The organism is Streptomyces sp. R44 (genome assembly GCF_041053105.1).
Lineage (GTDB): Bacteria > Actinomycetota > Actinomycetes > Streptomycetales > Streptomycetaceae > Streptomyces.
Map to the genome: position 1 here is coordinate 5,511,106 of NZ_CP163444.1, position 454,582 is coordinate 5,965,687.

Here is a 454,582-nt window from a genome sequence, read left to right on the forward strand (position 1 = left end):
CGCCCTGCGCCTCGATCTGCTCGCGGCGCCGCCGGAGCGGATCGCCCGGCTCCTCGCCTCGACCGGCGCCGACGTGGTCGTCAACGCGGCCGGCCGGGCCTGGCGGGCCGACGAGCGGCAGATGGCCGAGGGCAACGCCGAACTGGTCGAGCGGCTCGTCACGGCGCTCGCCGCGCACCCGGGCCCGCCGGTCCGGCTCGTCCAGCTCGGCAGCGTCCACGAGTACGGGGCCGGTGCGGCGGGCGCCGCGACCGCCGAGGACCACGAGCCGGCCCCGGTCACCCCGTACGGACGCACCAAGCTCCAGGGCACCCTGGCCGTGCAGCGCGCCGCGTCCGGGCGCGGTGTCGACGGCGTGGTGCTCCGGCTCGCGAACGTGCTCGGCGCCGGAGTGCCGGAGGGCAGCCTCTTCGGCCGGGTCGCGGCCGAGCTCGGCGAGGCGGCGCACGCCGTCGCACGCGGCGACGAGCCCGCCGAGCTGCGCCTCCCGCCGCTGCGCGCGGCCCGCGACCTGGTGGACGCCGGCGACACGGTCGCCGCGGTCCTCGCCGCGGCCACGGCACCGGCCGCCGCGGTCTCCGGACGCGTCATCAACATCGGCCGCGGCGAGGCGGTCCCGATGCGGGATCTGATCCACCGCATGGTGGCGCTCAGCGGGGTCGACGTGCCGGTCGTGGAGGACGCCGAAGGGCCGGCCTCGCGCACCGACGTCGCCTCGCAGTGCCTGGACATCGGCCGCGCGGAGCGGCTCCTCGGCTGGCGGCCGCGCCGGCCTCTCGACGACTCACTGCGCGATCTCCTCGCGCCCGTACTTCAGCAGGGACGTCCGCCGCTCGGCGTCACTCCCCACGCATCCGACATGGAAGAGGAATCACCGTGAGCGACCGCAAGGAACTCGTGCTGGAAGAGGTCCGCAAGTACCACCACGAGGCGTCCCCCGTAAGGGAGTTCGTCCCGGGTACGACGGAGATCTGGCCGTCCGGCGCGGTGCTGGACGAGACGGACCGGGCGGCCCTGGTGGAGGCCGCGCTGGAGATGCGCATCGCGGCCGGGCGGAGCTCCCGCAAGTTCGAGTCGGCCTTCGCCCGGCGCCTGAAGCGCCGCAAGGCCCATCTGACGAACTCCGGCTCGTCGGCGAACCTGCTGGCCGTGTCGGCGCTCACCTCCCACGTCCTGGAGGACCGGCGGCTGAAGCCGGGCGACGAGGTGATCACCGTCGCGGCGGGCTTCCCGACCACGGTCAACCCGATCCTGCAGAACGGCCTCGTCCCCGTCTTCGTGGACGTCGACCTCACCACCTGCAACGCGACGGCCGACCGGGTGGCGGCCGCGATCGGCCCGAAGACCCGGGCGATCATCATCGCGCACGCCCTCGGCAACCCGTTCCCCGTCACCGAGATCGCCCAGCTCGCCGAGGAGCACGACCTGTTCCTCATCGAGGACAACTGCGACGCGGTCGGCTCGCTCTACGACGGGAAGCTCACCGGCACCTTCGGCGACATGACCACCGTCAGCTTCTATCCGGCGCACCACCTCACCATGGGCGAGGGCGGCTGCGTCCTGACCTCGAACCTGGGCCTGGCCCGGATCGTGGAGTCGCTGCGGGACTGGGGCCGGGACTGCTGGTGCGAGCCCGGCGAGAACGACAAGTGCCTGAAGCGCTTCCAGTACCAGATGGGCACCCTGCCCGCCGGGTACGACCACAAGTACATCTTCTCGCACGTCGGTTACAACCTGAAGGCGACCGACATCCAGGCGGCCCTGGGACTGACCCAGCTGGCCAAGCTGGACGACTTCATCGACGCGCGGAAGCGGAACTGGCGCCGGCTGCGGGACGGCCTGGACGGCGTGCCGGGGCTGCTGCTTCCGGAGGCGACGCCCCGCTCCGACCCGAGCTGGTTCGGCTTCGTGCTCACGGTGGACCCGGAGGCGGCGTACAGCAGGGCCGAGCTCGTGGCCTTCCTGGAGGACCGGAAGATCGGCACGCGCCGGCTGTTCGCGGGCAATCTGACCCGCCACCCGGCCTACATCGACCAGCCGCACCGGATCGTGGGCGAGCTCACGAACAGCGACATCATCACCGAGCACACCTTCTGGATCGGGGTGTACCCGGGGCTGACCGACGAGATGCTGGACTACGTCATCGCCTCGATCAAGGAGTTCGTGGCCGCGCGCGGCCGGTGACGCGTTCCCGGGGGCGCCGGCTGGGCGGCGCCCCGACGGGAATCAGGAGCTTCCGAAACGGAAACCGACACCGCGTACGGTGGTGATCCACCGGCTGGAGCCGAGTTTGCCGCGCAGACTGCTCACATGCGTGTCTATGGTCCGGCCGGGTTTCGCCCGGGGATCGCTCCACACCTGGGCCATGATCTGCCGCCGGGAGAAAACACTGCCCGGCCGCGAGGCGAGCAGGTAGAGGAGATCGAATTCCTTCCGGGTCACCTCTATGTACCGTCCGTCGAGACGGACTTCCCGGGAGCGGTGGTCGATGTGCAGCGAGCCGACCGCGATGACGTCGTCCGGGGTGGAGGACTGGAGCCGCACCCGGCGCAGCACGGCCTCCATTCGGGCCGTCAATTCGGTCAGGCTGCACGGTTTCACGATGAAATCGTCCGCTCCGGCGCGCAGGCTGAGGACCCGGTCGAGTTCCGTGTCGCGCGAGGTGACGACGACCAGGGCGACGTCGCAGAGGGCCCGGATGCTCCGGCAGAGCTCCATGCCGTCCAGGTCCGGAAGGTCCAGGTCGACGAGGAGCACGTCCGCCCGGCGGTACGCCTGGAGCGCCTCGGCGCCGGTCCGGGCGTGCTCGGCCTCGTACCCGTGCCGGCGCAGTCCCTGGATGAGTAGATCGGCGTCGTGGGACGCGCTCTCCACGGAGAGCACGCGGGTGGCTTTGTGCTCCGCCTGTCCCTGCGGTCGAATGGGCTCGGTATTGACGGATAATTGATACGGAATGCGTGCCGTGACCGTTCCTTCACTCACGCAAACAGTCTACACAGGTGAGTTGTGTTGTACACGGGGTTCTGCTCCGTCATTCGGTAAAAGCGAAGGGCGGGTTGCGGTGACGCAAGGATTACGCGGCTATTTCGTGGCGGCCGATCCTTTCTGGACAACTTTCTGGTCGACCTGGTGTGACCGCGGTCTCCCCGAGGGTGCCGTGGCCGGTCGTCGCCCCGTCTCGGCGCGGGCCGCCCCCTCGCCCACGTATCCTCGACTCCTCGGGAAATGGGGGAGAGGGATCGCGGAGGTATACAGGTGGAGTTCCGGCTGCTCGGCTCCGTCGCGCTGGTGACGGAGGACGGCGACGTAGCCTTGGGGCCCGCCAAGCGGTCCAGTCTGCTCGCCATGCTCCTGCTGCGGCCCAACAGTGCCGTGAACGTCGGCCAGTTGATCGACGCCCTGTGGGAGGAGGAGCCGCCCACCCACGCCAAGACCGTCCTCCAGGGCCATGTCTCGCGGCTGCGCGCCCTGCTCGCCGAGCACGGCGCCGAGGCGTACGGGGTCGAACTCGCCACCCAGGGCACGGCGTACGCCCTGCGGATGCCGGAGTCGCTCGTGGACGCCCACCGCTTCGAGGAGCTCGTCGGGCTCGCCGGGGTGCAGCGCCGGCCCGCCGACGCCGTACGGATGCTGCGCGAGGCGCTGTCGTACTGGCAGGGGCCCGCGCTCACCGGAACCGTGCACAGCAGGCCCCTCGAAGCCGCCGCCGGAGGCCTGGAGGAGCTGCGGCTCGCGTCGGTGGAGGCCCTCGCGGAGGCGTACGGGCAGCTCGGCGAGCACGGCAGGGCCGCCGCCGTCCTCCGTACCGAGGCCGTCGCCCACCCGCTGCGCGAGTCCCTCGCCGCCGCGCTGATGCTCGCGCTCGCCCGCTCCGGCCGCCAGTCGGACGCCATCGACTGGTACCACCGGACCCGGCGGCTGCTCGCCGAGGAACTGGGCGTCGACCCCGGCGAGACCCTCAGCGAGGCCTACGCGACGCTGCTCCGCTCCGCCGAGCCCGTCTCCGTGCCCCGCCCCGCCCCCGAGGTCAGGGCCCCCGCGCCCGAAGGCCTGCCCCGGGCCCCGCGCGGCTTCACCGGGCGCGGCGCCGAACTCGCCGCCCTCGACGCCGCCGTCCGCGCCGGGGACGGCCCGGTCTGCCTGGTCACCGGGCCCGCCGGCGTGGGCAAGACCGCCTTCGCCGTCCACTGGGCCTACGAGCGGCGCGCCGACTTCCCCGACGGACGGCTCTTCGCCGACCTGCGCGGCTTCAGCGACACCCAGGAGCCCGAGACCGCCGCCGTCCTGCGGGAGTTCCTGCTCGCCCTCGGCGTCCCGCCGCAGCGGATCCCGGAGACCGTCGACGCGCGCGGTGCCCTGTTCCGCTCGCTCACCAGCGGGCGTCGGCTGCTCGTCGTCCTCGACAACGCCCGCTCCTCCGAGCAGGTCCGGCCGCTGCTGCCCGGCGGCGCCCCGTGCACGACGCTCGTCACCAGCCGCGACCGGCTCGGCGGCCTCATCGCCTCCGACGCCGCCCGCCCCGTACCGCTCGGACACCTTCAGCCCGCCGCCTCGGCGGCCCTGCTCACCAGCGTGCTCGGCGCGGACCGGGTCGCCGCCGAACCGGCCGCCGCCACCCGGCTCGCCCGGCTCTGCGACGGCCTGCCGCTCGCCCTCCGGGTGACCGCCGCACGCCTGGCCGAGCGGCCGCACTGGACGCTCGACGCGATGGTCGGCGAACTCGCCGACGAACAGAGCCGGCTCGCGCTGCTCGACGTGGAGGACCGGGGCGTCTCCGCCGCACTCCGCCTCACCGTGCAGCAGCTGCCGGAGTCCGCCGCCCGGATGTTCCGCGCGCTCGGCCTGCACACCGGCTCCGACCTCGACCGGTTCGCGGCGGCCGCGCTCGCCGGGACGACGCCCGGGCAGGCCTCCGCCGACCTGGACCGGCTCGCCGCCGCCCACCTGCTCACCGAGGCCGTCCCCGGCCGCTGGACGCCGCACGACCTGGTGCGCCTCTACGCCCGCCATCTCGCCCCGCAGGCCGACCCCGAGGGCCTGCCCCGGCTGCTCGACCTCTACCTCTACACGGGCCTCGCGGCCGACGCCGCCGCGGAGCCCGGCTCACAGCCCTGCTACGGGCTGCCCGCCGACGCCCGGCGGCCCGCCGCCACCAGGGAGTTCGAGGACCGTACGGCGGCGCTCGACTGGTACGCGGCCGAGCGCCCCGCCCTGGAGGGGGCCGTCGCCGCCGCGGCCGCCCTCGGGATGCACGACCGGGCCTGGCGCCTCGCGCTCGTGCAGTGGCCGCTGATGCTCATGCGGATCGGGGACGGCTGGACCCCGCTCCTGGAGGCCGGGCTCGCCTCGGCCGAGGCGATCGGCGACCTCGACGCGCAGTCGCGCACCTGTGCCCTGCTCGGCTGGATCCTGCACGAGGAGGGCCGCGACGCCGAGGCGCTGGTCCATCTGGAGAGGGCGCCCGGCCTGGCCGCCCGGGCCGGCGACCCGATCAGCGAGGCGATCGCGTACATCAACCACGCCGCCGTCCTCGACGCGACCGGGGAGCACGAGCGGGCCGGGCTGCTGATGCTGCACGCCGTCGACCTCGCCGACCGCACCGGCCACCCCTCCACCCAGGTGCTGACCCTCCAGCACCTGGCGGGCCACTGCCTGAAGGCGGAGGACTACGAGGCGGCGCTCGCGCACACCCTTCGCGCCGGGGAACTGGTCGCGCCCGACGCGGTCGTCATCCGGGCCTCGCTGCAGATCACCCGGGGCGAGGCGCTGGCCGGTATCGGCCGACTCGACGAGGCCGCCGACCAGCTGGAACGCGCGATCGTCGCGGCCGACGCGGCCGGTTTCACCGAAGGTTCGGCGCGGGCCGCGGCGCACCTCTCGCGCCTGTCAGCGGATCGTTAGCGGTACGCAAGCGGGACGGCAGCGCGGGCCGGGAAGCTGGATACAGCACCGAGCGAGGTGCACCGGCGCGCGTGGACCGCATGCGCCGGCCGAACGCGTCAACGGGGGAGTACCACCATGCGCAACCACCGCAAGAACACCGTCCTGGCCGCCGCCGCCATCGCCGCCCTCTCGCTGGGCCTCACCGCCTGCGGCGGCGGGGACGGCGCCACGGGCGCCAAGGACGCGGGCAGCGCCGGCTCCGCCCAGGTCACCGTCGGTACGGGTGACAGCGCCACGGCCACCGCCGCCGGCGGCACGGCGGACCAGACCGCGACGAAGAACGGCTCGGGCTCCACGGACGGCTCGACCTCCGGCGGCTCCACGGCGGGCGGCTCCACCGGCGGCTCCACCGGCGGCTCCAAGGCCGGCTCCACCTCCGGCTCCACGAGCGGCGGCAAGAGCTCCGCCGAGGCCCCCGCCTGTGCCTACGGCGACATCAAGGTCACGGCGGCGAAGGCGGACGAGGTCCCGACCGAGCACATCGTCCTCACCGCCACCAACACCTCCGGCCGCTCGTGCACCCTGCTCCAGTACCCGCTCATCGCCTTCGGCCCGATCCAGACCGCCAAGGACGTCCCGGCCGTGGCGAAGAGCAAGCCGGCCGCGCCGATCGTCCTGAAGGCCGGCGAGCCCGCCTACGCGAACGTGCGGATCGCGCTCGGCGGCGTCCACGAGGACAACAAGGTCGTGAACGAGTTCAACGTGAACCTCTTCGCCGCCGAGGGCCCGGCCGAGGGCAGCATCGTCGTCAAGGCCCCGGCCGGCGGCATCGCGGTCGACGAGGCCGCCGCGAAGACGGGCTACTGGACGTACGAGCTCCGCAACGGCGCCGACGAGTTCTGATCCGTACGGGAGCGTGCGCGCCCCCGGTGCGGCTTCAGGGACGGGTCCAGCCGTCCGCGAAGTCGCACCGGAGGTCGGTCCGCCGCCGTACCGCCTCCGGGGTGAAACCGGGGTCGTCGCGCAGCGAGGGCAGAGCGCCGACCCAGGTGTCCCAGAGCCCGCCCGGTGGGACGAAGCGCCCGGCGTACGAGGTGCCGAGCCCGGCGTCGAGCCGCAGCAGGGCGCCGAGGGCCTCGGGCTGGTCGTACCGCAGGTCCGTACGGGGCAGGTAGCGGTCCAGGTAGGCGACGAGGACCTCCGCGTCCGCGCGGGTGCCGAACCGGGCGAGGGCGAAGCAGTAGGCCGCGCCGGCGAAGCAGACCTCGCTGGCGAGGAGCAGTTCGCCGAGCCGCGCGCGGAACCGGGCCCGCCGGTCCACGCCGATCAGCCAGGCCGCCGTGAACCGCGACCGCCACTCGTAGGCGAGCAGGGCGTCCAGCTCCTCGTCCGTGACGGCCGCCGCGTCCTCGATGATCCGTCGGGTGAAGCCGGGCGGCGCCGGCCGGCCGGGGGCCAGGTACCGGCCGCCGCGCAGATCCATGTAACGCGGCCGGCCCTGGTCCTTCGCGATCACGTACCGCTCCACGACCTGGCCGTGCCCGCTGTCCCGGGGGTCTCGTAGGACGACCCGCCCGGTGGCGCCCGCCACATGGGCCTCGATCCCGGTCACCTCTCGGCTGCTGCTCATGTGGGCAGTCTGCCGGGGAACAGCGGTGCGCGGCCACGCGTTTCCCTGTCACCTGATCGCCCGTCAGGACCACCGGACGATCTCGGAGACCTTCTTCGTGCTCGACGGGACCGTCCGGCTGTACGACGGGGACCGCTGGGTGGACGCGGTCAAGGGCGACTGCCTGTACGTCCCGACGGGCGGGCTGCACGCCTTCCGCAACGACTCCGACGAGGACGCCTCGATGCTCATGCTCTTCGCCCCGGGGGCGCCCCGCGAGGAGTACTTCGAGAAGATGACGGAGTTCGCGTCCATGACGGACGAGGAGCGGGCCGAGTTCTTCCTGAGGCACGACACGTTCTGGACGGACTGAGGCGCGCGGTTCACGGCACCAGGCCCGTCTTCGCGCCCGCCCCGCACAGCGGCACCACCGTGAGCCCGGAGCGGGGCGGGGTCGCGCTCACCGCCGCCCAGCAGGCCACGCCGGTCGCCTCCACGAAGAGGCCCCGGCCGGCCAGGTCCCGCTGTGCGGCACGGATCTGTTCCTCCGTCACCGTCAGGAACGTGCCGCCCGTCGCGCGCACCGCCCGCAGGATCTGCCGGGCGCGGGGCGGGGCCGGGATCGCGATGCCCTCGGCGAGGGTGGGGCGCGCCGCGGCCGGCCCGGTGAGGTCCTCCGCGCCCGCGTGGAAGGCGGCGGCCAGCGGGGAGACGGCCTCCGCCTGGACGGCGACGAGCGCGGGCCGGCGCTCGACGAGCCCGTGGCCGTACAGCTCCTCGACGGCGAGCGCGGCACCGAGGAGCAGGGTGCCGTTGCCGACGGGGACGACGATCGTGTCCGGGAGGCGTCCGCCGAGCTCCTCCCACAGCTCGTAGACGTAGGTCTTGGTGCCGTGCAGGAAGTACGGGTTGTAGACGTGCGAGGCGTAGAAGACGCCCGGCTCGTCCGCCGCCTCGCGCGCCGCCCGGGCCGTCGCCTCGCGGTCGCCGGGCACCTCGACGACCCGCGCCCCGTGCGCCCGGATCTGCTCCAGCTTCTTCGGGGACGTGCCCCCGGGGACGTACACGACGCAGTCGAGCCCGGCCCGCGCGCTGTACGCGGCGATCGCCGTGCCCGCGTTGCCGCTGCTGTCGGCGAGGACCGTGCGGGGCTGCAGGCGGCGGGCGTGCGCGACGAGCAGCGCGGCGCCGCGGTCCTTGAAGGACAGGGTCGGCATGAGGAAGTCGAGTTTGGCCGAAACCGCGCCGGTGGCCGCGCCGGCGGCCGAGCCGATGGCCGAGCCCATGGCCGAGTCGGTGGCGGCGCCGGTGAGGCGGACGAGCGGTGTGCGGCCCTCGCCGAGACTCACCTCGGGCCCGTACGGGAGCGGAGGCAGCGCCTCCTCGTAACGCCACAATGAATTCACACGTGACGCGAGTGACGGGAGGGAGACCGGCCCACTCGTGAACGCGAGGTCCCAGGGGCCGCGGCACTTCGGACAACACCAGGTGAGGGCGGAGACGGGGGACTGGATCCGGCAGCGGGGGCACTCGTAGGCGGTCATGAGGGCCAGCATGTCAGCGGTGTGGCACGGGTGTTGCGGAGTTGTGCGGGCCCTTGTGCGATTCCTATGGATCAGTCAATCTTTCGCTCGGCAGCCGGACGTTCGAGACGGCGCGGGCCTCCCGTGTCGTATTGACATGTCCATGTCGTAGATCAGGTCACAGCCCTGTCGTGCTCCTGCCTTACCCCCACGAGGAGGACCCCCCACATGTCAGTGATGCGCGCACCGCGCCGCCGGACGGCCACCGCCGCGGCCATCGCCGTCGCCGCCCTCGCCCTCGGCTCCCTCACCGCCCTCCCGGCGGCCGCCGCACCGACCGCCTCCGAGGGCGTCATCGAGAACGCCGGCGCGGAGGGCACCGTCCCCGGCAGTTACATCGTCACCCTCGACGAGTCCGCGCAGGCGGAGACCGCCAAGGGCCGGGCCGTCGCCGCCAAGTTCGGCGCGAAGATCAAGCGGACGTACACCTCGGCGATCAACGGCTACTCCGTCGAGCTCTCCGAGGCCCAGGCGAAGAAGCTCGCGGCCGACCCGGCCGTGAAGTCCGTCGTCCAGAACCGCGTCTTCCACATCGACGGCACCCAGCCCTCCCCGCCCTCCTGGGGCCTGGACCGGATCGACCAGAAGGCCCTTCCGCTGAACCAGAGCTACACCTACCCGGACTCCGCGGGCCAGGGCGTCACCGCGTACATCATCGACACCGGCGTCCGCATCACCCACACCGACTTCGGCGGCCGCGCCTCCTACGGCTACGACGCCATCGACAACGACAACACCGCCCAGGACGGCCACGGCCACGGCACCCACGTCGCCGGCACCGTCGCGGGCACGTCGTACGGCGTCGCCAAGAAGGCGAAGATCGTCGGCGTCCGCGTGCTCGACAACTCCGGCTCCGGCACCACCGAGCAGGTCGTCGCGGGCATCGACTGGGTGACGCGGAACGCCGTCAAGCCGGCCGTCGCCAACATGAGCCTCGGCGGCGGCGTCGACTCCGTCCTCGACGACGCCGTCCGCAACTCGATCGCCTCCGGCGTCACCTACGCGGTCGCCGCCGGCAACGAGACCGACAACGCCGCCAACCACTCACCCGCGCGCGTGGCCGAGGCCATCACCGTCGGCGCCACCACCTCCAGCGACGCCAAGGCGAGCTACTCCAACTACGGCAGCGGCCTCGACCTCTTCGCCCCCGGCTCCTCCATCACCTCGTCCTGGGGCACCGGCGACACCGCCACCAACACCATCTCCGGTACGTCGATGGCGACCCCGCACGTGGCCGGCGCCGCCGCCCTCTACCTGGCGGACAACCCGACGGCGACCCCGGCGCAGGTCTCCACGGCCCTCGTGAACGCCGCCACCCCGAACGTCGTCACCAGCCCCGGCAGCGGGTCCCCGAACCGGCTGCTGTACGTCGGCGGCGGCACCACCACGCCGCCCGGCCCGAAGTTCGAGAACACCGCGGACTACGCGATCAACGACAACGCGACCGTCGAGTCGCCGGTCACCGTCAGCGGCGTCTCGGGCAACGCCCCCTCGGCCCTCCAGGTGCCCGTGAACATCGTCCACACCTACATCGGTGACCTCCAGGTCCAGCTGATCGCCCCCGACGGCTCGGCGTACACGCTGAAGGCCTTCGGCACCGGCGGCAGCGCGGACAACATCAACACCACGTACACCGTGAACGCCTCCTCGGAGGTCGCCAACGGCACGTGGAAGCTGCGGGTCACGGACAACGCGAACCTCGACACCGGGAAGATCGACTCCTGGGCGCTGCAGTTCTGATCCACTCTGATCCACGCCTGACGTCTCCACGCCTGACCTAAAGGGGGGGCGGTCGCCTGCGGGCGGCCGCCCCTTCCGTACGATGCGCGACCGAGCGTTTGTTCGCATCGCCCGCCGCAACAGGAGCACGCACCCGTGGAGCCGAGCCAGCCGAGCCAGCCGACCCCGCCGCCCGCAGGAGGCCCTCAGCCCGGGGGCGGCCCCCAGCCCGGAGGATGGCCCGCCCCGGGCCCGTACACCTCCCCGGGGATGCCCTACACCCCGTACGGGCAGCCCGGCATGCCCGGCGCCGGCCCCTACGGGCAGCCGCCGCGCCGCTCCACCAACGGCCTGGCCGTCGGCTCCCTCGTCTCCGGCATCGTGTGCTGCCTGCCGCCCCTCGGTCTGATCCTCGGCCTCTTCGCCCTGCCGCAGATCAAGAAGAAGGACCAGACGGGCAAGGGGCTCGCGATCGCCGGCATGGTGCTCTCCGCCCTCAGCTCCCTGCTGCTCGTCGTCGGCCTCGTGACCGGCGGCATCGGTTCGGCCTGGACCGACTTCAAGAAGGGCATGGACGAGGCCGCCAGTGCCCGGTCGACGTTCGCGCTGCGGACCGGGCAGTGCTTCAACGGCGACGGCAAGCTGGAGGCCGACACGACGGACGTCACCGTCGTCGACTGCGCCCGTCCGCACGACGGCGAGGTCACCGGCGACTTCAAGGTGACCGGCTTCGACAAGTGGCCCGGCGACGACGCGCTCGACGACCTCGCGGGGGCGCGCTGCGAGACGGTCAACGCGGGGTACGCGATGGACACCTGGGCGGTCCCGGACGGCGTCTGGGTCTACTACTACCTGCCGAGCAGGGAGAGCTGGCGGGGCGGCGACCGGATGGTGACCTGCGTGTACGCCCATGAGAAGCAGAAGAAGTTCTCGGGCTCGATGCGCTCCGACAGGACCACCCTGACCGTCGACCAGGCCTTCTTCCTGACGACCGTGAACCCGATCGAGAAGGCCGTCTACGAGGAGCCGGAAGCCGACCCGGACGAGGACTTCGCGTCGAACAAGGAATGGGCCGGGGAGCTCCTGGTGGCGATCGACGCGGCCCGTTCGGGCCTGGGTCAGCGCACCTGGCCGGGTGACTCCGCCGCCCCGGTCGCGGCGCTCCGCAAGGAGCTCGACACGGCCTCGAAGCGCTGGAACAAGCTGGCCGGCGCCCCTGACGCGGACGCCTACTGGGACGCGTACGACGCCGCCTGGGACGCCCTTCCCGAGAACCTCGGCGCGGGGGCGCGCACCGCGCTCGGCCTGACGGGCACGCCCCCGGCGCACGAGGGCACCCAGGCCTGAACCGGTCGCCGGGTGTGCGAACGGGGCCGGGTCTCCCTCCGGGGGAGGCCCGGCCCCGTCGTGTGCGGACCGGGGACGGCGGACCGGGGACGGCGGCCCGTGACCGACCGCCGTTCCGGAACACCGTGAGCGGCGGGGCACCGGTCCGCGGCTCAGGGGGGGGCGAGGGGCGTCAGCGCCGGGTCAGGCCCCGGTCGACGGCGGTGATCAGCTCGCCGTCCGCGGTGTCCCCGTCGAGGGACCAGACCATCGCGCCGCCGAGCCCGCGCTGCCGGACGTAGGACGCCTTGGTGCGCAGGACGGTCGGGTCGTCGTACGTCCACAGGGTGGTGCCGTCGAAGAGCCAGGCGTGGCCGTTCCCCGGTCCGCGGTACAGCGTGTACGTCCCCGAATCGGCCAGCCTCTTCAGGTGCTTGTAGTCCTCGGAGCCCGCCGTCCAGGTCGCCGGGGCGGGGCCCGCCGCCGGCTGCCCGAGGCCGTCGCCGCCGCCGGTCACACCGGTCCAGCCCTGGCCGTAGAAGGGCATGCCCACCACGAGCTTGTGGGCGGGGGCGCCGCGCCGCAGCCAGGCCCGGACGGTCTGGTCGACGCTGAAGTCGTCCTTCGCGAAGAGCGCGGACTGCTGGGCGGTGGTCCGCTCGCCGGAGACGTGGAAGTCGTAGCCCTGGAGGTTCACGAAGTCGAAGTCCCGCATGATCGCGGGGACTTCGAAGCCCGCGTCGATCTTGGCGGGGGCGGTGGGCACGTACGCGCTGAGGTCGTAGTGCCTGCGCTGCGGAAGCGAGCGCCCGTAGGCGTCGAGCTGCGTGCGGAACTCCCGTACGAGCTTGGTGAGGTTGGGCTTGTCCTCGGGGCGGATCACGTTGCCGGGGGCGCCGTCCGAGCCGGGCCACTCCCAGTCCAGGTCGACGCCGTCGAAGAGTCCGGCGGCGGCCCCGGCGCCGCCGCGGGCGCCGTCGACGGGGAGGTCGCCCTTGATGTACGTGTCGATGCAGGAGGCGACGAGGGCCTTGCGTCCGGCGTCGGTGCGGACCGCGTCGGAGAAGTGTGCGGAGCCGCTCCAGCCGCCCAGCGAGATCATGACCTTGAGGCCGGGGTTCCGCGCCTTGAGTTCGCGCAGTTCGTTGAAGTTCCCGGCGAGGCGCTGGTCGGCGGTGTCGCCGGTGCCGTCCACGGAGTTCGCGGCGTCGACGGGGCGGACGTAGTCGGCCCAGGGGTCCGAGCCGGGGGCGTTGCCCATGAGGCACCTGCCGTCCGGACCGACCACGCCGAAGGCGTAGTTGATGTGGCTGAGCTTGGCGGCGGTGCCGCTCGTCTGCAGATCCTTGACCTGGAAGTTCCGGCCGTAGATGCCCCATTGGGTGAAGTAGCCGATCCGCTTGAGCGCGGGCGCGTGCGCAGGCGCGTGCGGGGGCTGCGGGTGGGCGTCGGCGGCGGGGGCCAGGGTGGCGAGGAGGCCGAGGGCGGCCGCGGCGGCGGTGCCGAGGGTCAGCTTGGTCAGGGCTCTGGGGCGCATGGGCTCGTTCCTGTGCGGGGCGGGAGGGAGCGTGCGGGCAGGAACTTATTGGTCTGGACCAATAGAGCGCAAGAGGTGTGCGGGAAGCGTCTCGGGGTGACCGCGGGTAGCCGAGATCGTCATCACTTCGAGTGAAACTCTGGCCCATGCTTGCGGATCGCGACCGACGGTTGCCAGGCTGTAGCTGTCAGTCAACCTGAGGGGAGTGTCCAGTGACGTTCGGTGAGCAGCCCGCCTATCTGCGCGTGGCGAGCGATCTGCGGGAGAAGATCGCCAATGGCTCGCTTCCGCCGCATACCCGCCTCCCCTCGCAGGCACGCATCCGCGAGGAGTACGGGGTGTCGGACACCGTCGCGCTGGAGGCCCGCAAGGTGCTCATGGCCGAGGGGCTCGTGGAGGGGCGCTCGGGCTCCGGGACCTATGTGCGCGAGCGTCCCGTCCCGCGGCGGATCGCCCGCTCCGGCTACCGTCCGGCGTCCGGCGCCAGCCCCTTCCGGCAGGAGCAGGCCGCCGAAGGGGCCCGCGGCACCTGGGAGTCGCGCAGCGAGCAGGAGCCGGCGAGCGTCGAGGTGGCCGAGCGGCTCGGCATCGAGCCGGGGGAGCGGGTGATGCGCACGCGGTACGTGTACCGGGACGGCGGCGAGCCCATGATGGTCTCCACCTCCTGGGAGCCGCTCGCCGTCACCGGCCGGACGCCGGTCATGCTGCCCGAGGAGGGCCCGCTGGGCGGCTGCGGCGTCGTCGAGCGCATGGCGGCCATCGACGTGGTCGTGGACAACGTGGTGGAGGAGGTCGGGGCCAGGCCCGGCCTCGCCGAGGAACTCCTGACCCTCGGCGGGGTGCCGGGACACGTGGTCATGGTCGTGGAGCGCACGTACTACGCCTCGGGCCGCGCCGTGGAGACGGCCGACGTCGTCGTCCCGGCCGACCGCTACCGCATCGCCTACCACCTGCCGGTGAGGTGACGCGGGGTCGGTGACCGTTCAGCGGGGCCGCGTGTCCGGGGGGCGTGATCCGGAGTTAACGGGGCGTCAGTTCGCGTAACGGCCCGGCAATCGCGTGCCGTCGGCCCTCGTCACGCGCGGCTCCTACCTTCCTCGTCCGTACCCGCGACCCGGTCGGACGACAGGAACCCTCATGACGGACACGCTCACCCCACCCACCCCGGAGCCGGGTGGGGACACCTCCCCGGCCGTTCAGGCGCGGGCGGAGGCCGCACCGCCGCCCGCCGGCCCCCGCCGCAACTACGCCAGGCTGGCCGCGGACGAGAGCCGCGAGGACTACTCCCTGCGGTACGCCCCGCACTCCTTCCGGCGCTGGTCGCCCGGGACCGTCGCCGGCACCGCGCTCGGCGGCATCGCCTACCTCGCCGACTTCGCGATCGGCGCCTCGATCGTCTTCACCTACGGCTTCGGCAGCGGACTCGCCTCGATCCTCACCGCCGCCGCGCTCATCTTCCTCACCGGCATCCCCATCGCCCGGGCGTGCGCGAAGTACGGCCTGGACATGGACCTCATCACCCGCGGCGCGGGCTTCGGCTACTTCGGCTCCACGCTCACCTCGCTCATCTACGCCTCCTTCACCTTCATCTTCTTCGCCCTCGAAGGCTCGATCATGGCCCAGGCCATGCACCAGGCCGTGGGTCTGCCGGTGGAGGTCGGCTACCTCGTCACGACCCTGATCGTCATCCCGATCGTCTTCCGCGGCATGGGCGCCCTCGCCAAGGTGCAGGCCTGGACCCAGCCGATCTGGCTCGTCGGCCTGGTGCTTCCCTTCGCCGTGCTGGCCTTCGAGGCGCCCGACGCCTGGGGCGCCTTCACCTCCTTCGGCGGTACGGAGGGCGCCGGCGCGGGCTTCTCGTGGATCGGCTTCGGCCTCGGCACCGGCGTCGCGCTCTCCCTGATCGCCCAGATCGGCGAACAGGCCGACTATCTGCGCTTCATGCCCGCGAAGACCGAGGCGAACAAGCGCCGGTGGAACCTCGCCGTGCTCGCCGCGGGCCCCGGCTGGGTCGTCATCGGCGCGGCCAAGCAGCTCGGCGGCGCGTTCCTCGCCTTCGTCGCCCTGGAGGCCGTCGGCAAGACCCACGCCCTGGAGCCGATCGCCCCTCAGATCGAGGCGCTCAAGCCCTGGCTCGGCTCGTTCGCGCTGCCCGCCGCCGCGCTCTTCGTGATCGTCTCCCAGATCAAGATCAACGTCACCAACGCCTACAGCGGCTCGCTGTCCTGGTCGAACTTCTTCTCCCGCGTCACCCACCGGCACCCCGGGCGCGTCTGGTACATCTTCCTCAACCTCGCCATCGCGCTGACGCTGATGGAGATGAACATGTTCGCCGCCCTGAACAAGCTGCTCGGGTTCTACTCCAACGTCGGCATCGCCTGGATCGCCGCCGTCGCCGCCGACCTCGTCATCAACAAGCGGGCCGGCTGGAGCCCCCCGTACATCGAGTTCAAGCGCGCCTACCTGTACGCCGTGAACCCGGCCGGCTTCGGTGCCATGGTCATCGCCTCCGTCGTCTCGATCCTCGCCTTCTTCGGTCTCTTCGGCACCTATGCCGAGGCGTTCTCCACCTTCATCGCCGCCGGCCTCGCCGTCCTCCTCTGCCCCCTCATCGCCTGGGCCACCAAGGGCCGCTACTACCTGGCCCGCCCCAACACCGTGAACGGGCCCGGCGCCGAGGTCGCCGACGAGCGCGCGACCCACGTCTGCGCCGAGTGCGAGACGGCCTACGAACTGCCGGACATCGCCGACTGCCCGGTGCGCTCCGGCCCCGTCTGCTCCCTCTGCTGCTCCCTCGACGCCACGTGCGGGGACGTCTGCCGCAAGGATCCCGAGGCCGCGGGCGGCCCCGTCCTCCTGCCGCTGCCCACCGTCCCCGCGGCGGCGCCCGGGGTGTGACCTTCGGCCTCCCTCCGTCGGTTCCCGGCCGATCCGTGCCTCTTTGTGAAAACCCGTATCCGCTGTGTGAAGGTCAGGCGTAAGCTCCGGCATATGCGGATTGCGGTTTCCCGGAGATCCTTAGCGACGCCCGGACCGGCGGAGGGAGAAGCCTGATGACCGACAGCGGCCCCGTCCTTCCCTGGCTCGTCATACGGCAGGACGACAACGGCAACCGCTACCGGGTGGGGCGGTACGCGACCAAGGACGAAGCCCAGAAGATCGCCGACAGTCTCGACGACCGCGGCCACAAGCAGCTCTACTGGGTCGAGCGCATCGGCAGCCCCGCCCTCTGACCCCGGCGGGCACCGGCCGGGCCGGGCTACGCTCGCGCCCATGACGGAACGCACCACCGACCCCGCCGCGCCCCACGAGCCCCACCGCGACGCCGGCCCCGGCCAGGGAGCCGGCGTCGTGGTCGTCGTCGCGGGCGCCCTGTACGACCGGGGACGGCTGCTCGCCGCGCGCCGCAGCGCCCCCGTCGAGCTCGCCGGCCGCTGGGAGCTGCCCGGCGGCAAACTCGAACCGGGCGAGAGCCCGGAGGAGGCCCTGGTCCGCGAGCTCCGGGAGGAGCTCGGCGTGGAGGTCGAGCCGGGTGAGCGCCTCCCCGGCGAGTGGCCGCTGAAGCCCGGATACGTCCTGCGGGTGTGGACCGCCCGGTTGCTCTCCGGAGAACCGCGCCCCCTGGAGGACCACGACGAGCTCCGCTGGCTGTCCCGGGGCGAGCTGGACTCGGTCGACTGGCTCGACCAGGACCGCCCCGCCGTCGCCGAGGCCGCGCTGAGACTGCCGGCCGCGCCCGCCGACGGAGCGCGCGGCTGAGCCCCTACGCCGTTCGTGCCACCGTGCGCCCGCTGACGCGCCCGGCGGGATATCCCGTCCTAAATAGCGGGTATGTCCAGAATGACCCCTTGGGAGGGGGCATGGACCTTCCTGCTGACGCACGGCTGGGGAAGTGATCGGGTGTGATCGACACCGACGGCGACCGCGCGGAGTGGAACTTCCCGGCGGAAGCGAACGCCGTCCGCACGGCTCGCCACGCGGTGCGCGAGACCCTGCGCGCCTGGGAGCTCGACAAGGCCCTCGGTGATGTGACCGTCCTGCTGGTCAGCGAGCTGGTGACCAACTCCCTGCGGTACGCCTCCGGCCCCATCGGAGTCCGGCTCGTCCGTCCCCGCTCCGACGCCGCCGATCCGGCGCACCCGCCCGCGCTCCTGGTGGAAGTTTCCGATCCGCTTCCGGATCCCCCCACCGAGCGGGCCCCGGGACCCGAGGACGAGGGGGGACGCGGCCTCGGTCTCGTGGCCTGTTCCGCACGCCGCTGGGGAACCCGTAGAGGAAGGACCGGCAAAACCGTATGGTTCGAGCTGGCTCTCCCTGGTGAGTAAACAGGGTGGGACAACGATCACCGGTACTCGGCGAGGGACGAACGAGACCACCCTGTGATCGGGAACGTCGTGCCGTCGGGGCCTGCCGTATTGAATACTGCGGGCATGGCCGGTCCGGTGCGGTGAGCTGGAGGGGACGGTCGCGTGAGCGAGATACCTGAGACGGCGAGCGGCGGCGTCGTGTGGCAGAGCAGCCCGCCCGGCTCGATCTATGACTACATCCGGGTGGCGTCCTTCTCGATCGGGCCCGACGGCCTCGTCGAGCAGTGGAGCCGCAGGGCCGTGGACCTCTTCGGGGTGACCGCGGAGGAGGCCAGGGGCAAGGACCCCGTCGAGGCCTTCATGCCCGCCGACCTGCGCGAGCGCGGCCACCGGAGGGTCAAGGAGATCCTCGACGGCAAGGAGTGGACGGGCCTCGTCCCGTTCCGCATGCCCGGCGAGGACCGGCCCCGGGGCATCGCCGAGATGTACGTCATGCCGAGCGAGACCGAGGCCGGGGAACGGGCCGCGCTGTGCATCGTCGTCGATGTGCGGGCCCTCCGCCGCATCGAGACCGACCTCGCCGCTTCCCAGGCGATATTCGGCCAATCCCCCTTCGGTTTCCTCCTCTTCGGCACCGACCTCACCGTGAAGCGGGCCAACCGGCGCTTCGCCACCGTCTTCGGCGGCGAGGCCGACGACCACCGGGGCCGGACCGTCCACGACTACCTCAACCCCGCCGAGGCCGACCGGATGACCACCGCCCTCCGGCGGGTCCTGGAGACCGGCGAGTCCGTCACCGACTTCCAGATCGTCGGCGCCGCCCCCGGCGCCCGTGACCGCCGCCACTGGTCCATCAACCTCTACCGCGTCCACAGCGGTTCCGGCCGGCCGATCGGCGTCGCCGGGCTCGGCATCGACGTCACCCGCCGCCACAACGCCGCCAGGGAAGCCGCCAGCGCCCGCCGCAACCTCGCCCTCCTCAACGAGGCGGGCGCCCGCATCGGCAACTCCCTCGACCTGGAGGCCACCGCGCGCGAGCTCCTCGACGTCGCCGTCCCCGGCTTCTGCGACCTCGCCTCCGTCGACCTCTACCAGGGCCTGCTCACCGGCGACGAGGCACCGCCCGGCCGCTGGGGGAACTCCCACGACGTCGGCTACGGAGCGGGCAGCGCCGAACTCCGCAGGGTCGCCTTCGCCAGCGCCGTCTCCGACACCCCCCTCAGAACCGACGAGGGCCACGGCCCGGGCAGCGGCTGTTGCGGACCCGTCCCCATCGAGGTCGGCGCCGTCCACCGCTACCCCTTCAACTCGCCCTGCGCCGGAGCCCTGCGCACCGGACGCGTCCGCACGGTCGCCGGATCCGACGGAGACCTCGTCCAGTCCACCCTGGTCGTCCCGATGACCGCCCACGACACCGTCGTCGGCCTCGTCCAGTTCTCCCGCACCAAGGGCAGCGAACCCTTCGGGGAGCGCGACCGGGCCCTCGCCGTCGAACTCGCCGCCCGCGCCGCCGTCTGCATCGACAACGCGCGCCTCTACCGCCGCGAGCACGAGCGGGCCCTGATCCTCCAGCGCAGCCTGCTCCCGCCCGGCGACCCCGAGGCCGCCGGACTCGACATCGCCTGCCGCTACCTCCCCGGCACCGCGGCCACCGAGGTCGGCGGCGACTGGTTCGACGTCATCGAACTCCCCGGCCACCGCACCGCCCTCGTCATCGGCGACGTCATGGGCCGCGGCCTGCGCGCCGCCGTCGCCATGGGCGAACTCCGCACCGCCGTCCGCACCCTCGCCCAGCTCGACCTGGAGCCGGCCGAGGTCCTCTCCCATCTCGACGAGATCGCCCGCGGCCTGGGCGCCCCCATCGGCGCCCAGCAGTCCCGCGCCCACAAGAACCGGGGACCGGAACTCTCCGAGGTCTACCTCGCCACCTGCGTCTACGCCGTCTACGACCCGGTCACCCGCCGCTGCACCTTCGCCAACGCCGGGCACCTCCCGCCCGTGCTCGTCGAGCCGGGCGAGGAGGCCCTGCTCCTCGACGTACCCCCGGGGATGCCGCTCGGCGTCGGCGGGGAACCCTTCGAGGAGGTCGAGGTCGAACTGCCCGAGGGCGCCCTCCTCGCCCTCTACACCGACGGGCTCGTCGAATCCCGCGACCACCCGCTCGACGAGGGCCTCCAGGCCTTCCGACGCGCCCTCACCGACCCGGCCCGCCCCCTGGAGGACGTCTGCGACCGGGTCCTCACCAGCCTGAACACCGGCCACGGGGAGGACGACATCGCCCTCCTCATGGCCAGGATCCAGGGCCTGCCCAGCGAGGCCGTCGGCGACTGGCGGCTCCCCAGGGAACCCCGCTCGGTCGGCCGGGCCCGCGAACTCGCCCGCGCCCAGCTCGCGGCCTGGGACCTCGAACCGCTCGTCGACACCGTCGAACTCCTCGTCAGCGAACTCGTCACCAACGCCCTGCGCTACGGCGAGGGGGAGATCCGGCTCCGCCTGCTCCGCGACCGCACCCTCGTCTGCGAGGTCTGGGACGCCGGCCTGGTCCAGCCGCGCCGCCGCAGGGCCCGGGACACCGACGAGGGCGGCCGCGGCCTCCAGCTCGTCGGACTGCTCTCCTCCTCCTGGGGCTCCCGCCGCACCCCGCGCGGCAAGACGGTCTGGTTCGAACTGGCCCTGCCGGACGGCGAGGGGGCGGCGGAGCCCACGGTGGAGCAACTCCTGAGCATGTTCTGAGGCCCATCCCCGTACGAGTGCGGGATCAGCCCTTGAGCGCGGCCAGCCGGGCCTCGATCTCGGCGCTGTCGCCGAGCGCGTCCAGCTGCTCGAACTGGGCGTCCAGCGAGGAGGCGGCGAGCTCCTGCCTGCCCAGGGCCTTCGCCTCCTCGCGGCGCACCTTGTCCTCGAAGCGGCTCAGCTCGCTCGTCGGATCGAGCACGTCGACGCTCTGCACGGCGTCCGTCATCCGGTTCTGCGCCTGGGCCGACTTCGCGCGGGCCACCAGCTCGTCCCGCTTGGCCTTCAGCTCGCCGAGCTTGGCCTTCATCCGGTCGAGGCCGGTCCTGAGCTTCTCCACGACCTCGGTCTGGGCGGCGATCGTCGGCTCGGCGCCCTTCGCCTCCTTCTCCGACTGCAGCTGGCGGCCCAGCGCCACCTTCGCCAGGTCGTCGAAGCGGTCGGCCTCCGCCGTCTGCCCGCCGGCCCGCAGCTCGTCCGCCTTCCGGCTCGCGGCGAGCGCCTTGCCGCCCCACTCCTTCGCCGCGTCCACGTCCTCCTGATGGTCCTGCTCCATCAGCCGGAGGTTCCCGATGGTCGCGGCCACCGCCTCCTCCGCCTCCGCGATGTTGTCCGCGTAGTCGCGGATCAGCTGGTCCAGCATCTTCTGCGGATCCTCGGCCTGGTCGAGGAGGGCGTGGATGTTCGCCTTCGCCAGCTGGGTGACCCGGCCGAGAATGGTCTGCTTGCTGCTCATGCTCGTTCTCCTTGCGTACGAGGGGTCAGGGCGACCGTCCTCAGAAGCGGCCTCCGCCGCCCAGCCGGCCGCGTGTGCCGCTGCCGCCGAAGCTGCCGGGCCCGCCGCCGAAACCTCCGCCCCCGAAGCCGCCCCCGCCCCCTCTGCCGGAACTCCCGCCGGACCCGCCGCCGAACAGCCCGCCGAGGATGATGCCGCCGAGCACCGCGCCGCCGAGCCCGCCGCCACCGCTTCCTCCCACCCCTGTCGCACCGCCCAGGCCGTTCGGGTTCCCGTACGTGCGGACGTCCTGCTCGGCGAGGTCCTGGGCGCGCCGCGCCAGCTGGTCCGCCTGCTGCGCCTCCACCAGGGCCGTCTGCGGATCGTCCGCCGCCGCGAGCGTCCGCGCCTTCTCCCAGCGGCGCTGGGCCTCGGCAAGGCGCGTACGCGCCTCGCTGCCCACCGCGCCCCGGTGCGTGGTGATGTAGTCGGAAGCCGCCCCGATCGTCGAACGGGCCGTCAGCATCACCTGATCGAGGAGCGCCTGGGCGCGTCGCGCACCCGACTCGCGCTCCCGCGCGCCCTCCAGCGTCTCGTCGAGCGCCGCGTCGGCCTCCTCGACCCGGCGCAGGGCGTCGATCGGGTCGTACCGGCCGGTGTCCAGGCGCCGCCGCACCTCGGCGGTCACCGACTCGGCGCGGGCGATCCGCCCCTGGAGGTCGGCCGTCGACACTCCCTCGGAGGTCCCCTTCAACAGCCCGCGGGCCTCCGCCAGGTCTGCGTCCGTCTCCGCGAGCGCGCCCGTCAGCTTCTCCTCGGCCTCGGCCAGCTCCCGCGCCCGCCGGTCCACCGCCTCGGCCAGCCGCGCCGCCTGGACGACCGCGCCCTCGGCGGCCCGGATGTGCACGGCGGCCCCGCCGTTGTCACCGGCGTCGATCTGCTGCCGGGCCTGGTTGACGTGGGTCGTCGCGAAGAGGAGGCGGTCCTTCGCCTGCTCGACGTCGCCGGCGACCGGCGCCGCCGCCGACTCGGCGTACCGCTCGCGCATCGCGGTCAGCGCCGCCTCGGCCGTCCCGATCCGCCCGGTCTGCTCCCGGAAGGCCGCCTCCACCCCGGCCAGCGCCTCCGGGGCCGTGCGCTCCAGGGCCCGGAGCCGGTCGAAGTCCTCCGTCTCGGCGTCGAGACGCGCGTTCGCCTCGGCGCAGCGGCGGAGGATCTCGTCCAGCATGCTCCGGCGGGTCGAGTTGTCCTCGGGGAAGGAGTCGTCGAGCTTCTGCCGCAGCCGGAACGAGGCCGTCAGCTGCTCCTGGGCGAAGTCGACGGCCTCGGTGAAGGGGCGCGCCGCCTCCTCGCCGAACTGGGCGGACGCGAAGCCGAGCTCCTCCTGGCTGGTGCGGACGGCGTCGTCGGTGGCGACCAGCGTCCGGCGGGCCTCCCGGTCGAGCTCGGCCAGGGTCGGCGGCGCGGTCTCCTTCGGCGGGCCCCAGCCCTGCCCGCCCCGCGGCGTGGTGCGGGTCTCGGCGCGGCGCCGCCGTGTGGTGTACGCGTAGGCCGCGACGGCCGCCGCGCCGCCGACGAGCACCAGGGGCAGGACGAGGTCGGTCGCGGAGGTGCCGTCCTCGGCCGGGGCGCCGGGGTCGGCGGGGCCGGGGGTGATCGTCGGAGCGGGGACGGGCTGCCCGGCGAGGACGGCGTCGTAGCCGTTCGCGGCGCCGACGGCGGCGCCGGCCCAGTCGTTCTGCCGGAGGGCGGGTTCGATCGCGGTCCGGGCGACGTCGTCGAGCTGGGTCTGCGTGAAGCGTGAGCCGGGGTCGGCCGAGTAGCCGTACTGCCGGTCGTGGGTGGCGACGGCGAGCAGGACGTCGTCGACGCCGAGGTGGTTGCGTTCCGCGGTGGCGTCGGCCCAGTCCTGGCCCGGGCGCCCGGAGAAGTCCCGTACGTAGACGACGAAGAGCTGGACGCGCCGGTCGTCGTAGAGCCGGTCGAGGGCCTGGACCACGGTGGCGCGGCGGTCGCCGAGGGCGCCCACCCGGTCGGTGATCTGCCCCTCCCGGGACAGGGCGACGGGGTCGTCGGCGTGGGCACCGTGTACGGCGGGCACGAGGAGCCACCACGCCGCCACCAGCACCGCGAGAAGGGCTCGGGTGGCTATTCGCGTCACAAAGGGGAGGCTATGTCCAGGTATGAGCACTCGCGACCGGGCCGTGGCCGCCTGAAACCGTTCCCCTCGCCCGAGCGTCACTGTCAGTAGCCGCCGCTACGGTGGTTCCAGTGACGCGACGGCTCTTGGGGGCTCGGGTGGACGGACGGCTGAGGCGTGTGTGGCGGCGGGGGCGCTGGTGGATCCTCGGCCTCGTCCTGCTGCTCGTGGTGCCCCCGCTCTTCGGAGCCCTCGCCCTGCGCGTCAGCTACATGGGCGACCTCAGGGACGATGCGCGGACCCGCGGCAAGGACGCCTTCTGGATCGGGCACGCCTGGGTCGACGGACGGAAGAAGGACGCCGACCTCGCGGCCCTCGCCGCACGCCTGAAGGGCAGCGGGATACGCGACCTGTACGTGCACGCCGGGCCCCTGGAGCACGACGGCACCCTGCCGGCCGCCGCGTACCCGCGTGCCAAGTGGCTGATCGACGGGGTGCACCGCACGATGCCCGGGATACGGGTCCAGGCCTGGCTCGGGGACGTCCTGGCCACCGAGGGGCCCGTGGGACTGCGCCTGGAGGACGCCGGGTCACGCCGGGCCGTGGTCGGCTCCGCCCGGCAGATCCTCGACGCCGGCTTCGACGGCGTCCACTTCGACCTGGAGCCGCTGCACTCCGACGACCGGGACTACCTCTCCCTCCTCGACGGCCTCGGCGAGCTGACCCGGGCCCGCAAGGTCCCGCTCTCGGTCGCCGCCCACCAGATCGACCCCCTGCCCGGCGCCCACTCGGTCCTGGGCGCGGTCAGCTCCAACGGCAGCGAGAAGTGGTGGTCGCAGGAGTTCTTCGGCGAGGTCGCCCGGCGCGTCGACCAGATAGCCGTCATGTCGTACGACACCTGGATGCCGCTGGAGAGCCTCTACGGCGGGTACGTCGCCCAGCAGACGGCCCTCGCCCTCGAAGTGACGCCCGAGACCACGGACCTGCTGATGGGACTCCCGTTCTTCCACGAGGACGACCTCGGCCACCACGAGGACGCGGAGACGGTCGCCGCCGCCGTCAAGGGCGCGCGCCTCGGCCTCGGCCGCACGGACCCCGGCCGCGAGCGGTTCGGCCTCGCGCTGTACGTCGACTTCGCGGCCGAGGAGGCGGACTGGGCGGCCTACCGCGCGGGCTGGCTCTGACGTCGTGCAGGATGGGCTCGCGCGGCCCGGCCAGGGCCGTCACCGAGGGGGAGTACGACATGACCAGCCGTCTGCTGATGCCCGTCCGCACGCGTGACCTCGAAGCGCCCGCGCGGCAGGTCCCCGGGTCCACCCGGGCCACCGCGATCCTGGACCTGGAGCACCCGCTCGTGACCGCGCTCACGGCCCGGGTGCGGCGCGAGGCCCGGGCGCGGGGAGCGGTCACCGACCGCGCCCGGCTCCAGGCGGCGCACGGCATCCTCGTCACCGCCGTGCGGCCCGTGTACTCCGTGGAGGACCGGCGCCGGGTGTCGCGCACGCTGCGGCTCGGCCGCGGCTCGTGCAGCCAGCGCATGGCGGTCCTGGAGGCGGTGGCCCGGTCCCTCGGCGTGCCGACCCGGGTGCGCGGCCTGCTCGTCGACGGCACCTTCTGGTACCCGAGGTTCCCGAAGCTCCGCGCGTTCGTCCCGGAGGAGGTCCTGCTGGCCTGGCCGGAGTTCCTCCTCGACGACGTCTGGGTCCCGATCGCCGAGCTGTTCACCGGACTCGCGCCGGCCGACCCCGCCGGTCACGGCGGCGGGTTCTCCAACTCCGGTGCGGAGACCCTCTTCGAGGCCGTCGCCCGGACCACCGTCGACTGGGACGCGCCCGCCGCGTGCGCCGGCTCGGCCCCCTGCGACCTGTCCGCCCACCTCCGGACGGACCTCGGCCGCTTCTCCTCGCGCGACGCGCTGTTCGACCTCCACGGGCAGACCCTGTGCCGCACCGCCCGCACCCTGGCCGAGCCGGTCCTCGGCCGCTGGAGCGCGGGCGCCGCGGCCTGAGGTCAGGTCTTCCGCCGCCTGATCGTCTTCCCGAGCCAGACCAGCGGGTCGTACTTCCGGTCCACGACCCGCTCCTTCAGCGGGATCAGGGCGTTGTCGGTGATCCGGATGGACTCCGGGCAGACCTCCGTGCAGCACTTCGTGATGTTGCAGTAGCCGAGGCCGTGCTCCTCCTGCGCGGTCCGCCGCCGGTCCAGCCCGGCCTCCTCGGCCGCGTCCAGGGGGTGCATGTCGAGCTCCGCGACCCGCATGAGGAAGCGGGGCCCGGCGAAGACCTCCTTGTTCTCCTCGTGGTCGCGCACCACATGGCAGGTGTCCTGGCACAGGAAGCACTCGATGCACTTCCTGAACTCCTGCGAGCGGTCCACGTCCTCCTGCTTCATCCGGTACTCGCCGGGGGCGAGCCCGGCGGGCGGGACGAACGCCGGGATCTCCCGGGCCTTCGTGTAGTTGAAGGAGACGTCCGTGACCAGGTCGCGGACGACGGGGAAGGCCCGCATGGGCGTCACCGTGACGACCTCCTCCCGCGCGAAGACCGACATCCGGGTCATGCACATCAGCCGGGGCCGGCCGTTGATCTCGGCCGAGCACGACCCGCACTTGCCGGCCTTGCAGTTCCACCGCACGGCCAGGTCGGGGGCCTGGGTGGCCTGGAGCCGGTGGACGATGTCGAGGACCACCTCGCCGTCGTGCACCTCGACGGTGTAGTCGGTCAGCTCCCCGCCGCCGGCGTCGCCCCGCCAGATCCGGAAGTGGGCCTGATACGTGCTCATGCGTCCAGCTCCTCCTCCGCCAGGTACTTCGCCAGCTCCTCCTTCTCGAAGAGCGCCAGCAGATCCGGCCTGATGGGCTCGGTCCGCACCCGTTCCAACTCGATCCCGCCCGCTCCGGAAGCCCGGCACAGCAGGTTCACCGGGCGCCACGACCGCTCCATCGCCGGCCGGTCCTCGCGGGTGTGCCCGCCCCGGGACTCGGTGCGCTCCAGGGCGGCCCGGGCCACGCACTCGCTGACCAGGAGCATGTTCCGCAGGTCGAGCGCGAGGTGCCAGCCGGGGTTGAACTGCCGGTGCCCCTCCACCGAGATCCGCCCGGCCCGCTCCCGCAGCGCGGCGATCCGCTCCAGGGCCTCGGCCATCTCGCCCTCCCGCCGGATGATCCCGACGAGATCGTTCATCGTCTGCTGGAGTTCCTGGTGGAGGGTGTACGGGTTCTCCGCGGGACCGTCCCGGAACGGGGCCAGCGCCTCCGTCCTGGCCGCCGCCACCGTCTCCTCGCCGACCTCGGAGGGCGCGGCCCCCGCCGCGTACTCCGCCGCGTGCAGCCCGGCCCGCCGCCCGAAGACCAGCAGGTCGGAGAGGGAGTTCCCGCCCAGCCGGTTGGAGCCGTGCATGCCGCCCGCGACCTCGCCGGCCGCGAAGAGACCCGGCACCCCGACCGTGGCGGCCGTCTCCGAGTCGACGGCGACACCGCCCATCACGTAGTGGCAGGTCGGCCCGACCTCCATGGCCTCGGCCGTGATGTCGACGTCCGCCAGCTCCTTGAACTGGTGGTACATCGAGGGCAGCCGGCGCCGGATCGTCTCCGCCGGCATCCGGGTCGACACATCGAGGAACACCCCTCCGTGCGGGGAGCCGCGGCCCGCCTTCACCTCCGCGTTGATGGCCCGCGCCACCTCGTCGCGCGGCAGCAGTTCGGGCGGGCGCCGGTTGTGCTCGGGGTCCTCGTACCAGCGGTCGCCCTCCTCCTCCGACTCGGCGTACTTCTCCTTGAAGACGTCGGGGACGTAGTCGAACATGAAGCGCCGGCCCTCGGAGTTCCGCAGCACCCCGCCGTCGCCGCGTACCGACTCGGTGACGAGGATCCCCTTCACCGACGGCGGCCAGACCATGCCGGTCGGGTGGAACTGCACGAACTCCATGTTCACCAGCGGCGCCCCGGCCAGCAGGGCGAGCGCGTGGCCGTCGCCCGTGTACTCCCAGGAGTTCGAGGTCACCTTGAACGACTTGCCGATGCCGCCGGTGGCCAGGACGACCGCGGGCGCCTCCAGGACGAGGAAGCGCCCGCTCTCCCGCTCGTAACAGAAGACACCGGCGACCCGCCCCTCACCGTCCTTGAGGATCCGGGTGACGGTGAACTCCTGGAAGACCTTCAGACGCCCCTCGTGGTCGCCGGTCTCCCGGTGATCCTCCTGCTGGAGCCCGACCACCTTCTGCTGGAGGGTCCGCAGGAGTTCGAGACCGGTGCGGTCGCCGACGTGCGCGAGCCGCGGGTACTCGTGGCCGCCGAAGTTCCGCTGCGAGATCCGGCCGTCCGCCGTCCGGTCGAAGAGCGCGCCCCACGTCTCCAGCTCCCAGACCCGCTCGGGCGCCTCCTGGGCGTGCAGCTCGGCCATCCGCCACTGGTTGAGGAACTTCCCGCCGCGCATGGTGTCCCGGAAGTGCGTCTTCCAGTCGTCGTGCTCGTTGGCGTTGGCCATGGAGGCGGCGATGCCGCCCTCGGCCATCACCGTGTGCGCCTTGCCGAAGAGGGACTTGCAGATGACGGCGGTGCGCGCGCCGGCCCGGCGCGCCTCGATCGCGGCCCGCAGCCCGGCGCCGCCCGCGCCGACCACGACCACGTCCCACCGCTGCCGTTCCACGGAGCTCACAGGACTCATGTCAGAAGAACCTCGGGTCGTCGAAGGCGCCGGTGGCGAGCAGATACACGTACAGGTCGCAGACGGCGACGCTGATCAGCGACGCCCAGGCGAGTTGCATGTGACGCCCGTTCAGGCGCCCCACCCAGGTCCACAGCCGGTAGCGGACGGGATGCTTCGAGAAGTGCCGCAGGCGGCCGCCGACGATGTGCCGGCAGGAGTGGCAGGAGAGGGTGTACGCCCAGATGAGGACGATGTTGACGAGGAAGATCAGCGTCCCGAGCCCGGCGTGGCCCCAGGCGTAGTCGGCGTCCCGGAAGGTCAGCGCGGTGTCGTACGTGAGGATCCCGGCGACCGGCACCGCCGCGTAGAAGAAGTACCGGTGGAGGTTCTGCAGCAGCAGCGGGAAGCGGGTCTCGCCGGTGTACGTGCGATGGGGTTCGGCCACCGCACAGGCCGGGGGAGCCGCCCAGAACCCCCGGTAGTACGCCTTGCGGTAGTAGTAGCAGGTCAGCCGGAAGCCCAGCGGGAAGACCAGGATCAGCAGGGCGGGGGAGAGCCCCCACCAGCTGCCGAAGAGCGCCCAGTTCGGCCCGCCGCGCATGGGGACGCAGTTCTCCGCGAGGCAGGGCGAGTAGAAGGGGGAGACGTAGGGGGCGGCGTAGTAGTCGGCGTTCGCGAAGGCCCGCCACGTCGAGTACGCGACGAAGGCGAGCAGTCCGGCCGCGGTGGCGGCGGGGGAGAGCCACCAGCGGTCGGTCCGCAGATGGCGGGCGGCGATGGAGGCGCGCCCCGGGGAGCGCACCCCCGTCGCCTCTCGGTGGCTCGTCGGGGGTTGCGTACCTGTGGCCAACAGGGCCTCCTCGGCTCTACGGCTCTCCTACGGCGCGTGGCGGTCGCGTGCTCCCAGGCCCTCGTCGTCGACGTCGGTCCACTTCCCGGCGTCGTACGGCGCGTCGGGGATGGTCACCATGCTGTCCGCACGGCCGGGGGGCGGTGGGGGAGGCGCGCCCTGCTCCGCCCCGACGCGGCGTTCCAGCTCGTCGACCGTGTGTTCCAGGTCCTGCAGGCGGCGCTTGACGGCCGCCAGATCGTCCTGAACGGACATGGTTGCCCTCACCTTCGTGAGTGTCGCGCGTCACATCCCGCTTGGGAAGTCGTGTGCACGAGCGGTTGGGCCGCACGAGTGGGGTTTGCCGGTCGCGCCGCCGTGTCGCCGTGGCCGCATCCGGTCCGTGCTTTTCAGTGTATGAGCAATAGGTCTGATCATCTCCAAATGGCATAAATCTGGACGAAGGGGTACAAGTCATGTCCCAGATCGGCGCCCCTCGCGGGAGGACATGCTCCAGGAGCCCCCGCTCCCGCACGCTCCGCTCCGTCGCCACCCTCACCAGCGCGGTCCTCGCCGTCACCGTCCTCGCGGGCTGCAGCTCCGGCGACGAGGCCGACGAGACCCCGGCGGCGGCCCAGGACAACGCGCCCGCGCCCCGCGACCGGGTCGCCGACGGGGGCACCCTCCGCTGGGCCGTCGACGCGCTGCCCACCACGCTCAACGCCTTCCAGGCCGACGCCGACGGCACCACCTCGCGCATCGCCGGAGCCGTGCTCCCCTCCCTCTACACGCTCGACGAGCGGGGCCGGCCCCAGCTGAACCCCGACTACCTGGAGTCCGCGCAGGTCGTCGAGACCGAGCCCAAGCAGGTCGTCCTCTACAAGCTCAACCAGCAGGCGGTCTGGAGCGACGGGCGCGAGATCGGGGCCGCCGACTTCGTGGCCCAGTGGCGCGCGCTGAGCGGCCGCGACACCGCGTACTGGACCGCCCGCAACTCCGGCTACGAGCGGATCGAGAAGATCGAGCGGGGCAAGAACGACCTGGAGGTCCGGGTCACCTTCGCCAAGCCCTACGCCGACTGGCAGTCCCTCTTCACGCCCCTCTACCCCAAGCAGGTGATGGGCTCCCCGAACTCCTTCAACGACGGGGCGCGCACCACCCTCAAGGCCACCGCAGGACCGTTCCTGCTCAAGGCGGTCGACCGGAAGGGCGGCGACGTCACCCTCGCCCGCAACCCCCGCTGGTGGGGCCGGCAGGCCAAGCTCGACAGCATCGTCCTCAAGGCCGTCCCCCGGGCCGACCGGGCCGAGGCCCTCGCCGCCGGCGACCTCGACCTGGCCGAGATCGACCGGTCCGTCGCCGACCGGATCTCCCTCGCCCTCCGCGACGCCCGCGCCGGCCGGAACGGCGCCCAGGCCGCCCTCGCCCACGGCCCCGGCTCCGCGGTCACCCCCTCCAAGGCCCTGAAGTCCTGGGCCCTCGCCCATGGCTCCGACGACGAGAAGGCGGCCGAGGTCCAGGCCGCCCGCAAGGAGAACCAGGAGGCGATCGCCCGGTACGCGAAGGCCCAGGACGCCCTCGCGAAGTACGTGGTCCGCAAGTCCCTGGAGCCCGCCTACACCCAGCTCTCGCTGAACGGCGAGTCCGGCCCGCTGGCCGACGAGCGGGTACGGCGCGCGGTGGCCCGCGCCATCGACCGCCAGGAGCTCGCCGAATCCGTCCTCAAGCCGCTCGGCCTCCCCGCGAAGCCCCCCGGCAGCCACCTCGCCCTCGCCGGCCAGGCGGCGTACGCGGACAGCAGCGACGCGCTCGGCGGCCAGGACACCAAGGAGGCGCAGGCGCTCCTCGCCGACGCGGGCTGGGTCCCCGGCGGCGCGCTCCACAAGCCCGCGGGCACCAAGGCGGGCAGCGAGGCGGAGAAGAAAGAGGCCGAGAAGAAGGAGGCCGAGAAGAAGGAGGCGGAGAAGAAGGCCGCCGAGAAGGCCAAGAAGGGCGAGGGCTCCACCGACGCCAAGAAGCAGGCGAGCGACACCGCCTCCGACGAGGGCCTCTACATCGTCGGCGACGACAAGCCGGGCGCCCGCCGCGCCGCCCCCGCCCCGGTCATCGGCGCGAACGGCCCCGAGGGCGGCACCGAGGTCCTCGCCCCGGGCTCCGCCGCCGCCCGCCAGAGCGCCGCGCTCCTCGCCCGCGCCGAGGCCCTCGACACCGGCTCCGGCGCCGCCCGCGCCGCCCACTCCGCCCCCAAGCCGGACCAGGGCGTCGCCGGGGCCTACGCCCCGCGCGGCACCGCGGCCCCCGTGACGGCCCCCGAGGCCGCCAAAACCCTCGGCAAGGACGGCAAGGCGCTCAGCCTCCGCTTCGTCCTGCCGTCCGGGCCGGGCTCCGAGTCGCTGCGGGCGGTCGGGGACCGGATCGTCCGGATGCTCGACGCGGTCGGGATCCGCACCGAGGTCACCAAGGTCTCCGACGACAGCTTCTTCAAGGACCACGTGGCCTCGGGCGACTACGACCTGGCCCTCTACTCCTGGCCGGCCTCCGCCTTCCCGGCGACCGACGCCCGGCCGATCTTCGCCAAGCCCGAGCCCGCCTCGGACGGCTCGCTCCTGGTCGAGCAGAACTACTCCCGGGTCGGCACCGACCGCATCGACCAGCTCTTCGACCAGGCGGCGGGGACGCTCGACGAGGAGGAGGCCCGCGAGCTGGTGCGCCAGGCCGACGCCCGGATCTGGGCCGCCGCCGGCTCCATCCCCCTCTACCAGCGCCCGCAGCTCGTCGCCGCCCGGGCCGATCTTCTGAACGCCGGAGCCTGGGGCCTCGCCGCTCCCCGCTACCAGGACATCGGGTTCAAGAAGCCCGAAACGACCAAGGGTACCCAGCCGAACCACTGAAAGTGCAGGTCACAACCTCAGAAGCAGCTCAAGTTCCTTGCCCGCCGGAGACCCCGGCGGGCAGGATCGCGTCGGCCCCTTGACCCGGCCCGCATGACGTTCCCCACACCCTGAAACCTCCCAGTAGACCCTCTCGGATCAAGCCGGGGAAGCCCCTTGCACGGCAGCCCCGTACCATAGGACATAGCCGTGGCGCGTCCGCCCGGCGGGCGTACGAGGAACTGACGCCGCATCCCACGATCCGAGAGAAGCGCAAGCACCCATGCCCACGCGCCACGACATCCGTAACGTCGCCATCGTCGCCCACGTCGACCATGGCAAGACGACCATCGTCGACGCCATGCTCAAGCAGGCCGGTGCCTTCGCCGCCCACCAGCAGCTCGACGACCGCATGATGGACTCGAACGACCTGGAGCGTGAGAAGGGCATCACGATCCTCGCCAAGAACACGGCGGTGAAGTATCACCCCAAGGACGGCGGGGCCCCGATCACGATCAACATCATCGACACCCCCGGCCACGCCGACTTCGGTGGCGAGGTCGAGCGCGGTCTGTCGATGGTCGACGCCGTCGTCCTCCTGGTGGACGCCTCCGAGGGTCCGCTCCCGCAGACCCGTTTCGTGCTGCGCAAGGCGCTCCAGCAGCGCAAGCCCGTCATCCTCTGCATCAACAAGACGGACCGCCCGGACTCCCGGATCGACGAGGTCGTCAACGAGACCTACGACCTCTTCCTCGACCTGGACGCGGACGAGGACCAGATCGAGTTCCCGATCGTCTACGCCTGCGGCCGTGACGGCATCGCCTCGCTGACCAAGCCGGAGAACGGCACCGTTCCCGCGGACAGCGACAACCTGGAGCCGTTCTTCTCGGCCATCCTGGAGCACGTCCCCGCCCCGGTGTACGACGAGGAGGCCCCGCTCCAGGCCCACGTCACCAACCTGGACGCCGACAACTTCCTCGGCCGCATCGCGCTGCTCCGCGTCGAGCAGGGCGAGCTCCGCAAGGGCCAGACGGTCGCGTGGATCAAGCGGGACGGCACGATCTCCAACGTCCGCATCACCGAGCTGATGATGACCGAGGCGCTCACCCGCAAGCCCGCCGAGGTCGCCGGCCCCGGTGACATCTGCGCCGTCGCCGGTATCCCCGACATCATGATCGGCGAGACCCTGGCCGACCCGGAGAACCCGATCGCGCTGCCGCTGATCACGGTCGACCAGCCGGCCATCTCCATGACCATCGGCACCAACACCTCGCCGCTCGTCGGCCGCGGTGGCACGGGCAAGGGCGCGGACGCCAAGGCCGCGGTCAAGAACCGCAAGGTCACCGCCCGCCAGGTCAAGGACCGACTGGACCGCGAGCTGATCGGTAACGTCTCGCTCCGCGTCCTCGACACCGAGCGCCCCGACGCCTGGGAGGTCCAGGGCCGCGGTGAGCTCGCGCTCGCCATCCTGGTCGAGCAGATGCGCCGCGAGGGCTTCGAGCTCACCATCGGCAAGCCGCAGGTCGTCACCAAGGAGGTCGACGGCAAGGTCCACGAGCCCGTCGAGCGCCTCACGGTCGACGTCCCCGAGGAGCACATGGGCGCCGTCACGCAGCTCATGGGCGTCCGCAAGGGCCGCATGGACAACATGTCGAACCACGGCTCCGGCTGGGTCCGCATGGAGTTCGTCGTTCCGTCCCGTGGCCTCATCGGCTTCCGTACGGAGTTCCTGACCAACACCCGCGGTACGGGCATCGCGCACTCCATCCACGAGGGCCACGAGCCGTGGTTCGGCACCCTGACGACCCGTAACAACGGTTCGCTGGTCGCCGACCGCGCCGGTGCGGTCACCGCCTTCGCGATGACCAACCTCCAGGAGCGCGGCGTCCTGTTCACCGACCCCGGCACCGAGGTGTACGAGGGCATGATCGTCGGCGAGAACTCCCGCTCCGACGACATGGACGTGAACATCACCAAGGAGAAGAAGCTCACCAACATGCGCTCCTCCTCCGCCGACTCCTTCGAGGCGATCGTCCCGCCGCGCAAGCTCTCCCTGGAGCAGTCCCTGGAGTTCTGCCGCGACGACGAGTGCGTCGAGGTGACCCCGGAGGCCGTGCGCATCCGCAAGGTCATCCTCGACCAGAACGCGCGTGGCCGTGCGTCTTCCCGCGCCAAGAACGGCTGAGTAAGGTCGCATACGGCCGAGCACGGCGGGGTAGATCATGGTCCTGTGATCTTCGCCGCTCTCGGCTGACATGACGTCAGCACCGGAGCCCGGGCCCCCACAGAAGCTGTGGGGGCCCGGGCTTTTCGTCAAGTCCCGTCAACTCCATTTCGGGGCCGAGGTGTCCGCATATCGGCGATCGCTCTCCGGTACGTGTGTTAACAGTCCGTTTCGGGCGTGTCTGTCTGTGCTCAGTTTGTCCGGATTTCGGTCTTCCCGGCCCTGGTGATGTTGCCAAAACGAGACCGCTTAAGTGTGGTTTACAGCCCGGACGTACTTAATAGTTGGCTCCATTGAGCTCGGGTCAATGGGTCACGCACTGTGGGGAGTGCCGACTCACGAGCACACTCGGGGCACTTGAGTCCAAAGCCGTCAGGGGTGTCGGCGAAACTCGGAGTGCCTCTCTTGTAGTGACAAAGTGGACTCATGAGGAGGAACCCATGCGCGGTGCCAAGAGCGCCAAGTGGGTAACGGGCGCGATCATCGTCGCCCTTGCTGCGACCGCCTGTGGCGGGGGTAAGAGCGGCGACAGCGGCAGCGACGCCAAGGCTGTTGACCCGAACGGAATCTTCTCCATCGAGCTGGGCGAGCCTGAGAAGCCCCTGCTCACCGGTGACACGATGGAGTCCAACGGCTCCGCCGTCATGGCCGGCCTGTTCTCGACCCTGGTCGACTACAAGGCCGACGGTTCCCTGGAGATGATCAACGCCGAGTCGGTCACCACGACGGACTCGAAGACCTGGACCGTCAAGCTCAAGCCGGGCTGGACCTTCCACGACGGCACCCCGGTCACCTCCAAGTCCTACGTGGACGCGTGGAACTGGAACGCCAGCCTGAAGAACGCCCAGGGCCTCGCGTCCTGGTTCGCGGACATCAAGGGCTACGACAAGGTCCACCCGGACGCCGAGGGTGCGAAGCAGACCGCCGACAAGCTGGACGGTCTGACCGTCGTCGACGAGAACACCTTCAAGATCGAGCTCACCAAGGCCGTCCCGTACTTCGGCCACAAGCTCGCGTACATCGTCTTCGCGCCGCTGCCGGACTCCTTCTACAAGCTGGGCGAGAAGCAGCGCGGCGCGGCTCCGGTCGGCAACGGTCCCTACAAGTTCAAGTCCTGGGACCACAAGAAGAAGATCGAGATCACCCGCTTCGACGGCTACAAGGGCCCGAACAAGGCGAAGAACGGCGGTGTGGTCTTCAAGAACTACACCACCCTCGAGGCCGCGTACGAGGACCTGAAGTCCGGCAACGTCGACGTCCTGCGTCAGATCGCGCCGAAGGACCTCCCGGTCTACCGCCAGGACCTCGGCGAGCGCGCCGTGGACCAGCCGTACTCCGCGATCCAGACCATCGCCGTCGCCTTCTACTCCGACCAGTGGAAGAAGCCGAAGCTGGTCGACCCGCGCGTCGTCCAGGGTCTGTCCATGGCGATCGACCGCGCCACCATCACCAAGACGGTGCTGAACGGCACGCGTGAGCCCGCGACCGGCTGGGTCGCCAAGGGTGTCCTCGGCTTCCAGGCCGACGGCGGCGCCGGCGTCACCACGTACGACCCGGCCAAGGCCAAGGAGCTCATCAAGGCCGGCGGCGGTGTCCCCGGCGGCAAGATCTCCATCCAGTACAACGCCGACGGTGGCCACAAGGAGTGGGTGGACGCTGTCTGCAACTCCATCCAGCAGGCCACCGACGTCCAGTGCGTCGGCGACGGCAAGCCGGACTTCCAGGCCGACCTGACCGCTCGTAAGACCAAGCAGGTCAAGTCGCTCTACCGTTCCGGCTGGGTGCTCGACTACCCGGTGAACGCCAACTTCATCTCGGACCTGTTCCGTACGGGTGCGGGCGGCAACCAGGGCGACTTCTCCAACAAGGAGCTGGACGCCAAGATCGCGAAGGCCGACTCGGCCGCCACCCTTGACGAGTCCGTCAAGGCCTACCAGGCGATCGAGAAGGACCTCAAGAACTACATGCCGTCCATCCCGCTCTGGTACTACAAGGTCAACGCGGGCTTCTCCGAGAAGGTCTCGGGTGTCGCCTACGGTCAGGACGGCGACCCGATCCTGACCGGCGTCGAGGTCAAGAAGTAATCACCCGAGCGTAGTCCGCACACCGTCACGGGACTGACGGAACGTCAGTCCCGTCTCGGTGCCTTACGCAGCGGCTGGGGGGCCCTTCCACGACATAGGTATGCCCGGATCCGGGCATGCCGTCGGGGGAGGGCCCGTCGGTTGCGCTGACACATCTCAACGGAGGCATGATGGGGCGTTATGTCGCACGACGACTGCTCCAGATGATCCCGGTTTTCCTCGGGACAACCCTGCTGATCTTCCTCATGGTGCACAGCCTGCCCGGCGATCCCGTGCTTGCCATGTTCGGCGACAAGGGCGCCGACCCGGCGACGCTCGCCGCGAAGCGCCATGAGCTGGGTCTCGACAGGTCCTTGCCGGTGCAGTACTTCACGTACATGCGGGACATGGTCCTGCACCTGGACTTCGGCACCCAGATCCGTAACGGACTGCCGGTCACCGAAGTGCTGGGTGACGCGTTCCCCATCACTCTCCAGCTGGCCGCCCTCGCGTTCGCCATCGAGCTGGTCTTCGGCATCGGCCTGGGCATCATCGGTGGTCTGCGCGCCGGCCGCCTGGCCGACAACCTGATCCTGATCTTCACCCTGCTGATCATCTCGATCCCGGTCTTCGTCCTCGGCTACATCATCAAGATGGTGTTCGCCTTCAACCTGGAGTGGATCGCGCCGAACGTCAGCACCGAGCCGGTGCTGAGCGAGATGATCGCCCCGGCCATCGTGCTCGGCGGTCTCTCCCTCGCGTACGTGGCCCGACTGACCCGTACCTCCATGGCGGAGAACCTGCGCGCCGACTACATGCGCACGGCCGTCGCCAAGGGCCTGCCGCGGCGCCGCGTCATCGGCGTCCACCTGATGCGCAACTCGATGATCCCCGTGGTCACCTTCCTCGGCACCGACATCGGCGCCCTCATGGGCGGCGCGGTCGTCACCGAGGCGATCTTCAACATCCACGGAATCGGCGGCGTCATCGCCGAGTCGATCTCCCGGCGCGAAGGTTCGACCCTGGTGGGCCTCGTCACCATCCTGGTGATCGTCTACCTCGTCACCAGCCTGCTCATCGACCTGCTGTACGCGGTCCTGGACCCGAGGATCCGGTATGCCTGACGTGACCAAGACCGCAGCCGCCGTCGAGGATGCCGTCGCGCCCCCCTCCGTGGACGCGTCCGCACCGGTGGCCAAGGCCGAGAAGGCCCGCAGCCTCTGGGGCGACGCCTGGGCCGACCTGCGCCGCAACCCGTACTTCATCATCTCGTCGGTCCTGATTGCGCTGCTGCTGCTGATCTCGGCGTGGCCGACCCTCTTCACCAACGCGTCCCCGACCGCCGGTGACCTGGTCCACCACTTCCTCAGCAAGCCCGAGCTCGGCAAGGTCGGCTCGCCCGAGTGGCTGGGCTACGACCAGCAGGGCCGCTCCGTGTACGCCCGCCTGATCCACGGCACCCGCGCCTCGATCATCGTCGGCGTCGCCGTCACCGCGATCGTCACGATCGTCGGCGGCATCATGGGCATGATCTCCGGCTACTTCGGCGGCTGGATCGACGCGCTGCTCTCCCGGCTCACCGACGTGTTCTTCGGCATCCCCTTCCTGCTCGGCGCCATGGTCGTCCTGCAGGCGTTCGTCGAGCGGACCGTCTGGGTCGTCGTCTTCGCCCTCGCGTTCCTCGGCTGGACCCAGATCACCCGCGTCATGCGCGGTGCCGTGATCACGGTCAAGCAGGCCGACTACGTCCACGCGGCGAAGGCCCTCGGCGCCGGCACCACCAGGATCCTGTTCAAGCACATCCTGCCGAACGCCATGGCCCCCGTGATCGTCGTCGCGACCATCGCGCTCGGCGGTTACATCTCGGCCGAGGCCACCCTGTCCTTCCTCGGACTCGGCCTCGCCGCCCCGACCGTCTCCTGGGGTGTCGACATCTCCGCAGGCGTCGCTCAGATCCGCGTCGCTCCGCACGTGCTGCTGTGGCCCTCGATCATGCTGAGCCTCACCGTCCTGGCGTTCATCATGCTCGGCGAAGCCGTCCGCAACGCCCTCGACCCCAAGCTGCGCTGAGGAGGGCGTAACAGATGAGCATCATCGACAAGACCGCGGCCGTCCCCGCGCCGCGCGGTGGCGACCACACCGGTCCGCTGCTCGAAGTCAAGGACCTGCACGTCGAGTTCCACACCCGTGACGGTGTGGCCAAGGCGGTCAACGGCGTCAACTACTCGGTGAACGCCGGCGAGACCCTCGCCGTCCTCGGCGAGTCCGGCTCCGGCAAGTCCGTCACCGCCCAGGCCATCATGGGCATCCTCGACATGCCGCCCGGCAAGATCCCGCAGGGCGAGATCCTGTTCCGCGGCGAGGACATGCTGAAGATGTCCGAGGAGGACCGCCGGAAGATCCGCGGCCGGAAGATCGCCATGATCTTCCAGGACGCGCTGTCCTCCCTCAACCCGGTCCTCACCGTCGGCTACCAGCTCGGCGAGATGTTCCGGGTGCACCACGGCATGTCCAAGAAGGACGCCACGGTCAAGGCCGTCGAGCTGATGGACAAGGTCAAGATCCCCGCCGCCAAGGCGCGGGTCACCGACTACCCCCACCAGTTCTCCGGCGGTATGCGCCAGCGCATCATGATCGCCATGGCGCTCGCCCTGGAGCCGGACCTGATCATCGCCGACGAGCCCACCACGGCTCTCGACGTGACCGTCCAGGCCCAGGTCATGGACCTCCTCGCGGAGCTCCAGCAGGAATACAACATGGGCCTGATCCTGATCACCCACGACCTCGGCGTCGTCGCCGACGTCGCGGACAAGATCGCCGTGATGTACGCCGGACGGATCGTCGAGCAGGCGCCGGTGCACGAGCTGTACAAGCGCCCGGCCCACCCGTACACCCGGGGCCTCCTCGACTCGATCCCGCGCCTGGACCAGAAGGGCCAGGAGCTCTACGCGATCAAGGGCCTGCCGCCCAACCTGCTCAAGGTGCCCTCCGGCTGCGCCTTCAACCCGCGCTGCCCCAAGGCCGACGACCTCTGCCGTACGGAGATCCCGGCCCTGGTGCCGGTCACCGAGCAGGACGGCGCGGATCTCCCGGGCCGTAAGAGCGCCTGCCACTTCTGGAAGGAGACGATCCATGGCTGACCTCAGCAAGAACGACGAGGCCGTGGCCGCCGTCGAGGCCCCCGCGGGCCGCGGCGAGCCGATCCTCCAGGTGCGCAACCTGAAGAAGCACTTCCCGCTGACGCAGGGCATCCTCTTCAAGAAGCAGGTCGGCGCGGTCAAGGCCGTGGACGGGGTCTCCTTCGACCTCTACCAGGGCGAGACCCTCGGCATCGTGGGCGAGTCCGGCTGTGGCAAGTCCACGGTCGCCAAGCTCCTGATGAACCTGGAGCGGGCCACCGCCGGCGAGGTCTTCTACAAGGGCCAGGACATCACCAAGCTGTCCGGGCGCGCGCTGAAGGCCGTCCGCCGCAACATCCAGATGGTGTTCCAGGACCCGTACACCTCGCTGAACCCGCGCATGACGGTCGGCGACATCATCGGCGAGACCTTCGACATCCACCCCGAGGTGGCCCCGAAGGGCGACCGGCGCCGCAAGGTGCAGGACCTCCTCGACGTCGTCGGTCTGAACCCGGAGTACATCAACCGGTACCCGCACCAGTTCTCCGGCGGTCAGCGCCAGCGCATCGGCATCGCCCGCGGCCTCGCGCTCAACCCGGAGATCATCATCTGCGACGAGCCGGTCTCGGCCCTGGACGTCTCCGTCCAGGCGCAGGTCATCAACCTGATGGAGAAGCTCCAGGACGAGTTCAACCTCTCCTACATCTTCATCGCGCACGACCTGTCGATCGTCCGGCACATCTCGGACCGCGTCGGCGTCATGTACCTCGGCAAGATGGCCGAGATCGGTACGGACGAGCAGATCTACGAGCACCCGACGCACCCGTACACCCAGGCGCTGCTCTCCGCGGTGCCGGTGCCGGACCCGGAGGCCCGCGCGCACCGCGAGCGGATCATCCTCACCGGTGACGTCCCCTCGCCGGCCAACCCGCCGTCGGGCTGCAGCTTCCGCACCCGCTGCTGGAAGGCGCAGGAGAAGTGCTCCCAGGAGGTGCCGGTCCTCGCGATCCCGCAGCGCTTCCAGGGCGCGGACACCCCGGCCGCCCACTTCTCGGCGTGCCACTTCGCCGAGGAGAAGCAGGTCCTTTCCGTCTGATCCGATCTGTCTGATCCGATCCGTCTGATCCGACCGGAGCCCCGAGAGGCCCCCGGACACCCGCAAGGGTGCCGGGGGCCTCTCGCATGCCCGCGGGACGTCCCATGGGACGGGTGTACGGGTGTCCCGTTCCCGTCCGGCGTCCCACGGGACCGTCCCGGTCCGCAGGGACGGCCGGGACGGCGGGCGGGAGTGGCAGCGTGTGTCGCGGCGCAGCCCAACTGCTGTGCACCGCCTACCACTTCAGGATCAGGGGACACGCCGTGAACGCCCTCACCCGCAGACTCGCCACCGTCGGTTCGGCCCTCGCGATGGCCGGGTCGAGCCTCCTGCTCGCCTCCTCGCCGGCGTCGGCAGCGACGTCCTGTTACGCGGCCGGCTGCACCGGCCTCGACCCCTCGACGACGATCTGCCAGAACGACGCCAGGACCGTGTCCGTGTCGGACCGGTTCGGCGTCGAGCTGCGCTACAGCCCCACCTGCCGGGCCGCCTGGGCCCGTGCGACGCCCGGTTCGGACGCGCCGATGCTCGTCGGCGTCCAGAACACCAGGGGAGACGCCTACACCACCTACACGACCGGCGCCGCCTACAGGTGGACGCAGATGGTGAACGACAAGGACATCGAGGCCCGCGGCTACGGCTTCAAGGAAGTCGGCGCGCAGTACGGCTTCACCGCCTGGTACTAGGAAGCAGGTGGACGCCTCGTGAACACCCTCACCCGCAAGCTCGCCACCGCCGGCTCGACCCTCGCGCTCGCCGCGTCCGGCCTGCTCCTCGCCTCCTCGCCCGCGTCCGCCGCGACCTCCTGCTACGGGCCCTCCTGCACCGGCCTCGACCCGGCCACCTCCATCTGCCAGAACGACGCCCGCACGGTCGCGACGAACAGCATCGGCACCGAGCTCCGCTACAGCCCCACCTGCCGGTCCGCCTGGGCACGGCAGAGCAGCAACTCCCCGATGATCATCTGGGTGGAGAGCAACACCGGCCTGTACAAGGAAGCCCGCTACACCGGCAGCGGCACCGTGTGGACCCCGATGATCGACGACAAGGGCATCATCGGCCGCGCCTGCGGCTACATCACGGGGTTCGAGTGGAACTGCACGTCGTGGTACTAGACCCGCAGAAGGAGATTCTTCGGTGAACGCCCTCACCCGCAAGCTCGCGACCGCCGGTTCGGCTTTCGCGCTCGCCACGTCCAGCCTGCTGCTGGCTTCCTCCCCGGCCTCGGCCGCCACGTCCTGCTACGGGTCCTCCTGCACGGGGCTCGACCCGGCCACCACGATCTGCCAGAACGATGCCAGGACCGTCTCCTGGTCCGACCGGTGGGGCGTCGAGCTCCGCTACAGCCCGACCTGCCGGGCCGCCTGGGCGCGCGCGACCTCCTCCTCCGACGCGCCGATGGAGGTCCACGTCTACAACACGGTGGGCGACAACTACGGCACCTACACGACCGGGCAGACGGTCTGGACGCGGATGGTGAACGACAAGGACATCCAGGCCCAGGCCTATGGCTACAAGCAGGAGACCGGAGGGTGGTGTCAGACCGGCTGGTACTAGCCCATGGCGACCCGCATGACGGCGGTTACGGCAACGACCGGTACCAGACCACCGAAGGAGCTCCACACCCATGAGACAGCTCACCCGCAAGCTCGCGACGGTCGGTTCGGCCCTCGCGTTCGCCGCGAGCAGCCTGCTGCTGGCTTCCTCCCCGGCCTCGGCCGCCACGTCCTGCTACGGGTCCTCCTGCAACGGCCTCGACCCGGCCACCACCATCTGCCAGAACGACGCCCAGACGGTGATGTGGGGGGAGTACGTCGGTCTCGAACTCCGCTACAGCCCGACCTGTCGCGCGGCCTGGGCTCGGTTCAAGTACGGCGACGAGGGCGAGATCTGGGTTCAGAACTCGCTGGGCAACAAGTACGCGGTGCACTATCCGGGTTCGGGGACCGTGTGGACCCGGATGGTCAACGACAAGGACGTCCTCGCCAGAGCCTGCGGCACCTTCGCCAAGGGCACCGCCTGCACCCCCGAGTACTGAGCGAGGCGTCCTTCGACACCGTCACGGTCTCCGACACCCGGCGTGACTCCCGGAGCGTCTGCCACGGCGGCTACGGAACCGTCTGGACCGCCATGGTGAAACGACAAGGACGTCTACGCCCGGACGTGCGGGACGCGCGCCCACGCGACCTTCGAGACCCGTGCACCGCCTTGTACTGACCCACCGAGTTATCCAGTTGAGGAACTCCCATCATGACCTCGGCCAACGAATCGACTCCCAGCCGCCGTTCCCTGCTCACCGGCGGCCTCGCGCTCGGCGCCGCGACGGCGCTGCCCCTGTGGGCGACCGGTCAGGCGCAGGCCGCGACCTCGCTCACCATCGCGGACACCACCGCGTGGGGCGCCCGCCCGGCGAGCAGCCCCGTGCGGGTGCTGTCGACCCCGCCGCAGAAGATCATCGTTCACCACACCGATACCCCCAACACGACCGACTACTCGCAGGCCCAGGCCTTCCAGCTCGCCCGCTCCATGCAGAACTGGGCGATGGACGAACGTCATTGGATCGACACGGGCCAGCACTTCACCGTCTCGCGCGGCGCGTACGTCCTGGAGGGCCGGCACAGCAGCCTGACCGCGCTCCAGGGCGGCACCCAGACCGTGGAGTCGGCGCACTGCACCGGGCAGAACACCGTCGCCATCGGCATCGAGAACGAGGGCACCTACATCACGGTCGACCCGCGCAGCGAGCAGTACGCGAAGCTGGTCGAGCTGTGCGCGTACATCTGCCGCCAGTACGGGCTGCGCGCCTACCAGATCTACGGGCACCGGGACTTCAACGCCACCGAGTGCCCCGGCGACCGCCTGTACGCGATGCTCCCGCAGCTGCGGCGGGACGTCGCCGGCCGCATCGGCGGGGACCCGACGGCCCCTGTGTGGCCGCTGCTGCACAACGGCGACACCGGCGACCGGGTCCGCGCGCTCCAGCACCTGCTCGTCCGGCGCGGCGCCACGATCACCGTGGACGGAAGCTTCGGCCCGGCCACCGAGCAGGCCGTACGGAACTTCCAGTCGCTCGTGACCGCCACGTCCGACGGCTGGGCCGGCAACCAGACCTGGCACCAGCTCGTCGTCCCCGTACGGCAGGGCGACACCGGCGAAGCCGTCAAGGCCGTCCAGCTCCTGCTCACCGCCAAGGGTGTCCCGACGGACGTCGACGGCGTCTTCGGCCCCGGCACCCTGGCCTCGGTCGCCACCTTCCAGAACACGGCCGGGCTGCCCGGCGACGGCCTGGCCGACGCCCGCACCTTCAGCCGTCTCCTCGCCTGAGGTCCTGAGGTCCTGAAGCCCCCACCGACAAAGGAGAAGCCACCGTCATGTCGTCGACCATCCGGTCGTTCCGCCCCCTGCGCGAGGCGGTCCCGCTCGCGGCGCTCGCCGCCCTCGCCGCGCTGCTCGTGCTCATCGGTCTGGGCGCGCCCGCGCACGCCTTCTCCGGCGCGTTCGTCCCCAGTCAGAGCAAGGGCAACCGGGGCTCGGACGTCACCGCCCTCCAGTACCTGCTCAACGGGCAGGGCGCGCAGCTCACCGCCGACGGCGTCTTCGGCTCCGGCACCGACACCGCCGTCCGCTCCTTCCAGTCCTCCCACGGCCTCGGCGCCGACGGGATCGTCGGCCCCAACACCTGGCGGGCGCTGACCCCGACCGTCCGGGAGGGCAGCCAGGGCGAGGCCGTGAAGGCCGTCCAGTACCTGCTCAACGCCAAGCGCGGCGCGGGCCTCTCGGTCGACGGCGCCTTCGGCCCCGGCACCGCCTCGGCCGTCCGCACCTTCCAGAGCCACGCCGGCCTCGGCGCCGACGGCATCGTCGGCCCGGACACCTGGACCAACCTGCTCTGGCACTACGAGTACGCCGACTACAACGCCGGCACCCTGTGCAACCAGAACCCCGACGGCAACAGCTCCGCCGACTGGGGCACCGCCGCCGCCATCGGCCAGCTGGAGGCCGGCGCCCGCACCTTCGCCGCCCTCGGCCGCGGCAAGGTCCCGGTCGGCGACATCGCCTTCGAGCACGGCGGCTCCATCCCCGGCCACGCCAGCCACCAGGTCGGCCTGGACGTCGACTTCTGGCCCGTGCGCACCGACTCGGCGCAGTGCGGCGGCTCCCGCATCACCTGGGAGTCGGGCAGCTACGACCGTGCCGCCACCCGCGAGCTGGTCAAGGCCATGCGCGCCGCCGCCCCGGGACACGTCAAGTTCATCTACTTCAACGACCCGCAGCTGATCGCGGAGGGGCTGACCGTCCAGTACCCCAACCACGACAACCACCTGCACATCCGCTACTGCGAGCCGGTCCACCCGGACGGCAACTACCAGTGCTGACCCGAGAGTTCGAGGAACCCGCCATGACACTCGCGAGAAGACTGCCCGGCCTCGCGGCCGCGCTGCTCGCCGCAGTGGTCACCGCCCTGCTGGCCGGCGTGCTCCAGGCCGCCCCCGCCCTCGCCGCCGACTGGCCGCTGGTCAAGAACGGCAGCAGCGGCGTCCAGGTGACCACCGTCCAGCACCTGCTGACCGCCCGCGGCTACGCCACCTCCGCCGACGGCGTCTTCGGCTCCGGCACCGAGTCCAAGGTCCGCAGCTTCCAGAGCGCGAGCAGCCTCTCCGTGGACGGCGTCGTCGGTGCCGACACCTGGTCCCGGCTGATCGTCACCGTCCGCAAGGGCGACAACGGCTCCGCGGTGAAGGCCGCCCAGGCGCAGCTCAACCGGTACGGGGCGGGGCTCGCCGTCGACGGCGCCTTCGGCGACGGCACCGACGGCAAGGTCCGCTCCTTCCAGTCCTCCCACGGCCTCGACGCGGACGGCATCGTCGGTCCGGACACCTGGCGCGCCCTGGTCACCGGCTCCTCCGGCGGCAGCGGCGGCGGCAGCGGCCTGCTGACCCACGCCCAGGCCGCCGCCCTCTTCACCGCGGCCGGCATCACCTGGAGCTCCTCGGGCAACTGCTCCGACCGCAACAGCAGCAGCTGCACCTCCTTCGACGGCCTGCGTCAGGCCTCCGCCGACGGCGCGGTCGCGCTGCGCCGGGCGAGTGGCTGCGCCATGAACATCACCGGCGGCACGGAGACGGGCCACGCGAGCGGCACGTACAGCCACTGGAACGGCTACAAGCTGGACTTCGCCATGTCGAGCTGCCTGACCGGCTACGTCACCGGGACCTTCCCCTACTCCGGCCAGCGGGGTGACGGCGCCGCCCTCTACACCGCTCACTCGGGCAACATCTACGCCAACGAGGGCAACCACTGGGACGTGACCTTCCTGAACTGACCCGAACCCGATCCGGCGCAACGCAACCCGGACAGCGGTCGCCGAGATGCGACCCTGTCCGGGTTGCGGTGATATGGGGGCCTAAGTCTCGGCAAGACCATCGGGAGGCACTCCATGCGCGGAGCCACACACGCCAAGTGGGCCGCACTGGCCACCGCCGTCGCCCTCGCGGCGACGGCCTGTGGCGGCGGCGACAGCGGCGGTGGCGGGGGAGGGGCCGACGGCATCGTGAGTTCCTCGTGGGGCGACCCGCAGAACCCGCTGGAGCCCGCCAACACCAACGAGGTCCAGGGCGGCAAGGTCCTGTCCATGATCTTCCGAGGGCTCAAGCAGTACGACCCGAAGACCGGCGAGGCCAAGAACATGCTCGCCGAGAAGATCGACACCACGGACTCGCAGAACTTCACCATCACGGTCAAGGACGGCTGGACCTTCTCCAACGGCGAGAAGGTCACCGCGAAGTCCTTCGTCGACGCCTGGAACTACGGCGCCAGCCTGAAGAACAACCAGAAGAACGCGTACTTCTTCGGCCAGATCGAGGGCTACGACAAGGTCCACCCCGACAAGGGCGAGCCCACCGCCGAGACCATGTCCGGCCTCAAGGTCACCGGCCCCCAGACCTTCACCGTCAAGCTCACGCAGAAGTTCTCCACCTGGCCCATCACCCTCGGCTACGCGGCCTTCTCCCCGCTGCCCCAGGCCTTCTACAGCGACCACGCCGGCTGGCTCTCGAAGCCCATCGGCAACGGCCCGTACACGGTCGACTCGTACTCCAAGGGCTCCCAGATGTCCCTGAAGAAGTGGGACGCCTACCCCGGCCCGGACAAGGCCCAGAACGGCGGCATCACCCTCAAGGTCTACACCGACAACAACACCGCCTACACGGACCTGACGGCCGGCAACCTCGACCTCGTCGACGACGTTCCCGCCTCCCAGCTCAAGAACGTCCAGGCCGACCTCGGCGACCGGTACATCAACGTCCCCGCCGGCATCATCCAGACCCTCTCCTTCCCGTTCTACGACCCCGCGTGGAACAAGCCGGGCCAGGAGAAGCTCCGGCAGGGCCTCTCCATGGCGATCAACCGCCAGCAGATCACCGAGACGATCTTCCAAAAGACCCGCACCCCCGCCGTCGACTGGACCTCCCCGGTGCTCGGCGAGGAGGGCGGCTTCAAGGACGTCTGCGGCGACTTCTGCAAGTACAACGCCGAAGAGGCGAAGAAGCTGGTCGCCGAGGGCGGCGGCATTCCCGGCGGCACGATGAAGATCTCGTACAACGCCGACACCGGCTCCCACAAGGAGTGGGTGGACGCCGTCTGCAACTCCATCAACAACGCCCTCGGCAACAACAAGGCCTGCGTCGGCAACCCGATCGGCACCTTCGCCGACTTCCGCAGCCAGGCCAGCACCCAGAAGCTGCCGGGCCCCTTCCGCGCCGGCTGGCAGATGGACTACCCGCTCATCCAGAACTTCCTCCAGCCGCTGTACTACACCAACGCCTCCTCCAACGACGGCAAGTACTCCGACCCGGAATTCGACAAGCTGGTCAACGAGGCCAACGCCGAGGCCGACACCGCGAAGGCCGTCGGACTCTTCCAGCAGGCCGAGGGCGTCCTCCGCGACGACATGGGGGCCATCCCGCTCTGGTACCAGAACGGCAGCGCCGGCTACTCGGACAGGGTCGAGAACGTGACCCTGAACCCCTTCAGCGTCCCGGTCTACGACCAGATCAAGGTCAAGTGACGACGTAGCAGTACGGCGGCGTACGGCCCGGGCCGCGGATCCCCGCGCCGGGCCGTACGCCGTCCCGCAACCCACCCTTCCTGGAGGCCTCCGTGGGTCGATACGTGATCCGGCGGCTGCTGCAGATGATCCCGGTCTTCTTCGGCGCCACGCTGTTGATCTTCCTGATGGTGAACGTGATGGGCGACCCCATCGCCGGCCTCTGCGGCGACCGCGCCTGCGACCCGGCGACGACCGCCCAGCTGGAGAAGGAGTACGGCCTCGACAAGCCGGTCTGGCAGCAATACCTGACCTACATGGGCAACGTCTTCACCGGGGACTTCGGCACCGCCTTCAACGGCCAGCCCGTCACCGAGCTGATGGCCAGCGCCTTCCCGGTCACCATCCGGCTCACCATCGTCGCGATCCTCTTCGAGATCATCATCGGCATCACCCTCGGCGTCGTCACCGGCCTCAAGCGCGGCCACCCCGTCGACACCGGCGTCCTGCTGCTGACCCTGGTCGTCCTCTCCATCCCCACCTTCGTCACCGGTCTGCTGCTCCAGCTGCTCCTGGGTGTCGAATGGGGCTGGATCAAGCCGGCCGTCTCGCCCGAGGCGCCCTTCAACGAACTGATCGTCCCCGGCCTCGTCCTCGCGTCCGTCTCGCTCGCGTACGTCACCCGGCTCACCCGGACCTCCATCGCCGAGAACAAGCGTGCCGACTACGTCCGCACCGCCGTCGCCAAGGGCCTGCCCCGCCGCCGGGTCGTCACCCGGCACCTGCTGCGCAACAGCCTCATCCCCGTGGTGACCTTCATCGGCGCCGACATCGGCGCCCTCATGGGCGGCGCCATCGTGACCGAACGGATCTTCAACATCCACGGCGTCGGCTACCAGCTCTACCAGGGCATCGTCCGCCAGAACACCCAGACCGTCGTCGGCTTCGTGACGATCCTCGTCCTGGTGTTCCTGCTGGCCAACCTGCTGGTCGACCTCCTGTACGCCGTCCTTGACCCGAGGATTCGCTATGCCTGAGCCCTTTGAGCCCCTTGAGTCGTACGGAGAAGAAGGGCGCGCCATCGCATCGACCGGCGCCGGCGGCGCATCCGACCTCGGCACCCAGGAGGCCGAGACCCTCGAGAAGACACCGGGCGGCCCGGAAGGAACCGGCGCCGACAAGAAGCCCCGCTCCCTCTGGTCCGACGCCTGGCACGACCTGCGCCGCAACCCGATCTTCATCATCTCCGCGCTCGTCATCACCTTCCTGGTGATCATCTCCATCTGGCCCCAGCTGATCGCCTCCGGAGACCCGCTCGACTGCGACCTGTCCAAGGCGCAGGAGGGCTCCCAGCCCGGCCACCCCTTCGGCTTCAACGGCCAGGGCTGCGACGTCTACACCCGCACCGTCTACGGCGCCCGGACATCCGTGACCGTCGGCGTCCTCGCCACCCTCGGCGTCGCGGTCCTCGGCAGCATCCTCGGCGGCCTCGCCGGCTTCTTCGGCGGCACCTGGGACGGCATCCTCTCCCGGGTCACCGACGTCTTCTTCGCCATCCCCGTCGTCCTCGGCGGCCTCGTGCTCCTCTCCGTGGTGACCAGCTCCACCGTCTGGCCCGTCATCGGCTTCATGGTGCTCCTCGGCTGGCCGCAGATCTCCCGCATCGCCCGCGGCTCCGTCATCACCGCCAAACAGAACGACTACGTCCAGGCCGCCCGCGCGCTCGGCGCATCCAACTCCCGGATGCTGCTCCGGCACATCACGCCGAACGCCGTCGCCCCGGTCATCGTCGTCGCCACCATCGCCCTCGGCACGTACATCGCCCTCGAAGCGACCCTGTCGTACCTCGGCGTCGGCCTGAAGCCCCCCACCGTCTCCTGGGGCATCGACATCTCCTCGGCGTCGCAGTACATCCGCAACGCGCCCCACATGCTGCTCTGGCCGGCCGGCGCGCTCGCCATCACCGTGCTCGCGTTCATCATGCTCGGCGACGCGGTGCGCGACGCCCTCGACCCCAAGCTGAGGTAGGGACCCATGCTGCTCGAAGTGCGCGACCTGCACGTGGAGTTCCACACCCGGGACGGGGTGGCCAAGGCGGTCAACGGCGTCAACTACTCCGTCGACGCGGGGGAGACCCTCGCGGTCCTCGGCGAGTCCGGCTCCGGCAAGTCCGTCACCGCCCAGGCCGTCATGGGCATCCTCGACATCCCGCCGGGGAAGATCAGCGGCGGCGAGATCCTCTTCCAGGGCCAGGACCTGCTCAAGCTGAAGGAGGAGGAACGGCGCAGGATCCGCGGCGCCAAGATGGCGATGATCTTCCAGGACGCGCTGTCCTCCCTCAACCCCGTCATCAGCGTCGGCGACCAGCTCGGCGAGATGTTCCAGGTCCACCGGGGAATGTCGCGCAAGGACGCCAAGGCCAAGGCCGTCGAGCTGATGGACCGGGTCCGCATCCCCGCCGCCAAGGAACGCGTCGGCCAGTACCCGCACCAGTTCTCCGGCGGCATGCGCCAGCGCATCATGATCGCGATGGCGCTCGCCCTCGAACCCGAACTGATCATCGCCGACGAGCCCACCACCGCCCTCGACGTCACCGTCCAGGCCCAGGTCATGGACCTCCTCGCCGAGCTCCAGCGCGAGCTCAACATGGGCCTCATCCTCATCACGCACGACCTCGGCGTCGTCGCCGACGTCGCGGACAAGATCGCCGTCATGTACGCGGGGAAGATCGTCGAACAGGCGCCCGTGCACGAGATCTACAAGGCCCCCGCCCACCCCTACACCCGGGGCCTGCTCGACTCGATCCCGCGCCTCGACCAGAAGGGCCAGGAGCTCTACGCGATCAAGGGCCTGCCGCCCAACCTCCTCGCCATCCCCCCCGGCTGCTCCTTCAACCCGCGCTGCCCGCTCGCCCGGGACCGCTGCCGCACCGAGGTGCCGCCGCTGTACGACGTGACCGAGTCCCCGGTGCCGCGCGCCAGCGCCTGCCACTTCTGGAAGGAGTGCCTCCATGGCTGAGGCGATTCTCGAAGTCCGGGACCTCCACAAGCACTACCCGCTGACCCGGGGCATCCTCTTCAAGAAGCAGGTCGGCGCGGTCAGGGCCGTCGACGGGGTCGACTTCGACCTCGCCGCCGGCGAGACCCTCGGCATCGTCGGCGAGTCCGGCTGCGGCAAGTCGACCGTCGCGAAGATGCTGGTCAATCTGGAGCGGCCGACCTCCGGCACCATCCGCTACAAGGGCGAGGACCTCACCAAGATGTCCCCGCGCGCCCTCAAGGCCGTCCGCCGCAACATCCAGATGGTCTTCCAGGACCCGTACACCTCGCTCAACCCGCGCATGACCGTCGGCGACATCATCGGCGAGCCGTACGAGATCCACCCCGAGGTCGCGCCCAAGGGCGACCGGCGCCGCAAGGTCCAGGACCTCCTGGACGTCGTCGGCCTCAACCCCGAGTACATCAACCGCTATCCGCACCAGTTCTCCGGCGGCCAGCGCCAGCGCATCGGCATCGCCCGCGGTCTGGCCCTCCAGCCCGAGGTCATCGTCGCGGACGAACCGGTCTCCGCGCTCGACGTCTCCGTCCAGGCGCAGGTCGTCAACCTCCTCGACCGCCTCCAGGCCGAGTTCTCCCTGTCGTACGTCTTCATCGCCCACGACCTCTCGATCGTCCGGCACATCTCCGACCGCGTCGGCGTCATGTACCTCGGCCGGATCGTCGAGATCGGCACCGACGCCCAGATCTACGACCACCCCACCCATCCCTACACCCAGGCGCTGCTCTCCGCCGTGCCCGTGCCCGACCCCGAGGCGCGCGCCCACCGCGAGCGCATCCTCCTCTCCGGCGACGTGCCGTCCCCGGCCAACATCCCCTCCGGCTGCCGCTTCCGTACCCGCTGCTGGAAGGCCCAGGAGCGCTGCACCCTCGAAGTCCCGCTCCTCGCCGTCCCGGCCGTCTTCCGCCTCACGGACAGCCCGGCGAAGCACGACTCGGCCTGCCACTTCGCGGAGGAGAAGCAGGTGGTGCCCCCGGAGGAGCCCCAGGAGGAGCCCCCGACGCCGTAACGCGCGGGCAACCGGACGGAATCGGATCCGATATACGGACATTGGACAGTGGATCCTGTACGGCCGTGCGGGTGCCGTGAGCCGGCCGGGGCGCGCCATGTCGCCCCGGCCGGCTGCCATGTTCCGTTCATGCGGAACCGCTTGTTTCGGTCGGTCGCGACCGTGAGTATCGGGGCCGTGACTGTGACACGACCGGCACGTCTCACCGGCGCCGCGCTCTGCGCCGCGCTCGCCCTCATCGCCGCCGTGTGGATCCTCAAGGACCTCGCCGCGCTCGGGTCGCCCGCCGACCTCGCCTGGTACTGGGCCGGGGACCACCACTTCCTGATCCGGGGGCGGTCCACCACCTCCCTGATCGACCCCGTCCTCCTCGCCGCCTACGCCGCCTGCGCCGTCGCCGCGCTCCGCTCACGGCACGCGGCCTCCGCCCTCGCCGCCGCCGGCGCGGTCACCCTCGCCCTGCGCCTCCCCGGGCTCTGGGCGGCCGGGAGCGGCGTCCTCGTCACCTCCCTCCTCGAACTGGCCCTGGGCACCGGACTCGTCCTCGCCGCCGCCCTCGGCCGCCGCCCGGCGGACGCCCCCTACGAGCAGGAGCCCACTCGCCCCCGTACCGGCCCCGCCGTCGCCGCCGGGATCCTCCTCGCGGTCGCCGCCCTCCTCACCACCCTGTGGGAGCTGTACTGGGCCGGCGAACTGCCCCTGGAGATCACCGTCGACCGGTTCACCGGCGGCCGCTCCGTCGTGAAACCCGCCCTCGCGCCCCCGCCCGGCTGGCTGTCGGCGATCGCCCTCGGCCTGTACGGCACGGCCGCCGTCTCCTGCCTCGCACGGGCCCGCCACAGCCGGGCCTTCGGGCTCCTCGCCGCCTGGCTCCTGACCGCCGGCGGCCTCGGCGGGGTGGCCCGCGCCGTCCGGTACGAGACCCTCACCCGCCTCGCCGACCTCACCACCCCCGACGCGGCGGACGTCCTCACCTCCGTCTTCGAGCTGCTCGCCGGCCTCGCGGTCCTCGCGCTCCTGGCCGGGCGCGGCGCCCCCGCCGCCGCCCCCGGCCCGTACCCGGCGGCCGGGGCACGCCCCCCGGCCCCGCCCTACCCGACACCCCCCGGCTGGTGACTCAGCGGCTGAGGCCGAGCGACCGCTTCAGGAAGTCCACCTGGAGCAGCAGCAGGTTCTCCGCGACCTGTTCCTGCGGCGTCATGTGCGTCACCCCGGAAAGCGGCAGCACCTCGTGCGGCCGGCCCGCCGCGAGCAGCGCCGACGAGAGCCGCAGCGCGTGCCCCACCACCACGTTGTCGTCCGCGAGGCCGTGCACCACCATCATCGGCCGGGCCGGCTCCTCCGGCGCGGACAGGCCGTCGTCGGTCAGCAGCGACTGGGCCGCGTACACCTCGGGGTCGTCCTGCGGGGTGCCGAGGTACCGCTCCGTGTAGTGCGTGTCGTACAGCCGCCAGTCCGTCACCGGCGCCCCGACCACCGCCGCGTGGAAGACGTCGGGCCGCTGGAGCACCGCACGCGCCGCCAGATAGCCGCCGTACGACCAGCCGCGGATCGCCACCCGGTCCAGATCGAGCGGGAAGCTCCCGGCCAGCGCCCGCAGCGCCTCCACCTGGTCGTCCAGGGTCGGCGAGAGGTCCCGCAGGATCGACTTCTCCCAGGCGGGGGAGCGGCCCGGCATGCCCCGCCCGTCCGCCACGACCACCGCGAAGCCCTGGTCCGCGAACCACTGCGAGGTCAGGTACGGATGGTGCGCGGCGAGCACCCGCTGCCCGTGCGGACCGCCGTACGGATCCATCAGGACCGGCAGCGGCCCGTCCCCCTCCTCGTACCCCGAGGGCAGCAGCACCGCGCACGGGATCCGCCGCGCCCCCGCCTCCGTGAGCCGCACGCGCGCGGAGATCACCGGCCGCTGGGCATACGAGGCGACCACCGCTGCCCGCTCGCCGTCCCGCAGCACCCGCGCCACGCTCCCCGGCTCCTCCGGCCGCGCCGACACCAGGACCGTCACCGCGCCGGAGCGCACCGCGCCGTGCACGCCGGTGCCCTCGGACAGCCGCGTCAGCCGCTCCGCGCCCCGCCCGGTCACCCGGTACACATGGATCTCGCCGGTCTCCGGCTCCGCCGCCGCCTCACCCGCCGAGGCCGACACCAGGACGTCGTCCGCCCCGACGTCGAGCACCGCCCGGACGTGCAGCTCCGGACCCGTCCACGTCTCCTCCCCGACGGCGAGGACCCGCGCCCCGCCCTCGTCCGTGACCCGGACCAGCCCGCCGCCGGGCCCCCACGCCGGCACCCCGCGGTGCAGCTCCAGCCACGCCGGGTCCGTCTCCGCCCGCACGGTCGCGGTCTTCCCCGACTCCGGGTCCACCGACAGGAACAGCTGCTCCCGCTGGTCCCGCGTCTGCACGAGCAGCAGCGGCGCCCCGGCCGCCGACCAGTGCACCCGCGCCAGATACGGATACCGCTCCCGGTCCCACACCACCTCCGTACGGGACCCGTCGAGGCCCAGCACGAACAGCCGCACCTCCGCGTTGGCCGTCCCCGCCGCCGGGTACCCCACCCGCTGCGGCTCCCGCTCCGGGTGCGCCGGGTCCGCGATCCACCAGCGCCGCACCGCCCGGTCGTCCGCGCGCGCCACGAGCAGCCGGTCCGAGTCGGGCGACCACCAGGAGCCGCGGTCCCGGCCCATCTCCTCGGAGGCGATGAATTCGGCCAATCCGTAGGAGACGTGCTCGTCCTCCGGAACGGCCAGCGCACGGTCGTCCGAACCGTCCGCGCCGACCACCCGCAGGGCGCCCTCCGTCACGTACGCCACGAACCGCCCGTCCGGCGAGGGACGGGGGTCGATCACCGGCCCCGGCACCGGAAGCTCCCGCGCCGTGCCCGCCCGCAGCTCCGCCGTGAACAGCCGCCCCGACAGCGCGAACGCCGCCAACTCCACGGCCCCGTCCACCGCGTACGCCACGATCCCCGCCGAGCCCTCCCGGCTCCGCTCCCGGCGCGCCCGCTCCTGCGGCGACAACTCCTCCTCCGCGCCCGCGAGCAGCGCCGCCGGGTCCGCGGCCACCCGCTCCCCGGGCTCGCCGTCCCGGGGCAGGTCGAGCACCCAGAGCCGGTGCGAACGGTCCGTCCCGGAACCGGATCTGACGAACACCACGCGCTCCCCGTCCGGGGAGACCGAGAAACCACGCGGGACCCCCAGGGTGAACCGCTGGGTCCGGGCGTGCTGGCGGGGGAAGGAGAGCCCGGCCGAGGGTGTGGCGGGCTGCTGCGAAGACAAGGTCATGCGGCTGAAACTAGCGCTGTGCGCCCCCCTCGTGCCTCCGTCCGCCGATCGATGCGGCCGCACGGATAGTTATGATCCGTAGCGCTAGGTGGGTATGCATCGGACTGGCATGCCCTCTGGCACATGCTGATCGACCGAACCGCTCGAATATCCGACCGAAGGTGGAGGTGAACCGCCGTGGCACTCTCGATCTCCGTGGTGGTGCTGCTGGCGATCGTCGTCTTCCTGCTGATCCGGAAATCCGGGCTGAAGGCTGGACATGCGGCGGTCTGCGCGCTCCTGGGCTTCTACCTGGCGAGCTCCTCCATCGCCCCGTCCATCAGCACCCTCACCACGAACGTGGCGGGCATGATCGGCGGCCTCAAGTTCTGACCGGCCCGACCTCGTAGGGTGGGGGCATGTCCGATCTCCCCGCCCGCCGTCTGCTGCTCGTGCACGCGCACCCGGACGACGAGTCGATCAACAACGGCGCCACCATGGCCAGGTACGCGGCCGAGGGTGCCCTCGTCACCCTGGTCACCTGCACGCTGGGCGAGGAGGGCGAGGTCATCCCGCCCGACCTCGCCCACCTGGCCCCCGACCGGGAGGACCGGCTCGGCCCGCACCGCGTCGGCGAACTCGCCGCCGCGATGACCGAGCTGGGCGTCACCGACCACCGCTTCCTCGGCGGCCCCGGGCGCTTCCGCGACTCCGGAATGATGGGCGCCGAGCAGAACAAGCGGGCCAACGCCTTCTGGAACACCGACGTCGACACCGCCGCGCCGCACCTCGTCGAGGTGATCCGCGAGACCCGCCCGCAGGTCCTGATCACCTATGACCCCGACGGCGGCTACGGCCACCCCGACCACATCCAGGCCCACCGGGTCGCCACCCGCGCCGCCGAACTCGCGGCGGACGCCTCGTACCGCCCCGACCTCGGCCCGGCCCACACGATCGCCAAGATCTACTGGAACCGCGTCCCGCGCCCCGTCGCCGAGGCCGGCTTCGCCCGGCTCCGCGCCGAGGGCTCCGCCTTCCCCGCCGTCGCCGAGATCGACGACGTGCCCGGCGTCGTCGACGAGGACCGGATCACCGCCGAGATCGCCGCCGACCCCGCGTACACGGCCCGCAAGAGCGCCGCGATGGCCGCCCACGCCACCCAAGTCGCCGTCGACGGTCCCTTCTTCGCCCTCTCCAACGACCTCGGCCAGCCGATCTTCACCACCGAGTACTACGAACTCGTCCAGGGCACCTCGGGCGCCCCTGCGGGCGAGCGCGAGACGGACCTCTTCGCGGGAGTGACGGCATGAGCGACGCCGCCGTCTCCCCGGGCGTCCGGTACGTCTCGTACGCCGTCCTGCTCGTCCTCGGCGCCCTCGTCGGCATCGCCGGGTCCCTCGTCCAAGCCGCCTGGTTCCCCGGCGGCTTGCTCCTCGCGCTCCTGGCCACCGCCGCCCTCTTCTACGGAGGGCTCCGCGCCACCGGCACCCAGGTCGGCGTCGCCTCGGCCGCCGGCGGCTGGCTCGTCGCCGTCATCCTGCTCAGCCTCGGACGCCCGGAGGGCGACGGGGTGTTCGGCGGGGGCGGGGGCGAGCTGCTCTTCCTCTTCGGAGGCATGGCACTCGCTGTGATGTGCGCCACTCTGCCCCGGCTGTCCCGACCGACCCCGTGAACAGCACGACTTGAGACCGGGGACGCCCTGACTTCGGCCGGATTGCCCGTCGTCCGTCACCCAGGGGTCGGGTATGAGTCGGCGGCGTTCAGTATGGTGGTGCGCGCCGCCGAACCGCCCGGGTCAACACGAGCATCAGCAAGAGCGGGCGGTGGAGCCAACCGGGAGATCCTGCTTTGAGTCGTGAAACTGGTCGAGAGACTGACAGTTCGTCCTCCGGCGCCCAGGGGCGCGGTGGAGCCGCCTACCCCTCGGGTACCCCGCCGTACGGATCCCGCCAGTATCCGTCGCTCCACCCCACGCAGGACGCGCCGGAGGAGACCCCCGCCGCGTCCGCGCCGCCGGAGGAGCCCAAGACCGAGACGACGCTGACGACCCGGATCCGGATCAACATCCCGGGTTCGCGTCCGATTCCGCCGGTCGTGGTCCGCAAGACGGTCAACGAGACGTCCGCCCCGGTCCCCGAGCCGGAGCCCGCTCCCACCGTGGAGCCGGAGCCCGAGCCGGTGGCCGTGGCCGCGCCGGAGCCGCCGCAGGCGGCCGAGGAGGCCCCCCAGGCGCCGCAGGCTCCGAAGGCGAAGGAGACGAGCGACTGGTTCGCCCCGCGCAAGGCGGCGGCCCCGGCGCCCGCCCCTGCCCCCGCTCCGGCATCGGCACCCGCCGCCAAGCCGGCCCCGGCGCCCACCGGACCGGACGCCCAGGGCACGGGCTTCGCGGGCTCGGCGACCTCGGGAGTCCCGACGGTCGGCACCACCCCGTCGAGCCGCCCGGTCACCGCGACCCCGCAGACCCCGCCGGGCAACCCGCTGTACGAGAGCGGGACGCCGGCGGGCGGTACGCCGATGTACGACGGCACGCCCGCGGGCGGTACGCCGATGTACGACGGGACCCCGGCGGGCGGCACCCCCCTGTACGACGGCACCCCGGCGGCCGGCACGCCCGCGTACCGCGGTCCGGGCGGACCGGGTGCCCAGGGCGCCCCGGGCGGCCCGGCGGCGCCCACCGGCCCCACCACGGGCCCGGTCACCGGCACGGCCACCTTCGGCGGCGCCAGGACCGCCCCCCGGCCGCCCTTCGGCGGCGGCCAGGGCGCGGCGGGCTCCCCGTTCGCAGTTCCCGACGTCGCGCCCCGCATGTCCGACGACACGGCGGTCCTGACGCCGCAGCAGCCGGCCCCGGCGCCGACGTCCGGCCCGGGCGCGGCGGCGGCCGACCACGGCACGCACATCTCCGGGGACACGCTGACCAGCGGCATCCCCGTGGTCCCGCCGGCGGCGGCCCGCCCGGACCTGACCCCGCGGATCGAGGACCACGCGACCCCGGCGCCGCGCCCGGCTCCGGCGGCGAACCGGGCCCCGGCGGCGAACCGGGCCCCGGCGAAGAAGGGCCGCTCCAAGCTGGTCCTCGTCGCGGCCGGAGTCGTCGGCCTCGCGGGCGTCGCGTACGGCGCCGGACTGCTCCTCAACCACTCCGACGTCCCGAAGGGCACCACGGTGCTGGGCGTGGACATCGGCGGCGGTACCAAGGAGGAGGCCGTGAACAAGCTGGACGCGGCGCTCGGCAAGCGGGCCACCGCCCCGCTCCAGCTCGGCGTCGGCGGCAAGAAGGTCCAGCTGGCCCCGGACAAGGCCGGCCTGGCGCTCGACAGCCAGGAGACGGTCCGCGCGGCGGCGGGCAGCGACTACAACCCGGTCTCGGTGATCGGCTCCCTCTTCGGCGGCGAGCGGGTCGCCAAGCCGGTCTTCCCGGTCGACGAGGAGAAGCTCGCGGTCGCGCTGACCGACCTGGCGGGCACGTCCGCGTCGGCGACGGAGGGCACGATCGTCTTCGCCCCGAACAAGGTCACCCCGGTCGAGGGCAAGCCCGGCCAGGGCCTGGACGTCCAGCGCTCGATGATCTCGGTGCGGGACGCCTTCCGGGCCCAGGTCGAGACCGGCCAGAACAAGCTGGTCGAGCTGCCGGTCACCACCCGCAGGCCGACGATCACGAAGGCCGAGCTGGACCGGGCGATGAAGGAGTTCGCGACGCCCGCGATGTCCGGCCTGATCAGGATCCAGGCGGGCGGCAAGCACATCGACTTCGGCCCGGCGCGGTCGCTGCCGCAGATCCTGTCGATGAAGGCGGTCGACGGCCGGCTGATCGAGGTCTACGACAAGAAGGCGATCGAGCGGCTCCTCGACGGTGCCTTCGACGGCGTCATGATCACCAAGGGCGACGGCACCAAGCACCAGGTGTCCGCCGACGACGTGGCCTTCGTGATGCGCGACGCGCTGAAGGGCAAGACCCTCGCGGAACGCACGAAGACGATCGACCTGAGCGGCGAGGGCTGAGAAGCCCCGCCCGGCGCGCGCGAGCCCCCGTCCCCCTTCCGGGACGGGGGCTCGCGCGCGCCTGCGGGTCAGTGGGCCACGAGAACGGCGGATAGGGCGAGCGCGCCCGGCAGGGCCTGGGCGAAGAGGATGCGGCGGTTGGCGGTGGCGGCGCCGTAGATCCCGGCGACGACGACACAGGACAGGAAGAAGACCTTGGCGCTGAAGCCGGTCGGGTCGTCGGCGACGAGACCCCAGACGAGACCGGCGGCGATGAATCCGTTGTAGAGCCCCTGGTTGGCGGCCATGGGGGCGGTGGCGCGGGCCATCTCGGCGTCGAAGCCGGAGAAGCGCCGGCCGGTCGCCTTCTCCCACAGGAACATCTCCATCACCAGGATGTAGGCGTGCAGGAGGGCGATGAGGGCGACGAGGATGTCGGCGGTGAGCGGCATGGGGTGCATTCTGCCTCCGCGCGTGCCGCCGAGCGCACCGGACTCCACGCGGACCCGCCCGGGCACCCGCCGGACACGTCCACCCGGCGTTCCGCTTGGATCGGGCCCATGACTCATCTGCTCGGTTCCGTCACCGTGCCCTCCGGCGTGCTGGTCCTCGCGACGGCCGGGGCCGTCGACTCCTGGGCCGGCACCGACCGCCCGCTCTCCGAGCGGGGCCTCGCCGCCGCCCGGGCCGGCGGCGGGCACCTGCACCTTCCCGAGGACGGGGAGCCCGAGGACTGGTTCTGCGAGGCGGTCGTCGTCCCCGCCGCGAGCGACCGGCCCCTTCCCGTACGCGCCGAGGCGGCACCCTCTCCGTTCGACGGCGAGCCGACGGTCTCCGTCCTGGAGATCGACCTGGGGCTCCCGTGGCCCGAGGAGCGCGGCACCGGCCCCGTACACCTCGGCGATCTGCCCGTGGACCGGTGCGGGACGGTCCTGGGTGACGCGCGGGCCCTGGACGGGTTCGTCGGCCTGGAGGGGGACTCCGTGGACGGGCTCGCGGACGTCACGTACTGGGGCCGCCATCAGGACGAGGCCCACGCCGAGTTCGGCGGCGAGCCCACCCCGTACGGCGGCCCGTACGCGCATCTCGACCTCGCCGTCGCCGACGCCGAGGAGCTCGGCGAGCGGATCACCGCCTGGGTGGAACGAGGACCCGGCAAGGGGCTGATGGTCGCCGTCGAGGAGCACTCCCACCACCACCTGCTCCAGCGCGCGGCCCGGAACCGCCCCCTCCTCGCCGGGGTCCTCGACATCGCCGGCTGCCGGGTCCTCGGCCTCGACGCGGACCCGGGCGACCATTCCGTCCGCCACCACGGCGAACGCTCCTGGAACAGGGTCTACCCGGTCACCCTCGCGCCCCACGAGGGCACCACGGTCCTGCGCTGGACCATCCCGCCGCACGCGGAGGAAAAGGGGTCGTCGTGCTGAACCGGCTCGCGTAGAGTCCCGCGCAAGGGCGGGGTCGTAGCACAGAGGTAGTGCGCCGCGACAGCATCTCGGAGGACGCCGGTTCAAATCCGGCCGCCCCGCCCCCTTTCTCCCTTCCGGCCCGCGCGGCCGGCTCCCTAGTTGAGCAGCGCCCGCGCCGCCTGGGCCCGGCGGCGGATCGTCGTCGCCGACTCCGGGTCCACCGCGTCCATGACCTGCGCGTACGCCTCCATCTCCACCGCGCCCGTGAGGAACTCACCGCGCTGGACCAGCAGCTCGGCGCGCTCGTAGCGGAGTCTCGCCGGGTGCGAGGGGAGCAGCAGGGCCAGCTCCACCGCCCACAGGGCCACGTCGGAGCGTTCGGGGCGGGGGGCCGCCCAGGCGCGGATGTTGTTCAGGATCCGCAGGACGATCGCGCCCGGCTCGGCGGGCCGGAGCATCGAGCGGTCGAGCGCCTCGCCCGTCGCGCTCGCCACCAGGAGCTCGGCGTCCGTGCCCGTCATGGCCCGGCCGCCCGCGAACGGGTCGGCGAGGTTCAGGTCGGCGGGGTCGCCGAAGCCGACGACGAAGTGACCGGGCAGCCCGAGCCCGTACACCGGCGCGCCGGCCCGGCGGGCGACCTCCATCCAGACCACGGAGAGCAGGATCGGCAGGCCACGGCGGCGCCGCAGCACCTCGTGCAGGAGCGAGGACTCCAGGCGCTGGTAGTCGGCGGGCACGCCCTCGAAGCCCTCGTGGCGGCCGAGGAGCGCGGCGAGCTCCGCCGCCCAGTCGCCGGTGATCCGGGTCGCGTACGGGACGAGCCCGGCGAGCCGGTCGAGCTCGATCTCGGCCTCGTCGATCTCGCGCGGGGTGACGGCGGGGTCGGCCACGGCCCCGATGAGCAGGCAGAGCCGGGCGAGGTCGGGCCGCTCGGCCCGGGCCTCCTCGGCGAACTCCCGCCGCCAGTCGGACGCGTCGACCGGTGGTTCGTCCTCGCTCACGCCTCCGCCCATCGGTAGTGGTGGTAGTGGTGGTGGGGCGCGAAGCCCATGCCGTCGTACAGCGCCCGCGCGCCGTCGTTGTCCGCCTCCACCTGGAGCCAGGCCGCCGACGCGCCCTCGTCGAGCGCCTGCCGGGCGAGCGCCGTCATGACGGACGTCGCCAGGCCCCGGCGCCGCTGTCCGGGGTCGACCTCGACCGCCATGAAGCCGGCCCAGCGGCCGTCGACCACACAGCGTCCGATCGCCGCCGGTACCTCCCCCGTGCCCGCGACGGACGCGAACCACACACTCGGACCGGACGCGAGGACGGACCGCACGGCCGGGCTCGCCTCCTCGTCGCCGGAGAAGCGCTGGTAGCGGCGCAGCCACGGCTCGTCGACCGTCCGGGAGAGGCGTACGGCGGAGACGTCGGCGTCCAGGTCGCCGATCGGGGCGAGCGCCGCGATCCGCACCTCGGCGGAGACCTCGCGCCGCCAGCCGTGCCGGTCGAGGGCCGCGCACAGCAGTTCCTGGGTGCCCTCGGCGCCGGTGGCGGTCTGGACGTACGCCGGGAGCTTCCGGGCCGCGTACCACGCGCGCGCGTGCGTCAGGGCCTCGGCGACCGGCAGTCCGGGATCGCCGAGCGGCAGGACGGAGTTGGCCCGCCGGGTGAATCCGTCGGCGGCCCGCAGTGTCCACTCGCCGAGGGCCTCGCTCTCGACCGGCTGCCACGCGCGCGCGGTGGCCCTGGCGAGCTCGGGGAAGGTGGCCGAGGGGCCCCGCCGGCGGGCCGGGGCGGCCGGCACGACCTTCCCCGCGACCAGCGCGGATTCCGCGATCCGGACGCTCTCGCCGCTCTTTCGTGTGATCAGCAGCACACCGGCGTCCCATGATGTGAGAACCCCGACCGCGTCGGTGAACTTCTCACCCGGTTCCGCAGAGTCCGTCACATACCGAACGGAGACACGTTTTCCCACGTCAGCGCTGGTAATTCGCACTTCAAGGCGCCCTCCGCCGGTGATTTCCACAGCTTCTCCGCCCCTCCTGTTCGGATCGCCCCCAAGAACGGAGATACTAGGTGCGGGCATCGACGACGCCGCGCTCCCGCGCAGACCAGCCCTATCGAGGAGGAACGACAGCGTGACCTACGTCATCGCGCAGCCTTGTGTCGACGTCAAGGACAAGGCGTGCATCGAGGAGTGCCCCGTCGACTGCATCTACGAGGGCAAGCGGTCCTTGTACATCCACCCGGACGAATGCGTCGACTGCGGGGCCTGTGAGCCGGTCTGCCCGGTCGAGGCGATCTTCTACGAGGACGACACCCCGGAGGAGTGGAAGGACTACTACAAGGCGAACGTCGAGTTCTTCGACGAGCTCGGTTCGCCCGGTGGTGCCTCCAAGCTCGGCGAGATCGAGCGCGACCACCCCTTCATCGCCGCCCTGCCGCCGCAGAACGGCTGATTCATTCGCCCTCGGTCCCGTACGGCCTCGCCGCTGTACGGGGCCGAAGCGTTTTCCGTACGCACGAGGAAGTGAGCCAACCCGTGAGCGCAGTCTCTTCGCGCCTTCCCGTCTTCCCCTGGGACAAGCTGGAGCCGTACAAGAAGACGGCCGTGGCGCACCCGGACGGAATCGTGGACCTGTCCGTCGGCACGCCCGTGGACCCGGTCCCCGCGCTGATCCAGGAGGCCCTGGTCGCGGCCGCGGACTCGCCGGGCTATCCCACGGTGTGGGGGACGACGGAGCTGCGGGACGCGCTCACCGGCTGGTGCGAGCGGCGGCTGGGCGCGGTGGACTTCGCCCACGGGAACGTGCTGCCGGTGGTCGGCTCCAAGGAGCTGGTGGCCTGGCTGCCGACGCAGCTGGGGCTCGGCGCCGGTGACGCGGTGGCCTACCCGCGGCTGGCGTACCCGACGTACGAGGTGGGGGCGCGGCTCTGCGGTGCGACGCCCGTCGTCTACGACGACCCGGTCGCCGACCTCGACCCGGCCGCGGTGAAGCTGCTGTGGCTCAACTCCCCGTCCAACCCGACCGGCAAGGTCCTCGCGAAGGACGAGCTGACCCGGATCGTGGCCTGGGCGCGCGAGCACGGCATCCTCGTCTTCTCCGACGAGTGCTACCTGGAGCTGGGCTGGGAGGCCGACCCGGTCTCGGTCCTGCACCCGGACGTCTGCGGCGGCTCGTACGAGGGGATCGTCGCGGTCCACTCGCTGTCCAAGCGCTCCAACCTGGCCGGCTACCGGGCGGCGTTCATCGCGGGCGACGCGGCCGTCCTGGGCGAGCTGCTCCAGATCCGCAAGCACGGCGGCATGATGACGGCGGCGCCGGTGCAGGCGGCGACGGTCGCGGCGCTCGGCGACGACGCGCACGTGGCCGAGCAGCGGGAGCGGTACGCGGCCCGCCGGGCGGCGCTGCGGGCGGCCCTGGAGGCGCACGGCTTCCGGATCGAGCACAGCGAGGCCAGCCTGTACCTGTGGGCGACCCGGGACGAGCCGTGCTGGGAGACGGTGGCGTACCTGGCGGAGAAGGGCATCCTGGTGGCCCCCGGCGACTTCTACGGCGAGGCCGGGGAGCGGTTCGTGCGGGTGGCGTTCACGGCGACGGACGAACGGGTCGAGGCCGCGGTCAAGCGCCTGGGCTGAGCCCGTGGGACGCCGGAGGGCCCGGGGAGCGTGTGCTCCCCGGGCCCTCCGTGCGTCGTGGTGCGGGTCAGCCGCCGAGGGGCAGGCCGCCCAGGGTCTGGCCGGTCGGCAGGCCGCCCAGGCCGCCGCCCAGGGCGCCGCCGGTGGGGCCCTCGGCGCTCTCGGCGGCGGCGCCGGCGGTCTGGCCGACGACCTCGCCCGTGCTGCCGGCCGTCTTGCCGACGACCTCCTGCGCGGCGGGGGTGGCGGTCTTGCCGGCCGTGCCGACGGTCTTGCCGGCGGCCGGGACGGCCGTGCCGACGGCCTTGCCGCCGGTCTCGCCGACCACGCCGGTGGCGGTCTGCGAGGCGCTGTCGAGGGCGCTGCCCGCGCCGGCGGCGTCCAGGGCGGTCACGCCGTTGAGGGCCCCGGTCGGCGCGAGGCCCTGGTCCAGGGCGCTCGCGGAGCCGGCCGCACCGACCACGGGGGCTGCTCCGGCCGCGACGATGAGGGCGGCACGGGCGATCCGGCGGGTCAGGGAGAGGGACATGGTGCTCCTTCGGCGAAGAGGACGATTACGGGGTGACAACCGGCCCTGGGGCGGGGGAGGTTGCGGCGGCCGAAGGTAAAGAGTTGGTAATGCGTCGTATTGTCGGGTGGGGAGGAAAACGGACGAACGCGTCATTGCGAGAAGCCCTGCGGAACCGTCACTTCCCTTGTGCCGCAAGGGATGCGAGGGGGAGGGGTGACGCCTGGGAAAAGCGACGCGAGGCCCGCGCGAATTTCCTCCACGACGAACCCGCCGCGTGCCACGACCGAGTGAACCCCCGCACGACTGCACGACCGCACGACCGCACGACCGCGGGGCGAGCCGTACGTGGACGGCTTCCGCGGGCCCGGTCACGGGGTGAGCCGTACGTGGACGGCTTCCGCGGGCCCGGTCACGGGGTGAGCCGTACGTGGACGCCTTCCGCGGCCCCGGCTACTGGGCCAGCCGTACCCGGACCGACGCGCCGCCGACGGCCCCCGCGCCCGACGACTTCGACCAGCCGCCGTCCGCCTCGCCCGCGCGCCAGACCCGGTCGCCGAACGACACCTCCGTGATCCGCAGCTCGTCCGCCCGCGCCACCGACCACTGCGCCAGCTCCCAGCCGCGCCGCTCGTCCGAACCGGCCCCCGGCGCGCTCCCCGCGCCCGTCGCCGTCCGGACCGGCACCACGAGCACCGGCGGCTCCGAAGCCGAACGGCCCGCGCTCGGACCGCCCGTCACCGCCTCGGGCGCCGCCTTCTCGCCGAAGGCCCGCACCAGCTCCCGGCGCAGCTGCTCCGGGTCGCCCGGCCGGCCCTTCACCTCGCTCGTCGTACAGGTCAGCGCCGCCGGCGACCGGCCCGTCAGCGCCGCCGACAGCAGCGCCGCGTCCGGCTCGTGCTTCGCGTACGCCTGCGGGAAACCGCTCCGCTGCACCTTCTGCGCCGCCACCGTCAGCGGCAGCCGCGAGTACCCCGGGACCTTCTCCAGGCCCTCGTAGAACTTCCCCGACGAGTACACCGGGTCCATGATCTGCGCCGCCGTCCCCCAGCCCTGCGAGGGCCGCTGCTGGAAGAGGCCCAGCGAGTCCCGGTCGCCGTGCTCGATGTTCCGCAGCGCCGACTCCTGCAGCGCGGTCGCGAGCGCGATCGTCACCGCCCGCTCCGGCAGCCCCCGCGTGGTGCCCACCGCCGAGATCGTCGCCGCGTTGGACGCCTGCTCCGGAGTGAACTCGTAGCGGTTGTCCCCGCTGCCCACACTGCACCGGGGCGCACCCGTGCTCCCCGTCAGCTGGTGGACGGCCACGTACGAGGCGAGGCCGAGGAGCACGGCGAACGCGGCCGCGGAACGGGCGAGGCGGCCCCGACGGCGGGGGCGGGTGGGCTCGGACACGGGGCCCACCGTACTGGAGGCCGCGTTAGGGTCGGCACATGGCAGACATCACCCCGCTCGACGGCCCCCTCGACCTCTCCCTGGACGGGGCCGCGCTCACCGCGGCCCTCGTCGACTTCCCGTCCGTCAGCGGGACCGAGCGGCCGCTCGCCGACGCGATCGAGGCGGCCCTGCGCGCCCTGCCGCACCTCACCGTCGACCGCTTCGGCAACAACGTCGTCGCCCGCACGGATCTCGGCCGCGGCGAGCGGATCGTCCTCGCCGGCCACATCGACACCGTGCCGATCGCCGACAACGTGCCCTCGCGCCTCGACGAGGACGGCATCCTCTGGGGCTGCGGCACCTCGGACATGAAGTCCGGGGTCGCCGTCCAGCTGCGGATCGCCGCCACCGTCCCCGAGCCCAACCGCGACCTCACCTTCGTCTTCTACGACAACGAGGAGGTCGCGGCCCACCTCAACGGCCTCGGCAAGATCGCCGACGCCCACCCGGAGTGGCTCGTGGGCGACTTCGCCGTCCTCCTGGAGCCCTCCGACGGCCAGGTCGAGGGCGGCTGCCAGGGCACCCTGCGCGTCATCCTGCACACCGCCGGCGAGCGCGCCCACTCCGCGCGCGCGTGGATGGGCTCCAACGCCATCCACACCGCCGCCCCGATCCTCGACCGCCTCGCCGCCTACGAGCCGCGCAAGCCGGTCATCGACGGACTCCAGTACCACGAGGGCCTCAACGCCGTGAAGATCGAGGGCGGCGTCGCCACCAACGTCATCCCCGACGCCTGCGCCGTCACCGTCAACTACCGCTACGCCCCCGACCGCTCCCCGGCCGAGGCGCTGGCGTACGTCCGCGAGTTCTTCGAGGGCATCGACATCGCCGAGTTCGTCGTCGACGACGAGAGCCCCGGCGCCCTGCCCGGCCTCTCCCACCCCGCGGCCGAGGCCTTCATGAAGGCCGTCGGCGGCAGCGCCCAGCCCAAGTTCGGCTGGACCGACGTCGCCCGCTTCAGCGCCCTCGGCGTGCCCGCGGTGAACTACGGCCCCGGCGACCCCCTGTACGCGCACAAGCGCGACGAGCACGTCCACGTCGACCGCATCCACCACTGCGAGGCGCGGCTCCGCGACTGGCTGACCGCCCGTCTCCCGTAATTTCGGATTTCGTCACCTCTGTGGACCTACCCTGACCCCACCAGAAGATCGTCGGTTCGACGGAGGGAGCAGGCCATGGGTATCCCCGAAGGGGAGACGAAGCCGGAGGAGCAGCGGCTGGGACCGGTGCTCAGGCGCAGGGACCAGGTCCAGCCGGGCACCACGGACCAGAGGCTGCTCGACACCGAGGGCGACTCGGAGTGGGTGCACACCGACCCCTGGCGGGTCATGCGCATCCAGTCCGAGTTCGTCGAGGGCTTCGGCGCACTCGCGGAACTGCCGAGCGCGATCAGCGTCTTCGGCTCGGCCCGCACCAAGTCGGACTCGCCGGAGTACGAGGCGGGCGTACGGATCGGCCGGGCGCTCGTCGAGGCCGGATTCGCGGTCATCACGGGCGGCGGCCCGGGCGCCATGGAGGCGGCCAACAAGGGGGCCAGGGAGGCCAAGGGCGTCTCGGTGGGCCTCGGCATCGAGCTCCCCTTCGAGCAGGGGCTCAACCCGCACGTCGACATCGGCGTGAACTTCCGCTACTTCTTCGTCCGCAAGACGATGTTCGTGAAGTACGCGCAGGGCTTCGTCGTCCTGCCCGGCGGCCTCGGCACCCTCGACGAGCTCTTCGAGGCGCTGACCCTGGTCCAGACCCGCAAGGTCACCCGCTTCCCGATCGTCCTCTTCGGCACCGAGTACTGGAAGGGCCTGGTCGACTGGCTCCGCGACTCGGTCGTCGCGGGCGGCAAGGCGAGCGAACGCGACCTGCTCCTCTTCCACGTCACGGACGACGTGGAAGAGGCGGTCGCGCTCGTCACCAAGGAGGTCGGCCGCTAGACGCTCCGGTCGGTTGTGGGCAGGCGTTCCGTAGGGGCGGAACGCGTGGGCACAACCGACCACCGGCCCGCGGCGGCCTGTCTACGCCAATCCCCGCCGGGCGACCGCCGGAGGACGGTGCCCGGCGATGGACGCCACCATGTCGAGCACCTGACGGGTCTCGGCGACCTCGTGCACCCGGTACACCTGCGCGCCCAACCACGCGGAAACGGCCGTCGTCGCCAACGTACCGAGCACCCGCTCCTTGACCGGCCGGTCGAGCGTCTCGCCCACGAAGTCCTTGTTGGACAGGGACACCAGCACCGGCCAGCCCGTGGACGCCATCTCCCCGAGCCGCCGCGTCGCCTCCAGGCTGTGCCGCGTGTTCTTCCCGAAGTCGTGGCCGGGATCGATCATGATCCCGTCCCGCCGCACCCCGAGCGAGACCGCCCGCTCCGCGAGCCCCACCGTGACCCGCAGGATGTCGGCCATCACGTCCTCGTACTCCACCCGGTGCGGCCGCGTCCGCGGCTCCGCGCCGCCCGCGTGGGTGCAGACCAGCCCCGCGCCGTACTTCGCGGCGACCTCCGCGAGCCGCGGGTCGACCCCGCCCCACGCGTCGTTCAGCACGTCCGCACCGGCCTCGCAGACCGCCTCGCCGACGTCCGCACGCCAGGTGTCGACGCTGATCACCACGTCGGGATGGCGCCTGCGGACCTCGGCGACGAATCCGACCGTGCGCCGCGCCTCCTCCTCGGCCGTCACCTCCTCGCCGGGGCCCGCCTTCACCCCGCCGATGTCGATGATCGCCGCCCCCTCCGCCACGGCCTGCTCCACCCGGGCGAGCGCGGGCTCGTCCCGGAACGTCGCGCCCTGGTCGTAGAAGGAGTCCGGGGTCCGGTTCACGATCGCCATGATCACCGGCTCGTTCGGCCCGAATTCACGCCGTCCCAAGCGCAGCATCCCTTTTGTCCTCCCTCGCGTCCGTTCGCCTGCGACCCTAACCGTCGGTGGCGCATGGCACGATCGGCACGGGACGTTTTCCACTCCGGGGAGAGGCGCGCAGTGTTCTGGTTTCTGCTCATCACGATGGTCGTGGTCGTGGCCGCGGTGACCCTCGCCGTGGTCGGCGGCGGCGACAGCGAGGTGCTGCCCGAGGTGGCGCCCGAGCAGCTCGTCGACCCGCTTCCGGCCGCGCGTCCGGTGGACCGCGCCGACGTCGAGGCGCTCCGCCTCCCCGTCGCCGCCCGCGGCTACCGCATGGCCGACGTGGACGACGTCCTCGTCCGCCTGGGCGCCGAGCTCGCGGAGCGCGACGCGCGGATCGCCGAGCTGCAGGCGGCGCTCGCGGGCGCCGGCCGCGCCGGTGACGCCGGCACGGAAGGCGGCGAGAAGTGACGGGCGAGGCGATCCCCGGGCCCGACGGGCGGCTGCGCTGCCCCTGGGGCCTGTCGACCGAGGACTACGTCACGTACCACGACGAGGAGTGGGGCCGCCCGGTCCACGGCGACGACGCGCTGTTCGAGCGGCTCTGCCTGGAGGCCTTCCAGTCGGGCCTGTCGTGGATCACGATCCTGCGCCGCCGGGAGGGCTTCCGGAAGGCGTTCTCCGGCTTCCGGATCGCCGACGTGGCCCGCTTCACCGACGCCGACCGCGAGCGGCTCCTCGCCGACGAAGGCATCATCCGCAACCGCGCCAAGGTCGACGCGACCCTGGCGAACGCGAAGCTGCTCGCCGACTGGTCCCCGGGCGAGCTCGACGCGCTGATCTGGTCCCACGCCCCCGACCCGGCGACCCGCCCGACCCCGCGCACGCTCGCCGAGGTCCCGGCGGTCACCGACGAGTCGACGGCGCTCTCCAAGGCGCTCAAGAAGCGCGGGCTCCGCTTCATCGGCCCCACCACGGCCTACGCCCTGATGCAGGCCTGCGGCCTCGTCGACGACCATCTGGCGGGGTGCGTGGCCCGGGGCGACCGCTAGGACCGCCCCGGGTGCGCGTCCGTCAGAAGACGCGGACCCGCTCCGCGTGGTCCCAGCCCATGTCGGCCTGCGGGGCGCCGATGCCGCCGCGGCCGTTGCCGGGGTAGACGAACACCTGCAGGTCGATCGGCCGCATCAGGTCCGGCCTGCCGTCGCCCGTCACGTCACCGACGGAGAACACGGGCGCGTCCGAGGGCCAGGCGTACGCCAGCCTGACGCGGGCGCCGAACGAGCCCCGGCCGTTGCCCGGGTAGAGCCAGAGTCCACGTGAGCCGTCCCGCGCGACCAGGTCGGACCTGCCGTCGCCGGACAGGTCCCCGGGCGCGGTGAGGCTGTTCATCACGTTCCAGCCGGCGCCGGCCTTCTTGCGGGCGCCGAACCAGCCGTGGCCGTTGCCCGGGTACGTCCACAGGACACCGGCGGTGTCCCGGGCGACCAGGTCGCGGCGGCCGTCACCGGTGAGGTCACCGACCGCCTCGATCTCCTTCATGGTGTTCCAGCCCGAGCCGACCTTGAGGCGGGGCTTGAACCAGCCGCGCCCGTTGCCCGGGTAGAACCACAGGACCCCTGCCTTGTCGCGGGCGTAGACGTCCTCGTTGCGGTCGCCGTCGTAGTCGCCGTGGCGGACGATCTGGGTCATGTCGTTCCAGCCGCCGCCGATCAGCGTGCCCTTGGTCTTCCCGCCGGCGTCCCGTACGCCGTCGAGGAACCACAGGCGGCCGTCGTCGGCCCGCTCCACGACGTCCGGGACGGCGTCGTGGTTGAGGTCGCCGAACTGCGCGGCGGTCGGCAGCCCGCTCGGACGCTTCGCCATCGGCGACCAGTCCATCCACGCGACGCCCAGGATCCCCTCCCAGGAGGTGGTGGCCAGGCGGATGGAGCTGAACTTGTTGTCGAGCTCGCCCAGGATGGCGTCGTTGAAGCTGATCGCGCCGTCGTGGGGGACCGACTGCAGGGTGTCGCCGCCGGTGTATCCGGGCTCGCCCCAGAACAGGGCGTACAGGCCGGAATTGTTGACCACCGAAGAGATCCTGTTGTCCCAGGTCCCCAGGGTGGCCTGGCTGGACGTGATGATCTTCATCTCGCCCTGGTAGTCGCGGTACTGGAAGACGCACAGCCGGCCCGAGGGGCAGCGTTCGGAGCCCGCCGCGGCGGGCGGGGCGGCGGTCATCAGCGTCGCCAGGGAGGCCGCCGTGGTCACGGCGGCGGCCAGGGCGCGGCGGCCCCGGTTTCTGCGGATCATGGATCGAAATCCGTTCACGAAGTGGGGAAGGGTCAGAAGACGAAGCCGGTGGACCGGACATCGCCGAGGTCCCGGGGCGCGCCGAGGCGCCCGTCGGCGGTGCCGGGGTAGACGCGGAGCGGGAGCCGGCCCTCGTAGGACTTCCGGCCGGGGATGTGCGCCACCAGGTCGGGCCGGCCGTCGCCGGTGACGTCGCCGAGGCCGGCCAGCTCGGACGCGCCGTTCCATCCGCCGGTGCCGATGAGCTTGCGCGGGGAGAACCAGCCGCGGCCGTTGCCCGGGTAGAGCCAGAGCCTGCCCGCCGTGTCGCGGGCGACCAGGTCGGCCTTCTTGTCGGAGTTCATGTCGCCGGCCCCGACGAGCTCGTTCATCGCCTTCCAGCCGACGCCGGCCTTCTGGCGGGCGCCGAACCGGCCCTTGCCGTCTCCCGGGTACGTCCACAGGACTCCGGTGCTGTCGGCGGCGAGCAGGTCGCCCTTGCCGTCCCCGGTCAGGTCCCCGGCCGCCGCCAGGTCGCGCATGGTGTTCCAGCCGCTGCCGACCTTCAGGCGGGGCTTGAACCAGCCGTGGCCGTTGCCGGGATAGAACCAGAGCACGCCGGCCCTGTCGCGGGCGTAGACGTCCTCGTTGCCGTCGCCGTCCTGGTCCCCGTGTCGGGTCGGCGCGGTCATGCCGTCCCAGCCGCTGCCGACGAGGAGTGTCCTGCCGGCGCTGTCGTAGGAGTGGGACGTCCACAGCTGACCGACCATGTTGCGGCCGAGGACGTCGGCGTACCCGTCCCGGTCGATGTCGCCGAAGGCCCCGGTCGCGGGCGGCGTCGACGGCCGGTGCTTCACGTTGTCGTACAGGACCGGATAGCGGCCCTCGGTGCCGCAGAAGTCGTCCGCCTCGGGGCCGACGTCCACGGAACTGACCGTCGCGTCGAGACCGGGATAGGCGCTCTCGTCGAAGGAGTCCGAGGTGTAGAAGTGCACGGCCCCCTCGGGGTCGAGCCCCGGCCGCGGGTAGAAGCAGACCGCGTCGGCGTAGCCGGGGAGCTTCACCACGAAGGACCGGATGCGGTTGTCCCAGGCGCCGAGGGACGCCATCGGCTCCCGGATCACGATCATGTCGCCCTGGTACAGCGGCCTGCTGAAGCCGCACACGGCGTTGTCGGGACACCGGGTCCAGCCGTCGGCCGCGCGCGCCGGCGAGGACAGCACGGTGGCGGACAGGCCCAGGGCCACACCCGCCGTGAGCGCGCCGCGAAGAAGGCGCGCGGAAGGAGAAGGACGCACGGAACCCCCCAGTCATGTGCGTACGAATGGTGAGCGGATCCTATAGACCCGCCCACCCCCCGTACGAACGGGTTCCGCCCGAGGTCAGCGGCCCAGGTACGCCGGCTTCTCCTTGGCGATGAACGCGCGGACCGCGATCGTGTGGTCCTCCGAGGCGCCCGCCAGCGTCTGGAGCTCCTCCTCCTTGCCGAGGGCCTCGGTGAGGGAGTGGTCGGCGCCGTAGGCGAGGGACTCCTTCAGGGCCGCGTACGCCACCGTCGGGCCCGCCGCGAGGGTGCGGGCCACCTTCTCCGCCTCGGCGGCCAGGTCCGCGGCCGGGACCAGCCGGTTCACGATGCCGAGCTCGTACGCCTCCTGGGCGCCGATCGAGCGCGGGAAGAGCAGCAGGTCGGAGGCCCGGCTCGCGCCGATCAGCCGGGGCAGCGTCCATGACACGCCCGAGTCGGCGGTGAGCGCGACCCCCGCGAAGGAGGTGTTGAAGGACGCGGTGTCCGCCACCACCCGGTAGTCCGCGGCGAGCGCGAAGCCGAAGCCGGCCCCGGCGGCGACGCCGTTCACGCCCGCGACGACCGGCTTGCGCATGCCGGTGAGCGCGCGCACGATCGGGTTGTAGTGGTCACGGACCGTGTTCATCGTCTCGCTCGTGCCGGACTCCCGGTCCGACATGAGCAGCCCGACGTGCTCCTTCAGGTCCTGGCCCACGCAGAACGCCCGGTCGCCGGCCGCCGTGAGCAGCACCGCCCGTACGGCGGGGTCGGCCGCGGCGGTCTCCGCGGCGTCCCGGAGGGCGACTTTCGCCGCCACGTTCATCGCGTTCATGGCCTCGGGCCGGTTGAGCGTGATGGTGGCGAGCCCGTCGCTCACCTCGTACAGCACCGTGTCGGCCATCGGGTTCCCTTCGCCTCATTGCGTGGTTGACCAGCCCAGCATGGCGGAGATCACCCGCGCCGCCCATGTGAGCTGCGTCAAAGATTCGGAGGCGGTCCGTCCGACGTCGAGCGGCGAAGTATCGCAGGCCGATCGCCGAAATGTGGGGTTTTGCGGGAGCGCGTTGCGCAAGCGATGCCGATCGATGTTGGTCATCGGGTCCTGCCATGCGGGATAATGACCTGGAAGCAATGTGTTCGAAGCCGGTGACGCGTGCTCCACATCAAGGAGCTGCCCGGCTGATGATGAGCTGGTTTCAGGAAGGGGAACAAGCATGGCGGCCATGAAGCCGCGGACGGGTGACGGCCCGCTCGAGGTGACCAAGGAGGGGCGGGGCATCGTCATGCGCGTTCCGCTCGAAGGCGGCGGTCGGCTTGTCGTCGAGCTGACCCCGGACGAGGCCGAGGCGCTGGGCGACGCCCTCAAGAAGGTCGTCGGCTGACCCTCTTCTCCACGATTTCCCCCGCTGCCCCGGTACGGTCCGCCGTCCCGGGGCAGCGGTGTCTCCGGGCCGGCGCACCCCGGGCGGGCGGTGTGTCCGGGGTCGGCGCACCCCGGACAGGCGGTGTCTCCGGGCCGGCGTACCCCGGTCGGGCGAGCGGTCAGCCCCGTCGTACGGCGCAGAGCAGGCCGTCGCCCACCGGCAGCAGCGAGGGGACGAGCTCCTGGCTCTCCCGCACCGCGCGCAGCAGCTCCCTGAGCCGCTGGACCTCCGCCGGCTGCGCCCCCGAATCGACCGTGCGGCCCTCCGCGAAGACGCCCTCGAAGCAGACGAGACCCCCCGGTCGCAGCAGGCGCAACGATTCAGCGAGGTAGTCCAGGTACTCGAGCCGGTCGCCGTCGCAGAACACGAGGTCGTACCCGCCGTCCGCGAGCCGGGGCAGCACGTCCAGGGCGCGGCCGGGGATGAACCGCGCCCGGTTGCCCGCGAAGCCCGCCGCCCGGAACGCCGTCTTGGCGAGCTGCTGCCGCTCCGGCTGGAGGTCCACCGTCGTGAGGACGCCGTCCGGTCGCATCCCGAGCAGCAGATAGATGCCCGACACGCCCGTGCCGGTGCCGATCTCCGCCACCGCCTTGGCGTCCGCCGTCGCGGCGAGCAGGCGCAGCGCCCCACCGGTGCCCGGCGACACCGAGGGCAGCCCTGCCTCCCGGGCCCGCTCACGGGCCCAGCGCAGAGCTTCGTCCTCGGCGACGAAGGCGTCGGCGAACGACCAGCTCGTCTGCCGGTTGGCGGTAATGGCCCTCTCCTGTCCCCGTAGTTGACGCAACGGTGACTGTATCCGCTGTCCGTGGGAACCCGCAGATGGGACCGGGCGTTCACCAGGGGAAGGACGCGACGGAGGCAGCCGGGCGAGCCGGCCCCAAATTCGCGTAAAGATTCTTATCCGGAGCTAACGGGCGAGGTGGCTATGGTAGGGGCTCCACTGGACACCACCAGAGCCGACAGGGGAGGTGCGGCTGCGCCTGTGGATCGGGGAGGAGTGCTTCGGCGTCTTCTCAGGTCGGCGGGTGAGCCGAAATCCGTGACCGACACCGCTGACCGTTTCCGCACCACCGACTCCGCTCCCACCACCGCGACCTTCGCATCGGATGCGGAATCGCAGGCGTGGACCCCTCCCACCTGGGAGGAGATCGTCAGCACGCACAGTGGCCGGGTCTACCGCCTCGCCTACCGCCTGACGGGCAACCAGCACGACGCCGAGGACCTCACCCAGGAGGTCTTCGTCCGCGTCTTCCGCTCGCTGTCGACGTACACCCCGGGCACCTTCGAGGGCTGGCTGCACCGCATCACCACCAACCTCTTCCTCGACATGGTCCGCCGCAAGCAGCGCATCCGTTTCGACGCGCTCGCCGACGACGCGGCCGAGCGGCTCCCCAGCCGCGAGCCCTCGCCGCAGCAGGCGTTCAACGACACGCACTTCGACGCCGACGTGCAGCAGGCCCTCGACACCCTCGCGCCCGAGTTCCGCGCGGCCGTCGTCCTCTGCGACATCGAAGGCCTCTCGTACGAGGAGATCGCCGCGACCCTCGGCGTGAAGCTCGGCACCGTCCGCAGCCGCATCCACCGCGGCCGCTCCCACCTGCGCAAGGCGCTCAAGCACCGCTCGCCCGAGGCCCGGGCGGAGCGTGCCCTCGCCTCCGTCGGATGGGAGGCAGGGACAGCGTGAGCGGCACACGTCCCCCGTCACCGACCCCCGCGGAGCACCACCTCGGGGACCGGCTGGCCGCGCTCGTCGACGGCGAACTCGGCCACGACGCCCGCGAGCGGGTCCTCGCCCACCTCGCGACCTGCGCCCGCTGCAAGGCCGAGGCCGATGCCCAGCGCACGCTGAAGAGCGTCTTCGCCTCGGCGGCTCCGCCACCGCCCTCCGCGGGCCTCCTCGCGCGGCTCCAGGGCCTCCCCGGGGGCCCCGGCGAGCCGGGAGGACCCGGCGGACCGCGCGGGCCCCTCGAAGAGCTCCTCGGCGCGGGCGGCGTGAAGTCCGACGGCTTCGCCACCGCCGCCGTCGTCACCCCGCACCCCGGTACCCCCGGGGCCGGTTTCCGCATCCACGAGGTCGGCCCACGCCGCTCCGGGACGTCCGGGCGGGGCCGGCGCTTCGCCTTCGCGGCGGCCGGCGCCGTCTCGTTCGCGGCGATCGCCCTCGGCGGCACCCTGCCCCTCGAAGCCTCGGTGAGCGCGAGCGCGCGCGGCCCCCAGGGCAGCGGCACCGCCGTCACCCCGCTGCGGGCCACCGCGACCGGCGGCGGCACGGGCACGGCGATCGGCCGGGGCACCCGCTCCGGCGAGCGTCCGGGCGCCCAGTCCGTCGACGGTGCCGAGCCGCTCGCCGGGGTCACCCCGGCCGCGGTCCCGCAGGGGCCGGTCGTGGCCGCCGCACAGGGCACGGTTCCCTCGGGCGCGGTCCCGCCGGACGCGGTGCGCTCGGCCGCCGCGCCGCTGGTGGCCGTACGGCTCCGGAACCCGGCCCCGCAGTCGCTGCTCGCCCTCTCGCCGTTCATACGACCGACGGCTCCGGCCCTCCAGCTGGCCTTCGCCCCCGGGCCCAGCCCGATGGCCAGCCCGACGACCGGGCCGCTCGGCTCCCACCGCTGACCCGCGACCTGGTTGAATCCAGGGGGCAGGGCGCCCGACCCAGGGGCGCGGACGGGTCAGCGGTTGCGGGGAGAACATGAACAACGGGAAGCCGAACTGGTGGAGCCGGCCTTCGACCACACCGGAGGCGGCGCGGATACCCACGCCGCCGCCGGCGGACGAAGCCGACGGCGACTTCCCCCTGCCCGCACCCCAGCCGAGCCCGGGCCAGGAGCCCGCCACGCAGGCGGCACCGACGGCCGAGCCCGCGCCAGTGGCGGCGCCCGCGCCCGCCGGAGGTCCCGAGCCGGCGGCCGGCGCACCCGTGGGACGGCCCGCTGCGGCGGCCGAGTCCCCGGCGCCGGTGCCCGCCCCGACCGCCACGCCCTCGGCGGACGCCGCGTCCCAGGCCCACGAGTCCGTGCCCGGGCCGGCCGTCGAGCTGACGAAGTCGGCGCCCGCGCCGGAGGCCGTCGACGAGCCCGTACCCCCGGCGGAGCCGGCCCCCGCCCCCGTACCCCCGGCGGAGCCCGCTCGGCAGCCCCTCCACGTGCCCGACGAGTACCGGACGCCGCCCTACGGTGAGCCCGGGCCGTGGGCGCCCGCGCCGCCCGTGCAGCGGCCGCCCGCCGCCGTACCGCCGCAGGTGCACCACCAGGCCCCGCCGCAGCCCCAGCCCCAGCCCCAGGCGACGCCGTGGGTGCAGTACGACCCCTGGGCGGCCGCCGGGGCCGGCGTCCCGCCGCAGCCCGCGAAGAAGTCCCGCAAGGGCCTCGCGGTGGCGGGTGCGCTCGTCTTCGCCCTCATCACCGGCGGCATCGGCGGCGGCATCGGCGCGTACGTCGAGCGGAACGGCGGGCTCACCACCGTCGAGCTCCCGCAGGCCGACGCCGGCGACACCGGCCGTGCACCCGACAGCGTCGCCGGGATCGCCGCCAGCGCCCTGCCCGGCGTCGTCACCCTGCACGTCAAGGGCAACGGATCCTCCGGCACCGGCACCGGGTTCGTCCTCGACACCAAGGGCCACATCCTCACCAACAACCACGTCGTCGACGGCGCCGCGTCCTCCGGGGACATCTCGGTGACCTTCTCCAGCGGCGAGACGGCCCGCGCCAAGCTCATCGGCAAGGACACCGGTTACGACCTGGCAGTCGTCCAGGTCACCGGCGTCTCCGGCCTCAGGGCGCTGCCGCTCGGCAACTCCGACGACGTCCGCGTCGGCGACCCCGTCGTCGCCATCGGCGCCCCCTTCGACCTCTCCAACACCGTCACCTCCGGCATCATCAGCGCCAAGGAGCGCCCGATCACCGCCGGCGGCGAGAAGGGCGACGGCAGCGACATCAGCTACGTCGACGCGCTCCAGACCGACGCCCCCATCAACCCCGGCAACTCCGGCGGCCCGCTGCTCGACTCCAAGGCCCGGGTCGTCGGCATCAACAGCGCCATCCGCGCCGCCGGCGACGGCGAGAGCGGCGGCGGCCAGGCCGGCTCCATCGGCCTCGGCTTCGCCATACCGATCAACCAGGGCAAGCGCGTCGCCGAGGAGCTCATCAACACCGGCAAGGCCACCCACCCCGTCATCGGTGTGAGCCTCGACATGCAGTTCCAGGGCGACGGCGCCCGCGTCGGCGAGAAGGGCAAGGACGGCTCCGCGTCCGTCACCGCGGGCGGCCCGGCCGCCAAGGCGGGACTCCGGCCCGGGGACGTCATCACCAAGGTCGACGGCCAGCGCGTGCACAGCGGCGAGGAGCTCATCGTGAAGATCCGCGCCCATCGTCCCGGCGACAAGCTGGAGCTCACCCTGACCCGGAACGGCAAAGAGCTGACAAAGACGTTGACGCTCGGGTCCTCGCAGGGCACCTGAGCGCCATGTGGCGGACGCCGCGAGGTACCCGTCGGACAGTTTCGGCGGGTACCGTGGACCGGGCCCTGGACCGGCGTGAAGGAGCTACTAGGTGTTCAGCGACATAGGCGCACTCGAGCTGGTGACGCTCGTGGTCCTCGCCGTGCTCGTCTTCGGGCCGGACAAGCTCCCGAAGGTGATCCAGGACGTCTCGCGCTTCATCCGGAAGGTCCGCGAGTTCTCCGACAGCGCGAAGCAGGACATCCGCAGCGAGCTGGGCCCGGAGTTCAAGGACTTCGAGTTCGAGGACCTCAACCCCAAGACGTTCCTCCGCAAGCAGCTGGAGACGAACGAGGACCTCAAGGAGCTCAAGGAGCTGCGCGGCACGTTCGACCTCAAGAAGGAGATGAACGAGGTCGCCGACGCCGTCCACGGCCGGGAGACCACGCCCGCGGCGCCCGCCCCGGCGGCGGTCAACGGCTCCCCGGACCTGCTGAAGAAGCAGGACAAGCCGGACACTCCTGAGCGTCCTCCGTACGACTCCGACGCCACCTGACGACGGCCTGTCACCGACTCGCTCCTCAGCGGTGGCTATCCTCCCTCTGTTGACGCAACGAGGAGGCGGCCGGAATGAAGACGACGAGTCGGGTGGAAGCCGATGGCTTTCTGCGCGCACCCTTCGCCTGGTACGGGCTCGACGAGGCGTTCACCGGCCCGCGCCGGCTGATGCAGATCGGTACGGCCGCGGACGGTACCGTCCAGCACGGCTCGATGGGGCACGGTGACGAGCCGTCGATAAAGTCCGAGGCCGGCGGCGCGGAGAAGGAGCGCTTCGCCGTCGTCGTGACGGTCGCGGCGAACCCCGTGCGCCGCACCGGGGACGGCACCGGCGTCCTCGACGCCACCACGGTCTCCTCGGCCGCCTGGCTGGCCGGCTCCGGGCTCCTGGCCCACACCTGGCCCGCCTCGCTCGACCACGCGCTGCGGGACCACTGGCTGGACCAGCAGACGGAGACCGCCTTCGAGCTCGCCGACGACCTGGACGGGCCGGCGTGGTCGCCGCTGTCGCTGCCCGTGGACGGGGTGCCGGTGCCGTTCCACTACCGGGAGTCCGAGTTCGGCTGGGTGCTGGCCGGCTCCGCGGGGGACGTGCACATCGGGGCGTACGGGCGGGGGATGAGCGCGTACGGGCTCGGGTTCTCGCGGGTGAAGGACCTCGGCGCGTACGGCGGCTAGAAACGCCTGGAAACGCATAGAACGCCTGGAGACGGCGAAGGGCGCCCCCACCGGGGGCGCCCTTCGGTCATGTCTCAGAACTTGTTGCGCGGCGTGATGCCCAGGCTCATGCCCGAGAGGCCCCGCTGGCGGCCGCCGAGCTTGCCGGCGATGGCGCGCAGGGCCGCGCCCGCCGGGGAGTCGGGGTCGGACAGGACGACCGGCTTGCCGTCGTCGCCGCCCTCGCGCAGGCGCACGTCGATCGGGATCGAGCCGAGGACCGGGACCGTCGCGCCCGTGGTCTGCGTCAGGCCGTCCGCGACCTTCTGGCCGCCGCCCGTGCCGAACACGTCGACCATCTCGTCGCAGTGCGGACACGGCAGGCCCGCCATGTTCTCGACGACGCCGACGATCTTCTGGTGGGTCTGGACGGCGATCGAGCCGGCCCGCTCGGCGACCTCGGCCGCCGCCTGCTGCGGGGTGGTGACGACCAGGATCTCCGCGTTCGGCACGAGCTGCGCGACCGAGATCGCGATGTCGCCGGTGCCCGGGGGCAGGTCGAGCAGGAGGACGTCCAGGTCACCCCAGTACACGTCCGCCAGGAACTGCTGGAGCGCGCGGTGCAGCATCGGTCCGCGCCACACCACCGGGGCGTTGCCCGGGGTGAACATGCCGATGGAGATGACCTTCACGCCGTTCGCGGACGGCGGCATGATCATGTTCTCGACCTGGGTCGGACGGCCGTCCGCGCCCAGCATCCGCGGCACGCTGTGGCCGTAGATGTCCGCGTCGACGACACCGACCTTCAGCCCGTCGGCGGCCATCGCCGCGGCCAGGTTCACGGTCACGGAGGACTTGCCGACGCCGCCCTTGCCGGACGCCACCGCGTACACCCGGGTCAGCGAGCCCGGCTTCGCGAAGGGCACCTCGCGCTCGGCGCTCGTGCCGCGCAGCGCCGCCGCCAGCTCCTTGCGCTGCTCGTCGCTCATCACGTCCAGCGAGACGTCGACGGAGGTGACGCCCTCGACCCGGGAGACGGCCTCGGTCACGCGCTGCGTGATGGTGTCGCGCATCGGGCAGCCGGAGACCGTCAGGTAGACCGTGACGGCGACCTTCCCGTCCGGTTCGATCTCCACCGACTTGACCATGCCGAGCTCAGTGATCGGCTTGTTGATCTCAGGGTCGTTCACCGTCGCCAGTGCTTCGAGCACCGCGTCTTCCGTAGCCATACCGACGATGGTACGGCGCCGACCACGGGCGGATGAAAGGGCTGTCAACGGTCGGGTACGTCACTTCCCCGGTCCTCGCCGGACGGGAATAGATCCCGGCGCTCCTCCAGCTCCTTGATCAGGTCCTGGAGCTCCGAGCGGATCCAGTCGCGGGTGGCGACCTCGCCGAGGCCCATCCGCAGCGCCGCGATCTCCCGGGTCAGGTACTCGGTGTCCGCGATCGACCGCTCGTTCTGCTTCCGGTCCTGTTCGAGGTTGACCCGGTCCCGGTCGTCCTGCCGGTTCTGCGCGAGCAGGATCAGCGGCGCCGCGTACGAGGCCTGCAGGGACAGCGCGAGCGTCAGGAAGATGAAGGGGTACTCGTCGAACCGCAGCGACACCGGCGCGAAGATGTTCCACCCGATCCAGACGACGACGGTCAGTGTCATCCAGACCAGGAAGCGGCCCGTCCCCAGGAAGCGGGCGATCCGCTCCGAGAGCCGCCCGAAGGCCTCGGGGTCGTACTGCGGAAGCAGCCGGGACCGCCGCTCGCGCGGCAGGTCCAGCCGGATGCGGGGCACGGACCGCTCCCGTTCGCGCTCCCGGTCCTGCGTGCGCTCAGCGGCCATGCCCGGCCCCCTCCTCGTGGAACTCGGTCTCCCGCCAGTCGTCCGGCAGCAGGTGGTCGAGCACGTCGTCGACGGTGACCGCGCCGAGCAGCGAGCCGCTCTCGTCGACCACGGGCGCGGCGACCATGTTGTACGCGGCGAGATAGCTGGTCACGGCCGGCAGCGGGGTGTCCGGCCCGAGCGGCGGCAGGTCGCTGTCCACGAGCGAGCTGACCAGCGTGAACGGCGGGTCGCGAAGCAGCCGCTGGAAGTGCACCGTGCCCAGGTACTTCCCGGTCGGCGTCTCGTCCGGCGGCCGGCACACGTACACCTGCGCGGCCAGGGCCGGCGACAGGTCCTGCTGGCGGACCCGGGCCAGGGCGTCCGCGACGGTGGCGTCGGGGCGCAGCACGATCGGCTCGGTCGTCATCAGACCGCCCGCCGTGCGCTCCTCGTACGCCAGGAGCCGGCGCACATCGGCCGCGTCGTCCGGCTGCATCAGGGTGAGCAGCCGCTCCTGGTCCTCCTCGGGCAGCTCGGACAGCAGGTCGGCCGCGTCGTCCGGGTCCATCGCCTCCAGGACGTCGGCGGCCCGCTCCTCCTTCAGCTTGCCGATGATCTCGATCTGGTCGTCCTCCGGCAGCTCCTCGAGGACGTCGGCGAGCCGGTCGTCGTCGAGGGCGGCGGCGACCTCGACGCGCCGTTTGGGGGAGAGGTGGTGGAGGGCGTTGGCGAGGTCGGCGGGGCGCAGCTTCTCGAAGGTGGCGAGCAGGTTCTCGGCGCCCTGGCCGTGCTCCTCCAGGGAGAAGCCGGTGACGGCCGACCACTCGACGGTCAGCGTCTCGCCCTTGCGGCTCAGGACCCCGCCCTTGCCCTTGCGGACGAAGACCCTGTCGATCTCCCAGTCGCGGCGGGCGGGCAGCTGCTGGATGGAGACGTCGAGGACGGTGACCTCCTCGCCCGACTCCACGAGCGTGACGCGCCGGTCGAGGAGCTCGCCGAGGACGAGCCGCTCGGTGGGGCGCCGCTCGAAGCGCCGCATGTTGACGACGCCGGTGGTGATGACCTGGCCGGAGGCGAGGCCGGTGATCCGGGTCATCGGGACGAAGACCCGGCGGCGGCTGAGCACCTCCACGACCATGCCGAGCAGCCGGGGCGGCCGGCGGCCGACGCGGAGCATGGCGACGAGGTCGCTGACGCGGCCGACCTGGTCGCCGACGGGGTCGAAGACGGGGACTCCGGCGAGATGGGAGACGAAGATCCGGGGGGCGCCTGCCGCCATGCCACGCGCCTCCTCGGTGCCGCACGATGCGGGTCGTCGATCCGCACCGTCGTGAGCTTTGCCGGTGATTGCAGAGCTTTGCCGGGTTCAGGCTAGCCCGTGCCGTTCCGCCCCGCCCCGGCAGAGACTCCGTACGGCTGCCTGCGGGGCCCGCCACCTGTCCCGGGTACGCTGCGGTCTGCCGTTCCCCCCATCGGCCCCGGCACCGGACCCGGCTCTTCCGCCCGGCCGGAACGCGGCCGTCCCCCGGCATCCCGTACGGGCCGTGCCCGTCGCCCCCCCACGACAACGAGAGGCAGCGCAGATGACCGTTCGTACCCCGTCATCGCGTATCCGCAGGGCCGTCACGCCCCTGGCGCTCTGCGCCGGACTGACGGTGGGGCTCACGGCCTGCGCCGCCGATCCTGACGAGGGGACGAACGGGGTGGGGAGACTCTCCGCGCCCGAGATCGAGCAGAAGGCGCAGGCGGCGGCGGACTCGGCGAAGGCCGTACGGCTCTCCGGCACCCTGGTCAGCAAGGGCGGCACCTTCAAGCTGGACATGCGCCTGAGGCAGAACGGCGCGACCGGCTCGGTGACGACGAAGAACAGCACCTTCGAGCTGCTGCGGGTCGGCGACGCGCTCTATCTGAAGGCCGACGCGGGATTCTGGGCCCACGACGAGAAAGAGGGCGACACGCCGTCCGAGGCGGACTCCGAGGCCGCCGACACGCTCGACGACAAGTACGTGAAGGTCCCGCAGGGCGACCCCTCGTACAAGCAGCTGCGCGGCTTCACCGACATGGGCCCGCTCCTCGACGGTCTCATCGGCCTGCACGGCGAGGTCGTCAAGGGCGACCGGGACCAGATCGGCGGGGTCCGCACGGTCAAGGTCAAGGGCGGCGGCGACGGCGAGGGCGGCACGCTGGACGTCTCCCTGGACGGCCTGCCGTACCCCGTGCAGTTCGCGCGCGGCGGGGGGGCGGGGGTCGTGGTGCTCTCCGAGTGGAACAAGGACTTCCCGCTCGCGGAGCCGTCGAAGGACGAGACCCTCGACTACGGCGGGCAGCTGCCGCGGACCTAGGGGGCGTCCACGGCGGGCAGCTGCCGCGGACCTAGCGCTTCTTCTTGCGGAAGAGGAGCTTCGGAAGGCCCGCCGGGATCGGGCGGCGGGTGTTCGCCGACGTCGGCAGCGGTACGGCGGCCAGGGAGCCGTCCGGGAGGTCCGTGGTCGAGGAGCGGGGGTCGAGCCGGACGACCCGGCACTCGCGCGCCCAGCGCCCCGGCATGGCCTCGCCGTCGGGGGCGTTGAGCCGCTTGCCCTTCAGCTCGGCGACCGCCGCCTCCCACTCCTCCGTACCCGGGGAGAGCTCGCGGACGGCGGCGGTCCAGGCGACGAGCCGGCCGCCCTTGTCCTTGCTGCGGACGGTCACCTCGGCCGTACCGCCGTCGACCAGGCCCGGCAGCGGCTGCTCGCCGGGGCCGTCGCCGACGACGTGCGCGGCGCCGTCGTGCCAGACGTGCCAGAGCGCGCGGGCGGGGCCGGTGCCGCGCACCCACACGAGGCCGGACTTCTTGGTGGCCTCCTCGACGAGGGCGGGCCCGAGCGACTGATCGGTCATGGCCGAAGCCTATCTAGAGCCAGCCGTTGCGCTTGAGGGTGCGGTGGATGGTGAAGCAGACCGCGATGATGCCGGTGAGCACCATCGGGTAGCCGTACTTCCAGTGCAGCTCCGGCATGTGGTCGAAGTTCATGCCGTACACGCCGCAGACCGCCGTCGGGACGGCGACGATCGCCGCCCACGAGGTGATCTTGCGCATGTCCTCGTTCTGCGCGACGGTCGCCTGCGCCAGGTTGGCCTGGAGGATCGAGTTGAGGAGCTCGTCGAAGCCGACGACCTGCTCCTGGACGCGGGCGAGGTGGTCGGCGACGTCCCGGAAGTACTTCTGGATGTCGGGGTCGACGAGCCGCATCGGCCGCTCGGAGAGCAGCTGCATCGGGCGGAGCAGCGGCGTGACGGCCCGCTTGAACTCCAGCACCTCGCGCTTGAGCTGGTAGATCCGGCCGGTGTCCGTGCCGCGCGTGGAGCCCTTCGCGGCCGGCGAGAAGACGTCGATCTCCAGCTGGTCGATGTCCAGCTCGACGGCGTCGGCGACCGCGATGTAGCCGTCGACGACGTGGTCGGCGATGGCGTGCAGGACGGCCGAGGGGCCCTTGGCGAGGAGCTCAGGCTCGCCCTGGAGGCGGTGGCGGAGGTTGCGCAGGGAGCCCTGGCCGCCGTGCCGGACGGTGATGACGAAGTCGGGGCCGGTGAAGACCATGACCTCGCCGGTCTCGACGACCTCGCTGGTGGCGGTGAGTTCGGCGTGCTCGACGTAGTGGATGGTCTTGAAGACGGTGAAGAGGGTGTCGTCGTACCGCTCCAGCTTGGGCCGCTGGTGGGCGTGGACGGCGTCCTCGACGGCGAGCGGGTGCAGCCCGAACTCGGCGGCGATACCGGCGAATTCGGCCTCGGTCGGCTCGTGGAGCCCGATCCAGGCGAAGCCGCCGCTCTCCCGTACCTGGCGCATCGCGCCGCGCGGGGTGAGGCAGGCGCGGTCGTCGATCCGGCGCCCGTCGCGGTAGACGGCGCAGTCGACCACGGCGCTGGAGGCCGAGTGGTCGCGGGTGGGGTCGTACGAGGTGTACGTGGTGGGGGTCTTGCGCAGGGTCTGCCGGAAGCTCGGGCGGACGGCGGCGGTGAGGTCACGGATCATCGACATGGGCGTGCTCCTTCACGGATCGGCCGTCGGCGCGGAGCGTGGCACAGCCCGGAATGAGGACGGAGAGGTACGTCGTCCACAAAGCGGGCGGCACCGAAGGGGCGCGGAGACGGCGGTCGCTACAGACAGGGAAAGGCGAAAATTGCTCTTCCGTCGTGCGAGATGCCGGAGGGGCGGGTCCGTGCCGGACCCGGACGTCACCGGAAGGAGAGCACCGGGCTGGGGTGCGGAGCGGCGGAAGAGCGGCTGGTACTGCCCGATCGACTTCGGTCCATCGCAGTCCCACCTCCTCCGGCCGGTCCCCTGTCGGGGATGACGTGTGACGAGCAGTCGGGAATCCCGACCAGTGGCCAACACTATCAGCCGACAGAGGGTCAATCCCTTACTTTGCCCGTTCCATACGCGATCTATGCTCCCCACATGGGAGAAGTTCTTGCACTCGTCGAGGCCCGGCTGCGGACGGCACTCGGCGAACCGGACGCGCGGGCCGCGGTGACCTTCCTCGGCACGGACCGGATCGAGGTGCTCCGCTTCGTCGACGGCGACCTCGTGCGGTACGCGACCCTCGGGATGTCCGCGCAGCCGATGGCCGATCCGACCTCCGCGCTCGCCGACCCGGTGAAGGGCCCGCGCGCGGAGCTCGTCCTGACGGTACGGGGCGGGCTCGCCGACACCGACAAGGTGCTGCGCCCGCTGGCGGTCCTCGCGGCCACCCCGCAGGTCGAGGGCGTGGTCGTGGCCCCGGGCGCCTCGCTCGACGTCGGCGACCCGCTCTGGCCCGGCGCCCCCTTCGGCTCGGTGCTCGTCGCCGAGTCGGGCGGCCTGGTGGAGGACCTGGAGCTGGACGAGCCGATGGACCCGGTCCGCTTCCTGCCCCTCCTCCCGATGACCTCGAACGAGGCCGCGTGGAAGCGGGTGCACGGGGCGCAGGCCCTGGAGGAACGCTGGCTGGCCCAGGGGACGGACCTGCGCGATCCGCTGCGCAGGTCCGTGAACCTGGACTGAGGGACTGCTCCATGGCCCACGCCCGGGCGCCGATCGCCGAGCACCGATGCTCGAATCTGTCCGCAAAATGACCTATGTCCACCGAGGGTGAACGGCTCCGGCCGGACGGGTGATCGTCTGCGGTCGTCCTTGACGCGGGGCGGAAGAGCTAGGACCGTTGAGCCCTATGAGGGGCGAACCCAGTTGTCCGAAGTGCGGTGGCCGGGTCAGGGCGCCCGGTCTCTTCGCCGACTCCTGGCAGTGCGATGTGCACGGCTCGGTGCACCCGCTCCAGCCCGTGATCCCACCCAGCGTCGAGGGTCTCGGGGTGGTGGTGCACCGGTCCCACGTCCCGGTGTGGATGCCGTGGCCCCTGCCCGTCGGCTGGCTCTTCACCGGAGTCGCGTACGCGGGGGACGACCGCAGCGGCGGACGCGCCACGGCCGTCGCCTGTTCCGGCCCCGGCCCGCTCGGCGGGATCGGCGAGCTGCTCCTGATCGCCGAGGAGCTCGGCGTCGGACTCGGCGCGCGGTACGCCGGCATCGACGGCCTCGACCCCGGCTCCGGCATGGCCATCGACAAACCGCCCCAGGCGAAGGTGCTCGCCGCCGGCCGGCCCACCCCGCTCTGGCACGTCACCGGCGCCCCGCAGGACCGCGCGGTCTTCGCGGGCGAGGCGCGCGGACTGTGGCTGTGGGCGATCGTCTGGCCCGAGCAGTCCGGCCTCCTCATGTACGACGAGCTGGTCCTGACGGACCTGCGCGACGCGGGCGCCGAGGTCGACCTGCTGCCCTGCGGCGCGCTCACCCCGAGGCTGCTGGGCTAGGCCGTCTCTTCCGGATCGGGCCGGTGACGTTCCGTACGGACGTGTTCGATTCGCCCGTTATGCTGGAGCGTCCCTCCGTCCGTGCCGAGCCCTGGAGTACCGCGTCGTGCGCATCGATCTGCACACCCACTCCACGGCCTCCGACGGTACGGACTCCCCGGCCGAGCTCGTCAGGAACGCGGCCGCGGCAGGGCTCGACGTCGTCGCGCTCACGGACCACGACACCACCCGCGGCCACGCCGAGGCGCTCGCCGCGCTGCCCGAGGGGCTGACCCTCGTCACCGGGGCCGAGCTCTCCTGCCGGATGGACGGCATCGGGCTCCACATGCTCGCGTACCTCTTCGACCCCGAGGAGACGGCGCTCCTCGCCGAGCGCGAACTCGTCCGCGACGACCGGGTGCCGCGCGCCCGCGGCATGGTCGGCAAGCTCCAGGAACTCGGCGTCCCGGTCACCTGGGAGCAGGTCGCCCGGATCGCCGGCGACGGCTCCGTCGGCCGCCCGCACGTCGCCGAGGCGCTCGTCGAGCTCGGAGTCGTACCGGACGTGTCCGGGGCGTTCACGCCCGAGTGGCTCGCCGACGGCGGCCGGGCGTACGTCGAGAAGCACGAGCTGGACCCGATCGACGCGATCCGTCTCGTCAAGGCGGCCGGCGGCGTCACCGTCTTCGCGCACCCGCTCGCCGTCAAGCGCGGCCAGGTGCTGCCGGAGGCCTCGATAGCCCGGCTCGCCGAGGCCGGACTCGACGGCATCGAGGTCGACCACATGGACCACGACGAGGCGACCCGCGCCCGGCTGCGCGGACTCGCGAAGGAGCTCGGTCTGCTGACCACGGGCTCCAGCGACTACCACGGCAGCCGCAAGACCTGCCGCCTCGGCGAGTACACCACCGACCCCGAGATCTACGGCGAGATCACCCGCCGCGCGTCGGGCGCCTTCCCGGTGCCGGGCGCCGGCGGAGCGCGCTAGGCCGTCTCTTTCGGATCTTGCCGGTTGAGCCCGTCACGGGTCAGGCAAGATCCGGAAGAGACGGCCTAGGGTCTGTCCGGCGGCGTCCGGGCCCCCCTTCTCTGCCGCTCCTGTGACGTCGGCCGGTCGTCGTGCCCACCGCCTCCCAGGTCCTCACTCTTCCCGGTCCGCCCCCGTACGGCTCCGTGCCGTGCCCGGGTGGCGGCTCCTCCCGCCCTGTCGCCGGAATCCCGTATTCCGCCCCGTAGGGGTACACCCCACCGTTCCACCACTCCCGCAAGGCACCCCACCGTGTTCGACGTCGCCGTCTTCGGCTCGCTGTTCCTCACCCTCTTCGTGATCATGGATCCCCCCGGGATCACCCCGATCTTCCTCGCCCTCACCTCCGGCCGTCCCGCCAAGGTGCAGCGCCGGATGGCCTGGCAGGCCGTCGCCGTCGCCTTCGGCGTCATCACCGTCTTCGGCCTGCTCGGCCAGCAGATCCTGGACTACCTGCACGTCTCCGTCCCCGCGCTGATGATCGCGGGCGGTCTCCTGCTGCTGCTCATCGCGCTCGACCTGCTCACCGGCAAGACCGACGAGCCCAAGCAGACCAAGGACGTCAACGTCGCCCTCGTACCGCTCGGCATGCCATTGCTCGCCGGCCCCGGCGCGATCGTCTCCGTCATCCTCGCCGTGCAGAACGCCGACAGCGTGGCCTCGCAGGTCTCCGTCTGGACCGCCATCGCCGCCATGCACGTCGTGCTCTGGCTGACCATGCGGTACTCGCTGCTGATCATCCGTGTCATCAAGGACGGCGGCGTCGTCCTGGTGACCCGGCTCGCCGGCATGATGCTCTCCGCCATCGCCGTGCAGCAGATCATCAACGGCATCACCCAGGTGATCCAGAACGCCTGAGGCCCTCCCGGACACCACTGCGCCCCCGTACGGATTCCGCTCTTGCGAAGTCCGTGCGGGGGCGCGGTGCGTGGTGTGGACCTGGCCTGTTACGAGGCCGAGGTCTCGGCGGGGCGGATCCAGATGCGCTGGCCGATCGCGGCGGCCTGCTGCACGATCCGATTGACGGAGGCGGCGTCCACGACGGTCGAGTCGACAGGCGTGCCGTCGATGTCGTCGAGTCGCAGGATTTCGAAGCGCATGGGCTTCTCCCTTCGTCTGAGTTGATCCTCCTGGGCGGAGAACTGCGTTACACAGGGGTCCAACGCGATGCATCCTGCAAACATTCCCTACGCTAAGGAAAATTTTCGGATGGCTAACGACCTGCGGTGATAGGGGTGTGGCGGCACCGCCCCGAGCAGCGGACAATGAGCCCCGTATGAACGACGCAGAGACCACCGCCCAGGTGACCGAGACCACGACCGAAGCCCGCCTGGATGCCTTGGACGCCCGCCTGGAGCGCACCAATGAGCTCCTGCGGCGGATGCTGGCCGAGGTCGCCAAGACCCCTTCCACCCACGCCATCTTCGTCGACGCAGGTTACGTCCATGCTGCGGCCGGGTTGCTGGTGGCGGGCACCGAGGACCGGCGCTCCTTCGACCTCGACGCCGAGGGCCTGATCGAGGCCTTCATCGACACGGCCCGCACGATCTTCGCGGACAGCCGGCTCCTCCGCGTCTACTGGTACGACGGGGCCCGCCGCCGGATCCACACCCCCGAGCAGCAGGCCATCGCCGAGCTCCCCGACGTCAAGGTCCGCCTCGGCAACCTCAACGCCAACAACCAGCAGAAGGGCGTCGACTCCCTCATCCGCAGCGACCTGGAGTCCCTCGCCCGCCATCGCGCCATCAGCGACGCCGCGCTCGTCGGCGGCGACGAGGACCTCGTCTCGGCCGTCGAGGCCGCCCAGGGCTACGGGGCCCGCGTCCACCTCTGGGGCATCGAGGCCGCCGAGGGACGCAACCAGGCCGAGGCGCTGCTCTGGGAGGTCGACAGCCAGCGCACCTTCGAGCTCGACTTCTGCCGGCCGTACGTCACGCGCCGCCCCGTCACCACGTACGAGAACGAGGGCGAGCCGCCGCCCTCCCGCGAGGAGGTGCGCTTCGTCGGCGCCCAGATCGCCGCGACCTGGCTCGCCGGGCAGGGCCGCGACCGGCTCGCCGAGCTCCTGCCGGGCGCGCCCTATCTGCCGGGGCCGGTCGACCAGGACCTGCTCGTCGAGGCGGAGCGCCTGCTCAGCCGCTCACTGCGCGGCCACGCCGCACTGCGGAGGGCGCTGCGCGACGGCTTCTGGCAGCACCTCAAGGCGCAGTACTGACCTTCGCGTTCGCCCGCTCCCAGAAGCCCGTGAGGCCGTCCGTCAGCTCCCGGGGGTGCGAGACGTTGGGGGAGTGGCCGGCGCCCGCCACGACCGTGCGGTGCGCGCCGGTGCGGGCCGCGGCCGCCGCGAGGTCCGTCGGCGACCAGACCATCTCGTCCGTCCCGTACGCGAAGTGCAGCGGCATGGACAGGGCGGCCAGCCCCTCCGTACCGTCCTGACGGTCCAGCAGGAGCCGCCCGGCGCCCGCGAGTTGGGCGATCCGGGTACGCATCCAGCGGCGCCGCAGGAAGCCCGAGAGCTCCGGCGTGTCGCCCGTCGCCGGCTCCTCGCCGCGGCTGTCCAGCCAGCACATGGCCTGCCACACCCGCTCCTTCGGCAGCACCGCGAGCGAGGCGCGCAGCACCCGCACCCGGATCCGCTGCGGCCGGGCGACGCGGCCGGGGCCCGAGGAGAGCAGGGTGAGCGAGCGGAAGGCGCCCGGCGCGAGGGCGGCCGCCGCGCGGGCCACCAGCCCCCCGAAGGAGTGGCCGACGAGGTGCACGGGGCCGTCGCCGAGGGCCGCCGCCTGCGCCACCGCGTCGAGCGCGAGCGCCTTGCGACGGTAGGCGGCCCGGCCGCGGGGCCCCGGCGTGTCGTTCTGCCCGCGCCCGTCCACCGCCACGGCCCGGTATCCGGCCTCGCTCAGCGGCCCGAGCAGCTCGATGAAGTCCTCCTTGCTGCCGGTGTACCCCGGCAGCAGCAGGACCGTGCCCCGCCGCACACCCACGGCCTCGGCGTCGAGCACGGCGAACGGGCCCCGCACGGTGTCGAGCCGACGGGCACGGGCGCGGGGCGGCAGGACGAGGGAACGGGGCTTGCTCATATGTGGACTGTAACGGCGCGGGTGGGGCCTCGCGCACCGGGCCGTGGGCCTGCGCGGGCGGGTGCACGGCCGAGCGGCCGGTCCCTGGGAGGGACCGCCCGCTCGGGTGGTGCGGGGCGGGTCAGCCTTCCGGCTGGGCCGCCGCCTTCTTCGTGGTGCGGCGCCGCGGCGCGGCCTTCTTCGGGGCCTCCTCCGCCGGCGCCTCGACCTCGGCGGCCGCGGCCTTCTTGGTCGTACGGCGGCGGGCCGGAGCCTTCGGCTCGGTCTTCGGCGCGGAGGCCTCGGGAGCCTCGGCCGCGACCGCCTTCTTCGTCGTGCGGCGACGGGGAGCCTTGGGGGCCTCCTCGACCGTCTCGGCGACCGGCTCGGCCACGGCCTTCTTCGTCGTCCGGCGGCGCGGGGCGGCCTTCTTCGGGGCCTCCTCCACGACCGGCTCCACGACCGGCTCGGCGACCGGAGCGGCGACCGGCTCGGCGACCGGGGCGGCCACGATGATGACCTCGCCGGCGGACTCCGCGGCCACCGGCGAACCGGCGGGCCGGCGGGCCGCACGGCGACGGCGCGGCGCGGGCTCCTCCGCGACCGGCTCGGCGACCGGCTCGACGACCGGGGCCTCGGCCACCGGAGCCTCGGCGGTCACCGGCGAACCGGCGGGCCGGCGAGCGGTGCGGCGACGGCGCGGCGCGGGAACCTCGGCGACGACCGGAGCGGCCTCGACGACCGGAGCGGCCTCGACGACCGGCGCCTCGGCGACGACCGGCTCGGCCACCGGGGCGGCGACGGGCTCGACGACGACGGGCTCGACGACGGCCGGCTCGGCCACCGGCTCCGCCACGGCCTTCTTCGCCGCCCGGCGGCGCGGGGCCTTCTTCGGCTCCTCGGCCACGACCGGAGCGGCCTCGACGACCGGCTCCTCGACGGTCCGCTTCGCCATCAGGGCGACCGCGGCGCTCTCGGGCGTCTGGAACGTCACGGTCTCCTCGACCGGACGCGCCACCCGGGGACGGCGGCGGCGCTGGGCCGGAGCCGGCTCCGGGGCAGCGGCGGCGGCCACGGGCTCCGGACGGGCGGCGGCACGGGTACGGCGACGGGGAGCCTTCGGCTCCTCGACGGCGACCGGGGCCGGGGTCACCGGCGCCGGGGCGACCGGCGCCTCGACGACGGGTGCCTCGACGACCGGGGCCTCGAAGACGGGCGCCTTGACGGCGACCGGGGCCACGACGGCGGCCGGAGCCGTCGCGGGGGCCTGGGGCGCCACCGGTGCGGAGCCCGGCGCGCCGACGCGGGTGCGGCGGCGACGGCGCGGGGTGCGCACGGCGGGCTCGTCCGCCGGGGCCTCGGCGACCGCGGCCTCGGCGACAGCGGCCGGGGCCGTCGTCTCCGGGGCGTCGTCGAGCTCGCTGCCGCCGCGGGTGCGGCGACGCTGGCGCGGGGGCCGCGTGCGGGCCGGGCGCTCCTCGGTCTTCTCCGCGGCCTTCGGGCCACGGCCACGGCGGCCGCCGGGCTCGCCCAGGTCCTCCAGCTCCTCCGCGCCCAGACCCGCGCGGGTCCGCTCGGAGCGGGGCAGGATGCCCTTGGTGCCCGCCGGGATGTCCAGCTCCTCGTAGAGGTGCGGGGACGAGGAGTACGTCTCGACCGGCTCGTGGAAGTCGAGGCCGAGCGCCTTGTTGATGAGCTGCCAGCGCGGGATGTCGTCCCAGTCGACCAGCGTCACCGCCGTACCCTTCGCGCCCGCGCGGCCGGTGCGGCCGACGCGGTGGAGGAAGGTCTTCTCGTCCTCCGGCGACTGGTAGTTGATGACGTGGGTGACGCCCTCGACGTCGATGCCGCGCGCGGCGACGTCGGTGCAGACGAGCACGTCGACCTTGCCGTTGCGGAAGGCGCGCAGCGCCTGCTCGCGGGCGCCCTGGCCGAGGTCGCCGTGGACCGCGCCGGAGGCGAAGCCGCGGCGCTCCAGCTGCTCGGCGATGTCGGCCGCCGTGCGCTTGGTGCGGCAGAAGATCATCGCGAGCCCGCGGCCGTTGGCCTGCAGGATGCGGGAGACCATCTCCGGCTTGTCCATGTTGTGCGCGCGGTAGACGTGCTGCTTGATGTTGGCGACGGTCGCGCCCTCACCGTCGGGCGAGGTGGCCCGGATGTGGGTGGGCTGCGACATGTAGCGGCGGGCGAGGCCGATGACCGCGCCCGGCATGGTGGCCGAGAACAGCATGGTCTGGCGCTTCGCCGGAAGCATGTTCATGATCTTCTCGACGTCGGGCAGGAAGCCCAGGTCGAGCATCTCGTCGGCCTCGTCGAGGACGAGGACCTTCACCTTCGAGAGGTCGAGCTTGCGCTGGCCGGCCAGGTCGAGCAGACGGCCGGGGGTGCCGACGACGACGTCGACGCCCTTCTGGAGCGCCTCGACCTGCGGCTCGTACGCCCGGCCGCCGTAGATGGCGAGCACGCGGACGTTGCGCACCTTGCCGGCGGTCAGCAGGTCGTTGGTGACCTGCTGGCACAGCTCGCGGGTGGGGACGACGACGAGCGCCTGCGGGGCGTCGGTCAGCTGCTCGGGCTTGGCCCGGCCGGCCTCGACGTCCGTCGGGACGGTGACGCGCTCCAGGATGGGGAGGCCGAAACCGAGGGTCTTGCCCGTGCCGGTCTTGGCCTGGCCGATGACGTCGGTGCCGGAGAGGGCGACCGGAAGGGTCATCTCCTGGATGGGGAAGGGGGTGACGATGCCGACGGCCTCCAGGGCCTCGGCCGTCTCGGGGAGGATTCCGAGTTCTCGGAAAGTCGTAGTCAGGGTGCTGCCTCTTCTGTGAGACGCGGTGCGAGGCGAACGAAGGGGGTCGTACCGTGCCGGGATCTTCCGGGGGGATCAGGGGAGATCACCGCCGGGTGGCACGGGACCACTGCCGTCGCTCGAGCGTCGTACCGCTGAGGGTGACCCTTCCGCGGGTCCGCCGGAAGGGCTGTCGGGCCGGAGCCGATCGGGCCACCGACCGGGCATCCTCATTCATGAGTCGGCCCACCGAATACGTCCGAACGTGCGAAAGCATGTCCGCATACTCAGCAGGCGCCTTATCACTGTACCCCGGATTCGCGCATGTGTGTTGGGAGAAATCGTGATGAGGGCACGGTCACACTGACTGACCAGGGCCTTCCCGGGTCGCGCGAGCGGGCTATTGTGCGCTCCATGGAGACGCCTGACAACGCCACACCCACCGGGATCGCCGCCAAGGACTGGGCGGAGGCTTCCGCGGAGCCGCAGTACCGCGCCGCCGTGATCGACCTCCTCGGCGCCCTCGCCTACGGAGAGCTCGCGGCCTTCGAGCGGCTCGCCGAGGACGCCAAGCTGGCGCCGAGCCTCGCGGACAAGGCGGAGCTGGCGAAGATGGCCTCGGCCGAGTTCCACCACTTCGAGCGGCTGCGGGACCGCCTCGCGGCCGTCGACGCCGAGCCGACCTCGGCCATGGAGCCCTTCGCGAAGGCACTCGACGACTTCCACCGCCTGACCGCGCCCTCGGACTGGCTGGAGGGCCTGGTCAAGGCGTACGTGGGCGACTCGATCGCCAGTGACTTCTACCGGGAGGTCGCGGCCCGGCTCGACTCCGACACGCGCGGGCTCGTCCTCGCGGTCCTCGACGACACCGGCCACGGCAACTTCGCGGTGGAGAAGGTCCGCGCGGCGATCGAGGCCGACCCGCGGGTCGGCGGCCGCCTCGCGCTCTGGGCGCGCCGCCTGATGGGCGAGGCGCTCTCCCAGGCCCAGCGCGTGGTCGCCGAGCGCGACGCGCTCTCGACGATGCTGGTCGGCGGCGTGGCGGACGGCTTCGACCTCGCGGAGGTCGGCAGGATGTTCTCCCGGATCACCGAGGCGCACACCAAGCGGATGGCCGCGCTGGGCCTCGCCGCCTGAGACGCCTCAGGCGGCTGCGCCGGTCAGACAGCCGCTGATCGGCGCAGCCGGCGCGCGGCCGGGCGGATCAGCAGCGAGAGCAGCACCGCCGCCACCGCCACCGCGCCGGTCAGGGTGGCGAGGAAATGGCCGGGGCCGAGCGCCCCATGGGTCACCAGCGCACCGAAGACGCCGCCCAGCGCGCCGGTGGCGAGGACTCTTCCCCGGACGGGGAGGCGGTCGGCCAGCCACTGGACGGCGGCCCAGGCCAGGGCGAAACCGAGGAGCGCGGAGCCGAGGGCTTCCAGGAACACGGCGGATCACCTCGCGAGGGGTGCGGGGCGGGTGGTGCGGTCAGAGGCGTCCTACCCCCGGCGTCCGGAACGCAATCCTCCCGTACCCCCTGACGTGGCCGAACGGGCAGACGAAAGGCCCGGTGGACCGAAGCGGTCCACCGGGCCTTTCCCGTCCGATCCCGGGCTCAGAGCGCGCCGAAACCCACGCGGCGCACGGCGGGCTCGCCGAGCTCCACGTACGCGATCTTCTCGGCCGGAACGAGGACCTTGCGGCCCTTCTCGTCAGAGAGGCTGAGCAGCTGCGCCTTGCCGGCCAGCGCGTCGGCCACCGCGCGCTCGACCTCCTCGGCGGACTGCCCGCTCTCCAGAACGATCTCCCGGGGTGCGTGCTGCACGCCGATCTTGACCTCCACGGCTATGTCCCTCCGAACGGTCGCCTTCGCGCGGACACCCGCGCCGTACGCTGCACACATTAGCCCGGTGAGGGGACCCGCACGGGTCAGCCGCCGCACGCCAGGAGCGAACAGCCTCCGGGAATGTTCAGTGCCCCTCGGCGCTGAGCTGGCCGTCGACCGGGTGCAGCGGGAAGCCCGCGATGCCACGCCAGGCGAGGGAGGTCAGCAGTCCGACCGCCTTGTCGCGCGGGATCCCGGAGCCGCTCGACAGCCAGTAGCGGGCGACGACCTGGGAGACACCGCCGAGACCGACGGCGAGCAGCATCGACTCGTCCTTCGACAGGCCGGTGTCCTCGGCGATCACATCGGAGATGGCCTCGGCGCACTGCAGGCTGACCCGGTCCACGCGCTCGCGTACGGCGGGCTCGTTCGTCAGATCGGACTCGAAGACGAGACGGAACGCGCCGCCCTCGTCCTCGACGTACGCGAAGTACGCGTCCATCGTCGCCGCGACCCGGAGCTTGTTGTCCGTCGTCGAGGCGAGCGCCGTGCGCACCGCGAGCAGGAGGGACTCGCAGTGCTGGTCGAGCAGGGCGAGGTAAAGCTCCAGCTTCCCGGGGAAGTGCTGGTACAGCACCGGCTTGCTGACACCGGCCCGTTCGGCGATGTCGTCCATGGCTGCGGAGTGGTACCCCTGGGCGACGAAGACCTCCTGGGCCGCGCCGAGCAGCTGGTTCCGTCGGGCACGTCGCGGCAGGCGCGTGCCCCGAGGGCGTGCTGCCTCTGTCTGCTCGATGGCGCTCACGCGGCCTCCCAAAAATCGATCCATGCGCGCTGTCGCGCCGCGCCGCCATCGTACTTTTGGGTAACCCGGCTGTGCGCGGTGCGAACGCAGAATTTCACGGACCGGACGCCCGGGTCGACAGCCGATTCAAGATTAAACCGAACAAATCAGCGGGGAGTCGTCCGCTCAGCGGTAGTCGTCCTCGTCCAGGGCGACGACGCGCGCCTGTTCGGACGCGTCGGCCTCGTTCGCCGAGTCGCGCTCGAGATGGGTGGGCTGCTCGTCCTCGCGCTGCTGGAGTTCGGTGTGCTGCTCGGCAGCGTCGGCCTCCGGGATTTCCTGGTCCAGCACGTCGACCTCTTCCTCGGTGAATGTGTCCGGCTCGCTCGGATCGGCAGTCATGCGGTTCCTTCCGGGGGTGCGGGTCGCGGTGCTCCCGATGGCCCTCTCTTCGAGCCTAGGAGCGAACGCGCCCCGCCGCACACGCACCTGTGACCCCACCCACACACGTCGGCGCGTGATCGTCTCGTAATATTGCGGCCATGTCCTCGACCGAGCTGCCGGAAACCCGGACCGCCGCCGCACCGACCGCGTCGCGGACCCGCGCCGTACGGATCGCCGACGGCGAGGAGCTCCGCTCCGTCGCGCTGCCCGGACTCACCCTCACCGTGCGCGCCCGGCCGGGGAACCGGACCGGACTGCCGCCCGCGCTGTACGTCCACGGCCTCGGCGGCTCCTCGCAGAACTGGTCCGCCCTGATGCCGCTGCTCGCGGACCACGTCGACGGCGAGGCGGTCGACCTGCCCGGCTTCGGCGACTCCCCGCCGCCCGACGACGGCAACTACTCGGTCACCGGGCACGCCCGCGCCGTCATCCGGCTCCTCGACGCCGGCGCACGCGGACCGGTGCACCTGATCGGCAACTCGATGGGCGGCGCGGTCGCCACCCGGATCGCCGCCGTCCGCCCCGACCTCGTCCGCACCCTCACGCTGGTCTCGCCGGCCCTGCCCGAGCTGCGCGTCCAGCGCAGCGCCTGGCCGACCGCGCTGATCGCGGCGCCCGGCATCGCGGCGCTGTTCGCGAAGCTGACGAAGGACTGGTCGGCCGAGCAGCGCGTCAAGGGCGTCCTCTCCCTCTGTTACGGAGACCCCGGCCAGGTCACCGAGGAGGGCCTCCGGCACGCCGTCGAGGAGATGGAGCGGCGCCTTGAGCTCCCGTACTTCTGGGACGCCATGGCCCGCTCCTCGCGCGGCATCGTCGACGCGTACACCCTCGGCGGGCAGCACGGACTGTGGCGGCAGGCCGAGCGGGTCCTCGCCCCGACGCTGCTCGTCTACGGCGGGCGCGACCGGCTCGTCTCGTACCGGATGGCCCGGAAGGCGGCCGCCGCCTTCCGCGGCTCGCGCCTGCTGACCCTTCCCGAGGCGGGGCACGTGGCGATGATGGAGTACCCGGAGACGGTCGCCCAGGCCGTCCGGGAACTGATCGCCGATGACGGCGGGAGCTGATCCGGGGCGTGGGACGACATAGCCGCAAGGGCTCCGCACCGTCGGTGCCCGAGACCGGCCGACAGCCGGCAGCCGAACCGGCCCCCTCGGGCCCGCCCGCCGGCACGGGCCGCCGCCGCAGGCCCTCGTCCGGCCCCGACCAGGGCGGACCGGGCCCCCAGGGGTACGGGACCCCGGCCCACGGCACTCCGATGTACGGGACGCCGCAGTACGGCGGCGGGCCTGCCCAGGGCACCCCCGCGCACGGCACTCCGCAGTACGGAACCCCCGGCCGAGGAACCCCGCAGTACCGGACCCCCGCGCCCGGCACCCCGGCCCAGGGCACTCCGCAGTACCGGACCCCCGCGCCCGGCACCCCGGCCCACGGCACTCCGCAATACAGGACGCCTGCTCCCGGCACCCCCGCCCACGGCATTCCGCAGTACCGGACCCCAGCCCCCGGTACCCCGCAGTACCGCACCCCCGCCCCCGCCGACGGCAGCCTCACGCATGCCACCCCCGGGACCCCCGCGCACGGCGTCCCCGTTCTCGGGGGTGCCGTGCGGGGTGGGCATCCGCAGCACGACGAGGGGGGCGGGCCGCGGCCCGTTCCGGTCGGGCCCCGGCACGGGGCGCCTCGGACCGTCGCGCCCGAACAGGGGGATGCCCAGGCGCCGTTCATCCCCGGCCCCCGTCGTGAGGGCGAGGGCGTCGAGCCCGAGGCCGCCCCCGGGCGGAGCGGGATCGGGCGTACCCTCACCGGCGTCGCGGCCGCCGCCGTCGCCACGGTGCTCGCCGTCGTCGTCGCCGGGCAGGTCGCCGACCGGGACGAGGCCCCGCCCGTCACCCGCGCCGCCGAGCCGACCGAGCGGCCCACGGACGACTCCGCGTCCCGCTCCGACGACCGGGCCGTCCCGGCGAAGCCGGCCCCCGCCGTCACCCCGCCGACGTACGAGCAGCTGATGACCCGCCAGTTCCCGATCGACCCGAAGCTGAAGGGCTCCGGGGAGTTCGAGGCCGTGCCGGGCTTCGCGAAGGCGCCCGGCAAGGGACGGCTGATCCGCTACCGGGTCGACGTCGAGAAGGGGATCGGTCTGGATCCGAAGCTGTTCGCCGACGCCGTGCAGCAGACCCTCAACGACAGGCGCAGCTGGGCCGGTCAGGGCGAGATGACCTTCGAGCGCATTTCCAGCGGCGAGCCGGAGTTCGTGATCACCCTCGCCAGTCCGGGCACCACCGGCGAGTGGTGCAAGAAGTCCGGGCTCGACACCACCGTCGACAACGTCTCCTGCGACTCGGCGTCCACCCAGCGCGTGATGATCAACGCGTTCCGCTGGGCGCAGGGCTCGGTGACCTTCGGTCCGAAGGCGATGCACGCCTATCGCCAGATGCTCATCAATCACGAGGTCGGGCACCGGCTCGGGCACGGTCACGTGAGCTGCCGTACGCCGGGCGCGCTCGCCCCCGTGATGCAGCAGCAGACGAAGTCCCTGGACATCGACGGGATCAAGTGCCGTCCCAACCCGTGGGTGTACCCGACGAGTTGACATCCCGCCCGGGGAGCGGCTGTCCGCATTCCGAGACAGCCGTCTCGGGATCGAGCGGATGCGCGTTGACATCGCTCACGCGTTCGTCCATATTTCTCGGCATGTCGCACCGTCACGCCGTTTCCGATAGCGCCGCCCTTGAGCTGGCGCTCTTCGGCGTGACCGGACACACGGTCGCCGACATTCTCTGTAGCTGACGCAGCCCGAGCGCTCGTCGGCTTTCTGTTTTCTCGCCGCGCCCGGGTTCTTCATTCCCGCAGGCGCCGTGACTCCCTTTCGGGCTGATTCCCCGTGCCTGCGGAATTCTCCTCCCCTTTCCCGCAGTTCTCGCCGTTCACCCCGAGAGGTCTCTTTCCGATGCGTCATTCGTCCGTCATCTCCCGCCGCGTGGCAGCGGCCGCCGTCAGTGTCGTCCTGGCCTCGGGCGCCGCCGCCTGCGGTCCCGAGGACGCCGGCGCCAAGGGCGGAGCCTCCGGGAAGGCCGGCGGCGCCCCGCAGAAGGGCGGCACGCTGACCGTCCTCAACAACGAGGCCCAGAGCGACTTCGACCCGGCCCGCCTCTACACCTCCGGCGGCGGCAACGTCCCCTCGCTCGTCTTCCGTACGCTCACCACCCGCAACCGCGAGGCGGGTGCCGCCGGCGCCCAGGTCGTCCCCGACCTCGCCACCGACATCGGCCGCCCCAACAAGGACGCCACCGAGTGGACGTACACGCTGAAGGAGGGCCTGAAGTTCGAGGACGGGACGGCCATCACCAGCGCCGACATCAAGTACGGCATCGAGCGCTCCTTCGCGGCCGAGCTCTCCGGCGGCGCCCCCTACCTGCGTGACTGGCTCGTCGGCGGCGACACGTACCAGGGCCCGTACAAGGACAAGAAGGGTCTGGCGTCCATCGTCACCCCCGACGCGCGGACCATCGTCTTCAAGCTGAAGAAGCCCGAGGGCGAGTTCCCCTTCGTCGCCACCCAGACCCAGTTCGCCCCCGTCCCGAAGGCCAAGGACGCCGGCGCCAAGTACGAGGAGCACCCGGTCTCCTCCGGCCCGTACAAGGTCGTCAAGAACGAGAACGACGGCGAGCACCTCGTCCTGGAGCGCAACGAGCACTGGGACCCCAAGACCGACGAGGAGCGCAAGGCCTACCCCGACCGCATCGACGTCAAGTCCGGACTCGACGAGGCCGTCATCAACCAGCGCCTCGCCACCTCCTCCGGCGCCGACACCGCCGCCGTCACCACCGACACCAACCTCGGCCCCGCCGAGCTCGCCCAGATCGGCTCCGACAAGGCGCTCGCCGCCCGCGTCGGCACCGGCCACTTCGGCTTCACCAACTACATCGCCTTCAACCCGAAGATCAAGCCCTTCGACAACCCGAAGGTCCGCCAGGCGATCTCGTACGCCGTCAACCGCACCAGCGTCGTCAACGCCGCCGGCGGCTCCGCGCTCGCCGAGCCCGCCACCACCTTCCTGCCCGAGCAGAAGGCCTTCGGCTTCACGCCGTACGACCACTTCCCGGCCGGGAAGACGGGCGACCCGGCGAAGGCCAAGGAGCTGCTGAAGGAGGCCGGTTACCCGAACGGGCTGACCGTCACCCTGCTGCACTCCACCGCCCAGAACCGCACCACCAGCCCCGAGATCGCCACCGCCGTCCAGGAGGCGCTCGGCAAGGCCGGCATCACCGTCAAGCTCGACGGACAGGAGCCCAACTCCTTCAACGAGAAGCGCTGGAGCGTCAAGGACGCCCCCGGCTTCTTCCTCTCCCGCTGGGGCGCCGACTGGCCGGCCGGCGGCCCGTTCCTCGCGCCGATCTTCGACGGACGCCAGATCGTCACCAACGGCTCCAACTACAACCACGCGCAGCTGAACGACCCGGCGGTCAACAAGGAGATCGACGAGATCAACAAGCTGACCGACCTCAAGGCCGCCGCCGCACGCTGGGGCGCCCTCGACAAGAAGATCGGCGAGCAGGCCCTGGACGTGCCGCTCTTCCACCCGGTCTACAAGCGGCTCGTCGGCAAGGACATCAAGAACGTCGTCATCAGCGACTGGACCGGCGTCCTCGACATCTCGCTGGTCGCGGTCAAGTGACCTCGCTGACCGACGCACCGGCGCCCGTGGCGGGTCTTCCCGCCACGGGCGCCGCCCGGCAGGTGTGGCGGAGGCTCCGCACCCGCCCCGCCGCCCTCGCCGCCGCCTCCGTCCTCGCCCTGCTCGTCCTGCTCGCCGTCGCCGCGCCGCTGTTCGCGGCCCTCACCGGCCAGGACCCGCACACGTTCCACGACGAGCTCGTGGACTCCGCCCGCGGCGGCGTCCCGTACGGCTCCTTCGGCGGGATCAGCGCCGACCACTGGCTCGGCGTCGAACCCGGCACCGGCCGCGACCTGTTCGTCCGGCTCCTGTACGGCGCGCGCATCTCGCTGCTCGTCGCCGTCGGCGCCACCGTCGTCCAGGTCCTCATCGGACTGCTAGTCGGCCTCGCCGCCGGACTCGGCAACCGCTGGGTCGACGGGGCCCTCGGCCGGATCACCGACGTCTTCCTCGCGCTGCCGTTCCTCGTGTTCGCCATCGCGCTCACCGCCGTCGTCCCCCGCGACTTCCCGCGCCCCCTGCTGCTGATCCTGGTCATCGGACTGCTCGGCTGGGCCGGCACCTCCCGGATCGTGCGCGCCCAGACCCTCACCCTCAAGGGTCTCGACTTCGTCGCCGCCTCCCGGCTCGCCGGCTCGGGACGGTGGCGGACCGCCCGGCGCGAACTGCTGCCCTCGCTCGCCGCGCCCGTCATCACGTACGCGGCGATCCTCGTCCCCACCAACATCGTGTTCGAGGCCTCGCTCTCCTTCCTCGGCGTGGGCGTCACCCCGCCCACCCCCTCCTGGGGGCAGATGCTGTCCACCGCGCAGACCTGGTTCCGGGCCGACCCGGCGTACGTGCTGCTCCCCGCGGGACTGCTCTTCACGACCGTGCTCGCCTTCACCGTCCTCGGCGACGCCGTCCGCACCGCCCTCGACCCGCGCGAGGCCGGCCGGCTCGGCGTGGGCACGCGAAAGGAGACCTCCCGATGACCCGCTACGTCCTGAAGCGGCTCGCGGGCGCCGTGCTCGTCCTCCTCGCGCTCTCCGTCCTCGTCTACGCGCTGTTCTACGTCGCGCCGGGCGACCCCGCCCGGCTCGCCTGCGGCGAACGCTGCAACCCGCAGCAGATCGCCCAGGTGCGCGAGCAACTCGGCCTGAAACAGAGCGTGTTCGCCCAGTACCTGCACTTCCTCCAGGGCGTCCTCGCCGGCCGCGAGTACTCCACCGGCACCGGAGTGCTGCACTGCGACGCGCCCTGCCTCGGCCTGTCGTACCAGACCGACCAGCAGGTCACCGAGCTCATCCTGGACCGGCTGCCCGCCACCGCCTCGCTCGCCCTCGGCGCCATGGTGATCTGGCTCGTCGTCGGCATCGGCACCGGGCTGCTCTCCGCGCTCCGGCGCGGCGGACTCACCGAGCGGACCCTCACCGTCCTCACCCTCGCGGGCACCGGCACGCCCGTCTTCATCCTGGGCCTGCTGCTGCTCATGGCCGTCTGCGCCTACCTCCAGTGGCTGCCCTTCCCGACGTACGTGCCGCTCGGCGAGGACCCCGAGCAGTGGGCCTGGAACATGCTGCTGCCCTGGCTCACCCTCGGCTTCTTCGAATCGGCCAAGTATGCGCGGCTCACCCGGAGTTCCACCCTGGAGACGCTCGCCGAGGACCACATCCGCACCTTCCGCGCCTACGGGGTGGGGGAGCGGTCCGTCGTCGCCCGCCACGCGCTGCGCGGCGCCGTGCCGCCGGTCATCGCGCTCAGCGCCATCGACCTCGGCACCATGTTCGGCGGCGCCGTGCTCACCGAGTCGCTCTTCGGCATCCCCGGGCTCGGCAAGACCCTCATCGACGGCGTCCGCACCATCGACCTGCCGATCGTCGTCGGGATCGTGCTCCTCACCGGGGTCGCCGTGGTCCTCGCGAACGTCGTCGCCGACCTCCTCTACGCCCTCGCCGACCGAAGGGTCGCCCTGACATGACGCTCCGCACCACCACTCCGCTCGTGGAGGTCGACGGCCTCACCGTCGAGTTCGACGGGGCCGTACGGGCCGTCGACGGGCTCTCCTTCACCCTCGGCGAGGGCCGCGCGCTCGCCCTCGTCGGCGAGTCCGGCAGCGGCAAGTCCACCGTCGCCGGGGCCCTCCTCGGCCTCCACCGGGGGACCGGCGCGCGGGTCGGCGGCACCGTGCGGGTCGACGGCATCGACGTCGGCGCCGCCACCCCCGCCGAGCTGCGGCGACTGCGCGGCGGGGTCGCCGCCATGGTCTTCCAGGACCCGCTGTCCGCCCTCGACCCCTACTACGCCGTCGGCGACCAGATCGCCGAGGTCCACCGGATCCACCATCCGGTCTCCCGGAAGGCCGCCCGGGCCCGCGCCGTCGAGGTCCTCGACCGGGTCGGCATCCCCGACGCGGCCCGCCGCTCCCGCTCCCGCCCGCACGAGTTCAGCGGCGGCATGCGGCAGCGCGCCCTCCTCGCCATGGCCCTCGCCTGCGAGCCGAGACTCCTCGTCGCCGACGAACCCACCACCGCCCTCGACGTCACCGTCCAGGCCCAGATCCTCGACCTGCTCCACGAGCTGCGGCGCGAGACCGGCACCGCGCTGCTCCTCGTCACCCACGACGTCGGCGTCGCCGCCGAGAGCGTCGACGAGGTGCTCGTCATGCGCGGCGGACGCGAGGTCGAGCGCGGCCCCGTCACCGAGGTGCTCGGCGCGCCCTCGGAGCCGTACACCCGCGCCCTGCTCTCCGCCGTGCCCCGGCTCGACGGGCCGGAGAGGACCCCCGCCGAGAAGGGCGAGGTCCTGCTCGAAGCGGTCGGACTGCGCCGGGAGTTCGGACGGCGCGGGGCCGCCGTGACCGCCGTCGACGGGGTCTCCCTCACCGTCCGCGCCGGCGAGACCCTCGGCGTGGTCGGGGAGTCCGGCAGCGGCAAGACCACCCTCGGCCGGATGCTCGTGAGGCTCCTCGACCCGAGCGGCGGCGAACTCCGTTACCGGGGCACGGAGATCGGCGCCCTGCCGGAGCGGGAGCTGCGCCCGTACCGGCGCGAGCTCCAGATGGTCTTCCAGGACCCGGTCGCCTCCCTCAACCCGCGCCGCTCCGTCGGCGAGTCGATCGCCGACCCGCTGCGCGTGGCGGGGGAGCGGGACGAGACCCGGATCCGGGGCCGGGTGCGCGAACTGCTCGACCGGGTGGGGCTCGACCCCGACCGGTACGAGGCCTATCCGCACGAGTTCAGCGGCGGCCAGCGCCAGCGCGTCGGCATCGCCCGCGCGCTCGCCGCCGAACCCCGGATCGTCGTCTGCGACGAACCCGTCTCCGCGCTCGACGTCACCACCCAGGCCCAGGTGACCGCGCTGCTCGCCGAGCTCCAGGCCGAACTCGGCCTCGGGCTCGTCTTCATCGCCCACGACCTCGCGGTCGTCCGGCAGGTCAGCGACCGGGTCGCCGTCATGCGCGGGGGCCGGATCGTCGAACAGGGCACCGTCGCCGAGGTGTACGGCGCGCCCCAGGATCCGTACACCCGGCAGCTGCTCGCCGCCGTCCCCTCGCTCGATCCGGTGCTCGCGGCGGAGCGCCGGGAACGCCGCCAGGAGCTGGCCGCCGCCTGACGCTCCGTGATGGATCCGCCGCGTAGCGCGACAGAACGCGACCGGGGTGGGAAAGTTACGTGCATTCACCCCTTCCGGTGGTGCGACGGACAACCGTCCGTCGCACCACCGCTGTCTCCGCTTACGTTCTTCCCGCTGCGAGTCACCGGACCGAAGGTGACCGCCGTCAAGGGAGATCGGGGGTGCACGCGTGCGGATCGGACTGCTCACGGAGGGTGGCTACCCGTACGCCACCGGTGAGTCCGGACGGTGGTGCGAACGGCTCGTCCACGGGCTCGGACAGCACCGCTTCGACCTCTACGCCCTCGGCCGGACCGGCACCCCGCCGCCCCTGCCGCAGAACGCCCCGGGGCGAACCGGCACCCCGGCGCCCCTCCCGCCGAACGCCCGCGTCGTCCGCACCGGCGACCCAGGCGGCCCCGACACCGCCCCGCCGGCCGGCGGCCCCTGCGGGCACCGCGCCTCCCGCCGGGCCTACGGGCGCCACGAGCGGCGCCGCTTCACCGAGGCCTACCACCGGCTCGCCACCGGACTCTGCGCCGAGGACGACCCGACCTCCTTCGCCGAGGGGCTCTACGCCCTCGCCGAACTCGCCCGCGAGCGCGGCGGACTGCCCGGGGCGCTGCGCTCCGACGACGCCGTCCGCGCCCTGGAGGCCGCCTGCCGCGCGCCCGGCGCACGCCGGGGTGCGGCCGCCGCCGGACTCCGCGACCACCTCGCCTTCGCCGAACACCTGGAGCGGGCCCTGCGCCCCCTCTCCCTCGACTGGTACGGGGACGACGCGCTCGGCGCGGCCGACCTCTGCCACGCCGCCGGCGGAGGCACCACGGCACTCCCCGGGCTGCTGGCCAAACGCTTCTTCGGCACCCCGCTGCTCGTCACCGAGTACGGCGTCCCGCTCCGCGCCCACTACCTCTCGGCGGCCGGCGCCGACCGCTCCGCCCCCCTCCGCGCCCTGCTCGCCGCCCTCCACGGCCGGCTAGCCGGCGAGATCTACCGGCAGGCCGCCCTCCTCACCCCCGGCAACGCCCACGCCCGCCGCTGGCAGGAGAAGTGCGGCGCAGACCGGGCCCGCATCCGCACCGTCCACCCCGGCATGGCCGCCGAACGCTTCGCCGAGGTCGGCGAGGACGAGGAGAGCGGCGACCCCGCCACCCTCGTCTGGGTCGGCCGCGTCGAACCCGCCAAGGACCTCATCGGCCTCCTCCACGCCTTCGCCGAGATCCGCGCCCGCCAGCCCGACGCCCGCCTCCGGATCGTCGCCGTGCCCGACCGCGAACCCGGCGCCCGCTCCTACCTCACGTACTGCAAGGGGCTCGCGGCCCAGCTCTTCCCCGACGAGGCCGCCGGCGCACACGCCGTCGGCGAGAACCCCGTCACCTTCGAGGAGCTCGGCGGCCCGGAGGCGCCCACCCTGGAGGACACGTACGCCTCGGGCGCGCTCGTCGTCATGTCCAGCCTCGTCGAGGGCTTCCCAGCGAGCCTCGTCGAGGCGATGTTCTGCGCGCGGGCCACCGTCTCCACCGACGTCGGCGCCGTCGTCGAGATCATCGGCGGCACCGGCCTCGTCGTCCCCCCGCGCAACCCCCGGGCGCTCGCCGACGCGTGCCTCGCGCTGCTCCGCGACCCCGAGCGCCGCTTCCGGCTCGGCGCCGCGGCCCGCGCCCGCGCGCTCGAACTCTTCACGGTGGAACAGAACCTCGCCGCGTTCCGCGGCATCTACCTCGAACTCCTCTCCCACGCGCCGGTGCGCCGCCGCCCCGGGGACGGCGTTCCCTTCGCCCACCCGGCCGAGGCCCATGTGCCGGGCAGCTGGGCGCACAAGACCGTGACCGCGGGGACAGGAGCCCCCGATGCCTGAAGGAGGCACCCCCATGCGCGGCTCCGCCGCCCCGACGAGCCCCGGAGCCTGGGACGCCCGCTCCGAAGCCCTCCTCGGCACCCCCGCCCTCACGGCCGCCGCCGGCCTCGACCTGCGCGCGCCCGTCGCCGAGGACGAGGCCGCACCCTCCGGGATAGCCCCGGCCCCGGGGGCGGGCGCGGCATGGGAACCGAGTCCGGCGCCGGACGCCCCGGTCCCGAGACCGGATGCCACGGACACGAGACCGGATGCCACGGACCCGGGACCGGATGCCCCGGAACCGGACCTGGACCCGGACCCGTCGGGCCCGCACCCGGCATCGGACCCGCACCCGGCATCGGACCCGGCCGACCCCTCGGCGGCCGAGGCCCGCACCCGTTCGGGCGCGGACGGCGCCCCCGCGCGCCCCCGCCCCCGGCGCGGGAACGCCGACCCCGTGAAAGTGCTCATGCACCGGCACCGGGAGCTCTGCGAGCGGGCCGTCGACCCCCTGGAGATCGCCGCCGGCCTCGAAGCGCAGGGCTTCACCGACCGGACCGCCGCGCGCTTCCGGCACCGGGACGTCTTCTCGCTCGCCGAAGAGCTGTACGTGCGCGTGCCGCGCGGACAGGAGAAGCCCGCGCCCCCCGCGGAGCCGGCGCCGGCCCGGGCGCCCTGGGCGCTCGCCGTCCTCGCCCCCGGCGGGGCCGCCGCGCTCACCGGACTCGGCCTCGCCCTCACCTACGGGCCCGTACGGCTCGCCGTCGGGGCCGCCGGGGCACTCGCCCTCGTCGCGGCCCTGCTCCTCGCCGTCCGCCGAGGTCCCTTCCGCGCCCCCGACGGAGGGCGCGTCCCCACCGCCGGGCTCTGGACCCTCTGGCTGCTTGCGTACGCGGCCGGGGGCGACGGACTCCTGGAGGAGGTCCTCAGCGGCGGCCCCGACGGGCCCTGGGCACTCACCCCCGCGCCGCTCCTGGGCCTCGCCCTCGCCGTCGCCCCCGCCGCCTGGGGCGCCCACCTCTTCGCCCGCCGCGCCCGCCGCCGCCTCGCCGACAGCCGCGGCCTCGCCGACTTCGCCGCCGCCACCCGGCCGCTGCTCCTCGGCACCGTGACCCTCCAACTCCTCGCCCTCGCCGCCCTGCTCGCCCTCACCGGGTTCAGCCCGGGAGCCCTCGCGCTCGGGGCGCTCCTGCTCCTCGCCCGGCTCCTCACCGTCCATGGCTTCCCCGAGACGGCCGCCGCCGCCCTCGCCGCCACCTGCGCCGCCGAGGCCCTCGCCCTCGCGAGCGTCCTCGCCGCCCGCGTCCCCCTCCCCGGCTTCGACGCGCTCGCCGCCCCGGTGCGCGCCCTCGTCGAGACCTGGGGCCCCGGGGCCGTACCCACCCTCGTCTGCGGCGGCGCCGCCCTCGGCCTGCTGGCCCACGCGACCACTGCCCTGGCCCGGGCCTCCGCCCACGCCACCCCGTGAACCCCCGTGCACCCGCGGAGCCGACGCCGCGGGCGCGCCCCGTCACCTCTCTCATCACCCCGCAAGGAGAACGAAGACCATGACCCCTCAACCCCAAGCACCGGCCGGTCGGCACGAAGGGGCCGCACGATGAGGGTGCTACTGCTCGGAGCCAACGGCTTCATCGGCCGTTTCGTCGCCGACCGGCTGCTCGCCGACCCGGCCGTCCACCTCACCGCGCTCGGCCGGGGCGACGACGCCGACGTGCGCTTCGACCTCGCCTCCGGCAGCCCCGGCGCGCTCACCCGCTTCCTGGACGCCGTCCACCCCGGGGTCGTCGTCAACTGCGCCGGAGCCACCCGCGGCGGCGCCCGCGAGCTGACCCGGCACAACACCGTCGCCGTCGCCACCGTCTGCGAGGCCCTGCGCCGCAGCGGCTGCGGCGCCCGGCTCGTCCAGGTCGGCTGCGCCTCGGAGTACGGGCCCAGCCAGCCCGGCTCCTCCACCGCCGAGGACGCGATCCCGCGCCCCGGCGGCCCGTACGGCGTGTCCAAGCTCGCCGCGACCGAACTCGTCCTCGGCTCCGGGCTCGACGCCGTCGTCCTGCGGGTCTTCTCCCCGGTCGGCCCCGGCACGCCCGCCGGCTCCCCGCTCGGCCGCCTCGCCGAGGCGATGCGCCGCGCGATGCAGGCCGGGGACGGCGAGCTGAAGCTCAGCGGCCTCGGCGTGCAGCGGGACTTCGTCGACGTACGGGACGTGGCGCGGGCCGTCCACGCCGCCTCCCTCTCCGCCGCCCAGGGCGTCGTCAACATCGGCACCGGGCGCGCCGTCCGGCTCCGGGACGCCGCCGCCGTCCTCGCCCGGGTCGCGGGCTACGCCGGCAACCTGCACGAGCTCGACGGACCGCACGGCATCCCGCAGCGCCCGATGATCGGCGCCCCCCGCACCGAGGGGACCATCGCCGACCAGCTGGGCTCCGCCCCGTACCCGTACCCCGACGGCTGCGGCCCCTGGCAGCAGGCCGACGTCCGCACCGCCCGCGACCGGCTCGGCTGGCGGCCCCGGATCAACCTGGAGGAGTCCCTCGCCGACATCTGGATGGAGGCGGCGTGTCGCATCTGACGACGACCACGGCCACCGGGGCCGTCCAGGCGCTCGGCTTCGGCGTCCCCGGCTACGCCCATCCGCTGCTCGCGCCCGTCGAGTGGGCCGAGCTGACCCGCCCCGGGACCCCGCTGCACTGGGCGGTGCTCAATGTGGCGGAGGGCCCCGGGAGCCGCCCCGACCCGCACTGCCTGGAGGCGGCCGGGAAGCTGCGGAACGCCGGGGTGAAGGTCCTCGGACACCTGGACCTGGCGTACGGCTCCCGGCCCTTCGGGGAGCTCGTCTCGGACGCCCACCGCTTCCTCGACTGGTACAAGGTCGGCGGCTTCTACCTGGACCGCGCCCCCTCCGACCGGGCCGACCTGGCCGGGTCGCGGCGGCTCACCGCGACCCTGGAGGCCGTGCTCGGCGGCGAGGCCCACCTCGTCCTCGCCCACGGCACCCACCCCCATCCGGGGTACGCGGAGGCCGCGGACCAGCTGGTGACCTTCGCCGGCTCCTGGGTGGACTACCGCTGGTCGCAGGTGGCCGAGTGGACCGCCGAGTACACGGAGGCGAAGTTCGTCCACCTCGTCCACGGCGTCCCGCGCACCCACCTCGACGAGGCCCTGCGGATCGCGCGCTGGCAGGGGGCGGGGACGATCTTCTTCACCGACCGCGCCGGCCGTCCGGGACAAAGCGACCAATTCCACACGCTGCCCGGCTACTGGGACGAAATCGTCTCGCGGATCGGACTGGGTGTCTCGGAATGAGAAGGGGCGTGGCAGTGTTACGGGGAGAACAACCGTACTGACATCCCGACCACCGGAGTCCCCGTGTCGCTGCCACCCCTGGTCGAGCCGGCTGCCGAGCTCACCGTAGACGAGGTCCGCAGGTACTCCCGCCACCTGATCATCCCGGACGTCGGGATGGACGGGCAGAAGCGGCTGAAGAACGCCAAGGTGCTGTGTGTCGGCGCCGGCGGCCTCGGCTCCCCGGCGCTGATGTACCTGGCCGCCGCCGGCGTGGGCACGCTCGGCATCGTGGAGTTCGACGAGGTCGACGAGTCGAACCTCCAGCGCCAGATCATCCACAGCCAGGCCGACATCGGCCGCTCCAAGGCGGAGTCCGCGAAGGACTCGGTCCTCGGCATCAACCCGTACGTGAACGTGATCCTTCACGAGGAGCGGCTCGAGGCCGACAACGTGATGGAGATCTTCGGCCAGTACGACCTGATCGTCGACGGCACGGACAACTTCGCCACCCGCTACCTGGTGAACGACGCCTGCGTGCTGCTCAACAAGCCGTACGTGTGGGGCTCGATCTACCGCTTCGACGGCCAGGCCTCGGTGTTCTGGTCCGAGTACGGCCCCTGCTACCGCTGCCTCTACCCGGAGCCCCCGCCGCCGGGCATGGTCCCGTCCTGCGCCGAGGGCGGCGTCCTGGGTGTGCTCTGCGCGTCCATCGGCTCCATCCAGGTCACCGAGGCCATCAAGGTCCTGGCCGGCGTGGGCGACCCGCTGGTCGGCCGCCTGATGATCTACGACGCCCTGGAGATGCAGTACCGCCAGGTCAAGGTCCGCAAGGACCCCAACTGCGCGGTCTGCGGCGAGAACCCGACCGTCACCGAGCTCATCGACTACGAGGCCTTCTGCGGCGTCGTGTCCGAGGAGGCCCAGGAGGCGGCGCTCGGCTCGACGATCACTCCGAAGCAGCTCAAGGAGTGGATCGACACCGACGAGAAGATCGACATCATCGACGTCCGCGAGCCGAACGAGTACGAGATCGTCTCGATCCCGGGCGCGCGTCTGATCCCGAAGAACGAGTTCCTCATGGGCAACGCCCTCCAGGACCTCCCGCAGGACAAGCGGATCGTCCTGCACTGCAAGACGGGTGTCCGCAGTGCGGAAGTCCTCGCGGTGCTCAAGTCCGCGGGCTTCGCGGACGCGGTCCACGTCGGCGGCGGCGTGATCGGCTGGGTCCACCAGATCGAGCCCGAGAAGCCGGTCTACTAGGACGGCTCGTGCGCAAGGCCCCGGACGTCACGTCCGGGGCCTTCCGCATGCGTACGGCCGGCTACTTGCAGACCGTGCCCGAGGCGGGCACCTTGCCGTCGAGCAGGTACGCGTCCACCGTCTTCTTCACGCACTTGTCACCGCTGTTGTAGGCGCCGTGGCCCTCTCCCTCGTACGTCACCTCCACGCCGACGCCCGCGCCGAGCGCCTTCACCATCGACCGCGCGCCCTCGTACGGAGTGGCCGGGTCGCCGGTGTTCCCGACGACGAGGATCGGCGCCGAGCCGGGCGCCGAGACGTCCGGGTGCTCCCAGACCCCGGGCACCGGCCACTGCGAGCAGCTCGCCAGCGCCCAGCCCATGAAGTCGCCGAAGACGGGGGAGGCCTCGCGGAACTGCGGCAGCCGCTCCTTCGCCTGCCCGAGGGTGTAGCGCTCCTTGAAGTCCACGCAGTTGATGGCGGCGTTCGCGGCCTGGATGTTGCTGTACGAGCCGTTCTCGCCGCGCCCGTTCATCGAGTCGGACAGGGAGAGGAGCAGCGCCCCGTCGCCGCCGTCGGCCGCGTCGAGCCCCTGCTCCAGATACGGCCAGAACTCCTTCGAGTACAGGGCCTGCGCGATGCCGTTGGTGGCCTGCGTCTGGGTCAGCTTGCGGGAGCCGATGCCGGGGATCGGCTCCTTGTCGAGGGCCGTGAGCAGGTTGATGATCCCCGCCTCGATCTCGGTGACGCTGCTGCCGGGCAGGGCGCACTCGTCGCCGCGGTCCACACAGTCCTGGGCGAAGTTGTCCAGCGCGAGCTGGAAGCCCTTCGCCTGGCCGAGGGCGCCGTCCTCGACGCCCGCGTCCGGGTCGACGACCGCGTCGAACACGGCCCGGCCGACGTTCCCGGGGAACATGTGGGCGTAGACGCCGCCGAGTTCGGTGCCGTACGAGATGCCGAAGTAGTGCAGCTTCTCGTCGCCGAGGACCTGGCGCATCAGGTCCATGTCCCGGGCGGCGTTCTCGGTACCGACGTGCGGCAGGGCCGGTCCCGCGTCCCGTTCGCAGCCCTTGGCGTACCGCTTCTGCGCGTCGGACAGCGTCCGCTCCTCCGCGGGGTCGTCGGGCGTGAAGTCCAGGGCGTAGTAGGCGTCGAGCTCCTTGTCGGTGGCGCACTCGACCGGGTCGCTGCGGCCGACGCCGCGCGGATCGAAGGAGACCAGGTCGTAGCGGCCGCGCAGGGTCTCGTAGTCGGCGGCGAAACCGGGCAGGGCGGTGACGCCGGAGCCGCCGGGCCCGCCGAAGTTGAAGACGAGCGAACCGATCCGCTTCGCGCTGTCACGGGCCTTGGCGCGGATGAGGGCCAGCTCGATGGTCTCGCCCTCCGGCTTCGACCAGTCGAGCGGGGCCTGGAGGAAGGAGCACTCCCAGATCGCGCCTCCGGGCAGCGGCGAGGGCGGGGCACCGCCGCCCTCGGCGGCGGACGGTGCCGGGCACGGCGCCCAGGACAGCTTCTGCGCGGTCAGCGCCGACAGCCCGGACGTGCCGGTCGGCTTCACCGGGTCCGCCCCCTGGGCTCCCCCGTCCGAGCAGCCGGCGGCGAGCAGCACGGTGGTGGCGGTCAGCAGAGCGGCGCGCTGGGCGGCGGAGATGGGCATAGGCCCATCGTGGTCCGCCGCCCGGGCCCCCGCGCGGGACGGGGGGCCAAGCGGGTGGCTCCTAGAGGGCTTCCCGTTTGGTCAGCCAGTTGAAGCAGATCCACCCCGGCAGCACCGGGATCCACAGCGTGAGCAGGCGGTACAGGAGCACCGCCGGGGTCGCGACCTCGATGGGCAGGCCGCCGACGGTGACCAGGCCGACGGTGAGCGCGCCCTCGACCGCGCCGACACCGCCCGGGGTGGGGGCCGCCGAACCGAGCGCGTTGCCCGCGAGGAAGACGACGGCCACGGTCGCGTAGCTGATCGTCTGGTTCCCGTGGCTGAACGCCCGGATCGAGGCGTCCAGACAGAGGACGAACACGATGGTCAGGAGCAGCATCCCGCTGATGCCCGTCGCCAGCTTCATGGGCCGCTGGAGCACGTCCAGCATGCGCGGCACGACTCCGGCGAAGAGCGAGCGCAGCCGCGTCGACACGAACTTGCGCATGAACGGGATCGCCGTCACCACGAGGACGAGCACCGCGACCGTCAGGAGCCCGGCGATGACCGTCCTCGACGGGGTGAAGGACTGCGACTTCTCCGTGCCCGTCAGATAGCCGAAGGAGAGCAGGAGCAGGATGTGCGCCCCGAGCCCGAAGAGCTGCGAGGCGCCGACGCTCGCGACCGCGAGCCCCGGGCGTACGCCCGCGCGCTGGAGGAAGCGGGTGTTCAGGGCGACGCCGCCGACCGCCGCCGGAGCGACGATCTTCACGAACGAGCCGGCGACCTGCGCCACCACCGTCCGCCAGAACCCGACCCGCTCGGGCACGAAGCCCAGCAGGCTCATCGCCGCCGCCACGTAGCTGATCGCCGAGAACAGCACCGCGGCCGCAACCCAGCGCCAGTCCGCCTCGCTGACCGTCGACAGCGGCGTACGGGCGATCTGCGACAGCAGGAAGTACGCGGCGACCGCGCCCGCGATCATGCTGACCAGGGTCCGCGGCTTGATCCGCTCCAGGCGGACCGGCTCCACTGGGGCCTGCGGGCGGATCAGCAGCACCTGCTGCCGGATCTGCGCGAGCAGGTCCTCCTCGCGCGCCTCGTCGAGGGCGGTGTCGAGGGCCCGCTTCTCGGCCTTCTTGTCCGCCTTCTTCTCGGCCTTCGTCTCCGCCCGTACGGCGGTCCTGTCCGCCGCGGCCTCGGCCTTGGCGAGCTCCCGCTCGTGCTTGGCCGCCTCCGAGGCCGCGAGCACGGCCTCCCGCTCCCGCGCCGACCGCTCCCGGGCCAGCTTCCGCAGCGTCGCGCGCGTGGAGCGGCTCAGCGCGATCGGCTGGAGCAGCGGCAGACAGTCGGCGACGGTGTCCGGGCCGAGCACCTCGACGGCCGCGGCGACCGCCCGCTCCGCCCCGACCCGCAGGCCGAGGGTGGTGAGCAGCTGGGCGATGTCCATCCGCAGGATCAGGTCGCCGGCCGCGATCTCGCCGCCGCGCAGATCGGTGAGGATCACTCTGCCGGAACGATCCACCAGGATCGCGTCCCCCGTGAGCCGGCGGTGCGCGATCCGGCGCGACTGCAGCGCCCGGACCTGCCGCCAGGCGCTGTGCACCAGCTCGTCGGTGATCTCGGCGTCGTCGAGGGAGTCCAGGCTCCGGCCGCCGATGTGCTCGTACACGAGCATCACGGCGTCCGGGCCGAGCTCCGAGGTGGCGATCAGCTTCGGCGCGTTCGCCCCGGCGGCGATCGCCGCGTACGCGAGGAGGGCCTCCTGCTCCAGGGCCTGGCGCAGCGAGACGATCGAGCGGCGGGTGGTGATCGCCCGCAGGGTGATCCGCCGCCAGGCGCGGTAGAAGAAGCCGTGCGCCTGCTGCTCGCGGTCGACGACGGTGACGTCGAGCGGCGGCCCGTCCTCCAGGGTCACGATGTACCGGCGGCCCCGGTCCCCGCTGTCCGCGGCGTCGGGCACGCCCTCGGCGCGCAGCGCGGTCACCGGCCGGAAGCCGACCCGGCGCAGTCCGGCGAGGAGGGTCTGCCCGGTGGGCCGGACGTTCGGCGAGCCGACCGCGTAGAGCGTTCCGTACGCGACGGTCCAGCCGATCAGTACGGTGAGGATGATCGAGAGGGCGGTCGTGTAGCCGGCCACCAGCATCGTGAACGCGTCGAGGAGCAGCACCACCCAGAGCGACACCCGCCAGCGGGGCCTGCGGGCCATGCCGACGGCCGTCATGTACGCGATGACCGGGGCCAGGTAGTTGTGCACCGGGTCCGTGAGCCCGCCGCCGGACTGCGGCTGGGTCAGCGCGTCCTGGATCGTGCCGGGCGCGGCCTGGGCGACCCAGAGGTCGGTGGCGAGGGTGACGCCGTGCGCCAGGACGGCGGCGAGGACGCCGTCCGCGATGCGCAGACCGTCGCGTTTGATCAGCCGCTCGATGGCGAAGGCGACGGGCACGAGCAGGACGGCGATGGACGAGACGAGACCGGCGATCTTGACGAAGACGTCGGGGGCGCCGACCGCCCCCTTGTTGATGTCCTGCTCGAGGCCCGAGGTGGTGCCGTGGGCGAACGCGGCGACGGCGATGACGAGGCCGATGGCGAGCAGGCCGACGAGCAGCCGCATCAGGTCGGAGGGCCGGTGGACGCGGGCGGCGAGCAGCGGCTCGTCGCCGGAGACCTTCTCGGGCACGTCGGGCTGAGCCCCCTCAGGAGGCTTCGTGTCCATCACCATGTCCGTCTCTGCATGCGCGTCTTGTCGATCTTGTCCGTGTCCGTGTTCGTGTTCTTGTACTTGTCGCTCTTGATCTCGTATCACCAGTCACCGCCCGCACGATGGTGGCACGAAGAGCGGCCGTGCGGAGGCATCAGGGCCATGTCGGTGCGGTGAGGCAGGATGGGGCGGATGAGCATGGAGGAGCCTGTGGGGGAGACCGCCGGGAAGCCCGTCGGGGAGACCGGAGAGCTGCCCGAGTACGCGGAGCGGGTGCTCGACGTGGCCGACGCGATCCCTCCCGGCCGCGTCATGACCTACGGCGACGTGGCCGAATGGCTGGGCGAGGGCGGACCCCGCCAGGTCGGCCGTGTGATGGCACTGTACGGCGGGACCGCCCCCTGGTGGCGAGTGGTCCGCGCCGACGGCACGCTGCTCCCGGGCCACGAGCTGCGGGCCCTCGGCCACTACCGCGAGGAGGGCACCCCGCTGCGCACGGCGGGCCCGGCGGCCGAGGGACACGTACCGAAGATCGACATGCGCAGGGCGCGCTGGGACGGCGGTACGGGCGAGGGCCCGGGGACCGGCGGGGACGCCGGGGGCGCCGGCCGGGCCGCCGATCGAGGTGCCGGAACTCACACCTGAGGGAGGCGCCCCGGTCATCCCGGCCGGGGCCCCGGCCGGGACGGGTCCGCGGGGGTGGACGCGGTACGGAGTACGGCTCGTCGGCGCCCCGCTTCGCGTAACGTCGACGTTCGCGTCTTCCGAGGCGGGGGCCACGGCACACGGCCGCCTCACCCGCACCACCACACCCACCAGGACCGGCGAACCACGTGAGCTCCTCCTCCACCACCCGGCGTACGCCGCCGCACCAGGGACAGCCGTACCCGGGTCAGGGACGGCAGCGGACCCCGGGCGCGTACCGACTGGTGCGCACCACGCCGGCCCCGCTGGATCCCCCTCAGCTGGACGCAGTCCAGCGGGAAGTGGTTGACCACACCGGCGGACCTCTCCTCGTCCTCGCCGGACCCGGCACCGGCAAGACGACCACCCTGGTCGAGGCCGTCGCCGCCCGCATGGAGAAGGGCGCCGACCCCGAGCGCCTCCTCGTCCTCACCTTCAGTCGCAAGGCCGCCGTCGAACTCCGCGACCGCATGGCCGGCCGGCTCGGCGGCCGCCGCCCGCCGCAGGCCACCACCTTCCACTCGTACTGCTACGCCCTGATCCGCGCCCACCAGGACGCCGAGCTCTTCGCCGAACCGCTCCGGCTGCTCTCCGGACCCGAGCAGGACCTCGCCGTCCGCGAACTGCTCGCCGGCCAGATCGACCTGGAGAAGACGGGCCTCGGAAGCGTCCGCTGGCCCGACGAACTCCGCGCCTGCCTCACCACCCGGGGCTTCGCCGACGAGGTACGGGCCGTCCTCGCGCGCTCCCGCGAGCTGGGCCTCGGACCGGACGCCCTGGGCCGCTTCGCCGACCGGGTCGGCCGCCCGGACTGGAAGGCGGCGGCCGGCTTCCTCGCCGAGTACCTCGACGTCCTCGACCTCCAGGGCGTCCTCGACTACGCGGAGCTCGTCCACCGGGCCGTACCCCTCGCCCGGGACGCCCGCATGCCCGCGTACGACGCCATCTACGTCGACGAGTACCAGGACACGGACCCGGCCCAGGTCCGGCTCCTGCACGCGCTCGCGGGCGGCGGCCGCAGCACGGTCGTCGCCTTCGGCGACCCGGACCAGTCCATCTACGCCTTCCGCGGCGCCGACGTGAACGGCATCCTCGACTTCCCGTCCGCCTTCGGCGGCGCGGCCGTCAAGGTCCTGCGCACCTCCCGCCGCTCCGGCGCGGAGCTCCTCGGGGCGACCCGGCTGCTCGCCCAGCGGATGCCGATGCCCCGGCTCCCCGCCGACAAGGTCCGCGCCCACCGCGAGCTCGCCCCGACACGGGGCGGCGGCCGGGCGGAGGCGTACACGTACCCCACGGCCTCGGCGGAGGCCGAGAACATCGCCGACCTGCTGCGGCGCGCGCACCTGGAGGACGGCGTGCCCTGGCAGGACATGGCCGTCCTCACCCGCGCCGCCGCCTCCCTCCCGTCCCTCCGCCGTGCCCTCACCTCGGCGGGGGTCCCGGTGGAAACGGACAGCGCGGACACGCCCCTGCGCCACGAACCGGCGGTGACACCCCTGCTGCTGGCGCTGAGGGCGGTGGCCCAGGTCGTGGGCACGGGCTCCGCCGGGGCGGAACGGGTGGGCACCACCCACGACGGCGCCGCACCCGACCCGCACGCCGAGCCCGCACCAGAGGCGGACGACACCCCCGACTGGCTCCCGGTGGACACCGCGCTGGAACTGCTCGCCTCACCCCTCGCAGGGGTGGACCCCGCCGACCTCCGCCGCCTCGGCCGCGCCCTGCGGGACGAGGAGCGCGCCGCGGGCAACAAGGTCCCGCCCCCCTCCGACGTCCTCCTCGCAAGGGCCCTCGCCGAGCCGGAGCGGCTGGTGGCGCACGACCCGGCCTACGCGCGCGGCGCCCAGCGTCTCGGCCGGCTGCTGAAGGAGACCCGCACCCTCCTGAAGGACGGCGGCACCGCCGAAGAGGCCCTCTGGGTGCTCTGGAACGGCACCCCCTGGCCCGGCCGCCTGGAGCGCGCCGCCCTCCGCGGCGGCCCCGCCGGGCGCAATGCCGACCGCGACCTCGACGCCGTCTGCGCGCTCTTCGAGACCGCGGCCCGCGCCGAGGAGCGCGTCGGCGGCCGAGGCGTCCTCAACTTCCTCGAAGAGCTCGACGCCCAGGACATCGCCGCCGACACCCTCACCCGCCGGCACACCCGCCCGGACGCCGTCCGCCTGATGACCGCCCACCGCTCCAAGGGCCTGGAGTGGAGCTTCGTCGTCGTCGCCGGCATGCAGGAGGGCCTCTGGCCGGACCTCCGCCGCCGCGGCTCGCTCCTCGAAGCCGACCGCATCGGACGCGACGGCCTCGCCGAACCCCTCACCCCCGGCGCCCTCCTCGCCGAGGAACGCCGGCTGTTCTACGTCGCCGCCACCCGCGCCCGCGACCGGCTCGTCGTCACCGCCGTGAAGGCCGCCGCCGAGGACGGGGACCAGCCGTCCCGGTTCCTCACCGAGCTCGGCGCCGAGCCGAAGGACGTCCCCGGCCGCCCCCGCCGCCCGCTCGCCGTCTCCGCGCTCGTCGCCGAGCTGCGCGCCACCACCGTCGACCCGGAGGCCTCGCCGGAGCTCCGGGAGGCCGCCGCCGACCGGCTCGCCCGGCTGGCCGCGCTCACCGACGAGGACGGCCAGCCGCTGGTCCCGGCCGCGCACCCGGACCGGTGGTGGGGACTGTTCGAGCCGACCCACAGCGCGGCGCCGCTCCGTGAGCGCGACCGGCCGGTGGCGCTGTCGCCGAGCTCCCTGGAGAACCTCGTCGGCACCTGCTCCCTCCAGTGGTTCCTGGGCCGCGAGGTCAAGGCGGCGGCCCCCGCCACCGCCGCCCAGGGCTTCGGGAACGTCGTCCACGTCCTCGCCGACGAGGTCGCCTCCGGCCGCACCCCGGCCGACCTGGACGTCCTCATGGCCCGGCTCGACTCCGTCTGGGACGCCCTCGCCTTCGACGCCCCCTGGAAGTCGGCACAGGAGAAGCAGCACGCGCGCCTGGCCCTCGAACGCTTCCTGAGCTGGCACGTCATGGACCGCGGCGGCCGTACGCCCGCCGCCTCCGAGCACGGCTTCGACGTGACCCTGGAGGCGGGGGAGTACGAGGTCCGCATCCGGGGCTCCATGGACCGCGTCGAGACCGACGAGCACGGGCGCGCGTACGTCGTCGACTTCAAGACCGGCAAGTCCGCCCCCACCAAGGACGAGGTCGCCCACCACCCGCAGCTCGCCGTCTACCAGCTCGCCGTGCGCGAGGGCGCCCTCGACGAGGTCTTCGGCGGCGACCGCCCGGAGCCGGGCGGCGCCGAGCTCGTACAGCTGCGGCAGGCCGCTCCGAAGAAGGAGGGCGGCGACGCCCTGCCCAAGGTCCAGGCGCAGGAGCCGCTGACCGGGGAGTGGGTCGGCGAGCTGCTCGCCGACGCGGCGGGCCGGGTCCTCGACGAGCGGTTCACCCCGAGCACCGGCCAGCACTGCACGACCTGCGCCTTCCGGGCCTCGTGCAGCGCCCAGCCGGAGGGCCGCCAGGTCGTCGACTGACCCGGGGGCGTGTGCGGAGCGTCACGTTCCCCCCGTACATCCTTCGACCGGTCTCACGGGTCACTCTTTGCGCGCCCACCTGAAGGCGTGGTGAAGAGAAGCTGTGAAAGACGCTGTGAGGAGTACGCGCATGAGGGCCAACCGGAAGCTCTGGGCTGCGGCGACGGTCTGTGTGGCCGTGATCGCGGGTGCCACGGGCTGTTCCAAGGGCGACGACAAGGCCGCCGACCCCTTCGCGGGACTCACGGCCGACGCCATCGCCGACAAGGGCGTCGAGACGACGAAGGCCGCCACCGCCTTCCACATGAACGGCACCGGCAAGACCGACGGCGAGGAGATGACCATCGACTTCGCCGTCGACGACAAGGGCAACTGCAAGGGCTCGATGAAGGCCCCCTCGGGCGGCACCGCCGAGATCATCGGCACCGGCGGCACCAGCTACATGAAGGGCGACGACGCCTTCTGGAAGTCCACCGGCGGCGAGGAGGGCGCCTCCTCGGAGGAGTCCGACTCCATGTCGGCGCTGCTCAAGGGCCGCTGGATGAAGATGCCGAAGGAGAGCGGTGCGGGCGAGGGCGGCCCCGGCGCGTTCTGCGACCTGAAGCAGATCGTCAAGGGCATGGACGAGGACACGCCGCGCAAGGGCCTGACCCGCGAGGCCGACGCCGACGTCGACGGCAAGCCCGCCGCGGTCCTCACCAAGAAGGACAAGGACGAGACCACGACCTTCTACGTGGCCAAGGACTCCGAGAAGCCGTACATCCTCCGCGTCGTGACGACCGGCGGCGACGAGCCGGGCACGGTCACCCTGAGCGACTTCGGCCGGCCGGTCAGCGTCACCGCCCCGCCGAAGGGCGAGGTCGTCGACATGGAAGAGCTGATGAAGGGCGCTTCCTGACGCACCCCGGGCCGTGAGGCCCAGAAGTCGCGGCCACGCGCGCGCGGGGCGACCCTGGTGGGAGCCTCGGGGACACCGCGAGGAGGTACGCATGGCGTCCCACTCCCACCGAAAGCTCCGCGCCGCGGCCGTCGTCTGCGCCACCGTCGTCGTCGCGGGACCCGTGACGGCGACCGTGGCCGCGGCGGCCCCCGCGGCCACGGCGGGCCCCGGGGTGTCCGTCGCCCCCTCCCCGGATCCGTTCGCGGGCCTCACCGCCGACCAGATCGGCGAGCGGGCGGTGACCGCCACCCAGTCCGCGACGTCCCTGCGCATGACCGGCAAGCTCGTCAGCGAAGGACAGCCGATCGGCATCGACTTCGCCGTCGACGACAAGGACGAGTGCACCGGCCTCATCAAGATCAAGAACGGCACCGCCGAACTGCGCCGGCTCGACAAGGTCACCTACATGAAGGGCGACGAGGCGTTCTGGCGGGCCTCCATGGCCTCCCAGGGCATGCCGGAGCCGGCGATCAGCGCGACCCTCGAACTGATCAAGGGCCGCTGGCTCAAGATCTCCCCCGGACAGGCGGGCAGCCAGGACCTCGGCGGCGTCTGCGACCTGAAGTCGCTCCTCGCCGACGTGGGCAAGGACAAGGAACAGCGCAGCGGACTGACCCGCGGACCGGACGGCAAGGTCGACGGGAAGCCCGTCGCGACCCTGGTGAAGAAGAAGACGGGCGGCGAGACCACCACGGCCTCCGTCTCCCTGACGGGCAAGCCGTACATCCTGAAGATGGTCAAGACGGGCGGCGACGAGCCCGGCGCGATCGTGTTCTCCGACTACGACAAGCCGGTCGTGGTGAAGGCCCCGCCGGCCGACGAGACCGTCGACCTCTCCAAGCTGGACGGCGGCGCGCCCGCGTAGCACCCGTACCCTCCCGCGTGACGTCCCAGGTCAGAGGCGTACGGGGCCGGAATGTCAGTCGGCCCCGTTAGCCTCTTTGAGGTGACCGCACACCTCACCGACCCCGAGCAGCTCAAGGAGCTCCTCGGCATCCCGTTCACCCCGGAGCAGACGGCCTGCATCACCGCGCCGCTCGCCCCGCAGGTCGTCGTGGCCGGCGCCGGCTCCGGCAAGACGACGGTGATGGCCGCCCGCGTGGTCTGGCTGGTCGGCACGGGCCAGGTCGCCCCCGAGCAGGTCCTCGGTCTCACCTTCACCAACAAGGCGGCCGGCGAGCTCGCCGAGCGCGTCCGCACCGCCCTCGTCCGCGCCGGCGTCACCGACCCCGACGTCATCGACCCCGACAACCCCCCCGGCGAGCCCCGTATCTCCACGTACCACGCCTTCGCCGGGCAGCTCCTCACCGACCACGGCCTCCGCATCGGCCTGGAGCCCACCTCCCGGCTCCTCGCCGACGCCACCCGCTACCAGCTCGCCGCGCGCGTGCTGCGCGAGGCCCCCGGCCCCTACCCGGCGCTCACCCGGTCCTTCCCCACCCTCATCACCGACCTGCTCGCCCTCGACGCCGAGCTCGCCGAGCACCTCGTCCCGCCCGAGCGGCTCCTCGCGTACGACTCCGAGCTCCTCGACACCCTCGCCGACGCCCGGCTCAGCAACGCCGAACTGCGCAAGATCCCCGAGGCCTCCGCCGCCCGCCGCGAGCTCCTCGACCTCGTCGTCCGCTACCGAGCCGCCAAGCGCTCCCGCGACCTGCTCGACTTCGGCGACCAGATCGCCCGCTCCGCCGAGCTCGCCACCACCCGGCCCGAGGTCGGCGCGATCCTCCGCGAGGAGTTCAGGGTCGTCCTGCTCGACGAGTACCAGGACACCTCCGTCGCCCAGCGGCTGCTGCTCTCCGGACTCTTCGGCCAGGGCCCGGCCGGCCGCGGCACCGGACACGCCGTGACCGCCGTCGGCGACCCCTGCCAGGCCATCTACGGCTGGCGCGGCGCCTCCGTCGCCAACCTCGACGACTTCCCCGAGCACTTCCCGCACGCCGACGGCAGCCCCGCGAGCCGCTACTCCCTCTCCGAGAACCGGCGCAGCGGCGGCCGTCTCCTGGACCTCGCCAACGGCCTCGCCGCCCCCCTGCGCGCCATGCACGCGGGCGTGGAGGCGCTGCGCCCCGCCCCCGGCGCCGAGAACGACGGCACGGTCCGCATCGCCCTCCTCCCCACCCACGCCGAGGAGATCGACTGGCTCGCCGACTCCCTCGCCCACCTCGTGCGGACCGGCCGCGAGCCCGGCGAGATCGCCGTCCTGTGCCGCACCGCCACCGACTTCCCCGCCATCCACGCGGCCCTCGTCGCCCGTGACGTGCCCGTCGAGGTCGTCGGCCTCTCCGGCCTCCTCCACCTGCCCGAGATCGCCGACCTCGTCGCCGTCTGCGAGGTCCTCCAGGACCCGGGGGCCAACGCCGCCCTGGTCCGCCTCCTCACCGGCCCCCGCTGGCGCATCGGCGCCCGCGACCTCGCCCTCCTCGGCCGGCGCGCCCGCCTCCTGGTCCACCGGGGCGGCGAGGAGGCCGACCCCGAGCAGCGGCTCGCCGCCGCCGTCGAGGGCGTCGACCCGGCCGAGGTCGTCTCCCTCGCCGACGCGCTCGACACCTTCCTCGACTCCGGCGCCGCCGCCGACGACGGCCTCGCCTTCTCCGCCGAGGCCCGGGTCCGCTTCGCGCGCCTCGCCGCCGAACTGCGCGCCCTGCGCACCTCGCTCGCCGACCCCCTCATGGACGTGCTCCACCGGGTCCTCGCCGCGACCGGCCTGGAGGTCGAGCTCTCCGCCTCCCCGCACGCGCTCGCGGCCCGCCGCCGCGAGACCCTCGGCCACTTCCTCGACATCGCCGCCGGCTTCGCCTCCCTCGACGGCGAGGCCAGCCTCCTCGCCTTCCTCGGCTTCCTGCGCACCGCCGTCCAGTTCGAGAAGGGCCTCGACAACGCGCTGCCGGGCGGCGAGAACACGGTGAAGGTCCTCACCGCCCACAAGTCCAAGGGCCTCGAATGGGACGTGGTCGCCGTGCCCGGCCTGGTCACCGGCCAGTTCCCGAGCGCCCGCGCCCGCGAGTCGTGGACCTCGCAGCCCCAGGTGCTCCCGCACGCCCTGCGCGGCGACGCGGCCACCCTGCCGGGCATCGACACCTGGGACGCCAAGTCCCTCACGTCCTTCAAGAACGCGATGCGGGACCACCAGCACACCGAGGAGCTCCGCCTCGGCTACGTCACCTTCACCCGCCCCCGCTCCCTCCTCCTCGGCTCCGCCCACTGGTGGGGCCCGGCCCAGAAGAAGCCCCGCGGCCCCTCGGACTTCCTCCAGGCGCTGTACGACCACTGCGAGGCGGGCCACGGCGAGATCGAGAACTGGGCGGAAGAACCGGAGAAGGACGCGGAGAACCCCTCCCTGACGGAAGAGGGCAGGGACCAGGCCTGGCCACTGCCGCTGGACGAGGAGTCGTTCAAGCGTCGTAGGGAGGCGGCGGAGGCCGTCGGCCGCCGGTTGTGGGCATACGTTCCGCAGGGCGACGGGGGTCCCCCCTGCTCCAGCGAAGCCGAGAGCTCGGGGGAGGGTGGGCACAACCCCCCGAGCACGGCGCCCGACCTCCCGGGCCCCGGCCCCGAGGACCTCTGGCCCGACGAGGACGAACCCGTCTGGGACGAGGAGACCCTCCCGGAGGACCTCCACAAGGACGCGGTCCCGGCCCCCCGGGAAGAGCCCCAGCCCTCGGAGCCGTACAAGGAACTCACCCCCGAGGACACCAGAACCATCGCGTCCTGGGACCGAGACCTCACCGCCCTCACCACCGAGCTCCGCCGCGCCCGCGCGACCACCCGTGACGTCCTCCTCCCCGCGTACCTCTCCGCCTCCCAGGTGCTGCGCCTCGCCGCCGACCCCGACGGCTTCGCCCAGGAGCTGGCCCGGCCCATGCCCAAGCCGCCGCAGCCCGCGGCCCGCCGGGGCACCCGCTTCCACGCGTGGGTGGAGTCCCGGTTCGAGGAGCTCCCGCTGCCGTTCCTCGGCCCGGAGGAGCTGCCCGGCGGCGAGGACTTCGCGGGCGAGCCGGAGATCCTCGACGAGCGGGACCTCGACGAGCTCAAGGAGGCCTTCGCCCGCACCCCGTACGCCCACCGCACCCCGTACCGCGTCGAGGTCCCCGTGCACCTCTCCCTCGCGGGCCGGGTCGTCCGGGGCAGGATCGACGCCGTCTACCGGGACCCGGACTCCGGCGCGTACGAGATCGTCGACTGGAAGACCAGCCGGGACCGCTCGGCGGACCCGCTCCAGCTCGCGATCTACCGGCTCGCCTGGGCCGAGCAGCACGGCCTCGCGCCCGAGGACGTGGCCGCCGCGTTCGTGTACGTCCGAACGGGTGAGGTGGCGCGTCCCACCCGCCTGCCCGGCCGGGCGGAGCTGGAGGCCATCCTGCTGGGAGGGGCACCCCCGGACGCCGGATAGGCTCGGAGCCATGAGCGAGACCCCGGACAACGCCGTCCACGCCGTACGCACGTACATCGAGCAGCACCGCGACGCCTTCCTCGGCGACCTCGCGGACTGGCTGCGCATCCCCTCCGTGTCGGCCCAGCCGGACCGGGCCGGGGACGTACGGCGCAGCGCCGAGTGGCTCGCCGCCAAGCTGACGGAGACCGGCTTCACCACGGTCGAGGTGTGGGAGACGGACGGTGCTCCCGCCGTCTTCGCCGAGTGGCCCTCCGGGGACCCGGACGCCCCGACCGTCCTCGTCTACGGCCACCACGACGTACAGCCCGCGGCCCGTGAGGACGGCTGGCACACGGACCCGTTCGAGCCGACGGTCGTCGACGGCCGGATGTACGCGCGCGGGGCGGCCGACGACAAGGGGCAGGTGTTCTTCCACACCCTCGGCGTCCGCGCGCACCTGGCCGCCACCGGTCGTACCGCGCCCGCCGTCAACCTCAAGCTGATCGTCGAGGGCGAGGAGGAGTCCGGCTCCCCGCACTTCCGCGCGCTGGTCGAGGCGCACGGGGACCGGCTCGCCGCCGACGCCGTGATCGTCTCCGACACCGGCATGTGGTCCGAGACGACCCCGACCGTCTGCACCGGCATGCGCGGGGTCGCGGACTGCGAGATCGAGCTGTACGGCCCCGACCAGGACATCCACTCGGGCTCCTTCGGCGGCGCCGTGCCGAACCCGGCGACCGTCGCGGGCCGGATCGTCGCCGCCCTGCACGACGAGCACGAGCACGTGGCGATCCCCGGGTTCTACGACGGGGTGACGGAACTCACGGACGCCGAGCGGGCCCTCGTCGCCGAGCTGCCCTTCGACGAGGAGGCCTGGCTGCGGACGGCCAAGTCGCACGGCACCCTCGGCGAGGCCGGCTTCTCGACCCTGGAGCGGGTGTGGGCCCGGCCCACCGCCGAGGTCAACGGCATCGGCGGCGGCTACCAGGGCCCCGGCGGCAAGACGATCGTCCCCGCCTCCGCCCAGCTGAAGCTGTCGTTCCGTCTGGTCGCGGGCCAGGACCCGGCCAAGATCGAGCTCGCGGTACGGGACTGGCTGGCCGGGCTCGTCCCCGCCGGCGTCCGGTACGAGATCGTCTTCGGCGCCCCGACCCGCCCCTGCCTCACCCCGCTCGACCACCCCGCCCTCAAGGCGGTGGCCGGTGCCATGAGCAGGGCCTTCGACGGCGCCAAGGTCCGCTACACCCGCGAGGGCGGCTCGGGACCGGCCGCCGACCTCCAGGACGTCCTGGGCGCGCCCGTCCTGTTCCTCGGCATCTCCGTCCCGTCCGACGGCTGGCACGCCCCCAACGAGAAGATCGAGCTCGATCTCCTCATGAAGGGCGTCGAGACGACCGCGCACCTGTGGAGCGACCTGCCCACCGCGCTCCACCACGCCGCGCGCTGAACCCACACACCGATCCGGGGGAGTTGGAAGCACCTGTGAGCACCCTGAAGAACGCGTCGAGCAGCCCGAGGCACGCGGCGGCGGACCGCCCGATCTCGCTCACCGCCCCGAGCGGCATCGACCGCGCCGCCCACCACCGCCTCGACGAGGCGTGGCTGGCGGCGGCCTGGAGCCACCCCACGACCCGGGTCTTCGTGGTCTCCGGGGGCCAGGTGCTGATCGACGACGGCCCCGACGGCACCACCGAGCTCGTGATGACCCCGGCCTTCGAGGCCCCGGTCACCGAGACCCACCGCTACTTCCTGGGCACGGACGCCGACGGCGTCTCGTACTTCGCGCTCCAGAAGGACTCCCTGCCCGGCCGCATGGACCAGTCGGCCCGCCCGGCCGGGCTGCGCGAGGCCGGTCTGCTGCTCTCCGACCGCGACGCGGGCCTGATGGTGCACGCGGTGGCCCTGGAGAACTGGCAGCGCCTCCACCGCTTCTGCTCGCGCTGCGGCGAGCGGACGGTCGTCGCGGCCGCCGGTCACGTCCGCCGCTGCCAGGCCTGCGGCGCCGAGCACTACCCCCGTACGGACCCGGCGGTGATCATGCTGGTCACGGACGAGCAGGACCGGGCGCTGCTCGGCCGCCAGGTGCACTGGCCGGAGGGCCGCTTCTCCACCCTGGCCGGTTTCGTGGAGCCGGGCGAGTCCATCGAGGCGTCGGTGGCCCGTGAGGTCTTCGAGGAGGCCGGGGTGACGGTCGGCGAGGTCGAGTACATCGCCAGCCAGCCGTGGCCGTTCCCGTCCAGCCTGATGCTGGGCTTCTTCGCCAAGGCGACCTCCTCGGAGATCAACGTGGACGGCGAGGAGATCCACGAGGCCCGCTGGTTCTCCCGCGAGGACCTGGCCGCCGCCTTCGAGTCCGGCGAGGTCCTGCCCCCGTACGGCATCTCGATCGCCTCCCGCCTGATCGAGCGCTGGTACGGCAAGCCCCTCCCCAAGCCGGGCGACGTGATCTGAGGCACGGAAAACCCCCGGCCGTCGGGCCGGGGGCCGTGTCAGACCTGCCTGCGACACTGCGCGGCATGTCTCTCGCTGATCTCACCCTCGACCAGTGGCGGTCCTTCGACCTGCCCGCCGCACGCCGCTTCGCCGAGGAGGCCGCGGGCCGGGTCGGCGGCCGGGTGACCCTCGTCGACACCACCGAGCACCTCGGTGCCCCGCTGCACCGCGTCCGGATCGAGCGCGAGGGGCAGGAGTTCGCCCTGATACCCGGCGGGCCGGTGACCCTCGGCTTCGACCCGGAGGGCTGGCGGCCGACCCCCTGGCAGACCGCCGACTACGCCGAGAGCCTGGCCCAGGGCTTCGCCGACGCACCCGACCTGCGGGCCCATCTCGCCCAGGTGCTCAGCCCCCGCCGGAGCGTCGTCCTCGCCACCGTGCTCATGGCCGTGGAGGACGAGGACCTGACCGAGGAGCCCGCCGACATGCCGGCCGTGCTCGCGGCGCGCGGCCTGCGGATGCCGAGCTCCGACGAATGGGAGCACGCGTGCGGGGCCGGGGCGGAGACCCTGTTCCGCTGGGGGAACGACTGCCCCCTCGACGGCCTCCCGTACGGGGACGGCCCGGGCCCGCGGAACGAGCCGAACGCCTTCGGCCTGCGCATCGCCCACGACACCTACCGTTCGGAGCTGACGAGCGACACCACCGCGGTCCACGGCGGGGACGGCGGCGAGTCGGTGTGCGGCGGCTACGGCCACCTGCTGGCCTGGCTGCCCCTGGCCACCGCCCACCGCAACCCGACCATGGCCGAATTCGTCCACGGCCCGGACGGACTCCACGAGGACTGCTCCACCCGGCCCGTGCTCCCTCTCTGAACCCACGGCTCCGCTGCCGTCACACGGAAAACCCCCGACCGGCACCGGGCCGATCGGGGGTCACGCCGTGCGGACGTCAGACGCCGATCTTCTGCTTGACCTGCGCGAGGCTCGGGTTCGTCAGGGTCGAACCGTCCGGGAAGAGAACGGTCGGAACCGTCTGGTTGCCGCCGTTGGCCTTCTCGACGAACGCGGCCGAATCAGGGTCCAGCTCGATGTTGACCTCGGTGTACGCGATGCCCTCGCGGTCCATCTGGCTCTTCAGCCGACGGCAGTAGCCGCACCACGTGGTGCTGTACATCGTCACAGTGCCCTGCATGGCCAGGCGCTCCTCTTGTTCGCGGACGGGTGCCAGAGGAAGAACGTACGCCCCGGCCGGGCCATTCCCGGAATTCGTATGACCGGCGGCGCGTGCCTGTGGATCCCGCCTGTGGATGAGCCGCCGCACGACCTTTCCCGACCTGGCAGCATGGCGGGGTGACAGCAGCAACGCACTCCACTCTCTTCCCGCAGGTCCCGGAGACGGCCGACGCGGTGCTCGACGGGCTCGACCCCGAGCAGCGCGAGGTCGCCCTTGCCCTGAACGGGCCGGTGTGCGTGCTCGCGGGAGCCGGTACGGGCAAGACGCGGGCCATCACCCACCGCATCGCGTACGGGGTGCGCGCGGGCATCCTGCAGCCCGCCAGTGTGCTGGCCGTCACCTTCACCAACCGGGCCGCCGGAGAGATGCGCGGTCGGCTCCGCCAGCTCGGCGCGGGCGGCGTCCAGGCCCGTACGTTCCACTCCGCGGCCCTCCGCCAGCTCCAGTTCTTCTGGCCGAAAGCAGTCGGTGGCGAGCTGCCCCGGCTCCTGGAGCGGAAGATCCAGCTGGTCGCCGACGCCGCCGCCCGCTGCCGGATCCGGCTCGACCGGAACGAGCTCAGGGACGTGACCGGCGAGATCGAGTGGGCCAAGGTCACCCAGACCGTCCCCGCCGACTACCCGGCCGCCGTCGCCAAGTCCGTCAGGGACGCCCCGCGCGACCCGGCCGAGATCGGCCAGATCTATGCCATGTACGAGCAGCTGAAGCGCGACCGGTCGGTGATCGACTTCGAGGACGTGCTGCTGCTCACCGTCGGCATCCTCCAGGACCGGCACGACATCGCCGACCAGATCCGCCGCCAGTACCAGCACTTCGTCGTGGACGAGTACCAGGACGTCTCGCCGCTCCAGCAGCGGCTGCTCGACCTGTGGCTCGGCGACCGCGACAACCTCTGCGTGGTCGGCGACGCCAGCCAGACGATCTACTCCTTCACCGGCGCCACCCCCGACCACCTGCTGAACTTCCGCACCCGGCACCCGGGCGCCACGGTCGTCAAGCTGGTCCGCGACTACCGCTCCACCCCGCAGGTCGTCCATCTGGCGAACGGGCTGCTCAGCCAGGCCCGCGGCCGGGCCGCCGAGCACCGCCTCGAGCTGATCTCCCAGCGCGACCCGGGCCCCGAGCCGGTCTACACGGAGTACGCCGACGAGCCCGCGGAGGCCGAGGGCACCGCCCGCCGGATCCGCGACCTCATCGCCGCCGGCGTACCGGCCGGCGAGATCGCCGTCCTCTACCGGATCAACGCCCAGTCCGAGGTGTACGAGCAGGCCCTCGCCGACGTCGGAGTGCCCTACCAGCTCCGCGGCGCCGAGCGCTTCTTCGAGCGCCAGGAGGTACGGGAGGCGGGCATCGCCCTGCGCGGCGCCGCCCGCGCCGGGGGCAACGACTCGCTCCTCGACGACGCCGAGGGCCTCCCCGCACAGGTCAGGGCCGTTCTCTCCACCAAGGGCTGGACCAGCACGCCGCCCGCCGGTTCCGGCGCCGTCCGCGACCGCTGGGAGTCCCTCGCCGCGCTCGTCCGGCTCGCCGAGGACTTCGCCCGCGCCAAGCCCGGAGCGACCCTCTCCGACCTGGTCGCCGAGCTCGACGAGCGGGCCGCCGCCCAGCACGCCCCGACCGTGCAGGGCGTCACCCTCGCCTCGCTGCACGCGGCCAAGGGCCTCGAATGGGACGCCGTCTTCCTGGTCGGCCTCACCGAGGGCATGATGCCCATCACGTACGCCAAGACCGACGAGCAGGTCGAGGAGGAGCGCCGCCTGCTGTACGTGGGCGTCACCCGGGCCCGGGTCCACCTCACGCTCTCCTGGGCGCTCTCCCGCTCCCCGGGCGGCCGCGCCAACCGGCGCCCCAGCCGCTTCCTCAAGGGGCTGCGGCCCGGCTCCGGCTCCCTCGGGACCCTCGGCTCCGGCGGCGGCGCCGGCTCCGTCGAGCGGGGGAGCGGCCCCGTCCGGCGCAAGGCGCGCGGCCCCGTTCTGTGCCGGGTCTGTGGTGCCACGCTCACCGAGGCGGGCGCGATGAAGCTGATGCGCTGCGAGGACTGCCCCTCCGACATGGACGAGGCGCTGTACGAGCGGCTGCGGGACTGGCGATCGGAACAGGCCAGGGAGCTCGGCCAGCCGGCGTATTGCGTGTTCACCGACAAGACGCTCATGGCGATCGCCGAGCGTGTCCCCGCCACCGACGGAGAGCTCTCCTCGATCGCCGGCGTCGGCGTCCGCAAGCTCAACCGCTTCGGAGCCGAGGTCCTGGCCATCTGCGCAGGTGAGGACGGTGGGACGGGCGAGGACGAGGTCTGAGGAAAACTCGTCGGAAAAATAGTTTGCGCCCGCCCCGTCAAGCCCCATAGGTTCTTAACCACGGAAACAGTGCTTCTTCGAAGCCCTGTCTTCGTGCTGTACTTGTCCAAATAAACATGAGGGTCCGGCTCGCACCCGAGCCCTCCGAGACGCCGAGAGGAGGCGATTCCAGTGATCAGCACCACCATTCAGACCCGCACCGCCAGCTCCATCAGCACCGTCAGCATCGTCGGCACGGCCAAAATGACCGATCGCTCGGTCGTCTCCGCCTGCTCGCTCGGCCTCTCCGCCTCGGCGCTCATTGGCACCGGTCTGCCCGTCGCCGGCCTGCCCGTCACCGGTCTTTCCGGTCTCGGTGCGGCCGCCGTGGCTCCGCGCAATGAGCGACCGACCAAGGCACTGGAAGCAGGAGTAGCAGGCAAGGCCACGGCCTATGGCTTTGCGGCGACCGGTGCCGGAACCCAGCAGCAGACGACGACGCACCACCACATGATGTGGGCCTTCCGTGGGCTCGAACCCTGGAGTGATCCAGTCTGATCCATGATCAGACCGGCGCCTTCAGGGCCGCGGAACCCCACCCGGGATCCGCGGCCCTTCTGTTTGTCCCCGAACGGGGACGACGGCACGAAGGGGCCTCGGGAAAGACACCGCCCGGTACCAGCCGAAACCCCGGCCAACAGGCCGGAACGACCAGACGAGGAAAGACCACCGTGCAACTCGAAGCGCACGCCCCGTCCGTACCGCATTCCGAATCGATCCCCCAGTCCGGCCTCACGAAGGACCCCGCTTTGACCCCCCTCACCGCGCTCACCGCGCTCGACGACGCCATCGAGAACCTCGGCGTCCCCGTACCCTGTCGCGCCTACGACCCCGAGGTCTTCTTCGCGGAGTCCCCGGCCGACGTCGAGTACGCGAAGTCCCTCTGCCAGACCTGCCCGCTCGTCGCGGCCTGCCTGGCCGGCGCCAAGGAGCGCCGCGAGCCCTGGGGCGTCTGGGGCGGCGAGCTCTTCGTCCAGGGCGTGGTCGTCGCCCGCAAGCGGCCCCGTGGCCGTCCGCGCAAGAACCCGGTCGCGGCATGAGCGCCACCGGAACCATCGACCGCCCCCTCACGCACGATCCCCAGAAGCAGGCCCCGATGACCTCTTCCACCAGCGAGCCCGCCGGCTCCGCGACCCCAGTCTTCTCCCCCGCCGCCGCGCACACCGCGCGACAGAACAGGACCCGTGAAATGCAACTCGCCCCAGAAGCCCTGGCCCGTGCTCATATGCACGAGCGACAGCGTGAGGCCGACGCGGAACGCCAGGCCGTGCGCCTGGTCGCCGCCCGGCGCATGCAGCGCCGTGCCGAGCGCGTCTCGCTGCGCGCCCGCCGCGCGCTCGCCATGGCCGTCATGCACTGAGCATCGCCGTGATGCCTCCGCGGGGGCCGGTCCGAACGGACCGGCCCCCGCGGTGCGTTGTCCGGTCCGCGGCGTGCCCGCCGGGCTATCGTCACGAGGGTGAACGACGCCCGTACCCCCGAGGCACCCTTCGTCTGCGCGCGCTGCGGCAAGACCACCGAGACCCTGCCGCTGACCTGGACCTGCTCGGTGGAGAACGGCCGGCGGCAGTACTTCTGCGAGGACTGCGCCCGCGCCAACATCCGCGCGATCGAAGGCCGCCTGGACTCGTCCTGGTGGTAACGCCGCCCCCCGTTGTGGGCAGGCGTTCCGCAAGGGGCGGAACGGGTGGGCACAACGGACGGCGCCCTTGCCGACGCCAGAGGCTTACGCGCCCCGACCCGCACCACGCGTGCGCCGCGCATCCGGGTGCGGGTCCAGGCCCGGACCGCGGAGGCGCCGCGAGAGGGCGCCGTCCCGTGTGCCCACCCGTCCCGCCCTGCGGGACGATTGCCCACACGGCGGCGAGGTACCGCCCAGCCGGGCGAGGGCCCACACGGCCGCGGGGCGGGGCTACGCCTCGAAGCCCGGCAGCCACTCCGTGAGCTCGTCACGGAGCCGTACCGTCGCGTTCAGCTGGCACAGCACCCCGATCGTGCTCAACGTCACACGGTGTATCAGCAGATACGCCGGAGGCAGGTTCAGCCGCTTGCCCAACTGGTGCGCAGGAGAGCGCGGGTCCGCGATCCGCGCCGCCTGCGTCCGCATCCAGCCGCGGGTGAAGACGAACGCCTCCACCTCGGCCGGCTCGATGATCGGCAGCAGGTACTCCAGGACCGCCTCCGGGTCCAGCGCGACGGACTCCTTCACGAAGCCCTCCCCGCACAGCAGCTCGTAGACCGTCTCGGCCTCCCCGGTGACCGCCATCCGCAGACAGGTCCCGATCGTCTCCGGCAGCCCGCCCGGCAGCCGGTCCACCGTGCCGAAGTCCAGGACGCCGAGCCGCCAGCCCTCGGGACCGTCGTCCTCCCCGGCACCCGGCAGCAGCCGGAAGTTCCCCGGGTGCGGATCGGCGTGCAGCAGCCCCGTGCGCGCCGGGCCCGAGAAGAGGAAGCGGGCCAGGAGCTGCCCCGCCCGGTCCCGCTGCTCCTCCGTGCCGTCCGCGATCACCTCGGCGAGCGGCACCCCGTCCATCCACTCGGTCACGAGGATCTGCTCCGACTGGTGCACCACCGCCGGCACCACCACGTCCGGATCGTCGGCGAACTCCTCCGCGTGGATCCGCTGGGCCTCGGCCTCCAGGCCGTAGTCCAGCTCCTCGGAGACCCGGTCCCGCATCTCGGCGATCAGCGGCTTGATGTCCATGCCCGGGACGAGCGGGCCGAGCAGCCGGGCGAAGCGGCTCAACTGCGTCAGGTCCGAGAGCAGCGCCTCCCCGGCTCCGGGGTACTGCACCTTCACCGCGACCTCGCGCCCGTCGTGCCACACGGCCCGGTGCACCTGCCCGATCGAGGCCGCCGCCGCCGGCTTGTCCTCGAACTCCAGGAACAGCTCCCGCCATCCGGCGCCGAGACGCTCCTCCAGGACCGCGTGCACCGTACGCGTCGGCATCGGCGGGGCCGCGTCCTGAAGCTTCGTCAGCGCCGCCCGGTACGGTCCGGCGACCTCCTCCGGCAGGGCCGACTCGAAGACGGACATCGCCTGTCCGAACTTCATCGCCCCGCCCTTGAGCTCGCCGAGGACCTTGAACAGCTGCTCGGCCGTGCGCTGCTGGAGCTCGCGGGCGACGAGCTCCGCCGATCTGCCGCCGATCCGCTTGCCCAGACCCCAGGTGGCCCGGCCCGCGAAGCCCAGTGGCAACGCGGCCAACTTGGCGGTCCGGGTGACCGCCTTCCGGGGAAGATCAGACATACGCCCCTCCAAAACCCAGACTGCCGTGCCGCGCAGGGCCGTTACCCCGCCATTGTGTCGTGCGCGTCCCCGGCCGCCGAGGCGCGCTCCCCTTCTCGTCCGCGCGCCGCCCCGCACGGGCAGGCCGGGTGCGGTCTCAGCCGCTCCGCCCGCCACTCCAGGAGCGGCAGTGACACCTCCCAGCGGGTGCCCGTGCTCGCCGGGAGGTCCCCGTCCAGAAACGCCAGCGCGTGCGCGGCGGCCAGACCCGCCACCGCCGTGGCGAGGCCGAGGTCGCAGGCGGGCAGCGGGTGCGGGGCGCCCGAGCGCCACTGGGCGAGCAGCCGGGGCGTCACCGGGTCCCGGTCCGTCCGCTCCTCCTGGAGGCATCGCGCGCAGGCCGTGCCGCCGGGCAGCACGAGCGGCCCGACGACCCCCGTCGCCTCCAGGACGCCCGCGTAGAGATGAGGGGTGCCGGTGGAGATCCACGGCTCGGCGGGGAGCGGATCGGGGACGTACGCGCCGAGACCGTCCCGGGGCGTCACCACGACGAGTGACAGGCCGGGCGCACCCGCAGCTTGACCCGGGCCGCCCCGACCGCGCGGGCGTCGCGACCCGCCGGGCCCGCCCGGTCCGCCCGGCCCGGCTCCGCCCGCCGGTCCCCCGCGCCCCGGCTCCCGTGCCCAGCGGCCCACCCAGCGCCGCGCCGCCGTCGCCCGCCGTTCGCCGACCGCCTCGGCCGGGAGGCCGCCCGGGGCCGTCTCCCAGGGTTCGACCCGGCCCGAGTCGAGGACCTCGACCGTGCCCACTCCCGCCGCGGCGAGCAGCGCCGCCACCGTCGCCCCGACCCGCCCCGCGCCCCGGACCTGGACGCGCAGGGCCCGCCGGGCCGTCAGGGTCCGCGCCGCCCGCTCCGGTTCGGGGTGGACCACGGAGAGGGAGGCCAGGTCCGCGCGGAGCGGGTCGAGGGCGACGTCCACCGCGCCGGCCGCCGGCCCCGCCTTCCCGGGCCGCCCGGTCGAGGCGTCCGTGAGGAGCCCGGCGGACTCCAGACGGCCCAGGAGCGCCTCCAGACGTCCGTCCGGGAGGCCGAGCGCCCGCGCCTCGGCCCGCAGCAGCGCGGTCCCCCGGGTGCCGTCGAGCAGCCCGAGCACCGCCCCCGTCTCCTGGTCGACCGGGCCGAGCACCACCGCGTGCGCGGGGGCGACGCCGAACTGGACGCACCGCAGACTCCGCCATGCCCGCCGCAGCGCCGGTTTCACCATCGGATGCATTTCCCCGCCCCCGTCCTTCCCCATGTCCGTCCCCGCCTCCGACCGCATTTCATGATCGACAACGGCTTTTCGTGCCGTCCAGGTGAGAATGGACCGCCGTCGCGACGGCCGCCGAAAGTTGTCCACAGGCCGGGGGATTAGTCATTCAAATGGTGCGCGGTCGGGTCGGATCGTTCCCGAAACCACTCCCGAGGCGGGACTTCCCCCGCCGGCAGCGGGTAACGTCGGGGCCGTGCCCGCCGACCCACAGCGCAGCGTGACCAGCGAACCGCCCCGCGGGGCGGGGACGAGTGCGGTAGAGGTCCGCAGAAGCCCACGCCGGAGGAAATCCGTCTCGGCCTACCGCGAGGGCGACCGGACCATCGTGCTCATCCCGGCCCGCATGTCGGAGGCGGAGGAGCGCCGCTGGGTGGGCGTCATGCTCGACAAGCTCGCCGCCCAGGAGAGCCGGAAGGTCCTCGGCGACAGTGAGCTCACCGAGCGGGCGCTGCGCCTCTCGGAGCAGTACTTCGGCGGCCGGGCCCGCCCCGGCTCGGTCCGCTGGGTGACCAACCAGAACACCCGCTGGGGCTCCTGCACCCCCTCCGAGGGCAGCATCCGCCTCTCCCACCGGCTCCAGGGCATGCCCGAGTACGTCGTCGACTACGTCCTCCTGCACGAGCTGGCCCATCTGCTCGTCCCCGGGCACGGGCCACGGTTCTGGCGGCTCCTGGAGGCGTACCCCCGCACCGAGCGGGCCCGCGGCTATCTGGAGGGCGTGGTCGCCGCCGAACGCCTGCCGCACCTTCCGGCGGCCCGCGAGGAGTGACCGCGCCGCCACGCGGGTGCGTGCGGGTTTCCCGATTCCGTACCGAAAACGACCTGGCCTGTCTCAATGTCGTGCGCAGCGGTTAGCCTGGCGCGAGCATTCGCCATTCGGGATGGGGGACGGTCGTTACGCATGGCCAGGGAATTCCAACGCGGCCACAAGGCCAAGATCAGTGATCTGACCGCGGGGACCGATCTGTACGTGGGTGTGCAGATCGCGGCGCCCGGACTGACTTTCGACATCAGCTGCTTCGGACTCGACGCGGACGAGCGGCTCTCCGACGACCGCTACTTCGTCTTCTTCAACCAGCCGAAGTCGCCCGAGGAGTCCATCCAGCTGCTCGGAGCGCAGTCCGGTGACACCGAGTCGTTCCGCATCACCCTCGACCGCATCCCCGCGAACATCCACAAGCTGTCGTTCACCGCGACGATCGACGGCGCCGGCCAGATGTCCCAGGTCGGCCCCGGTCACCTGCGGATCGTGGCGGGCGGCGAGGAGGTCGCGCGCTACGCGTTCACGGGCGCGGAGTTCACCACCGAACGCGCGGTGATGCTGGGCGACTTCTACCTCAAGGACGTGTGGCGGTTCGCCGCCGTCGGCCAGGGCTTCGACGGAGGCCTGGAGGCGCTCCTGCGGAACTTTGGCGGCGAGGTCGCCGAGGACGAGCCCGCGGCCCCGCAGCAGCAGGCTCCGGCCCCCGGCTTCGCCCCGCCGTCGCAGGCGGCGGCGGCCCCGGCGTTCGGCGCGCCCGCCGCGCCCGCCCCGGCCCCCGCGTTCGGCGCCCCGCAGGCGCCGGTCCCGCCCGCGCCGCCGGTCCACACGGCGCCCACGATGGTCGCGCCCCTGGCCCCGACGGCCCCCGTGCCGCCGCCGGCCCCGGCCCCTGCCCCCTACGGGCAGCCGCCGCAGCAGCCCCAGTACGGCCAGGTTCCGGGACAGCCGCCCGGCCAGTACCCCGGGCAGATCCCGGGCCAGGCACCCGGCCAGTACCCGGGGCAGTACCCCGGCCAGGGCCAGCCGCCGCAGGCCCCCTATGGCCAGCCCGCCCCCGCCCCGTACGGGCAGCAGCCGCCGGTGTACGGGCAGCAGCCCGGCGTCCCGCAGGGCGCCCCGGCGACCGGCGCGGGGCTCGCCGCCGCGCTCGCGCCGTACAAGGAGACCGCCACCGGCGCCCGTTGGACCCCGCAGAACCAGCAGCTCATGCGGGTCGACCTCGCCATGGGCGGCGTTCCCGTGCTGGCCCGGCAGGGCTCCATGGTCATGTACCAGGGCAAGGTCGACTTCGGCTACAAGGGCGCGGGCTTCGCCGGCCGGATCGTCGGCAACGCCACCGGCCAGGAGATGCAGCTGATGCGCTGCACCGGCCGCGGCCAGGTCTTCCTCGCCGAGAACGGCGCCCATCTGCACCCGATCGAGCTCCAGGGCGACGGCATCTGCGTCTCCGCCGAGAACGTCCTCGCGTTCGACGAGTCCCTGCAGTACGAGGTCCGCCGCATCGAGGGCCACGGCATCCCCGGCGGCGCCCTGTTCACCATGCAGTTCCAGGGCACCGGCACCGTCGTCGTGAAGACCCACGGCGTCCCCGTCGTCCTGCCCGTCACGCCGACGACCTTCGCCGACTGCAACGCCGTCGTCGCCTGGTCGTCCGCGTCCCAGGTCATCCTCTCCAGCCAGGTCAGGCTGCGCCGCAACGCCTACCCGGGCCACAGCGGGGAGACCGTGAACCTCCAGTTCCGGGGAGCCCCCGGCAACTTCATCGTCGTCCAGCCCTACGAGGTCTGAGGGAGCCCGTCATGAACCAGCAACTCGCGGGCTACGCCCCGACCCCCGTCGCGGCCCGCATGGAGAACCACGGCCGCACCATGCTCAAGGTCGCCATGGCCTCCGGCCAGGACCTGTACGCCCGGACCGGCTCGATGGTCGCCTACGAGGGCTTCATCAGCTACGAGCCCAACCCGCCGGCCGTCCGCCAGGTCGCCCAGCAGTGGGCCACCGGCGAGGGCGCGCCCATCATGAAGTGCACCGGCGACGGGCTGCTCTACCTCGCCGACTACGGCGCCGACGTCGTCGTCATCAACCTCCAGAACGACTCGATCTCGGTCAACGGCACCAACGTGCTCGCCTTCGACGCCCACCTCCAGTGGGGCGTCGAGCGGGTCAAGGGACTCGCCAAGTTCGCCGGCCAGGGCCTGTTCAACGTGGAGATCGCCGGCACCGGCTGGGTCGCGCTGACCTCGCGCGGCACGCCGATCGTCGTCGACTGCGGCCGCGGCGAGGACGAGACGTACGTCGACCCCGACGCGCTCGTCGCCTGGTCGCCCGCGCTCAAGGTCAAGGGCAAGCGCAGCTTCAAGGCGTCCTCCCTCATCGGGCGGGGCAGCGGCGAGGCATACCAGATGGCCTTCTCGGGCCAGGGCATCGTCGTCGTACAGCCGAGCGAGGACAGCACCGACCGCCTGCGGGTCCGGGGCTGAGGGGGAGCGAGAACACACCATGCAGAGCCCGCTTTTCAACCACGCCGAACAGCAGAGCCAGGAGCGGTACGTCATCCAGAACCCGCAGCTCCTGCGGGTCAGCCTCACCGGGCAGGACGACGTCCTCGCCCGCAAGGGCGCCATGGTCGCGTACCAGGGACTCGTCGACTTCGACGGCGAGTACCAGACCCCGAACCAGCGCCGGGCCCGCGCCCGCACCGGTGAGGGCCTGGACCTGATGCGCTGCTCCGGCCAGGGCACGGTCTACTTCGCCAACCTCGCCCAGCACGTCCACGTCGTGGAGGTCGAGCAGGAGGGCCTGACCGTCGACAGCGCCTACGTCCTGGCGCTCGACTCGACCCTCCACACCGAGGTCATCGCCGTCGACAGCCAGTACGGGGTCTCCGGCACAGGCAAGTACCAGCTCAACATCTCCGGCCGCGGCAAGGTCGCCCTGATGACCTCCGGGCAGCCGTTGATGATGCAGGTCACGCCCGAGAAGTACGTGAGCGTCGACGCCGACGCGATCGTCGCCTGGTCCACCGGGCTGCGCGTCCAGATGCAGGCGCAGACGACCAACTCCAGCGTCCGCCACCGCCGTGGCAACACGGGCGAGGGCTGGGAGCTCAGCTTCCTCGGCCAGGGCTTCGCGCTCGTCCAGCCGAGCGAGGTCATGCCCCCGCAGAACGCCGCCATCGGACAGGGCATCGCCGCCCAGTTCGGCGCCGGCCAGCACGGCTCCCACGCCCAGAACCAGAACAACGCCTGGAACTGAGCACGGGTGAGGGCCGGTCGCCCGGCGACCGGCCCTCACCGCTGTCCTCACGCCAGCCGCGCCAGCGTGCCCTTCAGGAGTTCCACCACCGACGTGTCGGCGACACCCGCCACGTCCTCGTACGCGAACCAGCGCAGGTCCAGCGACTCCTCGCTGATCTCCGCCACCGCGTCCGCCGGGGCGACCGCCGCGTACTGCACGTCCAGATGCCAGTGGCACGGCGCCGGGATCGGATGCCGGTCGAGCCGCACCGGACCGCCCGGCAGCAGGCTCAGACCCGCGATGCCGGACTCCTCGGTCGCCTCGCGCAGCGCCGCCGCCTCCACCGTCGCGTCACCCTGCTCGCAGTGACCGCCCATCTGCAGCCACATGCCCAGCTTCTTGTGCAGGGTCAGCAGCACACGCCCGCGTGACGGGTCGATCACCAGCGCGCTGGAGGTCAGATGCCCGGCCTCGCAGGGCTTGTACATGCCGTCGGGATGCTCCGCGAGATGGTCCAGATAGACATCGCGCAGCTCCGGCTGGTCCCCGTACCCCTTCAGGACGAGGACCGCGTCGTCGTACAGGCTCACTTCTCGCCGTCCCCGTCCTCGGGGTTCTCGCCCTTGGCCGCCTCGCCGAGCATCTTGTCCAGTTCGGAGAAGTCCAGGTGCTCGCGGTGCACGAAGCCGTCGGGGTCGTCCAGATCGGTCGCCGTCGGCAGCATGTCCGGGTGCTCCCACAGACCGTCCCGGCCGTCGACCCCGCGCGCGTCGGTGAGCGAGGCCCACAGGCGCGCCGCGTCCCGCAGCCGCCGCGGACGCAGCTCCAGACCGATCAGCGTCGCGAAGGTCTGCTCGGCGGGACCACCCGAGGCCCGGCGCCGGCGCAGCGTCTCGCGCAGCGCGTCCGCCGAGGTCAGCCGCGACTTCGCGGCCTCGTGGACCACCGCGTCCACCCAGCCCTCGACCAGCGCGAGCGCCGTCTCCAGACGGGCCAGGGCCGCCTTCTGCTCCGGGGTGTCCTGCGGCTGGAACATGCCCTGCTGGAGCGCCTCCTGCAGCTGCTCCGGATGCGTCGGGTCGAGCTGACCCACCGCCTCCTCCAGCTTCGAGGTGTCGACCTTGATCCCGCGCGCGTACCCCTCGACCGCGCCGAAGAGGTGCGCCCGCAGCCACGGCACGTGCGCGAAGAGACGCTGGTGGGCGGCCTCGCGCAGGGCCAGGTAGAGCCGCACCTCGTCCGAGGGCACGCCCAGGTCCTTGCCGAAGGCCTCGATGTTCAGCGGCAGCAGCGCGGCACGCCCGGCCGGGCCCAGCGGCAGACCGACGTCCGTCGAGCCGACGACCTCACCGGCGAGGGCGCCCACGGCCTGCCCGATCTGCTGGCCGAACATGGCGCCGCCCATGGAGCGCATCATGCCGATCAGCGGGCCGGCCATGGCCTGCATCTCCTCCGGCAGGACGTCGCCCATCGCCGAGCCGACCCGCTCGGCGACCGGGTCCACGAGCTGCTGCCACGCCGGCAGCGTCGCCTCGACCCACTCCGCGCGGCTCCACGCCACGGCGGTGTTCGCGCCCGAGGGCAGCGAGGTGACCTCGTCCAGCCACAGGTCGGCCAGACGCACGGCCTCCTCGACCGCGGACTTCTCGGCCGGGCCCACGCTGGCGTCCTTGACGCCGTCGGCGGTGCCCTGGGCCACCACCTGGCGGGCGATCTGCTTGGCCATGTCCCAGTTCACGGGACCGCCCTCGTAGCTCAGCATCTGCCCGAGCTGCTGGAAGGCCGCGCCCAGATCGCCGGGGTTCAGGGAGCCGAACATCGCGGCGAACGGATTGTCCGCGCCACCGGGACCGCCCATGCCGGGCAGCCCGCCGAAGCCGAACGGGTTCGCACCGAACGGGTTGCCGCCGGACCCCTGGCCACCTCCGGCGGGGTCCTTCTTCTTGCCCTCGTCGCCGTTCTCCGGCTCCTCCGGCGGAAGGCCGAATCCGAATGGGGTGTCACTCACAGGTTTCCTCGGCTCGTAGGGCCGCCGGCCTCCTGCCGACGGCGACTGCCCGACCAGGGCCTGTCCAGACAGGCCCCGCACACCACCAGCGTAGACATCCGGGCCGGAAATGGGCTCGGTGCTCCGCCGGGCCGTGCCCTGCGGCAGGATGGACGCCACCTGGTCCGTACGCGTCATGCGCGTACGTACTGAAGACAACCGCTGGAGACGCCCGGTGAGTTCCCCAGATCCACAGGTTCGCGGAGCGCGAAACCCCTCAACCCGGTCCGCCGTGCGCGGCCCCGTCGTCGCGGTCACCGGTGCCGCCTCCGGCGTCGGTGACCTGCTGACCAGGCGCCTCGCCGCCTCCGAGGAGATCAAGCGGGTCGTCGCCATCGACGAGCGCCGGGGCGAGGTCGCCGAGGCGCAGTGGCACATCCTCGACGTGCGCGACCCGGCCATCGCCGAGAAGCTGCGCGGCGCGGACGTCGTCGTGCACCTCGCCGTCGACCTCGACCTGGAGACCGACCCCGCCGCCCGGACGGCCTACAACGTGCGCGGCACCCAGACCGTCCTGACCGCCGCCGCCGCGGCCGGGGTCCACCGGGTGGTGCTCTGCACCTCCGCCATGGTCTACGGCGCCCTGCCCGACAACGACATCCCGCTCTCCGAGGACGCCGAGCTCAGGGCGACGGCGGAGGCCACCGGCGTCGGCGACATGCTGGAGATCGAGCGCCTCGGCCGCCGCGCCCCCCGCGCGCACCCCGGCCTGCACGTCACCGTCGTCCGCCCCGCCGTCCTCGTGGGGGGTACGGACACGGCGCTGACCCGCTACTTCGAGTCGCCCCGGCTGCTCGTCGTCGCCGGATCCCGGCCCACCTGGCAGTTCTGCCACGTCGAGGACCTGGTGAGCGCCCTGGAGTACGCGGCCCTGGAGAAGGTCGACGGGGAGTTCGCGGTCGGCTGCGAGGGCTGGCTGGAACAGGAGGAGGTCGAGGAGCTCTCCGGGATCCGGCGCATGGAGCTGCCCTCGGCGGTCGCCCTCGGCACCGCGGCCCGCCTCCACCGGATCGGGCTCACCCCGTCCCCGGCGGGCGACCTGGCCTACACGATGCACCCGTGGGTGGTGAGCGTCGGACGGCTGCACGACGCCGGCTGGCGCCCGAAGTGGACGAACGAGGAGGTCCTCGCCGCGCTCCTGGAGGAGGTCGAGGGCCGTCACACGGTCGCCGGCCGCCGCCTGGGCCGCAAGGACGCCACGGCGGCCGGCGCGGCCGGTGCGACGGTGGCGCTGCTCGGCACGGCGGCCCTCGTGCGGCAGATGCGGAAGCGGCGCGGCCTGTAGGAACCGTGGCTTGTAGGACCCTCCTACGGAGGGTCTCGTCCACAGGTCGAAAGGTCCCTTACGGGATGTCGGAGCCGTACGGCACCATGGGGCACATGGCGCAGACGCACGACCACCCCGGCGAGCAGGCAGCGGACGACCCGATCAAGCTGCTCGCGATCCGTGACACCCCGCTCTCGGTCGACGAGGTCTTCCGGGCCGTCGGAGACGACGCCTCGGGCGGCACCACCCTCTTCGTCGGCACCGTCCGCAACCACGACGGCGGCGCGGACGTCGACGCCCTGGGCTACTCCTGCCATCCGACCGCCGACGCGGAGCTGCGCCGCGTCGCCGAGAAGGTCGTCGCGAACTATCCGGTCCGCGCCCTGGCCGCCGTGCACCGCGTCGGTGACCTGCGCGTCGGTGACATCGCGGTCGTCGTCGCCGTCTCCTGCCCGCACCGCGCCGAGGCCTTCGAGGCCTGCCGCAAGCTCATCGACGACCTCAAGCACGAGGTCCCGATCTGGAAGCACCAGACGTTCTCGGACGGCACCGAAGAGTGGGTCGGCGCCTGCTGAAGGTCGCAAGGCGGCGCGCCGACAGGGCGTAGCCGAACGCCCGATTTGCGTAACCGCCCCCCAGGCGCGAGCGTTGGTCTCACAGATGACACAGTCTGCTGATCAACTCACTGGGGATGGGAGGTCGGGATGGCAGCGCTGGCCTGGTTGCTGATTCCGCTTTTCGCAGTCGTCGGCGCGGCGATATGGGGAAGCTGGGCTTCGAGGAACAAGACCATAGGCGACGTGGCGGAACTCGCCGGGTACGCGCGCTTCCGGGACGCCATGGAGCGGACCCACGTCGCCACCGCCGATTCCGTTCGTCCCGAGCGCGAACCGGCCGCGACGGCCTCCGCCGTCGGCACCCCCACCTCCGGCTGACGCGGGCCGCCTCGTACGGACCCGCCCCAGGGGTGCACCCACAGACGAGTCCCGTACTGTCGTTCCATGCCACGCCGCACCGCGACGATGCTCGCCTCCACCCTGGTCCTGATCTGCCTGCTCATCGCGGGCGTCCTGATCCCGGTGCCGTACGCGGAGATGAGCCCGGGGCCCACGGTCAACACCCTCGGCGAGGCCAGGGGAGAACCGGTCCTCCGGATCTCCGGACGCAAGACCTACCCGACCGACGGCCACCTCAACATGACGACGGTCCGGGTCACCAGCGCGGACTACAAGATGAACGCCGTCGAGGCCGTCTACGGGTGGCTCGCCCACGACAACGTGGTGGTGCCGCACGACACCCTCTACCCGGACGGCAAGACCGAGGAGGAGTCGAGCCAGGAGAACGCCGAGGAGTTCAGCCAGTCCCAGGAGAGCGCCAAGGTGGCGGCCCTCGGGGAGCTGGGCATCCCGGTGGTCGCCCGGGTCGTCGTCGCCACCGTCGTCAAGGGCGCCCCGGCCGAGGGCAAGCTGCACGCCGGGGACGTCATCAAGGCCGTCGACGGCGTGCCGGTCAAGGAGCAGGGTGACGTCGCCAAGCAGGTGACGAAGCGGAAGCCCGGCCAGGACGTGGAGTTCACGATCGTCCCGGCCAAGGTGGCGGCCGCCGCCGAGAAGGCCCACAAGGAGCCCACCGTCACCCAGAAGGTGGTCATCAGGACCACCACCTCGGAGGAGGGCGACCGGGCCGTCGTCGGCATCCAGGCCGGCACCGACCACGTCTTCCCGTTCACGATCGACATCAACCTGGCCGACGTCGGCGGCCCGAGCGCCGGCCTGATGTTCGCCCTCGGCATCGTCGACAAGCTCACCCCGGAGAGCCTCACCGACGGCCGGTTCATCGCCGGCACCGGCACCATCGACGACAAGGGCCAGGTCGGCCCGATCGGCGGCATCGAGATGAAGCTGGTCGGCGCGCGCAACGCCGGCGCCGAGTACTTCCTCACCCCGGCCGACAACTGCGGAGCGGCCGCAGCCGACACGCCCGACGGGCTCACCCTGATCAAGGTGAACACCATCGACGACGCCACGAAGTCGCTGGAGAAGCTCCGCAAGGGCGACACGACGTCCCTGCCGAGCTGCTCGAAGAGCTAGAGACGACGCGGAGGGGCCGCCCGGTCGACGACCGGGCGGCCCCTCCGCGTACGCGCGCGTGCTCAGCTCTCGAAGGTCGCCGCCAGCGCCTCGGCGAGGCCCGGCACCAGGTCGGGGCCGGTCAGCACCTCGGTCGCGGAGTCCTTCTCGCGCAGCCGGATCGCCGCCTCGCGGGCGCCGTCCCGCAGCACGGCCACGGTCATCCGGACCTCCTGGCGGTCCGGGTGCCCGGCGACCCACTTGGCGAGCTGCTTCTCGCTCAGGCCCTGCGGGACCTGGGCCTCGGCGGACGGGGGCAGCATGAGCCGCTCCACGGTCAGGGCGCAGCCGGCGACGGCGTCGGGCCAGGCGATCGTGCCCAGGAACTCGTCGAGGGCCTTGCCGCGCGGCAGCTTGTCCTGCTCGATCGGGGTGTAGGCGGTGGCGTCGTCGCCCAGGCCGAGCTGGGAGGCGAGCTTGGGCTCCTGGGCGCGCAGCCGTGCGGTGTCGACCAGGGCGAACAGGCGGGCGGGCTGGTCCCAGCCGAGGCTCGAGGCGTACTCGTCGATCTCGAGCACCGCGCGGGTGAGGGGGCTCGCGGCCATCGCAGGGCCGGAGGGGGAAAGGTTGGACATGACCAATATCCTGCCTCCTCTTCCCCTGAAGACGGGAACTAGGTAAAGCCTCAGTAAGTTGCATCAGTGGGCTCTACGATCGCGGGGCCTGCTTTCAGACGCATCAACATCGAGGGGCGCACGTTGGCTTTCCAGATGCCGGACCGTGGCCAAGGCCCGTCCGGGCCGAGGGTGAGAGTCGGCCGGCCGTCCCGGCGGGCCCGCACCCTGCTCATGACACTCGGGGTGCTGGCCGTCCTCGCCATGGCGTTCGTGATGTTCGCCGGGTTCTGGACGGACTGGCTCTGGTACCGCTCGGTCGAGTACTCGTCCGTGTTCACCACCACGCTCTGGACCAAGATCGGACTCTTCCTGGTCTTCGGCCTGCTGATGGGGCTCGCCGTCGGCTTCAACATCTGGCTGGCGTACCGGCTGCGGCCGCCGCTCAGCGCGATGTCGCTGGAGCAGCAGAGCCTCGACCGGTACCGGATGGGTCTGGCCCCGTTCAAGAAGTGGGTGCTGCTCGCGGTCACCGCGCTGGTGGCCCTGATCGCCGGCGCCTCCGCGTCGGGTCAGTGGCGCACCTGGCTCATGTGGGTCAACGGGGTGAAGTTCGGCCAGAAGGACCCGCAGTTCGACCTCGACGTGTCGTTCTACGCCTTCGACCTGCCCTGGTACCGCTTCCTCCTCGCGTTCGGCTTCGCCGCCGCCGTCCTGTCGCTGATCGCCGCCGCGCTCACGCACTATCTGTACGGCGGGCTGCGGATCACCAGCCCGGGCGCGCGTGCCACCGCCGCGGCCACCGGGCACCTCTCGGTGCTGCTCGGCCTCTTCGTCGCGCTCAAGGCGGTCGCGTACTGGCTCGACCGGTACGGCCTCGCGGTGAAGTCCAGTGACTTCAAGGCGACCGGCAACTGGACGGGTCTGCGGTACGTGGACGCCAACGCGTACCTGCCGGCGAAGACCATCCTGTTCTGCATCGCCGTCATCTGCGCGCTGCTGTTCTTCGCGACGCTCTGGCGCCGCACCTGGCAGCTGCCGGTGATCGGCTTCGGTCTGATGGTGCTCTCCGCGATCCTGATCGGCGGCCTGTACCCGGCGATCGTGCAGAAGTTCCAGGTCCAGCCGAACGAGCAGGCCAAGGAAGCGCCGTACATCCAGAAGAACATCGACGCGACCCGCAAGGCGTACGCGATCGACGGGACGAAGGCCGAGAACTACTCGGGCAAGTCGACGGTCAAGGCCAAGGACAAGCTGCGGGCGGACGCCGACACGGCGGCCAGCTATCGCCTGCTCGACCCGAACATCGTGTCGCCGACGTTCCAGCAGCTGGAGCAGAAGCGGAAGTACTACCAGTTCCCGACGACCCTGGACGTGGACCGCTACCAGGGCAAGGACACCGTCGTCGGTCTGCGCGAGCTGAACATCAAGGGCATCCCGAAGCGGAACTGGATCAACGACCACTTCACGTACACCCACGGCTACGGCGCGATCCTCGCCTCGGGCACGCAGACGGACGCCAACGGCTCCCCGGTCTTCACCGAGTCCGGACTGCCGACGACCGGCTCCCTCGGCGAGTACCAGCAGCGGATCTACTACGGCGAGAAGACCGACCAGTACTCGATCGTGGGCGGCCCGCAGAAGGAGCTGGACTACGAGGAGAACGGCGAGAAGACCACCAGCTACAAGGAGAAGAGCGGCGTCAGCCTCTCCAGCACCTTCAACCGCGCCGCGTACGCGGTGGCCTTCAGCGAGCCGCAGATCCTCTACTCGGGAGCCATCGGCGACGGCTCCCGGATCCTGTACAACCGCACGCCCAAGGAGCGCGTCGAGGCCGTCGCACCCTGGCTGACCATCGACGGCGACGCCTACCCGGCGGTGGTCGACGGCCGGATCCAGTGGATCGTCGACGCCTACACGACGACCAACGGCTACCCGTACGCCTCGCGCACCACGCTCGGCGACACCACGGCCGACTCGCTGACCGTCGGCAACCAGCAGCGCACGGTCGTCGCCCAGCAGAACCAGGTCAACTACATCCGCAACTCGGTCAAGGCCACCGTCGACGCCTACGACGGCACGGTGAAGCTCTACGAGTGGGACACCCAGGACCCGGTCCTCAAGACCTGGATGAAGGCCTTTCCGGACACGGTCAAGCCGAAGTCCGAGATCAAGGGCGACCTGCTCGCGCACCTGCGCTACCCGCAGGACATGTTCAAGGTCCAGCGCGAGCTGCTGACCCGCTATCACGTCACCGACCCCGCGCAGTTCTACAGCGGCTCGGACGCCTGGCAGGTGCCGGACGACCCGACCAACAAGGACGGCAACGCGGTCCCGCCGTACTACCTGAGCATGAAGATGCCCGGGGACACGGCGCAGCGCTTCTCGCTGACGACGACGTTCACGCCGAACGGGAGGCCCAACCTGGGTGCCTTCATGGCGGTCGACGCCGACGCCACCAGCAAGGAGTACGGCCGGCTGAGACTGCTCCGGGTCACCGAGGACGTCCCGGGCCCGGCGCAGGTGCAGAGCAAGCTCAACGGTCTGCCCTCCGTGGCCACCTTCGTCCGGGACATGAAGGGCGCCGACTCGGACATCCAGTACGGCAACCTGCTGACCGTGCCGCTCGACGGCGGGTTCCTGTACGTGGAGCCGGTGTACGCCCAGGGACGCAACGCGCTCTACCCGCTCCTGAAGAAGGTCGCGGTGTCGTACGTGGACGCGGACCAGCCGAACGGTGACACGACCAAGGACACGACGGTGTTCGAGGACAACCTCACCAAGGCGCTCAACGCGGTCTTCGGGGTGGAGGCGCCGACCCAGCCGACGACTCCGCCGGGCACCACGCAGCCGCCCGGCACGACCCAGCCGCCGGCCTCGAACGACGCCGCCCTCCAGCAGGCGATCGCCGACGCCCAGAAGGCGTACGACGCGGGCCAGGCCGCTCTGCAGAAGGGTGACTGGACCGCCTACGGCAAGGCCCAGGACGACCTCCAGGCGGCGCTCCAGCGGGCCGCCGACGCGGGCGCGAAGCTCAAGACCCCCGGGTCAGGCGGCTGACCTGAGGTTTTCCGTCCCCGCGTCGTGATACTGTGGTTTCACCGACGCGGGGTGGAGCAGCTCGGTAGCTCGCTGGGCTCATAACCCAGAGGTCGCAGGTTCAAATCCTGTCCCCGCTACTCAGGACAAGGGCCCGGATCCATAAGGATCCGGGCCCTTGTCGTGTGTCGGCGTGCCCGGGGGTGCCGAAGAGCGGTAGGGAAGGGGCGAGTTGGCGTGAGTCGTGTTTGACTTGTCTCTCTGTGGGCATGTCGACAAAACGCTGAGTGACCTCACTGGCTGCGGTATACCAGGTGTGCTCGGGTTGCGGGTGGTGCGACGATGGTATTTATGGGGGACAGGGCAACTCTGTTGGAGACAGGGCGGTTTGTGCAGCGGCACGCCAGAAACGCCGCAGACGAGATCATCGAGGCAGTAGGGGCCGTCGATGCGGCCGTCGACACCACCGCCGAGACCGACGCCGAGAACGAGACCGAGACCGAGGCCCGGCACCGGCGGGCCGCCGAGCGGGGCGACCTCGCCTCGATGAGCGCGCTCGGCGCGCTGCTGCTGCGCCGCGGTGACCTCGACGGCGCCGAGCCGTACCTGCGCGGAGCCACCGCCGAGGGGGACCGGGCCGCCGCCAACAACCTGGGCGTCCTGCTCCACCAGCGCGGGTACGCCGAAGAGGCCGCCGGCTGGTGGCGGGTCGCCGCCGTCGCCGGCTCCGCGCCCGCCGCCCATGCCCTCGGCCGCCACCACCGCGAGCGCGGCGACGAGCCGGCCGCCGAGTACTGGCTGCGCCAGGCCGCCGAGCAGGGCCACGCCCTCGGCGCGTACGCCCTCGCCGACCTCCTGGAGCACCGCAGCGACGTCGGCGCCGAGCGCTGGCTCCGCGCCGCCGCGGAACAGGGCCACCGCGAGGCCGCCTACCGCCTCGCCCTCTCCCTGGAGCGCCGCGCCACCGAGACCACGCGCGGACCGCACGAGACCGGCACCCGCCTCCGGGTCCCCGGCACCCGGGCGATCGTGTCCTCCGGGGCGCCCGCGACCGGCACCGCCGTGCCCGGGCAGCCCACCGGCGAGGGCGCGGGAGAGGCCGCCGAGGCCGAGCAGTGGTTCCGGCAGGCCGCCGCGCGCGGCCACCGGCGGGCCGCGCTCCACCTGGGCGCCATCCTGGAGCACCGGGGCGAGCTCAAGGAGGCCGGCCGCTGGTACCTCAGCTCCGCCAAGGAGGGCGAGGCGAAGGCCGCCTGCGCCCTCGGCTTCCTGCTCCGCGACGCGGGCGACGAGGAGAGCGCCGCCGTGTGGTGGCTGCGGGCCGCCCAGGACGGCGACGGCAACGCCGCCAACGCGCTGGGCGCCCTGCACGCCGCCCGGGGCGAGCAGCAGACCGCCGAGCGCTGGTACCGGGCCGCCATGGACGCCGGCGACGTCAACGGCGCCTACAACCTCGGGCTGCTCTGCGCCGCCCAGGACCGCATCCCGCAGGCGGAGCAGTGGTACCGGCGCGCCGCCTACGCGGGCCACCGCGAGGCCGCCAACGCGCTCGCCGTGCTGCTCCTCCAGGCCGGCGACGCCAACGGCGCAGAGCCCTGGTTCTCCAAGGCCGCCGAGGCCGGCAGCGTGGACGCCGCCTTCAACCTGGGCATCCTGCACGCCGGCCGCGACGACGACCGCACGGCCCTCGTCTGGTACGAGCGGGCCGCGGCCGCCGGGCACACCGAGGCCGCCCTCCAGGTCGGCATCGCCGCCCTGCGCGACGGCGACGAGCAGACCGCCGAGCGGCACCTGCGCTGTGCGGCCGGCGGCGGCAGCGCCGAGGCCGCCTTCCGGCTCGCCTCGGTGCTCGACGCGCGTCGCCCCGAGCCCGGCCCCGCCGTGCTCGGCGCGCCCCGCGAGGAGAAGTCCGAGTGCGAGGAGTGGTACGAGCGGGCCGCCCAGCAGGGCCACCGCCGTGCCCAGGTGCGGGTCGGGATGCTCGCCGCCGGGCGCGGCGACATGGCCGAGGCCGACCGCTGGTACCGCGAGGCCGCCGAGGCGGGCAGCCGCAACGGCGCCTTCAACCTCGGCCTGCTCCTCGCCCGCGAGGGCAGCGAGCGGGAGGCCGCCCTCTGGTGGACCCGGGCGGCCCGGGCCGGCCACGGGCGCGCCGCGCTCCGGCTGGCGCTGCTCGCGGCGCGCCGGGGCGAGCTCACCGAGGGGCGCCACTGGTGCGACCGCGCGGTCGAGCTGGGCCCGGCGGAGGTCGCCGAGCGGGCGGCCCGGCTGAGCGAGGCGCTGCACCAGGAGCTCACGGCATAACGAATTTGCCCTGCTCCGCATGGTCCCGTAAGGTTGGGTTCACCGACGCGGGGTGGAGCAGCTCGGTAGCTCGCTGGGCTCATAACCCAGAGGTCGCAGGTTCAAATCCTGTCCCCGCTACTCAGTAGCACGAAGGCCCGGATCCAGTCACTGGATCCGGGCCTTCGTCGTCTGCGCGTGCCCGGGGTCCGAAGTCGTATGGCGCGCGTACCGGGGTACGAAGAAGCCCCCGCCGCGGGCGGGGGCTTGTTCTCAGGCGGTCGTGGCGCAGCTCGGGCAGATGCCCCGGTAGGTGACCTCGACGTTCGAGATCGTGAAGCCGAAGCGCTCGGTGTCCGGGAGGTCGGCAAGGGGGTCGCCGGCCGGGTGCACGTCGCGGATCGCGCCGCAGCGGCCGCAGACCAGGTGCTGGTGGGGCCGGTGGGCGTTGGGGTCGTACCGCTTGGCGCGTCCGTCGGTCGCGACCTCGATGACCTCGCCGAGGGTGACCATCTCGCCCAGCGTGTTGTACACGGTCGCGCGCGAGATCTCCGGCAGCCTCGTCACGGCGCGCGCGTGCACCTCGTCGGCGGTCAGGTGTACGTGGTCCCCGTCGAGGACCTCGGCCACGACACGCCGCTGCGCGGTCATCCGCCAGCCGCGTCCGCGCAGTCGTTCCAACAGGTCACTCATGAGGCCAGCCTAACAGTCGGGGGAGCGGAGTCCCGAACGGGTGCGACTTTAGATGTCTCCTTGACTTAGATAATGTCTATTGTAGGCTCAGATCCAGAACAGGACAGGCCGTACAAGACGCAGGAGGCGCACGTGACGCAGGGACCGCTCACCACGGAGGCCGGGGCTCCGGTCGCCGACAACCAGAACAGCGAGACCGCGGGCATCGGCGGTCCGGTCCTCGTCCAGGACCAGCTCCTCCTGGAGAAGCTCGCCCACTTCAACCGTGAGCGCATCCCGGAGCGCGTGGTCCACGCGCGCGGTGCGGGCGCCTACGGCACCTTCACGGTGACCCGTGACGTCACGCGGTGGACGCGCGCGAAGTTCCTCTCCGAGGTCGGCAAGGAGACCGAGACCTTCCTGCGCTTCTCCACCGTCGCGGGCAACCTCGGCGCGGCGGACGCGGTGCGCGACCCCCGCGGCTGGGCGCTGAAGTTCTACACCGAAGAGGGCAACTACGACCTCGTCGGCAACAACACCCCGGTGTTCTTCATCAAGGACGCCATCAAGTTCCCCGACTTCATCCACACCCAGAAGCGCGACCCGTACACGGGCTCGCAGGAGGCGGACAACGTCTGGGACTTCTGGGGCCTCTCCCCGGAGTCGACCCACCAGGTCACCTGGCTCTTCGGCGACCGCGGCATCCCCGCCTCGTACCGCCACATGAACGGCTACGGCTCGCACACGTTCCAGTGGAACAACGAGGCCGGCGAGGTCTTCTGGGTCAAGTACCACTTCAAGACCGACCAGGGCATCAAGAACCTCACCCAGGACGAGGCCAACCGCCTCGCCGGCGAGGACCCGGACTCGCACCAGCGCGACCTGCGCGAGGCCATCGAGCGCGGCGACTTCCCGAGCTGGACCGTGCAGGTCCAGATCATGCCCGCGGCCGACGCGGCGAACTACCGCTTCAACCCCTTCGACCTCACCAAGGTCTGGCCGCACGAGGACTACCCGCCGATCGAGATCGGCAAGCTGGAGCTCAACCGGAACCCGGAGAACATCTTCGCCGAGGTCGAGCAGTCGATCTTCAGCCCCGCGCACTTCGTGCCGGGCATCGGCCCCTCCCCGGACAAGATGCTCCAGGGTCGTCTCTTCGCGTACGGCGACGCCCACCGCTACCGCGTCGGCATCAACGCCGACCACCTTCCGGTGAACCGCCCGCACGCCACCGAGGCGCGCACCAACTCCCGTGACGGCTACCTCTACGACGGCCGCCACAAGGGCGCGAAGAACTACGAGCCGAACAGCTTCGGCGGCCCGCACCAGACGGACCGGCCGCTCTGGGCCGGCTCCGCGGTCACCGGCGTCACCGGCGACCACGCCGCCCCCTCGCACGCCGAGGACGACGACTTCGTGCAGGCGGGCAACCTCTACCGCCTGATGTCCGAGGACGAGAAGGGCCGTCTCGTCGGGAACCTGGCCGGCTTCATCGCCAAGGTCTCGCGCGACGACATCGCCGAGCGGGCGATCGGCAACTTCCGCCAGGCGGACGGTGACTTCGGCAAGCGGCTGGAGGCCGCGGTCCAGGCCCTGCGCGGCTGAGGGCGCTTGCCGTAGGTGGAGAGCGGGCCGGGATTCCGTACGGAGTCCGGCCCGCTCTCGCGTACTCAGCGGGCGACGCTGTGCACCGGGATCCAGCAGCGGATGATGTCGCGCACGGAGACGATGCCGACGGGGCCCCGGTCGTCGAGCACGACGAGGTGGCGGAAGCCGCCGTGCGTCATGGCCTCGGCCGCCTCCGCCAGGGTCCAACCGGGTGCGGCGAAGACGACGTCACGGGTGGTGTGGGAGCCGGCCGTCTCCCGGTCGGGGTCCTGGTCGCGGGCGAGGGAGTTGAGGATGTCGCGCTCGGTGATGATGCCGAGGCCGCCGGCATCGGTGTCGAGGACGATGGCCGCGCCGACGCGGCGCGCCGCCATCAGCCGGGCTGCCTGTCGGAGGGTGTGGGCGGGGCCGATGGTGAGGACCACGGTGCTCATGGCGTCACGGACGAGCATGGACGGAGCCACCTCCTTGGTGAATTCTTCAACGAGAAGAGATTCACAAGTTCACAAGCGGGGGGACTCTCAGAGTGGCACCGGGGCGAGAGGTCGACAAGGGGGCGCGCGAGGCGCCCCCCGGTAGCGCCCGGGGCGCTCAGCCCTGCGCGCTCTCCTGGTTGAGGTAGCTCAGCAGCTCGCCGTGGAGCAGGCCGTTCGACGCCGCCGCGTTCCCGCTGTGCGGGCCGTGTCGTCCGTCCAGGCCCGTGTACGTGCCACCGGCCTCCTGGACCACGATCGCGACCGCGGCCATGTCCCACAGCGACAGCTCCGGCTCCGCGCAGATGTCCACGGAACCCTCCGCGACCATCATGTACGGCCAGAAGTCGCCGTACGCCCGGGTCCGCCAGCACGCGCGCGTGAGGTCGAGGAAACCGTCGAGGCGGCCCCGCTCCTCCCAGCCGCTCAGCGAGGAGTACGCGAACGAGGCGTCCGCCAGGCGGCCGACCTTCGACACGCCGATCCGGGTCGCCGAGGCCAGGCTGCGGCCCGTGTACGCGCCGAGGCCCTTCGCCGCCCACCAGCGCCGGCCGAGCGCCGGGGCGGACACCACGCCGACCACCGGCTGGAACCCGGTCTCCCCGGCCTCCATCAGAGAGATCAGGGTCGCCCAGACCGGCACCCCGCGCACGTAGTTCTTGGTGCCGTCGATCGGGTCGATCACCCAGCGGCGCGGGCCCGTGCCCTCCACGCCGTACTCCTCGCCGAGGATCGCGTCGCGCGGCCTCGCGCGCTGGAGCTGTCCGCGGATCAGCTCCTCCGCCGCCTTGTCGGCCTCGCTCACCGGAGTCATGTCCGGCTTCGTCTCGACCTTGAGGTCGAGCGCCTGGAATCGGTCCATGGTGGCCGCGTCGGCGGCATCCGCGAGGACGTGGGCGAGACGCAGATCATCGTGGTAGTCGGCCATGGTCGGCACTCTATCCCCGAGGCCGGAGGCGGCGCGGAACCGTCCACCGCGGCCCTTGACACGCCCCGTACGCCTGTCGACCCTGAGCGGAGAACCGTTCCCTCCCGGAGGTGAGGATGGCGAACGCCCGCGAGGCCCTGCTCGACGCCGCGCTCGCCGCGCTCGCGCACCGCCCCTGGTCCGCCGTGCGGATGGCCGACCTGGCGGCCTCCGCCCGGGTCTCCCGGCAGACCCTCTACAACGAGTTCGGCTCCAAGGAGGGGCTGGCCCGCGCCCTCGTACGGAGAGAGGCGGACGCCTACCTCCAGGGCGTCCGGCACCTGCTCGCCTCGCCGGCCCCGCCCGAGCGGAAGCTCGTCGCCGTCGCCGAGTGGATCGTCGCCCGCGCCGCCGTCCGCCCGATCCTGCGGGCCCTGCTCACCGGCGCCTGGAACGAGCGGCTGCCCCAGCCCCGGCCGGTCCGCCCCGGCGCCCGGCTCGCCCCCGTACCCGCCCAGCGGCGCGCCGACGCCGGCCCGCCCGCACCCGGCGAGCTCGTGGCCGAGGCCGCGGCCGCGGCCGGGGAGCAGTGGGCGGCCGGCTGCGAACTCGCCCTACGGATCGCCCTGAGCCACGTCGTCGCACCGGTCCTGCCTGTGCCCCCTCAGTGCGCCGAGCCGGAGAGCTGGAGTCCGATGACCCCCACGATCACCAGGCTGATGGAGACGATCTTGAGCGTGGAGACCAGGTCGCCGAGGAAGACCATCCCGTAGATCGCCGTCCCGGCCGCGCCGATCCCCGTCCACACCGCGTACGCCGGCCCCACGTCGAGCTTCCGCAGCGCGAGGGTGAGGAGACCGAAGCTGCCGAGGGCGAAGGCCGCGAAGGCGATGGTCGGCCAGAGCCGGGTGAAACCGTGCGAGAGCTTCAGACAGACCGCGAAGCCCGTCTCCAGGATCCCCGCGATCACCACCAGCAGCCACGCCATCGTCAGTGCCTCCCACGCCGTCGGTGACTGCTTCGTCTCACTTCGTGTGATTATGCACTTACCGGCAGCGAGCGGGCGTAAACGCCGGCGGCTCAGTCGCCCTCGCGTCGCTCCCGGGTCGCGAGCAGCCGCCGCAGCGAGAACAGCCGCGCCGGATCGGCGTGCCCCTCCGCCACGAACGCGTCGAGCGCGCAGTCCGGCTCGTCGTGGCTGCAGGCGCGCGGACAGTTCTCCGTGCCCGGTTCCAGGTCGGGGAAGGCGTGGATGACCCGGGACGGGTCGACGTGGTGCAGACCGAAGGAGCGCACGCCGGGGGTGTCGATGACCCAGCCGCCCTCCTTGTCGTTCAGCGGCAGGGCAAGCGCCGAGGTCGTGGTGTGCCGGCCGCGGCCCGTGACCGCGTTGACCACACCCGTCGTACGCCGCCGGTCCGCCGGGACCAGGGCGTTCACCAGGGTCGTCTTGCCGACGCCGGAGTGGCCGACGAACGCCGTGGTGCGGCCCTTGAGGTGCTCGTGGACCCGCTCGGCGGCGACCCCGTCGACGAACTCGTCGCGGGTGGTCACCACGTGGGGGACGCCCAGCGCGCCGTACATCTCCAGAAGGTCGTCCGCCGGGGCCAGGTCGGACTTGGTCAGCACGAGCAGCGGGGAGAGCCCGCCGTCGTACGCCGCCACCAGACAGCGGTCGATCAGCCGGGGGCGCGGCTCCGGGTCGGCGAGCGCGGTGACGATCGCCAGCTGGTCGGCGTTGGCGACGACCACCCGCTCGAACGGGTCGTCGTCGTCGGCCGTGCGCCGGAGCACCGAGCTGCGCTCGCCGATCCGCACGATCCGGGCCAGCGTGTCCTTCTCGCCGGAGAGGTCGCCGACGAGGGAGACCCGGTCGCCGACGACGGCGGCCTTGCGGCCCAGCTCGCGCGCCTTCATCGCGGTCACCATGCGGTCCTCGACCAGACAGGTGAGCCGGCCCCGGTCGACGGTGAGGACCATGCCCTCGACGGCGTCCTCGTGCTTCGGGCGGATGGTGGTGCGGGGACGGGTGCCCTTGCGGTTGGGCCGCTGGCGGATGTCGTCCTCGTCGGTGTGCTTGCCGTAGCGCCGCATGGTCAGACCCCGAGCATTTCGGTCCACATCGTCGGGAAGTCCGGCAAGGTCTTCGCCGTCGTCGCCACGTCCTCGATCTCCACGCCCTCGACGGCGAGGCCGATGATCGCGCCCGCCGTCGCCATGCGGTGGTCGTGGTACGTGTGGAAGACGCCGCCGTGCAGCGGGCGCGGGCGGATGTGGAGGCCGTCCTCGGTCTCGGTCACGTCGCCGCCGAGCTCGTTGATCTCCTTGGTGAGCGCCGCGAGCCGGTCCGTCTCGTGCAGCCGCAGATGGGCGACCCCGCGCAGGGTGGAGGGGGAGTCGGCGAGGGCCGCGACCGCCGCGATGCCGGGGGTCAGCTCGCCGACCTCGCCCAGGTCCACGTCGATGCCGTGGATCCGGCCCGTGCCGGTGAAGGTGAGACCCGCGTCGGTGAGCTCGCAGGAGCCACCCATCTCGGTGAAGATCCGGCGCAGCTCGTCGCCCGGCTGGGTGGTCCGCTCCGGCCAGTCGGGGATCGTCACCCGGCCGCCGGTCACCAGGGCCGCCGCCAGGAACGGCTGCGCGTTCGACAGATCGGGCTCGACGACCAGGTCCCGGCCGCGCAGCGCGGAGGGCGCCACCCGCCACACGTTCGGCTCGCCGCCGTGCTCCGGCTCGTCGACCCGGGCACCGACCGCGCGCAGCATGTCGACCGTCATCCGGATGTGGGGGAGCGAGGGGAGCCGGCTGCCCACGTGCCGCACCTCGACGCCCTGGTTGAAGCGGGGCGCGGAGAGCAGCAGGGCGCTGACGAACTGGGAGGACGAGGAGGCGTCGATCTCGACCGTGCCGCCGTCCAGGCCCCCGGCGCCGTGCACGGTCATCGGGAGCGCGCCCCGGCTCTCGTCGTCGATCCGGGCGCCGAGCGCGCGCAGCGCGTCGATCACACCGTGCAGCGGGCGCTCGTGGGAGCGGGGGTCGCCGTCGAAGCGCACCGGGCCGTCGGCGAGCGCCGCGACCGGGGGCAGGAAGCGCATGACCGTGCCGGCGTTGCCGACGTCGACGGTCGCCGGGCCGCGCAGCGGGGAGGGGATGATCCGCCAGGCCTCGCCGGAGCCGTCGGGGCCCACGCCTTCCTCGATCTTCACGCCGAGGGTACGGAGCGCCTCGGCCATCAGGAGGGTGTCGCGGGAGCGCAGCGGGCGGCGCAGCCAGCCCGGCTCGGCGGCGAGCGCGGCGAGGACGAGGGCGCGGTTGGTGACCGACTTGGATCCGGGCACGGTGACGGTCGCGTCGACGGCGCCGCTCGCATACGGGGCGGGCCAGAGGTCGGTGGGCGGGTCGGTGTGCGTCGCGGAAGCTGCTGCGGTCATGGACTCACTGTACGGGGGAGTCAGAAGCCCAGGAGCCAGCGACCGCCGCCGATCAGGGCGGATATCGCGACCGTGTGGAAGAAGAGGAGCCACACCCCGGCGGGCACGTGGGTGAGCCGCGAGAGCTGGTCGGCGTCCGAGTCGGGGGCGCCGCCGTGGCGCCGCTTCCGCTGGAGCTCGAAGGCGGGCCGGACGCCGCCGAGCAGCAGGAACCAGACCACCGCGTACGCGAACACGGACTGGACCTCGGGGCCGGCCAGCCAGGAGACGAGGACGAAGGAGGCGCCCGTCAGGACGACGGTGAGGACCCCGTACGCGTTGCGGACCATCACGAGCAGCGCGAGCAGCAGCGCGGTCGCGCTCCACAGCAGCAGGGTGACGTGGCCGGTGCCGAGCAGGGCGGCGCCGCCGAGGCCGAGCAGCGAGGCCGCCGGATAGCCGGCGGCGAGGGTGAGGACCACGCCGAGGCCGGTCGGGTTGCCCCGGGTCACGGTCAGTCCGCTGGTGTCCGAGTGCAGCCGGATCGCCTCCAGGCGACGGCCGGCGGCGAGCGCGACGAGTCCGTGGCCGCCCTCGTGGGCGATGGTGATCGCGTTGCGGGCCAGGAGCCAGGGCCGCCGGAGCACGACCAGGGCCAGGGCGCACACGGCCGTGACGTAGACGGTCCACTCGGTGGGAGCGGGCTGGGTGCCGAGGATCTCGGTCATTTCGCGGACGGCTCCTCGGTCGGGTTCGGGAACGTGGCAGTGTGGCACGCATGTGCGGACGGTTTGCATCGAGTCGGCGGCCCGAGGACCTCGTCGAGGCCTTCGGCATCGAGAAGTGGGAGCCGGAGGAGGCCCTGGCCCCCGACTGGAACGTGGCCCCGACCAAAGAGGTCTGGGCCGTTCTGGAGCGTCCTCTGAAAGACGCCGGATCCCGCCGGCCGGTTCGCCAGCTCCGCGCGCTGAAATGGGGGCTCGTCCCGTCCTGGGCGAAGTCGCCCGAGGGCGCCGCCCGGATGATCAACGCGCGCGCGGAGACCGTCGACGAGAAGCCCTCCTTCAAGCGCGCCTTCCAGTCGCGCCGGTGCATCCTGCCCGCCGACGGCTACTACGAGTGGGTGACCGGGTCCGCCGAGCGCGACCTGGAGGTCGAGGGGAAGAAGAAGCGGGCCCGCAAGCAGCCCTACTTCGTGACCCCGGTGGACGGCTCCGTCTTCGCGATGGCCGGGCTCTACGAGTTCTGGCGGGACGGCACCCTGCCGCCCGAGCACCCCGCCGCGTGGTGGGTGACCTGCTCGGTGGTCACCACGGAGGCCGAGACCGGCCCGCTCGGCGTCGCGCCCGCCGAGGGCCCGGCCTCGCTCGCCGAGATCCACCCCCGGATGCCGCTGATGCTGACCGAGGACCGCTGGGACGCCTGGCTCGACCCGGCGCGCACCGACCCCGAGGAGCTGCGCGGGCTGCTCGCCCCGCCGCCGGGCGGCCTGATGCGGGCCTACCCGGTCGCCACCGCCGTCAGCAACGTCCGCAACAACGGCCCCGAACTCCTCGCGGAACTCGCCGGACCGGAGGTCGGCACGCTCTTCTGAGCTCTTCGGAAGCTCTTCGGAAGCTCTTCGGACAGGATGGGGACGTGACACAGTACGAGACCGTTCCCACCGACGCCGGTGAGGCGCGCATCACCTGGCACGCGGGCACGAAGCCGTGGGCCGTGCTCGCCCTCGGCCACGGCGCCGGCGGCGGCGTCGAGGCCCGCGACCTCCAGGCCCTCGCCGGCGCACTGCCCGCGAAGGGCGTGACCGTCGCCCTCGTCGAGCAGCCCTGGCGGGTCGCCGGCAAGAAGGTCGCCCCCGCCCCGAAGACCCTCGACACCGGCTGGCGCGGCCTCTGGCCGGCCCTCGCCGAGCCCGGCCTCCCGGTGATCGCGGGCGGCCGCAGCGCCGGCGCCCGCGTCGCCTGCCGCACCGGGCGGGAACTCGGCGCGCTCGCCGTCCTCGCCCTGAGCTTCCCGCTCCACCCGCCGGGCAAGCCCGAGAAGTCCCGCGCCGAGGAGCTCCTCGCCACCGGGCTGCCCACCCTCGTCGTCCAGGGCGGCAACGACCCCTTCGGGCGGCCCGAGGAGTACCCGGAAGGCCCGTACGAGCTCGTGGAGATCCCGTACGGCGACCACGGCTTCGCCCTCCCCAAGCGCGCGCCGCTCGGCCAGGACGAGGCCCTCGGGCTCCTGGCCGACGGGGTCGCCGAGTGGATCTCCGCACTCCGCTGATCTTCCCGCCGTTCCCGGGAATGTTGAGCGGGGGACCACTGTTGTGGAGAGCGTCGGTGTGAGAGCAAGGAAGAGGGAGTCCGTCGTATGGGTATGACCATCTGCCCGGAGCGTGCGCAGGCCGCTGACCTCGACTGGACAGTGCTGCCCGCGCCCAAGGCCGCCCCTATTCGGGCGGCGGGCGGAGCGGTTCCTCGTCTATCCTCCGAAACGAGCGGGTCCGCCCTCGGGCTCGCCGCCGCGCTGGAGGAGGTGGGTCCGGTCACTGGGACCGACACAGGGACCGACGACGGCCCCGAGGAGACGACCGAGGAGCGCAACGCGCGCTTCGAGCGGGACGCCCTCGGCTACCTCGACCAGATGTACTCGGCCGCGCTCCGCATGACGCGGAACCCCGCGGACGCGGAGGACCTGGTGCAGGAGACCTATGCCAAGGCGTACGGCTCCTTCCACCAGTTCCGCGAGGGGACGAACCTCAAGGCCTGGCTCTACCGCATCCTCACGAACACCTTCATCAACTCGTACCGCAAGAAGCAGCGTGAGCCCCAGCGCAGCGCCGCCGAGGAGATCGAGGACTGGCAGCTCGCCCGCGCCGAGTCGCACATGTCGACCGGTCTGCGCTCCGCGGAGTCGCAGGCGCTCGACCACCTCCCCGACTCCGACGTGAAGGAAGCGCTCCAGGCAATTCCCGAGGAGTTCCGCATCGCCGTCTATCTCGCGGATGTCGAGGGCTTTGCGTACAAGGAGATCGCGGACATCATGGGGACACCCATCGGTACGGTGATGTCCCGACTGCACCGGGGCCGCCGCCAGCTGCGCGGCATGCTCGAGGACTACGCTCGCGACCGCGGGCTGGTACCCGCGGGCGCCGGAGAGTCGTCGAACGATCTGAAAGGCTCGGGCTCATGAGCTGCGGAGAGCCGCACGAGACGGATTGCTCAGAGGTCCTGGATCATCTCTACGAGTTCCTCGACCACGAGATGCCCGACAGTGACTGCACCAAGTTCGAGGTGCACTTCGAGGAGTGCTCCCCGTGCCTGGAGAAGTACGGCCTGGAGCAGGCGGTGAAGAAGCTCGTCAAGCGCTGCTGCGGCAGTGACGACGTCCCCACCGACCTGCGTGCCAAGGTCATGGGCCGGATCGACCTGATCCGCGCCGGACACCTGGTGCCCGAACAGGACATCACGGTGAGCGGCCCGACGACACCGGCCCCGCAGGAGTAGCACCCCTTCCCGTACGAGCCGTATCAGGGAAGCGAACGGCCGCCGCGAAGTTCTCGCGGCGGCCTCGCGCATATATCAGCTTGTATCACCCGATGGTGCGAATCACACGGAGCGCGCCGTCCCCGGCCGCCCAACTCGCTAGCGTGACCCGCGTGATGGGCGTGAACGTCATTCCACGAGCGGCCCGCGTGTACATCGGCTGCGCCCTGCTCGGCGCCGGCGCGTGCGCCCTGCCCGCGCTGCGCCCCGGCGCGCCCGTCCCCTGGGGCACGGTCGCGCTCCTCACCACCCTGTACGCGCTCTGCGAGCTGCCCGCCCGCTGCCGGCTCATCGGCCGCGCCCTCGGCGGCTCCGTCCCCATGGGCACCGGCTCCTTCTTCCCCGTGCTCCTCGCCGCCGCCCTGCTCCTGCCGCCCGCCGCCGCCGCCCTCACCGCGATCCCCGGCAGCCTCCTCGCCCGCGTCGAGGAACCCCCCGCCGCACCCCGCCGCGCCTGGCGGGCCGCCGCCACCGCCCTCGCCGTCTGGGCCGCCGCCCTGACCGCCGGCGCCCTCGGCGGCCCCACCGCCCTCGGCCACGGCCCGGACGCCCCCGACCTGCCGTACGCGCTGCTGCCCGCCGGAGCCGCCGCCCTCGCCTTCTGCCTGGCCCTCACCGCCCTCGACGGCGGCATCCGGGCCACCGCCGACGGACTGCCGCTCCGCGCCGCCTGGCGCGGCCTCCTCGGCCGCGCCCTCGCCCCGCACACCGTCCACGGACTCGCCGGACTGATGATGGCCGTCCTCTGGCGCAGCACGTACGGACCGGTCGCGGCGCTCTTCGTGGTGCTCCCCATGTACATCTCCTGCTGGGTCTTCGCCCAGTACCACCGCGAGCGCGCCGCCCACCAGGCCACCATCCGCGCCCTCGTCCAGGCCGTCGACATCAAGGACCGCTACACCCGCGGCCACAGCGAACGCGTCGGCCACGCCTCCGTCCTGATCGCCCGTGAGCTCGGCATGGCCGAGGACCGCCTCGACGTCGTCCGCTTCGCCGGCATCCTCCACGACGTCGGCAAACTCGGCGTGCCCACCCGGGTCCTCCGCAAGGACGGACCCCTCACCCCCGAGGAACGCCGGGTCATCGAACTGCACCCCGAGTACGGCCACGAGATGGTCCGCGGCATCGGCTTCCTCGGCGAGGCACGGGCCGCGATCCTCCACCACCACGAACGCATGGACGGCAGCGGCTACCCGTACGGGCTCCACGGCGAGCAGATCCCCGAATTCGCCCGGGTCGTCGCCGTCGCCGACGCCTTCGACGCCATGACCTCCACCCGCTGCTACAGCCGCGCCCGCCCGGTGCCCACCGCCCTCGCCGAACTGGAACGCTGCGCCGGCACCCAGTTCGACCCCCGCATGGTCACCGCCCTCGCCCAGGCCCTGGACCGGCACGGCTGGCAGCCCGCCGTCACCGCCGACGACACCACCACCCCCCAGCCCGAACAGGTGCCCCCACCGCGCGAGGCCACCCCCACCCCCGCCAAGGAGCCCGCGTGAGACCGGGGGCACTCACCGTCGGCGCCGTGCACGGCGCCGCCCTCCTCCTCGGCCTCACCGGCTTCGGCGCCACCCTCTGGCACGGCCTCGACGAACCCGGCAACGCCCTCGCCTTCGGCACCCTCATCGCCCTCGGCGAGCTCGCCCGCTGGGGCGCCGCGCCCGGCGAACGCGAACCCGCGCCGCTCGCCGCCGCCGGAGCCCTCGCGTACGCCCTCCTCGGCACCAGCGCCGGCACCGCCACCACCCACGGCGTCCTCCAGACCGTCGCCGTCGCCGTCGCCGCGGCCCTCGCCGGGATCGTCCCCCACATCGCCCGGGGCAGGGGCCCAGGACCCGACCACCTCGCCCGCCGCGTCCTCACCGTCGGCTTCGCCGCGCTCTGCTTCCAGCCCCTCTACAACTCCGGCGCCGTCACCGAGCACCTCGGCCAGGGCCCCGCGTACGCCCTCTTCCTCGCCCTCCTGCTCGTCCTGACCGCCCTGTGCGACGCCGTCCTCGCCGCCCTCGTCCTGCGCGCCCGCACCGGATTCCCGTACGGCCCCCTCCTCCGCGACGAACTCCGCGCCCTCCTCGGCATCGGCTCCGCCGTCTGCGCCACCGGCACCGTCATGGCGCTCGGCGTCGCCGCCGCCGGACTCTGGGCCCTGCCCGTGCTCGCCGTCCCCCTGCTGCTCACCCAGGTCTCCTTCCGGCGGTACGCGGCCGTGCGGACCGTCAACCGGCAGACCATCGCCTCCCTCGCCCGCGCCACCGAGATCGCCGGCTGCACCCCGCCCGGCCACGCCCGCCGGGTCGCCGCCCTCAGCGCGGCCGTCGGCCGCGAGCTGGGCCTCTCCGGGACCGAGCTGGCCGTCCTGGAGCACGCGGCGCTCATGCACGACATCGGACAGCTCTCCCTCGTCGACCCGGTCGCCGGCGGCGCCACCGCCGTCCTGCCGGCCGAGGAGCAGCGCCGGATCGCCCTCCTGGGCGGCGAGGTCGTCCGCAGGACCGGCGTCCCCGAGGCCGTCGCCGTCGTCGTGGAGCGGCAGGCCGACCCGTACCGCGAGCAGCCGCCCGCCGCCCGGATCGTCCGGGCCGTGAACGCCTACGACGACCTCGCGGGCGACGGCGCGGGCGCCGCACTCGACGCCCTGGAGCGGCTCAGGCTCGGCACCGCCCGCGACTATCACCCGGATGTCGTCGAATGCCTGGCCAGGGTCCTGGCGCGGGGCGGAGCCACTGGGGTGACCTCCGCGGTCCCTGGGTAACCCATGGGTAATGAGCGCGCGTCCGACCGGGCATGGTTGGATGCGAACAAGAGGGTGAAGCGACCGGCAGGCGGGAATCGTGAAGATCTTCGGGAAGGTACGGCATCGGCCCTCCGCCTCGTGGCGGCAGGCCACCGACCGCGCGTTCACGCTGATCGGCGACGGCCGGTACGAGGACGCGGGCGCACTCCTGACGCGCGCGGCGGACCTGGAGCCCTGGCTCTCGGAGTCCTGGTTCAACCTGGCTCTGCTGCACAAGTTCCGGCACGACTGGGAGCAGGCGCGGGCCGCGGGCCTGCGGGCCGTCGCGCTGCTCGACAAGGAGACCGGCGCCCCCGACTGGTGGAACGTGGGCATCGCCGCCACCGCCCTCCAGGACTGGCCGCTGGCCCGCCGCGCCTGGCAGGCCTACGGCCTCAAGGTGCCCGGCGCCGCCGCCGGCACCGGTGAGCCCGCTGGCATGGAACTGGGCAGCGCCGCCGTCCGGCTCTCGCCCGAGGGCGAGGCGGAGGTCGTGTGGGGCCGCCGGCTGGACCCCGCCCGGATCGAGGTCCTCTCCATCCCGCTGCCGTCCTCCGGCCGCCGCTGGGGCGAGGTCGTCCTCCACGACGGCGTGCCGAACGGCGAGCGGACCACCACCGCCGGCCCCTCCTACCCCGTCTTCGACGAGATCGAGCTGTGGGCGCCCTCGCCGGTCCCCACCTGGGTGGTCCTCCTGGAGGCCGCCACCGAGGCCGACCGTGACGCCCTGGAGCAGCTCGCCGCCGAGGCCGGTTTCGCCGCCGAGGACTGGTCGTCCTCCGTACGGCTGCTCTGTCGCGCCTGCTCCGAGTCGACGATGCCGAGCGCCGAGGGCGAGGGCGAGCACTCCGACCCGCACGACCACAGCGAGCCCGGGCACCCCGGACCGCTCGGCCACCGCTCGCCCGGCGAGCTGTGGGTCCCCGAGCGGGAGTGCGGCATCGCGGCCCCCGCGGGCCTGGTGCGGGGGCTCCTGGACGGCTGGGTCGCGGACAGCCCGGACAGCCGGGAATGGCGCGATCTGGAAGAGGTCTGCTGAGGCCAGGGCCCCGGGCCCGTAGGCTGTCCCTCGACGGAATCGGGTTTTCAGAAGGGCGCGGCCGGACATGGCGCAGCAGGAGACGGACGAGCAGACGATCAACGACGGCTTCGTCGTGGACACGGAGGACTGCGAGGCGCGGGAGCTCGCCTACCGCGAGCGCGGCACGGCCCGCCCGATCACGGTCGTCGGCAACCCCGTCCTCCACCGCGAGTGCAAGGACGTCACCGAGTTCGACGACGAGCTGGCGAAGCTCATCGACGACATGTTCGCCAGCCAGAAGGCCGCCGAGGGCGTGGGCCTGGCCGCGAACCAGATCGGTGTGGACCTCAAGGTCTTCGTCTACGACTGCCCCGACGACGAGGGCGTCCGGCACACCGGTGTCGTGATCAACCCCGTCCTCCAGGAGCTCCCGGCCGAGCTGCGCGTCCTGGACGAGTCCAACGAGGGCTGCCTGTCCGTGCCGACGGCCTACGCCGAGCTGGCCCGCCCCGACTACGCGGAGGTCCACGGCCAGGACGCCCAGGGCAACCCGATCAAGGTGCGCGGCACCGGCTACTTCGCCCGCTGCCTCCAGCACGAGACGGACCACCTGTACGGCTTCCTCTACATCGACAAGCTCTCCAAGCGCGACCGCAAGGACGCCCTCCGCCAGATGGAAGAAGGCACCCCGCGCTACGAGACGGTCCCGAACGACTGAGCGCATGACGAAGGGCCCGCACTCCGAGGAGTGCGGGCCCTTCGTCGTACCGGCTAGAAGTCCTCGTCGAGGTCCACCGAGCCCTCGACCGCCACCTGGTAGGCGGACGGGCGGCGCTCGAAGAAGTTGGTCAGCTCCTGGACGCCCTGGAGCTCCATGAACGCGAACGGGTTCTCCGAGCCGTACACCGGCGGGAAGCCGAGGCGCTGCAGGCGCTGGTCGGCGACGCACTGGAGGTACTCGCGCATCGACTCGGTGTTCATGCCCGGCAGGCCGTCACCGCACAGGTCGCGGCCGAACTGAAGTTCCGCCTCGACGGCCTCCTTCAGCATGTCCGTGACCTGCTGCTGCAGCGCGTCGTCGAAGAGCTCCGGCTCCTCCTTGCGGACGGTGTCCACGACCTCGAAGGCGAAGTTCATGTGCATCGTCTCGTCGCGGAAGACCCAGTTGGTGCCGGTCGCCAGGCCGTGCAGGAGGCCGCGGGAGCGGAACCAGTAGACGTACGCGAAGGCGCCGTAGAAGAACAGGCCCTCGATGCACGCCGCGAAGCAGATCAGGTTCAGCAGGAAGCGGCGGCGGTCGGCGGCCGTCTCCAGCTTCTCGATCTTCTCGACCGAGTCCATCCACTTGAAGCAGAACTGCGCCTTCTCGCGGATCGACGGGATGTTCTCCACCGCGTCGAAGGCCGCCGCGCGGTCGTCCGGGTCGGGCAGGTACGTGTCCAGGAGCGTCAGATAGAACTGGACGTGGACCGCTTCCTCGAAGAGCTGGCGCGAGAGGTACAGGCGCGCTTCCGGGGAGTTGATGTGCTTGTACAGCGTCAGGACCAGGTTGTTCGCCACGATCGAGTCGCCCGTCGCGAAGAACGCGACCAGACGGCCGATCATGTGCTGCTCACCGGCGGTGAGCTTGGCGAGGTCGGCGACGTCCGAGTGGAGGTCGACCTCCTCCACGGTCCAGGTGTTCTTGATGGCGTCCCGGTAGCGCTCGTAGAAGTCCGGGTAGCGCATGGGGCGGAGCGTGAGCTCGAAGCCCGGGTCCAGGAGGTTCTTCTTCTCGGTACTCATTACTGGCAGGCCTCGCAGGACTCGGGGTTCTCAAGGGAGCAGGCGATCGCGTCCGCGTCGGGGGTCGCCTGCTGGACGGGGATCGGGGCGGCGGCCTGCGCGGCGCGGGCGATCCGGGTCGCCGGGCGGGAGCGCAGGTAGTACGTCGTCTTCAGGCCCTGCTTCCAGGCGTACGCGTACATCGACGACAGCTTGCCGATCGTCGGCGTCTCCATGAAGAGGTTCAGGGACTGCGACTGGTCCAGGAACGGGGTGCGCGCCGCCGCCATGTCGATGAGGCCGCGCTGCGGGATCTCCCAGGCCGTGCGGTACAGCTCGCGGACCTCCGCCGGGACCCAGGTGAAGCCGGCCACCGAGCCGTTGGAGTCGCGCAGCGCCTCGCGGGTCTGCGCGTCCCACACGCCGAGCTTCTTCAGCTCGTCGACGAGGTACGAGTTGACCTGGAGGAACTCGCCGGACAGCGTCTCGCGCTTGAACAGGTTGGAGACCTGCGGCTCGATGCACTCGTAGACGCCGGCGATCGAGGCGATCGTCGCCGTCGGGGCGATGGCGAGGAGGAGGCTGTTGCGCATGCCGGTGGAGGCGATGCGCGCCCGCAGGGCGGTCCAGCGCTCCGGCCAGTTCAGCTCCACGTCGTAGTGGTCCGGGTGCAGGACGCCCTGGGCGGTGCGGGTCTTGTCCCAGGCGGGGAGCGGGCCGCTGCGCTCGGCGAGGTCCGCGGAGGCCTCGTACGCCGCCAGCATGATCCGCTCGGCGATCTTCGTCGACAGGGCGCGGGCCTCGGCCGAGTCGAACGGCAGCTTCAGCTGGAAGAAGACGTCCTGGAGGCCCATGGCGCCCAGGCCGACCGGGCGCCACTTGGCGTTGGAGCGGCCCGCCTGCTCGGTCGGGTAGAAGTTGATGTCGACGACCCGGTCGAGGAAGGTGACGGCCGTGCGGACGGTCTCGTCCAGGCGCTCCCAGTCGATGTCCGAACCCGACACGAAGGAGCCCAGGTTGACCGAGCCCAGGTTGCAGACCGCCGTCTCGCCGTCGTTCGTGACCTCGATGATCTCGGTGCAGAGGTTCGAGGAGTGGACGACGGTGCCCGGCTCGGCCGTCTGGTTGGCCGTGCGGTTCGAGGCGTCCTTGAACGTCATCCAGCCGTTGCCGGTCTGCGCGAGGGTCCGCATCATCCGGCCGTACAGGTCGCGGGCCGGCATCGTCTTGCGGGCCAGGCCCGCCGCCTCGGCCTTGCGGTAGGCGGCGTCGAACTCCTCGCCGTACAGGTCGACGAGCTCGGGCACGTCCGAGGGGGAGAACAGCGACCACTCGGCGTCGGCGTTGACCCGGCGCATGAACTCGTCCGGGATCCAGTGCGCCAGGTTCAGGTTGTGCGTACGGCGCTGGTCCTCGCCCGTGTTGTCGCGGAGCTCCAGGAACTCCTCGATGTCCGCGTGCCAGGTCTCCAGGTAGACCGCGGCGGCGCCCTTGCGGCGGCCGCCCTGGTTCACGGCGGCGACGGAGGCGTCGAGGGTCTTGAGGAACGGCACGATGCCGTTGGAGTGCCCGTTGGTGCCGCGGATCAGCGAACCGCGGGCGCGGATGCGGGAGTACGAGAGGCCGATGCCGCCCGCGTGCTTCGAGAGGCGCGCGACCTGGTGGTAGCGGTCGTAGATGGAGTCCAGCTCGTCCTGCGGGGAGTCCAGGAGGTAGCAGGAGGACATCTGCGGGTGGCGGGTGCCGGAGTTGAAGAGCGTGGGGGAGGACGGGAGGTAGTCCAGGCGGCTCATCAGGCCGTAGAGCGCGCTCACTTCGTCCAGGGCGCGGGCCGTCTCGTCCTCGGCGAGGCCGCAGGCGACGCGCAGCATGAAGTGCTGCGGGGTCTCGATGACCTTGCGGGTGATCGGGTGGCGCAGCAGGTAGCGCGAGTAGAGGGTGCGCAGGCCGAAGTAGCCGAAGCGGTCGTCGCCGGCCGGGTCGATCGTGGCGTCGAGGCGGGCCGCGTGCAGTGCCACGAACTCGGCGGTGCGGTCGGCGATGAGCCCCTCGCGGTGACCGACGGCGACGGAGGCCGAGAAGTTCACGGCGCCCTGGCCGGCGGCCTCGTCGGCGATGGTGATGGTGAGGAGCCGGGCGGCGAGCCGGGAGTACGCGGGGTCCTCGGCGATCAGGCCGGCGGCCGCCTCGGTGGCCAGCTCGCGCAGCTCCGCCTCGTCCGACGTGGCGCTGCGGCCGCGGAGGGCGGCGGCGGCGACCTTGCCGGGGTCGGTGTCCGGGAGGTCGGCGGTGAGATCGGTCAGGGTCCGCAGGAGTACGGTCCCGGGGCCGTCGGTCTCGATCGCTGCGGCCGGATCGGCGGGCGCGATGGTCACGTGGGGGCTCTCCCTCGCTCGGCTCGGGGCCTCGGGCGGGAAGGCGGGCAGGCGGGCGCCCGTACACGTGGGCGCGCCGCGTCCACCGGCCCACTCCGCGAGGCCCGGACGTCTGTGACACCCGGAACGGACGGACCGGGTGCGCTGCCGGCAGGTCTTCGGACTCACCGCGTACGAATCCGCACGAAGCACACCGTTGCGGGACAGTTCCGGATTCGCGCCGGATTCCCCTGCGTCGACAGCGAGGATGAGCATACATGTGGGGGGCGCCGCTCGTGGCACCCCCCACATGTTGTGTCGGTCCCGGCGCTACAGCTCCAGGGCGTAGGTCCGCAGCGAGTGGTCGGGGATCGGTTCCCAGTCCCGCTCGGGGGTGCGGACGAAGCCGAGGCGCTCGTAGATCCGGTGCGCGGAGACCATCAGATCGGCCGTGGAGAGCACGAGACGCGCGCACCCGGGGAGGGCCCGCGCCCGGTCCACGCAGGCCCGTACGAGGGCTTCTCCGACGCCCCTGCCGCGGGCCTCGGGAGCGACCACGAGCATCCGGAACTCGGCCTCGCCGGCGACGGCGATGTCCGCCCAGGTCGTGCCGCCGGGGGCGAAGGTCACCCCGCCGATGATCCCGCCGTCGGCGTCGACGGCGACGAGCACCTCGCTCTCGCGCGCCCGCCGGGCCGTGTCGCGGAGGACGGCGAGGTAGAAGTCGTCCTCGCCGTGCAGCAGCAGCCCGTCATTCAGATAGGTGAACCCGGTGAGGTCACCGAGCGCCTCGTGCTCCTCGGGCCGTACCGCCCTGATCGTGAAGTCCATGGGAAGCAGTCTCCCTCTCGGGGTACGTGGACGGGCCCCGGGTCTCCTCGCGGAGATCCGGGGCCCGTTCACGGACGGTGACGTCAGTGCGCCGCGGTGCCGACCTTCGGGAGGTCGGTGACGCCGGGGTCGCCCGCGTCCGCCGTGTAGTCCTCCGGGGAGGTCTCGTCGACGCCCTCGGGGGCCTTGACGGCCTTGAGGACGAAGGTCAGGACGACCGTGACGACGACGTTGAGCACGAAGGCGGTGAGGCCGATGTAGCCGATCTCGCCGATGCCCGGGATCTCGGCGGCCGAGCCGCCGAAGTGCTTCTGGGTGGGGCTGGCGACGCCGTACGCTGCGGCCGTGCCGTACGCCATGCCGACGGCCCAGCCGGCGAGCAGCGCCCAGCGGTGGAACCAGCGGGTGAAGAGACCGCCGACGAGCGCCGGGAAGGTCTGCAGGATCCAGATGCCGCCGAGCAGCTGGAAGTTGATCGCGACCGTCTTGTCCATGGTGAGGACGAAGACGAGCGCGCCGACCTTCACCAGGAGCGAGACCAGCTTGGAGACCTTGGTCTCCTGGGCCGGGGTGGCGTCCTTCTTGATGAAGTCCTTGTAGATGTTGCGGGTGAAGAGGTTGGCCGCGGCGATCGACATGATCGCGGCCGGGACGAGCGCGCCGATGCCGATCGCGGCGAACGCGACGCCCGCGAACCAGTCCGGGAACATGGTCTCGAAGAGCTGCGGGATGGCGAGCTGGCCGTTCTTGACCTTGATGCCGGCGGCGATCGCCATGAAGCCGAGCAGCGCGAGCAGGCCCAGCATCAGCGAGTACAGCGGCAGGATCGTGGTGTTGCGGCGGATGACGTTCCGGCTCCGGGACGACAGGGTCGCCGTGATGGAGTGCGGGTACATGAACAGCGCGAGCGCCGAGCCGAGCGCCAGCGTCGCGTACGTCCACTGGCCGGCCTCGCCGGGGACGAGCGCGCCCTTGGGCTTGCCGGTGGCCGGGTTGATCGTCTTGTACGCCTCGGCCGCCTTGCCGAAGATCTCGTCGAAGCCGCCCAGCTTGATCGGGATGTAGATGATCGCCACCGCGATGACGATGTAGATCAGGGTGTCCTTGACGAAGGCGATGAGCGCCGGGGCGCGCAGGCCGGAGGAGTACGTGTAGGCCGCGAGGACACCGAAGGCGATGAGCAGCGGCAGGTCCTTGACGAACCAGTTGGTGTTCTCGCCGCCGCCGACGCCCATCACGTCCAGGACGGCCTGGATGCCGACGAGCTGGAGGGCGATGTACGGCATGGTGGCCAGGATGCCGGTGACCGCCACCGCCAGGGACAGGCCCTTGGAGCCGAAGCGGCCGCGCACGAAGTCGGAGGTGGTGACGTATCCGTGCTTGTGCGAGACCGACCAGAGGCGCGGCAGGAAGGTGAAGATCAGCGGGTACACCAGGATCGTGTACGGGACGGCGAAGAAGCCGGCCGCGCCCGCCGCGTAGATGGCCGCGGGGACGGCGACGAAGGTGTACGCCGTGTAGAGGTCGCCGCCGAGCAGGAACCAGGTCACCCAGGTGCCGAACGATCTGCCGCCCAGGCCCCATTCGTCGAGGCTCTCGTTCTCGGCCTTGCGCCAGCGGGCGGCCAGGAAGCCCATGACCGTGACGGCCAGGAAGAAGAAGACGAAGACGCCGAGCGCCACGCCGTTCACGCCGTCCTTCATCGTGCGTCACCTCCCTTGCGGGCGCGCTGGTCCCGCTGCCACAGCTTGTACGCGATCATGGTGAGAGCCGTGGAGATCAGCACCCAGAGCATCTGGTACCAGTAGAAGAACGGGATGCCGGCGAAGAGCGGTTCGACCTTGGCGTAGGAGCTCACCCAGAGCATCGCCACGAACGGGGCGAACAGGCAGAGCGCGATCACCACCCGCACGGGAGTGATGGTCGGTTGTTTCCCTTGTGTCACATCTGACGCTTCTGACATGGCGATTCCGTCCCCTCACTGATCACCTCGGTAATGCTGGGGAAATCTAGGGGACGGCTCCGTTGCTGGGAACCCCTGTCCGCATAACGGAAGCGACTCGTCAGAGCCAGCCCTCCTTGGCGGCTCGTACGCCCGCCTCGAAACGGCTGCGGGCGCCGAGCCGGTTCATCAGCTCCGAGCTCATCCGGCGGACCGTCCGCAGCGAGACCCCGAGCCGCCGGGCCGCGATGTCGTCCGTGCAGCCGATGCCGAGGAGCATCAGCAACTCCCGCTCCTGCGGGGAGAGGTCGTGCGCGTCGCGGCGCGGGGCCTCGCCGAAGGGGGTGCCGGCGTCCCACAGCCGGTCGAAGAGCACCACGAGCGCGTGGACCAGGCCGGGGCTGCGCACTTCGAGGGCGCCCGCGCGCCCGTCCTCGGGGTCGACGGGGACGAGCGCGGCCTCGCGGTCGACGATCACCATGAGCATCGGGACGACGGGCACGGTCCGGGCCTCGCCGCCGAGGTCGCAGTACCAGCGGACGTAGTCGACGGTCGGCGGGTCGTTGCGGAAGCTCTCCTGGTAGATCGAGCGGATCTTCACCCCGCGCTCCAGGGCGAGTTGGTCGAGCGGCTGGCTCGCGTCCATCGTGTCGGGGAGCTGGGCGCCGCCGGGCAGCAGCGAGAGGCACTCGGTGCGGGCGTTCGCGGCGAGGTCCTCCAGGCGTTCGCGGACGGTGTCGAGTCCGGTGATGCGGTCCACGAGGTCGTGCCGGACGCCCGGTTCGGGGCAGTCCGCGTACGAGGCGAGGATGCCGGCCACCGCCCTGCCCGCCTGCTCGACCTGGCGCTTGCGCTTGCTCAGTTCGGCCTCGGCGCGGGAGAGCAGGAAGGAGAAGCCGACGTCCGGGCTGAAGGGTTCGACCTCGCCCGAGGAGTCGTCCATGAGGACGAGCTTGAGGTCCGCGAGACAGGCGAGCGCCTCGCGGACCTCCGGCTCCGGGCGGCCCAGATGGGTCGCCATGTCCGTCACGTCGTACTCGGGCCGCTCCAGGAGCAGGCGGTAGACGGCCTCCGTCGACTCCTTTATGCCGAGCGCCTCCAGCATCAGGTATCTCCCCCTCGTCACCTTCCGTGGTGCGACCGGTCGAACTCGTGATCGCGGTCGATGATGGTAGAGGGGAGGAGGCGTCTAGGTCTAGACCAATCATGGTGAACTCCGCGGGGCGATCCCGCCGGTGCGCCGGCCAGCGCGTCCAGCACCGCACCCGCCGCGAAACCCGAGACCAGCAGAGCCAGTTCGACCTGAGGACCGATCCCCGCCGTGAGCACCGCGAGCGCGCCCGCGCCCGCCGCCACCGGACCGGCCCACCCCGGCCCGCCCGCCGCCGAGGCCGCCGACCGCTCCAGGGACACGCAGAACGCGAAGGCGCCCACCACCAGCGGCACCCAGCCCGTCACCGCACCGGTCCCCGCCGGGCCCCACTGCCACAGCACCACGAGAGCCCCCGCCGACGCGCCCGCCGCGAGCAGCCCGCCGAGCACCGCCCGCGCCGCCGGGCCGGGACCCAGCCGCCGGGCGAGCACCCCGAACGCCGCCAGGGCCGCCGCCGGGACCGCGTACGGCAGCAGCCCGTACACCCCGTCCACCAGATCGCGGTCCACCACACCCGAACCGCCCACCAGGGCGCCCGTGCCGGCGAGCGCCGACCGCAGCGCCGTCACCGTCCCCGCCCCGGCCGCCGTCATCGGCTCCGCCTCCGGGACGACCACCACCAGGGCCGACCCGGAGCGGTGCCAGGCCGCGGGCGCCGCCGCGAGCAGCACCCCCGGCACCCGCGCCGCCCGCGCGGCCACCGCCGCCGCGTCCCCGCCCTCGGGGACGAGGACCTCCAGCGGGTTCAGCACGCCCGACGGCACCCCGGCCGCCGTCAGCCGGTCCAGACCGTCCCGGGCCGGACCGCTCGCCACCAGGGCGCGGGCCTCCGGGTTGCCGACCCGCAGCTGCGTGGCCGCGCCGGTGAGCAGGACGAGGAGGACGAGGCCGACGGCGGGGAGCGCGCGGGGGCTCCGTACGCGGACAGCGCGGGGGTCCCGGACCACCGACCGCAGCACCGGCGTCAGCGTCAGGGCCGCCGCCGTGCCCACCGCGCAGACCGCGAGCCCCGCCACCCCGACCGACCGCAGGAACGCCGCCGGGAACAAGGCCAGGGCCGCGCAGGCCGCCGCACCCGCCGCCCCGCCCGTCACCGCCGACCGGGCGCCGGCCCGCCCCGGCCGCTGCGCCCAGCGGTGCACCGCGACCACGAGCGCCGTCACCGGCACCAGGTACACCACCACGAAGCCGATCTCCGTGAACCCCGCCACCGCCTCCACCAGGGCGAGCGCCCCCACCGAGGTCACGGCCGCCAGGAGCAGCGGCGCCAGGACCCCTAGCGGCGAGCGGAACGCCAGGACGAGCACGAGCAACAGGCCCAGCGCACAGGCCGCCTTCGCCGCCAGGGCCACCGCGCCCGGCCCCACGAGCGCGCTGTCGTGCTGGAGCGGCAGCACCCCCGTCACCTCGACCCGGGCCCCGGGAAGTGCGGACCGCAGCCCCGCACGGAGCGAGACCGCCGCCTCCTCGACGGCCGTCAGACCCGCCAGGTCCGGCTTCCCCGCCGCCGGGTACACCAGGGCGTACTCGGTCCGGCCGTCCGCGCCGAGGAAGCCCTCGTCGCCCGTCCCCGCGTACGAGACGGTCCGCGCGCCCGGTCCCGCCGTCCGTTCGAGCGCCGCCGCGAGCCGCGTGGCGGACGCCCGGTCCCGTACCTCCCAGGTCACGACCGCCACCAGCGGGGCGACGGCGGCCCCGTTCCCGTACCGCTCCTGGATCGCCAGGTTCGCCCGGTGGCCCGGCCCGCCGGAGGCCGTGAACGACTGGTCGAGGCGCCCCAGACCGAGCACCGCCGCCGCCCCGCCGAGCAGCAGCACCAGCAGCCACACCACCCCGACCGCCACCCGGTGGCGCAGCACCGCGGTCCGTACCCGCTCAGTCCACATCGTCCAGCCGCTTCCTGAGCTCCTCGTCCAGACGCAGCCCCACCGCGCCGAGCGCCTCGTCCAGCTGCTCCGGCGCACTCGCCCCGATCACCGGCAGGACGGGCAGCTCGCCGCCCAGCGCCCAGGCCAGGACCACCTGGTTCGCGGTCACCCCGAGCTCCGCCGCCACCTCGGCGAGCACCTTCAGACGCCGCTCCGAACCCGCGTGCCGGTACTGCTCGGGAATCTCCTTGCCCGGATCCGTGTACGCCCCCGTGAGCTGCGTCGTGTACGCGGTGAACGTCAGCTCCGGCCGCGTCCCCAGGTAGTCGAGCAGCTCCTCCGAGGCGTGCGGGTTCACCCCGAACTCCGCGCCGGGGCGCGGCCGGAGGTAGGTGTGGCGCTGCTGCACGGCCGCGTAGTCCGGCAGGTCCGCGGCGACCGCGGCGCCGCGCGACTCCTCGATCCGCCAGGCCGCGAAGTTCGAGCAGCCCGCCCGGCCGATCTTCCCGACGTCCACCAGCTCGCCGAAGGCGCCGATCGTCTCCGCGACCGGCGTCGACCGGTCGTCGATGTGCGCGTAGTACAGGTCGATCCGGTCCGTGCCCAGGTTCCGCAGGCTCTCCTCCACCTGACGCCGGATCACCGGCGCCGACAGGCCCTCCGCGCACTCCGGCCAGGCCGAGCCCGGCGGGTCCGGCAGCGCGCCGACCTTGGTGGCGAGCACCATCTCGTCCCGGACGCCCCGGCTGCGCAGCCAGCGGCCGATGAGCAGCTCGCTCTCGGCGCCGGTCGCGCCCGGCTCCCAGAAGGCGTACGTGTTCGCGGTGTCGATGAAGGTGCCGCCCGCCTCGTGGAAGCGGTCCAGGACGGCGAAGGCCGCGGCCTCGTCGATCCGGGTGCCGAACGGCAGGGTGCCCAGGCACAGCGTGGACACGCGCGGACCCTCGGGGCCGCCCAGGTTCGTGTACTCCATGGGGTGTTCCCTCTCTCTCAAACGGTGACGGTCAGTTCCTGGACCAGGTGGTCCGAGAGGCCCTCCGCGTCGCGGAAGCGGTACGAGCCCACCCGGGCGCCGCCCCCGGTGAACGCCCAGTCGATCCGCCACAGCCGCAGCCGCGCGCGGGCGTTCCAGCTGGCCGGCAGGACCGAGCGGCAGGCGCCGATCGCGTCGCGGAGCGTCCGGGGCATCCGGCGGATGTCGCCGATGGCGGCGCTGGTGTTGAAGTCCCCGGTCACCAGGACCGGGTGCGGGTTGGACCGCAGGTCGGCGACGAGCGCCGCGTACTCCCGGTCGCGGGCCGCCGCCCGGCGCCGCATGTCCCGGAGGAAGGCCGGCCGCAGCGGGTTCATGACCGTGAGCTGGACCGGGATGTGCACGTTGTACGTGGACAGGACGCCGTGCCCGACCCGCAGGTCCACCCGCAGCGAGCAGGCGCCGACGGGCACGGGCGGCCCGGCGGGCGGGAACCGGGACAGCGTCACGGAGTTGTTGCCGACGGCCAGGTGGTGGCGGGGGAACGCGGCCCGCAGCCGCTCCTCGTCGTCGATGTCCCAGACCTCGCCGCCCTCGAAGCCGTTCAGGTACTCCTGGAGGACGTACACGTCGGCGTCGAGCGAGCGCAGGAAGGCGTAGAAGCGGTCGGGGTCGCCGCCCTGGTTCCAGTGCTGGGTGTTCCAGGACACGAGCCGCAGGCCGCCGGTCCCGCGGGAGAGGAGCCCCCGCAGGTTGATCCCGTTCTGCGGCCAGGCCACCAGGAGGCAGCCGGTGGCGAGCGCCGCCGCGACCGGCTCGCCCGTGACCACGGCGGCGGCGAGCAGCGCGAGCGGGACGGCGGCGAGCGTGACCGGCGGAAGGAGCGAGACGGCGAGCCACGGCCACCAGCGGCCGTTGAGCGCGAGGTGCAGCGCGAGGAAGACCGCCCAGCCGAGGGCGCAGTACAGGGCCATCGCCGTCATCCGCTCCCCGGCAGCGCGACCCACAGGTCCTGCACGGCGTGGTCGGACAGCTTCTCCGGCGTACCGAACGCGTACTTCTCGGCCCGCGCCCCGTTCCCGGTGAACGCCCAGTCGGTCCGCCAGAAGGGCTTCCAGCCGCCCTCCTCCCAGCTCGTCGGGTACGGGTCGGTGCTCACCTCCGCCGCGTCGTCGAGGCGCTCCCGCAGCGGGTCGAGGTCCGCCATCGCGGCCGTCGCGTTGAAGTCGCCGGCCACCACCACCGGGTTGCGGTTGGCGGCGAGGTCGGCCTCCAGGCCCTCGTACTGGGCCCGGCGCGGGGCGAACCGTTCCCGCATGTGGCGGTAGAAGGCGGGGGAGAGGAGCCCGTCCGGCATGCTGTTCCACACCGGCATGTGCACGTTGTAGAAGGACACCGCACGGCCCCTGACCAGCACGTCCGTCCGCAGCACCTTGTGGGCGCGGTACTCCGTCGGCCAGTCGGCAGCCGGCCGTGGGCCCGGCGGCACGTCCCGGGCCGGGCCCACGGCCGGCTGCCGCAGGATCGGGAAGCGGGAGAGCGTCACCAGCTCGCCGCGGACGGCCACCTGGTAGCCGGGGAACTCCCGGCGCAGCCGCGCCAGGTCGTCGACGGGCAGCTTGCCCTTCCGGTCGGCGGTGACGTGCTGGTACTCGTGCAGCAGGTACACGTCCGCGTGCTTCGCCTTCAGGAAGGCGTAGAAGTGGTCCTGGGTGCCGAGGAGCTGGTTCCACGAGTTGGTGTTCCAGGCGAAGACCCGTACGGCGTCCGGGCCGGGCCGGGGCTCCGCCCGCCACAGCGCCGCCGGGTCGAAGCCCGACTGTCCGAAGCCGAGGAGCAGGGCGAGGCCCGCCGCGCCCGCCGCACGCCACCGGGCGGCGCCCCGGGCGAGCGGGGCGAGGGCCGCGAGCGCGAGCGGCACCAGGGCGAAGACGGCCGGCGGGACGATGCCGACGAGCTGCCCGAGCCAGATCCGGCCGTCGGCCGCCCACTCGACGAGGAGCAGGACGAGCCAGGCCGCCGCGGCGCCCGTCACCAGCCGGTTCCGGCGGCGCCCCCGGGGCCGTGCCACGGCCTTCGCGGGCGCGACCGGCGTGAGCGTGTCCGTCACCGGCCCGCGCCCATCGGCGCACGGGTCAGGTCCGGCCGCGGCTGCGGGTCGTACAGGTGCCGGAACCGCTTCGAGCACAGCCACTGCACGCCCGCGACCCCGATCGCCGCGAACACCGTCAGGTTCACCAGGAAGTTCACGGCCACGAAGTACCCGAGGAACAGCCGCCCCCGGTGCCGCCGCACCTCCCGGTACATGTCCAGGTCGCCCCAGACGCCCAGGAGGAACAGGGCGAGCGGGAGCAGCGCCCACGCGGCTCCCCACAGCGGCGGCGCGGCGAGCGCGGCGACCGTCAGGGGCGCGGCCAGGCTGGCGCCCGCGCGCGGCCCGGTGACGAAGCCGCCCTGGAGGTGGCGCCGGCCGAGGATGAGCGGCACGGCGAGCCGGGCGCGGGCGAAGACCTTGCCGAGGACGATCCGTACGGTGTCGTCGTGGTCGTGCCGGCCGCGTACCTCCAGGGAGCTGAGGACCGTGTACCGCTCGGAGATCCGGCGGCCGTAGTCCTGGTCCTCGGTGTGCCGCAGGATCGGGTTGAACGGCCCGACCTCGTGGAAGACCGTCCGGGGCATGGCGAGGATCGCGGTGTGGACGGTGTCGATGACCCCCTCGGACTTCAGCAGCAGGTAGTACTGCTGGAGCGAGCGGTACTCCTCGATGAGGCTGTCCCGGATGAGCGGCTCCGGCTCGTAGGTGCCGCAGATCGCGCCGTACCCCTGCCCGGAGCCGAGGAGTGCGACGGACCTGGCGACCGCGTCCGGGTGCATGGCGACGTCGGAGTCGAGGAAGACGAGGATCTCGCCGGAGGAGAGCTCCGCGCCGAGGTTGCGGGCGACCGCGACCCCGCTGTTGACGCCGGTGGAGACCACCCGCGCGCCGGCCGCTGCGGCGATCGCCGCGGAGTCGTCGGTGGAGCAGTCGTCGACGACGACGACCTCGATGTTCGGGTACGTCTGGGCGAGGGCGGCCTCGACGCACAGGCCGATGGAGCGGCCGTAGTTGTAGTTGGGGACGATGACGGAGACCAGGGGGAGGGTCATGTGGGGGGTTCTCCTAGAAGAGGACCTTGGCGAGGGAGAGGGCTCCCTGCCGCCAGGGTTCGACGCTGGTGACGCCCTCGCTCTTCTTCGCGGGGCGGGCGCCGGCGGTGCGCTGCTGCTCGCGCCACCAGGCGTAGGTGCGCAGGATCGCGTCCTGGTTGGAGTGGACCGGCCGGAAGCCGAGGACGTCCCTGGCCTTGTCGGTGGAGACGAAGCTGTCGTCGAGGAGCTTGTGGAGCAGCCGTCCGTAGACGGGGGAGAGCCCGGAGCGCTGGAGCAGGCTGAGCGCGGCGAGGGCGGGCTTCGCGGGCAGCGAGCGGACCCGCTTGCCGTGCCCGGCGGCGTCCAGGACGGCCTGGAAGTCCTCGCGTATCGTGCCGAACTCGGTGGCGCCGAGGTTGAAGGTGTCGTCGGCCCGCTCGGCGGGCGCCTCCATCGCGGTGACGACCGCGTCGACCAGGTCGGCCACGTCGAACATCTGGATGCGGACGTCTCCCCGGCCGAGGACCGGGAAGTTCCGGCCCTCCTCGGCCCATTCGAAGAGCATCGCGAAGAGCCCCATCCGGCCGGGCCCCAGAAAGGTCTTGGGCCGCAGGATCGGCACGCACATCTCCCGGCCCCGGAAGCGCTCCGCGACCTCCTCGGCCTCCGCCTTGGCGGCGCTGTACGTGTCGACGGGCTCGCGCGGGTACTCCTCCGGGGTCGGGACCACCTTCGGCAGTCCGTACACGGCGGTCGAGGAGATGTGCACGACCCTGGGCACGGCGTTCGCCTCGGCGGCCGTCAGGACCGCCTCCGTGCCGCCGACGATGACCGAGCGGATGGTGTCCGCCGGGTAGCTGGGCAGGGCGGCCGCGCAGTGCACCACCACGTCGGCGTCCGCCGTGACCCGCTTCATCGTGACGGTGTCCCGGACGTCCGAGACCGTGTGGGTCAGGTGCGGGTGCTCCGTGCGCGGGGCCCGCAGGTCCACGCAGTGCACCTGCCGGCCCTCGTCGAGCAGCCGCTCGATCAGGGTCGAACCGAGCATTCCGGCACCGCCGGTGACCACGACGCGCTCTACCACAGCGACGACACCTTCTCCTTGACGAAACGGGTGAGCAGACGGGGCAGACCCTGGGCGAGGGTCTTGTCGAGGCAGTCCAGGAAGAACTCGACCTCGTGCGGTTCGGCGACCAGCGAGGGGGCGACCATCAGCGGGTTGTCGCCGTTGAGCGTGTAGTACGTGTAGATGCCGTGGTCCCGGTACAGGGCGTTGACCACCGACGAGGTGATGAGCTTGGTGCGGAAGCGCGGGTCCCTCGTCATCGCGCCCGGCACCAGCTTGGTGACCAGCTCCAGGATCTTCGGGCCCTTGTGCAGGAAGACCCCGTGCAGGGCGCCGTGGCCGCGGACCTCGGCCACCACGTCCGGGTACTCCTTCGCGATCCGCTCCAGTCCCGGGGCGAGGATCCGCTCGATGTCCCGGGCGCGGGCCGGATAGTCGTCCTCGACGGCCACGTTGACGGCCTCGATGGCGGTGACCGCCTCCTCGCCGAAGCCGTAGTAGGTGGTGGACGTCGACTGGAGCAGGGCGTCCGTGAGGTTGTCGTAGGCCTTGCGGAAGACCGGCTCGCGGGCCACGAAGGCCGAGATGGAGGACTTGCCGCCGCCGAAGGACTTCGAGGTGGTGAGGATGTCGGGGACCAGACCCTCGTACCGCATGAAGTGGAAGAGGGTGCCGGTCTTGCCCCAGCCGGTGTAGATCTCGTCGAAGAGCAGCACGATGTCCTCGGCCGTGCACAGCTCGCGGAGCCCGCGCAGGAACTCCTCGGAGCACTCGTTCATCGTGGACGCCGACAGCGGCTCGATGAGGATCGCGTACACGTCGGACTCGCCCTTGGCGGTGCGCAGTTCGGCGACCAGCTTCCGTACGGAGTCCAGGTCGCCGTACCGGAAGATCCCCACGCCGGGGATGCCGGGGAACTGGAACGTCGACGCGTTCTGGCCGGTCAGGCTGCCCGAGCCGAGCAGCTTGCCGTGGAAGGAGATGTCGGCCCGCAGCACCCGGGAGCGCCGGCCGCCGTGGTACTTGTACGCCAGCTTGACCGCGCCCTCGACCGCCTCCGCACCGGAGTTGGGGAAGAACGACATGTTCAGGTCGCCGGGCAGCAGCTCCGCCAGGTTGTGGCCGAGCGCCGCGATGTACGGCGAGAAGTAGGTCTTGTGGACCTCCATGCTCCTGCGCTCCTGGAAGCGCTGCCGGGCGGCGAGGATCCGGGGGTGGTTGTGGCCGTGGTTGAGGACGCCGACCCCGCCGGTGAAGTCGAGGACGCGGCGGCCGTCGCGCTGGGTGATCCAGACGCCCTCGGCGCTCTCGACGAGCTCCTGGCCGAAGCCGAAGGAGGTCATCAGGGAGACCTGGCTCTTGTTGACGTGGTCCTTGTACAGGCCGTGGACCTGCTTGGTCGTCAGCGACTCGCAGTCGTCGACGGTGTAGAGCTGACCGGACACGGGATTCCTTCGGGAGAGTCGGGAACGTGGGGGGAGTGGCGGGGCAGGGTGAGGAGGAGGGCGGCGCCGCCGACCAGGACCTCGCTGAGCGTGCAGACCACCCGGCTGGCGACCGCGACCGCGGTCGCCTCCTGCCAGGGCAGGACGGCGGTCAGCGAGAGCAGCAGCAGGGCCTCGCGGGCGCCCCAGCCGTCCGGCAGGACGACCACGAGGCTCGCGGCGGCGGTGGCGAGGGCGAAGCCGCCCACGCAGACCGGCAGCGCGGTCAGCGGCGGGGCGCCGAGCATCACGGCGAGCGCCCACAGATGCAGTCCGGACACCGCCCAGGAGGCGGTGGCGGCGGCGAGCGCCCGGCGCACGCCCCGGGCGCTCGCCCGGGCCTGCGGCGCCGGCCGCCGGGCCAGCCGGGCGGCGGACGCGGCCAGCCGGTTGAGCAGGCGCGGTCTCACGACCAGCAGCAGGGTGAGCGCGCCGGGCAGCACCAGCCACCAGGCCCCGGCGCCGAGCGTCCAGGGCGCGGCGACGGGTCCGACGGCGAGGCCGGTGAGGACGGCGACGATCAGGTTGAGCAGGAAGACGGCGAGCACGACCGGCGCGGGCACCCCGGCGGCGCCGGCCATCCGCAGCTGGGCGAGGACGCCCCAGACCGCGCCCGGCACGTACTTGCCGAGGTAGGACGTGAAGTAGATCCGGGTGGCGGTGCGGCCGGGCAGCCGCGGCCCGAGGTCGGTGAGCAGGCTGCGCCAGGTGGCCATGGTGAACAGGACGGCGACGGCGTTGGCGGCGAGGGCGAGGAGCAGGTACGGGACGGAGCCGGGCCGCAGGAGGAGCGCGGCGAGCTCACCGGCCCGGTCGTACAGGGCGAGGCCGATGCCGGTGACGACGGCGAGCGGGAACAGGATCCGCAGCAGGCGCGGGAGCCGTGCGCCGCCGCCCCGGGGTGCGGTGGCCGGGGTCATCGGCCGAGCCGGTCGAGCAGCCACGCGCCGGTCAGGAGCCCCGACCAGAGCAGCGCGTTGGTCACCGTCATCCGGTCGGCGAACAGGGCCCGGGTGGGGTTGCCGCCGCCGGAGTCGACCACGATCAGCTGGAGGTAGCGGGCGAGGCCGAAGAGCGCGAAGGGCGCGGTGAGCACGGCGACGAGCGGCCCGTGCGCGCCGAAGACCGGGCTGGCCTGCACGTGCAGCACGTAACTCACCGCCGCGAGGACCGCGGTGAAGCCGAGCAGCTGGTCGAGGAAGCCGACCGTGTAGCCGCGCAGCGCGGGCCGGTGCAGCACTCCGCCGACGGCCATCTCGTGCCGCCGCTTGCCGAGGATCAGCAGCAGGCAGAGGGTGAGCACCCCGAGCGCCAGCCAGCTGGGCACCGGGTTGCCGGAGGCCAGACAGCCCTGGGCGAGCCGCAGCACGAACCCGAGCGCGACGATGAACACGTCGAGCAGCGGCACGTGCTTGAGCCCCCTGCTGTACGCGGCGTTCAGCGCGACGTACGCGGCGACCGGCCACCAGTCGGCGGGCGCGGTGGCACCGGTGGCGACGGTCAGCCCGACCGTCGCCGCGAGGAGCAGTCCGAGGGCGGCGGCGAACGCCACGGCCGTGCCGACCCCGATCCGGCCGGCGGCGATCGGCCGGTGCCGCTTCTCCGGGTGGCGGCGGTCGCGGTCCCGGTCGCCGATGTCGTTGACGAGGTAGATCAGCGCGGACGCGAGGGTGAAGACGGCGATCGCGGCGAGGGTGCCGCCGAGCGCGCCGGCGTCGAGGTGAGGGGCGCCGAGCAGGCCGAGGGGGACGACGACCAGGTTCTTCGTCCACTGTCCCGGGCGGACGAGGGCGGTGAGGTCGGCGAGACGACCGGGGGGACGGGAGGCCGGCGGACGGACCGCCGGCGCCTCCCGTCCGGTGAGCGTGGGCGTGGCCATGGACGTACTCCTGTGGGGAGGGTCGTACGGGTGGTCATACGGAGGTGGTGGCGGTGGGGACGGCCCGGCGGCGCACGCTCGGGCCGAAGTCCGGCTCGGTGAGCCAGCGGACGGTGCCGCGGGCCGCGCCGAGGACGATCGCCTGGTGCAGGACGAAGTGGACGGCGGTGAAGTACAGGAGGAACCCCGGTCCCCGGGTCCGCAGCGCGAACCGGCTCAGGCCCGGGTCGGCGCAGGCGAAGAGCAGCGCGCACAGGGCGGGGACGAGCAGCAGCCAGGGGGAGAGGAGGCCGAGCGGCAGGGTGGGGAGGGTCAGCGCGGCGGCGAGGACGCCGAGCGGCCGGTTGGCGGTGAGGCCGCCCTCGCGCATCTGCCCGAGCGCCGCGATCAGCAGCTGGGAGCGCCGGTACTGCTCCGAGAGCATCGCCCCGAGCCGGTCCACGTCGTCGTGGCGGCCGCGGATCGCCCCGGTCATCAGGATCCGGTGCGTCCGGACGAGCCGGCCGCTGTACTCGACGTCCTCGGAGTCCCGGAGGTTCTCGTCGAAGGGACCGGTCTCCTCGAAGACCCGCTTGCGGATCGCGCCGAGGGCGAAGAAGGCGGTGCGGACCTCGCCCGCGGCGCGGTGGCGCCAGAAGTGGGCGTGGAGGGCGTGGTAGCGCTCCACGGGCCCGTCGTCGAAGAGCGGTTCGGGGTCGAGGACGCCGTGGACACAGCCGAGGCCGGGGTCGTCCGCGAGCAGGTCGGCGGCGTTCGCGAGGGCCTCGGGGTGCAGGGCGGTGTCGGAGTCGAGGAAGAAGAGGATCTCGCCGCGGGCGGCGGCGGCCCCCATGTTCCGGGCGGCGGACACCCCGCGGTTGTGGGGGTTGGCGATGAGGACGACGTCGAACTCGCGGGCGATGTCGCGGGACCGGTCGGTGCTGGCGTCGTCCACGACGATGACGTCGAGCGGGGCGTGGGTCTGGGCGAGGACCGAGGTGAGGCAGGCGCGGAGGGTCTTCTCGTAGTTGTAGTTGGGGATGATGACGGACACGCTGGGACGGGCCCTGGGCATGGGGGTTCCTTGGGGAGGGTTTCGGGTTTCGCGAGGTGGGGGCTTCAGAGGAGCCGGAAGTCCGCGATGCGGTGGCGGGAGAGCTCGGGGGAGTGGCCGAGGAGGAGCCGGCAGAGCCGCAGCGCGTGGCCGACGGCCTCGATCTCGTCGGGGCCCCTGATGTAGAGGGCCAGCCGGACGGTGCGGTCGAGGACCAGTGCCCGGGCGGACTCGAAGCGGTCCTGCGGCCGGGCGACGCGGTGCAGCGTCTCGACGAGTCGGGCGGCGGACGGGGCCGGTGGGGGGTCGGTGTCCGGTGCGGGGTCGTCGTCCGGTTCCCTCATCGAGACGCCGATGAGGTAGATGGGGATCAGCCCCAGGAGAAGCCGTCGTTGCCGTCGGAGGGCTGGACCGTCGACGTCACGGTCCCGCTCGCGGTGTCGCCGGAGGCGGTGACGGCGGGCGCCGGCTGGGCCGCCAGGACCAGGGTCAGCGCGGCTGCGGCGGGCACGGCCAGCGCGACGACGGCACGGAGCTGAATGCGGGCGAAGGTGGCGAAACGGGCGCTGCTGGGCATGGCGGGGCTGCCTTCCTGGTGGGTGCGGAGTGGGGGTCGCGGGGTGTGGCTCCCCGGGGCCGCTCCCGGGCTCTGCCGGGCGGCTTCGACATGTCCAAGACTGGCCTGCCGGGGGTGCCCTGTCACCGGAGAACGGCTGGCGCCAACCGCGTGGCCGCTAGGGGCCAGTGCGTGCCGCGGGCCTTCGCGCGCCGCCCATCAGGGGGTTTCCCGGCGGCGTCACGTTGCTGCCAGGCGGAAGGTGCCGGGCGCCCGTCACCTCCCGTACGAGCTCCGGAAACGCCGGACGGCCGCACCCCCCGCCGGGGTGCGCCCGTCCGTCTCGTACGAGAGGCGTGGAGCTCAGCCGTTGGGGCGCTTGAGGCGCGCCACGAACTTGTACCGGTCGCCGCGGTAGACGGACCGTACCCACTCCACCGGCTCGCCCTGGGCGTCCAGGGAGTGGCGGGAGAGCATCAGCATCGGCAGGCCCACGTCCGTGCCGAGCAGTCCGGCCTCGCGCGGGGTGGCGAGGGAGGTCTCGATGGTCTCCTCGGCCTCGGCGAGGTGCACGTCGTAGACCTCGGCGAGCGCCGTGTACAGCGAGGTGTACTTCACCAGCGAGCGGCGCAGCGCCGGGAAGCGCTTCGCCGACAGGTGGGTGGTCTCGATCGCCATCGGCTCGCCGCTGGCGAGGCGCAGGCGCTCGATGCGGAGCACCCGGCCGCCGGCCGAGATGTCGAGCAGCCCGGCGAGGGTGTCGTCGGCCGTCACGTACCCGATGTCGAGGAGCTGCGAGGTGGGCTCCAGGCCCTGGGCGCGCATGTCCTCCGTGTACGAGGTGAGCTGCAGGGCCTGGGAGACCTTGGGCTTGGCCACGAACGTGCCCTTGCCCTGGATGCGCTCCAGGCGGCCCTCGACGACCAGCTCCTGGAGGGCCTGGCGCACGGTGGTGCGCGAGGTGTCGAACTCCGCGGCGAGCGTGCGCTCCGGCGGGACCGGGGTGCCGGGCGGCAGGGTCTCCGTCATGTCGAGCAAATGCCGCTTGAGCCGGTAGTACTTGGGCACGCGCGCGGTGCGGGTGGGTGTCCCGCCCTCTGTCTCCGTACTGCCCGCGTCCGTGGCCATGGCCTGCCTTCCCGACTCCTGTGCTGCTGCCGTCACCGGCTCCTCCGTCTGTCGCGGCTCACATGGTGGCACGGACCGGTCACGGGTCGTCGCCCTCCCTCAGGTGTCGGTCCGATAACGGACGCGACTGCCCTTCTTATACACCCTTGACACCCCTAAAGGTCTAGGCCAAGCTCCGGGTACTGGTCTAAACCATTAAAGACCAGGTCCCAGCCCCACGAGCACTACCTGACGTATGTCTTCGCGCGGTGGGCAGGGGTTGCAGGCATCCCTGAGGAGGGTGGCGTGAAGCGCAAGCTCATCGCGGCGATCGGCGTCGCGGGCATGATGGTCTCCATCGCTGCGTGTGGTTCGGACACCGACGGCGGCAAGGACGGCGGCAAGGCGACGGCCGGGGGCAACAAGACCCTGACCGTCTGGGTCATGGACGGTTCCGCTCCGGACGCCTGGATGGCCGAGGTGAACAAGGCCTTCGAGGCCAAGCACCCGGGCGTCAAGGTCAAGGTCGAGAAGCAGATCTGGAACGGCATCCAGGAGAAGGTCACCACCGCCCTCTCCGAGGACACCCCGCCGGACGTCCTGGAGCTCGGCAACACGCAGACCGCCGGCTACGCGGTCACCGGCGGTCTCGCCGACCTCTCGGGCGACAAGGCCAAGCTCGGCTACGACGCCTGGAACAAGGGCATGGTCGCCTCCAACGAGCTGGACGGCAAGCTCTACTCCGCCCCGTGGTACGCCGCCAACCGCGTCGTCGTCTACGACAAGGCCGCCTTCAAGAAGGCCGGCGTCACCCCGCCGAAGACCCGCGCCGAGTGGATCGACGGCCTGAAGAAGCTCAAGGCCTCCGACCCGAAGTCGCAGGCGATCTACCTGCCGGGTCAGTCCTGGTACGTCCTCGCCGGCCTCATCTGGGACGAGGGCAGCGACCTCGCGGTCAAGGACGGCGACAAGTGGAAGGGCAACCTGTCCTCCCCCGAGGCCGCGAGCGCCATGAACTTCTACAAGGAGCTGGCGTCCTACTCCACCGCTCCGAAGGACAAGGACGAGGCGACCCCGCAGCAGTCCACCGACATCATCCCCAAGGGCGGCGTGGCGTCCTGGATCGGTCTCGGCTGGGAGGCCGGCGGCGCCATCGACGCCATGAAGAAGGCCGGCAAGACCGCCGACTTCGGCTACTTCCCGATCCCGGGCAAGACCGCCGACAAGCCGGGCTCCGTCTTCCTCGGCGGCTCCAACCTCGCCATCGCCGAGCGCTCCCAGAACAAGGACCTCGCGAAGGAGTGGCTGGCCCTCGCCGCCGGCAAAGAGTTCATGACGAAGTACGCCGCCGCCACCGAGGGCGCGCTGCTTCCGAACACCGACGCCGCGCAGTTCAAGCCCGCCGCCGGCTCCTTCGCCGAGGCCATGGCCGCCTCCTCCGCCTCCGGCAAGGTCACCCCGGTCACCCCGGGCTGGGCGAACGTCGAGACCGCCCCGAACCCGATCAAGGACTACATGACCAAGGTCCTGAAGGGCGAGGACGCCAAGACGGCCGGCGAGGCGGCCGACAAGGTCATCAACGAGCGCATCAACCAGCAGTAATCCGTAGCCCCGGTGGTGCGGCCGGTGTCGCACCGGCCGCACCACCGGCGCGTTGCAGCGATGCACTGATCAGCGGCCCGCTCCCCCGGGCCGTGCCCCGGTGGGCGCGGGAGCCCCAGAACCGCGAGGAAGAAGACCATGACCGTGGACTCCCAGGGGACGGCGACCGCCGGTCCCCAGGACGCGCCCGGGAGGGCGGCAGGGAAGTCTCAGACTCCGCCACCCTCTTCGGGCCCGAAGGAAGTCCTTCAGCCTCCACGCGGCAGGCGCTCCCTGCCCAGCGGGGTGCTGCCGTACCTGCTCGTCGCGCCTGCCCTGCTGTCCATGGCGGTGCTGCTGCTCTACCCGCTGATCCGCAATGTGATCCTCTCCTTCCAGGAGCTCAACCGGAAGGAGTTCATCACCCGCGAGACGGTCTGGACCGGCTTCGACAACTACACCGAGCTCCTCGGCGACGGGGACTTCTGGACCGTCGTCGTCCGCAGCGTCGTCTTCACCGCCGTCAACGTCGCCCTCATCATGGCGATCGGCACCGGCATCGGCCTGCTGCTCAACCGCCTCGGCAAGAAGATGCGCCTGGTCCTCTCGCTGGCCCTGATGTTCGCCTGGGCCATGCCGATCGTCGCCTCCGTCACCGTCTTCCGCTGGCTCTTCGACGAGCAGTTCGGTGTCGTGAACTGGCTGATGCGCACGCTGGGCTTCTCCGGCTACGAGCAGCACAACTGGTTCGAGACCGGCTTCTCCACCCTCGTCATCGTCCTGATCCTGCTCGTCTGGGGCTCCGTACCGTTCGTCGCCCTCAACATGTACGCCGGCCTGACGACCATCGGGTCCGAGCTGTACGAGGCCGCCAAGATGGACGGCGCCAGCGGCTGGCGCACCTTCTGGGCCGTGGTCTTCCCGAACCTGAAGTCCTTCTTCATGATCACGACGTTCCTGGAGATCATCTGGATCTTCAAGGCGTTCGCCCAGGTCTACGCCATGAACCTCGGTGGTCCCGACCGCGGTTCCGAGACGCTCCCGGTCTTCGCCTACATCGAGGGCGTCGGCCAGTTCCACTACGGCGTCGCCGCCGCCATCTCCATCCTGACGATCGTGATGCTCATCGCGGTCATGTCCTTCTACTTCCGCCTGATCCTGAAGGAGGAGGAGGAGCTGTGAGCGCCGCCACCACCCAGCCCCCGCAGAAGCTGCGCACCCGGAAGCCGCTCACGGTCGCCGCGGTCGCCAAGAACCTCGGCGCCCTCGTGCTCGCCGTCGTCTTCATCTTCCCGGTCTACTGGATGTTCTCGTCCTCGCTGAAGCCGCAGCACGAGATCATGACGAAGGACCCGGTCTTCGTCTTCACGCCGACCTTCGAGAACTACGGCACCGCGACCGGCGTCGACCTGTTCTGGACGTACGTCACCAACAGCCTCACGGTCACCATCGGCGCCGTACTCCTCGCCCTGCTCGTCGCCCTGGCCGCGAGCTTCGCGATCGCCCGCCTCAGGTTCAAGGGCCGCAAGGGCATCGTCCTCATCGTGATGATGGCGCAGATGGCCCCCTGGGAGGTCATGGTCATCGCGATGTACATGATCTCCCGTGAGAACGACCTGCTGAACAGCATCCCGATGCTCACGCTGATCTACTTCGTCATGGTCCTCCCCTTCACGATCTGGACCCTGCGCGGCTTCATCGCCGCCGTCCCGGTCGAGCTGGAGGAGGCCGCGCAGATCGACGGCTGCACCCGCGGCCAGGCCTTCCGCAAGGTGATCTTCCCGCTGCTCGCCCCGGGCCTGATGTCGACCTCGCTCTTCGGCTTCATCACCGCCTGGAACGAGTTCGCCATGATCCTGATGCTGAACAAGGAGAAGGAGTCGCAGACCCTGACGCTCTGGCTGACCCAGTTCCAGACCGCGTTCGGCAGCGACTGGGGCGCCACGATGGCCGCCTCCACGCTCTTCGCCCTCCCCGTGCTCGTCGTCTTCCTCTTCCTCCAGCGCAAGGCCGTCGGCGGCATGACCGCCGGCGCGGTGAAGGGATAACGGACCCCCATGACCACACTCGTACACGGCTCGGACACCCTGACCCGTGACGCGCTCACGGTCCTCCAGCCCGGCTTCGTCGGCACCACCGCCCCCGACTGGCTGCTCCGCCGCATCGGCGAAGGCCTGTCCTCGGTCGGCCTCTTCGGCCGGAACATCGTCGACCCCCAGCAGCTCGCCGCGCTCACCGCACAGCTGCGCGCCGAGCGGGACGACGTCCTCGTCGCCATCGACGAGGAGGGCGGGGACGTCACCCGCCTCGAGGTCAAGCAGGGCTCGTCCTTCCCCGGCAACTACGCGCTCGGCAGCGTCGACGACGTCGAGCTCACCCGGGCCGTCGCCCGCGAGCTCGGCCGCCGGCTCGTGCAGTGCGGCGTCGACCTGAACTGGGCGCCCTCGGCGGACGTCAACTCCAACGCCGAGAACCCGGTCATCGGCGTCCGCTCCTTCGGACCGGACCCGGACCTGGTCGCCCGGCACACCGTGGCGTACGTCGACGGCCTCCAGGGCGTCGGGGTCGCGGCCTGCACGAAGCACTTCCCCGGACACGGCGACACCAACGTGGATTCCCACGACGCGCTGCCCCGGATCGATGTGGACCTCGCCACACTGCACGCCCGTGAGCTGGTACCTTTCCGCGCGGCCGTCGCCGCGGGTACCAAAGCCGTCATGAGCGCGCATATCCTGCTCTCCGCGCTCGACCCCCACCGTCCGGCCACCCTGAGCCCGCAGATCCTCACCGGTCTGCTGCGCCAGGAGCTGGGCTTCGAGGGGCTGATCGTCACCGACGGCATGGAGATGCAGGCCGTCGCGGCGACGTACGGCATCGAGCGTGGATCCGTCCTCGCGATCGCCGCGGGCGCCGACGCCATCTGCGTCGGCGGCGGGCTGTGCGACGAGGACACCGTGCTGCGGCTGCGCGACGCGCTCGTCAACGCGGTACGGACCGGTGAACTGCCCGAGGAGCGGCTGGCCGACGCCGCGGCGCGCGTGCGCGCCCTGGCGGCCTGGACCCAGGCGCACCGGGCCAGGGGGGCTGTGGCGGTGCCGGGCGTGGCATCACAGGAGGGGACCGCGCCCGGCACCGACATCGGACTGGTGGCGGCCCGCCGCGCCCTGAAGGTGACCCGGGGGGCGCACGCCCACACGCCGATGACCAGCGCTCCCTACGTGGCCGCCTTCACCCCCGTCGCCAACTTCGCGGTCGGCGACGAGACCCCCTGGGGCATCGCGGCCGAGCTGGAGCGGCTGCTCCCCGGCACCGAGACCGGCTCGTACGACGAGTCGTCCGTGGCCGACGTCCTGGCCGCCGCGGGGGAGCGGCGGATCGTCGCGGTCGTACGGGACGCCCACCGGCACCCGTGGATGACCGAGGCCCTGGACGGCCTCCTCGCGGCCCGCCCCGACACCGTCGTGGTCGAGATGGGCCTGAACGAGGCGGAGCCGCGCGGGGCCCTGCACATCGCCACGCACGGCGCGGCCCGGGTCTGCGGCCGCGCGGCCGCGGAGGCCGTGGTCGGCACCGGAGCCTGACTCCCCGGACGGACGGGAAGGGGCCCGGCACCTGGTCCAGGTGCCGGGCCCCTTTGCATGGATATGCCCTAGATGCCCTGCCAGGACGGCTTGTTCGCGTAGGTGTGGCGGAAGTAGTCGGCGAGCTTCAGCTTGGAGGCGGCCGCCTCGTCCACGACGACCGTGGCGTGCGGGTGGAGCTGGAGCGCGGAGGCCGGGACGAGCGCCGCCACCGGGCCCTCGACGGTCTGCGCCACGGCCTCGGCCTTGCCCTCGCCGGTGGCGAGGAGCACCAGGTGGCGGGCCTCCAGGATGGTGCCGATGCCCTGGGTGATGACGTGGTGCGGGACCTGCTCGATGTCGTCGTCGAAGAAGCGGGCGTTGTCCACGCGGGTCTGCTCGGTGAGCGTCTTGATCCGGGTGCGGGAGGCGAGCGAGGAGCACGGCTCGTTGAAGCCGATGTGCCCGTCGGTGCCGATGCCGAGGATCTGCAGGTCCACGCCACCGGCCTCGGCCAGCGCCCTGTCGTACGCCTCGCAGGCCGCCAGGACGTCCGCGGCGGAGCCGTCCGGACCCATGAAGGCCTCGGGGGAGAGCCCGAGCGGCTCGACGACCTGACGCAGGACGGTGGAGCGGTACGACTCCGGGTGCCCCGCGGGCAGGCCCACGTACTCGTCCAGCTGGGCGATCCGCGCCCGGGAGGCGTCCACGGCGCCGGCGGACACCTGGGCGACGAGGGCGTCGTAGATCGGGATCGGGGTCGAGCCCGTGGCCACGCCGAGCAGCGCGTCGGGCTTGCGGCGCAGGAGGTCGGCGATGCCGTCCGCGATGAGCTCGCCGCCGGCCTTGGCGTCCTTGACGATGACAACTTCCACGCTGTGCCTGCCGATCTGGTGAGGGGCTGGAGAAGGACCATGTGGTATAGACCAATCGAAGTCCAAATCTAGCAGAGGAGAGGCCTTCTCCTCATGCCGTTCCGCCCCGCGGACGGCGCCCCTTTCATCCTCGGCCGCCCCTGTCCCCCCAGCCACTCGAAGCCCGCCCGCCCGGGGTCGGCGCGCCCCGCGTCAGGCCAGCGAGCCTCCCGTCGCGTCGATCCAGTCGCCCGTCACCCAGCGCGCCTCGTCCGAGGCCAGGAAGGCCACCACGTCCGCTATGTCCGCGGGCGTCCCCACCGCGCCCAGCGCCGACATCGCCGCCGCCCCGGCCCAGGCCTCCTCGTTCCCCCGCAGCCACCCGGCGTTGATGTCCGTGTCCACGATCCCCGGCGCCACCGCGTTGACCGTGATCCCGCGCGGCCCGAGCACCTTCGACAGATAGCGCGTGAAGACATCGAGCGCGCCCTTCGACATCGCGTACGCCATGAGGTCCGGCATGACCGCCGCCCTGCTCAGTCCGCTCGACACGTTGATGATCCGGCCACCGTCCCGCAGTCGCTCCGCGCCCAGCCGCGCCAGGAAGAACGGTGCCTTCGAGTTGACCGCGAAGATCCGGTCGTACTCCTCTTCGCCGATCGTCGCGAAGGGCTGCGACGCCCCGATCCCGGCGTTGTTCACCAGGATGTCCAGGCCGTCCGCGTGGGCGTCGAAGGCCCGCCACAGCGCCTCCGCGTCACCCGGGACCCCCAGCTCCTGACCCACCGCGAAAGCGGAGCCGCCGGCCGCCTCGATCGCGGCGACGGTCTCCTTCGCCGCCTCCTCGTTCGTCCCGTAGTGCACCCCGACCCGGGCGCCCTCACGGCCGAGCCGCTCGGCGATCCCCCGTCCGATGCCCCGGCTGCCGCCCGTGACCAGCGCCGTCTTCCCGGTCAGCCTTCCGTCGAGCACGCCCATGGCGACGCCCCCCTCTTTCTGTAGTGGTCGTTACGTAAAGACCGTACCCCACGATCCGTAGCGAGCGCTATAGAATTCACTCCATGGTGACGAGACAGCGCGGCCGCCCCCGCTCCTTCGACCGGCTCACGGCCCTGGAGCAGGCGACGATGGCGTTCTGGGAGCACGGCTACGAGACGACCTCCGTCTCCGACCTCACCCGCGTCATGGGCATCAGCGCGCCCAGCCTCTACGCGGCCTTCGGCGACAAGAAGACGCTGTTCGAGGAGGTCGTCGAGGCGTACGCGCACAGCTACGGGGCCTACGGCGGCCGCGCCTTCGCCGAGGAGCCGACCGCCCGCGCCGCCATGGAGCGCATGCTCCGCGAGGCCGCCGTGGTCTTCACCGAGCCGGGACACCCGCACGGCTGCCTGATGATCACCGCCGCGGTGAACTGCTCGACCCCCGAGGTGGAGCAGGCCCTGCGGGACCGGCGGAACGCCAATCTGGCCGTGTTCGAGAACCGCATCCGCGAGGGCGTGGAGGCCGGCGACCTGCCGCCGGACGCCGACCCGCGCGCCCTGGCCCGGCTGACCGGCGCCGTCCTCCAGGGCATGTCCCTCCAGGCCCGCGACGGCGCGACGGCCGAGGAACTGACCGCGGTGGCGGAGGCGGCGATGCGGGCCTGGCCGGAGGCCTGAAGGCGTCCGCGCGGACGGGCGGCGGTCGTCGACTGAGCGGCAGGCGGTCAGTCGGGGCCGAGGGGGGGCGAAGGGCCCGGAGAAACCCGCGGGCCGCGGCGCCCGGCGGGACCCTCAGCCCGCCCGGCACCGCAGCCCGGAGTTGCCCGGCCGGGGGTGTGCGGTCCCACGGCCGTGTGGGAGGTCTCGGCGCAGTCAGGGCAGAGAGCGCCGGGTACCTCGTTCCATCCTCCTGTGCGGGGAGGATGGAGGTTCTATGGCATTCATTGTGGACTAGACCATTCTTGTCTGTCCATCCACAGGAACGCGGTCCTTCCCGGCCCATCCTCCAACACGGAGCCCCGGAGATCCAGGTTCACCGCCCCTGTAATTCCGCAGGTACGCTCGCACCGTGCCCTCCATGAACGACCTCGTCCGCCAGCACACCGCCCTGAGCGACTCCGACCTCGAGTGGCTCCATCTGCTGGTGTCGGAGTGGCAGCTGCTCTCCGACCTCTCCTTCGCCGACCTCGTGCTCTGGGTCCCCACCCTCGACGGCACGCGGTACGTCTCCGTCGCCCAGATGCGGCCCAACACCGGCCCGACCTCCTACCAGGACGACATGGTCGGCCATCTCGTCCCGCGCGGCCGGCGCCCGCTGCTCGACGCCGCCCTCGACGAGGGCCGGATCGTCCGCGAGGGCGACCCGGAGTGGCGCGAGGAGGTCCCGGTGCGGGTCGAGTCCATCCCGGTGCGCCGCGAGGGCCGGGTCCTCGGCGTCATCGCCCGCAACACGAATCTGCTGACCGTCCGCACCCCCTCCCGGCTGGAGCTCACCTACCTCCAGTCGGCCTCCGACCTCGCCCAGATGATCGCCGCCGGAACGTTCCCCTTCCCCGGCGAGCAGGTCGACATGGACTCCTCGCCGCGCGCCGGCGACGGTCTCGTCCGCCTCGACGCCGAGGGCGTCGTCCAGTACGCCTCGCCCAACGCCCTCTCGGCGTACCACCGGCTCGGCCTCGCCGCCGACCTGGTCGGCCAGGACCTCGGCCAGATCACCGCCGAACTCGCCCCGTCCCGCGGCCCGGTGGACGAGGCCCTGGTCAAGCTGGCCTCCGGCTACGCGCCCCGCGAGTTCGAGGTCGAGGGCAACGGCGGGGTGATCCAGCTGCGCGCGATCCCGCTCAAGCCCAAGGGCAGCCGGATCGGTTCGCTCGTCCTGCTCCGGGACGTCACCGAACTGCGCCGCCGCGAGCGCGAGTTGATCACCAAGGACGCCACCATCCGGGAGATCCACCACCGGGTGAAGAACAACCTCCAGACGGTCGCCGCCCTGCTCCGCCTCCAGGCCCGCCGGATGGACTCCGACCGCGGCCGCGAGGCCCTCAACGAGGCCGTCCGGCGCGTCGGTTCGATCGCCATCGTGCATGAGACGCTGTCCCAGAACCTGGACGAGCGGGTGCAGTTCGACGAGATCGCCGACCGGGTCATCGCGATGGTCGCCGAGATCTCGCCGGGCAAGGTCACCTGCCGGCGCAACGGCCGCTTCGGCATCCTCGACGCCGAGGTCGCCACCCCGCTCTCCATGGTCCTCACCGAGGTCCTGCAGAACGCGCTCGAACACGCCTTCGCTCAGGGCGAGCAGGGCACGGTCGAGGTCAGCGCCGTCCGCGGCGAGACCCGGGCGGACGCCCGGCTCCTGATCACCGTTCAGGACGACGGCCGCGGCCTGCCCGAGGGATTCGACCCGCAGCGGGCCGGCAACCTCGGCCTGCAGATCGTACGGACCCTGGTGGAAGGGGAGTTGGGCGGCTCCTTCGACATGCTGCCGGGCGCCGAGCGCGGCACGAAGGTGGTCCTCGACATTCCCGTACGGCCGCAGAAATAGCCGTACGGACCAGCGCACAGCAGCGAGCCCCGGACCGAAGGGAATCGGTCCGGGGCTCGAATGCTGTGGGTTACTGCTGCGCGCTGCGGCTCGGGGGCGGTGATTGCGTACGCGGTGTACGCGCCGCTTGCCTCAGGCTGTGCAGGTGGCTCAGGCGCTGGCGTTACGCGCCCGGTTGCGAGCGGCACGGCGCTTCATCGCGCGGCGCTCGTCCTCGCTGAGGCCACCCCAGACGCCGGAGTCCTGGCCGGACTCGAGCGCCCACTGCAGGCACTGCTCCATGACGGGGCAGCGGCGGCAGACGGCCTTGGCTTCCTCGATCTGCAGCAGCGCAGGACCGGTGTTGCCGATGGGGAAGAACAGCTCGGGGTCTTCCTCACGACAAACGGCGTTGTGACGCCAGTCCATGGCTGCTACCTCTCTCAGTGTTACGTGCGAGTTGCTTGTGAATGTGAACGCTTTCACGAATCCCTCCGCAAGGGAAGGGCCGACTGCCAGCTGAACTGGTGTGGTCCTGTTGCTTGGGGTGGGGTTCTGGCTCTCAGTGGAGGCCGGTGTTGCGGGCCGTCCCGATCGCCAAGAAGAGACTCCCAAACCCCAGGGGCGGATACAACCCCTTCCGGAAAGTTTTTTTTGATTCCTCGGTGTCGGCTAGGTCACAGCCGTACTTCTTAGGGGTGGATGCGCGCCTAAACGTTCGAGTGAAAGGACTTTGGGCCCTTCCACTCACACAATCACACGCAGTGCACGGCGAACGCCTGTGAACGTCACGCTCGTACGCAGTCCGAGGTGGTCTCCGTCCATCTGCAGAGGGAGGGGCACCTTCGAATGCAAGGTGAAGTCGGTCAGATCGTGCAGAGGTACGGCATGCTTGCCGCGCGGACCCCGTTCCGGGGTCGAGGTGAGCAGCTGGGTGGCGTAACGGGCCACCGCCGGGGTGGAGAGCCGGCGCAGTCCGAGGACGTCGAGCGCGGTCTCGAAGGACGCCTCCGGGGACGCGTACACCGGGCGATTGCCCAGGTAGGTCCAGGGGGAGGTGTTGCAGATTATGGAGAGGACCAGGTCTTCGACCGGCTCCGCGCCGGGGCGCTCCAGGGTGATCGTGCCGTGCCGGCGGTTCGGCTCCTCCAGGAACTGGCGCACCACCTGGCGCAGATAGAGGGCGTGCGTCGATCTCTTGCCGCGCTCGCGCTGCTGTTCGACCCGGCCGATGACGCTCGCGTCGAAGCCGAGTCCGGCACAGAAGGTGAACCAGCGTTCGGGCACGGATTCGTCCTCGGTGCCCGGCGTCCCGGACGCCAGCCCGAGGCTCACCGTCCGTGTCCGCCGCTCACGCAGCGCGTCGAGCAGCGCGCCGGTCGCCTCCACGGCGTCGTTCGGCAGTCCGAGGGCGCGGGCGAAGACATTGGTCGAGCCGCCGGGGACGACCGCGAGGCTCGGCAGCCGGTCCGGATCCGGCCCGTCGTGCAGCAGTCCGTTGACCACCTCGTTCACCGTGCCGTCCCCGCCGAGGGCCACGACCAGGTCGATGTTCCCGGCTTCGGCGGCCCGCCGCCCCAGGTCGCGCGCGTGCCCCCGGTACTCGGTGGTGATCGCCTCCAGCTTCATCTCGCTGGCGAGCGCATGGATGAGGACGTCACGGGTGCGCGCACTGGTGGTGGTGGCTGCCGGATTGACCACGAGAAGTGCGCGCATGCTCGCCAGCGTACCTACCCGGCGGTACCGGGCCCAGCCCAGGCCGATCCGCGGACACCTCCGACGGGGCCCCGGCGCGGGGCCCGGCCCCGGTTTCCCGGAGCCCCCCGTTACGCTGCCTTGCATGAGCAGCACGGAGCAGACCCCCCGCCCCGCCCGCCTGGCCGCAGCCGCGGGCGTGGCCCTCGTCGAGGCCCTCGGGCTTCTCGCCGGAGGCGTCTACCTGCTGGTGCGGACGCTCCTCGACGGGGGCTCCGGCGGCGGCGACGTCACCACCGGGGTGACGGGCGGTGTGACCGTGATCGCACTCGGACTGATCCCGCTCGCCGCCGCCCGCGGCCTGTGGACGGCGCGCTCCTGGAGCCGCGGCCCGGCCGTGATCACCCAGATCCTCGCCCTGCCGGTCGCCTGGCAGATGCTGCAGACCGAGGGCGTGATCCCCTTCGGGATCGTCCTCGCCGCGCTCGCCGTGACCGGGCTCGTCCTGCTGGTGAACCCGGCCACGACCGAGGCGCTCGGCATCCGGCGCCCCGGTCAGGGAGCCTGACGGATCACTCCTCGACGAGGAGCTTCTCCCGAAGCGACGCCAGGGTCCGAGCCAGCAGCCGAGAGACGTGCATCTGCGAGATGCCCACCTCCTGCGCGATCTGCGACTGGGTCATGTTCCCGAAGAAGCGGAGCAGCAGGATCCGCTTCTCTCGCGGCGGCAGGTCCTCCAGGAGCGGCTTGAGCGACTCCCGGTACTCGACCCCCTCCAGGGCCTCGTCCTCCGCGCCCAGCGTGTCCGCCACCGCCGGCGACTCGTCGTCGGTGTCCGGGACGTCCAGGGAGAGCGTCGAGTAGGCGTTGGCCGACTCCAGACCCTCCAGGACCTCCTCCTCCGAGATCCCCAGCCGCTCCGCCAGCTCGTGCACCGTCGGCGAGCGGCCGTGCTGCTGCGAGAGCTCCGCCGTCGCCGTGGTCAGCGAGAGCCGCAGCTCCTGGAGCCGGCGCGGCACCCGGACCGCCCACCCCTTGTCACGGAAGTGGCGCTTGATCTCGCCGACGACCGTCGGCGTCGCGTACGTGGAGAACTCCACCCCGCGCTCCGGGTCGAACCGGTCGACCGACTTGATCAGGCCGATCGTCGCCACCTGCGTCAGGTCGTCCAACGGCTCGCCGCGGTTGCGGAAGCGCCGGGCCAGGTGCTCCACCAGCGGCAGGTGCATGCGCACCAGGCGGTTGCGCAGCTCGGCCTTCTCCGGGGAGCCCTCGGGCAGCTCGCGCAGCTGGACGAAGAGGGCGCGGGCGCCGCTCCGGTCGTGCGGGTCCGGGACGGCGCGGGCGTCCGGGCCCTCGTCGTCCTCCTCGGCGTCGTCATCGGCCTTCTCGGCCGCCGCGGCCGCCTCGGCGCCGTCGGGGATCAGCGCCTCGGGAGCCTCGGGGGAGCCCTCGGAACTCGCGGGGGCCTCGGAGACTCCTGGTGTCTCGGGAACCTCGTGGTGCTGCTCGTGCTCGCTCATGTGGTCCGCCTGCTCCGTAGCGACCCTGTTCGGCCGCGCCTGCTGCTCAGGGATGCCGGCCGTCGCGTCCCCGCTCCTCACGCCGGGCCTGGCCCCGCGCCGCGCTGTTTGTACAGGCTGATCGAGACCGTACGGTCATCGGCCACCGACGACTCCACCTTCCCGGCGAGGGCCGACAGCACGGTCCACGCGAAGGTGTCCCGCTCGGGGGCCCGGCCGTCGGTCGTCGGGGCGGAGACCGTCACGTCGAGGGAGTCGTCGACCAGCCGGAACACACAGCTGAGGACGGACCCCGGCACGGCCTGCTGGAGCAGGATGGCGCAGGCCTCGTCGACCGCGATCCGCAAGTCCTCGATCTCGTCGAGGGTGAAGTCCAAGCGCGCCGCGAGGCCGGCCGTGGCCGTACGCAGCACGGACAGATAGGCACCCGCAGCGGGCAGCCGGACTTCCACGAAGTCCTGGGTCCCGGGCTCGCCTGCGATCTGGGACACCCTCACCTCCAAGGTGGCACAAGCTCATTCGGGGTCCGGGGGGAGAGGCCCCCGGACCGGGCGGTACGCAGGGAGCCTGCGCGGTCCGCCGTGACGCTATCGCGATCCATCCTGCCGTGTCGCCGGGAGCACCGGAGACCAGGTGGTCCCGCGCCTCCCGCCCCCGGCGGCCGCGGAGAACCCGCGGAGGGGTGACGTACCCAGCGTCCGGGGCTTCGAACCGTCCGTGACCGCGCGGGCCGCGGACCGGCCCGCCCGCCGTCAGACGATCGAACCGTCGACGAAGCACCAGCGCCAGGCCTCGCCCGGTTCGAAGGTCCGCATCACCGGGTGCCCGGTCGAGGAGAAGTGCGCCGTCGCGTGCCGTCCCGCCGAGGAGTCGCAGCAGCCCACGTGCCCGCAGCTCAGACAGAGCCGCAGCTGGACCGGGTGCGTGCCGTCCGCCAGGCACTCGGGACAGGTCTCGGCCAGCGGCGCCGGTTCGGGGCGCGGCATTTCGGCTACGTGCGGGCACTCACTCATGATGGCCAGGTTACGTTGCGGCACGGGACGGGGTCGGGAGCATGGACGCACTGCAGCTGGTGGGGCTGGTGGCGGCGAGCGCCGCCGTGGCGGGGTTCGCCCGAAGGACCCCGGTGCCCGCCCCGCTGCTCCTGGTCGCCGTCGGCCTCGCCGCCGCGTACGTCCCCGGGGTCCCCGACTACACCCTCGACCCGCACATCGTGCTGCCGCTGATCCTGCCCCCGCTCCTCTACACGGCCGCCGTCGACTCCTCGTACCTCGACCTGCGGGCCAACATCAGGCCCGTCGCGCTGCTCTCCGTCGGGTACGTCCTCTTCGCCACCGTGGCCGTGGGCTGGCTCGCGTACGTGCTCGTGCCCGACCTGCCGCTCACCGCGGCGCTCGTGCTCGGCGCCGTCATCGCGCCGCCGGACGCGGTCGCCGCCACCGCCATCGCCCGCAGGCTCGGCCTGCCGAACCGGATCACCACGATCCTCCAGGGCGAGTCCCTCGTGAACGACGCCACCGCGATCACCGCGTACAAGGTCGCCCTCGCGGCCGCCGTCGGCGAGGGCATCAGCTGGGGCGGCGGACTGTGGGAGTTCGTCCTGGCCGCGGTCGGCGGCATCGGCGTCGGCCTGGTCCTGATGGTGCCGATCCACTGGCTCCGCACCCATCTGACCGAGGCCCTCCTCCAGAACACCCTCTCCCTGCTCATCCCCTTCATCGCGTACGCCGCCGCCGAGGAGGTCGGCGCCTCCGGAGTCCTCGCCGTCGTCGTGGTCGGCCTCTTCCTCGGCCACAAGGCCTGGAAGGTCGACTTCGCCACCCGGCTCCAGGAGGAGGCCGTCTGGAAGATGGTCGCCTTCATCCTGGAGTCCGCCGTCTTCGCCCTGATCGGCCTCCAGCTGCCGTACGTCGTCAAGGGACTCGGCCGGTACGGCATGGGGGAGGCGGCCTGGTACGCGGTCGGGGTCTTCGTCGCCGTGGTCGTCGTCCGCTTCGTCTGGGTCTACCCGGCGACCTTCCTGCCCCGCTGGATCTCCTCGGGCATCCGGGAGCGGGAGCCCGAGGTGGACTGGCGGGCGCCGCTCGTCGTCGGCTGGGCCGGCATGCGCGGCGTGGTCTCCCTGGCCATCGCCTTCTCCATTCCCGTCGTCACCGACGGGGTGGAGTTCCCGGCCCGCAACCTCGTCCTCTTCCTCACCTTCACCACCGTGATCGGCACCCTCGTGGTGCAGGGCCTCACCCTGCCGCCCCTCATCCGCCTCCTGAAGCTGCCCGGACGCGACCGGTACGCCGAGACCCTCGCCGAGGCCCAGGCCCAGAGCGAGGCCTCGCGGGCCGCCGAGGAACGCCTCGAAGCGCTCCTCGCCGACGAGCGCAACGCCCTGCCGCAGCCCCTCGCCGACCGGCTCCGCACGGTCATGGAGCGGCGCCGCAACTCCGTGTGGGAGCGCCTCGGCGCCGTCAACGAGGTCACCGGGGAGACCACGGACGACACCTACCGGCGGCTCTCGCGCGAGATGATCGACGCCGAGCGCGCCGTCTTCGTCCAGCTGCGCGACGCCCGCCGGATCGACGACGAGATGATGCGCACCCTGCTCCGCCGCCTCGACCTGGAGGAGGCGGCGGCGTACCGGGAGACCGACGACTAGGGCCCGGTCTCTCCTCCCGTACTAGACGGTGTCGGGTGCTCCCGTGATCACCGCCGCGAGCCGGGTGCCCGGCGGGAAGGCGCCCTCCTCCGCGAGAGCCGTCAGGCCGTACAGCATTTTGGCGACATACAGCCGCTCGATGGCGAGTCCGTGCCGCGCCTCGAAGTCCTGTGCGAAGGCCTCCAGAACCGGGGGCACGCGCGCGTAGCCGCCGCCGTGGAAGCGCTCGTCCAGGCTCCAGTCGCCGCGCGGGCCGCCGAAGGCCGTCTCCTGGAGGGCGCGGACCTCCCCGCCGAGGAAGCCGCCCTTGAGGACCGGCACGCCGAGTGCCCGCTGCCCGGGGGCGAGGCCGGCCGCGAGCCCGGCCAGGGTGCCGCCCGTCCCGCAGGCGACCGCGACCGTGTCCGCCGCCCCGGCGAGCTCGCGGCCCAGCTCCACGCAGCCGTGGACGGCGAGCGCGTTGCTGCCGCCCTCCGGGACCACGTACGCGCCCGCGGGGGCCCGCTCCAGGAGCGCCGCGCGCGTGGCCGGGTCGTTCTTCGCGCGGTACGTGGCCCGGTCCACGAACTCAAGACGCATCCCGTCCGCCGCGCACCGCGCGAGCGAGGGGTTCAGCGGGCGCCCGGCCAGCTCGTCGCCCCGGACCACCCCGACCGTCGGGAAGCCGAGCAGCCGCCCGGCGGCGGCCGTCGCCCGCAGGTGGTTGGAGTACGCGCCGCCGAAGGTGAGCACGGGCCGGCCGGCCGCCTCGCGCAGGTTGAGCGCGAGCTTGCGCCACTTGTTGCCGGGCAGGTCGGGGTGGATGAGGTCCTCGCGCTTCAGGAGCAGCGTCAGCCCGCGCCGGGCGAAGCGCTCGTCCTCCACCGGCTCCAGGGGCGAGGGGAGCCGGGGCCGCAGACGGGAGAGGTCGAACGCGTTCACCCGGCCATTGTGAGCCCCGCCGGATCCACGGTCCCGCGGCGGGCCACGGCGGCGCCCCCGCCGCCGCAGGCCACGGCGGGCCCGGACGCCGGCCACGCGCCCGTCCGGCGGGCCGCCGCCCCGCTACCGCAGGAGCTCGGCGACGCGTTCCCGCATCGACGCCATCGTGAACCCGCGCGGGTCCACCTTGCCCGGCTGCCACTCCAGGTGCCCGATGACCGAGCGGTGCGTCCAGCCGTGCGCCCGGCAGACGGCCGCCGCCGCCTTCGCGATGGCCTCCAGCTGCACCTTCGGCCACGGGTCCGCGCCGTCGCCGAGGTTCTCGCACTCGAAGCCGTAGAAGTGCCGGTTGCCGTCCGTGGTGGCCTCGTCGTCCGGCGGCAGCCGCCGCTCGGCGATGACCGCCCGGAGGACCTCGTCGTCGCCGAGCCCCGCGTGGTTGGCGCGCCCGTAGCCGACGAGGTGGACCGTGCCGTCCTTGGCGATCACGCCGTGACAGAGCGGCCCGGGCAGGGCCGCGTAGCCGTCCCGGCAGATCCGGACGGTGTTGGCGGTGCCCCGGGTCACGGTGTGGTGGATCATCACGCCGTTCACCGGGCCCCAGGGGCCCTTGTGGTTGCGGTTGTGGGTGGACCAGTCGCCGACCTGGACGACCGCGAGGCCCTCGTCGCGCAGGGCGCGGAGAAACCTGTTCGCGGACATGGGTGAAGCCATGACCGACTCCTTCCGGAGGACGGGGTGAGCTTCCGGAGTACCGGAGTCCGCCACTCCGCTGCCATGCGTTCGGACCGTGTGCGAGCCGATCCGGACAGATCGTCAGGGAGACGGGTGGGGCTGCGCTGTTCGGATGGAAATCGCGTGACATACCCCGAAGATCGTCGAACAGTCCCACCCGAATGTGTAATGGCGCCGACACGCTCCGTGCTGAAAGGCTTCTCGCGCAACTCAGGCATACGAGAGGGAGTTCCATGTCCGTTGGTTCGGTTGACGGCGAGGTCCGCGCGGAGCAGCAGGCCCCGCAGCAGAGTCTCGGGACCGCCGCCGCGCGGAACCTCGCCACGACCACCAAGTCGGCACCGCAGATGCAGGAGATCACCTCCCGGTGGCTGCTGCGGACGCTGCCGTGGGTCCAGGTGCAGGGCGGCACCTACCGGGTGAACCGGAGGCTCAGCTACTCCGTGGGTGACGGCCGCGTCACCTTCGTCCAGACCGGAGAGCGCGTCGCGGTGATCCCCGCCGAACTCGGCGAACTCCCGGCACTGCGCGGCTACGAGGACGAGAGCGCGCTGACCGAGCTCGCGGCCCGCTGCACCCAGCGGGAGTTCGCGGCGGGCGAGATCATCGCCGTCGCGGGCACCCCCACCGACCGGGTGTACCTCCTCGCGCACGGCCGCGTCGAGCAGATCGGCGAGGGGCCCTACGGCGACGAGACCGTCCTCGGTGTCCTCGCCGACGGCGCCTACTTCGGCGAGTCCGCGCTGGTCGGTGCCGACGCCACCTGGGACTGGAGCGCCCGGGCCGCCACCGCCTGTACGGTCCTGGAGCTCACCCGGGACGACGTACGGAACCTCGCGGACCGGGCCGGCTCGCTCGCCGCCCACCTCGCGGGCGTGGCCGCGGCTCCCGACCGCAGCACCAACACGTACGGCGAGGCCGCGATCGACCTCTCCGCTGGCCACGTCGGCGAAGCGGTCGTCCCGCACACCTACGTCGACTACGACGCCTCGCCCCGCGAGTACGAGCTGAGCGTCGCCCAGACCGTGCTGAAGGTCCACAGCCGCGTCGCCGACCTCTACAACCAGCCGATGAACCAGACCGAGCAGCAGTTGCGGCTCACGGTCGAGGCGCTCCGCGAGCGCCAGGAGCACGAGCTCATCAACAACAAGGAGTTCGGCCTCCTCTCCAACTGCGACTACGGGCAGCGGCTCCAGCCGCACGACGGCGCCCCCAGCCCGGACGACATGGACGAGCTGCTCTCCCGCCGCCGGGGCTCCAAGATGTTCCTCGCCCACCCGCGCGCCATCGCCGCCTTCGGCCGCGAGCTCAACAAGCGCGGCCTGGTGCCCGAGACGATCGAGGTCGCGGGCAACCGCATCCCGACCTGGCGCGGTGTGCCGATCTACCCGTGCAACAAGATCCCCGTCTCGGACGCCCGGACCACCTCGATCATCTGCATGCGTACCGGCGAGGCCGACCAGGGCGTCATCGGTCTGCACCAGACCGGTCTGCCCGACGAGATCGAGCCCAGCCTCTCCGTCCGCTTCATGGGCATCGACGAGCAGGCGATCATCTCCTACCTCGTCACGGCCTACTACTCGGCGGCGATCCTCGTCCCGGACGCCCTCGGCGTCCTGGAGAACGTCGAGGTCAGCCGCTGGCGCTGAGCCGTCGGCGCCCGGGGGTGGGGCCGAACCCACCCGCCCCCGGGCGCTCCCGGCCGATCGCCGTGCGGACCGCCGTGAAGGATGCGAAGGAAATGACCGTGACCATGACCAGCGCGGACGCCGTCGCCGACGGGCAGGGGGCCCTGACGCTCCTGAACCGGACGCGTGACGCCGTCGACCCCCGACTGCGCTCGACCGTCGAGTCCCTGCCGGACTCCGTACGGCGGGTGGCGAAGTACCACTTCGGCTGGGAGCGCGCCGACGGCAGCCCGGACGCCGGGCAGCCCGGCAAGGCGATCCGGCCCGCCCTGGTCCTCGCGGCGGCCCGCGCCCTCGGCGCGGACGACGACCGGGCCGTGAGCGCCGCCGCGGCGGTGGAGCTCGCGCACAACTTCACCCTGCTCCACGACGACATCGTCGACGAGGACCCGACCCGGCGGCACCGGCCCACCGCCTGGACGGTCTTCGGCATCCCGGACGCCCTCATGGCCGGGGACGCGATGAGCGCGCTGGCCCTGCGGCTGCTCGCCGAGGACCCGCATCCCGCCTCCGCGGCGGCCTCCGCGCGCCTCGCCGCCTGTGTCATCGAGCTCTGCGCCGGCCAGCAGGCCGACTGCGCCTTCGAGCGGCGCGATCCGCGCGAGGTCTCCCTCGACGAGTGCCTGGCCATGGCCACCGCCAAGACCGGTGCGCTGCTGGGCTGTTCCTGCGCTCTCGGCGCGCTCTACGCGGGTGCGGGGGAGGAGGAGGTCGCGGCGATGGACGCCTTCGGCCGGGAGGCCGGGCTCGCCTTCCAGCTGATCGACGACCTCATCGGCATCTGGGGCGACCCGGACCGCACGGGCAAGCCGGCCGGTGCCGATCTCGTCGCCCACAAGAAGTCGCTGCCGGTGGTGGCGGCGCTGACCTCCGGCACGCGCGCGGGGGAGGAGCTGGCCGAGCTGTACGCGCTTCCGGTCCTCGACGCGACGGCCGTGCGGGCGGCGGCGGACGCCGTCGAGCGGGCCGGCGGCCGCGACTGGGCGCAGGCCCAGGCGGCCGAGCGCATGGGCCGCGCCGTCGAGCACCTGGCCCAGGCGGTGCCGGACCTGGCGGCCGCGGAGGACCTGCTGGCCCTGGCGGAGTTCGTGACGCGGCGTTCGCGCTGATCACGCCTCCGGGACGATCCGGGTGACCACGGTCTCGATCATGTCGTCCAGGTCCCGGTCGCCCAGGATCCCGGGGACGGTGAAATGGTCGAGGAGCAGTCCGGTGAGGGCGACGTAGAGCACCCGGACCGTGTCCGCGTCGCCCGGCATGCCGGCGTCGAGGTGGAGCCGGATGTTCAGGTCGAGGTCGGCCCGCAGCACCTCGGTGAACCGCTTCTGCAGCTCGGGGCGGCGCGCGGCCTCCAGGCGCAGCTCGAAGAGGCCCAGATAGCAGGTGCGCTCGGCGGTCATGCGCCGGGCGAGCCAGCGCATCAGCTCGACGACCAGCGCGCGGCTGGGCGTCGGAAGCAGCGCGGTGTCGATGGCGCCTGGCTCCGGGGTGAGTCGTACGAAGATCCGGTCGGCGACCTGGGAGAGCAGCTGGTCCCGGTCGCTGAAGTAGTTGGACGAGGTGCCCGTGGGGACCCCCGCCCGGGCGTCGACCGCCCGGAAGGTCAGCCCGCGGGCGCCTTCGTCCGCCAGGACCTCGATCGCGGCGTCGAGCAGTGCCGTACGACGTTCGGGGTTTCTCGCCACGGGGCCTCCTTCTGAAAAAAGTTCTTGCGCAACCACTACACATGAAGCACTATAACTGTCGTGGTTGCGACTGCAGCCGCATCCCGATCACGAAGAGGACCGGTTTGCGCAAGCTCACGTACTACATCGCCTGCACCATCGACGGCTTCATCGGCGACCCCGAGGGCGATGCCACCTCCATGTTCACGTACACGGAGGGGTCGTACATGGCCTGGATGGGCGCCGAGTACCCGGAGACCATTCCGACGCAGGGCCGGGAGATGCTCGGCGTCGACGGCGAGAACAAGCACTTCGACACCGTCATCCAGGGGCTCGGGTCCTACCAGCTCGCCCTGGACATCGGCGTCACCAGCCCGTACAACCACCTGCGCGAGTTCGTCGCCACCCGCTCGCTCGCCGCATCGCCCCACCCGAACGTCGAGCTGATCGCCGACGACCTCGTCGGCCGCGTCCGCGAGCTCAAGGCCGAGGACGGCCCCCTCGGCATCTGGCTCTGCGGCGGCTCCACCCTCGCCGGTGAGCTCATCGAGGAGGTCGACGAGCTGGTCATCAAGACCTACCCGCAGGTGTACGGCTCCGGCATGCCGATGTTCGGCGCCGGCTTCGAGCCCCGGGACTTCGAGCTCGGCGACGTCCGCGCCTTCGAGAACGGCGTGCTGGTCCGTACGTACACCAGGAAGCGGTAGCGGCGTCGGGCGGCCTCGGGCCCGCCGACCTACCCTGGATGCATGGGTGACGAGGCGCATCACACGACGCGGGACCCCCTGGCCGAGCGCCACTGCCCGGCCTGCGGCGGACCGCTGGCCGTACTGGCCACCCGGCACAAGGTCCTCGGGGCCTGGGTGCCGGAGTGGGAGGTGCAGCCCTGCCGCAACCCGGAGTGCCCGCTGTACGAGGGGGCGGAAGCCGCTACCACGCACGTGACCGGCAAGAACGGCGAGATCGGGAGAAGTCCGGCCCCGGGGTGACCGGACGCGCGGCGGAGCCGGTCATACCGCTACAGTCCGCGCATGTCATCGGAGTCGACAGAAGTCTGGACCGGTTGGTACCGGGACCGCAGCGGCGCGGAAGCGATCGTCCTCACGGCCGACGGGCGGCACGTCGCCACCCGGATCAGAGGGACCGAGTACACCGGCGAGAGCTTCGCCGCGCTCGCCGCCGCCGAGGAGGGCGGGCGGCCCCTCACCAACTGCGTCCTGGAGTGGGACCTGCCGCTCCCCGTCGTCCTGGACGGCGCCGCCCAGCAGGCCACCCTCGCCTGCCTGCTGACGCTCGGTGAGCGCGCCGACCTCAGCCTGACCCTGCACTACGGCGGCGCCGCCTTCGAGGCGTGCGTCGCCGGGGGCGACTTCGAAGGAGCCCTGGAGCGGGTACGGAGCCAGCTGCCGCCCGGCGCGGACTTCGGCCGCCGGCTCCTCCAGACGGCCTGAGGCGGACGGCCTGAGACGGACGGCCTGAGACAGGCGGCCTGAGACGGCCGGCTAGAGACGCGGGACGGCGGCGCCCCGGGGAGGGGCGCCGCCGCCACGTACCGGGCTTCGCGTCAGCTCTTGAAGGCGGAGGCGAGGCCGTAGCGCCACAGCTGGTCGACGCGCGAACGCTCCTGCGCGTTCGGCTGGGCGTTCTGGCAGGACGTGCCGGGACCGCCGCCCGACATCAACTCGCTGCACGGGCCGCTGTAGTGGTCCGGGAGCCCGAGGACGTGCCCGGTCTCGTGGGCGGTGACCCGGGTCGAGTTGTACTGCTGGTTCTGCCGGTAGTCGAGGAAGATGTAGCCGCTGCCGTGGCCGTCCGTGCTGGCGTACGAGCCACGGGAGTCGTTGCCCTCGTAGTACGCGAAGTCCGGGTTGCTGCCCTCGACGAGCCGGACGTTCACCACCGAGCCGTTCCATATCTGCGCGGAGCGGGCTATCTGGGTGCGGAAGCTCGGCGCGTTCGCCGCGCTGTAGACGACGGTGACGGCGGTCGCGCCCGGCGTCGCGGCCCGCTTCTTCGCCACCGACTTCACGACGGCGTCGAAGAAGGCCTGGTTGGCCTTGGCCTCCTCGGCCGAACCGGCGTACGCCACGGCGGCGTTGCCGGTGGCGACCGTGGTGCCCGTGCCGACCGCCGCCGCCGGGGCCGTACCGAGAGAGGCGGCGAGACCGAGACCGAGGGCGGCGGTCAGCACGGAGGTGAGGACCTTGGGGTGAGTCATGGGGGGCTCCTCCTGTTGGGTTCGGAGAGAGTCTCGGGGGAGCCGGCCCGCGAGGGGATGATGTCATCCCCCGATAACCCCACCGCATCACCAGACCAAAACGTCTCAACCCCCTTGAAATGAAAGGTAATTGAAGAGACGTGGCCGTCTGGTGCGACTCCGGGGGGCCGCCCTACCCTCGGGTCATGGAGCTGGAGGTGAGACATCTGCGCGCGCTCTGCGCCATCGCGGACACGGGAAGCCTGCACAAGGCGGCCCGCCAACTGGGCATGAGCCAGCCCTCGCTGACGACCCAGCTGCGCCGCATCGAGAACTCCCTCGGCGCCGAACTCTTCTCCCGCGGCCGCACCGGCTGCCGGCCCACCCCGCTCGGCCGGTCCCTGCTCAGCCGGGCCCGCCCCCTCGTCGCCGACATGGCCGCGCTCGTCACCGAGACCCGGGCCGCGGCCGCCCGCGCCGACGGACCCGGACTCCGCGTCGGCTCCACCGCCAGCCGGGCGCTGCCGGGCTGGCTGCGCCGGCTCCGTGAGCGGCTGCCCGGCACGGACGTCGGCCTCCGGGTGGACGTCTCGGCCAACGCGCTGCTGCGCACGGTCGCCACCGGGCAGCTCGACGTCGCCTTCGTGCACGAGGTGGAGGGCTGCCCGCTGAGGGTCCCCGAAGGCCTCACCGGCCGCGTCCTCGTCGCCCGCGAACCACAGTTCGTCTCGATGGCCCGCGACCACCCGGCCGCCGGCCGCCCCGTCGTCGACCTCGCCGACCTCGCCGCCGACCACTGGATGGTCGACCCGACCGTCGACGGCGAGTGGGACGGCCTCCGCCGGGTCCTCGGCGCCGCCGGCATCGACCCGCCCCTGCTGCACGGCGACTACCACACGGCCGCCTCGCTCATCGTCCTCGGCGAGGCCGTCGCCCCCTGCCAGCCCACCTCGGTCCCGCGCGAGGACATGGCCATCCGCCCCCTGCGCGGCGACCCCCTCGGCGTCCGCCTCCTCCTCTACGCCCGCCCGGGGGCACCCCTGGACGTCCTGTACGCCGAACTCGCGGCGGCGTACCGGGAGGTGGCCCTGCGGGCGGCCCCGTACCGCGAGTGGCTCCGCCGCCAGGGCGCGACGGCCACGCTGCCGGTGGGACCGTGCATGATGACGGCATGAGTGAAGATCCCGGCCAGGCAGAGGTACGCCACGCACGCCCGGAGGACCTGCCGCGCGTCGTCGAACTGATCACCGAACACGCCGCGTACGAGAAGGCGGCGCCCCCGGCCCCCGGCCTCGCGGACCGTCTCGCCGGCCTCCTCTTCGGCCCCGAGCGCCCCCGGCTCCGCTGCTTCGTCGCCGTCCTCCCGGACGACACCCTCGCGGGCTACGCCACCTGCGCCCCGGAGCTCTCCACCTGGGACGGCACGGAGTACCTTCACATGGACTGCCTCTACCTCACGGAGACCTCCCGCGGCCACGGCCTGGGCCCCCTCCTCATGACGGCCCTCCGGACGGAGGCCCGCGCCCTGGGCCTCCCGGAACTCCAGTGGCAGACGCCGGCGTGGAACGAGAGCGCGATCCGCTTCTACGACCGCCTGGGCGCCACCTCCAAGGAGAAACGCCGCTACACCCTCCCGACGGAGGCGTAGGAACCCAGAAGACCGGGCTTTCCCTGGATTCCCTGGATTCCTGGATTCCCTGGATTCGTACAACCATCCGCACGCTCAGGAGTCATGTAGGGCGAGCACGCCGGAGGCGTGTTCGTTCCGTTGTCCAGGGGGACCCACATGACTCACCACATATCCCTGCGTGCCCGTCTGCTCCCGGCCGTGGTCGCGGCCGGGATCCTCGTGCCCGTCGTCGCGGGCGCGGCACCCGCGTCCGCCGCCACCGCGCCGCAGGTCAGCTGCACGTCCGGCAAGGCCGGGCTCGCCGCCCAGCTTCAGAGGGACATCACCGCCGCCCTCGCCACACGCACCGGTACGGTCGCCGTCGGCCTGCGCGACCGCACCACGAACACCACCTGCACCCTGCGCGCCACCACCTCGTACGACTCGGCCAGCGTCGTGAAGGTGACCGTGCTCGCCACGCTCCTCTGGGACGCCAAGAAGACCAATCGGTACCTGACGTCACGCGAGGCCACCCTCGCCACCGCCATGATCACCAAGTCCGACAACGCGGCCACCACCTCCCTGTGGAACCAGCTCGGCGTCACCAAGGTGAAGGGCTTCCTGGCGGCCGCCGGCATGACGCGGACGGTGCCGGGATCCGGCGGCTACTGGGGGCTCACCCAGATCAACGTCACCGACGAGCAGCGGCTGCTCTCGCTGATCACCGCCCGGAACTCGGTCCTGAGCGACAACGCCCGCGCGTACATCCTCAAGCTCATGGGGAGCGTCATCACCTCGCAGCGGTGGGGGACCCCGGCCGGCGCGCCCTCCTCCGTGTCCGTGCACGTCAAGAACGGCTGGCTGCAGCGCGCCACGCGCGGCTGGCGCGTGCACAGCGTCGGCACGTTCCAGGGCGGCGGCCACGACTACACGATCTCCGTGCTCACCGACGGCAACAGCACGATGACCTACGGAGTGAACACGATCCAGGCCGTGGCCAAGGTGATCCACCGCGACCTGTTCCCGACCGCCCCCACCGCGACCCGTTACACGCCGACGACGACGCCCAGGGAGGCCTTCGTCGCGGTGCCCCAGGGCTGACGCCCCGACCAGGCGCGATGAGGCCCGGCCACGCCGGGCAGGCAGCAGGGCCCGGACCGCGCGTCGCGGTCCGGGCCCTGTCCCGTGCGGTGCCACCCTGCGGCGGCGGTGCGTCAGCTCTGCGCGGCTTCGTCCCCCGCCTGCCCGGCGCCCTCGGCCGCGCCGGTCTTCTCGCGCATCTTCCGCACCAGCTCCGCCTTCTTGTCCGCCGCGTTCTGACGGTCGAGGTTGCGGTGCGGACCGTTGTTCTGGCGCTCGGTGCGGGACAGCTTCTTGCGCTGGCCGCCGCCCTGGCCCACGGGGTTGTTGATGTTCTTGCTGTCGGTCACGGGTTCTCCCGGTGGTGATGTGAAGTGATCTACGGATTCGCCGGTCGAGGACGGGCGGCGACGTCGAGGAACGTCAGCACAGGCCCGTCCCGCACTCACTCGTGAATCGGCGTCTGGAAGAACATGACAAAGACGTTACCCGGTCCCGACGACCCCGCAGGCGCATGAGGTCAGCCCCGTGGCGGCCAGGGGCCGGTGAGCAGGCGTTCCGCCTCCTCGACGATCGAGTCCGCCAGGGGTTCCCGGTCGCCGCGTCGGAGCGCCGCCCAGTCGTTGTAGGCGTCGGTCCTGTCGACCAGGGGTCTGAGGGTCTGGGGCCGGGACAGGGCGCTCCACCCTTCGTACGTGATCAGGTCACCGCCGGCGCCGGGGTCCAGGCTGCCGTTCACCATCAGGCGGAGCCACCAGCGGACGAGTTCCCAGCGGGCCGCTTCCCGCGGGAGGTGGCGGAGCAGGCCGAGTTCGTCCAGTACCTGCTCGAAAAGGGCGTCGGCCCGGTCGTGCTCGGAGCGTGACAGGCCGGCGAGGAGGGGGAGGGACTCCGTCTCGACGTCGAGGACCAGGGCCGTGAGGCCGGCCTCGACGAGTTGTTCCGGGTGGGGCCGTCGGCCGATCAGGCGTTCCAGGGCCAGCATCCGGAGGCAGTCGACGGCCTCCTGTGCGCTCGTGGCGTACGGCGTGAACGGCGTGGGCGCGGTGACGTCGATGCCCGCTCCGCCCTCGACGAAGTACGACCAGAAGTCGACGGTCGTACGGACGTGGAGGCCGCTCGAACGGCCGGCGAACTCGTGGTGGATGTAGTCGGCGAGGTCGTTCCCGTACAGGATGATGTCGGTCTGCATGACGGACAGGACGGGGTGCCCGTGCTCGCCCGCCGTGCCGGGCAGGCAGCGGTGCCCGTAGACCGAAACCAGCTGCGGCACGCTCTCCAGCTCGGTCCTCGCGACGCGCAGCGCATCGGATGTCTCCGCGGGCCTCGACGGCCAGGCGGGATGCCAGAACCTGTTGTGCTCCACGTCGAAGAGCACGCCGTCCACCGGCCGCGCCAGTCGCCCGGCCAGGTCCTCGGGGTCGCCGTTGCGCCAGTCGGGCCACCCCGACGAGCCATGCGGGAGGCCGGCGGAGAGGAAGACGCGGTGGTCGGCCGCGAAGGTGAAGCCGAACCGTGCCTCGACCACGTCGAGTTCCCGCTCGGTGAGCCCCGGTCCGATCTCGGTTCGGAGCATGCCCTGAAGGGCACGGGCGGTGTCCAGCGTCAGTCGAGGGGGCGACGGTGCGTTCACAGCTGCCAGCGTAGTGAGCGGTGCGGCCGCACCTGCCCCGAGGCTGCGGCGGTCCGTCACCTCACCGCGACGGCTTCCGCACGGATCCGCGAGCCCGGGGGAAAGCAGACCGCACCCGGGCCGTCAATGACGCCGTGTTCGGCGGACTGCGGACCGGGTGCGGACAGCTGGGCGGCGCGGCTGCGGACGTGCAGGTCGGGCCGCTCAGGGGGAGATCAGGCCTTCTTGGTCTCCCAGAAGATGCGGTCGATCTCGGCGATGAGCTCCAGCGCCTTCTCGCCCGTCTTCGGGTCGGTCGACGCCTTGGCGGCCGAGAGGGCCTTCAGGGTGTCGTTGACCAGCTGGTTGAGCTCGGGGTACTTCTCGAAGTGCGGGGCCTTGAAGTAGTCGCTCCAGAGCACCGAGACGTGGTGCTTGGCGAGCTCGGCGCGCTGCTCCTTGATGACCGTGGCGCGGGCACGGAAGTGCGGGTCCTCGTTGGCCAGGTACTTCTCCTGGACAGCCTTGACGGACTCGGCCTCGATGCGGGCCTGGGCGGGGTCGTACACGCCGCACGGGAGGTCGCAGTGGGCGCTGACCTTCACCTTGGGGGCAAACAGGCGGGAGAGCATTGAGCCGTCCTTCCTCGTGATCGTCTTCTCAGGTGGGACATTACTCGGTGAGAAGGGCGTTTTCGCGGGCGCCCCCTGGGGCTTAGGTCAAAAGTCCAGGGTCACCATGGGACTCGTGTACGAGTGGACGAGTCCACGCAGGAGTGGATCGGGAGGTGCCTGATGGCGCGGTCGGGGCGGGAGCAGGCGGGGGAGGCCGGTGCTCCGTTCGGGATCGCCGAGGTGACGGGCATTTCGATGGTGCCCACGCTGTTGCACGGTGACCAGTTGCTCGTGCAGTACGGGGCGCGGCTGCGGGCCGGTTGTGTGGCCGTGCTGCGCCATCCGCTCCAGCAGGATCTGCTCATCGTGAAGCGGCTGATCGAGCGACGCGACGGAGGCTGGTGGGTGCTGGGTGACAACCCGGACGCCGAGGGGGACAGCCGCGTCTTCGGGGCCGTACCGCCCGAGCTGGTTCTCGGGCGGGTGCGGGCGCGGTACCGGCCGGTGACGCCGGGGCGTCAGCGTTCGGCGGGGGTGATGCTCTCCTGGCTGGTGTCCTCGGTCAGGCCGGTGTGGTCCGACCGCTCGGCCTCCAGGCGCTTGCGGGCCCGGTAGGCGGCCACGTTGGCCCGGGTCGCGCAGCGGTCCGAGCAGTAGCGGCGGGAGCGGTTGGTGGAGGTGTCCAGGTAGGCGTTGCGGCAGGGCGGGGCCTGGCAGAGGCCCAGCCGGTCGGCGCCGAACTCCGTCAGGTGGAAGGCGAGGCCCATCGCCGAGATGGCGGCGTAGCCCGTCGTGGCGTTCGAGGAGTGGTCGGCGAGGTGCATGTGCCAGCGCGGCCGGCCCTCCTCGTCGAGGGTGTCGTGCCCGGAGATCTGCGGGCTGACGGGGAACTCCAGGAGGAGTGAGTTCAGCAGGTCCACCGCGCCCGTGTGGTCGCCCTCGTCGGCCGCGGTGAAGACCGCCCGCAGCCGGGCGCGCACCGTGCGGAAGCGTGGCAGGTCCGCCTCGGTGACCCGCCGGGCCATCTGGGTGGCGGGGCCGAAGAGTTCCCGGAGCACCTCGACGGAGGTCAGGGTGTCCTTGCCGCGGGCCGGCTCCTCGGTGTTGACCAGACGTACGGCGAAGTCCGAGTAATGGGCCAGTTCCACTTGTAGTCCTTACTTCGGCGGGCTAGTGTCTCGGTCGGAGGGGGTAACGGCTGTTTCCCCTTCGAGGGTATTACGAATGGTAGGGCCGACGCGGGGAGGAACGACCATGACCGGAACCGACTGGGCGGGCTGGCAGCAGAGCTGGGACCGTCAGCAGGAGTGGTACATGCCGGACCGTGAGGAGCGGTTCCGCGTGATGCTCGACATGGTCGAGGCGCTCGTGGGGCCGAAGCCCCGCGTCCTCGACCTCGCGTGCGGTACGGGAAGTATCACGAGCCGGCTGCTCCGGAGGTTCCCCGACGCCACCAGCGTCGGCGTCGACCTCGATCCGGCCCTCCTCGCCATCGCCGAGGGCTCCTTCGCGGGCGACGAGCGCGTCACCTTCGTGACCGCCGACCTCAAGGACCCCTCCTGGGCCGCGAGCCTGCCCCACGAGACGTACGACGCCGTCCTCACCGCCACCGCCCTCCACTGGCTCCACAGCGGGCCCCTGACGGCCCTCTACGGGCAGCTCGCCGGCCTCGTCCGGGACGGCGGGGTCTTCATGAACGCCGACCACATGATCGACGAGGCCACGCCCCGTATCAACGCCGCCGAGCGGGCCCAGCGGCACACCCGCATGGACCGCGAGAAGGCCGCCGGCGTCCTCGACTGGGCCGACTGGTGGGCCCTCGCCGCCAAGGACCCGGTGCTCGCCGAGCCCACCGCCCGCCGCTTCGAGATCTACGGCGAGCACGCCGACGGCGACACGCCCTCCGCCGCCTGGCACGCCGACACCCTCCGCGCCGCCGGCTTCGGCGAGGTCCGGCCGGTCTGGGCCTCGCCCTGCGACACGCTGGTGCTCGCGGTGAAGTGACGGGACCGGGCGCCGGAATTCCGCGGCGCGGATCCGGGAGTTCCGTCCCCTTCCCGGAATGGAAAACCTCAGGCCTTCCTCAAATCACTCGAAATGCCTGCTCGGGCGGCTAGCTTCGTACCCGCATCCCGAAATGCATCGACAGAGGGGGAAGACATGATCCTGCGGCGCACCCTGACCACGGCTGCCGTTCTTGTCACGTCTGCCGTGAGCGCCGTGGCCGTCAGCGGTTCGGCCTACGCCAACACCGGGCCCGGCTACACGGAATTCTGCACCCAGCCGTTCGCCAAGGCCGGCGGCGCCTGTTTCTACTCCGACAACGACAGCTTCAAGCTGACCGACAACTACGCCGACGGCCTGCGCTCCGTGCTGCGCTGGGAGCTCGGGGACCGGGCGAAGAAGGGGACCCCGGGCTACATCATCCGCCGGGGCGAGTGCCACAACACTCTGGGAGCGAACAAGACGATCGTCTGCGACTACGACTTCCCCGAGGGGAAGCTCAACGGAACGAGCCGTTATCTCGTGCACTTCAAGGTGGAATCGCAGGACGGCCCCAGCGGAAGGCCGGTGTACTACGTGGGTGGTCCGATCGGGTACGTTTCGGGCCGCTGATTCGGGCCGATGACGCAGGCCGCTGATCCGGGCCGATGATTCGCGTCGCTGATCCCGGTCGCTGATCCCGCGACATCACAGGAAGGGGCCCGCCGGTTTTCCCGGCGGGCCCCTTTCGCTCTGCCGCTGCGCGGCACCTTCGTCCTGCTTACAGGACCTTGGACAGGAATGCCTTCGTCCGGTCCTGCTGCGGGTTCGTCAGCACGTCCCTCGGGTGGCCCGACTCGACCACCACGCCGCCGTCCATGAAGACCAGCGAGTCGCCGACCTCCCGGGCGAATCCCATCTCGTGGGTGACGACGACCATCGTCATGCCCGACTCGGCCAGGTCGCGCATGACGTCGAGGACGTCACCCACGAGCTCCGGGTCGAGCGCCGAGGTCGGCTCGTCGAAGAGCATCAGCTTCGGTTCCATCGCCAGAGCACGGGCGATGGCGACACGCTGCTGCTGACCACCGGAGAGCTGCGAGGGGTAGTTCGCCGCCTTGTCGCCGAGGCCGACCCGGTCGAGCAGGCGCTCGGCCCGCTCGCGCGCCACCGCCTTGGACTCGCCCTTCACCTGGATGGGCGCCTCCATGACGTTGGCCAGGGCCGTCATGTGGGGGAACAGGTTGAAGCGCTGGAAGACCATGCCGATGTCGCGGCGCTGGAGCGCGACCTCGCTGTCCTTCAGCTCGTACAGCTTGTCGCCCTTCTGGCGGTAGCCGACCAGCTGGCCGTCGACCGACAGGCGGCCGGCGTTGATCTTCTCCAGGTGGTTGATGCAGCGCAGGAAGGTGGACTTGCCGGAACCGGACGGGCCGATCAGGCAGAACACCTCGCCGTTCTGCACCTCCAGGTCGATGCCGCGGAGGATGTGCGCGGCGCCGTAGGACTTGTGGACGCCCTCGGCCTTCACCATGGCAGTCACTTGGCCACCGCCTTGCGGTTCGTGAGGGAGGAGAGGTTCGCCTTGACCTTCTGCCACGGCGTCGGGGGCAGCGACCGCAGCGAGCCCTTCGCGTAGTGCCTCTCCAGGTAGAACTGGCCGATGCTGAAGATCGTCGTCAGGACCAGGTACCAGATCGAGGCGACGAAGAACATCTCCATCACCGCGAACGAGGTCGAGGCGATGTCCTGGGCGGCCCGCAGCAGGTCCGGGTACTGGACGGCGACGACGAGCGACGAGGTCTTCAGCATGTTGATGAACTCGTTGCCGGTCGGCGGGATGATCACCCGCATCGACTGCGGCAGGATCACCCGGCGCATCGTCCTGCCCTGCGACATGCCGAGGGCGTGCGCGGCCTCGGTCTGGCCCTCGTCGACCGACTGGATGCCGGCCCGGACGATCTCCGCCATGTACGCGCCCTCGTTCAGGCCGAGGCCCAGGAGGGCGGCCAGGAACGGGGTCATGACGTCGGTCATCTCGTCCTTGTAGAACCCGATGTTGAACACCGGGAAGATCAGGGCGAGGGAGAACCAGATGAGCAGCTGGACGTAGACCGGGGTGCCCCGGAAGATCCAGATGTAGAGCCAGGCGACCGCGTTGGTCACCGGGTTCTTGGAGAGGCGCATGATCGCGAAGACGATGCCGAGCACGAGGCCCAGCGCCATCGAGGCCACGCTGATCAGGACGGTGTGCCACAGGCCCGAGAGGATGCTCGGGTCGAAGAGCTTCTCCGGCACGGTCGCCCAGCGCACGTTGCCCTGGGCGAAGGCGTAGCCGAGGAGGCCGAGGAGGGCGGCGACCACGAACGCCGCCACCCAGCGGCCGTAGTGGCGAACCGGGATGGCCTTGATCGCCTCCGGCGGGGTCCCCGCCGGGGCGGGTCCCGCCCCGGCCGGGACCTTGTCGATCTTGTCAGTCACTGCGACTGCCCTTCAGTGGTGCGAGGGGAGGGGTGAGGAAGGGGCAGAAGGTCAGGAACCGCCGTTGATCTTGGACGCGGTGACGGCGCCGTCCCCGGCGTTCCACTTGTCGAGCGCGGCCTTGTACGAGCCGTCCTTGATGGCCGCGTCCAGGGCCGCCGCGAGCGCGTCCCGCAGCTGCGTGTTCTTCTTGTCGACCGCGATGCCGAAGAGGCCCGCGTCCGTCTTGTTGGCGATCGCCTCGAAGTCGTTGCCGCCACCGGCCGTCTGGGCGATGTAGGCGGCGACCGGCGAGTCGTTCAGGTCGGCCACGGCGCCGCCCGCCTTGACGCGGGTCTGGGCCTCGGCGTCGGTCGGGTAGGACTCGAAGGTCAGCTTCGGCTTGCCGTCCTTCTCGCACTTGGCGGCCTGGTCCTTGGCGGCCTGCTCGTACGTGGTGCCGCGCTGCACGGCCAGCTTCTTGCCGCACAGGTCGTCCAGCGACTTGATGTTCTCCGGGTTGCCCTTCTTCACCAGGATGCCGGTGGAGGCGGAGAAGTAGTCGACGAAGTCGACGCCGGCGCCGGTCTTGTTGCCCTTGTCGTCCAGGCCCTGCTCGCGGGCCTTGGTGTCCGTCATCGAGGACATGACGACGTTGGTGCGACCGGTCGTGAGGGAGGTCAGGAGCGTGTCGAAGGTGCCGCTCTCGAACTGGAACGTCACACCGAGCTGCTTGGCCAGGGCGGCCGCGATGTCGGGGTCGACACCGACGATCTCGGAGCCCTTCTTGAACTCCATCGGGGCGTACGTGGCGTCCGTGCCGACCTTGATGACGCCCGACTTCTGGATGTCGGCCGGGAGCTTCGAGAAGAGCGGGGCCTTGCTCGCGGCGGCGGAGCCGGTCTCCTTGGTGGAGCCACCGCTCTCGGTCTGGTCGCCACAGGCGGTCAGCAGCATCGAGCCGGCGACCGCGATGGCGGCGACCGCGGCAAGACGGGAAGTGCGGGTCTTGGCGGTCGTACAGCGCGTGGAGCGTGCGGTCATGGTCGGGTTCCTCCGGCGTGTGAGGGAGCTGCCAGGTGTCGCGTACGTCTCTTCGAGTGTCGCGACCTCGTGTGATTACGGCATCTTGCCATTCGGACTGCCACAAACCGACGGCCTCGGATGTCAAAATCGGATAACGGGTGACCCCGAAATCGCGACAGGCCGGTACATCAGGGCCGGATCTTCTGCGGAATCCCTTCCCCTTCACCGAAAAATCTGCTGTTCATCTCGCCATTCGGACGAGTGGAAGGCCGCCAATCGGGTACGGAGACCATCTATCGGGACATCGGGTGACGTGTCGTTCTCCGTCCACCTCCGGATGCGCTCGGTATGAGTCGCGTCACCGAACGGATATGGACTCGTCTGCGGTGCCGTCCGTCCGGTAAGAAGGATCCTTACACCCCTCATCCGGGGCTCAGGGCGCGTTGTGCGGCGCGCCCGCGCGGCTGCCAGACACGGCGGCCGCGGGACCCGCCCACCGCTCCACACCAGGAGCGGCCAACCCTCAAATGAAGCAGACTCAAGGGGTCACCCAATGGCAGCGGAAATCGTCAATCCTCACAACGACAGTGGCACGGAAGCTCCCGAGGAGCCCTTCGATCCCGTCTTCGCCCTTCACCGCGGCGGCAAGATGGCCGTGCAGGCCACCGTCCCCGTCCGGAACAAGGACGACCTGTCCCTCGCGTACACGCCCGGCGTCGCCAAGGTGTGCACCGCGATCGCCGAGCAGCCCGAGCTGGTCAACGACTACACCTGGAAGTCCCAGGTCGTGGCCGTCGTGACCGACGGCACCGCGGTGCTCGGCCTCGGCGACATCGGCCCGGAGGCCTCCCTCCCGGTCATGGAGGGGAAGGCGATCCTCTTCAAGCAGTTCGGCGGCGTGGACGCGGTCCCGATCGCCCTCGCCACCACCGACACCGACGAGATCGTCGAGACCGTCGTCCGCCTCGCCCCGTCCTTCGGCGGAGTGAACCTGGAGGACATCTCGGCCCCGCGGTGCTTCGAGATCGAGCGCAAGCTCCAGGAGCGCCTCGACATCCCGGTCTTCCACGACGACCAGCACGGCACCGCCATCGTCACCCTCGCGGCCCTGCGCAACGCGGCGAAGCTGACCGGCCGGACCCTCGGCGACCTGCGCGGTGTCATCTCCGGCGCCGGCGCGGCCGGTGTGGCCATCGCCAAGTTCCTCCTGGAGGCCGGCCTCGGCGACGTCGCCGTCGCCGACCGCAAGGGCATCGTCAGCCGCGACCGCGAGGACCTCACGGACGTCAAGCGCGAGCTCGCCGAGCTCACCAACAAGGCGGGCCTCAGCGGCTCCCTGGAGAGCGCCCTGGCCGGCGCGGACGTCTTCATCGGCGTCTCCGGCGGTACGGTCCCCGAGGCGGCCGTCGCCTCCATGGCCCCGAACGCCTTCGTGTTCGCCATGGCCAACCCGAACCCCGAGGTCCACCCCGACGTCGCGCACAAGTACGCGGCCGTCGTGGCGACCGGCCGTTCGGACTACCCGAACCAGATCAACAACGTCCTCGCGTTCCCCGGCATCTTCGCCGGCGCGCTCCAGGTCCGGGCCTCCCGGATCACCGAGGGCATGAAGATCGCCGCGGCCAACGCCATCGCCGACGTCGTCGGTGACCAGCTCGCCGCCGACTGCGTGATCCCGTCGCCGTTCGACGAGCGGGTCGCCCCGGCCGTCGCGGCCGCGGTCGCCGCCGCCGCCCGCGCCGAGGGCGTCGCGCGTCGCTGACGCGCTTCAGGTACGCCGCAGGGCCCTGCTCCCGTCCGAGAGGACGGGACGGGGCCCTTCGGCGTACGGAGGTGCCGCACGCATGCGCCGTACGGGTGAGGCCCATGGGCGTACGGGGGCGGGCGCGGCGGTACGCGGTGGGGCGCGCGTCACAGTGAGGTGCGGTTCCGTCACGCACCCGCGGGCACCTAGTGTCGGGGCCATGTTCGCTGCCTACGCTGCCCGAATCGACCGCGACCAGCCCCTGAACGGCCTCGAATTGGGCGAACGCCCCGAGCCCGAGGCGCGTCCCGGCTGGACCACCGTCACCGTCAAGGCCGCCTCGCTCAACCACCACGACCTGTGGTCGCTGCGCGGGGTCGGGCTGCCCGAGGAGAAGCTGCCGATGATCCTCGGCTGCGACGCCGCCGGCATCGACGAGGACGGCAACGAGGTCGTCCTGCACTCCGTCATCGGCCAGACGGGGCACGGCGTGGGGCCGAACGAGCCCCGCTCCATCCTCACCGAGCGCTACCAGGGCACCTTCGCCGAGCGGGTGAGCGTCCCCTCCTGGAACGTGCTGCCCAAGCCGAAGGAGCTGTCCTTCGAGGAGGCCGCCTGCCTCCCCACCGCCTGGCTGACCGCGTACCGCATGCTTTTCACCAACGCCGGCGTACGGCCCGGGGACTCCGTGCTCGTGCAGGGCGCGGGCGGCGGCGTCGCCACCGCCGCGATCGCCCTCGGCAAGGCGGCCGGCCTGCGGGTCTTCGCCACCAGCCGCGACGAGGCCAAGCGCAAGCGGGCCGTCGAGCTCGGCGCCGTCGAGGCGTACGAGCCGGGGGCGCGGCTCCCGCAGCGGGTGGACGCCGTCATCGAGACCGTCGGCGCCGCCACCTGGTCGCACTCGGTCAAGTCGCTGCGGCCCGGCGGCACGCTCGTCATCTCGGGCGCCACGAGCGGCGACCGGCCCTCGCACGCCGAGCTGACCCGGATCTTCTTCCTGGAGCTGAAGGTCGTCGGCTCGACGATGGGCTCCAAGGACGAGCTGGAGGACCTGCTGTCGTTCTGCGCGGCGACGGGCCTGCGGCCGGTGATCGACGAGGTCCTGCCGCTGGACCGGGCGCGCGAGGGCTTCCAGAAGATGGCCTCCGGCGAGCTCTTCGGAAAGATCGTTCTGAAGACCTCGTGACGAACCCTTGATACAGGTCGGTCGACCTGATGGGATCTCCGGCACGCGAAACGTGAACATCGCTCACCTTGTCGTGTCACCCTGTCGTGCCGGAGGTCCACCTTGTTGCGCACCACCCTCGCGGCGACCGTCGTCGTCGCCTCGCTGCTCGCCCCGACCACCGCCAGGGCGGAGACCGGCGCCCCGGCCGGTGGCGACGGGATCCCCGCTCTCACCGACGCGCGCGGCCGGGTCCTCACCCTGCGCGGCTGGAACGTCGGGGACAAGGCCCACAGCGGCGACACCGCCCTCTCCTCGATCACCGAGAAACACTTCCGCGACATGCGGGCCAAGGGCTACAACACGGCCCGGCTCCTGGTCTTCTGGGACGACCTGGAACCCCGGCCCGGCCAGTACAGCCAGACGTACCTCCGCAAGATCGAACGGGTCCTGGACTGGGCCGCGAAGTACGACGTCAAGGTCGTCCTCGACGCCCACCAGGACGTCTTCGGGCCCGCGTTCGGCCACCGGGGCGTACCCGCCTGGGCCACCAGGACCGACGGGCTGCCCTTCACCCCGCACCCCGACGACTGGTTCTCCGAGTACTTCGAGCCCGCCGTCCAGCGCGCCTTCACCCACCTGTACGAGGACGAGGACCTGCGGCGCGCCCAGGCCCGCATGTGGCGGGTGCTCGCCGACCGCTTCGAGGACCACCCGGCCGTCCTCGGCTACGACCTGATCAACGAGCCGATGGGCGAGCTGCGCGAGGGCGAGGACCTGGCCACGGCCGCCCGGCGCATCGAACGGGACCAGATCACCCCCCTGTACAACCGCCTTGCGGACGCCATCCGTTCGGTCGACGAGGACGGGTGGGTCTTCGTCGAGCCGACCCCGATCGTCGGCGAGGGCGTGCCCACCGGTCTGGGGAAGGTCGACGACCCGAAGGTGGTCTACGCCCCGCACTTCTACAACAGCACGATGGAGGCGGGCGGCGACTACGACCCGTCGGCCGGCTGGATCGAGAACTACGAGGCGGCGGTCACCCTGTACCCCAAGGAGTACAAGGTGCCCGTGGTCGTGGGGGAGTGGGGTCCGCTCAACAACTCCCTCCCGAACATGAACCGCTTCTACCGCGAGGCCATGGCCTCCCTCGGCCGCTACGGCTCCGGCTGGACCGGCTGGGAGTGGTGCTACGGCGGCGGCTACTGCGCGGTGGACGCCGACGGGGCCTTCCGCACGAACAAGGAGCTGACCGCCGAGCCGTACGCGGAGGCGGTCGCCGGCACGGTCCGCTCCACCTCGTACGACCCGGGAGCCGGGGTCTACCGCCTGTCGTACGACGCGGCCGGCCGGCGCGGCTCCCGCGTCACCGAGCTCTCCCTGCCGCCCGGCGACTGGCGGGTGACGGCCCGCGGCGGCGCGCTCGTCTTCCGCAAGGACCGTGGCAGGGCCTGGATCCTCGCGACCCCGAACACCCGGGTGACGGTCACGGCGACACGGGGCTGACGACCACGCTGCCGGCCCGGCCCTCGACCGGGCGCTGGGCTCGGTCCGGCTGGTCCGGCTGGTCCGGCCTGGGCCGGACCGGGCCGCTCCGTCAGGGCTTTCTCTCCGGGTTCAGCAGGGACGTGATGCGGACGGCCGCCGTCGACAGGTGGCGGCGGGTCTCCGTCAGCTGCTCCTGGGTCACCCCGTGGTCCCGGGCCGCGTCACGGATCTCGTCGCGGAAGCGGTCCAGGAGCCGGTCCAGGTCGCGGGCCGGTTCGCCCGTGCCCGCCGTGTCCCGCGCCCACTCCGGCGCTTCCTCGGCGAGGGTCTCGCCGGAGAGGGCCTCGTCGGAGAGGGCCTCACCGGAAGGGGTCTTCGTGAACTTCGGCTCCGGCGAGGCGGCCTTCGGGTGGGTCGTGCCCGCCACCAGGTCGCCGAGCTGGGCCGTGATGCCCGAGATCCCCTCCCAGACCCCCTTGGGCCAGTCGCCCCGCGAGAACCGGTCCTGGACCTCCTCCTGCACCTGCTGGGCGATCCGCTGGAGCTCCTTCGCCTGGCGCCGCGCCGAGCGGGCCTCCTCGCGGGCCTCGCGGGCCTGCTGCTTCCACTCCTGCTTGAAGCGGCGCATCTCCTCCTTGGCCTCGGCGAACGAGGGGGGTTCCATCGTGCGACTCTGTCCCGCGGCCGCGCGCATCTCGCTGCGGACCCGGCCGGCCGCCCCGCGCACGTCGTCGCGGATCTCCGCCGCCAGCTCCGAGACCGATTCGCGGATCTCCCGCTCCAGGTCGTCCAGTTCGGCGCCGCGCCCGGCCAGCTCGGCGCGGCCGGCGTCGGTGATCGAGTAGACCTTGCGGCCCCCTTCGCTGGCGTGGGTGACGAGGCCCTCGGCCTCCAGCTTGGCGAGGCGCGGGTAGACCGTGCCCGCCGAGGGGGCGTACAGCCCCTGGAAGCGCTCCTCCAGGAGCCTGATCACCTCGTACCCGTGGCGCGGGGCCTCGTCGAGCAGCTTGAGGAGGTACAGGCGGAGGCGTCCGTGGGCGAAGACGGGCGGCATGTCAGAGCACCTTTCCGGTCGAGGAGGCGGCCGCCGAGGGGGCGGCTTCGCCGTCCTCCTCGGGCTCGGGGCGGCGGAGCAGGGCGATGGAGCCGGAGACGGTCGTCGCCTTGAGGGTGCCCCGGCCCGAACCGAGCGTGCCCGTGATGGACTTGGCGCCCCACTGACCTCCCACCCGCAGGTCCTCGAAGGCGTTCGACACGGCGCCGCTCGTGGTGCTCGCCTCGACCCGGGCGTCGGCCGGGTGCGGGAGCCGGATGGCGACCTCGCCGGAGACGCTGGTGAGCCGGATGTCGGCGGGCGGCCCGTCGAGCCGGGCCGGATCGAGGTCGATGACCATGTCGCCGCTGACCGTGTCGGCCTTCACGGAGGAGCCCGCGCCCTCGATCACCGTCACATCGCCGGTCACGGAGTTGACGCGCAGCGCGCCGGTGACCGACTGGGCCTCCAGGCTGCCCGAGACGCTCTCGGCGCGGACCGGGCCGGAGAGCCCGAGGAGCGTGGTGTCGCCGGTCACGCCGCGCACCTCCGTACGCCCTCTGATCCCCGTGACGACCGCCTCGGCGCCGACCACGCCCACCTCGACGTCGACGCCCGCGGGGACGGCGACGGAGACCACCGCCCGGCGCCGGTACTCCCTGCGCTCGAACCACTTGAGGATGCTCTTCCAGTGCAGGTCCTCGTAGGTCACGGTCAGCGTGGAGCCGTCCTGCGTCACGATCAGCGGCGGACCCTCGATCTCGGAGATCTCCACCCGGGCGGAACTCTCGTCCGTCCCCACCACGTTCACCGTGCCATTGACGATGCGGACCTGCAGCAGCGTCACGGGGTCGGCCGGAGCCAGCTTAGTCGGCTCGGTGACGGACCACTCTGTCATGGTGCTGACCTCCCGTATCGGCAACGCAACATATCGTGTTTCTCGATAGACACGATATATCGCGGTCCGGCGAAGTCAACCCTGACTCATCCCTGACAGGGGTGGGGGTAATACGCCTCATATGCGGACAAATTGGCCTAGCGTAGGGCCCATGAACGCGACATCCGGACCGCACCCCGTCGGAGCCCTGCTGCTCTGCCGCGCCGAGCCCCCGGCGGTCCGGCCGCCGGCCCAACTCCTGCGGGAACAGCTGCTCCTCGCCCCCGCGGGCCCCGAATGGAGTGTGCTCGTACCGGAGGGGAAGCCCTGGCTGCACGGCGGGGAGCCCGTCGAACAGGTCGTCACCGGCTGGGCCACCGCCCTCGCCGTCTCGGCCGCGGGCTGGCCCGTCGTCGCGCTCTGGTGGGACCGCGACCGGGCCGGCCTCACGCTCGCCGCCGGCTTCCGCCGTACGGTCGGCTACACCTGGCTCGCCGACGGCACCCCCGTCGGCGAGGACGAGGCCATGCGCACCTTCGCCGCCCGGCTCGCCCTCGATCCCGTCCTGGACGTGCAGGCCCTCGGACCGCTCACCGAACCCGACCGGGACGCCGACGCCCACACCCGGCTCCTCGGCGTCGTCGCGGTCCTCACCCGCGCCGGGCTCGCCCTGCCCACCGGGATCGTCCCGGGCGAGAGCGCCGACCGGCTCCGCTCCGTCGCCCTCGCCCAGGGCGCGGAGCAGCTCGAAGGCGCGGGGTGGAGGGATGCCGTGCGCGCGGAGCTCGACGTGGTGGAGGGCGGTCCCCTCGGCCCGTACCTGCGCGGCCCCAAGGCGCGCGTACTGAGCGGGGCACAGCTCCTCGCGGGGGTGCCGCTGCTGATCTGGGGCGCCGGCCGCCGCAGCGGCGGCTGGGCGACGGCCGGGGCGCTGCTCGTCGCGCACGGCGCGCTCGGGCTCGCCTACGACCGGCTGCGGGAGCGGTGACCCCGCAGCCGGAGGGGGTTCCTACTCGTCGTCGTCCTCGTCGTCGTCCAGACGGGCCAGCCAGGTCGCGAGGCGCTCGACGGGCACCTCGAAGTCGGGGTTGAGGTCGACGAACGTCCGCAGCTGCTCGGCGAGCCACTCGAAGGTGACCTCCTCCTCGCCGCGCCGCTTCTCCAGTTCCTCGATGCCACGGTCGGTGAAGTACATGCGATCAGGATAGGCCGTACCCCTCACGTCCCCTGTCGCCCGTCAGTCCCACCGATTAGCCTTCTGGATCCAACATCGCTTCGGGGAGCGGGGGCCGCTGTGGCACACGGGATCGCTCGGATTCGACTGGACGACGGCACGCCCGTCTGGGCGCGGGTCAGCGACGCGGAGGAGCTCGGCAGGGGCGGCGGCTTCCAGGACACCGGCGTCAGGGACCGGGTGGTCTCGATGGCCGGTGGGCTCACGGACGTGGTGCGCGGGGTCGTCGGCTCCCTGCGCGCGGGGCTCGACCCGCAGGGGCCGGTGGAGGTCGCCGTCAGCTTCGGCATCGAACTCTCGGCACAGTCCGGCAAGGTGATCGGCGTCCTCGCGGACGGCGCCGGCAAGGCCTCGGTGAACGTCTCCCTCACCTGGACCGAACCGGGCCCGGCGACGGCCGGAACGAGCCCTACGGCCCAAGCGAGCCCCGCGGCGGAAGCCGGGGAAGGGCGCTCAGGCATCGTCCCGCAGCGGCGCCCGGCGGCCGATGGCACCGCATGAGCGCCTTCGACGCTCTCGTACGCCCCGCTCTCGTACGCATCGGCGCTCCCGACGGCGGGTATGACCCGCACGGCGACCAGTTCTGGGGGACCGGCTTCTTCATCGCCCCCGGCTGGGTGCTGACGTGCGCCCATGTCGTGGCCGAGGGGGGTGGCGAGGTGTGGAGGAAGGAGCCGGCCGTCGGCATCACCTGGCAGGACGGCAGGACCACGCGCCGGTCCATCGGCACGGTGGTGCTCGCCCTGCCCCGGCCCGAGGACCCCGACGTGCGCCCCGAGCCCTGGGGCTTCCCCGACGTCGCGCTCGTGCGCGTGCCCGGCACCGCGAAGGCCTCCTGCGTCCAGCTCGCCGAGCTGCCTCCGGACCGGACCACCAAGGTCGGCCTGCACGGCTGGTCCCGGGAGACCGGGGAACTGGGCATCCGCCAGGTCCACGGCGAGCTGAGCGGCGTCGACACCCGGGCCCTCGTGACGAAAGAGGTGCTGCCCGTCGAGGGCTGCTCCGGCGGCCCCGTCGTCGACGACGCCACGGGCGCCGTGATCGGCTTCAACAAGGGGCGCTGGTCCCACCAGGGCGCCCTCGTCCCCCTCACCGCGCTGCGCCGCCTGCACGACGCTCCCGGGGGCGAGTTCTGGGCCGAGGCGCTGCGCGACCACGACCGTCATCACCTCGACCACTACCTCCAGTCGCTGGACGACGGATACGACTGGACGCGCGCGCAGGAGCGGCTCGACGGCCCGCAGCCGTTGAGCCCGAGACTGCGCACCAGGCTCCGGGGACAGCTCGCCGCGCTGCCCCCGCCGATCAACCCCGGCGAGATCATGGACCTGGTCGACCAGGTCAAGGCCTGGATCAGGAACACCACGACACCGGACGCGTTCGAGGACGACCCGCGCACGTGGAGCGAGGGCGCCGCCCTGCTGTACGGGCTGCGCGCGCCCGACCGCAGCGATCCCGGCGACCCCGGCCTCGACGCCGTGCTCCTGTACGCGGCCCACGTCGTCCGGCGGGTCACCGGGCGCCCCGGCGGTCTGGGCGACCAGGCCGCCTTCCGGGGCTGGATCATCGACCGGGCCGCCGACGCGGGCCCGTTCCTCCGCCGTGAGATCGACGACCTGATCGGCGCCGGCCGTGCGGCGTCCCCCGCCTCCGTCCGCGAGCGCCGGGCACGCGCGGACGTGCTCCTGGAGATCGACACGCCCCGCTGGGGCCGACGTTACCCCTGGCGCGTGAAGCTGCTCCGGGACGGACACATGGTCACCCCGCTCCACGGCGACGACCGCGGCGTCGAGCGGGCCCAGCTCAAGGAGACCCTGCGCGGGCCGCTCGCCGAGGCGCTCCGGCTCGGCGACAACGGACCGCACCTGGCCTCCGTGGAGGCCGTGCTGCCGCGCGAGCTCTTCGACGAGCCGCTCGACACCTGGCGGCTCGAACCACCGCAGGGCCCCGACGAGGCGTGGGGGTCCATCACGCTCGGGCAGCGCCGCATCGTGGTCATCAGGGACGCCCGGCGCCACGGCAAGGACGCGTCGCCCGAGTGGCGGGAGCGCTGGGAGGCCGGGGAGCGCGGGCCGCTGCGCGCGGTCCCGCTGCGCGCCGAGGTGCCCGGGGCGGGCCCGGACGCCCACACCCCGCGCGTGCGCCGGGAGATCTGGGCGGAGACGTACGACCGGCTCCGCGAGGCCGAGGGCGGCACCGTCCCCGTGTACTGCGGCCCGGTGGGCAGCGGCGACGGGCTCATGGCGATGAACGCGGCCCTCACCGCCGGCCACCCGCTGGCCCTCTGGCGGACCGGCGCCCACGACCACACCGACTGCGCCGACTTCCACGCGCAGGCCGAAGGGCTGCTCGCGGAGGCGCGCACGGCCCACGGGCTCGGCAAGCCCGTCCGCTCCCTGCGCACCCTGGCGCCGGAGCGGGCGGACCTCGCCTGGGCCGAGACCATCGCCGTCCTGTACGACCCGCCCGACCGCCCGCCGCACGGCGCCCGCCTGGAGGCCCCGCCGCTGCTCGGCGAGGAGGACCCGTGACGGCGACCCCGCGCGCCCCGAGCCCCCAGGGCCCGGCCTCGCGCGCCCCGAGCCACCCGCGCCCGGCCCCGCGCGCCCCGAGCCCCCCGCGCCCGGCCTCGCGCGCCGCGACCCCGGCCCGGCCCCAGGACCCGCCCGGTCCCGTCCCGCGCGCGGCGCGCCCGGCGGCCTCGGCCCGCGGGTCGTTCCGAGGCGTGTCCGGGCCTCCCCCGTCCGCGACTTGGGCGGTTTCCGGCGCCGCCCGGGACGACCGGATTCGGGGTCGGCAGGGGCCGCCCCCCGGGGGTAAGTTCAGGAAGCCCGGCCGGCACACCACAGCCAGGAGGAGTCCATCGTGAACGATTGGCGGATCTACCGTGGGGCCGGGCATCCGCACGACGAGATACGGCGTCTGCCCGCCCCGCCGCCCTGGCGCGACTTCTCGACGGGCGGCGCCGACGACACCCTGGCCGGCTCCGACCGGCGGCTCGGCGTCAAGCGCCGACTCGTCCAGAACCACCACCCCCGGCCCGAAGAGACCGACGCCGTCAACGCCGCCCTGTACCTGCGGCGGCCGCTCCTGGTCACCGGCAACCCCGGCACCGGCAAGTCCACGCTCGCGCACGCAGTCGCCCACGAACTGCGCCTCGGCCGCGTGCTGCGCTGGCCCATCGTCAGCCGCTCCACCCTCCAGGACGGCCTCTACCGGTACGACGCCATCGGCCGCCTCCAGGACGTCCAGCTGGAGCGCGCCCAGACCGGTGCGCCCGGCTCCGCCGCCGCGGCCCCGGCCGGCATCGGCTCGTACATCCGGCTCGGACCGCTCGGCACCGCGCTGCTCCCCTCCGAGCAGCCCCGCGTGCTGCTCATCGACGAGCTCGACAAGAGCGACCTCGACCTGCCCAACGACCTCCTGAACGCCCTGGAGGAGGGCGAGTTCGCCATCCCGGAGCTGGAGCGGCTCGCCGACCGGGAGCCCGTCGTCGAGGTGCTCAGCGACGACGGCCGCAAGGTCCCGGTGTACGGCGGCCGGGTCCGCTGCACCACCTTCCCCTTCATCGTGCTCACCTCCAACGGCGAACGGGACTTCCCCGCCGCCCTGTTGCGCCGCTGCATCCGCCTGGAGCTCGAACCGCCCGGCGAGGAGCAGCTCGGCGCCATGATCGAGGCCCATCTCGGCACCGACGCCGCCGCGGGCGACGGCGAACAGGGGCTCGTCCAGCGCTTCCTGAACCGTGAGCCCGGCGAGGTGATCGCCACCGACCAGCTGCTCAACGCGCTCTACCTCACCCAGCACGCCTCCCGCGCCGAGCGGGTCACCAGGGAACGCATCGCGGACCTGCTCATGCAGCCGCTCGATCAGCCGAGGTGATGACCGGATGCACCGGACGCACCGGATGCCTCTGGAGGAGCTGACCCGCAGACTGCGGGCGGGCGGGGTGGACCCGTCCGCCGAGGCGGTCGCGGACGCGCTCTGGCTGTCCCAGTGGCTGCCGGAACCGGAGACCCCCGATCCGGAGCCGCCGCCCCACGGGGCCGGAAGCGCGGACGAGGGGAGCACGGAGACCGCCGGGCCCACCGACGAGGGGCGAGATCCGGCCAATCGTACGGAGGCGTCTCCGCGTACGCCCGAGCGCACGCCCCCGCGTGGAGGACGCGAGTCCGTCGGCCTCCACATGGAGACCGGAGCCGCCCCGGCGGACGGAGTACGCGCCCGCGTGGGCCGGGGTACGAGACGGGGCGCGGCCCTGCCCGTCCGCGCGCCCGGCGCCAACGCCCTGCCCGGACTCCTCGGCCTCCAGAAGGCCCTGCGCCCGCTGCGGGGGTACGCGCCCGCCCCGCCGCGCCCCGGCGAGGGCCCCCTCGACGAGGAGGCCACGGCCGAACGCAGCGCCGCCGCGGGCATCCTGACGCCCGTCCTGCGGCCCGCCGCCGGCCGCCGCCCCGACATCCAGCTCCTCATGGACACCGGCCCCGCCATGGTCGTCTGGGACCGCATGGTCGAGGAGCTCCGCCAGGCCTGCCAGCAGTCAGGCGCCTTCCGCGACGTCCAGGTCCACCGGCTGTACGACACCGGCGAAGGACCGCCGCTCGTCACCACCACCTCCGGCACCGACGGCAGACCGCGACTCCGCCCCGTCGACCAGCTCCACGACCCCACCGGCCGCCGCCTCACCCTCGTCGTCAGCGACTGCGTCGGCCCCCTGTGGCAGCGCGGCGCCGCGCAGCGCTTCCTGCGCGACTGGCCGCGCCACTCACCGCTCGCCCTCGTCCAGCCGCTGCCGCCACGCCTCTGGCCGCGCACCGCCCTCCCCGCCGAACCGGGCACCTTCCAGCGCTCCGCGGCCCCCAGGGGTCCCGCCGTCTTCCGCTCCGACGACGAACCCTGGGCCGCCCTCGATCCGGCGCGGCGGGCCGTGCCCGTGCTCACCCCCACCCCCGAGGCCTTCGCCTCCTGGGCCCGGCTCCACACCGGCCACGGCGGCGACACCGTCCGCGGCTGGGCGGCCTGGCTCGCCCCCGAGCCGCCACGGCCGCAGGCACCCCGCACGCCCAGGGCCCCGCGCGCCGACGAGGAAGTCCTGCACGCCTTCCGGGCCGGCGCCTCGCCCGGCGCGCTCCGGCTCGCCGTCCACCTGGCGGCCGCCCCGCTCACCCTCCCCGTCATGCAGCTCGTCCAGCGCGCGATGCTGCCCGACACCGGGCCCATGGAGCTGGCCGAGGTGCTGCTCAGCGGACTCCTCCGCCGGCTGCCCGGCCCCGCCCCGTACCCCTGCTTCAGCTACCCGCCCGGCATCCAGCAGCTGCTCCTCGGCTCGCTCGATCCCGGCGCCGCCGCCCTCGTCCTCAAGCACTGCTCGGCCTATGTGGAGCGGAACTTCGGCCAGGGCATGCGCAACTTCCCGGCGCTCGCCGCCGCCCGCCTCGCCGGCCACGGCGCCGACGGCGAGGGCGGGCCCGGCCTCGCCGCCCCGCCCGACGACACCGACGACCCCACCGGCCCCGAGGGCGCCGAGGCGGAGCTGTTCGCCCGCATCCCCGCGCGCGTGCTCCGCTTCTACCACCCCGACCTCGTCACCCCCGACCCCCTCACCGAGGCCCGCCGCCTCCTCGAACAGGGCCGCGCCCAGTCCGACCCCGCCCTCCTCGCCGCCGCCCGCGAGCGCGCCGAGGAGGCGCTCCCCGCCGCGCCCGTCGCGGCCCGGATCCTCCTCGGCCGCATCCTGTACGCGGAGGCGGGCACCGGCGCCGCCCGGCGCGCGGGCCGCCGCCACGAGCTCCTCACCCGGGCCGCCGACACCCTCGTCCACGCCGGGGAGCTGGCCCGGACCGGAGACGAGCACTGGGCCGAGGCCCGTCTCGAACGGGCCGCCGTCCATCACGCCCTGTGGCAGGAGACCGCGGACCCCGGGCAGCTCGACGCCGCCCTCGCCGTGCTCGCCGGGGACGCCGGCCAGTGGCCACCGGCCGCCCGGCCCACCCTGCACCTGCGCCGGGGACGGCTGCTCCTCGCGCGCGGTGACGGCGCCGCGGCCGCCGAGGAGCTCACCACCGCCCTCGCCCTCGGGGAGAGCGCCGCCGCCCTGCTCGACCTCGCCGACGCCCTCCACCTCGCCGAGGCGGGAGCGGACCGCGTCGCCCCCGTCCTCGACCGCGCGCAGGCCCTCCTCGGCGACGGCCGCGCCCTGAGGTTGCGTCACACCGCCGCACGGGCCCGCCTGCACGACACGGCGGGCGACGGCACGGCGGCGGACGAGGCGTACGAGGAGGCCACCCTGCTCGCCCCCGTCGAGAACGGGCAGCGCGGCCGGCTGCTGCTCACCTGGGGCGCCTCGCTGCTGCGCCGTGCCGCCGCCGGCACCGGGACCCGGCCGGTCGACCGGGCCGAGTCCGTGCTGCGCGAGGCCCTCACCTGCCTCCCCGCCGGAGCAGCCGACCGCGAGCGGGCCCGGATCCTCATCGGCAGCGTCCTCGCCCTGCGCTTCGACCGCGCGGGCTTCCTGCCGGACCTGTACGAGAGCCGCCATCTCCTCGACGAGGCCCTCCGCGCCACCCGCGACCCGGCGACCCGGGCCGAGGTCTGGCTGCAGCTCGGCTGGGTGCAGCTCCAGTTGAGCGAGGCGGCGCGGGACGGGCAGCTGGTCGGGGCCCTCACCGCCTTCCGGCGCGCCGCCGAGGAGGCCCGCGCCGCCCGCGGCGACACCCCGGGCACGGTCACCCTGGCGCGGGCGCTCCATGCCCAGGGGGCGGTGCTGTTCCTGATGGGCCAGGTCGGCCACGCCGCGACTGTTCTGGAGGAGGCCGCCGAGCAGTGGCGGCGCCTCGACGGCATGCTGGTGCCGGTCGACTGGGCGGACGTGCAGCGGACCAGGGCCCTGCTCGCCGAGGTCGGCGCCGACCCCCGGCCACGGCCGGACCTCCTCTCCCGCGAGGAGCGGCGCCGGATCGCGCCGCCCTGGTGGGCATGGCGCGAAGGGGAAGCGGAACGGCTTGATAACGGGGGCGCGCATGGGCGCAGTTGAGTCGAACGGGTTTCTGCCTTTCGGACGTCGGGAAGAACCGCTCCGCCGCTACGACCGTGGGGGGCAAGGGCCGGTGAGGAGGAGCCGACGGTGTTGGAGCACACGAAGCGGGTCGCAGGCGTCGACCGGGTCGGGGGACGGCCCCGGCGTCTGCCCGATCTCACCGGCGTGGACCTGCGGACCCTGCGCTTCATGGACGATCCCGACCTGGCGGCGGCCGTCGAGCGGGTGCTCTGGCACCCGCAGGAGCTGGCCGACTCCTGGACGGAGGGCGCCGGGACCGAGGTCCACGGCTGACCGCCGACACGCGGGGCCCGCCGACCGACCGTTTCCGGCCAGATGCGCACCGCCCGTCGGCCGGGGGAGGCGGGAGTGAACGCCGCCTCCCTGCCCGCATCCGTCTTCGTCCAACTGGCCCGGATCAGCCCCGCTCCGGCCGGGCTCGCCCTGCTGCGGTCCGCCCTGCACGCCCGGCGGCTGCTGCTGTTCAAGGCGCTCCTGGTCCGGGTCCACCGGCAGCGGGCGTCCGTCGGACCGGGCGCGCTCGACCGGTTCGAGCGCGCCTGGGGTCTGCTCGAACGGGTCGAGCGAAACCATCCCGCCGTGGTCCGGGACGTCCTCGACTACCCGACCACCGGGGCCTGGCTGGCGGGCGCGCTCACCGAGCCCGCCGGACCTGCCTTCGACCGGCTGCTCGGCCACCTCGACCACCTCGCGGTCACCGCCGCCCTGCGCGGCGGCGGCCCGCTCGACGTGACCGTGGAGACCCCGGACGGCCTGCTCCCGCTGCCCGGCGTGGGCCGGCTGCGGGTGGCCGCCGACCGGGTCCGGATCAGCACCGAAGAGCGGACCGCACGGTTCCATCCGGACGGCTCCCGCCATGCCGCGCCCGCCGTCCTGACCACGACCGGCCGGGGCCGCGGTCTCCTCACCGGCCGCGGGTCCGGCTGGAGCGCGATCCGCACGCTGCCCCACAGCGCCACGTGCCTGGACGACCTCGATCCGTACCGGGTGCCGCCGGGAGCGGGCGGTGGCATGGCGGTCATCGCGGCCGATCCCGCCGAGACCGACCACGCCGCCTGGTCCGTCCTCTGGCGCGCCGCCCAGGACCTCCTCGTCCGTACGGACCCCGGCCGGGCCGCCGAGGTGGCCCGGGGCGTCCGCGCGGTCGTCCCGGTCCTTCCGCACGGTCCCCGGCATCTGGGCGGCACCCTGAGCGCCGCCCCCGGAGCCGTACTCACCTCGCTGCCCGAGGGAGCCCCGGGGATGGCCGAGACGCTCGTGCACGAGCTGCACCACAGCAAACTGGCGACGCTCCATGAACTCGTGCCGCTGTACGGCCCGGGGCGGGACGCCGTGCACCGGGTCGGCTGGCGGCCGGACCCGCGTCCCGTCGCCGGCGTGCTGCACGGCGCCTACGCGCATCTGGCCCTGGCCGATCTGTGGCGGCGCGTGGCCACCACCGACGGGGTGCCGACGGCCTGGAGGACCGCTGCCGGGCAACAGTTCGACGACATCCACGATCAGGTGGGCGCGGCGCTGCCGATCCTGTTTGAATCCGATGAACTGACCAAGGACGGGCGGGAGTTCGTGCATCACATGAGGCGACATCACGTGAGCCTCGGCGCGACTCCCCTCGTCGCTGGGTAACACTGTGCCCACGGCACATGACACTGCGTTGCGCGGAAGCGGGACGGGAGACGCGACAGATGGCGGAACAGCGGTCGGGCGGTACGGCGGACCACGGGGCCGGAAGAGCGCCGGAACACGTCCTCGTGGTCTTCCCCGGCTATCACCGCCCGTGGGCGACCTGGATCAACCAACGGCTCGACGCGTACGGGGTGCGCGCGAGCCAGCAGCGCTGGGACCCGCCCCGCGAGGTGCCCCTGGAGGACTCGCTCGGCGACCTGCTGCTCGCCCGCGGCCAGGTGCTGCTCGTCCTGGACGACTGGTTCTTCCAGCTCGGCCCGCGCCCGGCCGGCGAATGGAACGACGCGCTGCGCGGCTTCGTCGCCGCCAACGCCGACCGGTTCGCCGCGGTCAACCTCACCAACCGGACCCTGCTCCCGGCCACCGCCGTCCTCGAACCGGTCAGCCTGTGGGGCGTCGGCGAGGAGGAGGCCGAAGCCCGGCTGCTCAGCCGGCTCGGCATCGAGCCCCGCCGTGCCACCGGCCGCCGGCTGCCCGCCGGGGCACTCGTCCGCTTCCCGGACACCCCTCCCGAGATCTGGGGCGAGATCCCGCGCCGCAACCCGCGTTTCACCGGCCGGGACGACCTGCTCACCGAACTCCAGGAACGGCTCATGGACGCCGAGCGCGGCAGCGCCGCGTGCACCCTGCTCGGCATGTCCGGCATCGGCAAGACCCAGCTCGCCGCCGAGTACGCCCACCGCTTCAGCTCCGACTACGACGTCGTGTGGTGGGTCAGCTCCGACGACCGCAACGTGCAGCGCGACCGCTTCGGCGAGCTCGCCACCGAACTCGGCCTCCCCACCGGCAACGAACCCGGCGAACGCATCCGCGCCGTCCGCGAGGCCCTGCGCCGGGGCGACCCGCACTCCCGCTGGCTCATCGTCTTCGACGGCTGGGACGACACGGACGGCGTGAACGTCATGCTGCCGCACGGCCCCGGCCACGTCCTCGTCACCTCGCGCAACCGCGGCTGGGGCGACTACACCGACATCCTCGAAGTCCCCGGCTTCGACCGCGCCGAGTCCACCGCCTACCTGATGCGGCGCGCCCCGCACGTCACGGCGCCCGAGGCCGACGAGGTCGCCGCCGAGTTCGGGGACGTCCCGCTGCCGCTCGTCCAGGCCGCGGCCTGGCTCGGCGAGTCCCGCATGGAGGTCTCCGAGTACCTCCACATGGTCCGCGAAGGGCGGATCTCCGCCGTCGAGCCCTCCGGCGACGGCTTCCCCCAGGCGTCCCTGACCTCCTGGTCGATACTGATCAACCGGCTCCGACGCGCCCAGCCGCAGGCCATCGACGTGCTCAGCCTGTGCGCCTCCTTCGCCCCCGGCCGCATCCCGCTCGGTCTCATCCGCGCCTATCCGCAGGCGGACCTCCCCGAGGACCTGCGCTGGATGGTCACCGACCTCGCCGCCTGGTCCCGCGCCCTGGACACCCTGGTCAACTACTCGGTGCTCACCCGCGAGACCCGGGGGCCCGTCAACAACGCCGAGGTGGGGCCGCACCAGGAGTCCGTGCACATGCACCGGCTCGTCCACGACATCGTCGCCCGGCTCACCGAGGGCGACCACCGCGAAGACCACCGCAAGGCCGTCCGCACCCTGCTCGCCGAGGCCGACCCCGGCAACCCCATGGACAGCCGGCACTGGCCCCGTTACGCGGAACTCCTGCCGCATCTGGAGCCCTCCGGAGCACTCCTCAGCCGCAACCCGCGCGTCCAGACCGCCGTGCTCAACTGCCTGCGCTACTGCTTCCGCAGCGGCGAGTTCAAGGCCGGCGTCCAGCTCGCCGAGAAGATCCGGGCCAACTGGTCCACCTTCATGGACCCGCTGGACCAGCCCATGCTCGACCTGACCACCCAGCAGGGCAACATCCTGCGCTCCTTCGGGCGCTTCCGCGACGCGTACGACCTCGACCTCGCCCAGCGCGACCGCCTTGCCGCCGCACAGCCCCCCAACGAACTCGGCACGCTGCTCTCCAACAACGCCATCTGCAGCGACCTGCGTTTCCTCGGCCAGTACAAGGAGTCGGAGAAGCTCCAGCGCCAGGTGCTCGCCGACGCCGAACGCCTCCTGGGCGAGAGCGAGTTCTCCACCCTCGTCGCCCGGCACAACCTCGGCGTCACCCTGCGCCAGCTGGGCCGCTTCCGCGAGGCGTTCGAGTCGGACGCCGAGACCCTCGCCCGCAGCGAGCGGGTGCTCGGCAAACGCCACTCCCACACCCTCAACTCCAGCAACGCCCTCGTGCACGACCTGCGTATGCTCGGCCAGTACCGCGAAGCCCTCGCCCGCCAGGAGTCCAACGTCCTGCGCCATGTGCAGGTGCTCGGCCCCCAGCACCTCCAGACCCTCTACGCCCGCACCCAGCTCGCCCTGTGCCGGCGCCGCGAGGGCGGCTTCCAGCAGGATCTCGGCGCCACCATGGCCACTCTGCTCGACCAGCTGGAGCAGGTCCACGGCCGCACCCACTACATCACGCTCACCTCCCTCAACAACTACGCCAACTTCCTGCGCGAGCACGGCGACCTCGACCAAGCCCGCGAGCTCAGCCACGAGGCCGAGGCCGGCTACCGCGCCCTCCTCGGCCCCGCCCACCCGGTCGCCACCGGCGTCCTCGCCAACACCGCCCTCGTCCTCCAGGCGTCGGGCGAACGCGCGGACGCCCTCGCCATCCTGGAGGCCGCGCTCGCCGGACTGGCCTCCTCGCTCGGCTCCGACCACCCCTGGGTGCTGGGCTGCGCGCTCAACGCCAGTGCCGCCCGCAACTTCAACGGACGGGTGCACGACGCCGCCGAGCTCAGCCGGGACACCCTGCGCCGCGCCCGGCACACCCTCGGCAACGAGCATCCGCTCACCCTGTCGAGCCAGGTGGCCCTCGCCACCGACCTGCGCGGCCTCAGGGAGAACGAGGAGGCGAGCAAGCTGGAGGAGGACGCCCTGCTCACCCTCACCCGCACCCTGGGCGCCCAGCACCCGCACACCCTGTCGGCGCGCCAGCGCAACCGGCCCTACTGGGACTTCGAGGCCAACCTGGGCTGACAGCCCGTACGCGCAGGGAAACGCCGGAGGCCCGGCACCCCGAGGGGGGTGCCGGGCCTCCTTCCGTACGCGTACGGAGTGGTCGATCAGGCGTCGAAGACCTCGTTGACCAGCTGCTGCTGCTCCGCCTGGTGGCGCTTGGCCGAGCCGACCGCCGGGGAGGAGGAGTGCGGACGCGAGATCCGGCGCAGGCGCTCGCCCGCCGGGATGTCCGCACCGACCGCCAGGTCCAGGTGGTCGATCAGGTTGAGCGCGATGAACGGCCAGGCACCCTGGTTCGCCGGCTCCTCCTGCGCCCAGATGTACTTCGCGGCGTTCGGGTACTTGGCGATCTCGGCCTGCAGCTCGGCACCCGGCAGCGGGTACAGGCGCTCCAGACGGATGATCGCGGTCTCCGTGTCACCGCGCTTCTGACGCTCGGCCTCCAGGTCGTAGTAGACCTTGCCGGCGCAGAAGACGACCTTGCGGACGTTCGCCGGGTCGACCGTGGTGTCGCCGATCACCGGGCGGAAGCCGCCGGTGGTGAACTCCTCCACCTTGGACGCCGCGGCCTTCAGACGCAGCATCGACTTCGGGGTGAAGACGATGAGCGGCTTGTGGTGCGGGTTGTGCACCTGCCAGCGCAGGAGGTGGAAGTAGTTCGACGGCAGCGTCGGCATGGCGACCGTCATGTTGTCCTGGGCGCACATCTGGAGGAAGCGCTCCGGGCGCGCGGACGAGTGGTCCGGGCCCTGGCCCTCGTAGCCGTGCGGCAGGAGCAGCGTGACGCCGGAGGTCTGGCCCCACTTCTGCTCGGCCGAGGAGATGAACTCGTCGACGACGGTCTGCGCGCCGTTGACGAAGTCACCGAACTGGGCCTCCCAGATGACCAGGGAGTCCGGGCGGGCCAGCGAGTAGCCGTACTCGAAGCCCATCGCCGCGTACTCGCTGAGCAGCGAGTCGTAGACGTTGTAGTGGGCCTGGTCCTCGGCCAGGTAGAGCAGCGGGGTGTAGTCCTCGCCGGTCTCCTGGTCGACCAGGACCGCGTGGCGCTGGCCGAAGGTGCCGCGGCGGGAGTCCTGACCCGACAGGCGGACCGGGGTGCCCTCCATCAGCAGGGAGCCGATGGCGAGGGTCTCGCCGAAGCCCCAGTCGATGGTGCCGTCGTCGATCGAGGCGGCACGGCGCTGCATCTGCGGGAGCAGACGCGGGTGGACCGTGACGCGCTCCGGGATGCTGACCTGCGACTCGGCGATCCGCTTCACGACCTCCTGGGAGACCGCGGTGGTGACGCCGACCGGGAACTCGGCCTGGGCGTCCGGCACGGTCGTCGCCGAGGGGGCGGCGGTGGCCTCGCGGACCTCCGCGAACACCTTCTCCAGCTGGCCCTGGAAGTCCTGGAGCGCCTGCTCCGCCTCTTCGAGGGTGATGTCGCCGCGACCGATGAGCGACTCGGTGTACAGCTTGCGCACCGAACGCTTCTTGTCGATCAGGTTGTACATCTGCGGGTTGGTGAACTGCGGGTTGTCGCCCTCGTTGTGACCGCGGCGGCGGTAGCAGATGAGGTCGATCACGACGTCCTTGTTGAACGTCTGGCGGAACTCGAAGGCGAGCCGCGCGACGCGGACCACGGCCTCCGGGTCGTCGCCGTTCACGTGGAAGATCGGCGCCTCGATCATGCGGGCCACGTCGGTCGCGTACATCGAGGAACGCGAGGACTCCGGGGCGGCGGTGAAGCCGACCTGGTTGTTGATGACGATGTGGACCGTGCCGCCGGTGCGGTAGCCCCGCAGCTGCGACATGTTCAGCGTCTCGGCGACGACACCCTGGCCGGCGAAGGCCGCGTCGCCGTGGAGGGCGACGGGCAGGACGGTGAAGTCCGTGCCGCCCTTGTTGATGACGTCCTGCTTGGCGCGGACGATGCCTTCCAGGACCGGGTCGACCGCCTCCAGGTGGGAGGGGTTGGCGGCCAGGGAGACCTTGATCTGCTCGCCGTCGAGGCCCGTGAAGGTGCCCTCGGCGCCCAGGTGGTACTTGACGTCGCCGGAGCCGTGCATCGACTTCGGGTCGAGGTTGCCCTCGAACTCGCGGAAGATCTGCGCGTACGACTTGCCGACGATGTTCGCCAGGACGTTCAGGCGGCCGCGGTGGGCCATGCCGATGACGACCTCGTCGAGGCGCGACTCGGCGGCCGAGTCGATGACCGCGTCGAGCAGCGGGATGACGGACTCGCCGCCCTCCAGGGAGAAGCGCTTCTGGCCGACGTACTTCGTCTGCAGGAAGGTCTCGAAGGCCTCCGCCGCGTTCAGCCGGCGCAGGATCCGCAGCTGCTCCTCGCGCTCCACGCGGGAGTGCGGGCGCTCCACGCGGTCCTGGATCCACTTGCGCTGCTTCGGGTCCTGGATGTGCATGAACTCGACGCCGGTGGTGCGGCAGTACGAGTCGCGGAGCACGCCGAGGATGTCGCGGAGCTTCATCATCGACTTGCCGGCGAAGCCGCCGACCGCGAACTCGCGCTCCAGGTCCCACAGGGTGAGGCCGTGCTCGGTGATGTCCAGGTCGGGGTGCTTGCGCTGCTTGTACTCCAGCGGGTCGGTGTCGGCCATGACGTGGCCGCGGACCCGGTAGGAGTGGATCAGCTCGAAGACGCGCGCGGCCTTGGTGACGTCGTCGTCGTGCGAGGCGTCGATGTCCTTGAGCCAGCGGACCGGCTCGTAGGGGATGCGCAGGGCCTTGAAGATCTCGTCGTAGAAGCCCTCCTCGCCGAGGAGGTAGTTCGCGACGACGCGCAGGAACTCGCCGGAGGCGGCGCCCTGGATGACGCGGTGGTCGTACGTCGAGGTCAGGGTCATGACCTTGGAGATGCCCAGCTTGTTCAGGGTGTCCTGCGAGGTGCCCTGGAACTCGGCCGGGTAGTCCATCGAGCCGACGCCCATGATGACCGACTGACCGGGCATCAGACGCGGCACGGAGTGGACGGTGCCGAGGCCACCGGGGTTGGTCAGGGAGACCGTGACGCCGGTGAAGTCCTCCATCGTCAGCTTGCCCACGCGGGCGCGCTTGACGATGTCCTCGTAGGCCTGCCAGAACTCGAAGAAGTTGAGCGTCTCGGCCTTCTTGATGCCCGCGACGACGAGCTGGCGGTCGCCGTTCGGCTTCACCAGGTCGATCGCGAGGCCGAAGTTCACGTGCTCCGGCTTGACCAGGGTCGGCTTGCCGTCCTTCTCCGCGAAGGAGTGGTTCATCGACGGCATGGCCTTGATCGCCTGCACCATCGCGTAGCCGATGAGGTGCGTGAAGGAGATCTTCCCGCCCCGGGCGCGCTTCAGGTGGTTGTTGATCACGATCCGGTTGTCGAAGAGCAGCTTCACCGGGACGGCGCGGACGGACGTGGCCGTCGGCACCTCCAGGGAGGCGTTCATGTTCTTCGCGACCGCGGCGGCGGGGCCGCGCAGCGTGATCAGCTCGGGCCCGGCGGGGGCCTCGGTGGCCTCCTTGGCCTTCACCGGCGCCGGAGCGGCGGCGGCGGGCTTCGGGGCGGCCGGCGCGGGGGCCGCGGCCGGCTTCACGGGAGCCGGGGCCGCGACCGGGGCGGGCGCGGGAGCCGGAACGGCCGCCGGAGCCGAAGGCGCGGCCTGTGCGGGGCCCGCCTGCGGCGCGACGGGCGCGCTCTGAGTGGTGGCGGCCGGGGCGGCCGGGGTCTCCGACGCTCCGGGCTTGTAGTCGGCGAAGAAGTCCCACCAGGCACGATCGACTGAATTCGGGTCCTGGAGGTACTGCTGGTAGATCTCGTCGACGAGCCACTCATTGGCACCGAAGGCGGCTGCGGGGCTCACGCCCTGCCCGTCTTGGTGGGCCGGGGAGCTCGGGGTACTGGGGGACTGAGACGACACGGCGGCAACCGCCCTCTTCCGCTTCGCAAGGTGATGGACAGCGGAAATAAAGGCTACGCCTGTCCGGCCGAGAGGTGCAGGCCAGGCACTCCAACGTTGCGCAAGTCACACTTGACAGCGTGTTTCGATGCCATGAATGGCGGGAAACAAGCGTGGTTCCGCATGTGTGAGGGTACGGAAAAGCGCGAGCGCGGCCAGGTTCGGCCGCACCCCTGATCAGGTCCTGCCCACGTAGACGCAGGTGCGCTCACGTTGACGCAGGTCCCGCTCACGTACACGCAGAACGTGCGCTTCCGGTTCGAACCCTACGTCAATCCCGCAGGGGAAGGCTGCCCGGAAGAGTGACTCTGATGCGGCATCCACGTGACGATTCGGCCACCCCGATCCCGCCGCCGTGCAGATCCACCGCCCAGCGGGCGATCGCGAGCCCGAGACCGGTGCCGCCGTCGCTGCCCGGCCCCTGCCGGTCCGGGGTCGAGCCCCGGTTGAACCGCTCGAAGACCTTGTGCCGCTCCGACTCCGGAATGCCCGGACCCTCGTCCTCGACCTCCAGCTCCAGCGAGTCGGGATACGGGCCGCGCCGGGCCCGGACGGTGACCCGGCCGTGCGGCGGGGAGTGCTTCACCGCGTTGTCGATCAGGTTCGCCATCACCTGGTGCAGCCGCTCCGCGTCCGCGTGCGCGACCAGCTCGGGCGGCGACACGTCCAGGTGCAGATGCACGTCCGTACGCCGGTGCAGGCCCGAGGTGGACGAGAGGCCCCGCTGGGACGCGGCCAGGTTCGCCTCCCGCAGCACCCCCGACAGATAGGGCCAGACCTCGAAACGGCTCGCCCGGAGCGTGACGACACCGTTGTCAAGACGTGACAGGTCGAGCAGGGTCTCCACCAGCCGGCCGAGCCGCTCCGTCTGCTTCAGCGCCGACCGCATCGTCTCCGGATCGGCCTCGGACACCCCGTCCACGACGTTCTCCAGGACGGCCCGCAGCGCCGCGATCGGCGTGCGCAGCTCGTGCGAGACATTGGCCACCAGCTCCTTGCGGTGCCGGTCGACGGCCTCCAGGTCGTCCGCCATCCGGTTGATCGTCGACGCGAGGTCGCCCAGCTCGTCCCGCCGGTCCGCGCCCCGCACCCGCCGGCTGAAGTCGCCGCGCGAGATCGACCCGGCCACCGTGTTCATCTCGTCGAGCGGCGCCGTCAGGGACTGCGCCACGAACTGGGTGATCAGCAGGGTCGCGATCATCGCGAAGATCGTGATGTACCGGAACTCCGTGGACGTGCGGATCGCGACCAGGGCCAGGCAGGAGGTCAGCAGGACCGCCCCCACGACCAGGGCGCCCAGCTTGGTCTTGATCGAGATCACGATCCGACGGGGCCCGTTGGGTCCCCGTCCCCCGTGCGGCCTCCCGGGCACCGGCCGGCTCACGGCGCCGGGGTCTCCAGCGCGTAACCGACGCCGTGGACCGTGCGGATCCGCTCGGCTCCGATCTTCCGGCGCAGCGCCTTGATGTGGCTGTCCACGGTCCGGGTGCCCGAGGCGTCCGCCCAGTCCCACACCTCGGCGAGCAGCTGCTCGCGGGAGAGGACCGCCCGCGGGGTGCTCGCCAGGCAGACGAGCAGGTCGAACTCGGTCGGGGTCAGGTGCACGTCCTCCGCGCGGACCCGGACCCGGCGCTGCGCGTGGTCGATCTCCAGCTCGCCCAGGCGCAGGATCCCGCTGCGCGGGGTGACCGCCGCGAGCGCGGCCCGCTCCACCCGGCGCAGCAGCACGTGCACCCGGGCGGCCAGCTCGCGCATCGAGAACGGCTTCGTCATGTAGTCGTCCGCGCCGACGCCGAGGCCGACCAGCATGTCGGTCTCGTCGTCGCGGGCGGTCAGCATGAGGACCGGGACGGGGCGCTGGGCCTGGACCCTGCGGCACACCTCCAGACCGTCGAAACCGGGCAGCATCACGTCCAGGACCATCAGGTCCGGCTGCCAGGCCTCGGCCGCGTCCACGGCCGCGGGGCCGTCGGTCGCGGTCTGGACGAGGAAGCCCTCGGCGCGCAGCCGCGCGGAGATCGCCTCCACGATCGTGGCGTCGTCCTCGACCACCAGGACGCGCCGCTGGGCCCCCGGAGTGGCCGCCGCACCGTGGTGAGTGGTGTGTGTCTGCTCCATTGCCCCGCCTCGTGTCGCTGATGTCGGTGCAGCAGCCTAGAGGTACCGACGGCGTCCCGGCTATCCAGGAGTTATCCGGGACGGACGGCGAGGTGGACCACGTCGGGGACGCCCCGGGCAACGGGGATCTCTTCCGTCCGTACCCCGCTGAATCCGGCATTCCGCAACGACTCTTCGAAATCGCCGGAGGGTCGCGCGGACCACACGGCGAGGATCCCGCCGGGGTTCAGCCGGGCCGCGCAGGCCGCCAAACCATCGGCCGAGTACAGGGATTCGTTGTCCTCGGTGACCGTCCAGTCGGGGCCGTTGTCGATGTCGAGACAGAGGGCGTCGTAGCTGTCCGGGGTGGTGCGGAGGTAGGCCACGAGGTCCGTGTGCAGGATCACGGTCCGCGGATCGGCGAGCGCGCTCCCGGAGATCGCGGCGAGGGGCCCCTTCCGGTGCCAGTCGATGATCGCCTCCTCACGCTCCGCGACCGCGATCCGGCCCCAGCGGGGGTCGGCGGCGGCGTGGGCGAGGGAGAAGCCGACGCCGAGGCCGCCGACGAGGACGGAGGCGCCGCTGCGGGTCCGCTCGGGGAGGGCGGCCATCGCCGCGTCGATCAGGAGCCGCTCGGAGCGCCCGTCGGAGGTGTCCATCAGGAAGGTGCCGTTGGCGATGATCTCGTAGTGCTCGGCACGGCGGCGGAGGACGACTTCTCCGTACGGCCCTTCACGGCGGTCGAGGGTGACGGGGCTGGTCATGATCACTCCGTGGCTCGTGTGCGTACGGTTCGTCCCGGCCATCCTCATGCGGCGGCGACGGCCGGGACAAACGCTTAACGAGCCTTACGGGCGCGGGGCTTCGCGCTCCACGTACCGCTCGATCGCCTTCAGTTCACGGCGGGCGCCGACCGGGGTGCCGTAGGTGCGGTCCCAGGTCACCGGGGCGACCGTGACGTGGCCCTTGTCGAGCAGCCAGGTGGAGTCGGCGTCCTTCCGGCCCTCGGCGCACTCGCCCTCGCCGGTGCCGTCCACGGGGCAGAGGCCGAGGGTGATGTCGAAGGAGTCGCCGCCGCCGCGCTGCTCGAAGGCGTGGTAGACGACGGCGCCGTCCCCGACGCGCGTCCAGACCGGGGCTCCGGCCCGCTGTCCGGCGCTGACGTCGGGGTAGTCGACCTTGAGGGCGAACGCCGGGGTGAGCAGGTCGCGTTGTCTGAGGCCGGCGACGAAGCGGGCGCCGAACTCGGCGTTGGCGCGGTAGTTGACCCGGGGGAAGGACGTGTTCGTCTCGTCGCCGGAGGAGGAGAAGGCGATCGCGGGGACGTTCTGGTCGATCGCGGCGACGGCGGCGCCGACGGTGCCGGAGTCGTTCACGCTCGCGGAGACGTTGGGGCCGGAGTTGATGCCGGTGAGGACGAGGTCGGGGGCCCCGGTCCAGCCGGCCTTGGCCTTGAGGCCCGCGCGGAGGGCGAGCTTGACGGTGTCGGCGGGGGTGGCGGACGGGGAGTCCTTGGTGCAGGGGCCGTCGGCGAGGCAGACGCCGTAGACGGCGCCCCCGGAGGGTGCTGCGGCGCAGTCGTCCTCGTAGCCGGTGGGCAGGGCGGTGCGGCGCTGGGCTGTGAGGACGCCGCCGTTGGTGACGGCGGTGCCCTTGCCGGACTGGACCTGCCAGGGCGCCATGACGACGACGTCGGCCCCGGCGGCGCACATCGCGCGGCGGAGCTCGTACAGGCCGAGACCGTCGGAGTTGCTCGCCTTCGCCGCCTGCATCGAGTCGTCGTTGGAGATCAGGATCCGCATCCCGGCGAGGGGGAGGGCCTTCTCGGTGCTGTCGGGAGTGGTGGCGTAGGCGGTGGCGCCGGCGGCGGCGAGTACGGCGGCCGCTGCGGACAGTGCGAGGTACGAGCGCATGCGTACGGTCCCTTCATGAGCATGACATGCGGGTAGCGGGAGAGGATCCGGGGCCCGGCCCCCCACGGGCAGGCCCCGGATCCGGCGCGGGGTCGTCAGATGCCCCGCGGTCTGGGGGGGAGAGCTCAGATCTCCAGGCCGTGGCCGTGCGGGAACACTGGATCCACCGTGTCGTTCGGCACGTCCGGCCGGGACGCCTCCACCGCCGCCATCGAGCGCGGCAGCTCGAACGGCAGCCTTCCCTCCGCCTTCGCGCGGCCGAAGGCCACGTCGAGGAGGGCCTCGTCGCTCGCGCCGTAGTCGGCGATCAGCGCCGCCGCGTGCTCGGCGATCTCCGGCAGGACGGCCGGCCGCTCCAGGTTCACGCAGACCACCGTGGGGACGGCCGCCAGGAGGGCCAGGATCCCGTCCAACTCCTCCTGGCCGAAGGCGAGGCTGCCGGAGTGGAAGAAGGACTCGAACCGGTTCGGCCGCTCCTCGTACGGGGTGCGGAGCCGCAGCACCGCCAGGTCGGCCTCGGCCGGGTCGGCGACGACCTCGCCGTAGGCGGCCGCGACGGCCGGGTCGACGTTCTCCACGTACAGCCTCGGCCGCCCCGGGAGGGGGAGCGGGCCGTCGGTGAGCACGGTGAGCGAGCGGCGCTGGGCGGCGGCGCCCGCGGCCGTGAAGTCGGCCCGGCCGACCGTCTCGGCGGCCTCGTCGGGGTCGACGTACCGGCGCTCGTCGAAGAGGCCCAGGAGGAACTTCTCCCGCAGCAGCCGTCGTACGGAGGCGTCGATCCGCGCCTCGGGGACGCGGCCCGACGTGACGAGCTCCACGATCACCTCGGGGCACTCCTCGCCGCCGAACTGGTCCGCGCCCGCGTCCAGCGCCTTCGCGGCCCGCTCGGCCACGCTCAGGTGCTCGACGCCCCAGGCGCGGGCCTCGTGCATCTCGCCGAAGATCGGGGCGTCCTGGAGGAGGCCCCAGTCGGTGCAGACGATGCCGGTGAAGCCGAGTTCCTCGCGGAGCAGGCCCGTGATGACGCCCTTGTTGAAGCCGAAGCCGACCTCCTCCCAGTCGGTGCCGATCGGCTGGCCGTAGTACGGCATCATCTGCGAGCAGCCGGCGGCGATCGCGGCCTTGAACGGCTCCAGGTGGTGCTCGCGCATCCCGCCCGGGTACACCTGCTCCTTGCCGTGCGGGAAGTGCGGGTCCTCGCCGTCCTTCTGCGGCCCGCCGCCGGGGAAGTGCTTGACCATCGCGGCGACCGAGTCCGGGCCGAGCTCGGGGCCCTGGAGGCCGCGCACGTACGCCTGGACCAGCTCGCCCGTCAGCTGGGCGTCGGAGCCGAAGGTGCCGGACTGGCGGGACCAGCGGGGTTCGGTCGCGAGGTCGATCTGCGGGTGGAGCGCGGTGCGGAAGCCGACGGAGAGGTACTCGCGGCGGACGGTGTCGGCGAAGCGGAAGACCAGTTCCGGGTCGCCGATCGCGGCGAGGCCGAGCGCCTCCGGCCAGGCCGAGAAGGCGCCGGCGTTGAAGGAGGCGCCGATGTTGTCGGTGAAGGCGTGGCGGGGGTCGGTCGAGAGGGAGACGGGGATGCCGAGCCGGGTGCTCGCGGCCATCTCCTGGATCGCGTTGTGCCAGAGGGCCATCTCGCGGGCGCCGTAGGTGCCGAGCAGGTTGAAGTGGGTCAGCTGCCGGTCCTGGACGAGCTGCGGGGCGGTGGGTTCCAGGGTGTCGCCGTCGGTCCCGGTCACCGGGGTGCCGTCGGCGTTCATCGTCAGCATCGTGTGGAAGAGCTGTCCGGCCTTCTCCTCCAGGGTCATGCGGGAGAGGAGGTCCTCGACGCGCTCGTCCACGGGGCGGGTGGAGTCCTGGTACGGGTGCATGGCTGGCTCCGGGGCTACTCGACCGAGGGCGTGGGGAGGCTCCGCCGGTCACGGGCCGGCGGTGGTGCCGGCCTCTGGCGTCCTCAGGCTAAGCGTGAAAACCGAGTACCCACTAGGTTTTGTGTTTGTGTCCTGGATCACAGGACGAAGGGGGCTTTTCCGGCCCGGTTAAGGTGGCCGCATGGCGGAGAACACGGGCCGGACGACCCGCAGGAGCGAGGGCAGGGGCAGCTACGCGGTCGGTGACGCGCGCCGCCGGAAGATCCTGGACACCGCCGTCGACCACTTCGGGCAATGGGGCTTCCACGCCTCCTCCCTCGCCCGGATCGCCCACGACTGCGGCATCACCCAGGGCGGCCTGCTCCACCACTTCCGCAGCAAGGAGGACCTGCTCCTCTCCGTCCTCGCGCAGAGCGAACAGCACGACGTGGAGCGCCTGTTCGGCGTCGAACCCGAGTCGTACGCCGCCTATCTGGAGACCCTCGTCGCCCTCATCGAGGAGAACACCCGGCGCCCCGGCATCGTCCGGATGTTCAACGTCCTGGTGGGCGAGTCCGGGAACGTCGGCCACCCCGCCCACGCGTACTTCAAGGAGCGCTACGCGCGCGTGCTCCGGCACACCGTCGAACTCCTGGAGGCGGCTGTGGCCTCCGGTGAACTCCGCCCCGACCTCGACTGCCCGGCCGTCGCCCAGGAACACCTCGCCGTGATGGACGGCCTCCAGATCCAGTGGGCCCTCGACCCGTCCTCGATGGACATGCCGGCCCGGGTCGGCGCGTACCTCCGGCGCCGGTACGCGGAGATCGCGGCGCCCCGCGACTGACTCAGGACCCGGCCGTGGCGGGCCGCGCGCCGCGCCACGCGTACAGCGCGGCACCGGCCGTGAACGCGGCCACCGCGACCGTCCACGCCCCGCGCTCCGGGCCCGGCTGCATCGCCCACGCCCACCAGGCGGCCGTACCGCCCGGCTCGGCAGGGGCCGCCAGAGCCACCGCGCACAGATACAGCGCGGGCGGGAGCCAGCTCAGACGGGCCCCGACCAGCGCGGCGGCGCCCGCCGCCACACCCACCAGACCCAGCGTGTTGCGTACGGCGGCGGGCGCGCCGAACTCCTCCTGGTGCCCCGGCACCGCGAGGGCGAGCAGGACGCCGGCGAGCGCGGTCGCGGCCAGGAGATGGGTCAGCCGGCGGGGCCACCACGCGCGTACCGCCGTACGGTCCAGCTCGTCGCTCGGCGCGTACAGACCGGTGCCGATCACCGCCGCGGCGAGCAGCGGGCCGAGGGCCACGACCGGCAGCCGCACCGAGGGATCGGCCCCCGGCAACGACACCAGCCACCGGGCCGCCCATCCGGCGGCCACCGCCGTGCCGACGAGGACGGCGAGGGCGCCGGGCAGGGCGCGCGAGCGGGCGTACAGCCTCAGGCCGCTCACGGGATCGGCACCTCGTCCGGGTGGCAGGGGTTCGCCGCCAGGTAGCGGGCCAGGTAGTCGCGCTGGGCGGCGGGGGACTTGGCGTTCAGCCGGTCGATGTACGGCTGCGTTCCGGCGACGTCGGGTCCGAAGCCGTCCGGAGTGGGGGCCAGCCACTCGATGACCGCGGCGTTGACGGTCATCGCCCGCTCGGCGTCCGGGCCGGTGAGGTCGCCCGGCCGGCACGTGTCCGAGAACAGCTGCATCACGGCGAAGTTCCGGTACAGATCCGCGCGTTCGATCCGCCCCCGCACGGCGTCCGCCGTGGGATCCAGCAGTTCCACGTCGCCGGGGCGCGGGTCGAGGGGGCCGGCCGCCCAGCGGGCCGGCGCGCCCGGCAGGCCCCTGAGGCGCGCGTTCAGCGGGGCGAGGGCCTCCGACACGGCCGGAAGCAGCTTCCCGTCGAGAGCCGTCACGCACACGCGGGGAGTGCCGCTGTCGCAGACCGCGCGGGTCAGGGCCGGATCGGGGCGCCACGGGCCCCGGTCCGACGGCAGCCGCAGGATCAGCCCCGCGGCGGCGACCGCGACGGCCAGCGGGACCAGCGCCAGCGCCCGCAGGCGGGCCGTGCGCGCCCCGTACGCGAGGAGCGCGGCCAGGGCGAGCCCCGCCGTCCACGCCACCGACACCGGCCCGAACCACCACACCGTCCGGTCCCAGGCGTACCTGTACTCGACGGCCGGGCCCAGCCAGCGGGCCGCCGCCTGCGTGTACGTACCGATGGCGAGGCCCACGTACCCGACGACCCCCAGGAGCGGGGCCGTCAGCCGCCAGGGGACGAGCCGCCCGGCGAGATGGCCGAGCACGCCGAGGCAGGCGACGGCGACCGCGTCGGCGGCGAGCAGTTCGAGGAAGGGGCGGCCGGCGGAGACGTACGGCCAGGTCGCCAGGAGACACACGGCGTCGGCGACCAGCACCCCGGCGACGGGCCACAGCGCGGACGGGGCGACGGCCACCAGGAGCCGGCGCAGCGGGGAGCGGGGGACGGACTCCCACAGCTCCGTCGTGCCGCGCCGCCGGTCCCGGCCGCCCTGCCAGCCGCCCGCCGCGAGCGCGAGGGGCCCGCCGAGCAGCCCGACGGCCACGTGCAGCAGTCCCGTCACGTCGGTCCAACGGGTCTGCCACTCGGGGGCCTTGCCGTACATCGCCACCAGCACGGTGAGCGCCACGGCGGCACCGGCCCAGGGCCCGAGCCCGCGTCGCAGCTCGGTCCGGAGCGGGGAAACGGTCCGTACGCGCGCGGGTGCGTCCGTACGGGGCGGGGTGAGGGTACCGGTCACGGGCGGGGCTCCTCTCCGCGGGCGGGGGCGGACGGCGTTGTCTGCCCAGACGGCGTCGTGGTCATCGCAGCGGCTCCCTCTCCCGGCCCTCGGGGCTCCGGTGGGCGCGCAGTGCGGCGGTGTAGCCGCGTTCCACCGCGCTCGTCGTGGTGTCGTCCGGTCCGGCCGACTCGCCGCCTAGCGCGGCGAGTTCCGCCGTCGTGCCCTGGAAGGCGAGCCGTCCCGCCTCGATGAGGGCGACGTCGGTACAGGCCGCCGCCACGTCCTCGACCAGGTGGGTCGAGACCACCACCGTCGCGCGCGTACCGAGCTCCCGCAGCAGCTCCCGGAAGTCGACGCGCTGCTCCGGGTCGAGTCCGGCGGTCGGCTCGTCGAGCAGCAGCAGCTCCGGCTCGTTGACGATCGCCTGCGCGATCCCCGCGCGCCGCACCATCCCGCCCGACAGCGTCTTCATGCGCGCGTCGATCCTGTCCCCGAGCCCGACCCGGCGGACCGCACGCTCCACGGCCGCCGGGACGCGGTCGGCCGGCAGCTCCTTGAGCCAGGCCACGTACGCGACGAACTCCCGCACCGTGAAGGCCGGGTAGTAGCCGAACTCCTGCGGCAGATAGCCGAGCCGGCGCCGGATCGCCGTGCGCTCGCCATGGCCGGCGGAGTCGGCGCCGAGCAGCTCCACCCGGCCGGCGGAGGGCGCGGAGACGGTCGCGAGGACCCGGATGAGGGAGGTCTTCCCGGCGCCGTTCGGGCCGAGCAGGCCGTGCACGCCCGGCCCGAGGGAGAGGTCGAGCGCGTCGAGCGCGACGGTACGGCGGTGCCGGACGGTCAGTCCGGTCACCGCGACGGTGGCCGAGGGGTTCACCGGGTCTCCAGGTGGTCGAAGGAACGGCGCCGCAGCGCGAGGAGGGCGGCGCAGACGAGGGCGGCGGCGGCCCAGGCCCCCTGCACGGCGGAACCGGCGAAGTAGCGGGCGACGCCGGCCGCCCCCGCGGGCCCGAGGAGGGGGCCGGCCACGGCGAGCAGCCACCCGCCGCCGAGCGTCGCGGCCGCCGCCCGGCAGCCGACGAACGAGCCGAGCGCGAGCGCGGCCAGGGTCAGCGCCAGGCCGGGGAGGAGCCAGGCCGCCGCCCCGGGGAACCCGGCCACCGGGGGCAGCAGCGCGCCGCCGGCGGTCAGCAGGGGCACGCAGACGGCGAGGACGGCGGCGGTACGGGTCAGCAGCAGCCGCAGACCGCCCGACGGGGTGGAGGCGGTGATCTCGTACAGCGGGTCGGCGTGCCGTCCGTACGAGACGGCCACCCCGGCGAGCGGCAGCAGCGGGGAGACCGCGAGCAGCCAGCTCCGGGCCCCCCGGAACCCGGCCCCGTGGGCGAGCGCGAACGCCCCGCCGAGCACGAGCACCACGGCCACCACCCAGGACCCCCGCAAGGCGGGTCCGGCGGCCCACCAGATCCGCGCCCCCCGGCCGACGGGGTGCGCGACGGAGGGCCCGCTGGGGCGGGCCGGGCCCGCACGCCCGCGCGTGGTGGCCGTGCCGCCGGGGCGGGCCGGGGCCGCATGCCCGCGCGTGGTGGTCGTTTCCGGTGCGTGGCCCAGGGACCCCAGGAGTTCCGCGCGGACGGACGCCAGGGCCGGGCCCGCCCTTCCCGCGCGGACCGCCGCCGAGACGCGTGACGCGCACGGGCCGCAGGACTCGACGTGCTTCTCCAGGGACCAGGCGTCCGTCTCGGGGGCCGCGCCCGACGCGTACCGGTGGGCCAGGGCGTCGGAGACGTGCCAGGGGGCCGTCATGCGGTGCCTCCCAGAGGGTGCGGGCCGAGCGCGGCGCGGAGTTCGCGGCGGGCGCGCAGGGCGCGGGTCTTGACGGTGCCCTCGGGTATGCCGAGCAGCCGGGCCGTCTCGCGGGTGGTCAGGCCGTCGACGACGGTGGCCCGCAGGACCTCGGCGAGCTCGGGCGAGATCCGGTCGAGGGCGGCGCCGACCTCCCCGTACTCCAGGCCCGCGAGCACCCGGTCCTCGGCGGAGGGAGCCGGGGCGGGCGGTTCGGTGGGCCGGGCGGCGGCGCGTTCGGCCCGGGCGCCGGCCCGGCGCGCGTCCACCAGGCGCCGGGCGGCGATCACCCAGAGCCAGCCGCCCGCCTCGCCCCGGCCCCGGTGGCCGCCGGCCGAGCGCCAGACCGTGACGAAGGTGTCCTGGAGGACCTCCCGCACGGTCTCCTCGTCCGGGCAGCGCCGGGCCAGCCGGGCGTACAGCCAGCCGGCGTGCCGGTCGTAGAGCACGGCCAGCGCCTCGGCGTCCCCCCGGGCGACCGCGCGCAGCAGCGCCGCGTCGTCGTCCTCGTCGCCCCCGGAGGGGCCTCCCCCTGCGGGGCGCAACAGTCTCACGCCCTCTCTATCGCCCGGAGGCCCTCACCCGGTTCACGGGTTGGTCGGCGGCCCGCCCTCCGGGAGGGCGGCGAAGACGCGCTGGAGGGCGGCCGGGTGCTCGTGGTCGTCCGCGACGACCAGGCGGTGGCGGTACGTCACGTAGTACTGGAAGCCGTCCGGGATCGGGCTGCCCGTCGGGCGCTCCGGTACCAGGGCGAACGCCGGGTCCTCCAGGGCCGCCCGCAGTTCGGCCGCCTCGGCGGGGGTCTGCTTGCCGGTCCGGGGCGGCTTCGTGCCGGAGCGGCTGGTCCAGCTGCCGTCGTAGTGGACGACGAGCTGGTTGCGGACGCCGGCGAGGCCGCCGTTGACGACGACCTCGACGAGGACCTCGCTCGGCTGCGGCTCCGCCGCCGGTGTGCCGGGCTCCGTCGTGGGGCTCGGCGAGGCGGGCGCGCTCACGCTCGACGGCGATCCGCCCGGGGCGGGCGGCACCTCGGGGCCGCAGCCGCTCACGCCGCCGGCCAGGACCCCCGCGAGCAGCAGGGCCCCGCACCACGTCCACCTTCCGCGTACGCCTCGCACCATGGATCGAGCATGCCCCGTCCGGGGCCCCGCGCGCAGCCGGACGGGCCGGATTCCTCCCGTCGGTCGCCCACGCGCGACCCCACCCCGTCCGTCGCGTCGCCTCAGGCGTCCTCGGGGCCCGTCCGGACGATTCCGGTGAGCGGCCCCCGGTAGCGCCAGTCCAGCGAGTCGTACAGGGCGAGGCCGTCCGTGGTCGCGGCGAGCACCCCGGTCGCGGCGCCCGCCTGCGCGGCGGCTGCCTCCAGGGTGCGCATGACGTTCGCGCCGAGGCCCCGGCGCCGGTGCGCGGGGTCGGTCTCGATCTGGTCGGCGACGGCGGTGGAGCCGGTCGGGGCGATCTGGCCACGGGCGGCGAGGGTGCCGTCGGGGGCGAGGATCCGGACCCGGATGACCCCGTCCTCGACCTCGGTCGTCCTGGCGTACCCCTCGGGCGGCGCGGGGCGGGCGCCGGGGTCCAGCGGCTTGACCATCATGAAGCCCGGGTCGTCGGGGACCGTCCACCCTTCGGTGATCCACGGCGCCACCTCCTCGGGGCCCGCCATCACCTTGAGCCAGCTGTACGGCGCGGTCAGCCGGGCGCAGAGCGCACCGACGGAGGCCGCGTCGGGGGCCGGCAGCACGTGCCGTACGACGTGCCGGGGCAGGCCGACGTCGATCCGGTAGCCCCAGGGCTCGGGGACGGCGGACGGCGTGCCCCGGGAGACGGTCCAGCCCGCCACCCAGGCATCGGTAATGGCTGATATATCCATGCAGGCATTACATCGGCTCCACGCGGATGCGTGCGAGGGTGATCGCTCAGAGCGAACGAACGTCCGGGAACATCCCCGGGCTCACCAGCATTGAGTGCGTATAGCTCAACTTGACTGCCGAAGGGGAGATCATGGCTTCTGAGTCCATGGCGTCCGTGCCGCTCACTCTGCCTGTGCTGCCGCTCGACGACGAGGTCGTGCTGCCCGGAATGGTGGTGCCGCTGGACCTGTCCGACACCGACGTACGGGCCGCCGTCGAGGCCGCCCAGGCCGCCGCGCGCACCGGAGCGGGCAAGCCCCGCGTCCTGCTCGTGCCGCGGGTCGACGGAACCTACGCCGGCACCGGCGTCCTGGGCATCGTCGAGCAGGTCGGGCGCCTGTCCGACGGCGATCCCGGCGCCCTCATCCGCGGCCTCGGCCGCGTCCGCATCGGCGCCGGCACCACCGGCCCCGGCGCCGCCCTCTGGGTCGAGGGCAGCACCGTCGAGGAGACCCTGCCCGACCCGCTGCCCGGCTCCGTGACCGAACTGGTCAAGGAATACAAGGCGCTGGCCACCAGCTGGCTCAAGAAGCGCGGCGCCTGGCAGGTCGTCGACCGCGTCCAGCAGATCGACGGCGTCGGCGCCCTCGCCGACAACTCCGGCTACTCGCCCTTCCTCAGCGTCGAGCAGAAGGTCGAACTCCTGGAGACCGCCGACCCGGTCGCCCGCCTCAAGCTCGCCACCGCCCAGCTCCGCGAGCACCTCGCCGAGCAGGACGTCGCCGAGACCATCGCCAAGGACGTCCAGGAGGGCGTCGACAAGCAGCAGCGCGAGTTCCTGCTCCGCCGCCAGCTCGAAGCCGTCCGCAAGGAGCTCCGCGACCTCAACGGCGAGGCCGAGGGCGACGAGTCCGACGACTACCGCGCCCGCGTGGAGGCCGCCGACCTGCCCGAGAAGGTGCGGGAGGCCGCCCTCAAGGAGGTCGAGAAGCTGGAGCGGTCCAGCGACCAGTCCCCCGAGGGCTCCTGGATCCGCACCTGGCTCGACACCATCCTCGAACTGCCCTGGAACGAGCGGACCGAGGACGAGTACGACATCCGCGGCGCCCGCGCCGTCCTGGACGCCGAGCACGCCGGCCTCGACGACGTGAAGGAACGGATCACCGAGTACCTCGCGGTCCGCAAGCGGCGCTCCGACCGCGGCCTCGGCGTCGTCGGCGGCCGCCGCGGCGGCGCCGTCCTCGCCCTCGTCGGCCCGCCCGGCGTCGGCAAGACCTCCCTCGGCGAGTCCGTCGCCCACGCCATGGGCCGCCAGTTCGTCCGGGTCGCCCTCGGCGGCGTACGGGACGAGGCGGAGATCCGCGGCCACCGCAGGACGTACGTCGGCGCCCTGCCCGGCCGGATCGTCCGCGCCATCAAGGAGGCCGGGTCCATGAACCCGGTGGTCCTGCTCGACGAGATCGACAAGGTCGGCTCCGACTTCCGCGGCGACCCCGCGGCGGCGCTCCTCGAAGTCCTCGACCCCGCGCAGAACCACACCTTCCGCGACCACTACCTGGAGGTCGAACTCGACCTCTCCGACGTCGTCTTCCTGGCCACGGCCAACGTCCTCGAAGCCATCCCGGAGGCGCTCCTCGACCGCATGGAGCTGGTGCGCCTCGACGGCTACACGGAGGACGAGAAGGTCGTCATCGCCCGTGACCACCTGCTCCCGCGCCAGCTGGAGCGGGCCGGTCTGGAGCCGGGCGAGGTCGTCCTGGAGGAGCCGGCGCTGCGCAAGCTGGCCGGCGAGTACACCCGCGAGGCCGGCGTCCGCACCCTGGAGCGGTCGATCGCCCGGCTGCTCCGCAAGGTCGCGGCCCAGCACGAACTGGGCGACCGCGAGCTGCCGTTCGCCATCGGCCCGGAGGACCTGCGGGAGCTGATCGGGCGTCCGCACCACGTGCCGGAGTCGGCCCAGGACCCGGCGGAGCGGCGGACGGCCGTGCCCGGTGTCGCCACCGGACTCGCCGTGACCGGCGCGGGCGGTGACGTCCTCTTCGTGGAGGCCTCCCTCGCCGACCCGGAGACGGGCGCCGCCGGTCTGACCCTCACCGGTCAGCTGGGCGACGTGATGAAGGAGTCGGCGCAGATCGCGCTCTCCTTCCTCCGCTCGCACGGCGCGGAGCTGGAACTGCCCGTCACCGGCCTCAAGGACCGTGGCGTGCACATCCACTTCCCGGCGGGCGCGGTGCCCAAGGACGGGCCGAGCGCGGGCGTCACCATGACGACCGCCCTCGCCTCCCTGCTGAGCGGCCGGCTCGTCCGTACGGACGTGGCCATGACCGGCGAGGTCTCCCTCACCGGCCGGGTGCTGCCGATCGGCGGCGTGAAGCAGAAGCTCCTCGCCGCGCACCGGGCGGGCATCACGACCGTCGTGATCCCCAAGCGGAACGAGGCCGACCTGGACGACGTCCCGGCCGAGATCCTGGAGAAGCTGGAGGTCCACCCGGTGACGGACGTCCGCCAGGTCCTGGAGATCGCCCTGGCGCCGGCGGTGGTGCCGGTGGACGTGGCCGCGTAACTCCCCTTCCGCCGGAGCGGGGTGCCGATCCCGGCACCCCGCTCCGGCATACCCGGATCTCGTTACCCGGATGTCGGTCCGGGCTGGCATGCTCGTACGCATGAACGACGACGCCTTCTGGGCTCTCATCGACGAGTTGGGCCGCCGCCCCGGTGACCGGGACGAGCGCCTCGAATGGCTCCGGACGGAGCTGATACGGCGTCCGGCGGCCGAGAGCGTGGAGTTCCAGGTGCACCTGGAGAGGGCGACCGAGCGCGCCGACACGCGCGCGGTGTGGACGGCGGCCGACCGGATCGAGGGCGGCGACTGCACGGACGACGGCTTCCACTACTTCACGCTCTGGCTGGTGGGCCAGGGACGCAAGGTGTACGAGTCGGTCCTCGCCGACCCGGACGCGCTGGCCGACGTGCCCGGGGTACGGGCCCTGGTGGGCCGGCACCACGATCAGTGGGACGACGACGAGTGGCCCGAGTGGGAGGAGCTCGACTACGTCGCCCAGGACGCCTGGGACGAGCTGACGGGCCAGGAGGGCGACGACGGCGAGGAGTTCCTCGACGCCGTCGAGGAGGCGGAGGACGCCGCGGAGGCGGCGGGGGAGTGGGAAGAGGACGAGGAGCCCCGGGAGTCTCGGCCGGAGGGGTTGGCGATACCCCGGCTCACCGCCCTCTTCCCGCCCGCTGCCTCCGGCGTCTAGGTGCTGCCGCCCAGCTGCCTCCGGCGACTGGGCGGTTCGGCCTAGGACGCGGAGGAGTTGCGGCGGCGGCCGAGCAACAGACTGCCCGCGGCGAAGGCGGCGAGGGCGCCCGCGCCCGTGAGGGCCATCGGGAGCGGAGAGGAGGGGGCCTCGGCCGCCTCGGCGGAGAGGGCCGGAGGCTGCTCGTCGCCGCCGTGGCCCGCGTGGCTCACGGTGGAGAGCGAGGCGCCCGCCGCGATCTTCGCCTCCGTCGGGGCCTGCGGCTGCGTCTGGGCCGTCGCCGTCGTGGCCGTGCCGCCGAAGGTGACGTCCGAGCAGCTGTAGAAGGCCTCGGGGCTGTCGTTGCGCTGCCAGATCTTGTAGACGATGTGGCGGCCGGTGCGGGCCGGCAGGTTGCCCGTGAAGGTGTAGAAGCCGTCCGTCGCCGTGCGGGTCGTGTTGTAGACGGCGACCGGGGTCGGGTCCAGGTCCGACCACTTCAGGGGCCGGGTCGGGTCGAAGCCCGCCTTGGTGAGGTAGACCGTCATCGTGCCCGAGTGCGGGGCCGTCACCCGGACCTTGAAGTCGAAGGAGCCGGCGGCGACGGCGGTCGAGGGCCAGTCGGTGCGCGCCCAGTCCAGGGCCCGGTACTTCTCGCGGTTGGCCGAGCAGAGCTTGCCGTCCGGGATGAGGGCCTGGTGCTGCCCCGCGGCGTTGGCGATGTTGACCTCGTTCCAGTCGTAGAGCGGCTGGGTGCCGGAGTCGGCGACGAGGTCCTTGCACACCTGCGACTTGGGCGTCTCGGGGCCCTCGGCGTAACAGGCCGCCACCCGGCTCACGGGGTTGAAGACGGCCCCGTGGGCACCGGCCGCGGCGGGGGTGAGACCGACGAGGGCGGCGGCCGACAGGGCGGAGGCGGCGACGGCGGTGGTGCGGCGGTAGGAGGGCATGCGGGGGCTCTCTCTCGTGCGTGGGGGAGTACGGAACGAGCAACGCGCGCGGGACGCACGGGAGTTGGAACCCGGCGACCGCCGTAGAGCCTCGCATTGGTCCATACCAATGGGCAAGGGGGCGGGTGGAAAAAGCCGAAGCGGCCCCCCGGGGGTGCCGCGCACCCGGGAGGCCGCCGTGGAGCGGAGAGGGAGCGGGACCGGCCGTCGCCGGCGCCCGCGCGGAGAGGGAGCGGGGCCGGCCGTTCGCCGGCGCCCGCGGAGAGGGCGCGGGGTCAGCCGTTCGCGAGCGCCTGCACGCGCGAGTAGTCCCCGTTGAAGTGGTTGTGGTCGCCGACCGTCGGGCCGGAGGAGGTGTACTGCCAGATCGTGTAGTACGGCCAACCGGCGGGGAGTTCGCCGACCTCGGAGGCGTACCGCGCGATCCACAGCGGGTTGGTGGAGGAGAAGGCCGCGGAGTTGCCGGTGCACTGCTTCCACCAGCTCGTGGCCGTGTAGATCACCGGGTCGCGGCCCGTCCGGTACTTGTACCGGTTCACGAAGTCCTGGATCCAGGCGACCATGCCGGACGCCGTCTTGCCGTAGCAGGTCGCGCCGTACGGGTTCCACTCGATGTCCAGCACGCCCGGCAGGGTCCTGCCGTCCCCCGACCAGCCGCCGCCGTTGTTGACGAAGTAGTCGGCCTGGGCCGCTCCGCTCGTCGTGTCCGGGGTGGCGAAGTGGTAGGTGCCGCGGATCATGCCGACGTTGTAGGAGCCGTTGTACTGCTGGGTGAAGTACGTGTTCTTGTAGTACGTGCCTTCCGTCGCCTTGACGTAGGCCCACTTGACCCCGCTGTTCCACAGCGTGGACCAGGCCACGTTGCCGTTGTGGCTGGAGACGTCCACGCCTTCCGTCTGCGCGGCCAGGACCGAGACGCCGCCGGGCTTGGCGCCCTGGCCGTCGTGCGCGATCACGCCCATGCCCATGTAGGCGGAGCCGCGCGCGGGGACCGCCTGCCGGGCGCCGGGGTCCTGGGCCGCGGTGGCGGTGCCGGAGAGGCCGAGGGGGAGGAGGAGGGCCAGGGCCGCGAGGGCGGCGCCGGCGAGGGTCGTTCCGGATCTGTGCACACGCATTGCGTGCCTCCGAAAGGCTCGGTGGGGGAGCGGTGGCGGCAGGCATGGCGACGAGTCCTGGAATGGACATGTCATTCAGGGCTGCCGGAGAAGACGCTACGCACGTAGACCCGCCCGGCGGAAGGGGGCCTGGTTGCCGCCGTTGGTCTACGCCTGCGAAATACTGAAGGAGCTGCGGCGATGGACGCCCCGGCAAGAAACTTTCAGCGACCGGAAAGCGCGCGGGAGGTGCTGACGTGCACGGAAGCGGTACGGGAAATGAAGGCCGGGCCACCGCCGGAGGTGGTGTGGACCAGGAATTCCTCGCACTCGAACGGGAACTGGCGGTCTTCCTCCGCCGCGCCCGCGCCCAGTCCGGCGAGATGGCCCGCGAGGTCCACCCCGAACTGGAGCCCGCCGCCTACGGGCTCTTCGTACGCCTCGACGACGCCGGACCCCAGCGGGCCACCGAACTCGCCGGGTACTTCGGCGTCGGCAAGGCCACCATGAGCCGCCAGCTCCGCGCCCTGGAGGACCTCGGGCTCGTGGCCCGCGACCCCGACCCGGCCGACGGCCGCGCCTCGCTCGTCCGCCTCACCGAGGAGGGCCGCAGCCGCTTCCGCAGCGTCCGCGACGCCCGGCGCGAACGCTACGTCCGCAAACTCGCCGACTGGGACCGCGCCGAGGTCGCCGAACTCGCCCGGCTCCTGAACCACTTCAACGTCCGCTCGGAGGGCTGACCGCCGGGCCGGGGATCCAGCGGGATCAGTGGTCCGAAAGCTCCGCGTACACCGCCGTCGCGTCGTCGTGGAGCTTCCAGCGGCGCACCCCGCCGGCCCGCGCGTCGGCCGCCTCCAGGGCCCGCACCCGGCGCAGCAGCCCCGCCGGGCCCTCCTTGCGCAGGACACCGAAGCAGTCCGCCCAGTCGCCCTCGCCGAACAGCTCCACCCAGCGGCTCGCCCCGTCCGTGAGCGCCCCCAGGGCCCGCACCTCCGCCCGCGGGGTCGTCCCGGCCACCGCCCGCTCCGCGACCGCCGGGTCCGCCGCGGCGGTGAAGAAGCCGCCCTCCCGGTTCCGCAGCCGGTCCGTGGCGGCCAGGGACCGCCGCACCTCGTCCGGCACCCGGTCGAGCCGGTCGTCGAGCACGGCCCGCACCGCCCCGTCCGGCGCCTCCAGGAGGAGGACGGAGTCGGAGAGGACGAGGTGCTCGACCGACTCCTCGTCCCAGCGGGCGAGCACCACGGTCGCCTGCGGCGTTCGCACGTGAGAAAGGTCACAGGTGTCGCGGTGGGCGTCCGCGGTGCGCCGGATTGCCAGCGAAAGGATCTCGGACAGGGGCATGTCCCGGCGGGAACCGGACAGTTCGGTCAAAGCCCCGCCCAGTCGCGCGGTGAACCACGGGACCGTGTGCACACAACCGTCATCACCGGGGGGAGGCGTGACGCCGTCGAGCAGCACGACCGTCCCCCCGCTCCCCGACGCGGGCAGAGCGGCGGCCACCCAGTCCTCGTTGGGGCGTTCGGGGCTGCCGGGGAGGGAGGCGACTTCGCTGCGCATGCCCTCCAGTGTGCCCGCGCCCGCGCAATTCCCGGGGAACTCCTTCACGGGACCTGCAAATGACCGGAAATGGCCTGTACCAACCCGGCAGAAGCGGCGCGAGAGGCGGAACGGCCACCTCCGGCGAGCTGCGGGCGGGCATCCTGCCAAAGCCCGCCCGGAAGATCCAACCGGCGCCCCGCAAAGGCCCCCGACGCGCGCCGCCGGAAGTTGTTCGCCAACTACCGAGTGTTGTTCACTCGTTCGGGTGGCGGAGCGGCCGATGCCCGTCCCCTTGCCGGAAGCGCTGGAATGGTCGGAAGCCGTACCAGGGGTGGGGGCGCTCCATGTGACCGGCCGTCACCTCTGCTTCATCGGCGGACGAATCAAGAATGCGAGCACCGGTGCAGAAGAAGCGGCCTCGGAGCAAGAACGGCACGCAGAGCCAGACCCCCGGTGAGCCGCAGGCCCCGGCCGGCCGGCCCAAGCGCGTCCGCAACCGGCTGGTCGCCGGCGTCGCCCTCGTCGGCGTCACCGTCCTCGCCGCCGGAGCCCCCGCGATCCTCGCCGCCTCGACCGAGCTCACCGAGTCCCAGCGCCTCGTCACCCTCGCCGAACTCGACCGGCAGGCCGTCACCCTCGCGCACTCCCTCGCCGACGAGCGCGACGAGGTCGTCGCGTACATCGCCGCGGGCCGCGACGCCCAGACCGGCGACGCCAAGCACAAGCGGCAGATCACCGACGCGCGGTCCACCCGGGTCGACCGCCAGATCGACGAGATCCGGCCCGCCGCCCCCACCGAACTCCGCCGCGACCTCGCCACCGTCCCCTCCGTCCGCCGCGCCGCCCTGACCGGCAAGGGCACGGCCCTGGAGGCCCACAAGGCGTACTCGGACATCATCGGCAAGCTCCAGGCCCTCGCCGACGAACTCGCCGACAAGACCCCGGCCCGCGCCTCCGACGCCGCGCTGACCGAGGCCACCCGCGCCCCCGCCGCCCTCGGCCGTGCCGTCGAACAGGCCTCCGCCACCCGCAGCCTGCTCCTCGCCGCGCTCTCCGTGCCGCAGCCCGAGCCCACCGGGGACGTCCACTACGACGAGCGGACCGGCACCTACGTCGCCGACGAACCCGCGGGCGCCGCCGAGGCGGAGCGCGCCCGCGACGGCCTGAGCGCCGCCGCCCAACAGGCCCGCGTCCGCGAGCTCGCCGCCCTCGGCGACTTCGACCAGGCCGCCGGTGCCACCGCCCGCGACTCCCTCGCGGCCACCGTCACCGGCCCCGACGTCAAGACGGCCGAGCTCGCCCTCGGCACCCTCACCGACCAGCCCAAGCTGACCGAGGCCGAGCGCCGCACCGACCCGACCGCCCTTGAGGCCGCCCTCTCCGCCCGCATCGAGCAGATGCGCGGCGTCGAGTCCGCCCTCGCCACCGAGCGCGTCGAACGCCTCGCCGCCCTCCGCGACGACGACGTCGAAGCCCTCGAACTGCGCATCGCCTTCCTCGGCGGCTGCCTCCTCGTCGCGATCGGCATCTCCACCTACGTCGCCCGCACCCTCACCCGGCCGCTCGCCGTGCTCCGCCTCGGCGCCGCCCGGCTCGCCGCCGCGCCCGAGCCGCACGCCGAGGAAGCGATCCGCTTCACCGGCCGCAACGACGAGTTCGCGCAGGTCGTCCGCTCGCTCAACGCCCTCCAGGGCAAGCTCGCCGGCCTCGCCGCGCAGACCGAGCGGCTCACCGACGAGCGCGCCGACCTGGCCGCCGCCAAGGAGGCCGTCGGCGCCGAACTCGCCGCCCAGCGCGCCGAGCTCCAGGGCCGGGTCGCCCTCCTGACCGCCGACCTCGAACGGCTCAGGAACTCCGTCCACCACACCTTCGTGAACCTCTCGCTGCGCAGCCTCGGGCTCGTCGAGCGACAGCTCGGCGTCATCGAGAAGCTGGAGGAGCGCGAGCAGGACCCGGACCGCCTCGCGACCCTCTTCAAGCTCGACCACATGGCGACCGTGATGCGCCGCCACAGCGAGAACCTCCTCGTCCTCGCCGGTCACGAGCACGTCCACGGCCACGCCGGGCCCGTCCCGCTCGTCGACGTGCTGCGCGCCGCCGTCAGCGAGATCGAGCGGTACGAGCGGGTCACCATCCAGTCCCTGCCGCCGCACGCCCAGGTCGCCGGCTTCGCCGCGGACGACCTGAGCCACCTGGTCGCGGAACTCCTGGAGAACGCCACCTCCTTCTCGCCGCCCGACGCCGAGGTCCAGCTCGCCGGCTGGCTCCTGGAGAGCGGCGAGGTGATGCTCTCCGTGCAGGACGCGGGCATCGGCATGGCCCCCGCCCGGGCCGCCGAGCTCAACGCGCGCCTCGCCGAGGCCGACCCGGAGGCCTTCGAGGGCGAGGGCCTCGGCATGCGGGTCGTCGCCCTGCTCGCCGCCCGCCACGGGGTGCGCGTCGAACTGCGCGAGCAGAAGCCGGGCGGTACGGCGGCCGTCGTGGTCCTGCCGCTGCCCCTGCTGCCCACCACCCCGCCGACGGCCGTGTCGGAGCCCGTACGGGTCGCGGGCGCCGCGCCCGTGCTCCAGCTGCCCGGCTCGGCCGCCGAGGCCAACTCCAACACCCTGCCGTCCCGCCACCGCGACCCGCTCGTGGAGGCGGCGGAGGCCGCGTTCCTGGCGGCGGAGACGAGCCCGGCGCAGGAGCCGGAGGCGGCAGAGGCGTACGAGCCCGAGCCCGAGCCCGCGCCGGTGGAGGCGTACGAGCCCGAGCCCGCGCCGGTGGAGGCGTACGAGCCCGAGCCCGCGCCGGTGGAGGCGCCCGAGCCCGCGCCGGAGCCGGAAGCCGCCCCGTACGCGTCCGTCTCCGAGACCACGCTCCAGGTCCGGCTGCCCGACCCGCCGCCGGAGCCGGACACCCACGAGCGCGCCGCCGACGGCGAGGAGACGGCTCACGCCGAGGCGTCCACCGCCGAAGTCCCCGGACCGCGCTCCGGACAGTGGGAGCGGGTCACCGACAAGGGCCTGCCCAAGCGCACCCCCCAGGTGGTCAAGCAGGCGGGCGGCCCCACCGCGCCCCGCCAGGGCAGCGTGGACGCGGAGGCCCTGCGCCGCCGGCTCGGCGGCTTCCACCAGGGCGCCAAGGCCGGGCGCCGGGACGTGGAGGCGGAGCTGGACACGGCACGCATAGAAGCCGCGAGGACTGCACGTACAGAGGAGATGACGGGGGACACAGTCGAGGAGGCACGCAGTTGACCGCGACGGGAACGTTCGGACTGAGCACGGAAGCCCGCAACCTGCAATGGCTGCTGGGGAATCTGGTGGAGGAGGTCCCGGGTGTCCGCTCGGTGGCCGTCGTCTCCTCCGACGGCCTGATGCTGCTCTCGTCGGACCCTGCCACCCAGCAGGCCGCGACGGGCGCCGCCGAAGCCCGCCGGCCCGGCGGACCGCGCGGCTCCAGCGCCGATCTGGCGACCATCGTCTCCGGCATCGGCAGCCTCACCGTCGGCGCCGCCCGGCTGATGGACGGCGGCGGGGTCAAGCAGACGATGGTGGCCATGGAGGAGGGCAGCGTCTTCGTCATGTCGATCAGCGACGGCTCGCTGCTCGGCGTGCACGCCACGCCCGACTGCGACATGAGCGTCGTGGCGTACCACATGGCGCTCTTCGTGGGCCGCGCCGGTCACGTCCTCACTCCCGAAGTCCGCAGTGAGCTGCGCAAATCGATGGAGAGCACCCAGTGACGTCGATGTCATCGGCTCATCACGCCTTCAAGCTGCCGGTACGGGGAGAGGGGCGCCGCCCCGCGCGCGTGCGCCCGTACTCGCTGACCGGCGGCCGTACCCGCTTCGGGCACATCCTGCTCGTCGAGACCTTCGTGGCCGCGCTCGAAGCGCCCGCCGCCCGCAAGGTCCTGACGGACGGCGGCCCGGCCGCCCGCGGGCTGATGCCGGAGATGCGGGCCATCGTCGAGATCTGCCGCCGGATGCGGACGGTCGCGGAGATCTCGGCGCTTCTCAAGATGCCGTTGGGTGTCGTCCGGGTGCTGCTCAGCGACCTGGCCGACCAGGGAAAGATCCGTGTGTACGGGACCGGTCACGGCACCGGCCAGCCCGACCGCGCGCTCCTCGAAAGGGTGCTGAGTGGACTCCGTCGTCTCTGACGCCACCGCCGTCTCCGAAACTCCGGCGGTCGCCGGCATCCCCGCCCAGCCGGGCCCCGAGGATCCCGTGCTCGACACCGAAGAGGGCGCGCAGGACTGGCAGCTCGACCACTCCCGCGCCCCGATCGCGACGAAGATCGTCGTCGCGGGCGGCTTCGGCGTCGGCAAGACCACCTTCGTCCGCGCCGTCTCGGAGATCACCCCGCTCCAGACCGAGGCGCTGATGACCCGGGCGAGCGAGGACACCGACGACCTCACCGCCACCCCGGACAAGCTCACCACCACGGTGGCGATGGACTTCGGCCGGATCACCCTCGACAACGACCTGGTGCTGTACGTCTTCGGTACGCCGGGACAGCAGCGCTTCTGGTTCATGTGGGACGACCTGGTACGCGGGGCGATCGGGGCGATCGTGCTCGCCGACACCCGCCGGCTCACGGACTGCTTCCCGGCGCTCGACTACTTCGAGAGCTGCGGGCTGCCGTACATCGTGGCCGTCAACCACTTCGAGGGCACGGAGCTGTTCGAGGCGGACGACGTCAGGGAGGCCCTGACCGTGCCCGCGCACGTACCCGTGGTGATCATGGACGCGCGCAAGCGGTACAGCGTCGTCGAGAGCCTGCTCGCGATGGTCGCGCACGCGCTCGAAGCCACCCCGGAATAGTTCCCACCGTCGCAACACTCGCAGGAGCCCCGCCCATGCGGAAGATACTCATAGTCGGCGCCGGCCAGTCCGGCCTGCAGCTCGCCCTCGGCCTCCAGTCGCAGGGGTACGAGGTCACCCTCATGTCGAACCGGACCGCGGACGAGATCCGCAACGGCCGGGTCATGTCCACCCAGTGCATGTTCGACACCGCCCTGCAGCACGAGCGGGACCTCGGGCTCAACTTCTGGGAGTCCCAGGCCCCCCGCATCGAGGGCCTCGGCGTCTCCGTCGCCGGCCCCGACTCCGCCCGCCTGATCGACTGGGTCGGCCGGCTCGACGGGTACGCCCAGTCCGTGGACCAGCGCGTGAAGATGGCCGGCTGGATGGACACCTTCGCCCAGCGCGGCGGCCAGCTGGTGATACACGGCGCGGCCGTCGGCGACCTGGACTACTTCTCCCGCAGCTACGACCTGGTGCTGGTGGCGGCCGGGAAGGGCGAGCTGGTCTCCATGTTCGGCCGGGACGCCTCCCGTTCGCCGTACAGCGAGCCGCAGCGCGCCCTGGCCGTCGCGTACGTCCACGGCCTCGGCCCGCGCCCCGAGCACCCCGAGTTCGACGCGGTGCGCTGCAACATCGTCCCGGGTGTCGGCGAGCTCTTCGTCATGCCGACCCTCACCACCGGCGGCCGCGCCGACATCCTCTTCTGGGAGGGGATACCCGGCGGCCCCGTCGACGCCTTCCGGGGCGTCAAGGACCCCTCCGAGCACCTCGCCCTGACGCTGGAGCTGATGGAGAAGTTCCTGCCCTGGGAGTACGCGCGGGCGACGAAGGTCGAGCTGACCGACGCGGGCGGCACCCTCGCCGGCCGGTACGCGCCGACCGTCCGCAACCCCATCGGCCGGCTCCCCGGCGGCGGCCTGGTCCTCGGCGTCGCCGACGTCGTCGTCGCCAACGACCCGATCACCGGCCAGGGCTCCAACTCGGCGTCCAAGTGCGCCGCCGCGTACCTCGCCGCCATCGTCGAGCAGGGCGACAAGCCCTTCGACGAGGAGTGGATGCAGGGTGCCTTCGACCGCTACTGGCAGACGGCCGAGCCCGTCACCAAGTGGACGAACGCGATGCTGGCGCCCCCGCCGGAGCACATCCTGAACCTCCTCGGCGCGGCCGGCCAGCTCCAGCCGATCGCCGACCGCTTCGCGAACGGCTTCAACGACCCGGCCGACTTCGAGAACTTCTTCTTCGACCCGGAGAAGACGAACGCGTACCTGGCCGAGGTCGCGGGCGGCTGATCGAGGCCTCCGGTCGACGGCCGGCGCCCGTGTGATGCGGGCCGGCCGTCGAAATCCGGTCGATGTGGCGCGTTCGCATGCCCGATCATGGGGGCATGCCCCAGCAGAACACCCTCGCCCGCGTGGACGCGGACCTGGCCGCCGGCCGTGTGCCGATGGCGCGCCAGCGCCTGCGCGGACTCGTCTCCTCGTTCCCGTACGACCTGACCCTCCGCCGCCGGCTGGCCGAGGTGTACCGGCTGTACGGCGACGCGGCGGAGGCGGGGCGGTGGTCGTACCTCGAAGAGGACCGGCGTCCGGACGAGACCGCCGCCTTCGAGGAGCGGTACGGGTCTCCCGCCCGGCGGATGAAGGCCCTCGCCTGGCGCGGGCCCGAGGCGCTGGCCGCCACCGCCTTCGCCGAGGAGCAGCTGGTCGCGCTGCGCACCGCCCGCGCCGAGGAGCTCGGGCGGGCGGTCGACTGGGACGACCCGGCTTCCTACGAGGAGGACGCGGACGAGGAGCACGTGCCGGCCGACGACGGCTGGACGGTCGGCGGCTTCGTCCTGGGCGCCGGCTGCCTGGTGGGCCTGGTCGCCTTCGGGTTCCTCTGGGTGCTCGGGGTCATCTCGCTCTTCAGCGACTGACGGCCCTCCTCCGCGCGGCGGACCGCGAGCGGGGTCAGGAGGCCCGTCAGGGCGAACAGGGCGCCCACGGCGAACCAGCCGGGGCGGCCCCAGCCGATGCAGAGCGCGATGAGCAGGCCGGGGCCGAGGGCCTCGGAGAGACCCGCTCCCAGGCCGAAGACGCCGAGGTACTGGCCGGTGGCGTGGGGCGGTGCCAGCGCGTACGACACCTCGAAGCCGCCCGCCGCGTGCCACAGCTCACCGACCGTGTGGACCACCACGGCGGTCAGGAGCAGGACGACCGCCACCGCGACCGGCGTCCCCGCGGACAGCGAGACGAGGGCGCAGGAGACGAGGAAGGCCGCTCCGGCGCGCCGGTAGGCGCGGCCGCCGGCCCGGGGCGAGTCGACGCCGCGGCTCGCCCGCACCTGGAGGCCGACGACGAGGACCGTGTTGGCGAGCATGGTGCCGGAGACGAGCCAGTGCGGGGCGGTGGTGGATCCCACGAGCCAGAGCGGGATCGCGACCGTGAGCACCTTGAACTGGATCGCCATGATGCCGTCGAGCGCGGTGAGCGCCAGGTACGGCCGGTCCCGCAGCGCGATCCAGCGCGGGCCGCGGGCCGCGGGGGCGGGCGCGACGGGCGGCAGCAGGAACAGGACGGCGGCGGAGGCGGCGAACGCGCAGGCGTTCCCGGCGACGAGGACCTGGTAGGCGCCGAGCGTGCCGACCTGCACCGCCCAGCCCGCGAGGAGCGCGCCCAGGGAGATGCCGACATTGGTCACGGCCCGCAGATAGGCGCGGAACTCCTGCGGTCTGCCGCCTCCATGGTGCCGGATGAGCGGCGCCCGGGCGGCGAGACCGGCCGCCTTGGCGCCGGTGGCCGTGGAGACGGCGAGGACGAACGGCCAGAAGCTGTCGGCGAGGACGAAGGCCGCCGTGGCGACCGCCTGCACCGCCAGCGTGGTCACGTAGACCCCGCGCGCCCCGCGCCGGTCCGCGAGGTGGCCGACGGCGATCCCCACGGCCAGCGAGAGGAGCCCGGCGATGCCGAGCCCGAGCCCCACGGTGGCGGCCGGGAGGCGCACGGCCTGGGTGAAGTACAGGACGCCGGCGGTCAGGAAGAGCCCGCTGCCGACGGCGTTGACGAAGTTGGAGGCGGCGAGCGCGCGCTGGGGCCGGGTTTCCGGCAGCAGTCTGGGCATGACGGGGCTCCGTGTCCGGGACAGGCGATCGGCCATCAGTAAGGACCCGTCAAGCTTGTTGCATATTACGTGCAGGAGCAAGAGGCATGCGGAAAGCGGGAGTTAGGGGGCGGTGGTTCAGCTCTTGTCGTACCCCTCGTCCGCGCCGTCCTTCGCTCCCGCCGGCAGCACGGGCGGCGTGTACGCCTCCAGGGCCTTCCCTCCCGGATCGGGCCGTACGGCTCCGAGCAGCGGGTTCGCCGCGAGCGGCGAGACCTTCACCTTCGCGCCCGGGCGCGGCGCCTGCACCACCAGGCCCCCGCCCAGATAGAGGGCCACATGGGTCGCGCCCGGGAAGTAGACCACCAGGTCGCCGGGGCGGAGCTCGGCGAGCGGCACCCGGGGCAGCGTCGCCCACTGCTCCTGGCTGGTCCTCGGCAGCTCCCGGCCCGCCGCCGCCCAGGCCTGCTGCGTCAGCCCCGAGCAGTCGTACGCCTCCGGGCCCTCCGCCCCCCACTCGTACGGCTTGCCGATCTGCCCCACCGCGAAGCGCAGCGCCTCCGCGCCCGCCCGGGACGGGGTGCGCGCGCTGTCCAGGACGCCGGAGTCGAGCAGCTCGCGCTGCGCCCCGGCGGTCTGGACGTGTTCGAGCGCGGTCAGCCGGGCCAGCTGCTCCGGCGACAGGGCGGCGAGCAGCTTCTCGACCTCGGACAGCTTGGCCCGCACCTCGTCGCGCCGTTTGCGCTGCGCGGCCGCGAGCCCCTGCTGCCGGTCCAGGGCCTTGCGGGAGGCGCTCGCGAGGCTGCCCGCCTGCCGCTCCGCGCTGGCGAGCCGGGTGACGGCCGTGGCCCGGTCGCGGGCGGCGCGGTCCATCAGATGCCCCTCGTCCAGGGCCGACTGGGGGTCCGCGGCGAAGAGCAGCCGCAGGTACGAGGGGTACGCGGAGAGCACCGACCTGCCCTGGTACTGGTCCCGGGCGATCCGGCCGGCCGCGGCACGGCCCTGCGCCAGGGCGGTGCGGGCGGCGGTGAGCCGGGCGGTGACCTTCTTGGTGTCGGCGGCCTGGAGCTTCAGCTTCTCCTCGACGGCGTTGTACCGCTCGGTCGCCTCCTCGGCCTGCTGGTAGAGCGTCCGCAGCCGCGTGAGCAGCGCGCCGACGGAGTCCCCGCCGGGGGGTGGGAGCGCGGAGGCGTCGTCGTCCTCGACGGGGGGCGCGGACGGCGCCTTCGGGACGGAAGGGCCGACGGGGTCGACGGCGTCGCCGGGGTCGGCGGCCGCCGGCGGGTCGGCGGGCGGGTCCGGGGCGGCGCCCGCCGCCGGGAGCACCCCCGTGAGCGCCGTCGCCGCGGCGAGCGCCCCCGTGCAGACCGTGCGCAGCAGCCTTCGCGACACGTCATCACCTCCACGGGGATGATGACGGGTCACTTCATCTGATTACCGTACGAATCGGGGCGCGCCCTTTCCTGTCACCCGTTCGGCTCCGTCGAAGGCTTCTGCGTCGGCTTCGACCACGGCCACTTCAGCTCCCGCCGCTCCCGCCCCTCGGGCGCGTACACGTACACCCAGCCGCGCTGCAGCCCGAGCCGCTTCGTGTAGCCCGAAGGCTCGCGCCGGTACGTGTGCAGGGTCGGCGGGTGCCCGTCGTGCGCCGGGACCGGGATCTCGTACCACTTCGGAGGGTGGCCGGTCGGGCCGACCAGGATCGGCAGGGCCCGGCCGTCGAGGGGGCCGCCACGGAAGGGGGTGTTCTCGCTTCTCACCCCCACAGTCTCTCCCGGCCCACCGCCTCACAGCAGGTGGGCCGCCTCGCCCACCACCGGGATCACCCGTCGGGCGAGCCTCGCCACCGGCCCCTCGGGGGTCTCCTGCGCGAGCAGTCGCCTCACGACCTCCGCCGTCTCCTCGTCGCTCGCCGTGGTCGCCGCGAGCAGCGCGACGAGGTGGTCGACGAGCCAGTCCCGCAGCTCCCGCGCCGGCGGCTGCTTCTCCTCGTCCAGCCAGATGAGCGAGGCGGCCTCGACGGCGGCGATCCACGTCCGGACGAGCAGGCCGAGCCGGGGCCCCGGCCGCTCCACCCCGAGGTGGACGAGGATCTGCTCGGCGGCGGCCCGCCGCACCTCGTCCACGATCGCGGAGGTCCGGGAGGTCCCGGCGACGCTGCCGCCCCGCAGCAGCGCGCTGAACCCGGCGTCGTGCTCGTCGACGAAGGCCAGATAGCGGTCGAGCACCCGGCCGAGCCGCTCGGTCGGAGGGCCGACCGGAGGCTCGGTGAAGCAGCGGTTCAGGGCGTCGGCGGAGGAGCGCAGGGCCACCTCGTACAACTGCTGCTTGCCGCCGGGGAAGTAGCGGTAGACGAGGGGCCGCGAGACGCCCGCCGCCTCGGCGACGTCGTCGAGCGAGACGTCCTCGGGCGCCCGGTGGGCGAAGAGCTCCTGGGCGGTCTCCAGGAGCTGCCCGCGCCGCTCCTCGACGCTGAGCCTGCGGTACGCGGGGGTGGCGGCGCTCGTCATGAACCGCAGCGTAACCGCGGAGCGGCTCCCTCGGGGCCGGCAGCCCGAGGACCGGGGCACGGCCCGGGCGGCCCGCACCCCTTGCCGTTTCCTGAGGCTCGCCCCGTCGGGGGAGCGGCGTCGGCAATGCCATCAATCCCTCGCGTCCGACTTGTTGACGATCCGTCTACCAACGTGTGAGCCTGCTGGAAACGGACGGAAGGAGTCGTCAGTGTCGACGCACGACCTCTATGTTCACGCCCCCGCCGGACCCGTCTGGGAGGTCCCCGCCACCGGCGCCGCCCGCTTCTCCTGGGACTACGACGACGGCCGCGAGCGCCTCCTCGCCCTCTACCAGAAGGGCAAGGACAAGCAGTGGGACGGCGCCACCCGGATCGACTGGGGCATCGAGGTCGACCCGTACGACCCGCTCGGCACCCCCGACGAGGTCCTCACCCTCCACGGCACCCGCCACTGGGCGAAGATGACCGAGAAGGACAAGGGCGACCTGCGCCGGCACTACGCCTCCTGGCAGTTCAGCCAGTTCCTCCACGGTGAGCAGGGGGCCATGATCTGCGCCGCGCGGATCGTGGAGTCCGTCCCCGACCTGGACGCCAAGTTCTACTCGGCCACCCAGACCATGGACGAGGCCCGGCACGCCGAGATCTACGGCCGCTTCCTCCACGAGAAGATCGGGATGCTGTACCCGATCAACGACAACCTCAAGGGCCTCCTCGACGACACCCTGCGCGACTCCCGCTGGGACATGCCCTACCTCGGCATGCAGGTGCTCATCGAAGGCCTCGCCCTCGCCGCCTTCGGCATGATCCGCGACACCACCGACAAGCCGCTGCCCAAGCAGATCCTCGCGTACGTGATGCAGGACGAGGCCCGGCACGTCGCCTTCGGCCGGATGGCGCTGCGCGACTACTACAAGCAGCTGACGGACGCGGAGCTCCGCGAGCGCGAGGAGTTCGTCATCGAGGGCTGCTACCTGATGCGCGACCGGCTGCGCGGGGTGGAGGTCCTGGAGAACTTCGGCATCCCGAAGAAGGAGGCGGAGGAGCTCAGCGAGCAGAGCGAGTTCCTGCACCTCTTCCGCAAGCTCCTCTTCAGCCGGATCGTCCCCTGCGTCAAGGACATCGGCCTCTGGGGCGAACGCCTCCAGAAGGCCTACCTGGACATGGGCGTCTTCGACCTCGGCGACTCCAACCTGGACCTGCTGATGAGCCAGGACGAGGAGATCGCGGAGGCCCTGGACCGCGAGCGCTTCGCGGCGGAGGAGGCCGAGCGGGTCGCCGAGGTGGAGGCCGCGATCGAGGAGGGGGCGGCGGAGGTGTCGTAGCCGTGACGTAGCGTGCTCGTCATGACCATGCCGCCGCCCTCGCCGAGCCAGCCGCCCCACCACCCGTACGGCGGGCCCGTACCGCCCCCGCAGCAGCCCGGCGCGTTCGGCGCTCCGCAGGGACCCCCGCCGCAGGGATACCCCCCGCAGGGCGGCGTCCCGCCGCAGTACCCCGGGCCGGGCAGGGGAGCGTGGGGGCAGCCGCCCATGGGGCCGCCGCCGAAGAAGAAGCTGTCGGCCGGGGCGAGTCGGCATCGTCGTCGGCTCCCTGGTCGTGGTCGGCGGCATCGGTTACGGGGTCAAGGCCGGCCTCGACGGCGTCACCGGTCCCTTCCCCGAGGCGACGCACAAGCTGGTCGTCCCGCAGACCTTCCTCGGCGGCGAGTTCACCCTCGTCTCCGACCTCTCCGACACCCAGGGCAAGGAGATCGAGGACACCCCCGACTTCACCGTGAAGGACGCGAAGGCGGCCGTCGGGCAGTACAGCGGCAAGGACGGCTCCGTCCTCGTGCTCTCCGGGCTGTACGGGCAGATCAAGAACCCCGGCACCACCCGCTCGTCCATCCTCAAGGGGGCCGCCACGGACAAGGGCTCCACGCTCGTCGTCAAGCCCACGGACTTCACACCCGCCGGGTACGACGTGACCGTCAGCTGCCAGGTCACCACGTCGAAGGACGGACTCAGCACGACGACGCTGCCCATGTGCGCCTGGGGCGACGAGAACACCGCCGCCGCCATCGCCCTCGTCGGCGCCGGGGAAGCCACGGCCGACCCCAAGGACATCGACCTGGCCGGACTCGCGGAGAAGACGGCCAAGATCCGCGCGGAGATCCGCAAGCCGATCGGCTGACGGCGGCGGCTGCGGGATCCGGGATATTGGCTACGGGATGAGGGATCCGGGATCCGGGACATTGGATCCGGGATCCAGGATCCGGGACATTGGATCCGGGACATTGGATCCGGGATCCAGGATCCGGGACATTGGATCCGGCACATTGGATCCGGGATCCAGGATCCGGGACATTGGATCCGGCACATTGCATCCGGCATCCGGGATCCAGGACATTGGATCCAGGACATTGGATCCGGGATCCGCATAGTGGATCCAGCATGCGGATCCACTATCCCGGCTACGGATTCCGCGCCTCCGCCTCCAGCCGCAGCGCCTCCTCCATCACCGCCTTCGCGACCGGCGCCGCGCTGCCGCCGCCGCTGATGTCCGTACGGGAGGCCTCCGCGTCCTCGACGACGACCGCCACCGCGACCGCCGGCTGGGCCGCGTCGTCCGCCTGGGCCCAGGCGATGAACCAGGCATAGGGGGTGCCCGTGTTGCCGAAGCCGTGCTGGGCGGTGCCCGTCTTGCCGCCGACCCGCGCTCCGGGGATCGCCGCGTTCGTCCCCGTGCCCTCCTCCACGGCCCGCACCATCAGCCGCTGGAGCTGCATCGCCGTCGAAGGGTTCATCGCCTGCCGGTAGCCGCGGCGGCCCGTGCGGTCCACGGTCGTGCCGCCGGAGGTCGTCGTCCGGTCGACGAGGTGAGGGTGGGCGATCTCCCCGTTGTTGGCGACGGCCGCCGCCACCATCGCCATCTGGAGCGGGGTCGCCGTCGTGTCGAACTGCCCGATGGACGACAGGGCCAGCTGGTCCGGGCTCATCTCCCGGTCGAAGTTGGACTTGGCCACCCAGGACGGCACGCGCAGCCCCGTGTCGTTGAAGCCGAACCGTTCGACCGCGTCGACCATCCCCGTGAGCCCCACCTGCACCCCGAGCCCGGCCATCACGGTGTTGCAGGACCACTGGATCGCGTATGCGAGGGAGGCGTTGCCGCAGCCCGTGGCCTCGTTCGGCAGCACCTGCCGGGTGCCGGGCAGTACGAAGGGGTCCGGGGTGTCCGTCGGCGCCTCCACGTCCCGGACCACCCCGGCGTCCAGGGCCGCAGCGGCGGTCACGATCTTGAAGGTGGAGCCCGGCGGGTACGTCTGCCGCAGCGCCCGGTTCAGCATCGGCTGGTTCGGCGAGGTGTTCAGGCGCCGCCAGGCGTCCTTGACCTTCTGGCCCGTCCCGGAGAGGACCCCCGGGTCGTACGAGGGGGAGCTGACGAGCGCCAGGATCCGGCCGCTGGACGGCTCGACCGCCACGACCGCGCCCCGCTTCCCGTCGAGCCCCCGGAAGGCCGCCTCCTGCATGGAGGCGCGGATCGTGGTCACCACGTCGCCGCCGGGCTGCCGGCCCCGGGTGAGGTCGTTCCACAGGGGCAGCGGCGCCAGCATCGGGTCGGTGCCGGAGAGGATGTCGTCCTCGGCGTGCTCGACGAGCGTCGTGCCGTACGTCTGGGAGGCGTAGCCGGTCACCGGCGCGTACAACGGCCCCTGCTTGTAGGTCCGTTCCCAGCGCAGCTGCTGTCCGCTGTCGCGGGAGCCGGTCACCGGCTTCCCGTCGACGACGATCTCGCCGCGCTGCTTCGCGTACCGGTCGATCGCGATCCGCCGGTTGGCCGGGTTGTCGTCGAGGGACTCGGCCTCGAAGACCATCACGCGCGCGGCGTTGACGAGCAGCGCGACGAGCAGGATCAGACAGAGGGCGGCGGCTCTGCGGATGTACCGGATCACCGGGGAGCCACCTTCACCGGCTCCCCGGCGTCCGCGCCGTCCGGCTGGGGCGCGCGGGCCGAGTCGCTGACCCGGATGAGCAGCGCGACGATCACCCAGTTGGTCACCACGGACGAACCTCCCTGCGCCAGGAACGGCATGGCCATGCCGGTCAGCGGGATCAGCCCCATCACCCCGCCCGCGATCACGAAGACCTGGAGCGCCACGATCGAGGCGAGGCCGATCGCGAGCAGTCGCCCGAAGGGGTCGCGCAGCGAGAGGCCGGCGCGGTAGCCGCGGGCGACGAGCAGCGCGTACAGCAGGAAGAGCGCGGTGAGGCCGACGAGCCCCAGCTCCTCGCCGGCCGTCGCAAGGATGAAGTCGGACTTGGTGGCGAAGCCGATGAGGACGGAATGGCCGAGGCCGAGCCCGGTGCCGAGCATCCCGCCGGCGGCGAAGGCGAAGAGCGACTGGGCGAGTTGCCCGGGGCCCTCGCCCGCCCGGATCGAGGCGAAGGGGTCGAGCCAGTCCTGCACACGGCTGTGGACGTGGGGTTCGAGCGAGCCGACGAGGAAGGCGCCGGCGGAGGCCAGGACGAGCCCGACCGCGATCCAGCCGGTCCGGCCGGTCGCCACGTACAGCATGATCACGAAGAGGCCGAAGAACAGCAGCGAGGTGCCCAGGTCCCGTTCCAGGACGAGCACGCCGACGCTCAGCAGCCAGATCGCCACGATCGGCCCGAGGACCCGCCCGGTCGGGAACTGGAACTTCCAGATCCGGCGGCCGGTGTACGCGAGCGCGTTGCGGTTGGCGGCGAGGTACGCGGCGAAGAAGACCGCGAGCAGGATCTTGGCGAACTCCCCCGGCTGGAAGGAGAGGCCGCCGATCCGGATCCAGATCTTGGCGCCGTTCACCGCCGGGAAGAAGATCGGCAGGATCATCAGGCCGAGCGCGGCGGCCACCGACACGTACGCGTACCCCTGCAGCGACCGATGGTCGCGGAGCAGCAGCACGACCACGATGAAGAGCGCCACCCCGAGCGTCGACCAGACCAGCTGCGTCGCCGCCGCCTGGTCCTTCGGCGTCTCCAGGTCGAGGCGGTAGATCAGGACCAGGCCGAGGCCGTTGAGCAGGACCGCGATCGGCAGCAGCAGCGGATCGGCGTAGGGGGCGCGGAAGCGGACCGCGAGGTGGGCGACGAGCGCGAGCCCGCCGAGGCCGGCCCCGTAGCGGGCGGCGTCGGGCGGCACGGCGCCGCTGCGGGCGAGGCCGACCTCCGCGTAGCCGAGGACGGAGATCAGGACCGCGCCGATCAGGAGCGACAGCTCCACGCCGCGCCGCTTCGGGGCACGGATGCCGGGCGGGGGTGCGTCCGGGCTCCGTGGTGCGGTCATGGCCGCAACGTAGCAAGCGGTATGCCCTATGTCCCTTTTGTGTGACGGTGTGCCGTCACCCCTCCGTATCGGGCGGGGCGAGCCGTACGTACTCCGGCAGCCGCAGCCGGGCCTCGGCACCCCCGTCCGGCGTGGCGCCGAAGACCAGCTCGGCGCCGATCACCCCCGCCTGCCCGACCGCGATCGTCAGCCCGAGCCCGTGCCCCTTGCCGCCGCTCTCGGTACGGAACCGCTGCGGCCCCGACTCCAGGAGGTACGCCGGATAGCCCGGCCCGTGGTCCCGTACGGACACCACCGGCCCGTCCACCGTCACCACCACCGGCGGCGCCCCGTGCTTGTGCGCGTTCGCCACCAGATTGCCGAGCACCCGCTCCACCCGCCGGCGGTCCGTCTCCACCGTTGCGTCCCGGACGATCCGGACCTCCGTGTCCGTGCCCGAGGCGCGCACCACCCGCTCGGCGAGCGGCCCGAGCTCGTGCACCGCCAGGTCCACGGTCTCGGTGCGGGCGTCGAGCCGCGAGATCTCCAGGAGGTCCTCGGTGAGGCCGCGCATCGCCCGCACCCTGTCCCGTACGAGCTCCGAGGGCCGCCCCTCCGGCAGCAGTTCGGCCGCGGCCGAGAGGCCCGTCAGCGGGGTCCGCAGCTCGTGCGCCACATCGGCGGTGAACCGCTGCTCGGTCTGCAGCTTCCGCTGGAGCGAGGAGGCCATCGTGTCGAGCGCCCCCGAGACCGTGGCAACCTCGTCCTGCGGCCGCGTGGGGTCCTTCGTGCGGGGGTCGTCCACGCGCGCGTCGAGGTCGCCGGCGCTGATCCGGCGGGCCACCTGGGCCGTCAGATGGAGCCGGCGGGTGACCCGGGTGACGGCGAAGGCGCCGACGAGCAGGGTCGCGCCGATCGCCAGGACGGAGGAGCCGAGGATCGAGCGGTCGAGCGCGTCGATCGTCTCGGCGCTCTGGGTGTAGTCGAGGCGTACGGCCAGGGCGCGACCGTCCGCGGGTCCCGCCGCCCACATCGTCGGCCGGCCCTCGTACTCCGTGACCATCGTCCCGTGCTCGCCGCCCACGGCGAGCGCCCGCAGCGAGGCCGGGAGTCCGGGCGGATCCACCCCGGCGAACCGGGGGAGCGGCTCGCCCGCCTCGTAGAGCCCGCTGACCTCGGTGAGCCGCGTCAGGGCCTTGTCCCGGGAGTCGCTCACGGTCTGGCCGGTCACCGAGGCGTGGACGAGGACGCCGAGCAGCGCGGCGAGGGCGCAGCACATCACCCCGATGAAGACCGCGGCCTTCCAGGTGAGCGTCGCGGTCCAGGCGGGCCGCCGGGGGGCCCTCACGGCGCGGCCTCCGCGGGGAGGGGTACGGGCCTCACGGCGTCGCCTCCGGGGGTACGGGCGCGGGGGTGTCGGTCGGTGTCGGGGTCGGGCTCACCAGGTGCGGCGCGGGCACCGTCGAGGGGCCCGTGCCGGGCGGCTTCACCCGGACGATCTCGTCCCGGGTGGGCAGCATGCTGCGCTGCTGTTCGTCCCAGGTCCAGGCGGTCCGGTACTCGTACCCGGGGATGCCGGCCGAGCCGACGCGCAGGATCAGGTCCCGGCCGGCCAGCTCCACGCTGATGACCTGGTCGACGGTGGACATGATCCGGGTCAGGCCGCCGTTCTCGGCGAGGTAGACCCGCACGCCGACCTGCTGGTCCGGCATCCGGATCCCGACGATGAGCTCGTCCCGGCCGTTGCCGGTGAGGTCGCGGTAGTACGGCCGCAGGACCGGACAGCCGGCCGGCGCCGTGCCGCAGGCCTCGATCGCGCGGGCGGTCTGCTCGTACAGGCCGTCCGCGCCGGTGTACGTGTCGGGGTGGGCGCGCACCTCGGCGCGGACCACCGCCACCGGGTCGAGGGAGTGGACGTCGTTGTCGGCGACCTCGATGCCGGGGACGCGCTGGGTGTCGGACTCGCCGTAGTCCATCGGCGGGTTCGTGGCGGGCGGCAGATCGGGCCAGAGCCGGACGGGCCCCACGGCGGTGGGCGTGGGCCCGGCGCTCTTGAGCCCGCCCTCGCGGCCGTCGCAGCCGGTGAGCACGAGCGCGAGTGCGAGAACGAGCGCGCCCAGAACGCCCACTCCGTGCGGTCTCACGCTGCTTCTGCTCCTCGATCGGTGGGGGTCGGCTCCCTGTAGACCTTATGCGGAGTGAAGTCCTTTTTGTCTCTTCATCGGACGATCTCGGGTGACCGGGGCCTCTGACCGGCCTGGAAGACCCACCGCTCAACCCCTGGAAGACCTCCTGCTCCATCCCCGGAAGCCCCCCCGCTACGTCCCTAGAAGACTCCCCGCTCCATCCGGGCCAGCGCCGCCCGGCACAGGGTCAGCAGCTTCTCGTCGAGATGGATGTCATGGGAGCCGGAACCGTCCTCCCGGGCGTTGTGACGGCGTCTGCGGGTCAGCTCCGTGAGGATCACCAGCTGCGCGCCCGAGGCCGCGGGACCCATCTCCGCCAGGCACTCCGCGATGTCCACGCGCGCGTGCCGGTTCTCCTCCCAGGCCGCCAGCAGCACCGGCAGCGACGCCGACGACTCGCCGGACACCCGCCACAGCGCCGCGGCGCTGCGGACCCGCACCCACAGGTCCCGTGCGACCAGACCCGGCAGGAGGGCGGGGGCCGCCTCGGCCGCCGCAGGGCCGATCTCGCCGAGGACCTGCGCGGCGGCGCACCAGTCCCCGCTCGGTGCGCCGGGCCGCAGCCACCGCTCCAGGGCGGGGAGCACGTCACCCCGGTCGCCCTCGGCCGCCCACAGCGCCCGGGCCGCCGCCGTGGCCACCGCGGCCGACTCCGCGGACAGGAGCTCCCGCACGTCCGGCACGGCCTCCCCGGCGGCGGGCCCGAAGGCCGCGAGCGTCCGCAGGGCGGCCTCCCTGACCCAGTCGCGCCGGTTCGCCGGCGCCCCGCGCAGCACCCGCAGCACCTCCGGCAGGGCCTGGCCGCCCCGCACGGCCGCCAGGGCGTACAGCAGCGGCGCCGCCCGGTCGTACAGCCGCTCGTCGAGCTCGACCTCCGCGAGCCTGCGCCGGAGCAGCGGGGCGAGCATCGCCGCCGAGGGCCCGAGCCCGTCCATGGCGTACAGCAGCTCGCGCCGCACCTCGGGCTCGTCCAGGGCCCGCGCGAGCAGCGGCACCGCGCGCGTGTCCCCGGCGCGGGCCAGCGCGAGCAGCGCCCCGTCCCGCCCGGACCGCCCGACGAAGCCCTGGACCGAGGGGGCGGCGCCCGGCCCCGCGGCGAGGCGGGCCGCCAGTGCGTCGGCGGCGGGCGCGCCCAGCTCGAAGAGCCGCTCCAGGAAGGACGTGGCCGCCTCGCGGAGCCGCGGCTCGGGATCCTGGAGCTGCGCGCCGACGAGCCGGACGACCTCCTCGTACCGCCCGCGCCAGACCCGTATCAAACCGCCGCACAACCAGATCGCGTCCGAGCGCTGCCCCCAGTCCGGGCTGCGCAGCTGCGCGAGGATCAGCGCGATCCGGTCGTCGACCCGGTCGTCCAGCGCGGCGTGCAGGGTCCGCAGCAGCTCCTCCGTCCACGGCGCGGGCCGGCCGGCGGCATGCTCCTCCAGGAGCTCGCGGACCTGCCCGATCAGCGTCGGCGTCGCGGCCCGCTCCGTGCCGGGGGAGGCCTGCCGGTTCGCCGAGGTCCTGATCTCCTCCAGCAGCCCCGTCACCCACGGCACCACGTCGTCCGGGATGTCGGCGGGCGCGCAGCGCGCCCGCTGGGCGAGTGCCGCGAGCCGCAGCCCGGGGTCGTGGGCGGCGCGGGCGAGCCAGCCGAGCCAGTCGACGGTCTCGGTGCGCAGCGAGGCGTGCCGCAGGGCGATCCGCCCGACGGCGGCCACCAGGGCGAGCCGCACCTCGGTGTCCCGCTCGACGGTGAGCCGCTCCCGCAGCAGGTTCAGCACCCGGGCGGGCTCGGGGTGAAGCGAGGCGAGCGCGCACGGCGCGGCGAGCCGCACCTCGGGGTCGGGATCGGAGACGAGCCCGAGGAAGACGTCGGCACCGGCGGCGATGGCGGCGGCCGCCATCGCGTAGTTGGCGGCGGGGATGAACTCCTCGTCGTCGGAGCCGAATTCGTCCAGTTCCTCGTCGTCGTCATCGAGCTCGATCCCCCCGATGCTGGTGAGCAGCTCGACGATGCAGCCCCGGTCCTGGACACCGGGGTCGGCGACGAGTTCGAGCAGGAAGGGGATGCAGGCCAGCGTGGAGTCGTAGACGTCGCCCTGGTGGTGGACCGCGCCGTACATGCCGTCGAGTGCGGTCTCCCGCTCGGCGGGGTCGGCGGAGGCGAGTCCGCGGAGCAGCTCCGGCACGTCGTCCGCGGGGCCGTACGCGTGCCCCAGCGAGGCCCAGTCGACCTCCTCGATCCCCGTCAGCATTGCCAGGCCGCCTTCCCCGTGAGCGCTGTGCCAGGCAGCAAGTGTGCACCACAGGAGGGACAACAAGGCCGAACCGGCGACACCTGCCGCGCCCGGAGCGCCTGTTGCGACCTCTTTGCGCCATGTACGGTACGGAGCAAGGCAGTTGCGCTCGGTGTCCGAACGGGGGACACGCCGAGAGGGTTGACGGGGGTGGTCCCCCCGGCCCGTGGAGACGGCCCCTAGCCCTCCGACCGCACGCGGACGAACGCCGCCGTCTCGTGCCGCCCCGCGACCTGACGCAGCTCGACCGGGAGCGGCGGGTCGACCCGGCGCACCGGCCCGTGCTCCGGGTCCTCCACGAGGGGCCCCGCGCGCCCGCCCGCCAGCTCGCCGACCTGACGCGACTGCGCCGGGGTCAGCCGGGGCGAGGTGGTCAGGATGCGGCCGTCGGGGAGCCGTACGACCAGGGCGCGGGGCCGCTCCGGCGGCCCGACGAGGCCGAGCAGCAGGGCGTCGCTCGTGTCGGCGTGCCGGATCTTGCGCCACTCCCAGGTCGAGCCCGCCCGGTAGGCCGAGCCGAGCCGCTTCGCGACGACCCCCTCGACGCCCGCCTCCCGCAGGTCGCGGAACCAGCCCCGCGCGGTCTCCTCGTCCGACGTCGCCAGGACCCGCTGGAGCGGCGGCTCGGCCTCCCGCAGCGCCGCGCCGAGCAGCTCCCACCGGTCGCGGAGCGGCAGCGCCCGCACGTCACGGCCGGGGACGGCGAGCAGGTCGAAGGCGACGTACGAGACGGGCACCCCGGTCCGTACCCGGTCGGCGTGCGTGCGGAGCAGGTCGGTGAAGCTCAGCCGGCCGTCCCGATAGGCGCACAGCTCGCCGTCCAGGACGATCCCCGGCGGCAGCTGCTCGCGCAGGTGCGCTGCGATGTCGGGGAACTCCGGCGCGAGGTCCCGGCGGGAGCGGGACTGCAGGACGACCTTCCCGCCGTCGAGGACGAAGGCGAGCGCGCGGAACCCGTCGAGCTTGAGGGAGTACTGGAGCTCCCGGGGCGGCTCCGCCTGTGCGGGGATCTCGTCGGCGGCCCGGGGCCGCATGGGGTCGACGGGCGGAAGCAGCACGACGGCTCCGGGCCCGGGCTCCGGGTTCACGGCCGGGCTCCCGCCCGCCAGGGGGGCCCGCTCGCGGCGCTTCCCGCGGCCCGCTGGGCCCGATAGACGGCACTTCCCGCGCCCCGCTGGACTCGGCGCGCGGCGCTTCCCGTCCGTCGTGGGGCTCCGCGCGCGGCACTTCCCGCGCCCCGCTGGGCCCCGTTCACGGCGCTCCCCGTCCGTCGTGGGGCTCCGCGCGCCGCACTTCCCGCGTGCCACCGGGCCCCGCTCACGGCAGGGCTCCCGCGCGCGCGGGCGCGAAGAGGGGCGCCATGAGGTCCCCGTACCGCTCCAGACGTGGCGCGATGTCGCCCATGAGAAGGGCGAGCTCCTCGGGGTCCCCGGCGGGGGCGGCGCAGCCCTCGACCTCCTCCCAGGTGACGGGCGCCGAGACGGCGGGCAGGGCGCGGGCCCGCAGGGTGTAGGGGGTGGCGGTGGTCTTGGCGGCGGCGTTCTGGCTGTGGTCGACGAAGACCTTCCCGGGCCGCAGGGCCTTCGCCATCCGGTGCGTGACGAGCCCCGGCAGCTCCGCCTCCGCCTCGACGGCGAGCCGCTTCGCGTACGCCGAGACGTCCCGGGACGGCGTGGGCTCGACGGGGACGAGCAGATGCAGCCCCTTGGAGCCGGAAGTCTTGGCGAAGGCCTCCAGACCGTCGGCGGCGAGCCGCTCGCGCAGATGCAGGGCGACCCGGCAGCAGGCGGCGACGCCGGCGGGCGGCCCGGGGTCGAGGTCGAACACGAGCCGGTCGGCGACGGCGGGGGAGGAGGCCCGCCACTGGGGGGTGTGGAACTCGACGACGAGGTTCGCGGCCCACATGAGCGAGGAGAGGTCCTCGATCACGACCTGCCGGGCGCGGGGGTCCTCGGAGCGGGGCACGGGGGTGGTCCTCACCCAGGAGGGTGTGCCGGGCGGCGGATTCTTGGTGAAGAAGAGCTGCCCGTCGGGACCGTCGGGGTAGCGCAGGAAGGACACCGGGCGGTCGCGCAGATGGGGCAGGATCACGGGCCCGACGGTCGCGTAGTAGTGGAGGACCTCGCCCTTGGTGGTGCCGGTGAGCGGGTGGAGGACCTTGTCCAGGTTGCTGAGCGCCAGGCGCCGCCCCTCCACCTCTGTGATCGGCGTCATACGATGAGAATCCCACGTTTCCGGACTCTTCGGCCCGAAAGGGAAGAATCGTGCGATCCATCTGGAACGGCGCCATATCCTTCGGGCTCGTCAGTATCCCGATCAAGCTGGTGAACGCCACCGAGAGCCGGTCCGTCTCCTTCCGCCAGATCCACACCGAGGACGGCGGCCGCGTCCGCTACAAGAAGGTGTGCGAGCTCGACGGGGAGGAGGTGCCCCAGGCGGAGATCGGCAAGGCGTACGAGGACGCCGACGGGACCATGATCCCGGTCACCGACGAGGACCTGGCCGCGCTGCCGCTGCCCACCGCGAAGACGATCGAGATCGTCGCCTTCGTGCCGGCCGGCGAGATCGATCCGCTCCAGATGGACGCCGCGTACTACCTCTCGGCGAACGGTGTGCCGGCGGCCAAGCCGTACACCCTGCTCCGGGAGGCGCTGAAGCGCAGCGACAAGGTGGCGGTCGCGAAGTACGCCCTGCGGGGGCGGGAGCGGCTCGGCATGCTCCGGGTGGTGGACGACGTGATCGCCATGCACGGTCTGCTCTGGCCGGACGAGATCCGCGCTCCCGAGGGCGTGGCCCCCGAGACCCCGGTCACGGTCCGTGAGGCCGAACTGGACCTGGCGGACGCCCTGATGGCCACGCTGGGCGAGGTCGACATCGCTTCCCTCCACGACGACTACCGGACGGCGGTCGAGGAGATGATCGCGGCGAAGGCGGCGGGCGGCGAGGGCGTCGCACCCCCGGCGCCGGGGGAGGAGGCGGGCGGAGGCCGGGTCATCGACCTGATGGCGGCCCTGGAGAGCAGCGTCCGGGCGGCCAGGGAGGCGCGCGGGGAGGACGCGGTGGTGACGGAACTCAAGCCGAGGGGCGCGGCGAAGAAGGCGCCGGCGAAGAAGGCGGCGGCGAAAAAGACGACGGCCAAGAAGGAGACGGCCAAGAAGGAGACGGCCAAGAAGACTCCGGCCAAGAAGACCCCGGCGAAGAAGACTCCGGCGAAAAAGACGAGTCCACGCAAACGAACGGCCTGACGCCAACTCCCGCAGAAATCCCCCAAATCGCCTAAACGTCACAAGCCCCCCGGATACCCCTCCGGGGGGCTTAGTGCTGCCCGAATCTGGGCAGAGAGGGTCGCGACCTGACCCGAACTACCCGATTAACGAACAGAGTTATCTGTCCTTCGGACAACAGCTGGTCAAATCCTTGTTGCAGACCTGTCAAACGGGCGACTTCGCTGGCACGCTCACACCCGCAACACCACCCCCACAATCCCCACGCTTTTCAGCGAAGGAGCCCGCGTGACCCGCCAGCAGTCCTCGCACCGCCGCACCACCGCCCGCGCCGCCGCCCTCATCGCCTCGGCCGCCATGGTCGTCGTCGGCGTCCAGACCGGATCCGCCAACGCCGACGTCCAGCGCGAGGCCGGTGCCACGGCGATCCAGCTGACCGGCACCCAGCGCGCCGCCGCCATCCACGAGGCCCAGGGCGGGGCCGCGACGACCGCCCAGGCCATCGGCCTGCCGGCCCAGGAGAAGCTGGTCGTCCGGGACGTCGTCAAGGACGCGGACGGCACGGTCCACACGCGCTACGAGCGCACCTACGAGGGCCTTCCGGTCATCGGCGGCGACCTGGTCGTCCACCAGAAGAAGTCGGGCGCCCGCTCCACCACCAAGGCGACCGAGGCCCGGATATCCGTGGCGAGCACGACGCCGGCCGTCGACCGCGCCGCCGCCGGCAAGGCCGCCCTCGCCTCCGCCGCCAACGCGGACGAGGCCGTCTCCTCGGCCCGCAAGGTGATCTGGGCGGCCTCCGGCAAGCCCGTCCTCGCCTGGGAGTCGACCGTCACCGGCGTGCAGAAGGACGGCACCCCGAGCCGCCGCCAGGTCATCACCGACGCCACCACCGGCAAGGAGATCTTCTCCGTCGAGACGATCGAGACCGGCGTGGGCAACACGATGTACGCCGGCCAGGTCACCCTCGGCACCTCGGGCTCGTACAGCCTCACCGACGCCACGCGCGGCGGTCACAAGACGTACGACCTGAACGGCGGCACGTCCGGCCAGGGCACCCTCTTCACCAACTCCACCGACACCTGGGGCAACGGCCTCGCGAGCAACCGCGAGACGGCGGCCGCGGACGCCCACTACGGCGCGGCGGTGACGTGGGACTTCTACAAGAACGAGCTCGGCCGCAGCGGCATCCGCGGTGACGGCGTCGCCGCGTACTCCCGCGTCCACTACGGCAGCGCGTACGTGAACGCCTTCTGGGACGACTCCTGCTTCTGCATGACGTACGGCGACGGCATCAGCAACACCCACCCGCTCACGTCCCTCGACGTGGCCGGCCACGAGATGTCCCACGGCCTGACCTCCTCCACCGCCAACCTCCGCTACAGCGGCGAGTCCGGCGGCCTGAACGAGGCGACCTCCGACATCCTCGGCACCTCCGTCGAGTGGTACGCCAACAACGCCTCCGACGCGGGCGACTACCTCATCGGCGAGAAGATCGACATCAACGGCAACGGCACGCCGCTCCGTTACATGGACAAGCCCAGCAAGGACGGCAGCTCGGCCGACTACTGGTCGAAGACGGTCGGCCGCCTCAACGTCCACTACTCCTCGGGCCCGGCCAACCACTTCTTCTACCTGCTGTCCGAGGGCAGCGGCACGAAGACCATCAACGGCGTCACCTACAACTCGCCGACCTACAACGGTTCCACGGTCACGGGCATCGGCCGCCAGGCCGCGTACAAGATCTGGTACAAGGCCCTCTCCACCTACATGACCTCCACCACGGGCTACGCCGGCGCCCGCACGGCCACCCTCTCGGCCGCCGCGGACCTGTACGGCACGGGCAGCACCCAGTACAACGCGGTCGCCTCCGCCTGGACCGCGATCAACGTCAAGTAACACAAGGCCAGAAGAAAGACCCCGCCCCCCGGCGACTCGCAAGGGGGGCGGGGTCTTCCTCATCCCTGTGCCGGCACCACGCCCTACGGTCCAGGAAGTCCACAGGTCGTAAACGATCTTCGCCCCAGGCTCGGCGAGGTGGAGTCACCGGGCGATCGGGCACAGCAGGGGCACGACCCGATCGGCTACTCGTAGACGACGGCCGCGCTGAGTGCCCGAGCGAAGAACGTCCAGTCGCCGTCCGGCGGCATCTCTTCGCCGAGATACCGATACGAGCCGGGCGAGTCAGTGATCCACGCAGCGAGCGCATCGAGGTAGTCCTCCACGGTGCGGTTCTCCCACTCCTCGCCCCGTCGTTTGAAGTCGTCGCAAAGTCCCTGGATCACGGCCACAAGGGACTCTCGCGTCATGACTTCCTTGAAGGGATCGGGCGCACCGTTCGACATGGCTGGACCCTAGCGTGGTCGGTCGTCTGCTACTTCGCCGCCCATGGCATCGAGCAAACGCTGCCGCGCCTCGTCCAGGCGGCTCACATAGTCCGGCATGAATACCTAGGGCAGCGTCGTCTCAAGGGTGCCGGAGATCGCGTAGATCCCGGACCAGACCGCGCGGTCCGGCACGATGGCGTCCAGCTCGTCGGACCGCATCATGACGTCGTAGAGCCAGTCGGACAGGACGAACGCCTGGTCGCGCGTGAGCTCGATGAGCACCGATTCGTCGTCCACGCGGTCACGGTACGCGACGGTCGGCTGGGACACGCCTGGGATCGCTCCGAGGTCACCACGGTGACTCCCGCTGCGAGCATTCTTGTGATCACTAGGTCCGCCAGTTCGCCACCACAGATCAGTGACGCCATCGGCGGGTCCCTTTTCATGATCGGCAGGTAGGCGTCGTCGAAGCGATGCAGCTCCCACTGGTCAACTTTGGGGCGGAGCTGTCATGAGTCACTGGTCGGACGGCCTTACCTCCGGCGCGCCTTGGCGCCCCTCCCGTCTGCTGTCGACCCGCACACTTGGGGAACGGACACAGGTCATCGTGCTCAGGCGACACGCCCATCAGTCACGGTGATACCGGTACCGACGCGGTACCGACGCGGAGCGACCACACCGGCCTCCGCCGCATCGCGGCAGCAGCTGCTCCCTGCCCGCCCGTTCCCGGTGGCGTGGTCGCTCGGAGGCAGGCTGTGGCTGCCCGCGCACAGCGCGGCGCGCGCGGTCCGTCGCCCCCCTCGGTCGCACCTCCCTCTACTATCCGCAGGACGAGCAGCGCGGAGAAGGATTTGACCTCGTGGCTGGTGAACCTGTCGGGGAAGCCATCGACTTCCGCCTGCCGCTGCGCGGGGGGCATGGGGAGAATCGCGGAGCAGAGCACCGCCTTACCGATCTCCTCAAGAGCGAGAGCCGCGTTGGCGTAGGCGACCGACCAGATCCCTGCGTCGAGGATCAGTCGCGCGGCGTGCAGCAGGTCGCGGGCGTGCTTGAACGCCTCTCGCCCGATGTCTATCAGGATCCGGTCCGCCATCTCCGGGTCGCTGGGCAGGGTGGTCATTCGATCACTTTGGCAGGGGGTGCCGGCTCCTGCACGGGTTTTCGTCCGCCGATGCCCGTACGAAGGTTCGCCAGCAGCCAAGGCCGCGACTCCCGAATCCGGCTGGGGACCCCCCTCCTGCACCGGCCCGCCCAGCGCCGGCAAGCAGTGGACCGACTCTGGCGAGAGCCATGACGACTGCGGCCTCAAGAACCGGCCTACGGAGGACGTCCGGCGGGTACCGATCCCACCCCAGTTCGCGCGCATCTTCCGGGAGCACATCGAGACCTTCGGCAGTGCTACCGGCGGGCGGTTGTTCTTCAGTGAGAACGGGGGAGTGGTGGGAGTGGTGTCCTCCTCCCACCTGCTACCGGGCCTGTCAGGAAGCCGGGAGCTCGCCCTCCCGCCGACCGTCGTCGCCTCGCCGCTCGCCCGGCAGCCCTACGACCTCCGGCACGCCGCGTTCTCCACGTGGCTCAACACGGTCGGGGACGCCACCGAGGTCGCCGAGCACGCCGGCAACAGCGTGGAGGTGCTGCTCAGCCGGTACGCGAAGGGTCTCGACGGCCGTCGGGAAGTAGCGAATCGGAGGATCGAAGACCTGCTGCGGGAGTACGAGTGATCGACCGAGGGGGACTGTCAGTGCGAGCGCCTACGCTGCGCTTCCGTTCGGACAGTTCGCATGGGGAGGGGACAGGGGTGGGCGGTAACGCGTGGACGCAGACGGGGCCGTATCAGCCTGATCTGGCAGCCGCCTTCCGGCAGGCCCAGGAAACGAGCCTGGCGGAGGACGACCACGGCTTCGGAGAGCGGTCCGTCGACGACCTGTGGCGCGATCCGGAATGGCACGAGTACATCTTCACCGGCGGTACGTGCACCGTGCTGGACTTCCCCTGCATGGTCGACGCCACGGATCAGAGTGATGGGCCGTTCATGCGGCCGCTGACCGACAGCGAAGTGCGGGCCTGGTCCCCGGACGGCCGACCCACCTACGAGGACTGGGACGAGGCTCTCGACACAGGGCGGTTGGAGTTCCCCGACCGTGCCCAGGGAAACTGCACGGTGCTCTATCGCGACGGCCGGCCGGCCCTGATCGGCTATTGGGGAGTGACCGCCGACTAGGGCGGTTCGTTTGGATCACTGGTGGCGGAGGCGTCCTTGGGCCCTGCGGGTAGCTGCGCTGTCGGTACCACGGTCTACGGTGCGACCATGTCGTTTGCGCTGCCCGATGGTCTGCCCCCCGGCCGGTTCCTGTCTTCCGGTCCGGTACGCGTGTGGGTCTCTGACGAATTTCCTCAAGACGTCGATCAGCTGTGGCCTCGCCTGCTGAGCGAGCAGAAAGCCTGTGGCCTGGTTCCGCTCCTGTGCTGGCCCGACGCCATGGGAAGGCCGCTCGGCCTGGACCACGTCGATGCCGTCCGCCTGGAGGAGGTGCTGGCCACGGACTTCGCCGAGTACCGGCGCAGGAGGCTGCCCTTCTGGATGGACCCGACACCGGCCCCGACACCTGAAGGTGTCGAGCCATGGCCACACGACCCCGGGCCGCCCTTCGAGCAGTGGCCCGGCCTGGCACCGCAGATGCCGGCTGCGTCCGTGGACCGGAAGCCCGAGGAGGTGGCGGCAAGCCTGCTGGCTTGGTTCATCGAGACGGGCCAGTTCGGGCTGGACGAGTGCCGCCTCGTGCTCGTCCCTGCCCGCCGCGGCAGCGATGCTCTGGCGTCGATCGGCTGGTCCGCGGAGGCACCGCTGCCTCTGCTGTGTGCCCTCCTACGGAGCTGGGAGGACCGCTTCGGCGCCCAGGTCGTGGCGGTGTTCGGCAGCGAGCTGCACGTCTCGGTCGCGAGACCTCCCCTTGAAGCAGAGCACGCGAACCTGCTCGCTTTGGAACACGTGCTCTCGACCGCGAACAACATCGTCGACGACCCGCCCACACCTTTCCCCGAGTACGCGATGGACCTCGTGGGACGGACTTCCTGGTCGTTCTGGTGGGACTAGGCATGACGGCCGGGCCGCCTGCTTCGTTGGTTCGGATGTGCCGTTGACTGATGCGCAGTGGGCGAGGATCGAGCCGTTGCTCCCCGACCGGACGCCGAAACGTGGGGGCCGATGGAGAGACCACCGGGAAGTGATCGACGCGATCGCCTGGAAGTTCCAGACCGGCTCGCAGTGGGTCCACCTGCCGGCGAAGTACGGCAACTGGCGAGGCGTCTACAACCGGCTACGGATGTGGGCCATCGACGGCACGTGGGAGCGGGTCTTCACCGCGCTCATCGCGCAGGCCGATGACGAAGAAGACCTCAGCTGGGCCGTCTCGGTCGACTCCACCATCGTGCGCGCTCACCAGCATGCGGCCGGGGCCCGCAAAAAGGGGCTCCGGCCGGCGAGCCTGACGACAATGCCATCGGTCGGTCTCGCGGCGGTCTGACCACGAAGATCCATCTCGCCTCCGATGCCTGCTGTCGGCCTCTGGCCTTCTACCTCACGGCCGGACAGGCCGGCGACGCGCCCGCCTTCCCCCACGTGATGGCCCGCCTGCGTGTTCCGCGTCGACGAGGGCGGCCTCGCACCAGGCCGGACCTGGTACTGGCCGACAAGGCGTACTCCTCCCGCGCGATCCGCGACCACCTTCGCAAGCGCGGGATCCGTGCGGTGATCCCAGTCCCGGCCGATCAACGTGGTCACCGGCTTCGTCGCGGAAGCCGCGGCGGCAGGCCCCCGGCATTCGACCGCGAGGCATACAAGCAGCGGAACACGGTCGAACGCTGCATCAACCGCTTGAAACAGTGGCGAGGGCTCGCGACCCGCTACGAGAAGACCGCAACCATCTACCTGGCCGGACTCCACATCGCGGGCATCTTCCTCTGGTCTGCCCGGTGATCCAAACGAAAGGGCCTAGCCGGACCTCGTCATTCCAACGCGAGGCCCTGGCACCCGTCCCGGGCCTTCGTCGTTTCCCGGCTCCCACCTGTTTGGATGCCCCACGGCGCAGGCCGCGGCTGCTGTCATACGGCCGCTCACCCCGACACACGGGCCTGCACATACAACAAGACCCCGCGTCCAGCGTCTCCGCTGCTCACGGGGTCTTCTGGCACTTCCTGCGTTTCGCGCGGGGCTTGCCAGGCGGCCTCGGTCCACGAACGGGCCGCAGGCCAGCCCTCCACCGGGTTCGGTGCGCCGGCAGGGAGCGAGCTGTTGCCCGCGCTCATGGCTGCGCTCTCTTTCGGGCTAGCTCCGAACGGCCTGCTTCCCGGCGCGACCGTACTGTGGTGCCATGAGCTGGCTCCCCGAGCCGGGCGCTGGCCGTGAGCCCCAGCCGCTGACGGCGGAACCCGACGAGGCCCAGGCCAGGGTCGGCAAGCGCCGCCTGGACGACGTTGCCAAGATCCTGGCCGGCGCCCTGGTCGCCGTCGCGGGAATCATGACCACCCTCGGCTTGACGAGCGATGTGGTCTTCGTCGCCCTCAACAACGAGTCCTGGCCCATCTACGTCGCCTCCCTCTGCGCCATCCTGGCTATCACGTGCAGCGTCGTGGCCCTGCTCATCCACCCCACCCGCCGAGGCAACGTCTGGGAGACCGTGGTCCTGGTGCTGGGGGTGATCTTCTACATGACGGCATTGAGCGTGGCCGTCGTCGGCGCTGCCCAGGCGGCGGGCGGAAACGGGCGCCCGAACGTCACCGACGTCGTCATCGAAGGCCACAGACCCGATCTGAAACTGAACTTCGACGTCCACGCGGACGGTGTCGACCGGTGGGCCACCATCGACGTGTTCGTCAATGGCGTGGACAAGGACGGAGAACCCGTCGGGGACGAAAATCTGTACGAAGGCACCCTTCGGCCCAATGACAAGGGCGAGGTCGTCCAGCGCGTCAGCGTGCCCGTCTCGGTCCCGCAGAACGCGTGGGGTATCCAGGTCACCGCACAAAGTGCGGGTGGTGGGGAGAAGTGCGAGGTCCGTTCATCGCGTGGCCCCACCTGCGTGACACTCAAACTGCCATAGCCCGCCGCGCCCCTCGCGCATGACCGACAGGAGACGCTGGTAGGCACCCGCGTCGCCTCGCCTTCGAGCAGTATCCGGACCTCGACCAGCTCTTCCGGCCCCCCCGTCCGACCCACAATCACGCGACCAGCTCAACGAGGCGCCCAGGGAGAGGAACGAGACCGGAACCGACGCGGAGCGACCACGCCGGCCGCCGCTACACCGCGGCAGCCCTCCCTCGCTGCTGGCCGTCTTGAACCCCGTCCCGGCCGCAGTCGGCATCGCTCGCGGCCACGCATGCCATGTGACGGTTGCCGTGTCTGAAGGCGCGCGGCGGGTGCCTTGATGAGGTGGAGAAATCTGTAACAGCTTCCTATGTCCCAGCGCTCTGCGGGCCGTTCGGTCGACGTGTGCCAGTCCGTCGTGCAGAGGGGATCCTTATGCGGCGATGGCTGTGAGGAAGTGGGGAACCGGGGTGCTGTGGGGTGCGTCGTGCCGTGTAACGGCAGGCTGAGGAGTCGGGGGGCGACAGCAGTGCGAAGAGCGATGATCCAGCTGGTGACGGGGTGCATGGCGGTGCTTTCGGTCACATCCTGCGCGACTTCGGAGAGCGCGGCGGGGGCACCGTTGCCGACGAGCAGTCGTGAGGGCGTGTCCGCGACGGTGACTCCCGGTCCCTCCGCTGTCGAGCCGACCAGCAACGAGAAGGCCGTGGCCTGGGCGACCAACGAAATGAACGTCGCCGCCTCCGGCGCCAACTCTCCAGCAGAGCCAGGGCTGCTGGTCGCTGCCGAGTCGAACAAGGGGGCCCTTTTCGTTTGGGAGACGGCGGATGACCGATTTTGTCACGGTGTCGCGTTCATGCCGGGAATGACGACCGTCGCTTGTTCTTCCCACCCCAACTCGCCTCCGGTGGAGGGAAAGCCGCGGCTCGTACCGCTAGTTCGCATGATGGCGACGGGGTGGAACGTGGTCTTCGGTGCGGAGCGCGAGACGGTGGAGTCCGTCACCTGCAACGGCAGATCGCTTCAGGTGCGGGACGTAGGAGTGATGGCGAATGGACGCCGCACGGTCCACGCCATCGAGTTCCCCGACATCACAGTGGGCAAGGTGAGCGTGCAGGTGAGGAGGGGAACGCGTGTGGTCACGGAATACCTCGAACTGGAAAAGGCCGAGAAGGCGGGTGCCCAGGACTTGGCGAGCTGCGGCCCCGTCAATCGCTAGGACTCCTGTTGTGCCTGTGAATCTGCCACTCGTCGCCTCGAAGTAGGCGGCTCTCGAATCCGCCCCGGCACAGGCGGTCGTACGAGGCGATCACCTCAGCGGGTACCTGCCGGCTGATCATGAAGCCCTGCTCCGGGTGGACCAGCAGTCGCTGGAGGGCTCCGGCAAGCATGTCGATGACCAGGCGGGCATCTCCGATGGAGCCGACGTAGTCTCGGAGCGTCATCGGTTCTGAAGCGCTGAGGATCTCGACATCCGGCCACAACTTCCGTGCCGTGGCGTACGACCGTCGCTCCTCGTACGGCTTGCTGATCTGCTCGTGGCTGTCTTCCGGGAGCACATTGAGACGTTCGGGACGGCCGAGGACGGGCGGCTGTTCTTCAGTGAGAACGGGGGAGTGGTCTCCTCATCGACGTACTACCGGGCATGGCAGGAAGCCCGGGAGCTCGCGCTCCCCCGCCCAGCCCGGCACACGCCTGAACATACAACAAGACCCCGCGTCCAGCGTTTCCGCTGATCACGGGGTCTGTGTGGCACTTCTGCGAAGTGCCCCCGGCAGGATTCGAACCTGCGCACACGGCTCCGGAGGCCGTTGCTCTATCCCCTGAGCTACGGGGGCGTCCGCCGCGTTCGGCGGCGACGGGTAGAACCCTACCAGCTCTCCGGGTGTGCCTGTGAACAGGTATTTCCGGGGCGTCACCAGAGGTCGGGTCCCCCGCACGGGTCAGAAGTGGGTAAAACCCGGACGCAGCCGTTCGGGGCGTCCTACTCTCGTTCGTGTGTCAGGCGTGTCCGGTCGGGTGCTCGTTGTGGACGACAACAAGGTGATCCGGCAGTTGATCAGGGTCAATCTCGAACTCGAGGGGTTCGAGGTGGTGACCGCGGCCGATGGTGCCGAGTGTCTGGATGTCGTACATCAGGTCTGTCCTGATGTCGTCACCCTGGACGTCGTCATGCCCCGCTTGGACGGGATCAAGACCGCCGAGCGGTTGCGGGCCGATCCCCGGACCAGTCATCTGCCGGTGGCGATCATCAGTGCCTGTGGTGAGCACGAGGTCGGTGGGGTCTCCTCCGGTGTCGACGCCTTCCTCGCCAAGCCCTTCGAGCCCTCGGAGCTCGTGCGTGTGGTGCGGCAGTTGATGCACCGCGAGCGCCGGGAGCGTCCCGACGCCGCCGGGCCGGACGGGGGAGACGGGGGAGAGGAGCCGGCCGCAGTCGTCGACGGATCGCAGGAGCAGGACTCCCGGCCGTCCCAGGACTCCCGAGCACCGCTCGACCCCCGGCCCTCCCAGGACTCCCGGCCGCCTCACGACCCCCGTCGTGCCGGAAGCGTGCGCGGGGGACGCTGAGCTCGTCCCTCCAGGTGCCCGCATGCCGAAACCGGTTCGCGTTTCGACCCCCCTCCTCCCCTAGGCTTGTCCCGTGACCCCCGCGGACCTCTCCCTCACCGTGCAGCACGCCGTGCGCCGTGCGGTCGACGACGGTGCGCTGCGGGTCGACGTCCCCCCGCGCGTCAAGGTCGAGCGGGCCCGGCCCGGGGGTACCGGGGAGTACGCCAGCAGCGTCGCGCTCAGCCTCGCCCGGCCCGCCGGGCGCAGCGCCCTCGACGTCGCCGGGGTTCTGAAGGAGCGGCTCCAGGGAGCCCCCGGGATCCTCGCCGTGGACATCACCGGGCCCGGGTTCCTGAACTTCACCCTCCGGAGTGACGCGGGTGGGGATCTCGTACGGGCCATTCGTAGCGCCGGACACGAGTACGGGCACGGCACAGCCCTCGCCGGGACCGTCGTCCGGTTCGCCGAGGTGACAGAGTCCCGTGCGCAGGTCGTCACCTCCGTCGTCGCCCGGCTGCTGCGCGCGCAGGGCGCCGACGTCTCCTTCGATGGGGGTGAGCGGATCCCTGTGCGGCCCGCCACCTACCTGCCCCAGGAGTTCGGTGTCGATGCCGCCCGGTGGCAGCTGCTCCGCGCCGCGCCCTCCGACCGCGCTCTCGACGGGGCTCCCCTCCTCGTCCAGCACGAGCGCAACTCCCTCTTCCGTGTCCGGTACGCCCACGCCCGCGTCCGCCGGCTGCTCGTCAACGGGCTGCAGTACGGGATCACCCCCGCCGACGCCCGTGAGACCGACGCCCGTGAGACCGACGCCCGCGAGACCGACACCCACGCATCCGAGCTTCTCGGCGTCCTCGGCGACCACCCCCTCGTCCTCCTCGCCGCCGCCCGCCACCGCGCCCCCGACCGGGTCGCCCGGCACCTCGAAGCCACCGCCGACGCGCTGCTCGCGTTCCAGCACACCGTGCTGCCGCTCGGCGACGAGAAACCCTCGGCCGCCCACCGTTCCCGGCTCGCGCTCGCCGAAGCCGCCGGGACGGTGCTCGCCGGTGGCCTCTCCCTGCTCGGCATCAGCGCACCCGACCAGATCTGAAAGACGCAGACCATGAGCCGTTCCGCCCACCCCGCCGGGCCCCGCCACGCCGACGTCCTGCCCGAGGGGCACTACTCCGCCCCGCCCGCCGACCTCAACCGGCTCGACCCGAAGGTGTGGGCCCGGACCGTCACGCGCGACGAGCGCGGGGTCGCCACCGTCGGCGGGATCGCCGTCGACGCCCTCGCCGAGGAGTTCGGCACGCCCGCCTACTTCCTCGACGAGGCCGACTTCCGCGCCCGCTGCCGCGCCTGGGCCGAGGCCTTCGGCAAGGACGCCGACGTCTTCTACGCCGGGAAGGCCTTCCTCTCCCGTGCCGTCGTGCGGTGGCTCAAGGAGGAGGGGCTCAATCTCGATGTGTGTTCCGGCGGTGAGCTGACCACGGCTCTCTCCGCCGGGATGCCCGCCGAGCGCATCGCCTTCCACGGCAACAACAAGAGCGAGGGCGAGATTCGTACGGCCGTCGAGGCCGGCGTCGGGCGGATCGTGCTCGACTCCTTCCAGGAGATCGTCCGCGTCGCTCATGTCGCGCAGTCCCTCGGCAAGCGCCAGCGTGTGCAGATCCGCGTGACCGTCGGTGTGGAAGCGCACACGCACGAGTTCATCGCCACCGCCCACGAGGACCAGAAGTTCGGCATCGCCCTCGCCGGCGGGCAGGCCGCCGAGGCCGTGCGGCGGGCCCTCAAGCTCGACGGGCTCGAGCTCATCGGGATCCACTCCCACATCGGGTCGCAGATCTTCGACATGGCCGGATTCGAGGTGTCCGCGCGGCGCGTCGTCCAGCTGCTCGCCGAGGTGCGCGACGAGCACGGGGTCGAGCTGCCCGAGATCGACCTCGGCGGTGGGCTCGGCATCGCGTACACCTCCGAGGACGACCCGCGTGAGCCGCACGAGATCGCCAAGGCCCTCGGTGAGATCGTGACCCGGGAGTGCGAGGCCGCGGGGCTGCGGACTCCTCGGATCTCCGTCGAGCCCGGGCGGGCCATCGTGGGCCCCACCGCCTTCACCCTCTACCGCGTCGGCACCGTCAAGCCGCTCGAAGGGCTGCGGACGTACGTGAGCGTCGACGGCGGCATGTCGGACAACATCCGCACCGCCCTCTACGACGCCGAGTACAGCGTCAGCCTCGTCTCGCGGACCAGCGAGGCCGAGCCGATGCTCTCCCGCGTCGTCGGCAAGCACTGCGAGAGCGGCGACATCGTCGTACGGGACGCCTTCCTGCCCTCGGACCTGGCGCCCGGCGACCTCATCGCAGTGCCGGCCACCGGTGCGTACTGCCGTTCCATGGCCAGCAACTACAACCACGCCCTCCGGCCGCCCGTCGTCGCCGTCCGCGACGGCGAGGCGCGGGTCATCGTCCGGCGCGAGACGGAGGAAGATCTCCTGCGTCTCGACGTCGGCTGATGAAATAGTCGTGTGACGAAACAGTCGAGTGATGAAATAGGTGTCTCAGGATCCGGACTGGGGGCTGAAACCCTCGTCCGGTGAGTGAGACTGGTTCCACCGTAGAAATACGACGACGAAGTAGTACGAGAAACGAGGTCGGATGATGCGTACGCGTCCGCTGAAGGTGGCGCTGCTGGGCTGTGGAGTGGTCGGCTCAGAGGTGGCGCGCATCATGACGACGCACGCCGACGACCTCGCCGCGCGCATCGGCGCGCCGGTCGAGCTCGCCGGCGTGGCCGTCCGCCGGCCCGACAAGGTCCGCGGGGGAGTCCCCGCGGAGCTGATCACCACCGACGCGACCGCCCTCGTCAAACGCGGGGACATCGACGTCGTCGTCGAGGTCATCGGCGGCATCGAGCCGGCCCGCACCCTCATCACCACCGCCTTCGAGCACGGCGCCTCCGTCGTCTCCGCCAACAAGGCGCTGCTCGCCCAGGACGGCGCGAGCCTCTACGCCGCCGCCGAGCAGCACGGACAGGACCTCTATTACGAGGCCGCCGTCGCGGGTGCCATTCCGCTCATCCGGCCGCTGCGCGAGTCCCTCGCCGGCGACAAGATCAACCGTGTGATGGGCATCGTCAACGGCACGACGAACTTCATCCTCGACAAGATGGACTCCACCGGCGCCGGCTACCAGGAGGCCCTGGACGAGGCCACCGCGCTCGGGTACGCCGAGGCCGACCCGACCGCCGACGTCGAGGCCTTCGACGCCGCCGCCAAGGCCGCCATCCTCGCCGGGATCGCCTTCCACACGCGCGTGCGCCTCGACGACGTCTACCGCGAGGGCATGACCGAGGTGACCGCCGCCGACTTCGCCTCCGCCAAGGAGATGGGCTGCACCATCAAGCTGCTCGCGATCTGCGAGCGGGCCGCCGACGGCGAGTCCGTCACCGCGCGCGTGCACCCCGCGATGATCCCGCTCAGCCACCCGCTCGCCTCCGTCCGCGAGGCGTACAACGCGGTCTTCGTCGAGGCGGAGGCCGCCGGGCAGCTCATGTTCTACGGCCCCGGGGCGGGCGGCTCGCCGACCGCCTCGGCCGTGCTCGGCGACGTCGTCGCCGTCTGCCGCAACCGTCTCAACGAGGCGACGGGCCCCGGCGAGTCCGCGTACACCCAACTGCCCGTGAGCTCCATGGGCGAGGTCGTCACGCGGTACCACATCAGCCTCGACGTGGCCGACAAGCCGGGCGTCCTCGCCCAGGTCGCGACGGTCTTCGCCGAGCACGGCGTATCCATCGATACGGTGCGCCAGCAGGGCAAGGACGGCGAGGCCTCCCTCGTCGTCGTCACCCACCGCGCGCCCGACGCCGCCCTCTCCGGGACCGTCGAGGCGCTGCGCAAGCTCGACACCGTGCGCGGTGTCGCCAGCATCATGCGTGTTGAAGGGGAGTAAGGACCCATGACCCACAAGGGCACCCACCAGTGGCGCGGCATCATCGAGGAGTACCGGGACCGCCTTCCGGTCACGGACACGACGCCGGTCGTCACGCTCCGTGAGGGCGGCACGCCGCTCGTCCCCGCTCAGGTCCTCTCCGAGCGCACGGGCTGCGAGGTGCACCTCAAGGTCGAGGGCGCCAACCCCACCGGCTCCTTCAAGGACCGGGGCATGACCATGGCCATCACGAAGGCCAAGGAGGAGGGCGCGCAGGCCGTCATCTGCGCGTCCACCGGCAACACCTCGGCGTCCGCCGCCGCCTACGCCGTGCGCGCCGGGATGGTCTCCGCCGTCCTCGTGCCGCAGGGCAAGATCGCGCTCGGCAAGATGGGCCAGGCCCTCGTGCACGGCGCGAAGATCCTCCAGGTCGACGGCAACTTCGACGACTGCCTGACCCTGGCCCGCAGCCTCTCCGAGAACTACCCGGTGGCGCTGGTCAATTCGGTCAACCCGGTCCGCATCGAGGGCCAGAAGACCGCCGCGTTCGAGATCGTGGACATGCTGGGCGACGCCCCCGACATCCACGTGCTGCCCGTCGGCAACGCCGGCAACATCACGGCGTACTGGAAGGGGTACCGCGAGTACGCCACCGACGGTCTCGCCACCCACCGCCCGCGCATGTGGGGCTTCCAGGCCTCCGGCTCCGCCCCGCTCGTGCGCGGCGAGGTCGTCAAGGACCCGTCGACGATCGCCACCGCGATCCGCATCGGCAACCCGGCCTCGTGGGACTACGCGATCGCCGCGCGCGACGAGTCGGGCGGCTTCATCGACGAGGTGACGGACCGTGAGATCCTGCAGGCCTACCGCCTGTTGGCCGCTCAGGAGGGCGTCTTCGTCGAGCCCGCCTCGGCCGCCTCGGTCGCCGGTCTGCTGAAGGCCGCCGCGCAGGGCAAGGTCGACCCCGGCCAGACGATCGTCTGCACCGTCACCGGCAACGGCCTCAAGGACCCCGACTGGGCCGTCGCCGGCGCGCCGCAGCCGGTCACCGTCCCGGTCGACGCCGCGGCCGCCGCCGAGCGCCTCGGTCTGGCCTGAAAACAAGCAAGGCCCGCCGGTTCCTGATCGGGTGAAACCCGATCAGGAACCTACATAGGCGCACAGGATGGCTCGCGACACGCATCGTGCGCCTCCTGTGCGCCCTATGTCGCCACAGAACCTTCCTTCGATAGGCTGTACCGAACCCACCCCGACGCATATGCGCGGTGTCGTTGCCGTTGTCGCCCCCGCGGCCGAAACGGCCCCCAGGGGCCCGGGTCCCCGAGTGCTTCTCTTGCAGTACCCGTTGTCTGAAACACCGTTTTCGCAATCAAGGAGAGTCAACGAGCGATGGCCGGTCCAGCGTTCCGCGCCGCCGCCGTACGGGTGCGCGTCCCCGCCACCAGCGCCAACCTCGGCCCGGGCTTCGATGCCTTCGGCCTGTCGCTGGGGCTCTACGACGACGTCGTCGTCCGGGTCGCCGACTCCGGGCTGCACGTCGACATCGCCGGTGAGGGCGCCGAGACGCTCCCGCGCGACGAGAGCCACCTGCTCGTACGCTCCCTGCGCACGGCCTTCGACCTGCTCGGCGGACAGCCGCGCGGCCTCGAGGTCGTCTGCGCCAACCGCATCCCGCACGGCCGCGGCCTCGGCTCCTCCTCCGCCGCCATCTGCGCCGGCATCGTCGCCGCCCGCGCCGTGACCATAGGCGGGGACGCCAAGCTCGACGAGGCCGCCCTCCTGGAGCTGGCCACCGAGATCGAGGGCCACCCCGACAACGTCGCCGCCTGTCTGCTCGGCGGATTCACGCTCGCCTGGACCGAGTCCGGTGCCGCGCGGGCGATCAGGATGGATCCCTCGGATTCCATCGTTCCGGTGGTTTTCGTTCCCGGAAAGCCCGTACTGACCGAGACCGCCCGCGGACTCCTGCCGCGCACCGTCCCGCACGTGGACGCCGCCGCCAACGCCGGCCGCGCCGCCCTCCTCGTCGAGGCCCTGACCCGCCGCCCCGAGCTGCTGCTCCCGGCCACCGAGGACCGGCTGCACCAGGAGTACCGGGCCCCCGCGATGCCCGAGAGCATCGCCCTGGTGAACCGGCTGCGCGCGGACGGCGTCCCCGCGGTCATCTCCGGCGCGGGCCCCACGGTCCTCGCGCTGGCCGAACACGGGACGGCCGACAAGGTCGCCCGCCTCGCGGGCGAGGGCTGGGCCGCCAACCGGCTCGACCTCGACGCGTCCGGAGCGAGTGTCCTGCCGCTGGCGCCCTAGGCGTGTGGCGGCCGGGGCGCCGGGCAGCGCCTCGGACAGGAGATTGCCGGTGAGGGAGAGGGGGAATGTTTGTTGGAGCCGGTAGTGTTAACCTCAAGTCTGCACCCGACCTCTTTGTGGAGCGGTGCGGAGTGTCCCCATCAGGGACCACCCATTCTTCCGGGAGCCTCCCCAACTGCCTGAGCAGCCTGCCTGAGCAGTTTCGAGCACGCTCCGGAACCGGCACGACACCCCTCGCTCTTCTTTCGAGCCGAGGGCCGAGCAGGGGGCGCTCGGGCCGGACCCACAGCACGTTCTCTCTCCGCCGTACCCGGCGGGACCACCGCCCCGGACACGGTCCACGAACCAGGACCCTGCCGGACAGCACAACCGGTCGCCGAGCCAGATGGCCGACGTCCGCTCCAGGGAAGGACCCTTCGTGAGCGACACCACCGATCTGATGGGCGTGACTGCCGACAACAGTGTCGACACCGCCGCGCCCGCCGCAGGTGCCACCGGCACCGCACGGCGCCGCCGCTCCGGCACCGGCCTCGAGGGCATGGTCCTGGCCGAGCTGCAGCAGGTCGCGTCCGGCCTCGGCATCAGGGGCACCGCGCGGATGCGCAAGAGCCAGCTGATCGAGGTCATCAAGGAGGCGCAGGCCGGAGGCTCCGCCGCCCCCGCCAAGGCCGCCGACGCCACCGAGACCAAGCCGAAGCGCCGCGCCACCTCCAAGGCCCGCACGGACGAGGCCGCCGAGGCCGCCGCGCCCAAGGCGGAGAAGGCCGAGAAGGCCGTCGCCCAGCAGCAGATCGACATCCCGGGCCAGCCGGCCGCCGACGACGCCCCGGCCGGTGAGCGCCGCCGTCGTCGCGCCACCGCCCCCGCCGGATCCCCGGAGGGCGAGGCGAAGGCCGAGGCCACCCAGGTCGTCAAGACCGAGGCCCGTACCGAGACCCGTGAGGTCAAGGCCGAGCCGCAGGCCGACGCCAAGGCCGAGACCGCCGTCGACACCGCCGAGGGCCGCGGCCGCCGCGACCGCGGCGAGCGGGGCGAGCGCGGGGAGCGCGGCGACCGCCGTGACCGCCGTGACCGCCAGCGCGACCGCAAGGGCGACGAGCAGCAGGGCGGTGGCCAGGGCGGCCAGCGTCAGCGCCAGGGCGGCCAGGGCCAGGGTCAGGGCCAGCAGGGTGGCCAGCAGGCCGGCCCGCAGGACGACTACGACGACGAGGCGGGCGGCCGTCGCGGCCGTCGCGGGCGCTACCGCGACCGCCGTGGCCGTCGCGGCCGTGACGACTTCCAGGCCGGCGAGCCGCAGGTCGCCGACGACGATGTCCTGATCCCCGTCGCGGGCATCCTCGACATCCTCGACAACTACGCGTTCATCCGGACCTCCGGCTACCTGCCCGGCCCGAACGACGTGTACGTCTCCCTCGCCCAGGTCCGCAAGAACGGCCTGCGCAAGGGTGACCACGTCACCGGTGCCGTGCGTCAGCCGAAGGAGGGCGAGCGCCGCGAGAAGTTCAACGCGCTCGTTCGCCTGGACTCCGCGAACGGCATGGCCGCCGACTCCGGCCGCGGCCGCCCGGAGTTCAACAAGCTGACCCCGCTCTACCCCCAGGACCGGCTCCGTCTGGAGACCGACCCGGGCGTGCTCACCACCCGCATCATCGACCTCGTGTCGCCGATCGGTAAGGGTCAGCGCGGTCTGATCGTGGCCCCGCCGAAGACCGGCAAGACCATGATCATGCAGGCGATCGCCAACGCGATCACGCACAACAACCCCGAGTGCCACCTGATGGTCGTCCTGGTCGACGAGCGTCCGGAAGAGGTCACCGACATGCAGCGGTCGGTCAAGGGCGAGGTCATCTCCTCGACCTTCGACCGTCCGGCCGAGGACCACACCACCGTCGCCGAGCTGGCCATCGAGCGCGCCAAGCGCCTCGTGGAGCTGGGTCACGACGTGGTCGTCCTGCTCGACTCCATCACCCGTCTGGGCCGCGCGTACAACCTCGCGGCGCCCGCCTCCGGCCGCATCCTGTCCGGTGGTGTCGACTCGACCGCGCTCTACCCGCCGAAGCGCTTCTTCGGTGCCGCGCGCAACATCGAGGACGGCGGCTCGCTGACCATCCTGGCCACCGCGCTGGTCGACACCGGCTCGCGGATGGACGAGGTGATCTTCGAGGAGTTCAAGGGCACCGGCAACATGGAGCTCAAGCTCGACCGCAAGCTCGCCGACAAGCGCATCTTCCCGGCCGTCGACGTCGACGCCTCGGGCACGCGCAAGGAGGAGATCCTCCTCGGCAGCGACGAGCTCGCCGTCACCTGGAAGCTGCGTCGCGTGCTCCACGCGCTCGACCAGCAGCAGGCGATCGAGCTGCTGCTCGACAAGATGAAGCAGACCAAGTCGAACGGCGAGTTCCTGCTCCAGATCCAGAAGACGACGCCGGGCGGCAACAACGACTGACGCGAGAGCTGCGTCACACGACGAGAGCCGGGCCCCGGGCCCGTAACCCCGTCGTGACCTGCGTGAACCACTGCGCCCACCGTGTCCGCACGGTGGGCGCAGTGCTGTGTCCGCTCAAACCTCATAGGTCCGTATGCAACCCTTTCGGGTGCTTCGCCGTCACAGAAGGTGAATCCGAGGGCGTCACAGAAGGCATTCGAGGGCCGAGGGAAGACGATGACCGAGCAGAGCAAGACCGGCCGCGCACGCGGCGCGGGCAGCGGCCGACGCCGCAGGCCGCCCGCCAAGCGGCGCAAGGCGCCGATCCTGATATCGGGGGCCGTCGCGGTCCTCGTCCTCGGCGGCGCCGGACTCGGCTACGTGTACGTCAAGCTCGACGGCAACCTCAAGGGCGTCGACATCAACGCCCAGCTCGGCACCGAACGCCCCCAGAACGTCGACAACGGCTCCGTCGACATCCTCGTCCTCGGCTCCGACTCCCGCTCCGGCGACAACGGCGCCTACGGCAAGGACGAGGGCGGCGCCCGCTCCGACACCGCGATGGTCGTGCACGTCTACGAGGGCCACAAGAGGGCGAGCGTGGTCTCCATACCCCGCGACACCCTCATAGACCGGCCCTCCTGCACCGACGCGAAGGGGACGGCCGTCGCCGGCGAGCGGCGGGCCATGTTCAACACCGCGTACGAGGTCGGCGGCCCCGCCTGCGCCGTCAAGACCGTCGAGTCGATGTCCGGCATCCGCATGGACCACTACATCGAGGTCGACTTCACCGGCTTCAAGAAGCTCATCGACGAACTCGGCGGCGTCGAGATCACCACCACGCAGGCCATCAAGGACTCCAAGAGCCACCTCGACCTCGCCCCGGGCACGCACACCCTCGACGGCGAGCAGTCCCTCGGCCTCGTCCGTACCCGCAAGAGCGTCGGCGACGGCAGCGACCTCGGCCGCATCCAGCTCCAGCAGGCCTTCATGAAGGCCTTCGTGAACCAGGTCAAGGACGTCGGCGTCCTCACCGATCCGACGAAGCTGTACGGGCTCGCCGACGCCGCCACCAAGGCCATCACGCCCGACTCCGAGCTCGACTCGGTCCAGGAGCTGATGGGCTTCGCCAAGGGGCTCTCCGGCATCGGCGCCCAGAACATCCACATGGTCACCCTGCCCGTCGAGTACGACCCCCGGGACCCCAACCGCGTCGTGCCCCTCGAAGCCCAGTCCGCACAGGTCTGGAAGGCCCTCAAGGGCGACCTGCCGATCCCCGCGTCGGCCACGGAGGACACCGCCACCGGCAAGGCCGGCGGCCTCGTGAAGTGACCCGGGAATACCTCGGGACCGACCCCCGTTTTGGGAGATGCGGCCGGTCCTGGCAGACTGGTACGTCGGCCCCGGTTCACGCTGTCCGCAACCCGCGGCGGCGACCCGGCGCCCTCCCGAAACTAGGAGACACCTTGAAGCGCGAAATCCACCCCGAGTACGTCGAGACGCAGGTCAGCTGCACCTGTGGCGCGTCGTTCACCACTCGTAGCACCCTGACCGAGGGCACCATCCGTGCCGAGGTCTGCTCCGAGTGCCACCCGTTCTACACGGGCAAGCAGAAGATCCTCGACACCGGTGGCCGCGTGGCCCGCTTCGAGGCCCGCTTCGGCAAGGCCGGCTCCGCCAAGTAGCGAGCCCCTGCGCCGGTCCACGGTCGCCCCGCGCGGGTGGCCGGGACCGGCGCTTTGCCGTCCCGTAGCAACTGACGAAAACCCCAGGAGCCCCCGATGTTCGAGGCGGTCGAGGAACTGGTCGGCGAGCACGCCGACCTCGAGACGAAGCTCGCGGACCCTTCGGTCCACGCCGATCAGGCGAACGCGCGCAAGCTCAACAAGCGCTACGCCGAGCTGACCCCGATCGTCGCCACCTACCGCTCCTGGAAGCAGACCGGTGACGACATCGAGACGGCGCGCGAGCTGATGCACGACGACCCCGACTTCGCCGCCGAGGTCAAGGAGCTCGAGAAGCAGCGCGAGGAGCTCACCGACAAGCTCCGCCTGCTCCTCGTCCCGCGCGACCCGAGCGACGACAAGGACGTCATCCTGGAGATCAAGGCGGGCGCAGGCGGCGACGAGTCCGCGCTCTTCGCCGGCGACCTCCTCCGGATGTACCTGCGGTACGCCGAGCGCGTCGGCTGGAAGACCGAGATCATCGACGCCACCGAGTCCGAGCTCGGCGGCTACAAGGACGTCCAGGTCGCCGTGAAGACCAAGGGCGGCAACGGCGCCACCGAGCCCGGCCAGGGCGTCTGGGCCCGGCTCAAGTACGAGGGCGGGGTGCACCGCGTCCAGCGCGTGCCCGCCACCGAGTCCGCCGGCCGCATCCACACCTCCGCCGCCGGCGTGCTCGTCACGCCCGAGGCCGAGGAGGTCGACGTCGAGATCCACGCCAACGACCTGCGCATCGACGTCTACCGTTCGTCCGGCCCCGGCGGCCAGTCGGTCAACACCACCGACTCCGCCGTCCGCATCACGCACCTGCCGACCGGCATCGTCGCCTCCTGCCAGAACGAGAAGAGCCAGCTCCAGAACAAGGAGCAGGCCATGCGCATCCTGCGCTCCCGGCTCCTCGCCGCCGCCCAGGAGAAGGCCGAGGCCGAGGCCGCCGACGCCCGCCGCAGCCAGGTCCGCACCGTCGACCGGTCCGAGAAGATCCGTACGTACAACTTCCCGGAGAACCGGATCTCCGACCACCGCGTCGGCTTCAAGGCGTACAACCTGGACCAGGTGCTCGACGGCGATCTGGACACCATGATCCAGGCCTGCGTCGACGCCGACTCGGCGGCGAAGCTCGCCGCAGCGTAAGGCGGGCGAACCCGCCGCAGCGTAAGGCCCCCCTCAAGCCCCACCCCGCACCACGGAGGACCAGCGTGAACCTGCTGCTTGCCGAGGTGGCCCAGGCCACCCAGCGGCTGGCCGACGCCGGCGTTCCCTCACCGCGTTTCGACGCCGAGGAGCTCGCCGCGTTCGTGCACGGCGTCAAGCGGGGGGAGCTGCACAGCGTCAAGGACGCGGACTTCGACGCCCGCTACTGGGAGGCCGTCGCCCGCCGAGAGGCCCGCGAGCCGCTCCAGCACATCACCGGCCGGGCGTTCTTCCGCTACCTGGAGCTCCAGGTGGGGCCCGGCGTCTTCGTGCCCCGCCCGGAGACCGAGTCGGTCGTCGGCTGGGCCATAGACGCCGTACGCGCCATGGACGTCGTCGAACCGCTCGTCGTCGACCTGTGCACCGGCTCCGGGGCGATCGCCCTCGCGCTCGCCCAGGAGGTGCCGCGCTCGCGCGTCCACGCCGTCGAGCTGTCCGAGGACGCGCTGGCGTGGACCCGCAAGAACGTCGAGGGCTCCCGCGTCACGCTGCACGAGGGCGACGCGCTCACCTCGCTGCCGGAGCTCGACGGCCAGGTCGACCTGGTCGTCTCCAACCCGCCGTACATCCCGCTCACCGAGTGGGAGTACGTGGCGCCCGAGGCCCGCGACCACGACCCGGAGATGGCGCTCTTCTCCGGCGAGGACGGCCTCGACTTCATCCGCGGTCTGGAGCGCACGGCGCACCGTCTCCTCCGCCCCGGCGGCCTCGTCGTCGTCGAGCACGCGGACACCCAGGGCGGCCAGGTGCCGTGGATCTTCAACGAGGAGGCCGGCTGGGTCGACGCCGCCGACCACCCCGACCTGAACAACCGGCCGCGGTTCGCGACCGCCCGCAAGGCGATGCCATGAGCAAGCACGACGTGTACGAGGAGGACGGGAACTGATGGCACGGCGATACGACTGCAACGAGTCGACCGACCGCGTGACCGGTCTGCGCGAGGCCGCGTCCGCCGTCCGCCGGGGCGAGCTGGTCGTGCTTCCCACCGACACCGTGTACGGGATCGGGGCGGACGCCTTCAGCAGCGAGGCCGTCGGCGACCTGCTCGCCGCCAAGGGCCGCGGCCGCAACACGCCCACGCCCGTGCTCATCGGCTCCCCGAACACCCTCCACGGCCTGGTCACCGACTTCTCCGAGCAGGCCTGGGAGCTCGTCGACGCCTTCTGGCCCGGCGCGCTCACCCTCGTCGCCAAGCACCAGCCGTCCCTGCAGTGGGACCTCGGCGACAGCCGGGGCACCGTCGCCATCCGGATGCCGCTGCACCCGGTCGCGATCGAACTGCTCACCGAGGTCGGCCCGATGGCCGTCACCTCGGCCAACCTCATCGGCCACCCGGCGCCGGAGGACTGCGACGCGGCGCAGGGCATGCTCGGCGACTCCGTCTCCGTCTACCTCGACGGCGGCCCGACGCCCGGCATCGTCCCCTCGTCCATCGTCGACGTCACGGGCAAGGTGCCGGTGCTGCTGCGCGAGGGCTCGCTCTCCCCGGAGGAGCTCCGGAAGGTCGTACCCGACCTCGAGGTGGCCAGTTGACCGCCCCTGAGGGGCGTGGCATAGCGGGGCACGAAGACAGCGACACCTTCCGCATCCTCCACGTCAGCACCGGCAACGTCTGCCGCTCGCCGATCACCGAGCGGCTGACCCGCCATGCCCTGAGCGACCGCCTCGGCGACCCCCTCGGCGGCGGCCTCATCGTGGAGAGCGCGGGCACGTGGGGCCACGAGGGCGCCCCCATGGAGACCAACGCCGAACTGGTCCTCGCCGACTTCGGCGCGGACTACAGCGGCTTCGTGGGCCGCGAGCTCCTCGACGAGCACGTCATCCGCGCCGACCTCGTCCTGACGGCGACCCGCGACCACCGGGCGCAGGTCATCTCGATGGGCCACTCGGCGGGTCTGCGCACCTTCACCCTGAAGGAGTTCACCCGTCTGGTCCGCGCGATCGACCCGGCGACCCTGCCGGACCCGCGCGCCGAGGGCATGGTGGAACGCGCCCGCGCCCTGGTCCGCGCGGCAGCGGCTCTACGCGGGTGGCTCCTGGCCCCCTCACTGGACGCCGACGAGGTCAACGACCCGTACGGAGCGCCGATCACCTTCTTCCGTTCGATCGGTGACGAGATCAACGAGGCGCTGGACCCGGTGGTGACGGCCCTGACGGGCGTCTCGGCCCGTCGCTGAGCGGCCCGGTGCCCCGTCCGCTGCCCGCGAGGCCCCCGTGGCCACGGCTCTGACGGGTGTCCGTGCCAGGCGCTGACAGGCGGGGGTGCGGGGGCGCGCCTACATTGGTGGCATGCCGGTCACCGCGCCCCCCGATGAGGAACTCGACGTCCTGCGCCGGCAGGACCCCGAGGTCGCCGATGTGCTGCTCGGTGAGACGCGGCGGCAGTCCGACAGTCTGCAGCTGATCGCGGCCGAGAACTTCACGTCGCCCGCGGTGCTCGCCGCGCTCGGCTCGCCGCTCGCCAACAAGTACGCCGAGGGGTATCCCGGTGCCCGGCACCACGGCGGCTGCGAGTTCGCCGACGCCGTCGAGCGGATCGCCGTCGAGCGGGCCACGGCGCTCTTCGGAGCCGACCACGCGAACGTGCAGTCCCACTCCGGCTCCTCGGCCGTCCTGGCGGCGTACGCGGCCCTTCTCAGGCCCGGTGACACGGTTCTGGCCATGGGGCTGGGGCACGGCGGGCACCTCACGCACGGGTCGCCCGCCAATTTCTCCGGCCGCTGGTTCGACTTCGTGCCCTACGGCGTCGACGCCGAGACCGGGCTCGTCGACTACGAGCAGGTCGCCGCCCTCGCCCGGCACCACCGTCCCAAGGCGATCGTCTGCGGGTCGATCTCCTATCCCCGCCACCTCGACTACGCGATCTTCCGGGAGATCGCCGACGAGGTCGGGGCCTATCTGATCGCCGACGCCGCCCATCCCATCGGCCTCGTCGCCGGGGGAGCGGCCCCCAGCCCCGTCCCGTACGCCGACGTCGTCTGCGCGACGACGCACAAGGTGCTGCGCGGACCGCGCGGCGGAATGATCCTGTGCGGCGAGGAGCTCGCGGGGCGGATCGACCGGGCGGTGTTCCCGTTCACCCAGGGCGGCGCCCAGATGCACACGATCGCCGCGAAGGCGGTGGCCTTCGGCGAGGCGTCCACCCCGGCGTTCACCGCGTACGCCCATCAGGTGGTCGAACACGCCAGGGTCCTCGCCGCCGCCCTCGCCGCCGAGGGCTTCGCGCTGACCACCGGCGGCACGGACACGCACCTCATCACCGCCGACCCCGCCCCGCTCGGCGTCGACGGACGCACCGCCCGCGCCCGGCTGGCCGCCGCGGGCATGGTGCTCGACACCTGCGCCCTTCCGTACGGGGAGGTGCGCGGGATCCGGCTCGGCACCGCCGCCGTCACCACGCAGGGCATGGGCGCCCCGGAGATGGCGAGAATTGCCGCACTGTTCACCGTCGCGTTGCGCGACGACCCCGGAGAGACGGCCCGGGTACGGGCGGAAGTAAGGGAGCTGACCTCCCGATTTCCCCCGTATGGGCCCTGACCGCAGGCCGAGCGCAACCGTTCGGGAGGCCCAGGTGTCTCCAAGCACATGGACGGCACGGCTAGGGTGTGGGGCTGAGATGGCCAGCGATTCCTGTGGGGCAGCCCGTGCGTGATTACCTGCTGACGCTCTGTGTCACGGCCGCGGTGACCTATCTGCTCACCGGTCCGGTGCGGAAGTTCGCCATCGCGACCGGCGCGATGCCGGAGATCCGCGCCCGCGACGTGCACCGAGAACCGACTCCGCGGCTCGGTGGCATCGCCATGTTCTTCGGGCTGTGCGCGGGACTCCTCGTCGCCGACCACCTGCAGAACCTGAACAGCGTCTTCGAGCAGTCCAACGAGCCCCGCGCGCTGCTCTCCGGCGCCGCCCTGATCTGGCTGATCGGTGTCCTCGACGACAAGTTCGAGCTGGACGCGCTCATCAAGCTGGGCGCGCAGATGATCTCGGCGGGCGTGATGGTCGCGCAGGGTCTGACGATCCTGTGGCTGCCGATCCCCGGTGTCGGCACGGTCGCCCTCACCCCGTGGCAGGGCACGCTCCTGACGGTCGCCCTGGTGGTCCTCACCATCAACGCCGTGAACTTCGTCGACGGCCTCGACGGGCTCGCCGCCGGCATGGTCTGCATCGCCGCCGCGGCCTTCTTCCTGTACGCGTACCGCCTCTGGTACGGCTACACGATCGAGGCGGCCGCCCCCGCGACCCTCTTCGCCGCCATCCTCATGGGCATGTGCCTGGGCTTCCTGCCGCACAACATGCACCCGGCGCGGATCTTCATGGGCGACTCCGGCTCGATGCTGATCGGCCTGATCCTCGCGGCCTCCGCCATCTCGATCACCGGCCAGGTCGACCCCGACGCGCTGAAGATCTTCGAGGGCTCGACCCGGCAGGCCACGCACGCCGCCCTGCCCGTCTTCATCCCGCTCGTGCTGCCGCTGACGATCATCGCCATCCCGATGGCCGACCTGGTCCTCGCGATCGTGCGCCGCACCTGGAAGGGCCAGTCGCCCTTCGCGGCCGACCGGGGTCACCTCCACCACCGGCTCCTGGAGATCGGGCACTCGCACAGCCGCGCGGTGCTGATCATGTACTTCTGGTCGGCGCTCATCGCCTTCGGCACGCTGGCCTACTCGGTCCACTCGACGTCGATGTGGATCGTCCTCGGGGTCGTCGCGCTGAGCGCGATCGGCCTGGTGCTGCTCCTGCTGCCGCGGTTCACGCCGCGCGCCCCCCGCTGGGCCCAGTCCGTCGTGCCGCCCCGCTACCGCCGCCGCAAGCCGGCCGTCGTGCCGGCGGAGGCCGCCGGGGCCGCTGTGCCGGAAGAGGTCGAGGAGGAGCGGGAGCCGGTGCCGGCCGGGGTCAACGGGGCGACCGCCATCGGTCACCGTTCGCGCTTCACCGACAGGAGTAAGGCCGGGGCGCGCGGTTGACGAAAGCCCCATCCGGGGTCAATAGCAGACAAGGTGCCCCGCTGTCGCGCACACACGCGCAGGGTCACTCTCATGTGTGACCGTTGGCACACCTTATGGGTAAAGACCTATTCAAATAGTTTGTGATACGGTTCACGAGACCCGGCGACAGTGCCGAAAGACCGTAGTGCGACGGTCTGTTGGCCCCGAGACCCACCTCGGACCGGGCTTACGCTCGTCCATGACGACACCATCGCCCCCTCCAGAGCAAGCGGAGACACCGCCATGCCGTCGAACGACGCACGCATCCTTCTGCACACCGCCGTACCCACCGCAGCCGTCGGCGCCATCGCCACGGTCATCAGCGGGGTGGTCGCCGGGGGCAAGGGTGCGCTCGGTGCCGTTGTCGGCACCCTGGTGGTCATCCTCTTCATGGGGATCGGGCAGCTGGTTCTCCAGCGGACGGCGAAGTCGCTTCCGCACCTCTTCCAGGCCATGGGGCTGATGCTCTACACGGCCCAGCTGCTGGTGCTCTTCATCTTCCTGGCCTTGCTGAAGAACACGACGCTGTTCGACTTCAAGGCCTTCGCCTTCACGCTGCTCGCGACGACCGTGGTGTGGGTCGCCGCACAGGCCCGGGCCTACATGAAGGCCAAGATCACGTACATCGACCCCGGAAACACGGGGTCCAAGTCGTGAAGGGTAGGGCCGGGATAAAGCCGCGTTCGGCTTCCTGCTATCGTCCGGTGCCAACTGCGGCACTGCGGACGCGGGCATCCGAAACGGCGCCTGTCCCAGCGAGAGGCTCGATGCCGAACCGCCGCCCCCTTATCCGTAAGACCAGTCCAGTGCCGACCCGCGGCTGCGCGCCGCGCCGACACAACGAGGTTGCCGTACCTATGCGCCACGCTGAAGGAGCCCGCGGTGAGTGCTGACCAGACGCTTGCCTTCGACCCGGATTGCCACATCTTCTCTGGATGTGGCTTCCCGGCGCCGGGCCTGCACACGTTCATGTACGAGCCCATCGCCACGGTGGCCGGCATCGAGATCACCAAGCCGATGCTGCTTGCTCTGCTGGGCTCCATCGTGGTCGTCGGGTTCTTCTGGGCCGCCTTCAACAAGCCCAAGCTGATCCCCGGCAAGATGCAGATGGTCGGCGAGGCCGGTTACGACTTCGTGCGCCGCGGCATCGTCTACGAGATCATCGGCAAGAAGGACGGCGAGAAGTACGTCCCCTTCATGGTGTCGCTGTTCTTCTTCGTCTGGATCATGAACCTCTGGTCGATCATTCCGCTCGCCCAGTTCCCGGTCACCTCGCTGATCGCCTTCCCGGCCGGTCTCGCGCTGATCGTGTACGTCATGTGGATCTCGCTCACCTTCAAGAAGCACGGCTTCGTGGGCGGCTGGAAGAACATCGTCGGTTACGACAAGTCCCTCGGTGCCATCCTCCCGATGGTCGTCGTCCTCGAGTTCTTCTCGAACCTCCTGATCCGGCCCTTCACGCACGCGGTGCGACTGTTCGCGAACATGTTCGCCGGTCACCTGCTGATCGTGATGTTCTCGCTGGCCACCTGGTACCTCATGAACGGCCTGGGCTTCGTCTACGCCGGCGCCTCGTTCGTGATGGTCCTCGTGATGACGGCCTTCGAGCTCTTCATCCAGGCCGTCCAGGCGTACGTCTTCGTCCTCCTGGCCTGCAGCTACGTCCAGGGCGCGCTCTCCGAGCACCACTGAGCCGTCAAGGCCCCGTAGCTCCACCCCCGAAACCATCAGTCGTCCGGTGGCCAACCCCCATCGGGTCATTGAACAGAGAAGGAAGTATCGGCATGTCCGCTGCTCTCGACATGATCAACCTTGCCGCCGAAGGTGGCAGCGCCAAGACCAACGTCGTCGGCAACGTCGCCTCGATCGGTTACGGCCTCGCCGCGATCGGCCCCGGCGTCGGCGTCGGCATCATCTTCGGTAACGGTACGCAGGCGCTCGCCCGCCAGCCCGAGGCCGCCGGTCTCATCCGTACCAACCAGATCATGGGCTTCGCCTTCTGTGAGGCGCTCGCCCTCATCGGCATCGTCATGGGCTTCGTCTACCAGTAAGCCGGACCGACTGCCAGATTCTTTTTACGGAAGGCACTGATGTGAACGCTCTGCTTCTTGCGGCAGCGGAGGAGCCTCAGCCTCCTCTGATCCCGCATCTCGACGAGCTCGTCATCGGCCTGATCGCCTTCGTCATCGTCTTCGGCTTCCTCGCCAAGAAGCTCCTCCCGAACATCAACAAGGTTCTGGAAGAGCGTCGCGAGGCCATCGAGGGTGGCATCGAGAAGGCCGAGTCGGCCCAGATCGAGGCTCAGAGTGTGCTGGAGCAGTACAAGGCCCAGCTCGCCGAGGCCCGCCACGAGGCCGCGCGTCTTCGCCAGGAGGCGACGGAGCAGGGCACCGCGATCATCCAGGAGATGAAGGCGGAAGGCCAGCGCCAGCGCGAGGAGATCATCGCGGCCGGCCACACGCAGATCGAGGCCGACCGCAAGGCCGCGTCCGCGTCGCTGCGTCAGGACGTGGGCAAGCTCGCCACCGACCTGGCCGGCAAGCTGGTCGGCGAGTCCCTCGAGGACGCCGCCCGCCAGAGCCGCACCATCGACCGCTTCCTCGACGAGCTCGAGGAGAAGGCCGAGGCTGTCCGATGAACGGAGCGAGCCGCGAGGCACTGGCCGCCGCCCGTGAGTCCCTCGACGCGCTGACCGACAACACCCCGGTCGACGCGACGAAGCTCGCGGACGAGCTGGCCGCAGTCACCGTGCTGCTCGACCGCGAGGTGTCGCTGCGCCGGGTCCTGACCGACCCCGCGCAGGCGGGTGAGGCCAAGGCCGAGCTCGCGCAGCGACTCCTGCGTGGACAGGTGGGCGGCGAGACCGTCGACCTGGTCTCGGGCATGGTCCGTTCCCGCTGGTCGCGCTCGCGTGACCTGGTCGACGCGACCGAGGAGCTGGCGAACACCGCCGACCTCACCGCGGCGCAGAAGGCGGGCGCTCTGGACGACGTCGAGGACGAGCTGTTCCGGTTCGGCCGGATCGTGTCCTCCAGCAACGAGCTGCGCTCGGCGCTGACGGACAAGGCCGCCACGGCCACCGCGAAGGGCACGCTGCTCCGCAGCCTGCTCGGCGGCAAGGCCCACGCGACCACCGAGCGTCTGGTCGTCCGTCTGGTGACCCAGCCCCGGGGACGTAGCCTGGAAGCGGGACTCGAGTCCCTGTCCAAGCTCGCCGCGGCGCGCCGGGACCGGATGGTCGCCGTCGTCACCTCGGCGGTGCCGCTGTCGGACCGGCAGAAGCAGCGCCTCGGTGCCGTCCTGGCGAAGCTGTACGGCCGCGAGATGCACCTGAACCTGGACGTGGACCCCTCGGTCCTCGGCGGGATCACGGTGCGGGTCGGCGACGAGGTCATCGACGGTTCCATCGCGGAGCGCCTCGGCGAGGCGACCCGTCGACTGGCCGGCTGACGCAGCGACCACAGCAGCACCAGCAGCACAGCAACACAGCATCACCAGCGGCCCGGTTGGGCCGTGCAGAGATTGCAGAAGATTCCTGGGGGTCGGCCCCCAGACCCCTTAAGAAACTTCGGGCCCAACAAGGAGAGCAGGGAACCCAGATGGCGGAGCTCACGATCCGGCCGGAGGAGATCCGGGACGCACTGGAGAACTTCGTCCAGTCGTACCAGCCGGACGCGGCCTCGCGCGAGGAGGTCGGCACGGTCAGCCTGGCCGGTGACGGTATCGCGAAGGTCGAGGGTCTTCCCTCGGCCATGGCGAACGAGCTGCTGAAGTTCGAGGACGGGACCCTCGGTCTCGCCCTGAACCTCGAAGAGCGCGAGATCGGTGCGATCGTTCTCGGCGAGTTCAGCGGCATCGAGGAGGGTCAGTCGGTGCAGCGCACCGGCGAGGTCCTCTCCGTAGGTGTCGGTGAGGGCTACCTGGGTCGCGTCGTCGACCCGCTCGGTAACCCGATCGACGGTCTCGGCGAGATCGCGACCGAGGGCCGCCGCGCCCTCGAGCTGCAGGCCCCGGGCGTTATGGCCCGTAAGTCGGTGCACGAGCCGATGGAGACCGGCTACAAGGCCGTCGACGCCATGACGCCGGTCGGCCGTGGTCAGCGTCAGCTGATCATCGGTGACCGTCAGACCGGCAAGACCGCGCTCTGTGTCGACACCATCATCAACCAGCGCGACAACTGGCGCTCGGGCGACGTGAACAAGCAGGTCCGCTGCATCTACGTCGCCGTCGGCCAGAAGGGCTCGACCATCGCGTCCGTTCGCGGCGCCCTGGAAGAGGCCGGCGCGCTCGAGTACACGACGATCGTCGCCGCCCCGGCGTCCGACCCGGCCGGCTTCAAGTACCTGGCGCCGTACACCGGTTCCGCCATCGGTCAGCACTGGATGTACCAGGGCAAGCACGTCCTGATCGTCTTCGACGACCTCTCGAAGCAGGCCGACGCCTACCGCGCCGTGTCCCTGCTGCTGCGCCGCCCGCCGGGCCGTGAGGCCTACCCGGGTGACGTCTTCTACCTGCACTCCCGTCTCCTCGAGCGCTGCGCGAAGCTCTCGGACGAGCTGGGTGCCGGTTCGATGACCGGTCTGCCGATCGTCGAGACGAAGGCCAACGACGTCTCCGCGTTCATCCCGACCAACGTCATCTCCATCACCGACGGCCAGTGCTTCCTGGAGTCCGACCTGTTCAACGCCGGCCAGCGTCCGGCCCTGAACGTCGGTATCTCGGTCTCCCGAGTCGGTGGCTCCGCCCAGCACCCGGCCATGAAGCAGATCGCCGGCCGCCTCCGCGTGGACCTGGCCCAGTTCCGTGAGCTGGAGGCCTTCGCGGCCTTCGGTTCCGACCTGGACTCGGCCTCGAAGGCGCAGCTGGAGCGTGGTCAGCGCATGGTCGAGCTGCTCAAGCAGGCTCAGTACCAGCCGATGCCCACGGAGAACCAGGTCGTCTCGGTCTGGGCCGGCACCACGGGCAAGATGGACGACGTCCCGGTTGTCGACATCCGTCGCTTCGAGGCCGAGCTCCTGGCGTACCTGCGTCAGAACCACTCCGGTCTCATGACCTCCATCCGCGAGGGCAAGAAGATGTCGAACGACACCCTCACGGCCGTCGCCGACGCCATCGCGGAGTTCAAGCAGCAGTTCGAGACGTCTGACGGCAAGCTGCTCGGCGCGGACGCCCCTGCCGCCGTCAACGTCTCGAAGTGACGACGGAAGGGACCTGACTCATGGGAGCGCAGCTCCGGGTCTACAAGCGTCGCATCAAATCCGTCACCGCGACGAAGAAGATCACCAAGGCGATGGAGATGATCGCCGCCTCGCGTGTCGTCAAGGCGCAGCGCAAGGTGCAGGCGTCGACTCCGTACGCGACCGAGCTCACGCGCGCGGTCACGGCGGTGGCCACGGGTGCGAACGACAAGCACCCGCTGACCACCGAGGCGGAGAACCCGAGCCGTGCCGCGGTCCTGCTCCTCTCGAGCGACCGCGGTCTGGCCGGCGCCTTCAACTCCAACGCCATCAAGGCGGCGGAGCAGCTCATCAAGAAGCTGGAGGGTGAGGGACGGACGGTCGACATCTATGTCGTCGGTCGTCGTGGTGTCTCGCACTTCAACTTCCGTGAGCGTGCGCTGGCCGGCACGTGGGCGGGCTTCACGGACGAGCCCACCTACGCGGACGCCAAGAAGATCGCGGCACCGCTGATCGAGGCGATCGAGAAGGACACGGCCGAGGGTGGTGTGGACGAGCTCCACATCGTCTACACCGAGTTCGTCTCGATGATGACCCAGACGGCGGTCGAGGCCCGGCTGCTGCCCCTCAGCCTCGACGAGGTGGCGAAGGAGGCCGGCGAGCCGGACACCCTCCGCCCGCTGTACGACTTCGAGCCGTCGGCGGAGGACGTCCTCGACGCCCTTCTGCCGCGCTACGTCGAGAGCCGGATCTACAACGCGCTGCTGCAGTCGGCTGCCTCCAAGCACGCCGCCACGCGCCGCGCGATGAAGTCGGCGACCGACAACGCGGGAGACTTGATCAACAACCTCTCCCGACTTGCCAACGCGGCCCGCCAGGCCGAAATCACCCAGGAAATCAGCGAGATCGTCGGTGGCACCGCAGCCCTGGCCGACGCGACCGCGGGGAGTGACAAGTAATGACGACCACTGTTGAGACGGCCGCCGCCACGGGCCGCGTCGCCCGGGTCATCGGCCCGGTCGTCGACGTGGAGTTCCCCGTCGACGCGATGCCGGAGATCTACAACGCCCTGCACGTCCAGGTCGCCGACCCGGCCGAGGACGGCGCGCTCAAGACGCTGACCCTCGAGGTCGCGCAGCACCTGGGTGACGGCATCGTCCGCACCATCTCGATGCAGCCCACCGACGGTCTGGTCCGCCAGGCCCCCGTGGTCGACACCGGCGACGGCATCACGGTGCCCGTCGGCGACGTCACCAAGGGCCGCGTGTTCAACACGCTGGGTCAGATCCTGAACGACCCGGCCGCGGAGTCCGAGGTCGGCGAGCGCTGGTCCATCCACCGCAAGGCCCCGGCGTTCGCGGACCTCGAGTCGAAGACCGAGATGTTCGAGACCGGCCTCAAGGTCGTCGACCTTCTCACCCCGTACGTCAAGGGTGGAAAGATCGGTCTGTTCGGTGGCGCCGGTGTCGGCAAGACCGTTCTGATCCAGGAAATGATCATGCGTGTGGCCAAGCTGCACGAGGGCGTTTCCGTCTTCGCCGGCGTCGGCGAGCGCACCCGTGAGGGCAACGACCTCATCGCGGAAATGGAAGAGTCCGGCGTTCTGGACAAGACCGCGCTGGTCTTCGGCCAGATGGACGAGCCCCCGGGCACCCGTCTTCGCGTCGCCCTTGCCGGTCTGACCATGGCGGAGTACTTCCGCGATGTGCAGAAGCAGGACGTGCTGTTCTTCATCGACAACATCTTCCGCTTCACGCAGGCCGGTTCCGAGGTCTCGACCCTGCTCGGCCGTATGCCCTCCGCGGTGGGTTACCAGCCGAACCTGGCCGACGAGATGGGTCTCCTCCAGGAGCGCATCACCTCGACCCGTGGTCACTCGATCACCTCGATGCAGGCGATCTACGTCCCCGCCGACGACCTCACGGACCCGGCGCCGGCGACCACCTTCGCCCACCTCGACGCGACGACGGTTCTCTCCCGTCCGATCTCCGAGAAGGGCATCTACCCGGCCGTGGACCCGCTGGACTCCACGTCCCGGATCCTGGACCCGCGCTACATCGCGCAGGACCACTACGACGCCGCCACGCGCGTCAAGGGGATCCTGCAGAAGTACAAGGACCTCCAGGACATCATCGCGATCCTCGGTATCGACGAGCTCAGCGAGGAAGACAAGCTCGTCGTGCACCGCGCGCGTCGTGTCGAGCGCTTCCTGTCCCAGAACACCCACGCGGCGAAGCAGTTCACCGGTGTGGACGGTTCGGACGTTCCGCTCGACGAGTCGATCGCCGCGTTCAACGCGATCTGCGACGGTGAGTTCGACCACTTCCCGGAGCAGGCGTTCTTCATGTGCGGTGGCCTTGAGGACCTCAAGAACAACGCCAAGGAGCTCGGCGTCTCCTGAGCCTCGTGCTCGCCCGAGGGGGGCGGGACCCTGTCCCGTCCCCCTCTCCACGCCCCCTAGAATTGACCCCAACACCCGGCACGACCGCCGGGTGGTGACCCGAGGAGCCACCCTTGGCTGCTGAGCTGCACGTCGAGCTGGTCGCCGCGGACCGGAGTGTCTGGTCCGGCGAGGCCACCCTGGTCATCGCGCGTACCACCTCCGGCGACATCGGCGTCATGCCCGGCCACCAGCCGCTGCTCGGTGTGCTGGAGTCGGGCCCGGTGACCATCCGTACGAGCGAGGGCGCGACCGTCGTCGCCGCCGTCCACGGCGGATTCATCTCGTTCGCCGACGACAAGCTGTCTCTGCTCGCGGAGATCTGCGAGCTGGCGGACGAGATCGACGCCCAGCGCGCCGAGCGCGCGCTGGAGCGTGCGAAGACGGACTCCGACGCCGCCGCCGAGCGGCGCGCCGAGGTCCGGCTGCGCGCGGTGTCCGTCCGCTGACGGTCCGCGCCGAGTAGTAGTGCCCTCAGCCGCGGCACGGTCCGGAATACTCCGGAGCGTGTCGCGGCTGAGGCGATGCAGATGCAGGTTGTATTCGGTTCTGCCGGCGGTGCCGGCTACGGGACGCAGCGAGGAGGTCGGTGAAGATGTTCCTCGCTCTGCTCGTGTGCGGCCTGGTCGTCGCACTGGTGGTGATCGGGCTCTTCGTCTTCGGCTTGCGCCGGAGACTGATCCAGCGCGCCGGCGGCACCTTCGACTGTTCGCTGCGCTGGAACATCCCCGACGAGCCGGATCCGACCGGCAAGGGCTGGGTGTACGGCGTCGCCCGCTACAGCGGTGACGAGATCGCCTGGTTCCGCGTCTTCTCGTACGCGCCCCGCCCGCGCCGGGTCCTGGAGCGCTCGTCCATCGTGGCCCTGGAGCGCCGGATGCCGGAGGGCGAGGAGGAGCTCGCGCTGCTCTCCGACGCCGTGATCCAGCCCTGTATGTACGAGGGCGTCCGCCTGGAGCTCGCGATGAGCGAGGACGCCCGGACGGGTTTCATGGCCTGGCTGGAGGCGGCGCCTCCGGGCCAGAGGGTGAATGTCGCGTAGGTTTTCCGGGACATGAAGAAGCGGGGACGGCGTGCTGCGCCGTCCCCGCTTCTCGTTCTCGCTAGTTCAGGCCGGTGCTGATCGCGCCGACCAGCTCGCCGTTGCCGGTGTCACCGCTGAACTCCCAGAAGAACGCTCCGCCGAGGCCCTGGTTCTTGGCCCAGCTCATCTTCGAGTTCACGGTGGCGGGGGTGTCGTAGCTCCACCAGTTGGTGCCGCAGTGGGCGTACGCGGTGCCCGCGACGGTGCCGTTGGCCGGGCAGGAGTTCCTGAGGACCTTGTAGTCCTCGATGCCCTGCTCGTACGTGCCCTGCGCGGGGCCGGTCGCCGTGCCGCCGGGGGCGGACTGGGTGACGCCGGTCCAGCCGCGGCCGTAGAAGCCGATGCCGAGCAGCAGCTTGTTGGCGGGGACGCCCTTCGCCTTGAACTTGGCGATCGCCTCGGCGGAGTTGAAGCCCGCCTGCGGGATGCCGGCGTACGAGGTGAGCGGGGAGTGCGGGGCCGTCGGGCCCTGTGCCGCCCAGGCGCCGAAGAAGTCGTACGTCATGACGTTGAACCAGTTCATGTACTGCGCGGCGCCCGCGTAGTCGGCGGCGTCGATCTTGCCGCCGGCGGAGGCGTCCGCCGTGACGGCCGCGGTGACCAGGGCGTTGGCGCCGAACTTGGCGCGCATGGCCTGCATCATGTTCTTGAAGGAGGCCGCGCCGCTGGTGTCGCAGGACAGACCGCAGGCGTTGGGGTACTCCCAGTCCAGGTCGATGCCGTCGAAGACGTCGGCCCAGCGCGGGTCCTCGACCAGGTCGTAGCAGGACTGGGCGAAGGCGGCCGGGTTCTGCACGGCCTGGCCGAAGCCGCCGGACCAGGTCCAGCCGCCGAAGGACCACAGGATCTTGATGTTCGGGTAGGCCTTCTTCAGCTTGCGGAGCTGGTTGAAGTTGCCGCGCAGCGGCTGGTCCCAGGTGTCGGCGACGCCGTCGACGGACTGGTCGGCGGTGTAGGCCTTGTCGTAGTCGGCGTAGGAGTCGCCGATGGTGCACTTGCCGCCGGTCACGTTGCCGAAGGCGTAGTTGATGTGGGTGATCTTGGACGCGGAGCCCGAGGTCACGATGTTCTTCACGTGGTAGTTGCGGCCGTAGACGCCCCAGTTGGTGAAGTAGCCCATCTTCACGGCGTTCGGGAGGGGCTGGCCGCCGCCTCCGCCGGTGGTGTGGACGGCGACCGGTCCCGCCGCGGGGCCGGTCTGGTCGATGGTGTCGCGGGCGACGACGGTGTACGAGTAGTCGGTGCCCGCGGTGAGGCCGCTGTCGGTGAAGGTGAGGCCGGTGGTGGTGGTCACCTTGGCGCCGTCGCGCAGCACGTCGTAGTTCTTGACGCCCTTGTCGTCGGTGGCCGCGGTCCAGGTGAGCTTCGCCGAGGTGTCGGTGATGGCCGAGGCGACCGGGGTGCCGGGGGCCGAGGGCGGGTTGTCGCCCGGCTGGGTGGTGCCGTCGCAGGGAGCGCCGTTGATCTTACAGTCGCTGGGTGCGCCGGAGCCGGTGCCGTTGTAACCGAAGGAGACGGAGGCGCCGGGGGCGAGGGTGCCGTTCCAGCCGACGTTCTTGGCGGTCCAGTGGGTGCCGGAGCTGGTGACCGTGGCGTCCCAGGCGGAGGTGACGGCGGTGCCGGAGGGGTAGTCCCACTCGACGGTCCAGGAGCTGATGGTGGTGGTGCCGGTGTTCTTGATGGTCCAGTTGGCGCCGAAGCCGGTGCCCCAGTCCTGGGTCTTGGTGTAGGTCGCGGTGGCCGAGGCGGCCGCTTCGGCGGGGGAGGCGAGGCCGACCATGGCGGCCAGCGGCAGGATCAGGGCGGTCAGTCCGGCGGCGGTCCGGTGTCTGAACCCTGCTCTGCGCGTCGGTGCTTGAGTGCTCAACGGTGCTCCTCAAGTTGCGGACGGACAAGGTGGGGGTGGTCCGTGAAGATGCGCGCGCCCCGCGAGCGTAGGAAGGTCTGGACCAATCGTCAAGAGGTCCAGACCAGCGTCGGCAAAGTTCTTCTAAACCCCCAACTCCTGTGCCAGGACGGCGGCTTGGACGCGGCCCCGCAGCTCCAGCTTGCCGAGCACCTTGCTGACATGCGTCTTCACCGTCGCCTCCGCCATGTCCAGACGGACCGCGATCTCCGCGTTCGAAAGACCCAGGCCGAGCGCCGACAGCACCTCCCGCTCACGGGGCGTCAGCACGTCCAGTACGGAGGAGTCCGCCACCGGACGGCTCGGGGCCGCGAACTCCGCGATCAGCCGCCGCGTCACCGCCGGGGCGATCAGGCCCTCGCCGCGCCCCACCGTCCGCACCGCCGTGATCAGGTCCTTCGCCTCCGTGTCCTTCAGCAGGAAGCCGGCGGCCCCGGCCCGCAGCGCCCCGAAGACGTATTCGTCGAGGTCGAAGGTCGTCAGGACGAGCACGTCGGCGAGCCCCTCCGACACCACCTGACGGGTCGCCGTCACCCCGTCCATCCGGGGCATCTGCACATCCATCAGGACCAGGTCCGGGCGCAGTTCGCGCGCCAGCTCCACCGCCCGCTCGCCGTCCGCCGCCTCGCCGACCACCTCGATGTCCGGCGCGCTGCCCAGGATCAGCACGAGCCCCGCCCGTACCGCCGACTGGTCCTCGGCCACGACCACCCGGATCGTCATGCGTTCCCCGCCTTCTCGTCCGCGGGCAGCACGGCCCGCACCTGCCAGACCGCTCCCGCGGCCGCCGCCCGGAACTCCCCGCCGAGCAGCTCCGCGCGCTCCCGCATCCCCACCAGACCCGAACCCGTCCCGGGCGCCGAAGGCCCCGGCCGCCTCCCGCACGGCGAGTCGACGGCCACGGTCAGGAGCCCGTCGCCGCGGCCGACCCGTACGGTGACCGTACCGGGGGAGGCGTGCTTCACCGCGTTGGTCAGGGACTCCTGCACGATCCTGTACGCGGCGAGCTCCACCGGCGCCGGCAGGGCGGCTCCGTCCGCGGGCCGGGTGTCCTCCAGGACGAACTCCAGGCCGCCGGACGAACCGTTCGTACGGGCCCGGGCGAGCAGGCCGTCCAGCGCGTCGAGGGTCGGCACCGCCCCCGGTTCCGCGTCCCCGCCGCTGTCCCGGAGCAGCCCGATGAGCCGCCGCATCTCGGAGAGGCCCGCCACGCTGTTCTCCCGGATGACCGTCAGCGCCTGCCGGGTGGTGGCCGGTTCGTCGAGGGAGAGCGCCGCCGTGGAGTGGATCGCGATCGCCGACAGGTGGTTCGCCACCATGTCGTGCAGCTCGCGCGCCATCCGCGCCCGCTCGGCCACCACCGCCTGCGCCCGGTCCATCTCGGCGAGCAGCGCGGTCTGTTCGGCCCGCAGCCGGGCGGCGTCCGCCGCCTCGCGGTGATTGCGGACGATCGCGCCCGTGATCGCGGGGAGGAAGGAGATCATTCCGGTGAGCACGCCGACGAGGAGCGCGATCGCGTTCTGCCACCAGATCAGGAAGACCGCTGTCACCGCGACCGTGATCAGGCCCGTCGTGTACGGGATGCGGCGTGCGGACGCGGGCGTGCCGTAGACGACGGCCGCGTAGACCACGTCCGTGAACATCAGGACCGTCGCCAGGCTCCCGTTGGTGAACTGGTCGGCGACGATCGCGAGGGTGCCGACGATCAGAGCGGTCTGGGGGGCGGCGCGGCGCACGGCCTCCGACCCGGCCATCACGGTCAGCGGGATCAGTGTCGCCCAGCGCTGCCCGAAGACGTGGTCGCCCGTCACGTACAGCCCGAACCACCACAGGATCAGGCCGCCGACGAGACCGGTGGCGGCGATGAACAGGTCCATGCGGTGCGGGCGGGGGAGTGTCACGTACTCATCCAACATGCCGCACCGGGCCGGGACCTCCTCGCCCGGGCCGATCCGTCCCTCCGTCGAAGGATGTAGACGCGGTTCCTCACCGGCGACGACGAACCGGGCCCGGTGCCACGGGACGCTGAAGGGGTACCGAAAGGGGAACCGCCGTGATCGTCACGCTGATCGTGCTCTGCGAGGTGGGCTTCTGGGTCCTGCTGGCCGCCGGCCTCGCCACCCGCTACCTCCTGAAGATGCCCCGCGCGGGCCTGGCGCTGCTGCTGTGCGAGCCGGTCCTGGAGGTCGTGCTCCTCGTCGCCACCGCGATCGACCTCAAGAACGGTGCCGACCCCAGCTGGGAGCACGGCCTCGCCGCGCTCTACATCGGCTACACCGTCGGACACGGCCACCGCACCGTGAAGTGGCTCGACGGCCACGCCGCCCACCGCCTCGGCGGCGGCCCGCCGCCCCCGAAGCCGCCGAGGTACGGGATGGCGCGCGCCCGCCACGAGGGCGCGATCTGGGTGGGCACGCTGGTCGGCGCGGCGGTCGCCACGGCCCTGCTGCTCCTCGCCGTCCGGTACGTCGGCGGGGACGGGAACACCGACAGCCTGTGGAGCTGGATGTACGCCGCGTGGCGGGCCGTCGCCATCCACGGTCTGATCGCGCTCAGCTACCTCGTCTGGCAGAAGAAGGACCCGGGGGCCGGTTCAGCGGTCGCCTCCGGGGACCCAGAGCACGTCCCCGACCTCCTTGTTCGCGGTGCGGGCAAGAATGAAGAGCAGGTCTGACAGCCGGTTGAGGTAGGTGGCGGTCAGGGCGTTCATCGTCTCGCCGTGCACCTCCAGGGCCGCCCAGGTGGAGCGCTCCGCCCGCCGGACCACCGTGCACGCCTGGTGCAGCAGGGCCGCACCGGGCGTGCCGCCCGGAAGGATGAAGGAGCGCAGCTTGTCGAGCCGCTCCAGGAAGCGGTCGCAGTCGGCCTCCAGCTTGTCGACGTAGCTCTGCTCGACGCGCAGCGGCGGGTACTCGGGGTTCTCCACCACCGGCGTGCACAGGTCCGCGCCCACGTCGAAGAGGTCGTTCTGGATCCGGACGAGGACCTTCACGAGCTCCTCGTCCAGCTGCCCGAGGGCGATGGCCGTCCCGATGGCGGCGTTGGCCTCGTTGGCATCGGCGTAGGCCGAGATCCGCAGATCCGTCTTGGCGGTCCGGCTCATGTCGCCGAGCGCCGTGGTGCCCTTGTCGCCGGTACGGGTGTAGATACGCGTCAGATTGACCATGGGTCCAGCCTAGTTACGCACCGGCGCTCCGGAACGTGCGTGTGCCGACCGTCACGGCGAGCGCCGTGAGTCCGAGGGCGACGAGCACCCCGTACAGCATCGCCGGCGTCGTGTAGTGGCCGATGTACGCCTCCCGGACCGCGTCCACCAGATAGCGGAACGGCATGAGGTGCGAGACCACGTCGAGCCAGCCGGGGGCGAGGGCCATCGGCAGCATCAGGCCGGAGAGCAGCATCGCCGGCATCGCGAGCGTGTTGATCGCGGGTCCGAACTCCTGCGGGGTGCGCAGCTTCAGGGCGAGCGCGTACGAGAGGGAGGCGAGGGCTGCGGAGAGCAGGGCGACGAAGGCGAAGCCGACGAGGATCCCGGCGACGGGGGCCCGCAGGCCCATGGGGATCGCCACCAGGACGAGCAGGACGGCCTGGAGGACGAAGAGCGCGGCGTCCCGCAGGACCCGGCCGAGGAGCAGGGCGAGGCGGCTGATCGGGGTGACCCGCATCCGGTCGAACACGCCCCAGTTCTTCTCCATGATGATCGAGAAGCCGGCGAACGAGGCGCCGAAGAGGCCGAGCTGGAGCAGCAGGCCGGGGACGAGGATCTGCCAGGAGTCGCCTTCGCGGCCCAGCGGGAGGCCGGTGAGCAGCGGCCCGAAGAAGAGCAGGTAGAGCAGCGGCATCAGGGCGCCGAAGAAGATCTGGAAGGGGGAGCGCAGGGTCTGTCGGGCGTAGCGCCCGAAGAGCAGCGCGGTGTCGCGGAACAGCATCACGGGTCTCCTAGACCGCTACGGGGGTGGTGTCGACGGGCGCCGGGGCGCGGCCGGTGACCGCGAGGAAGGCCTCCTGGAGGGTGCTCGCGCGGTGCGCGGCCTTGAGGCCGGCCGGGGTGTCCTCGGCGACGACCGTGCCCTTGTCCACGATCACGAGGCGTTCGGCGAGCGCGTCGGCCTCGTCGAGGTAGTGCGTGGTGAGGACGACGGTGGTGCCGTGCTCGTCGCACAGCCGTCGCACCAGGGCCCACAGGTCGGCGCGGCTGCCGGGGTCGAGGCCGGTCGTCGGCTCGTCGAGGAAGAGGACCTCCGGGCGGTGGGTGAGCCCCATCGCGAGGTCGAGCCTGCGGCGCTGGCCGCCGGAGAGCGCCGGGGTCCTGCGGTCGAGGAGCTCGGTGAGGCCGAGGTCGGCGGCGAGCTCCTCGGCGCGGGCCGTCGCGGTCGTGCGGTCCAGGCCGTAGAGCCTGCCCTGTGTGACGAGCTCGGAGCGGACGGTCTCCTGGGGGTCGAGGCCGCCGGACTGGGCGACGTACCCGATGCGGCGGCGCACGGCGGCGGGGTCGCCGACGAGGTCGTGGCCGGCGACGGTGGCCGCGCCGCCGGTGGGCGGGAGGAGCGTCGTGAGCATCCGGAGGGTGGTGGTCTTGCCGGCGCCGTTGGGGCCGAGGAGTCCGAGGATCTCGCCGGGCCTGACGGTGAGGTCGATCCCTCGGACGGCCTCCACGGGGCCGTTCCTGGTCGAGAAGGTCCGGGCGAGCCCGGACGTGCTGATGATGGGCATGACGACCACAAAAACAGAGTCACTGAAATTTTGCAACGTCACCAAAAATTCAGAGGCACCGAAGTTTCAGGGAGCCTAGGATTGCCTAGGATGGGTCCATGGCCGAGGGACTCAGGGAACGCAAGAAGCGCGAGACGAAGCAGCGGATCTCGGACATCGCGACCGGGCTCTTCCTGGAGCACGGCTTCGTCGCCGTGACCGTCGCGGACGTCGCCGAGGCGGCGGACGTCTCCGTCAACACCGTCTACAACTACTTCCCGGCGAAGGAGGACCTCTTCCTCGACCGGATGGACGGCGTCACCCAGCGCCTCGCCCGGATGATCCGGGGCCGCGACCGGGGCGAGTCCGCCGCCCAGGCGGTCCTGCGGGAGCTGCGCCAGGACATCGGGGCCGTGTCACCCGCGTACGGACTCATGGACGGCTTCGACCGCTTCATGCACGTCATCGAGCACGCGCCCACGCTCAAGGCCCGCCTCTTCCATCTGCGGGAACAGGTCCAGGAGGCCGTCGTGGCCACCCTGCGCGAGGAGACCGGCGCGGCCGCCGACGACCCGCTGCCGCTGCTCGTCGGCGGCCAGCTCGCCTGGATCGAGAGCGCCGTCGTCGGCTACATCACCGGCGAGATGACCGCCGGACGCAAGGCGACCGCCGTCTCCCGCGAGGCCCTCGTCCTCCTCGACGAGATCGAGGAGCTGCTCGGCGAGAAGGTCCTGACGTACGCGGTGCGCGAAGGCTGAGCCCGTTCGCGCACCGCGACCTCAGGGTGTCGGGCGGCTGAGCCCGTTCGCGCACCGCGACCTCAAGCCGTCAGGCGGCCGCTCGCGCCGCCGGGCCCGAGACGCCCGCCGCCAGCGCGCGGGCCGCGCGGACCGCGTCCTCCTCCGTGGTGAAGCGCCCGAAGCCCACCCGGATGCTGCCCCGGATCCGCTCCGGCGCCAGACCGGCCGCCGTCAGGACGTGCGAGGGCTCCTGCGCCGAGCTGTTGCACGCCGACCCGGTCGACACGGCGATGTCCGTGACCTCCAGGAGCAGCTGCTGGGCGTCCGTGCCCTCGAAGGACAGGTTCACCGCGTGCGGCAGGAATCCCGGACCCGTACCGCTGTTCAGCGTGTACGGCACGAGCTCGGCGAGCGTCGCCAGGAACCGCTCCCGGAGCCCGGCGAGCCGCACCGCCTCCTCCGCCCGGCCCGTCGCGAGGACGCCGACGGCCGCGCCCAGACCGATGACGGCGGCCGTGTTGACCGTGCCCGCCCGCAGCCCGCGCTCCTGACCGCCGCCGTGCAGCAGCGGTGCGAGCGGGGCCCGGTCCGACAGGCCGTTGGACACGTACAGCACGCCGATGCCCTTCGGGCCGTAGATCTTGTGCCCGGAGAAGGTGAGCAGGTCCACCCCGAGCGCCCGGACGTCGACGGGCAACGAGCCCACGCCCTGCGTGGCGTCGCAGTGCAGCGGCACCCCGGCCGCACGCGTGACCGCGCCGATCTCCGCCACCGGCTGGATGGTGGAGAGCTCGTTGTTCGCCAGCATCACCGAGACCAGCGCGGTGTCCGGCCGCAGCGCCGCCGCGACCCGGTCCGCCGAGACGCGGCCCTGGCGGTCCACGGGCAGCACGGTCACCTCGTGTCCGGCCGCCCGCAGCGAACGGCAGCTGTCCAGTACGGACTTGTGCTCCACGGCCGTCGTCACCACATGGCGGCGCTCGCCGGGCGTGACGACCCCCTTGACGGCGAGGTTGTTGCCCTCGGTCGCACCGGACGTGAAGTAGATCTCGCTGCGCGCCGCCCCGATCAGCCGGGCGACGGCCCCGCGCGCCCGCTCCACCTCGCGGAAGGCGCGGATGCCGGCCGCGTGCGGGCTGGAGGGATTGGCGAAGCAGTGGGTGGCGGCGAAGCTCATCGCCTCGACGACCGCGGGGTCCGCCGGGGTGGTCGCCTGGTGGTCGAGATAGATCGTGGCCATACCTGTACTCCCGTCAGAAGACTGTCCGAGGTCCGTCAGAAGTCGTACGCGGTGTAGGGCAGGGCGATCGGATCGGCGCAGGCCGCGTCCGCGAAGACGAGGACGATCTCCTCGTCGGCGTCCGCCTGGGTGCGGAGGTAGATCTCGGCGCCCTTGGTCACCTTGTCCCGGTCGGCGAGCGAGTTGATGTCGACGACGTGGCGGCGGGCGCAGTCCGGGAAGGCGGCCCGCAGCCGGGCGAAGTAGCGGGCGAAGTACTCGGCGACGATGAGCGGGCAGCGCGGGACGACGTGGTCGTCCTTGACGGTGCCGGCGAGCACCTTCGCGTACCGGCGGGAGCGGAAGAGGATCTCGTCGCCCTCCAGGACGAACAGCGGATGTTCCGCCGGTTCGCGCAGCCGGCGCTTCATGGCGCGGGCGGCGCGATTGCGCAGGGTGCGCTCGCGGGTGACGGTGAAGGAGGTCCCGGCGTCGGCCGCGACGGCGGTGAGCGGGGAGACGTCGGCCGGCGCGGAGGGGGCGGCCGGCAGCGTACAGACCTCGTCGGAACAGGACATGCCGAGGTCGTTGACGATGACGTCGTAGACCACCTTGTTGCCGCGGTGCAATCGGCGGGCGGCGGCGCCGGTCTCCTGGGCCAGGGCGAAGGAGCTCAGGGAGAACTCCCCGATGCCGGCGGCCGTTTCGAAGTAGCCGCCCGCGACCAGTAACGCCGAGCGGCTACCGAGGTCGACGGTCTCCAGGAGGGGTTCGACGCGGGGCGGGAGGCTGCGGGTCCGGGGGGTGGCGAGGGTGTTCAACGGTGCACTCCGTTCTTCCGGGACGGGGATCGGTCGGATGACGCGGGGGGTGTGCCGGGCGGGGCGGCCGAGGAGGGCACGGCCGTGCCGACGGCCGCCGTCACCACGCAGAGCACGGCGGCCCACTGGGCGGGGGAGAGGTGCTCGCCGAGCAGGACGAGGCCCACCAGGGCCGCGATGACCGGCTCCACCGTGGACAGCACGGCGAAGACCCGGGGCGGCATCCGGCGCAGGGCGGCGAACTCCAGCGAGAAGGGGATGACCGTCGTCAGGACCGCGACCGCGAGCGCGGCCCCGAGCACCCCCGGCCGCAGGAGGACGTCGAGGGAGGGCAGGCCGAGCGCGGGGGCGGTGGGCAGGGCGAGGACGGCGGCGATCGTCAGGCCGAGGGCCAGGCCGGAACGGCCCGGGACCGCGCGGCCCACCCGGGCGCCGAGCAGGATGTATCCGGTGAGGGCGGCGCCGGTGAGCAGGCTCGCGGCGAGGCCGACCGGATCGTCCATGCCCCGCGTCCCGCCGAGCACGAGCAGGCCGGCGGCCGCGACCGCGACCCAGAGCCGGTCCACGGCGCGGCGCGAGGTGAGCGCGGCGAGCAGCAGCGGCCCGCTGAACTCCAGGGTCACCACGACACCGAGCGGCAGCCGGGAGGTGGCCTCGTAGAAGGCGAACTGCATGACGGTGAAGACGGCCCCGTAGGGGAGCAGGAGTCGCCAGTGGGTGCGCAGGAGCCGTGGCGCGGGCCGGGACAGCAGACAGAGCAGGGTGGCGGCGATGAGCAGCCGCAGCAGGGTCGCGCCCGTCGGTCCGGTCTCCTCGAACAGTCTTTTGGCGAAGGCGGATCCGAACTGCAGGCTGACCATGCCGGTGAGGAGCAGCAGCGGGGCGGGAGCGGCTCCCAGGGCGTGCGGGCGCATGACGGCACCTCCTCTCCAGGCGTCGGCCGCCGGACGGATGCCGAAGACTCTATACCCCCTAGGGGTATGGCGCGATCGTATGGGGTGTCAGGGGGCCTTCAGGGGGTGTCGTGAGTGTGACGTCCGTCAAAGAGGGCGTGACGCGCATTACTTCGCGGTCACATGGCGCCCCCCGACCGCTAATCTCCGCCGGAGAGCAGAAGTGAACAGGTGTGGAGGGGTGGAAGATCGTGGCCAAGAAGCTTGCCGTCATCGGGGCCGGACTCATGGGATCCGGCATCGCACAGGTCTCGGCACAGGCGGGCTGGGACGTCGTCCTGCGTGACGTCACCGACGCCGCCCTGACCCGCGGCACCGACGGCATCAAGGCGTCGTACGAGAAGTTCGTCGCCAAGGGCAAGCTCGCCGCCGAGGACGCCGAGGCCGCGCTCGGCCGGATCACCGCCACCACCGAGCTCGACGCCGTCGCCGACGCGGACGTCGTCGTCGAGGCCGTCTTCGAGAACCTCGACGTCAAGCACGAGATCTTCCGCTCGCTCGACAAGATCGCCAAGGACGGCGCGGTCCTCGCCTCCAACACCTCCGCGATCCCGATCACCAAGATCGCCGCGGTGACCGAGCGGCCCGAGGCCGTCGTCGGCGTCCACTTCTTCTCGCCCGTGCCGATGATGCAGCTCGTCGAGCTGGTCCGCGGCTACAAGACGAGCGACGAGACCCTCGCCACCGCCCGCGCCTTCGCCGAGTCCGTCGGCAAGACCTGCATCGTCGTCAACCGCGACGTCGCCGGCTTCGTCACCACCCGCCTCATCTCGGCCCTCGTCGTCGAGGCCGCCAAGCTCCACGAGTCGGGCGTCGCCACCGCCGAGGACATCGACATCGCCTGCAAGCTCGGCTTCGGGCACGCCATGGGCCCGCTCGCCACCGCCGACCTCACCGGCATCGACATCCTGGTGAACGCGGCCAACAACATCTACACCGAGTCCCAGGACGAGAAGTTCGCGCCGCCGGAGCTGATGCGCCGGATGGTGGACGCGGGTGACATCGGCCGCAAGAGCGGGCAGGGCTTCTACAAGTACTGAGCCGCGCCCGCCACCCCGCCTCACTCCGTGGGGTGAATTTCGGTATCGGTTCGCTGACAAGGCGCAACGTATCTGCCGGTGCGGCAGTCAGTTGTTGCGAAGACGGAGCACTCTCGGGGAGCGCATATGCACATCAGGGGCGACCACGTCGAGCTGGTCGTCGGGGGCCGCCTCGACGTCCGCAGCGCGGCGGACGCCCGTACGGTCCTGCACTCGGCCGTCGACGACGGAGTCGGCGACCTGGTGCTCGACCTGACCGGCCTCGACTCCTGGGACGCGACAGGACTCGGCGTCATCATGGGCGCCCACCGCAGGGCCGGCCGGTGCGGCCGGCGCCTCGTCCTGCGCGGGGTGCCGCCGCAGATGCAGCGGCTCCTCGTCGCCACCCGGCTGCACCGCATCCTCGCCATCGAGGGCGGCCTCGCCCTGGAGTCGCTGCCCCGGGTATGACCCCCGGGGTGCCCGCCAGGTGTGAAGCAGCTGTGAGAACCAGGCGTCACACCCAATCCTCACAAGACCGTGACGTCTTGGTCTCGGGGGCACCCCGCCTGTTCCCGACCGCCTGACCACGGTCTAGGGTTCGGTCGCCCGCACATTGACGGACCCGTCTGCACATGGGACGGACCCACCGGCGGGCACCGGACACCGCTTCTTGGGGGCTTGCACCATGGACCCGATCAACCCTGGGTCGGAGGAGTACGGTCACGACACCGAGGGCGAGGAGGCCCGCCAGGGCCGTGGCGTGCCCGCTCCGACGCCCGCGCGTGCCCGCGTCGTCCGGCTCGTCTCCGGCGAACTGCTCCTCACCGTCAACCCCGTCGACGGCAGCGAGATCGAACCCTGCCCGCCCGGGCAGGAACCGGAGGCCCCCCGCCCCCGCACCCCCGAGGAGCGCGCCGAGGCCGCCCGCGCCGTCGCCCCGCCCGTCCCGCCGGGCCCCGCCGCACCCGAGCTGCCCCTCCTCGAACGCCAGGAGGAGCGCGAGCGGCTCACCGGCATACTCCGCCAGGGCCGCTGCGCCCGCGTCGTCGGCGCCCCCGGATCCGGCCGCACCGCCCTCCTCGACGCCGTCGCCGCCGACTGCGCCGGCCTGGCCCCCGACGGCGTCGTCCGCCTCTCCGGCCACCACCGCACCCCCACCGAGCTGCTCCACGAGCTGTTCACCGCCGTCCGGTACGCCCCCGGGCAGCGCCCCGACCGGGCCGGCCTCCTCGCCCGGCTCCGGGACATCGGCGCCGTGGTCGTCGTCGACGACCTGGAATGCGGCGGCGCGGCCCTCGACGAACTCCTCGCCGCCGCCCCCGAGTGCGCCTTCCTCCTCGCCTCGGGACCCGACACCCCCGCCCCCTCCGCCGAGGCCCCCGTCGAGGAGGTCCTCCTCGCCGGCCTCGGCCGCGCCGCCGCCCTGGAGCTCCTGGAGAGCGCCGTCGGCCGCACCCTCACCGAGGAGGAGGCCAACTGGGCCGGCGACCTGTGGTTCGAGTCCGAAGGACTCCCGCTCCGCTTCGTCCAGGCCGGTGCCCTCCTCCGCCAGCGCGACCGGCTGCGCGTCACCCCCGCCGAGTTCGACGCCTTCGGCGCCCTCGAAGAGGCCTTCGGCCCCACCGACCCCACCGCGGCGGCCACCGTCGCGGCCGCCGCCTTCGACGGCATCGACGACCCCGACGTCGAACTGCGCGAGATTCCGCTGCCCAGCCTCGGCGAAGGCGCCGCCCCCGCCGCGCTCCTCGCCTCCCGCCTCAGCCGCTCCGCCCAGACCGCCCTCCGCTTCGCCGTCGCCCTCGGCGGCGAGGTCCCGCACCAGGCCCACCTCCCGGCCCTCGTCGGCGACACCCACGCCGACGCCGCCCTCGGCGAACTCATGGCCTGCGGACTGCTCAGCCCGGTCGGCCCCCGCTACCGGCTCGCCACCGGAGTCCTCACCCAGCTCCTCGCCCACGGGTACGAGCACGAGGCCGCCGACCGCGCCCACACCATCGCCCAGCACTACGCCTGGTGGGCGTCCCACCCCTCCGTCACCCCCGAGCGGGCCACCGCCGAGGCCGACGCCTTGCTCGCCGCCCTCACCGCGCTGATCCCCGGCACCGGGGAGAGCGCCGCCGAGCACCGGTCCACCGCCGTCCTCCTCGCCCGCGCCGCCGCGCCCGCCTTCGCCGCCGGACTGCACTGGGGCGCCTGGGAGCGCGCCCTGCGCGCCGGACAGGAAGCCGCCCGGCTCGCCGGCGAGGTCGCCGAGGAGGCCTACTTCCACCACGAGCTCGGCGTCCTCGCGATCTGCGCCGGAAACCTGGAGCGGGCCCGCGCCGAGCTGGAGGCCTCCATCGGCCTGCGCGGGGTGCTCGCCGACAAGCGCGGCACCGTCGCCGGCCGCCGGGCCCTCGCCCTCGTCGCCGACCTCTCCGGAGAGCACGCCGCCGCACTCCGCGCCGAGGAGCCCCTCTCCCCGCCGCGCGGCACCCCCGCCCTGCGCGGCCCGGCCGCCCGCCCCGCCCTCCCGAGACCGGAGCCCGTCACGGCCCCGCTGCCCGGCGGGCCCGTCCGGACCCCGGCGACGCCCCCGGTCCCCGCGTTCCCCGACTTCGCCGACGCGGGCCCCACGCTCGTCACCCACACCGACACCGCCAAGAACGGCGACCGCCGCTCCGGCCTCAAGGGCGGCATCCTCAGCGGCGCCCGCCGCAACCTCGTCGCCGTCGGCGCGGGCGCGCTCCTCGTCGCCGTCCTCGGCACCGTCGTCACCCTCGGCGCCACCTCCGGCAACGGCGACAACCCGGCCGGCGACCGCGTCACCTCCGACAGCACCGCGAACGAGAGCGGCGGCTCCGACGGCCTCGACGCCGAGGAGCCCGCCGACGGCGAGGCCGACCCGGCCGAGACCGGCCAGGCCACGCACTCGGACTCCCCGAGCCCCTCCGGCTCCGGCAGCGCGTCGCCGTCCGCCTCGACGGACCCGTCCGCATCCGGCTCTCCGTCGTCCTCGGGCAGCCCCTCGGCCACGACGGGAGCGCCGACGGCGACCACGGCACCGCCGACCGGACGCCCCACGACGACCGCGCCGCCGGCCACGACCACCCCGCCGCCGAGGCCGACGACCACGACGCCGAAGCCGCCGACGACCACCCCCGCGCCGCCGACGACGACCCCGCCGACCACGACCCCGCCGCCGACGACCGCCCCTCCGGCGACCAGCGAGACCACGACCCTCGGCGCCCCCTCCGCCTCCGAGACCGCCACGGACTCGCCGGCCTGACCCCGTACGGGAACGACGACGGCCCCGGGCGCGCTCACCGCACCCGGGGCCGTACTCGTACGCGTACGAGGATCAGAACAGCCGCAGCTTGTCGTCCTCGATGCCGCGCAGCGCGTCGTAGTCGAGGACCACGCAGCCGATCCCGCGGTCCGTCGCGAGCACCCGGGCCTGCGGCTTGATCTCCTGGGCCGCGAAGACGCCCTTCACCGGCGCCAGGTGCGGGTCGCGGTTGAGCAGCTCCAGATAGCGGGTCAGCTGCTCGACGCCGTCGATCTCGCCGCGCCGCTTGATCTCCACCGCCACCGTCGCGCCGTCGGCGTCCCGGCACAGGATGTCCACCGGGCCGATCGCGGTCGGGTACTCGCGGCGGATCAGCGTGTAGCCCTCGCCGAGGGTCTCGATGCGGTCGGCGAGCAGCTCCTGGAGGTGCGCCTCGACGCCGTCCTTGATGAGACCCGGGTCCACGCCCAGCTCGTGCGAGGAGTCGTGGAGGATCTCCTCCATCGTGATGATCAGTTTCTCGCCCGCTTTGTTGATCACGGTCCAGATGCCCGCCTCACCCTCGACGCCTTCCTTCAGGGTGCACGGCGGCGACATCCAGTTGAGCGGTTTGTACGCCCGGTCGTCCGCGTGGATGGAGACGCTGCCGTCTGCCTTGACCAGGATCAGACGGGGCGCGGAGGGCAGGTGGGCCGTGAGTCGACCCGCGTAGTCCACGGAGCAACGGGCAATGACGAGACGCATGGTCGCCAACGCTACAAGACGGGCGCTCTTCCGCGCGATTCGGGCATCGGCCCGGCACCCGATGGGGGCGGTCGTTGGCCGAACACCCGTCGGTTATCAGCCGGTTGTGTGCCCATTCTTCTGGTGCCGCCCGGACTGCGCGCTTACCGTGGAAGCTGGAGGTCGTCGTCCGTGCACGCAGCGTGGCGCACGGCCCGGCCTTCGTCCCTGCCCGCAAGACCCCGTCCGCGGGGTCGCGAGAGGAGAACCCATGTCGCTCGACGTCTCACCGGCGCTGTTGGAACAGGCCGAGCGAGGCGAGGTCGACGAAGCCGACTTCGTCGACTGCGTCCGGACCTCCCTGCCCTACGCATGGGAGATGATCAGTTCTCTGGTGGCACAGCTGAAGGTCGACGGCGGAGAGTTCGCCGACAACCAGACGCCGCCGCCGAATGAGCAGGCACGTGGTCAGCTGCTGCGCGCGCTCGCGAGCGATGCCATTCGTGGTGCGCTGCAGCGGCATTTCGGGGTGCGTCTCGCCTTCCAGAACTGCCACCGCGTGGCGGTCTTCCCGCTGGACCCGGCGGTGGACGAGCGGCTCGCCCGCTTCACGTCCGTACGGGGACAGCTGCTGAACCAGTCGCCGGAACTGCGCGACTGCTGAGACATGGTGCTGCCGCTCCGCATCGCGGGAGAAGGCGAACGATGCGAGCCGACGCGCATCGCCGCCGACAGGTGCAGGAGCGGCAGCACAGTCCCGGACGTGGCAGCCCTCACACCAGGAGCGGCAGGACCTCCGTGCCGAGCCGCCGCACGTTCTCCTCGGTCGCCGCGAGGTCGCCCGAGCCCTCCGCGAGCAGGGCGAAGCGCGTGATGCCCGTACGCTCCGCGGTCGCCGCGAGCCGGTCCGCCGCGCGCCGGGGCGTGCCCACCGGGTGCAGCCCGCACAGCAGCTCCGTGTACGCGACGGGATCCCGCATCGCCCGGTGCCGGCCGTCCACCGTCACATGCGCGTCGAGCCCCTGCTTCAGCCAGCCCGGCATCGCCTTCACCAGCGCCTCCGCCGCGTCCGCTCCCCGGTCCGCGAGCTGCGCCACTCCCGCCGAGACATGGCCGGCGCCGATCCGCGCGATCTCCTCCGTAGTCCGCCCGGCCTCCCGCGCGCACCGCGCCCAGGCCGCGACCATCTCGGCCTTCTCCTCGTCGCCGCAGTGCATGCCGAGCAGCATCGGCAGTCCGCGCTCCGCCGCGAGCTTCACGCTCTTCGGCGAGGTGCAGGCCACCACCACCTCGGGGGAGGCCGCGCCGCCGATCAGCTCGTCGGGGCGGGGCACCACCGGCACCTCACGGAAAGCGAATCGTTCCCCCTCGGCGCCGACCCGCGGCTCGGTGAGCCAGCGCAGCAACAGGTCGAGCGATTCGGGGAACCCCTTCTCGTACGCCTCCAGACCCGCGCCGAACACCTCCAGGTCGACCCACGGCCCGCCCCGGCCCACCCCGAGGGTGAACCTGCCGCCCGAGGTGAGGTGCAGCAGCGCCGCCTGCTCGCCGAGGGCGACCGGATGGACGGTCGGCAGCACGCTCACCGCCGTGCCGACCCGGAGCCGCCGGGTCCTGCCGAGGAGCAGCGCCGCCAGCGTCACGGCCGAGGGGCAGACCCCGTACGGCACGAAGTGGTGCTCGGCGAGCCAGACGGAGTCGAGCCCCGCCTCCTCGGCGACCTCGGCGGTCCGCACCGCCCGGTGCAGTGCCTCCCCCTGGCCCTGGCCCGGGAACTGGGCTGCCAGAACGAACGTACCCACGCGCATCGCCTTCTGCCTCCTTGCGGCCGACGCGTATCTCCCCTCGCACTGGCACCAACGTCTGACACGTGCCAAAGGCAACGGCCGTTCATGAAGTTCTTGCGATTTTCGGCTAAGCCGTCCCGGGCGGGGCCCGGGGCACCGGGTGGCCCCCCGTAGGCTGGAGGGAACGGTCCGTGTTCCCAGACCCCGTGAGGTGTGCCCGTGTCCCCGCGTCACAACCGCTCCCGAGGCGGCGGTAAGCCCGAGCAGCAGGGCGACCACGGCGACCGGTACGGCGGTGCGCAGCGCACCGAGTCCTGGCAGGGCGAGGAGTGGTACGTCCGGCTCGTCGCCGGTGCGAGCGCCCCCGGCAAGCGCTACCGCTGCCCGGGCTGTGACCAGGAGATCCCGTCCGGCGCCCCGCACGTCGTGGCCTGGCCCGAGTGGGGCGGAGTGGACGACCGCCGGCACTGGCACAAGGCCTGCTGGAACGCGAAGGACCGCCGCACCAGCAGGGTGCAGCGGTCCCGCAACGCGCCGAGGTACTAGATCACACGTCCCGGCTGTTCAGGGCGCCGAAGGCGCCGGCGAACGCGGCGGCCGTGATCCCGAGCAGGATGAAGAGCGGCTCCCAGCCCGAGGGGCCGTCGTCGCCGAACGGCGGGTGGGTGCTGTAGAGCACGATCATCTGCGAGGGGATCGCGTAGGTCAGCAGGAACTCCCGCACCGACGTGAGCGCCTCGGAGAACATGAACATGGCGGCCACGAGCGGCAGCAGCAGCAGACCGATCATCACGGTGATCGCGCCCGCCGAGTGCCGGATGAGCGTGCCGATCGCCATCGAGAGCAGCCCGAGCGTCGCCAGGTAGGCGGCCGCTCCCACCGTCGCCCGCAGCCATTCCCCGGCCGTCGGCTCCGCCGCGTCCACCATGCCGACCTGGGCCGCCGCGACGAGCCCCGTGATCACCAAGGCGATCGAGAAGACCAGCAGGAAGAAGACGATCGCCTTCGCCGTGAGCACCCGGGCCCTGCTCGGGCAGGCCGTCAGGGTCGTACGGATCATGCCCGTGCCGTACTCGGAGGCGATCGTCAGCACGCCGAGGGTGATCACGCAGATCGACGCCGGCAGCATCCCGAAGAAGCCGAAGCCGAGCGCGGACTCCTCGCCCATCGGGGCCTCGGAGGCGGCGGCGATGGCGGCGACACCGATCCCGATGCCGATCATCAGCAGGATCATCACCCCCAGCGTCCACATCGTCGACCGCACCGAGCGGATCTTCGTCCACTCGGAGGCGAGCGCGTCACCGAGGTGCGCGGCACGGACCGGGATGGGGGAGACGTAGGCCTGCGGCGCCGGGGCGTGGTGGGGAGCGGGGGCGGTCATCGGGCGTCCTTCGGGGTGTCGCTCGGCTGCGGGAGGCCCGGCTGCGAAGCGGCCGGAGGGGCGTACGGACCCGGCGCGGGGGCCTGCGGGGCGGCGGGGGCGGCGTACGGACCGGGCGCGGGGGCCTGCGGGGCGGCGGGCGCGGCGTACGGACCCGGCGCGGGGGCCTGCTGCGGGGCGGCGGGCGCGGCGTACGGACCCGGCGCGGGGGCGTGGGGGCCCTGCGGAGCCCCGCCGTACGGGTTCTGCCCGGGCGGCGGCGGGGCGTACCAGCCCTGCTGCGGCACGTCCTGGACCGGCGGCTGCGGCGGCATCCCGTACCCCTGCTGTCCGGGGTGGACGGGCGGCTGGAGGTGGGCGAGACGGTCGTCGGTGGAGCGGTAGTCCACCGCGCCCTGCGTCAGCCGCATGTACGCCTCCTCCAGGGAGGCCTGGTGCGGGGACAGCTCCCAGAGCCGTACGTCCGCGCCGTGCGCCAGGTCGCTGATCCGCGGCAGCGGCAGGCCCGTGACCCGCAGCGCGCCGTCCGGCTCGGACAGCACCTGGCCGCCGGCCTCGATGAGCACCGAGGTCAGCTTCTCGCGCTGGGCCGGCTCGGTGCCCGGCGTCCGCACCCGGGCGAAGTCGGCGGAGTTCGCCGAGATGAAGTCCGTGACGCTCATGTCCGCGAGCAGCTGCCCCCGGCCGATCACGATCAGGTGGTCGGCCGTCAGCGCCATCTCGCTCATGAGGTGGCTGGAGACGAAGACCGTGCGGCCCTCGGCGGCCAGCTTCTTCATCAGGTTCCGCACCCAGAGGATGCCCTCGGGGTCCAGACCGTTGACGGGCTCGTCGAAGAGCAGCACCTGCGGGTCGCCGAGGAGGGCCGCCGCGATGCCGAGCCGCTGGCCCATGCCGAGCGAGAAGCCCTTCGAGCGCCGCCGGGCGACGTCCTGGAGACCGACCACGCCGAGGACCTCGTCGACCCGCTGCGCCGGGATGCCGGCGAGCTGGGCGAGCGACAGCAGATGGCTGCGGGCGCTGCGGCCGCCGTGCACGGCCTTGGCGTCGAGGAGCGCGCCGACCTGCCGGGGCGCGTTCGGCAGCTGCCGGAACGGGTGGCCGCCGATCGTGACGTGACCCGCGGTGGGCCGGTCGAGGCCCAGGATCATGCGCATCGTCGTCGACTTGCCGGAGCCGTTGGGCCCCAGGAACCCGGTGACGACACCGGGCCTCACCTGGAAGGAAAGGTTGTACACGGCCGTCTTGGCGCCGTAGCGCTTCGTCAGGCCGACTGCCTCGATCATTCTCCAGCCCCATCGACAGGTCGGTTCGCATCCATGTCGGGGCGTGGCGGCCTTCGGCCGGAGCCCCCCGTATGAGCTAGGAGCTTATCCAGCCGTTGACGGTTCCGCCGAAGCGGAACCGTGATCCTCCGGTGCGCGCGGGGTCAGGCGTCGCGCTTCTTGATCACCAGATAGCCGCCGAGCAGCGAGGCCACCACCCAGAGCAGCATGATCCCGAGCCCGCCCCAGGGGCCGTACGGCGCCTTCTCCGAGCCCATCGCGTCCGGCACCACCTGCATGATCTTGGAGCCGGCCTGGTCGGGGAAGTACTTGGCGACCTCCTTGGCCTTCGGGACCGCCGACAGGATCTGCGAGATCAGGAAGAAGAACGGCACCAGGATGCCGAGCGACAGCATCGAGGAGCGGAGCATCGTCGCCACGCCCATCGAGAAGATCGCGATCAGGCCCATGTAGAGGCCGCCGCCGACCACCGCGCGCAGCACGTTGTCCGCGCCCAGGTTCGTGCGGTGCTCGCCGAGCAGCGCCTGGCCGAGGAAGAAGGAGAGGAAGCTGGTCGCCAGGCCCACGACCAGGGCGAGCCCCCCGGCCACCGCGATCTTCGAGAAGAGGAAGGTCGCGCGCTGCGGCACGGCGGCCAGCGAGGTGCGGATCATGCCCGAGGAGTACTCGGTCCCCACCACCAGGACGCCGAAGACCACCATGGCCAGCTGGCCGAGGATCATCCCGGAGAAGCTGGCGAACGTCGGGTCGAAGGTGGCCCGCTCCACATCGCTGAGATCGTCGAACGTCGACTTGAACAGGGCGCACAGCGCCGCGCTCATCGCCACCGTGACGAGAAGGGCGCTCGCGAGGGTCCAGACGGTCGACGACACCGTCCGGATCTTGGTCCACTCGGACTGGAGGACCGCGGATGCCGCTGCCATCGTTCAGGCTCCCTCGGAGGTCGTGCCCCACCGGGGGCCGGGCGCCGCGGCGCCGCTGTGTACGTCGGTGCCGTGCGCGTGGTACTCCACCGCGCCGGCCGTCATCTGCATGAACGCTTCTTCCAGGGAGGCGCGCTGGGCGCTCAGCTCGTGCAGCACCAGCCCGTTCTCCGCCGCCAGCTCGCCCAGCTTCTCGGTCGTCGCCCCGTCCACCTCAAGGGTCCCGTTGCCCGCCTCGATCACGACAAAACCGTTGGCGTGGAGCACGTCCCGCAGTCGTTCCTGCTGTGGAGAGCGCATCCGCACATAACTCCGGGAATTCTGCTGGATGAAATCCGCCATCGACGTGTCGGCCAGCAGTTTTCCCTGCCCGATCACGATCAGATGATCGGCCGTCAGCGCCATTTCACTCATCAGATGGCTGGAAACGAAGATCGTCCGGCCCTCGGCCGCCAACGCCTTCATCAGATTGCGGATCCAGTGAATTCCCTCGGGGTCCAGACCATTGACGGGTTCGTCGAACATCAGGATCTCGGGATCGCCGAGGAGCGCCGACGCGATGCCGAGACGCTGCCCCATGCCGAGGGAGAACCCCTTCGACTTCTTCTTCGCGACCGGCGTCAGACCCACCAGGTCCAGCACCTCGCCCACCCGGCTCGCCGGGATGCGGTTGGACTGCGCCAGACACAGCAGGTTGTTGTACGCGGAGCGGCCGCCGTGCATCGCCTTGGCGTCGAGCAGCGCCCCGATGTACTTCAGCGGCTCGGCCAGGTCCCGGTAGTGCTTGCCGTCGATCCGGACCGTCCCGCTCGTCGGGTTGTCCAGGTCGAGCATCATCCGCATCGTCGTCGACTTGCCCGCCCCGTTCGGCCCGAGGAAGCCGGTGACCACGCCGGGGCGGACCTGGAAGGAGAGATGGTCGACCGCGGTCTTCGTCCCGTACCTCTTCGTCAGGCCCTCAAGCTCGATCATGCGCACCAACCTACGGGTACGCAAAACCCCCCGCCACCGGAATGACGGAGGGTCTTTCTGCGTCAGGTGCTTACCGGGACTGCTGGGCCGGGACGCCGGCCGTGCGCTCGTCGTCGATCGGGGAGCCGGCCGCCGCCACCGCGGCACCGGTCAGCGTCGCCAGCATCTCGCGGACGTTGGTCAGCTGCGCGTTGATGGAGTCGCGGCGGTTCGTCAGCGCCGCGAGCTCGCGCTCCGATTCCGAACGGATCCGGTCGGCCTTGGCGTTCGCGTCGGCCACGATGTCCTCGGCCTGGCGCTGCGCGGTCTCCACCGTCTGACGGGCCCGGCGCTCCGCGTCCGTGCGCAGCTTCTCGGCCTCCAGGCGGAGCTGCTCGGCGCGGTGCTCGATCTCCGCGAGGCGCTTCTCGGCCTTGGCCTGGCGCGAGGCCAGGTCCCGCTCCGACTGCTCGCGGCGCTTCGCCAGGTTCGTCTCGAAGTCCGCGGCGGCCTGGGCGGCCTTGGCGCGGGTCTCCTCGAAGAGGGCGTCCGCCTCCTCACGCTTCGACTGCGCGTCCTTCTGCGCCTCGGCGCGCAGCGAGTTGGCCTCGCCCTGCGCCTTCTCGACGATCCGGACGCCCTCGTCCTCGGCCTTGGCCTTCCGCTCGGCCGCGAAGGACTCCGCGTCGTTGCGCACCTGCTGGGCGGCCGACTCGGCCAGCTCGCGGTGCTGCTCGGCGGCGCGACGGGCCTCCTCACGCAGGTCCTTCGCCTCCTCCTCGGCGAGCCGCAGGATCTTCTCGACGCGGGCGCCGAGACCGGCGTACGACGGCTCCGCGTCGGTGACCTGCGCCTGGGCGTTCTGCGTCTCGAGGTGGAGTTCCTCGATGCGCTTCTCCAGCGAGGTGATGCGGGACAGGGCGCTGTCGCGGTCGGCCACGAGCTTGGTAATGCGGTCGTCCACCTGACCGCGGTCGTAACCGCGCCGCACGAGCTCGAAGCCGAAGGGGGAGGAAGTGTCGCTCATGGGGTTCCTGTCGAATGAGACCGGTGAGGTGTTAGAGGGAATCCTAGGGGCCGAAGCGGCGTGTCATCGAGCGTATGCCCGTTTGATCTGGAGAATGTCCAGCCTTTTGAGTGGCTAGCCGTCCTGGGACTTGCCACCCGTACGAGTGGACCCCGACGACGCACCCGCCTTGACCCCGTCCTTTCCGGCGGACGGCGTCTCGAAAGACTCCAACGCCTCCAGGACGTCCTGGACACGGGAGATCTCGGCATTGATGTCCTTGCGACGCCGCGTCAGCGTTTCCAGCTCGCGCTGTCCTTCCGCGACGGTCTTCTCCGCCTCGGCCGCGGCCTCCGCACGGATCCGCTCGGCCTCCGCCTTGATGGCCTCGGCCTCCGCGGTCAGCGAGGCCTTCTTCTGCTCGGCCTCCTTCAGGAGCCCCTCCGCCTTGCGGACCGCGGCGATGCGGACCTTGCTCGCCTCCGAACTCGCCTCGGAGACCAGCTCCTTCGCCTTCTCCTCCGCCTCGGCGCGCTGCTCCTCGGCCGCCTTCACCAGCTTGTCGACGCGCTCGCCGGCCGTCTTCATCTGCTCGGCCGACTCGCGCCGCGCCCGCTCGTGCAGCTCCTCGATCTCGCCCTCGATCCGGCCCCGCAGCTCCTCGGCCCGCTCCCTTATGGCGGTCGCGTCGCTGCGCGCCCCGACCAGGAGCTCGTCCGCGTCCGTACGGGCCTGCTCCACCAGCGAGTTGCCCTCGACGGTCGCCTCGGCGACGATCCGCTCGGCCTCCTTGCGGGCCGCGCCGACCATCGTGTCCGCCTGCGACTCGGCCTCCGTGGTGGCGCGCAGCGCCTCCTCCTGGGCCTTGGCGACGAGCTGGTCGGCCTGCTCGGCCGCGTCCGAACGCTTCCGCGCCCCGGCCTCGCGGGCCTCGTCGAGGGTCCGGTCGGCCTCCTCGCGGGCCTCGGCGCGCATCTGCTCGGCCGCGGCCGCGGCGTCGGCCTTCACCCGCTCCGACTCGGTACGGATCCGCTCGGCGTCCCGCAGGGCCTCGGCGATCGCCTCGGCGCCCTCGGCGCGCAGCCGCTCGGCCTCCTCCGCGGCGGCGTCGACCGTACGGCCGGCCTCGGCGCGGGCGTCGGCGCCGACCGAATCGGCCAGCTCGGCCGCCTCGTTCACGATCCGCTCGGCCTCGGCGGTCGCCTCGCCGACGAGGGCGTCGGCCTGTCCGGCGGCGTCCGCACGGCGCTGGTCGGCGGCCTTGCGGGCTTCGTCCAGGAGCTGGTCGGCATCGGCCAGCGCGGCGTTGCGCAGGGCCTGCGCGTGCGCCTCGCCGTCGGCCTTGACCTGCTCGGCCTCCGCGCGCAGCCGCTGGGAGTCCTGCTCGGTCGTCTCGCGCAGCTCGGCGGCCTCGGCCGCGATCCGCTCGGCCTCGGCGGTGGCCTCGCCGATGAGGGTGTCGGCCTGCTCGGCGGCGTCGGTGCGGCGCTTGTCGGCGGCCTTGCGGGCCTCGTCGAGGACCTGCTCGCCCTCGGCGCGGGCCTCGGCGCGCAGTGCCTCGGCCTGTGCCTCGCCGTCGGCCTTGGCCTGCTCGGCCTCGGCCCGCAGGCGCGCCGCGTCCTGTTCGGTCGTCTCCATGAGCTCGACCGCCTCGGCGGTGAGCCGCTCGGCCTCGGCGGTGGCCTCGCCGATGAGGGTGTCGGCCTGCTCGGCGGCGTCGGTGCGCCGCTTGTCGGCGGCCTTGCGGGCCTCGTCGAGGACCTGCTCGCCCTCGGCGCGGGCCTCCGCGCGCAGTGCCTCGGCCTGCGCCTCGCCGTCGGCCTTGGCCTGCTCGGCCTCGGCCCGCAGCGCGGCGGCCTCGGCACCGATCCGCGCGGCCTCGGCGGTCGCCTCGCCGACGAGCGTGTCGGCCTGCTCGGCGGCGTCCGCGCGCCGCTTGTCCGCGGCCTGCCGGGCCTCGTCGAGGACCTGCTCCGCCTCGGCGGCGATCCGCTCGGCCTCGGCACGTGCCTCGCCGACGGTCGTCTCGGCGCGCTCGGCGGCCTCCGAACGGATCCGGTTCGCGTCCTCCCGGGCGTCCGCCCGGGTGCGGGCCGCGTCCTGTTCGGCCGAGGCCAGCGCGTCCGTCGCCTCGGTCCGTACCCGCTGGGCGTACTCGGCGGTGTCCGCCCGCAGCTTCTCCGCCTCGGCGAGCGCGTCCGTGACCGTCCGCTCCGCCAGTGCCTTCGCGGCCTCCGACTCCTCCTGGGCACGCGCCCGTGTGGCGGCGGCGTCCTCGGTCGCCCGCTCCCGCTCCTCGTACGCGTCGGAGCGGACCCGGTCCGCCTCCTCCTGCGCCTCGGTCCGCGTCCGCTCGGCCGCGTGCTCGGCGGCGGAGCGCAGCCCGGCGATCTCCTCCTCGGCCTGCTCGCGCAGACCGGCCACCGAGTCACGCACCTCCTGGGCGGCTCGCGAGGCCGCGGTGACCATCTCGGTCGCCCGCGCGTCCGCCTCCTCGACCAGGCGCTGCGCCTCGGTCTGCGCGTCCTCGACCCGCTTGCGGGCGGCCGCGAGGAGCTCCTCGGACTGCTCCCGGGCGTGCTCACGCTCCCGGCCGGCCTCGGAACGGGCCGACTCCAGGGTCTCCTCGGCCTCCCGGCGGCGCCGGACGGCCTCCTCCTGCGCGGCGGCGAGCGCCTCGGCGGCCTCGGCGGCGACCCGCTCGGCGGCGGCGCCGGCCTCGGCCCGCATCCGGTCGGCGGACTCCTGGGCCTCCGACTTCAGCCGCTCGGCCTCCTCGGACGCCTCCGTGCGCAGCCGTACCGCCGCGGACTCGGCCTCGGTACGCGCGGTGGACGCATCCGCCGAGGCCTCGGCGCGCAGCCGCTCGGCCTCCTGCTCGGCCTGCTCCTGGAGGGTACGGATCCGCTCGGCGGCCTCCGTCCGCAGCCGCTCGGTCTCCTCGGCGGCCTCGCGCCGGATCCGCTCGCCCTCGGCCCGCGCGTCGGTGAGCTCCTCGCCGGCGGCCGCGACCTTCGCCTCGGCGTCGGTGTGCAGCCGGGTCAGCTCCTCGGCGGCCTCCGCGCGGCGCGCCTCGGCGGCCCGCTCGGCGTCCGCCCGCAGTCCGGCGGCGGCCTCCTCGGCCGCGGTCCTCACCGACTCGGCCTGCTCCTCGGCCTCGGCGCGCAGCCGCTCGGCCTCGGCGCGGGTGCGCTCCAGGGTCTCCTCGGCCTGGGTGCGGAGCGTCTGGGCGCGCTCCATCGCCTCCGACTTGACCCGCTCGCTCTCGGCGCCGGCCTTGGCGCGCTGCTCCTCGGCGTCCGTACGGGCCTTGGTGAGGAGCTCCTCGGCGGTCTTCGCCGCCTCCTCGATCTGCTGGAGGGCCTCGCGGCGGGCCTCGGAGCGGATCCGCTCGCCCTCGTCGATGGCCTCGGCGCGCAGCTGTTCGGCCTCGCCGCGCAGCCGACGGGCCTCCTCCTGGAGCTCGACCGTCTTGGCGCGGTACTCCTTGGTGTCGTCCTTGGCCGAGCCGAGCAGTTCGTCGGCCTGCTCCCCGGCCTCGGCGCGCAGCCGGTCCGCCTCGGTCTCGGCCTCGCGGCGGACCCGCTCGGCCTCCTCGGCGGCCTTGCGGGTGGTCTCCCGGGCGTCCTCGGAGGCCTTGGTGAGCATCTCCTCGGCGCTGCGGGCGGCCTTGGCGAGGGCGGCGGCGGAGTCCTCTGCGGCGGCCGTGACGGCCTTCTCGGAGGCCTCGGTGACGAGCTTCTCCGCCTGGGCGGTCGCCTCGCGGAGCTTCTCCTCGGCCTCGGCCTTGAGGGCCTCGGCCTCCTTGGTGGCCTCGCCGACGAGGCGGGCGATCTCCGTCTTGGCGGTGCGGGTGCGCTGCTCGTTGACCGACTCGGCGGAGGCCAGCTGCTTGGCGGCGGTCTCCTTGGCCTCGGTGAGGGCCTTCTCGGCCTCGGCGCGGGCGAGCCGGAGCTTCTCGTCGGCCTCCTGCATGCGCTGTTCGGCGGCGCGGGAGAGCTCGGTGGCCTGGCGGCGGGCCTGGTCGGTCTCGGCGGCGGTGGTCGAGCGGAGCTGCTCGGCGTGGCTGGTGGCCTCCTGCGCCTGGCTGGAGGCGGCGCCGATGAGCCGCTCGGCGTCCTTGCGGGCGCGCAGCAGAATCGCTTCGGCCTCGGCACGGGCGGCCTCGGCCTCGGCGCCGACGCGGCGGCTGGTCTCCTCGGCGAGCCGGGTGGCCTCGGCGCGGGCGGCGGCGAGCGACTGCTCGGCCTCCGCGCGGGACTCCTCCATCAGGCGGCGGGCCTGGGACTCGGTGCGGGCGCGCAGCTGTTCGGCCCAGGCGACGTTCTCGTTGACGTGCGCCTCGACGGTCTGGCGGCGCTCGTTCAGCTCCTGGTCGAGCTGCTGGCGGCGCTGGACGGCCTCGTTGTGCAGCTCGGCCTGGAGCCGGGCCTGGTGCTCGGCGTGCTCCTGGAGGATGCGCTGGGTCTGGGCGCGGGCCTCGCGCAGCTCGCGCTCGGCGTCCTGGCGGAGCTGCTCGGCCTGCGCCTGCGCGTTCCGCAGCAACTGCTCGGCCTGGTAGCCGATGTCGGCGCTGTCGTACGCCGGCCGGGAGGCGATGGTGCGGCGCGCCTCGTGGAGCTTGGCGCGCAAGACCTCGACCTGGTAGCCCAGGTCCTCGGCATGCTGGACGGCCTTCTCGCGTTCGGTCTTCAGCCGGTCCATCTCGGCTTCGAACCTGGCGAGATGGTCGTCTTCAGCTCGGTGGCTCTCCTGGCGTTCGTAGCCCCGCACTGCGCGGTCCCATCCTTCCCCGAAGCTCTTCGAGCAGGGGAGACCCCAACCCTGGTCGCAACTCCTACGAGCACGCCCTCACGGCCGAGGACGGACCCCCGGGGAATCGTGGCAGATCGGACGACCCCGACATCCCGACTTCGGTGCCGCACGGAGCGGCCCCGACCGGCCCCGGCCCGGAGTCGCCCACTCTACCGGGCCAGGAATCCGGAGGTCAGTGCTCCGCTGAGGAGTGGTCAGCGGACGGCTCGGCCGAGGTGACCAGTTCCGTGAGGACGCCGTGGCAGTCCTTGGGGTGGAGGAAGGTGATCCGGGAGCCCATGGAGCCGATCCGCGGCTCGTCGTAGAGGACACGGACGCCCTTGCCGCGGATGGCCTCGGCATCTCCGTCGACGTCCGCCGTGCCGAAGGCGATGTGGTGCACGCCCTCACCGTTCTTGGCGAGCCACTTGCCCACCGCCGAGTCCTCCCGGGTCGGCTCCAGGAGCTGGAGGTAGGAGGCCCCGCCGTCGTCGGTCCCGTTGATCTTGAGCATGGCCTCGCGGACGCCCTGCTCCTCGTTGACCTCGGAGTGGAAGACCTCGAACCCGTACGTGGCACGGTAGAACTCGACAGTTCTAGCCAGGTCGAAACAGGCGATCCCGATGTGGTCGATTCGCGTCAGCATGGAACCAGTGCACCGCCGGAAAGGTGGTTACGCAACGTGCGCGCGATCACACCATCGGGCCGATGACCCGGCGCCGCACCGCTCAGTACATTGGCGGTAAACCCTCGTTCACTCCTCATCCCAAGGGGCCGTGCCTCATGTCTGGAACGACCGGTACCACCTCAGTGATCGTCGCGGGCGCCCGCACGCCCATGGGTCGCCTGCTCGGCTCGCTCAAGTCCTTCTCGGGCGCCGACCTCGGCGGCTTCGCCATCAAGGCCGCCCTGGACCGGGCCGGCATCGGCGGCGACCAGGTGCAGTACGTGATCATGGGCCAGGTGCTCCAGGCGGGCGCCGGGCAGATCCCCGCCCGTCAGGCCGCCGTGAAGGCCGGCATCCCGATGAACGTCCCCGCGCTCACCATCAACAAGGTGTGTCTGTCGGGTCTGGACGCCATCGCGCTCGCGGACCAGCTGATCCGCGCGGGTGAGTTCGACGTCGTCGTCGCCGGCGGCCAGGAGTCCATGACGAACGCCCCGCACCTGCTGCCGAAGTCCCGCGAGGGCTTCAAGTACGGCGCCATCGAGATGCTCGACGCCATGGCGTACGACGGTCTCACCGACGCCTTCGAGGGCATCGCCATGGGCGAGTCCACGGAGAAGCACAACACCCGCCTCGGCATCGGCCGCGAGGTGCAGGACGAGCTCGCCGCCCTCTCGCACCAGCGCGCCGCCGCCGCCCAGAAGAACGGCATCTTCGAGGCCGAGATCACCCCGGTCGAGATCCCGCAGCGCAAGGGCGAGCCGGTCGTCTTCGCCAAGGACGAGGGCATCCGCGCGGAGACCACCGTCGAGTCCCTCGGCAAGCTCCGCCCGGCCTTCACCAAGGACGGCACCATCACCGCCGGCACCGCCTCGCAGATCTCCGACGGCGCCGCCGCCGTGGTCGTGATGAGCAAGGCCAAGGCGCAGGAGCTGGGCCTGGAGTGGATCGCCGAGATCGGCGCCCACGGCAACGTGGCGGGCCCGGACAACTCCCTCCAGTCGCAGCCGTCCAACGCGATCCTGCACGCCCTCAAGAAGGAGGGCCTGGAGGTCTCCGACCTCGACCTGATCGAGATCAACGAGGCCTTCGCCGCCGTCTCGCACCAGTCCATGAAGGACCTCGGCGTCACCCCCGAAAAGGTGAACGTCAACGGTGGCGCCATCGCGCTCGGCCACCCGATCGGCATGTCCGGCGCCCGTCTGGTGCTGCACCTGGCCCTGGAGCTCAAGCGGCGCGGCGGCGGCGTCGGCGCGGCGGCCCTGTGCGGCGGCGGCGGCCAGGGCGACGCGCTCATCGTCAAGGTCCCCGGCAAGTAGTCCTTCGGTCAAGGAGCAGCGCACATGGTGGACGTCCCCGAACTCGTCGCCCAGGCACGGGAGGGCAGGCCGCGGGCCGTGGCCCGGCTGATCTCGCTCGTGGAGGGGGCGTCCCCGCAGCTGCGCGAGGTGATGGCGGCGCTCGCGCCGCTCACCGGCGGCGCGTACGTGGTGGGCCTGACGGGCTCGCCGGGCGTGGGCAAGTCCACGTCGACGTCCGCGCTGGTCTCCGCGTACCGCCGGGCGGGCAAGCGGGTCGGCGTGCTCGCCGTCGACCCGTCCTCGCCGTTCAGCGGGGGAGCTCTCCTCGGCGACCGGGTCCGGATGTCGGAGCACGCCTCCGACCCGGGCGTCTACATCCGCTCCATGGCCACCCGCGGCCATCTGGGCGGGCTCGCCTGGTCCGCCCCGCAGGCCATCCGCGTCCTGGACGCGGCCGGCTGCGAGGTGATCCTGGTGGAGACCGTCGGCGTCGGGCAGTCCGAGGTGGAGATCGCCTCACAGGCCGACACCTCGGTGGTGCTCCTCGCGCCGGGCATGGGCGACGGGATCCAGGCCGCGAAGGCGGGCATCCTGGAGATCGGCGACGTGTACGTGGTGAACAAGGCCGACCGGGACGGTGCGGACGCCACCGCCCGGGAGCTCAACCACATGCTGGGCCTCGGCGAGGCGCGGGGCGCGGGCGACTGGCGGCCGCCGATCGTCAAGACGGTCGCGGCGCGCGGCGAGGGCATCGACGAGGTCGTGGAGGCGCTGGAGAAGCACCGCGCCTGGATGGAGGAGCACGGGGTCCTGGCGGAGCGCCGCCGGGCCCGTGCCGCGCGCGAGGTGGAGACCATCGCGGTCACCGCCCTGCGCGAGCGCATCGGCGACCTGCACGGCGACCGGCGCCTGGACGCCCTCGCCGAGCGGATCACGGCGGGCGCCCTCGACCCGTACGCGGCCTCCGACGAGCTGGTCGCGAGACTGACCGGAAACTGACCCCCGGTACGGACGAGAAGGGCCCCTCCGGTCACCGGAGGGGCCCTTCTCGTCTCTGTCAGGTCACGGCTTGCCGCGGCGGCCGCGGAGCTGTTCGGCGATCGGCTTGAGGGACTCGTGGAGGTCGCCGAGGGCCTCGCCGCTGAGCTGGTCGATGAAGTGCCTGCGCACCGACTCGACGTGGTGCGGGGCGACCTTGCGCATGGTCTCCATGCCGTCGTCGGTCAGGACGGCGTAGAGCCCGCGCCGGTCGGACTCGCAGTTCTCGCGGCGTACGAGACCGGCGTTCTCCATGCGGGTGATCTGGTGGGAGAGCCGGCTCTTCGACTGGAGGGTGGCCGCGGCGAGGTCGCTCATGCGCAGCCGCCGTTCCGCCGACTCCGAGAGGTTCACCAGGATCTCGTAGTCGTTCATCGTCAGGCCGAAGGGCTGGAGGTCACGCTCCAGCTGGTACGTCAGCATTCTCTGGACGTCCAGGAACGTGCGCCAGGCGCACTGCTCGCCGTCGGTGAGCCAGGGGGTGGCCGTCTCGGTCTCCATATATGGATTCTACCTAAGAAGTTGAATACTTGACGAAGTCTGGGGTGTGACGCCGCGCACCGCGTCGGGGTGTCCTGGCCTCCAGGGTGTCAGGCACCCGGGGCAGACGTTCGAGGACGTCACACTCCGCAGACTACCGGCTACAGGCCGAAGCGACGCTGGAGGTCGCCGAGCTGGCCGGGAAGGCGCGGTACCGAGCCGGGCATGCCCTGGCCGGAACCATGCCCACCGGGCACGCCCGGCTGCGCCGGCGGCGCGCCGACCGCCCGCTCCGCCATCAGCAGCTCCGTCGACTGGAGCAGTACCGTCCCCGCGCCGACGAACTCGAACTGGTGCTCCTCGCCCGAGGTGCCGCCGATCCCCGTCAGCGCACGGACGCCGCCCATCACGCCCGTCATGTAGCCGTGGTCGTAATGGTGACAGGGCGACGGGCAGTCCGCCCAGCCCACCAGCGCCTGCGGGTCCACCCGCATCGGCGGCTCCATGAACACCACCGGGCCGTTCGACGCCGCCACGAACTTGCCCGTGCCGATCAGCGTCACGAAGCCCGGCACGATCGACTGCTTCAGCGCGAGCGTCGGCTGGTAGGCCAGCAGGTTCCCCGACCGGATCGTCAGATTGCCCTCGTCCAGGTCGTACGAGTTCACGTCGAAGGCCCGGTCCGCGAGCAGCATCTTCCCGCTGCCCTCCGCGACCACCCAGTCGCTCGCGTGCAGCGGCGAGTGGAAGGACGTCCGCACCAGCCGGTCGAGCCGCCCGTGCCCGATGCCGTTGAACTCGATCCGCCCGTAGTAGGCGATCATCTTCCCCTTCTGCAGGAACCACTGGGAGCCCTTGAGCTCCACGCAGAAGGTGTACGGATTGACGTTGTCGTCCGACGGCAGGGAGTGCGGGTCGTGGATGACAGGGGTGCTCACAGCTTCTCCTCCGAGGCCTGGACGTACACCGCGCCGCTGCCGCTCAGCTCCAGCTGGAACGCCTCGCCCGAGCCGCGCCCCACCATGTCGCGCCAGCCCAGCGCCGTGGAGAGCTTGTTCCGCACGTCGCCGTGGTGCGCCACGTACGCCTGCGGGTCCACGTGGACCGGGCGGCCCGGGGTGATCGGCAGCTCGATGACGCCGCCGTGCGCCATGACGGCCACCGAGCCGTGGCCCTTCAGGGTGGTGGTGAACAGGCCCTGGCCGGTCACCTGGCCGCGGACCATGCCCATGACGCCGCCCTGCGAGCCCATGAACATCGTGCCCTGCTCCAGGGTCCCGTCGAAGGCGAGCAGCCGGTCGGCCTCCACGTACAGGGTGTCGCCCGTCAGCGCGATCACCTGGATGTGGTGGCCGCCGTGCCCGAACATCACCGTGCCGTTGCCCTCGACGGTCATCAGCGGGGTCGCCTCGCCGGCCACCCGGCGGCCGATCATCGACATCAGGCCGCCCTGACCGCCCGCCATGTTCGGCGTGAAACTGACGTCGCCGCGGTACGCGAGCATCGCACCGCGCTGGCTGAACATCCGCTGCCCGGGGACGACGGTCGCCTCGACCATCTTCGAGTTGATCTCGCGGAACGGCATCAGACGTCACCCCCGATCGTGTTCCGCTCGCTCGGCTGGACGTAGACGAGCCCGTCGCCCTCGAAGCGGATCTGGAAGGCCTCGCCGCCGCCCTCGCCCATGAGGGTGCGGAAGGTCACCCCGGACTGGAAGTGCTGCTGGAGGTTGCCCTGGTGGGCGATGTACGCGCCGGGGTCCACCTGGAGCGGGTACTGCGGGGTCACCCGCAGCACCACCGCCGGACCGTCCGACATGATCGCCGCCTGGCCCGTGCCCTCGACGGTCGTGGTGAAGAGGCCGTTGCCGGTGGCGCCGCCGCGCAGGCCCGTGAACGTGGTGCCGGTGCGCAGCCCCGCGTCGGTGCAGAGCAGATTGCTCGCCTCCACCCAGAGCTTGTCGCCGTGCAGGGAGACGAGATTGATCTCGGAGGCCCGGTCGGCGAACCAGCAGGTCCCCTGCCCTCGTACCTCCATCACCTCCATCTGCTCACCCGTGAGCCGGCGGGTCACCATGCCGCGCAGGCCCTCACCGCCGCCGCTCATCTTCTTGAACGCCATCTGGCCGTCGTAGGCGACCATCGAGCCGTTCTTCGCCTTGACGGCGTCGCCGGTCATGGAGACGGCGAGCACTTTGCTGCCTTGGAGTCGGAACGTTGCCACCCGAGGAAGGTACTGGGCCCCCGGCTAAAGAGACAGCAAAGTCCCCGTGCACAATGGACGGGCCCTTGTGCATCCGTTCACAAGATCGAACGAAGGTGACCCCCTCCGTGGACATCAAGACCGCTTCCTCCCTCCACCGGCTCCGGCTCGTCTCCGCGCCGGAGGCCGTCTCGTTCCTGCTCCTGCTGGTCTGCTCGGTGCTCAAGCGGACGACGGACTTCAACGCGGTGCCGGTCATGGGCGCGATCCACGGCATCCTCTTCATCCTGTACGTCCTCTTCTGGCTGGACGCCTGGAACAGGACCAAGTGGAGCTTCGGCACCGCCGCCCTCTACTTCGTCCTCTCGGTGCTGCCCCTGGGCGGCTTCTACGCCGAGCGGAAGCTGAAGCGCGAGGCCGAGGACGCGGTCATCGCCTCCCGCGCCGCTCAGGAAGCGGTGAAGGCATGATCGTCGCGTTCTCCGTCACCCCCCTCGGTGTGGGGGAGGAGGTCGGCGAGTACGTCGCCGACGCGGTCCGAGTGGTCCGTGAGTCCGGACTCCCGAACCGGACCGACGCCATGTTCACGTCGATCGAGGGCGAGAGCTGGGACGAGGTCATGGACGTCGTCAAGCGCGCCGTCGCCGCCGTCGAGGCCCGTGCGCCGCGCGTGTCCGTGGTGATGAAGGTCGACATCCGTCCGGGCGTGACGGACGGACTGACCGCCAAGGTCGAGACGGTGGAGCGCCACCTGGGCGCCTGACGCCCCCGCTGTACGCGAGAAGCCCCCGGTCCTGATCCAGGACCGGGGGCTTCTCTCTCTCCCGCCGGTTGAGCGAGTGCTCAAAATCGGCTACCTTCCCTCCCTAGGCAGTTTTGAGCGGTCGCTCAAAATGCTGGTCGAGCCGGGAGAAGAGCCATGGGTCTCTACATCGAGACACGCGTGCGCGCGGATCTGGAGACGCTCTGGGAACGCACGCAGGAACCCGACCGCCACCAGCGGTGGGACCTGCGGTTCACGGAGATCTCCTACCTCCCGCGCGCCGAGGGCGAGCCCCAGCACTTCCGCTACGCGACCCGCGTCCTGCCCTTCCTGGCCGTCGCCGGCACCGGTGTCTCCGCGGGGGAGCGCCACCGGGCCGGCGGCGACCGGGTCTCCGCCCTCCGGTTCGCCTCGCCGCACCCGCTCTCGCTCCTCGCCGAGGGCAGCGGGTACTGGCGGTACGTGCCCACCCCGGACGGCATCCGCTTCCTGACCGGATACGACTACCGGCCCCGCCGGGGCCGCCCCGGGAAGCTCGCCGACCGGCTCCTCCTCCGGCCCCTCATGGGCTGGGCCACCGCCTGGTCCTTCGACCGGCTGCGGCTCTGGTGCGAGGACGGGATCACCCCCGAGCGCTCCCGCGACCGCTGGCTCCTCGAACTCGCCGTCCGGATCCTGCTCGTGGCCGTGCCCTGGACCGCCACCGCCCTGCCGCTCGGGCTCGTGTCGTTCGCCGCCCTCCCGCTCACCGTCCTCGGGCTCGCCCTCGCCGTCCTCGTACCGCCGTCGTCGCGCGCGCCCGCGGCCCGGCGCTGTCTGCGCACCCCGCCCGCCCGCCACCGGGAGCCCCGGCTCCTCGCCACCCTGGAGCAGCCGTGACCTCGATCTTCCGCACCGCCATGGGGGACGCCCAGTTCGAGCGGCTCCACCCCGAGCTCCAGCGGCGCTTCTCGGTCGGGCTCGCGAGCGGCGAGCTGTGCGTCGGCCGCGGCGTCATGGACCGGATCTGGCACGGCAGGGCCTTCGTGAAGCCCTTCCTCGCGCTCGGCGGACTGCGGAACATCCTGCTGCCCCGCACCGGCCGCGACGTCCCCTTCACCATCGAGAACGTCCCGTACACCGACTCGTACGGACGGGAGACCGTCACCTTCGTCCGCACCTTCGCCCTGCCCGGCGGCCCCCGCCGCTTCGACGCCACCATGGTCCACAGCCCCGAGCGGGACTGCGTCCTCGACTACCTCGGCACCCACCAGCACCTCGCCAGCGACCTCCACCCGACCGCCCAGCCCGACGGCTCGCTCCTCATCACCTCCGGCGAGCACCGCTTCCGGGAGGGCCCGCTCGACGTCCGCGTCCCCGAACTCGTCGGCGGCCGGGCCGAGGTCCGCGAGTCCTTCGACGAGCGCACCGGCCGCTTCCGCATCGACGTCCGGGTGGTGAACCGCCACTTCGGCCCGCTCTTCGGCTACCACGGCTCGTTCACCGCCACCTACGCCGACGTACGCTCCCGGGGGGTGCGCGCGGGGCTGCGCCCGGTGCGCGAGGAGGTACGGGTGTGAGCGGGCGGACCGCGGCGGGGGCGAAGGCGCAGGACGCCAGGAGCCAGGAGACCCGGGAGAAACTGCTCGACGGCGCCCTGCGCACGCTCGTCGAGCAGGGCATCACCAAGGCCTCCGCGCGCGCGATCGCGACCACCGCCGGGGTCAACCAGGCCCTGGTCTTCTACCACTTCGGCTCCGTCGACGAGCTGCTCTCCGCCGCCTGCCGGCACGGCGCCGAGCTGCGGGTGGCCCGCCACCGGGAGCGGCTGCGCTCCGTGTCCAGCCTCTCCGAACTGCTCGCCTTCGGGCGCGAGATGCACGAGGAGGAGCGGGACGCCGGCCATGTCGCCGTCCTCGGGCAGCTGCTCGCCGGCGCCCAGACCCACCCCCGGCTCGCCCCGGCCACGGCCGCCGGGCTCGACCTGTGGATCGCCGAGATCGAGGAGGTCCTCGTCCGCGTCCTCGCCGGGACGCCGCTCGCCGAGTTCACCGACCCCGCCGGGCTCGCCCGCGCGGTCGCCGCCTCCTTCGTCGGGCTCGAACTCTACGAAGGGGTCGACCCGGCGGGCGCGGAGGCCGCGCTCACGGCGCTGGAGCAGCTCGGCGCCCTGATGGCCGCGGTCGAGGAGCTGAACCCGGTGGCGCGGAAGGCCGTCACGTACACGCTGCGGCGCCGTCTGGAGCCCTGAGGCTCAGCCCGGATCGGGCTGCGACAGCGCGATGCCCAACGGCGTCCGCTCGTACAGCACCTGGTGGCCGTACCGGCGCGAGGTCAGCAGCCCCGCGTCCCGCAGCACCGTCAGATGCGCGGAGACCGACGAGGGCGCCCGGCCGAGGAGATGGGCCAGAGCCGTCGTCCCCATCGGCTCGGCCAGGGCGCACAGGACGTTCGCCCGCACCGGCCCGAGCAGCCGGGCCAGCGCCTCCGGCGTGCGGTCGCCGGCCTCCGACCAGAGCCCGCCGATCCCGCGCGCCGGATAGACCACCGTCGGCTGCCACGGCGGATCGAAGCCGCTCACCACGTCCGGCCAGGTGAAGACCGACGGCATCAGGACCAGACCCTGCCCGTCCAGCGGCCGGTCGTGCTCCCCGGGATAGTCCACCCGGAGCGTGGCCGTCTCCGCCGCCCAGTCGAAGGCCGGATGCAGTTCGCCGAGCAGCCGTTCGAGCCCGCCCTCCGCGAGCCGCCGCGAGTGGTACGCCACGTCCGCCTCCAGGAGCGCGCGCAGCCGAGGCCACTCGGGCGCGACCAGGGCCTCCCAGGCGTCCCGGAGCAGATCGGCGAGCCGGGCGACCGCGCCCGCGGGATCGGCGAGCACCCGGCGCCCCTCCGCCGTGTCCGCCGCACCCGGCGTCTCGGCGAGCGCCCGCTCGAAGTCGTCCAGGGCGAGCGCCGGGTCGGTGTCCCGTACGGCCGCGATCTCCTCCTCGATGGAGGCGGCGGGGCGGAGCGGGGGCGGATAGAGGAAGTCCGGGCTGTGCCCGCGCAGCGGCATCAGCAGCTGAAGCGGTGCGAGGTCGACCCCGCGGGCGGCGCCCGCGATCCGCCGCATCCACGGCAGGTGGTAGCCCTGCTTCTCGGGCCGCGCGAGGACCCGCACGGCGGAGTGCGTCTCCCAGAGCGGCGAGATCGCGAACCGGATCCGCAGCGGGTCGGCCTCGCCGAAACGCAGGTGGTACGGCACGGGGCCCTCCGAGGGATGCGGCAGAACATTCGCCTGGAGCCGAAAGTCTAGGGCCCGGTAGCCGCGCCGGGCACGCTGCGTCCATGCCCGAGAACACCACCCGGGCGCCGGCCACGGCGCCCGCGCCCGCCCCTGCCCCCGAACCGAGCGCCCCGCACGGCATCACCGCCGCCACCGCCACCGCCACCGCCACCGCCACCGTTCCCGCTCCGGCGCCCGCTCCCGCGTCTCCCGGCTACCGTGCCGTCTTCGCCGTGCGGGAGTTCCGGTTCGTGTTCGTGGCGCATCTGTTCTCGCTGCTCGGCGTCGTCGTCAGTGAGCTCGCGCTCACCGTGCTCGTGTACGACATGACACGGTCGCCGCTGCTCTCCTCACTCACCTTCGCGCTCGGCTTCCTGCCGTACCTCCTCGGCGGCACCCTCCTCGCCGGGCTCACCGACCGGCTTCCGCCCCGCCGGATCCTCGTCGTCTGCGACCTCGTCTGCGCCGGCTGCGTCGCGCTCATGGTCGTGCCCGCCACCCCCGTCGCCGTCCTGCTCGTCCTGCGCTGTGCCATCGCCGTCGTCTCGCCCGTCTTCAACGGCACCCGCATGGCGACCCTGGCCGACATCCTCGGCGAGGGCGACCTCTTCGTGCTCGGGCGCTCGCTGCTGCGGATCGTGTCGCAGAGCGCCCTGCTCACCGGATTCGCCGCCGGCGGCGTCCTCCTCACGGTCGTCCCGCCCCGCGGCGCCCTCGCCGTCACCACCGCCACCTTCCTCGCCTCCGCGCTGCTGCTGCGGCTCGGCACCGTCCGCCGGCCGGCCAGGGCGGGCGGCGAGACGAGCGGGCTCTCCGGAACCTGGGCCGTGCTGCGGAACCGGCGGGTGCGGGCCCTGATGCTGATGTTCTGGGTGCCGCCGCTCTTCGCCGTCGTCCCCGAGGCCCTCGCCGCCCCCTACGCCGACGAGATCGACGTCTCCACCGCCGCCCTCGGCCTCCTCATGTGCGCCCTGCCCGTCGGGACGATCGCGGGCGAGCTCTTCGCCGGATCGTTCCTCTCCGCCGCGACCCGCTCCCGGATCGTGCTGCCGCTCGCCGTCACCGGCGTCCTGCCGTACCTCCTGTACGGCCCCCGGCCCGGCGTCGCCCTCGCGGCCGTCGCCCTCTTCCTGGCCGGCGCCACCGGCGCGTACACCCTCGGTCTGGACGCCTGGTTCGTCGAGGCGGTGCCCGAGGAGCAGCGGGGGAGGGCCATGACGCTGATGTCGGCGGGCATGATGACCGTCCAGGGCGTCGGCATGGCCGGGGCGGGGATCGCCGCCGAGTTCGCCCCCGTCCACACGGTCGTGGCCGGTTCCGGCGTCGTCGGCACGCTCTGCCTCCTCGCCGCCGCCGCCGAGCTGCGGGCGACGGGGGGCGGTGGCCCGCGCGGCGACCGAAAGGCGAGACGGGGCTGACCGGCATATGACCAGTCGGTATGGTCGACGGGTGCCGAAGCCGCTCAGTCTCCCCTTCGACCCCATCGCCCGAGCCGACGAACTCTGGCAGAAGCGCTGGGGCCCGGTCCCCTCGATGGCCGCGATCACCTCGATCATGCGCGCCCACCAGATCCTCCTCGCGGAGGTCGACGCCGTGGTCAAGCCGTACGGGCTGACCTTCGCGCGGTACGAGGCCCTGGTCCTGCTCACCTTCTCCAAGGCCGGTGAGCTGCCGATGTCGAAGATCGGCGAGCGGCTCATGGTCCACCCCACGTCCGTGACGAACACGGTGGACCGGCTCGTGAAGTCCGGTCTCGTCGCCAAGCGCCCCAACCCCAACGACGGGCGCGGAACCCTCGCCTCCATCACCGAGAAGGGCCGCGAGGTCGTCGAGGCCGCGACCCGCGACCTGATGGAGATGGACTTCGGGCTCGGCGCGTACGACGCCGAGGAGTGCGCCGAGATCTTCGCCCTCCTGCGCCCCCTCCGGGTCGCCGCGCACGACTTCGACGAGGGGTAGGCTTCGTCGCGGGTCAGTCCGCCGCTCCCCGCCGATGCGGGGATGGTCCCCTCCTTTGGGTCCTGGTGTGCGGTACCACACCCTGCTCCCCGCGGCAGCGGGGATTTTTCGGGCGGTTACGCTCGTAGCCATGAAATCCAGCGTGCTGACCCGCTACCGCGTCATGGCGTACGTGACCGCGGTCATGCTCCTCATCCTTTGTGCCTGCATGGTCGCCAAGTACGGCTTCGGCGTCGGCGAGGACCTGACCTTCGCGGTCTCCCAGCTTCACGGCGTCCTCTACATCATCTACCTCGTGGTCGCCTTCGACCTGGGCTCCAAGGCCAAGTGGCCCTTCGGCAAGCTGATCTGGATCTTGATCAGCGGCACCATCCCGACCGCCGCGTTCTTCGTCGAGCGCAAGGTCGTCGCCGAGACGCTTCCGCTGGTCAGCGGCGCGCAGACGGCCCCGGTCAACGCCTGAGCAGTCACCCCCGCACTGATGTGCGGGGGTTTGCCATCGACATTTACTAGGACGTCCTAGTAAATTCGAAGCATGGACGCTGACGCCATCGAGGAAGGCCGCCGACGCTGGCAGGCCCGTTACGACAAGGCCCGCAAGCGGGACGCCGACTTCACCACGCTCTCCGGCGACGCCGTCGAGCCGGTCTACGGGCCCCGGCCCGGCGACACCTACGAGGGGTTCGAGCGCATCGGCTGGCCCGGCGAGTACCCCTTCACCCGGGGACTCCACCCGACCGGCTACCGGGGCAGGACCTGGACCATCCGCCAGTTCGCCGGCTTCGGCAACGCCGAGCAGACCAACGAGCGCTACAAGATGATCCTGGCCGCCGGCGGCGGCGGCCTCTCCGTCGCCTTCGACATGCCCACCCTCATGGGCCGCGACTCGGACGACCCCCGCTCCCTCGGCGAGGTCGGCCACTGCGGCGTCGCCATCGACTCCGCCGCCGACATGGAGGTCCTCTTCAAGGACATCCCGCTCGGGGACGTCACCACCTCCATGACGATCTCCGGGCCCGCCGTCCCGGTCTTCTGCATGTACCTGGTCGCCGCCGAGCGCCAGGGCGTCGACCCGGGCGTCCTCAACGGCACGCTCCAGACGGACATCTTCAAGGAGTACATCGCGCAGAAGGAGTGGCTCTTCGAGCCCGAGCCCCATCTGCGCCTCATCGGCGACCTGATGGAGCACTGCGCGGCGAACATCCCCGCGTACAAGCCGCTCTCGGTCTCCGGCTACCACATCCGCGAGGCAGGCGCGACGGCCGCGCAGGAGCTGGCGTACACCCTCGCCGACGGCTTCGGCTACGTGGAGCTCGGCCTCTCCCGCGGCCTCGACGTCGACGTCTTCGCCCCCGGCCTCTCCTTCTTCTTCGACGCGCACCTCGACTTCTTCGAGGAGATCGCCAAGTTCCGCGCCGCCCGCCGGATCTGGGCCCGCTGGATGAAGGAGGTCTACGGCGCCAGGACCGACAAGGCCCAGTGGCTCCGCTTCCACACCCAGACCGCCGGTGTCTCCCTCACCGCCCAGCAGCCGTACAACAACGTCGTACGGACCGCGGTCGAGGCCCTCTCCGCCGTCCTCGGCGGCACCAACTCCCTCCACACCAACGCCCTCGACGAGACCCTCGCGCTCCCCAGCGAGCAGGCCGCCGAGATCGCGCTCCGCACCCAGCAGGTGCTGATGGAGGAGACCGGCGTCGCCAACGTCGCCGACCCGCTGGGCGGTTCCTGGTACGTCGAGCAGCTCACCGACCGCATCGAGGCCGACGCCGAGAAGATCTTCGACCAGATCAAGGAGCGCGGCCGCCGCGCCCACCCGGACGGGCAGCACCCCATCGGCCCGATCACCTCCGGCATCCTGCGCGGCATCGAGGACGGCTGGTTCACCGGCGAGATCGCCGAGTCCGCCTTCCAGTACCAGCGGTCCCTGGAGAAGGGCGACAAGCGGGTCGTCGGCGTCAACGTCCACCACGGCTCCGTCACCGGCGACCTGGAGATCCTGCGCGTCAGCCACGAGGTCGAGTGGGAGCAGGTCCGCGTCCTCGGCGAGCGCAAGGGACGCCGCGACGACGCCAAGGTCCGCGCCTCCATCGACGCGATGCTGGCCGCCGCCCGCGACGGCTCGAACATGATCGCCCCCATGCTGGAGGCCGTCCGCGCCGAGGCCACCCTCGGCGAGATCTGCGACGCCCTGCGCGACGAGTGGGGCGTCTACACGGAGCCCCCGGGCTTCTAGGCCTGCCTGACCCCGCAGACGGCAGGGGCGGTACGGGAACTCCCGTACCGCCCCTGCCGCGTCCTCCCGCTCAGCCGGCCGCCGCCGCGGCGCCCAGACCGCCCATCAGGAGCGCCGACAGGCGGCCCGCCCAGGGGCCGTCGACCGGCTCGGCGCTGACCAGTGCCCGGTGCACGACCGCGCCCGCCACGACGTCGAAGATCAGGTCGTCGGTGGCGTCCACGGCCACGGGGTCGAGGTGGTGCGGGAGTTCACCGCGCTGCTGCGCCCGCTCGCGGCCCGCCAGGACCAGCCGCTTCTGCCGGTCGACTATGGAGGCGCGGATGCGCTCGCGCAGCGGCTCGTCCCGGGTCGACTCGGCCACCACGGCCATCAGGGCGGTCTTCGTCTCGGGCCGTTCGAGGAGGGCCGCGAACTGCAGCACCACATGCTCGATGTCGGCCTGGAGGGAACCCAGGTCGGGCAGTTCGAGTTCGTCGAAGAGGACGGCGACGGCGTCCACGACGAGCTCGTTCTTGTTGGCCCAGCGGCGGTAGAGCGTCGTCTTCGCAACGCCGGCGCGGCCGGCCACGTCCCCCATCGTGAGCTTGGACCAGCCAAGCTCGACCAGGGCCGCGCGGGTGGCCTCCAGGATGGCCGTGTCGGCCTCCGTGGAGCGGGGGCGCCCGGTACGGCCGTTGCGGGGGTTCGTGCGCTTACACATGGAAAGCGACCATACCCGCCGGTAGGTATACCGCCAGAGGCCGGTGATGTGAGGCAGTTCACCGTGCGGATCCCGCTCGCGCCCTCCCGCCGGATCCTTCCGCGGAGTTACGCTACGACCTGTAGCGAAAGGCATTGAGCGGCCTGAGCGACAACCAACAGAGTGCCGGGTGGGGACCCGGCGCGGAAGACGGCACCGGGTGGGGACCCGGCGCCGCCGAAGACGAGGAACCGTGTCGTCCACGCGTCTCGCACACCGGCGGGAGATGCGCGGACGGCACGGTTCAGCCATGGCTTACCGGTTACGCGCGCGGAAGGGGGAGGATGTATCCATGCAGCCCCGAAACATGTCCATGAGCGGCGTCGTCGACCTCGCCGCGGTGAAGGCGGCCGGAGAGGCCAAGGCGAAGGCGGAGCAGGCGCGCGCCGAAGCCGCCCGGCAGGGTGGTTCCGCCGCCGTACCCCCGTCGGCCCTGGTGATCGACGTCGACGAGGCCGGCTTCGAGCGCGATGTGCTCCAGCGCTCGGCCGAGGTCCCGGTCGTCCTCGACTTCTGGGCCGAGTGGTGCGAGCCGTGCAAGCAGCTCGGCCCCCTCCTGGAGCGTCTGGCCGTCGATTACAACGGCCGCTTCCTGCTCGCGAAGATCGACGTCGACGCCAACCAGATGCTGATGCAGCAGTTCGGCATCCAGGGAATTCCGGCCGTTTTCGCGGTGGTCGCCGGTCAGGCGCTGCCGCTGTTCCAGGGTGCGGTGCCCGAGGCGCAGATCCGGGAGACCCTCGACGAGCTGATCCGGATCGGCGAGGAGCGCTTCGGTCTCACCGGCATCGTCGTGGACGCGGACGCGGACGCCGACGCCTCGGCCCCCGCCGCGCGGCCGGCCGGTCCGTACGACGCCCTCCTCGAAGCGGCCATGTCCGCGCTCGACGCGGGTGACCTCGCGGGTGCGGTCCAGGCGTACAAGAACGTGCTCGCCGACGACCCGGCCCACCCGGAGGCGAAGCTCGGCCTGGCGCAGGCCGAACTGCTCGCCCGGGTGCAGGATCTGGACCCCGGTGCCGTCCGGAAGAACGCGGCCGACAACCCGGCCGACGTGACCGCGCAGATCGCCGCCGCCGACCTCGATCTGGTGGGCGGTCATGTGCAGGACGCCTTCGGCCGTCTCGTGGAGACCGTGCGCCGCACGGCGGGCGAGGACCGGAACGCGGCGCGGCTTCGCCTCCTGGAACTGTTCGAGGTGATCGGCGCCGACGACCCGCGCGTGACGGCGGCCCGGCAGGCCCTCGCCCGGGTGCTGTTCTAGTTCCCCGGGTGGGCCGGATCGTCTGACGATTTGGCAGCAGGGTGACAAATCGCGGCCGCGCTTTACCAAAACTTGGTAATCGCGGCCGCTGTTACTTGCAGTAAATCGAACCCGGCGTTCTGTCCGCATTCATCCGATGATCTCCTGACATTCCCTGTCGCTCGAACGTACCCAGAGTGCCCGTTCGGTCCCGGCCCGCCATGGCGTGGTTATCCAGCCGTTACTAGCCAGTAACGAACCCCCTTGTGCGGGGGCCCGGAATGGACCACGATCGGCGACGCTCGGTCCGAACCGCAGCACCCCGGCAACCAACCGGGAGCGCGGCGAGGGTCCCCACCGAGTGGACCGGTGTTCCGGCACCGGTCGTGGACAGGGGGGTTCCCGCTCTCATCGGAACGGGGCCTGTCCAATCAGGTCGTGCCCCAAGGCGCGCCCATGGTTGTCGCTCGGGGGTGATCGCCGGTGATTCGGACGCGCGTCGCGCCGCCTGATGCCTCGGCGCTCTCCTTCCCGAGGACGTAGCTCTTCTCCCATCCCAGGGTGGCCCCCCGGGGTCCCTCCGGAGATGTACGTCCGAGAAGGAGGAATTCTCATGAAGTCCCAGGTTCGTGGCGGGACCAGATGGAAGCGGTTCGCCGTCGTCATGGTCCCGAGCGTGGCCGCGACGGCCGCGATCGGTGTCGGCCTCGCCCAGGGCGCGCTCGCCGCGTCCTTCAGCATCTCCGGCCAGGAATTCAAGGTTAAGGCCAACAGCCTCGTCGGTACGGACTTCGTCCAGTACGGCAGCGTGGACGCGGGCAAGGACCTCGAGGGCAAGGACTTCGCCGCCCCGGTGGCCGTGTCCGGCTTCTCCGAGGCCTGGATCACCAACATGTGCCAGTCGGTCGTCACGCCGAAGGTGCCGTTCATCGGTGACGTCACCCTCCGCCTGGAGGCCGGCACCGACGCCGTCAAGACCGGCAAGGACGAGGACAAGGTCTACGCGAAGGGCATCTACCTCGATGTCTCCGAGCTCAAGGCCGACGCCGAGTTCAGCAACATCGACATCGGCGTCGCCGCCGGTGCCCTCCCGAAGTCGCCGGGCAAGCCGGGCATCCAGCCCAACACCAAGGCCAACCCGTACGGCTTCGGCCAGCGCGCCGAGCAGGCCACGCTGAACAACGTGCAGCAGAAGGCCTGGGCCACCACGGCCGGCACCTTCAAGCTCCCCGACCTGCACCTGTCGCTGCACCGGGGCACGGACGCCGAGTGCTACTAGGACCGGCCGGTCCCTGAGGACCGTTCCGTCCGGAGGGGTGGGGCCGTCGTGTGCGGTCCCACCCGCCAGGTCCCTTCTCTTCATCTTTCTCAGCAACACCGCTTCCAGGGAGCTGTTCCATGAGCGCCGAGTACCCCGCCTCCCGCGAAGTCCCCAAAAAGGAGAACCGGTTCAAGGTCTGGCGGCAGACCCGGCCCTTCTGGGCGGGACTGCTCACCATGATCGGCGGCGTACCGATCGCCTACCTCCCGTACGGGGACATGCGGCTCGGCAACGTCACGCTCGCCATGCAGACGACCGCCGGAGCCGGAGCGCTGATCATCGGCGTCCTGCTGATCACGCTCGGACTGACGATGTGGTTCCAGCCCGTCGTCCGGGTCTTCGCGGGCATCGCGTCGATCGTCCTGGCACTCGTCTCCATCCCGGTGTCGAACTTCGGCGGCCTCGTCATCGGATTCCTGTTCGCCCTCGTAGGCGGCGGCATGTCCGCCGCCTGGGCCCCCGCGCCCCCGGTCGAGGAGACCAAGGACGCAGAGCACGACGGTTGGACGGAGGCCTCGGACGAGGCCGGAGCGGAGTCCGCGACCGAGCCCGCGACGGAGGTCGTGCCCACGGCCGCGGTCCCGGAGCAGCGCGAGGCGGAGCACCGGGCGACCGAAACGACGATCGACGCCAACGGCGGGAGGAACAGTGCGGGGTGACGAGACTCAGTCGGCGCTCGCGAAGGAGGGCCCGCGGCACGCGGCCCCGCGCAAGTCGCTGCTGAACAGGATCCAGGGCCCCGCCGGGAAGGCGATGGCGCTCGCGGCCATGCCGACCGCGGTCTTCGTGGGCATGGGCCTGACGCCCAGACTCGCCCTCGCGGACGACAAGGAGATCCCCTTCGCCCCCGGCCCCTGCGTGACGCGCTCCGACGAGCCGACGGCGGAGGCCTCGGAGACGCCGAAGACCGGCGAGAGCACCAAGCCCGCCGCCACGGTGCGGCCGACGGACACCCCCTCGGTCCCCGCCACGCCGTCCGCCACCGCGACGCCGGCCGCCACCCCGACGCCCACGGCGACCGGACAGACGGCCGCGCCGCAGACGCAGACGCAGGCCAAGAGCGCTCCCGCGCCCACGGCCAGCCCCACGCCGACGGCGTCCAAGAACCCGCTGGACCCGCTGGGCCTGGGCGACGCCCTGAAGGACCTCTTCGGAGGCACGGACAAGCCGACGGCCACGCCGACGACGGCGGCGCCGACGACGCCGGCCCCGCAGCAGACCGAGGCCCCCGACGCGACGCCGTCCACCGGAACCCCGGCCCCGACCGCCTCCGCCTCCACGAAGCCGAAGACGGCGACGGACCCGGCCACGGAGCGGACGAAGACGGCGATCGAGAAGGCCGCCGAGAAGGCCGGTGCCGCGGTCGAGGAGCTCCCGGAGAGCGCCAAGGGCCTCGACGCCAAGAAGGACACGGACATACCCGACGGGGCCAAGCCCCGCTTCCCGTGCCCCGAACTCGACGCGCAGGCGCTCGCCGACGCCGAGCTGGAGCCCGGCGTCCCGCTGCTGCCGGACGAGCCGTGGCGTCTGGAGAGCTCGCTGCTCACCCTGAACGGCCTGAAGTACCACGGCATCGTCGAGGTGAAGACCGGCAGCGGCAAGATCAAGAAGGTGCTCAAGTTCACCGCGTCCTCGGTGGACATCAAGGACCTGCACCAGCTGACGGAACACTCCGAGGGCCGCACCGGTCACGTCCGCTCCGACAGGGGATCGACCTCGACCATCCGCAACGGCACGGTGACGATGTACACGGAGGAGCTGAAGGGCAACCTCTTCGGCCTCATCCCGATCACCTTCGGCCCCGAGTCCCCGCCCCCCCTCGACGTCCCGTTCGCCTTCTTCACCAACGTGAAGCTCAAGCAGGCGGGTCAGTTCGGCGGCACCCTCAAGGTCCCGGGCCTCCGCAACACGATCGAGGCCGGCTGACCCCCGTACCACTCCGGGAGCCGCACACGACGAAGCCCCCGTCCGTACCGGACGGGGGCTTCGTCGTGCGTCAGGCGTGCTCGCCGCCGCCGAGGTGGTGGACGCGGACCATGTTGGTCGTGCCGGGGACGCCGGGGGGCGAGCCGGCGGTGATGATCATGGTGTCGCCCGCGTTGTGGCGCTGGAGCTTGAGGAGCTCGGCGTCCACGAGGTCGACCATGGCGTCCGTGTTGTCCACGAACGGGACCAGGAAGGACTCCACGCCCCAGCTCAGGGTGAGCTGGTTGCGGGTGCCCTCGTCCGTCGTGAAGGCGAGGATCGGCTGCTGCGTGCGGTAGCGGGAGAGACGGCGGGCCGTGTCGCCGGACTGCGTGAAGGCGATCAGCGCCTTGCCGTCCAGGAAGTCCGCGATCTCGCAGGCCGCGCGGGCCACCGAGCCGCCCTGGGTGCGCGGCTTCTTGCCCGGGACCAGCGGCTGGAGGCCCTTGGAGAGCAGCTCCTCCTCGGCCGCGGCGACGATCTTCGACATCGTCTTCACGGTCTCGATCGGGTACGCGCCGACCGAGGACTCGGCCGACAGCATGACCGCGTCCGCGCCGTCCAGGATCGCGTTGGCGACGTCGCTCGCCTCGGCGCGGGTCGGCCGCGAGTTGGTGATCATCGACTCCATCATCTGGGTGGCGACGATGACCGGCTTCGCGTTGCGGCGGCACATCTCCACGAGGCGCTTCTGCACCATCGGGACCTTCTCCAGCGGGTACTCCACGGCGAGGTCGCCACGGGCCACCATGACCGCGTCGAAGGCGGCGACGACATCGGCCATGTTCTCCACGGCCTGCGGCTTCTCGACCTTGGCGATGACGGGGACCCGGCGGCCCTCCTCGTCCATCACCTTGTGGACGTCCTTGACGTCGTCGGCGTCGCGGACGAAGGACAGGGCGACCATGTCGCAGCCCATCCGCAGGGCGAAGCGGAGGTCGTCGACGTCCTTCTCCGACAGGGCCGGGACGTTCACGGCCGCGCCGGGCAGGTTGATGCCCTTGTGGTCGGAGATGACACCGCCCTCGACGACGATCGTCTTGACGCGGGGCCCGTCGACCTCGACGACCCGCAGCTCGACGTTGCCGTCGTTGATGAGGACCTGGTCGCCCTTGGAGACGTCGCCGGGCAGACCCTTGTAGGTGGTGCCGCAGATCGACTTGTCGCCCGGGACGTCGTCGGTGGTGATGGTGAACTCGTCACCGCGCACCAGCTCGACCGGTCCCTCGGCGAAGGTCTCCAGACGGATCTTCGGGCCCTGGAGGTCGGCGAGGACGCCGACGGCGCGCCCGATGTCCGCGGAGACCTGCCGGAGGCGGTCGTACCGCTCCTGGTGCTCCGCCTGGGACCCGTGGCTGAAGTTGAATCGGGCCACGTTCATACCGGCCTCGATGAGAGCCTTCAGCTGCTCATACGAGTCGACGGCGGGGCCCAGCGTGCAGACGATTTTGGAACGGCGCATGAGGCGGATCCTATCGGTTTGTTTCACTGCGGAATATTCCGTCTGGCGGAAAGTACAAATGGGCGCGGGCCCGCTCAGGCGTTCACTCGTTCGAGCTCGCTTCGTCCAGAACGAGCGCGTAACTCTGCCGCGCGATCTCCAGCTCCTCGTCCGTCGGCACCACCGCGACCGCCACCCGCGCGTACACCGGCGAGATGATCCGGGCCTCGTCGGAACGCACCGCGTTGAGGTCCGCGTCCACCGCGAGCCCCAGCTCCTCCAGGCCCGCGATCGCAGCCTCCCGCACCGGCGCCGCGTTCTCGCCGACCCCCGCCGTGAACGCCACCGCGTCCACCCGGCCGAGCACCGCGTAGTACGCGCCGATGTACTTCTTCAGGCGGTGGATGTAGATGTCGAAGGCGAGCGCCGCCCGCTCGTCGCCCTCGTCGATCCGCCGGCGGATCTCCCGCATGTCGTTGTCGCCGCAGAGCCCCACCAGACCGGACTTCTTGTTCAGGAGCACGTCGATCTCGTCCGCCGACATCCCCGCCACCCGCTTGAGGTGGAAGGTCACCGCCGGATCGATGTCGCCCGAGCGGGTGCCCATGACCAGGCCCTCCAGCGGCGTCAGGCCCATCGAGGTGTCCACGCACCGGCCGCCCCGCACCGCCGAGGCCGAGGCGCCGTTGCCCAGGTGCAGCACGATCACGTTCACCTCCTCCGGCTCCTTCCCGAGCAGCCGCGCCGTCTCCCGCGAGACGTACGCGTGCGAGGTGCCGTGGAAGCCGTACCGGCGGATGCGGTGCGCGTCGGCGGTCTCCACGTCGATCGCGTACCGCGCCGCAGACTCCGGCATCGTGGTGTGGAAGGCGGTGTCGAAGACCGCCACCTGCGGCAGGTCGGGGCGCAGCGACATGGCCGTACGGATGCCGATGAGGTTCGCCGGGTTGTGCAGCGGCGCCACCGGCACCAGCCGCTCGATCTCCGCGAGCACCTCCTCGTCGATGACCGTCGGCTCGGTGAACCGGAGGCCGCCGTGCACCACCCGGTGGCCGATCGCCGCCAACTCGGGGGAGTCCAGGCCCAGACCGTCCGCCGCCAGTTCCTCGGCGACCGCCTTCAGCGCGGCCGCGTGGTCGGCGATCGGCCCGTTCTTCTCGCGCTTCCCGGCACCGCCGCCCTGGAGCGGGGTGTGCACGAGCCGGGAGGTCTCCTCGCCGATCCGCTCGACGAGCCCCTGCGCCAGGCGGCGGTCGTCCTTCATGTCGAGCAGCTGGTACTTCACCGACGAGGAGCCGGAGTTGAGGACCAGTACACGGGTGGGGGTCGTCATGCCGGAAGCTCCTGACCCTGCGAGGGGACCTGGGACTGGATCGCCGTGATGGCGACCGTGTTGACGATGTCGCTGACGAGCGCGCCGCGCGAGAGGTCGTTCACGGGCTTGCGCAGACCCTGGAGCACCGGGCCGACGGCCACGGCGCCGGCCGAACGCTGCACGGCCTTGTAGGTGTTGTTGCCGGTGTTGAGGTCCGGGAAGATCAGCACGGTCGCCTGGCCCGCCACCTCCGAACCCGGCAGCTTCGTCGCCGCGACGGAGGGCTCGACGGCCGCGTCGTACTGGATCGGGCCCTCGATCCGCAGCTCCGGACGCGCCTCGCGGACCAGCTTCGTCGCCTCCCGCACCTTGTCGACGTCGACGCCCGAGCCCGAGGTGCCCGTGGAGTACGACAGCATCGCGATCCGCGGCTCCACGCCGAAGCGGGCCGCGGTGGCCGCCGACTGGGCGGCGATGTCCGCGAGCTGCTCGGCGTCCGGGTCCGGGTTGACCGCGCAGTCGCCGTACACGAGCACCTTGTCGGCGAGGCACATGAAGAACACCGAGGAGACGATCGAGGCGTCCGGCTTCGTCTTGATGATCTCGAAGGCCGGCCGGATGGTCGCCGCCGTGGAGTGCACGGACCCCGAGACCATCCCGTCGGCCAGACCCTCCTGGACCATCAGGGTGCCGAAGTAGTTCACGTCCGAGACGACGTCGTACGCGAGCTCGACGGTGACGCCCTTGTGGGCCCGCAGCGCCGCGTACTGCTCGGCGAAGGCGTCGCGCAGCTCCGAGGTCTGCGGGTCGATCAGCTGCGTGTCGCCCAGGTTCACGCTCAGGTCGGCGGCCTTCTTGCGGATGACCTCGACGTCGCCGAGCAGCGTCAGGTCGCAGACGTCACGGCGGATCAGCACGTCGGCGGCGCGCAGCACCCGCTCCTCGGTGCCCTCGGGGAGCACCACGCGCCGCCGGTCGGCCCGCGCCTGTTCCAGCAGCTCGTGCTCGAACATCATCGGGGTGACCCGGCCGCTGCGCGCGACCGAGACCCGCTTGAGGAGGTCGGCGGTGTCCACGTGCCGCTCGAAGAGACCGAGGGCGGTCTCCGCCTTGCGCGGGGTGGCGGCGTTCAGCTTGCCTTCGAGCGCGAACAGTTCGGCGGCGGTCGGGAAGCTGTTGCCGGGCACGGAGATGACCGGGGTGCCGGGCGCGAGGCGGGCCGCCAGGGTCAGGATCTCCTCGCTGGGCCGCTCGTTCAGGGTGAGGAGCACGCCCGCGATCGGCGGGGTGCCGGCCGAGTGCGCGGCGAGCGCGCCGACCACCAGATCGGCCCGGTCCCCGGGGGTGACGACCAGACAGCCCGGGGTCAGCGCCTTCAGGAAGTTCGGCAGCATCGCGCCGCCGAAGACGAAGTCCAGCGCGTCCCGGGCGAGGCCCGCGTCGTCGCCGAGGACGACGGAGGCGCCGAGCGCGTGGGTGATCTGGGCGACGGTCGGCGCGGCGAGCGCCGGCTCGTCGGGCAGGACGTAGCAGGGCACGGGGAGCCGGGCCGCGAGCCGCTCGGCGATCGCCTCGCGGTCCTCGCCGGCCACCCGGTTGACGACCATCGCGAGGACGTCGCAGCCGAGCCCGTCGTACGCCCGGAAGGCGTTGCGCGCCTCGGCCCGTACGGACTCGGCGGGCTGGCCCTTGCCGCCGACCACGGGGATGACGGAGGCACCGAACTCGTTGGCGAGGCGCGCGTTGAGCGCGAGCTCGTCGGGGAGCTGGGTGTCGGCGAAGTCGGTGCCGAGGACGAGGACGACCTCGTAGTCGCGGGCGACGGCGTGGAAGCGGTCGACGAGCCGGGACACCAGCTCGTCGGTGCCCCGCTCGGCCTGGAGCGCGGAGGCCTCGTGGTAGTCCATGCCGTACACCGACGAGGGGTCCTGCGTGAGCCGGTAGCGGGCGCGCAGCAGGTCGAAGAGCCGGTCGGGACGGTGGTGCACGAGTGGCCGGAAGACTCCCACCCGGTCCACCTGGCGGGTGAGGAGCTCCATGACTCCCAGCTCGACGACCTGGCGGCCGTCTCCGCGGTCGATCCCGGTCACGTACACGCTGCGCGTCACGCCGTCGTCTCCTGTCCAGTCCTGCGGAAGGGGCCGAGCGGTGCCCTCGCGGCACCTTTGCGCGGCCCGTGCGTCAATCGACAGTGCTCAGAAAGCCCCGATAGGGCGGCATTACCCCCTTGACAATACCCCCGCCACTGGTTAGGTCGCCCGCCGGACGAAGGGCCTCCGAAGCCGGGACGAAAGGCCTCCCCGGGGCCGCCCGGAGGGACGCGCGGACGGGCGACGAGCGCGCCCGTCAGGCGGACCGTGTGAGAATTGCGGTGGCTCACAACGGACCGCGACCGAGCAGGAGACACAGCACGATGCGCATCGGAGTTCTCACCGCAGGCGGCGACTGCCCCGGCCTGAACGCAGTGATCCGGTCGGTCGTGCACCGGGCCGTCACCCACTACGGCGACGAGGTCATCGGCTTCGAGGACGGCTACGCGGGCCTCCTCGACGGCCGCTACCGCCCCCTCGACCTCAACGCCGTCAGCGGCATCCTCGCCCGCGGCGGCACCATCCTCGGCTCCTCCCGCCTGGAGCGCGACCGCTTCCGCGCGGCCTGCGACAACGCCAAGGAGCTCATCGAGAAGAGCGGCTTCGACGCGCTCGTCCCGATCGGCGGCGAGGGCACCCTCACCGCCGCCCGGATGCTCCACGAGGCCGGCGTGCCGGTCGTCGGCGTCCCCAAGACCATCGACAACGACATCTCCTCCACCGACCGCACCTTCGGCTTCGACACCGCGGTCGGCGTCGCCACCGAGGCCATGGACCGCCTCAAGACCACCGCCGAGTCCCACCAGCGTGTGATGGTCGTCGAGGTGATGGGCCGGCACGCCGGCTGGATCGCCCTGGAGTCCGGCATGGCCGGCGGCGCGCACGGCATCTGCCTCCCCGAGCGGCCCTTCGACCCGGCCGACCTGGTCAAGATGGTCGAGGAGCGCTTCTCCCGCGGCAAGAAGTTCGCCGTCATCTGTGTCGCCGAGGGCGCCCACCCCGCCGCCGGCACGATGGACTACGACAAGGGCGAGATCGACCAGTTCGGCCACGAGCGCTTCCAGGGCATCGGCACGGCCCTCGCGTACGAACTGGAGCGCCGCCTCGGCAAGGAGGCCCGCCCCGTCATCCTCGGCCACGTCCAGCGCGGCGGCACACCGACCGCGTACGACCGGGTGCTCGCCACCCGCTTCGGCTGGCACGCGGTGGAGGCCGTGCACCGCGGTGACTTCGGCCGGATGACGGCGCTGCGCGGCACGAACGTCGAGATGGTGCCGCTGGCGGAGGCCGTGACCCAGCTGAAGACGGTCCCGGAGGACCGCATGCGCGAGGCGGAGTCGGTGTTCTAGAGGGTTCCGGAGGGCCCGGAACGACGTGGACCCGGCCCGAACGGCCCGGTCCTCCGGCCCCTCCTCCGGCCCCTCCGCCCCGATCCCTCCCGGATCCGCTCCGGGACCCCCGCACGACCCGAGTGGCCCCGACCTCCCCCCGTGGACGGTCGGGGCCACTCCGCCGTGCCCGGCATCACCCCCGGGGAAATGCCGGATTCCACTCTTGAGCCCCGGCGCGCGATCAACAAGGCTTGGGGCCTGTCCCGGACACGTCCCAACCCTGTCCGGCCGAGGGGGGAGACGCGGATGACGCCGGGGGAGCACGCTCCTGATCCACGGGAGGCACGGAGCCCCGCCGAGTTCCTCGGGCGCCTCCAGGCCCTCAAGGACTGGTCGGGCCTGACCTACCGCGAGCTGTCGGCGCGGGCGGAGGCGAGCGGCGACGTCCTGCCCCGCTCCACCGTGGCGAACATGCTGTCCCGCCCGACCCTGCCCCGCGAGGAGCTCCTCGCCGCCTTCGCCCGCGCGTGCGGGCTCGCACCGGGCGAGGCGGAGGACTGGCGGACGGTACGGAACCAGCTCGCGGCAAGGGGGGTGTACGAGGCGGGCCCGGCGGCCACGGGCCCGGCCGCCGCCGAGGATCCCGGAGCACCGCCCACCTGGCCCGTCGCCCCCGAGGCCGCACGACCCGGCGAGCCACGGCCCGGGCCCCGGTCCCGGATACGGCGCGGACTCGTCGCGGCCGTCGCGCTCGCCGGGCTCGCGCTCGCCGGAGTCAGCGTCGTCGCCTTCCTGAAGGACGGTCACGCCGGGCACCCGCCCCGCACCCCCACCGCCCCCGCCGCCGGGGACGTCCGCATCCGGGTGACCGGCACCGACTTCTGCCTCGGCGAGCGGCGCGGCACCCGGACCGGCCAGATCCACCAGCTGCCGTGCGCCGCCGCGGGCGTCCCGGGCTACTCGCTCGCGGAGCTGGGCGGCGGCCGGTGGAGGATCGTCTCGCACCACCCCGACTTCGGCCCCGGCTGCTCCGGCATACCCTCCGGCGGCCGGATACCCGGCGCCGCGTACGAGGACTCCGAGTGCGGCGACCCGACCCGCGTCGAGTCCTTCACCCTGGAGGCGTACGGCACCCCCGTCGAGGGCTACCGGATCGTCCCGGTGGACTCGGCGACCCCCGGCAGCTGCGTCACCGTCGTCGGCGACCACTCGGCGGCCTGGTCCCGGCTCGCCCAGGCGCCGTGCGCACCGGACGCGGCGGGCCAGCTCTTCGACTTCGACCGGGACTAGTCGATCTCCACCAGACGTGCCCGGAGCGCCGTCACCACCGCCGGGTCGAGACCGACGTGCCCGGTCACGTACCCGTACACCGAGCCGTACCGCTCGCGCAGGTCCGCGAGGAACAGCCGGATGATGTCGGCGGGTGCCCGGCCGTAGCCCGGCCAGCGCGGTTCCCGGCCCGGGTGCGTGGCCTTCCAGTCGTCGACCAGACGCTCCGTGGCCAGTTCGGTCAGCGCGAAGTCCGCGAGGATCTCCTCGTCGGAGACCTCCAGGAGGCCGAGGACGACGGCCGCGAGCAGACCCGTACGGTCCTTCCCGGACGCGCAGTGGAAGACGAGCGGCTCCTCGGCGGCGGCGATCAGCTCCAGGGCCGCGCGGAGCTCCGCGGCCCCGTCCTCGGCGACCTCGGCGAAGCGGTCGGCGAGGTAGCGCCACGGGTCGAGGGCGGGGTCGATCGCCTCCTGGTCGTAGGGGCGGTGCTCGATGGAGAGGTTGTGCCAGGAGACCTCCTCGGCCTCCGGAAGGCGGCCCTTGCCGGCGATCTCCCACGGGTAGCGCAGGTCGATCACCGTGGCCACGCCCAGCGCGCGGAAGCGCTCCAGGTCGGCCGGGCCGGCGTCCGCGAGCTTGCCGAGGGAGTCGGAGCGGTAGAGGGTCTCCCACCGCACGGTCCCGCCGCCGGCGGTCCGATAGCCGCCCAGATCGCGGAAGTTGTGGAGTCGGTCGAAGGATATGTGTCGTCTCACGGCGCCAATGTACGGGGGCTTCACCGGTTACGGACCGACCGCCGCCCAGAAGTGGCCGTTGATCCCGTCCAGATAGGCGCGCCCCTCGTCGCCGGTCGCCCCGGAGGCGCCCCAACTGCTGGTCGCGGCCATCCGCGCGTGGTACTCGGTGTGGAGCTCCCGGAGCGCGTCCTCCACGATCCGCCTGGGCAGCGGCACCAGCTTCACCGCCGGCTTCACATACGCCTGCCAGCGGGTCGTCGCCGCGTCGCGCAGCAGCTCGGCGAGGGGCTCGTCGCCGCCGGTCGCGGTGATCAGGGCACGCGGGCCGAGACCGAGCGCCTCGGCGAGGGCGAGCATCTGGCGTTCGTTGCCGCGCCAGCGGCCCTCGTCCTCCATCCGCTGGAACGCGGTGGGCGACACACCCGTCCGCCGGGCCAGCTCCTCGACGGAGAGACCGCGCGCCACCCGGTGCTCGCGCAGGCTGGTGGGCGCGGCGATCAGTTCCGCGGGGGAGCACCACAGGACGCCCGCGAGGGCGGTGAGCTCCTGCTCGCCCGGGACCGCGAGGCCGCGCTCCCAGGCGGCCACGGTCTCGGGGTCGACGAAGAGGCCGTACTGCGCCCGCAGGCCGTAGGCGACATGACCGGGAGTCATGCCGAGGGCCTCGCGGAGACGGCGTGCGGCACGGGCGTCGAAGGGAGGGGAGGGTGGGTGCACCCGGTCACGGTAGGTACCAACAGTGAGGGCTGGCTACGGTGCGTTCCCCCAACGTGCGTCGTCGTAGGAACATGGGAACCGGTGGGTAACCGCGGGGTCGCTCAGCGCGCCCGGCCGTCGAGCCAGCGGTACTGGAGCTCGGGCCGCCCGATCTGACCGTACTGCGGGGCGCGCACGGCGCGGCCCTCGGTGACCAGGTGTTCCAGATAGCGGCGCGCGGTGATCCGGGAGATCCCGACGGCCGTGCCGGCCTCGGCGGCCGTGAGCCCCGCGGGGGTCGCGCGGAGGGTACGGGTGACCGCTTCGAGCGTCGGGGCGCTCAGCCCCTTGGGGAGCGTCGCGGGGTGCGGGGCCCGGAGCGTGGCGAGCGCCCGGTCCACCTCGTCCTGCCCGGAGGCCTCCCCGGCGGCCGCCCGGAACTCGGCGTACCGGACGAGCCGGTCCCGGAGCGTCGCGAAGGCGAAGGGCTTCAGGACGTACTGGACCACTCCGAGGGACACGCCCTCGCGGACGATCGCCAGGTCGCGTGCGGAGGTCACGGCGATGACGTCGGCGGAGTGCCCGGCGGCCCGCAGGGCGCGGAGGAGCTGGAGGCCGTGGCCGTCGGGCAGATAGAGGTCGAGCAGGATCAGGTCGACCGGTGTCCGGTCGAGGATCCGCACGGCGGCGGCCCGCGAGTGCGCGACCCCGACGACCTGGAAGCCCTCGACGCGCCCGGCGTAGAGCGCGTGCGCGTCGGCCGCGACGGGATCGTCCTCGACGACCAGGACACGCAGCGGAGCCGTACTCACGCGCTCACCTCCTCTTCCGCTCCGGTGGCACCGGGGCCCCCGCCGTCCGGGGCCGGCGGCACCGGCTCCGGCAGCGGCAGCCGTACGGTGAACTGGGCGCCGCCCTCCGCCGCGTCCGCGACGTCCAGGGTGCCCCTGGCGCGGGTGACCGCCTGGCCCACCAGGGCGAGGCCGAGGCCGCGGCCGGGGCCACGGGTGGACCAGCCGCGCCCGAGGACCGCCTCCCGGTCGGCGGGGCGGACGCCCGGGCCGCTGTCGCCGACCCGGAGCAGCAGCTCCCCGTCGCCCGCGCGGGCCGCGACGGTGACCGTCACGCGCGCGTGCGGGGTCCCGCCGGCCGCCTCCACCGCGTTGTCGATGAGGTTGCCGAGGATCGTCACCAGGTCCCGCGAGGGCAGCGCCGCCGGCACCCGGCCGTCGTCGATGCGGCTGTCCTCGGTGAGGACCAGCTCCACGCCCCGCTCGTTGGCCTGCGCCGCCTTGCCGAGCAGCAGCGCCGCCAGGACGGGTTCGCCGACGGCGTCGACGACCCGGTCGGTGAGCGCCTGGGCGAGCTCCAGCTCCGCCGTCGCGAACTCCACCGCCTCGGCCACCCGGCCCAGTTCGATGAGCGAGACGACCGTGTGCAGCCGGTTCGCCGCCTCGTGGGCCTGCGAGCGGAGCGCCTCCGTGAAGCCACGCTCGGAGTCCAGCTCGCCGGCGAGCGCCTGGAGTTCGGTGCGGTCCCGGAGCGTGACGACGGTGCCGCGCCGCTCCCCGCCCACGACCGGGCGGGTGCTGACCACGAGGACCCGGTCGGCCGTCAGATGGGTCTCGTCGACGCGCGGCTCCGAGGAGAGCAGCGCGCCGGTCAGGGAGGCGGGCAGGCCGAGCTCCGCGGCCGGCCGGCCGACGACGCCCTCGTCCAGGGCGAGGAGCTCCCGGGCGCCGTCGTTGATGAGGGCGATCCGCCGCCGTCCGTCGAGCATCACGAGCCCTTCCCGCACGGCGTGCAGCGCGGCCTCGTGGTAGTCGTGCATCCGGCTCAGCTCGGTGGCGTTCATGCCGTGCGTGTGGCGGCGGAGGCGCGCGTTCACGACGTACGTGCCCGCGCCGCCGAGCGCGAGCGCCGCGCCCGCCATCCCGAGCAGGGCGGTCACCTGCTCCCGTACCTGCTCGCTGATCTTGTCGATCGTGATGCCCGCGCTGACCAGGGCGACGACCCGGCCGCCGTCGAAGACGGGCGCCACCGTCCGCACGGAGGGGCCGAGGACGCCCAGGTGCGTCTCCGAGTAGAACCGGCCCTGCCGGGCCTCCGCTATGTGACCGAGGTACGTGCGGCCGATCTGCGCCGGCTCCGGGTGCGTCCAGCGGGTGCCGTCCGGGGCCATGATCACCACGAAGGCGACGCCGGCGTGGCGCCGCAGCGACTCGGCGTACGGCTGGAGGGCGGCCGTCGGGTCGGCGGAGCGGGCGGCGGCGACGACGGACGGGGAGTCGGCGACGGCGGCGGCGGTCGCCGTGGCCTGGCGCCGCGCGGTCTCCTCGGCCTGCTCCCGGTCCGTGAGGTACGCGAACACCGCGCACCCCGCCACGACGACGGCCACGAGGACGACCTGCATCGCGAAGAGCTGGCCGGCGAGGCTGCGGGGGCGGGGGAGGGGGAAACGCATGCGGGTAAGTGTGCACGTGGGAACGTGCGCGGGCGGCACCTCGTTCCCGAATCGTGCCCTTGCCCGCCGGGGTCCGTCGTCGGGGCCGTCGTTTCGGCCGTGAACGAAACGTACGCAACCGTGACCCGGGTCACAGGCTGATGGATAGTCGCGGAGGTCCACCGGGACGTGGACACCCATCAGCACGAGGAGGACCCCGTGGCCGCACGCCGGGACCGCACCCACTATCTGTATCTGGCCGTCATCGGCGCCGTACTGCTCGGCATCACGGTCGGGTTCCTGGCGCCGGGCGTCGCCGTGGAGCTCAAGCCGCTCGGCACCGGGTTCGTCAACCTGATCAAGATGATGATCTCGCCGATCATCTTCTGCACGATCGTGCTCGGCGTCGGATCGGTACGGAAGGCCGCGAAGGTCGGCGCCGTCGGCGGCCTCGCCCTCGGCTACTTCCTCGTGATGTCGACCGTCGCACTCGCGATCGGTCTGCTCGTCGGCAACCTCCTGGAGCCCGGCTCCGGGCTCCACCTCACCAAGGAGATCGCCGAGGCGGGCGCGCAGCAGGCCGAGGGCGCGAGCGAGTCGACCCCGGACTTCCTGCTGGGGATCATCCCGAAGACCCTCGTCTCGGCCTTCACGGAGGGCGAGGTCCTCCAGACGCTCCTCGTCGCCCTCCTCGCCGGCTTCGCGCTCCAGGCGATGGGCAAGGCCGGAGAGCCGGTCCTCCGAGGGATCGGGCACATCCAGAAGCTCGTCTTCCGCATCCTCGGCATGATCATGTGGGCCGCTCCGGTCGGCGCGTTCGGCGCGATCGCGGCGGTCGTGGGCGCGACCGGGGCCGCGGCCCTGAAGTCGCTGGCCGTCATCATGATCGGCTTCTACGTGACCTGCGGGCTCTTCGTGTTCGTGGTCCTCGGCGCGCTGCTCCGGCTGATCGCGGGCATCAACATCTGGTCGCTCCTGAAGTACCTCGGCCGCGAGTTCCTGCTGATCCTCTCGACGTCCTCCTCGGAGTCCGCGCTGCCCCGGCTGATCGCGAAGATGGAGCACCTGGGGGTCAGCAAGCCGGTCGTCGGCATCACCGTGCCGACCGGGTACTCCTTCAACCTCGACGGCACCGCGATCTACCTGACGATGGCCTCGCTGTTCACCGCCGAGGCGATGGGGAACCCGCTCTCGATCGGTGAGCAGATCTCGCTCCTCGTCTTCATGATCATCGCCTCGAAGGGCGCGGCGGGGGTCACCGGCGCGGGCCTCGCCACCCTCGCGGGCGGCCTCCAGTCGCACCGGCCCGAGCTGGTCGACGGGGTGGGCCTGATCGTCGGCATCGACCGCTTCATGAGCGAGGCGCGCGCCCTCACGAACTTCGCGGGGAACGCGGTGGCGACGGTGCTCGTCGGCACGTGGACCAAGGAGATCGACAAGGCGCGGGCGGCGGAGGTGCTGGCGGGGCGGGTCCCGTTCGACGAGAAGACGCTGGTGGACGACCATGCGGCGGCGCTGCCGGACCAGCGTACGGAGGAGGGCGAGGAGAAGGCCCGAGCGGGCGTCTGACCTCGCCCCCCGTGTGGGCCCGCGTCCGGGTGGACGTCGCCCACGCGCCGTGTGGGCAATCGTCCCGCTGGGGCGGGACGGGTGGGCACACGGGACGGCGCGCTCAGTGGCGCCTCCGCGTTCCGCGCCCTGACCCGCACCACGAGTGCGCCGTCACCAGGGTGCGGGTCAAGGCGCGGCAAGCCTTGGCCCGGCAAGGGCGCCGTCCGCTGTGCCCACCCGTTCCGCCCCTTGCGGAACGCCTGCCCACAACGGGGGTGGGCACCGCCCCGGCGGAACGCCTGCCCACAACGGGGGGCACGTGGGCCCACAACAGACCCCGGGTCCCGGGTCTTGAGCCGGATCCGGGCCTCGGAGAGGAGGGCGGCCCCCATCGAGGGGGCCGCCCTTCCGCCTCGTCAGACGCCCGACAGTTCCGCCAGCTCCTCCGGCGAGAGCGCCAGCGCCCCCGCTCCCGCCGAGTCCCGCACCGTCTCCGGCCGGCTCGCGCCCGGGATCGGCAGGACCGTCGGCGAGCGGGAGAGCAGCCAGGCGAGGGCGACCTGCTGCGGGCTGACCCCCCGCACCCGCGCCACCCGGTGGAAGGCGCCGAACTGCGGGTCCTCCTCCAGGGCCGACGCCCCGTCCAGGGAGCTGCGCGAGATCCCGCCCAGCGGGCTCCACGGCAGGAAGGCGAGCCCGAGCTCCGCGCAGAGCCGCAGCTCCGCCTCGCTGTCCCGCACCGCCGGGGAGTACCGGTTCTGTACGGAGACCAGCCGGTCGCCCAGGATGTCGCGGGCCAGCAGGATCTGCGGGGCGTCGACGTTCGAGATGCCCGCCAGGCGGATCGTGCCCGCGTCCAGCAACTCCCGTACCGCTCCCAGCGATTCCGCGTACGGCACCCCCGGGTCCGGCTTGTGCAGCTGGTACAGGCCGATCGCGTCGCCGCCGAGCCGCCGCGCCGAGCCCTCCGCCGCCCGCCGCAGGTGCTCGGGCCGGCCGTCCACGCTCCAGTCGCCGTCGGCCGTACGGCCCCGGCCGCCCTTGGTCGCCACGAGCACGCCCGACGTGTCGCCGCCGTACGAGGCGAGGGCCCGGGTCACGAGGAGTTCGCCCTCGCCCGGTGTGCCGCCCGGCGGGTGGTAGGAGTCGGCGGTGTCGAGCAGCGTCACCCCGGCGTCCAGCGCCGCGTGCACCGTGGCGACCGCCCGCGTCTCGTCCGGCCGGCCCTCGATGGAGAGCGGCATCGTGCCGAACCCGATCGCCCCGACCCGTACGTCCCCCAGCATCCGGTACCGCATCAGTTCTCCGCTCCGATCGTCTCCGCGACCGCCTTCGCCAGCCATTCACCGGAATCGCGGAACGCATAACCCAGGGAAATCGCCCGGGAGTTGTCCATTCCGTACGAGCGGGCGAAGGAGAACGGCGAGACCTCGCCGACCTCGACCCCCTGGAACACCGTCCGGCCGCCCACCAGTCTCTCGATCTCGGCGCAGATGCCGGCCGTCGTGAGCGGACCGTGGGAGTGCGCGTTCACCGGTCCGGTGAAGTCCGCCCCGACCGCCCAGGCGAGGAACGCGGCGATCTCCTCCACGTAGATGTAGGTCGCCGGGTGGTTCACCACGGGCACGGCGATCGGCTCGCCCGTACGGATCCGCCGCGCGTAGTGCTCCAGGCGGCCCGTGAAGTCGTCCGCGCCGCCCAGGACGTGCGCCACCCGCACCGAGGCCCAGGCGAAGGGCGTGCCCGCCGCGAAGACCGCCTCGGCCTGCCGCTTGCCCTCGCCGTAGTGCGCGCCGAGGAACTCGGAGTCCTCCCAGGGCAGGGCCGTGTCGACGGTCACCGTGGCCAGGTCGAGCGCGGACTCGGCGACCGGCACGGTGGAGTCCTCGTACTCGTACACCTCGACCGTCGACGTCATCACATAGCGGGCGGTGCGCGTCGCGAACACCCGCCGGGCGATCTCCGCCTGGCGCGGGGTGTAGCAGACCTGGTCCACGACGACGTCGAAGGAGCGGCCCGCGAGAACGGATGCGAGCGCGTTCTCGTCGTCGCGGTCGGCGACCAGCTGCTCGATTCCCTCCGGCGCGGCGGAAGAACCCCGGTTGAGCACCGTGATGCGGTGCCCGGATTCCCGGAGCAGCGCGATGAGCCGCTTTCCGAAATAGCGGTTCCCGCCGATGACCAGAATGTCCATGGAACTCAACTCCCCCAACTCCCTTGCTTTCGAGGACAAGTGTTACGTTGTGCGCTCGCCGGTTGAAGGGGGAAACATGGGAGTGCAGGCCGTCCCGCCGAAGGAACCACGGCATTCGCGCGCCGCCACCGCCGAAACCTCGGCGGCCGCTTTCGACCCCATCGACCGGCAGATCCTGGACCTCCTCCAGACCGACGGCCGCATCAGACTGAGCGAGCTCGGCCGCCGCGTCCGGCTCAGCCCCGCGGCCGTCACCGAGCGCGTCCGGCGCCTGGAGGCGAGCGGGGCGGTCACCGGCTACGGCGCGCACGTCGCGCCGGCCGTGCTCGGCTACGGCATCCAGGCCTTCATCCGCGTGAACCCGCACGGCGGCTACAACCTGAAGCACCCCCGCACCCTGGAGCTGACCGCGCGCCCCGAGGTCCTGGAGGTGCACCACGTGGTCGGCGAGGACTGCTGGATCCTGAAGGTCGCCGTCACGGACACCATCCACCTGGAGGAGGTCCTGGAGCAGACCTCGGCCCTCGGCCGGACCACGACCTCGATCGTGCTGTCCTCCCCGGTGGTCCGGAAGCCGCTCCTGCCGCAGGCCGCCCGCTGACTCCTTGCCCTGACGTCGGCGTCAAGGCCTACCGTCGGGGACATGCGCATCGGAGAGCTGGCCGAGCGGGCCGGGACGACCACGCGGACCCTGCGGTACTACGAGTCCCGCGGTCTGCTGACCGCCCGGCGTACGGAGCAGGGGTACCGCACGTACGACGAGGACGACCTGAGGCTGCTCCAGCAGATCAGGACCCTGCAGGACTTCGGGTTCGAGCTAGAGGAGACGCGGCCGTTCGTCGACTGCCTGCGCGCGGGGCATCCGGCGGGGGACTCCTGTCCCGCGTCGATCGCCGTCTACCGGCGGAAGGTCGCCGAGCTGGACGGGCTCATCGCCCAGTTGCAGGCCGTACGCGCCCAGGTGGGCGCCCAGCTCCTCCGGGCCGAGGCGGAACTGCCGCACGGCCCGGAGCCCCGGTGCGAACTCGAAGCGGTCACGGAGACGGAGGGGTGACGGAGATGACGACGTACGCGGAGGGCGTGGCCGAGGTCACGGACGAGGACTTCGGCACGGAGGTGCTGGGCGCCGGGCTGCCGGTCCTGGTGAAGTTCACCGCGGAGTGGTGCGGGCCGTGCCGGCAGCTGAAGCCGGTGCTCGGCGCGATCGCCGCGGAGGAGGCGGGGCGGCTGCGGATCGTGGAGATCGACGTGGACCGCAACCCGGAGACGACCATGGCGTACGGGGTCCTGGCGACCCCGACGCTCGTGGTCTTCCGGGGAGGCGAGCCGGTGAAGTCGATCGTCGGCGCCCGCCCGAAGCGCCGCCTCCTGGCCGATCTGGAGGACGTGCTGCCCTAGGGCCTGTCTGACAATTCCCGCCGGGTCCGGCCCGTCCGGCACGCACGCTCGCCGCACGGCCGAAACGCCCAAGTAGCTCCTTCCCCAAGCTCTCGGCTTCGCTCGAGCAGGGGAGACCCCATCCGAGGGCGCCCCGGCCGCACGCCGATCGCACGCACCGGACGCCCCGGCCTGATCCGGCGCGAATTGTCAGACAGGCCCTAGGGGACCACCGCCCGGCGCGAGTGCCCCGGGTCCGACGGGCGGCCGGCTCCGCCGAGGCATACAGAAATACCCCGACTAGAATTGACAGTCGGGGTATTGCCTCGCGTATATTAATGGATTCCGTGTCCAGGCGCAGCGAAGACGCGGAGAAGTTCAATAAACGCACTGTATCGCGCCGGGAGTCGAATTGTCAACCGAGGAATTTCGGAATGAGCAGCAATTCATCACCGATCTCTACGCACGACTCGACGACCTCAGGGACCAGGCAGAAGCCGCCGTCGAGCAGGCGCTCCGCACCCCCGGGGTCGGCAGCAACCAGGGCCGCCTCGAACGGGACGTGATGGTCGCCGAGCAGTCGGGGCTGCTCGCCGCGCTCAACGCCGGGGAGAGCGGCCTCTGCTTCGGCCGGCTCGTCTTCAAGGACGGCCGCGACCACCACATCGGCCGGCTCGGCATCCGCGAGGACGACCCGAACCGCACCCCGCTCGTCGTCGACTGGCGCGCCGAGATCGCCCGCCCCTTCTACCTCGCCACCGGCTACGAGCCCATGGGCCTCTCCCGCCGCCGCCACATCACCACCCGGGGCCGCGAGGTCGTCTCCCTCCACGACGAGGTCCTCGACCTCGCCGACGCCACCCGCACCGGCCACGAGAGCCGGAACGCCGACGAGGTGCTGCTCGCCGCACTCGACGCCGCCCGCACCGGCCGCATGCACGACATCGTGCAGACCATCCAGGCCGAGCAGGACGCCATCATCCGCTCCCCGCACCGCGGGGTCCTCGTCGTCGAGGGCGGCCCCGGCACCGGCAAGACCGCCGTCGCCCTGCACCGGGCCGCCTACCTCCTGTACGCGCACCGCGAGCAGCTCGCCAAGCGGGCCGTCCTCATCGTCGGCCCCAACCCCGCCTTCCTGGGCTACATCGGGAACGTCCTGCCCTCCCTCGGCGAGACCGGCGTCCTCCTCGCCACCCCCGCCGAACTCTTCCCCGGCGTCCGCGCCACCGGCACCGACACCCCGCGCGCCGCCGCCGTGAAGGGCGCCGCCGCCATGGCCGACGCCCTCGCCGCGGCCGTACGGGACCGGCAGCAGGTCCCCGAGCGCGGCGAGCCGCTGATCGTCCCGCACGAGGACGGCGACCTGGTCATCGACTGGGACATGGCCCTCGAAGCCCGCCACAAGGCCCGCGAGACCTTCCTCCCGCACAACCTGGCCCGCCCCTACTTCGTCTTCCGGATCCTCGACGCCCTCGCCGAGCAGCTCGCCGACCGCATCGGCGCCGACCCCTACGGCGGCCCCAACTTCCTCGGCCCCGACGACATCGCCCTGCTCGCCAAGGGCATCGCCGCCAACCCCGAGGTCCACACCGCGATCGACACCCTCTGGCCGCCCCTCACCCCGCAGGCCTTCCTCGCGGACTACCTCGCCGACCCCACCCACCTCACGGACGACGACACCGCCGCGATCCGCCGTGACGGCGGACCCTGGACCCCCGCCGACGTACCGCTGCTCGACGAGGCCGCCGAACTCCTCGGCGAGGACGACTCCGCGCTCCGCGCCGCCGAGGAGGCCGAACGCCAGAAGCAGATCCAGTACGCGCAGGGCGTCCTCGACGTCTCCTTCGCCTCCCGCACCTACGAGTTCGAGGACAAGGAGGAACTCGACAAGGACGCCTCCGAGGTCCTCTCCGCGCACGACATCATCGACGCCGAGCGCTTCGCCGAACGCCACCAGGAGGCCGACCACCGCACCGCCGCCGAGCGGGCCGCCGCCGACCGCACCTGGGCCTTCGGCCACATCATCGTCGACGAGGCCCAGGAGCTCTCCGCGATGGCCTGGCGGCTCCTCATGCGCCGCAGCCCCAGCCGCTCCATGACCCTGGTCGGCGACCCCGCCCAGACCGGCGACCCGGCCGGCGTCGGCGCCTGGAAGAACATCCTCGGCCCGTACGTCGAGGACCGCTGGGACCACGTCCGCCTCGGCGTCAACTACCGCACGCCCGCCGAGATCATGGCCGTCGCCGCCGACACCCGGCGGGCCGCCGAACCCGGCTTCGAACCGCCCCGCTCGGTGCGCTCCACCGGCGTCGAACCCTGGGACCGGACCGTCGACGACCCGGTCAAGGAGGCCGCCGACGCGGTCGCCGCCGAACTCCGCGAGGAGGGCCGGATCGCCGTCATCGCCCCCACCGCGCTCCACCCCGGCCTGATCGCGGCGCTCCCCGAGGCCTCGTACGGCCCGAAGCCCGACCTCACCCGCCCGGTCGTCCTCCTCGACCCCCGGCAGGCGAAGGGCCTCGAATTCGACACGGTCCTCGTCGTCGACCCCGACGGCATCCGGGAGGGCGCCACGCACGGCATCAACGACCTGTACGTGGCGCTCACCCGGGCCACTCAGCGGCTGGGCGTCATCAGGCCGGCCGTCACGCGGGCCTGAGCCAGACCGTCGCGAGCGGCGGCAGGGTCATCCGCACGCTCGCCTCACGGCCGTGCCACGGCACCGACTCGGTCTTCACCGGGTCGGTGCCGACCACGTCCGAGCCGCCGTACCGGGCCGCGTCCGTGTTGAGGACCTCCGCCCAGGCCGCGAACGCGTCCGGCACCCCGAGCCGGTAGTCGTGCCGCACCACCGGAGAGAAGTTGCAGACCGCGAGCAGCGGCGCACCGAAGGCGTCGAACCGCAGGAACGCGAAGACGTTGTCCTCGGCCGCGTCCCCCACCACCCACTGGAACCCCTCCGGAACGGTGTCCCGCTCCCAGAGCGAGGGCGTCCCCGCGTACACGGTGTTCAGGTCCCGGACGAGATCCCGCACCCCCCGGTGGTCCGCCTCCGCGCCGTACGCCGGATCGAGCAGCCACCAGTCCGGGCCGTGGTCCACCGACCACTCCGCGCCCTGCGCGAACTCCTGCCCCATGTAGAGCAGCTGCTTGCCCGGGTGCGCCCACATGAAGCCCAGATAGGCGCGGTGGTTGGCCCGCTGCTGCCACCAGTCGCCCGGCATCTTCGACACGAGCGAGCGCTTGCCGTGCACCACCTCGTCGTGCGAGATCGGCAGGATGTAGTTCTCGCTGTACGCGTACACCATCGAGAACGTCATCTCGTGGTGGTGGTACTTGCGGTGCACCGGCTCCTTCTGCACGTACTGCAGCGAGTCGTGCATCCAGCCCATGTTCCACTTCATGCCGAAGCCCAGACCGCCGAAGCCGCCCGGACCCACCTGGTCCGTCGCCCGCGTCACCCCGTCCCAGGCGGTCGACTCCTCGGCGAAGGTGACGACGCCGGGGCAGCGGCGGTAGACGGTGGCGTTCATCTCCTGCAGGAAGCGGACCGCGTCCAGGTTCTCCCGGCCCCCGAACTCGTTCGGCAGCCACTCGCCGTGCTCCCGCGAGTAGTCCAGGTAGAGCATCGACGCCACCGCGTCCACCCGCAGCCCGTCGATGTGGAACTCCTGGCACCAGTACACGGCGTTCGCGACCAGGAAGTTCCGCACCTCCTTGCGGCCGTAGTCGAACTCCAGGGTCCCCCAGTCGGGGTGGTGCGAACGGCGCGGGTCCTCGTGCTCGTACAGCGGCCGCCCGTCGAACTCCGCGAGCGCCCAGTCGTCCTTCGGGAAGTGCGCGGGCACCCAGTCCATCAGCACGCCGATCCCGGCCCGGTGCAGCGCGTCGACGAGGAACCGGAAGTCGTCCGGGGTGCCCATGCGGGCCGTCGGCGCGTAGAACCCGGTGACCTGGTAGCCCCAGGAACCGCCGAAGGGATGCTCGGTGACCGGCATCAACTCCACGTGCGTGAACCCGAGATCACGGACGTACGCGGGCAGCTGCTCGGCCAGCTGCCGGTAGGTCAGCCCCGGTCGCCAGGACGGCAGATGCACCTCGTAGACCGAGATCGGCGCCTCGTGCGGCGGACGGGACCCGCGCCGCTCCATCCATTCCGCGTCGTCCCAGGTGTAGTGCGAGGCGGTGACGATCGACGCGGTGTTCGGCGGGCACTCCGTACGGCGGGCCATCGGGTCCGCCCGGACCGTGTGCGAACCGTCGGGCCGCGTGATGTCGTACTTGTAGACGGCGCCCTCGCCGAGCCCCGGCACGAACAGCTCCCACACGCCCGTGGAGCCCAGCGAACGCATCGGCAGCGCCGTGCCGTCCCAGTGCGTGAACTCACCCGTGACCCGCACGCCGCGCGCGTTCGGCGCCCACACCGCGAAGCGGGTGCCGGCGACGCCCTCGTGGGTCATGGGGTGCGAGCCGAGCGCCGTCCACAGCTCCTCGTGCCGGCCCTCCCCGATGAGGTGCAGGTCCAGCTCCCCGAGGGAGGGGAGGAAGCGGTACGGGTCGTGGACGGGCATCTCGTCCCCGTCGTACCGCACCCGGAACTCGTACGCGGGCACCTTGCGCAGCAGCGGGACGAACACCGAGAACAGCCCGTCGCCGTCGTCGTCCATCGGGAGCCGCTTGCCCTTGGTGAGGACGGCGACCTCCTTGGCCCAGGGGCGCAGCGCCCTGATCACGACCCCGCCCTTGACCGGATGCGCGCCGAGCAGCCCGTGCGGGTCGTGGTGCTCCCCGGCGAGCAGCCGGGCCCGGTCGCCGTGGTCGAGCGGGGGCGCCTTACGGGGCGACTTGCCGGCCGTCTTGCCTGCGGATCGGGCGGTCACGGGGGTGCCTCCTGTTTGGTACGGGGGGTACGGATGCGCAACGGTGTTGCGGGGCCCGGGGAAACTCGGCCGAACGGGCCCCGTTGTGGGCGATCGTTCCGCGTCGTGTGGGCAGGCGTCCCGCAGGGCGGGACGGGTGGGCACACGGGACGGCGCGCCCAGCGGCGCCTCCGCGTTCCGCGCCCGGACCCGCACCGGCAGTGGCGGTGCACGCGGGTGCGGGTTCAGGCTCGGGAGCCTCTGGCGCCGGCAGGGGCGCGGTTCCGTTGTGCCCACCCGTTCCGCCCCAGCGGAACGATTGCCCACAACGGCCGGGGGCCGGCGTCACAGAGGGGCCGCCAGGCGTTCGATGGCGGACATCGGGACCGGGAGCCAGTCCGGGCGGTGGCGGGCCTCGTAGAGGACCTCGTAGACCGCCTTGTCCGTCTCGTAGGCGCGCAGCAGCGCGGGATCGGCCCGCGGGTCGACCCCCGCCGCCTCCGCGTACCCCGTGCAGTACGCCGCCCGGCAGCGGGAGGCCCAGTCCGCGTTCCACGGCCGGTGCGTGCGGGCCGCGTAGTCGAAGGAGCGGAGCATCCCGGCGACGTCGCGGACGGTCGGCTGCGGGCTGCGCCGTTCGTCCAGCGGCTTCGCCGGCTCGCCCTCGAAGTCGATGACGGCCCAGCCGCCGTCGGAGCCGCGCAGGGTCTGCCCGAGGTGCAGGTCGCCGTGGATGCGCTGCACCGCCGCCCCGCCGCTGGCCGCGGCGAAGACGGCCCGCAGGCCCGGCACGTGCGGCAGGAGCGCGGGGACGGCCTGCGCCGCCGCGTGCAGCCGCCGGTCCATCGCGGCGGCCAGCTGCTCGGTCTCCGCGCGGGCGAGCCGCCGGGTCGGCAGGGCGGAGGCCAGCGCCAGGTGCACCTCGGCCGTCGCCCGGCCGAGGGCGCGCGCCTCGGTCGTGAATTCCCGCCCGTCCGCCAGCGCGTCGAGCGCGAGCCGCCAGCCGTCCCGCGAGTCCCGCAGGTAGGGCTGGAGGACGCCCAGGGTCGAGGCTCCCGATTCGAACCAGGCGACCGGGGCGGGAACCCGGGCGCAGCCGGCCCCGGCCAGGGCGAGCGGCAGCTCCAGGTCCGGGTTCGCCCCGGGGCTGACCCTCCGGAAGATCTTCAGGATGAACGAATCTCCGAAGACGAGGGAGGAGTTGGACTGCTCCGCGTCCAGCATGCGGGGGGCCAGCGCCGGCGGCAGGGCCGTCGTGGCGTGGAAGCGCAGCGGTCCCGTTCGCCCGGGGGTGCGCAGCCGCTCGTACAGGAGCCCCGCGAGGCGCGGGTCGCGCAGGCCCTCGTACACCGCCCGTCCGGCGAGCGGGCCCTGCCGGATCCGTCCGATCAGGGCGGGCGCGAGCCGCGGCGGCAGCTGGGTCCGTACGCCCAGGAGGAGTTGGTAGCAGTCGGCGGGCGTTCCGGCCGGGCGGCCCGGCTGTTCGACCCGTACGAGGAGATGGAGGAGGCCGGGTCCCGCGCCGTCCAGGGGCAGCAGCTCGGTGGCCGCGTCCAGCGTGAATCCGGTGACCCGGCGACCCTTGCCCGCGAACCAGCGCTGCCGTGGCAGCCATTCGTGGAGCAGGGGGGCGAGGGACGGAAGGAGGGCGTCCGGGGCCCGGGTGGTGGATGCGGTCTCCGGCATGGCATCGCGTCCTTTCCCCGGGGCGCGCAAGTGGCTTTCGTATGCGTTCAAATGCGCAGAGTGTCCCGGATGGCGGCTGTGACTGTCCGGATGTGCGGGACGTGTCGGAAAGGGAAGATCCGTATGGGCCCGGCAAGAAGGCCCGGATGGACCTGAATCGTGGCGTGGATCGTGTGTCGTTCACAGTGCCCAGAGTGGGACGGGGGAAACCGTCCCACCCCGGGCGAGCGAGAACTGGCTCTCGCTCAGGCCTTCTTGAGACGGAACCAGTAGAAGCCGTGACCCGCAAGGGTCAGGAGGTACGGCAGTTCGCCGATGGCGGGGAACTGCACCCCGCCGATCAGTTCCACGGGCCGCGTCCCCGCGAACCGTCGCAGGTCCAGCTCGGTCGGCTGCGCGAAGCGCGAGAAGTTGTTCACGCAGAGCACCAGGTCGTCGCCGTCCTCCCGGAGGAAGGCGAGCACCGCCGGGTTGGAGGCCGGGAGTTCCGTGTACGTCCCCGTGCCGAAGGCCCGGTTCTGCTTGCGGATCTCGATCATCCGCTTCGTCCAGTGGAGCAGGGACGACGGAGAGGCCATGCCCGCCTCGACGTTCGTCACCTGGTAGCCGTGGACCGGGTCCATGATGGCCGGCAGGTAGAGCCGTCCCGGGTCGCAGGAGGAGAAGCCCGCGTTCCGGTCGGGGGTCCACTGCATCGGGGTCCGCACCCCGTCCCGGTCGCCGAGCCAGATGTTGTCGCCCATGCCGATCTCGTCGCCGTAGTAGAGCACCGGCGAGCCGGGCAGCGAGAAGAGCAGCGCGGTGAACAGCTCCATCTGCTTGCGGTCGTTGTCGAGGAGCGGGGCGAGCCGCCGCCGGATGCCGATGTTGGCCCGCATGCGCGGGTCCTTGGCGTACTCGGCGTACATGTAGTCGCGCTCTTCGTCCGTGACCATTTCGAGCGTGAGCTCGTCGTGGTTGCGCAGGAAGATGCCCCACTGGCAGCCGGAGGGGATCTCCGGGGTCTTCGCCAGGATCTCGGAGACCGGGTAGCGGGACTCGCGCCGGACGGCCATGAAGATGCGCGGCATGACCGGGAAGTGGAAGGCCATGTGGCACTCGTCGCCGCCCGAGCGGAAGTCGCCGAAGTAGTCGACGACGTCCTCCGGCCACTGGTTGGCCTCGGCGAGCAGCACCGTGTCCGGGTAGTGGTCGTCGATCTCCTTGCGGACCCGCTTGAGGAAGGCGTGGGTCGCCGGGAGGTTCTCGCAGTTGGTGCCCTCCTGCTGGTACAGGTACGGCACCGCGTCGAGCCGGAAGCCGTCGATCCCCAGGTCCAGCCAGAACTTCAGCGCGGAGAGGATCTCCTCCTGCACGGCCGGGTTCTCGTAGTTGAGGTCCGGCTGGTGCGAGAAGAAGCGGTGCCAGTAGTACTGCTTGCGGACCGGGTCGAAGGTCCAGTTCGAGGACTCGGTGTCGACGAAGATGATCCGGGCGTCCGCGTACTGCTTGTCGTCGTCGGCCCAGACGTAGTAGTCGCCGTACGGGCCGTCCGGGTCGCGCCGCGACTCCTGGAACCACGGGTGCTGGTCGCTGGTGTGGTTCATGACGAAGTCGATGACCACGCGCATGCCGCGCTGGTGGGCCGCGTCGACGAACTCCACGAAGTCGGCCAGGTCGCCGAACTCGGGGAGCACCGAGGTGTAGTCGGCGACGTCGTACCCGCCGTCCCGCAGCGGGGACTTGAAGAACGGTGGCAGCCAGAGGCAGTCGACGCCCAGCCACTGGAGGTAGTCCAGTTTGGACGTGATGCCCTTCAGGTCGCCGACGCCGTCGCCGTTGCTGTCCTGGAAGGAGCGGACGAGGACCTCGTAGAACACCGCCCGCTTGAACCAGTCGGGATCGCGGTCCTTGGCGGGGGTGTCCTCGAAGGTGTCGGGGACGGGCTCGTTGACAGTCATGTGGTGGGTGACCCTCCGGTCTGCGGGGACGGTCGCAGGGCGAGTACGTGCGCGGGCGTGACGCCCGGTTCCAGGCGCACGTAAGCGGCCCTGCCCCAGTGATAGGTCTCGCCGGTGAGCTCGTCGCGCACCGGCACGGTCTCGTGCCAGTCGAGGCCGAGTTCCGGCATGTTCAACGAGAGTGAAGCCTCCTGGGTGTGGTGCGGGTCGAGGTTGACGACCACCAGAACGATGTTCGAACCGGAGCGCTTCGAGTACGCGATCACCTGCGGGTTGTCGGTGTCGTGGAACGTCAGGTTCCGCAGCCGGCGGAGGGCCGGGTGGCGGCGCCTGATCCGGTTCAGGGCGGTGATCAGCGGGGTGATCGTCGCCCCCGCCCGTTCCGCCGACTCCCAGTCGCGGGGCCTCAGTTCGTACTTCTCCGAGTCGAGGTACTCCTCGCTGCCGTCCCTCAGCGGGGTGTTCTCGCACAGCTCGTACCCGGCGTACATGCCCCAGGACGGGGAGAGCGTGGCCGCGAGGACCGCCCGCGCCTCGAACGCGGGCCGGCCGCCCTCCTGGAGGTAGGCGTGCAGGATGTCGGGGGTGTTCACGAAGAGGTTCGGCCGCATCTGCGCGGCCGTCTCCCCGGACAGCTCGGTGAGGTACTCCGTCAGCTCCTCCTTGGTGTTGCGCCAGGTGAAGTACGTGTACGACTGCTGGAAACCGATCGCGCCGAGCGTCCGCATCATCGCCGGCCGGGTGAACGCCTCCGCCAGGAAGATGACGTCCGGGTCGGCCCGGTTGATCTCGCCGATCACCCGCTCCCAGAACACCACCGGCTTGGTGTGCGGGTTGTCGACGCGGAAGATCCGGATGCCGTGGTCCATCCAGAACCGGAGCACCCGCACGGTCTCCGCGACGATCCCGTCCATGTTGTCGGGGGCCCTGTCGAACGCGATCGGATAGATGTCCTGGTACTTCTTCGGCGGGTTCTCCGCGTACGCGATCGAACCGTCCGGCCGGTGGTGGAACCACTCCGGGTGCTTCTCCACCCACGGGTGGTCCGGGGAGCACTGGAGCGCGAAGTCCAGGGCGATCTCGATCCGCAGCTCCTTGGCCCGCGCCACGAACGCGTCGAAGTCCTCGAAGGTCCCCAGGTCCGGGTGGAGCGCGTCGTGCCCGCCCTCCGGCGAGCCGATCGCCCACGGCACGCCGACGTCGCTCGGCGACGCCGACAGGGAGTTGTTGGGGCCCTTGCGGTGGGTCTCGCCGATCGGGTGCACGGGAGGCAGGTAGACGACGTCGAAGCCCATCGCGGCGACCGCCGGGAGCCGTTCGGCCGCGGTGCGGAAGTTCCCCGGGACCGTACGCCCCTTCACCTTCCGCACGCCCTCCGAGCGCGGGAAGAACTCGTACCAGGAGCCGAACAGGGCCCGCTCCCGCTCCACCTGGAGCGGCAACGCCGGGGAGGCGGAGAGCAGTTCGCGCAGCGGGTGGCGGTCCAGGGCCTCGACGACCCGCGGGGCGAGCGCCGCCGCGAGCCGCACGGCCGCGGGCCGCGACCCGTCGCGCAGCGCGTCCGCCACGGCGAGTACGGCCTCCCGGCCGCCGCCCTTCTTCGGGACGCCCTTCGCGGCCCGCTCGTGCAGCTCGGCGCCCTCGGCGAGGACCAGTTCGGAGTCGATCCCGGCCGGGATCTTGATCCTCGCCGTGTGGCGCCAGGTGGCCACCGGATCGCTCCAGGCCTCCACGGTGTACGTCCAGAGGCCCTCGGCGTCCGGGGTGACCTCGGCACCCCAACGGTCGGTGCCCGGGGCCAGTTCGCGCATCGGGGTCCAGGGTCCTGGCCGGCCCGACGGGCCGCGCAGCACGACATTGGCGGCGACCGCGTCGTGGCCCTCGCGGAAGACGGTGGCCGTCACCTCGAAGGTCTCTCCGGCCACCGCCTTCGCGGGGCGCCGGCCGCAGTCGACCAGCGGGCGGACGTCCAGTACGGGAATGCGTCCCATGAGCGGATTCACAGCATCACCTGACGGGTTACGGGGGTGCGGGTGGTGGTGCGCTCTTTCTAGCTCCGTCGACGGCCGGCGGGTTGCGGGCATGACGGCTCCTGTCCGCGTTCACTCGGATGGCGGGTCCACAGGGATGAACAGGGATGAACGGGAGGCTCGGGGGAGACGGGTCGGGGGTTGTACCGGAGGAGCCTTCCCACGGTTCTCGGGTGGGCAATCCGGCGCTTTGTTAACTACTAGGGCGTAGCCACCCCGGCAAGCACCCGACCCGGACAAGAAAGAAGCCCCGCCTTTGTGGGGCGGGGCTCGATCTGCGGTGCGGCGTCAGGTGCGCGGCGAGCTGTCCGGGGTCTCCGCGTCCGTCGCCCACACCTGCCAGGGCTGGCGGGCCACCCACTCCTCCACCGGCGCCGGTTCCAGGCCGAGGACCTCCGACGACACCCCGTCGTCGTCCGCCATCAGGAGCGGATCCGCTCCGCTCGCCATGTAGTGGTAGATCCCCGCCACCCCGGCCGCCGTCTCCGGGCCGAGCAGCTGCGCCAGGCCCCGCTCGAACACGGCCGGATCCAGCTCCTCGTACCGCACCCTCCGGCCGAGTCCCCGCCCGAAGGCCGCCGCGAGCTCGCCGCCCGTCAGGGCCCGGTCCCCGCCGATGTCGAAGGTCCGGCCCTCCAGGCCCTCCCGGGTGAGCGCCGCGAGCGCCGCCTCCGCCAGGCCCCGGTGCGACAGCCAGGCCGTCCGCGCCGACTCCGGCAGGGGGTAGGCGAGGACGCCCTCGTCGACCAGCGCGGGACCGTTCCACGGCGAGAACAGGTTGTCCAGGTACACCGGCGGCCGGACCACCACCAGCGGCACCCCGCTGTCCCGCAGCACCCGCTCCGCGAGCCGCCGCGTCTCGAAGGCGGCGACGTCCGTCGGACCCAGCGGGAGCCGGGTGTTGGCGTTGAACACCAGGCGTTCCGTGCCCGCCGCCAGGGCGGCCTCCGCGATGTTCCGCGCGTACGCCTCCACCCGCGTCTCGTCGTACACCAGCGGCATCGTGACGAACGCGTGCGTCGTCCCCGCGAACAGCCGCCGCACATCGCCCGGGACCCCGAGGTCCCCGGAGAGGAAGAAGGCCCCCGGCAGCGGCGGCCGGTCCGCCTCCGCGCGCCGGGTCAGGGTCCGCACCTGGTGGTGGCGCTCGGCGAGCAGGCGGGCCACCGCGCCGCCCTGGAAGCCGGTCGCGCCCACGACCGCCACCCGCATCGGAATCTCACTGTCCATCTGTGTCCAAGGCCCTTCGATAGGCTGTCATCGCTGCCGTGCCGGCGTCCCTCCAGGCTCCCCGCGGTGGCTTCGGCCGTTCAATTAACAAACCGGGGCGGAAGTTGAAGGATCGTCCATGGAAACCGTGGGAACCGACCGTCACGACCAGCGCGACCCCCTCGATCCTCCCGGTGAGGGCGAGCGCGAGGACCTGCTGAGCGAACTCCTCAAACCCCTCCGGCTCACCGGAGTCTTCGACAGCCGCTGGCACGTCCGCGCCCCCTGGGCCATCGAGGGCGACGCCGAACGCAGCTGCGCCGTCCTCCACTACGTCGTCGAGGGCGGCTGCTGGATCACCGCCGACGACGAGAACCCCGTCGAACTCCACGCCGGCGACCTCGTCGTCTTCCCCACCGGCGCCGCCCACCGCCTCTCCGACCGGCCCGAACGCCAGGGCGTCCCGCTCAAGGCCGTGCTGCCCGAGCGCCAGCCCGGCACCTCCGGCGAGATCGTCATCGAGGGCAGCGGACCCGAGAGCCGCCTGCTGTGCGCCGGACTTCACTACGACGCCAGCGCCGCCACCGGCCTCTACACCTCCCTGCCCTGGGCCCTCGTCCTCGACGGCCGCCAGGTCGACCGCGAACCCCTGCTCCGCGACACCCTCCGGCTGCTCGCCGCCCCCGACCGGCCCGTCGGCCCCGGCGACCGGCTCATCACCCTGCGCGCCTTCGAGATGGCCCTCGTCCTCGCGCTCCGCCCGCTGCTCCGCGAGCTCGCCGGCAACCCGGCCTCGCTGCCGCTGCTCCGCCACCCCGGGATCAGCCGGGCCGTCGTCATGATGGCCACCCGGTTCGCCGAACCGTGGACCATCGACTCCCTCGCCCGCGAGGTCGGCATGTCCCGCTCCGCTTTCACCGCCGCCTTCCGGGAACTCGTCGGCGACTCCCCGGCCCGCTACCTCGCCGCCCGCCGCATGCAGGAGGCCGGCCGGCTCCTCACCGAGACCTCCCTGCCGCAGTCGGCCGTGCCCGAGCGCGTCGGCTACCGCAGCGCCGTCGGCTTCCACCTGGCCTTCCGGAAATGGTTCGGGGTGACCCCCGGCGAGTACCGGACCGCCTAGGGCTGTCCGGACCTGACATCTTTCGGAGCCCCTGGACGGTTCTTAAGGACCCCTGGACGGACGTTCATTGTCCGTCCGGGGAGCACCCGGACAGGCTCGGGACCGGCACAGCCGTGACACCCGAGGAGAGGCGAGACACCGGTGACGAGGTCCGGGCAGGAGTATCTGGAGGGACTGCGCGACGGGCGCGAGATCTGGCTCGACGGGGAGCGGGTCAAGGACGTCACCGCCCACCCCGCCTTCCGCGCCACCGCCGCCTCCTTCGCCGGTCTGTACGACCTCGCCGACGACCCCGTGCACCGGCCCGTCCTCGTCCAGGGCGGCGTCCGCCGCGCCTGCGCCGTGCCCCGCTCGTACGAGGACCTCGTCGCCCGCCGGCGCGCCTTCCGCACCACCGCCGAGGCGAGCTACGGCTTCCTCGGCCGCACCCCCGACCACATGGCCGCGGGCGCCGCCGGGTTCGCCGCCGCGCCCGCCGTCTTCACCGGCGAGGCCTTCGACGGCGCCGAGCACGCCCTCGCCTTCCACCGGCGGCTCGCCGAGGGAGACCTGCACACCGCGTTCACCCTCACCAACCCGGCCTCGGGTCGCGGCGAGGACGACCTCACCCTGCGGGTCGTCGCCGAACGCGACGGCGGGATCGTCGTCCGCGGCGCCAAGACCATCGGCACCGGCGCCGTCTTCGCCGACGAACTCCTCGTCGGCACCATCGAACCGCTCGCCGCCGACGACACCGAGCACGCCGTCACCTTCTCCGTACGGCTCGACACCCCCGGCCTCAAGCTGATCTCCCGCACCTCCTACGAGGAACGCGCCCGGTCCGTCTTCGACCACCCGCTCTCCTCCCGGTACGACGAGAACGACGCCATGCTCGTCTGCGAGGACGTCTTCGTCCCGTGGGAACGCGTCCTCACCTACCGCGACCCGGCCACCACCGGCGCGATCTGGTGGCAGACCCCCGCCTACCTGAACTTCGTCCACCAGTCCGCCACCCGCTTCTGGACCAAGCTGGAGTTCCTCACCGGCCTCGCGATCCTCCTCACCCGCTCGAACGGCACCGAGCAACTGCCCCCCGTCACCCAGGCCGTCGGCCGGCTCCTCGGCATGGTCGCCCAGGCCAAGGCCTTCGTCCTCGCCGCCGAGGCCTCGTACGAGCAGGTCGACGGCGGACGCGGCGGCGTCCGCCCCGGGCAGGAGATCTCCTTCGCCCAGCGGATCATGGCCGGCGAGCTCTACCCGCGCGCCGTCCAGGACATCAAGCTCCTCGCCGGCGGCGCCCTCGTCCAGCTCCCCGCGAGCGGCCGCGACCTCCTCCACCCCGAACTCGGGCCGCTGGTCCGCCGCTACTTCGCGACGCCCGGCCACCCCGCCGAGGACCGCGTCAAACTCCTCAAACTCGCCTGGGACGCCCTCGGATCGGAGTTCGCCGGCCGACACGAGCAGTACGAGCGCTTCTACCACGGCGCCCCGCACGTCTACCTGACGATGCAGACCCGGGCCGGCGCGGCGGGGGAGTGCGAGAGCCTCGCCCGGGCCTGCCTCGACGGCTACGGCCTGGGGACCACCCGGTGACGACACCCCCACCGGCCCCCCGGCGCGGGGGGCTCGCCCTGCTCGCCTCCACCCAGCTGCTGCTGATCATGGACACCGCGATCGTCAACGTCGCGCTGCCCTCCGTCGGCGAGGACCTCGGCTCCGGCTCCACCGGCCTGTCCTGGGTCGCCAACGCCTACCTCATCACCTTCGGCGGACTGCTCCTCCTCGGCGGACGCGTCGCCGACCTCCTCGGCCACCGGCGGGTCTTCCTCGGCGGCCTCGGCCTGCTCGCCGTCGCCTCCGCCGCCGGTGGTCTCGCCCCCGGCGCCGACGCCCTCGTCGCGGCCCGCGCCGCCCAGGGCGTCGGCGCCGCCCTCGCCGCGGCCGCCGCCTTCGCCCTGCTGCTCCTGCTCTTCCCCGACGGGCCCGCCCGGCACAAGGCCCTCGGCGCGTTCGCCGCCATGGGCGGCCTCGGCGGCGTCCTCGGCACGGTCCTCGGCGGCGTCCTCACCGACCTCCTCGGCTGGCGCGCCACGTTCTGGCTGAACGTCCTCCTCGCCGCCGTCCTCGCCGCCCTCGCCGTCCGGATCCTCGCCCCCCGTGCGGGAGTCGCCCTCCGCGGCGGCTTCGACCTCACCGGGGCGCTCACCGCCACCGCCGGCCTCGGCCTCGTCGCCTACGCCCTCGTCGGCGGCGCCGAAGCGGGCCGGCTCTCCGCCCGCACCCTCGCCGCCGGCGGAGCCGGGCTCGCGCTGCTGCTCGCCTTCGCCGCCGCCGAGACCCGGGCCGCCGCCCCGCTCGTGCCGCCCTCCGTCCTCGCCCGGCCCGCGCTCCGCCTCGCCAACGTCCTCGCGGCGCTCGCCCAGACCACCCTGTTCCCGATGTTCTTCCTGGTCAGCCTCTACCTCCAGAGCGTCCTCGGGTACGCGCCCCTCGGCGGCGGCCTCGGACTCCTGCCGCTCTCCCTCGTCGTCGTCGCGGTCGCCCCGCAGACCGGCCGGATCATCTTCCGCATCGGCCTGCACCGGACCATGACCCTCGGCTTCGCCCTGCTGTGCGCCGGCACCCTCTGGCTGGCCCTCGCGCTCACCGCCGGCGGCACTTATCCGAGCACCGTCCTCGCCCCCAGCCTCCTCCTCGGCGCCGCACTGCCGCTCGTCATGGTCACCACCAACGTCGCCGCCACCGCCGACGCCACCCCCGAGGAGACCGGACTCGCCTCCGGACTCGTCAACACCAGCCAGCAGTTCGGCTCCGTCCTGGGCCTCGCCGTCCTCGTCGCCGTCGCCACCACCCGTACGGGAACCCCCGGGGCCACCGACGCGGCCCGGGCCGCCGCCGAGACCGCCGGCTTCCGCGCCGCCCTGCTCACCGGCGCCGCCTTCGCCGCCGTGGCCGCCGTGCTCTCCGTACGCCTGCGCGCGGGGAAGCGGGTGCCCGAACCACGCTGACCGCGACCCCGAACCGAAACCCCCGGAAGAAGGAGTGCTGCCTTGCTCGGCGACCCGCGTCACACGACCGAGGACATACGCGCGGCGGACCCGCTGGGCGCCGACGCCCTGCTCGCCGCCGTGCCCGGGATGAACGCGCGGGCCGACACGGCCGCGCTGACCGTCGCCCTGCGCGCCCTGGTCCCCGACCCCGAGGAAGCCGCCCAGTGGAGCGTCGGCGGCGCACTCGCCGCCATGCGGGACCTCGGCATCCTCCTCGGCTCCCTCAAACGCCACGGCGTGCAGCCGCTGGCCGCCGTCCCCGAGGCCCTGACCGTCCTCGAACTCCTCGGCCGCCGCACCGACATGATCCCCCGGGACACCGTCCACCACTACACGACCTGGAACCCCGTCGGCCCCCGCCGCCGCACCTACACCGGGCACCCCACCGAGGCCCGCCTCCAGGACGCCGTACGGATGGTCTTCCCCGGACTCGTCGCCGCCCTGGAGGACTGCGCCCGGGTCGCCCGCCTCGAACCGTACGACCCCGGATTCCCCGCCGCCCTCGACCGCATCGCCGGACGCGTACGGGCCATGGTGGAGTCCATCGACCTCACCGTCGCGCACGTCCCGCCCGCGTACTTCGCCCTCACCCTCCGCCCGTACTTCGAGGAGGTCGAGATCGCCGGCCGCGACTACCTCGGCCCGGCCGCCGCCCAGGTCCCGCTCTGGCTGGTCGACCTGACGCTGTGGCAGTGCGACCGCTCCGACGCCGCCTACGACGCCTTCCTCGCCGAATCCCTGCCGTACGCCCTGCCGTCCTGGCGCGCCTTCCACGCCCGGCACCGCGGCGGGGTCTCCGCCGTCAGCAAACTGTCGGCGGCCGTCAGCTGGGAGGGCGCCGACCGGCTGCCGCCCGCACTCACCGCCTCCGCCGAGGCGCTCGGCCGAGTCCTGCGGATCCTGAAGACCTTCCGGGCCCGGCACATCGGCATCGCCCGCAAGGCGTACAGCGACGACCTCCGCCTGTACGAGGAGGGCAGCGGCGGGGCCCCCGTCGCGCTGCTGCGCTCCATCCTGGACCTGACCAGGGAGAACGAGACCATGGTGCGCAGCGCGGCCGCGCAGCGCCGTCCGGCCGGGGCCCCCGTCGGCCCCCCGGCCGCGTAGGGCCTGTCTGACAATTCCCGCCGGGTCCGGCGCGAATTATCAGACAGGCCCTAGGACACCCCCCGCCGGCGCGAAGGAGCAGTCGAGATGTCCCCCCACACCCCGTACGGCCCGCAGTACGGCCAGAGCCCCCACATCGTGATCGCCGGCGGCGGCATCGCCGGACTCACCGCCGCCCTCGCCCTGCACGCCGCCGGATTCGAGCGGGTCACGGTCGTCGAGGCCTCGGCGGCCATCCGGCCCGTCGGCGCCGGACTCAACCTGATGCCGAACGCCGTCCGCGAACTCGACGCGCTCGGCCTCCTCGACGCCCTGGAGGCCGGCGCCCTGCGCACCCGCGAACTGCGCTACTACCACCGCTCCGGCGGCCTCATATCCCGCGAACCGCGCGGCCTCCACGCCGGCTACCGCTGGCCCCAGCTCTCCGTCCACCGCGGCCACCTCCAGCAGGTCCTCGCCGGCGCCGTCCGCGCCCGCCTCGGCACCGCCGCCCTCGTCACGGGCGTCAGGGTGACCGGCGTCGAACTCCTCCCCGACGGCCGGCCCCGGCTCCGCCTGGAACACCGCGACGGACCCGTCAAGGGCCGGGCCTCCCTCGAACCGGACGTCCTCATCGGCGCCGACGGCATCCGTTCCGCCGTCCGCGCCGCCCTCAACCCGGCCGAGGCGGGGCCCCCGTGGAACGGGATGCTCGTCTGGCGCGGGGTGTCCCGGATGCCCGCACGGGCCGTCGGCTCCTTCATGTTCATCGCCGGCGACGACCGGCAGAAGGCCGTCGTCTACCCGATGAGCCGCCCCACCGGACCCGGCCGTGAGGTCCTCGTGAACTGGGCGCTCGCCCGGCCCGCCGACACCCCAGGCGACCCCTGCGAGGAGGGCCTCCGGGGCGACTGGAACCGGCCCGTCCCCGTCGACGGCTTCCTCCCGTACTACGAGGGCTGGGAGTTCGACGGCGTCAGCGTCCCCGCCGTCCTGCGCGCCGCCGACACCGCCCACGTGTACCCGATGGTCGACCGCGACCCCCTCGACCGGTGGACCCACGGCCGCACCACCCTCATCGGCGACGCCGCCCACGCCATGTACCCCATCGGCTCCAACGGGGCGACCCAGTCGATCGTCGACGCCCGCGCCCTCGCCCACTCCCTCGCCCTCCACACCGACCCCGCCGAAGGCCTCGCCGCCTACGAACGGGAGCGCCGCCCCGCCATGACCGCGCTCCAGCACGCCAACCGGAAACTCGGCCCCGAGGTCGTCATCAACCTCGCCCACGCGCGCGCCCCGCACGGCTTCAGCGACATCCACCAGGTCATCCCCGCCGAGGAACTCGCCGCCATCGCCGCCCGCTACGCCACCACCGGCTCCTTCGACCCGACCACGGTCAACCAGGGCTCCCCGTACGACACCGTCGTGCCCACCCCATAGAAGGAGCCCCGCCTTCGTGGGGGCGGGGCTCGGGGAGGGAGCGGAGGGTCTTGGGGTGGGACCCTTGGTTCGCGGCGGGTACCACCCGGTCGTGGTCAGCCGATGGCGCGGTTGGTTTGCCAGCCGGGCTCGCTTGCGAGGAATTTGGTGCCGTGTGCGGTGCGGCCGCCGGGGTAGAAGTAGAGCTTTCCGTCGGCTGTGGCTGCCCATATGTCGGGGATGGTGTCACCGTTGGCGTCGGGGGTGCCCATGAGCATGGGCATGGAGGCCTTGTTCCAGCCGCCGGTGCCGTAGATCTCGTCCTGGGCGGTTTTGGAGTTTGCGGCGCTGGCGAGTGAGGTGAGGTCGACGCCGCCCTTCGCGCCGGGCTTGCCGTGTCGTAGGAGGAGGCCGCGGCCTGTCTCTTCGGTGCGGAATAGGAGGTCGGGTACGCCGTCTCCGCCGATGTCGGCGACGCTGAGGAGGTCGCGGGCGGTCCAGCCGGTGCTGAGCATGCGGGCTTCGGCGAAGGAGGCCCCGTTGTAGCCGGTGAACGCCCAGAGCTGGTCGCCTGCGGTGGCGAACAGGTCGGGCAGGCCGTCGCCGGTGACGTCTCCGGTGGCGAGGATCTGGGTGTAGACGAAGGTGGAGGGGACGGGCGCGTTGGCGGGCAGCAGGATTTCGCGGCGCTTGGTGATGTTGACGGCTCCATAGCCGTCGCCGGGGTAGACCCACCACTTTCCGCCGACGCCCGCGACGATGTCCTGCAGGCCGTCGCCGCCGTAGAAGTCTCCGTTGTGGGTGATCAGGGCGCCGGCGAAGTAGCCGGAGACGGGGCCGATGAACGTCTCCTCCTTGTCTCCGCCGTTGGGGTCCTTCGCGGGGTTCTGGCGGTAGGCGGCGGACATGGAGTAGTCGATGTCGCCGGTGGGCTTGAGGTCCTTGTCCGCGTGCGAGGGATAGAGGCGGAGGTTGCCGCCGGAGGTGACGGTCAGCATGTCGGGGAGCTTGTCACCGGTGAAGTCGCCTGCGCTGTCCGCCTGGTCGCGTGGGGTGACGTAGAAGAAGTACTTCGTGGGTTCGGAGACATGGCCGGCGCCGTCGACGGCTCTCACGTACAGCACGTTGGGGCCGGCGGCGGGCGGCTTGACGTTGGCGATGGCGGCTGTGACCGAGGTGGCGGTGCCGGCGGTGCGCGCCAGGGAGTAGGGGTAGCTGTTGGCGTTGAAGCCGTACTCGTAGCGGATGACGTCGGTTTCGAGGGCCTGGACGGTGAAGGAGCCAGGGGTGCCGAACTTCTTCGTCGACCAGTTGGAGTCTTCGGGTGCGTTGCCGAAGGAGTTGTCGTTGTCGGTGCCGTCGGCGTCGGGGAAGTCGATGGAGCTGACCCGAGGGGGCTTGGGCGCGACGCTGTCGAAGATGAACCGGCACGGCACCTTGGGCGTGTAGGCCGAGGTGGTGCCGGCGGCATCGATCGCCCGGGCGTTCCAGGAGTAGGTGACGTTGTTGGTCAGGCCGCTGGTGGAGAAGGCGGATGTGGTGCGTTTGGCGTCGGCGGTGTCCGCTCCGACGGAGACGGTGCCGGTGGACTTGAGCAGGTCGCCGGTGGTGGTCCACTTGTTGGTCGGCCACATGACGAAGACGAGGGAGGCGAGGTTGCTGTCCTTGTCGGTGGAGCGGGCGGTGAAGGTGAGGCTGGAGGAGCCGACCCTGACGTAGGGGGGTGTGGTGGTGCACCGGAAGTCGGGGCCGAGGTCGTGGCTGGTGGGAGGCGTCGGGGGACGGTTGTAGGTCAGTTCGAGGACCGGGGCGTTGTCGCCGTCGGCCGCGAACTTCTTCCAGGCGAACTGGGTGTTCTCATCCCTGGCGCGCATGCCGAAGGTGATCAGGCTCTTGCCCTTGTCGGCGGTTTTCTGGGCTGCTGCCTTCACGTCGAAGGTCTCGTAGGCGTCGCGGCAGCCCGTCTTGTAGCCGTGCGCGAAGCTCCGAGGCGAGGCGGCCAGGTTCGCATCCGTCAGGACGGGGGCGTTCTTCCAGTTGGTGCGCGCGTCGATCGGACCGGTGAGGTGGACGGACATGGACCGCGCGTTGCAGGACCAGGAGTAGGTCTCCAGCAGCCGCAGCGTGGCCTTCTGGATCTTGGTGCCCTGGAGGTTCTTGTCGAAGGCGATGTTGAAGTATGAGCGGGAAGTGCCCCAGGTGTCGGACTCGAATCCGACGCGGGCCTCGTGGGTGCCGCCCTTGTTGAAGTCCTTGCCGTTGAAGAAGGTGGCCTTCGGGTAGCGGCTGTAGGCGGTGGTCCAGTTCTGGGTGTGCTTCTTGACCGTCGGGTCGATGAAGACCGGGTAGACGGTGGCCGGGTCGTCCAGGAAGGCCGGATTCGGCGTCAGGAGCCAGGTGCCTTCTCCCAGATCGCTCTCCACTACGCCACCGCGGGATTCGGGCGAGGGACCGTTGAGCAGCGGCAGGCTCAGCGTGGCGGCGGACCCGGTCTGGGACGGCTCGGGCGTGGGCTCGGCCGGGGCCGTGGGCAGCGGCGCGTCGGTGAGGGCGGGCGCCGGCTCGTCCGTGGCGGTGGGCAGCACTTCGCCCTCCGGGTCGATGTTGTCGTCGGCCAGCGCCTCGGTGCTCGTGCTGGGGCTGGGCTCCGGGGCGGTACTCGTCATGACCGGCTGGACGGACTCGGACGCGGTCGGCTGCGAGGATGCGCCGAGTTCACCATCGGTGACGGCGGGTTTGCCGCTGCTGTCCCACATCAGCGGGGTCGGCGAGAGCGCCACTTCCTGGCCGTCGGCGTCCTCGGCGCCGACGATTCCCGATGCCTCGTCGAGATGGAACGTCAGTGTGGGCGAGGAAAGCCCGTACGACAGCTGCGCGACGTGCGGGTCCGCCGCTGCTTGCCGGTTCTTCAGTACGAGGAGCTGCGCGAAGCCGTCGTCCTCGGCCGTCAGCACCAGATCGGCGCCCGGGAAGATCTCCGGATACAGCGCGCGTGATCCGTCGATGATCGGCGTGGGTACGGGCCCGGGCCAGGTCAGCTGGATCTCGTGGAGTGCGGGAATCTCGGTCGTGCCGCCGACGGTGAGGGTGACCAGCGGACTTCCCGTATCCGCCGACGCGGCTTTGTACCCCTTGACGAGCGAGATCCGGCTGACGTGCGCGCGTGACGCCCGCGCGGTGCCGCCGCCATTGCCGCCGCCGGAGAAGACCAGGCGGGTGTTCGTGGCCTTGGGCGTCCAGCCCTTGTCCGTCCGCCGCAGGGTGGTGTCGATCGCCTTCCACTCCTGGCCGACCTTGGCCCAGATCGGAGAGGCGTACAGCTTCTTCGTCATCAGCCCGTCCGGGTGGGCCCACGTCGTCGAACGGATCGTCCGCAGCTCCGTGACCTCCACCGGCTTGCCCGTCGACCGGGCCAGCGACGCCGCACTCGCCTCACTCACCGGCCGGGGCGCGTTCTTGCCGCCGCGTCCGGCTTCTGGCGTGGCGGAAGCGTCGTCGGGAGAGTTGGCCTGGAAGCCGGCGTAGGTGATGCCGCCCGCGGCCAGTGCTGCCGCGATCACCAGGGCGCTCACGCGCCGGGCGGCGGGCTGTCGCCATGTCTGTCTCATCAGGAGAGAACCCCTTACTTCCCAGGATCCGGGCTCTCAGGGCACCGGCTGAAACCACGAGGCCGGCCATGACGTCATAGCGGGCGAGTCCGGACGGAGCACCTTGTCGCGCAGGCATGGCTGGGCGAGCCGATGATGTCCCATCAACCGCGCGTCGTCACCTGCCGCCTGGGCGCCGGCCTGAGACTGTGCGGCTGCTTGCCCGTCCTGACGGCGGGGAGCGTGTGCCCTTGAACCCTGGACGCACTTTCGTCACCGCGAGGGCAGAAGCGTCAAACCGGGCTGAAGCGGCATCAGGGGAGTGTCGTTTCGCTACGGGATGTAGCGATCACGCGGTTTGCTGGTCTTGATCTCTGACCAGCGGCTTCGCCAGGAGAAGCCGCTTCCTCGACTACTTGCCCGCACCTGTGTGATTACGTTCCGTGACAATAATCACGGCAGGTCCACAACCTCTGGTGCTCCTTCACAATCCACCCGCAGAATCTGCCCGATCTGAACTGCCATCACCTGCGGTCCGTCTCCGGCTCCCGCTCCAAGTGGTCCGGAGGGCCTCCGCTTTGTTCGCTCGTCATCGCCACTCCCGCCGCCGGGCCCGCCGCGCCGTCATACCCGCTCTTGGCGCCGCTTTGCTGCTGGGGATGATGCCCGCCGAGTCCCTGGCCCTGCCGCCCGACCCGGCGAACGTCGACACCGGCCGCGAGACCATCGCCGCCACCGACCCTCTGGCCCTCGAAAAGCTCGAGGTCGAGACGCCCGTCGAAGGGCAGACGTTCGAGAAGGACCTCAACACCCTCAAGGTCGAGGTCCCTGCCGATCTGCAGCAGGCACCCGCCGGCACCACGACCACGCCGGTCGCTGACACCGAGCCCTTCACCTTCGGCTCCGCCGTCAGCCCCGCCTCTCTGACGACCGCCGCCGGCACGGCGACGACGGCCGCAGAAGGCTCCCTCACGCAGATCCCCAACCTCCCCCTCCTCGCAGGACAGGCCCCTGGTCAGCCCGCCCCGACCGGCACCTGGGAGTTCAGCGTCGTCGACCGCAGCAGCGAGACCAGCAAGGGCGTCGAAGAGGCCCTCAAGGTCGGCGCCCTCGTGACGGTCCAGGCACCCGTCACCGGCTCCGTGCCCATCAACGTCGCGCTCAGCTACAAAGACTTCGAGAACCTCCACGGAGCCGACTGGGCCTCCCGCCTGCGACTGGTGCAGTTCCCCGAGTGCTACCTGACCACCCCCCTTGCGGAGGCGTGCCAGGCGTACGAGGAACTCGAGACCACCAACGACCCCGTCACCAGCACGGTGACCGCGACGGTCGACACCGCCGCCGACGGCACCGTCACCCCCGCCTCCACTGCCACCGCCACCCAGTCCGGCCCCGCGATCATGCAGGCCTCGTACACCACGGCCACTCCTGCCGCCACTGGTGGCGACAAGGCCGTCATCGGCGCGGTGGACTCGGGCGCGGGCCCTGGTGGCTCCTTCAAGGCCACGCCGCTCGCCTCCAGCGGCACGTGGAGCGCGGGCGGTTCCTCCGGCGCGTTCACCTGGTCCTACCCGATGGCCATGCCGCCCGCCCCGGCCGGCCCCGCGCCGAACGTCACGCTCTCCTACAACTCGCAGACCGTCGACGGCAAGACCGCCGTCTCCTCGCCGCAGGCGTCCTGGATCGGCGAGGGCTGGGACTACAGCCCCGGCTTCATCGAACGCCGCTATCGCACCTGCAAGGACGACACCCACAAGTTGGGTGACGACACCCCCAACAACACCGCCAAGGCCGACAAGACCAGCGACCAGTGCTGGGTGTCCTACAACGCCGTCATGTCCCTGGGCGGCAGCACCACCGAACTCGTCCGCGATGCCACCACCACGCCCGAAACGGGCACGGAGATCTACCACCCCCAGCGCGACGACGGCACCCGCATCGAGCACCGCACCCGCAAGCTCGAAGGCAGCACCGCCAACGGCGATGACAACGGCGAGTACTGGACCGTCACCACCACCGACGGCACCCAGTACCACTTCGGCCTGAACAAGGTGGGCGGCGGCCACGCCGACACCAACTCGGTCTCCACCGTCCCCGTCTTCGGCAACCACCCCGACGAGCCCTGCCACGACACCACATTCGCCACCTCCCGCTGCGGGGCCGGCAATCAGCAGGCCTGGCGCTGGGGCCTGGACAAGGTCGAGGACGTCCACGGCAACGTCATGATCGTCAACTGGAAGCAGGAGACGAACTACTACGCCGTCCGCGACAAGCGCAACACACCCGAGCAGTACGAGCGCGCCGCCTACCCCGCCAGCATCGAGTACGGCATCCGTGCCACCGACCTGACCAAGCCGTCCGCCACGGTCGAGTTCGGCGTCGCACAGCGCTGCCTGAAGTCCGACACCATTTGCGCCGCGACCAACTTCGACAAGACCGGCGACCCCGGCGCCTACCGCCCCTGGTGGGACACCCCCGGCTCCCTGAACTGCAAGAGCACCTCCAAGCTCTGCCCCGGATTCCCCTCCTTCTGGACCCAGCTCCGCCTCGACACCATCACCACCAAGGCCGCCCGCGCAAACCAGACCGGCCTGGGCTACGTCGACGCCTACACCCTCCACCAGTCCTTCCCCGAAGACTGGTACGACACCGCCCCCGCCCTCTGGCTCAACTCCATCACCCGCACTGGCTACAGCCCCGGCGAAACCCCGCAGACCGGCGGCGGAACCATCCAGTCCAAGGACGGCGTCAGCTTCGCCCACTACCAGGTGAAGAAGACATCCCCCCTCAAGGACTACCTCCTCGACAAGCAGCTCCCCAACCTCGTCCCCACCGGCCCCGCAGACAAGCGTCCGGGCATCACCCGGCCCCGCATCGGCGTCATCGCCACCGAAGCCGGAGCCGACATCGAAGTCGAGTACACCGGCGGCTGCCAGTACGAGCCCACCACCGACGCAGGCAAGGCCAACGGCACCTGCTACCCCGTCCGCTGGTCCCCGGACGGCGAGGAAAAGACCCCCGCCAAGGCCTGGTTCAACAAGTACGTCGTCGCCTCGGTCACCCAGACCGACAAGGTCGCCACCCTCTTCGACGCCCCCATCAGGACCGCCTACACATACGACGGCCCCGCCTGGGCCAAGAGCGAAGACGAATTCCTTCGCCCGGCCCTGCGCACCTACAGCGACTGGCGCGGCTACCGCCAGGTCACCGTTGACAAGGGCAACAGGACTTCAGGGAACACTGCGCCTCCGTCGCAGTCACGGTCTGTTACCCGCTACTTCCTGGGTGCCGGAGGTGAGGTCAAGGACTCCATCGACGGCACCGTCCTCCTCGCCGACGACGCCCCGCAGTACGCCGGCATGACCGCCGAAACCCTCACCTACTTGAACTCCTTCAAGAAGGCGAACGAGTTCACCGCCCGCACCCGCACCTTCCTCGACGATTCGGTCGAGACCGCCTCACGCACCAGGAAGGCAGAGGACGGCACCGCCCTCACCGCCCTGCGCGCCTACCGCACCAGCGTGAAGAAGACCGACTCCATCCAGGCGGTCGGCGCCAGCTGGCGAGGCACCCGCACCACGACCCTGGACCGCGACACGACGTACGGCCTGCCCACCGCAGTCGAGACCGCGGTCGTCACCCCGAACGGCACCGGCGGAGAGACCCTCTCCGAACCCACCTGCACCAAGACGGCCTACGTCCACAACACCACCGCGTGGCTGATCGGACTGCCCGGCAGCGTCCGTACCACCGCCACCACCTGCGCGGACCACGCCACCGCCGACCCCGCCACCGAACTCAAGGGCTCCGTCCACACCCGCTACGACGGCCTCGCCTACGGCGCCACGCCCACTAAGGGTCTGGTTACCGGCGTCGACGAGATCGACGGCACCGGCACCACGCACTCCGTTACCACGACCACCACGTACGACCCCCTCGGCCGCATCCGCACCGTCACCAAGCCCGGAGCCGGCACGACCGAGACCCAGTACATCCCCGGTGACTCCGGTGGCCCCGTCACCTCCACCAAGACGTTCAACGCCGCAGGCCACGCGACCATCACGACGATCGACCCCGGCCGCGCCCTGCCCCTGACGGTCACCGACCCCAACGGTCGTGTCACCCGTACCGAATACGACGACCTCGGCCGTCTCACCAAGGGCTGGTCCGCCTCCCGCTCGACCGGCACTCAGACGCCCAACGTCGAGATCGCCTACCAGGCCGCGACCGCCACGCCCAGCGAGACCCGACCGGCGGCCGTCACCGTCAAGACGCTCAAGGACGACGGCACCTACGCCAGCCAGGTCACGATCTACGACGGCCTGATGCGACAGGTCCAGACCCAGTCCGAAGCCCACGGCCCCGGACGCGTCGTCATCGACACCCACTACAACGACCACGGCCTGGTCTCCGAACAGACCGGCGGCTACCTCGCCAAGGACGAGCCCACACCCGAGCTGTTCAAGATCACGACCCCGAGCCGCGTCCCGAACTCGGTCAGGACCACCTACGACGGCCTGGAGCGCCCGGTCAGGCAGACCCCGTACTACGGAATGACGGCGCAGACCCCGACCGTCACGACCTACAGCACCGACACCAGCGTCACCGTCGACCCCGCCGGCTCCACCAGCCCCACCACCACCACGTTCACCGACGCCCTCGGCCGCGTCACCCAGATCAAGCACCACACCGGCTCCGGCAACGGCCGCATCACCGCCTACGCCTACGACAAGCGCGGCAACCGAGACAAGGTCACCGATCCAGCGGGCAACGCGTGGACGTACGTCTACGACGCCCGGGGCCGGGTCACCTCCACCAAGGACCCCGACACCGGCACCACGCGGACGCAGTACGACGAAGCCGACCGTCCCAAGGTCGTCACGGACGCTGTCCAGCAGTCGGTCTACACGACGTACGACAACCTCGGCCGGATCACCGCGGTAAGCGCCGGAACGACGACCGCCACACCGATCAAGTCGTTCACCTATGACCGTGTCGGGGCGCTAGGCCTGCCCTGGGAGTCGAAGCGGATCACTCCTTCCGGCGACTACATCGACCGGGTCACCGGCTACGACACCGAGTACCGCCCGACCGGGCGGGAAACCGTCATCCCGCAAAACGCGATGACCACGGGCCTCAGCGGCACGTACGCCTACGGCTACACCTACACGCTGACCGGCAAGCCGCTCTCCGTCACGCTGCCCGCCAAGGGCGGCCTGGCGGAAGAGAAGGTCATCACCCGCTACAACGAAGACGGCCTGCCCGAGTCCACCTCAGGCCTCGCCTGGTACACCTCCGACGCCACCTACTCGCCCTACGGCGAAGTCCTGCGCGCCGTCTCCAGCGCACAGCCTTACCGCGTGTGGACGACCAACTTCATCGACGAACACACCGGCCGCCTCCAGCGCACGGTGAGCGACCGGGAAACCGCAGGCCCTCACCGCATCTCGGACACCGGATACGCGTACGACGAATCCGGCTTGATCACCGCGAGCGCACGTCAGAACGCGGAAACCTCCACGCTCACGACCTGGGACAACCAGTGCTTCACCTATGACGCCATGGGCGAACTCGTCAACGCCTGGACGTCGAACATCACGCCCAACGGCAACGGAACCGGCTGCAAGTCGGCCTCAGGAGCCACCTGGGGACACCGGACCGACGGAGCGTTTTCCAGCGGCCCCGTAGCCGATGCCCCGCACCAGGCCGGGACCGCACCGGCGAAGCTGGCGACCACGGAACCCGCCACGGGCACCGTCGCATCGGGCACCGCAGTCACAGGCTCCGCCGCCTACCGCCAGTCCTTCACTTACGACTGGCTCGGCAACCGCGCCACGATGACCGACCACGACCCGGCCGGCGACACGGCCAAGAACACCCGCTACGACTACGCCTACAACGCCACCCAGCCGCACACTCTGACCTCTGCCACGTCTCCCACTGCTGGCACGAGCAGCGCTTACACCTACAACCCGACCGGCACGACCGAGACCCGCACCCTCCACGGCGGCACCCAGACCCAGACCCTGAAGTGGACGCCCGAGCAGAAGCTCGAGTCGAACACCATCGGCAACGACAAGACCACCTACGTCTACGACGCCGCAGGCAACCGCATCCTGGAGAACTCGCCCACAGGCAGCACCCTCTACCTCGGCGAATCCGAACTCACGACCAACGGCACCAGCATCACCCGTGCCTCCCGCACCTACAGCCAGGCCGGCGCACCCACCGTCGTGCGCTCCACCACCAACCAGTCCACCACCGCCCACACCCTCGACATCCTGCTCACCGACCACCTCGGGACTGCCCACACCACGGTCGAAGCTGGCGGCACCCAGCCCGTCACCCGCCGCAACTTCAAGCCCTACGGCGAACCCCGCGGCACCAAACCCGCCGAATGGCCCAACAAGCGCAGCTACCTCGGTGTCGGCATCGACGACGCGGCCACCGGCCTCACCCACATCGGCGCCCGCGAATACGACCAGAACACCGGCCGCTTCCTCTCCGCCGACCCCATCATCGACATCGCCGACCCGCTCCAGATAAACGGGTATACCTACGCCAACGGCAGTCCCATCTCGAAGAGTGACCCCACAGGCCTCCGCCCTGAGGGCGTCTGCGGTGGTAACTCAAGCACCTGCGACTCCGACGCTGACCGCACCGAAGCCTCAGTCACATACCACGAATCCTGGGAATACAAGGTGACAGGGTGGAAGTACAACAGCTTCGAAGAGGACAGCCACGGAAACCGTCATTACAACAAGCCTCTTGGTGTCAATTGGGGCACCGTCGTCTTCCTTCCGCGACGAGGGATCGTCTGGAACAGGTACACCCTTCCTGGAGCTGGACGCTTTCTCGCTTCGATGCTTGACACCGGTATACCGGGGATCCCTTCGGCCTCTCAGGGATACGACAACCTCATGGAAAGCATGGGGGTAGATACGAAGGATCCGGGATACGAAGACGGCGAAGGCTTGGTGAACATGGCCACTTTGCCCTTCACCGGCGTGAGAGCACTCGCCACGAAGGGGGTGAAGGCGGGAATCAAGTCCCTCTCCAATTGTCATTCTTTCCTGCCCGGCACCAAGGTGCTGATGGCCGACGGAAAAACCAAGAACATCGAAGATGTGGAGATCGGCGACATCGTCGTCACCACTGACGTCAAGACCGGCAAGGACGTCCAGAAGACGGTTCTCGAAACCATCCAGACTGAGGACGACAAGGACTTCACCGACATCACTGTCGCGTCGGGCGATGCCCTATCGAGCATCGTTGCAACCGACACCCACCCCTTCTGGGTCCCTGCCCTCAAGGAATGGATTCCGGCTGGCAGCCTGAGGATCGGCCAATGGCTCCGCACGAGTGCGGGCACGCTTGTCCAGATCACGGCACTCGACCACTACACAAAGCGCCAACGCACGCACGATCTGACGATCGAAGACATACATGCGTACTATGTGCTGGCGGGGATCACGCCGATCCTGGTTCACAATTGCAGCTCTGGCGTAAATTCTTCTGGTGAAGCGTGCGCTTGCGGAGGTGGCCCCCGAGCCTACTCAGTTGCCTTCGAGATGACCCTAGATGCAGCAGATTTCGGTCGATCGCGAGGTACGCACTTCAGGCGAGCTAATGAGGCCTTGGATGCGGCGCTCCAGTCAGATGCTGCCTTCGCTGGATCGATGGAGCGATTGATCCCGGGGGTCAGTGCGGCTGTCTCCTCACGTGGAGGCAGGCGAACCCCGACTGGGTGGACTTGGCAACATGAGCCAGCCTCTAACGTCGGCGGGCGACAGGGAGTGATGAGCCTCGTGCCGCGTTCCCAGCATGATCCTGGGTCACTCTGGCAGCATCTACTGCATCCTGGTGGCTCCGGCGGCTACTCGGAGTGGGCGATCCCAAACGGCGCCCCACGCAATAGGAGGTGAGTTGACGATGTCGATTACATTCACGCATCGAGACGGAGGCATGGAGGACGGCACCGAGGCCGGTGTTCCGTCACTACTCGTCGAGCTCGATGGGCCGATCGATGATGAGCACCCAGATGTGTCGGTAACGGATGATGAGTCCTCCTGGACTGTTTCAGCCTTTCAGGACGGAAGCCTGGTGCTTGAAAATCTCGATGACAGCAATGTCCAGCCCTGTCATCTCCAGCACGTTTCGCGCGCGGAGATGATCCGAGTAATGGCCATGCTAATTCGCGGCGACCTGCCTGCTCTGCAGCAGTTGGATTGGGTGCCCGGTTACAACTGACTCGCACGAAAGCCCCATTCGGTAGGTATTGCCGAATGGGGCTTCTGTGGATCTCGGTGACGTTGCGGCGTGAAGGGATACGCGCCTGAAAAGCGGCAGTCCGGCCCGGTCGGCTGCTTCACTCGTGCCGGCCGGGCTGGCAAGCCGCTGTCCGTCACCCTGCGCCACGTACTCGCTCTACGGGGAAGGCCTGCGCGCGGTCTCCAACAGCCCTACCGGGTCTGGACGACCATCTTCGTCGACGAGCACACCGGCCTCCTCCAGCGCACCGTCAGCGACCGGGAAACCGCAGGCCCCCACCGCATCTCGGACACCGGATACGCCTACGACGAAACCGGCTTGATCACCGCCAGCGCGCGGCTGAACTCGGAGCCTCCCACCGTCAACACCTGGGACAACCAGTGCTTCACCTATGACGCCATGGGCGAACTGGTCAACGCCTGGACGTCGAACATCACGCCCAACGGCAACGGAACCGGCTGCAAGTCGGCCTCGGGAATCACCTGGGGATACAACAGCACGGGAGCCCTCGCCAGCGGCCCCGTCGCCGACGCCCCCCCACCAGGCCCCGAAGAACGCCCAGGGACAGCTGAACCCTGCCCCCGCCGGCCTCGCCAACACGGCACCCGCCACTGGCACCGTCGCCTCGGGCACCGCCGTCACCGGCTCCGCCGCCTACCGCCAGTCCTTCACCTACGACTGGCTCGGCAACCGCGCCACGATGACCGACCACGACCCGGCTGGCGACACCACCAAGAACACCCGCTACGACTACGCCTACAACGCCACCCAGCCGCACACCCTAACCGCCGTCGCATCCACACCTTCGGGCAACGGAAGCACCTACGCCTACAACTCCACCGGCACCACCAGAACCCGCGATCTGCCCGGCGGCCCCAGCCCAGACCAAACCCTCCAGTGGACGCCCGAGGACAACCTCGAATCGAACACCGTCACCTACGACGATGGCACCAACACCCTCAAGAGCAGTAAGACCACCTACGTCTACGACGCCTACGGCAACCGCATCCTCGAGAATTCCCCTACGGGCAGCACCCTGTACCTCGGCGAAACCGAACTCACGACAAACGGTACGAACGTCACCCAGGCCTCCCGCTCCTACAGCCACGCTGGCGCACCCACTGTTGTCCGCGCCACCGCAAACGGTGCCACCAGCAACCACACAATCACCGTCCTGATTGCCGATCATCTCGGCACTGCCAACACCACGGTTCAAGTCACCGCAGGCCAGCCCGTTGCCCGCCGCTCCTTCAAGCCCTACGGCGAGCTCCGTGGCCCCAAGCCGGCCACCTGGCCCAACAAGCGCGGCTACCTCGGCGTCGGAATCGACGACACCACCAGCGGCCTCACCCATATCGGTGCCCGCGAATACGACCAGAACACCGGTCGCTTCATCTCGGCCGATCCCCTCGTGGACATTACCGATCCACTCCAGATGAACGGGTACACGTACTCGAACGCGAGTCCGGTATCGAAGGTCGATCCCACAGGCGAGGCTTTCGAAGAATGCGTGAATGGAATGTATCGATGCTCGGGTGGAACTCAGGTCATCGAAAAAGGTAGTAATTACGGAGAGATCGTCCAGCGGAATATTGAAAGTCAGAGGCAGCAGGGCTTCAATCGCGCCTCCGCCGGGAGGGGTGGTAATGTCACCATCAACCGCCCCACTCGCCCGATCCTTCCCCCTAGAATCACTCCGCGCATCACTCCCAGACTCCCTGGAATTCTCGGGATAATCAGCATTATCGCTTCCCAGGAAGATTTGAAAATCTCATACCGAAAGATGGCGAAGCGGCCGGCTGGTCTCACCGAGGAACAGTGGGATGACTCCGTTGGTCACTGAAGGCCGGGGATGAGTTTCAGGTGATGGTAATCAATGTTCGACGGGACGGGAATTCTTATGTCGCTGGATGATTCCGGCAAGGTCGTCTACCACGACGAGTGGGGCGCCCAGTACGGCCTGGTGACCGTAAGGGACTTCGGCACGGAAGAGGCTCCGACCTTCGATAGCGGGGAGGAGGAATACGTATTCCTCCCAAGTAATCTAATCCTGGCCGTACGACCCGACACCGAGGGTGACGTCACGGTCGAAGTCAGGGTGGGCGGCGCCGATTTCGCGGGGCACGAACTCCTCCTGGAGGCCCGGATGATGTTTTCATCGTCCGTCGTGGTTATTACGACCCCGACCTATGTTGACGAAGAATCACTGCACCTTCCCCGCGCGGGAAGCTGGGCGGTTAAGGTTTGGGTTAACTCGCGCCCTCGGCCGGATTCTGTGATCTTGACTCTTGAGCCAAGCGAATGGAATTCCGTCCAGAGTGGCTGGCGAGCTGACTCGCCGACGTAAAATGGCGACTGATCCGTTTCAGGGTTGCCCCTCCAGGGAGCGGACGGTTTTGGGGCATACGGGATGGTCTCTGTAGGTGTAGGGGTGATGGCCAGCTCGCGCCGCGGTCCCTCCTCTCCATCAATGCGTCGCGCTGAACCTCTATCGCCGATACGTGAACCGGCTGATTTTGTGCGAGCAATGCGGTGCACCATGGCGTCGGCATTGTGTGCTCAGCCGTATGCTCGAATCGGTCTCAGCGTGAGGGGAGGACGTTGTCCGGCACCGGGACCGTCTCTGTCGGCGCATCTCTCCCTCGGGTCGGACGGTGCTGGGCTTTACCCCGAACACTGGACACTTCTGAGAATCGGATCTTCGGGTCCGCGGGGAGGATGTCTTCATGGATACTGCGGGGTCTCGGGGGGAGTTCATTGGCGACCCGGGCACTGGGCGTAACCGTCGGTCCGACCCGCTTGGGGTTCAGACGGTGCGGATGACCGGAGCGGGTTTGGTGTCCTGGGCGTCGATGAGGGTGCGGATGTCGTGCGGGTCGGAGGTCCAGATGATGGCCCCGAGAGTGGCTGCCATGACGACGACGGTGGCATCGACGATGTCGGCGGTGCTGGCCTTCCCGCAGAGAATGCCTGCGGCCTTGGCGGTGTCGAGGCCCACGGGCACGACGTGACACCCGGCGAGGAACTTGCCGAGCCTGACCTGGCGGCGGGAGTCCCGCCATGCCTGGCTGACGACGACGGAGGGGACGTGGATGTCGCGGCCGTCTTCGAGAGCCAGGCTGTGTCGAGCCCACATACGCCGGTCGTCGTTGTCGATGGCGATCAGCGCCCCGGCGTCGTACAGGTAGGGGATGTTCACGCGGCAGAGGCTCCCGTGCCGCCGAGGTACTCGGCGTCGGCAGCGGCCATGTCGGCGCGTGCGTCAGCGAGCTCCTGCGGAGTGAGGGCGCCATGTTGTGCCTGCCATTCCTGGACGACGGCCCGGCCGGCCCGCAGGCGCAGCTCTCGTTCGGCGGCACCGGCGACGAGTCGGGAGAGCGGGATGCCCTCCTCCTCGGCAGCGCTGGCCAGGGCGTCGACCAGGGATTCATCGAGGGTGATCGTTACCTTCTTAGTGGCCATATCAACACCTTAGTGCGGTATGGCGTGCGGGGCCCCCTCCGGGACCCTCTAGTTCGCGATCAATGGGCTCCGGGGGTCGTCCCCAACTGCCTCTTTGCTTCCGACCGGGAGCATTGCTCACCCATCGTCCCGCTCTCGTGCGCGCCAGCCGGTCGTCAGGAGGTCGAGGGCGTCGAGGAGTGGAGGGAAGTGCGGCGTGCAGTCCGGGCAGGCGTAGACGTTGAAGCCTGGGCCCGAGGCCTGGTGGACTTCCGAGACGGTGATCGGGGTCGTGGTGATGCAGGCGCAGCGCACGCACATGCGGACCGGCTTCCGAGGGACCGGCGGTGAGGTGGCCTCGGCGCACCGGTGGCAGACCTGGCGCTGCCATGTGCCGGCCGTCGTGCCCGTCGTGACGGTGGTCAGGTGGTCCGTGGTCGTACCGCACACCTCGCATGCGGCCGTCCCGCGTGTCGTGTTCTCCATCAGGCCACCCCCAGCCCGTGTACGTCCCGCGTGTCCAGGTCGATGCCGAAGTCCGCGGCCAGTACGAGGGCGATGCGGCGGTGGAGTTGGTGCGCCCGCCGTTCGTGTGCGAGGAGGTACGGCCGGACCATGGCCGTGTCTTCCGCGTTCAGCGGTGCGTCGAGCCCGTACGGGGAGCGGGGGGTGAGTGGTCGCGCCTCGGCCAGGGGGCGGGGTGCGGTAGCCGTGGGGCGCGCCGGGCGGAATGCGGTGGTGCGTGTTCGGTGCCGGTTGCCGGGAGTCGGTGCGAGCAGCAGCCTCGCCCAGAGGGCGAGGGCGCGGATAAGGTCTGACATGTCGACGCTCCTTCGAAGCGTTGGCCATGCCCCCGGACCCGTCGGAAGGTCGCGGGGGTCTCGTCTTGGGTGAGCATACCGAAGCATACCGAAGTGCACTGAAGATGCGAAGAATACCGAGGCGTACTCAGATGGCCTCATGTCCATTGACCGAACCCGCGCGATGTGGCCGCAGATCGCGGCCGTCATCGTTGAGCGCATCCAGGACGGCACCTATCCCGCCGGGAGCAAGATTCCGAGCGTGGTCCAGTTGGCGAACGAGTTCGGTGTCGTGAACTCCACCGCGCAGCGGGCTATGGAAGCCGTACGGAAAGAAGGGCTCACGCGCTCCGAGGCCGGCATGGGCACCTATGTGCTGAGGCCGGAGGAGCGGCCCGCCGCAGAGTAGGCGCTGCCACGGCTGACGCAACGCCCCGTAGCCGCACGCGCCGACACGCCCTAACGTCGGACCGGAACCCCGGGCACACAGCGTGGTGTGCCCGCTTCGCTCCGTACTCGCCTGCGAAGGTGGACAGCGTGAAGGCAATCCGTCGATTCACCGTGCGTCCCGTCCTCCCCGACACCCTTCGACCCCTCGCCGGCCTCGCGCACAACCTGCGCTGGTCCTGGCACGAGCCCACCCGGGCGCTCTTCGACGCCCTCGCGCCCGAGGGCCTGGCCGGTGCCGACCCCGTCCGGGTCCTCGGCGCCCTCGAAGCGACCCGGCTCGCCGCGCTCGCCGCCGACCAGGAGTTCCTGGGGCGGTTGCGTACCGCCGCCGAGGATCTCGACCACTATCTGCACGCTCCCCGCTGGTACCAGGAGCAGCCCGGCGACGCCCCGGCCGCCGTCGCCTACTTCTCGCCCGAGTTCGGCGTCGCCGCCGCCCTGCCCCAGTACTCCGGCGGCCTCGGCATCCTCGCCGGCGACCACCTCAAGTCCGCCAGCGACCTCGGCGTCCCGCTCATCGGCGTCGGCCTGCTCTACCGGCACGGCTACTTCCGGCAGTCCCTCGGCCGCGACGGCTGGCAGCAGGAGCAGTACCCCGTCCTCGACCCCGGCGAGCTGCCCGTCACCCTGCTCCGCGAGGCCGACGGCACCCCCGCCCGGATCAGCCTCGCCCTGCCCGGTGGGCGGAGTCTGCACGCCCAGCTGTGGATCGCTCAGGTCGGCCGTGTTCCGCTGCTGATGCTCGACTCGGACGTCGAGGAGAACGCCCCCGGCGAACGGTCCGTCACCGACCGGCTGTACGGCGGCGGGAGCGAGCACCGGCTCCTCCAGGAGATGCTCCTCGGCATCGGCGGCGTCCGCGCCGTCCGCACGTACACCCGGCTCACCGGCCACCCCGCACCCGAGGTCTTCCACACCAACGAGGGCCACGCCGGCTTCCTCGGCCTCGAACGCGTCCGCGAACTCCAGGGCGCGGGACTCGACTTCGACTCCGCCCTGGAGACCGTCCGGGCCGGCACCGTCTTCACCACCCACACCCCCGTCCCGGCCGGCATCGACCGCTTCGACCGGGCCCTCGTCGCCCGCCACCTCGGCGACGACGGCGCCCTCCCCGGCGTCGACCTCGGCCGGATCCTCGCCCTCGGCGACGAGACCCCCCTCGGCGGCGAACCCGGCCTCTTCAACATGGCCGCCATGGGCCTGCGCCTCGCCCAGCGCGCCAACGGCGTCTCCACCCTGCACGGCGCCGTCAGCCGCTCCATGTTCGCCGGACTCTGGCCCGGCTTCGACGCCGACGAGGTGCCGATCGGCTCGATCACCAACGGCGTCCACGCCCCTACCTGGGTCGCCCCCGAGGTCGGCCGGCTCACCCCGGACGCGAGCGATGCCGAGCTGTGGGAGGTGCGCCGCACCCTCCGCGAACGGCTCGTCTCCGACGTGCGCGACCGGCTGCGGGCCTCCTGGCGGCAGCGCGGCGCCGCCGACGCCGAACTCGGCTGGACCGAGACCGTCCTCGACCCCGACGTCCTCACCATCGGCTTCGCCCGCCGCGTCCCCTCGTACAAGCGGCTCACCCTCATGCTCCGGGACAAGGACCGGCTCCGGTCGCTGCTGCTCCACCCCGAGCGGCCCGTGCAGCTCGTCGTCGCCGGCAAGGCCCACCCCGCCGACGACGGGGGCAAGAAGTTGGTCCAGGAGCTCGTCCGGTTCGCCGACGACCCCCGCGTGCGGCACCGCATCGTCTTCCTGCCCGACTACGGCATGGAGATGGCCCGCGGCCTCTACCCCGGCTGCGACGTCTGGCTCAACAACCCCCTGCGGCCCCTTGAGGCCTGCGGCACCAGCGGCATGAAGGCCGCCCTCAACGGCTGCCTCAACCTCTCCGTCCTCGACGGCTGGTGGGACGAGTGGTTCCAGCCCGACTTCGGCTGGGCCATCCCCACCGCCGACGGCGCGGCCGCCGCCGACGAGGACCGCCGCGACGACCTGGAGGCCGCCGCCCTCTACGAGCTCATCGAACGCCGGGTCGCCCCCCGCTTCTACGACCGAAGCCCCGACGGGGTCCCGGCCGGCTGGACCGCCATGGTCCGCCGCACCCTCGCCGACCTCGGCCCGAAGGTCCTCGCCGACCGGATGGTCCGCGAGTACGTCGAGAAGCTGTACGTGCCCGCCGCCGGCGCCCGCCGCGCCCTCACCCCCGGCCGGGCACGGGACCTCGCCGCCTGGAAGGCCCGGGTCCGGAAGGCCTGGCCGGCGGTGGCCGTGGACCACGTGGAGATCGGCGACGACCTCGCCGGGGCCGAGGCGGACGCCGAACTCGGCGCGACGCCCGTCGTCCGCGTCCGGGTCGCGCTCGGCGGCCTCGAAGCGGACGACGTCGAGGTGCAGGCCGTCACCGGCCGCGTCGACGCCGACGACACCCTCACCGCCACCCGGACCGTCACCCTCAAACCGTCGGGCGGCCCCGACCTGGAGGGACGGCTGCCCTACGCGGGCACCCTGGAGCTCGACCGGACCGGCTCCTTCGGCTGCACCGTCCGCGTCCTGCCCGCCCACCCGCTGCTCGCCCACCCGGCCGAACTCGGCCTCGCGGCCCTCCCGGAGGAGACGACGGGGGAGGGGGCGGGAGTGCTCCTCAGGTAGCCCGGGTCATGGCACCTCGGCCTTGTCGGCGAGGTGCCCGTCGACGAAGCAGAGCCGGTACACCGGGATCGCGGCCAGCATCGTGGACCGGTAGTACCGGCACTCGTCCATGCCGCGCGGCTCCGCCGGGGCCCGCGTCGGGCGGCCGTCCAGCGGCCGGTCGGGCCACTCGGCGGTGTTCTCGGCGATCTCCGTGAGCGACTGCCCGATCCGCAGCCGGGCGTAGTCGTCCGGCTCCAGATACGACTGGGCCTGCGTCCACACGGCCACCCCGGCCATCAACAGCCCGAGCGCGACGAGGAGCGCGAGCGGGATCCAGATCGCCCGCGCGAGGCCCTTGCGGACCTCGCGGCGGGCCCGGTCCAGCTCCCGCGCCGAGGTCGGCGCGGCCGGCAGCGGCGCCGGGGCGTTCCGGGGCAGGACGGCCTCCAGGACGAACCCGCCGTCCCCGGCGACCCGGTGCGCCAGCCGGCCGCCCGCGAGGCGCACCCGCTCCCCGAGTCCGACGAGCCCGGTCCCGCCGGAGGGGAGCGTCGCCTCCGCCGCACCGGGGCCGGTGACCACGCGGACCGTCACGTCGGCCGCGTCCTGGGTGACCGCGACCGAGACCGACGCGCCCGGCGCGTGCTTCGCCGCGTTCGTCAGGCCCTCCTGGACGACCCGGTGCAGGGCGAGGCCCGACATGCCCGGCAGCGTCGGCACCGGGGTCGCGCCGAGGGCGACGTCGAGGCCCGACGCGCGGGCCCGCGCCACGAGCTCCTCCACCGTCTCCCCCGACGGGGTCGTCGGCGCCCCGGCGTCGTCCTCCCGCAGCACCCCGATGATGTCCCGCAGCCGGGCCGTCGCGTCCGCCGCCGCCCGCCGCAGCTCACCGGCCGCCTGCTGCTGCGCGGCGCCCAGACCCGGATCGACCTCCAGGGCGCCCGCCCGGACCGCGATCAGGGCCAGGTCGTGGCCCAGGGAATCGTGCATGTCGCCCGCGATCCTGGACCGCTCCCGCAGCCGCTCCCGGTCGGCGACGACCGCCTGCTCCCGCTCCATCCGGTCGGCCAGCTCCCAGCCGCTGCGCACCAGCCGGTCGTACTGGCGCACGTAACGGCCGACCAGCCAGGGCGCCACGACCGCCAGGGCGAGCGTGAGGAGCAGCGTGAACCACTGGCCGAGCGAGGTGTGCGTGACCGTCGTCAGGAGCAGCCCCGCCGCCGCGACCGCGCCGAACAGCCACAGTGCCGCCCGGGTCCGCTCCTCCCGCCGCCCGGCGAGATAGCCGAAGGCCATCAGGGCCAGGCTGTACGAGGCGGTGAACAGCTCCAGGGAGGAGGCGAGGCTCACCGCGACCACGACCGCGATCGGCACCGGCGGCCACCTCCGGCCGACCGCCACGCAGCCGCCGAGCAGCGTCACGCCGATCGCGACCTCGGTCCAGCTTCCGCCGTCGTTCGGGTCCGACCTCAGCAGGACGGGCACGCAGAGCAGGGCCCAGAGCCCCAGGTCGAAGAGGCGCTCACGGACCTGCGCACGTGCCGGCTCACGCACCGGGGACCAGGCCCGCCTCGTACGCCAGGACCGCGAGCTGCACCCGGTTGCGCAGGCCGAGCCTGCCGAGGACCGCGCTCACGTGCGCCTTCACGGTGCCCTCGACCACGTACATGCGGTCCGCGATCTCCTGGTTGGAGAGCCCGGCGCCGAGGAGCGCGACGACCTCCCGCTCCCGTCCCGTGAGCGGCTCCAGGCGGGTGCGCGCCTCGGCCGCGCGGGTGAACCGCTCTCCGCCGAGGGTGTCGATGACCCGCCGGGCGACCGTGGGGGAGAGCGCGGCGCCGCCCCCGGCCACGGCCCGGACCCCGGCGATCAGCTCGCGCGGATCCCCGGACTTGAGGAGGAAGCCGCTGACGCCGCTGCCGAGCGCCCGCGCGATGTAGGCGTCCTCCGAGAAGGTGGTGAGCATGACGACGGCAGCGCCCGGCACCGTCGCGCGCAGTTCCTCCGCCGCGCCGAGCCCGTCGAGCCGGGGCATCCGGATGTCCAGGAGGACGACGTCGGGGCGGTGCTCACGGGCCAGTTCGACGGCCTCGTGCCCGTCGCCGGCCTCGGCGACCACCTCGATCCCGGGGTCGGTGGTGAGGATGGCCCGCACCCCGGCCCGGATCATCGTCTCGTCGTCGGCAAGGAGGACCCTGATCATGTCCGCAACCCTACGCAGACGCGCGGGCGCCCGGAGGGAAGGTTCCCTCCGGGCGCCCGTTGCTTCGTTCCGGCCTTACGGGAAGGTCAGCTTGAAGCTGTTGATGTAGCCGGTGTCGATCGAGGCCTTGTCCTGGACGCGGAGCTTCCAGACGCCGTTGGCGACCTCGGTGGAGGCGTTCACGGTGTAGGTCTGGTTGATGTTGTCCGCGCTGCCGCCGGCCCGGTTGCTCAGGGTGTAGACCGAGCCGTCGGGGGCGATGAGGTCGACGACGAGGTCACCGATGTAGGTGTGGACGATGTCCACGCCGACGGCGAGGTTGCTCGGCGCGTTGCCGGAGACACCCGAGACGGTCAGCGAGGAGGTCACCGCGGCGCCGTTGTCCGGGATGGACACGTCGGCGTCGTTCGTGAACACCGTGCCGCCGCCGGGGCCGCCGGGGCGGGAGCCGACGTTGACCGCGGCCCACGCGTTCTCGACGGCCGCGACCTCGGCGCTGCCGGCGCCGTAGAGCTCGGTGGCCGCCGCGACGGTGCCCGTGCGGGCGCCGGCGTAGTTGGTCGAGGAGTTCCACTTGGTGGTGAGCGCCTTGAACCAGATCAGGCGGGCCTTGTCGATGCCTATGCCGGTGACCGGCAGGCCGTCGGAGGTCGGCGAGTCGTAGCTCACGCCGTTGACGGTCTTGGCGCCGCTGCCCTCGGAGAGCAGGTAGAAGAAGTGGTTCGCCGGGCCCGAGGAGTAGTGGACGTCGATCGAGCCGATGCCCGAGTACCACGCGTCCTTGGACGAGCCGTCCTTGCTCGGCTTGTCCATGTAGCGCAGCGGGGTGCCGTTGCCGCGGATGTCGATCTTCTCGCCGACGAGGTAGTCGCCCTTGTCGTTGGCGTTGTTGGCGTAGAACTCGACGGCCGCCGCCATGATGTCCGAGGTGGCCTCGTTGAGGCCGCCGGACTCACCGCTGTAGACCAGGCCGGCGGTGTTCGAGGTGACGCCGTGCGTCATCTCGTGCGCGGCCACGTCGATGGACGTCAGCGGCTTGGCGTTGTTGGTGCCGTCGCCGTACGTCATGCAGAAGCAGGAGTCGGACCAGAACGCGTTCACGTAGGCGTTGCCGTAGTGGACGCGGGAGTACGCGCCGACGCCGTCGCCGCGGATGCCCGAGCGGCCGTGCACGTTCTTGTAGTAGTCCCACGTGAGGGCGGCACCGTAGTGCGCGTCCGCGCCCGCGGTCTCCTTGTTGGACGCGAGGCCGTTGCCCCAGGTGTCCGTGGTGTTGGAGAACAGCGTCCCGGTGCCCGACGTACCGCCGTTGAGGTTGTACGTCTTGTGGTTGCCGCGGCCGGTGTCGGTCAGCGTGTACGAGGGCGCGGTGCCGAGGGTCACCTGGCCGCTGTACTGCGTGTTGCCGATGCCGGTCTCGATGGCCTGCCACTCGTAGAGCTTCGCGCCGGTGTTCGCGTCCGTCACGACGTGCAGCTCGTTCGGGGTGCCGTCGTGCTGGAGGCCGCCGACGACGGTCTCGTACGCGAGGACGGGCGCGCCCTGGGCCATCCAGACGACCTTGCGCGGGGCGCGGTCGGCGGCGGCCTTCTTGGAGCCCTCCGCGGAGGCGCGGCCGATGGCCTGCTTCTCGGCGGCGGCCGGGGCGACGTCGGCGGCGAGGTCGATGTTCTTGAGCTCGGCGCGGTTCGACTTGATGACGCCCGCGGTGGCGCCGGCCTTCGTCTCGGCGACGATCAGGTCACCGCCGAGGACGGGAAGTCCGGCGTACGTGCGCTCGTAGCGCGTGTGCGTCGTGCCGTCGCGGTCCTGGACGACGTCGCGGACGACGAGCTTCTCCTGGGCGCCGAGGCCGAGGGACTTGGCCGTGGCGGCCTTGTCCGCGTCCGCCGCCTTGATGAGCGCGGCGCGCTGGGCGGGGGAGAGGTCGGCCGGGAGCTTGCCCGGGTTGACCTTGCCGAGGGGCGACGCCGCGGGGGCGGCACCGAAGGTGCCGGCCGAGGCGGTGCCGGCCTGCACACCGAGGGTGAGCATGGCGGCGGCGGCGATCAGAGCGCCGGTCGCGGTGGCGCGACGGCTGGGCGTGGATCTCACGCAGACTCCTTATGCGAGGGGGGTACCGGCGGGCTTGGGTGAGTCCGTCCGGGCGGAGCAAGGAGAGCTGTGGAGCAGGTACTTGTGACGCTTCACCCGGTCGGGCCCGAGACGCCGAAAGTGACGGCGACCCGTTCGGGTGAGGCGGTGAACTGTGGTGCGAACAACCGGGGAGAGAGTGGCAGGAATGACGGGGACCTGTCAGGACCGCATCAGGAAGTTGGCCGGAAATCGTCCGCTGCCCGTACGGTCGTGTTCGTTAACCGGACGTTTCGTCGATCATGGCCGCGATGCCGTCCAACGTTCGGCGGAGCCCGAATTCGAAGAGCGCCTCCAGGTCCAGACCGAAGCCCCCGCCGCTGGTGACCGCCTCCAGCTCCGGGTACGAGCCGCCCGCCTGGATCGCGTCGAACCGTGGCTCATTCTGTTCCATCCACTCGCCGTCGGAGATCCCCGTGTCCTGGCGCGCCTGCTCCTCCAGGTCGTCCGCCATCGACAGGCCCTGGACGTACGCGAAGATCAGAAGATGGGCGTGGAGCTTGTCCGTCGAGGAGAGCGGCGTGCCCCGGAGCGAGCGCAGCACCCACTCCGTGTACGTCATCGCGTTCGGCGTCGCCACCGGCCGCGTGAACGACGCCATCGCATGCGCCATCCACCGGTGCCGGGTGTACACCCCGCGCAGCCAGCGCGCCCCCCGCTCCAGGCCCGTCCGCCAGTCCGCCGGCACCGGACCCAGCGGCACCTCGCCGCACGCCGCGTCCGCGATCAGCCGCACCAGCTCCACCTTGCCCGGCACATGCCGGTACAGCGCCATCGTCGACGTGTTCAGGGCCGTCGCCACCCGGCGCATCGTCAGCGCGTTCAGGCCCTCCGCGTCGGCCAGGTCGAGTGCCGCCCGGACGATGCGGGTCCGGGTGAGCGCCGTCGTGGCCGGCGTCGCCCGTCTCGTCGTGTCCACGACCACCGTGCCCACCCCGGGCTCCATCCGGACCAGGCCCTCCTGACGCAGCGCCGCCAGCGCCTTCGTGGCCGTCGCCATCGCCACGCCCCACTCGCGCGTGATCGCCCGCGTCGACGGGACCCTGTCCCCCGGGGCCAGTTCGCCCGTGTGGACGCGGCGCCGGATCTCGGCCGCGATGGCCCGGTAGGGCGGTTCTGTCGTCATGGGCGCGGAGTGTACTAGTGCACCTGTGGGGTGTACGCGGGCGTGAACTGGGCTGTCGGGGAGCGGTGGTCCGGTGTACTAGGGCGTGCGTGGCCCGTACGCCCCGCCGTTGCTTCGCTGCTCCCATGACAGTCACCGCAGGGCCTTCGACGGCCGCAGAACCCACCCGCGCCGGACGGCGCGAATGGACCGCCCTCGGCGTTCTGATGCTCCCTCTCCTCCTCGTCTCCATGGACGTCTCCGTCCTCTACTTCGCCATCCCGTCCATCGCCGCCGACCTCCGGCCCGGGGCCACCCAGCAGCTGTGGATCCTCGACATGTACGGCTTCGTGCTCGCCGGGCTCCTCGTCACCATGGGCGCCCTCGGCGACCGCGTCGGCCGCCGCAAGCTCCTCCTCCTCGGCGCCGGCCTCTTCGGCGCCGCCTCCCTCGCCGCCGCCTACGCCCACAGCCCCGGCGCCCTCATCGGCGCCCGCGCCCTCCTCGGCGTCGCCGGCGCCTGCCTCATGCCGTCCACCCTCGCCCTGATCCGCACCCTCTTCCAGGACCCGGCCCAGCGCACCAAGGCCGTCACCCTCTGGACCACCGTCATGGCCAGCGGCATCTCCCTCGGGCCCGTCGTCAGCGGCGCGCTCCTCGAACACTTCTGGTGGGGTTCCGTCTTCCTCATCAACCTGCCCGCGATGGCCCTGCTGCTGGTCCTCGCGCCGGTGCTCGTCCCCGAGTCCCGGGGGGCCGTGCGGGGTCCGCGGTTCGACGTCCTCAGCGCCGTGCTCTCGCTCGCCGCGCTGCTGCCGGTCATCTACGGGATCAAGGAGCTCGCCAAGGACGGATGGGCGCCCCTGCCCGCGCTCGGGGTGACCGCCGGGGTGCTCCTCGGGATCGTCTTCGTCCGTCGCCAGGCGCGGCTCGCCGAGCCCCTGATCGACCTGCGGCTCGTCCGTACCCCCGCGTACGGCGGGTCCCTGCTCGTCAACCTGCTCGCCATGGCCGCGACGGTGGGGTTCGCCGTCTTCCTCACCCAGTACCTTCAGTCCGTTCTGGGGCAGAGTCCGCTGGAGGCGGCCCTCTGGAGCCTTGTTCCCACCGGGGGCGTCATGGTCGCCGCGCCCGTCGCGGCGGTGCTCGCGCAGCGGGTCGACCGGGCCGTCGTCATGGGCGGTGGATTCCTCGTGTCCGCCGGGGGGTTCGGGTGGCTCGTGCTCGTCGATCGCGCCACGCCGCTCTGGGTCGTTCTGGTGGGCAGCGCCGTCTACGCCGCCGGGCTCGTCTCCGCGCTGACGCTCGCCAACGAACTCGCCCTCGGCGCCGCGCCGCCCGAGCGCGCCGGTTCCGCCGCCGCCGTGCTCGAAGCGGGGTCCGAGCTCGGCGGGGCGCTCGGGATGGCGCTGCTCGGTGCGGTCGGTGCCGCCGTCTACGGCGCCGCCATGCCCTCCTCGGCGCCCGCCGCCGCCCGGGAGACGCTCGGGGGTGCGCTGGGGTCCGCGCCGTCCGTCGTCGAGGCCGCGCGTGACGCCTTCGTCGAGGCGATGTCCGGTGCCGCCCTGGGGGCCGCCGTGCTGATGCTCCTGGCCGCCACGATGTCGCTGGTGCTCCTGCGGCGGAGGGTCTGACGGGGGTCGTCGGGGACGGGGCGGCTCACCCTCAACCCACCAGGCTGTCCCGCCAGGCCTGGTGCAGGCCCGCGTAGTGGCCCTGGCCCGTCACCAGGGTCTTCGGGTGGCCGTCCTCGACGATCCGGCCCCGCTCCATCACCAGGACCCGGTCCGCCACCTCGACCGTGGACAGACGGTGGGCGATGACGACGGCCGTACGGCCCGCGAGGACCGTGTCCATCGCCCGTTGCACCGCGCGTTCGCCCGGTACGTCCAGGGAGCTCGTCGCCTCGTCCAGGATCAGGACCGCCGGGTCCGCGAGGAGGGCGCGGGCGAAGGCCACCAGTTGGCGCTGGCCGGCGGAGATCCGGCCGCCTCGTTTGCGGACGTCCGTGTCGTAGCCGTCGGGGAGGGTGGTGATGAAGTCGTGCGCCCCGATGGACTTGGCCGCTTCCTCGATCTCGGCCCGGGTCGCCTCCGGGCGGCCGATCGCGATGTTGTCCGCGACCGTGCCGGAGAAGAGGAACGCTTCCTGCGTCACCATCACGACGCTGCGGCGCAGGTCGGGTGTGGTGAGGTCGCGGAGGTCCACGCCGTCCAGCTTCACCTGGCCCGCGGTGGGGTCGTAGAAGCGGGCCAGGAGTTTGGCGAGGGTGGACTTGCCCGCGCCCGTCGCGCCCACGACCGCGACCGTCTGGCCCGGCGGGATCGTCAGGTCGAAGGCGGGGAGGACCTCGCCGCCCGTGCGGTAGGAGAAACCGACGTTCTCGAAGGTGATCTCGCGGCCGCCCGTCCTGGGCGGCAGCTCCCTGGGCGCCGCCGTCTCCGGGACTCCCGGTTCCTGGGCAAGCAGACCGGCGATCTTGGTGAGGGACGCCGCCGCCGACTCGTACGAGTTCAGGAACATGCCCAGGCGGTCGATCGGGTCGTACAGGCGGCGCATGTAGAGCACCGCCGCCGCCAGGACGCCCAGTTCGAGCGTGCCCGCCGCGACGCGGTACGCGCCCCACAGGACCATGCCCGCCACCGCCGTGTTCGCCACCAGGCGGGAGCCCACCACGTAGCGGGCCATTTCGAGGAGGGCGTCGCCGTTGCTGCGCTCATGGCGGTGGTTGAGCGTCCCGAACTCGGCGTCGTTCGCGTTCTCGCGGCGGAACGCGCGGACCGGGCGGATGCCGTTCATCGTCTCCGCGAACTTCACGATCACGCCCGCGATGGCCGTGGAGCGCTCCGCGTACACCCTGCCCGCGCGAGCCCGGTAGAGGCGGATGAGGAGGTACAGGGGCGCGAAGGACGCCACGGCCACGGCTCCGATGCCCCAGTCCAGCCAGAGGAGGACCAGGGAGATCGACGCGAAGGAGAGCACGACGCCGATCAGTTCCTGGAGGCCCTCCGAGAGCAGTTCCCGCAGTGACTCGACGTCGGTCGTCGAGCGGGAGATGAGGCGGCCCGAGGTGTACCGCTCGTGGAAGTCGACGCTCAGTCGTTGGGCGTGGCGGAAGATGCGGCCGCGCAGGTCGAGCAGCACGTCCTGGTTGATCCTCGCCGCGCCGCGGACGAACGTGTACTGGAGGACGCCGGAGAGGGACGCACAGAAGAGGTAGCCGAGCGCCACGGCGATCACCGGGCCGTGGTCCCCCTGGCGGAAGGCCGGGACGGCTCGGTCGATGGCGTACGCGACGAGCAGCGGGCCCGCCTGCAGCGCCGTCTCCCTGACCAACAGGATCAGGGACAGGATCACGAGACGCGTGCGGTGGGCGGTCAGGAGGGAGCGGAGGAGTCTTCCTGTCGCTCCCTCGGGGGCCGGCAGGTCGTCCTGGTCGAAGGGGTCGTCCGTCGTCGTCATCGGTTCTCGGTCCCTTCCCCGGACATCAGCCAGGCGTACTCGGCGCTGCTGCGCAGCAGCTCCTGATGGGTGCCCACGGCCGCGATCCTGCCCCGTGAGAGCAGCGCGACCCGGTCGGCGAGCATCACCGTCGACGGGCGGTGCGCCACGACCAGGGCCGTCGTCTCCCTGAGGACCTCCCGCAGCGCCGCCTCGACCCGGGCCTCCGTGTGGACGTCGAGCGCCGAGAGCGGGTCGTCCAGGACCAGGAACCGGGGCCTGCCCACGACCGCGCGGGCCAGGGCCAGGCGTTGCCGCTGGCCGCCCGACAGGCTCAGGCCCTGCTCGCCGACCTGGGTCGCCGTGCCGTCCGGGAGCCGGTCGACGAAGCCGTCCGCCTGGGCGATGCCCAGGGCGCGGCGCAGCTCCGGGTCGCCCGCTTCCTCCGCGCCCATCAGGACGTTCTCGCCGACGCTCGCCGAGAACAGCGTCGGCTCCTCGAACGCCATCGAGACGAGGGAGCGGAGCCTCCGCCGCTCCATGAGGGCGATGTCCTCGCCGTCCAGGAGGATGCGGCCCGTCGTCGCCTCGTGCAGGCGCGGTACGAGGGCGGTGAGCGTCGTCTTGCCGGAGCCCGTGCCGCCCACCAGGGCCAGCGTCTCGCCCGGGCGGATGTGGAGGTCGACGCCGTCCAGGACGGGGGGCGCGTCGGCGGGGGCGTCCGGGTAGCGGAAGGTGACGCCTTCGAAGCGGACCCCGTCGTGGGGGGTGCCGGTGCCGGTGCCGGTGTCGCCCGTCGTCTCCGGTTCCTCCGGTGCGTCCATCACCTCGAAGTACCGTTCCGTCGCGGTCGCCGCCTCCTTGCTCATCGCCAGCAGGAAGCCGATCGACTCCACCGGCCAGCGCAGCGCCAGGGCCGTCGACAGGAACGCGACCAGGGTGCCGGCGGAGAGTCTCCCGTCCGCGACCTGCACCGTCCCCAGGACGAGGGCCGCCCCGATGGCCAGTTCCGGCAGGGCGGTGATGACCGCCCAGATCATGGCGAGCAGCCGGGCCTTGGCGAGTTCCGTACCGCGGAGGTGTTCGGCGAGTTCCCGGAACGCCCGGGCCTGGCTGCGGTGCCGGCCGAAGCCCTTCACGATCCGGATGCCGAGGACGCTCTCCTCGACGACCGTCGTCAGATCGCCGACCTGGTCCTGGGCCCTGCGCGCCACCGATCCGTACCGGCGCTCGAAGAGGTGGGAGACCAGGACGAGGGGGAGCACGGGCGTCAGCAGGACCAGGCCGAGGGACCAGTCCTGGGTGAGGAGGAGGACGTAACCGGCGAGGATCGTCACGCCGTTGACCAGGAGGAAGGTCAGGGGGAACGCCAGGAACATCCGGACCAGCATCAGGTCCGTCGTCCCGCGCGACAGGAGCTGTCCCGACGGCCAGCGGTCGTGGAACGCGATCGGGAGGCGCTGGAGTCTGCCGTACAGGTCGGCGCGCATGCGTGCCTCGACGTGGGACAGCGGGCGCGCCACCAGCCAGCGGCGGAAGCCGAAGAGGACGGCCTCGGTGATGCCCAGGAGGAGCAGGTACAGCGCTCCGAGCCAGACGCCTCCGGGGTCCCGGTCGGTGATGGGGCCGTCCACCAGCCACTTGAGGACGAGCGGGATGACGAGCGACAGACAGGACGCGACGATCGCGACGAACGCGGCCGTGAACAGCCGGCCCCGCACGGGCCTCACGTACGGCCAGAGACGGAGCAGGACACGGACCGTCGAGCGGTCGGGGGGCGGGGGCAGCGGTTTCTCGGGCATCAGGTCCGACCATACGGTTCACCACTGACGTGGCTCATCCGGTTTTCGGTCGTACCCCGGCATCGACCGATCGGCTGATGCCGGTTCGAGCGCGATGGCCGATGGCCGGGGTTCCACGGGCCCGCCAGGCTGGGCGCATGACAGCGATCGAGGTGCGGGGACTGCACAAGACGTATGGCGGCCGGACGGTCGTCGACGGGGTGTCGTTCGAGGTCGGCGAGGGGGAGGTCTTCGGGATCCTCGGCCCCAACGGCGCCGGCAAGACCACCACCGTCGAGTGCGTGGAAGGACTGCGGATCCCCGACGGAGGGTCCGTGCGGGTCTGCGGGTACGACCCCGTCGCCGAGCGGGACGAGGTCACCCGGGTGCTCGGTGTGCAGCTCCAGCAGAGCGCGCTGCAGGCCAGGCTCACCGTCGGTGAGGCGCTCGCCCTGTACGCCTCCTTCCACGAGCGGCCCGTCGACCGGTACGCGCTGGCCGAACGGCTCGGTCTCGCGCCGCATCTGCGGACCCGGTTCGGGAAGCTGTCCGGGGGGCAGCAGCAGCGGTTGTTCATCGCCCTCGCGTTGATCGGTGGTCCCCGCGTCGTCGTTCTCGACGAGCTCACCACCGGGCTCGACCCGCGGGCCCGGCGGGAGGTGTGGGCGCTCGTCGAGTCCCTCCGGGACGCCGGGGTGACCGTGCTGCTCGTCACCCACTTCATGGAGGAGGCCCAGCGGCTCTGCGACCGGATCGCCCTGCTCGACCGGGGGCGGATCGCCGCGCTCGACACCCCCGGCGGGCTCATCGGGCGCACGTCCGCCGCCAAGGAGATCTCCTTCGACGCCGGCACCCCGATCGCCCCCGACTCCTTGCGCGCCCTCCCCGGTGTCGTCTCCGTCCGGACGGCCGAGGGGCGGACCCTCGTCGGCGGGACCGACGAGACCGTCGCAGCCTTCGTCTCCCTGCTCGCCCGCGAGGGCGTCACCGCCGGACAGCTCCGGGTCGCCGACGCCTCCCTCGACGACGCCTACCTCGACCTGACGGGAACCGACCGATGAGTACCTCCAGCGCTTCCCTGGCCGTTCTTCGGACCGAGGCCCGTCTCTTCGGGCGTGAACCCGCCGCCCTGTTCTGGGTGATGATCGCGCCCACCCTGCTGCTCGCGATCCTCGGCGGCCTCGTCCCCTCGTTCCGGGAGGCCTCCGCGGACCTCGGCGGGCGGCGGATGGTCGATCTGTACGTGCCGGTCGCCGTGCTCTTCGCTCTGATCATGGCCGCGATCCAGGCGATGCCACCCGTGCTGTCGGGGTATCGCGAGCGGGGAATCCTGCGGCGGATGTCCACGACGCCCGTACGTCCCCGGGCGCTGCTCGCCGCGCAGCTCGTCCTGCACGGAGCGGCCGCCGTCGTCTCGTCGGTGCTGGTGATCGCGGTCGGGCGGACGGCCTTCGGTGTCGCGCTGCCGGAGAACGTCGTGGGGTACGGGCTCGCGCTGGTGCTCGCCGTCGCCGGCGGGCTCGCCCTGGGGGCCACCGTGTGCGCCGTCTCCCGCAACCAGAAGACGGCCACCGCGGTCGGCACCGCGGTCTTCTTCCCCATGATGTTCACGGCCGGCGTCTGGGTGCCGGTCCAGGCCATGCCGGATACCCTGCAGCGGATCGTCGGGCTCACGCCGCTCGGCGCCGCCTCCGAGGCCCTCGACGCGGCCGCCTCGGGCGGCCGGCCCGGCTGGGCCGCGCTCGGGGTGATGGCCCTGTGGGCCGTCGCGCTGACCGGTGCCTCGGTGCGCTGGTTCCGCTGGGAGTGAGGGGAGGCGGGGTGCCCACCACCGTCGAGGAGCGCTGGCGGCAGTTCTTCCGCTGGGGGCCGTACGGACTGCTCGGCATCGCCACCGTCATCGCCGGGGCGTCCGCGGAGCTGTTCATGGACCGTACGCGGACGGTCGCGGCCGGCTGCCTGGTGGCGGCGGCGCTCCTCCTCCAGGTGGTGTGGACGCTGCGATGCGGGCGCATCGTCGCCGCGGAGGGATGGGGGCCCGAGACACCGGAGGGCGGGCCCGTGCTCGTGCCCGCGGCTCCCGGGCCCGCCTCCGTCGCCCACTTCGTCCTCCGCACCGGGATCGCCTTCGCGCTGACCTGGCTCAACCCCTTCTTCGCCGTCTACGCCTGCGTCGGCTACTTCGACGCCGTCCACCTGCTGCCCCGCCGCCTCGCCCGCGCCGGGCTCCTCGTCACCGCCGTCACCATGGCCGGCTCCCAGTCCGGCGGACTGCCGCCCGCCTCCCTCGTGCAGTGGCTCGCCCTCGGCGGCCTCCTCGCCCTCAACGCCGCCCTCTCGCTCGGCTTCTCCCACCTCGCCACGAAGGACGCCGAGAAGGCCGCCGAGCGGGCCGCCACCATCGCCGAACTCGGCCGCGCCAACAGCCGTCTCGAACAGGCCCTCGCCGAGAACTCGGCCCTCCAGGCCCAGCTCCTCCTCCAGGCCCGGGAAGCCGGCGTCGCCGACGAGCGGCGCCGGCTCGCCGCCGAGATCCACGACACCATCGCGCAGGGCCTCACCGGAGTCGTCACCCAGCTCCAGGCCGCGTCCGCCGCGCCCGACCGGGAGCGCGCCGAGGCGCACCTGCGGCGGGCCGCCGACCTCGCCCGGCACAGCCTCGGCGAGGCCCGCCGCTCCGTGCGGAACCTCGGCCCGGTCGCCCTGGAACACGACGACCTCCCGGAGGCCCTCCGCAAGACGGTCGCCGACTGGGCCGAACGCACCGGCGTCGACACCCGGTTCACCGTGACCGGCACCGAGGCCCCGCTGCACGACGAGGTCGCCGCCACGCTGCTGCGGATCGCCCAGGAGGCCCTGTCCAACGCCGCCCGCCACTCCGGGGCCGCGCGGGCCGGCGTCACCCTCTCCTACATGGGCGACGAGATCACCCTGGACGTACGGGACGACGGCCGCGGCTTCGACCCGCTCGCCCGGCCCGAACACCACCGGGACGGGGGCGGGTTCGGGCTCGACGGCATGCGGGCCCGTGCCGAGCGCCTCGCCGGGACGGTCACCGTGGAGGCCGCGCCGGGCGAAGGCACGGCCGTCTCCGCTCGCGTACCGTTGGGGCCCTCATGACCGACATCACGCTTCTGATCGTCGACGACCACCCCGTCGTACGGGACGGCCTGCGCGGCATGTTCGCCGCCGAGGGCTCCGGCTTCCGCGTCCTCGACGAGGCCGGCGACGGCGTCCGGGGCGTCGAACTCGCCCTGGAACTCGACCCGGACGTGGTGCTGATGGACCTGCGGATGCCGGGCGGCGGCGGGGTGGACGCGATCGCCGAGCTCACCCGGCGGGGTGCCCGCGCCAGGGTCCTCGTCCTCACCACGTACGACACGGACACCGACACCCTCCCGGCGATCGAGGCCGGTGCCACCGGGTACCTCCTGAAGGACGCGCCCCGTGAGGAGCTGTTCGCGGCGGTACGGGCAGCCGCGGAGGGCCGCACGGTCCTGTCGCCGACCGTCGCGTCGCGCCTGGTGACGGCCGTCCGCTCGCCTGCCCCGGACACGGCCCTCTCCGCCCGCGAGAGCGAGATCCTGGCGCTGGTGGCGAAGGGCACGGGCAATCGGGCGATCGCGGCGGAGCTGTTCATCAGCGAGGCGACGGTGAAGACGCACCTCACCCACATCTACGCCAAGCTGGGCGTGAACGACCGCGCGTCGGCGGTCGCCACGGGCTACGAACGCGGCATCCTGGGCGGCGCCTGACCCAGCCCCGTGTGGGCCCGCGCCCGCGTCGGGCGGCGCCCCGGCCCACCCCCGTGTGGGCAATCGTCCCGCTGGGGCGGGACGGGTGGGCACACGGGACGGCGCGCCCAGCGGCGCCTCCGCGTTCCGCGCCCCGACCCGCACCACGTTGCGCGGCGCACCAGGGGTGCGGGTTCAGGCTCGGGAGCCTCTGGCGCCGGCAAGGGCGCCGTTCCGTTGTGCCCACCCGTTCCGCCCCGGCGGAACGCATGCCCACAACGGGGGGCGTCGTGCTCACTCGCGGACCCGCAGCAGGATCATCGAGCGTGCCCCCACCGTGATCACCCCGCCCCCCGGATGCTCCGTGCCCGGGGCTCCCGACTGGTCCTCCGCCGCCGTGTCCACCAGGAGTTCGTACGTCGCCGCCCACGGCGGTCCCGGGAGGTGGAAGTCCAGGGGCCGGGGCCCGGCGTGGAGGACGGCGAGGAAGCTGTCGTCGGTGATCTGTTCGCCCCGCGCGTCCCGGCCCGGGATGTCGCGGCCCGACAGGTAGAGCCCGAGCGTCGCCGTCGGCGCGTACCAGTCCCGTTCCGTCATCTCCGTGCCCTCGGCGGTGAACCAGGCCAGGTCCCGCAGCCCGTCCGCGCCCTGCGGCCGGCCGGAGAAGAAGGCCCGGCGGCGGAGGACCGGGTGGCGGTTGCGGAGGGCGAGGAGGCGGCGGGTGAGGGCGAGGAGGCCGTGCCGGCCCGGGTCTTCCGGGAGCGTCCAGTCCAGCCAGCCGAGTGCGTTGTCCTGGCAGTACGCGTTGTTGTTGCCGCCCTGGGTCCGGCCCATCTCGTCGCCCGCGACGAGCATCGGGACCCCGGTGGAGAGCAGGAGCGTGGTGAGGAGGTTGCGCTGCTGGCGGAGCCGCAGGGTGTTGATGGCGGGGTCGTCCGTCTCGCCCTCCGTTCCGCAGTTCCACGACCGGTTGTCGTGCGTGCCGTCCCGGTTGCCCTCGCCGTTCGCCTCGTTGTGCTTGCGTTCGTACGTCACCAGATCGCGCAGCGTGAAGCCGTCGTGTGCCGTGACGAAGTTGACCGAGGCGTACGGCCGCCGCCCGCCCCAGGCGTACAGGTCGCTGGAGCCGGAGAGCCGGTAGCCGAGGTCCCGGACGTCGGGCAGCGCCCCGCGCCAGAAGTCCCGCACGGCGTCCCGGTAGCGGTCGTTCCATTCCGTCCAGAGCGGAGGGAAGGCGCCCACCTGATAGCCGCCGTTGCCCACGTCCCACGGCTCGGCGATGAGTTTCACGCGGCGCAGGACCGGGTCCTGGGCGATCACCGCCAGGAAGGGGGACAGCATGTCGACGTCGTGCATCGAGCGGGCCAGCGCCGCCGCCAGGTCGAAGCGGAAGCCGTCGACGCCCATCTCCGTGACCCAGTAGCGCAGGGAGTCGGTGATGAGCCGGAGGACCTGCGGCTGCACGACGTGCAGGGTGTTGCCGCAGCCCGTGTAGTCGGCGTACCGGCGGGCGTCGGACTGGAGGCGGTAGTAGCCGCGGTTGTCGATGCCCTTCAGCGACAGCGTGGGGCCCAGTTCGCCCGCCTCCGCCGTGTGGTTGTAGACGACGTCGAGGATGACCTCGATCCCCGCCGCGTGCAGCGCCCGCACCATCCGTTTGAACTCGCCGACCTGCTGCCCGGCCGTTCCCGAGGAGGAGTAGCCGGCGTGCGGGGCGAAGTAGCCGACGGAGTTGTAGCCCCAGTAGTTCCGCAGGCCGCGCCGGAGCAGGTGGTCCTCGTGCGCGAACTGGTGCACCGGGAGCAGTTCCACCGCCGTCACGCCCAGGCGGACCAGGTGGTCGATCGCGGCGGGGTGCGCGAGGCCCGCGTAGGTGCCCCGGAGGTGCTCCGGGATGCCGGGGTGCTGTCGGGTGAAGCCCTTGACGTGCAGTTCGTAGATGACCGAGTCCTGCCAGGGCGTCTTGGGCCTGCGGTCGTCGGACCAGTCGTCGTCGTCATGGACGACGACCCCCTTCGGCACGTACGGGGCGGAGTCCCGCTCGTCGCGGACGGTGTCGGCCACGTGCTGCTGCGGCCAGTCCCGGACGTGGCCGTACACCTCGGCGGGCAGGGCGAAGTCACCGTCGACGGCCCGCGCGTACGGGTCGAGGAGCAGCTTCGCCGGGTTCCAGCGGGCACCCGTCCACGGGTCCCAGCGGCCGTGCACCCGGTAGCCGTACCGCTGTCCGGGGCCGATGCCCGGCACGAAGCCGTGCCAGATCTCGTGGGTCAGTTCGGTCAGCGGGAGGCGTGTCTCCGTCCCGTCCGGGGCGAAGAGGCACAGTTCCACCGCCTCCGCGCCGCCCGCCCACAGGGCGAAGTTGGTGCCCGTCACCCCGTCGGGGCCGACCCGGCAGCGGGCCCCCAGGGGGGTCGGCGCCCCCGGCCACACGGGTGGCCCGGCCCGCTCCAGGGCATGCTCCTGTACCGCCTCCTGCTCGGCTGCGCTCGCCACCGTCCCGGCCTCCCGCGGCTCGTCGGGCCCGCACCCGGGGGAGCGGCGGCGTCCCGGCCGCCGCTCCCGCGCGTGGTTCTCCCCCTGTTCTGCCCGCACGGCCGTGCTCCCAACATGACCCGCACGCACGTTTCCCCTGGAGGGTGGCCGTCGTTGGGCCGGGCGTGACATGCGTATGGAAGCGGGCGAGGCACGCCCTCGTGGTGGCGGGACTGATGGCGGGGCTTGCGGGCTGCACCGGGACGGACGGCGGTGGCGGCATCGACATCAGCCTGCCCGGGAAGGCGCGGGCCCCGGGCGATGTCATCCGGGTGAGTCCGGAGGACGGCAGCAAGGCGGTGCCGGCGGACGGGCCCGTCGAGGTGAAGGTGGACAGCGGGCGGCTCGAACGGGTGACGGTCGTCCAGGTCGAGGACGGCCGGCGGGCCGCGGTCGCCGGGGAGATCTCGGCGGACGGCCTGCGCTGGCGGCCCCGGCCGGACACCCGGCTCGCGCTGGCCGCCAAGTACAGCGTGGACGCGGTCGCGCTCGACGCGCACGGGCGCCGCTCGGCCCGGCACACCGTCTTCACCACCGTGGTGCCCGAGTCCCGCTTCATCGGCTACTTCAAGCCGGAGAACCGTTCCACGGTGGGCACCGGGATGATCGTCTCCTTCGGTTTCAACATGCCGATCGAGAACCGGGCCGAGGTCGAGCGGGCCATCCGCGTCACCTCGGAGCCGCCGGTGGAGGTCGTCGGCCACTGGTTCGGCAAGGAGCGGCTCGACTTCCGGCCCGCCGCGTACTGGCGGCCCGGCACGAAGGTCACGGTCGAGCTGGGGCTGCGGGACGTCGAGGGGGCGCCCGGGGTGTACGGCATCCAGCGCAAGACGGTCGGGTTCACCGTCGGCCGCTCCCAGGTCTCCCTGGTCGACGCCGCCGCGCACACCATGGAGGTCCGCAGGGACGGCGAGGTCCTCGCCACCGTGCCGATCACCGCGGGCGCGCCGAAGACCACCACGTACAACGGGAAGATGGTCGTCACCGAGCTGTACGACGTGACCCGGATGGACGGCAGGACGGTCGGCTTCGGCGGCGAGTACGACATCAAGGACGTGCCGCACGCCATGCGCCTCACCGACTCGGGGACCTTCCTGCACGGCAACTACTGGGCCGCCGCCTCCACCTTCGGTTCCGCCAACGTCAGCCACGGTTGTGTCGGCCTCCGCGACGAGAAGGGCGGCAGCGCGGACTCGCCCGCGGGCTGGTTCTTCGACCGGACGCTCATCGGGGACGTGGTGGAGGTGGTCAACTCCAAGGACAAGGAGGTCGACCCGGACAACGGTCTCGGGGGCTGGAACCTGGAGTGGGGCGAGTGGAAGGCCGGTTCCGCGTTGTCGTGACCTCCCCTCCCCCGTATCACGCCGACTGGGACTGAACGGTGACATTCGCGAGGAACTTTCGTGTCCTGCGGTGTGATTATCTAGCGCTGTGTGCGCGAGTGAATGCGCACGGGGGTGGGGCCGTGGCATTGCCAGGCCGTGTGAGGGGAGACGACCACAGTGAACGGTCAGCCGATATCGGGGGCACGGGGACGCCGGCGCGGGGGCGCCAGGCTGCAGGCCCTGGCGGCGGGGGCGCTGCTCCTCGTCCTGACCGCCTGCGGCGGCGGTGAGACCGCCACCGGTGGCGGTGCGGGGGGACAGGCGCCGGCCGCCCAGGGCGGCGGCAAGCAGGAGAACGCGGCCTCCCAGGCGGTCGTGACGATCCTTCCGAAGGACGGTGCCGACTCGGTCGCCACCAGCGGGGCCCTGAAGGTCACCGCGGCGCAGGGCAAGCTGACCACGGTCACGGTCGCCGACTCCAAGGGCACCCAGGTCGAGGGCAAGATCGCCGCCGACGGCGCCAGCTGGTCGCCGACCGCGCACCTGGCCGCGGCCACGCAGTACAAGGTCCACGCGATCGCGAAGGACGCCGACGGCCGCGAGTCGGCGAAGGACACCACCTTCACCACGCTGGTCCCGAAGAACACCTTCATCGGCCAGTACACGCCGGAGGACGGTTCGACCGTCGGCGTCGGCATGCCGGTGTCCATCAACTTCAGCCGGGGCATCACCGACCCGGAGGCCGTCGAGAAGGCCATCAAGGTGACGGCCGTGCCGGCCGTGCAGATCGAGGGCCACTGGTTCGGCAACGACCGGCTCGACTTCCGTCCCAAGGACTACTGGGCCGCCGGCACCAAGGTGACGGTGCAGCTCAACCTGGACGGCGTCGAGGGCCGCCCCGGCGTCTACGGCAAGCAGAAGAAGACGATCAACTTCACCATCGGCCGCCGTCAGGTCTCCACCGTCGACGCGAGCGCCAAGACGATGAAGGTCGAGCGGGACGGGGCGATCATCAAGACGATCCCGATCACCGCGGGCGCGCCGGCCACGACCACGTACAACGGTCAGATGGTCATCAGCGAGAAGTACAAGGTGACCCGCATGAACGGGGCCACGGTCGGCTTCGGCGGCGAGTACGACATCAAGGACGTGCCGCACGCGATGCGTCTGTCCAACTCGGGCACCTTCGTGCACGGCAACTACTGGGCGCCGTCCTCCACCTTCGGCTCCAGCAACGTCAGCCACGGCTGCGTCGGCCTGGAGGACGCGCGGGGCGCGGGCGACAGCTCGACTCCGGCGGCCTGGTTCTACGACCGCTCGATCATCGGTGACGTCGTGATCGTGAAGAACTCCAAGGACAAGCAGATCACCCCGGAGAACGGCCTCAACGGCTGGAACATGGACTGGTCGGAGTGGATCGCCTAGTCGTACGCGACTGAGCGCGGGCCCGGTGCTGTGAGCAACAGCACCGGGCCCCTTCGCGTTAACGGACACTAACCTTTCCCCATGACTGTGAACCTCGAAGTCGCCGAAGGCGTCGGCACGATCCGCCTCGACCGTCCCCCGATGAACGCCCTGGACATCGCCACCCAGGACCGGCTGCGCGAGCTGGCCCAGGAGGCGACCGACCGCGACGACGTGCGGGCCGTGGTCCTCTACGGCGGCGAGAAGGTGTTCGCGGCCGGCGCGGACATCAAGGAGATGCAGGTCATGGACCACGTGGCCATGGTCAAGCGCTCGCGCGCCCTCCAGGACTCCTTCACCGCCGTCGCCCGCATCCCCAAGCCGGTCGTCGCCGCGATCACCGGCTACGCGCTGGGCGGCGGCTGCGAGCTCGCGCTCTGCGCCGACTACCGGATCGCCGGCGACAACGCGAAGCTGGGCCAGCCGGAGATCCTGCTCGGCCTGATCCCCGGCGCGGGCGGCACCCAGCGCCTGTCGCGGCTCGTCGGTCCCTCCAAGGCCAAGGACCTCATCTTCACCGGCCGGATGGTGAAGGCGGACGAGGCCCTGACGCTCGGTCTGGTCGACCGGGTCGTCCCGGCCGCCGAGGTGTACGAGCAGGCGCACGCCTGGGCCGCGAAGCTGGCGCAGGGCCCGGCCGTCGCCCTGCGGGCCGCGAAGGAGGCGATCGACCAGGGTCTGGAGGCCGACATCGACACCGGTCTCGCCATCGAGCGCAACTGGTTCGCGGGCCTGTTCGCCACCGAGGACCGGGAGCGCGGGATGCGCTCCTTCGTCGAGGAGGGCCCCGGGAAGGCGAAGTTCGCCTGACGATCCTTCACGGGTGGGGGCCGATTCCAGCGGAACGGCCCCCGCGGAGGGCTCCGTACGGCCATGATGGGGGGCATGGCGGGCCTGGAGGGTAGGGAACAACCGTGGCAGCGCGCGAGCGCCGCCGCGCCGCGGTGGTCACCGGCCGCGGACGACGAACAGGCCGCCGACGCAGTGGAGTTGTACGGCAATCCGGCCGAGGAGGATGTCCGGCTGCCGTCCCGCCCCGAGTCCGCGTGGGTGGCCCGCAGGCTCACCCAGCACGTCGTGCTGCGGCAGTGGGCGCTCGGTCCGACGATCGCCGAGCACGCGGTGCTGCTCGTCTCGGAGCTCGTCGGGAACGCCGTCCGGCACACCGGGGCCAGGGTCTTCGCGCTGCGGTTACAGCGGCGCCGCGGCTGGATCCGGATCGAGGTGCGCGACCCCTCGCGCGGACTGCCGTGTCTGATGCCGGTGCACGAGCTCGACATCAGCGGCCGCGGGCTCTTCCTCGTCGACAAGCTCGCCGACCGCTGGGGCGTGGACCTGGCGCCGCGCGGCAAGACGACCTGGTTCGAGATGCGGGTCGCCGACCGGCCCTGAGGTGCTGATCCCGGACGCACGGAAGCCCCCGTGCGCCGTGGTGGGGTGCGTGGGGGCTTCCGTGTGGTGCGCCGTGGACGGGGGGGTGTATCCACAGCGCCGCTATGTCGACCTGGCCCGGGTCAATGGGGGTCGTGTCTCCGACTATGGCAGACGGGGGGCCTTGCCGCCAAAAGTCCCTACTGGGGCAAGGTGGGGCGAAAGCGGACAATTCAATTGTGAATCGTTGGTGACATGCGGCACTGACCTTGTAAACAGTGAATGACTATGCGGTTCGTTGATTGTTCCCCGGGGTCGTCCGCATACTGGACGTCCGACGTAGACCCGCAAACGTCCTGAATTGGCCTAATCGTGACCAATCGGGCGAAATCCCTCTTGAATGGTCGCGTGAAGCCGACCGACCGCCGAGGAGCCCTCCGGACGGGCGCGGCCGCCGCCCTCGCGGGAGCCCTCGCCACCGCCTGCGGCACGGAACCCCGCCCCGCCCCCGCCACCGCCGCCGCGCGCCACCCCCCCCCCGCGCCCCCGTCGCCGCCCCGGCCCCGCGCCGCTTCCCCGGACAGCCGGACGAGATCGCCCACGGCCCCCGCGACCGGCCCCGCGTCGCCCTCACCTTCCACGGCCAGGGCGACCCCGCCCTCGCCCGGCGGCTCCTCACCCAGGCCGAGCGGGCCGGCGCCCGCGTCACCGTCCTCGCCGTCGGCAGCTGGCTCGACGAGCACCCCGCCCTGGCCCGCCGCATCCTCGACGGCGGCCACGACCTCGGCAACCACACCCAGCGCCACATCGACATCAACGCCATGACCGAGGCCGAGGCCCTCGCCGAGATCGAGGCCTGCTCCGGACGGCTGCGCCGGCTCACCGGCTCCGTCGGCACCTGGTTCCGCCCCTCCCGCGCCCGGAACGCCGCCCCCCACGTCCTGCGGGCCGCCCGGCGCTCCGGATACCCGCACGTCCTCTCGTACGAGGTCGACTCCCTCGACTTCACCTCGCCCGGCGCCGCGGCCGTCGTCCGCAACGTCACCGGGACGGTCCGCGCCGGATCCGTCGTCAGCCTGCACTTCGGCTACCCGGACACCGCCGCCGCGCTGCCCCTCCTCCTCGCCGACCTCGACCGCCGCGGCCTGAGCGCGGTCACCACCACGGAGCTGCTGAGCTGATGGCACACCTCACGAAGAGACCCCTCTCGACACGCACCCGGGTCCTCCTCGCCGCCGCCCTCCTCGCCGGCCTCGCCGGCTGCGGCAGCGCGAACCACCCCGAGGGCACCGCCCCCGTGAAGAAGGCCGCCGCCCCCGCCGTCCCCAAGCCGGCCGCCGCCGTCGGACTGCCCGGCATGCCGCCCCCGCTCGACGCGCACGACGTCTACGCCGCCGACCGGCCGAACCGGCTCTCCCCGGTGGTACGGAACTTCCCCTCCCGGGTCTACGTCCCCAACACCAACTCCAACACCGTCTCCGTCATCGACCCCGCCACCTACCAGGTCGTCGAGACCATCCCGGTCGGCGCCCAGCCCCAGCACGTCGTGCCCTCCTGGGACCTGAAGACCCTCTGGGTCAACAACGACCGGGGCCACACCCTCACCCCCATCGACCCGGCCACGGGCGTCGCCGGCAAGCCCGTCGAGGTCCACGACCCGTACAACCTCTACTTCACGCCCAACGGCAGGTACGCCATCGTGATGGCCTCGCTCGACCGCGAACTCGTCTTCCGCGACCCGCACACCATGGAGCGGAAGAAGACCGTCCCGGTCAGCTGCTACGGCGTCAACCACGCCGACTTCTCCGCCGACGGACGCTACTTCGTCGTCTCCTGCGAGTTCTCCGGCGAACTCCTCAAGGTCGACACCGAGAAGATGGAGGTGATCGGCCAGCAGAAACTGCCCTTCGACGGCGCCATGCCGCAGGACGTGAAGATCTCGCCCGACGGAAAGACCTTCTACATCGCCGACATGATGGCCCACGGCATGTGGGTCCTGGACGGCGAGAAGTTCACCACCCCCAGCCTCCTCCCCACCGGCAAGGGCTGCCACGGCCTCTACATCAGCCGGGACTCCCGCGAGATGTACGTCTCCAACCGCGGCGAGGGCTCGGTCTCCGTCTTCGACTTCGGGCAGAACAAGCTCACCAAGAAGTGGCGGCTCCCGGACGGCGGCTCCCCCGACATGGGCGGCGTCTCCGCCGACGGCAAGGTCCTCTGGCTCTCCGGACGCTACGACTCCGAGGTCTACGCCCTCGACACCACCACCGGCAAGCAGCTCGCCCGCATCCCCGTCGGCAGCGGCCCGCACGGACTCGCCGTCTATCCGCAGCCGGGCCGCTACTCCCTGGGCCACACCGGGATCTTCCGGTAGCGGCTCAGCCGGCGATCAGGAGGGCCTCCGAGGCCACCGGGCGGTAGCCCGCCGCCTGGAACACGCGGACGCTCCGGGCATTGCCCGGAGCCTGCTGGGCCCACACCACCTCGCCCGGGGTGAGGTGGCGGGCCGCCGTCGCCAGGGCCCGCCCCAGGCCCCGGTGGCGCACCTCCTCGTCCACCTCGATCGCCGCCTCCCAGCGGCCCGCGACGCCCCTGCCCAGGATCAGGACACCGCCGTCGGCCGCCCACACCCGGACCTCGTCGCGGTACTTCAGCGCCCGCGCCACCCGGGGATGCGACGGGTCGTCGATCTCGCGGAGCTCCAGCGGGGGCGGGCCCGGCAGCGCGTCGGCCACCGTGAGCAGGTCGATCGTGTTCATGTGCCGGCCGGTGCGGGCCATCAGGGCCAGCAGGAAGGCCGGGTTCATGCTCGCCGCGAGCGGATCGGCCGACGTGGCCGCCAGCGCGGCCCGTACCCACTCCGGGTCGGCGTCCGTGAAGACCACCGAGTGCGCCGTGAAGGCCAGCACCCCCGCGTCCCGGGGGCCCGGCTGGGGCACCACCGTCGTCGAACCGTCCGGGGGCGGGAACTCCCCGCGTGCCGCCGCTGCCAGAATCCGTGCCACGTCGTCGCTCATACCGCCATCATCCGCCAGGGCGGGGGCCCGCTAATCTGACCCCGTCAGACAAGCACCAAGAAGGGGCGGACGCAGTGGCGGACATCGACTCGGCACGCACGGCATTCAACAGGTTCGACGTGGACGGCGACGGTTTCATCACCGCCGCGGAGTACAAGCACGTCATGGCGGAGCTGGGCGACTTCAACGTCACCGAGACGGTCGCCGAGGTGCTCATCAAGCAGCGCGACGACAACGGCGACGGCGTGCTGTCCTGGGACGAGTTCTGGGCGCACTACAGCAAGGCCTGACCCGCCCGCCCGGGCGGGCGGAGCAACGTGAGTTGCCGCCCGTCCGGGGCCCGGTCAGCCGCGCAGGGTGACGTGGATGGACGAGCCCCACAGCACGACCGCCGCGCCGAGGCCCACGACCGCGCGCACCGTCTCCGTCGAGGCCCCGGCCGCGAGGACGGCGAGACCGACCAGCGAGACCGCCGTGAGCAGGATCGCGGTCCACTTGTACTGCCGCTGGTCGAAGAGGCGGGCCAGCGGGAAGAAGTGCAGTCCCACGACGAGGCAGATCCCGACCGGGATCAGCTCCGCGTGGCCTGAGGCGTCCGACGCGGCGATCACCGCGAGGATCGCCGCCAGTTCGGCCGCGTTGACCAGACCGACCCCCCGGTTCCATTTCGCGGGCAGTCGTACGGTCCGTGTCACCGGCCTGGTGGTGCCCCGGAAGGCCCGCTCCAGTACGGCGGTCGTCACCGCCATCGCCACGACGTCGACCGGTGTCGCGACGGGCGTTCCCGAGCCGCCCGCGAGCGCCCAGACCAGGGCGAAGACGGCGAGGACGATCGCGCCCCGGCGCCGCAGGGTTCGCGTCAGGTCGACGCACGCGGCGTCCATGTGTTCGACGGTCATGGCGCGGACAGTACAGCGGAAACCCGACCCCGGTGCCGGTTTCGGCGAACCCTGAGGCGGATTGGCCTAGACCTATTGTGCGGCCCTGTCCGCGACGGTACGTTCGTCCCCGGCTGCGCAGCCGGACGTACCGCAACGCACCGCACCACATCGCATCGTCACGTACTCCGCCGGGGCATCCCGGCGTTTTCAGGAGGCAATGCCATGTACCGCCGCACAGCAGCCGCACTCGCCACGGCCGTCACCGCCGGGGCGCTCGCGCTCGGCGCCGCCGGGGCCGCCCAGGCCGGCCCCGGCCCCGGCTACTACGCGAACAGCTCCTACGGCTCGTACGCCGACTGCCAGGCCGCGGGGAAGGCCGGCTACCGCATCTGGGGTCCGATCTACTCCTGCGAGCCCTTCAGCGCCGACCGCCAGGACGTCATCGTCCTCTGGGTCCGCGCCTGACGAGGAAACGGCCGGCCCCGGGGATCCCGGGGCCGGCCGTCCTCACGTGGTGCTCAGCGCTCTGCTCAGCACTCGATGATGTTCACCGCGAGACCGCCGCGCGCGGTCTCCTTGTACTTGACGCTCATGTCGGCGCCCGTCTCCTTCATGGTCTTGATGACCTTGTCCAGGGAGACCAGGTGGCTGCCGTCGCCGCGCATCGACATCTTCGCCGCCGTGACGGCCTTCACCGCCGCCATGCCGTTCCGCTCGATGCACGGGATCTGCACCAGACCGCCGACCGGGTCGCAGGTCAGGCCCAGGTTGTGCTCCATGCCGATCTCGGCCGCGTTCTCCACCTGCTCCGGGGAGCCGCCGAGGACCTCGGCGAGCGCGCCGGCCGCCATCGAGCAGGCCGAGCCGACCTCGCCCTGGCAGCCGACCTCGGCGCCGGAGATCGAGGCGTTCTCCTTGAAGAGCATGCCGACCGCGCCGGCCGCGAGCAGGAAGCGGACGATGCCGTCCTCGTCCGCGCCGGGCACGAAGTTCATGTAGTAGTGCAGGACGGCGGGGATGATGCCGGCCGCGCCGTTCGTCGGGGCGGTGACCACGCGGCCGCCCGCCGCGTTCTCCTCGTTCACGGCCATCGCGTAGAGCGTGATCCACTCCATGGCGTGCGCGGCCGGGTCGCCCTCGGAGCGCAGCTTGCGGGCCGAGGTCGCGGCGCGGCGGCGGACCTTCAGGCCGCCGGGCAGGATGCCCTCACGGGACATGCCGCGCGAGACACAGGCCTGCATGACCCGCCAGATCTCCAGGAGACCCGTGCGGATCTCCTCCTCGGTGCGCCAGGCCTTCTCGTTCTCCAGCATCAGGGAGGAGATCGACAGGCCGGTCTCCTTGGTGAGGCGGAGCAGCTCGTCGCCGGTGCGGAAGGGGTACTTCAGGACGGTGTCGTCCGGGATGATCGGGTTCTCGCCGGCCACCGCGTCCTCGTCGACGACGAAACCGCCGCCGACGGAGTAGTACGTCTTCTCCAGGACGAGCCCGCCCTCGGCGTCGTACGCGAAGACCGTCATGCCGTTGGCGTGGTACGGGAGCGCCTTGCGCCGGTGCAGGACCAGGTCGGCGTCGAAGTCGAAGGGGATCTCGTGCGCGCCGAGCAGGTTGATCTTCCCGCCGGCCTTGATCCGCTCGAACTCGTCGTCGGCGGTCTCCACGTTCACCGTGCGCGGCGAGTTGCCCTCCAGGCCGAGGAGCACGGCCTTCGGGGTGCCGTGGCCGTGGCCGGTGGCGCCGAGCGAGCCGTACAGCTCCGCTCGTATCTTCGCGGTGTGGGCGAGCAGGCCCTCGTTCTTCAGGCGGCGGGCGAACATCCGGGCAGCCCTCATGGGGCCCACCGTGTGGGAGCTCGACGGACCGATGCCGATCGAGAACAGGTCGAAGACCGAGATGGCCACGGGAGGACTCCTTGTGGGGGCTGGACGCCGTTGTCTGCCGGGGTGGAGCAGCGAGGGCTGAGCAAGGGGCGGGGCACCACGCTCACTGTCCAGTGTGCGTGGTGCCCCGGAGATTTCGTACGAACAAAAGGGTACGAAATTACTTCAGGCCGGGGTACAGCGGGTGCTTGTCCGCCAGAGCGGTCACCCGGGCCTTGAGGGCCGCGGCCTTGTCGGCGTCGAAGCCCGGCTTCAGGGTCTCCGCGATGACGTCGGCGACCTCGGCGAAGTCCTCGGCCTGGAAGCCGCGGGTCGCGAGCGCCGGCGTGCCGATGCGCAGACCGGAGGTGACCATCGGCGGGCGCGGGTCGTTCGGAACGGCGTTCCGGTTGACCGTGATGCCGACCTCGTGGAGACGGTCCTCGGCCTGCTGGCCGTCGAGCTCGGAGTCGCGCAGGTCCACCAGGACCAGGTGCACGTCCGTGCCGCCGGACAGGACGGAGACACCGTGGGCGGTGACGTCGTCCTGGACCAGGCGCTCGGCCAGCGCGCGGGCGCCGTCCAGGGTGCGCTGCTGGCGCTCCTTGAACTCCTCCGAGGCCGCGACCTTGAAGGAGACGGCCTTGGCCGCGATCACGTGCTCCAGCGGGCCGCCCTGGAAACCGGGGAAGACCGAGGAGTTCAGCTTCTTCGCGAACTCCTTCTTCGCCAGGATGATGCCGCCCCGCGGGCCGCCGAGCGTCTTGTGCGTGGTGGAGGTCACCACGTCCGCGTACTCGACCGGGTTCGGGTGCAGACCGGCGGCGACCAGGCCGGCGAAGTGGGCCATGTCGACCCACAGGTAGGCCTCGACCTCGTCGGCGATCCGGCGGAACTCGGCGAAGTCCAGCTGGCGCGGGTAGGCGGACCAGCCCGCGATGATCACCTTCGGGCGGTGCTCCTTGGCGAGGCGCTCGACCTCGGCCATGTCGACCAGACCGGCCTCGTCCACGTGGTACGCGACCACGTTGAACTGCTTGCCGGAGAAGTTCAGGCGCATGCCGTGGGTGAGGTGGCCGCCGTGGGCCAGGTCCAGACCCAGGATCGTGTCGCCGGGCTGGGCGATCGCGAAGAGGGCGGCCTGGTTCGCGGAGGCGCCGGAGTGCGGCTGCACGTTGGCGTACTCGGCGCCGAACAGGTCCTTGATCCGGTCGATCGCGATCTGCTCGGCCACGTCGACGTGCTCGCAGCCGCCGTAGTAGCGGCGGCCCGGGTAGCCCTCGGCGTACTTGTTGGTGAGGACGGAGCCCTGGGCCTCCATGACCGCGACCGGAGCGAAGTTCTCCGAGGCGATCATCTCGAGGGTGGACTGCTGACGGCGGAGCTCGGCGTCGACGGCGGCGGCGACGTCGGGGTCCAGCTCGTGGAGGGGAGTGTTCAGAAGCGACATGAATCGATCCCTAGGGGGTCTCGGGCCCGGTCTCAGTTCCCGGCGAACTCGGTGTACTCGTCGGCGGAGAGCAGATCGTCCGGCGTCTCCGCGACGCGCACCTTGAACAGCCAGCCACCCTCGAACGGAGCCGTGTTCACCAGGGACGGGTCGTCCACCACGTCCTGGTTGGCCTCGACGACCTCGCCCGTGACGGGGGAGTAGAGGTCGCTGACCGACTTCGTCGACTCCAGCTCGCCACAGGTCTCGCCCGCGGTGACGGTCGAGCCGACGGCCGGGAGGTCCGCGTAGACGACGTCACCGAGCGCGTTGGCCGCGAACTCCGTGATGCCGACCGTCGCGACGCCGTCCTCGGCGGCCGACAGCCACTCGTGCTCCTTGGTGTACTGCAGCTGCTGGGGGTTGCTCATGACCTGATTCTCCTGGATCGGGGGAGTACTGATGAACGTGGGTCTTGCGGGGTGAGACGAGGAGTGAGACGACTGCGTCACTTCTGGCGCTTGTAGAACGGCAGCGCCACGACCTCGTAGGGCTCGTGGGTGCCGCGGATGTCCACACCTACACCCTGGGTGCCGGGCTCGGCGTGCGCCGCGTCCACGTACGCCATCGCGATCGGCTTTCCGAGCGTCGGGGAGGGGGCGCCGGAGGTGACCTCGCCGATGACCTGGCCGTCCTTGACGACCGGGAAGCCGGCGCGCGGGACCCGGCGGCCCTCGGCGACCAGACCGACGAGCTTGCGCGGCGGGGCGGTCTCGGCGCGCTGGGCGGCCTTCTCCAGGGCCTCGCGGCCGACGAAGCGGCCCTCGTTGGTGGTCTTCTCGAACTTCACGACCCGGCCGAGGCCGGCGTCGAAGGGGGTGAGGGCCGTGGTCAGCTCGTGGCCGTAGAGCGGCATGCCCGCCTCCAGGCGGAGCGTGTCGCGGCAGGACAGGCCGCAGGGGATCAGGCCGACGCCCTCGCCCGCCTCGGTGAGCGCCTTCCACACGCCCTCGGCGTGCTCGGGCTTCAGGAACAGCTCGAAGCCGTCCTCGCCGGTGTAGCCGGTGCGGGCGATCAGCGCCGGGACGCCCGCGACCGTGCCGGGCAGGCCGGCGTAGTACTTGAGGCCGTCCAGGTCGGCGTCGGTGATCGACTTCAGGATGCCGGGGGACTCCGGGCCCTGGACCGCGATCAGGGCGTACGCGTCACGGTCGTCGCGGACCTCGGCGTCGAATCCCCCGTTCTCGGCCGCGCGGGCGACCAGGGCGTCGAGGACGACCTGGGCGTTGGAGGCGTTGGCGACGACCATGTACTCGGTCTCGCCGAGGCGGTAGACGATCAGGTCGTCGACGATGCCGCCGTCCTCCTGGCAGATCATCGTGTAGCGGGCGCGGCCGTTGCCCACGGTGGAGATGTTGCCGACCAGGGCGTAGTCCAGGAGGTCCACGGCCTGCGGGCCCGTGACCGTGATCTCGCCCATGTGGGAGAGGTCGAAGAGGCCGGCCTGGTTGCGGACGGCGTTGTGCTCTTCGCGCTCGCTGCCGTACCGGAGCGGCATGTCCCAGCCGGCGAAGTCGGTCATGGTCGCGCCCAGCGAACGATGCAGGGCATCGAGGGCGGTCAGACGGGGGGCAGTGCTCATGGGGTGGCTCCCGGGTCCCAAGGGCGTGATCGGTGACGAAAACACATGACGGGCGAGGACGTCCTCCCCATCTGTCATGGAACCTGAGAGGTTCACCGAGAGCATCTCGTCACCGACGGATCGGTGCCGGGAGGTCGGCTTGCACCTTGGGTGGGGACACGACAGGTGTCCCGCTTTTCAGATCTGCCTCATCCACGCGGTACGGGGCCTGAGAGATTCAAGGGAGGGTCTTGCTCCTTCGGCGCCCGGACGCGCTCGGCGGTCCGGAACTCTCCCGCGCGGATTCGAGCGGCCGGTATGCGATTGTGCGGCGACTGTGCGCGCCTGGCGCGCACATCATTGCATGCGGTGTCGGCGGGGCAAATCGCTTGTGTCGCATTACCGATTCTTTACACTTCGTGGGCAAGGGTCTCCCAAGGTCTCCTGGGACCCGACAGGGGGAGAGCGATGAGGATCCAGCACACCGGCGCATACGCGACGAGCACCGGCATACCGTCCCAGCGGGCCCGCGCCCGGAGCCGCGGCCGCGGCCGCCTCCTGCGGGACCTGCGCGAGCGCGGCGGCCGCGGCCCCCGCGCCCTCACCTACGCCGCCGGCGACCTCGTCGTCGTCTCCGGGCTGCCCGGCAGCGGCAAGTCCACCCTGATGAAGCGCGCCGCCCAAGACAGCGGCATCGACTCCCAGGACGCCCGCGAGCGCTGGGAGGCCCGGATGCCGCGCCTCCTCCCGTACGCCGTCTACCGCCCCCTGGTCCGGATCGCGCACTACGCCGGACTGCGCCGCGCCCTGCGGTCCGGCGCGAGCCTGATCGTCCACGACTGCGGCACCCAGTCCTGGGTGCGGGGCTGGCTCGCCCGCGAGGCGAGACGGCGCGGCCGCGCCCTGCACCTGGTCCTCCTCGACGTCACCCCGGACACCGCGCGGGCCGGCCAGGAGGCCCGCGGCCGGGGCGTCTCCACGTACGCCTTCGCGCGGCACCGGCGGGCCGTCGGCCGGCTCCTGCGGGCCGCCGAGTCCGGCCGCCTCCCGCACGGCTGCGCCTCGGCGACCCTCCTCGACCGGGACGCCGCCGACTCCCTCCGCAGGATCGGCTTCCGGGAGACCGCCTAGGGGGCGTCCGGTGTCCCGGGCCGTCCCGGGACGCCCGTACCCTTCCCTTTTGGCCACGGCGGTGCCGGGGCGGCGTTAGGGTGCTGCCGGGCGGCCGGTGCGGCAGGCCGTGCGAGAAGGGGAAGACGCGACCGTGGACGTGACGTGGCCGGGCAACGAGCTCGAAGAGGTCCTTGCCGCCTCACTCGGCAACCCCGAGGCGGGCGGCCGGCTGGTCGAGGTGCTCGGCCGCAGCCCGGTCTGGGTGCCCCTGCCCAACGGCGGCGGCCCGGACAGCCCCGGACTCGACCTCGCCACGATGGAGATCGAGGGCGCGGCCTACGTGCCCGTCTTCAGCTCCGAGCAGCAGTTCCTCGCCGTCGTCGGCGACCACATGTCCTTCACCGTCGCCCCCGCCCGTGACTTCGCCCGCGGACTGCCCCCGCAGCTCGGCATCGCCGTGAACCCCGGCGGCACCGTCGGCGTCCCGCTGCCCCCGCCGGCCGTCGCCGAACTCTGCCGCATCGGCCGCACCCCGCTCGACGGCCCCGCCAGCGGCGGCCGCGTCCGGCTCTTCGAGCCCGACTGGCAGGACGACCCGGTCGACTTCCTCGCCGCCGCCTCCGCCGAGTTCGAGGCCACCGGAGTCGTCGTCACCGCCCGCCGCGCCCTGGCCAGCGTCGAGGGCACCGAGCCGGCCCTCTTCATCGGCGTCCAGCTGGGCGGCTGGGACGGCGTCGACCGGAACGCCCCCCTGGACGCCCTCGGCCGGGCGCTCGGCCGGGTCGAGGTCGCCTGGCCGGTCAACCTCATCCTGCTCGACATGGCGCAGGACCCGGTCGGCGACTGGATGCTGGAGCGGGTTCGCCCCTTCTACCAGCGCGCCGCCGTGTGAGCGGCCCCCTGTTTAAGCTGAACTGACTCGATCGCTGCACCGACTCGCATCGCTGCACCGACTCGATCGCTGGACAGACCCACATGGTGGACGGAAGAGGGGCGGGACCCAGGGTGAGCGCGTCAGGCACCGCTTCGACCGGGACGGTCGAGCACATGCTGCGCCAGGTGGCACCCGGACGCTACGACGCGTACGAGCAGTTGCTGCACGCCCTCGCCGACGGCGAGCTCTGGATGCTGCTCTGGCAGGGCGCCCCCGGCTCGCCCGACGCCCAGTACGGGAACATGGAGGTCGACGGCTTCGGCTACGCGCCCTGCGTCACCTCCCCGCAGGAGCTCGCCGCCTCCGGCTGGAGCCGCGCCCACGAACTCGTCACCGGCCGCGAGATCGCCCGCGCCCTCTACCCCGACCGCTGGGGCGTCTGGCTCAATCCGCACGCCCCCGGCGGCGGGGTCGGCATCCCCTGGGCCGACCTGCGCCGGATCGCCACCGGTCTGGACCGGATGCCCGCCGGGCCGCTGCGCGTCACCGAGCCCGCCCTGGAGATCCCGCAGTTCTACGCCCTGCTCACGCAGAACGCGCACCGCACCCCGGCCGTCCGGTCGCTGCGCCGCGGCTGGGTGCAGCCGGCGCTCGGCTCCCCGTACCTCGCCATCGGTCTCGACCTGTACGACACGTCCCCGGCGACCGTCGACACGGTCCGCTCGATGATGCGCCAGTCGATCGGCTCCGTCCCCGACGGACTGCCCGTCTCCACGGTCGCCCTCTCCGACGCGTACGACCCGGTGGCGCTCTGGCTGCGGGCGAACGCGCGCCCCTTCTACGACCGCGAGGCACACGCCGGACGCGGTTCCGCCGCCGTACCGGGGTACGGATACCCGCCGCCGGCGCCGTCCGGATACTGAGACGCCACAAGCGTCCCACTTGTCGGAAAAGGCCTCCCGAGTCCCCTCCGGAGGCCTTCGTTCACCCCAATTCCATAGGGCACGGCACCAGTTGAGTGGCATGTCCGATTGCGCACAAGAGGGCCCCGGTTGGTCCGCTCACGTGATCACGACGTCCGGATAACGGAAGTCGCAGCACCGCATCACGTTTGAGCAAACATTCACCTTCAGGTCTGGCGGGTGATCGCAAGCGCATTGAAGACTCCCCGGAACACAGGGCGTTCGACTCCTTTCGAGCCGATGTCCAGCAGGTTGTTCCACCGAGCCGCTACCCGCGGCGGGCAAGGGCCGGCTACCGGCGGCCGAGAGGGGTCCTCACCACGATGACGGCACCACTGCACGAGACGAGTGCGGGCGAGGCGACCGCCACCGTCGACGGCGCGCCCGACGCTCCCGGCACTCCGGACAACTCCGGCGCCTCCGGCAAGGCGATCGAGGGCCGCTCGCCCTGGAAGATCGCCTGGACCCGGCTCAAGCGCGACAAACTGGCCCTCGCGGGCGCCTTCGTCGTCGTCTTCCTGATCCTCGTCGCGATCTTCGCACCGGTCATCGTGGGCCTCCTCGGCCACCCGCCGGACGAGTTCCACGAGGACCAGATCGACCCGCTGTTCGGCACGCCGATCGGGTCCTGGG

406 protein-coding genes, 4 tRNA genes, 9 pseudogenes and 2 riboswitches (2 of these 421 running past the window's edge) are annotated in these 454,582 nt (G+C 72.0%); of the genes and pseudogenes, 242 read left to right on the forward strand and 177 right to left on the reverse strand.

All coding sequences use genetic code 11. The features are described from left to right. Both AB5J54_RS25785 and rfbH read left to right on the forward strand, forming a co-directional pair. Positions 1–880 carry the 3' portion of an NAD-dependent epimerase/dehydratase family protein gene (locus AB5J54_RS25785; RefSeq protein ID WP_369146287.1) on the forward strand. It extends 164 nt beyond the left edge of the window, so 880 of the gene's 1,044 nt are visible here — the last part of the coding sequence; its start codon lies beyond the left edge, outside the window; its stop codon occupies positions 878–880. After that, positions 877–2,184, forward strand: a complete 1,308-nt coding sequence (rfbH, locus tag AB5J54_RS25790) for a lipopolysaccharide biosynthesis protein RfbH (RefSeq protein ID WP_369146288.1) — start codon at positions 877–879, stop codon at positions 2,182–2,184. The genes AB5J54_RS25785 and rfbH overlap by 4 nt, the downstream gene beginning before the upstream one ends. A gap of 42 nt (positions 2,185–2,226) precedes the next feature. On the opposite strand, the gene AB5J54_RS25795 is transcribed toward rfbH, so the two are convergent. Beyond that, the gene (locus AB5J54_RS25795) at positions 2,227–2,982 is read right to left on the reverse strand and encodes a response regulator transcription factor (RefSeq protein ID WP_369146289.1); all 756 of its coding nucleotides are present in this window, start codon (positions 2,980–2,982) and stop codon (positions 2,227–2,229) included. Positions 2,983–3,255: 273 nt separating this feature from the next. Here AB5J54_RS25795 and AB5J54_RS25800 point away from each other — a divergent pair, with 273 nt between their 5' ends. Together AB5J54_RS25800 and AB5J54_RS25805 are read left to right on the forward strand one after the other, a co-directional pair. After that, the gene (locus tag AB5J54_RS25800; RefSeq protein WP_369146291.1) at positions 3,256–5,901 is read left to right on the forward strand and encodes a BTAD domain-containing putative transcriptional regulator; all 2,646 of its coding nucleotides are present in this window, start codon (positions 3,256–3,258) and stop codon (positions 5,899–5,901) included. Between the two features lie 117 nt (positions 5,902–6,018). Next, a complete protein-coding gene (locus AB5J54_RS25805; RefSeq protein WP_369146292.1) occupies positions 6,019–6,786 on the forward strand; it encodes a DUF4232 domain-containing protein in 768 nt (255 codons plus the stop codon). A 34-nt stretch (positions 6,787–6,820) separates the two neighbouring features. Here the strand turns inward: AB5J54_RS25805 and AB5J54_RS25810 are convergent, their stop codons facing one another. Further along, the gene (locus AB5J54_RS25810; RefSeq protein ID WP_369146293.1) at positions 6,821–7,513 is read right to left on the reverse strand and encodes a DUF6000 family protein; all 693 of its coding nucleotides are present in this window, start codon (positions 7,511–7,513) and stop codon (positions 6,821–6,823) included. Between the two features lie 70 nt (positions 7,514–7,583). On the opposite strand from AB5J54_RS25810, the pseudogene AB5J54_RS25815 reads away from it, so the two are divergent. Continuing rightward, a pseudogene (locus AB5J54_RS25815) lies at positions 7,584–7,865 on the forward strand (cupin domain-containing protein); the annotation flags it as partial. A gap of 10 nt (positions 7,866–7,875) precedes the next feature. Here AB5J54_RS25815 and AB5J54_RS25820 read toward each other — a convergent pair. Next, a complete protein-coding gene (locus AB5J54_RS25820; RefSeq protein ID WP_369146294.1) occupies positions 7,876–9,048 on the reverse strand; it encodes a threonine synthase in 1,173 nt (390 codons plus the stop codon). Between the two features lie 195 nt (positions 9,049–9,243). On the opposite strand from AB5J54_RS25820, the gene AB5J54_RS25825 reads away from it, so the two are divergent. Both AB5J54_RS25825 and AB5J54_RS25830 read left to right on the forward strand, forming a co-directional pair. Next, on the forward strand, positions 9,244–10,815 hold the full coding sequence (locus AB5J54_RS25825) for a S8 family serine peptidase (protein WP_369146295.1): 1,572 nt from the start codon (positions 9,244–9,246) through the stop codon (positions 10,813–10,815). A 249-nt stretch (positions 10,816–11,064) separates the two neighbouring features. Beyond that, positions 11,065–12,141: a DUF4190 domain-containing protein gene (locus AB5J54_RS25830; protein WP_369146297.1), complete on the forward strand. Its 1,077-nt coding sequence runs from the start codon at positions 11,065–11,067 to the stop codon at positions 12,139–12,141. Between the two features lie 172 nt (positions 12,142–12,313). Here the strand turns inward: AB5J54_RS25830 and AB5J54_RS25835 are convergent, their stop codons facing one another. Continuing rightward, complete coding sequence (locus AB5J54_RS25835; protein WP_369146299.1) at positions 12,314–13,657, reverse strand: glycoside hydrolase family 18 protein; 1,344 nt, start codon at positions 13,655–13,657, stop codon at positions 12,314–12,316. A 212-nt stretch (positions 13,658–13,869) separates the two neighbouring features. Between AB5J54_RS25835 and AB5J54_RS25840 the strand changes: the two genes are divergently transcribed. The 6 genes from AB5J54_RS25840 (at position 13,870) to AB5J54_RS25865 (ending at position 20,697) form a co-directional block, all read left to right on the forward strand. Then, positions 13,870–14,622, forward strand: a complete 753-nt coding sequence (locus AB5J54_RS25840; protein ID WP_369146300.1) for a GntR family transcriptional regulator — start codon at positions 13,870–13,872, stop codon at positions 14,620–14,622. Positions 14,623–14,794: 172 nt separating this feature from the next. Next, the gene (locus AB5J54_RS25845; protein WP_369146301.1) at positions 14,795–16,555 is read left to right on the forward strand and encodes a cytosine permease; all 1,761 of its coding nucleotides are present in this window, start codon (positions 14,795–14,797) and stop codon (positions 16,553–16,555) included. A gap of 155 nt (positions 16,556–16,710) precedes the next feature. Next, positions 16,711–16,890 (forward strand): SPOR domain-containing protein, encoded by a 180-nt coding sequence (locus AB5J54_RS25850; protein ID WP_093874257.1) that lies wholly within the window; start codon positions 16,711–16,713, stop codon positions 16,888–16,890. A gap of 40 nt (positions 16,891–16,930) precedes the next feature. Continuing rightward, positions 16,931–17,416, forward strand: coding sequence for a (deoxy)nucleoside triphosphate pyrophosphohydrolase (locus AB5J54_RS25855; RefSeq protein ID WP_369146302.1), 486 nt, complete (start codon positions 16,931–16,933; stop codon positions 17,414–17,416). A gap of 143 nt (positions 17,417–17,559) precedes the next feature. Continuing rightward, positions 17,560–17,982 carry an ATP-binding protein gene (locus AB5J54_RS25860; RefSeq protein WP_369146303.1) on the forward strand — a complete coding sequence of 141 codons (423 nt, stop codon included), beginning with the start codon at positions 17,560–17,562 and terminating at the stop codon, positions 17,980–17,982. Positions 17,983–18,126: 144 nt separating this feature from the next. After that, on the forward strand, positions 18,127–20,697 hold the full coding sequence (locus tag AB5J54_RS25865) for a SpoIIE family protein phosphatase (RefSeq protein ID WP_369146305.1): 2,571 nt from the start codon (positions 18,127–18,129) through the stop codon (positions 20,695–20,697). A 25-nt stretch (positions 20,698–20,722) separates the two neighbouring features. On the opposite strand, the gene AB5J54_RS25870 is transcribed toward AB5J54_RS25865, so the two are convergent. Both AB5J54_RS25870 and AB5J54_RS25875 read right to left on the reverse strand, forming a co-directional pair. Continuing rightward, complete coding sequence (locus AB5J54_RS25870) at positions 20,723–21,433, reverse strand: PspA/IM30 family protein (RefSeq protein ID WP_369146306.1); 711 nt, start codon at positions 21,431–21,433, stop codon at positions 20,723–20,725. Between the two features lie 40 nt (positions 21,434–21,473). Continuing rightward, the gene (locus AB5J54_RS25875) at positions 21,474–23,573 is read right to left on the reverse strand and encodes a TPM domain-containing protein (protein ID WP_369146307.1); all 2,100 of its coding nucleotides are present in this window, start codon (positions 23,571–23,573) and stop codon (positions 21,474–21,476) included. A gap of 137 nt (positions 23,574–23,710) precedes the next feature. Between AB5J54_RS25875 and AB5J54_RS25880 the strand changes: the two genes are divergently transcribed. Together AB5J54_RS25880 and AB5J54_RS25885 are read left to right on the forward strand one after the other, a co-directional pair. Then, a complete protein-coding gene (locus tag AB5J54_RS25880) occupies positions 23,711–24,736 on the forward strand; it encodes a hypothetical protein (protein ID WP_369149457.1) in 1,026 nt (341 codons plus the stop codon). Between the two features lie 59 nt (positions 24,737–24,795). Then, a complete protein-coding gene (locus tag AB5J54_RS25885; protein WP_369146308.1) occupies positions 24,796–25,560 on the forward strand; it encodes a transglutaminase domain-containing protein in 765 nt (254 codons plus the stop codon). A gap of 2 nt (positions 25,561–25,562) precedes the next feature. Here AB5J54_RS25885 and AB5J54_RS25890 read toward each other — a convergent pair whose 3' ends face one another. The 4 genes from AB5J54_RS25890 to AB5J54_RS25905 are packed head-to-tail and all read right to left on the reverse strand — an operon-like array spanning position 25,563 to position 29,303. Then, a complete protein-coding gene (locus tag AB5J54_RS25890) occupies positions 25,563–26,333 on the reverse strand; it encodes a succinate dehydrogenase/fumarate reductase iron-sulfur subunit (protein WP_369146309.1) in 771 nt (256 codons plus the stop codon). Continuing rightward, positions 26,330–28,207: a fumarate reductase/succinate dehydrogenase flavoprotein subunit gene (locus AB5J54_RS25895; protein ID WP_369149458.1), complete on the reverse strand. Its 1,878-nt coding sequence runs from the start codon at positions 28,205–28,207 to the stop codon at positions 26,330–26,332. Before AB5J54_RS25895 ends, AB5J54_RS25890 begins: the two co-directional genes overlap by 4 nt. Positions 28,208–28,217: 10 nt before the next feature. Then, positions 28,218–29,048 carry a hypothetical protein gene (locus AB5J54_RS25900; protein WP_369146310.1) on the reverse strand — a complete coding sequence of 277 codons (831 nt, stop codon included), beginning with the start codon at positions 29,046–29,048 and terminating at the stop codon, positions 28,218–28,220. A 27-nt stretch (positions 29,049–29,075) separates the two neighbouring features. Further along, positions 29,076–29,303 (reverse strand): hypothetical protein, encoded by a 228-nt coding sequence (locus AB5J54_RS25905; protein ID WP_369146311.1) that lies wholly within the window; start codon positions 29,301–29,303, stop codon positions 29,076–29,078. A gap of 200 nt (positions 29,304–29,503) precedes the next feature. Here AB5J54_RS25905 and AB5J54_RS25910 point away from each other — a divergent pair, with 200 nt between their 5' ends. From AB5J54_RS25910 to AB5J54_RS26010, 21 genes and pseudogenes are all read left to right on the forward strand, one after another. Beyond that, positions 29,504–31,918, forward strand: coding sequence for an ABC transporter family substrate-binding protein (locus tag AB5J54_RS25910; protein ID WP_369146312.1), 2,415 nt, complete (start codon positions 29,504–29,506; stop codon positions 31,916–31,918). A gap of 262 nt (positions 31,919–32,180) precedes the next feature. Continuing rightward, positions 32,181–34,082 carry a translational GTPase TypA gene (typA, locus tag AB5J54_RS25915; RefSeq protein WP_369146313.1) on the forward strand — a complete coding sequence of 634 codons (1,902 nt, stop codon included), beginning with the start codon at positions 32,181–32,183 and terminating at the stop codon, positions 34,080–34,082. A 479-nt stretch (positions 34,083–34,561) separates the two neighbouring features. Then, the gene (locus AB5J54_RS25920) at positions 34,562–36,205 is read left to right on the forward strand and encodes an ABC transporter substrate-binding protein (protein WP_369146314.1); all 1,644 of its coding nucleotides are present in this window, start codon (positions 34,562–34,564) and stop codon (positions 36,203–36,205) included. A 170-nt stretch (positions 36,206–36,375) separates the two neighbouring features. Continuing rightward, positions 36,376–37,308: an ABC transporter permease gene (locus AB5J54_RS25925; RefSeq protein ID WP_351184476.1), complete on the forward strand. Its 933-nt coding sequence runs from the start codon at positions 36,376–36,378 to the stop codon at positions 37,306–37,308. Beyond that, positions 37,301–38,254, forward strand: coding sequence for an ABC transporter permease (locus AB5J54_RS25930; RefSeq protein WP_369146315.1), 954 nt, complete (start codon positions 37,301–37,303; stop codon positions 38,252–38,254). The genes AB5J54_RS25925 and AB5J54_RS25930 overlap by 8 nt, the downstream gene beginning before the upstream one ends. A gap of 14 nt (positions 38,255–38,268) precedes the next feature. Further along, complete coding sequence (locus tag AB5J54_RS25935; protein ID WP_369146316.1) at positions 38,269–39,324, forward strand: ABC transporter ATP-binding protein; 1,056 nt, start codon at positions 38,269–38,271, stop codon at positions 39,322–39,324. Continuing rightward, a complete protein-coding gene (locus AB5J54_RS25940; RefSeq protein ID WP_369146317.1) occupies positions 39,317–40,399 on the forward strand; it encodes an ABC transporter ATP-binding protein in 1,083 nt (360 codons plus the stop codon). The genes AB5J54_RS25935 and AB5J54_RS25940 overlap by 8 nt, the downstream gene beginning before the upstream one ends. Before the next feature lie 263 nt (positions 40,400–40,662). Further along, positions 40,663–41,085, forward strand: coding sequence for a DUF2690 domain-containing protein (locus AB5J54_RS25945; RefSeq protein ID WP_369146318.1), 423 nt, complete (start codon positions 40,663–40,665; stop codon positions 41,083–41,085). An 18-nt stretch (positions 41,086–41,103) separates the two neighbouring features. After that, positions 41,104–41,514 carry a DUF2690 domain-containing protein gene (locus AB5J54_RS25950; protein ID WP_369146319.1) on the forward strand — a complete coding sequence of 137 codons (411 nt, stop codon included), beginning with the start codon at positions 41,104–41,106 and terminating at the stop codon, positions 41,512–41,514. A 22-nt stretch (positions 41,515–41,536) separates the two neighbouring features. Next, entirely contained in the window at positions 41,537–41,956 is a 420-nt protein-coding gene (locus AB5J54_RS25955; RefSeq protein ID WP_369146320.1) for a DUF2690 domain-containing protein, read from the forward strand. A gap of 70 nt (positions 41,957–42,026) precedes the next feature. Further along, positions 42,027–42,437 carry a DUF2690 domain-containing protein gene (locus AB5J54_RS25960; protein WP_369146321.1) on the forward strand — a complete coding sequence of 137 codons (411 nt, stop codon included), beginning with the start codon at positions 42,027–42,029 and terminating at the stop codon, positions 42,435–42,437. A gap of 212 nt (positions 42,438–42,649) precedes the next feature. Beyond that, positions 42,650–43,723, forward strand: coding sequence for an N-acetylmuramoyl-L-alanine amidase (locus AB5J54_RS25965; RefSeq protein WP_369146322.1), 1,074 nt, complete (start codon positions 42,650–42,652; stop codon positions 43,721–43,723). Between the two features lie 47 nt (positions 43,724–43,770). Next, positions 43,771–44,775, forward strand: a complete 1,005-nt coding sequence (locus AB5J54_RS25970) for a penicillin-insensitive murein endopeptidase (RefSeq protein WP_369146323.1) — start codon at positions 43,771–43,773, stop codon at positions 44,773–44,775. 23 nt (positions 44,776–44,798) lie between these two features. Then, positions 44,799–45,230, forward strand: a pseudogene (locus AB5J54_RS25975) (peptidoglycan-binding protein); the annotation flags it as partial. A 57-nt stretch (positions 45,231–45,287) separates the two neighbouring features. After that, positions 45,288–45,722: a hypothetical protein gene (locus tag AB5J54_RS25980; RefSeq protein WP_369149460.1), complete on the forward strand. Its 435-nt coding sequence runs from the start codon at positions 45,288–45,290 to the stop codon at positions 45,720–45,722. A 114-nt stretch (positions 45,723–45,836) separates the two neighbouring features. Then, the gene (locus AB5J54_RS25985) at positions 45,837–47,465 is read left to right on the forward strand and encodes an ABC transporter substrate-binding protein (protein ID WP_369146325.1); all 1,629 of its coding nucleotides are present in this window, start codon (positions 45,837–45,839) and stop codon (positions 47,463–47,465) included. 92 nt (positions 47,466–47,557) lie between these two features. After that, complete coding sequence (locus AB5J54_RS25990) at positions 47,558–48,481, forward strand: ABC transporter permease (protein WP_369146326.1); 924 nt, start codon at positions 47,558–47,560, stop codon at positions 48,479–48,481. Further along, positions 48,474–49,472, forward strand: a complete 999-nt coding sequence (locus AB5J54_RS25995; RefSeq protein ID WP_369146327.1) for an ABC transporter permease — start codon at positions 48,474–48,476, stop codon at positions 49,470–49,472. Before AB5J54_RS25990 ends, AB5J54_RS25995 begins: the two co-directional genes overlap by 8 nt. A gap of 6 nt (positions 49,473–49,478) precedes the next feature. Beyond that, on the forward strand, positions 49,479–50,462 hold the full coding sequence (locus tag AB5J54_RS26000) for an ABC transporter ATP-binding protein (RefSeq protein WP_369146329.1): 984 nt from the start codon (positions 49,479–49,481) through the stop codon (positions 50,460–50,462). Next, the gene (locus AB5J54_RS26005; protein WP_369146331.1) at positions 50,455–51,510 is read left to right on the forward strand and encodes an ABC transporter ATP-binding protein; all 1,056 of its coding nucleotides are present in this window, start codon (positions 50,455–50,457) and stop codon (positions 51,508–51,510) included. Before AB5J54_RS26000 ends, AB5J54_RS26005 begins: the two co-directional genes overlap by 8 nt. A gap of 177 nt (positions 51,511–51,687) precedes the next feature. Further along, complete coding sequence (locus tag AB5J54_RS26010; RefSeq protein WP_369146332.1) at positions 51,688–52,626, forward strand: hypothetical protein; 939 nt, start codon at positions 51,688–51,690, stop codon at positions 52,624–52,626. Position 52,627: 1 nt separating this feature from the next. On the opposite strand, the gene AB5J54_RS26015 is transcribed toward AB5J54_RS26010, so the two are convergent. Next, positions 52,628–54,796, reverse strand: coding sequence for a prolyl oligopeptidase family serine peptidase (locus AB5J54_RS26015; protein ID WP_369146333.1), 2,169 nt, complete (start codon positions 54,794–54,796; stop codon positions 52,628–52,630). Positions 54,797–54,973: 177 nt separating this feature from the next. On the opposite strand from AB5J54_RS26015, the gene AB5J54_RS26020 reads away from it, so the two are divergent. From AB5J54_RS26020 to AB5J54_RS26035, 4 genes are all read left to right on the forward strand, one after another. Then, positions 54,974–55,168: a hypothetical protein gene (locus AB5J54_RS26020; RefSeq protein ID WP_015035959.1), complete on the forward strand. Its 195-nt coding sequence runs from the start codon at positions 54,974–54,976 to the stop codon at positions 55,166–55,168. Positions 55,169–55,194: 26 nt separating this feature from the next. Further along, entirely contained in the window at positions 55,195–56,085 is an 891-nt protein-coding gene (gene mshB / locus AB5J54_RS26025) for an N-acetyl-1-D-myo-inositol-2-amino-2-deoxy-alpha-D-glucopyranoside deacetylase (RefSeq protein ID WP_369146334.1), read from the forward strand. Continuing rightward, complete coding sequence (locus AB5J54_RS26030; RefSeq protein ID WP_369146335.1) at positions 56,082–56,447, forward strand: DUF6113 family protein; 366 nt, start codon at positions 56,082–56,084, stop codon at positions 56,445–56,447. The genes mshB and AB5J54_RS26030 overlap by 4 nt, the downstream gene beginning before the upstream one ends. A 176-nt stretch (positions 56,448–56,623) precedes the next feature. Next, positions 56,624–58,777 (forward strand): hypothetical protein, encoded by a 2,154-nt coding sequence (locus AB5J54_RS26035; protein WP_369146336.1) that lies wholly within the window; start codon positions 56,624–56,626, stop codon positions 58,775–58,777. 68 nt (positions 58,778–58,845) lie between these two features. On the opposite strand, the gene AB5J54_RS26040 is transcribed toward AB5J54_RS26035, so the two are convergent. Beyond that, a complete protein-coding gene (locus AB5J54_RS26040; protein ID WP_369146337.1) occupies positions 58,846–59,208 on the reverse strand; it encodes a DUF1304 domain-containing protein in 363 nt (120 codons plus the stop codon). Positions 59,209–59,316: 108 nt separating this feature from the next. Here AB5J54_RS26040 and AB5J54_RS26045 point away from each other — a divergent pair, with 108 nt between their 5' ends. Next, entirely contained in the window at positions 59,317–60,183 is an 867-nt protein-coding gene (locus AB5J54_RS26045) for a hypothetical protein (RefSeq protein ID WP_369146338.1), read from the forward strand. A 28-nt stretch (positions 60,184–60,211) separates the two neighbouring features. Next, positions 60,212–60,286: transfer RNA gene (locus tag AB5J54_RS26050), tRNA-Leu, on the forward strand. 34 nt (positions 60,287–60,320) lie between these two features. On the opposite strand, the gene AB5J54_RS26055 is transcribed toward AB5J54_RS26050, so the two are convergent. Then, a complete protein-coding gene (locus AB5J54_RS26055; protein ID WP_369146339.1) occupies positions 60,321–61,178 on the reverse strand; it encodes a tetratricopeptide repeat protein in 858 nt (285 codons plus the stop codon). Beyond that, entirely contained in the window at positions 61,163–62,173 is a 1,011-nt protein-coding gene (locus AB5J54_RS26060) for a GNAT family N-acetyltransferase (protein WP_369146340.1), read from the reverse strand. The genes AB5J54_RS26055 and AB5J54_RS26060 overlap by 16 nt, the downstream gene beginning before the upstream one ends. A 112-nt stretch (positions 62,174–62,285) precedes the next feature. Here AB5J54_RS26060 and fdxA point away from each other — a divergent pair, with 112 nt between their 5' ends. Both fdxA and AB5J54_RS26070 read left to right on the forward strand, forming a co-directional pair. After that, positions 62,286–62,606: a ferredoxin gene (fdxA, locus tag AB5J54_RS26065; RefSeq protein ID WP_015035968.1), complete on the forward strand. Its 321-nt coding sequence runs from the start codon at positions 62,286–62,288 to the stop codon at positions 62,604–62,606. Between the two features lie 83 nt (positions 62,607–62,689). Beyond that, positions 62,690–63,787, forward strand: coding sequence for a bifunctional succinyldiaminopimelate transaminase/glutamate-prephenate aminotransferase (locus AB5J54_RS26070; RefSeq protein WP_369146341.1), 1,098 nt, complete (start codon positions 62,690–62,692; stop codon positions 63,785–63,787). Between the two features lie 67 nt (positions 63,788–63,854). Here AB5J54_RS26070 and AB5J54_RS26075 read toward each other — a convergent pair whose 3' ends face one another. Beyond that, positions 63,855–64,316, reverse strand: a complete 462-nt coding sequence (locus AB5J54_RS26075; RefSeq protein WP_369146342.1) for an ATP-binding protein — start codon at positions 64,314–64,316, stop codon at positions 63,855–63,857. A gap of 432 nt (positions 64,317–64,748) precedes the next feature. After that, positions 64,749–65,696 (reverse strand): hypothetical protein, encoded by a 948-nt coding sequence (locus AB5J54_RS26080; RefSeq protein WP_369146343.1) that lies wholly within the window; start codon positions 65,694–65,696, stop codon positions 64,749–64,751. 29 nt (positions 65,697–65,725) lie between these two features. On the opposite strand from AB5J54_RS26080, the gene dapE reads away from it, so the two are divergent. Together dapE and AB5J54_RS26090 are read left to right on the forward strand one after the other, a co-directional pair. After that, on the forward strand, positions 65,726–66,829 hold the full coding sequence (gene dapE, locus AB5J54_RS26085; RefSeq protein ID WP_369146344.1) for a succinyl-diaminopimelate desuccinylase: 1,104 nt from the start codon (positions 65,726–65,728) through the stop codon (positions 66,827–66,829). 75 nt (positions 66,830–66,904) lie between these two features. Then, positions 66,905–67,654 carry a TIGR00730 family Rossman fold protein gene (locus tag AB5J54_RS26090; RefSeq protein ID WP_369146345.1) on the forward strand — a complete coding sequence of 250 codons (750 nt, stop codon included), beginning with the start codon at positions 66,905–66,907 and terminating at the stop codon, positions 67,652–67,654. A gap of 81 nt (positions 67,655–67,735) precedes the next feature. On the opposite strand, the gene folP is transcribed toward AB5J54_RS26090, so the two are convergent. Continuing rightward, positions 67,736–68,596, reverse strand: a complete 861-nt coding sequence (folP, locus tag AB5J54_RS26095) for a dihydropteroate synthase (protein WP_369146346.1) — start codon at positions 68,594–68,596, stop codon at positions 67,736–67,738. 54 nt (positions 68,597–68,650) lie between these two features. On the opposite strand from folP, the pseudogene AB5J54_RS26100 reads away from it, so the two are divergent. Together AB5J54_RS26100 and AB5J54_RS26105 are read left to right on the forward strand one after the other, a co-directional pair. Further along, positions 68,651–68,989, forward strand: a pseudogene (locus tag AB5J54_RS26100) (cell division protein DivIVA); the annotation flags it as partial. A gap of 38 nt (positions 68,990–69,027) precedes the next feature. Next, positions 69,028–69,612 carry a DNA-3-methyladenine glycosylase I gene (locus AB5J54_RS26105; protein ID WP_369146347.1) on the forward strand — a complete coding sequence of 195 codons (585 nt, stop codon included), beginning with the start codon at positions 69,028–69,030 and terminating at the stop codon, positions 69,610–69,612. A gap of 22 nt (positions 69,613–69,634) precedes the next feature. Here the strand turns inward: AB5J54_RS26105 and AB5J54_RS26110 are convergent, their stop codons facing one another. From AB5J54_RS26110 to AB5J54_RS26125, 4 genes are all read right to left on the reverse strand, one after another. Beyond that, the gene (locus tag AB5J54_RS26110; protein ID WP_369146348.1) at positions 69,635–70,855 is read right to left on the reverse strand and encodes an FG-GAP-like repeat-containing protein; all 1,221 of its coding nucleotides are present in this window, start codon (positions 70,853–70,855) and stop codon (positions 69,635–69,637) included. A gap of 32 nt (positions 70,856–70,887) precedes the next feature. After that, the gene (locus AB5J54_RS26115) at positions 70,888–72,132 is read right to left on the reverse strand and encodes an FG-GAP-like repeat-containing protein (RefSeq protein WP_369146349.1); all 1,245 of its coding nucleotides are present in this window, start codon (positions 72,130–72,132) and stop codon (positions 70,888–70,890) included. A gap of 84 nt (positions 72,133–72,216) precedes the next feature. Then, positions 72,217–73,020 carry an enoyl-CoA hydratase/isomerase family protein gene (locus AB5J54_RS26120; protein ID WP_369146350.1) on the reverse strand — a complete coding sequence of 268 codons (804 nt, stop codon included), beginning with the start codon at positions 73,018–73,020 and terminating at the stop codon, positions 72,217–72,219. A 15-nt stretch (positions 73,021–73,035) separates the two neighbouring features. After that, positions 73,036–73,215, reverse strand: coding sequence for a hypothetical protein (locus AB5J54_RS26125; protein ID WP_369146351.1), 180 nt, complete (start codon positions 73,213–73,215; stop codon positions 73,036–73,038). 118 nt (positions 73,216–73,333) lie between these two features. Here AB5J54_RS26125 and AB5J54_RS26130 point away from each other — a divergent pair, with 118 nt between their 5' ends. Next, positions 73,334–73,501, forward strand: coding sequence for a DUF3117 domain-containing protein (locus AB5J54_RS26130; RefSeq protein WP_009997451.1), 168 nt, complete (start codon positions 73,334–73,336; stop codon positions 73,499–73,501). Between the two features lie 160 nt (positions 73,502–73,661). Here the strand turns inward: AB5J54_RS26130 and AB5J54_RS26135 are convergent, their stop codons facing one another. Continuing rightward, positions 73,662–74,327 (reverse strand): O-methyltransferase, encoded by a 666-nt coding sequence (locus AB5J54_RS26135; protein WP_369146352.1) that lies wholly within the window; start codon positions 74,325–74,327, stop codon positions 73,662–73,664. A 141-nt stretch (positions 74,328–74,468) separates the two neighbouring features. On the opposite strand from AB5J54_RS26135, the gene sigE reads away from it, so the two are divergent. The 5 genes from sigE (at position 74,469) to AB5J54_RS26160 (ending at position 79,214) form a co-directional block, all read left to right on the forward strand. Continuing rightward, entirely contained in the window at positions 74,469–75,227 is a 759-nt protein-coding gene (gene sigE / locus AB5J54_RS26140) for an RNA polymerase sigma factor SigE (RefSeq protein ID WP_078908486.1), read from the forward strand. Continuing rightward, positions 75,224–76,156, forward strand: coding sequence for a zf-HC2 domain-containing protein (locus AB5J54_RS26145; protein ID WP_369146354.1), 933 nt, complete (start codon positions 75,224–75,226; stop codon positions 76,154–76,156). The genes sigE and AB5J54_RS26145 overlap by 4 nt, the downstream gene beginning before the upstream one ends. Before the next feature lie 76 nt (positions 76,157–76,232). Then, positions 76,233–77,999, forward strand: a complete 1,767-nt coding sequence (locus AB5J54_RS26150) for a trypsin-like peptidase domain-containing protein (protein ID WP_369146355.1) — start codon at positions 76,233–76,235, stop codon at positions 77,997–77,999. A gap of 91 nt (positions 78,000–78,090) precedes the next feature. Then, positions 78,091–78,534, forward strand: a complete 444-nt coding sequence (locus AB5J54_RS26155; protein WP_369146356.1) for a sec-independent translocase — start codon at positions 78,091–78,093, stop codon at positions 78,532–78,534. Positions 78,535–78,608: 74 nt separating this feature from the next. Then, the gene (locus tag AB5J54_RS26160; protein ID WP_369146357.1) at positions 78,609–79,214 is read left to right on the forward strand and encodes a hypothetical protein; all 606 of its coding nucleotides are present in this window, start codon (positions 78,609–78,611) and stop codon (positions 79,212–79,214) included. A gap of 74 nt (positions 79,215–79,288) precedes the next feature. Here the strand turns inward: AB5J54_RS26160 and AB5J54_RS26165 are convergent, their stop codons facing one another. From AB5J54_RS26165 to AB5J54_RS26175, 3 genes are read right to left on the reverse strand one after another with little or no spacing between them, the layout of a single operon-like run. Next, entirely contained in the window at positions 79,289–80,422 is a 1,134-nt protein-coding gene (locus AB5J54_RS26165) for an Mrp/NBP35 family ATP-binding protein (protein WP_369146358.1), read from the reverse strand. 44 nt (positions 80,423–80,466) lie between these two features. Continuing rightward, complete coding sequence (locus AB5J54_RS26170; protein ID WP_369146359.1) at positions 80,467–81,030, reverse strand: DUF1003 domain-containing protein; 564 nt, start codon at positions 81,028–81,030, stop codon at positions 80,467–80,469. Next, positions 81,020–82,291, reverse strand: coding sequence for a CBS domain-containing protein (locus AB5J54_RS26175; RefSeq protein WP_369146360.1), 1,272 nt, complete (start codon positions 82,289–82,291; stop codon positions 81,020–81,022). Before AB5J54_RS26175 ends, AB5J54_RS26170 begins: the two co-directional genes overlap by 11 nt. Positions 82,292–82,595: 304 nt before the next feature. Here AB5J54_RS26175 and AB5J54_RS26180 point away from each other — a divergent pair, with 304 nt between their 5' ends. Next, the gene (locus AB5J54_RS26180; RefSeq protein ID WP_369146361.1) at positions 82,596–83,354 is read left to right on the forward strand and encodes a hypothetical protein; all 759 of its coding nucleotides are present in this window, start codon (positions 82,596–82,598) and stop codon (positions 83,352–83,354) included. Positions 83,355–83,385: 31 nt separating this feature from the next. On the opposite strand, the gene AB5J54_RS26185 is transcribed toward AB5J54_RS26180, so the two are convergent. Both AB5J54_RS26185 and AB5J54_RS26190 read right to left on the reverse strand, forming a co-directional pair. Then, entirely contained in the window at positions 83,386–83,892 is a 507-nt protein-coding gene (locus tag AB5J54_RS26185; protein ID WP_369146362.1) for a hypothetical protein, read from the reverse strand. A gap of 13 nt (positions 83,893–83,905) precedes the next feature. Further along, positions 83,906–85,033 carry a magnesium and cobalt transport protein CorA gene (locus AB5J54_RS26190; RefSeq protein WP_369146363.1) on the reverse strand — a complete coding sequence of 376 codons (1,128 nt, stop codon included), beginning with the start codon at positions 85,031–85,033 and terminating at the stop codon, positions 83,906–83,908. 420 nt (positions 85,034–85,453) lie between these two features. Between AB5J54_RS26190 and AB5J54_RS26195 the strand changes: the two genes are divergently transcribed. The 4 genes from AB5J54_RS26195 to AB5J54_RS26210 all read left to right on the forward strand — a co-directional run bounded on the left by AB5J54_RS26195 (position 85,454) and on the right by AB5J54_RS26210 (position 88,707). Continuing rightward, positions 85,454–86,038, forward strand: a complete 585-nt coding sequence (locus AB5J54_RS26195) for a suppressor of fused domain protein (protein WP_369146364.1) — start codon at positions 85,454–85,456, stop codon at positions 86,036–86,038. Positions 86,039–86,204: 166 nt separating this feature from the next. Then, a complete protein-coding gene (locus AB5J54_RS26200) occupies positions 86,205–86,843 on the forward strand; it encodes a DUF6758 family protein (RefSeq protein WP_369146365.1) in 639 nt (212 codons plus the stop codon). 106 nt (positions 86,844–86,949) lie between these two features. Next, the gene (locus AB5J54_RS26205) at positions 86,950–87,810 is read left to right on the forward strand and encodes a PHP domain-containing protein (RefSeq protein ID WP_369146366.1); all 861 of its coding nucleotides are present in this window, start codon (positions 86,950–86,952) and stop codon (positions 87,808–87,810) included. 291 nt (positions 87,811–88,101) lie between these two features. Further along, positions 88,102–88,707 (forward strand): MarC family protein, encoded by a 606-nt coding sequence (locus AB5J54_RS26210; RefSeq protein WP_351192827.1) that lies wholly within the window; start codon positions 88,102–88,104, stop codon positions 88,705–88,707. A gap of 89 nt (positions 88,708–88,796) precedes the next feature. On the opposite strand, the gene AB5J54_RS26215 is transcribed toward AB5J54_RS26210, so the two are convergent. Continuing rightward, positions 88,797–88,949 carry a hypothetical protein gene (locus tag AB5J54_RS26215; protein WP_099054331.1) on the reverse strand — a complete coding sequence of 51 codons (153 nt, stop codon included), beginning with the start codon at positions 88,947–88,949 and terminating at the stop codon, positions 88,797–88,799. Between the two features lie 176 nt (positions 88,950–89,125). Here AB5J54_RS26215 and AB5J54_RS26220 point away from each other — a divergent pair, with 176 nt between their 5' ends. Then, positions 89,126–90,064: an NYN domain-containing protein gene (locus AB5J54_RS26220; protein ID WP_369146367.1), complete on the forward strand. Its 939-nt coding sequence runs from the start codon at positions 89,126–89,128 to the stop codon at positions 90,062–90,064. Here AB5J54_RS26220 and AB5J54_RS26225 read toward each other — a convergent pair. Then, entirely contained in the window at positions 90,048–90,929 is an 882-nt protein-coding gene (locus tag AB5J54_RS26225) for an alpha/beta fold hydrolase (protein WP_369146368.1), read from the reverse strand. The genes AB5J54_RS26220 and AB5J54_RS26225 overlap by 17 nt on opposite strands. A 121-nt stretch (positions 90,930–91,050) precedes the next feature. Continuing rightward, positions 91,051–93,621 carry a DEAD/DEAH box helicase gene (locus tag AB5J54_RS26230; RefSeq protein WP_369146369.1) on the reverse strand — a complete coding sequence of 857 codons (2,571 nt, stop codon included), beginning with the start codon at positions 93,619–93,621 and terminating at the stop codon, positions 91,051–91,053. Between the two features lie 486 nt (positions 93,622–94,107). Between AB5J54_RS26230 and AB5J54_RS26235 the strand changes: the two genes are divergently transcribed. Then, on the forward strand, positions 94,108–94,830 hold the full coding sequence (locus tag AB5J54_RS26235) for a ferritin-like fold-containing protein (RefSeq protein ID WP_369146370.1): 723 nt from the start codon (positions 94,108–94,110) through the stop codon (positions 94,828–94,830). Positions 94,831–94,853: 23 nt separating this feature from the next. Here AB5J54_RS26235 and AB5J54_RS26240 read toward each other — a convergent pair whose 3' ends face one another. The 4 genes from AB5J54_RS26240 to AB5J54_RS26255 form a co-directional block, all read right to left on the reverse strand. Continuing rightward, entirely contained in the window at positions 94,854–95,123 is a 270-nt protein-coding gene (locus AB5J54_RS26240; protein ID WP_369146371.1) for a hypothetical protein, read from the reverse strand. A 167-nt stretch (positions 95,124–95,290) separates the two neighbouring features. Further along, on the reverse strand, positions 95,291–95,518 hold the full coding sequence (locus tag AB5J54_RS26245) for a DUF3107 domain-containing protein (RefSeq protein ID WP_189800025.1): 228 nt from the start codon (positions 95,516–95,518) through the stop codon (positions 95,291–95,293). 127 nt (positions 95,519–95,645) lie between these two features. Next, on the reverse strand, positions 95,646–96,305 hold the full coding sequence (locus AB5J54_RS26250; RefSeq protein WP_041131117.1) for a TetR/AcrR family transcriptional regulator: 660 nt from the start codon (positions 96,303–96,305) through the stop codon (positions 95,646–95,648). Positions 96,306–96,470: 165 nt separating this feature from the next. Continuing rightward, positions 96,471–96,686, reverse strand: coding sequence for a hypothetical protein (locus tag AB5J54_RS26255; RefSeq protein ID WP_351192590.1), 216 nt, complete (start codon positions 96,684–96,686; stop codon positions 96,471–96,473). A gap of 140 nt (positions 96,687–96,826) precedes the next feature. Between AB5J54_RS26255 and AB5J54_RS26260 the strand changes: the two genes are divergently transcribed. The 12 genes from AB5J54_RS26260 to moeZ all read left to right on the forward strand — a co-directional run bounded on the left by AB5J54_RS26260 (position 96,827) and on the right by moeZ (position 111,382). Then, positions 96,827–97,792 (forward strand): alpha/beta fold hydrolase, encoded by a 966-nt coding sequence (locus AB5J54_RS26260; protein WP_369146372.1) that lies wholly within the window; start codon positions 96,827–96,829, stop codon positions 97,790–97,792. An 8-nt stretch (positions 97,793–97,800) separates the two neighbouring features. After that, complete coding sequence (locus tag AB5J54_RS26265; protein WP_369146373.1) at positions 97,801–99,318, forward strand: DUF3152 domain-containing protein; 1,518 nt, start codon at positions 97,801–97,803, stop codon at positions 99,316–99,318. A 101-nt stretch (positions 99,319–99,419) separates the two neighbouring features. Then, a complete protein-coding gene (locus tag AB5J54_RS26270; protein ID WP_312883206.1) occupies positions 99,420–99,515 on the forward strand; it encodes an Ms4533A family Cys-rich leader peptide in 96 nt (31 codons plus the stop codon). 160 nt (positions 99,516–99,675) lie between these two features. Further along, entirely contained in the window at positions 99,676–101,403 is a 1,728-nt protein-coding gene (locus AB5J54_RS26275; RefSeq protein WP_369146374.1) for an ABC transporter substrate-binding protein, read from the forward strand. Next, positions 101,400–102,377, forward strand: a complete 978-nt coding sequence (locus tag AB5J54_RS26280) for an ABC transporter permease (RefSeq protein WP_369146375.1) — start codon at positions 101,400–101,402, stop codon at positions 102,375–102,377. Before AB5J54_RS26275 ends, AB5J54_RS26280 begins: the two co-directional genes overlap by 4 nt. Further along, positions 102,374–103,363 carry an ABC transporter permease gene (locus AB5J54_RS26285; protein WP_369146376.1) on the forward strand — a complete coding sequence of 330 codons (990 nt, stop codon included), beginning with the start codon at positions 102,374–102,376 and terminating at the stop codon, positions 103,361–103,363. The genes AB5J54_RS26280 and AB5J54_RS26285 overlap by 4 nt, the downstream gene beginning before the upstream one ends. Then, complete coding sequence (locus AB5J54_RS26290) at positions 103,360–104,997, forward strand: ABC transporter ATP-binding protein (protein WP_369146377.1); 1,638 nt, start codon at positions 103,360–103,362, stop codon at positions 104,995–104,997. The genes AB5J54_RS26285 and AB5J54_RS26290 overlap by 4 nt, the downstream gene beginning before the upstream one ends. A 190-nt stretch (positions 104,998–105,187) precedes the next feature. Further along, positions 105,188–106,858 carry a glycosyltransferase gene (locus tag AB5J54_RS26295; protein WP_369146378.1) on the forward strand — a complete coding sequence of 557 codons (1,671 nt, stop codon included), beginning with the start codon at positions 105,188–105,190 and terminating at the stop codon, positions 106,856–106,858. After that, positions 106,851–108,305 (forward strand): hypothetical protein, encoded by a 1,455-nt coding sequence (locus AB5J54_RS26300; protein WP_369146379.1) that lies wholly within the window; start codon positions 106,851–106,853, stop codon positions 108,303–108,305. The genes AB5J54_RS26295 and AB5J54_RS26300 overlap by 8 nt, the downstream gene beginning before the upstream one ends. 129 nt (positions 108,306–108,434) lie before the next feature. Further along, entirely contained in the window at positions 108,435–109,406 is a 972-nt protein-coding gene (locus AB5J54_RS26305; RefSeq protein ID WP_351192615.1) for an NAD-dependent epimerase/dehydratase family protein, read from the forward strand. Continuing rightward, positions 109,394–110,140: a spherulation-specific family 4 protein gene (locus tag AB5J54_RS26310; protein WP_369146380.1), complete on the forward strand. Its 747-nt coding sequence runs from the start codon at positions 109,394–109,396 to the stop codon at positions 110,138–110,140. Before AB5J54_RS26305 ends, AB5J54_RS26310 begins: the two co-directional genes overlap by 13 nt. A 63-nt stretch (positions 110,141–110,203) precedes the next feature. Further along, positions 110,204–111,382: an adenylyltransferase/sulfurtransferase MoeZ gene (gene moeZ, locus AB5J54_RS26315; RefSeq protein ID WP_369146381.1), complete on the forward strand. Its 1,179-nt coding sequence runs from the start codon at positions 110,204–110,206 to the stop codon at positions 111,380–111,382. Positions 111,383–111,443: 61 nt separating this feature from the next. Here the strand turns inward: moeZ and AB5J54_RS26320 are convergent, their stop codons facing one another. Continuing rightward, the gene (locus tag AB5J54_RS26320; protein ID WP_369146382.1) at positions 111,444–113,018 is read right to left on the reverse strand and encodes an alpha/beta fold hydrolase; all 1,575 of its coding nucleotides are present in this window, start codon (positions 113,016–113,018) and stop codon (positions 111,444–111,446) included. Positions 113,019–113,079: 61 nt separating this feature from the next. Further along, complete coding sequence (locus AB5J54_RS26325; RefSeq protein ID WP_369146383.1) at positions 113,080–115,719, reverse strand: YbhN family protein; 2,640 nt, start codon at positions 115,717–115,719, stop codon at positions 113,080–113,082. Positions 115,720–115,890: 171 nt separating this feature from the next. On the opposite strand from AB5J54_RS26325, the gene AB5J54_RS26330 reads away from it, so the two are divergent. From AB5J54_RS26330 to AB5J54_RS26365, 8 genes are all read left to right on the forward strand, one after another. Beyond that, entirely contained in the window at positions 115,891–116,343 is a 453-nt protein-coding gene (locus tag AB5J54_RS26330) for an MGMT family protein (protein ID WP_369146384.1), read from the forward strand. A gap of 188 nt (positions 116,344–116,531) precedes the next feature. Beyond that, positions 116,532–119,888 carry an ATP-dependent helicase gene (locus tag AB5J54_RS26335; protein ID WP_369146385.1) on the forward strand — a complete coding sequence of 1,119 codons (3,357 nt, stop codon included), beginning with the start codon at positions 116,532–116,534 and terminating at the stop codon, positions 119,886–119,888. A gap of 130 nt (positions 119,889–120,018) precedes the next feature. Beyond that, positions 120,019–120,786, forward strand: a complete 768-nt coding sequence (locus tag AB5J54_RS26340; RefSeq protein ID WP_369146386.1) for a hypothetical protein — start codon at positions 120,019–120,021, stop codon at positions 120,784–120,786. Positions 120,787–120,877: 91 nt separating this feature from the next. Continuing rightward, positions 120,878–121,693 carry a hypothetical protein gene (locus tag AB5J54_RS26345; RefSeq protein ID WP_369146387.1) on the forward strand — a complete coding sequence of 272 codons (816 nt, stop codon included), beginning with the start codon at positions 120,878–120,880 and terminating at the stop codon, positions 121,691–121,693. Positions 121,694–121,774: 81 nt separating this feature from the next. Next, positions 121,775–125,221, forward strand: a complete 3,447-nt coding sequence (locus AB5J54_RS26350; protein WP_369146388.1) for an ATP-dependent helicase — start codon at positions 121,775–121,777, stop codon at positions 125,219–125,221. Between the two features lie 10 nt (positions 125,222–125,231). Next, positions 125,232–126,650, forward strand: coding sequence for a dipeptidase (locus tag AB5J54_RS26355; protein WP_369146389.1), 1,419 nt, complete (start codon positions 125,232–125,234; stop codon positions 126,648–126,650). Positions 126,651–126,685: 35 nt separating this feature from the next. Then, a complete protein-coding gene (gene nudC, locus AB5J54_RS26360; RefSeq protein WP_369146390.1) occupies positions 126,686–127,654 on the forward strand; it encodes an NAD(+) diphosphatase in 969 nt (322 codons plus the stop codon). 65 nt (positions 127,655–127,719) lie between these two features. Continuing rightward, the gene (locus tag AB5J54_RS26365; RefSeq protein ID WP_369146391.1) at positions 127,720–128,511 is read left to right on the forward strand and encodes a hypothetical protein; all 792 of its coding nucleotides are present in this window, start codon (positions 127,720–127,722) and stop codon (positions 128,509–128,511) included. Between the two features lie 76 nt (positions 128,512–128,587). Here the strand turns inward: AB5J54_RS26365 and AB5J54_RS26370 are convergent, their stop codons facing one another. Next, positions 128,588–128,830 carry a mycoredoxin gene (locus AB5J54_RS26370; protein WP_369146392.1) on the reverse strand — a complete coding sequence of 81 codons (243 nt, stop codon included), beginning with the start codon at positions 128,828–128,830 and terminating at the stop codon, positions 128,588–128,590. A 158-nt stretch (positions 128,831–128,988) separates the two neighbouring features. Here AB5J54_RS26370 and AB5J54_RS26375 point away from each other — a divergent pair, with 158 nt between their 5' ends. The 5 genes from AB5J54_RS26375 (at position 128,989) to AB5J54_RS26395 (ending at position 132,850) form a co-directional block, all read left to right on the forward strand. Next, the gene (locus tag AB5J54_RS26375; RefSeq protein ID WP_369146393.1) at positions 128,989–131,169 is read left to right on the forward strand and encodes an ATP-dependent DNA helicase UvrD2; all 2,181 of its coding nucleotides are present in this window, start codon (positions 128,989–128,991) and stop codon (positions 131,167–131,169) included. Between the two features lie 171 nt (positions 131,170–131,340). Next, the gene (locus tag AB5J54_RS26380) at positions 131,341–131,706 is read left to right on the forward strand and encodes a hypothetical protein (RefSeq protein WP_369146394.1); all 366 of its coding nucleotides are present in this window, start codon (positions 131,341–131,343) and stop codon (positions 131,704–131,706) included. Between the two features lie 173 nt (positions 131,707–131,879). Next, positions 131,880–132,248, forward strand: coding sequence for a WhiB family transcriptional regulator (locus tag AB5J54_RS26385; protein ID WP_369146395.1), 369 nt, complete (start codon positions 131,880–131,882; stop codon positions 132,246–132,248). Then, positions 132,245–132,568: a hypothetical protein gene (locus tag AB5J54_RS26390; RefSeq protein ID WP_351192661.1), complete on the forward strand. Its 324-nt coding sequence runs from the start codon at positions 132,245–132,247 to the stop codon at positions 132,566–132,568. Before AB5J54_RS26385 ends, AB5J54_RS26390 begins: the two co-directional genes overlap by 4 nt. A 99-nt stretch (positions 132,569–132,667) precedes the next feature. After that, the gene (locus AB5J54_RS26395) at positions 132,668–132,850 is read left to right on the forward strand and encodes a hypothetical protein (RefSeq protein WP_369146396.1); all 183 of its coding nucleotides are present in this window, start codon (positions 132,668–132,670) and stop codon (positions 132,848–132,850) included. A 270-nt stretch (positions 132,851–133,120) separates the two neighbouring features. On the opposite strand, the gene AB5J54_RS26400 is transcribed toward AB5J54_RS26395, so the two are convergent. After that, positions 133,121–134,458, reverse strand: coding sequence for an ABC1 kinase family protein (locus tag AB5J54_RS26400; protein WP_369146397.1), 1,338 nt, complete (start codon positions 134,456–134,458; stop codon positions 133,121–133,123). Positions 134,459–134,499: 41 nt separating this feature from the next. Beyond that, positions 134,500–135,711: a TOMM precursor leader peptide-binding protein gene (locus AB5J54_RS26405; protein ID WP_369146398.1), complete on the reverse strand. Its 1,212-nt coding sequence runs from the start codon at positions 135,709–135,711 to the stop codon at positions 134,500–134,502. A 232-nt stretch (positions 135,712–135,943) separates the two neighbouring features. On the opposite strand from AB5J54_RS26405, the gene AB5J54_RS26410 reads away from it, so the two are divergent. From AB5J54_RS26410 to AB5J54_RS26425, 4 genes are all read left to right on the forward strand, one after another. Next, positions 135,944–136,519: a SprT-like domain-containing protein gene (locus tag AB5J54_RS26410; protein WP_369146399.1), complete on the forward strand. Its 576-nt coding sequence runs from the start codon at positions 135,944–135,946 to the stop codon at positions 136,517–136,519. A gap of 132 nt (positions 136,520–136,651) precedes the next feature. Further along, positions 136,652–138,301 (forward strand): TerD family protein, encoded by a 1,650-nt coding sequence (locus tag AB5J54_RS26415; RefSeq protein WP_369146400.1) that lies wholly within the window; start codon positions 136,652–136,654, stop codon positions 138,299–138,301. A gap of 11 nt (positions 138,302–138,312) precedes the next feature. Then, positions 138,313–138,993 (forward strand): AIM24 family protein, encoded by a 681-nt coding sequence (locus AB5J54_RS26420; RefSeq protein WP_351193759.1) that lies wholly within the window; start codon positions 138,313–138,315, stop codon positions 138,991–138,993. A gap of 19 nt (positions 138,994–139,012) precedes the next feature. After that, positions 139,013–139,768: an AIM24 family protein gene (locus AB5J54_RS26425; RefSeq protein ID WP_369146401.1), complete on the forward strand. Its 756-nt coding sequence runs from the start codon at positions 139,013–139,015 to the stop codon at positions 139,766–139,768. Between the two features lie 47 nt (positions 139,769–139,815). Here AB5J54_RS26425 and AB5J54_RS26430 read toward each other — a convergent pair whose 3' ends face one another. Both AB5J54_RS26430 and AB5J54_RS26435 read right to left on the reverse strand, forming a co-directional pair. After that, the gene (locus AB5J54_RS26430; protein ID WP_369146402.1) at positions 139,816–140,340 is read right to left on the reverse strand and encodes an NUDIX hydrolase; all 525 of its coding nucleotides are present in this window, start codon (positions 140,338–140,340) and stop codon (positions 139,816–139,818) included. Beyond that, positions 140,337–141,758, reverse strand: a complete 1,422-nt coding sequence (locus AB5J54_RS26435) for a zinc-dependent metalloprotease (RefSeq protein WP_369146403.1) — start codon at positions 141,756–141,758, stop codon at positions 140,337–140,339. The genes AB5J54_RS26430 and AB5J54_RS26435 overlap by 4 nt, the downstream gene beginning before the upstream one ends. A 214-nt stretch (positions 141,759–141,972) precedes the next feature. Here AB5J54_RS26435 and AB5J54_RS26440 point away from each other — a divergent pair, with 214 nt between their 5' ends. From AB5J54_RS26440 to AB5J54_RS26455, 4 genes are all read left to right on the forward strand, one after another. Continuing rightward, positions 141,973–143,082 carry an SDR family oxidoreductase gene (locus tag AB5J54_RS26440; RefSeq protein WP_351193747.1) on the forward strand — a complete coding sequence of 370 codons (1,110 nt, stop codon included), beginning with the start codon at positions 141,973–141,975 and terminating at the stop codon, positions 143,080–143,082. 95 nt (positions 143,083–143,177) lie between these two features. Further along, positions 143,178–143,639, forward strand: a complete 462-nt coding sequence (locus tag AB5J54_RS26445; RefSeq protein WP_190101390.1) for a molybdenum cofactor biosynthesis protein MoaE — start codon at positions 143,178–143,180, stop codon at positions 143,637–143,639. A gap of 225 nt (positions 143,640–143,864) precedes the next feature. Continuing rightward, complete coding sequence (locus AB5J54_RS26450; RefSeq protein WP_369149630.1) at positions 143,865–143,999, forward strand: hypothetical protein; 135 nt, start codon at positions 143,865–143,867, stop codon at positions 143,997–143,999. A 66-nt stretch (positions 144,000–144,065) separates the two neighbouring features. Further along, positions 144,066–145,154 (forward strand): PDZ domain-containing protein, encoded by a 1,089-nt coding sequence (locus AB5J54_RS26455; protein ID WP_369146404.1) that lies wholly within the window; start codon positions 144,066–144,068, stop codon positions 145,152–145,154. Between the two features lie 62 nt (positions 145,155–145,216). Here the strand turns inward: AB5J54_RS26455 and AB5J54_RS26460 are convergent, their stop codons facing one another. Then, a complete protein-coding gene (locus AB5J54_RS26460; protein WP_369146405.1) occupies positions 145,217–145,768 on the reverse strand; it encodes a PPA1309 family protein in 552 nt (183 codons plus the stop codon). Between the two features lie 135 nt (positions 145,769–145,903). Between AB5J54_RS26460 and AB5J54_RS26465 the strand changes: the two genes are divergently transcribed. The 4 genes from AB5J54_RS26465 to AB5J54_RS26480 all read left to right on the forward strand — a co-directional run bounded on the left by AB5J54_RS26465 (position 145,904) and on the right by AB5J54_RS26480 (position 151,210). Continuing rightward, positions 145,904–148,807 carry a UPF0182 family protein gene (locus AB5J54_RS26465; protein WP_369146406.1) on the forward strand — a complete coding sequence of 968 codons (2,904 nt, stop codon included), beginning with the start codon at positions 145,904–145,906 and terminating at the stop codon, positions 148,805–148,807. Between the two features lie 45 nt (positions 148,808–148,852). Next, positions 148,853–148,926, forward strand: a tRNA-Met gene (locus AB5J54_RS26470). Positions 148,927–149,128: 202 nt separating this feature from the next. After that, positions 149,129–151,090, forward strand: a complete 1,962-nt coding sequence (locus tag AB5J54_RS26475) for a tetratricopeptide repeat protein (protein WP_369146407.1) — start codon at positions 149,129–149,131, stop codon at positions 151,088–151,090. Positions 151,091–151,136: 46 nt separating this feature from the next. Next, positions 151,137–151,210, forward strand: a tRNA-Met gene (locus AB5J54_RS26480). A 132-nt stretch (positions 151,211–151,342) separates the two neighbouring features. Here AB5J54_RS26480 and AB5J54_RS26485 read toward each other — a convergent pair. Further along, the gene (locus tag AB5J54_RS26485; RefSeq protein WP_055641420.1) at positions 151,343–151,762 is read right to left on the reverse strand and encodes a Fur family transcriptional regulator; all 420 of its coding nucleotides are present in this window, start codon (positions 151,760–151,762) and stop codon (positions 151,343–151,345) included. A gap of 72 nt (positions 151,763–151,834) precedes the next feature. Here AB5J54_RS26485 and AB5J54_RS26490 point away from each other — a divergent pair, with 72 nt between their 5' ends. After that, positions 151,835–153,346 carry a catalase gene (locus AB5J54_RS26490; protein ID WP_369146408.1) on the forward strand — a complete coding sequence of 504 codons (1,512 nt, stop codon included), beginning with the start codon at positions 151,835–151,837 and terminating at the stop codon, positions 153,344–153,346. 65 nt (positions 153,347–153,411) lie between these two features. On the opposite strand, the gene AB5J54_RS26495 is transcribed toward AB5J54_RS26490, so the two are convergent. Next, the gene (locus tag AB5J54_RS26495; RefSeq protein ID WP_369146409.1) at positions 153,412–153,801 is read right to left on the reverse strand and encodes a cyclic nucleotide-binding/CBS domain-containing protein; all 390 of its coding nucleotides are present in this window, start codon (positions 153,799–153,801) and stop codon (positions 153,412–153,414) included. Positions 153,802–153,940: 139 nt separating this feature from the next. Continuing rightward, positions 153,941–154,750, reverse strand: a complete 810-nt coding sequence (gene hisN / locus AB5J54_RS26500) for a histidinol-phosphatase (RefSeq protein WP_369146410.1) — start codon at positions 154,748–154,750, stop codon at positions 153,941–153,943. Positions 154,751–154,866: 116 nt separating this feature from the next. Between hisN and AB5J54_RS26505 the strand changes: the two genes are divergently transcribed. Next, a complete protein-coding gene (locus AB5J54_RS26505) occupies positions 154,867–155,502 on the forward strand; it encodes a TetR/AcrR family transcriptional regulator (protein WP_369146411.1) in 636 nt (211 codons plus the stop codon). Here the strand turns inward: AB5J54_RS26505 and AB5J54_RS26510 are convergent. The 4 genes from AB5J54_RS26510 to AB5J54_RS26525 form a co-directional block, all read right to left on the reverse strand. Beyond that, positions 155,394–155,717: a multidrug efflux SMR transporter gene (locus tag AB5J54_RS26510; protein ID WP_078908492.1), complete on the reverse strand. Its 324-nt coding sequence runs from the start codon at positions 155,715–155,717 to the stop codon at positions 155,394–155,396. The two genes, AB5J54_RS26505 and AB5J54_RS26510, sit on opposite strands and share 109 nt — an antisense overlap. A 92-nt stretch (positions 155,718–155,809) precedes the next feature. Continuing rightward, complete coding sequence (rsgA, locus tag AB5J54_RS26515; RefSeq protein ID WP_369146412.1) at positions 155,810–156,823, reverse strand: ribosome small subunit-dependent GTPase A; 1,014 nt, start codon at positions 156,821–156,823, stop codon at positions 155,810–155,812. Between the two features lie 2 nt (positions 156,824–156,825). Beyond that, complete coding sequence (aroA, locus tag AB5J54_RS26520; RefSeq protein WP_369146413.1) at positions 156,826–158,160, reverse strand: 3-phosphoshikimate 1-carboxyvinyltransferase; 1,335 nt, start codon at positions 158,158–158,160, stop codon at positions 156,826–156,828. A 20-nt stretch (positions 158,161–158,180) separates the two neighbouring features. Beyond that, a complete protein-coding gene (locus tag AB5J54_RS26525) occupies positions 158,181–158,867 on the reverse strand; it encodes a M50 family metallopeptidase (RefSeq protein ID WP_369146414.1) in 687 nt (228 codons plus the stop codon). A gap of 50 nt (positions 158,868–158,917) precedes the next feature. Between AB5J54_RS26525 and AB5J54_RS26530 the strand changes: the two genes are divergently transcribed. The 8 genes from AB5J54_RS26530 to def all read left to right on the forward strand — a co-directional run bounded on the left by AB5J54_RS26530 (position 158,918) and on the right by def (position 166,184). Further along, positions 158,918–159,733, forward strand: a complete 816-nt coding sequence (locus AB5J54_RS26530; RefSeq protein WP_369146415.1) for an SOS response-associated peptidase — start codon at positions 158,918–158,920, stop codon at positions 159,731–159,733. A gap of 44 nt (positions 159,734–159,777) precedes the next feature. After that, positions 159,778–160,410, forward strand: a complete 633-nt coding sequence (locus tag AB5J54_RS26535) for an alpha/beta family hydrolase (RefSeq protein ID WP_369146416.1) — start codon at positions 159,778–159,780, stop codon at positions 160,408–160,410. A gap of 252 nt (positions 160,411–160,662) precedes the next feature. Next, positions 160,663–161,319, forward strand: coding sequence for a sigma-70 family RNA polymerase sigma factor (locus AB5J54_RS26540; protein WP_030207302.1), 657 nt, complete (start codon positions 160,663–160,665; stop codon positions 161,317–161,319). Further along, positions 161,316–161,633 (forward strand): mycothiol system anti-sigma-R factor, encoded by a 318-nt coding sequence (gene rsrA, locus AB5J54_RS26545; RefSeq protein WP_369146417.1) that lies wholly within the window; start codon positions 161,316–161,318, stop codon positions 161,631–161,633. The genes AB5J54_RS26540 and rsrA overlap by 4 nt, the downstream gene beginning before the upstream one ends. Positions 161,634–161,794: 161 nt before the next feature. Continuing rightward, positions 161,795–163,171 carry an HD-GYP domain-containing protein gene (locus AB5J54_RS26550; protein WP_369149461.1) on the forward strand — a complete coding sequence of 459 codons (1,377 nt, stop codon included), beginning with the start codon at positions 161,795–161,797 and terminating at the stop codon, positions 163,169–163,171. Then, positions 163,168–164,424, forward strand: a complete 1,257-nt coding sequence (locus tag AB5J54_RS26555; protein ID WP_369146418.1) for an HD-GYP domain-containing protein — start codon at positions 163,168–163,170, stop codon at positions 164,422–164,424. Before AB5J54_RS26550 ends, AB5J54_RS26555 begins: the two co-directional genes overlap by 4 nt. Before the next feature lie 79 nt (positions 164,425–164,503). Continuing rightward, positions 164,504–165,484: a hypothetical protein gene (locus AB5J54_RS26560; RefSeq protein WP_017236276.1), complete on the forward strand. Its 981-nt coding sequence runs from the start codon at positions 164,504–164,506 to the stop codon at positions 165,482–165,484. Between the two features lie 67 nt (positions 165,485–165,551). Then, positions 165,552–166,184: a peptide deformylase gene (gene def, locus AB5J54_RS26565; RefSeq protein WP_369146419.1), complete on the forward strand. Its 633-nt coding sequence runs from the start codon at positions 165,552–165,554 to the stop codon at positions 166,182–166,184. A 53-nt stretch (positions 166,185–166,237) separates the two neighbouring features. Here the strand turns inward: def and AB5J54_RS26570 are convergent, their stop codons facing one another. The 19 genes from AB5J54_RS26570 to AB5J54_RS26660 form a co-directional block, all read right to left on the reverse strand. Further along, positions 166,238–167,251 (reverse strand): ribonucleotide-diphosphate reductase subunit beta, encoded by a 1,014-nt coding sequence (locus AB5J54_RS26570; protein WP_369146420.1) that lies wholly within the window; start codon positions 167,249–167,251, stop codon positions 166,238–166,240. Then, entirely contained in the window at positions 167,251–169,605 is a 2,355-nt protein-coding gene (locus tag AB5J54_RS26575) for a ribonucleoside-diphosphate reductase subunit alpha (RefSeq protein WP_369146421.1), read from the reverse strand. The genes AB5J54_RS26570 and AB5J54_RS26575 overlap by 1 nt, the downstream gene beginning before the upstream one ends. Positions 169,606–169,736: 131 nt before the next feature. Then, positions 169,737–169,867, reverse strand: a riboswitch (cobalamin riboswitch). A 47-nt stretch (positions 169,868–169,914) separates the two neighbouring features. After that, a complete protein-coding gene (locus tag AB5J54_RS26580) occupies positions 169,915–170,415 on the reverse strand; it encodes a GNAT family N-acetyltransferase (protein ID WP_369146422.1) in 501 nt (166 codons plus the stop codon). 83 nt (positions 170,416–170,498) lie between these two features. Next, positions 170,499–172,118 carry a monocarboxylate uptake permease MctP gene (gene mctP, locus AB5J54_RS26585; protein WP_369146423.1) on the reverse strand — a complete coding sequence of 540 codons (1,620 nt, stop codon included), beginning with the start codon at positions 172,116–172,118 and terminating at the stop codon, positions 170,499–170,501. After that, positions 172,115–172,378: a DUF3311 domain-containing protein gene (locus tag AB5J54_RS26590; protein ID WP_351184057.1), complete on the reverse strand. Its 264-nt coding sequence runs from the start codon at positions 172,376–172,378 to the stop codon at positions 172,115–172,117. The genes mctP and AB5J54_RS26590 overlap by 4 nt, the downstream gene beginning before the upstream one ends. 100 nt (positions 172,379–172,478) lie before the next feature. Then, positions 172,479–173,462 (reverse strand): LuxR C-terminal-related transcriptional regulator, encoded by a 984-nt coding sequence (locus AB5J54_RS26595; RefSeq protein ID WP_369146424.1) that lies wholly within the window; start codon positions 173,460–173,462, stop codon positions 172,479–172,481. 17 nt (positions 173,463–173,479) lie between these two features. Beyond that, positions 173,480–175,396 (reverse strand): hypothetical protein, encoded by a 1,917-nt coding sequence (locus AB5J54_RS26600; RefSeq protein ID WP_369146425.1) that lies wholly within the window; start codon positions 175,394–175,396, stop codon positions 173,480–173,482. Then, positions 175,386–176,351, reverse strand: a complete 966-nt coding sequence (locus tag AB5J54_RS26605; protein WP_369146426.1) for an aldo/keto reductase — start codon at positions 176,349–176,351, stop codon at positions 175,386–175,388. The genes AB5J54_RS26600 and AB5J54_RS26605 overlap by 11 nt, the downstream gene beginning before the upstream one ends. A gap of 17 nt (positions 176,352–176,368) precedes the next feature. Continuing rightward, positions 176,369–177,334: an endonuclease/exonuclease/phosphatase family protein gene (locus AB5J54_RS26610; RefSeq protein ID WP_369146427.1), complete on the reverse strand. Its 966-nt coding sequence runs from the start codon at positions 177,332–177,334 to the stop codon at positions 176,369–176,371. Beyond that, complete coding sequence (locus AB5J54_RS26615; RefSeq protein WP_369146428.1) at positions 177,331–178,461, reverse strand: endonuclease/exonuclease/phosphatase family protein; 1,131 nt, start codon at positions 178,459–178,461, stop codon at positions 177,331–177,333. Before AB5J54_RS26615 ends, AB5J54_RS26610 begins: the two co-directional genes overlap by 4 nt. After that, positions 178,458–179,498 carry a glycosyltransferase family 2 protein gene (locus AB5J54_RS26620; RefSeq protein ID WP_369146429.1) on the reverse strand — a complete coding sequence of 347 codons (1,041 nt, stop codon included), beginning with the start codon at positions 179,496–179,498 and terminating at the stop codon, positions 178,458–178,460. Before AB5J54_RS26620 ends, AB5J54_RS26615 begins: the two co-directional genes overlap by 4 nt. 13 nt (positions 179,499–179,511) lie before the next feature. Then, positions 179,512–180,564 carry an NAD-dependent epimerase/dehydratase family protein gene (locus AB5J54_RS26625; RefSeq protein ID WP_369146431.1) on the reverse strand — a complete coding sequence of 351 codons (1,053 nt, stop codon included), beginning with the start codon at positions 180,562–180,564 and terminating at the stop codon, positions 179,512–179,514. After that, positions 180,558–181,991, reverse strand: a complete 1,434-nt coding sequence (locus AB5J54_RS26630; protein ID WP_369146432.1) for an aspartate aminotransferase family protein — start codon at positions 181,989–181,991, stop codon at positions 180,558–180,560. The genes AB5J54_RS26625 and AB5J54_RS26630 overlap by 7 nt, the downstream gene beginning before the upstream one ends. Then, on the reverse strand, positions 181,949–182,950 hold the full coding sequence (locus AB5J54_RS26635) for a lysylphosphatidylglycerol synthase domain-containing protein (RefSeq protein WP_369146433.1): 1,002 nt from the start codon (positions 182,948–182,950) through the stop codon (positions 181,949–181,951). The genes AB5J54_RS26630 and AB5J54_RS26635 overlap by 43 nt, the downstream gene beginning before the upstream one ends. After that, positions 182,947–183,909 carry a UbiA prenyltransferase family protein gene (locus AB5J54_RS26640; RefSeq protein WP_369146434.1) on the reverse strand — a complete coding sequence of 321 codons (963 nt, stop codon included), beginning with the start codon at positions 183,907–183,909 and terminating at the stop codon, positions 182,947–182,949. Before AB5J54_RS26640 ends, AB5J54_RS26635 begins: the two co-directional genes overlap by 4 nt. A gap of 34 nt (positions 183,910–183,943) precedes the next feature. Further along, positions 183,944–184,963 carry a glycosyltransferase family 2 protein gene (locus AB5J54_RS26645; protein WP_369146435.1) on the reverse strand — a complete coding sequence of 340 codons (1,020 nt, stop codon included), beginning with the start codon at positions 184,961–184,963 and terminating at the stop codon, positions 183,944–183,946. A gap of 44 nt (positions 184,964–185,007) precedes the next feature. Continuing rightward, positions 185,008–185,286 carry a hypothetical protein gene (locus AB5J54_RS26650; protein ID WP_369146436.1) on the reverse strand — a complete coding sequence of 93 codons (279 nt, stop codon included), beginning with the start codon at positions 185,284–185,286 and terminating at the stop codon, positions 185,008–185,010. A 26-nt stretch (positions 185,287–185,312) separates the two neighbouring features. Next, positions 185,313–185,519: a hypothetical protein gene (locus AB5J54_RS26655; protein WP_369146437.1), complete on the reverse strand. Its 207-nt coding sequence runs from the start codon at positions 185,517–185,519 to the stop codon at positions 185,313–185,315. Between the two features lie 342 nt (positions 185,520–185,861). Continuing rightward, positions 185,862–186,626 carry a GntR family transcriptional regulator gene (locus AB5J54_RS26660; RefSeq protein ID WP_329851808.1) on the reverse strand — a complete coding sequence of 255 codons (765 nt, stop codon included), beginning with the start codon at positions 186,624–186,626 and terminating at the stop codon, positions 185,862–185,864. Between the two features lie 285 nt (positions 186,627–186,911). On the opposite strand from AB5J54_RS26660, the gene AB5J54_RS26665 reads away from it, so the two are divergent. From AB5J54_RS26665 to AB5J54_RS26680, 4 genes are all read left to right on the forward strand, one after another. Continuing rightward, complete coding sequence (locus AB5J54_RS26665) at positions 186,912–188,207, forward strand: extracellular solute-binding protein (protein WP_369146438.1); 1,296 nt, start codon at positions 186,912–186,914, stop codon at positions 188,205–188,207. A gap of 138 nt (positions 188,208–188,345) precedes the next feature. Then, on the forward strand, positions 188,346–189,368 hold the full coding sequence (locus AB5J54_RS26670) for a carbohydrate ABC transporter permease (RefSeq protein WP_369146439.1): 1,023 nt from the start codon (positions 188,346–188,348) through the stop codon (positions 189,366–189,368). A 29-nt stretch (positions 189,369–189,397) separates the two neighbouring features. Continuing rightward, positions 189,398–190,234 carry a carbohydrate ABC transporter permease gene (locus AB5J54_RS26675; RefSeq protein ID WP_369149462.1) on the forward strand — a complete coding sequence of 279 codons (837 nt, stop codon included), beginning with the start codon at positions 189,398–189,400 and terminating at the stop codon, positions 190,232–190,234. Positions 190,235–190,243: 9 nt separating this feature from the next. Then, a complete protein-coding gene (locus tag AB5J54_RS26680) occupies positions 190,244–191,767 on the forward strand; it encodes a glycoside hydrolase family 3 protein (RefSeq protein ID WP_369146440.1) in 1,524 nt (507 codons plus the stop codon). A 68-nt stretch (positions 191,768–191,835) separates the two neighbouring features. Here AB5J54_RS26680 and nagB read toward each other — a convergent pair whose 3' ends face one another. Continuing rightward, positions 191,836–192,621 (reverse strand): glucosamine-6-phosphate deaminase, encoded by a 786-nt coding sequence (gene nagB / locus AB5J54_RS26685; protein WP_369146441.1) that lies wholly within the window; start codon positions 192,619–192,621, stop codon positions 191,836–191,838. A gap of 192 nt (positions 192,622–192,813) precedes the next feature. Then, positions 192,814–193,578, reverse strand: a complete 765-nt coding sequence (locus AB5J54_RS26690; RefSeq protein ID WP_369146442.1) for an SDR family oxidoreductase — start codon at positions 193,576–193,578, stop codon at positions 192,814–192,816. Positions 193,579–193,661: 83 nt separating this feature from the next. Here AB5J54_RS26690 and AB5J54_RS26695 point away from each other — a divergent pair, with 83 nt between their 5' ends. Both AB5J54_RS26695 and AB5J54_RS26700 read left to right on the forward strand, forming a co-directional pair. Next, a complete protein-coding gene (locus AB5J54_RS26695) occupies positions 193,662–194,258 on the forward strand; it encodes a TetR/AcrR family transcriptional regulator (RefSeq protein ID WP_369146443.1) in 597 nt (198 codons plus the stop codon). 400 nt (positions 194,259–194,658) lie between these two features. Next, entirely contained in the window at positions 194,659–196,125 is a 1,467-nt protein-coding gene (locus tag AB5J54_RS26700; RefSeq protein ID WP_369149463.1) for a sensor histidine kinase, read from the forward strand. Between the two features lie 150 nt (positions 196,126–196,275). Here AB5J54_RS26700 and AB5J54_RS26705 read toward each other — a convergent pair whose 3' ends face one another. Then, positions 196,276–196,533 carry a WhiB family transcriptional regulator gene (locus tag AB5J54_RS26705; protein ID WP_003953983.1) on the reverse strand — a complete coding sequence of 86 codons (258 nt, stop codon included), beginning with the start codon at positions 196,531–196,533 and terminating at the stop codon, positions 196,276–196,278. A gap of 318 nt (positions 196,534–196,851) precedes the next feature. Then, the gene (locus tag AB5J54_RS26710; protein ID WP_369146444.1) at positions 196,852–197,820 is read right to left on the reverse strand and encodes a diacylglycerol kinase family protein; all 969 of its coding nucleotides are present in this window, start codon (positions 197,818–197,820) and stop codon (positions 196,852–196,854) included. Positions 197,821–197,944: 124 nt separating this feature from the next. Here AB5J54_RS26710 and AB5J54_RS26715 point away from each other — a divergent pair, with 124 nt between their 5' ends. Further along, complete coding sequence (locus AB5J54_RS26715) at positions 197,945–198,367, forward strand: hypothetical protein (RefSeq protein WP_369146445.1); 423 nt, start codon at positions 197,945–197,947, stop codon at positions 198,365–198,367. A 4-nt stretch (positions 198,368–198,371) separates the two neighbouring features. On the opposite strand, the gene AB5J54_RS26720 is transcribed toward AB5J54_RS26715, so the two are convergent. The 3 genes from AB5J54_RS26720 to AB5J54_RS26730 form a co-directional block, all read right to left on the reverse strand. After that, on the reverse strand, positions 198,372–199,403 hold the full coding sequence (locus AB5J54_RS26720) for an RNA polymerase sigma factor SigF (RefSeq protein ID WP_369146446.1): 1,032 nt from the start codon (positions 199,401–199,403) through the stop codon (positions 198,372–198,374). Continuing rightward, complete coding sequence (locus AB5J54_RS26725; RefSeq protein WP_019889334.1) at positions 199,400–199,813, reverse strand: anti-sigma regulatory factor; 414 nt, start codon at positions 199,811–199,813, stop codon at positions 199,400–199,402. The genes AB5J54_RS26720 and AB5J54_RS26725 overlap by 4 nt, the downstream gene beginning before the upstream one ends. Before the next feature lie 261 nt (positions 199,814–200,074). Further along, complete coding sequence (locus tag AB5J54_RS26730; protein ID WP_369146447.1) at positions 200,075–200,335, reverse strand: UBP-type zinc finger domain-containing protein; 261 nt, start codon at positions 200,333–200,335, stop codon at positions 200,075–200,077. Positions 200,336–200,376: 41 nt separating this feature from the next. On the opposite strand from AB5J54_RS26730, the gene AB5J54_RS26735 reads away from it, so the two are divergent. After that, on the forward strand, positions 200,377–201,972 hold the full coding sequence (locus AB5J54_RS26735; RefSeq protein ID WP_369146448.1) for a Na+/H+ antiporter: 1,596 nt from the start codon (positions 200,377–200,379) through the stop codon (positions 201,970–201,972). Between the two features lie 21 nt (positions 201,973–201,993). Here AB5J54_RS26735 and AB5J54_RS26740 read toward each other — a convergent pair whose 3' ends face one another. Next, entirely contained in the window at positions 201,994–202,893 is a 900-nt protein-coding gene (locus AB5J54_RS26740) for a 1-aminocyclopropane-1-carboxylate deaminase/D-cysteine desulfhydrase (RefSeq protein ID WP_369146449.1), read from the reverse strand. A gap of 123 nt (positions 202,894–203,016) precedes the next feature. After that, positions 203,017–203,607 (reverse strand): N-acetylmuramoyl-L-alanine amidase, encoded by a 591-nt coding sequence (locus tag AB5J54_RS26745; protein ID WP_369146450.1) that lies wholly within the window; start codon positions 203,605–203,607, stop codon positions 203,017–203,019. 254 nt (positions 203,608–203,861) lie between these two features. On the opposite strand from AB5J54_RS26745, the gene AB5J54_RS26750 reads away from it, so the two are divergent. Both AB5J54_RS26750 and AB5J54_RS26755 read left to right on the forward strand, forming a co-directional pair. After that, positions 203,862–205,277 (forward strand): family 2B encapsulin nanocompartment shell protein, encoded by a 1,416-nt coding sequence (locus tag AB5J54_RS26750; RefSeq protein ID WP_369146451.1) that lies wholly within the window; start codon positions 203,862–203,864, stop codon positions 205,275–205,277. Between the two features lie 104 nt (positions 205,278–205,381). After that, entirely contained in the window at positions 205,382–206,425 is a 1,044-nt protein-coding gene (locus AB5J54_RS26755) for a family 2 encapsulin nanocompartment cargo protein polyprenyl transferase (RefSeq protein ID WP_369149464.1), read from the forward strand. On the opposite strand, the gene AB5J54_RS26760 is transcribed toward AB5J54_RS26755, so the two are convergent. Further along, positions 206,426–207,001, reverse strand: a complete 576-nt coding sequence (locus AB5J54_RS26760) for a TetR/AcrR family transcriptional regulator (RefSeq protein WP_369146452.1) — start codon at positions 206,999–207,001, stop codon at positions 206,426–206,428. A 104-nt stretch (positions 207,002–207,105) separates the two neighbouring features. On the opposite strand from AB5J54_RS26760, the gene AB5J54_RS26765 reads away from it, so the two are divergent. From AB5J54_RS26765 to AB5J54_RS26775, 3 genes are read left to right on the forward strand one after another with little or no spacing between them, the layout of a single operon-like run. Beyond that, positions 207,106–207,687: a dihydrofolate reductase family protein gene (locus AB5J54_RS26765; RefSeq protein ID WP_369146453.1), complete on the forward strand. Its 582-nt coding sequence runs from the start codon at positions 207,106–207,108 to the stop codon at positions 207,685–207,687. Between the two features lie 42 nt (positions 207,688–207,729). After that, positions 207,730–207,969 carry a hypothetical protein gene (locus tag AB5J54_RS26770; protein ID WP_369146454.1) on the forward strand — a complete coding sequence of 80 codons (240 nt, stop codon included), beginning with the start codon at positions 207,730–207,732 and terminating at the stop codon, positions 207,967–207,969. Between the two features lie 42 nt (positions 207,970–208,011). Then, on the forward strand, positions 208,012–208,431 hold the full coding sequence (locus AB5J54_RS26775; protein ID WP_369146455.1) for a DUF6304 family protein: 420 nt from the start codon (positions 208,012–208,014) through the stop codon (positions 208,429–208,431). Between the two features lie 113 nt (positions 208,432–208,544). Here AB5J54_RS26775 and snpA read toward each other — a convergent pair whose 3' ends face one another. Continuing rightward, positions 208,545–209,198 carry a snapalysin gene (gene snpA, locus AB5J54_RS26780; protein ID WP_369146456.1) on the reverse strand — a complete coding sequence of 218 codons (654 nt, stop codon included), beginning with the start codon at positions 209,196–209,198 and terminating at the stop codon, positions 208,545–208,547. A 185-nt stretch (positions 209,199–209,383) separates the two neighbouring features. Here snpA and AB5J54_RS26785 point away from each other — a divergent pair, with 185 nt between their 5' ends. The 3 genes from AB5J54_RS26785 to AB5J54_RS26795 all read left to right on the forward strand — a co-directional run bounded on the left by AB5J54_RS26785 (position 209,384) and on the right by AB5J54_RS26795 (position 211,887). After that, positions 209,384–210,352 carry a LysR family transcriptional regulator gene (locus tag AB5J54_RS26785; RefSeq protein WP_369146457.1) on the forward strand — a complete coding sequence of 323 codons (969 nt, stop codon included), beginning with the start codon at positions 209,384–209,386 and terminating at the stop codon, positions 210,350–210,352. Further along, complete coding sequence (locus AB5J54_RS26790) at positions 210,349–210,825, forward strand: N-acetyltransferase family protein (RefSeq protein ID WP_369146458.1); 477 nt, start codon at positions 210,349–210,351, stop codon at positions 210,823–210,825. Before AB5J54_RS26785 ends, AB5J54_RS26790 begins: the two co-directional genes overlap by 4 nt. 138 nt (positions 210,826–210,963) lie before the next feature. Continuing rightward, complete coding sequence (locus tag AB5J54_RS26795) at positions 210,964–211,887, forward strand: serine hydrolase (protein WP_369146459.1); 924 nt, start codon at positions 210,964–210,966, stop codon at positions 211,885–211,887. A gap of 113 nt (positions 211,888–212,000) precedes the next feature. Here AB5J54_RS26795 and AB5J54_RS26800 read toward each other — a convergent pair whose 3' ends face one another. The 3 genes from AB5J54_RS26800 to sodN all read right to left on the reverse strand — a co-directional run bounded on the left by AB5J54_RS26800 (position 212,001) and on the right by sodN (position 214,110). Then, the gene (locus tag AB5J54_RS26800) at positions 212,001–212,216 is read right to left on the reverse strand and encodes a DUF6243 family protein (RefSeq protein WP_369146460.1); all 216 of its coding nucleotides are present in this window, start codon (positions 212,214–212,216) and stop codon (positions 212,001–212,003) included. Between the two features lie 170 nt (positions 212,217–212,386). Further along, positions 212,387–213,442: a hypothetical protein gene (locus tag AB5J54_RS26805; protein WP_369146461.1), complete on the reverse strand. Its 1,056-nt coding sequence runs from the start codon at positions 213,440–213,442 to the stop codon at positions 212,387–212,389. A 272-nt stretch (positions 213,443–213,714) separates the two neighbouring features. Continuing rightward, positions 213,715–214,110 carry a superoxide dismutase, Ni gene (gene sodN / locus AB5J54_RS26810; RefSeq protein WP_041131199.1) on the reverse strand — a complete coding sequence of 132 codons (396 nt, stop codon included), beginning with the start codon at positions 214,108–214,110 and terminating at the stop codon, positions 213,715–213,717. 162 nt (positions 214,111–214,272) lie between these two features. Here sodN and sodX point away from each other — a divergent pair, with 162 nt between their 5' ends. Beyond that, positions 214,273–214,707 carry a nickel-type superoxide dismutase maturation protease gene (sodX, locus tag AB5J54_RS26815; protein WP_369146462.1) on the forward strand — a complete coding sequence of 145 codons (435 nt, stop codon included), beginning with the start codon at positions 214,273–214,275 and terminating at the stop codon, positions 214,705–214,707. On the opposite strand, the gene AB5J54_RS26820 is transcribed toward sodX, so the two are convergent. Next, positions 214,611–215,240 carry an ABATE domain-containing protein gene (locus AB5J54_RS26820; protein ID WP_369146463.1) on the reverse strand — a complete coding sequence of 210 codons (630 nt, stop codon included), beginning with the start codon at positions 215,238–215,240 and terminating at the stop codon, positions 214,611–214,613. The two genes, sodX and AB5J54_RS26820, sit on opposite strands and share 97 nt — an antisense overlap. 106 nt (positions 215,241–215,346) lie before the next feature. Between AB5J54_RS26820 and AB5J54_RS26825 the strand changes: the two genes are divergently transcribed. Continuing rightward, positions 215,347–216,096, forward strand: a complete 750-nt coding sequence (locus tag AB5J54_RS26825) for a trans-aconitate 2-methyltransferase (protein ID WP_369146464.1) — start codon at positions 215,347–215,349, stop codon at positions 216,094–216,096. A 156-nt stretch (positions 216,097–216,252) separates the two neighbouring features. After that, positions 216,253–216,708, forward strand: a complete 456-nt coding sequence (locus AB5J54_RS26830; RefSeq protein WP_369146465.1) for a hypothetical protein — start codon at positions 216,253–216,255, stop codon at positions 216,706–216,708. 148 nt (positions 216,709–216,856) lie between these two features. Here AB5J54_RS26830 and AB5J54_RS26835 read toward each other — a convergent pair whose 3' ends face one another. Genes AB5J54_RS26835 through AB5J54_RS26845 form a run of 3 tightly spaced genes read right to left on the reverse strand, consistent with a single transcriptional unit; the run spans position 216,857 to position 219,579 of the window. Beyond that, complete coding sequence (locus AB5J54_RS26835; protein WP_369146466.1) at positions 216,857–217,618, reverse strand: amino acid ABC transporter ATP-binding protein; 762 nt, start codon at positions 217,616–217,618, stop codon at positions 216,857–216,859. After that, positions 217,615–218,556 (reverse strand): amino acid ABC transporter permease, encoded by a 942-nt coding sequence (locus tag AB5J54_RS26840; protein WP_369146467.1) that lies wholly within the window; start codon positions 218,554–218,556, stop codon positions 217,615–217,617. Before AB5J54_RS26840 ends, AB5J54_RS26835 begins: the two co-directional genes overlap by 4 nt. A gap of 51 nt (positions 218,557–218,607) precedes the next feature. Then, positions 218,608–219,579: an ABC transporter substrate-binding protein gene (locus AB5J54_RS26845; protein ID WP_369146468.1), complete on the reverse strand. Its 972-nt coding sequence runs from the start codon at positions 219,577–219,579 to the stop codon at positions 218,608–218,610. Between the two features lie 535 nt (positions 219,580–220,114). On the opposite strand from AB5J54_RS26845, the gene AB5J54_RS26850 reads away from it, so the two are divergent. The 3 genes from AB5J54_RS26850 to AB5J54_RS26860 all read left to right on the forward strand — a co-directional run bounded on the left by AB5J54_RS26850 (position 220,115) and on the right by AB5J54_RS26860 (position 223,976). Further along, positions 220,115–221,323, forward strand: coding sequence for an NADP-dependent malic enzyme (locus AB5J54_RS26850; protein ID WP_369146469.1), 1,209 nt, complete (start codon positions 220,115–220,117; stop codon positions 221,321–221,323). 202 nt (positions 221,324–221,525) lie between these two features. Continuing rightward, positions 221,526–222,491, forward strand: coding sequence for a zinc-binding dehydrogenase (locus tag AB5J54_RS26855; protein ID WP_351183971.1), 966 nt, complete (start codon positions 221,526–221,528; stop codon positions 222,489–222,491). 144 nt (positions 222,492–222,635) lie between these two features. Next, a complete protein-coding gene (locus tag AB5J54_RS26860; RefSeq protein ID WP_369149466.1) occupies positions 222,636–223,976 on the forward strand; it encodes a cellulase family glycosylhydrolase in 1,341 nt (446 codons plus the stop codon). A 91-nt stretch (positions 223,977–224,067) separates the two neighbouring features. Here the strand turns inward: AB5J54_RS26860 and AB5J54_RS26865 are convergent, their stop codons facing one another. Together AB5J54_RS26865 and AB5J54_RS26870 are read right to left on the reverse strand one after the other, a co-directional pair. Further along, positions 224,068–225,012, reverse strand: coding sequence for a helix-turn-helix transcriptional regulator (locus tag AB5J54_RS26865; protein WP_369146470.1), 945 nt, complete (start codon positions 225,010–225,012; stop codon positions 224,068–224,070). Between the two features lies 1 nt (position 225,013). Further along, complete coding sequence (locus AB5J54_RS26870; RefSeq protein ID WP_369146471.1) at positions 225,014–225,889, reverse strand: DUF4097 domain-containing protein; 876 nt, start codon at positions 225,887–225,889, stop codon at positions 225,014–225,016. Between the two features lie 151 nt (positions 225,890–226,040). Between AB5J54_RS26870 and AB5J54_RS26875 the strand changes: the two genes are divergently transcribed. Then, positions 226,041–226,856, forward strand: a complete 816-nt coding sequence (locus tag AB5J54_RS26875) for a hypothetical protein (protein ID WP_369146472.1) — start codon at positions 226,041–226,043, stop codon at positions 226,854–226,856. Between the two features lie 21 nt (positions 226,857–226,877). Here AB5J54_RS26875 and AB5J54_RS26880 read toward each other — a convergent pair whose 3' ends face one another. Then, complete coding sequence (locus tag AB5J54_RS26880) at positions 226,878–227,063, reverse strand: DUF6104 family protein (RefSeq protein WP_024761804.1); 186 nt, start codon at positions 227,061–227,063, stop codon at positions 226,878–226,880. Between the two features lie 99 nt (positions 227,064–227,162). On the opposite strand from AB5J54_RS26880, the gene AB5J54_RS26885 reads away from it, so the two are divergent. The 7 genes from AB5J54_RS26885 to fxsT all read left to right on the forward strand — a co-directional run bounded on the left by AB5J54_RS26885 (position 227,163) and on the right by fxsT (position 238,862). Continuing rightward, positions 227,163–227,603, forward strand: a complete 441-nt coding sequence (locus AB5J54_RS26885; protein ID WP_369146473.1) for a CU044_2847 family protein — start codon at positions 227,163–227,165, stop codon at positions 227,601–227,603. After that, on the forward strand, positions 227,600–229,633 hold the full coding sequence (locus tag AB5J54_RS26890) for a trypsin-like peptidase domain-containing protein (protein ID WP_369146474.1): 2,034 nt from the start codon (positions 227,600–227,602) through the stop codon (positions 229,631–229,633). The genes AB5J54_RS26885 and AB5J54_RS26890 overlap by 4 nt, the downstream gene beginning before the upstream one ends. Positions 229,634–229,967: 334 nt before the next feature. Next, a complete protein-coding gene (locus tag AB5J54_RS26895) occupies positions 229,968–230,984 on the forward strand; it encodes an AAA family ATPase (RefSeq protein ID WP_369146475.1) in 1,017 nt (338 codons plus the stop codon). A gap of 7 nt (positions 230,985–230,991) precedes the next feature. Beyond that, complete coding sequence (locus AB5J54_RS26900) at positions 230,992–234,135, forward strand: SAV_2336 N-terminal domain-related protein (RefSeq protein ID WP_369146476.1); 3,144 nt, start codon at positions 230,992–230,994, stop codon at positions 234,133–234,135. A gap of 90 nt (positions 234,136–234,225) precedes the next feature. Then, positions 234,226–234,432 carry a hypothetical protein gene (locus AB5J54_RS26905; protein ID WP_369146477.1) on the forward strand — a complete coding sequence of 69 codons (207 nt, stop codon included), beginning with the start codon at positions 234,226–234,228 and terminating at the stop codon, positions 234,430–234,432. A 75-nt stretch (positions 234,433–234,507) separates the two neighbouring features. Continuing rightward, positions 234,508–235,785, forward strand: a complete 1,278-nt coding sequence (locus AB5J54_RS26910) for an HEXXH motif domain-containing protein (protein WP_369146478.1) — start codon at positions 234,508–234,510, stop codon at positions 235,783–235,785. Between the two features lie 59 nt (positions 235,786–235,844). Further along, positions 235,845–238,862 carry an FxSxx-COOH system tetratricopeptide repeat protein gene (fxsT, locus tag AB5J54_RS26915; protein WP_369146479.1) on the forward strand — a complete coding sequence of 1,006 codons (3,018 nt, stop codon included), beginning with the start codon at positions 235,845–235,847 and terminating at the stop codon, positions 238,860–238,862. A gap of 86 nt (positions 238,863–238,948) precedes the next feature. Here the strand turns inward: fxsT and AB5J54_RS26920 are convergent, their stop codons facing one another. From AB5J54_RS26920 to AB5J54_RS26945, 6 genes are all read right to left on the reverse strand, one after another. Then, positions 238,949–242,734 (reverse strand): multifunctional oxoglutarate decarboxylase/oxoglutarate dehydrogenase thiamine pyrophosphate-binding subunit/dihydrolipoyllysine-residue succinyltransferase subunit, encoded by a 3,786-nt coding sequence (locus tag AB5J54_RS26920; RefSeq protein ID WP_369146480.1) that lies wholly within the window; start codon positions 242,732–242,734, stop codon positions 238,949–238,951. 310 nt (positions 242,735–243,044) lie between these two features. Continuing rightward, a complete protein-coding gene (locus AB5J54_RS26925) occupies positions 243,045–244,145 on the reverse strand; it encodes an ATP-binding protein (protein WP_369149467.1) in 1,101 nt (366 codons plus the stop codon). Positions 244,146–244,153: 8 nt separating this feature from the next. After that, positions 244,154–244,891: a response regulator transcription factor gene (locus AB5J54_RS26930; protein WP_030688813.1), complete on the reverse strand. Its 738-nt coding sequence runs from the start codon at positions 244,889–244,891 to the stop codon at positions 244,154–244,156. Between the two features lie 71 nt (positions 244,892–244,962). Then, positions 244,963–245,634, reverse strand: a complete 672-nt coding sequence (locus AB5J54_RS26935; RefSeq protein WP_369146481.1) for a spermidine synthase — start codon at positions 245,632–245,634, stop codon at positions 244,963–244,965. Between the two features lie 84 nt (positions 245,635–245,718). Then, complete coding sequence (surE, locus tag AB5J54_RS26940) at positions 245,719–246,783, reverse strand: 5'/3'-nucleotidase SurE (protein ID WP_369146482.1); 1,065 nt, start codon at positions 246,781–246,783, stop codon at positions 245,719–245,721. A gap of 125 nt (positions 246,784–246,908) precedes the next feature. Next, entirely contained in the window at positions 246,909–248,654 is a 1,746-nt protein-coding gene (locus AB5J54_RS26945) for a glycoside hydrolase family 3 protein (protein ID WP_369146483.1), read from the reverse strand. A 181-nt stretch (positions 248,655–248,835) separates the two neighbouring features. Between AB5J54_RS26945 and AB5J54_RS26950 the strand changes: the two genes are divergently transcribed. After that, complete coding sequence (locus AB5J54_RS26950; protein WP_369146484.1) at positions 248,836–249,477, forward strand: TetR/AcrR family transcriptional regulator; 642 nt, start codon at positions 248,836–248,838, stop codon at positions 249,475–249,477. 1 nt (position 249,478) lies between these two features. Here the strand turns inward: AB5J54_RS26950 and AB5J54_RS26955 are convergent, their stop codons facing one another. From AB5J54_RS26955 to AB5J54_RS26985, 7 genes are all read right to left on the reverse strand, one after another. Further along, entirely contained in the window at positions 249,479–250,087 is a 609-nt protein-coding gene (locus AB5J54_RS26955) for a hypothetical protein (RefSeq protein WP_369146485.1), read from the reverse strand. Further along, a complete protein-coding gene (locus AB5J54_RS26960; protein WP_369146486.1) occupies positions 250,084–251,406 on the reverse strand; it encodes a hypothetical protein in 1,323 nt (440 codons plus the stop codon). The genes AB5J54_RS26955 and AB5J54_RS26960 overlap by 4 nt, the downstream gene beginning before the upstream one ends. Before the next feature lie 61 nt (positions 251,407–251,467). Next, on the reverse strand, positions 251,468–252,265 hold the full coding sequence (locus AB5J54_RS26965; protein ID WP_369146487.1) for an ABC transporter ATP-binding protein: 798 nt from the start codon (positions 252,263–252,265) through the stop codon (positions 251,468–251,470). Continuing rightward, entirely contained in the window at positions 252,262–253,194 is a 933-nt protein-coding gene (locus tag AB5J54_RS26970; protein ID WP_369146488.1) for a zf-HC2 domain-containing protein, read from the reverse strand. Before AB5J54_RS26970 ends, AB5J54_RS26965 begins: the two co-directional genes overlap by 4 nt. Next, entirely contained in the window at positions 253,191–253,787 is a 597-nt protein-coding gene (locus tag AB5J54_RS26975) for an RNA polymerase sigma factor (RefSeq protein ID WP_369146489.1), read from the reverse strand. The genes AB5J54_RS26970 and AB5J54_RS26975 overlap by 4 nt, the downstream gene beginning before the upstream one ends. Positions 253,788–253,820: 33 nt before the next feature. Then, a complete protein-coding gene (locus AB5J54_RS26980; RefSeq protein ID WP_369146490.1) occupies positions 253,821–254,354 on the reverse strand; it encodes a hypothetical protein in 534 nt (177 codons plus the stop codon). 101 nt (positions 254,355–254,455) lie between these two features. After that, a complete protein-coding gene (locus AB5J54_RS26985; RefSeq protein ID WP_369146491.1) occupies positions 254,456–255,103 on the reverse strand; it encodes a GNAT family N-acetyltransferase in 648 nt (215 codons plus the stop codon). Between the two features lie 131 nt (positions 255,104–255,234). Here AB5J54_RS26985 and lon point away from each other — a divergent pair, with 131 nt between their 5' ends. Both lon and AB5J54_RS26995 read left to right on the forward strand, forming a co-directional pair. After that, positions 255,235–257,646 (forward strand): endopeptidase La, encoded by a 2,412-nt coding sequence (gene lon, locus AB5J54_RS26990; RefSeq protein ID WP_369146492.1) that lies wholly within the window; start codon positions 255,235–255,237, stop codon positions 257,644–257,646. A gap of 100 nt (positions 257,647–257,746) precedes the next feature. After that, positions 257,747–258,340 (forward strand): DUF4240 domain-containing protein, encoded by a 594-nt coding sequence (locus AB5J54_RS26995; RefSeq protein ID WP_369146493.1) that lies wholly within the window; start codon positions 257,747–257,749, stop codon positions 258,338–258,340. Between the two features lie 41 nt (positions 258,341–258,381). Here AB5J54_RS26995 and AB5J54_RS27000 read toward each other — a convergent pair whose 3' ends face one another. Both AB5J54_RS27000 and AB5J54_RS27005 read right to left on the reverse strand, forming a co-directional pair. Then, on the reverse strand, positions 258,382–259,269 hold the full coding sequence (locus AB5J54_RS27000) for a lytic polysaccharide monooxygenase (protein WP_369146494.1): 888 nt from the start codon (positions 259,267–259,269) through the stop codon (positions 258,382–258,384). A 275-nt stretch (positions 259,270–259,544) separates the two neighbouring features. Beyond that, a complete protein-coding gene (locus AB5J54_RS27005) occupies positions 259,545–260,384 on the reverse strand; it encodes a lysozyme (protein WP_369146495.1) in 840 nt (279 codons plus the stop codon). 236 nt (positions 260,385–260,620) lie between these two features. Here AB5J54_RS27005 and AB5J54_RS27010 point away from each other — a divergent pair, with 236 nt between their 5' ends. After that, positions 260,621–261,103 (forward strand): MarR family winged helix-turn-helix transcriptional regulator, encoded by a 483-nt coding sequence (locus AB5J54_RS27010; RefSeq protein WP_093874101.1) that lies wholly within the window; start codon positions 260,621–260,623, stop codon positions 261,101–261,103. Positions 261,104–261,128: 25 nt separating this feature from the next. Here the strand turns inward: AB5J54_RS27010 and AB5J54_RS27015 are convergent, their stop codons facing one another. Continuing rightward, positions 261,129–261,920, reverse strand: a complete 792-nt coding sequence (locus tag AB5J54_RS27015; protein ID WP_369146496.1) for a hypothetical protein — start codon at positions 261,918–261,920, stop codon at positions 261,129–261,131. Between the two features lie 371 nt (positions 261,921–262,291). Between AB5J54_RS27015 and AB5J54_RS27020 the strand changes: the two genes are divergently transcribed. The 6 genes from AB5J54_RS27020 to AB5J54_RS27045 all read left to right on the forward strand — a co-directional run bounded on the left by AB5J54_RS27020 (position 262,292) and on the right by AB5J54_RS27045 (position 268,606). Beyond that, positions 262,292–265,138, forward strand: coding sequence for a nitrate- and nitrite sensing domain-containing protein (locus AB5J54_RS27020; RefSeq protein WP_369146497.1), 2,847 nt, complete (start codon positions 262,292–262,294; stop codon positions 265,136–265,138). Next, on the forward strand, positions 265,135–265,626 hold the full coding sequence (locus AB5J54_RS27025; protein WP_369146498.1) for a roadblock/LC7 domain-containing protein: 492 nt from the start codon (positions 265,135–265,137) through the stop codon (positions 265,624–265,626). Before AB5J54_RS27020 ends, AB5J54_RS27025 begins: the two co-directional genes overlap by 4 nt. Before the next feature lie 5 nt (positions 265,627–265,631). Next, positions 265,632–266,045, forward strand: a complete 414-nt coding sequence (locus tag AB5J54_RS27030; RefSeq protein ID WP_041134250.1) for a DUF742 domain-containing protein — start codon at positions 265,632–265,634, stop codon at positions 266,043–266,045. Further along, positions 266,026–266,709: an ATP/GTP-binding protein gene (locus AB5J54_RS27035; protein WP_369146499.1), complete on the forward strand. Its 684-nt coding sequence runs from the start codon at positions 266,026–266,028 to the stop codon at positions 266,707–266,709. The genes AB5J54_RS27030 and AB5J54_RS27035 overlap by 20 nt, the downstream gene beginning before the upstream one ends. 35 nt (positions 266,710–266,744) lie before the next feature. Then, complete coding sequence (locus tag AB5J54_RS27040) at positions 266,745–267,980, forward strand: styrene monooxygenase/indole monooxygenase family protein (RefSeq protein WP_369146500.1); 1,236 nt, start codon at positions 266,745–266,747, stop codon at positions 267,978–267,980. Between the two features lie 95 nt (positions 267,981–268,075). Beyond that, positions 268,076–268,606 carry a DUF6584 family protein gene (locus tag AB5J54_RS27045; protein ID WP_369146501.1) on the forward strand — a complete coding sequence of 177 codons (531 nt, stop codon included), beginning with the start codon at positions 268,076–268,078 and terminating at the stop codon, positions 268,604–268,606. Positions 268,607–268,881: 275 nt separating this feature from the next. On the opposite strand, the pseudogene AB5J54_RS27050 reads toward AB5J54_RS27045, so the two are convergent. From AB5J54_RS27050 to AB5J54_RS27065, 4 genes and pseudogenes are all read right to left on the reverse strand, one after another. Then, positions 268,882–269,826, reverse strand: a pseudogene (locus tag AB5J54_RS27050) (MFS transporter); the annotation flags it as partial. 81 nt (positions 269,827–269,907) lie between these two features. Then, the gene (locus AB5J54_RS27055) at positions 269,908–271,161 is read right to left on the reverse strand and encodes an NlpC/P60 family protein (protein WP_369146502.1); all 1,254 of its coding nucleotides are present in this window, start codon (positions 271,159–271,161) and stop codon (positions 269,908–269,910) included. 74 nt (positions 271,162–271,235) lie between these two features. Further along, positions 271,236–271,529, reverse strand: a complete 294-nt coding sequence (locus AB5J54_RS27060) for a hypothetical protein (protein WP_369146503.1) — start codon at positions 271,527–271,529, stop codon at positions 271,236–271,238. A gap of 27 nt (positions 271,530–271,556) precedes the next feature. Beyond that, a complete protein-coding gene (locus AB5J54_RS27065) occupies positions 271,557–272,279 on the reverse strand; it encodes a TetR/AcrR family transcriptional regulator (protein WP_369146504.1) in 723 nt (240 codons plus the stop codon). A gap of 38 nt (positions 272,280–272,317) precedes the next feature. Between AB5J54_RS27065 and AB5J54_RS27070 the strand changes: the two are divergent. The 3 genes and pseudogenes from AB5J54_RS27070 to AB5J54_RS27080 form a co-directional block, all read left to right on the forward strand. Continuing rightward, positions 272,318–272,374: pseudogene (locus AB5J54_RS27070) on the forward strand (phage DNA packaging protein J); the annotation flags it as partial. Positions 272,375–272,490: 116 nt separating this feature from the next. Next, a complete protein-coding gene (locus AB5J54_RS27075) occupies positions 272,491–273,603 on the forward strand; it encodes a ferritin-like domain-containing protein (protein ID WP_369146505.1) in 1,113 nt (370 codons plus the stop codon). A gap of 274 nt (positions 273,604–273,877) precedes the next feature. Continuing rightward, on the forward strand, positions 273,878–274,453 hold the full coding sequence (locus AB5J54_RS27080) for a hypothetical protein (protein ID WP_369146506.1): 576 nt from the start codon (positions 273,878–273,880) through the stop codon (positions 274,451–274,453). A gap of 280 nt (positions 274,454–274,733) precedes the next feature. On the opposite strand, the gene AB5J54_RS27085 is transcribed toward AB5J54_RS27080, so the two are convergent. From AB5J54_RS27085 to ligD, 7 genes are all read right to left on the reverse strand, one after another. After that, on the reverse strand, positions 274,734–276,212 hold the full coding sequence (locus AB5J54_RS27085; protein ID WP_369146507.1) for a penicillin-binding transpeptidase domain-containing protein: 1,479 nt from the start codon (positions 276,210–276,212) through the stop codon (positions 274,734–274,736). Next, positions 276,209–277,585 (reverse strand): FtsW/RodA/SpoVE family cell cycle protein, encoded by a 1,377-nt coding sequence (locus tag AB5J54_RS27090; RefSeq protein ID WP_369146508.1) that lies wholly within the window; start codon positions 277,583–277,585, stop codon positions 276,209–276,211. Before AB5J54_RS27090 ends, AB5J54_RS27085 begins: the two co-directional genes overlap by 4 nt. Before the next feature lie 55 nt (positions 277,586–277,640). Beyond that, the gene (locus tag AB5J54_RS27095; protein ID WP_369146509.1) at positions 277,641–278,912 is read right to left on the reverse strand and encodes an ATP-binding protein; all 1,272 of its coding nucleotides are present in this window, start codon (positions 278,910–278,912) and stop codon (positions 277,641–277,643) included. A gap of 31 nt (positions 278,913–278,943) precedes the next feature. After that, positions 278,944–279,708, reverse strand: coding sequence for a hypothetical protein (locus AB5J54_RS27100; protein WP_369146510.1), 765 nt, complete (start codon positions 279,706–279,708; stop codon positions 278,944–278,946). Between the two features lie 182 nt (positions 279,709–279,890). Further along, complete coding sequence (locus AB5J54_RS27105; protein ID WP_369146511.1) at positions 279,891–281,987, reverse strand: PBS lyase; 2,097 nt, start codon at positions 281,985–281,987, stop codon at positions 279,891–279,893. A 221-nt stretch (positions 281,988–282,208) separates the two neighbouring features. Next, complete coding sequence (locus AB5J54_RS27110; RefSeq protein ID WP_369146512.1) at positions 282,209–283,117, reverse strand: DNA ligase; 909 nt, start codon at positions 283,115–283,117, stop codon at positions 282,209–282,211. Positions 283,118–283,346: 229 nt separating this feature from the next. Further along, entirely contained in the window at positions 283,347–284,243 is an 897-nt protein-coding gene (gene ligD / locus AB5J54_RS27115) for a non-homologous end-joining DNA ligase (protein WP_369146513.1), read from the reverse strand. A 50-nt stretch (positions 284,244–284,293) separates the two neighbouring features. On the opposite strand from ligD, the gene AB5J54_RS27120 reads away from it, so the two are divergent. Then, entirely contained in the window at positions 284,294–285,274 is a 981-nt protein-coding gene (locus tag AB5J54_RS27120) for a Ku protein (protein ID WP_369146514.1), read from the forward strand. 336 nt (positions 285,275–285,610) lie between these two features. After that, the gene (locus tag AB5J54_RS27125; protein ID WP_369149468.1) at positions 285,611–287,152 is read left to right on the forward strand and encodes a M4 family metallopeptidase; all 1,542 of its coding nucleotides are present in this window, start codon (positions 285,611–285,613) and stop codon (positions 287,150–287,152) included. A gap of 185 nt (positions 287,153–287,337) precedes the next feature. Here AB5J54_RS27125 and AB5J54_RS27130 read toward each other — a convergent pair whose 3' ends face one another. The 3 genes from AB5J54_RS27130 to AB5J54_RS27140 all read right to left on the reverse strand — a co-directional run bounded on the left by AB5J54_RS27130 (position 287,338) and on the right by AB5J54_RS27140 (position 288,700). After that, positions 287,338–287,598 carry a hypothetical protein gene (locus AB5J54_RS27130; RefSeq protein WP_369146515.1) on the reverse strand — a complete coding sequence of 87 codons (261 nt, stop codon included), beginning with the start codon at positions 287,596–287,598 and terminating at the stop codon, positions 287,338–287,340. Between the two features lie 105 nt (positions 287,599–287,703). Beyond that, positions 287,704–287,877, reverse strand: coding sequence for a hypothetical protein (locus AB5J54_RS27135; protein WP_369146516.1), 174 nt, complete (start codon positions 287,875–287,877; stop codon positions 287,704–287,706). 334 nt (positions 287,878–288,211) lie between these two features. Next, positions 288,212–288,700 carry an AbiV family abortive infection protein gene (locus AB5J54_RS27140; protein ID WP_369146517.1) on the reverse strand — a complete coding sequence of 163 codons (489 nt, stop codon included), beginning with the start codon at positions 288,698–288,700 and terminating at the stop codon, positions 288,212–288,214. Between the two features lie 328 nt (positions 288,701–289,028). Here AB5J54_RS27140 and AB5J54_RS27145 point away from each other — a divergent pair, with 328 nt between their 5' ends. The 6 genes and pseudogenes from AB5J54_RS27145 (at position 289,029) to AB5J54_RS27170 (ending at position 293,882) form a co-directional block, all read left to right on the forward strand. Next, positions 289,029–289,301 (forward strand): hypothetical protein, encoded by a 273-nt coding sequence (locus tag AB5J54_RS27145; protein WP_369146518.1) that lies wholly within the window; start codon positions 289,029–289,031, stop codon positions 289,299–289,301. 77 nt (positions 289,302–289,378) lie between these two features. Further along, positions 289,379–289,801: a hypothetical protein gene (locus AB5J54_RS27150; RefSeq protein ID WP_369146519.1), complete on the forward strand. Its 423-nt coding sequence runs from the start codon at positions 289,379–289,381 to the stop codon at positions 289,799–289,801. An 87-nt stretch (positions 289,802–289,888) separates the two neighbouring features. Further along, on the forward strand, positions 289,889–290,674 hold the full coding sequence (locus tag AB5J54_RS27155) for a DUF4253 domain-containing protein (protein WP_369146520.1): 786 nt from the start codon (positions 289,889–289,891) through the stop codon (positions 290,672–290,674). A 37-nt stretch (positions 290,675–290,711) separates the two neighbouring features. Continuing rightward, positions 290,712–291,556, forward strand: a pseudogene (locus AB5J54_RS27160) (IS5 family transposase). Between the two features lie 394 nt (positions 291,557–291,950). Beyond that, positions 291,951–292,679 (forward strand): hypothetical protein, encoded by a 729-nt coding sequence (locus AB5J54_RS27165; protein WP_369146521.1) that lies wholly within the window; start codon positions 291,951–291,953, stop codon positions 292,677–292,679. 525 nt (positions 292,680–293,204) lie between these two features. Continuing rightward, positions 293,205–293,882, forward strand: coding sequence for a hypothetical protein (locus AB5J54_RS27170; protein WP_369146522.1), 678 nt, complete (start codon positions 293,205–293,207; stop codon positions 293,880–293,882). Here the strand turns inward: AB5J54_RS27170 and AB5J54_RS27175 are convergent. Beyond that, positions 293,872–294,195: pseudogene (locus tag AB5J54_RS27175) on the reverse strand (YdcF family protein); the annotation flags it as partial. The gene AB5J54_RS27170 and the pseudogene AB5J54_RS27175 overlap by 11 nt on opposite strands. 3 nt (positions 294,196–294,198) lie before the next feature. Here AB5J54_RS27175 and AB5J54_RS27180 point away from each other — a divergent pair. Then, a pseudogene (locus AB5J54_RS27180) lies at positions 294,199–294,348 on the forward strand (site-specific integrase); the annotation flags it as partial. Positions 294,349–294,429: 81 nt separating this feature from the next. On the opposite strand, the gene AB5J54_RS27185 reads toward AB5J54_RS27180, so the two are convergent. After that, a tRNA-Arg gene (locus AB5J54_RS27185) sits at positions 294,430–294,501 on the reverse strand. Between the two features lie 160 nt (positions 294,502–294,661). Here AB5J54_RS27185 and AB5J54_RS27190 point away from each other — a divergent pair. From AB5J54_RS27190 to AB5J54_RS27310, 25 genes are all read left to right on the forward strand, one after another. Further along, positions 294,662–295,231 carry a response regulator gene (locus AB5J54_RS27190; RefSeq protein ID WP_369146523.1) on the forward strand — a complete coding sequence of 190 codons (570 nt, stop codon included), beginning with the start codon at positions 294,662–294,664 and terminating at the stop codon, positions 295,229–295,231. Between the two features lie 73 nt (positions 295,232–295,304). Beyond that, positions 295,305–296,303, forward strand: a complete 999-nt coding sequence (nrtL, locus tag AB5J54_RS27195; protein ID WP_369146524.1) for an ArgS-related anticodon-binding protein NrtL — start codon at positions 295,305–295,307, stop codon at positions 296,301–296,303. A gap of 12 nt (positions 296,304–296,315) precedes the next feature. Continuing rightward, positions 296,316–297,707, forward strand: a complete 1,392-nt coding sequence (gene lysA / locus AB5J54_RS27200; RefSeq protein ID WP_369146525.1) for a diaminopimelate decarboxylase — start codon at positions 296,316–296,318, stop codon at positions 297,705–297,707. 142 nt (positions 297,708–297,849) lie between these two features. Beyond that, on the forward strand, positions 297,850–299,142 hold the full coding sequence (locus AB5J54_RS27205; protein ID WP_369146526.1) for a homoserine dehydrogenase: 1,293 nt from the start codon (positions 297,850–297,852) through the stop codon (positions 299,140–299,142). A gap of 6 nt (positions 299,143–299,148) precedes the next feature. Next, positions 299,149–300,219 carry a threonine synthase gene (gene thrC, locus AB5J54_RS27210; protein WP_369146527.1) on the forward strand — a complete coding sequence of 357 codons (1,071 nt, stop codon included), beginning with the start codon at positions 299,149–299,151 and terminating at the stop codon, positions 300,217–300,219. A 291-nt stretch (positions 300,220–300,510) separates the two neighbouring features. Beyond that, positions 300,511–301,428 (forward strand): homoserine kinase, encoded by a 918-nt coding sequence (thrB, locus tag AB5J54_RS27215; protein ID WP_369146528.1) that lies wholly within the window; start codon positions 300,511–300,513, stop codon positions 301,426–301,428. A 385-nt stretch (positions 301,429–301,813) separates the two neighbouring features. Continuing rightward, positions 301,814–303,874, forward strand: a complete 2,061-nt coding sequence (gene rho, locus AB5J54_RS27220; RefSeq protein ID WP_369146529.1) for a transcription termination factor Rho — start codon at positions 301,814–301,816, stop codon at positions 303,872–303,874. Between the two features lie 216 nt (positions 303,875–304,090). Beyond that, positions 304,091–305,185: an LCP family protein gene (locus tag AB5J54_RS27225; protein WP_369146530.1), complete on the forward strand. Its 1,095-nt coding sequence runs from the start codon at positions 304,091–304,093 to the stop codon at positions 305,183–305,185. Between the two features lie 134 nt (positions 305,186–305,319). Beyond that, a complete protein-coding gene (rpmE, locus tag AB5J54_RS27230) occupies positions 305,320–305,538 on the forward strand; it encodes a 50S ribosomal protein L31 (protein ID WP_030321069.1) in 219 nt (72 codons plus the stop codon). A gap of 96 nt (positions 305,539–305,634) precedes the next feature. Next, on the forward strand, positions 305,635–306,711 hold the full coding sequence (gene prfA / locus AB5J54_RS27235) for a peptide chain release factor 1 (RefSeq protein WP_369146531.1): 1,077 nt from the start codon (positions 305,635–305,637) through the stop codon (positions 306,709–306,711). A 65-nt stretch (positions 306,712–306,776) separates the two neighbouring features. After that, positions 306,777–307,622 (forward strand): peptide chain release factor N(5)-glutamine methyltransferase, encoded by an 846-nt coding sequence (prmC, locus tag AB5J54_RS27240; RefSeq protein ID WP_369146532.1) that lies wholly within the window; start codon positions 306,777–306,779, stop codon positions 307,620–307,622. 34 nt (positions 307,623–307,656) lie between these two features. Continuing rightward, a complete protein-coding gene (locus AB5J54_RS27245) occupies positions 307,657–308,304 on the forward strand; it encodes an L-threonylcarbamoyladenylate synthase (RefSeq protein ID WP_369146533.1) in 648 nt (215 codons plus the stop codon). Next, entirely contained in the window at positions 308,301–308,948 is a 648-nt protein-coding gene (locus tag AB5J54_RS27250) for a protein-tyrosine-phosphatase (protein ID WP_369146534.1), read from the forward strand. The genes AB5J54_RS27245 and AB5J54_RS27250 overlap by 4 nt, the downstream gene beginning before the upstream one ends. A gap of 112 nt (positions 308,949–309,060) precedes the next feature. After that, positions 309,061–310,308 (forward strand): serine hydroxymethyltransferase, encoded by a 1,248-nt coding sequence (glyA, locus tag AB5J54_RS27255; protein WP_369146535.1) that lies wholly within the window; start codon positions 309,061–309,063, stop codon positions 310,306–310,308. A gap of 107 nt (positions 310,309–310,415) precedes the next feature. After that, entirely contained in the window at positions 310,416–311,738 is a 1,323-nt protein-coding gene (locus tag AB5J54_RS27260; protein ID WP_369146536.1) for an MraY family glycosyltransferase, read from the forward strand. A gap of 264 nt (positions 311,739–312,002) precedes the next feature. After that, entirely contained in the window at positions 312,003–312,416 is a 414-nt protein-coding gene (locus tag AB5J54_RS27265) for a hypothetical protein (protein ID WP_369146537.1), read from the forward strand. A gap of 225 nt (positions 312,417–312,641) precedes the next feature. Further along, positions 312,642–313,451, forward strand: a complete 810-nt coding sequence (gene atpB, locus AB5J54_RS27270; RefSeq protein ID WP_369146538.1) for a F0F1 ATP synthase subunit A — start codon at positions 312,642–312,644, stop codon at positions 313,449–313,451. A 92-nt stretch (positions 313,452–313,543) separates the two neighbouring features. Then, on the forward strand, positions 313,544–313,810 hold the full coding sequence (atpE, locus tag AB5J54_RS27275; RefSeq protein ID WP_024761915.1) for an ATP synthase F0 subunit C: 267 nt from the start codon (positions 313,544–313,546) through the stop codon (positions 313,808–313,810). Positions 313,811–313,851: 41 nt separating this feature from the next. Continuing rightward, entirely contained in the window at positions 313,852–314,397 is a 546-nt protein-coding gene (locus tag AB5J54_RS27280) for a F0F1 ATP synthase subunit B (protein ID WP_369146539.1), read from the forward strand. Then, positions 314,394–315,209 carry a F0F1 ATP synthase subunit delta gene (locus AB5J54_RS27285; protein WP_369146541.1) on the forward strand — a complete coding sequence of 272 codons (816 nt, stop codon included), beginning with the start codon at positions 314,394–314,396 and terminating at the stop codon, positions 315,207–315,209. The genes AB5J54_RS27280 and AB5J54_RS27285 overlap by 4 nt, the downstream gene beginning before the upstream one ends. A 149-nt stretch (positions 315,210–315,358) precedes the next feature. After that, positions 315,359–316,957 (forward strand): F0F1 ATP synthase subunit alpha, encoded by a 1,599-nt coding sequence (atpA, locus tag AB5J54_RS27290; RefSeq protein WP_369146542.1) that lies wholly within the window; start codon positions 315,359–315,361, stop codon positions 316,955–316,957. 20 nt (positions 316,958–316,977) lie between these two features. Then, positions 316,978–317,895 carry a F0F1 ATP synthase subunit gamma gene (locus AB5J54_RS27295; RefSeq protein ID WP_369146543.1) on the forward strand — a complete coding sequence of 306 codons (918 nt, stop codon included), beginning with the start codon at positions 316,978–316,980 and terminating at the stop codon, positions 317,893–317,895. Beyond that, positions 317,895–319,337, forward strand: a complete 1,443-nt coding sequence (atpD, locus tag AB5J54_RS27300) for a F0F1 ATP synthase subunit beta (RefSeq protein ID WP_365220406.1) — start codon at positions 317,895–317,897, stop codon at positions 319,335–319,337. The genes AB5J54_RS27295 and atpD overlap by 1 nt, the downstream gene beginning before the upstream one ends. Positions 319,338–319,450: 113 nt before the next feature. Then, on the forward strand, positions 319,451–319,825 hold the full coding sequence (locus tag AB5J54_RS27305; RefSeq protein ID WP_189799849.1) for a F0F1 ATP synthase subunit epsilon: 375 nt from the start codon (positions 319,451–319,453) through the stop codon (positions 319,823–319,825). A 146-nt stretch (positions 319,826–319,971) separates the two neighbouring features. Further along, a complete protein-coding gene (locus AB5J54_RS27310; protein ID WP_369146544.1) occupies positions 319,972–320,418 on the forward strand; it encodes a DUF2550 domain-containing protein in 447 nt (148 codons plus the stop codon). Positions 320,419–320,479: 61 nt separating this feature from the next. Here AB5J54_RS27310 and AB5J54_RS27315 read toward each other — a convergent pair whose 3' ends face one another. The 3 genes from AB5J54_RS27315 to AB5J54_RS27325 form a co-directional block, all read right to left on the reverse strand. Further along, a complete protein-coding gene (locus AB5J54_RS27315) occupies positions 320,480–322,240 on the reverse strand; it encodes a glycosyl hydrolase family 18 protein (protein ID WP_369149469.1) in 1,761 nt (586 codons plus the stop codon). Positions 322,241–322,450: 210 nt separating this feature from the next. Then, positions 322,451–323,089, reverse strand: a complete 639-nt coding sequence (locus tag AB5J54_RS27320) for a response regulator (RefSeq protein ID WP_369146545.1) — start codon at positions 323,087–323,089, stop codon at positions 322,451–322,453. After that, a complete protein-coding gene (locus AB5J54_RS27325; RefSeq protein ID WP_369146546.1) occupies positions 323,086–324,282 on the reverse strand; it encodes a sensor histidine kinase in 1,197 nt (398 codons plus the stop codon). The genes AB5J54_RS27320 and AB5J54_RS27325 overlap by 4 nt, the downstream gene beginning before the upstream one ends. Positions 324,283–324,419: 137 nt before the next feature. On the opposite strand from AB5J54_RS27325, the gene AB5J54_RS27330 reads away from it, so the two are divergent. Next, positions 324,420–325,040 (forward strand): hypothetical protein, encoded by a 621-nt coding sequence (locus AB5J54_RS27330; RefSeq protein WP_369146547.1) that lies wholly within the window; start codon positions 324,420–324,422, stop codon positions 325,038–325,040. On the opposite strand, the gene AB5J54_RS27335 is transcribed toward AB5J54_RS27330, so the two are convergent. The 3 genes from AB5J54_RS27335 to AB5J54_RS27345 are packed head-to-tail and all read right to left on the reverse strand — an operon-like array spanning position 324,960 to position 327,079. Then, entirely contained in the window at positions 324,960–325,532 is a 573-nt protein-coding gene (locus AB5J54_RS27335; protein WP_369146548.1) for a cob(I)yrinic acid a,c-diamide adenosyltransferase, read from the reverse strand. The genes AB5J54_RS27330 and AB5J54_RS27335 overlap by 81 nt on opposite strands. A 13-nt stretch (positions 325,533–325,545) precedes the next feature. Continuing rightward, entirely contained in the window at positions 325,546–326,295 is a 750-nt protein-coding gene (locus AB5J54_RS27340) for an ABC transporter permease (protein WP_369146549.1), read from the reverse strand. A 10-nt stretch (positions 326,296–326,305) separates the two neighbouring features. Then, a complete protein-coding gene (locus AB5J54_RS27345; protein ID WP_369146550.1) occupies positions 326,306–327,079 on the reverse strand; it encodes an ABC transporter ATP-binding protein in 774 nt (257 codons plus the stop codon). Between the two features lie 98 nt (positions 327,080–327,177). Between AB5J54_RS27345 and AB5J54_RS27350 the strand changes: the two genes are divergently transcribed. After that, positions 327,178–327,816 (forward strand): TetR/AcrR family transcriptional regulator, encoded by a 639-nt coding sequence (locus tag AB5J54_RS27350; protein ID WP_369146551.1) that lies wholly within the window; start codon positions 327,178–327,180, stop codon positions 327,814–327,816. A 70-nt stretch (positions 327,817–327,886) separates the two neighbouring features. Here the strand turns inward: AB5J54_RS27350 and AB5J54_RS27355 are convergent, their stop codons facing one another. The 3 genes from AB5J54_RS27355 to AB5J54_RS27365 are packed head-to-tail and all read right to left on the reverse strand — an operon-like array spanning position 327,887 to position 330,752. After that, a complete protein-coding gene (locus AB5J54_RS27355; RefSeq protein ID WP_369146552.1) occupies positions 327,887–329,038 on the reverse strand; it encodes a cysteine desulfurase family protein in 1,152 nt (383 codons plus the stop codon). 35 nt (positions 329,039–329,073) lie between these two features. Then, positions 329,074–329,838, reverse strand: a complete 765-nt coding sequence (locus AB5J54_RS27360; RefSeq protein ID WP_369146553.1) for a hypothetical protein — start codon at positions 329,836–329,838, stop codon at positions 329,074–329,076. Continuing rightward, positions 329,835–330,752: a DMT family transporter gene (locus AB5J54_RS27365; RefSeq protein ID WP_369146554.1), complete on the reverse strand. Its 918-nt coding sequence runs from the start codon at positions 330,750–330,752 to the stop codon at positions 329,835–329,837. The genes AB5J54_RS27360 and AB5J54_RS27365 overlap by 4 nt, the downstream gene beginning before the upstream one ends. A 230-nt stretch (positions 330,753–330,982) precedes the next feature. Between AB5J54_RS27365 and AB5J54_RS27370 the strand changes: the two genes are divergently transcribed. From AB5J54_RS27370 to AB5J54_RS27380, 3 genes are all read left to right on the forward strand, one after another. Next, complete coding sequence (locus tag AB5J54_RS27370; RefSeq protein WP_369146555.1) at positions 330,983–331,831, forward strand: 3-hydroxyacyl-CoA dehydrogenase family protein; 849 nt, start codon at positions 330,983–330,985, stop codon at positions 331,829–331,831. 126 nt (positions 331,832–331,957) lie between these two features. Next, the gene (locus AB5J54_RS27375; protein WP_030210572.1) at positions 331,958–332,281 is read left to right on the forward strand and encodes an STAS domain-containing protein; all 324 of its coding nucleotides are present in this window, start codon (positions 331,958–331,960) and stop codon (positions 332,279–332,281) included. A gap of 217 nt (positions 332,282–332,498) precedes the next feature. Then, positions 332,499–335,081, forward strand: coding sequence for an ATP-binding protein (locus tag AB5J54_RS27380; RefSeq protein WP_369146556.1), 2,583 nt, complete (start codon positions 332,499–332,501; stop codon positions 335,079–335,081). 72 nt (positions 335,082–335,153) lie between these two features. On the opposite strand, the gene nucS is transcribed toward AB5J54_RS27380, so the two are convergent. Beyond that, entirely contained in the window at positions 335,154–335,825 is a 672-nt protein-coding gene (nucS, locus tag AB5J54_RS27385; RefSeq protein ID WP_369146557.1) for an endonuclease NucS, read from the reverse strand. Positions 335,826–336,075: 250 nt separating this feature from the next. Here nucS and AB5J54_RS27390 point away from each other — a divergent pair, with 250 nt between their 5' ends. Beyond that, positions 336,076–336,468 (forward strand): SCO5389 family protein, encoded by a 393-nt coding sequence (locus AB5J54_RS27390; protein WP_017236120.1) that lies wholly within the window; start codon positions 336,076–336,078, stop codon positions 336,466–336,468. A 109-nt stretch (positions 336,469–336,577) separates the two neighbouring features. Here the strand turns inward: AB5J54_RS27390 and AB5J54_RS27395 are convergent, their stop codons facing one another. Beyond that, a complete protein-coding gene (locus AB5J54_RS27395) occupies positions 336,578–337,612 on the reverse strand; it encodes an LLM class flavin-dependent oxidoreductase (RefSeq protein ID WP_369146558.1) in 1,035 nt (344 codons plus the stop codon). 198 nt (positions 337,613–337,810) lie between these two features. On the opposite strand from AB5J54_RS27395, the gene AB5J54_RS27400 reads away from it, so the two are divergent. Next, positions 337,811–338,137, forward strand: coding sequence for an ATP/GTP-binding protein (locus tag AB5J54_RS27400; RefSeq protein WP_369146559.1), 327 nt, complete (start codon positions 337,811–337,813; stop codon positions 338,135–338,137). 1 nt (position 338,138) lies between these two features. On the opposite strand, the gene AB5J54_RS27405 is transcribed toward AB5J54_RS27400, so the two are convergent. From AB5J54_RS27405 to mce, 7 genes are all read right to left on the reverse strand, one after another. Further along, the gene (locus AB5J54_RS27405; RefSeq protein WP_369146560.1) at positions 338,139–338,972 is read right to left on the reverse strand and encodes an ABC transporter permease subunit; all 834 of its coding nucleotides are present in this window, start codon (positions 338,970–338,972) and stop codon (positions 338,139–338,141) included. Beyond that, positions 338,969–340,258, reverse strand: coding sequence for an ABC transporter ATP-binding protein (locus tag AB5J54_RS27410; protein WP_369146561.1), 1,290 nt, complete (start codon positions 340,256–340,258; stop codon positions 338,969–338,971). The genes AB5J54_RS27405 and AB5J54_RS27410 overlap by 4 nt, the downstream gene beginning before the upstream one ends. Before the next feature lie 143 nt (positions 340,259–340,401). Continuing rightward, the gene (locus AB5J54_RS27415) at positions 340,402–341,181 is read right to left on the reverse strand and encodes an ABC transporter permease (protein ID WP_369146562.1); all 780 of its coding nucleotides are present in this window, start codon (positions 341,179–341,181) and stop codon (positions 340,402–340,404) included. 3 nt (positions 341,182–341,184) lie between these two features. Continuing rightward, positions 341,185–342,153, reverse strand: coding sequence for an ABC transporter ATP-binding protein (locus AB5J54_RS27420; protein ID WP_369146563.1), 969 nt, complete (start codon positions 342,151–342,153; stop codon positions 341,185–341,187). Positions 342,154–342,223: 70 nt separating this feature from the next. Continuing rightward, on the reverse strand, positions 342,224–343,159 hold the full coding sequence (locus AB5J54_RS27425; protein WP_116158785.1) for a cellulose-binding protein: 936 nt from the start codon (positions 343,157–343,159) through the stop codon (positions 342,224–342,226). Positions 343,160–343,273: 114 nt separating this feature from the next. After that, positions 343,274–347,911 carry a polarized growth protein Scy gene (scy, locus tag AB5J54_RS27430; RefSeq protein ID WP_369146564.1) on the reverse strand — a complete coding sequence of 1,546 codons (4,638 nt, stop codon included), beginning with the start codon at positions 347,909–347,911 and terminating at the stop codon, positions 343,274–343,276. Between the two features lie 214 nt (positions 347,912–348,125). Further along, complete coding sequence (gene mce / locus AB5J54_RS27435) at positions 348,126–348,578, reverse strand: methylmalonyl-CoA epimerase (RefSeq protein WP_369146565.1); 453 nt, start codon at positions 348,576–348,578, stop codon at positions 348,126–348,128. Positions 348,579–348,715: 137 nt separating this feature from the next. On the opposite strand from mce, the gene AB5J54_RS27440 reads away from it, so the two are divergent. Further along, positions 348,716–349,918 carry an acetyl-CoA C-acetyltransferase gene (locus AB5J54_RS27440; protein WP_369146566.1) on the forward strand — a complete coding sequence of 401 codons (1,203 nt, stop codon included), beginning with the start codon at positions 348,716–348,718 and terminating at the stop codon, positions 349,916–349,918. A 24-nt stretch (positions 349,919–349,942) separates the two neighbouring features. Then, positions 349,943–350,899 carry a methylmalonyl Co-A mutase-associated GTPase MeaB gene (gene meaB / locus AB5J54_RS27445; RefSeq protein ID WP_369146567.1) on the forward strand — a complete coding sequence of 319 codons (957 nt, stop codon included), beginning with the start codon at positions 349,943–349,945 and terminating at the stop codon, positions 350,897–350,899. A gap of 63 nt (positions 350,900–350,962) precedes the next feature. On the opposite strand, the gene AB5J54_RS27450 is transcribed toward meaB, so the two are convergent. The 4 genes from AB5J54_RS27450 to AB5J54_RS27465 form a co-directional block, all read right to left on the reverse strand. Continuing rightward, positions 350,963–351,439, reverse strand: a complete 477-nt coding sequence (locus AB5J54_RS27450) for a MarR family winged helix-turn-helix transcriptional regulator (RefSeq protein WP_369146568.1) — start codon at positions 351,437–351,439, stop codon at positions 350,963–350,965. Between the two features lie 140 nt (positions 351,440–351,579). Further along, complete coding sequence (locus AB5J54_RS27455) at positions 351,580–352,356, reverse strand: AIM24 family protein (RefSeq protein ID WP_369146569.1); 777 nt, start codon at positions 352,354–352,356, stop codon at positions 351,580–351,582. Then, a complete protein-coding gene (locus AB5J54_RS27460; protein WP_369146570.1) occupies positions 352,353–353,003 on the reverse strand; it encodes an AIM24 family protein in 651 nt (216 codons plus the stop codon). Before AB5J54_RS27460 ends, AB5J54_RS27455 begins: the two co-directional genes overlap by 4 nt. After that, positions 353,003–353,641 (reverse strand): AIM24 family protein, encoded by a 639-nt coding sequence (locus tag AB5J54_RS27465; RefSeq protein WP_041662875.1) that lies wholly within the window; start codon positions 353,639–353,641, stop codon positions 353,003–353,005. The genes AB5J54_RS27460 and AB5J54_RS27465 overlap by 1 nt, the downstream gene beginning before the upstream one ends. A 107-nt stretch (positions 353,642–353,748) precedes the next feature. Here AB5J54_RS27465 and AB5J54_RS27470 point away from each other — a divergent pair, with 107 nt between their 5' ends. From AB5J54_RS27470 to AB5J54_RS27490, 5 genes are all read left to right on the forward strand, one after another. Next, positions 353,749–354,090: a DUF3817 domain-containing protein gene (locus AB5J54_RS27470; RefSeq protein WP_369146571.1), complete on the forward strand. Its 342-nt coding sequence runs from the start codon at positions 353,749–353,751 to the stop codon at positions 354,088–354,090. After that, the gene (locus tag AB5J54_RS27475; protein WP_030693300.1) at positions 354,087–354,383 is read left to right on the forward strand and encodes an MTH1187 family thiamine-binding protein; all 297 of its coding nucleotides are present in this window, start codon (positions 354,087–354,089) and stop codon (positions 354,381–354,383) included. The genes AB5J54_RS27470 and AB5J54_RS27475 overlap by 4 nt, the downstream gene beginning before the upstream one ends. A 156-nt stretch (positions 354,384–354,539) precedes the next feature. After that, positions 354,540–355,262, forward strand: coding sequence for a hypothetical protein (locus AB5J54_RS27480; RefSeq protein ID WP_369146572.1), 723 nt, complete (start codon positions 354,540–354,542; stop codon positions 355,260–355,262). Then, positions 355,259–355,942: a DUF4166 domain-containing protein gene (locus tag AB5J54_RS27485; protein ID WP_369146573.1), complete on the forward strand. Its 684-nt coding sequence runs from the start codon at positions 355,259–355,261 to the stop codon at positions 355,940–355,942. The genes AB5J54_RS27480 and AB5J54_RS27485 overlap by 4 nt, the downstream gene beginning before the upstream one ends. Beyond that, positions 355,939–356,613, forward strand: coding sequence for a TetR/AcrR family transcriptional regulator (locus AB5J54_RS27490; RefSeq protein ID WP_369146574.1), 675 nt, complete (start codon positions 355,939–355,941; stop codon positions 356,611–356,613). The genes AB5J54_RS27485 and AB5J54_RS27490 overlap by 4 nt, the downstream gene beginning before the upstream one ends. Before the next feature lie 3 nt (positions 356,614–356,616). On the opposite strand, the gene AB5J54_RS27495 is transcribed toward AB5J54_RS27490, so the two are convergent. Beyond that, positions 356,617–357,609: a DUF5937 family protein gene (locus AB5J54_RS27495; protein ID WP_369146575.1), complete on the reverse strand. Its 993-nt coding sequence runs from the start codon at positions 357,607–357,609 to the stop codon at positions 356,617–356,619. 83 nt (positions 357,610–357,692) lie between these two features. Here AB5J54_RS27495 and AB5J54_RS27500 point away from each other — a divergent pair, with 83 nt between their 5' ends. From AB5J54_RS27500 to AB5J54_RS27515, 4 genes are all read left to right on the forward strand, one after another. Beyond that, positions 357,693–359,048, forward strand: a complete 1,356-nt coding sequence (locus AB5J54_RS27500) for an MFS transporter (protein ID WP_369146576.1) — start codon at positions 357,693–357,695, stop codon at positions 359,046–359,048. Between the two features lie 31 nt (positions 359,049–359,079). Continuing rightward, positions 359,080–359,589 carry a MarR family winged helix-turn-helix transcriptional regulator gene (locus AB5J54_RS27505; RefSeq protein ID WP_369146577.1) on the forward strand — a complete coding sequence of 170 codons (510 nt, stop codon included), beginning with the start codon at positions 359,080–359,082 and terminating at the stop codon, positions 359,587–359,589. A 130-nt stretch (positions 359,590–359,719) separates the two neighbouring features. Further along, a complete protein-coding gene (locus AB5J54_RS27510; protein ID WP_369146578.1) occupies positions 359,720–360,052 on the forward strand; it encodes a DUF3817 domain-containing protein in 333 nt (110 codons plus the stop codon). A gap of 72 nt (positions 360,053–360,124) precedes the next feature. Next, positions 360,125–361,825: a methylmalonyl-CoA mutase gene (locus AB5J54_RS27515; protein WP_369146579.1), complete on the forward strand. Its 1,701-nt coding sequence runs from the start codon at positions 360,125–360,127 to the stop codon at positions 361,823–361,825. 70 nt (positions 361,826–361,895) lie between these two features. Here AB5J54_RS27515 and AB5J54_RS27520 read toward each other — a convergent pair whose 3' ends face one another. After that, on the reverse strand, positions 361,896–362,528 hold the full coding sequence (locus AB5J54_RS27520) for a TetR/AcrR family transcriptional regulator (RefSeq protein ID WP_369146580.1): 633 nt from the start codon (positions 362,526–362,528) through the stop codon (positions 361,896–361,898). A 331-nt stretch (positions 362,529–362,859) separates the two neighbouring features. Between AB5J54_RS27520 and AB5J54_RS27525 the strand changes: the two genes are divergently transcribed. From AB5J54_RS27525 to AB5J54_RS27540, 4 genes are all read left to right on the forward strand, one after another. After that, entirely contained in the window at positions 362,860–363,831 is a 972-nt protein-coding gene (locus AB5J54_RS27525) for a tetratricopeptide repeat protein (RefSeq protein ID WP_369146581.1), read from the forward strand. A gap of 592 nt (positions 363,832–364,423) precedes the next feature. Next, on the forward strand, positions 364,424–365,089 hold the full coding sequence (locus AB5J54_RS27530) for a DUF6230 family protein (RefSeq protein ID WP_369146582.1): 666 nt from the start codon (positions 364,424–364,426) through the stop codon (positions 365,087–365,089). Between the two features lie 119 nt (positions 365,090–365,208). After that, on the forward strand, positions 365,209–365,790 hold the full coding sequence (locus AB5J54_RS27535) for a DUF6114 domain-containing protein (protein ID WP_369146583.1): 582 nt from the start codon (positions 365,209–365,211) through the stop codon (positions 365,788–365,790). Continuing rightward, positions 365,780–367,057 (forward strand): hypothetical protein, encoded by a 1,278-nt coding sequence (locus AB5J54_RS27540; RefSeq protein ID WP_369146584.1) that lies wholly within the window; start codon positions 365,780–365,782, stop codon positions 367,055–367,057. The genes AB5J54_RS27535 and AB5J54_RS27540 overlap by 11 nt, the downstream gene beginning before the upstream one ends. A 70-nt stretch (positions 367,058–367,127) precedes the next feature. Here AB5J54_RS27540 and pyk read toward each other — a convergent pair whose 3' ends face one another. The 3 genes from pyk to pta form a co-directional block, all read right to left on the reverse strand. Then, positions 367,128–368,558: a pyruvate kinase gene (gene pyk, locus AB5J54_RS27545; protein WP_369146585.1), complete on the reverse strand. Its 1,431-nt coding sequence runs from the start codon at positions 368,556–368,558 to the stop codon at positions 367,128–367,130. An 82-nt stretch (positions 368,559–368,640) separates the two neighbouring features. Further along, entirely contained in the window at positions 368,641–369,870 is a 1,230-nt protein-coding gene (locus AB5J54_RS27550; protein WP_369146586.1) for an acetate kinase, read from the reverse strand. Beyond that, positions 369,867–371,960, reverse strand: coding sequence for a phosphate acetyltransferase (gene pta, locus AB5J54_RS27555; protein WP_369146587.1), 2,094 nt, complete (start codon positions 371,958–371,960; stop codon positions 369,867–369,869). The genes AB5J54_RS27550 and pta overlap by 4 nt, the downstream gene beginning before the upstream one ends. A gap of 305 nt (positions 371,961–372,265) precedes the next feature. Between pta and AB5J54_RS27560 the strand changes: the two genes are divergently transcribed. Together AB5J54_RS27560 and AB5J54_RS27565 are read left to right on the forward strand one after the other, a co-directional pair. After that, the gene (locus AB5J54_RS27560; RefSeq protein WP_369146588.1) at positions 372,266–373,291 is read left to right on the forward strand and encodes an ATP-dependent 6-phosphofructokinase; all 1,026 of its coding nucleotides are present in this window, start codon (positions 372,266–372,268) and stop codon (positions 373,289–373,291) included. Between the two features lie 288 nt (positions 373,292–373,579). Beyond that, the gene (locus AB5J54_RS27565) at positions 373,580–374,563 is read left to right on the forward strand and encodes a helix-turn-helix domain-containing protein (RefSeq protein WP_369146589.1); all 984 of its coding nucleotides are present in this window, start codon (positions 373,580–373,582) and stop codon (positions 374,561–374,563) included. On the opposite strand, the gene AB5J54_RS27570 is transcribed toward AB5J54_RS27565, so the two are convergent. The 4 genes from AB5J54_RS27570 to AB5J54_RS27585 form a co-directional block, all read right to left on the reverse strand. Further along, positions 374,560–375,300 (reverse strand): tyrosine-protein phosphatase, encoded by a 741-nt coding sequence (locus AB5J54_RS27570; protein WP_369146590.1) that lies wholly within the window; start codon positions 375,298–375,300, stop codon positions 374,560–374,562. The genes AB5J54_RS27565 and AB5J54_RS27570 overlap by 4 nt on opposite strands. Positions 375,301–375,327: 27 nt before the next feature. Then, a complete protein-coding gene (locus AB5J54_RS27575; RefSeq protein WP_369146591.1) occupies positions 375,328–375,999 on the reverse strand; it encodes a helix-turn-helix domain-containing protein in 672 nt (223 codons plus the stop codon). A 101-nt stretch (positions 376,000–376,100) separates the two neighbouring features. Next, a complete protein-coding gene (locus AB5J54_RS27580; protein ID WP_369146592.1) occupies positions 376,101–376,790 on the reverse strand; it encodes a response regulator in 690 nt (229 codons plus the stop codon). Then, positions 376,787–378,442 carry an ATP-binding protein gene (locus tag AB5J54_RS27585; protein WP_369146593.1) on the reverse strand — a complete coding sequence of 552 codons (1,656 nt, stop codon included), beginning with the start codon at positions 378,440–378,442 and terminating at the stop codon, positions 376,787–376,789. The genes AB5J54_RS27580 and AB5J54_RS27585 overlap by 4 nt, the downstream gene beginning before the upstream one ends. A 168-nt stretch (positions 378,443–378,610) precedes the next feature. Here AB5J54_RS27585 and AB5J54_RS27590 point away from each other — a divergent pair, with 168 nt between their 5' ends. After that, positions 378,611–379,990 carry a cation:dicarboxylase symporter family transporter gene (locus AB5J54_RS27590; protein ID WP_369146594.1) on the forward strand — a complete coding sequence of 460 codons (1,380 nt, stop codon included), beginning with the start codon at positions 378,611–378,613 and terminating at the stop codon, positions 379,988–379,990. 398 nt (positions 379,991–380,388) lie between these two features. Here AB5J54_RS27590 and AB5J54_RS27595 read toward each other — a convergent pair whose 3' ends face one another. Beyond that, positions 380,389–381,270 (reverse strand): aldo/keto reductase, encoded by an 882-nt coding sequence (locus AB5J54_RS27595; RefSeq protein ID WP_369146595.1) that lies wholly within the window; start codon positions 381,268–381,270, stop codon positions 380,389–380,391. Beyond that, entirely contained in the window at positions 381,270–382,166 is an 897-nt protein-coding gene (locus AB5J54_RS27600) for an NAD-dependent epimerase/dehydratase family protein (RefSeq protein WP_369146596.1), read from the reverse strand. The genes AB5J54_RS27595 and AB5J54_RS27600 overlap by 1 nt, the downstream gene beginning before the upstream one ends. 76 nt (positions 382,167–382,242) lie before the next feature. Between AB5J54_RS27600 and AB5J54_RS27605 the strand changes: the two genes are divergently transcribed. The 4 genes from AB5J54_RS27605 to AB5J54_RS27620 all read left to right on the forward strand — a co-directional run bounded on the left by AB5J54_RS27605 (position 382,243) and on the right by AB5J54_RS27620 (position 386,202). Then, positions 382,243–382,767 (forward strand): Lrp/AsnC family transcriptional regulator, encoded by a 525-nt coding sequence (locus AB5J54_RS27605; protein WP_369146597.1) that lies wholly within the window; start codon positions 382,243–382,245, stop codon positions 382,765–382,767. Between the two features lie 42 nt (positions 382,768–382,809). After that, positions 382,810–383,220: a MerR family transcriptional regulator gene (locus tag AB5J54_RS27610; RefSeq protein WP_369146598.1), complete on the forward strand. Its 411-nt coding sequence runs from the start codon at positions 382,810–382,812 to the stop codon at positions 383,218–383,220. A 5-nt stretch (positions 383,221–383,225) separates the two neighbouring features. After that, a complete protein-coding gene (locus AB5J54_RS27615) occupies positions 383,226–383,564 on the forward strand; it encodes a thioredoxin family protein (RefSeq protein ID WP_369149470.1) in 339 nt (112 codons plus the stop codon). A 391-nt stretch (positions 383,565–383,955) separates the two neighbouring features. Further along, complete coding sequence (locus AB5J54_RS27620; protein ID WP_369146599.1) at positions 383,956–386,202, forward strand: UvrD-helicase domain-containing protein; 2,247 nt, start codon at positions 383,956–383,958, stop codon at positions 386,200–386,202. Here the strand turns inward: AB5J54_RS27620 and glgB are convergent. From glgB to AB5J54_RS27645, 5 genes are all read right to left on the reverse strand, one after another. Next, positions 386,189–388,423, reverse strand: coding sequence for a 1,4-alpha-glucan branching enzyme (gene glgB / locus AB5J54_RS27625; RefSeq protein WP_369146600.1), 2,235 nt, complete (start codon positions 388,421–388,423; stop codon positions 386,189–386,191). The genes AB5J54_RS27620 and glgB overlap by 14 nt on opposite strands. Before the next feature lie 324 nt (positions 388,424–388,747). Then, the gene (locus AB5J54_RS27630) at positions 388,748–390,088 is read right to left on the reverse strand and encodes a maltokinase (RefSeq protein ID WP_369146601.1); all 1,341 of its coding nucleotides are present in this window, start codon (positions 390,086–390,088) and stop codon (positions 388,748–388,750) included. A gap of 245 nt (positions 390,089–390,333) precedes the next feature. Next, the gene (gene treS, locus AB5J54_RS27635) at positions 390,334–392,028 is read right to left on the reverse strand and encodes a maltose alpha-D-glucosyltransferase (RefSeq protein WP_369146602.1); all 1,695 of its coding nucleotides are present in this window, start codon (positions 392,026–392,028) and stop codon (positions 390,334–390,336) included. Beyond that, positions 392,025–394,019 (reverse strand): alpha-1,4-glucan--maltose-1-phosphate maltosyltransferase, encoded by a 1,995-nt coding sequence (locus AB5J54_RS27640; RefSeq protein ID WP_369146603.1) that lies wholly within the window; start codon positions 394,017–394,019, stop codon positions 392,025–392,027. The genes treS and AB5J54_RS27640 overlap by 4 nt, the downstream gene beginning before the upstream one ends. 327 nt (positions 394,020–394,346) lie before the next feature. Next, positions 394,347–395,288 (reverse strand): SDR family oxidoreductase, encoded by a 942-nt coding sequence (locus AB5J54_RS27645; protein WP_369146604.1) that lies wholly within the window; start codon positions 395,286–395,288, stop codon positions 394,347–394,349. 118 nt (positions 395,289–395,406) lie between these two features. On the opposite strand from AB5J54_RS27645, the gene AB5J54_RS27650 reads away from it, so the two are divergent. The 5 genes from AB5J54_RS27650 (at position 395,407) to AB5J54_RS27670 (ending at position 401,948) form a co-directional block, all read left to right on the forward strand. Beyond that, the gene (locus tag AB5J54_RS27650; RefSeq protein ID WP_369146605.1) at positions 395,407–396,390 is read left to right on the forward strand and encodes an AraC family transcriptional regulator; all 984 of its coding nucleotides are present in this window, start codon (positions 395,407–395,409) and stop codon (positions 396,388–396,390) included. Positions 396,391–396,531: 141 nt separating this feature from the next. Continuing rightward, positions 396,532–397,962, forward strand: a complete 1,431-nt coding sequence (locus tag AB5J54_RS27655) for a 4-hydroxyphenylacetate 3-hydroxylase family protein (protein ID WP_369146606.1) — start codon at positions 396,532–396,534, stop codon at positions 397,960–397,962. Continuing rightward, positions 397,959–399,377, forward strand: a complete 1,419-nt coding sequence (locus tag AB5J54_RS27660) for an MFS transporter (RefSeq protein WP_369146607.1) — start codon at positions 397,959–397,961, stop codon at positions 399,375–399,377. The genes AB5J54_RS27655 and AB5J54_RS27660 overlap by 4 nt, the downstream gene beginning before the upstream one ends. 42 nt (positions 399,378–399,419) lie before the next feature. Continuing rightward, on the forward strand, positions 399,420–400,526 hold the full coding sequence (locus tag AB5J54_RS27665) for a monodechloroaminopyrrolnitrin synthase PrnB family protein (protein ID WP_369146608.1): 1,107 nt from the start codon (positions 399,420–399,422) through the stop codon (positions 400,524–400,526). An 87-nt stretch (positions 400,527–400,613) separates the two neighbouring features. Beyond that, positions 400,614–401,948, forward strand: a complete 1,335-nt coding sequence (locus AB5J54_RS27670) for an FAD-dependent monooxygenase (RefSeq protein ID WP_369146609.1) — start codon at positions 400,614–400,616, stop codon at positions 401,946–401,948. A gap of 95 nt (positions 401,949–402,043) precedes the next feature. Here AB5J54_RS27670 and AB5J54_RS27675 read toward each other — a convergent pair whose 3' ends face one another. Then, a complete protein-coding gene (locus tag AB5J54_RS27675; protein ID WP_369146610.1) occupies positions 402,044–405,535 on the reverse strand; it encodes an FG-GAP-like repeat-containing protein in 3,492 nt (1,163 codons plus the stop codon). 638 nt (positions 405,536–406,173) lie between these two features. Between AB5J54_RS27675 and AB5J54_RS27680 the strand changes: the two genes are divergently transcribed. From AB5J54_RS27680 to AB5J54_RS27695, 4 genes are all read left to right on the forward strand, one after another. Further along, positions 406,174–413,439 carry an RHS repeat-associated core domain-containing protein gene (locus tag AB5J54_RS27680; RefSeq protein WP_369146611.1) on the forward strand — a complete coding sequence of 2,422 codons (7,266 nt, stop codon included), beginning with the start codon at positions 406,174–406,176 and terminating at the stop codon, positions 413,437–413,439. 40 nt (positions 413,440–413,479) lie between these two features. Continuing rightward, a complete protein-coding gene (locus tag AB5J54_RS27685) occupies positions 413,480–413,764 on the forward strand; it encodes a hypothetical protein (RefSeq protein ID WP_369146612.1) in 285 nt (94 codons plus the stop codon). Between the two features lie 721 nt (positions 413,765–414,485). After that, on the forward strand, positions 414,486–415,628 hold the full coding sequence (locus AB5J54_RS27690; RefSeq protein ID WP_369146613.1) for an RHS repeat-associated core domain-containing protein: 1,143 nt from the start codon (positions 414,486–414,488) through the stop codon (positions 415,626–415,628). A gap of 33 nt (positions 415,629–415,661) precedes the next feature. Next, a complete protein-coding gene (locus AB5J54_RS27695; protein ID WP_369146614.1) occupies positions 415,662–416,132 on the forward strand; it encodes a hypothetical protein in 471 nt (156 codons plus the stop codon). Positions 416,133–416,591: 459 nt separating this feature from the next. On the opposite strand, the gene AB5J54_RS27700 is transcribed toward AB5J54_RS27695, so the two are convergent. From AB5J54_RS27700 to AB5J54_RS27715, 4 genes are all read right to left on the reverse strand, one after another. Continuing rightward, a complete protein-coding gene (locus tag AB5J54_RS27700; protein WP_369146615.1) occupies positions 416,592–416,984 on the reverse strand; it encodes a twitching motility protein PilT in 393 nt (130 codons plus the stop codon). After that, a complete protein-coding gene (locus AB5J54_RS27705; RefSeq protein ID WP_369146616.1) occupies positions 416,981–417,247 on the reverse strand; it encodes a hypothetical protein in 267 nt (88 codons plus the stop codon). The genes AB5J54_RS27700 and AB5J54_RS27705 overlap by 4 nt, the downstream gene beginning before the upstream one ends. Before the next feature lie 117 nt (positions 417,248–417,364). After that, positions 417,365–417,712, reverse strand: coding sequence for a hypothetical protein (locus tag AB5J54_RS27710; RefSeq protein ID WP_369146617.1), 348 nt, complete (start codon positions 417,710–417,712; stop codon positions 417,365–417,367). Then, complete coding sequence (locus tag AB5J54_RS27715; RefSeq protein WP_369146618.1) at positions 417,712–418,047, reverse strand: hypothetical protein; 336 nt, start codon at positions 418,045–418,047, stop codon at positions 417,712–417,714. The genes AB5J54_RS27710 and AB5J54_RS27715 overlap by 1 nt, the downstream gene beginning before the upstream one ends. 139 nt (positions 418,048–418,186) lie before the next feature. Between AB5J54_RS27715 and AB5J54_RS27720 the strand changes: the two genes are divergently transcribed. Both AB5J54_RS27720 and glgP read left to right on the forward strand, forming a co-directional pair. Then, entirely contained in the window at positions 418,187–418,435 is a 249-nt protein-coding gene (locus AB5J54_RS27720) for a GntR family transcriptional regulator (protein ID WP_369146619.1), read from the forward strand. A gap of 128 nt (positions 418,436–418,563) precedes the next feature. Next, on the forward strand, positions 418,564–421,119 hold the full coding sequence (gene glgP / locus AB5J54_RS27725) for an alpha-glucan family phosphorylase (RefSeq protein ID WP_369146620.1): 2,556 nt from the start codon (positions 418,564–418,566) through the stop codon (positions 421,117–421,119). A gap of 6 nt (positions 421,120–421,125) precedes the next feature. On the opposite strand, the gene AB5J54_RS27730 is transcribed toward glgP, so the two are convergent. The 4 genes from AB5J54_RS27730 to AB5J54_RS27745 form a co-directional block, all read right to left on the reverse strand. Continuing rightward, complete coding sequence (locus AB5J54_RS27730) at positions 421,126–422,655, reverse strand: sensor histidine kinase (RefSeq protein ID WP_369146621.1); 1,530 nt, start codon at positions 422,653–422,655, stop codon at positions 421,126–421,128. Next, entirely contained in the window at positions 422,648–423,304 is a 657-nt protein-coding gene (locus AB5J54_RS27735; RefSeq protein ID WP_369146622.1) for a response regulator, read from the reverse strand. The genes AB5J54_RS27730 and AB5J54_RS27735 overlap by 8 nt, the downstream gene beginning before the upstream one ends. A gap of 75 nt (positions 423,305–423,379) precedes the next feature. Continuing rightward, on the reverse strand, positions 423,380–425,398 hold the full coding sequence (locus tag AB5J54_RS27740) for a M4 family metallopeptidase (protein WP_369146624.1): 2,019 nt from the start codon (positions 425,396–425,398) through the stop codon (positions 423,380–423,382). A 259-nt stretch (positions 425,399–425,657) separates the two neighbouring features. Beyond that, on the reverse strand, positions 425,658–426,563 hold the full coding sequence (locus AB5J54_RS27745) for a TetR/AcrR family transcriptional regulator C-terminal domain-containing protein (protein WP_369146625.1): 906 nt from the start codon (positions 426,561–426,563) through the stop codon (positions 425,658–425,660). A gap of 125 nt (positions 426,564–426,688) precedes the next feature. Here AB5J54_RS27745 and AB5J54_RS27750 point away from each other — a divergent pair, with 125 nt between their 5' ends. After that, the gene (locus AB5J54_RS27750; protein WP_369146626.1) at positions 426,689–428,176 is read left to right on the forward strand and encodes an MFS transporter; all 1,488 of its coding nucleotides are present in this window, start codon (positions 426,689–426,691) and stop codon (positions 428,174–428,176) included. Between the two features lie 31 nt (positions 428,177–428,207). On the opposite strand, the gene AB5J54_RS27755 is transcribed toward AB5J54_RS27750, so the two are convergent. Further along, positions 428,208–430,004 (reverse strand): ABC transporter ATP-binding protein, encoded by a 1,797-nt coding sequence (locus AB5J54_RS27755; protein WP_369146627.1) that lies wholly within the window; start codon positions 430,002–430,004, stop codon positions 428,208–428,210. Then, positions 430,001–431,785 (reverse strand): ABC transporter ATP-binding protein, encoded by a 1,785-nt coding sequence (locus tag AB5J54_RS27760; protein ID WP_369146628.1) that lies wholly within the window; start codon positions 431,783–431,785, stop codon positions 430,001–430,003. The genes AB5J54_RS27755 and AB5J54_RS27760 overlap by 4 nt, the downstream gene beginning before the upstream one ends. 137 nt (positions 431,786–431,922) lie before the next feature. Between AB5J54_RS27760 and AB5J54_RS27765 the strand changes: the two genes are divergently transcribed. Genes AB5J54_RS27765 through AB5J54_RS27780 form a run of 4 tightly spaced genes read left to right on the forward strand, consistent with a single transcriptional unit; the run spans position 431,923 to position 435,519 of the window. Next, on the forward strand, positions 431,923–432,825 hold the full coding sequence (locus tag AB5J54_RS27765) for an ABC transporter ATP-binding protein (protein ID WP_369146629.1): 903 nt from the start codon (positions 431,923–431,925) through the stop codon (positions 432,823–432,825). Beyond that, the gene (locus tag AB5J54_RS27770; protein WP_369146630.1) at positions 432,822–433,574 is read left to right on the forward strand and encodes an ABC transporter permease; all 753 of its coding nucleotides are present in this window, start codon (positions 432,822–432,824) and stop codon (positions 433,572–433,574) included. Before AB5J54_RS27765 ends, AB5J54_RS27770 begins: the two co-directional genes overlap by 4 nt. 11 nt (positions 433,575–433,585) lie before the next feature. After that, positions 433,586–434,884, forward strand: a complete 1,299-nt coding sequence (locus AB5J54_RS27775) for an ATP-binding protein (protein ID WP_369146631.1) — start codon at positions 433,586–433,588, stop codon at positions 434,882–434,884. Next, complete coding sequence (locus AB5J54_RS27780) at positions 434,881–435,519, forward strand: response regulator (protein WP_369146632.1); 639 nt, start codon at positions 434,881–434,883, stop codon at positions 435,517–435,519. The genes AB5J54_RS27775 and AB5J54_RS27780 overlap by 4 nt, the downstream gene beginning before the upstream one ends. Before the next feature lie 273 nt (positions 435,520–435,792). Here AB5J54_RS27780 and glgX read toward each other — a convergent pair whose 3' ends face one another. Continuing rightward, positions 435,793–437,994, reverse strand: coding sequence for a glycogen debranching protein GlgX (gene glgX / locus AB5J54_RS27785; RefSeq protein ID WP_369149471.1), 2,202 nt, complete (start codon positions 437,992–437,994; stop codon positions 435,793–435,795). A 215-nt stretch (positions 437,995–438,209) separates the two neighbouring features. On the opposite strand from glgX, the gene AB5J54_RS27790 reads away from it, so the two are divergent. The 6 genes and pseudogenes from AB5J54_RS27790 (at position 438,210) to AB5J54_RS27815 (ending at position 444,567) form a co-directional block, all read left to right on the forward strand. Then, positions 438,210–439,376 (forward strand): Ig-like domain-containing protein, encoded by a 1,167-nt coding sequence (locus tag AB5J54_RS27790; RefSeq protein WP_369146633.1) that lies wholly within the window; start codon positions 438,210–438,212, stop codon positions 439,374–439,376. 159 nt (positions 439,377–439,535) lie between these two features. Then, on the forward strand, positions 439,536–440,783 hold the full coding sequence (locus tag AB5J54_RS27795) for an Ig-like domain-containing protein (protein WP_369146634.1): 1,248 nt from the start codon (positions 439,536–439,538) through the stop codon (positions 440,781–440,783). 81 nt (positions 440,784–440,864) lie between these two features. Continuing rightward, positions 440,865–441,632 carry an enoyl-CoA hydratase/isomerase family protein gene (locus AB5J54_RS27800; protein ID WP_369146635.1) on the forward strand — a complete coding sequence of 256 codons (768 nt, stop codon included), beginning with the start codon at positions 440,865–440,867 and terminating at the stop codon, positions 441,630–441,632. A gap of 75 nt (positions 441,633–441,707) precedes the next feature. Beyond that, positions 441,708–442,214 (forward strand): ATP-binding protein, encoded by a 507-nt coding sequence (locus AB5J54_RS27805; RefSeq protein ID WP_369146636.1) that lies wholly within the window; start codon positions 441,708–441,710, stop codon positions 442,212–442,214. Between the two features lie 387 nt (positions 442,215–442,601). Then, positions 442,602–443,374: pseudogene (locus tag AB5J54_RS27810) on the forward strand (polysaccharide deacetylase family protein). Beyond that, positions 443,374–444,567 carry a YncE family protein gene (locus AB5J54_RS27815; RefSeq protein WP_369146637.1) on the forward strand — a complete coding sequence of 398 codons (1,194 nt, stop codon included), beginning with the start codon at positions 443,374–443,376 and terminating at the stop codon, positions 444,565–444,567. The pseudogene AB5J54_RS27810 and the gene AB5J54_RS27815 overlap by 1 nt, the downstream one beginning before the upstream one ends. Positions 444,568–444,571: 4 nt before the next feature. On the opposite strand, the gene AB5J54_RS27820 is transcribed toward AB5J54_RS27815, so the two are convergent. Continuing rightward, a complete protein-coding gene (locus AB5J54_RS27820) occupies positions 444,572–445,210 on the reverse strand; it encodes a GNAT family N-acetyltransferase (protein ID WP_369146638.1) in 639 nt (212 codons plus the stop codon). A gap of 74 nt (positions 445,211–445,284) precedes the next feature. Between AB5J54_RS27820 and AB5J54_RS27825 the strand changes: the two genes are divergently transcribed. Then, positions 445,285–445,500, forward strand: coding sequence for an EF-hand domain-containing protein (locus AB5J54_RS27825; protein WP_369146639.1), 216 nt, complete (start codon positions 445,285–445,287; stop codon positions 445,498–445,500). A gap of 54 nt (positions 445,501–445,554) precedes the next feature. Here AB5J54_RS27825 and AB5J54_RS27830 read toward each other — a convergent pair whose 3' ends face one another. Continuing rightward, entirely contained in the window at positions 445,555–446,109 is a 555-nt protein-coding gene (locus AB5J54_RS27830; protein ID WP_369146640.1) for a hypothetical protein, read from the reverse strand. Between the two features lie 204 nt (positions 446,110–446,313). On the opposite strand from AB5J54_RS27830, the gene AB5J54_RS27835 reads away from it, so the two are divergent. After that, positions 446,314–446,556, forward strand: a complete 243-nt coding sequence (locus AB5J54_RS27835) for a hypothetical protein (RefSeq protein ID WP_369146641.1) — start codon at positions 446,314–446,316, stop codon at positions 446,554–446,556. A 65-nt stretch (positions 446,557–446,621) separates the two neighbouring features. On the opposite strand, the gene AB5J54_RS27840 is transcribed toward AB5J54_RS27835, so the two are convergent. The 4 genes from AB5J54_RS27840 to gcvT form a co-directional block, all read right to left on the reverse strand. Beyond that, positions 446,622–447,992 carry an L-serine ammonia-lyase gene (locus AB5J54_RS27840; RefSeq protein ID WP_369146642.1) on the reverse strand — a complete coding sequence of 457 codons (1,371 nt, stop codon included), beginning with the start codon at positions 447,990–447,992 and terminating at the stop codon, positions 446,622–446,624. 139 nt (positions 447,993–448,131) lie between these two features. Continuing rightward, positions 448,132–449,400, reverse strand: a complete 1,269-nt coding sequence (gene glyA / locus AB5J54_RS27845) for a serine hydroxymethyltransferase (protein ID WP_093873992.1) — start codon at positions 449,398–449,400, stop codon at positions 448,132–448,134. A 32-nt stretch (positions 449,401–449,432) separates the two neighbouring features. Continuing rightward, on the reverse strand, positions 449,433–449,810 hold the full coding sequence (gene gcvH, locus AB5J54_RS27850) for a glycine cleavage system protein GcvH (RefSeq protein WP_369146643.1): 378 nt from the start codon (positions 449,808–449,810) through the stop codon (positions 449,433–449,435). Positions 449,811–449,887: 77 nt separating this feature from the next. After that, complete coding sequence (gene gcvT, locus AB5J54_RS27855) at positions 449,888–451,021, reverse strand: glycine cleavage system aminomethyltransferase GcvT (RefSeq protein ID WP_369146644.1); 1,134 nt, start codon at positions 451,019–451,021, stop codon at positions 449,888–449,890. A 187-nt stretch (positions 451,022–451,208) separates the two neighbouring features. Then, positions 451,209–451,308, reverse strand: a riboswitch (glycine riboswitch). Positions 451,309–451,468: 160 nt separating this feature from the next. On the opposite strand from gcvT, the gene AB5J54_RS27860 reads away from it, so the two are divergent. From AB5J54_RS27860 to AB5J54_RS27875, 4 genes are all read left to right on the forward strand, one after another. Beyond that, a complete protein-coding gene (locus AB5J54_RS27860) occupies positions 451,469–452,131 on the forward strand; it encodes an AAA family ATPase (protein WP_369146645.1) in 663 nt (220 codons plus the stop codon). 133 nt (positions 452,132–452,264) lie between these two features. Continuing rightward, complete coding sequence (locus AB5J54_RS27865) at positions 452,265–453,005, forward strand: enhanced serine sensitivity protein SseB (protein ID WP_369146646.1); 741 nt, start codon at positions 452,265–452,267, stop codon at positions 453,003–453,005. A gap of 113 nt (positions 453,006–453,118) precedes the next feature. Then, entirely contained in the window at positions 453,119–453,910 is a 792-nt protein-coding gene (locus AB5J54_RS27870; RefSeq protein ID WP_369146647.1) for an enhanced serine sensitivity protein SseB C-terminal domain-containing protein, read from the forward strand. A gap of 362 nt (positions 453,911–454,272) precedes the next feature. Beyond that, positions 454,273–454,582: the start of an ABC transporter permease gene (locus tag AB5J54_RS27875; RefSeq protein ID WP_369146648.1), read on the forward strand. Its footprint extends 719 nt past the window's final position; the window shows 310 of its 1,029 coding nt (coding positions 1–310); the start codon lies at positions 454,273–454,275; its stop codon lies beyond the right edge, outside the window.

Bases quoted from the DNA above. Each gene is read 5' to 3' on its own strand.
- AB5J54_RS25805 (WP_369146292.1), top strand. From the start codon at position 6,019: ATGCGCAACCACCGCAAGAACACCGTCCTGGCCGCCGCCGCCATCGCC.
- AB5J54_RS25810 (WP_369146293.1), bottom strand. From the start codon at position 7,513: ATGAGCAGCAGCCGAGAGGTGACCGGGATCGAGGCCCATGTGGCGGGC.
- AB5J54_RS25820 (WP_369146294.1), bottom strand. From the start codon at position 9,048: ATGCTGGCCCTCATGACCGCCTACGAGTGCCCCCGCTGCCGGATCCAG.
- AB5J54_RS25825 (WP_369146295.1), top strand. From the start codon at position 9,244: ATGTCAGTGATGCGCGCACCGCGCCGCCGGACGGCCACCGCCGCGGCC.
- AB5J54_RS25830 (WP_369146297.1), top strand. From the start codon at position 11,065: ATGCCCTACACCCCGTACGGGCAGCCCGGCATGCCCGGCGCCGGCCCC.
- AB5J54_RS25835 (WP_369146299.1), bottom strand. From the start codon at position 13,657: ATGCGCCCCAGAGCCCTGACCAAGCTGACCCTCGGCACCGCCGCCGCG.
- AB5J54_RS25845 (WP_369146301.1), top strand. From the start codon at position 14,795: ATGACGGACACGCTCACCCCACCCACCCCGGAGCCGGGTGGGGACACC.
- AB5J54_RS25850 (WP_093874257.1), top strand. From the start codon at position 16,711: ATGACCGACAGCGGCCCCGTCCTTCCCTGGCTCGTCATACGGCAGGAC.
- AB5J54_RS25855 (WP_369146302.1), top strand. From the start codon at position 16,931: ATGACGGAACGCACCACCGACCCCGCCGCGCCCCACGAGCCCCACCGC.
- AB5J54_RS25870 (WP_369146306.1), bottom strand. From the start codon at position 21,433: ATGAGCAGCAAGCAGACCATTCTCGGCCGGGTCACCCAGCTGGCGAAG.
- AB5J54_RS25885 (WP_369146308.1), top strand. From the start codon at position 24,796: ATGACCAGCCGTCTGCTGATGCCCGTCCGCACGCGTGACCTCGAAGCG.
- AB5J54_RS25890 (WP_369146309.1), bottom strand. From the start codon at position 26,333: ATGAGCACGTATCAGGCCCACTTCCGGATCTGGCGGGGCGACGCCGGC.
- AB5J54_RS25905 (WP_369146311.1), bottom strand. From the start codon at position 29,303: ATGTCCGTTCAGGACGATCTGGCGGCCGTCAAGCGCCGCCTGCAGGAC.
- AB5J54_RS25910 (WP_369146312.1), top strand. From the start codon at position 29,504: ATGTCCCAGATCGGCGCCCCTCGCGGGAGGACATGCTCCAGGAGCCCC.
- typA (WP_369146313.1), top strand. From the start codon at position 32,181: ATGCCCACGCGCCACGACATCCGTAACGTCGCCATCGTCGCCCACGTC.
- AB5J54_RS25920 (WP_369146314.1), top strand. From the start codon at position 34,562: ATGCGCGGTGCCAAGAGCGCCAAGTGGGTAACGGGCGCGATCATCGTC.
- AB5J54_RS25925 (WP_351184476.1), top strand. From the start codon at position 36,376: ATGGGGCGTTATGTCGCACGACGACTGCTCCAGATGATCCCGGTTTTC.
- AB5J54_RS25930 (WP_369146315.1), top strand. From the start codon at position 37,301: ATGCCTGACGTGACCAAGACCGCAGCCGCCGTCGAGGATGCCGTCGCG.
- AB5J54_RS25935 (WP_369146316.1), top strand. From the start codon at position 38,269: ATGAGCATCATCGACAAGACCGCGGCCGTCCCCGCGCCGCGCGGTGGC.
- AB5J54_RS25940 (WP_369146317.1), top strand. From the start codon at position 39,317: ATGGCTGACCTCAGCAAGAACGACGAGGCCGTGGCCGCCGTCGAGGCC.
- AB5J54_RS25960 (WP_369146321.1), top strand. From the start codon at position 42,027: ATGAGACAGCTCACCCGCAAGCTCGCGACGGTCGGTTCGGCCCTCGCG.
- AB5J54_RS25965 (WP_369146322.1), top strand. From the start codon at position 42,650: ATGACCTCGGCCAACGAATCGACTCCCAGCCGCCGTTCCCTGCTCACC.
- AB5J54_RS25970 (WP_369146323.1), top strand. From the start codon at position 43,771: ATGTCGTCGACCATCCGGTCGTTCCGCCCCCTGCGCGAGGCGGTCCCG.
- AB5J54_RS25985 (WP_369146325.1), top strand. From the start codon at position 45,837: ATGCGCGGAGCCACACACGCCAAGTGGGCCGCACTGGCCACCGCCGTC.
- AB5J54_RS25995 (WP_369146327.1), top strand. From the start codon at position 48,474: ATGCCTGAGCCCTTTGAGCCCCTTGAGTCGTACGGAGAAGAAGGGCGC.
- AB5J54_RS26000 (WP_369146329.1), top strand. From the start codon at position 49,479: ATGCTGCTCGAAGTGCGCGACCTGCACGTGGAGTTCCACACCCGGGAC.
- AB5J54_RS26005 (WP_369146331.1), top strand. From the start codon at position 50,455: ATGGCTGAGGCGATTCTCGAAGTCCGGGACCTCCACAAGCACTACCCG.
- AB5J54_RS26015 (WP_369146333.1), bottom strand. From the start codon at position 54,796: ATGACCTTGTCTTCGCAGCAGCCCGCCACACCCTCGGCCGGGCTCTCC.
- mshB (WP_369146334.1), top strand. From the start codon at position 55,195: ATGTCCGATCTCCCCGCCCGCCGTCTGCTGCTCGTGCACGCGCACCCG.
- AB5J54_RS26030 (WP_369146335.1), top strand. From the start codon at position 56,082: ATGAGCGACGCCGCCGTCTCCCCGGGCGTCCGGTACGTCTCGTACGCC.
- AB5J54_RS26040 (WP_369146337.1), bottom strand. From the start codon at position 59,208: ATGCCGCTCACCGCCGACATCCTCGTCGCCCTCATCGCCCTCCTGCAC.
- AB5J54_RS26045 (WP_369146338.1), top strand. From the start codon at position 59,317: ATGACTCATCTGCTCGGTTCCGTCACCGTGCCCTCCGGCGTGCTGGTC.
- AB5J54_RS26055 (WP_369146339.1), bottom strand. From the start codon at position 61,178: ATGGGCGGAGGCGTGAGCGAGGACGAACCACCGGTCGACGCGTCCGAC.
- AB5J54_RS26075 (WP_369146342.1), bottom strand. From the start codon at position 64,316: ATGTCCCTCTCCCTGACCCGCCGGATCGCCCGTGCCGCCCTCATCGTC.
- dapE (WP_369146344.1), top strand. From the start codon at position 65,726: ATGGCAGACATCACCCCGCTCGACGGCCCCCTCGACCTCTCCCTGGAC.
- AB5J54_RS26090 (WP_369146345.1), top strand. From the start codon at position 66,905: ATGGGTATCCCCGAAGGGGAGACGAAGCCGGAGGAGCAGCGGCTGGGA.
- folP (WP_369146346.1), bottom strand. From the start codon at position 68,596: ATGCTGCGCTTGGGACGGCGTGAATTCGGGCCGAACGAGCCGGTGATC.
- AB5J54_RS26110 (WP_369146348.1), bottom strand. From the start codon at position 70,855: ATGATCCGCAGAAACCGGGGCCGCCGCGCCCTGGCCGCCGCCGTGACC.
- AB5J54_RS26120 (WP_369146350.1), bottom strand. From the start codon at position 73,020: ATGGCCGACACGGTGCTGTACGAGGTGAGCGACGGGCTCGCCACCATC.
- AB5J54_RS26125 (WP_369146351.1), bottom strand. From the start codon at position 73,215: ATGACCAACATCGATCGGCATCGCTTGCGCAACGCGCTCCCGCAAAAC.
- AB5J54_RS26130 (WP_009997451.1), top strand. From the start codon at position 73,334: ATGGCGGCCATGAAGCCGCGGACGGGTGACGGCCCGCTCGAGGTGACC.
- sigE (WP_078908486.1), top strand. From the start codon at position 74,469: ATGGTAGGGGCTCCACTGGACACCACCAGAGCCGACAGGGGAGGTGCG.
- AB5J54_RS26150 (WP_369146355.1), top strand. From the start codon at position 76,233: ATGAACAACGGGAAGCCGAACTGGTGGAGCCGGCCTTCGACCACACCG.
- AB5J54_RS26160 (WP_369146357.1), top strand. From the start codon at position 78,609: ATGAAGACGACGAGTCGGGTGGAAGCCGATGGCTTTCTGCGCGCACCC.
- AB5J54_RS26165 (WP_369146358.1), bottom strand. From the start codon at position 80,422: ATGGCTACGGAAGACGCGGTGCTCGAAGCACTGGCGACGGTGAACGAC.
- AB5J54_RS26170 (WP_369146359.1), bottom strand. From the start codon at position 81,030: ATGGCCGCTGAGCGCACGCAGGACCGGGAGCGCGAACGGGAGCGGTCC.
- AB5J54_RS26175 (WP_369146360.1), bottom strand. From the start codon at position 82,291: ATGGCGGCAGGCGCCCCCCGGATCTTCGTCTCCCATCTCGCCGGAGTC.
- AB5J54_RS26180 (WP_369146361.1), top strand. From the start codon at position 82,596: ATGACCGTTCGTACCCCGTCATCGCGTATCCGCAGGGCCGTCACGCCC.
- AB5J54_RS26185 (WP_369146362.1), bottom strand. From the start codon at position 83,892: ATGACCGATCAGTCGCTCGGGCCCGCCCTCGTCGAGGAGGCCACCAAG.
- AB5J54_RS26190 (WP_369146363.1), bottom strand. From the start codon at position 85,033: ATGTCGATGATCCGTGACCTCACCGCCGCCGTCCGCCCGAGCTTCCGG.
- AB5J54_RS26195 (WP_369146364.1), top strand. From the start codon at position 85,454: ATGGGAGAAGTTCTTGCACTCGTCGAGGCCCGGCTGCGGACGGCACTC.
- AB5J54_RS26200 (WP_369146365.1), top strand. From the start codon at position 86,205: ATGAGGGGCGAACCCAGTTGTCCGAAGTGCGGTGGCCGGGTCAGGGCG.
- AB5J54_RS26215 (WP_099054331.1), bottom strand. From the start codon at position 88,949: ATGCGCTTCGAAATCCTGCGACTCGACGACATCGACGGCACGCCTGTC.
- AB5J54_RS26220 (WP_369146367.1), top strand. From the start codon at position 89,126: ATGAACGACGCAGAGACCACCGCCCAGGTGACCGAGACCACGACCGAA.
- AB5J54_RS26225 (WP_369146368.1), bottom strand. From the start codon at position 90,929: ATGAGCAAGCCCCGTTCCCTCGTCCTGCCGCCCCGCGCCCGTGCCCGT.
- AB5J54_RS26230 (WP_369146369.1), bottom strand. From the start codon at position 93,621: ATGACCCTTCCGGTCGCCCTCTCCGGCACCGACGTCATCGGCCAGGCC.
- AB5J54_RS26235 (WP_369146370.1), top strand. From the start codon at position 94,108: ATGGAGACGCCTGACAACGCCACACCCACCGGGATCGCCGCCAAGGAC.
- AB5J54_RS26255 (WP_351192590.1), bottom strand. From the start codon at position 96,686: ATGACTGCCGATCCGAGCGAGCCGGACACATTCACCGAGGAAGAGGTC.
- AB5J54_RS26260 (WP_369146372.1), top strand. From the start codon at position 96,827: ATGTCCTCGACCGAGCTGCCGGAAACCCGGACCGCCGCCGCACCGACC.
- AB5J54_RS26270 (WP_312883206.1), top strand. From the start codon at position 99,420: ATGTCGCACCGTCACGCCGTTTCCGATAGCGCCGCCCTTGAGCTGGCG.
- AB5J54_RS26275 (WP_369146374.1), top strand. From the start codon at position 99,676: ATGCGTCATTCGTCCGTCATCTCCCGCCGCGTGGCAGCGGCCGCCGTC.
- AB5J54_RS26285 (WP_369146376.1), top strand. From the start codon at position 102,374: ATGACCCGCTACGTCCTGAAGCGGCTCGCGGGCGCCGTGCTCGTCCTC.
- AB5J54_RS26290 (WP_369146377.1), top strand. From the start codon at position 103,360: ATGACGCTCCGCACCACCACTCCGCTCGTGGAGGTCGACGGCCTCACC.
- AB5J54_RS26300 (WP_369146379.1), top strand. From the start codon at position 106,851: ATGCCTGAAGGAGGCACCCCCATGCGCGGCTCCGCCGCCCCGACGAGC.
- AB5J54_RS26305 (WP_351192615.1), top strand. From the start codon at position 108,435: ATGAGGGTGCTACTGCTCGGAGCCAACGGCTTCATCGGCCGTTTCGTC.
- AB5J54_RS26320 (WP_369146382.1), bottom strand. From the start codon at position 113,018: ATGCCCATCTCCGCCGCCCAGCGCGCCGCTCTGCTGACCGCCACCACC.
- AB5J54_RS26325 (WP_369146383.1), bottom strand. From the start codon at position 115,719: ATGGTGATGGACACGAAGCCTCCTGAGGGGGCTCAGCCCGACGTGCCC.
- AB5J54_RS26330 (WP_369146384.1), top strand. From the start codon at position 115,891: ATGAGCATGGAGGAGCCTGTGGGGGAGACCGCCGGGAAGCCCGTCGGG.
- AB5J54_RS26340 (WP_369146386.1), top strand. From the start codon at position 120,019: ATGAGGGCCAACCGGAAGCTCTGGGCTGCGGCGACGGTCTGTGTGGCC.
- AB5J54_RS26345 (WP_369146387.1), top strand. From the start codon at position 120,878: ATGGCGTCCCACTCCCACCGAAAGCTCCGCGCCGCGGCCGTCGTCTGC.
- AB5J54_RS26355 (WP_369146389.1), top strand. From the start codon at position 125,232: ATGAGCGAGACCCCGGACAACGCCGTCCACGCCGTACGCACGTACATC.
- AB5J54_RS26365 (WP_369146391.1), top strand. From the start codon at position 127,720: ATGTCTCTCGCTGATCTCACCCTCGACCAGTGGCGGTCCTTCGACCTG.
- AB5J54_RS26370 (WP_369146392.1), bottom strand. From the start codon at position 128,830: ATGCAGGGCACTGTGACGATGTACAGCACCACGTGGTGCGGCTACTGC.
- AB5J54_RS26390 (WP_351192661.1), top strand. From the start codon at position 132,245: ATGAGCGCCACCGGAACCATCGACCGCCCCCTCACGCACGATCCCCAG.
- AB5J54_RS26400 (WP_369146397.1), bottom strand. From the start codon at position 134,458: ATGTCTGATCTTCCCCGGAAGGCGGTCACCCGGACCGCCAAGTTGGCC.
- AB5J54_RS26405 (WP_369146398.1), bottom strand. From the start codon at position 135,711: ATGCATCCGATGGTGAAACCGGCGCTGCGGCGGGCATGGCGGAGTCTG.
- AB5J54_RS26415 (WP_369146400.1), top strand. From the start codon at position 136,652: ATGGCCAGGGAATTCCAACGCGGCCACAAGGCCAAGATCAGTGATCTG.
- AB5J54_RS26420 (WP_351193759.1), top strand. From the start codon at position 138,313: ATGAACCAGCAACTCGCGGGCTACGCCCCGACCCCCGTCGCGGCCCGC.
- AB5J54_RS26425 (WP_369146401.1), top strand. From the start codon at position 139,013: ATGCAGAGCCCGCTTTTCAACCACGCCGAACAGCAGAGCCAGGAGCGG.
- AB5J54_RS26445 (WP_190101390.1), top strand. From the start codon at position 143,178: ATGGCGCAGACGCACGACCACCCCGGCGAGCAGGCAGCGGACGACCCG.
- AB5J54_RS26455 (WP_369146404.1), top strand. From the start codon at position 144,066: ATGCCACGCCGCACCGCGACGATGCTCGCCTCCACCCTGGTCCTGATC.
- AB5J54_RS26460 (WP_369146405.1), bottom strand. From the start codon at position 145,768: ATGTCCAACCTTTCCCCCTCCGGCCCTGCGATGGCCGCGAGCCCCCTC.
- AB5J54_RS26465 (WP_369146406.1), top strand. From the start codon at position 145,904: ATGCCGGACCGTGGCCAAGGCCCGTCCGGGCCGAGGGTGAGAGTCGGC.
- AB5J54_RS26475 (WP_369146407.1), top strand. From the start codon at position 149,129: ATGGTATTTATGGGGGACAGGGCAACTCTGTTGGAGACAGGGCGGTTT.
- AB5J54_RS26485 (WP_055641420.1), bottom strand. From the start codon at position 151,762: ATGAGTGACCTGTTGGAACGACTGCGCGGACGCGGCTGGCGGATGACC.
- AB5J54_RS26490 (WP_369146408.1), top strand. From the start codon at position 151,835: ATGTCTATTGTAGGCTCAGATCCAGAACAGGACAGGCCGTACAAGACG.
- AB5J54_RS26495 (WP_369146409.1), bottom strand. From the start codon at position 153,801: ATGCTCGTCCGTGACGCCATGAGCACCGTGGTCCTCACCATCGGCCCC.
- hisN (WP_369146410.1), bottom strand. From the start codon at position 154,750: ATGGCCGACTACCACGATGATCTGCGTCTCGCCCACGTCCTCGCGGAT.
- AB5J54_RS26505 (WP_369146411.1), top strand. From the start codon at position 154,867: ATGGCGAACGCCCGCGAGGCCCTGCTCGACGCCGCGCTCGCCGCGCTC.
- AB5J54_RS26510 (WP_078908492.1), bottom strand. From the start codon at position 155,717: ATGGCGTGGCTGCTGGTGGTGATCGCGGGGATCCTGGAGACGGGCTTC.
- rsgA (WP_369146412.1), bottom strand. From the start codon at position 156,823: ATGCGGCGCTACGGCAAGCACACCGACGAGGACGACATCCGCCAGCGG.
- aroA (WP_369146413.1), bottom strand. From the start codon at position 158,160: ATGACCGCAGCAGCTTCCGCGACGCACACCGACCCGCCCACCGACCTC.
- AB5J54_RS26525 (WP_369146414.1), bottom strand. From the start codon at position 158,867: ATGACCGAGATCCTCGGCACCCAGCCCGCTCCCACCGAGTGGACCGTC.
- AB5J54_RS26530 (WP_369146415.1), top strand. From the start codon at position 158,918: ATGTGCGGACGGTTTGCATCGAGTCGGCGGCCCGAGGACCTCGTCGAG.
- rsrA (WP_369146417.1), top strand. From the start codon at position 161,316: ATGAGCTGCGGAGAGCCGCACGAGACGGATTGCTCAGAGGTCCTGGAT.
- def (WP_369146419.1), top strand. From the start codon at position 165,552: ATGGCGCAGCAGGAGACGGACGAGCAGACGATCAACGACGGCTTCGTC.
- AB5J54_RS26570 (WP_369146420.1), bottom strand. From the start codon at position 167,251: ATGAGTACCGAGAAGAAGAACCTCCTGGACCCGGGCTTCGAGCTCACG.
- AB5J54_RS26580 (WP_369146422.1), bottom strand. From the start codon at position 170,415: ATGGACTTCACGATCAGGGCGGTACGGCCCGAGGAGCACGAGGCGCTC.
- mctP (WP_369146423.1), bottom strand. From the start codon at position 172,118: ATGAAGGACGGCGTGAACGGCGTGGCGCTCGGCGTCTTCGTCTTCTTC.
- AB5J54_RS26590 (WP_351184057.1), bottom strand. From the start codon at position 172,378: ATGTCAGAAGCGTCAGATGTGACACAAGGGAAACAACCGACCATCACT.
- AB5J54_RS26595 (WP_369146424.1), bottom strand. From the start codon at position 173,462: ATGCTGGAGGCGCTCGGCATAAAGGAGTCGACGGAGGCCGTCTACCGC.
- AB5J54_RS26600 (WP_369146425.1), bottom strand. From the start codon at position 175,396: ATGTGGACTGAGCGGGTACGGACCGCGGTGCTGCGCCACCGGGTGGCG.
- AB5J54_RS26605 (WP_369146426.1), bottom strand. From the start codon at position 176,351: ATGGAGTACACGAACCTGGGCGGCCCCGAGGGTCCGCGCGTGTCCACG.
- AB5J54_RS26610 (WP_369146427.1), bottom strand. From the start codon at position 177,334: ATGACGGCGATGGCCCTGTACTGCGCCCTCGGCTGGGCGGTCTTCCTC.
- AB5J54_RS26620 (WP_369146429.1), bottom strand. From the start codon at position 179,498: ATGACCCTCCCCCTGGTCTCCGTCATCGTCCCCAACTACAACTACGGC.
- AB5J54_RS26635 (WP_369146433.1), bottom strand. From the start codon at position 182,950: ATGACCCCGGCCACCGCACCCCGGGGCGGCGGCGCACGGCTCCCGCGC.
- AB5J54_RS26640 (WP_369146434.1), bottom strand. From the start codon at position 183,909: ATGGCCACGCCCACGCTCACCGGACGGGAGGCGCCGGCGGTCCGTCCG.
- AB5J54_RS26645 (WP_369146435.1), bottom strand. From the start codon at position 184,963: ATGCCCAGGGCCCGTCCCAGCGTGTCCGTCATCATCCCCAACTACAAC.
- AB5J54_RS26650 (WP_369146436.1), bottom strand. From the start codon at position 185,286: ATGAGGGAACCGGACGACGACCCCGCACCGGACACCGACCCCCCACCG.
- AB5J54_RS26655 (WP_369146437.1), bottom strand. From the start codon at position 185,519: ATGCCCAGCAGCGCCCGTTTCGCCACCTTCGCCCGCATTCAGCTCCGT.
- AB5J54_RS26660 (WP_329851808.1), bottom strand. From the start codon at position 186,626: ATGGCCACGGACGCGGGCAGTACGGAGACAGAGGGCGGGACACCCACC.
- AB5J54_RS26670 (WP_369146439.1), top strand. From the start codon at position 188,346: ATGACCGTGGACTCCCAGGGGACGGCGACCGCCGGTCCCCAGGACGCG.
- AB5J54_RS26680 (WP_369146440.1), top strand. From the start codon at position 190,244: ATGACCACACTCGTACACGGCTCGGACACCCTGACCCGTGACGCGCTC.
- AB5J54_RS26690 (WP_369146442.1), bottom strand. From the start codon at position 193,578: ATGGGCGTGCTCGACGGAAGGCTGACCGGGAAGACGGCGCTGGTCACG.
- AB5J54_RS26695 (WP_369146443.1), top strand. From the start codon at position 193,662: ATGGTGACGAGACAGCGCGGCCGCCCCCGCTCCTTCGACCGGCTCACG.
- AB5J54_RS26700 (WP_369149463.1), top strand. From the start codon at position 194,659: ATGAACGACCTCGTCCGCCAGCACACCGCCCTGAGCGACTCCGACCTC.
- AB5J54_RS26705 (WP_003953983.1), bottom strand. From the start codon at position 196,533: ATGGACTGGCGTCACAACGCCGTTTGTCGTGAGGAAGACCCCGAGCTG.
- AB5J54_RS26710 (WP_369146444.1), bottom strand. From the start codon at position 197,820: ATGCGCGCACTTCTCGTGGTCAATCCGGCAGCCACCACCACCAGTGCG.
- AB5J54_RS26715 (WP_369146445.1), top strand. From the start codon at position 197,945: ATGAGCAGCACGGAGCAGACCCCCCGCCCCGCCCGCCTGGCCGCAGCC.
- AB5J54_RS26730 (WP_369146447.1), bottom strand. From the start codon at position 200,335: ATGAGTGAGTGCCCGCACGTAGCCGAAATGCCGCGCCCCGAACCGGCG.
- AB5J54_RS26735 (WP_369146448.1), top strand. From the start codon at position 200,377: ATGGACGCACTGCAGCTGGTGGGGCTGGTGGCGGCGAGCGCCGCCGTG.
- AB5J54_RS26745 (WP_369146450.1), bottom strand. From the start codon at position 203,607: ATGGCTTCACCCATGTCCGCGAACAGGTTTCTCCGCGCCCTGCGCGAC.
- AB5J54_RS26750 (WP_369146451.1), top strand. From the start codon at position 203,862: ATGTCCGTTGGTTCGGTTGACGGCGAGGTCCGCGCGGAGCAGCAGGCC.
- AB5J54_RS26755 (WP_369149464.1), top strand. From the start codon at position 205,382: ATGACCAGCGCGGACGCCGTCGCCGACGGGCAGGGGGCCCTGACGCTC.
- AB5J54_RS26770 (WP_369146454.1), top strand. From the start codon at position 207,730: ATGGGTGACGAGGCGCATCACACGACGCGGGACCCCCTGGCCGAGCGC.
- AB5J54_RS26775 (WP_369146455.1), top strand. From the start codon at position 208,012: ATGTCATCGGAGTCGACAGAAGTCTGGACCGGTTGGTACCGGGACCGC.
- snpA (WP_369146456.1), bottom strand. From the start codon at position 209,198: ATGACTCACCCCAAGGTCCTCACCTCCGTGCTGACCGCCGCCCTCGGT.
- AB5J54_RS26785 (WP_369146457.1), top strand. From the start codon at position 209,384: ATGGAGCTGGAGGTGAGACATCTGCGCGCGCTCTGCGCCATCGCGGAC.
- AB5J54_RS26790 (WP_369146458.1), top strand. From the start codon at position 210,349: ATGAGTGAAGATCCCGGCCAGGCAGAGGTACGCCACGCACGCCCGGAG.
- AB5J54_RS26795 (WP_369146459.1), top strand. From the start codon at position 210,964: ATGACTCACCACATATCCCTGCGTGCCCGTCTGCTCCCGGCCGTGGTC.
- AB5J54_RS26805 (WP_369146461.1), bottom strand. From the start codon at position 213,442: ATGCTCCGAACCGAGATCGGACCGGGGCTCACCGAGCGGGAACTCGAC.
- sodN (WP_041131199.1), bottom strand. From the start codon at position 214,110: ATGCTCTCCCGCCTGTTTGCCCCCAAGGTGAAGGTCAGCGCCCACTGC.
- sodX (WP_369146462.1), top strand. From the start codon at position 214,273: ATGGCGCGGTCGGGGCGGGAGCAGGCGGGGGAGGCCGGTGCTCCGTTC.
- AB5J54_RS26825 (WP_369146464.1), top strand. From the start codon at position 215,347: ATGACCGGAACCGACTGGGCGGGCTGGCAGCAGAGCTGGGACCGTCAG.
- AB5J54_RS26830 (WP_369146465.1), top strand. From the start codon at position 216,253: ATGATCCTGCGGCGCACCCTGACCACGGCTGCCGTTCTTGTCACGTCT.
- AB5J54_RS26845 (WP_369146468.1), bottom strand. From the start codon at position 219,579: ATGACCGCACGCTCCACGCGCTGTACGACCGCCAAGACCCGCACTTCC.
- AB5J54_RS26850 (WP_369146469.1), top strand. From the start codon at position 220,115: ATGGCAGCGGAAATCGTCAATCCTCACAACGACAGTGGCACGGAAGCT.
- AB5J54_RS26855 (WP_351183971.1), top strand. From the start codon at position 221,526: ATGTTCGCTGCCTACGCTGCCCGAATCGACCGCGACCAGCCCCTGAAC.
- AB5J54_RS26865 (WP_369146470.1), bottom strand. From the start codon at position 225,012: ATGCCGCCCGTCTTCGCCCACGGACGCCTCCGCCTGTACCTCCTCAAG.
- AB5J54_RS26870 (WP_369146471.1), bottom strand. From the start codon at position 225,889: ATGACAGAGTGGTCCGTCACCGAGCCGACTAAGCTGGCTCCGGCCGAC.
- AB5J54_RS26875 (WP_369146472.1), top strand. From the start codon at position 226,041: ATGAACGCGACATCCGGACCGCACCCCGTCGGAGCCCTGCTGCTCTGC.
- AB5J54_RS26880 (WP_024761804.1), bottom strand. From the start codon at position 227,063: ATGTACTTCACCGACCGTGGCATCGAGGAACTGGAGAAGCGGCGCGGC.
- AB5J54_RS26890 (WP_369146474.1), top strand. From the start codon at position 227,600: ATGAGCGCCTTCGACGCTCTCGTACGCCCCGCTCTCGTACGCATCGGC.
- AB5J54_RS26900 (WP_369146476.1), top strand. From the start codon at position 230,992: ATGCACCGGACGCACCGGATGCCTCTGGAGGAGCTGACCCGCAGACTG.
- fxsT (WP_369146479.1), top strand. From the start codon at position 235,845: ATGGCGGAACAGCGGTCGGGCGGTACGGCGGACCACGGGGCCGGAAGA.
- AB5J54_RS26930 (WP_030688813.1), bottom strand. From the start codon at position 244,891: ATGGAGCAGACACACACCACTCACCACGGTGCGGCGGCCACTCCGGGG.
- AB5J54_RS26935 (WP_369146481.1), bottom strand. From the start codon at position 245,634: ATGACCAGCCCCGTCACCCTCGACCGCCGTGAAGGGCCGTACGGAGAA.
- surE (WP_369146482.1), bottom strand. From the start codon at position 246,783: ATGCGCTCGTACCTCGCACTGTCCGCAGCGGCCGCCGTACTCGCCGCC.
- AB5J54_RS26945 (WP_369146483.1), bottom strand. From the start codon at position 248,654: ATGCACCCGTACCAGGACTCCACCCGCCCCGTGGACGAGCGCGTCGAG.
- AB5J54_RS26950 (WP_369146484.1), top strand. From the start codon at position 248,836: ATGGCGGAGAACACGGGCCGGACGACCCGCAGGAGCGAGGGCAGGGGC.
- AB5J54_RS26970 (WP_369146488.1), bottom strand. From the start codon at position 253,194: ATGACGGCCCCCTGGCACGTCTCCGACGCCCTGGCCCACCGGTACGCG.
- AB5J54_RS26980 (WP_369146490.1), bottom strand. From the start codon at position 254,354: ATGGTGCGAGGCGTACGCGGAAGGTGGACGTGGTGCGGGGCCCTGCTG.
- AB5J54_RS26985 (WP_369146491.1), bottom strand. From the start codon at position 255,103: ATGGATATATCAGCCATTACCGATGCCTGGGTGGCGGGCTGGACCGTC.
- lon (WP_369146492.1), top strand. From the start codon at position 255,235: ATGGCTTCTGAGTCCATGGCGTCCGTGCCGCTCACTCTGCCTGTGCTG.
- AB5J54_RS26995 (WP_369146493.1), top strand. From the start codon at position 257,747: ATGAACGACGACGCCTTCTGGGCTCTCATCGACGAGTTGGGCCGCCGC.
- AB5J54_RS27000 (WP_369146494.1), bottom strand. From the start codon at position 259,269: ATGCCCTCCTACCGCCGCACCACCGCCGTCGCCGCCTCCGCCCTGTCG.
- AB5J54_RS27005 (WP_369146495.1), bottom strand. From the start codon at position 260,384: ATGCGTGTGCACAGATCCGGAACGACCCTCGCCGGCGCCGCCCTCGCG.
- AB5J54_RS27015 (WP_369146496.1), bottom strand. From the start codon at position 261,920: ATGCGCAGCGAAGTCGCCTCCCTCCCCGGCAGCCCCGAACGCCCCAAC.
- AB5J54_RS27020 (WP_369146497.1), top strand. From the start codon at position 262,292: ATGCGAGCACCGGTGCAGAAGAAGCGGCCTCGGAGCAAGAACGGCACG.
- AB5J54_RS27030 (WP_041134250.1), top strand. From the start codon at position 265,632: ATGTCATCGGCTCATCACGCCTTCAAGCTGCCGGTACGGGGAGAGGGG.
- AB5J54_RS27040 (WP_369146500.1), top strand. From the start codon at position 266,745: ATGCGGAAGATACTCATAGTCGGCGCCGGCCAGTCCGGCCTGCAGCTC.
- AB5J54_RS27045 (WP_369146501.1), top strand. From the start codon at position 268,076: ATGCCCCAGCAGAACACCCTCGCCCGCGTGGACGCGGACCTGGCCGCC.
- AB5J54_RS27065 (WP_369146504.1), bottom strand. From the start codon at position 272,279: ATGACGAGCGCCGCCACCCCCGCGTACCGCAGGCTCAGCGTCGAGGAG.
- AB5J54_RS27090 (WP_369146508.1), bottom strand. From the start codon at position 277,585: ATGACCGCACCACGGAGCCCGGACGCACCCCCGCCCGGCATCCGTGCC.
- AB5J54_RS27105 (WP_369146511.1), bottom strand. From the start codon at position 281,987: ATGCTGACGGGGATCGAGGAGGTCGACTGGGCCTCGCTGGGGCACGCG.
- ligD (WP_369146513.1), bottom strand. From the start codon at position 284,243: ATGACGCCGATCACAGAGGTGGAGGGGCGGCGCCTGGCGCTCAGCAAC.
- AB5J54_RS27125 (WP_369149468.1), top strand. From the start codon at position 285,611: ATGGTCGTCGTCGGCGTCCAGACCGGATCCGCCAACGCCGACGTCCAG.
- AB5J54_RS27130 (WP_369146515.1), bottom strand. From the start codon at position 287,598: ATGTCGAACGGTGCGCCCGATCCCTTCAAGGAAGTCATGACGCGAGAG.
- AB5J54_RS27140 (WP_369146517.1), bottom strand. From the start codon at position 288,700: ATGACCACCCTGCCCAGCGACCCGGAGATGGCGGACCGGATCCTGATA.
- AB5J54_RS27155 (WP_369146520.1), top strand. From the start codon at position 289,889: ATGTCGTTTGCGCTGCCCGATGGTCTGCCCCCCGGCCGGTTCCTGTCT.
- AB5J54_RS27165 (WP_369146521.1), top strand. From the start codon at position 291,951: ATGAGCTGGCTCCCCGAGCCGGGCGCTGGCCGTGAGCCCCAGCCGCTG.
- AB5J54_RS27170 (WP_369146522.1), top strand. From the start codon at position 293,205: ATGATCCAGCTGGTGACGGGGTGCATGGCGGTGCTTTCGGTCACATCC.
- lysA (WP_369146525.1), top strand. From the start codon at position 296,316: ATGAGCCGTTCCGCCCACCCCGCCGGGCCCCGCCACGCCGACGTCCTG.
- AB5J54_RS27205 (WP_369146526.1), top strand. From the start codon at position 297,850: ATGATGCGTACGCGTCCGCTGAAGGTGGCGCTGCTGGGCTGTGGAGTG.
- thrC (WP_369146527.1), top strand. From the start codon at position 299,149: ATGACCCACAAGGGCACCCACCAGTGGCGCGGCATCATCGAGGAGTAC.
- thrB (WP_369146528.1), top strand. From the start codon at position 300,511: ATGGCCGGTCCAGCGTTCCGCGCCGCCGCCGTACGGGTGCGCGTCCCC.
- rho (WP_369146529.1), top strand. From the start codon at position 301,814: ATGGCCGACGTCCGCTCCAGGGAAGGACCCTTCGTGAGCGACACCACC.
- AB5J54_RS27225 (WP_369146530.1), top strand. From the start codon at position 304,091: ATGACCGAGCAGAGCAAGACCGGCCGCGCACGCGGCGCGGGCAGCGGC.
- prfA (WP_369146531.1), top strand. From the start codon at position 305,635: ATGTTCGAGGCGGTCGAGGAACTGGTCGGCGAGCACGCCGACCTCGAG.
- AB5J54_RS27245 (WP_369146533.1), top strand. From the start codon at position 307,657: ATGGCACGGCGATACGACTGCAACGAGTCGACCGACCGCGTGACCGGT.
- glyA (WP_369146535.1), top strand. From the start codon at position 309,061: ATGCCGGTCACCGCGCCCCCCGATGAGGAACTCGACGTCCTGCGCCGG.
- AB5J54_RS27265 (WP_369146537.1), top strand. From the start codon at position 312,003: ATGCCGTCGAACGACGCACGCATCCTTCTGCACACCGCCGTACCCACC.
- atpE (WP_024761915.1), top strand. From the start codon at position 313,544: ATGTCCGCTGCTCTCGACATGATCAACCTTGCCGCCGAAGGTGGCAGC.
- AB5J54_RS27285 (WP_369146541.1), top strand. From the start codon at position 314,394: ATGAACGGAGCGAGCCGCGAGGCACTGGCCGCCGCCCGTGAGTCCCTC.
- atpA (WP_369146542.1), top strand. From the start codon at position 315,359: ATGGCGGAGCTCACGATCCGGCCGGAGGAGATCCGGGACGCACTGGAG.
- AB5J54_RS27295 (WP_369146543.1), top strand. From the start codon at position 316,978: ATGGGAGCGCAGCTCCGGGTCTACAAGCGTCGCATCAAATCCGTCACC.
- atpD (WP_365220406.1), top strand. From the start codon at position 317,895: ATGACGACCACTGTTGAGACGGCCGCCGCCACGGGCCGCGTCGCCCGG.
- AB5J54_RS27310 (WP_369146544.1), top strand. From the start codon at position 319,972: ATGTTCCTCGCTCTGCTCGTGTGCGGCCTGGTCGTCGCACTGGTGGTG.
- AB5J54_RS27315 (WP_369149469.1), bottom strand. From the start codon at position 322,240: ATGGTCGGCCTCGCCTCCCCCGCCGAAGCGGCCGCCTCGGCCACCGCG.
- AB5J54_RS27320 (WP_369146545.1), bottom strand. From the start codon at position 323,089: ATGACGATCCGGGTGGTCGTGGCCGAGGACCAGTCGGCGGTACGGGCG.
- AB5J54_RS27325 (WP_369146546.1), bottom strand. From the start codon at position 324,282: ATGTTGGATGAGTACGTGACACTCCCCCGCCCGCACCGCATGGACCTG.
- AB5J54_RS27335 (WP_369146548.1), bottom strand. From the start codon at position 325,532: ATGGTCAATCTGACGCGTATCTACACCCGTACCGGCGACAAGGGCACC.
- AB5J54_RS27340 (WP_369146549.1), bottom strand. From the start codon at position 326,295: ATGCTGTTCCGCGACACCGCGCTGCTCTTCGGGCGCTACGCCCGACAG.
- AB5J54_RS27345 (WP_369146550.1), bottom strand. From the start codon at position 327,079: ATGCCCATCATCAGCACGTCCGGGCTCGCCCGGACCTTCTCGACCAGG.
- AB5J54_RS27350 (WP_369146551.1), top strand. From the start codon at position 327,178: ATGGCCGAGGGACTCAGGGAACGCAAGAAGCGCGAGACGAAGCAGCGG.
- AB5J54_RS27355 (WP_369146552.1), bottom strand. From the start codon at position 329,038: ATGGCCACGATCTATCTCGACCACCAGGCGACCACCCCGGCGGACCCC.
- AB5J54_RS27365 (WP_369146554.1), bottom strand. From the start codon at position 330,752: ATGCGCCCGCACGCCCTGGGAGCCGCTCCCGCCCCGCTGCTGCTCCTC.
- AB5J54_RS27375 (WP_030210572.1), top strand. From the start codon at position 331,958: ATGCACATCAGGGGCGACCACGTCGAGCTGGTCGTCGGGGGCCGCCTC.
- AB5J54_RS27380 (WP_369146556.1), top strand. From the start codon at position 332,499: ATGGACCCGATCAACCCTGGGTCGGAGGAGTACGGTCACGACACCGAG.
- nucS (WP_369146557.1), bottom strand. From the start codon at position 335,825: ATGCGTCTCGTCATTGCCCGTTGCTCCGTGGACTACGCGGGTCGACTC.
- AB5J54_RS27390 (WP_017236120.1), top strand. From the start codon at position 336,076: ATGTCGCTCGACGTCTCACCGGCGCTGTTGGAACAGGCCGAGCGAGGC.
- AB5J54_RS27395 (WP_369146558.1), bottom strand. From the start codon at position 337,612: ATGCGCGTGGGTACGTTCGTTCTGGCAGCCCAGTTCCCGGGCCAGGGC.
- AB5J54_RS27405 (WP_369146560.1), bottom strand. From the start codon at position 338,972: ATGACCGCCCCCGCTCCCCACCACGCCCCGGCGCCGCAGGCCTACGTC.
- AB5J54_RS27410 (WP_369146561.1), bottom strand. From the start codon at position 340,258: ATGATCGAGGCAGTCGGCCTGACGAAGCGCTACGGCGCCAAGACGGCC.
- AB5J54_RS27415 (WP_369146562.1), bottom strand. From the start codon at position 341,181: ATGGCAGCGGCATCCGCGGTCCTCCAGTCCGAGTGGACCAAGATCCGG.
- AB5J54_RS27420 (WP_369146563.1), bottom strand. From the start codon at position 342,153: ATGATCGAGCTTGAGGGCCTGACGAAGAGGTACGGGACGAAGACCGCG.
- AB5J54_RS27425 (WP_116158785.1), bottom strand. From the start codon at position 343,159: ATGAGCGACACTTCCTCCCCCTTCGGCTTCGAGCTCGTGCGGCGCGGT.
- mce (WP_369146565.1), bottom strand. From the start codon at position 348,578: ATGCTGACGCGAATCGACCACATCGGGATCGCCTGTTTCGACCTGGCT.
- AB5J54_RS27440 (WP_369146566.1), top strand. From the start codon at position 348,716: ATGTCTGGAACGACCGGTACCACCTCAGTGATCGTCGCGGGCGCCCGC.
- meaB (WP_369146567.1), top strand. From the start codon at position 349,943: ATGGTGGACGTCCCCGAACTCGTCGCCCAGGCACGGGAGGGCAGGCCG.
- AB5J54_RS27450 (WP_369146568.1), bottom strand. From the start codon at position 351,439: ATGGAGACCGAGACGGCCACCCCCTGGCTCACCGACGGCGAGCAGTGC.
- AB5J54_RS27460 (WP_369146570.1), bottom strand. From the start codon at position 353,003: ATGCCGTTCCGCGAGATCAACTCGAAGATGGTCGAGGCGACCGTCGTC.
- AB5J54_RS27475 (WP_030693300.1), top strand. From the start codon at position 354,087: ATGATCGTCGCGTTCTCCGTCACCCCCCTCGGTGTGGGGGAGGAGGTC.
- AB5J54_RS27480 (WP_369146572.1), top strand. From the start codon at position 354,540: ATGGGTCTCTACATCGAGACACGCGTGCGCGCGGATCTGGAGACGCTC.
- AB5J54_RS27500 (WP_369146576.1), top strand. From the start codon at position 357,693: ATGCCCGAGAACACCACCCGGGCGCCGGCCACGGCGCCCGCGCCCGCC.
- AB5J54_RS27510 (WP_369146578.1), top strand. From the start codon at position 359,720: ATGAAATCCAGCGTGCTGACCCGCTACCGCGTCATGGCGTACGTGACC.
- AB5J54_RS27515 (WP_369146579.1), top strand. From the start codon at position 360,125: ATGGACGCTGACGCCATCGAGGAAGGCCGCCGACGCTGGCAGGCCCGT.
- AB5J54_RS27520 (WP_369146580.1), bottom strand. From the start codon at position 362,528: ATGTGTAAGCGCACGAACCCCCGCAACGGCCGTACCGGGCGCCCCCGC.
- AB5J54_RS27525 (WP_369146581.1), top strand. From the start codon at position 362,860: ATGCAGCCCCGAAACATGTCCATGAGCGGCGTCGTCGACCTCGCCGCG.
- AB5J54_RS27530 (WP_369146582.1), top strand. From the start codon at position 364,424: ATGAAGTCCCAGGTTCGTGGCGGGACCAGATGGAAGCGGTTCGCCGTC.
- AB5J54_RS27535 (WP_369146583.1), top strand. From the start codon at position 365,209: ATGAGCGCCGAGTACCCCGCCTCCCGCGAAGTCCCCAAAAAGGAGAAC.
- pyk (WP_369146585.1), bottom strand. From the start codon at position 368,558: ATGCGCCGTTCCAAAATCGTCTGCACGCTGGGCCCCGCCGTCGACTCG.
- AB5J54_RS27550 (WP_369146586.1), bottom strand. From the start codon at position 369,870: ATGACGACCCCCACCCGTGTACTGGTCCTCAACTCCGGCTCCTCGTCG.
- AB5J54_RS27560 (WP_369146588.1), top strand. From the start codon at position 372,266: ATGCGCATCGGAGTTCTCACCGCAGGCGGCGACTGCCCCGGCCTGAAC.
- AB5J54_RS27565 (WP_369146589.1), top strand. From the start codon at position 373,580: ATGACGCCGGGGGAGCACGCTCCTGATCCACGGGAGGCACGGAGCCCC.
- AB5J54_RS27585 (WP_369146593.1), bottom strand. From the start codon at position 378,442: ATGCGTTTCCCCCTCCCCCGCCCCCGCAGCCTCGCCGGCCAGCTCTTC.
- AB5J54_RS27595 (WP_369146595.1), bottom strand. From the start codon at position 381,270: ATGCGGTACCGGATGCTGGGGGACGTACGGGTCGGGGCGATCGGGTTC.
- AB5J54_RS27600 (WP_369146596.1), bottom strand. From the start codon at position 382,166: ATGGACATTCTGGTCATCGGCGGGAACCGCTATTTCGGAAAGCGGCTC.
- AB5J54_RS27605 (WP_369146597.1), top strand. From the start codon at position 382,243: ATGGGAGTGCAGGCCGTCCCGCCGAAGGAACCACGGCATTCGCGCGCC.
- AB5J54_RS27610 (WP_369146598.1), top strand. From the start codon at position 382,810: ATGCGCATCGGAGAGCTGGCCGAGCGGGCCGGGACGACCACGCGGACC.
- AB5J54_RS27615 (WP_369149470.1), top strand. From the start codon at position 383,226: ATGACGACGTACGCGGAGGGCGTGGCCGAGGTCACGGACGAGGACTTC.
- AB5J54_RS27630 (WP_369146601.1), bottom strand. From the start codon at position 390,088: ATGCCGGAGACCGCATCCACCACCCGGGCCCCGGACGCCCTCCTTCCG.
- treS (WP_369146602.1), bottom strand. From the start codon at position 392,028: ATGACTGTCAACGAGCCCGTCCCCGACACCTTCGAGGACACCCCCGCC.
- AB5J54_RS27640 (WP_369146603.1), bottom strand. From the start codon at position 394,019: ATGGGACGCATTCCCGTACTGGACGTCCGCCCGCTGGTCGACTGCGGC.
- AB5J54_RS27645 (WP_369146604.1), bottom strand. From the start codon at position 395,288: ATGGACAGTGAGATTCCGATGCGGGTGGCGGTCGTGGGCGCGACCGGC.
- AB5J54_RS27650 (WP_369146605.1), top strand. From the start codon at position 395,407: ATGGAAACCGTGGGAACCGACCGTCACGACCAGCGCGACCCCCTCGAT.
- AB5J54_RS27670 (WP_369146609.1), top strand. From the start codon at position 400,614: ATGTCCCCCCACACCCCGTACGGCCCGCAGTACGGCCAGAGCCCCCAC.
- AB5J54_RS27675 (WP_369146610.1), bottom strand. From the start codon at position 405,535: ATGAGACAGACATGGCGACAGCCCGCCGCCCGGCGCGTGAGCGCCCTG.
- AB5J54_RS27680 (WP_369146611.1), top strand. From the start codon at position 406,174: ATGATGCCCGCCGAGTCCCTGGCCCTGCCGCCCGACCCGGCGAACGTC.
- AB5J54_RS27685 (WP_369146612.1), top strand. From the start codon at position 413,480: ATGGAGGACGGCACCGAGGCCGGTGTTCCGTCACTACTCGTCGAGCTC.
- AB5J54_RS27690 (WP_369146613.1), top strand. From the start codon at position 414,486: ATGACCGACCACGACCCGGCTGGCGACACCACCAAGAACACCCGCTAC.
- AB5J54_RS27695 (WP_369146614.1), top strand. From the start codon at position 415,662: ATGTTCGACGGGACGGGAATTCTTATGTCGCTGGATGATTCCGGCAAG.
- AB5J54_RS27705 (WP_369146616.1), bottom strand. From the start codon at position 417,247: ATGGCCACTAAGAAGGTAACGATCACCCTCGATGAATCCCTGGTCGAC.
- AB5J54_RS27710 (WP_369146617.1), bottom strand. From the start codon at position 417,712: ATGGAGAACACGACACGCGGGACGGCCGCATGCGAGGTGTGCGGTACG.
- AB5J54_RS27715 (WP_369146618.1), bottom strand. From the start codon at position 418,047: ATGTCAGACCTTATCCGCGCCCTCGCCCTCTGGGCGAGGCTGCTGCTC.
- AB5J54_RS27720 (WP_369146619.1), top strand. From the start codon at position 418,187: ATGTCCATTGACCGAACCCGCGCGATGTGGCCGCAGATCGCGGCCGTC.
- AB5J54_RS27735 (WP_369146622.1), bottom strand. From the start codon at position 423,304: ATGATCAGGGTCCTCCTTGCCGACGACGAGACGATGATCCGGGCCGGG.
- AB5J54_RS27745 (WP_369146625.1), bottom strand. From the start codon at position 426,563: ATGACGACAGAACCGCCCTACCGGGCCATCGCGGCCGAGATCCGGCGC.
- AB5J54_RS27750 (WP_369146626.1), top strand. From the start codon at position 426,689: ATGACAGTCACCGCAGGGCCTTCGACGGCCGCAGAACCCACCCGCGCC.
- AB5J54_RS27755 (WP_369146627.1), bottom strand. From the start codon at position 430,004: ATGACGACGACGGACGACCCCTTCGACCAGGACGACCTGCCGGCCCCC.
- AB5J54_RS27760 (WP_369146628.1), bottom strand. From the start codon at position 431,785: ATGCCCGAGAAACCGCTGCCCCCGCCCCCCGACCGCTCGACGGTCCGT.
- AB5J54_RS27765 (WP_369146629.1), top strand. From the start codon at position 431,923: ATGACAGCGATCGAGGTGCGGGGACTGCACAAGACGTATGGCGGCCGG.
- AB5J54_RS27770 (WP_369146630.1), top strand. From the start codon at position 432,822: ATGAGTACCTCCAGCGCTTCCCTGGCCGTTCTTCGGACCGAGGCCCGT.
- AB5J54_RS27780 (WP_369146632.1), top strand. From the start codon at position 434,881: ATGACCGACATCACGCTTCTGATCGTCGACGACCACCCCGTCGTACGG.
- AB5J54_RS27790 (WP_369146633.1), top strand. From the start codon at position 438,210: ATGGCGGGGCTTGCGGGCTGCACCGGGACGGACGGCGGTGGCGGCATC.
- AB5J54_RS27800 (WP_369146635.1), top strand. From the start codon at position 440,865: ATGACTGTGAACCTCGAAGTCGCCGAAGGCGTCGGCACGATCCGCCTC.
- AB5J54_RS27805 (WP_369146636.1), top strand. From the start codon at position 441,708: ATGGCGGGCCTGGAGGGTAGGGAACAACCGTGGCAGCGCGCGAGCGCC.
- AB5J54_RS27815 (WP_369146637.1), top strand. From the start codon at position 443,374: ATGGCACACCTCACGAAGAGACCCCTCTCGACACGCACCCGGGTCCTC.
- AB5J54_RS27820 (WP_369146638.1), bottom strand. From the start codon at position 445,210: ATGAGCGACGACGTGGCACGGATTCTGGCAGCGGCGGCACGCGGGGAG.
- AB5J54_RS27830 (WP_369146640.1), bottom strand. From the start codon at position 446,109: ATGACCGTCGAACACATGGACGCCGCGTGCGTCGACCTGACGCGAACC.
- AB5J54_RS27835 (WP_369146641.1), top strand. From the start codon at position 446,314: ATGTACCGCCGCACAGCAGCCGCACTCGCCACGGCCGTCACCGCCGGG.
- glyA (WP_093873992.1), bottom strand. From the start codon at position 449,400: ATGTCGCTTCTGAACACTCCCCTCCACGAGCTGGACCCCGACGTCGCC.
- gcvH (WP_369146643.1), bottom strand. From the start codon at position 449,810: ATGAGCAACCCCCAGCAGCTGCAGTACACCAAGGAGCACGAGTGGCTG.
- gcvT (WP_369146644.1), bottom strand. From the start codon at position 451,021: ATGAGCACTGCCCCCCGTCTGACCGCCCTCGATGCCCTGCATCGTTCG.
- AB5J54_RS27860 (WP_369146645.1), top strand. From the start codon at position 451,469: ATGAGGATCCAGCACACCGGCGCATACGCGACGAGCACCGGCATACCG.